This is a genomic window from Paraburkholderia sp. IW21 (genome assembly GCF_041321145.1).
Classification (GTDB): domain Bacteria; phylum Pseudomonadota; class Gammaproteobacteria; order Burkholderiales; family Burkholderiaceae; genus Paraburkholderia.
The window spans coordinates 285,168-746,540 of sequence record NZ_JBGGWA010000001.1; the positions used below are offsets into that span (position 1 = coordinate 285,168).

The following is a 461,373-nucleotide window of genomic DNA, read 5'->3' on the forward strand; positions in this document are numbered from 1 at the left end:
GATTGTTCTCGCGATTTTGCGGCACGACGTTGGCAAGCGAAAACGATTGCGCCATCGCTTCCTGATTCCAGCGATTGCCCGCCGGACTCATATGACCGCGATCGAAACCGCTGCGCTTATAGTCAGCCAATGTTGCGCCTTCGCCGTCGGGCAAACGCGCGTCTTCGAAGAATTTGTTGGTGCGCACCATGTCTTTGGCGGCTTCGATATGGTCGCGCGTCAGGTGCTCGGCGGACCACAGCGGACCATGTGTAATACCCGAATGCAGAACCGCGAAATCGCTGTAGCAAAGCATGCGCGTTTTCGGCGCCATCTTCTGATTGCTCAGAACCGGCCATTGCGCATTTGGGGTGAACTGGGTGCAGGAAGGCGCTGCGCTCGCGTGAGCGGCAACGGCGAACAACAGACAGGCAAACCACTTCTTCATGTGTCAGTCAGTCGAGAGATGGGCGCGCAAGTATAGCGTCGCGAGCCCGTTTCGAGCGACGTGAAATGAATGTGCGCAGGGCACGGGGTGATGAAAATGAAGCGAGCGCATGAAGCGCCCATACCGCGGCGCCCAAAAAAAAAGGGGCCGCCTTGCGGCGACCCTAATGCGTGGACTTCCGACTCTACGCACGCAAACTTAAGATGGGCTTAAGCGCGCGGAAAGCGGAGGATGATGTGTGTGCTGGCGTACGAACTCCCGCACGCCTTCGCCCGCGCACTGGCGGCGCGATTTGCGTGATTGGGCGTTCCGGCCGACAAGAAAGCGCTGAAACCTAATTGTCGAATACGCTGTTTTCGGCGCGCACGTTTTGGCGGTCGACGGCTTGCAAACGCCAGAAGCCGCTCGTCGGCGCACGCGTGGGCAACGCTGTCCATGCTGCCGCACCTTGCGCCGCGCTAACGCGTTGCTTGCGATCGACATGCAATCCACGCAGCGTGCACAGCGGTGCGTCCGCACTCGGCGCACACAGGGTGGTCACGCCGTTCTCGTCGTGTAACTCGCCCCAAGGGGGCAGATCGATCCCTTGATGCGCTTCCCTCGACCACCGGTGTTCTTCGGTGTCGAGCCATAGCACAGCGTAATCGTGGTTGACGGTGGGATCGGAACCGTTAATAAGGATGGTGAGTCGCATGGCAGTTCCGTACAAATTGCGAAGTATTGCTTTATCAGTCTATGCCGCAACGCGCGTTATGCAAGGCAAAAGGTACGACGAGTTCCGCAGCGCCGCCGCGGGCATACGGACGACGTCGCCGCGGGCGGCGACGATACCCGCGCTTACGCGAGATCCACCGAGCCCGTCAAATCGCCAAGCGGCGCGAGTCGGCCAGGGTACGTGCGCGATGTGAACCGTGCAGCCCGGATCAAGATGCGAATCTCGGCAACCCGGATCTGGATGGCATCGGACATAAGCAGGGCGTCCGGATGCCTCGCGATGGCTCTTGATAGATGACCGCTCCTTGCTTCGCGCTATCATGCTGATCTGTATCCGATGAACAGCAGAAACGGCAGCCAAGATGGCAAAAGAAGAGCAGACAGGAGCGGGACGCAAGCATGCGAGGGCACGCGGTGCGACGGCGTCGACTTCGCAAGACGATGCGGTGGTGTCCCACGTGGACGGCACCCACTCCTCCGATCCCGCCGATGAAGAGAGCACCGGCGGATCGACCTATCTCGTGCCCGGGCTTGAGCGCGGTCTGCGCATCCTCGCCGAGTTCAGCGCGCGTGAGCCAATCCTGGGCGCACCCGAATTGTCGAAGCGCATCGGCATTCCACGCACCACCACCTTCCGTCTATTGCAAACGCTCGAAGCGCTCGGCTTTCTGGAACGCGTGAACGGCGACCGCTATTTCCGTTTAAGCGTCGCGGTGCTGCGGCTCGGCTTCGAGTATCTGAGTTCGCTCGAACTGACCGACGTCGGCACACCGATTCTCGAACGCTTGCGCGACGCGACCGGCCTCAGCACGCATCTGCTGATCCGCGATCAGCGCGACGTGGTGTTCGTCGCCAAAGCGCAGACGCATGAGCCGATGTTCAGTTCGGTGAAGGTGCATGTCGGCACACGCTTGCCCGCGCATGCGACCGTGCATGGCCAGGTGTTGATGGGCGATTTGAGCTTCGAGGAATTGCGTCAGCTCTATCCTGAAGCACAACTCGAACGCTTTACCGAACGCACGCCGGCAACGGTCGAAGAACTGTATGGACGAGTGCGCGAAAGCGCCGCGCTCGGCTATGCGTTGAGCGAAGCGTCGTTCGAGCGGGGGATTTCGGTGGTGAGCGCGCCGGTGCGGGATCAGAGCGGCAAGATCGCCGCAGCGCTGACTGTCACGATTCCGCGTTCGGATATCGGTGAAGCCGAAGAACGCGAACCGCTCATCATCGCGGTGTGCGCGGCGGCGCTCGAACTGTCCGAACGTCTCAGCTATCGTCCGCGGCCCGACGATCCGACTGCGGCTCAGGCACGCCGCAAGCCGGTCGCGGCCCACTAATTCCGCTTATGTGCAACGGCCCGGCTGTTTTCACAGCCGGGCCGTTTGCTTGACTGCTTTCGTTCCCATCAGAACGAGTGGTGAATGCCAGTCAGGAGAATAGTCTGGTTCCGGTTGCTCGACACACCTGCCGTAAAGAACGCGGCATCCGTATTCGAGCCCGCGCGCTCATACAGCGCATTCACATACAGCTGCGTCGACTTCGACAGTGCGTAGATATCGCCGATCTCGAACTGGGTCCAGCGATGGCCTGCCAGGGTGGTCGTCGCGGCGCCGCCCGCGACGGTGTTGAACGGCGTGAACTGGTAATTCGCGCCGACGTCGTAGCTCTGATACGTGTCCGAGTGCCCGGTCGATTCCAGCTTCACGCGCGTGTACAGACCATGCACCAGCAGCTTGCCGAACTGGTACGACGCGCCCGCGCCCATGTTCTCGACCTTGCCTGCGGCGTAGTTCGCCGACGCCACACCCTGGAAGTTGGTGATGCCGGTCGTCACGATCGACGGCGTACGGTCATGCTCGTTCGCATAGGTCGCACCGGCCTTGAAAGGACCGTTCGCATAGCTAAGTGCAAAGCTTAGCGTCTTGCCGGTCGAGAAGTTGGTCGTGTTGCCGAGACCCATCATCGCGCCGACCGAGAAACCGTTGAAACTCGCCGAACGGAATTTCACTGAGTTGTCGAACGGCACCACCCCGGTGTCGGCGAGTTCGTCGATGTTGCCCGGGTGGAACGCGTACCAGCTCGCAGCCTGATAAGCCGTGCTCAACGGCCCCAGCACGTCGAAGCTGAACGGCGTCTGATGACCCAGTGTCAGCGTGCCGATCTTGTCCGAACTTAAGCCCACGAACGCCTGGCGATTGAACAGCGTGCCGGCCTTGGCGAAGTTACCCGTGTTCGTGTAGAAGCCGCTTTCCAATTGGAAAACCGTCTTCAGACCGCCGCCCAGATCCTCGACGCCCTTCAGGCCCCAGCGGTCAGGCTGCATGTTGCCCTGTTCCTCGATCCATTTCGAATGGCCACCCGCATTGCTGATATACGCGACGCCGGCATCCAGGCTGCCGTATAGCGTCACACTGCTCTGTGCCCATGCGCCAGTCGTTGCGCAGATTGCCGTCAAGCCGGCCGCGATGATGTGCTTCACCGTTGGTTCTCCTGATCACACGACGGATAGCTCGCGCCGATTCGTCGTCCCTGATCCTTGCTTTGGGTTGAATGCAGCTTTGGGTTTATGCGCCAAAACTGCTACGTTTTATGTTCCACCTATGGGCGTTTGTATCGCCTATGGAAAAGTATAGTGATTCTCGGCGTGGTCAAAATAAATTTTCGGACCCCGTACAAACCCGTATGAAGGGCTCGGCATTTGTCTGAAAATTATGGGCAAACCCAAGCCCGTAAAGGGTTGCACGCACGCGAGCCCATTCACGCCAAAACCCGCAAAGCTGTGTTCTGAACGCCACAGTCGGTGTTTTCCCCTACCAGCCCAGATTTTTATTTTCTCTGGGCAAAGCCAATCCTATAATTATCCATACACGAACTGATGTTCCTTATATGGAACATAAGGCTTCAGGAGAAGGCGAGAAATGACTGATCAATGGCGCTGCGCCGGCCATGCCGGCGACCTGTCCGAAGACGCGCCGCTCGAGTTCAAACTCGACGGCACCGAAATCGGCATCTACAAGGTGGGCGATGCGCTGTACGCGCTGGAAAACGTCTGCCCCCATGCGTACGCGTTGCTGACGCAGGGCTTTGTCGACGGCGACACCGTCGAATGCCCGCTGCACGAAGCCGTGTTCCATATCCCGACCGGCAAATGCCTGAAAGAGCCCGGTGGCCGCGACCTGAAGATGTACTCGGTACGTCTCGCCGGCGAAGAAATCCAGATCAAGGTGGAATGACATGCGAGAGCAAACCGTGAACTTCAATCCCTTCCTGAAGCCGTGGCTCGCGCCGCAGCCGAACAACGTCGCCGGCAAGGGCGTGATCGAAAAGCCGGGCGAGACCGAAAACTTCATCTGGCAAACGCGTAAGGCTGAGCCGACCCAATACGAAAACGACTTCGGCGACGCGCTCGAAAAAGTTTTCGAAGCCGGCGCTGTGGAGTTGCAGGAAGTCGTCGACGGTTTGAATGACGTTGGGTTCCGCACGCCGGAAGGCAATGCATGGGACGCCGACCGCCTCGCCGCCGAATTCCGTCTGCTCGCCGAATAAGCGCGCTTTCCCGAACACGTTTTATCGCTTTCGTATCCGGAGTCTCTTCATGACGTCCCCCACTACAACGACACAAGCCGCTGACCCGATCCAGTCCTACCTGGATAAAGGCTTGCGCAATTACTGGTATCCCGTTGCACCGAGCTGGCAAGTCGGCGACGCGCCGATCGGCATCACGCGCCTCGGCGACCAGATCGTGCTGTGGCGCGACAAGGAAGGTAAGGTCCGCGCGCTCGAAGACCGCTGCCCGCATCGTGGTGCGCGTCTCTCGCTCGGCTGGAATCTCGGCGGCAGTGTTGCGTGCTGGTATCACGGCATCGAAATCGACGGCGCCGGCACGGTGACCAAAGTGCCGGCTGTGTCGAACTGCCCGCTGGAAGGCCAGAAATGCGTGAAGTCGTATCCGGTTGAAGAACACGCCGGCGCGATCTTTCTGTGGTTCGGCGACGACGCTCATAAGGAACCGGCGCCGCTCGTGCTGCCGGAAGAACTGGTCGGCGAGGAATACGCGAATTTCCTGTGCATGTCGAACTGGAAGTGCAATTACCAGTACGCGATCGACAACGTAATGGACCCCATGCACGGTGCGTATCTGCACGCGACGTCGCACTCGATGGCCGAAGGCGACAAGCAGGCCGACATGCGTGTGCGTAAAACCGAAACCGGTCTGATGTTCGAAAAGGTCGGCCAGCGTGATGTGAACTTCGACTGGGTCGAGCTCGGCGAAACCGGCACGCTGTGGATGCGCCTCGCGATTCCGTACAAGAAGAAGTTCGGCCCGGGCGGCAACTTCGGGATCATCGGCTTCGCCACACCGGTCGACGAAGACAACTGCCAGGTTTACTTCTGGCGCACGCGCAAGGTGTCGGGCTGGCAGCGCGACGCATGGCGCTTCATGTATCGCAACCGTCTGGAAGCGCTGCACTGGGCCGTGCTGGAACAAGACCGCTATGTTCTCGAAAGCATGGCGCCGAATGCGCGCGAACACGAATTCCTCTATCAGCACGACGTCGGCATGACGCGTGTGCGCCGCATGTTCCGTCAGCGCGCGCAGCAGCATTTCGCTGAACTGGATGCGCATCGTGCTCAAGCCGCACAGGCCGGCACCGCGCAAAACGAAGCAGCGGGCCACAGCCATGCATAACGAAGCGTCACCGGCATTGTCAGCACTCAAAGGCCGGCGCGTCCTCGTGACGGGCGGCGCGCGCGGTCTCGGCGCGGCGTTCGTTCGCTCGCTGGTGCAAGCCGGTGCGCAAGTGGTGTTCGGCGACGTGCTGCATGACGAAGGCCGGGCTCTCGCTACTGCGCTGGTTGCGCAAGGCCACGCGGTGACGTACCTGCCGCTCGATCTCGCCAACCCCGCCAGCATCAAGCAGTGCGCGGATCAGGCTGCGGCGCAACTCGGCGGCCTCGACGCACTGATCAACAACGCGGCGATCACCAACTCCGGCGGCAAGTTCGCTGACGAGTTGTCGGTCGATACGTGGGACGCCGTGATGAACGTCAACGTCCGTGGCACCTGGCTGATGAGTACGGCCGCGCTGCCGTATCTGCGCGACTCGGGCCGCGGCAGCATCGTCAACATCGCTTCCGATACAGCGATGTGGGGGGCGCCTAAGCTGCTGGCGTATGTCGCGAGCAAGGGCGCGGTGATTTCGATGACCCGTTCACTGGCGCGCGAATTCGGCGCGCACAACGTGACGGTCAACGCGATCGCACCGGGTCTCACCGAAGTCGAAGCGACCGCCTACGTGCCTGCCGAGCGTCACCAGTATTACCTGCAAGGCCGCGCGCTGACGCGCGCACAAGTGCCCGACGACGTCACCGGGCCGGTGCTGTTCCTGTTGTCCGATGCCGCGCGCTTCGTGACTGGCCAGTTGCTGCCGGTCAACGGCGGCTTCGTGATGAATTGATCTTGTCGAATCGTAAGGAGAAAGAGATGGCGGACGCCGATATCGAACGCAAATCGTGGGACCAACCTGCGGACGCGAGCTTTGCACAGTGGCTCGACAGCCGCGTCGCGCGCCTGGAAACGCGTCGCTATGACTGGGACGCGCTGAAGTTTCAGGCCGACTACGACCCGAAATATCGCCGCGCGCAAATGCGCTATGTCGGCACGGGCGGCACGGGCGTCGCGAAAGACATGAATACGGTGCCCGCAGGCGGCTTCACGTTCTCGACCATGGTGATCCCGGCCGGGAACATCGGCCCGAGCCATATTCATATGGATGTCGAAGAAATTTTCTTCGTGCTGCGCGGCAAGATGAAAGTGATCTGCGAGAAAGACGGCGAAACATGGGAAGCCGTGCTTGGCGAACGCGATCTGATTTCGGTGCCTCCGGGCGTGTATCGCACGGAAGTGAACATCGGTGAAGAAGACGCGCTGATGTGCGTGATGCTCGGTGCAGCCAAGCCGATTACGCCGACGTATCCGCCGGATTCGCCTTTGGCCAAGCTCAAGCGCTAAGCCATTGGTTACGAGTTACCAGCGCCGTTTTGAAAACACCCGCGAAGGAAATCATGTCCGCAGTCCCATCCGCTACCGCCGATCAGAACGCCACGCTCGAAGCGCGTCTCGCGCGCTTTCCGGCGCAGCAGATCGGGCTGGCCTCGCAACGCGCGGTGAGCTATCGCGAAGTGGATAGCGCAGAAAGCGAAGCGCTGCCGCTCGTGTTGCTGCACGGTATCGGGTCGGGCGCGGCGTCGTGGGTGCAGCAATTCGAAGTGCTGGGTGAGAGGCGCCGTGTACTGGCGTGGGATGCGCCGGGGTATGGCGCGTCCACGCCGGTAGAGGCCGATTCGCCGGCAGCCAGCGATTACGCAGCTGTATTGAAGGCGTGGCTTGACGCACTCGGCATCGAACGTTGCGTGCTGCTCGGCCATTCGCTCGGCGCGATTATCGCCGGCGCGTTTGCTGCGGCCCATCCGCAGCGTGTGGCCGGTTTGTTGTTGTTGTCGCCGGCTGGCGGCTATGGTGCCGCATCCCCCGAGGTGCGCAATACGAAACGCAATCAACGTCTTGCGATGATCGAAGCGCTCGGTCCGCAAGGCCTTGCCGAAAAGCGCAGCACCAATATGGTGTCGGCTCACGCCAGCGACGAAGCGAGCGCATGGGTGCGCTGGAACATGTCGCGCGTGATCCCGCATGGCTACGTACAAGCCACCCATTTGCTCGCCAACGCCGATCTTGCAAGCGACCTCGCGCGCTTCAAAGGCCGCATCAGCGTTGCAGTCGGCGCTGAAGACACCATTACGACACCCGAAGCCTGCGAGCGACTCGCCCTGGCCGCGGGCACCCAATTGCAGGTCGTGCCACGCGCGGGGCACGCCGGCTATATCGAAGCATCCGCCGCGTACACCGCGATCATCGACGCGTTCTGTCGCGCGAGCGACGGACAACGGAGCCAATGAATGACGCCCGACACGATTAGCACCGAGCGCGACGCGGACGACGACCACAACGACACCGGCAGCGATGTCAGCTACCGGGTGCCGGGTCTCGAACGCGGTCTGAAGATTCTCACGGCGTTCTCGCCACGCGAGCCGGTTCTCGGCGCGCCGGAATTATCGAAGCGCCTGAAGATTCCCCGCACGACGGTGTTCCGTCTGCTGCAAACGCTCGAATCGCTCGGCTTTCTCGAGCGTGCCGACAAGGACCGCAACTATCGCCTCGGCGTGGCGGTGCTGCGGCTCGGTTTCGAATACCTCAGCTCGCTCGAATTGACCGACCTCGGCTTGCCGATCATCGAAGCACTGCGTGACGACACCGGCCTCACGAGCCACATCGTGATTCGCGATGGTCGCGATGTCGTGTTCGTCGCCAAGGCGCAAAGCCATGCGCCGATTTTCAGCTCGGTGAAGGTGAATGTCGGCACGCGTCTGCCGGCTTATGCGACGACGCACGGCCAGGTGCTGATGGGCGACATGACGCTCGACGAGTTGAAGAAGCTCTATCCCGAGCCGGAACTCGAACGCTTCACGAAGCAAACGCCCGCCACGATCGACGACCTGTATGAACGGATTCGCGACGACGCCAAGCGCGGTTTCGCGATCAGCGAGTCGTCGTTCGAACGCGGCATTTCGGTGGTCAGCGCGCCGGTGCGCAACGACACGGGCCGCATCGTCGCCGTCATCACGACGACGATTCCGCGTCACGAGATCGATGCATCGCTGCTCGACAGCGGCCTGATCGACAAGGTCCGCCGCTCGGCTGACGAACTGTCGCAACGGCTTAACTATCGGCCGGCGAGTGGTCCGAACGCGGGCTCGAAATACATGAAGGCATTGGGGCTCAAATGATTCAAATCGACTTGACCGGGCAGGTGGCGGTGGTGACGGGCGGCTCGTCCGGCATCGGCCTCGCGACTGCCGAACTGTTTCTGCGGGCCGGCGCATCCGTTGCGATCTGCGGTCGTGACAGCGAACGTCTCGCGCAAGCGGAAGCCGTGTTGAAGGCGCAGTTTCCTGACGCACAACTGCTCGCGCAAACCTGCGACGTGCTCGACGCCGACGAAGTGAACGCCTTCGCCCACGTGGTGCAAACGCGTTTCGGCCGCACCGACATGCTGGTGAACAACGCCGGCCAGGGCCGCGTATCGACCTTCGCCGACACCACCGACGACGCCTGGCGCGAAGAGCTCGACCTCAAGTACTTCAGCGTGATCCGCCCCACCCGCGCGTTCCTGCCGATGCTGCGCGACGCCGCTAACCCAGCAGTGGTCTGCGTGAATTCGCTGCTTGCGCTGCAACCGGAGCCGCACATGGTCGCGACCTCGTCGGCGCGTGCCGGCGTGCTGAGCCTGATCAAATCGCTCGCGGTAGAACTCGCGCCACAACGCATTCGCGTGAATTCGATTCTGATCGGCATCGTCGAATCGGGTCAATGGCGCCGCCGTTACGCCACGCAAGCGCAGCCGGGCCAGAGCTGGGAAGACTGGACCGCCGAACTCGCGCGCAAGAAAAACATTCCGCTAGGCCGCTTCGGTCGCCCCGAAGAAGCCGCTCAAGCGCTCTTTTACCTGGCTACGACGCTGTCGTCCTATACGACGGGCAGTCACATCGATGTTTCTGGAGGCGTTGCACGACATGTCTAACAAAACCACCGTTGGCGAGCTGATCGCCGCTTTTCTCGAGCAATGCGGCGTTCAAACCGCATTCGGCGTGATCTCGATCCACAACATGCCGATCCTCGACGCGATCCACAACCGCGGCAAGATCCGCTACGTCGGCGCACGTGGCGAAGCTGGCGCGGTGAATATGGCCGATGGCCTGGCGCGTGTGTCGGGCGGCCTTGGCGTTGCGTTCACCAGCACGGGCACCGCAGCGGGTAACGCAGCGGGCGCGATGGTCGAAGCACTGACGGCAGGCACCGCGTTGCTGCACGTCACCGGCCAGATCGAAACCGAATACCTGGATCAGGACCTCGCGTATATCCACGAAGCGCCGGACCAACTGTCGATGCTGTCGTCGATCTCGAAGGCCGCGTTCCGCGTGCGCTCGGTCGAAACCGCGCTGCCGACGATCCGCGAAGCCGTGCGTGTCGCGCAAACCGCACCGAGCGGTCCGGTCAGCGTCGAAATTCCGATCGACATTCAAGCGGCCGAAATCGAATGGCCCGTCGATCTCGCCGCGCCGCACGTCACCCCACTCACGCATTGCCGCAAGCGTGTCGCGCAATTGGCTGAACAACTGGTGACGGCAAAGCGTCCGTTGCTGTGGCTCGGCGGCGGTACGCGTCACGCGCGTGCCGCGGTCGAGCGTCTGGTGGCGTTGGGCTTCGGCGTGGTGACTAGCGTGCAAGGTCGCGGCGTGTTGCCGGAAGATCATCCGGCGACGCTTGGTGCGTTCAACGTGCATGCTGCTGTCGAAAGCTTCTACAAGACATGTGATGCGCTGGTGGTGGTGGGCTCGCGTCTGCGTGGCAATGAAACGCTGAAGTACAAGCTGGCGTTGCCCCGACCGCTGTATCGCATCGATGCTGACGCGCTCGCCGACAACCGCGGCTATCGCAACGACATGTTCGTACATGGCGACGCATCGGCCGTGCTGGAAGAACTCGCGACGCTGCTCGAAGGGCGCCTGAAGGTCGATCCGACGTTCGCACAAGACCTGGCCGCCGCGCGTGAAAGCGCTGTCGCCGATGTGGGCAAGGGCCTCGGCCCGTACAAGCGCCTCGTCGACGCGCTGCAACAGGCAGTGGGCCGCGACTACAACTGGGTGCGCGACGTCACGATCTCGAACAGCACGTGGGGCAATCGCATGCTGAAGATCTTCTCGCCGCGCGCAGGCGTGCATGCTCTTGGCGGCGGCATCGGCCAGGGCATGCAGATGGGTATCGGCGCAGCGCTCGCTGGGAACGCCGCCAAGACCGTGTGCCTGGTGGGTGACGGCGGCCTGATGGTCAACGTCGGCGAACTCGCGACGGCTGTGCAGGAAAACGCCAACGTGATGATCGTGCTGATGAACGACCAGTGCTACGGCGTGATCCGCAACATTCAGGACGCGCAATACGGCGGCCGCCGCTGCTACGTCGATCTGCATCAGCCGGATTTCGCGCAGTTCTGCGAGAGCCTGAAGCTCACGCACTACCGCATCAAATCGCTCGACCAGGCTGAAGACATGATCCGCGAAGGCATGGCGAAGACCGGCCCGGTGCTGGTCGAAGTGGACATGCTGTCCGTTGGCTCGTTCGCCACCGCGTTCGCCGGGCCACCGGTCAAGGAACAGGAGCCGGAACATGCATGAGGCCGGCTACGCAGGGCATCACGCGCCCGTCGACGTCGTCATGATCGGCTTCGGCGCGATCGGCCAGGCGGTGTACCGCTCGGTCGTCGCCGATCCGACTGTGCGCGTCTCGCACGTGATCGTGCCGGAACGCCATATGGCGTCGGTGCGTGAAGTGGTGGGGTCGTCGGTCGACGTGGTGGCGTCGGTGTCCGCGTTGAACAGCCAGCCGCACTTCGCGCTGGAATGCGCGGGGCACAGCGCATTGGTCGATCACGTGGTGCCATTGCTGAAAGCCGGCACCGATTGCGCGGTCGCGTCGATCGGTGCGCTCTCCGACATGCTGCTGCTGGACGCGCTGTCCGCTGCGGCCGATGAGGGTGACGCGACGTTGACACTATTGTCCGGTGCGATCGGCGGCGTGGATGCATTGGCTGCAGCCAAGCTCGGCGGTCTCGACGAAGTGCTGTACACGGGCCGCAAGCCACCTACGGGGTGGCTCGGCACGCCCGCGGAACAGGTTTGCAATCTGCACACGCTGACCCAAGAGCGCGTGATTTTCGAAGGCAGCGCGCGCGAAGCGGCGCGGCGCTATCCGAAGAACGCCAACGTCGCCGCGACGATTGCATTGGCCGGTCTTGGTCTGGACCAGACCACCGTGCGCCTGATCGCCGATCCGAACGTAACGCGCAACGTGCATCGCATCGTGGCGCGCGGCGCATTCGGCGAGATGTCGCTGGAAATGTGCGGCAAGCCGCTGCCGGACAATCCCAAGACCTCCGCACTGACCGCGTATAGCGCGATCCGTGCGCTGCGCAATCGCGCGGCTCGCTGCGTGATTTAAGACATTCGCTGAATAGTTGAAGCAAACCGGAACGACCGACATGACTCACTTCGATACCAGCCTCGTGCCAACCGGCGATATTTTCATCGGCGGCGAATGGCGGCAAGGGCGTGGCAACCCGTACAAAAGCCTGTATCCGGCGGATCAGTCGGTCAACATGGAAATCTCTACGGCCAATGCCGACGACGCACGCGAAGCTGTGGAAGCCGCAGATATCGCATGGCGCAAGGCGGATTGGTCGGGACTGAAGCCGCATCAACGCGCGCTGATTCTGTATCGCATCGCCGATCTGATCATGACGCGTCACGAAGCGCTCGCGCAATTGCAACGCCGCGACAACGGCAAGCCGATCGGCGAAACGCGTGTGCTGGTGGCAAGCGCCGCCAACACGTTCCGCTATTTCGCGGCCTGCCTTGAAACGCTCGACGAAGAAGTCACGCCTTCGCGTGGCGACTATCTGACGATGAGCATTCACGAACCGATCGGAGTGATCGCGGCGATTACGCCGTGGAATTCGCCGATTGCTTCCGATGCACAAAAGCTCGCTCCGGCATTGGCAGGCGGCAATGCAGTGGTGTTGAAGCCGGCTGAGGTCACGCCGCTGGCCTCTTTGGCGTTGGCTCGCATCTGCGAAGAAGCGGGTGTGCCGAAGGGCGTCGTCAGCGTGTTGCCGGGTAAAGGCTCGGTGATCGGCGATGTGCTGGTGCGCCATCCGCTGGTCAAGAAAGTGTCGTTCACGGGCGGCACCGAAGTGGGTCGCGGCATCGCGCGCATTGCAGCGGACAAGCTGATGCCCGTCTCGCTGGAACTCGGCGGCAAATCGCCGACCATCGTGTTCGACGACGCTGATCTCGATCATGCAGTCAACGGCGTGCTGTACGGCATTTTCAGTTCGTCGGGCGAAGCGTGCATTGCAGGTTCGCGCCTGTTCGTGCAGCGCTCGATTTACGACGCCTTCATGAAACGTCTCGCTGAAGGCGCACGCAAGTTGCGCGTCGGCGATCCGTCGCGTGCGGAAACGCAGATGGGTCCGCTGATTACCGCCGCGCATCGCGAAACGGTCGAACGTTATGTCGCGCTGGGCCTAGAAGAAGGCGGCCGCCTGTTGTGCGGCGGCGAACGTCCGGTTGGCGATGGCCGCGAAGAAGGCACCTATTTCCAGCCTACGATTCTGGAAGGCCTGACGAATGACGCCCGCATCTGCCAGGAAGAAATTTTCGGCCCGGTACTCGTCGCCATGCCGTTCGACGACGAAGCATCGCTGCTCAAAGAAGCCAACAACAGTGTGTTCGGCCTCGCGGCCGGCATCTGGACACGCGACTACAAACGCGCCTACCGGATCGCCCGCGCGCTCGAAACCGGCACCGTATGGATCAACACCTACAAGCTGTTCTCGATCTCGACGCCGTTCAGCGGCTGGAAAGAGAGCGGCCTGGGACGCGAGAAGGGCCGACTCGGCATCCGCGAATACATGCAGCAGAAGAGCCTCTACTGGGGCTTGAACGACGCGCCGCTGGCGTGGGCGAACTAATACGCAAGAGGCACGTGATGACGATTCTCGGCATTGAACAGATTATTTACGGCGTGACGGATCTCGCTACCTGTCGTCGGTTTTTCTCGGACTGGGGTTTGAAGGAAGTCGCGCACGATGAAACGCACGCACGCTTCGAAACGCTGAACGGCTGCACGGTTCTCGTCGTCGATGCGAACGACCCGTCGCTGCCGCCCGCTTTCGAAGAAGGTCCGACGCTGCGCGAAGTGACGTGGGGCGTGGCGACGAAAGCGGAGCTCGACGAACTGCGCGGCCGCTTTGCCGGTCAGCCGGGTCACTTCGAAACTGAGGATGCGGTTGGTTGCATCGACCCGAACGGCATGGCGATTCGTGTCGAAGTGACCCGCAAGCTTGCGCTCGATATTCACGGTTCACCGTCGAACGTGTGGGGCCAAACGCTGCGCGTCGATCAGCCGTCGCCGATTTACGAACGCGCTGAACCGGTCGAAGTGGGGCACGTCGTGTTCTTCACGAACCAACTCGCGGAACAGGAAAAGTTCTACCACGAACTGCTCGGCTTCGAAATGTCAGACCGTTATCCGGGTCGTGGCGCGTTCATGCGTTGCGCTCCGCACGGCGGCCACCACGACATTTTCCTGTTGGCGCTGCCCGGTGGTAAGCGCGGCCTGAATCACGTTGCTTTCACCGTGCGCGATATCCACGAAGTGTTCGGCGGTGGCATGCATATCAGCCGTTGCGGCTGGGATACGCAACTCGGCCCGGGACGTCATCCGGTGTCGTCGGCGTACTTCTGGTATTTCCAGAATCCGGCCGGCGGTCTGATCGAGTACTACGCCGACGAAGACCAGCTCACGCCCGAATGGCAGCCGCGCGATTTCGAACCGGGTCCGACCGTGTTCGCCGAATGGGCGATCGACGGTGGCATCGACGGCAATACGCGTCGCCAGAAAAACGCGAAGGCGCCGGAAGGCAAGTTCATGACGGAGCGCAAAAATGACTGACGCTGCTGCTGCAAAGGCTGAAGCCGCACACGCCGGACTCGAAGCGCCGCGCACGATCGTCGTGATCGGCGGCGGCCAGGCAGCGGGCTGGGTCGTGAAGACGCTGCGCAAGGAAGGCTTCGACGGTCGCCTTGTGATGATCGCCGACGAAATCCATTTGCCGTACGAGCGCCCGCCGCTCTCGAAGGCCGTGCTGGCCGGCGAAGCGGACATCGAAACGGTGCGCCTCGTGAAACCCGACGATTTCGACGCGCTGAATGTCGAAGCATGGCAGCCGGATTACGCGACGTCGATCGATCGTGAACAACGCATCGTGCGCACGCAGTCGGGCCGTGACGTGCAGTACGACCGCCTCGTGATCGCCACCGGCGGCGCGGCGCGGCGGCTGCCGGAATCCCTGGTGAAGACCTCGCACATCGCCTATCTGCGTACGCTCGACGAAGCTGTCGCGTTGGGCGAACGCCTGCGTGCAAGCAAGCGCGTGCTGGTGGTGGGCGGTGGTTGGATCGGTCTCGAAGTCGCAGCGACCGCACGCAAGCTCGGCGTCGAAGCAACGGTAGTGGAAGGCGCAGCACGTCTGTGTGCGCGCACGTTGCCGTCGATGGTGTCGGACTTCCTGCTCGACTTGCATCGCGCGAACGGCGTGGACGTGCGTCTGCATGCATCGCTTGCCACACTCGAAGATCATCCGAACGACGCCAACCGTATCCGTGCAACCTTCGCGGACGGCTCGACGCTGGACGCCGATTTCGCAGTCGCCGGCATCGGGCTCACGCCGCACACGGCCCTGGCCGAAGCAGCAGGAATCAAAGTGGAAGACGGCATCGTCGTCGATCACTTCGGCGCGACCGGCGACCCGCGAATCTTTGCCTGTGGCGACGTGGCGAACCATCCGAGCGCGTGGCTCAAGCGCCGCGTGCGGCTCGAATCGTGGGCCAACGCGCAGAACCAGGCGATCTCGACAGCAAAAGCCTTGCTCGGCACATTCGAACCGTACGCGGACATTCCGTGGTTCTGGTCCGATCAATACGACGTGAACCTGCAAATTCTCGGCGACATTCCGGGCGATGCACAACTTGCTGTACGCGGCGATTTGCCGGGCAAACGCGCCACGCTTTTCCATCTGGAAGACGGCGCGATTCGCGGCGTGATCGCCATCAACACTCCACGCGAACTGAAACTGTCGCGCAAGTGGATGAATCAAGGCCGGACCATCGACCTTGCCACCCTGACCGACGCCTCAACGGCGCTTGCCTAACCACACCTACGGACGGCACAACGGCATGAGAACCATCGACAACACCATGGGGGACCGCAGCAGCGCCGGTGTCTCAGGCCCAGTGACCCGGGGCTCGATCATCGCGCGACTCGAGCGCTTGCCAAAGAATGCGATGCAGGTGCGCGCGCGCATACTGATCGGTCTCGCGACATTCTTCGACGGCTTCGACGTGATCGCGATCGCGGCGACGCTGCCGATCCTGATTGCGAAGTGGCATCTGACGCCGTGGGAAATCGGCTTCCTGATCGGCTCCGGTTCGGTCGGGCAGTTGATCGGCGCGTTTGCGTTCCCGTGGTACGCGGAGCGCAAGGGGCGAGTGAAAGCGATTGCGCTGAGTTCGGGAATCATCGGCATCACCAGCATTGCGTGCGGTTTTGCACCGACCTTTGCGGCGTTCGTCGTATTGCGTGTGATTCAGGGGCTGGGGCTTGGCGGCGAATTGCCCGTGGCCGCGACGTACATCAACGAAATCAGCCGTGCGCATGGCCGTGGCCGTTTCGTGCTGTTGTATGAAATCGTTTTCCCGGTCGGCCTGCTCGCGTCGAATGCGTTGGGCGCCTGGATCGTGCCGCGCTTCGGCTGGCAAGCGATGTACTTTATCGGCGGTATGCCGTTGATCCTGTTCTTCGTGTTGCGCAAGCTGGTTCCGGAATCCCCGCGCTGGCTGGCTGAACGCGAACGGATGGCCGATGCCGATACAGCGGTGCATGCGTTTGAGCGCGCGGTGAAGGGTCCGCTGCCGCAGGCCGCCAATTCGGCTGAGTTCGAAGCAATGGCCAATCGTCATCCGAAGCGCCGCATGGCCGATCTGTTCGGGCCGGCGTATCTGAAGCGCACGATGGCCGTGGCGATGTTGTGGATTACGTGCGGCTTCATTCAGTACGGTCTGTCCACCTGGCTGCCGACGATCTATCGCACGGTTTATCACGCGCCCTTGCAACTGGCGTTGAATCTGGCGGTGGCGGCTTCGGTGCTGGGCGTGGTGGGTTCGCTGACCTGTGCGCTGCTGGTCGATAAGGTGGGACGCAAGCCGATTATCAATTTGTCGTTCGTGGCCTGCGCGTTGTCGTTGTTGCTGGCTGGTGTTTTCCACGCTTCGTCGGTGTATGTGGTGGCGACGTGCTGCGCGTTCTCGCTCGGCTTCCTCGCGTGCGGTTTTATCACGGCTTATGTGTACACGCCGGAGCTGTATCCGACCAGCATCCGTGCGATGGGTTGCGGTGTGGGCGGCGCATGGCTGAAGGTGGCGGCGATTTTCGCGCCGGCGATCGTTTCGAAGACGATGATCGGCGGCAATCTGCAGGTGGCGTTTTATATTCTCGCGGCTGTGCCGTTCATTGCGGCGATTGCGGTGCATTTTCTCGGCATTGAGACCAAGGGGAAGGTGCTGGAGCAGCTGGAGGCTTGAGGGTGTGATGAGTTTGGTTGGCGGTTGATGTAGAAGGAGCGCAGTGGCAGGACGGCAAAGGGCACACCGGGTGGTGTGCCCTTTGCTTTTTGAGCGACCAGCATGCCTTTTCCCGATCGTTGTAGACCGTCGCTCTCAGGGTTTGCACCGTCAGAAATATTCGTGTCGCGGGTGTTATTTGTATTGGCACGCGGATTTGCGCCGGTCCTGCCGTGCTGTTTCTGATTTCAGCCGGTTTGTGAATATGTATTGCGAGACTGGGATTATCGGAATGTTCCTATTTCGGATTCCCAACTCCCTCATGCAGTGTTCGAAATATTACGCATTTCTAACGGTGCATTAAAAAAGGGAGATTCATGAAAATAAACAATCCTTCTCACCGGCCAATGGGTAGTTTGCTCCGCCTGCTGGCCGCGTTCTTGTTATTGATGGTCGCGTTCGGCGCGAACGCGGACGACTTCTGTTATTCGCTCTACGCAAAATCAGGTGCGACGCCCGGTACAAAATCCTGTAGGAACGATGTCACCGGCAACACGCCTGGGGGCATGGGCAACTATGCGTGCATTAACAACATCGCCCTCATAGATCAGTGGTGCTCAATCCCGGCGACGGACGAACCGGAAGAGAGTTGCCCGGTTGCTGATCCCGTATATCCGGGCAGCGGTGCCGTTACGTTGACTAAGGTGGACTTCGTTAGCGGTGACGACATACCGATTCGGTTCACACGAACTTACCGCTCAAAACCGCTCGCAAATAATGTCACGGCAATGGGACCGGTCTGGTTCCATAGCTGGCAGCGCAGCCTCGGATTGGCCAATGCGAACAACGGCAGTTCGTCAAAGGTTCTTGCCTATCGCGAGAACGGTGAACCGGTCACGTTCAACTGGTCGGCCGGCAGCTGGCGCACAGCAGGATTTACAGGTCTTGCTCTGGCTCAGTCTGGTTCGGGATGGACTCTTACCGATCTCAAGACGGATACCGTCGAATCGTATTCCGCCCAGGGTGTCCTGCTTTCGGAGCGTACCAGGACCGGTTTCGTCAGGACCCTGACCTATGACGGCTCCGGTCGGCTTACGGCAATCAGCCAGCACGGCGACGATGCAATCGCCAAATTCGACCTGACGCTTCGCTTCGACTACGACGACAAAGGTCGGATTGTCCGCTTGACTGACCCAGCGAATGGTTTGACGCAGTACGGTTACGACGCGAACAGCAATCTCGTCTCAGTCACGTGGCCGGATGGCAATGTACGGCGGTATGTCTACGAAGATGCGCGCTTCAAGAATGCGATAACCGGTGAGATTGATGAAACCGGTACTCGTATTGCGACGTGGACATACGATTCGCAGGGACGCGCGAACGCGGTTAGCCACCCCGATTCATCGCGCAATATCCAATTCGCCTACGCCAACGGTGCAACTACCCTTAGCTACGGGCAAAGCAACCTTACGATGAACTTCTCGTCCATTGGAGGCATGCTAAGGCCAACCACGACCGGATCGGCCAAAGGCGCAGCCAGCACGACGTGGGACGCAGCGGGCAATCTGTCGTCCCAGACCGGGGTCAGCGGTAGTCGCACTCAGTACACCTACGACGACACCGGTCGCCCGGTTCGCGCGGTAGTCCATAGCGTGCTGTCAGGTACGTCCGTTACCTCGGTACGCTACGCCGACGCGACATCCCTTCGTCCTTCGACGATTGCTTCGCCGGGCAGAATGCGAGCGTTCGTCTATGACGCGAAAGGCAACGTGACGGGGCTCAGCGAGTTCGGCACGAGCGATGCAACCGGCGAAAGCGGATTCGACGCAACAGCGTCCGGTCAGCAACAGACCATCGGCGTACGGTATGACGCGCTTAACCGGGTGGCCGAAGCGAAGGCCTACGTCAACGGCGTCATGACGGAGGACTGGGTTTATTTTTACGACAGCACGGGGAATCGGGAAACAGCACAGAACCTCGTAACGGGGTGGCTCTTCGGCGACACAGCCCGGGACGCGGCACACCGCGTGACGCGACAGAATGGCAATTATCGCGAGGCTCGTATTGCGTATGACGCACGGGGACGAATTACCCGGTTCACCTATAACGAAAACGCTACAAACGCAACGGGCGGTCTAGCCCGCCTGCTAACCGTGAATTACGGCTATTCGGCTGACGGCCGGGTGATGTCCCGTAGTGGCACGGTGTCGAAAAACGGCGGGGCCGCGACGTTAATCAGCAGTGACGAGATTAATCAGTGGCTGGACAACTACGAAGCGGGCAGCGATCCCGTGGGGCCACCCGCCAATCTGCTCGGATGGGTCAAGGCGCTTCAGTTCGTTCAGGAGCCGGAGTTAGAGCCAGTCTGCGTGGAGTGCGTTTTCTATGCCGGCCCCCGGCTTGCGTGGACAGCGTTTCAATTGGCCCGCGATCCAATTTGGTCGATGCTCAGGAATACAGGCAAACCAGAGGCGGACGCGCAACAGTGTGCGGCGATTCCCCAGCAACTGACGTTTGAGGAGATGAGCGTTATTCTTAGGGAAGCACAGCGCGGAGAAGATAACTTTACGCTAGGCGCGGCGACGGCCGAGGATGCACAGTTGCTCGGTGAAGCATGGGTCGGTCCCGGCGCTCGCCAAACACGAGATGGCTCCGGGATGGTCAGTGCAGACGGCTTGCGCGTCTATCGCTACCCGGCGCACAAGCCGAATAATCCCCGAGCAACCTACGGCGTTCAGGCTAATTTTGAATTAAAAGCAAGGCCGAACATCAAACCTTACGCCAACGGACACTTGAACATATTGCCATGAAAGTAGAAATCAAGAAGCTTTACTCGCTTGAGATTGAAGACGAAATAAGCAGCTACTGGCCAGCTGAGACGTACAACTTTGGCACATGGATTCGACTCTCAGTCGGCCCGACTGACGAACTTGGGGCGGACTATTTCGATCTTTTTGTTTGTACGCCGCAGTGGCTTTCCGAAGAGCTTGAAAAAGATCCGGTCGCCCAGTGGGGACGCCACTCCTTGATCGTGAAAGGATACAACCTTGCCGCAATTGCCGATCAACTTGATCGAATGGTCCAGCGGTGCTCCGGTGACGATTGGCAAGAAATTGCCGTAAAGATCGCCCGCTTCGCCGCGTGGGAATTTGAAGACTACAAAATGTAGACCTGCAGAGGAATGTACCTAATGTGGTTGTAACAAAGGCGCGAGCACGAAACGCTCGCGCCTTTCCTATCGCGGCTGGGTGACCACTGGTTAGTTCTTGAAGTCATCGCCAACCAGCAGATCTATGAGCAACATACACTTGAACATCGCACCATGAACGTAAAAATTAAGGGTTTTTATTCCATCGAACTTGAAGACTATTTGGACCGCTACCGGCCCATTGAGCGGGACAATTTCGGCACAACGATTCGTCTTTCAATCGGCCCCAGGGATGAGGAGGGGGCGGACGATTTTCTCCTTTTTGTTTGCACGCCGCAGTGGCTCGCCGAGGAACTTGAAAAAGATTCACCGGCGCGATGGGCCCGTCACTTCCTGATTGTGAAGGAATATAACCTCGACTTAATCACCGATCAATGTGAACGCCTGGTGCGCCGATGCTGCGGTAACGACTGGCTAACCATCGCGCGGAAGATCGCGCGCTATGCGCATTGGGAGTTTGAAGACATGCAACCGTGAGCGGCGGGAATCCAAGTCCGATTCGTGCAAAAAGGCGCAAGCCTTCGCGCTCCTAGCATGGGCGCACTCCTGCGGGTGTAAATCCAGCCTTAAACTGGTCACGGCGAACGAAGCGATGCGCAACTGCATGAGGGCCATCAAAATTTGGGAGGAAGCGTGGAGCATAAATCGCAAACTGCCATCGCAAGATGGGGATTTGAGAGTTATCGGGAGCAAGTTTTTCATGGATCCCGTGGGATTAGAAATGCGAGCAGAGCTGAAATTCATTGATTCGCCAGACATCGATTCCGATAGCTACAGTCCGGAGGACGAAGATTGCTTCTCCTTCCGATCGGAATGACAATAGGGTACGAAGGTGGTAAGGGAGGAAATATTTTCCAAATGATTGTCTGTACGCCCACCTGGATTGCCAGAGAGAATCAAGGGAAAGCGGCGGGTCGTAGAGACGTCATTGCTGATCGTCTTCAGATATGACTGGCCGGCAATTTTATCGGTGATCCGGGAGATCGTAAGTGCACATACTGCCGATGATTGGGAGGCACTCGCGCAGTAACTGAGCCGAATCGCCGACTGGGAATTCGAGGACTACCGCCCGTATCAAGGCTAAGCGAGAAATCGCGCCTTTTCCCCTGCAGCGGCGAGGTGCGACTAGCGCAAAATGATGTTTACCTGAACATCCTCGTATAGGACGGAAAGTGTGTGCGGAACTGAAGTCGGTCGACTCTCCTGACGTCGACTTTGAAACATACTGTCCGGAAGACGAAACCTGTTTTTCTTTCCCGATAGCGCTCCATCAGGCCGGAAGGCGATCACACATCTGATATTTTTCAGATGACGGTGTGTACGCCAGGCTGGCTGAGCAGGCAGAACGCCGGAAAGACTGCGGTGTTGGGCGAGAACCTGTTAATAGTCTTCGGCTACAACTGGGAGATGATTTACTCCTATCTTGAGAATCGTATCAATCGTCTTATGGCAGAGGATTGGTCCGCTCTTGCTATAAAACTGAGTCGCTTCGCCAGATGGGAGTTTGAGAATTATCGGGAATAAGCTTTTTTTGCATGATAAGGAGGCACTATTTTCTGAACTACCCCCAAAAGCGTGGACGAAAGTCCACTTTTTGAGGGGCCTCGTTCACAACGCCTTGCGGTACACCACGAAGCCGGAGCGCTCCGCGACCTTGTCGTACAGCTTCATCGCCGTGTGATTCGTTTCATGCGTCTGCCAGTAGACACGCTGCAAACCGTCCGCTTTCGCCCGTGCGTAAACCGCTTCGATCAGCGCGCGGCCCACCCCTTTGCCACGCTCCGCGTCCAGCGTGTAGAGATCCTGCAGATAACAGATTGGCGCCGCCATGGTGGTGTGGCGGTGATACAGGAAATGCACGATGCCGAGCAACTGGCCGTTGCGCTCCGCGACCATCGCATGCATCGGCTCGTAGGCGTCGAAGAAACGTTTCCACGTGATCTGCGTGATCTCGCGCGGCAATGCGGTTTGGCCCGAGCGGCCGTAGAACGCGTTGTAAGCGTCCCATAGCGGCAGCCACGCCTCGAAGTCGTCGGGCGTGACGGGGCGGATCTGGATCGGGTCGGACATGGGTGTGACTCCTTGTTTAGTTATGGTTGGGACGAGTGGCGACGCCTGAACCATCAGCATAAGAAATTTGCGGCTTCATTGTTAGCTCCACAATGCGACCGGAATTTGGAGCCACGAATTTCGGCTACCGCCTGTTGGCATATCGTCGAAGAAACTCAAAGGCAGGCGGCCCGGCTGCTCCCAGATCACCGGGTGTTCGCCCGACAGGATCACGTGCGGGAAATGCAGATGCGCGTCCATGCCGTCCTGCTGCGGGATGAACAAAGCGTTGGCATCGACCATTGTTGAGTTTGAATGGAGGTGTTTTTGTATGAAAAAATGAACTAGACCGCTTCCGCTCTGAGCCAACGCGTGAGCATGGCGTCGTCATCCGTCTCCAGCGCTTGCGCGACCCGGCGCCCGAGCGCCGCGCCGAATTTGTAGCCGTGGCCCGAACATGCCGACACCACCAGCGTGTTGCCGATGCGCTTCGAAAAAAAACGCTTGTCCGCCGTGAACGTGTAGGCGCAGGTTTTTACTTCGGTGACCGTATAGTCGTCAATGCGGCTGAACGGCGGTGAGAACAGCCGGCGCAGACTGTCGCCTTCTCCGGGCGCCGCGATGCGATCGGCGTCTGGATCAGGAGCGCGCGATTTATGCACGCCGGCGCCGAACTTCAAGCCGACGCCGTCGACCGGCGGCAGCACATAACCGTCGCTATTGCCGCCGATATCGACGATCGCGGGCGCATTCGACCATGCGTCCGCCAGATCCGCGGGCGGTTCCATGTAGGCGACCGCGTTGCGATACGTCGTCAGACTTTCGGCGAGCGCGGGGAATAGCTGCAGCGTCCACGCGCCGGCGGTGACCACGAGTCTGTCGGCGCGAATGATAGTGTTGCCCTCGATGCGCACGGAAGCCGCGTGCGCGTCGACTGCAAGTACCTTGGCATGCGTGCGAATCTCGGCGCCGCGCATCTTGAGCCACGCTTTCATGTCGCATGCTATGCGTTCGCTAAATAATGCGCCGCCGTCATGATCGAGATAGGCGTAGCGAAACGTGGCAGGGTCGAGAAAGGGATAACGCTCGGCCGCTTCGCGTGGGTCGAGCCGTTCATAGTCGAATTTCATCCGGTCGAGGCCGGCGCGGAACAGTTCGGCGCCGTCGCCCGCATGTTGCGAGATGCCGAGCACGCCACAGTTCGCATAGTGGGAGACGCCCAGATCATTCCACAGCAGGTCCCAACTATCGAACGCTTCAGCGATGCTGCGCGCATAGCCGTCTGCATCGCCATAGGCGCGGCGGATCATTCGATGCCGGTCGCCCGAGGCGGCGAGGGGATTCGGAATCGAGCCCTGCTCGATCAGCGTGACGTCGTGTCCCAGTTTCGCGAGCGACCACGCCGTGCTCAAGCCGGCAATCCCCGCGCCTACGATCGTTACCCGCATGCCATCTTCCCCCGAATCGATATATCCGGGTCAGAGTCTAGCAGCGGGAAAAATAAATCGGTGCCCGTTCGCGCGAACCGGCCTACGACCCGGCCGGGTTGATCCAGAGCGCTATGAGGCAGGGGGCGGTCTCCGCGCGCCGCGGTATCAGTGTTTGTGCTTTGACGTATGGCGCAGCGTGTCGCGTACCTTCTTCGCCGCGAACAACGGCACGTAATCGAAGACGCGCGCGTCGTGCCGATAGTCGGCCAGTGTGTCCGCATACATCTTCGAGACCGTTTCCGTGGGCGTATCGGTTTCCTCTGCGATGCTTTTCACGACTTCTTCGACGTTAGGCTCGGGTTGGGACATGGATCTCTCCAGGGTAGAGGGGACACGATTGAGCACGGACGGTAGCTGTTTATTAGAGGATGCGTTCCGCAGCGATGCCAATTGAATCGACCTATCGCATGACCCGTTCCACAGAGATTTTTGTCTTGCGCTGCCACGAGCGCCCGCGCCGCGTGGTGAGGCGGGAAATCAATGCGTATGCCGGTGATGAATATCCGGGAAATGTGCGTGCGCGTGGATGACCGGCGCATGGGAATGCGGGTGGGTGTGCGGCTCGTCGCCGTCCCATGCGAAATCGAGCTCGTGCTGATGATGCGCATCGTGCCGATGACGATGCCTATGCCGATGCTTATGGTTCGCCGAGAACACGTCCACCCCGATTCCTGACGGCCCTCGCGCATCCATCCTGCCCCGCCGAACGTAATACGTTTATTACCGCTACGTCCGAGGCCCTCGCCATGCGCCGTTTTGTCTGTGCCGCCGCTGCTGTGGCGACTGTTTTGCTGCTGTCCCTCACGGGCTGTTCCAACGATCCGCCCAATCCCAATCCGCACGCCAGCGAGCCGCTTGCCACGGTGCCGGTCGATTTGCCGCGCTACATGGGCCGCTGGTACATCATCGCGAACATCCCGTACTTCGCCGAGCGCGACATGGTGGGGAGCCGCGCGGAATGGAAATTGCGACCGGATGGCAAGATCGACGATTCGTATTACGGTCGCAAGCAGAGTTTCGACGCACCGGAAAAGCACTATCAGTTCCTCGACACGCCCGTGCCTGGCAAGGAAGGCGGCGAGTGGAGCGTGCAATTGTTCTGGCCGATCCATGTCACCCAGCTGACACTTTATGTCGATCCCGATTACCACTACACGATTCTCGGTTATCCCGGCAAAAACCTCGGCTGGATCTTTTCGCGTGAGCCCGACATGAGCGACGCCGTCTATCGGTCGCTGCTCGCGCGGCTCGATGCGATGGGCTACGACACGTCGCGTTTCAGGCGCGTGCCGCAGCGGCCCGACCAGTTGGGCAAACAGGGCTTTGCCTCGCCGGGTGACAAGGACTAGCGAGAGGCATGCGAGGCGCTGCGTTCGTCGCATCTGATCGCGCCCTTACAACGTATAAGCCGCATTGCCACTGAACGAGGACCCCATGCCGCCACTTGCCGCCGCCGTGATCGCCCTGATTGGGCTCGTCGGGATCTTCAGCGCTGTCTGGGCGTGGCAATTGAAGACCGAGAACGCCGGCATGGTCGACCCGGTCTGGGCGTATTCGCTCGGCCTGGTAGCGGTGCTCTACGCCGTGCTCGGTACCGGCGACCCGGTGGCGCGCGTACTCACTGCGCTGGGTGGCCTGGTGTGGGGCGTGCGGCTCGGCACACATCTGTGGAAACGCAACGCCGGAAAGCCGGAAGACGCGCGGTATCGCCGCTTCCGGGAAGAATGGGGCGACAAGGCGGCCCGCAAGATGTTCTGGTTTTTCCAGATGCAAGTCGTGGTCTCGATGCTGCTTTCGATCGCATTCCTGGTGCCGTCGTACCGTACCAGCACACCGGCTACCGGTTGGATCGTGCTGGCTGTCGCGCTGTGGATTGTCTCGGTCGTCGGCGAAGGCATGGCGGACCGGCAGTTAAAACACTTCAGCCAGGATCCGGCCAATCACGACGCCGTATGCCGTGCCGGCTTGTGGCGTTATTCGCGGCATCCGAATTACTTCTTCGAGTGCGTCCATTGGCTTGCTTACATCGCGCTGTCGATCGGTACGCCGTGGGGATGGTTCACGTTATTGCCGCCGGTGCTGATGGCGTTTCTGCTGCTGAAGCTGTCCGGCATCCCACTGCTCGAAGAAAGCATGGCGAAACGGCGCACCGGCTACGCCGATTACATGCGCACCACCAGCGCGTTGATTCCGTGGCCGCCGCGGCATTGAGATGAGCAAGCCACGGCCCGAGTGAAACTTCAGAAGAATCCAGAAAAAACGATAGGGAGTCAGCCTCATGAGCCTTTCCACCACCGACCATACGATGCCGCCGTCGTCGCCCGCCGAGCCGAACGATGGCTGGCTTATCCAGAGCTGCGAGCGCGGCTGGCTGCCCGACAGCCTGATCCGTTTCGGCATGCGCCAACTGATGCGCCAGCGCTTGCGCGACGAAGCGGTCGACAACGGCGAGTTGCGGGCGCAACGGCTTAACCGTCTGCTGGACGACCTGCGCGCGAGTCCGATTGCGGTCGAAACGCAGGCCGCCAACACGCAGCATTACGAGGTGCCGGCATCGTTTTTCCACGCACATCTCGGACCGCACCTGAAGTACTCGTGCTGCCTCTACCCGACCGGCAACGAGACGCTTGCGCAAGCCGAAGCGGCGATGCTCGAACGCTATGCCGAACGAGCAGAACTGGCCAACGGTCAGCGGATTCTCGATCTCGGCTGTGGCTGGGGCTCATTGTCGTTGTGGCTGGCGGCGCGTTATCCGCGCGCGCAGATCGTTGCGCTATCGAATTCGCATGGTCAGCGCGCGTTCATCGAAGCGCGCGCGGCTGAGTTGGGTTTGCTCAACCTCTCGGTGGTTACCGGCAATGTCGTCGATTTCGAATTCGACGACGCGCAGCTTGGCGGCGGTTTCGATCGGGTGGTGTCGATCGAGATGTTCGAGCATATGAAGAACTACGGGCTGCTGCTCGCGAAGATTTCACGCTGGATGCGCGAGGAGGCGAAACTGTTCGTGCATATCTTCGTGCATCGCACGCTCGCGTATCACTTCGAGGTGCAGGACGGCAGCGACTGGATGTCGAAGTATTTTTTCACAGGCGGCACGATGCCGTCCGAGGCGCTCTTGCTGAACTTCCAGGACGATCTGCGGATGGAGCGTCAGTGGTGGGTAAGCGGCACGCATTACGAACGCACGGCGAATCATTGGCTCGCTGCGCTCGATGCGGCGCGTGACCGTGTGATGCCGATGCTCGTCGATACGTATGGCGTGCGTGATGCTGCTGTGTGGCTCCAGCGGTGGCGCATGTTTTATATGGCCGTGGCCGAGTTGTTCGGCTATGCGAACGGGAACGAGTGGGGCGTGGGGCATTATCGGTTTGTAAAGCGCTAAAGGCGTCGCTTTGCGTGCAGGCAGCGTTGGGCGCGGCGGTTGACCCGGTGTCGCGCGCGGGGTAAACGTAGAGCTTCTCCGCCAATGCCTGGGTGAGCTTGCCATGACGATTCCGTTTTTCACGATCGGTCATTCCACGCATCCGCTGCGCGAGTTCATCGAGTTACTCGAAGCATCCAGGATAGAGACGGTGGTGGACGTGCGCAGCATTCCACGTTCGCGCACCAATCCACAATTCAATCTCGATACGCTGCCGGGCTCGCTCGCGCCTGCGCGCATCGACTACCTTCACCTGAGCGAACTGGGTGGCCGCCGCAGTCGTCACAAAGGCGATGCGCCGTCGCCGAATGGTTACTGGACGCATCCCGCCTTTCGCAACTACGCCGACTATGCAATGACGGCGACGTTTCAGGAAGGTCTCGCGCGCCTCCTCGAACTCGGCCACCGCCAGCGTTGCGCGGTGATGTGCTCGGAAGCGGTGTGGTGGCGGTGCCACCGGCGTATCATCGCCGACTATTTGCTGCTGCGCGGCGAAACCGTATTGCACATCATGGATGCGCACCACACCCCTGCCGCGACAATGACACCGGGCGCGCAGGCGCAGCCGGGCGGCATGCTCCTTTATCCACCGGAACCTGAATCGTGATCCGCGCCATGGTATGAACGTAAGGAAACCCATTCTGCTGAATCGGCTATTACACGACATTCGCGCCTGTACGGTGTGCGCGCCGGTGCTGCCCCATGCGCCGCGGCCGGTCGTCGTGGCGTCCGCCGACTCGCGCGTTCTGATCATCGGCCAGGCGCCCGGTGCGCGCGTGCATGCGTCGGGCATTCCCTGGAGCGATGCGAGTGGTGCACGCTTACGCAATTGGCTCCAGATTTCCGATGAGACCTTCTACGACGCCTCGAAAGTGGCGATCGTGCCAATGGGTTTCTGCTTTCCGGGCAAAGGGGTGAGTGGTGATTTGCCGCCGCGGCCCGAATGCGCCGCGCATTGGCATCAGGCCTTGCTCGCGCAGTTGCGCGAGGTGAGGCTCACGTTGCTGATTGGCCAGTACGCACAGCGTTTTGGCCTCGGAGACGCGTTTGGGCCGACGCTAACCGATACGCTGCTGCGCTGGCGAGACTATGGCCCCAACGTGATGCCGCTTCCGCATCCATCGCCGCGCAATATCGCGTGGTTCAAGCGCAATCCGTGGTTCGACGCGGAAGTGTTGCCGACTTTACAGGCGCGGGTAGCTGAGGCGCTTCAGGAGTGACGGCGCCGCGCGCTCGACGAGCGGATCGAATTGACCGCATTGATCGCGCGGCGTAGGGCGGCATGCACGTTCAAGGCGTATCAGCTCCGCACCTCACGCACCGTCGAAATAATCTGAAACATATCGCCAAGCGCGTGGCGGAATAAAACGTCACACTAATGCGTTTGCCTCACACCGGCGGCGCAAGCAGACATTGCCGCGGCATGGCTGCATTTTCAACCAGCTTTCGCTAGAAAATCATTTGCAGACGGAACGACTCATGAACACCCACGCCGACTCACTGACCGATTCGCCCGGCACGCTGCTGCCGTCGCGTTATACCCGCACGGCTATGGCGCTGCACTGGCTGATCGCGCTGCTGATAATCGGCAATGTCGTGCTCGGCCTGAGTGCCGATTCACTGCCGGACGACTGGGTGCGTCCGGTGGTCGATACCCATAAGTCGATCGGCATCACGGTGCTCGGTCTCGCGCTGATGCGTATCCTGTGGCGCGTGACGCACAAGCCGCCGCCGCTGCCGCACGAGTTTCCGTCGTGGGAGAAGATCGCCGCGCACCTCGCTCATTTCCTGCTGTATCTGCTGATGATCGCGCTGCCGTTGTCCGGCTGGCTGCACGATTCCGCGTGGAAAGACGCGGCCACGCATCCCATGCGCCTGTTCAACCTGTTCCCCTGGCCGCGTATCGGCTATGTGACGCACCTTGACCCGGCGCTCAAGGAGACCTTGCACGACCGCTTCGGCGCCTTGCATACGTGGCTCGGCTACGCACTGTATGCGCTGCTGGCCATGCATATCGGCGGCGCGTTGAAGCACCAATGGATCGATCGCAAGTCAGTTCTGAAACGCATGGTGCCGTGAGTACCGTCACGCTACTTTTAATTTGCCAACCGTACTATCGACGGACTCAGCAGTCATTTTGAAGAACACTCTGGAACAGGCACTCGCCCTCACATCGCCGCGCATTCTGCCGCGTCCCACTACGCCGCTGAGCACGCTGATCCATCTCAGCGTTGTCGTACTGTGGTTGCTGCTGTTCGCACGCGCATTTTTTTTGCAAGGCGTGGTGGCATGGTCGACGGGTATCGCATACGTCGTGTACGACACGTTGCTGCTCGCGTTCGTCACGTGGAAAACGCTGCCGCTGATGCGGCCCACGCCGCCGCTCGAGCCTGACTTCGACTCGCGCAGCCTGCCGAGCATGGGAGTGATCGTCGCGTCGCATAACGAGGCGTCGGTGTTGCCGGTGACGCTTGCCGCGCTGCTGCGTCAGACGCATGGGCCGGCGCAGATCGTGATCGCCGACGACGGTTCCACCGACTCCACCCGCCAGCTGCTCACCGAACGCTTTGGCCTGGTCGCCGCAGCCGATGGCGTACTGAGCGCGCCAAGTTCGCTTTACCCGAATCTGTTCTGGTTGCGCGTGCCGCACGGTGGCAAGGCGCGCGCGCTGAACGCCGCGATCACGGTCATGACCACCGACACGGTGATGACCGTCGACGCCGACACGCTGCTCGACGACGACGCCACCTACGCCATGCGCGCTGCCTTCGCCAGCGAGCCGAAACTGGTCGCGGCGGCCGGCATTCTGGTGCCGGTCTGCGGCAAATCGGTTTCGGGCCGGGTGTTCCAGTGGTTCCAGACTTACGAGTACATGCGTAACTTCATCGCCCGCTTTGCGTGGATGCGCGCCGACAGTCTGCTGCTGATTTCAGGCGCCTTCGCGTCGTTCAAGCGCGACGCGCTGGTCGACGTGGGCGGTTTCGATCCGCAGTGTCTGGTCGAAGACTACGAACTGATTCATCGGCTGCGCCGCTATTCGGTCGATCATGGTCTCGGTTGGGACGTGCGCGTGGTCGGCGACGCGCATGCGCATACCGACGCGCCGGGCACCCTCGGCAGTTTCCTTCGCCAGCGCCGCCGCTGGTTCGCCGGCTTCCTGCAAACGCAGTATTGGAACCGCGACATGACCGGCAACCCGCGCTACGGCTCGCTCGGCATGCTGATGCTCCCGGTCAAGGCGATCGATACGATGCAGCCGATCTACGGGCTGACCGCCTTCGCCTTGCTGCTCGGCTTTCTGTTTGGCGGGCATGGCGCGATCGTCGTGTCGATTTTCAGCGTGATCGGCCTGAAAACGGCAATCGATCTCGCGTTCTATCTATGGTGTATCCATCTGTACCGCCGCTGGACCGGGGAGCGCACCCGCGCCAGTTTGTGGATGGCGGTACTCGCGGCGATTGCCGAGCCGTTCACGTTCCAGTTGGTGCGGCATGTCGGCGCACTGCTCGGCTGGCTGCATTTCTTGCGTGGCGGGCGGTCGTGGGGCGCGCAGCGCCGCGCCGGGCTCGTGGCGCACGACGAAAGTTAGCCGCCACCTGCTTTAGTCGCCCCTCGCTTTAGTTGACGCACACAAGGCGGCGGGCAGGCGCGCTTGCGCGAGTGGGCTGCGCAGCGGGGGCATGGAGGGGGCGGTTGGCAGAACCAGGCCACTGCGGGTTCGAGTAGACTGTGCGACGATGCCGGTCGCAAATAACGGGCCGTCAACCCTCTATCCGCTCGTGCACGGAGGCTCCACTTATGCATGCTGTTCCCCCGCTCGAACAAGACACCGTCGATGCGCCGGCCGATGCGTCGCTGGCTCATGCAGCCGCGCAAACCAACGCCCCTGCGGCAGGGAATGCCCACACGCCAGATCAAGCCGCCAACGGCGCCCCGGTCCGTGACCTGCGCCGCGTCGGCATTCACCCGGATTACTGGTATCCGCTCGCGTGGTCGCATGAAGTGAAGCGGGGCAAGACGCAGGGTGTGACGTTCGCGGGTGAGCCGATCGTGCTGGCGCGCACGGAGTCCGGCAAGGTGTTCGCGCTCGAAGATCGTTGCGCGCATCGTCAGGTGCCGCTACATCAGGGCGTAGTGGACGGCGAGTCGATCCGCTGCGGCTATCACGGCTGGACTTACGACTGCTCGGGCACGTGCATCGATGTGCCGTATCTGGGCCGTGAACGTCTGCCGAACGGCGTGCGGTCTTATCCGTGCCGCGAAGTCGAAGGCCTGATTTTCGTGTTTCCCGGCGATACCGCCTTGGCCGAAAAGCAGCCGCTGCCCGCATTCGGCTCCGTATCCGACAAGAAGTACAAAACGCGCCGTTTCGGGCGCCCGGTGAATTGCCACTATTCGTTCATGCACGAGAACCTGATGGACATGAACCATCAGTTCCTGCATCGCCGGCAAATGGGGCAGATGCGTGCGCGTTCGTTGGGCCGGCGGCGCGGCGAGGGCTGGGTCGAAGTCGATTACACGTTTGCGCGCATGGCCGGCCAGCAGCCGATCGGCGAAGCGATTGTGTTCGGTCAGAGCCGCAAGACGGGCGGCGATAACGACAAGGACGTGATGACGATCCGCACCGAGTATCCGTATCAGACGCTGCAGATCCGCACGTCCGATCAGACGCTGGTGATGGATTTGTGGATCGTCTACGTGCCGCTCGATCGCGAGCAGCGCACTAACCGAACGTTCGGCCTGCTGTCGATTCGCAAACCCGGTATTCCCGGCGTGCTGAATCTCGCGTGGCCGCTACTCGTGTGGTTCACTGAACGCATCTTCAAGGAAGACCGCGAGATCGTTGAAGCCGAACAACGCGCTCACGATTCGCAGGGCGCGGACTGGAATCACGAAGTGTTCCCGGTCATCAACGACTTACGCGCCTTGCTGCGCGAGAGCGGTGCGCCGGATCAGGTGGTGGGCGCCGGCACCGGCGGCGCTGCGGTGATCCGCTTCTGGGATTCGCGTCACGGCAACCCGTTGTCGAATACCTGATCCAATGAGCCTTTCAAATCGCTTGTGCCGGTTACGATCGTGCCCGGTGTGGGGCATTGATTCATCTCCAGCCGGCATGAGAATCCATGCCGATCGAGCGGCGATAATGGCATCTGATACACCTAGGTTTGCGCTAATCGAGATGCACCAGCCTCCGACCCGTGTACCATTTCGCTTTTTCCGATCTTTAAGAATACCCCGTGACCACGCAACAAATCCCCACCGCATCGCGTAAATCCCTCACTCTGCTGCAATTGCTGGGTCTCATCGGCGCCGCTGGCTTGATCGCCGCGATCGTGCTGAACCAGTTCGTTTAACCCTCCACAGCCCGCGCTTCAAGCATCCGACCTTACGCCGGCGCTCGCCGCCGGCTTCATCGATAGTCCTGTGCGATGTGAGCAAGGAAGATTGCGCTGGTCGAGTTTTAAGCCCGGCTGAGCGCCGGGCCATTCAGCGGTCTTAACCCGTCCCTTCCGGAAAATCCGCGCCGACCGTCGTGGCTTCCCACGCATCGAAGTCGCCGCGCATGAAGTCCAGCTTCTTGCGCGCCAGTTCGAGCGCCATCTTGCCGAGCAGCAAACGCAGGGGCGGCTTGTCCGACAGCGCGGCGTCGATGATCGCCTGGGCGGCGCGCACCGGATCGCCTGCCTGCTTGCCGCTACGCGCTTCGGTCTGCTTGCGGCGCTCGCCGGCCGTGGCCGCGTAGTCGTCGATCACCGTCGCCGATTGTTTGATCGACGGGCCCGCCCAGTTGGTGCGGAACGGGCCGGGCTCGACGACCAGTACGTCGATGCCGAGCGGCTTCACTTCCATCGCGAGCGATTCGGACAAGCCTTCCACCGCGTATTTGGTCGCATGGTAATAACCGGTCGCCGCGAAACTCGCGATGCCGCCAATCGACGACACATTCACAATCAGCCCGCTATGCTGTTCACGCATGATCGGCAGCACCGCCTTCGTCATGTCGACCAGACCGAACAGGTTGGTCTCGAACATCGCGCGGACTTCGTCGTCCTCACCTTCTTCGATCGCGGCCAGATAGCCGTAGCCCGCGTTATTGACGAGTGCGTCGATGCGGCCGAAACGCTGCCTGGCTTGTGTGACGACGTCCTCGATGTGCTTGCGGTTCGTTACGTCGAGCGGCAGAACCAGCGCGCGATCGCCGTGTCCTGCGGCGATATCTTGCACTTTCGACGGGTCGCGTGCGGTAACTACCGCGCGCCAGCCGCGCTCCAGCACCAGCTTCGCCAGTTCGCGGCCAAAGCCGGTGGAACAGCCAGTAATCAGCCAGACGGGGTTGTCTCGATTCATCATTTGGGAAACTCCTGTTGATGGGCCAGCAGCATGTGAAAACTCCATGCAGCGCGAAGGCGCGGTACGTCATGCGCTATTCGCGTCCGCAATCGGTTTGCTACGTGTACTTAGCTTGAAGCGTGCCCGGTGTTTCCCGGGCAATGTCGGTAATGGCGCGGGCGATGGGAAAGGCCGTGCTTTCAGATGCGATTCAGCGTTTGAGGGCCATCAATGAAATGGTCAAAGCACTTCGCCTCGCCCGGATTGATCGCCGATCCGCAGGGCTGCTACTGCTTGCGTCTGGTGTGGATTTTCAATTGTAGCCGTAGTGCGGCGGCTTCGCTTTGCAGCGCTTCGACGAACGCGCCGGCCAGCGGATGGCTCGGACGATGCTCCGGATGAACCACGCTCACGCGAAACGGCAACGACACGCCGAGCGGCCGGATATGCAGATTGCGGCCCGCGAAATCCAGCGCAGTAAGCGGATTGACGATAGCCGTCGAACTCGCGCAAGAGCACGGCACGCCCCTTTGGGTCTATGACACTGACGTGATCCGCCAACGTATCGCCGAATTGCGCCGCTTCGACGTGATCCGCTATGCGCAGAAAGCGTGTTCGAATGTGCATATCCTGAAGCTGATGCGAGACGAAGGAGCGATGGTCGACGCAGTGTCTTTGGGCGAAATCGCGCGCAGTCTCGCTGCGGGTTTCACGCCGGACGGCGATCCTGAGGGCGTGGTTTTTACGGCGGATATCATCGATCACGCGACGCTGGCTGGCGTGATCGAGCATCGCATCACGGTCAACGCCGGGTCGCTCGATATGCTCGAACGCGTGGGGCAGCATGCGCCCGAAGGGCACCGTGTGTGGCTGCGGATCAATCCCGGTTTCGGCCACGGACACAGCAACAAGACCAACACGGGCGGCGAGCATAGCAAGCACGGCATCTGGCTCGACGACGTGCCGCTGGCGATAGCCATCGTGCGGCGTTATGGCCTGAAGCTGGTCGGGCTGCACATGCATATCGGCTCCGGCGTCGATTACGCGCATCTGTCGCGCGTTTGCGATGCGATGATCGAAGCGGTGCAAGGCTTGGGACACGATATCGAAGCGATTTCCGCGGGCGGCGGTTTGTCGGTGCCGTATAGCGAAGGCGAGCCCAGGATCGACGTCGAGATGTGTTCACGCAGGAGGCAGGTGGCGTCGTCACGAGCCGCTCCATGCAGACGCCGGAAGTGGGGGACATCATCGTGGTTCATGACGCTGGTGCGTACGGTGCGTCGATGTCATCGAACTACAACAGCCGACCGCTGGCGCCTGAGGTGCTGCTGGAGACCGGCAAGGCGCGGTTGATTCGGCGTCGTCAAACTATCGAGGAGTTGATTGCGCTCGAAACGCCAGGTTGATTCTGCCGAGCGACGTCGCGGCGAACCCTCGGCGATACGCCAAGCCGTCAGTGCCGACCACGCAACCCGCCGCAAGCGCTGTGCATTGCGAATGAACGTTCGACGCTACAGCGGCCTCGTCGGGCTCCTTGTGGCCCAGTGCTCATCGCGCCCGCACCGTGCGCGTGTACGACGCAATCATCGTCGCGAGTTCCTGCGCGGCGGGCGTGACGGGAATGGCTGCGCGCTGCAACAGGCACACGTTCTGTTCGATCGCGCGCTCGCGCACATTGATCGACGCAAGCGTGCTGGCAAACGGGCCGCGCTTCGCGACGATCGATGACTCCAGCGACAGGCAGTCCGTCGCGCCAACCAGATGTAGCGTCTCGTACAGACCCTCCACCGTCGCGATGATTTTCGGCGGCGGCAAGCCGTGGCTCTCGAACAGATGGTTCAGGCGATTGACTTGCGGATCGTCGGTGAGATTCGGCGAGCGCGTGGCCACCCATGTGCAATCGACGAGCTCGGCGAGCGACGTCGCGCCCGCTTTCGGATGACCGCGACGGCAGACGATCACGGGATCGGATGGATAGAGTGGCGTTACGGACAGATCGGCCGTGTCGGTATGCTTCGACACTAGCGCGACAGCGAAATCGAGCGTGCCTTCGCGAATCCACGAAATCATCATCCGCGACGTGCCGGTGCGCAAATGCACCGCAACGCGCTCGAAGCGCGCGCGGAATTCCGTCAGCACCGGCGCGAGAGCGTCGACGAGCGGCTCGGTGGTCATGCCGAACGTGACCTCACCCGCGTAGTCGCCGCGCAATTGCTGCACGTCCTGTTCGGCCCGCTCGCATTCGCCGAGAATCGCGCCGGCGCGTTGCAGCAGGCGCTGGCCGAGCGCCGTCAGCGCGATGCCGCGGTTCGTGCGGGTGAATAAGGTCGCGCCGAGCATCGATTCGAGGTTCTGCAATTGCTGCGTGATACCGCTCTGGGCGATGCCGAGCGCCCGCGACGCCGCGCGGATGCTGCCGTGCTCGGCAACGGCGGTGAACGCGCGTAGCTGGGAGATCGTCAATGCCATGAAGAATCTCTGTGATCGGTAAAAGTGATCATGATATTACTTTCGGGACTTCTTTGAGGCGCGGCGACGGCATAGGATGGCCCCGTAGTAATCCGCCCAACTCACACCCGTCTCCCATGAAAATTCCGCTGATGATCTTGAGCGCCGCGCTGGTTTTCAGCAGTGGTGCGTTTGCCGCCGACCCCGCCACGCTGCGTCTCGGTATCGATCCGACCTATCCGCCGATGGACTCCAAGGCGCCCGATGGCAGCTTCAAAGGTTTCGACGTCGATCTCGGCAACGAAATCTGCCGGCGCATTCATGCCCATTGCCAGTGGGTCGAACTCGAGTTCTCGGGGATGATTCCCGCGCTGCAGGCGCGCAAGATCGACGCGATCCTTTCGTCGATGGCGATCACTGAAAAGCGCGAGCAACAGATTCTGTTTTCGTCGAAGCTGTTCCAGTTCAAATCGCGGTTGATCGCCAAGCAAGGTTCCCCGCTCGCGGGCGGCATGAGTGCGTTGGCCGGCAAGCAGATCGGCGTGCAGTCGGGGACGCAGTTCGAGGGATACGCGCTGAAGAACTGGGCGCCGCTTGGCGTGCATGTGGTCGCGTACAAGAGTCAGGATGAGGTGTTCGCCGACTTGCAGAACGGCCGCCTCGATGGCGCGTTGCTTGGTTCCGTCGAAGCTGACTACGGTTTTTTGCGGACGCCGGCGGGGAAGGGGTTTGCGTTTGTCGGCGAACCGCTTTCGATGGGTGATCGTGGCGTGGGCATCGGCTTACGCAAGGATGAGACTGCGGTGCAGGCCTCCATGAACGAGGCGATTGCTTCGATGCGCAAGGACGGTACGTACGCGCAGATCGCGAGGAAATACTTCGACTTTGATCCGTACGGCAATTGATTCAATTTTCCCTACTCTTCTCCCAACCTTCCGCTCATGAACAAGCAATCGATTCCGCTTCTATCGCCGGCGATCGGCACGCACCGCGAACTGGTGTCGTTTCATTTTGGCCCCGCGGATAGCGGACAAAAGATCTATATCCAGTCGTCATTGCATGCTGATGAAACGCCGGCGATGTTGACGACGGTTTTGCTTAAGCGTCGATTGCTCGAACTGGAGAAGCAAGGTGCGTTGAACGCGGAAATCGTGCTGGTGCCGGTGGCGAATCCTGTTGGACTTGGGCAGTATGTGCTCGGGCAGTTTCTCGGGCGCTTCGATCTTGGCAGCGGCAAGAACTTCAATCGACATTTCATGCAGTTCGCCAGGCTCGTGGCGCGGGCCAAGGAGGCTTTGGGTTCGGATGCTTCGGAGAATCGGCGGATTGTTCGGGAGTTGATTGCTGCTGAACTGGCTGAACAGAAGCCGTTGACTGAATTCGAGTCGCTGCAATTGGCTTTACTGCAGCTTTCTTTCGATGCGGACGTCGTGATCGATCTGCATTGCTCTTTGGAAGCGGCGATGCATCTCTATACCAGCGAGGCTGCGTGGCCTGAGTTTGAGCCTTTGTCACGGTATTTGGGCGCGCAGGCTTCGTTGCTTGCGACTAACTCGGGCGGCGAATCGTTTGATGAGACTCATAGCTTGTTGTGGTGGACGTTGCAGCAGGAAATGCCAGGTGATAAGCCCGTGCCTAATGGGTCGATTGCTGTGACCGTGGAATGCCGTGGGCAGCGGGATGTGTCTTATGAAGCCGCGCAGGAGGATGCTGACGCATTGATTGATTATCTTGGTTGGCGGAAGGCGATTCGGGTTGATGTGGTCAAGCCATTGCCGGAGTTATTGTCGCCTGCGACGCCGCTCGCCGGGAGCGAGCAGTTCTATGCACCCGTTAGTGGGATTCTGATTCATCGCGCGAAGATCGGCGACACGATTCGCGTCGGGCAGGCGTTGTTCGATATCGTCGATCCGTTGACTGATGAGACGACTACTTTGTCTAGTAACACTGAAGGTGTGTTTTATATGCGGCGGGCGATTCGGTTTGTGACGGCTGGTGCGCCGTTGGGACGGGTGACGGGGAAGAAGGCTTTTAGGACCGGGGTTTTGTTGGGGGCGTGAAGGTCGCCGTTGCTCTTTGCTTTGCGGCGGCGTTTTTTTCTTGCCGTGCGGCTGACGTCCGCCGCGTAGCGTTAACGTGCACCGATGGTCACCGCGCCCCGGAAAGGAGAAAGACGCGATTGCTCGTGTCTTTTTTACGCGCCGACTAGACGGAATAGTGGCGACTAGCGACGTTGACTCAGCGACTTTTCATATTCATTAGCTGTACGTGGGACTATGCGGCACATGTGTACCGACGGAACTGACTAATGCACGGAAGGCGCGAACTGAATCTCCGGATTCACCGGTGCCGTGGTTAGAGACGTCTGCGCGGATGATTCTGGCGCATAAGCAGCCATCGCCTGGATCAGTTGCGCTGCGCGCCGGTCCACTTCGCCTGAAGCGGATGCATTCGAATCGGGTATCCCAATCTCTGCTGGGAAATCAGTGATGACTGCGGCGCCCTGATTGATTTCAGTTTCGACTCCAGCCCTATCACTCGCATTCATCCGGACTGAAGCGAGGATACGGTAGACGTTGTCCACCGAACCGTCGGCGTGGATGTCGTTTATCGCTATAACGCCACGTGACACCGGATCCACGATGAACTGGCGGCCCGACCCGTCCGACGCGTAGTTGGTCTGCTCGACCACCTGACCAGCTGAATTCGATTTGAGAACATAGCGTGAGCCGTCGGCGAAGTTCATATCCACCTCCGCCAGGATTCCGTGCTCATCGTAGAATTCATGCACCGATGTGCCGCCGCCCTGGACCAGCAATCTGTCTGTTTTGACGCCTGCCGCGTTGTATGCATACACGTCCTGCGAGCCATCGTCAAAACTCGTCACGCTGCCCGTCACGCCCCCGGAAACTACGCCATGCTCACCCGATGCGGTAACGGCGCCGTTCGCGATGCGAATTTCGTTTCCGGTTGCACCGTCCAGAATGAGATTGTCATCCGCAAAGTTGAATGTGACCGTGGCGCCTGTTCCAAGGTTAATGGTATTTCCCTTTCCGTTAATCGCCGCACTTGCGCCGTCTTCGAGGTCAATCTGGAAATTGTCGACGTTCGAGACTATGTCCGAGCCAGTGATCTTTACATTAATCTTTGAACCGCTCATATCGAGGACGACACGGCCAGTTTCGGTGCCGCTTTCTGTGACCTCGAATAGGCTTCCTCCCGCGAGGCTTCCGGTAAAACTGTCGTTACCGTTTCCGGGGACAAAAATCTCTGCATTGCCATGCATGTCGTTCAGCATGATTTGCAACTCTGCACTTTCTTTAAACGCCGCATCTATTATCGCTTGGTTCAGAGCGTTGAGATAATCCTGCAGCCAGTTCACGCCGCCGATAGCCTTCTGCACCGTAGCAGCAACCAGTGAGACAGTGCCTGAAGCCGTTGCAATCAGACCCATTGCAGGGGCTGTTTTGGGGGAGAGTACCGCGACTGTAGTCGCCACTCCTCCAGCTATTGCCGCGCCATCGGCTATCAAGCCGGCAACGGCTGCCGCCTGAGCCATGCTGTTATGGTTGTCTACGGCGTCCGCCAAGGCTCGTTGATCGGCCTCTAGCCCCATCTTTCCTGATATAAAGCCGGCCACACCGGAAATTGTGGAAAAGCCTGGCGCCTTGGAAAGTGCTGTCGCGGCGGATGCTAAAGCGGCGGTGGCAGTTTCGACATTCTCCGGCGTCGCTTCTCCATGGGCATACCCCTGAACCGCAGTGGCAAAGTCAACCCACGCGTTGCTAAATGACGCCACATTCACGCCAGTTTCAATGACGGTTATTCCACTCATGATTCTTCCTTTCGTAAATTATTTTTATAAATCAACTGCAATTCGAAATCCGACAGTGCTGTCGCGCGCTTCCGTTTTATAAACATGTCTAACCGACGAGCGAACTCCGGTCGGAATCGTCGCCCAACTTGCCCCTCGCGCTGTCTTCTTCGAACAATCGGGAAAATGAAGATCTTCTGGATCAGTTGAATAGGTAAATTTGAAACAATCGGAAACCCACTGATACGCGTTGCCGAGCATGTCATACAAACCCCACGAGTTCGGTCTGAACGATCCGACCGGCGATGTTTCGACGTAACCGTCTTCGCAGTTTACGTAGGGGGCCTCGGGATCCAGATCTCGCGCGGAGATATCCCGTGTATTTGCATATTTGCATTGTTCCGAGCGTGCACCGCCCCAATAGGTGCGGGCAACCGTACCGGCACGCGCCGCATATTCCCACTCGGCCTCGGTCGGCAGCCGATATTTTCCGATCTTGCCAGCCGGCGCCTTGGAATTCAGCCATGCAATGAACTTCTGGGCGTCTGCCCAGGAAACACAGACAACCGGATCATCGTCGCTCTGGGTAAATCCCGGATTCTTCCAATCCGCACGCGAGCTAGGCCACCACCACTTTCCGTTATAAACGGAGCACCCCCTGCCATCAAACGCGGTCTCTTTCGCAAAAACAGAAAACTGTTTCCTCGTCACGTCGAATTTCGCGATACCAAATGACTTGATGGACACCGGATGCAGTGGAGTTTCATCCGCATACCTGAACGTATAATTCCTTTCCCCCTCGAAGTCCTCCTTCCTAGCGCCCATCATGTATTCACCGGCCGGAATAACAACCATCTCGGAGCAGACGTCACAGTCCTTGAAATGCTTCAATGCATCAAGGGTTTCTTTTCCCTCAGATGCCACGGAAGCCAAACAGAATGCCGCGGGCAGAATAATTCTCCCCAAGCGCGGCATTGGCACCATCAAGCTGTAGAGCGCAAGAAATGCCAGCTTCTCTTTCACGATGTTTTTTATAACCAAAACATGTGCGCGCGTCGCTTGCATATGCAGGCCTTCTATTCATGGAAGATGTGTTCGATTCCGACCAGAGTTACGGTTGGTTTTATCTTTGTGCATTCTGAAACGCAAACTGGGCTTTCAAGCGGGCAATCAACGGACTAGCCACGCTTAATAAGATCTGCGGCCAATGATATCTGCTGAAATCAACATAATCTCCTTTTACATAGAACGGCTGGGTTGTGGCCCCTTTTATTGATTTGTTGATTTTATGTACGAACAGCAGCGTATCTATCGGACAAATCCGAAAAAGGATTAAGCGCGAGGCCATCTTGGGGCAATTGCATGAAGCTCACAGGCCGAGCAGGCTGGCGCGATATTGATCGTTAGCGTAGGTCTTGCGGCGGCGTACCGTCAGTCCCGTTTATGAGTTTGTATCGCGCTTAAACCGACTCATGGTGAAACGGCGTCCTGATCGCGAATTCCTGCTCGGCATTCTCGACCCTCACGCCGCACTGGTCCTCGCCAAACGCCATGTCGAACGGGAAGACGCGCCTCGTGCCGCCCGGAAAGGTCGAAGCGGTCGCTCCGCGCTCCCTACTTCCTTCCCACCAGATACGTCACACCATTCGGACCATAGCGCTCCGCGTGCGGTTTGTTTGCCGGCAAATGGAAGACGTCGCCCACTTTATACGTCTGCTCGGTGTTATCCGCGCGGATGTGCATCTCCCCTTCCAGAATCAACGCTTTCGCTTCGAATGAATGTTCATGCACATCCATTTCGATGTTCGCCTCCCGCGCTACAACGACAGCTTCAGGGAAACCGTCTTTCGTCAGGCTTTCAGTGAATGCTTCGCGGTCCATGGCGTCCCCATCGGCAAGCAGTGGTGGAGAATCACTATAACGCTCTCCGCCAATTCGTGCGGAGCGCAGCCGTGTGTTATGCCGACGCTGTTGCGCCGGAGTCGACCTTCTTGCGCGTTCGCGCGCGCGGCGATGATTCGCCCACCCCTTTCCTTCGCCGCAACGGCGTCACGCAACTGAGCATCGATCGAGCGCCCCGATAACGCAGCCACCCCACCGAAGCCCAGCCCCCTCACGCGCCCTTAATTCACCACCAAAACCGGCGCCACAGCCGCCGGATCACTAATACTCGGCCGCCCATTCTCAACGTGCCCGGCCAGACGACGCGAGAAGCTGGCGTCATCATTACTCGTCACCGTCAAGTCATACCAGTGATGGCTCGACGCCAGCACCCAGGCTTCCTCGATATGCGCCTCCGCCGGCACAAGCACCGGACGTGTCCGCGCCCCATACGCGTTGTCAGTCACCGTCAATCGCGCAACACCACCGCCCTTGTTGCTGAACTTCAAAAACACATTGCCGTTCGCAACATCGTATTGCACTTTGATCTCCGGCAGCGCGGGCTTGTCGTGATCATGCCCGCCCGCAGCTTGTGCTGTCTGTGCCATGGCGTTCTGCGTATTACCCGCAAACTTACGCACGAAGCCATTCGGCCCAAACACCTCGAACACATACACACCGTTCGTCGCCGTCAGATCGAACGTCTCACGAAGTGACTTACCGGCCTCAACGGTATAACGCCACGGACCATCCGTGCGATTCGTCGAGTACACGTAGAAATGCGCGCCTTGATCACCGGTATTGGCAAGCACGATCTCGAACGTGTTCTTCTTCACATCAGCATGCCCGTTCACGTGCAACTCATACGGCAACGCGCGCGCAAAACGAATACCACTTTCCTGCGGATCGATCGCGCCAGGCGTCGCGGGCACAGTCGGCTTCGGTTGCGTCGCGCATTGGTTGTCGGCGATGCTTTTGTAGTTGCTCGTGTCCGGTAGTTGCGGCACCTTCGAGTCCGGCGTGCGGAAATCGAACGCCGTCGTCAAGTCACCACACACCGCGCGGCGCCATTGCGTAATGTTCGGCTCATGCACGCCAAAGCGCGTTTCGATGAAGCGAATCACCGACGTATGATCGAACACCTGCGAGCACACAAAGCCACCCTTGCTCCACGGCGACACGATCGTCATCGGCACACGCGGACCAAGGCCGTATGGCAAGCCGTCAGCGGTATAGCTGCCGCCGCGCGCCGGATTCACCACGTTGTGAATTTCGCCATCGGTGCTGACCGTCGATTGGCCTTGGGCCGGCGTCGTCGCCGGTTGCGGCGGGACGAGGTGATCGAAGAAGCCGTCGTTCTCGTCGTACATGATGAACAGCACGGTTTTACTCCACACCTCGGGATTCGACGTCAACGCATCGAGAATCTGCGACGTGTATTCCGCGCCGTATGCCGGCGTATAGCTCGGGTGCTCGGAGTACGCAGCCGGTGGACACAACCACGACACTTGCGGCAACTTGTTGGCCAGCACGTCGGCTTTCAGGTCGTCGATGGTGCGCACGGTTTGCGCGCGCTCATATAACGGCGAGCCGGGCTGCGCGTTGATGAAGTTCTTGAAATTCTGCAGGACGTTGGTGCCGTAGTTGCCGTTCAGCGGATCGGCGCCGGTCAAACCCTGCTGATACACCTGCCACGAAATCCCCGCGGCTTGCAGACGTTCCGGGTAAGTGGTCCACGAGAGCAACTGATAATTCGGCGGACGGTCGCCGTCGACGAAATCGTTGTTGTCGAGTAGCGGACCACCCAGCGTGCCGGTCGGGTCGACCATGCCGGTCATCAGATACGAGCGGTTCGGGTGGGTCGGTCCCGGCAGCGAGCAGAAGTAGGCGTCGCAGATGGTGAATGCATCGGCCAGCGCGTAGTGGAACGGAATGTCGCTGCGCAGGTGATAGCCCATCGTCATGTCGGTCTTGTTCGCGGGCCACTGGTCGTAGCGGCCGCCGTCGATTGCGGCATGGGTTTTGTACCAGGTGTGATCGAGATCGCCGACGCATTGCGCGCTGGTCGTCGCCGTGTTCAGATGGAACGGCAGCACCGGCTGCGTCGGGTCTTCCTTCGACGGTTGATACCACACCGGTTTGCCGCTCGGCAGCGGAATCGGAAAGCGGTCGTTGTAGCCACGCACGCCGCGCAGATGGCCGAAGTAGTGGTCGAACGAACGATTCTCCTGCATGAACACGACGATGTGCTCGACATCGCGGATCGTGCCGGTGCGCGAAAACGCGGGCACGGCAAGCGCATTGCGAATCGACTCGGGCAGCGCGGTCAGCGCGGCGGCAGCGCCGGCGGATGAAGCCACGGTCTGCAGGAAACGGCGACGGCTAGTTGATGTCATCGAATATCACCTTCTGCGAGGGGAAGAATAGCGCGCCTTGCGCGCCGGTGGAATCGGGTCAGTTGCTGTTGGCGCTGTCGCCCGGTGCGTAATGCATCACGGGCGCGACTTGCCGGCTGTCGGCGGCGAGACTGGCTTGCATGGTTTGTGTGATCGTGTCGGACGCAGCGGCAGGGTCGGCTGCAAGTGGCGCGGATAGGTTGAGCACGCCGGTCGCGGGTTTGATCGCTGCGTTTTGCGCGACGTCGCTGTTGGCAACGGGCGGCGATGAAGAAGCCGACGCGGAGTCGTCCGCACCACAACCGCTCAACGCGAAAGTTGCGAGCGCAACAAAAGCGGCGGCGGCCACGCGTTTGTCTCTTCTCATGTCTGCATCCAGTTTCGTGAGGGCGGATGCAGTCTCCAATTCTTTCAAGAAATAATTGTGAAACGTTTGCGAGTGAATAAAACTCTCGTCTCAACGTCGGCTATTCGAAAGGAGATGGAAAGCAGTAAGCAGGAGAATGTTCACGTTAGCGCCACACGGCTGAAATCAGGCACATCGAAAGATTTGCGGTTTTGCACACTCTGGTAAGTCCATGACACGCATCGAAAGACCTTTCGACATCACGCGTCTTGAAGACGAATGGCTCGAAGCAGACGGCTTCGGCGGTTTCGCATCGGGCACCGTCGGCACGTTGCGCACGCGCCGCTATCACGCGTTGCTGCTCACGGCTACACGTTCACCCGGCGGGCGCGTGGTGCTGGTCAACGGCGTTGAAGCCTGGCTCGAAGCGGACGGCAAACGTTATCCATTGAGCATGCAGCGGTACGGGCCGGACGTGATCTATCCGGACCTGACAGCGAGTCTCCTCGAGTTCGACACGGGGCCGTGGCCGACGTGGCGCTTCCAACTCGATAGGCAGATCGCGCTGACGGCCGAGGTGTTCGTGAGCAAGGCGACGCGTGAAACGGTTTTACGTTGGCAACTGGAAGGGATTCAGGCAGTCCCCAAGACGGTGGCATTCACGTTAAAGGTCAGGCCCTTGCTCTCAGGTCGCGACTACCACGCGTTGCACCACGAGAATCCCGCGTTCAACTTCAACGCGCAGACAAGCGGCGACGAGGCATGCGTGCGTTGGCAGCCCTACGGCGACCTGCCGGTCATCAATGCGGCGACCAATGGCCTCTATACGCATGCGCCTGATTGGTACCGAAACTTCTGCTACGTTCGCGAGCGCGAGCGAGGCCTTGATTTCAGCGAAGACCTCGCCACGCCCGGCATATTCAGCTTCAATCTCGCCGATGGCGAAGCGGTGATGATCCTCAGCGCGTGGATCGCATCTTCGGCGTCGGTAAAAGCGCCGGCAGCGGAGGCGGCGGGCACGACGGCGGTCGCCGCCTATGCAGCCGAGTCGGCCGGCACCGCCGCCCTCGCAACGGAGTCGACAGGCACGGAGCGAGCGGCCGCCCACGCTAATAAATCGACAAGCCTAAGAAGCCAAGCTGCCGCCCACGCTGCAGAACTCGCCCACATCGAACAAGCACGCCGTAGCGCACTCGGCTCACGCCTGCAACGCTCCGCCGATGCCTACCTGGTCGCACGTAACGAAGGCCGCACGATCCTCGCGGGCTTTCCGTGGTTCACCGATTGGGGCCGCGACACCTTCATCGCGATGCGCGGCTTGCTGATTGCAACGGGCCGCCTCGCCGAAGCCGAGGCGATCCTGCTCGAATGGTCGGGCACATTGTCCGAAGGCATGCTGCCGAATCGTTTCCCCGACTATGGCGATACGCCGGAATACAACTCGGTCGATGCATCGTTATGGTTCGTCGTCGCCGTCCACGACTATCTGGCGACGAACTACGCGAACGCCGATACCCGAGCGCGCCTGCAACAGGCAGTCGAAGCCATTCTCACGGGCTACACGAACGGCACGCGTTTCAACATCAAAGCATCCACCGACGACGGCCTGCTGAGCGCCGGCGTCCCCGGCGTGCAACTCACATGGATGGATGCAAAGGTCGGCGACTGGGTGGTCACGCCACGCATCGGCAAACCCGTGGAAGTGCAGGCGCTCTGGATCAACGCATTGCGCATTGCAGCAACGTGGAATCCGCAGTGGCAGCAACCTGCGGAGCGAGCGTTGGAAGCGTTTCATGAACGCTTTACCGATCCGTCCACGCAAGCGCTCTTCGATAATGTCGACGTAGATTTTGTGAAAGGCAAAGTCGACCGCTCGATCCGCCCGAACCAGATCTTCGCCGTAGGCGGCCTGCCGTTTCCGTTACTCGAAGGCGCGGCGGCGCGCGCGGTGGTCGATCAGGTCGAAGCGCACTTGCTCACGCCATTCGGTCTCAGAACGCTCGCCCCGTCTGATCCGGCCTACCGCGGGCACTATGGCGGCACACCGCTGCAGCGCGATGGCGCCTATCACCAAGGGACGGTCTGGCCATGGCTGCTAGGTCCGTTCGTCGAAGCATGGCTGCGAGTTCACGGCGCCGAAGCGGATGCTCAGGCACAAGCCAAAGCGCGCTTTCTCGACCCGCTGTACGCGCATCTCGATCACGCCGGCCTCGATCATCTCTCCGAAATCGCCGACGGCGACGCGCCGCACACACCCGCGGGCACGCCGTTTCAGGCGTGGTCGCTGGGAGAGTTGCTGCGCATCGAAAGCCTGCTTGCCCGGTTGAATCCCATCGCCGCTTAAACCGCGCTACGATGTGAGTCCCACCGCCAGGCCCGAAGCAAGGACGTAGTCATGCCACCGCTGCGCGCTGCCAATCTGCTCGCCACCACCGAAGGTTCACGCCTGCATTCGGCCGACTGCGCCCATTGGCAGCGCTGGGGACCCTACCTGAGCGAGCGTCAATGGGGCACGGTGCGCGAGGACTACAGCCCGGACGGCACCGCCTGGGACTACTTTCCGCACGACCATGCACGCAGCCGCGCTTACCGTTGGGGCGAAGACGGCATCGCCGGTTTCGGCGACGACAAACTCAGCTGGTGCCTGTCGCTCGCGCTGTGGAACCGTAAAGACCCGATCCTGAAGGAGCGTCTGTTCGGTCTCACCAACGCGCAGGGGAATCACGGCGAGGACGTGAAGGAGCTGTACTTCTACGTAGACGGTACGCCCACGCATTCGTACATGCGGATGCTCTACAAGTACCCGCATGCCGCTTTTCCGTACGAAGACCTGATTCAGGAAAACGCGCGGCGAGGCGGCGATATGCCGGAGTACGAGATTCTCGACACCGGCGTGTTCGACGATTTGCGTTACTTCGACGTGCAGGTCGAATACGCAAAACATGCGCCCGATGACATCCTGATGCGCGTGACGATCGAGAATCGCGCCGACCAGCCGGCCTCGCTCGATGTGCTGCCGCAGATCTGGGCACGCAATTCATGGTCGTGGAAAGAAAACACGGACAAGCCGTCGCTCGTGGCCGGCGCGGACCACAACGGCGAAGCCCATGTGGTTGGGCGTCAGCAGGGGCATGAGCCAATCGTGGTGACAGCGTGGTCGAAGGACGCGCCGCAGATGGCGTGGCTGTTCTGCGAGAACGAGACCAACGTCAAGCGCCTGTTCAATATGGAGGCCGCGGGTCCGTTCAAGGACGGCTTCAACGACTACCTCGTGCACGGCGACGAACAGGCGGTAAGCCGCGACGCCGGCACCAAGGCGGGTGCTCACGCGTCGATCGAACTGGGTCCGCATGGCAGCGCCGTGCTGTACATGCGATGGCGTCCGCAGTCGAGTCCCGATGACGTGCCGCTCGATGCCGAGGCGGTGTTCGCTCAACGCATTGCCGAGGCCGATGAATTCTATGGCGCGCTGCAACACGAGATCGACGATCCCGATGCGCGGCTCGTGCAGCGTCAGGCGCTCGCCGGCATGCTGTGGTCCAAGCAGTACTACCAGTACGACGTACACCGCTGGCTTGAGGGTGATCCGCTGCAACCCAAACCGCCAGCCGCCCGCAAGCACGGCCGCAATTCGGAGTGGCAGCATCTATGCAACGCGGACATCGTGTCGATGCCGGACAAATGGGAATATCCGTGGTACGCGTCGTGGGACCTTGCGTTTCATGCGGCCGCGTTCGCGCTAATCGATCCGGCGTTCGCCAAGCGTCAATTGCTGATGCTGGTGAAGGACCGCTATCAGCATCCAAACGGGCAACTGCCTGCCTACGAATGGGCACTCGGCGACGCCAATCCGCCGGTGCATGCGTGGGCCGCATGGCGCGTTTATGAAATCGACCGCGCGCTCACCGGCCACGCGGACCGCGATTTTCTCGAACTCGTCTTCCACAAGCTGCTGCTGAATTTCTCGTGGTGGGTGAACCGCAAGGACGCTGACGGCCGGAATATTTTTCAGGGCGGTTTTCTCGGGCTAGATAATATCGGCATCTTCGACCGCTCCTCGCCGCTGCCCACGGGCGGCCATATCGATCAGGCCGACGGCACCGCGTGGATGGCCGCGTACGCGCTCGACCTGATGCGTATCGCGCTCGAACTGGCGTATGCGAACAATGTGTTCGTCGATATCGGCGTGAAGTTTTTCGAGCACTTCCTGTATATCGCCGAGGCCGTGAGTTGTGACGACGGCTGCGACACCGGCCTGTGGGACAGCGAAGACGAGTTCTTCTACGACAAGCTGCGCCTGCCCGACGGCAGCAGCATTCCGATGCGGGTGCGCTCCATCGTCGGCCTGATTCCGCTGTTCGCCGTGCACGTTCTCGAAGAGCGTCTGCACGGCGGTTTGCCAGGTCTGCGCGAGCGTCTCGTCTGGTTTCTCGGACATCGCCCCGATCTGGCGAAGCTGGTCTCGCGCTGGAATGAGCCGGGCAAGGGCAACGCGCTGCTGCTCTCGCTGTTGCGCGGGCATCGGATGAAAGCGTTGCTGCGCCGCGCGCTCGACGAAAGCGAATTTCTCTCCGATCACGGCGTGCGGGCGCTGTCGCGATTCCATCGCGACAATCCGTTCGTGTTCAACCACAATGGCAACAGCTTTACCGTCAAGTATCTGCCGGCCGAATCCGACACACGGGTGTTCGGCGGCAATTCGAACTGGCGCGGTCCGGTGTGGATGCCGGTGAACTATCTGCTGATTGAATCGCTGTACGAATTTCATCGCTATTACGGCGACGATTTCCGCGTCGAATATCCGACCGGGTCTGGGCAGAAGTTCTCGCTCAGCGAAATCGGCGACGAACTGGCGCGCCGGGCGACCACCCTGTTCCTCAAGGACAGAAACGGCGAACGTCCGGTGATGGGCGCATATCCGCTATTGCAAGCCGACCCGCGTTCGCGCGATCTCGTGCTGTTCCATGAGTATTTCCATGGCGACAACGGGCGTGGCGTGGGCGCTTCGCATCAAACCGGCTGGACTGGACTGGTTGCGTTGCTTCTGCAACCGAGGGTGATGGCGGCATCAGGTAATGTGCCCCTGGCTGGCGAGCCGGACGCGGCGCCGATTCCCACGTCGACTTCGGCGCCGGCGCCGGCAGGGCCGCCCGAATCCGCGCCCGAACCTGCGCCCGCGCTGGCAAGCGCGGTGACCAAGTAGCGAGCGCCGCCCAAAACGTGCGCGAGGTTACATAAGGCATACAACCGCGCATGGTGGACAGGTTAAGTGGTTGTTTTTGAACTGTGCGGGTTCAAGCGTGGTCTTTCATGTACCGCCACGTTCGTTCCATTGGCTCCTTCAAGCGAATCCCATGTCGACTACTCCGAACACCCCAACCTCCCCCCGCGCCGGCGCCGGTCAGGAACCGAGTTGCAAGGTCAGCGCGAGCCCGCAAGAGGCGCCGCCGTCGCCGGCCGGCAAGCGGCCTGCGCCGCCTTGCACGCTGGTGATCTTCGGTGCGGGTGGCGATCTGACCAAACGGCTGCTGATGCCGGCGCTGTACAACCTCTCGGTGGACGGCCTGCTCGACGGCGGCATGAAGATCATCGGCGTGAATCACGGCGAGCGCGAGACGAGCGAATGGAGCGAAGACCTGCACAAATCGCTGCAACAGTTCGCCGCCGACAAAGCCAGCACCTTCCACGCCGGCAAGCTCGACGACAAAGCGTGGGATTGGGTCGCGCAGCGGCTTGAATATATGGCCGGCGAATTCGAAACCGACGACACGTTCACGAAGCTCAAGCAAAAGCTCGATCAATCGCCGGGCGGCAACGTGATTTTTTACCTGGCGGTCGGCTCGCGCTTTTTCAAGCCGATCGTCGAGCATCTCGGCAAAACGGGTTTGCTGAAAGAAGGCGAAGGGGACAGCGCGGGCTTTCGCCGCATCGTGGTCGAGAAGCCGTTCGGCACCGATCTCGCCTCGGCGCGCGATCTGAACGCGGATATTCTGTCGTACGCGAAAGAGTCGCAGGTGTATCGCATCGATCACTTCCTCGGTAAGGACACGGTGCAGAGCATTCTTGCAGTGCGCTTTGCGAACGCGTTGTTCGAACCGATCTGGCGCCGTGAGTACATCGACAGTGTGCAGATCACCGCAGCCGAAACGATCGGCGTGGAGGGGCGCGGCAGGTTCTATGAGCAGACCGGCGCGTTCCGCGACATGGTGCCGAACCACCTGTTCCAGTTGCTCGGCATGGTCGCGATGGAGCCGCCTAATTCGTTCGATGCCGAAGCCGTGCGCGACAAGAAGGCTGAAATCTTCGACGCGATCCAGCCGCTGACCGCCGACGACGTCGTCTTCGGTCAATACGAAAAGGGTCCTGCGGGCGTCGGCTATCGCGAGGAACCGGACGTCGCGCCGGACAGCACGACGGAAACCTATGCCGCCGCACGCGTGTACGTTGAGAATTGGCGTTGGGCCGGCGTGCCGTTCTATCTGCGCACCGGTAAGCGACTGGCTGCGCGCCGCACGGAGATCTCGGTGCAACTGAAGCCGGTGCCGTTCCGCCTGTTCCGCGACACGCCCGTCGACGCGCTGACGCCGAACGTGCTGACCTTGCGCATCGATCCCACGCACGGCACGAGTTTCGACTTCAACGTGAAAACGCCGGGGCCGGTGATGCAGATCGGCGCGGTGCAATCGTCGTTCGACTATGCGGATTTTTTCGCGGAACAGGCCAACGTCGGCTACGAGACTTTGCTGTACGACTGCATGCTCGGCGACGAGACGCTGTTCCAGCGTGCCGACAGCATTGAAACGAGCTGGGCCGTGGTGGACGACGTGCTGCATCCGAAGACCGGCGGCGCGATGCCGGTGCACGGCTACGCCGCGGGCAGCGAAGGCCCTGCGGAAGCGGATGCGCTGCTTGCACGCAACGGCCACGCATGGCGCCCTTTGCAAAAGAACGCAGTCGAAAAGAAGTAACTCCATGAGACGCACCAACACAATCGGGGGACACCGTGGCCACACGTAAGACGAAACAGAAAAGCAGTACCGAGCGGATTCTGGCGATCGACGTCGGCGGCAGCGGCTTGAAAGCCGCGATCATCGATGCAGACGGACAGATGAAAAGCGAGCGTTTGCGCGTGCCGACGCCGCATCCCTGCACACCGGATCAACTGGTGGATGCGCTGGTGAAGCTGGTCGAGCCGCTAGTCGAAAAGGAGCCACCCACGCTGATGTCGATCGGCTTCCCGGGCGTGGTGCGCAACAACCGCATTCTGACGGCGCCGCACTTTGGCGTTGAGGGCTGGCACGACATTGCGCTAGCCGATTCGCTGGCGCAGCGTCTGGGCGGCTTGCCCGTACGGATGATCAACGATGCGGAGATGCAGGGTTTTGCCGCGATCGAAGGCCACGGGCTCGAGTTCGTGCTGACGCTCGGCACGGGCGCGGGCACGGCGCTGTTCCGCGACGGCGAGTTGATGCCTCACCTTGAGCTAGCGCACCATCCAGTCAGTAAGAAGGGCGCGGCGTACGACGAGTACATCGGCGACGCGGCACGCGAGAAGGCAGGGAATAAGCGCTGGAACCGCCGCGTCGAGAAGGTGATCGGGATTCTTGATTCGCTGGTGAACTACGACAAGCTGTGGATCGGCGGAGGCAACGCGGCACGGCTGACGATTAATTTGCCGGCGAACGTAGCGACCGTTTCGAACGATGCGGGTATTGAAGGCGGCGCGCGGCTGTGGCATCCGAAGTCATTGCGCGAGACGCGGCAGTTGCCGGAAGCCAATGAGCGGTCCGGCCGCTTCAAGTGATGTCAGGTTAGCTAACTTTTACCCGGGCAATCAACCATGATTCGAATCAATAACTCCGTCGTTAAACGACGCCTGGTAGGCGTCGGCTTGTGTGCCGCGCTGGCTTTTTCCGTGGCGGCTGCCCGCGCGGCGGATGCCTTCGCGCTGTCGTCGCCGGGTTTGGCCGACGGCGGGATGCTGGATTCAAGCCATGCAGCGAGCGCGAATAATTGCGGTGGCGGGAATGTGTCGCCTGCGCTGCAATGGCGGAATGCGCCGGTCGGCACGAAGAGCTACGCGATCACGATGTTTGACCCGGACGGTGCGAAGGGGTTGGGAATTGTGCACTGGGTACTCTATGGCATCGCGCCCTCCGCGGCCGGCCTTGGCGCCGGTGCTACACCGCCCGGTAGCGTTGCCGGAACGAATCGGACTGGCGGCCCTGGGTATTACGGGCCGTGCCCGCCGGTTGGGGAGGTTCCGCATCACTATCTCGCGCAGGTCTACGCGCTTGATTTGCCGCCCGACGCATTGCCGGCGGGCTTGACGCGGGACGCGTTGCAGGCCGCTATCAGGGATCACGTGCTTGCTACCACCAGTACCGTGCTGCGATACGGACGGTGATTTTTTGCCTTTGCGGCGGCCGGGCAACCGGCGCCGCCGTCAAAGACAACGCACTACCTGGCCGCGTCACCCCATCGATATTCCACACTAACCTCATCGAGCTGCGCCTTAACCTGAGCATCGAGCACGAGCTCCGAAGCAGCCAGCGTATCGCTCAACTGATCAGCGCGACTTGCGCCAATAATTGCCGAGGTAATCAGGGGATTGGCCAAAACCCAGGCGAGAGACACCCGAGTCAAAGACTCGCCTGTCGGCGCAACGATCGCTTTCAACTTATCGATCGTCTCGAACTCGCGCTTATGCCAGTACCGCGCGTGGTACATCGCCCCCGCCTTCCCGACGGTTTCGGTGAATCGCCCGGTCGCAGGCGCGGCATCGACCTGATGCTTACCCGTCAGCAACCCACCCGCCAGCGGGTTATAGGGCATCACGGCCAGCTGCTCTTCGGCCGCCAACGGCAACAACTCTCTCTCGATCTGCCGGAACAACAAGTTATACCGAGGCTGCACCGATACGAACCGTGCCACGCGCAATACATCGGCGCGACCCAGAGCCCGTGCCAGCCGATACGCCAGGAAATTCGACACGCCGACATATCGCGCCTTCCCCGACCGTACGATGACGTCCAGCGCTTCAAGCGTTTCATCGAGCGGCGTATTCGCGTCGTCGGAATGGAGCTGGTAAAGGTCCACGTAGTCCGTGCCGAGCCGCCGCAGCGACGCATCGACCGCATCCAGCAAATGCTTGCGCGACGCGCCTTGATCCCATGCCGAAGGCCCCATTTTGCCCACCGCTTTCGTCGCCAGAATGAAGCGGTCGCGTTTGCCCTTCAGCCACTTTCCGACGATCTCCTCAGTGCGCCCGGCAATGCTCTCGCCGCTTCCGAGCGGATAAACATTGGCGGTATCGATGAAATTGACGCCGGCGTCCGCCGCCGTGTCGAGAATGCGATGCGAATCCTCTTCTTCAGTCTGCAGGCCAAAGGTCATGGTCCCCAGACACAGGCGCGAGACGGTCAGGCCAGTGCGGCCGAATTTGCGGTATTCCATGGTCAACTCCGAAGTGGGACGGTTACGGTGCGATACGGCGGAAAGGATAAACGGTGTCGCGATTTCTTGTTGGCAATGCAGGCAGCGCGCGAAATCGGGAAGATCGCCTCGCCCGCTCGCATCGTCGAGGTACGTTTTACCGGAGTTCCCCTGCTATTTCACCGCATTGCGTGCAAGCGTACGACGTGTCTGCCGAATGCTCAGCCCGACAATGCTAAAACCCCCTACATTTAAGGGCTTTCGTGCGTCGCCTTACCTTCCTCCATCGTGCCGCTCCGTGCGAGAATCGCGCTACGTCAAATTGGCCGCCATCGAGCGGCCGTCCATTGTGCCAGGGCATCGTTTTTGCAGCGCCGGTCCGCACAGATTTGACACAGCAGCGTCGAGGAGACCGCGTTGAAAAAGCCGGACAGCTTCATGTCGGAGGGTTCGCCCGCCAGCTTCACCATGCCGTCGTTTCTGGCCGGCGGAGGCGAGCTCGGTGCGCTGATCCGCGCCTATGACTGGACGCAAACGGCGCTCGGGGCGCCCGACACCTGGCCGCAAGGACTCAAGATCGCGATTCGCATCATGCTGACTTCGCGTCAGCCAATCTGGATCGGCTGGGGCGACGAGCTTCTCTATTTTTACAACGACCCGTACAAATCGATCATCGGCGGCAAGCACCCGGTCGCGCTGGGTCAGCCTACCCATGTGGTTTGGCGCGAACTCTGGACCGATATCGAGCCGCTCCTGAATACTGCCCGCAAGGGTGCGGAGGGCACCTTCGTCGAACAGCAGTTGCTCATCATGGAGCGCAACGGCTTCCCCGAGGAGACGTATTACACCTTCTCGTACAGCCCGATTCCCGGCGACGACGGCGAGCCTGGCGGCATCATCTGCGCCAATAGCGACGACACCGTAAGAGTGGTCGGCGAACGGCAACTGGCGCTGTTGAAGGAACTGGCGGCAGCCAGTCCGGACGGCCGCGACTGGCGTGAGGCGTGCGAACTGAGCGCGCGCGCGTTGCAGTCGAATCCGCGCGATCTTCCATTCGCGCTGCTGTATGCGGGCGAACCCGGCAGCGGTAAGGTCACGCTCGTCGGCGCGTGCGGCATCGAGCCGGGTCATCCAGCCGCGCCCGAATCCATGAGTCTGGACAGCGAGCCGGCATGGCCGTTCGCGGACGTGCTGGAGGCCCAGCTTCCGCACATGGTGGGCGGCTTGACGCAGCGTTTCAGCACAGCTTTGCCGAGCGGCCCCTGGCATCTCACGCCCGAGCAGGCGGTTATTCTGCCGGTGTCGCCCGGCAGTGATTCGGCGCCTGCGGTGCTGCTGATCGTCGGCCTGAATCCTTGCCGTCTGTTCGACGACGCTTATCGCGGTTTCCTGAATCTGACCGCCGGCCAGATCGGCGCGGCGATCGGCTACGCGCAGGCTTACGAGGAAGAGCGGCGGCGCGCGGAGGCGCTCGCTGAAATCGATCGCGCGAAAACCACGTTTTTCTCGAACATCAGTCACGAATTCCGCACGCCGCTGACGCTGATGCTCGGCCCGCTCGAAGAACTGCTCGCCAGGCCGCGACTTGACGCCAGCGCTGAAATCGCCGGTCCGGGCAGAGAAACCGACGACCGTTCGCTGATCGAGATCACGCATCGCAACGGCTTGCGTCTCCTGAAACTCGTCAACGCATTGCTCGATTTTTCGCGAATCGAGGCGGGACGTCTTCAGATTCACTCCCAGCCTACCGACATCGCCGCGTTCACTGCCGAACTCGCGTCGCTATTCGAGTCCGCTATCGAGGCGGCCGGCTTACAGCTCACGGTGGAGATTCCGTCCGCGCCGGTCGTCGTGCAGGTCGACCGCGATCTGTGGGAAAAGGTCGTGATGAATTTGCTGTCGAACGCCTACAAGTTCACGTTCTTCGGCAGGATCCGGGTCGCGGTCCGCGCGATCGACGGCGGTGGCGCCGAGGTCAGCGTGACCGACTCCGGTATCGGCATCGCGGAAGATGAAGTACCGCTCCTCTTCGAGCGATTTCATCGTGTGGTGGGCGCGCCGGGTCGTTCGGTCGAAGGCAGCGGCATCGGCCTCGCGATGGTGCAGGAGCTCGTGAAGTTGCACGGCGGCACAGTGCAGGTCGACAGTACCTTGGGCGAGGGCGCGTGCTTTACCGTCACGTTGCCGAGCGGCGACGCGCTGCCTCAGGCCGTGGATGGCGCCGTGCACGCCGCGATGAGCAAGCACGCGCGAAGCTATGTCGATGCCGCGTTGCGCTGGAGTCCGGAGAACGAAATCGTGGCCGATGCGCCGGCCGGCGAGACGGCGTCCGACGTTGCGCCGGCGGGTGTCGCGCGGCTGCTGGTGGTCGACGACAACGCAGACCTGCGCGAGTACATGGGCCGTATCCTGCGTGCGGCGGGCCATACGGTACAGCTGGCCGCCGACGGCCAGGCGGCGCTCGAAGCGGCACGCGCCGCGCCGCCCGACATGGTGCTGTCCGATGTGATGATGCCGCGCCTCGACGGTTTCGGCCTGCTGCGCGAACTGCGCGCCGATCCGGACTTGCGCGACACTCCGGTGCTAATGCTGTCCGCCCGCGCGGGCGAGGAAGCTCGCGTCGACGGCATCGAACACGGCGCCGACGATTATCTGACCAAGCCGTTCTCCGCCCGGGAACTGCTCGCGCGGGTGGCGGGCAATTTGCAACTCGCCCGTCTGCGTCGCGAGACCGAGATGAAGCTGCGCGAGGACTCGCGCACGCTCGAAATTCTCAATCGCGTCGGTTCGACGGTGGCGGCCGAACTCGATCTGAAGCGCGCGGTGCAGATCGTGACCGACGCCGCAACCGAACTGACCGGCGCCGCGTTCGGCTCGTTCTTCTACAACGTGCTGGACGACAAGGGCGGCAGCTACAAGCTGTACACGCTTTCCGGCGTGCCGAAAGAGGCGTTCGAGAAGTTTCCGATGCCGCGCAACACAGCGGTATTCGGGCCGACGTTCAATGGCGAGGGCATCGTCCGCGTCGACGACATTACTCAAGATTCGCGCTACGGCCATAACGCGCCGCATCGCGGCATGCCGGCCGGCCATATGAAGGTGCGCAGCTATCTGGCCGCGCCGGTCCAGTCGCGCAATGGCGAAGTGGTCGGCGGCCTGTTTTTCGGCCATCCGGAAGCGGGCGTGTTTACCGAGCGTGCCGAACGGATCCTGGCCGGCATCGCGGCGCAGGCGGCGATTGCGATCGACAATGCACGGCTCTATCAGGCGGCGCAAAGCGAAATTGCCGAGCGCGCCAAAGCGCAAAACGCGTTGCGCGATCTGAACGAGACGCTGGAGCGCCGCGTGGTCGAGACGGTGGCGGATCGCGATCGTCTCTGGGAGCTGAGCGAGGACCTCCTGATCGTGGCTGACGTGGAAGGCCGCCTGCAGCGCGTGAGCCCGTCGTGGAGCAGCGCCCTCGGCCATAACGCGCCATGGCTGATGTCGCATACGTACTTCGACCTGGTCCACCCGGACGACATCGAAACCGTGCGCGCTCGTCTGGCCGAACTGCGCCGCACGGGTGTGCCGGTGCGTTACGAAAACCGCTTCAAGCGGATCGACGGCAGCTGGCGCTGGGTCGCGTGGACGCTCGCGCTCGATCCTGACACCGCGCGGATTCATGGCGTGGGCCGTGACGTCACCGCCGACAAGGAAACCACCGAGGCGCTGCGGCATGCCGAAGAAGCACTGCGCATGTCGCAGAAGATGGAGGCGATCGGCAAGCTGACGGGCGGCGTCGCGCACGATTTTAACAACCTGCTGCAAGTGATCGGCGGCAATCTGCAATTGCTCGCGAAAGACGTTGCCGGTTCCGAGAAGCCCGAGCAACGCGTGCGCAATGCGCTGGCGGGCGTGGCGCGCGGCGCCAATCTCGCGTCGCAATTGCTGGCTTTCGGCCGGCGGCAGCCGCTCGCGCCGAAGGTCGTCAACCTTGGCCGCTTCGTGCGCGGACTCGACGACATGCTGCGGCGCGCGCTCGGCGACGGCGTCGAAATCGAAACCATCGTGTCGGGCGGCTTGTGGAATACGCTGGTCGATCCTTTCCAGGTCGAGAACGCGCTGCTCAATCTGGCGATCAACGCGCGCGACGCCATGAGCGGCCACGGCAGGCTCACCATCGAAGCCGGCAACGCCGCGCTCGACGACGCTTACGCCAAGCGCAATGCAGAGGTCACGCCGGGCCAATATGTGATGCTCGCGGTCACGGATACCGGTGCGGGGATGTCGCCGGAAGTGCGCGAGCGCGTGTTCGAACCGTTCTTCACGACCAAACCCGAAGGTCAGGGCACGGGTCTTGGATTAAGCATGGTGTATGGCTTCGTCAAGCAGTCCGGCGGCCACGTGAAGATCTACAGCGAGGAAGGCCACGGCACGACGATTCGCATCTATCTGCCGCGCGTGCGCCAGGAAGAAGATCTCGAAACCAATGTCGACGCCGGCCCCGCGAAGGGCGGCACGGAAACGATTCTGATCGTCGAGGATGATGAGGACGTGCGCGCCACGGTGGTCGAAATGCTGTCTGATCTCGGTTACCGCGTGCTGAAAGCGAAAGACGCGCAAAGCGCGCTGGCGATCGTCGAAAGTGGCGTGCCGATCGATATGTTGTTTACCGACGTGGTGATGCCCGGTCCGCTGCGCAGCACCGAACTCGCCCGCAAGGCGCGCGAGCGGTTGCCGGCGATCGCGGTGCTGTTTACGTCGGGTTATACGGATAACGCGATCGTGCACTCCGGGCGGCTCGACGCGGGTATCGAGTTGCTCAGCAAGCCGTACACGCACGAAGCGTTGGCGCGCAAAGTCCGCTATGTGCTGCAAACCCAGAATCCGCATGCGGCGGAACTCGGCATGCTCGATCCGCAAGATCTGCAGATCGACGCGCCAGTCGCGCTGGAGCGCGGCGACAGCGTCGCCGGGGATGCTCGGCTGCGGATTCTGCTGGTGGAGGACGACGAGCTGATTCGCGTGGGAACGGCGGAGCTGCTGCGTACTTTCGACTTCGACGTTCTGGAAGCCGAAGGTGAGCCTGACGCCAGGCAGATTCTCAGCGAACATGCGATCAATGTAATGTTGACCGACGTGGGGCTTGCGGGGATGTCAGGTGTCGATCTGGCGCTGGACGTGTGCCGCGACCGGCCCGATCTGCGCGTGATTTTTCTGACCGGCTATGATCTCGTGCTGACGCCGGAACAGCGCACGGTATTGCCGCACGCGATCTCGTTACGCAAGCCTTACGATCTGGTCGATTTGATCGATGCCCTGCAAACGCCGCCGCGATAATGACTTGCACGCCCGGAGCCCGGCAAGCCTGCAAACGGAAAACCGGGCGCTCGCGCTAGAATCTTCGCAGACCGCCAAAACCGTTGGCGCTGCCCGAATTCTGCCGATGAACACACCTGTCAACCCCAGTCGACGCCGCGCTGATGTCGCGGCGGTCGCGTCACGGCTCACTCTGAGCTAGTTCAACGCGCTCAGCACCAGCTCGTGCGAGTGGCCGATCCACACTGCCGCGTCGCGGTGGTCGCGCAAGGCGTCGCCGGTATTCGGGTGCAGAAAAATATCGAGTGCGCCGTGATTCAGCGTGAGCCAGCCGACGAGTTCGGCGAACCGCTCTTGTGCGAATGCGAGCTGATACGACCACATCGGATGCGGCCCCACCGGACGTTCGTGAAAGCGGCCCAGCTGCAGCTTGCCGTTCCAGTGCGCTTCGATCTGCTCGCGAAAGGCCCACGCGGCGTCGCGGCTGCTCGAATCGAAATAAACGTGAGCGTGCCAGTTGCCGATGGCTGAGGTGTCGCGAAAGGTCATAACAGGGTCCATTGCGTGTCGGTTCGCATCAGTCTTTACCAGACATTCATTCTGCTTGAGTTTCCGCCGACGCGCGCGGCGCGCCTCTCATGTGAAACTGTCTTTCATCTTCGCCGACGGTTTCGAAGCCGAGTCGTTCGCATAGGCGCTTCGCGGGCGTGCCCTTGAGCACCTTGAGCGTGACCGGCAACGCGTCGGCCTGGTAAGAATTGTCGCGCCGGCAGCGCTTTTTACTACGCGCGTATGTTTCGAACCTCTCGACTTCATTGTTCGACGAACGCGGGGTGCCGTTTGCCGACGTTTAGTGCCTATGTGGATAAGCGCACTGTCACGCTGGCCATCTCAAGCGCACGCTACGTTTGCAGCTCGCCAGCCGCGGCGCGCATCTCGTTTGCGCCGCTGTCATGACGACCGGCGGTGCACGTTATATGTTCATTGGCATGCGGTTTGCTTTTGCCTCATTCGCTGATCGAGCGGCGCAACGAACTTTGCGAGGTGGGCCATGGAGATTATTGAGCTTGAACAACCTAGCGTCTCGGCAGACGGACGCGCGGTGATTTTCCAGCTTTCCGCGCGAGGACGGGACCTTGAGTGCGCCGTCACGCGTGAGGCGTTGGAACAGCACTTCTGGTTGCAGCGCGGCGCCGGCGAGGCGCGCGTATTGAAGACGTTCGCGGATGGGCGCAAGCGCATCACCGCGGTGGCCGAAAGAAAAATGCTGGCGCGGCCGGGCGAAAAGGTGCTGCTGACGATCACCGATTTTGTCGCGCGGGGCTGAGGACTGACGCGATTCAGCAGACTGGGCGCACGATTGAAGCCGCCCGCGACAAGTTGGCTGGCGGGGAATAGCCGCGACCGCCCTCGTGCGGCCGCGCGGCGGCGCGCGCCGCTTATTTCCGCCCCAAATCTGAACAAATCGCCCCGCTACGTCGATTCGCCAAACTGACCTGCCAATTCCCCTCGCTTCGCGCAATTGCCTGCGGCCGCGCTCACATAAACTGTTTTCCATGGAGCGACAAGTCACCGAGCCCATCGACGCGGACTTCCCCCGCGTTGTTTTGAACCGTACCGTTGATGGCAGTTGCCGCGGTTGTAGTACGCGGCAGGGCAGTAAAGCAGTAGGAAGTCGAAGCAATGCAAACAGCGCGCAATCTAAGCACCCAGCGCGCGAATCAGCAGGGGGTTGCAGCCAGGTGTTGTCGAAGGCGAAGGACCCGGCTGTGATGCAGCGGCAGTTCAAGTAGCAACAGCTTTGTTTTGTTTGCGGTGGTTATAGGTCGGCAAGCATCCACGCGCCTGTACGACTCTTCCATCCTGTCCGGCCCTGTTCCCCCACGGGAACAGGGCTTTTTTTCGTCAGTGCGGCAATGCGACTTGTATTCGGCCGTTTCGAACCGATAGGGCAGCGTTGCATTTTCGCGGGCGGCTTCGGCGGGAAATCCGCTTGCGCGCGGCGAGATGTCACCCCTAAACGAGACTTTTAGTCGTTTAAGTCTGTCTTAATAGTTGCTTGCCATGATGGCTTCACAGACTCACATTAAGGGCCTGTCAAGCCGCCGGGGTATCGGCGGCGTTTGCCACCGTAGAGCACAGAATTCGATGGCGAAGCCGAGCGTTAGCGAAGGAGATTAATCGATATGTCCAGTAAATCGCGAGTCCGCAAGTCCACCCAGCCGGCCATGTCTCCACTGTTGCGCGCGCTGACCTATAGCCGCACCGCTCACAAACCAGTCACCGCGGCCATGCTTCTGCAGTGCTACACCGCCCTCGATGCATTTCGGCGCGGGCATGGCACGCGGGAAATGTACGTGACTTTGAGCCGGCATTTGCTGGTGGCGCAAGAGTTGGCGCGTCTTGGTCTTGGAGAGGATCTGCTTGCCGATATCGAAGGCGCGCATGCGGCGATGGTTCAGCTCGACGTGCGTGAGCGTCGCAACGGCGCATGGATTCTCGAGGACCACGAATACCCCCGTCTTTGCACGGCGCTGACGATTCTGGACGGGCAACTGTCCGTCGCATCGTTGAGCGAGATCGCGAACGCGGAAGCCAAGATGATCGAGGGGTTGATGAGATCGGCCCGCGCGCAGGCCGTTGTCGAAGCGACGGTCTAGGCGAGGTCGCGTTCTGCGGCGACTAACGCACGACCAACGCACGACCAACGCAAAAGCGAGAAACGCCCCACATGGGGCGTTTTTTACATCTGCGCAAATCCTGCGGTTAGCAAATCAGACGCACCCGGTCAAAACACCGCGGCTATAATCTCCCTCATGAAATTTCTGCGGACTGTGATCCTCCTGTTGCTGTGCGCTGCGCTGCCCATTAGTGGGCTGGCGGCCAGCGGCTTGACGGGAGAATGTCCCATGCAGATGAGCATGAGCGCCGACGAAGGCGATTCGGTGTCGGCCGAAATGCCCGGCTGCGAGTCGATGCATTCATCGCAGACCGAAAAGGCCAAGCGCTTTTTCTGCAAGGTAGCAGCTCAATGCCAGCTCGGCAGTCTGTATCACCCGGTCTCTCCGACCGGCATAACCCGGCCTGCCGGGTTATCGAGCACCGTTGTCTTCCACTATGCCCAGTCGCTGCCGGTCCGTGAGCCGACCGGGCCGTGGCGACCTCCTCGCGCCATCTAATCCCTTGCTGACAGGGTCACCGCATTTGCGGTGAGGTCGTCCTGCGTCCAGGACGTGGACTCCCTTTGGGAGTTCGCCGTTGGGGTTAGAACATGCCATTCATTCTTCGCACGCCGTCAACCCGGCGTGCACCACTGCGCGCGCGTTCGCTGTTCGCCGCGCTGATTATTGCGAGCGGCGCGGCACACGCTCAGGAAGCAAGCTATACGCTCGATGCAGCGCTGCAGGCCGCGACCGACCGCTCTTCCGCCATGGGTGCGGCACAGGCATCCGTGCGCGCCAGTTCCGATGCCGCGGCCCGTGCCGGGCAGTTGCCTGACCCGATGCTCAAAGCAGGTATCGACAACCTGCCGGTAAACGGGGCGCAACGGTTCACCATCGGTCAGGACTTCATGACCATGCGCCGTATTGGCGTCGAGCAGGAATGGGTATCGGGTGACAAGCGACGCCTGCGCTCCGCGCGGGCTGACGACGTGGTGGACCGCGAGCGAGCCGGATATCTGCTGCAGCTCGTGAATACACGGCAGCAAACGGCTGCTGCGTGGCTGAACGCCGTCTATGCAAAGCAGGCGCTCGCCTTGCAGCAGGAACTGGTGCGTCATATGGACCACGAACTGGACGCAACGAAAGCGTCTTACCGTGGAGCGAAGGCGACGGCAGCCGACGTCGTACAAGCCCAGGCGATGCTCGCGCAAACGCAGGATCAGTTGCTCAAAGCACAACAGACATTTCAAACCGCACTGATCAGTCTGGCCCGCTGGACGGCTACGCCTGTTCTCGATGTAAGCGGCGATCCGCCCGCGCCGCAATCGTATGTGGCGTCCCTGCCGCCCGATGAGCTTCGTGACGTTCAGCCATTGCTCATTGCAGCTTCGCGGGACATCGCAGTCGCCGACGCCGATACGGCCGTCGCCAACAGCGACCGCAGTCCCAACTGGACGTGGGAAGTCTCTTATCAGCAGCGTGGCGGGCAGTACTCGAACATGGTTTCGGTCGGCGTCAGCATCCCGCTGCCGATCAATCGCAAGAATCGCCAGGACCGCGACGCCGCCGAAAAGGCGGAGCTGGGCACCAAGGCACGGCTGATGTACGAAGACGCACAGCGGCAAGTCGAAGCGGATATCCGTACGCAGTCGGCAACGCTCGCCAGCGGCCGCGAGCGCATTACCCATCTCACCGACTTTCTGCTGCCTGCTGCGGACCGGCGCGTCCAGCTTGCTGCCGCAGCCTATAAGACGGGTAGCGGGTCGCTCGCGGACGCGTTTGCTGCGAGGCGTGCGTTGCTCGACGCCCAGTTACAGGTGCTCGACCTTCGGCGCGAGGTGTCCCAGACCTGGGCCCAGCTCGAATATCAGGTGGTGCCCGCGTCGATGTCCATCAGCCAGTGAAGGAGAACACCATGCAAAAGAAACAACTGGCGCGTGCGGCCCTCGTTGCATTCGCCGCCGCCGCTTTGTCAGGCGCAGGCTACCTGGCGGGCGCGCGTCATGCCGTGCAGGCCGGTTCGGCTTCAGCCGCGACGACGTCCGCTGCGGGCGACAAGACCGATCCGAAGACGGGGCGCAAGGTGCTGTACTGGCACGACCCGATGGTTCCGAAGCAGCATTTCGACAAACCCGGCAAGTCGCCTTTCATGGACATGCAACTCGAACCGGTTTTCGCCGATGACGCAGGCACGAGCGGCATTAGAATCGACCCGGGCTTGCAGCAGAACCTCGGCATTCGCTACGCAACGGCACGGCGGCAGAGCATCGCCGAAGGATTCGATGCCGTTGGAACCACGCAATTCGACGAATCGCGTTCAGACGTCGTGCAGTCACGCGTCACGGGTTACATAGACCACCTGTACGCGGGCGCCCCAATGCAGCGGATAGCGAAAGGCGCGCCGATTGCGTCGCTCTTCGTGCCGGACTGGCTGGCGCCGCAGGAAGAGTACCTCGCTCTCAAACGCAGCGGTATGGACAGCAGCATGCTCGAAGCCGCTCGCGCGCGCATGCGGGCGATGTCGATACCTGACGGTGTCGTCGCGAACCTCGACCGGACTGGAAAGGCGCAGACGCATATCGTGTTGACGTCCCCGGAAACGGGCGTTGTTAGCGAGCTGAACGTCCGCGACGGCGCCATGGTGACGCCCGGCCAGACGCTCGCCAAGGTCGCCGGCCTCTCGAAGCTGTGGCTCATCGTCGAAATACCGGAATCCCTGGCACTGACGGTGCAGCCCGGCATGACGGTGGACGCGGCATTCGCGGGCGATCCCACCCAGCGTTTCAAAGGGCAGATTCGCGAAATTCTGCCGGGCATCAGTACCGGCAGCCGCACGCTGCAGGCTCGTCTCGAGATCGACAACGCCGCGTTCAAGCTGACGCCCGGCATGCTGATGCGCGTGCGGGTCGGCGGGCAGAAACCGGCCTCGCGTCTGCTCGTTCCGTCCGAGGCGGTCATCACGACCGGCAAACGCACCATGGTTATCGTCAGGAACGGAGACGGCCGTTTGCAGCCGGTGAATGTCACCATCGGCAAAGATGCAGGCGACGAAACCGAAGTGTTGAGCGGCTTGGCCGATGGCGATCAGGTCGTGGCGTCAGGCCAGTTTCTGATCGACTCGGAAGCCAGCTTGAAGTCGGTTCTTCCTCGCCTGGAGAGCAGCGCAAACGCAGGCCCGAACGCGCCCGCGTCCGCGCCCGCCGCAGCCGGCGCGTCGCCCACGTACGAGACCACCGGCAGGGTCGAAAAGGTGACCGCCGAAGACATCACGTTCTCCCACCAGCCGGTCCCTGCCCTGGGCTGGGGCAAGATGACGATGGCATTCGGCAAACCATCGCCGACGGCCTTTCCGGACGCAAAGCCCGGTGACGTGGTGCACTTCGGATTCCGGCAGACGGACAGCGGCTACCAGTTGACGACAGTCGAACCGGCAGGAGGCGTCAAATGATCGCGCGTCTTATCAGGTGGTCTATCCACAACCGTTTTCTGGTGCTGCTTGCCACCGTGCTCGTTACCGCGTGGGGCGTCTACTCGGTGACTCAAACGCCGCTCGATGCGCTGCCTGACCTATCCGACACGCAGGTCATCATCAAGGCTTCGTACCCGGGCAAAGCGCCGCAGGTCGTCGAGGACCAGGTGACGTATCCCCTCACCACGACGCTGCTGGGTGTACCGGGGGCGAAAACCATTCGCGCCTATTCGTCGTTCGGCGATGCGTTCGTCTATGTCCTCTTCGACGACAAAACCGACCAGTATTGGGCGCGTTCCCGCGTGCTCGAGTATCTGAATCAGGTGCAGGGCAGGCTGCCGCAGGGCGCGACGGTATCGCTCGGGCCCGATGCAACCGGGGTCGGCTGGGTCTACGAATATGCACTCGTCGACAGGAGCGGACAGCACGACCTGGGACAGCTTCGCGCCCTGAACGACTGGTTCCTGAAGTTCGAGCTGAAGTCAGTACCGGATGTGTCCGAGGTGGCGAGCATCGGCGGCATGGTGCGTCAGTACCAGGTTGTTCTCGACCCGGACAAGCTGCGCGCGTACGGCATCACGCAGGCGATGGTCGCCGACGCATTAGGCAAGGCGAATCAGGAGTCGGGCGGGTCCGTCGTCGAGATGGCGGAGTCCGAATACATGGTGCGCTCGTCCGGCTATCTGCGCACCCTCGATGACTTCCGCCATGTCGTACTGCGTACGAACGAAGCAGGGACGCCCGTGCTCCTTGGCGACGTCGCGCGCATTCAGATCGGACCCGAGATGCGGCGTGGCATCGCAGAGCTGAACGGTCAGGGCGAAGTGGCGGGCGGTGTCATCGTGATGCGCTCCGGCAAGAACGCGCTCACGACCATCGACGCGGTGAAGGCCAGGCTCGTCGACCTGAAACGTTCGCTGCCCGCGGGCGTCGAAGTCGTGACGACGTACGACCGCTCACAGCTGATCGAACGCGCGGTGGACAACCTGAAGGATAAGCTCGTCGAGGAATTCATCATTGTCGGGCTCGTCTGCGCGGTCTTTCTATTCCATCTGCGCAGTGCGTTCGTCGCCATCCTGTCGCTGCCATTGGGCGTGCTGGCCGCCTTCATCGTGATGCGGTATCAAGGCGTGAACGCGAATCTGATGTCGCTGGGCGGCATTGCGATTGCCATCGGCGCGATGATCGACGCGGCCATCGTGATGATCGAGAACGCGCACAAGCATCTCGAAACGTTCGAGCACGAGCATCCCGGCAGGGCGATCACGTCGGTTGAACGCTGGGAACTCATCGCCACGTCGGCGGCCGAGGTCGGACCGGCGCTGTTCTTCTCGTTGCTCGTCATCACGCTGTCGTTTATCCCGGTCTTCTCGCTCGAAGGCCAGGAAGGCAAGCTGTTTTCCCCGCTGGCGTTCACGAAGACCTACACGATCGCGGCGGCGGCGGGGCTCTCGGTGACGTTGGTGCCGGTGTTGATGGGTTTGCTGATCCGCGGGCGCATTCCGCACGAGAACGCAAACCCCATCAATCGCGTGCTGATCCGGCTATACCGGCCGTTGCTGGAGGCGACGTTGCGCCGTCCATGGTTCGCGATCGGGCTGGCGGTGGTTGCGCTCGCCGCTTCGGTGATTCCGCTTTCGCAGCTCGGCGGCGAATTCATGCCGCCGCTCGACGAAGGCGATCTGCTGTACATGCCGACGGCGCTGCCAGGCATCTCGGCTGCGAAAGCGAGTGAACTGCTGCAGCAGACTGACCGGCTCATCAAGACCGTCCCCGAGGTGCAGACCGTGTTCGGCAAGTCCGGCCGCGCCGACACGGCGACCGACCCCGCGCCGCTCGAGATGTTCGAGACCACGATTCAGTTCAAGCCGCGCAGCGAGTGGCGGCCCGGCATGACGCCGGAGAAGCTGGTCGACGAACTGGACCGCACCGTCAAAGTGCCGGGGCTCTCGAACGTGTGGGTTCCGCCTATCCGCAATCGGTTGGACATGCTGTCGACGGGTATCAAGACGCCGGTCGGCGTCAAGATTTCGGGCCCCGATCTTGGGCAAATCGACAAGGTCGCAACGCAGGTCGAAGCGGCGGTCAAGACCGTGCCCGGTGTGACGTCGGCGTTGGCCGAGCGGTTGAACGGCGGCAGATACGTCGACGTCGATATCGACCGGCTGGCAGCGGCACGTTACGGCCTCGCGGTTGCGGACATCCAGTCGATCGTGTCCACGGCGGTGGGTGGCGAAAACGTCGGCGAAGTGATTGCAGGCCGGGAGCGCTTTCCGATCAACATCCGCTATCCGCGCGAGATTCGCGATTCGCTCGAGAAGCTGCGCGATCTGCCGGTCGTGACAGACCGTGGCGCGCAAATCCGACTAGCTGACGTGGCGCACATCACGATTGCCGACGGCCCGCCGATGATTCGCAGTGAGAACGCACGGCTCGCCGGTTACGTCTACGTCGATATCCGCGACACGGACCTGCATTCGGCCGTGCAGGCCATGCAGCGCGCGGTCGCCGAGAAGGTGACGCTTCCCGCGGGGTATTCGATAGCGTGGTCCGGTCAGTTCGAATATCTGGAGCGAGCGGCGGCGAAGTTGCGCACTGTGATTCCCGTGACGCTGGTTGTCATTTTCGTGCTGCTGTTCCTGACGTTCAACTCCGTTGCTGACGCGCTGCTGCTGATGTCGACGGTGCCGTTCGCACTGGTCGGCGGCTTCTGGTTCATCTGGATGCTGGGGCATGCGGTGTCGGTCGCGACGGCCGTGGGATTCATTGCGCTCGCGGGCGTGGCCGCGGAGTTCGGTGTCGTCATGCTGCTTTATCTGAAGGGCGCATTGAATCGCAGGCTCGATGCAGGCGAGCCGCTGACCGAGGCGGTGCTTCTCGATGCGATTCGCGAGGGGGCCGTGCAGCGTGTGCGTCCCAAGGCGATGACGGTCGCCGTCGTGCTTGCCGGTCTCATCCCCATCATGGTCGGACACGGCGCCGGCTCGGAAGTCATGCAGCGCATCGCTGCACCGATGGTCGGCGGGATGATCACGGCCCCCATCCTTTCGATGCTGGTGATTCCCGCAGCGTGGTTCCTGCTGCAACGCCGCCGCGCGAAGCGTCTGTCCGACGCGCGGCCTTCTCATGCAGTACCTTCCGGCACAACCGTGCCAACAACTCAAACTGGAGAGATTTGATGAAGACATTGATTGTTGCGTTGGCTGCTCTCGGCGCCATTGCCGCGGCACCTGCGTTTGCGGGCGACGATATGGCGGGGATGAACATGTCCGCGAAACCGGCGGCTTCAATGGAGTCGTCGAATGCGGCGCTCACTGATGCGGAGGTGAGAAAGGTCGACCCGGCCTCTGGCATGATCACGCTGAAACACGGCGCGCTGCGGAACGTTGGGATGCCGGCAATGACCATGGCCTTCAAGGCGAAGGATGCTTCGATGGTCAAGCGGATTCACGAAGGCGACAAGGTCAAGGTCCGTATTGAAGACGTCGACGGCACGATGACGATCGTGAAACTGGAAAAAGCGTCTTGATGCGTCGTTGATGCAAACTCGCGGGTTTGATACTTTGGCCTGCGAGTTTGCGGGGCGACGGTTGAGTCAATCACAAGTCAAGACGCAACCGTGGTCCACCCTCGTCAAACCTCGCGGATGGGTAGAACGCAAGCGCTCGAGCCCAACGGGTTGGTCAGGAGCCCAACGTCGCGTCGTTTCCATCCTTGGTCCTTACCGAACTTCGCGGCTTCGCGGACCAGCGCTGCGGCCACCCCATCACGCGCTGGAGGACGCCCGCCATGTTCTGCGAACGAATCGGTTCAGCCTTTCAATTATTTGCCCAACTCGTATCCAATCACCCCGCCCACCACTGCGCCGCCGACCGTGCCGACTGTGCTGTGATGGGTCGCCTCGTTGCCGATAACGCCGCCCGCCGCCGCGCCGCCAAGCGTGCAGCCTGTCGTGAATGCCAGCAGCGCCAATGCGATCGCACTGACGCCCAGACCAGATCGATTCCGCATGGTGTCACCTCGGATGTTTGTCGATACCACCGTTTCAGCAAACCCCATGCCGCGTCCGTATTACGAGTGTCCGTAGGGCGTGCGATCCGCCGCCGCGCGGGCGCTGAAACGGGTTTGCTCGAGTTATCCGTGCTTGTTAGACTGGCTCTCGCAAACTAAACGCAAGCGCGCTTTTGCCGTCGTATGCCTGCCTGCCGGGCGCCGACGTCCGCGGCGCGATCAATCGGAGACGCTATGTCCTACATGCTGCTTATCGTCGAACCCCCGCATCAACGCATCGAACGCGGCGAGCACGCGGGGCGCGAGGTCTACGATCAGATGGTACGTTTTGCCGCCGACCTCAAGGAGCGCGGCAAACTGCTCGCCGCCGAATCGCTGACCTCGTCCAGTGACGCTGTGCGCGTGCAGGTGCGCGACGGTCAGCCGAAGCTGCTCGACGGCCCCTTCGCCGAAGCCAAGGAAATGATCGGTGGCTTTTTCCTGCTCAATTGTGAAACCCGTGAAGAAGCGGTGGCGATTGCGCAAGCCTGCCCGGCGGCGTCGTGGTGCACCGTTGAAGTCCGCAAACTCGGGCCGTGTTTCGAGTAAGCGGGTTCGTACATTTTCTGCTGTTCATATGGGGTTTTCCCTGGCATAGCGACAGATGTGTCGATCCGGCCGCGCATCGCTCGTCGTGTGAGTAAGGGGCCAGCAAACAGGCGACGGCTTTCGAACTCACAACCCAAGGAGCAATTGCGATGCGGTTCATGATCATAGTGAAGGCGACAGCCGTCAGCGAAGCCGGCGGGATGCCGGACGAATCCCTGATGGCCGCCATGGGCACGTATCACGAGGAACTGGCCAAGGCCGGCGTGCTGCTCGACGCAACGGGCTTGCAACCGAGCTCGAAAGGCTGGCGCGTCCGCTACAGCGGCGGCAAGCGCACGGTAATCGACGGTCCGTTCGCGGAAACCAAGGAACTGATTGCCGGTTACACGCTGATCCAGGTCCGCTCTCGCGAAGAAGCGATGGAGTGGGCGCGGCGCTTTCCCGCACCGTTCGGCGAACAGGCCGACGGCGAAATCGAAGTGCGGCAGTTGTTCGAACTCGAAGACTTCGAACCGGGCCCCGAAGTGGATCGCTTCCGTGAACTGAACGCGACCAAGCGTTGATCCTGACGCCGATCAGAGGGCGCCGCCGAGCGTGACGCCGCCGCCATCCGGCACACAACCCGATCAATGGATTCCATCATGCATAAGCAAATCTACGTCAATCTCGCCGTCGACAATCTCGAACGGTCGAAAGCCTTTTTCAGCGCGATCGGTTTCAGTTTCGAGCCGCAATTCACCAACGAGCAGGCCGCGTGTCTGATCCTCGGCGAGAACCTCTACGCGATGCTGCTGGTCAAGGACTTGTTCCAGTCCTTCACGCGCAAGTCGCTTTGCAATCCAAAGGAAAGCACCGAGGCGCTGTTGGGCCTGTCCTGCGAGAGCCGTGGCGAGGTGGATGCGCTGGTCGCGAAGGCGCTCGCCGCAGGCGGCGCGGCTCCGCGTGCGCCACAAGACTACGGTTTCATGTACGGGCACGGCTTCGAAGATATCGACGGGCACATCTGGGAACTGATCTACATGGACCCGAACGCCAAGGCAGCAGGCTGAGGCCGTGACGACACCGGCCACCCACCGTGCCATCGAGGCAGTCTGGCGGATCGAATCCGCCAAGGTCATCGCTCACGTCGCGCGGATCGTGCGTGACGTGGGACTCGCCGAAGAGTTGGCGCAGGACGCGCTGGTGGCGGCCCTTGAACATTGGCCCGGCGCGGGTGTGCCCGATAACCCAGGAGCATGGCTGATGGCGACCGCGAAGAACCGCGCGCTCGACCGCTTGCGCCAGGAAGCGTTGCATGCCCGCAAGCGTGAAGAGCTGGGTCATGATCTCGACGCATTGGAGGCCCACCTCGTGCCGGATTTCGTCGATGCCCTCGACGCCGCACGCGCCGACGATATCGGCGACGATCTGCTGCGGCTGGTGTTCACTGCGTGTCACCCGGTGTTGTCCACCGACGCACGCGTCGCGCTGACCCTGCGCCTGCTCGGCGGCCTCACCGCGGACGAAATCGCGCGCGCGTTTCTTGTGCCGGAACCGACCATCGCACAGCGCATCGTGCGGGCCAAGCGCACGCTGTCGGCGGCCAAGGTGCCGTTCGAGGTGCCGCAGGCGGACGCGCGTGCGCCGCGGCTCGCGTCGGTCTTGCAGGTGATCTATCTGATTTTCAACGAAGGTTATTCGGCCACGGCCGGCGACGACTGGATGCGTCCGGCGCTTTGCGAGGAGGCGCTGCGGCTTGGGCGTGTATTGAGCGGGCTCGTGCCTGGCGAGAGCGAAGTGCACGGCCTCGTCGCGTTGATGGAAATTCAGGCGTCGCGCACGCACGCGCGCACCGACGCCGATGGCAGGCCGGTGCTGCTGCTCGACCAGGACCGCAGCCGCTGGGACCCGCTCCTGATCCGCCGCGGGCTGGCCGCGCTCGGCACTTCGCACGCATTGGGTGGTGCGAGCGGCCCGTATGCGTTGCAGGCGGCGCTGGCCGCGTGCCATGCGCGCGCTCGCCGTGCCGGGGATACCGACTGGGCGCGGATTGTCGCGTTGTATGACGCGTTGGCGCAGGTAGCGCCTTCACCGGTGGTCGAGCTGAATCGAGCCGTGGCGGTCGGTATGGCGTTCGGGCCGGCCGCCGCTCTGGAAATCGTCGATGCGCTCGCGGCCGATGCAGCGCTCGCGAACTATCACTGGCTGCCGAGCGTGCGCGGCGATCTGCTGGCGAAGCTAGGGCGCATGGACGCGGCTCGCGCGGAATTCGAACGCGCCGCGGCCATGACGCGCAACGCGCGCGAGCGCGAGTTGTTGCTCGCGCGCGCGCGTGGCCTCGCGCATTGATGAATGCAGTGACCGGCGCCGCGCCGGGTGTAATCGTTAGCGTTGCGCGTCGCCTCAGGCGGCGCAGGCCAGCAGAAGATAGAACTCGCGCGGGCCGAATTCTTGTGGCGGATCGAGCAGTGGTTCGACGTAGCGCGTGATGCCGATCCGCTCGAAACCGGCCGCAATGCATGCGGCTTCCAGCGCGGCTGCATCGTCGATGGTGAAGCCGTATTTGGCGAATGCCATCTCCTTGGCTGCCTCAGGCGTGATGGCCGCGATCACCAACATGCCGCCCGCGCGCAACACGCGATGGATTTCCTTCAGACCGCCGACCAGGTCGGGCCAGAAATACGTGGTGTTGATCGCAATGGCTTTGTCGAACGAGCCTGGCGCGAACGGCAAGGACATGACGTCGGCGATTTCGAGCCATACGTGGCCATCGCGGACGAAGGACGCATTGTGGCGGCGCGCCTCGGCGATCATGGTCGGCGATATATCGATGCCGGTGAAGCGGAGTCCTGCCGCCTGATCCAGCACCGACGCGATATGGCCGCCGTTGCCCAGACCGATCTCAAGAATCCGCTCATTCGCGCGCAGGTCGAGCAGATCGAAGGATGCGTCGATAACGGCCAGATTCGAGCGTTCCAGCATGTTGCCGACTGCCACGCCGATTTCGCCAGACGGGCAGCCGAGTTGCGGAAGCATCACGCTTTCGTCGAGGTTGGCGATCAGGTCGCTTTCAGCGTTGGGGGATGCATTCACGGTGAGTCCTCCATGACAGGTTGCGCCCTATACAGCGGCGCGGATGCGCGATGCGAGATCGCGGCGTCCTGAATTTATGTCATGAAAGTTGGACTGCCGAGCATCCAATCCACATGTCTTTGACCTACGACAAAGTGGAGTGCGGCGAGCTTTAGGCCGACAAGAACGCCACGGCACCCGTCACCACACCCGCTGCCGCGATGAGGAACGACAGGTTGCGCAGCCATTTCTTGCGAGTCAGCAACGTGATCGCACACAGGGCGATGGCAACCTGAATCAACGTGGTGGCCTGCGCCCAGCGATGATGACCGTGCAGGAGCGCTTCACTTTTGGCGTCGGCGTCCACGACTTCCTTCTCGATCGCTTCAGCCTTCGCGCGGATCGGCTCCTTCTGCTGCTTGTACTTGGCGACGTCGGCGAGGAACTTTGCGTGTGCATCGGCATTGCCGAGCGACAACGTTGCGCCAAGGTCCGCGAGATTCTCTTTCTCGCCCTTGGCCTGGTAGTAGTTCCATTGATTCGATGCTTCGGTCTTTTTAATGGCGGCTTCGTTCTTGTAGTACAGCGCCAGGTTTTCGCTATTGCCGCTTTGGTATGCGCACAGTGCGCCGATCGTCGCGAGAATCGCCGTCATCACGGCCATGCGGCTCCCAAAGGGATCGGCGTCGTGGTGGCCGGCGTGTTCAACTGCATGGTCGTGCGGACCATGTACTTCATATTCTTCAGACATCCGATTCTCCGAGCGAAGCTTTTTTTGTGGGTTCCGGGCGGTGCGCATGACGACGACCCATGCGCGTGCCCCAACTCTAGCATCGCGAGAGGGTACGCAGCTTCAAGATAGGTTTTGTCGCGGATGCCGGTGCGCTCGTGGTTCGCTTACGAGCGATGTCCCATCACCAGCAGTAGCAGCGACAAGGTCACCACCGAGCCCACCGTCGACAGCAAAATCGTGCGCGACGTGATGTGCGCCTCGCGCTGGTAGAACTCGGCCAGCATGAACGGGCCGGTGCCGGTGGGCAGCGCGGCCAGCACGACAGCCATCTCGACCAGGGTGGGCGAGAGCCCGAACACGCGCGCCGCCAGCCACCAGGTCAGCGCGGGTTGCGCCAGCAGCTTCACTCCGGTCAGCAGCAGCGAGATGCCTCGCGCGCCGGTCTCGGACGGGCGCTTTTCCGCGAGGAACAAGCCGAGACTCACCAGCGCGCAAGGACTGGCCGCGCCGCTCAACAGCTTCAGAAAGGTCTCCGCGCTCTGCGGCAACGCGACGTGGGTGCTCGCGAACAGCACGCCCGCAATCGGCGACACGATCAGCGGATTGCGCGCTAGTGAGCGCAGCACTTTCAAACCCAGCTTGTGCGGCGTGCGCTCGGTCTGCAAGCCGACTTCGATCAACACGATCGCGAGCGCGAACAGCACGCACGCGACAAGAATCGTGGCGATCGTGGTCGGCGTCAGGCTGGCTGGCCCGAACGCGATCATGCCCAGCGGAAAGCCGATGTAACCGGTGTTTGGATACGACGCCGCAATCGCGTCGACGCTCGCGTCGGCCAGGTGCCGGCCACGCATCAAACGCATGACGAGAATCAGCAGAAACACGCTGACGCACCCCATCGAAAACGACGCGACGAAGGCCGGCTGATAGAGCTGTTGCCAGGTGGCGCGCGCCATTGTGTCGAACAGCAGAGCCGGCAACGCCAGCCAGACCACAAAGCGATTCAACTCCGACGCGCCGTTCGGTCCGAGCACGCCGCGCCGACGGCATGCAAAGCCCGCCAAAATCAGGCCGAACACGGGAAGCAGAATCTCAAGGGTGGCTAACATCGGGGCAAACGGCGCGGGGCGTGGGGGTGGGCGGAACGAGCGATCCGCCAGCGTAGCGGCTTGCGTGGATACAATCCAGTACTGTTTTGTGCGTCCGACAATACCTTTTTTGCATCGTCATTCCGCGTGAGTGCGTCGTGATCGATACCAAGCCTAAAAAATCTGCGATCATCCCAGGCACCCCGTCAACGCTGCTTAACCCCAAAGCGTCCACGCCAACCATCAGCTCGCCCATGTCCACCCGCCCCACGCTTCTCACCACCGACCGCCTGATCATGCGTCCGCACACGCGCGATGATTTCCTCGATAGCTACGCGATGTGGTCCGATTCCGAGGTGATCCGCTACATTGGCGGCAAGCCGTTCACGCGCGAGGAAGTCTGGGCGCGCCTGCTGCGTTACGCCGGGCATTGGGCGATGCTGGGATACGGTTATTGGGTCGTGCGGGAAAAAGATAGCGGCCGGTTCATCGGCGAAGTCGGCTTTGCCGACTACCACCGCGAGATCGAGCCTTCGTTGATGAATACACCTGAAATCGGCTGGGCATTGGACCCCGCCGTGCACCACCGAGGCTACGCAACCGAAGCCGTGCGCGCCGCTCTCGGTTGGGCCGACGCGCACTGGCCGGACGGCGACACCGCCTGCATCATCTCGCCGGAAAACCAGCCGTCGCTGCGGGTCGCGCAGAAGTGCGGATACCGCGAGCAGCTTCGCACGACATACAAAGGCAAGCCGACCATCGTGCTGCGGCGAACGGCAGGCGGGACCTGAGTCTATTGACCGCCTTCGCTCGCCGCCGCCCGCTGTCGCGCGACCAGATCCACCAGCCGTTCAACCTGCTTGCCCTGCGCATCGAAGTTGCCGGCATCGAGCCAGCGCGCATAGCTCGGACGCAGTGCGGGCCATTCGCTGTCGATGATCGAAAACCACGCGGTGTCGCGATTGCGTTCGCGATACACGATCGCCTGCCGGAAGATCCCTTCGAACGTAAAGCCATACCGCGACGCGGCTGTGCGCGACGGTCCGTTCAGCGAATCGCACTTCCATTCGAAGCGGCGATAGCCGAGGTCGTCGAACACATGGTTCATCAGCAGGAACATCGCTTCGGTGGCGATGCGGGTGCGCTTCAGGCGCGGCGAATAGGTGACGTGCCCAACTTCGATCACACCGTTCGCGCGGTCGATACGCATCAGCGCGAGCGTGCCGACCGCCTTGCCGGTCGCCAGATCGATCACCGCATAGTGCAGCGGATCGGCCGACGCGGCTGCGCGCGTCAGATGTTCGCGATACGCGGCCAGGCTGTCGAACGGCCCGACATTCAGATAGGTCCAGTCGCGGCCATCGGGCGCCGAGCTGTAGGCCTCGAACAGGTCTGCCGCATGGCGCTCCACGTCCACCGGTTCGATCCGGCAATAACGGCCCACCAGCGGCTCCCGGCCGGGCGCCTGGGCGCCGTTCCAGCCCGTCACGGGGACGCCGATCGGCTGCTCGAACGCGTTACGTCTGGGTTCCATGTCTGCTCTCCTGTCAGGGGTTGATGATCGTTTGGCTATGGTGAACGATACGGCAAACGTGGTATGTTAAAAAGATCCAGTCCAATCGAATTTGATAGGTCCAGCCGCGATGATCGAGATCATTGGCCCGCTCGCCAACCCGGTTGCGGCGACCACCGCCGGTAACGGCGAAAAGTCCGTGCCGCTGCAAAAACAACTGATCGAGCGCCTACAGCAGGCGATTCTCGCCGGGCGTTTGCCGGCGGGGTCGCTGCTGCCGTCGTCGCGGTTGCTGGCGGCGGAGATGGGCGTGTCGCGCAACACGGTGGTGATCGCTTACGAGCATCTGGCCGCGGTCGGCTACGTGGTGGCCGACAAAAAGGGCACGCGCGTAAGTCCGCTCTCCAGCCCGGCCGCCTGCGGTGAACCGCGGACACTGCCGGCCGCGCCGGAGGTGGCCTACGCGGCGCGCGTCGAGCAATTCGCGGCGACGCGCACCCATGCCGACAACACCTTGCCGCTGACACCAGGCACGCCCGCGCTGGACCGCTTTCCACTGGCCGCCTGGCGGCGTGCGCTCGAACGGTCGATGGAGCGCGCGTTGCCGCTCGCGCTCGGCTATGGCATACCGACGGGCGAACCGGCGCTGCGCGACGCGATTGCCGCGCATCTGCGGATGGCGCGCGGCGTACGCTGCGAGGGCTCGCAGGTGGTGATCACCGAAGGCGCCCAGGAGGCGCTAAATCTTTGTGTGCGGCTGTTCACCAATCCGGGCGACATCGCGTGGGTCGAAGACCCTGGCTATCGCGGCGCCAAGGCCGCCTTCAATCTCGGCGACCTGACCATGGTGCCTATGCCGGTCGATCCCGAAGGCATCGCGGTGCCGCCCGAGGCGTGGCGCACGCATACGCCGAAGCTGATCTACACGTCGCCGGCGCATCAATATCCGACTGGTTCAGTGTTGTCGGTGACGCGCCGTCTGGAGCTGATCGCGCAGGCGCGCCGCCATGGCGCCTGGCTAATCGAAGACGATTACGACGGCGAATTTCGCCACACCGGCGAGCCGATCGCCAGCATGCAAGGACTGGTCGAGGACGCGCCGGTGTTGTATGTCGGCTCATTCAGCAAAACGATGTTTCCGGCACTGCGTATCGGCTTCGTGGTGTTGCCACGCGCCATCGCCGCGCACACCGCTGTTGCGTTGCAGGAAATGCTGCGCGGCGGGCATCGGCTGGAGCAACTGGCGCTGGCGCATTTCATCGGCAGCGGCGAATTCGGGCGCCATCTGGGCCGCATGCGGCGCTTATATCGTGAGCGCCAGCAGGCGTTACGCGATGCACTCAACGCGCATTTCGCGCCGTCGCAGATTCTGGGCGGCAATTGCGGCATGCATCTGACGCTTCGCCTGCCGTCGCACATTTCCGATCGGACCCTCGCGGAACGCGCGCTCGCCGAGCGGCTCAATCCGCGCGCGCTATCCGGTTTTGCGTTGCAGCAGCGCGAGAACACGAACGGGCTGGTGATTGGGTACGGCAGCACGCCAGCGGAGCAACTGGTGCCGGCTGTCCGCGTATTGGCCGGGCTGGCGCGGGAGATGGCGCGCGAGCCGGGCAGCGGGTTGGCAAGTTCGATCTCCACCCGGCGCGGCGTGTAAGTTTTTACGTTTGTCCGCGTGCCCTATGTCGCGCTATCGTGTCGCTTATGCGCGGCGATTTTGAAGTGCGCGACATCGACGAATCGCCCGCAGAGCATGCCCAGCGCACTGCCTTGCAACATCGCGTGGCGTGCGGCGTGAGCCTGCCGGGCCTTTGCCCGGCTCGGGCATGAAGAATGCCTTGGTTGTGGTTATCTATGACGATCTATCTGCGGAGACGACATGAAGGAAATCGAACCGACCACGTGGTTTGAGCTTGCCGCCCATACGCCTGTCCGGGAAGGCTGGTATGAGGTGCAGTTGACCAGCGGGGATACAGCGTTTGCGAAATTTGGCGACGGGATATGGACTGAGAAACCGTTGCTGGTCTTTACGCACTGGCGTGGCCTTTCGGCGGACCCGTCGAAAGCTGCGGAAGGCGAGGCTGAATCGATCGGCGCGGAAGCCACCGCGGCTCAGGGCGTACGCGCCGCATGGAATGCGTTTTTCCCAGGACTCGGCGAAGAACAGCACAAACCGCTGGATGCTGTGCCGAACGGTAAGGCCCCGCATTGACCCACACCGGGGCGGCGGCTTATCGGCTGCCGCTCCGCGATATCTGGTAGCTGATCAGGCATTGCGCGCGCGAGCCGCGATGCAGATGCAGCGCGAATAGCGGTTGCACCCAGCTACGGTTGCTCTTCAGATTGCCATTACTTCCGCTTAGCGTGTCACGAATTGCCATCGGCAAACGCCGTGAGGGCGTCGCCCGCCAGCCGGTAGCGAACCCATTCGCTTTGCGCGCTCGCGCCGATCGATTCATAGAAGCCGATTGCCGGCTCGTTCCAGTCGAGCACGCTCCATTCGAAGCGCCCACAGCCTGTTTCGCATGCAATTTGTGCGAGGTGGCGAAGCATCTGTTTGCCCGCGCCACTGCCACGCGATTTCGGCGATATGTACAGGTCTTCCAGATAAAGCCCCTGTTTGCCGAGCCACGTCGAATAAGAAAAGAAGTAGACACAAAAGCCGATCGGCTCGCCGTTCATTTCGCAAATCAACGCCTTGGCTGTGGACGTGGCGGCGAACAGGCTTGCTTCGATATCGCTAACGGTAGCGACAACTTCATGCTCTGCTTTCTCATACACCGCGAGTTCGGTGATAAAGCGGAGAATCAAGTCGGTGTCGGATGCGTGGGCAGGGCGGATGTGGATGGTCAAGGTGCGGTGCTCGGTGGGTTGGATGGCGGATCGAAGTTTAGCGAAGATGCAGCGGCTTCGGATCAAACATCTATCGTATCGTTTATCCCACTGATCAGCATTCGCACGCATGACGGAAGCTAATCGACGCTTGCGATTGAAGAGGGCATTGCGCGGTTGAGGCAGGCCGCGCTGCTACCGGCCATCCGATCAAGCGACGTCGGTGAACAACCGCCCCCAACTCGCCAGTGGCTCCGTATTCACCCCCAACATCCTTAAAGACTTCCACACCACGGTCGCCACCGTGTCATAAGCCGGAATATCGGTAGCCATCTCGAACGCCCGCACCAAATGCGCCGCGTGCAGATTCGTGCAAAAGGTCGTCACCGCATCCGGCCTCGCAAACGCGGCCTCACGCATCATGATCGCCAACTGCGTGTCCGGCACCTCGGCAAAGCTGAAATTGTTCTGCAAGCCGAGGTGTCGTTCCGCGACGCATTCGATGCCGAGCTTCTCGTAGTTGCGGACGATCCGCTGCTGAACATCGTCGATATACGGTGACACCAAGCCGAACCGCCGCACGCCGGATTTAGCGAAGATTTCGTTGAGCGCCAGCACCGAGGTCGTTGCGGGGATACCCGTTGCCTCGGTGATCTGGCGGCACAACGCCTGGTCGCGCTCGAATCCGAGCCAACCTGCGGACGTGCCGCTCCAGCCGATTACATCCACGCGCGCATCGGCCAGTTGACGCGCCGCCGCCAGAATCCGGCTCGCGTCGAACTGCCCGAGCGCCTGCTCCGATAGCGCGATCTCCGTCACCGTGAAGCGGGCAAAGTGCGCGCTGACGTGCGGCAATTCGCTGAGCATCGCCGCGGTGATCGGCTCAAGCGCCGTGTTCGACGACGGCGTCAACACGCCGAGCCGGATTCGCCGGGATTGCATCGAGGCACGTCCCTTAGTCGGCGAGCAACAGCTTTACGCCCTCGGCTGCTTCATAGCGAAGCTGGTCGAGATCGAGGCCGGGTATTACGCCGTTATCGACCACCACGCGGCCATTCACCACGTTGTAGCGGACGCGAGCCGGTTCACCTGCTGTCACTGGCGCCACAGCCGGATCGTGGAAGCCGTTGAAGCGCAGATCGCTGACGTCGTACAGCACGAAATCCGCTGCCTTGCCGACTTCGAGCGTGCCGACCGCATCGAGACCGAGCACGCCTGCACCGCCCGCGCTGCCCCAATGAATCGTCTCTTCAACGGTGGTCGCCGACGCACCCTGCGCCGCGCGATGCACGAGCCACGCGAAGTGCGCTTCATTGGTCATGCTGCCGGATTCGTTCGAAGCCACGCCGTCTACTGCGAGCGACATCGGTACGCCCGCCGCTGCCATCTGCGGTGCGGGCGCAATGCCGCTACCCAGACGCGCATTGCTCACCGGGCAGTGCGAGCAGCCGCTGCCGGTTTCCGCGAGCATCGCGATTTCGCTTGCCTGTAGATGCACGAGGTGAGCGAACCACACGTCGGGTCCGAGCCATTCGTGATCGGCGACGAACTCCACCGGCAGTTTGTTAAAGCGCTCCTTGCAGAAGTCGACGTAGCGCGTCGTTTCGGAAAGATGCGTGTGCAACCTTAGACCCATGCGACGGGCCGCACGCGCGACTTCGGGCAGCAGTTCGGGCGGCAGCGAGAACGTCGGCGTAGTCGGTGCAACGACGACGCGGCGCATCGAAGCGTCGCCCGAATCGTGATAGCGCGACTTCAGTCGTTCGATGTCGGCGAGCATCTGATCGAGCGTTTCGGGTTTGAGCGCCACCTTCGAGAACCCCGGATGATCGCCGGCAGCCTGCAATGCGCCGCCACGGCACAGCACGAAACGCATGCCGAACGAAGCGGCTTCGTCGAACAGCAGATCGCCGGTTTCGGTGGTGCCGTCCGCGTGATAGAGGTAGTGGTGATCGGCGCAGGTTGTCACGCCGGACAGCAGCAGCTCCGCAAGACCCAATCGCGCAGCAACACGCGCCAGGTCCGGCGTAAAGCGAGCGAGTCGCGGATACGGCACCGCGGCCAGCCATTCCTGCAAATCGGCATTGATGCCGGACGGCACCGCCTTCAGCAGGTTCTGGAACAGATGGTGATGAGTGTTCACCCAGCCCGGATAGACGACGCATGAACGCGCGTCGATCACGCGTTCATCGGCGCGCGGTTCGAGGTTAGGGGCGATGGCCGCGATACGGCCGTTGCGAATCCGCAGATCGACCTGACCCAGGCGCGCGCTATCACCACTTCGGCCGCTCATTACCGCGACAGGGTTCTTGATCAGCAACGCTTCAGTTTGCATGCTCACGATTCAATGTCCTTTCAGTTACTGCGAAGCGGCCGTCGGTCCAGGGAGGCGCGACGGCCGCGCTCGTCTTACTGCCTGCGCCGCTTATTCGCGCACCAGGTTGTGCGTCTCGACGATCTTTTCTTCTTCGTGCGCGCCGTTCAGTACCGCGTTCAGTACGACCGATACCAGACACGCCAGCACCACGCCGCTATGCACGAAAGGCTGCGTCCAGTCGGGCATGTGCTTGAAGACTTGCGGCGCCATCACCGGAATCAGCGCGGTGGCGATCGTGAAGCCGACGATCAGCACGTTGTAGCGATTGCGCTCGAAGTCCACCTTCGCCAAGGTTTGCACGCCGGCTGCCACCACCACCCCGAACATCGCGATACCGGCGCCGCCGAGGGCCGCTGAGGGTGTCGATGCGACTATCGCGCCGATCTTCGGCACCAGCGCCACCACGCACATCAGCACGCCGCTGATCGCCACCACCCAGCGGCTACGCACGCCGGTCAGGATCACGAGGCCGACGTTTTCCATGAAGGCGATGAACGGGAACGCCGCGAACATGCCGGCAATCGCGCTGGCAAGACCGTTCGCGCGCATGCCGCGTACCACATCTTCCTCGCTGACGTCCTTGTCGACAATGTCACCGATTGCGACGAATAGTCCCATCGATTCGACCATCTGCACCACCATCACGACGATCATCGTCAGCACGGGCACCAGCGAAAACACGGGCGCGCCGAAGTGGAACGGCATCGGCATCGTGAACCACGGCGCGGCGCTCACGCTGGTGAAGTTGCCCATGCCGAGCGAGCAGGCCAGAATGCCGCCCGCAACCAAACCGATCAGCACGGAGAGATTGCGCAGAAACGGGCCGGCAAAGCGGTTGATCGCAAGAATCACCAGCGCGACGAACAGCGTGACGCTCAGGAAGGGCAACGCACCGAACTGCTGCTGCGCGGCCTCGCCACCACCGGCCCATTGATACGCAACGGGGAACAGTTGCAAACCAATCACGGTCACGATGCAGCCGGTCACCACAGGTGGGAAGAACCTTCGTAAGCGTCCGATCAAGGGTGCGGCGAACAGGGTGAAGAGCCCCGCGCCAATTACCGCGCCACACACGCCGGCGAAGCCGACACCCGGACTCGTGCCGATAGCGATCACCGGCCCGACGCTGCTGAATGCGACGCCTTGCAGAATCGGCAGACGCACGCCGAACTTCCAGAAACCGACGGTCTGCAAGATCGTCGAAATGCCCGAGCAAAACAGCGCGGTGCTGATTAACACGGTGGTGTCGGCCGACGACATCTTCAATGCCGACGCAACGATCAGCGGAACGGCAATTGCGCCGATATAAGCGACCAGCATGTGCTGCAAACCGAGCGTGATCATCTGGCGCTTCGGCAAAATCCGATCGACGGGGTGTATGGCGGTGTTCATGACGTGTCTCCTATTATCGTTTTCGATCGGTGCGCGCCGCACGGCTCGGCCGTGCAGCATCACTTCGCGCGCCGACCGGATATCCCGTCAGGCCGCAACCGGCACGGCAAGACAGGCATGGAAGCGGTCGGTCAGCGCGGCGCGATCGAGATCGCGTCCGATGAATACGATGCGGCATGAGCGTGGTTCACTGCCCCACGCTTGCGCCGCGCGCAGCTCAATAACGTTGTGCACGCCTTGCAGCACATAGCGGTGCGACTGGCCTTGCAAAGCGAGAATGCCCTTCATGCGGAACAGGTTGGTTGCATCGGCTTCGCGCAACTCGGTGAGCCACCTTTGCAGCGCGTCGAGATCGATATCCGCGTCGACTTCGATACCGACTGAGGACACGCTTTCGTCGTGCTGGTGGTCGGCGTGATCGTCATCGTGCTCGTCGTGAGCGTGATGCGCTTCATGTTCTTCGTGGTGATGCTCGTGAGCGTGTTCTTCCTCATGCAAGCCATCGGTCTCGACCAGAATCTGCGAGAACTCGTTTGCACCCACGCCAAGGATCTTGTCGAGATCGATTCGCGCATAACTCGACTCGACGATCTCCGCCGTGGCGTTCAGGCTGCGAATGCGTTGCGTCAGCGAGGCGATATCCGCGGGGCCAACCAGATCGACCTTGTTGATCACAATACGATCTGCGCAGACGATCTGATCGACTGCCTGGTTATCGCTGCCATCGAGCACCACGTCGTCCAGATGCGCGGCGATATGCTTTGCATCCACCATCGTGACGACGGCATCCAGCGTCACCTGCTTCGCGATCGGATCATCGAGGAAGAAAGTCTGGGCGACCGGATACGGATCGGCGAGCCCGCTCGTTTCGACAATGATGTGATCGAGCCGGTCCGGTCTTTCAACCAGCATTCGCACGATCCGCACCAGGTCTTCACGCACCGCGCCGACGCAGCACACGCAACCATTGGTCATCTCGTAGATCTCTTCGGTCGATTCGAGCACGAGGCCACCGTCGATGCCGATTTCGCCGAACTCGTTTTCGATCACCGCGATCTTGCGGCCGTGCTTCTCGCGCAGGATGTAGTTGAGCAGCGTCGTCTTGCCGGCGCCGAGAAAGCCGGTCAGCACCGTGACAGGGATTTTCTCGATTTCGTTGTGGGTGGTGTGAATGTGATTCATGGCTCGTCTCCGTTTCTTCGTTCGTACTGCGGTTCGTGCGGTTCGGCTATCAGGCGATATGCGGTGCGTGTGCTTTCGCTTCGGTTTCCACTTCTACTTCTGCTTCTCGCCAGCGTTTGACGGTGCCCGCTTCGAGACCGAACAGATCGAGCGCGCGGCCTAGCGTGTGGTCGATCATCTGGTCGAGTGAAACAGGGCGCGCGTAAAACGCCGGAACAGGTGGGGCAACGATCGCGCCCATTTCAGTGACGGCGATCATGTTGCGCAGATGCGCCAGCGTGTATGGGGTTTCACGCGCCAGCAGCACCAGAGGGCGACGCTCTTTCAACGTGACGTCGGCGGCGCGCGAGATCAAGCTCGACGACATGCCGCTGGCAATTTCGGCAAGCGTCTTCATCGAACAGGGGGCGACGATCATGCCCAGCGAGCGGAACGAGCCGCTGGAAATGGCCGCCGCCATGTCGTCGCACCGGTAGGTGAAGCTGGCGAGGGCGCTGACTTCGGCGAACTTGTAGTCGGTTTCGTGCGTCATCGTCAGCAGGGCGCTGCGCGAGACAGTCAGATGCGTCTCGATGTCGAGGTCACGCAGCAGTTGCAGCAGGCGCACGCCGTACGTGAAACCGGACGCGCCGCTGATGCCGACTACGAGCCGCCGCGGGGTCATCGCTGTGCTCCGGCGGCCGCGTGGGCCAAAATCTCAACGGCGTGTTGCGATGCCCGCTCGCTGATCTGTGCGCGGATACCGTCGAAATGCGAGCCGCGTGTCGCGTCGATACCCATGCGTGACGTTGTGCCCGCAGCGGATGACGAAGGATCGAGCGGGCTGCCCGGCAAGCCGTCGACGATAAACACGTCCTGATGCGGCTGGAAATGCGTGGCGATGGCCCACAGCACTTGCGAATCGTTGGTGATGTCGATATCGCTATCCACGGCCACCACGTTCTTGAGATACGGGTCCCATCCCAGCAATGCGAGCATGATCTGGCGCGCTTCGCCGTCGCGTGTCTGATTCAATGCGACGTAGCAGTGGAAGTGCGTGCCCGAGTTCGGATAGTGCAGCGCGGTAACGGAAGGAAAGCGCGCCTTCAGCTTCTCGCTCATCTCCGCTTCGCGTGGCAAGCGGGCCAGCGTTAGATGTTCCGCATACGGACCGCCGACCACATCGACGAGCCATGCATCGTTACGCCGCATCATCGTGTCGATGCGCAGCACGTTGTTGGTCGAACGGTCCGACGAATAGCCGGTGAATTCGCCGAACGGGCCTTCCTCGGCGTGGGCATCCGGGTCGATCGTCCCTTCAAGGACGAATTCCGCAGAGGCCGGCACACCAATACCGTAACGCGGCGTCCGGACCAATTCCAACGGCGCACCGAACAATCCGCCTGCAATAGCGCGTTCATCTGTACCAAAGGGCACGCGTGCCGCAGCGGCCAGCATGAACAACGGATGCGCGCCGATCACCATCGCGACCTTCAATGTGTCGCCGCGTGCTTTGGCGGTTTGCAGCATGCGCCACAGATGGCCACGCGAATGCAAGCTGGTTGCCAACGCATTGCGGGCATGCCGCATCGAGCGGTGATAGCTGAGATTGGCGACGCCCGTCACCGGATCTTCGGCGACGATCACCGCGTTGGTAATGTATGGACCACGGTCGGTATCGAAGTGGCGGATCATCGGCAGTTGCGCGAGATCGACTGCGTCGCCTTCGATAACCTGGTCGAGAACCGGACCTGTGGGAACGAAAACCGGTGCGATAGGGGCGTTCGCACGTTGCTGGTAAGCGTCGAATAAGCCCGACGCGTCGACGTCGAACAAACGCCCAATGCGTGTACGTGAAGCAAAGAAATTGGTGACCAGCGGTGTTGCAATGCCGTCGACCTGTTCGCAGATCAACATCTGATGCTGACCCCGTGCTGCCAATTCGGCGACCACAGCGGTGACATCCTGATCGGCAGACAAAGGTCGCTTAAGCGTCAATACATCATCGGGAAACTGCTCGCGATACGCCTGCGCGAAGCGGTGAAAATCCTGCGTGGCGCGGAAGAGGTTATCCGCCATAGTGAACTCCGTCGAATGCGATAACGAAAGCGGACTGTTGGGAGAGGCAGGTGCGATCAGACTCGCACCTGCCCCACAGCAAGCGCTGAACGCGTTAAGCCGGTTGCGTTACGTCATTGACGTAGGTGGCCTTCAAACGCTTTTCCGCTTCGGCCAGATCCTTCGGCGGCTTGGTCGGCTCGATGCCGACCAGACGGGCGATGTTGTTGCCCATATAGTCTTCGAGACCGTCTTCATCCAGATCCATGCCTTGCGGTGCGGGTCCGCACAGCATTTCCAGTTCGCGCAGCCACATGCCCGGCTCATTCGGCGGCGAGTCCGTGCCGAACACGATCTTGTTGCGCGGCAATTCGCGAGCGAATTCGACGATGCGCGACTGATAGCACCAGCCCGATTCGCAATACACGTTCGGCGTATCCATCGCCATCCAGAACGATTCGAACGAGTAGTTGCCGCCCGTTTGAATGCCGAAGTGACCGATGATGAAATTCACCATCGGGAATTCGCGGATGATCGGATAGAACTGCGTCGGAATCGTGTACGGTCCGTCGCCGGTGTGGATCAGCACGACGACGCCGAGTTCAGCACATTTCTTCATTGCCGGACGCAGCCAGTCGAGCGCGCGATCCGGACGATAGCCGTGCATGTTCGCGTGCAGCTTCAGCATCTTGAAGCCGTACTCCTTCACGTGGAATTCGAGTTCGGCCGCGCCGTTCTCCGGGCCCCAACGCGGGTTGTACGTGAAGTTGCCGATGAAGCGATCCGGGTACTTCTGCGTGAGCTCGGCGATATACGACATGTAATCGCGAATGCCTTCACGGCCGCGGCGATTGCCGTCGCGATAGCCGGTGTTGCCCGGCGGCGGTTGAATGAAGCCCATGTCGATGCGGCGCGGCTTGCCGTTGATGATGTACGGACCGTCCATCATCTTCAGCAGACGTTCGCCGGTGAACGGCTCGCCGGTGTGGCGCCAGGCTTCGTCGACGAGATTGGTCGGGTGCAGATGGGTATCGATGATCATCAGCGGGCTCCTGCGTAGGCTGCTTGAGTTGCATTCGCGGCATGTTGCTTCGACGCGCCGGCATGGTGTTTCAGATAGGCTTGCGCTTCTTCGACGCTTCTCGGCGGCGCGCTCGGCTCAATGCCGATCATGCGGGCGAGGTTGTTGCCGAGGTAATCCTCGAGCGTGTCTTCGTCGAGATTCAGGCCTTGCGGCGGTTCGTGGCACAACACTTCGAGCAGACGCAGCCACATGCCGGGTTCATTCGGCGGCGTGTCCGAGCCGTACAGAATCTTGTGCGTCGGCAGGACCTTCGCGAATTCGACGATCCGCGATTGCAGGCACCAGCTCGATTCGCAATACACGTTCGGCGTATCGAGCGCCATCTGATACGGCTCGAAGCAATACACGCCACCCGTTTGCACGCCGAAGTGCGCCATGATGAAATTCACCGACGGGAATTCGCGGATCAGCGGATACCATTCGCTCGGGATGCTGTACGGGCCGTCGCCGGTGTGCAGCTTCACGAGCAGGCCGAGGTCCGCGCATTTACGCAAGGCAGGACGCAGCCAGTCGAGCGCGCGGTCGGGACGATACGCATGCATGTTGGCCTGCAATTGCACCATCTTGAAGCCGTGTTCCTTCGCGTAGAACTCGATGGCTTCGGCACCGTTCTCCGGGCCGCAACGCGGGTTGTAGACGAAGCAGCCGATCAGACGGTCGGGATACCTCTGCGTCATTTCGACGGTGTACGCCATGTAGTCGTCGATCGACTCGCGGCCCGAACGGTTGCCGTCGGTCCACGTATAGATGGTGTTGCCTTGCGGCGGTTGAATGAATGCCTTGTCGATGCGGCGCGGCTTGCCGTTGATGATGTAGGGGCCGTCCATCGTCTTGATCAGACGCTCGCCGGTAAATGGCTCGCCATCATGGCGCCACGCGAGGTCGACCAGGTTGGTCGGGTAACAGCTTGTGTCGATGATCATGTACTCGATCTCCTTGAGAGGAACTGGTGTATCCAGTTGCCGGATCGCGGGCAGGCGCATCGATGGAACTCAGCCCAGTTGGGCTTGCCCATGCGGCCCTTTGCAAGACGCAGTGTTTGTGCGCCTTCCCCTCGCCGGCATCGAGTGTCACACTGATGTGCACTGCTGCTTGCGATGCAGTCTCACAAGTTAAAAACGCTCTGTACAATATTTTTTAACCACGATCTTGATACGTTTGCGATATGGACATCAGGCTGTTGCGTTACTTCGCGGTACTTGCCGACGAACTGCATTTCGGCCGGGCAGCCGCACGGCTGCACATTTCGCAGCCACCTCTCAGTCAGCAAATCCGCATCCTCGAAGAGGAGATGGGAACTGCGTTATTCATGCGCTCGCAACACCGTGTCGAGCTCACTGAGGCAGGGAAAACACTTAAGGAGCAAGTGCCGTTGATCTTCGCGCAGTTCGAACGCGCGATCGATCTGACACGTTGCGCGGGGCGCGGCGAAGTGGGGAGTCTGGAGATCGGCATCATTAGCTCGGCGATGGTCGAACCGATTCCGCGCGCACTCAGGGTATTTGCGGAGAAGCATCCGCAGGTGCAGTGGACGCTGCACGAGATGACGCCGGCCGCGCAGATCCTCGCGCTCAAGGAGCGGCGGCTCGACGTGTGTTTCTTTCGCGTGTCGCACGAGGACCCGGAGATTCGCAGCGAAGTCGTGATGCGCGAATCGGCGGTGGTGGTGTTGCCGTTGGGGCATCGGCTTGCGGCGCGTGAGGAGATCGCGCTGCGGGAGTTGGAAACGGAGCGCTTCGTGTCGTTCGGTTTGCAGCATTCGCAGCTCGCGCGCTTCCTGCAGGACTGCTGCGTCGAAGCAGGGTTTACACCGCAGATCGATCAGGAGGTGGTCGAGGTGCATACGCTGCTGTGTCTGGTGCGCGAAGGGCTGGGCGTCGCGTTGCTGCCTTCGTCGGCGCGGCAATTGACGACCGGTGGGGTCGCGTTCGTGCCGGTGGCTGCGCCGCGTCCCGAGGTGTCGCTGCATGCGCGCTATCGTGCTGAGGACCCGTCGCCGGTGCTTTCGCTGTTTCTCGATACCGTGCGGGAAGTTGCCGCGAGCGTGGGTGTTAGCGCCAGCACTAGCAGCGGTGAGGACTAACGCACGCTGACCGTTTGTGCGACCAGTTCGCGAATGACTTCGATCAGCGGCGCCACGCGCGCCGCTTTCTCGCGTGGCCACACCGCATACAGGTTGTAGTGCGTGGGGATTTCGATTTGCGTGAGTTCAATTAGGCGCCCCTCGCGCCGGGCGTCCGCAGCGAGCAGGCCGCGCGCCAAACCGGCGCCCACGCCTGCGCTTGCCGCTGCGATCAATCCCGCTGCATTGTCGAACACCGCCACTGCATCGGGTTCGATGGCGGGCATGCCGGCCGCGGTGAGCCACAGAATCCATGAGCGCTTCGTATAGCCGAGCAGCGGTAGATCAAGCACCTGTTCCGGCGTGAGCGGCAGGCTTAGCCCGCGTGCCGCCAGAAGCGCAGGCGAGCCCACGGCAGTCAATCGATCACCGCAAATCAGCGCGTTCTCAAAGCCGTCCCATTCTCCATACCCATACCGCAACGCGATATCCACGCGCTCGAACGCGCTGCGATCATGGCGCGGCGTGGACAGCACGGTCAACGACGTGCCGGTCAACGCGCCGAGCAGAGCAGGCAAGCGCGCCACCAGCCAGCTCTGCGCAAGCTCAGGGTCGACGTCGAGCGTGATCGACTGCTTGACCGTGCGCTCTTTCACCGACGACAGCGCGCGATCGATCTGCTCGAAGCCGTCGGCCAACTGATTCGCGAACAGCACGCCGGCATCCGTCAGCACCACGCGGCCGCCTTCGCGCACGAACAGCGGCTGGCCGACGAACTCTTCGAGCGTGCGGATCTGCTGGCTGATCGCGCTGTGCGTAAGCGACAACTGGCGCGCCGCGCTGGAGAAGCTGCCGACGCGTGCCGCTTGCAGGAACGCCTGCATCGACTGGATTGAAGGGTAGCGCTTCAACATGGGTGTTAGCCGGACTTACGGAGGGTGGAAGAAATCGTCGCTGGCGTTGCGCTTAACGGCTTTCAATAATGGCCGCAAGCAGGCGGCGATGGACACGAATGACGCGCCGCAATGCACAACAACATTCAGGAGACAGCGCATGATCGAGATCGTGGTCAACGACACGCGGCACTCGCTCGACAATGTACCGGAAGACATGCCCCTGTTGTGGGTGTTGCGCGACCGGCTCAAATTGACCGGCACGAAATTCGGCTGCGGCGGCGGCTTTTGCGGTGCGTGTACGGTGCATCTGGAAGGCGAGGCGGTGCGCTCCTGTTTGCTGCCTGTTGCTGCGGTGGCTGGAAAACACATCACGACGATCGAGGGTTTGTCGAAAGACGGCAGGCATCCGTTGCAACTTGCGTGGGTCGCGGAAGACGTGCCGCAGTGCGGCTACTGTCAATCCGGACAGTTGATGCAGGCGGCAGCGTTTCTGAAGGATAAGCCGACCGTCAACGATGAAACGATTAGCGCCGCCATGTCGGGCAATATCTGCCGCTGCGGGACTTACGCGCGGATTCGGAAGGCGATCAAGCGCGCGGCGTCGGGCGATACTTCTTTAGCCGCGGTGACGCCAGCGTGCGCTTCGGTCTGCACCTCCACGAATGAGGAGGCTTGAATGCGCAACGATAAGCAAACGCTGAACAGCGCACACGGTTCCGCGCGTCGGCGGTTCATCAAGCAGAGCTCGGCATTGTTGGTATCGGGTCTCGCGATCGGGTTTCAATTGCCTGAAGCATTAGCCGCTGGTGCGAACGCAAGCGGCGATCCGAAACCGCAACCTGGCGAGTTCGAGCCGAACGCCTGGGTGCGCGTACTCCCCGACGATACGATCAAGCTGGTCGTCCATAAACACGACTCGGGCACTGGCACGCGCACGGCGCTGGCCGCTGTCGTCGCGGAAGAACTCGATGTCGATCCGTTTCGCGTCGATGTGATCACGCCGGAGAATCCGTTCTTCGCGGACTATATTCATCCGCTGTGGAAGGTGTTTTCGACAGGCGGCAGCACGAGCGTCTCGCTCGAATATGAGCGCTTGCGGCGTGCAGGCGCGACCGCGCGTGCGATGTTGATCGCCGCTGCCGCGAAACAATGGAACGTGCCGCCGTCCGCGCTTACGACAGAAAACGGTTTCGTTATCGACAAGGCCAGCGGCAAACGTGCGAACTACGGATCGCTGGCGAGCGTGGCGGCGCAATTGCCGGCGCCGAAAGATGTCGTGTTGAAAGACCCGTCGCAGTTCAAATACATCGGCAAGCTGCAGAAGAAGCGTGGTGCCGATCTAAAAGCGAGAGGCGCGTTTCCGTACAGTATCGACGTGTCGTTGCCGGGCATGCTGGTGGCGGTCGTCACGCGCGCGCCGGTGATCGATGCGCGCGTGCGTAGCGTCGATGCCAAAGCCGCGTTGGCGGTGCCGGGTGTGCGGCAGGTGTTGCAGATTCCTGGCCGGCCCGACATTCTCGGCGGCAATCAGGCGGGTGTCGCCGTACTGGCTGACGATTATTGGTCGGCGCATCAAGGCCAGGCGGTGTTGAAGGTCGAGTGGGACGACAGTCCGCTGGAAACCTTCGACAGCAGTACGCTCGCTGCTCGCCAGGCTGCATGGCTCGACGATCCCACCGCGCGTGTCGTGCCGACGATTCAAACCGGCGATGCCACAACCGCGTGGCCGCATGGTGCGCGCGTGATCGAGGCGTCGTATTCGATGCCCTACAAGGCGCAGAATCCCTTGGAGCCGATCAACGTCACTGCCTGGGCGAAGGACGGCGGCATCGAGTACTGGGGCGGTTTGCAAGTGCCTTCCTCGGTGAAGGAAGCGGCCCAGGTGATCGGCGGCATTCCTGCTGAGCGGGTTGTGCTGCATGAGCTTGTTTCGGGCGGCAGCTTCGGCTCGCGCGAATCGAAGTACTGGCTATTTGAGGTGACGTGGCTCGCGTTGAAAGCCGGCAAGCCGGTCAAGCTGATGAACAGTCGTGAAGACGAAATGCGCGCGCTGTTCTACCACTCGGCGAGTTATCACCGTGCCAAAGCCGCATTCGACGCACGCGGTAATCTCACTACGTTGCAGTTGCGCGCGGTGATGCCTGCTTCGCCGGAACAATGGGAGCCGGGGTATTTCGATCGTCCGGATCGGATGGACTACAGCACTACTGAAGCGATCAGCAAATATGAGTTTGCTTACGATGCGCCGCATGTCGATATTGGCTGGGTGCGTCACGAGACCGGTGTGCCGACTGGGTGGTATCGCGCAGTGAGTTATATCCCGAACGTGTTCGCGGTGGAGTCTTTCATGGATGAGGCGGCGCATGCCGCACAACGCGATCCGGTTGATTTTCGGCTTGCGCATATGAAGGACCCACGGCATAAGGCGGTGTTGCGCGAGGCGGCGGCGCGGGCTGGGTGGGGGCAGGCGTTGCCTGCCGGTACGGCGTTGGGTGTCGCGACGAATCAGGCGTATAGCAGCTATATCGCAGTGGTTGCGCGGGTGGTTCGGAAGGGCGATGCGGTAGTGGTCGAGAAGCTGACGTGTGTGACGGATTGCGGGTTGGCTGTGTCGCCGGGTGGGGTTGAAGAACAACTGTACGGCGGCCTGATGTGGGGGTTGGGGCATGCGACGGCGGATCGCATCGATATTCGGCATGGTCAGGTCGAGCAGAAGAACTTCGATACCTATCGGGTGATGCGGATGAGTGATATGCCGGAGATTGAGATTCAGATCGTGCAGGGCGATCCGGCTAAACCGGGTGGGGTTGGGGAGTTGTCGAGTCCTTCGGTGGCGCCGGCGGTGGCTAATGCGGTGTTTAAGCTGACGGGGAGGAGGTTGAGGGATACGCCGTTTGATCTTGGGAAGGTGGCGGCGCAAGCGGGCGCACATTCGAAGGTCAACGGGAAAGCGTAGATGTCCGAGGAGCCGGATATAGGCGATGCCATCAACGCGGGGACCGCGTGACTTTTTTGCATACGAACTGACGTCGGCAGTTCCTGCGGTCCCTCTCTTGTTGGATTTTTTTGCGCCCGTTCGGGCTACTTGATATCCCGTCAATGTTCTATAGGCAAAGTCTGATTTGACGTGAGCTTCATCGACGACACGGACATACCGCAACAGAGGCGCAACAACACGTTCATCGAAGCGGGTCTGACAGACCGGCATTATTTCGGCGCATCGCAGTTTGACGGCACACTTGCGTATCGCCAGGGCATCGGCGGCCTAGGCGCGACGCCCGACCCGTATCCGGTCGGCCCCACGTACCGTTTTCACATGACCGTGCTTGACGCGAACCTGTCGGTGCCGTTCGCCGTTGCTACGCAGACCTTCCGGTACGTGACGACGGTTCACGGGCAGTTCACCAACGACACGCTGTTTTATCTGGACGACCTGACCATCGGCAGTCGCTATACCGTGCGCGGCTTTGACGGCGAAACCATGCTGGCCGCGGAGAAAGGGTTTTACTGGCGCAATGAGCTGCAATGGCCTGTCTTCCAGACGGGACAGACGCTATACGCGGGGATCGACTACGGGCGTGTGTTCGGACCGAACACGGCATTTCTGGCGGGGACACAACTGGCGGGCGCGGTGATCGGTATCCGCGGCGGCTTGCCGTCGCGCTTTGTTGGACTCTCGTATGACCTGTTCGCGGGGACGCCGATTTACAAACCTTCCGGCTTTCCAGCCTCACGTGTGACTGTCGGGTTTCAGGTGACGATGCAGTTCTAAACGTGATGACTGATATCAGCGTAAGAATCGGCTTCAGTGGAGTGACGTCTGCAAGCCGGAGGCCGCGAACTGACTCAAATTGGCCGCGTGCCGCTCGACGCGGCCGCGCGCGGCGACCTGCCCGACCTTCAACTGCTGACATGATGCGGGGCTTGACTTAGAGTGCACTCTAAGTCCTAACCTGAGGTCCGTCATGTCGAAGTTGCTAACTATCGGTCAAGTGGCAGCAGCCACCGGCGTATCTACCCACACGCTGCGTTACTACGAAAAAACCGGACTTCTCAAGGCCGTGAGCCGGACTGATGCGGGGCATCGGTTGTATTCGACGTCGGACCTGGACTGGTTGCAGTTTGTGCTTCGTCTCAAGGCAACCGGAATGCCGATTGCCGCAATACAGACGTTTTCTCAGCTTCGTGCTCAAGGTGCTTCGACCTATGACGCACGGCGCGAGATGCTGGCGTCGCATCGGGAAGCCGTGTTGGCTGATATTCTCGAATTGCAGGCCAATCTGGCTGTCCTCACGGACAAGATTGCCTTTTACGAGACGGCGGCAAGACATGACGAAGATTCTTAACAAACCGACAGAAAGAGGATTCGCCATGGACGCTGGAATCGACACCGCTCATCTCAACCACGACCGCTACGCGCAGGGCTGGCAAAAATTGAAGCAGATTGACGGGGACGTGGGTGAGAGAGTCATTGCTGCGCTCGCGCCCATTGCGCCTGATTTTGGTCGCATGTTGATTGAGTTTGGCTTCGGCGACATCTACAGCAGACCGCAACTCGATTTGCGAGCGAGAGAGATCGCGACGATTGCAGCGCTGGCTGCGCTTGGTAACGCGCAACCGCAGCTAAAGATTCATGTCGAGGCGGCGCTTAACGTCGGTTGTACACGTGATGAAATTGTCGAGGTGTTTATGCAGATGGCACTTTACGCGGGCTTTCCTGCGGCGCTGAACGCATTATTTGTCGCGCACGAGGTGTTCACAGCGCAAGACATCCGCTAGCGCGCCTCCGGATTGTTGCCAATGTGCGCGCCGACAGCGACCGGCGCTGTCCACACCACCGTCAGGCAACCTCGGGGCGCGAGGCAGGCTGCGCCAATACGAGCCGATTGCCGCCGAGCGACTTCGCGTTGTATAACGCCGCATCGGCGGCTGCCAGCAGGTCGGCAAGCGTGGACGCATCGGTTCCGAACTGTGCGAGCCCAATGCTGACCGTTGCTTGTATCGCGGCGCCGTCAATCCGGTGAGGGATCGTCTCAGCGAAACGTTTAGCGACGATCTCGCCCACTTCTTTGGCGCGGAGGCTGTTATGGTCGGGAAGCAGGGCAGCGAACTCTTCTCCGCCGATGCGCGCGAGAATCGCATCGGGACCCACCACGCTCCGGGCTATGTCGCCAAATGCTTTCAGTACCTCGTCGCCCGTCTTATGACCGTATCGATCATTGATTGCTTTGAAACGATCGAGATCGAATGCAAGGAGGGAAATCGGGCGGCGTGGTTCTGCCTCGCGGATCACGCGTGCGCCCTCTTCAAAAAACCATCTGCGATTGCTAAGACGGGTCAGGTAATCCGTTTGGGACTCTCGTAGAAGCTCGCCATGGGTCTCCTCGCGGATCAGCTTCAGCAGAGTCATCGGTAGAACAACCGAATACAGGACTCCCTCGTACATCGTAATGTTGCTGGCGACCGACACGACGTCCCGCCCGTACCGGGCCGCCAGGAAAGGCAGGATGCACGCCCTGGCAGCATATAGGAGCGCATGGATGCCCGTCACCAACACCGCGATACGCCGCGATTGCATCGATTTCATGCCGTCGCATCGCACCAGCTCGAAAGACGTCACGCCGCAAGCCAACGCGATCGGAATCGCGCTCGCGTAGTACCACACCGAATCCTCCCACCGCGCGCCGGCCACGGCCCATGTGAGCGCAAGCAGGACGAGCATCGCGGCAGAGCTGTTCCGGTATTGCCGGCCGCTCAAGGATGCGACGCCTTGCAGGACCAGTAAATAGCCGGTGACGATAACGAGGTTGCTCAAGGCGGAGCCAGTCGCACCGGGCAGCTCGTGATGAACTGTTACCGCCGCACAGCCGATGGCAAGCGTTGCGTACCCAGCTGCCAGTATTTTCAATTCCTTGCTACGCCTGGGATGTGTTCGATGTTCCCAAAGCGTCATCCCGGAACTGGCGAAAAGCGTCCCGACCACGAGGAAATAAAGGGTGAGAAGATCCACGTGCATCGCTGAGGAGAGAATCCTACGCCGGTGTATCGCGGCGCCAATTCAAGGCAAAAAAGTCGATAGCGGGATGATAGTCGAGGTATGGTCCTGGCTGCACTTGGAGGACGCTCACTTTTAAGCGAAGGAGAGAAACGGCAATACGGCGACCCAGCCCCGTGTAACGGCAAATATGGACAGAACTTTATAGCCGCCAAATAAAAGCATCAAATGACCGGGGTCGGCGGGCGTCTCCCAGCCTTGGGTTAGTCCGCCGATTGTCAACGATCTGCATGCCTCTGTCGAGTGACCGAAAAAATTCGGCCGAGTCCGGAAATCCACCAAGGTTGCGATCGCAAGCGTTGCAGGAACTATTTTTGCTGTAAGCAGCGTATCGCACGCCGCAATCATCTGTTCTCGCCTTGTTATGACGTGCGTTAGCGAGTCTTAGGCGGAATCTGAGGCGGCCACAGTTCGACGGGCGTTCTGACGAGGAGACGACAATGATGACGATGAGGTTAGGCCTACGGTTAACGTCGGCAGCTGTGTTGGCGATCAGCCTCGCCGGGTGCGGGGGTGAGGGCGATCCGGCCAGTGCGGATGCCGGTGCAGCATCTGCGCAGGCGAAGGCGTTAGCCGCAACCGGGAGCCCCGCCGCGGACGGTGGATCGGTCGCGTCCAGGATCACTAAACTTCAGCGCTATCAGATCGACCCGGCGAAGGTCTTCGTCGCCGGTATTTCGTCTGGCGGTTTCGCGGCAGTGCAGATGCACGTTGCCCACTCTTCCACCTTCAAAGGGGCCGCTGTCTACGCGGGCGGAGTGTACTGGTGTGCTGGCGCCGGCGGAGCCGCGACAGCTTTGGCAAACTGTGGCGGCTTGACGCTTCCGTCGAATCAGGCGTCGTACAACAGCACGCTTATTGCATCCGAGGCGTATCTTGACGCGCAATCGTCCCTCGGCACCATCGACCCGGCGACGAACCTGCGTGGACAGCCCGTCTACCTCTGGTCCGGCACGCAAGACGAGGTCGTCAATCCGCTTGAGATGGCCGACCTCAACTCGGAATATAAGCGCTATGGGGCCAACGTTCACTTCGACAATGCGTATCCCGCCGAGCACGGCTGGGAATCGCCTGATGGCGAACTTGCATGCGGCACGCTCGGCAGTCCCTACATGGTGCGCTGCTCGGCGAATGGCGCAGTCTACGATTCAGTAAAAACGTGGCTGACGATGTTCCTCGGCCCATTGAAAGCGCGCAACAACGGAAAGCTGTCGGGTACGCTTTCTTCATTCGATCAAACGGAGTTCGGGGCGTCCCCAAACCTTTCGATGAGCTCGACGGGGAGCGTTTTTGTTCCCAAAGCCTGCGCGCAAGGGAAAAAATGCGGATTCGTGCTCGCCCTTCACGGCTGTCTGCAGGAGGCGTCGCTTATCGGAAACCGCTGGGTCAAGGAGGCCGGCATCAATGAATGGGCCGATACGAACGAACTGGTGGTGGTGTATCCCGACACGATTGCGTCGTCTGCGCCAGGGCCGACGAACCCGAACGCATGCTTCGACTGGTGGGGTTACTCCAATCAATACGACTCGAACTACGCACTCAAGCGCGGCTTGCAGATGTCGGTGCTCTACGCGATGGTGCAGCGCGTGACTGGGCGACCGTAGGGCCGTCGTGGCATGGATCGAATCGGACGCAACGAGATTTGTCCGGCTGGACCGAACAGCCAAAACGGTCATTTCGCTCTGGCCGCTGTGTCGTTCCGCCTACGCGCCAGTTGGAATTTGCCGAGGCGCCCTTTGCGATCGGCGCCAGCGTAGGCCCCTGCATCGGCGCTCAAAAATTCGAGCTCGGGCAGGGCCACCAAGGCGGCGGGGTCTTCGACTTGGACGCTCCCGGCAATCGAATGACTAATCGAATGACTGGTTGCTGAGTGGAACTGCTCCCGGAGTGTGCGGCCGGTTGCTCCTGCCTCCGTCGCTTCTTGGCCGCACGCGGGAGAATCGGCGATGCGGCTTGCCGGTCATCGCTCCGCGACCGGCGCTGGTCGCCCCGATCTGGTCATTCAGCTTTCTCCAAAGCGGCCCTTGGTCTGGAGGCGACGAGTCCGCACGCTCGGTCACGCACGTTTGGACTGCCCTTCAATATGTCGCTCTCATCGTACGGTAGTGGCGTTGTGCTTTTGCGCGATTTCCACAAGTGGCCATTGAGCACCATCGTCGGGACCTGCTCCGCGAGAGATCGAGGAACAACCACGAGCATGCGCCGCACTCTCGGACATTCGAAAGGATCGGTTGCGAAAGCAGTTCGCTCGCAGCGATAGCAAGCCGGTCCTTTATGAGCGCGCTGCAGGCCTTCTCTGGGCATACCGTCCAGCGCACCGGTGCTCGTCCTTCAATGCACAGCGTCGAATGACTCATTGCCTCGACGATATAACCTTCCAGCCGCAGCCGAGCTGTCTCCGAAGGCAGAACGCCGTCGGCGATCGCAGAGAATACTACGTGCATGGCTTCTCGCAGTTCCGTCAACTCCTTCAGCATATCGGATCGGCGGTGCCTCGCGTGCGACCGCGCCTTCTCGATCAGACGACTATCAGTCGGATTAAGGACACCGTTCGCCGTAGCCCAGTCGATAGCGTCGCACCAGTCGACCAACCGCTCGACGTCACGGTCCTTACCAGCGCCGCCGCATGTGTTCACGAAGTTAAGGACGAGGTGACCGCCTACGCCTGCGTCTCCGCTCCCACGTGATTCTTTTACACCGACCAATATAACCTCCTTGAAGGATTATGACGGTTAGTCTATGCTTGTTCCTCGCTATAGTCCAATGCAAAAGGCGATTCATGACGGATACTTCGCGGCAATTTCAGCAGCTGTTTCCTGGAGCGTTGCCTTTGGCACATTCTTTTGGCTTCGATGGTCAGTCAGTACGCTATGGCGTAATCGGCGCGGGCGAGCCGATGGTGCTGATACATGGAACGCCGTTTTCTTCGCAGGTCTGGCGCCGCATTGCGCCGATCGCGGCTCGCTTTCGACAAGTCTTCTACTTCGATCTCCTTGGTTACGGAATGTCTGAGCAGCGCGCGGACCAGGATGTCTCACTGGGCGTTCAGAATCGCCTGCTTGCAGCCTTACTCAAGCATTGGCGGCTCGAGAAGCCTGACGTGGTTGCCCATGATTTCGGCGGCGCCACAGCGCTCAGGGCAGCCTTGCTGGACCGATGCGAGTATCGATCTCTGCTGCTGATCGATCCGGTGGCAGTCGCCCCATGGGGCTCACCGTTTGTTCGTCATGTGCGCGCGCATGAGGCTGCGTTCGCAAGCGTGCCCGCGTACATTCATGAGGCGATGGTCAACGCATATCTGCAGGGTGCCGCGAACCGAACGCTCGCGGCAGACACATTGCGCATTTACTCGTCCCCATGGATGGGCGAACTGGGTCAAGCGGCGTTCTATCGGCAAATCGCCCAGATGGACCAGCGCTATACCGATGAGGTCCAACCGCGTTACGGAGAAGTTCGCTGCCCGGTTTCCATCTTGTGGGGCGAGGAGGATCAGTGGATTCCGGTCGATCGAGGCTTGGAATTATCGGCGATGATCCCCGGGGCACGCTTCACGCGGGTTGCTGGCTCGGGGCATTTGATGCAGGAAGACGCTCCCGAAGCGATCGTCGGCGAGGTGATGGATTTTCTGCAGTTGGGAGAACGACACCAAATTGCCGGCTATCTTGGGTCCAAAGTCGAACGTCTCTAGTTGGCCGACAGCCGCCCCCCCACCCCAAACGCGCACATCCCAACCAAAGCCGACAGTCGCAGGCCATGCACAGTACGGCGGCCCCGTGTCGCACCGTCATTCGAAGACGGATGCCGGGGAACGTCAGACACCGATTCAGACTTCGCGAATGTTTGCCCAAGCACGCGGACTTCGTTAAACGAACACCTAAGAGCCGCCCCTCTGCATCTATCGTAACAACGCGTCAACTCGAACATGTCTTGATCGACGCCCCGGATTTTGCAAGACCGAGCCATATTGTCATGAGGCTCAAAAGTGTCATGACGAACGCGAGCATCACGGCGACATGCAGCCCTGCGGCGAGATCGCCGGACTCAGGGCGCACGAGCGAACCGAACACGCCCACGCCTACGACGCCGCCAATCTGCCGCGCGGTATTCAGCACACCCGAAGCAATGCCGATGGACGCCGATTCGACATGGGTGAGCACCGCTGTATTGATCGACGGCACCGCGAGCGCGACGCCGGTGCCGACGGCCAGCAAGGGCCACGCGATGGCGAGCATGCTGCTGGCCGCGTGGATGAACGCCAGCGAGACATAGCCGAGCGCTGCCAGCAACTGGCCGACGACCATCGGCAAGCGATGACCGAAGCGTGCGGTGAGGCGGCCCGATACGACGTTCGCGACGGTCACGACAGCGGTCATCGGCAGGAACGCGATGCCGGTTTCGAGTGGTGTGTCGTGACGCGCATTCTGGAAAAACAGGCTCATCGCAAACATCAACCCGTAATAGCCAAAGTTCAGCGTGAAGCCCGTGATCGAACTGACGTTCAGCACGGCGTTGCGGAACAGCGCGAGCGGTAGCAGCGGCTGCACGTGACGCGCCTCGACGGCGATGAACAACGAGCCGGCCACCAGCGTCGCCGCGAGGCACGTCATGACCGTCGCGCTAGTCCAGCCGAGCCGGCCGCTTTCGATGACGGCATACGTCAACGAAGCCAGCGTGACGATTGCAAGAAGTTGCCCGGCCAGATCGATGCGGCGCGCCGCGCGACGCACGGTGTCGGGCGCATGCCTGAGCGTGAGCCAGATGCCCGCGATGCCGATCGGCACGTTGATCAGGAAGATCGACGGCCAGCCGAAACGATCGACCAGCACGCCGCCGACCAGTGGGCCGGCGCCGAGCGCGAGCGCCGCGGTGCCGGCCCAGATGCTGACGGCCCTCGCGCGCGCATGCGGGTCCGGAAATGCCGCGCCGAGCAGCGCCAGCGACGAGGGCACGCACAGCGCCGCACCCACGCCTTGCAGCACGCGCGAGGCAACGAGCATCGTCGCGTCGCCCGAGAAACCGCAGCCGATCGACGCGCAGGTGAACACCACGAAGCCGCTGACGAACACGCGACGCGCGCCGAAGCGGTCGGCGAGCGCGCCCGCTGTGAGCAGCAGGCAGGCGAACGCCAGCGTGTATGCGTTGACGACCCATTCGAGTACCGTCGCGTCCAGCGCGAGGCTCGCGCGCATGCGATCGAGTGCGACATTCACGACCGTCACGTCGAGGCAGATGAGGACGAAACCGATGCTCGTCGCCAGCAGGGCGAGCCGCGACGACTGTCGCGGCGTGGTGTGTTGTGTACGCATGAGGTCCTTGCGGGAAATGGCGCGAGCGAGCCGGACCGAACCGTGCAGGCCGTCGCGAAGACCGAACTGTATTCCATAAGCCGAACTTGATAAATGCAGGCAGATTTGACACAGAACCCGGTATTATTGAGTAATGGATCTTCTCAAGACGATGACAGTGTTCGTGCGCGTGGTCGAAACCGGCAGCCTGACGGCAGCGGCGGTAGCGTGCGACCTGTCGCCGACGATGGTCGGCACGCACCTTCAGGCGCTGGAAGCGCGGCTCGGTACGCGGCTCATCCATCGCACCACGCGCAAGCAGCAGGTGAGCGCGTTCGGTCAGACGTACTACGAACGCTGCGTCGAGATACTCGGCTTGATCGACGATTCGGAGCGGCTCGCGCACGATCATCTCGCGACGCCGCGCGGCCGCTTACGCGTGACGGCACCCGTCATGTTCAACAACGAGTGCCTGATTCCCGCTATCGCCGAATACTGCGAACGCTATCCCGAGGTGAAGCTCGATATCGTCGCGACCGACACGGTCTCTGATCTCGTCGACGACGGCTTCGAGGCAGCGATCCGCATCGGCACGCTGGGCAATCCGGCTCTGGTCGCGCGGCCGCTCAAGCCGTATCGGCTCGTGCTATGCGCGTCGCGCGCCTACCTGAAAGCGCACGGCAAGCCCGCGATACCCGACGCGTTGCGCACGCATCAGTGCCTGACGTACGCGTTTCCGCCGCGTTCCGAGTGGTACGCGGCGCAGTCCGAGTGGGTGCTGCATGGCGCGGAAGGGCGCGTGGTCGTGCGTGTGGATGGGCGCCTGAAAATCGACAACTCCGAAGCGTTGCGGCGCGCCGTGTTGCGCGACCTCGGCATCGCGATGCTGCCGGCCATTCTGGTGGACGACGATCTGCGCGCGAAGCGGCTGGTGGAAGTGCTGCCTGACTATGCCGCGCCCGAGCGACAAGTGAATCTGCTTTATTTGAGCGAGCGGCACATGTCGCCAAAACTGCGCAGCTTCATCGATTTCGTGGTCGAACGCTTCGGCGCGGAAACGACGACGGGTCATGGTGATTGAACGGAAAGCGGCACGAAGCGGTTATTCGTTACGAGGCGATTGAATGGCGGTTCTCGACCCGTTTCGGCCCTTCGACTTCGCCCGAAGCGGTCGCTCAAACGTTCGGCGAAGTTGCTCCGAAGATCAGTCACCCGCGAGCCATTCCATTTTCTGGACTTTGAGGCCAGGCTGACTAGCCAGCGGTTCCCATTCCGGCAAAAACACGAAGCCATGCCGACGATAAAGATTCGCGGCCCGAGCATTGTCCGGCGAGACCCTCAGGACGACCCTTCGGTATCCTCTCTCAATTGCGCGCGTCTTTATCGCATCGACCAAACGTCCCGCTACCCCTCTGCCCCGGCACTTGGGATCAACCCACATCGCAATCAGGTTGCATTCCTGCATTGGCCTAACAGTGTCGCCTATGAGACCGACCGCGCGCCCTTGGTCGATGGCCAGCAGGAATTCAGGCTGGGTCCCGTGTGATGCACGTTCGCGCCATTGCTGCTCGCTATACGCAGCTGCGGTCGCGTAGCTCAGGCCGAACGCGCCTGGACTGTCCTGCAGCGCGGCGAGACGAATAGTCTTCAGAATTTCCCAGTCTTCTTCCGTGGTTGCACGGACCGCCACACCGCTCAAATCCATCGTCATATCGGGTTCCTTGGTAGTAAGAAAAAGGCGCCAAATTGGCGCCTTGTCACATCAGCATCAGTCAGCACTGGAGGGTCCCGAGTCAACACTGCAAACGAAACGAACCACGGCGCATGGGGCTGCGACCGCGACGCTAGTGAAAGTGGACGAGGAAGTTAGTCAATTCCACGTTTTCTATATTCGCAGATGGCTCAGAATTTGTCAGCAATTTACCGACGCGTGCCGGCAGTCCGAAACTGGCCGATCGGCGACGCCTGTAATCGACGTGCTTCGGTCATTCAGACAACGGAATGCGATCTCGCTGGAGTCAGCATGCTGCGGGCCGATTACCTGAAATTTCGCGCTGGCGCAGATATGCATCAAGCAGGCCCTCGATGTTGCGCTTGCCGACTGGATTCGCGCTATGAACTGAGTAGACGAAACCGGCAGGGATGAATCCGCCGCCAGCATCCAGGTCCATTGCCACCAGCTTTCTGACCACGACCATTGCAGTGTCCTCACCGCCCAAGTCGTGATCGAAGGAAATTTCGAAGGGACAGCCGCGAGCTTCGAGAATCGTAGTGGCCTCGAGGGACGTACGTGCGATTACCCAATCGGATGCGACGGGGTCACGGATGTCATCGATAAACAAGCGGTATCGGGTTTCCATTTTTATCGATCCTCGGAGCCCGGTCGCGGCGACATCTGCGGTCTAATTGCGCCAGATACGACGCGAGCTGTTGGTGCTGAGGATCTCCCAGGATGCCGCCAACAACGTAAGACAGTTCCTCATTCGACGTAAGCGCAGCCTTCGTGATGTTAGCGGACCCCACAATTGCAGAATACCGGTCGCCCGCCTCGAAGTAGTACAGCTTCGTGTGGAGATATGAGCGACTGTGGTCTACGACGATGTGCTCGACGCCGAGCGTGGCCAACCCATCGGCGGCGTCCTGTTCTGTGTGCTTGTCGTTGGAGTAGAAGATGACACGAGCCCCGCGATCGACGGCCTTCTTCAGTTCATCCGCAATCGCTTTGATCCCGCCGAATTTCAGATGGCCAGAGCACATCGAGATGACCTGAGCGTCGACCAACCCCTTCTTGATAGCTGCAATATGACCGTGCTCGCCCGTTTTCGATTGATTCCAGATGAAAGTCGACATGGGTTGATTATTGTTTGTTAGCAGGGGCCTTTCCTGGAGCGATGCCTCGGACAGAAACCGGCCTATCACTGGCGATCTGTGCTGCGCGCTGGCGCCACCTACGGAAATCGAACGAGTGTAGACCTTCCTTAACGTCTGGTGGACCTTTCGTGCCTACACTCCGAATTCATCTTTCCGGGTGTTGGAACCTTTTACCATAACCGGCGGGACCTAAACATCGAGATTGTCGACAATCTAGCCGGCGACAGCGACAGTCGCTTCCTGGCCGACTGCTGTCTAACGCGGAACCACCTGAAAACGGACGTTCATTCATCACCGTGCGACAAAGGCCGACTACCCGCCCCTCGTCTTACCACCCCTTATCCATTCGGCCAAAACAAACATTTAGCCTACAAGGTTGCGCGCAACCCAAGTGGCCTGCCTTATAATTACCAAGTCGCCGGAAAGCACCCGGCGGCCAGGTTTGACAGCCTGCGCTTGAAACCGCACACCCGCCCAAGCGGGTCGTGCGTCTACCTCTGCACGTCTATATTTCAATGGGCGGGCCGTGGTGGGGGAGCCGCAAGGCTCGCCGGTTTGTTTCAAGCCCGGTCTGTCAACCCTACTTCGTGCCCGCTCACCCCCTTTGCAAGCGAGTGTCGGGCGATCCGAGAAGTAACAGGGAGATCGCACCATGAGCAAGTCCATCAAAAACCAACCCGACTCACGTCCGCCTGTCGACGCACTCCAGTACGAAAAGCTTGCCCTGTCGGCATTCCATTTATCCGACCGGCACTTGGATCAACTGGATACCTTGATCACACTTGCGTCCTCAATATGTAGGAATCCTGCCATCACGAGCGACGAAAGACGGCGTCGTCAGACACTCCTTGAATTGTTGTTGGAGAAGATGGAGCAGTATCAGCAGGAACTCGAATGCGACCGCGAGCTGTACCAGGTGATCGCACTGGATGCGAAGGGCGTTGCGCAAACCCGCATCACGGCACGTCAGGCGGCAAACCTGCTTGCAGAGGCATCGCAGAGAGCGAAAGGATCCGTAGCCACTGCAAACGCTCCGGAGCGCAAAAATCCGTCATCGGAAAGCGCCGCAGCATTAGGAGCCGACGCTGTGCCGCAACCCGTTATCGCGCCATACTAAGCAATCAAGAAGGGCCGGCGGGTCGTAGTGCGGTGCGTCCGAATCATTGGAACGCCAACTACGACTCGCCTCTCAGGCATGTTGTCACCGACAGTAGATTGATTATCGCGCTCAGTCACCATCGCGATTGCGCGGCCCACGCTCAATCGCAATCAACATCATCCCATCCGCACCGCCTCTCCTCCCACCACGTCCTCCACCCCCGCCTCGCGCAGAAAATGCGCGATCGTCTCCTCAATCACCGACCTCTCAAGCCCCTGCACAATAAACACAAGCCGCGTCGAATGATCCTCATCAGGCCACGCTTCAAGCCGCAACGGTTCATGCAGCAACTGCTGCACGCCATGGAACACAACAGGCCTTGACTCACCAACAAAATTACCGATCCCCTTAACCCGCAAGATACGTTCGCCGTGATACCCGAGCAGCACCGTCAGCGCAGTTTCGAAAGCCTGCATCGGCAATGCCTGCGAGTAAGTCAGGCAGAAGCTGTCGATATCCGGATGGGCCACGCGTGACGCCGTCGCGCCACGCATCAGCAACTTGCGCGGCGCAGGCTCTGCGCGCAACCACGGCCGCAAGGCACGCGGCGTCAGGATATCGAGCAGCTGTTGTGCATCAATCTCGCCGTTGCGCACCAGAATACGCGTCGCACCCGGATTCAGCGCCTCAAGCGCCGCCTCCAGGTCGGCAAGCGCGAGCGCATCGACCAGTTCAGCCTTCGTCAACAACAGCCGGTCCGCGACGGCCACCTGCTGACGCGATTCCTCATGTCGGGCAAGTTGCGCGGCGCCGTGTTTCGCATCCACGGTCGTCACGATGCCATCGAGTTGCAAACGACCTTCAAGCGCCGGGTCACCCAGCAGCAACGAGATCACCGGGCCCGGCCGCGCAAGCCCCGTGGTCTCGATCAAAATCCGCTCGAAGGGGGGAATCTCGCCGCGCGTGCGGCGCGCTAGCAGATCGGCCACGGTCGCTGCCAGTTCGTCGCGCACGCCGCAACACAGACAGCCGTTTTCCAGCAGCGCGACGGTCTCGTCGCGCGAGGTGCCGACGAACAGATGATCGAGACCGATCGCGCCCAGTTCGTTGATCACCACCGCACAACGGCCCAGCGCCGGTTGCGGCAGCAGGCGATTGAGCAACGTGGTCTTACCCGAACCAAGAAAGCCAGTCAGCAACGTGAGGGGAATCGCAGCGGATTGCATGGTGGCTTTTCCCGACACTCAGATAACCTGCAGGTCTTTGCCGACGATGATCTGTCCGTTGAAATGCTTGCGCGCATCGGCGGCCCACATCTCGTCGGTAATCGCGGGATCGCCGCCCGGCACGAAATGACTCAGCACCAGCGTCTTGACGCCAGCCGCCGCGGCGATCTTGCCGACCTGCTCAGTGGTGGTGTGGCTCTTCATGAGGTGATCGAGCAGGGTCGGCGCGTTGTCGACGGTCTTCATCATCTTTTCGAGCGCGGGCAGGTACATCACTTCGTGCACCAGCACGTCGGCGCCTTTCGAGAACTCGGCAAGCGCCGGGAAGTAGGTCGTGTCGCCGGAGAAGACGACGGTGCGGTCCCGAGTCTCGAAGCGGTAAGCGAAGGCCGGCTTGATCGTGTAGTGGTCGACTAGCAGCGACGTTACGCGCACGCGGTCGTCTTCCATCACGAGGCGCGGGCCGTCGAATTCATGGATGTCGATCAGTGGCCGGAACGGCGGGCGGCCTTCTTCGCGCGTTCGCACGTCGAGGTCGATCGCGTTCATGTCGACAAAGTCGTCGATCATCTTGGTCATGCGCGGCGGTCCGTACAGGTTGACGGGCGTGCGCAGGCCGGTGGCCCAGGCGAGGAACACGAGGTTGCCCAGGTCGGCGTTGTGGTCCGAATGATGGTGGGTCAGGAAGATGTCACGGATGCCCGGCAGCTTGATGCCCGCTTTGGTCAACTGCAGCGCGACGCCGTTGCCGCAATCGACCACGTAGGGCTGACCGTCGACCACCAGCACGTTCGCCGGTGCCGCGCGCAGGTCAGACGGCGTCGGGCCACCCTTGGTGCCGAGCAGGATCAGCTGTGTACCTTTTGCCGGGTGTCCAGCGGCGGTTGCGGCGCTGGCCGGTGACTGCGCGTGGGCGTCCTGCATCCACGGCAGCGCCGCAGTGGTGCCTGCGGTAACGGCAATACGCATGAAATCGCGACGGGAGCGTCCAAACGGTTGATCACTCATGAATCCGTGTCTCCTGATATTTTTGATTGGGATGTGCTCGATATTCCTGCGTAACCGGGCTCAAATGCGCTTGAATTCTAGCGACTTCAAAAATATGCAGGTGCAACGGATTGACGAATTTCAGCTCGCGAGTTCAGCTTGCACTAGCGGGTTCGTCACGCCCGCGAGGTTTCGAAGGGAGCGTCTGCCGATCAGGCCCGGCATTGAGCACCGCAAGGCTCCGCAACCGGCGCATCGACTTTTCAGGATTTATCAGGCAGAACCCGGCGACGCCCGCAACAAGAAGAATAGACGCGAGAAACAGGAAGCCATGTTCGAAGCCGATTGCGCGGCTATGCGCGGCACCCACGAAGCGCCCCATGAGCGCCGGCGCGATCAGCCCGGCGAGGGTCGCTGCTGAATTGTTGATCGCAAGCCACGCGCCCCTTTGCCGGGGCGGTGTGACTTCACCGATCATCAGTGGGCCGAACAGAAAAATCATTTGGCCCAGACCTGCCCCGACGGTGAGACATACGATCTTCATCGGCGCGCTAAAGTCCATTGTCGTGCAAAAAAACGCAAGCCCGGTTAGCGTAATCGCGCCACTTGTCATGAAACCGCGCGAGACGCGCGACGACACACCCTTGCTGAAAAGGTACTGGGAAAACCACGACATCGCGAGCGACGCGGGAATCGAAGCGCCGACGATGACGGAGAACAGCCAGCCTGCTTCGGTTGCGGAATAACCAAGGCCGAGCCGGAGGTAAGCCGGAAACCAGGTAAAACACAACGACAGAACGAGATAACCGACGAACGAAAGGACGAAGGTTCCGAACAGTGTCCGATCCGCGATGAGCGCCCGATAGGGCACGCGCGCGTTGTCCGTGAGCGGCGCGGTGGCGGCGAGTTCCGGCGGATGCTCGTCGACCGTGCCTTCGGCGCCGAACAGAAGCCAGAGGACCGTCCAGATCACGCCAACGATACCGAGCGCGAGGAATGCGCTATGCCAGTCATAGTGAATCATCAGCCAGGTCAGGCACGGCCCCGCCACAAGCATGCCGACGTTAGCGCCTTGCTGAACGATGGCGGTCGGGATATTGCGCTTGCTGTTGCCAAACCACTTATAGGTAGCGTGGATAGCCAATGCGAAGGCCGGCCCTTCGCCCGCCCCCAGCACGATGCGGCACGCAATTAGCAGCGGAAACGACACTGCGCCGACCAGCGGAAATTGCACCGCGGCCCAAACCAGCGATAGCAGCAACAGCAGCCATTTCGTTTTTATCCGGTTGGCGGCGAAGCCGAACAGAATGCCGGAAATCGAAAACAGAACAAAAAAGCTGCTGCCGACAAGGCCCAACTGCTGGGGCGACAATCCGAGGTCGTGCATCATCGGCACGGCTGCAAGACCAATCACCGCCTTGTCGGCGAAATTAATCATCATGAACAGGAACATCATGGCGACTACGACCCATGCGCGCCGTGATTTGATTGACTGAAACATGTCTCCTCCTTTCTAATAATTTCTGACGGCCGGTCTGGTCTCAACTCGCCAGTGCGTTCCGGGCAGTGTGTACGCTCTCGTCCTGGCATTCCACGCGGCGTACCGGCGGATAACGAAAACGTTGCTCGAGATGGGCCGCGCCCGGTATATAGATGCGCAGCATGATGTAAAAGAGTCCATTCGGCGCGGGTAGCCAGTTGGATCGCGTCGAGGCGTCAACCGGTGGCACGGCCGATAAATGCAATGACAAGCCCTGCTCGTCGTAGCGAAGGTGTGGCGAGCGATCGCCGATCGAATACCGGTCGATCGCGTTATCCACCAGCATGCACGTCGTTTTGTCGTACATCGTGATCGACCAGAATGCCTGCGCCTGCGGCAGACCGTCGGACGGAAACGACAGCTCGTACGTATAACGTCCGTCGAGCGGACGTCCTTCGCTGTCGCAGTCGGCGCTGACGTACATGGCTTCCTCCATGCCGAGCGCGCCGATGTAGTTCCGGCTAACGTGCGCGCGCGTCAAGTAATCGTCGCCGAACGAGGCGCGGACTTCCACCGGCAGGAACCATCCGCCGCCGAGCGCCGACGGTTGGGGCACCCCGAGTTCGTCGATCACCTGATCGAGCGCGGTGGCGAGCGCGGCGAGTGTCGATGCCGCAAGCGCGGACGCGTCGATGTCTGCGCCAATGCCGACGGCGCCGTATTGCGCGACGAGCGCCGATTCCGAGGCAGGCGGCGGGTTGCGCGCGAGCGCCGTGTTGACCACGGCGGCATAACGGCGCGGATCGCCGATCGCTGCACGCCGTGCCATGCCGACGTCGAATCGACGCTGCGCGGGTTGACCGCCGAGCGTCTTCAAAACGAAGCGATCCTGCAAGTCATGGACGGCAGGGAGATCGTCCGGTCCGTCGACCAGCACGCGACCGATCAGCCAGATGTCGCGCGTGGGGCAGGCGATAGGCGTGAGATCGCCACTGGCAGGCGGCGCCACATCGCCGTGATGCAGAAGAAAGCGCCGCGCGCCGCTGCCCTTTGTGCGCGTGCCGATGGACTCGAATGGGTTGGTGTAGAAGTCCAGCAGGCCGAGTACGTAGTAGCGGCCCGCTGTCTCGGGGACCTCCAGCACGAGCGGCTCGTCTCCCACATCCAGCCATGTGCTGATGTATAGCGTGTCGTTGTTCGGCGTCACGACTTCACGATTCCGCGGGCCGAGCAACTGGCGTCCGCGCACCAGCTGATTGACCCAGCCATGCGTCGAATACGGACTGTCGCCGGCAAACTGGCCGGCATCGTCGCGGCGCGGGCACATCGCAGCACGCATCCGCGCCATTTCGAATAGCGGCAGGGTGTAGAGCACCGCATCGCGGGCGAGCGCGGTGAGGTTTTTACCTGAGGAAGAAGAGGACATGCATGCCGCTCCGGAGATGTCGGGAGGAAGTGTGATCAAGCCTACCGGGACAGCCAAATAACGGAATTAGGGTTTCGCTATGTTAAACACTCCGGATGAACTCGCCGGTGATTGCGCGTATTGCTTGAGCACGCGTTGCGCAATCGCGGAACGATGAACTTCGGATGCGCCGTCAAAGATGCGGAACGGGCGCACCTCGCGATACAGCACGGAGAGCATGCTGTCGCCGGAAATGCCGAATGCGCCGGTCATCTGCACCGCGCGGTCGACCACCCGGCCAACGGCTTCGGACACGAAGACCTTCGCCATCGACGACTCGTGTTTGACGGAGACGCCGGCATCCATGCGGGTCGCCACGTCGAAGGTCATCGTACGGGAGGCGTACAGATCGATGTGCGAGTCGGCGATTAGCGTCTGCACATTCTGATGCTGGCCAAGCGGCTTGCCGAACGATTCGCGCCCGCTCACGTAGCGCTCGGCGATTTCGAGCGCCCGTCGAGCCGCGCCGATAAACCGCATGCAATGCGTCAGGCGCGCGGGTTCGAGCCGTAATTGAGCGTGCGCGAAGCCGTCGCCGACTTGGCCAAGCACGGCGTCGTCACCCACCGTGCAGGATTCGAAACTCAATTCGCAATGCGAGCTGATGAAGCCGTCGAGCGCATCGATGACGCGGACCGTCCGGTACCCAGGCGTGTCGGTATCGACGATAAACATCGTGGGACCCGACTCGGTCTGCGCCATCACAATGGCGAAGTCTGCGCCGAGCGCCCCGCTGATGAACCATTTGCGGCCGTCGATGACCCATTTGCCATTGCGCCGGACTGCCCGGGTTTGCAGCATCGCAGGGTCTGATCCCGCGCCCGGCGGTGGCTCGGTCATCGCGAAACATGACGTCGCCGACCCTGCTGCCAACGGCTCCAGATAACGCGTCCGTTGAGTGCCGGTGCAAAGGCGGTCGAGCATGAGGATATTGGTTTCATCCGGTGGGCCGGCCTGCAAGGCATGCGGACCGAGCACGCTGCGTCCTGATTCCTCAAGGATGACTGCGCGATCGCGGAATGACAGTCCGAGTCCACCGAGCTCGCGTGGGATCCCCGGTCCGATTACCCCCGCCTCGCGGGCCTGCTGACGTAACGCGTGGATGACCCGGTTTTGCGCTACGAAGTCGTGCGCGAGCGATGCGTCTTCGCGCGGAATCACCTCGTCGTTGATGAACGCGCGAGTGCGCTGACGGAGGGTTTCGAGAGTGACAGAAGTCGGGTTCATGCGTGCGCCTCCAGATCGAGTGCGGTAGACACCTGACTGACCACGAGTGCATCGACGGCGCACGAAAACTGGCCTTTGGGCCGCGCGATGAACGGATTGATATCGATCGACTCGATGCTGCCGGCATTGGCGGCGGCAAAGCGGGACAGCGTGGCGAGCGTTTCGGCGAGTGCGTCGACATCGACTGCGGGTTGGCCTCGTACGCCGCCCAGCACCGGCCACGCGCGAATCTCGCGAATCATTCGATGTGCTTCCGCGACATCGAAGGGGGCCTGTCTGAACGTCACGTCCTTGAGTACTTCGACGAGAATGCCACCCAGTCCGAACATGACGACCGGGCCGAACACGGGATCGCGGGTGACGCCGAGAATGCATTCGACGCCGTCCTGGATCATCGGCGCGACGAGCACGCCTTCGATATGCGCGTGCGGCACGGCGCGCGAGGCGCTCTCCGTGATGCGTGCGAAGGCGACCCGGACCGCCTGAGAATCGGCAAGCCGCAGCGCGACCCCGCCCACATCCGATTTGTGCGCGATGTCGGCGGACAGCACCTTCAGCACCACCGGAAATCCGAGCGCTGCGGCCTCGCTTGCCGCTTCGTCAGCGGTTCTCGCTACCCGGCTCGATACGACCGGGATGCCGGCGTCGGCCAGCAGGCGGAGGGCGTCGGCTTCGTCGAAACGCCGGCGGTCGATGGCGACAGGGTCAGGTAGCGCGATCGGCGCCGCCTGCCGCTCGAAGTGCCGGCGAAACGCGTGCAGCGCGGCGATCGCCCGCACGGCGGCAGCGGGTTCCTCGAACGTCAGACAGCGGTGCGACTCGAGAAAATCGCGATTCTGCTCGTCGAAGAGGGAGACGACCGCCACGGTCAGTGCCGGATGAGCGGCGCGCACGCGGGCCCACAACTCGGTGACGAGCGGTCTGTGTTGCGGTGAAATGCCGGTGACGGCCTGGAACGACACCATCGCGCCGTAATGGCCGTGCTCCAGCATCGTGTCGACGGCGTCGCCTAGCAGCGCCGGCTCGTTGAGCACCTGGCCGGTGATATCGACCGGATTGACGGCGGACGCGAACGGCACGCGCTTGAGAATAGCCTGGCGTCCTGCTTCCGCCAGAGGGGGAACGGAGAGTCCAAGCCGATCGGCTTCATCGACCATCAATACCCCGGCGCCTCCGGAAATCGACACGATGCCGAGCGCGTCGGACTCGGGTAACGGCGCGACCGAACACGCATAGCCGATGTCGAATAACTCGTGAACGTCTTGCGCGCGATAGACGCCGTATTGACGCAGCACGGCGTCGTAGATTTCGTCGCGGCCGGCCAGCGACGCGGTGTGCGATGCCGCGGCGGCGGCGCCCTGCGTGGTGCGGCCGACCTTGCACATCACGACGGGTTTGCGCTGGGCGCGCGCCAGTTCGAGTGCGGCGCACAGTTTCTGGCCGTCGCGCGCGCCTTCGAGGTAGCACAGGATCACGGACGTCGCGGGGTCGAGCGCCTGCCACGCGAGCGCGTCGGCGAGTTCGATGTCCGCTTCATTGCCGGTCGATACGAAATGGCTGATGCCGAGGCCGCGACGCTGCGCAAGCATCAAAGCGAAGATCCCGAACGCGCCGCTCTGACTGATCAGCCCGATGTTGCCGCGCAGCGGCGCGGCGATTTTCAGAGCAGGGCTGAACGTCGCGTATACGTTTTGATGATTGTTGACGAAGCCGAGGCAGTTCGGTCCGAGTAGCCGAATCGCGCTGTCCTTGACGAGCGCGCGCAGATTGTTCTGCGCACGCACACCGTCTGCGCCGGTCTCCGCGAAGCCGGAGGAAAACATCACAATCGAACCGACACCGGCCGCCGCCGCATCCTCTACAGTGGACATGACGCCCGAGGCAGGCACCGCGCAGATGGCCATGTCGATCGGCGCACCGATGTCGCGCAGGGTCGGATAAGCCTGCAGGCCCTGGATGCGTTCCTGGTTCGGGTTGACCGGATAAATCGCGCCGGGGTACTGCCGGTTCAGCAGGTATTCGACCGGCAGGCCGCCTATCTTGGCCGGATTCGACGAGGCGCCGACAACGGCGATCGATTTGGGATTGAAGAGCGAGCCAAGCGCTGCGTGCTCGCAAGATGACAAAGACATTAATACCACTCCGGGTTGAACAGTACGGGTGGCGCAAGCCTAACAATCTGCCAGGAGGCCGATACCAGGGTTTCGCTATGTTAAACACGCATGGAAGCGGGAGAGCGTTTGTGCTCCAATTGCCATCAGCGTGCTTCGTGCACTTTTTCCTGTACGAAACGATGGTTCCGAATCCAGCCCGTAATCCCCAATTCGCCACGACCCTGGCTCATGGCCTTGAGTTGTTGAACTGCTTCAACGTCGGCGAGGCGATTCTCAGCAACAAAGACTTCGCCGATCGCACGGGTCTGTCGAAAGCGACCGTGTCGCGGCTGACGTATACGCTCGCCATGCTCGGCTTTCTGCGCTACGACAACACCGTGCGTCAATATCGCCTGGGCTCGGCGGTCATATCGGTCGGTTATCCGTTTCTGCAGGGTTTGCAGATCCGGGAACTGGCGTGGCCGCTCATGAAGAAGCTTGCCGACGTGGCTCGCGGCGCGGTGTCGCTGGGCATTCGTGACCGTTCGCACATGGTGTACGTCGCGACTTCGGGAGGGTATGAATCGTTGGCGTTTCGTCCGGATACGGGTGCTTCGCTGCCCATCCTCGCTTCCGCGATGGGCCGGGCCTGGTTAGGCCGTGCTGAGCCTGCGCAACGCAATGCGGTGCTCGAACAGGTTCGCGTCCGCGATCCCGCCCAATGGGACGCGTATCACGCGGGTGTGGAGGCGGCCCTGCGCACGTTCGCTGAGCGGGGCTTTGCGCTGAGCGAGGGCGATATGGAGCGCGACATCCATGCGGTCGCCGTACCGATCCGTGAGCCGATCAATTCTGAAATTTTCGTTTTCAATTGCGGCGTGCCGCGGTTGCAACTGAACGACAGGACACTCGTCGACGACATTGCTCCGCGTCTTGTGGCCATGGTGGATACGCTCGCGCGACAGTTGTCGGCGCAGCGCGAGAAAGCGGCCGCCAGCAAAGCATGAGCGCCACGCATCCCGCTCCAGAACAGATATCCATGTACGCATTTCCCGACGACGATGATCGCCAATTCGCCTTCACGCTGGCGCGCGGGCTGGAAATCCTGCGCTGTTTTCTTCCTGGCGAAGTTGCGCTCGGCAACAAGGATTTCGTGGAGCGTACCGGTTTGTCCAAGGCTACCGTGTCCCGGCTTGCCTACACGCTGAGCGAACTCGGCTATCTGCGCCATGACGAAGCGGCACGCAACTATCGGCTCGGCGGAGGCGTGCTGTCGATGGGCTATCCGCTGCTCGCCAGCATGCGCATTCGCCAGATCGCGCGACCGTTCATGCGCGAGCTCGCGCGCCAGGTGCGCGGGTCGGTATCGCTTGGCATGCGGGATCAGTCGAATATGGTTTACATCGAAAGCTGTCCGCGAGATCAGCGCATTCATGCGCTGCCCGATGTCGGTGCGGTGCGTCCGATTCTGCGCACGGCGATGGGGCGCGCGTGGCTCGCGGCTGTGACACCGCAGGAACGTGAGGTGGCGTTGAACCGGATACGAATCGCCGTGCCGGACCAGTGGCAACGTTATGAGGCGCAGGTGGGGCAGGCGCTTCACGACTACCATCAAGGGGGCGTGTGCTTCTCATATGGCGATCTGCATAAAAACGGTTATGCGGTCGCCACGCCGTTGTGTACGCAGGTCGACGCCGAGATGCTGGTTTTCAATTGCGCGGTGGCGGCACAGTCGGCGCAGGGCCGCCGGTTGATCGACGATATCGCGCCTCGACTCGTGGCGATGGTCTCGAACGTCGAGATTGCGGCGGGCTTGAAGTAAGGCATGTCACGCCTTGGCCGTACAACGTCCCGCTGCGATTCACGTTAGTTCGCGCAGGTATGGCATCGCCGCCATCGCGCCGTGCCGGGTCACGCTGAGCGAGGCCGCGCGTTGTGCAAATTCGATTGCCGCCACCAGGGGCATGCCTGCGACCAACGCTGCGGAAAGCGCGCCGATGAACGCATCGCCGGCACCAGAGGTGTCGACGGCATGCGCGATCTGAGCAGGGTGGTGGGTCTGGGCCCGGCTATCGCTGTGCAGCACGCCCTGTGCACCCAATGTCACCAGCACCGACCGCGCGCCCATTCCGTGCAACGCGTCGAGCACTCGCGCCGCATCGAACGGACCGTGCGTCGGCAGGCCTGCGAGCACCATGGCCTCGCTCTCGTTCGGCACCAGTAAATCGACGAGCCCAAGCAGCGCCGCATCAAGCGGCGCAGCCGGCGCGGGATTCAGCAAGACCGGCACCCCCGCGCCATGAGCCAGTTGCGCAGCGTAGAGCGTGGCGGCAGTCGGTGTCTCTAGCTGGCAGACAAGCAACGCAGCTGAGCAGATATCGGCCGCGGCTGCGTCGACAAGGTCAGCATCGACAAGCGCGTTTGCACCTTCGGACAAAGCGATGCAGTTTTGCCCGCTCGATGCGTCGACGAGGATCATGGCGGTACCCGTCGCCACGTCCCGAGCCTCGCGCAGATGACGCGTGTCGATGCCTTCCGCGTCCAGATTGTCCCGCGCCGCGCGGCCGAATTCGTCGGCTCCGATGCTGCCGATGAAGCGCACCGATGCACCAAGGCGCGCAGCCGCCACGGCCTGATTGGCGCCCTTGCCGCCCGGCATGCAGCGGAAGTCGCTGCCGTGCACGGTCTGCCCCGCGGCCGGCAGCGCGGCACAGCGCAACACCAGATCCGTGTTGACGCTACCGAGCACCACAATATGCTTCCTTTCCAACTTCGCTCTCCCGATAGACGTCGTCAATTATAAGCGCCGCAGGTCACACGATTGCCGGCAGCGATGTCAGGCATTCGCGCTGTCTTCGAGCGCATGAAGTTTGGCCACGCGACGCCGGAAGTCCTCGTCCGTTGCGAATTGCGCGCCGAGGAACGCATCGATCAGGTCTTTCGCCAGCCACGCGCCGACGATCTGCGCGCCGAGACACATGACATTCACGTCATCGTGTTCGACCGACTGATGGGCCGAGTGCACGTCGTGACAAACGGCGGCGCGAATGCCCTTGATCTTGTTGGACGCGATGGATGCGCCCACGCCCGTGCCGCAAACGAGAATGCCGCGTTCAACTCGGCCCGCCACGATCTCGCTGGCCACGAGCTGCGCGATATCGGGAAAATCGACTGGCGTGTGGTCGAAGCATCCGACGTCGCTCACGTCGTGCCCAAGCGCCGTGAGGTGCTCGACCACGGTGGCTTTCAGTGACCAGCCCGCGTGGTCCGATCCGATGACAAGACGCATGTAAAGCTCCTTTCTGATGAAAATGATTGAGCCGGCGCGGCTACCCGCCCGCCGGCAGCCGCGCGTTACTGAAGCATGTGTGCCGGCAGATCGACGCCGTGATACTTCTTGTATATGGCGTTGAGCTTGCCGTTCTTGAGATTGACGCTGATCCAGTCATTGAGCTTGGCAAGCAGGCGCGGCTCGCCCTTTTTTACGCCGACCGCAAGATCGAACACATGCAATACGATCTTCGACTCAAACGGGCGTGCCGGGTTTTGCTTGGTGATCTGCTTGACGATCGTGAGCGATGTGGCAACGATATCGGACTGGCCGCTCACCGCTGCGGTCACGTCGGTGGCATCGTCGTCGTAGCGCGCCAACTGAAATCCTTTGTCTTTCGCGATGGCCGTCAGCTCGACGTCCTGCGTGGTGCCACGCGTAACGCTCACGGTTTTGCCTTTCAGATCGTCGAGGTTACGAATCGGCATGTCCTTGCGTGCCGCGATGACCGACTGCAGCACGGCATAGGGCTTCGAAAAGTCCACCACTTTGGCGCGCTCAGGCGTCACCGAGAGCGTGGAGATGGCGATATCGGCCTTACCGGTCTGCAGATTGGGGATACGGGTTGCTCCCGTGGTCTGCACGAATTCGAGTTTCAAGCCCCAGTCTTTGGCGAGCAACTGCGCGGTTTCGACGTCGGAGCCAATGGGCTTGAGATTCGCGTCCATCATGCCCGAGGGCGGAATGGCGAGGTCGGTGGCGATCCGGATCGTCTTTGCTTTCATCATGTCATCGAGCACATCGGCGCGTGCCGCGCCCGTGCTCAATCCCGCTACGCAAATCGCTGCAGCGGCAATACCTAGTAGTTTTATTTTTTTCATTGCGAGGTTGTCTCCTATTGGATGTTTAAAGCGCGTTGCATCAGGCTGGGTGGCCTTGCAGGCCGCACCTAATGTGTGGGAATACAGGCATGCTTTAAAGGCTATAAATCGGATTTCAGGAATTGCTGAAGCTCGACTGTCGCGGGCGCGCGCAGCATCGCCGGCGCGCCGCGTTCCCAGACCCGGCCCTGGTGCATGAACAGCACGTCGTCGGCAACATTTCGCGCGAACCCCATTTCGTGCGTGACCATGATCATCGTCATTCCGCCGGCCGCGAGGTCTTCGATTACGCGCAGTACCTCACCGGTTAATTCAGGGTCCAGCGCCGAGGTGACTTCGTCGAACAACATGACCTTCGGTTCCATGGCAAGTGAGCGGGCGATCGCCGCACGCTGCTGCTGGCCGCCCGATAGTTGCTCGGGATAGTGGCTGGCTTTGTCGGTGAGTCCAACGCGCGCCAGCGCCTGCTGGGCGAGCGCGCGAGCACGTTCCTTGGCGACCGATTTCACCGAGCGTGGCGCAAGCATGATGTTTTCCTCGATCGTCAGATGCGGAAAGAGGTTGTAGTGCTGGAACACAATGCCGACGTCGAGTCGCAGCGCCTTCAGCCGTATGGATGGATCGTCCACACGATGACCGCACACCGTGATCGTGCCGCGATCGATGCGTTCCAACCGGTTGATGCATCGCAGGGCGGTACTCTTGCCTGATCCGCTGCGTCCGATGATGACTGTCACCGTGCCGCGCATGACGTTGAAGCTCACACCGTTGAGGACTTTCACCGCGGCGAAACTCTTATGCACGTCTTCCAGGGTGACGATCGGGCTTGCGGAATCAGCGAGGGATGCGGAACTGCCGGTATCTGCGAGTTCCAGGCGAACGGTCGGGCCGGACAGATCGGTCATGCTAGTTTGCCTCCAGCTTGATGGTTCGCGCGAACCCGGTACGCCGCTCAAGCAACCGGCTCAGCCGCGAGATGGGATAACACAGCGCGAAATAAATGACTGCGATGATCAGATAGACGAGGAATGGCTGGAATATCGAGTTATTGATGATTTGCCCGGACCGCGCGAGTTCGACGAAACCGACCACCGAGGCGAGCGAAGTATTCTTGATGATCTGAACCGTGAAACCGACGGTCGGCGGGGTGGCGATGCGAAGCGCTTGCGGCAGGATCACCTTGAACATGCGCTGCGTGCGGGTCAAGGCGAGACACTCGGCGGCTTCCCATTGCGGCTTCGGCACCGACTCGATTGCGCCGCACCAGATTTCTCCCAGATAGGCGCTGACGTTGAGCGTCAACGAGGCGGCAGCGGCGGTCAGTGGCGAGATGGTGATGCCGATCGTCGGCAAACCGAAATAAGTGACGAACATGATCACCAGCAGTGGCGTGCCCTGAATCAGCTGCACATAGGCTTTCGTCGCAAGCCGCACAGTGCGGCTAGGCGACACCCGGCACAGTGCAACAAGAAACCCGAGCAGGCCGCCGCCGAACAACGCCAACAGCGACAAGGCAATTGTCCAAAGCGCGCCGTGCAACAGAAATTCCAGGTGGTTACCGTTCAGATGGCCGAGCATGGTGTGGTCCAGTGGTGGCGTCGGTTAAAGCGGCGTGCCAAGCTTGCGGCGACGCGGAAACAACCAGGCGCCGAGTCCCCAGAAGGCGATTCGCATGAGCAGGGACAGGAGCACATAACCCACCGCGATGACGAGGTACGTTTCGAGCGGACGATAGGTGTCCGACTGGACATAGTTCGCCACCGCAGTCAGCTCCTCCGTCGATATCTGGGAGCACACTGAGGAGGCCAGCATCAGCAGCACGAACTGGCTCGTCAGTGCCGGATAAACGCGCTCCATTCCCGGCAGCAAAATGACATGCCAGTAGACTTGCAGCCGCGAGAGTCCGAGACATTCGGCTGCCTCGATCTGCCCGCGCTGAATCGAATCGAAACCTGCGCGCATGATCTCAGTGGCGTAGGCGCCCACATTGATGACGAGGGCGAGGATGGCCACGTTGACCGCGGAAAGCCGCAGACCGATGCTCGACAACCCGAAATAAACCAGGAATATCTGCACCAGCAAAGGGGTGTTGCGGATCAGTTCGACGTAGGCACCGCACGCTCGCGAGAGCCACTCGTATTCGCTGCGACGCCCGATCGCGCATAGTGTGCCAATGACAAAGCCCGAGAGGGTCGCCGCGACTGCGAGGCGCAGTGTTAGCAGCGCTCCGCTCAGGAAGTCGGGCCAGTGCGTGAGTACGGTGGAAAAATCCAGAGTCGTCATCGTGGGGTGTCGGCGAAGCGTTGCAAGGGGCAGCCGTTCAGCCGTGCAGCTGGCTGGTCATGCGGTCGTAGACGCGAAACAGCGCATGATTGCCGTTGCCGCCTTCGCCATGGGCGCGCGCGTCCACATACTGGCTCGTCACCAGCGCGGAGGCGGGCAACGGCACGTCGAGCACATGCGCCTGGTCCTGAACCAGCCGCAGATCCTTGAGCATCAGATCAATGCGAAACCCGGCTCGCACGTCGCCGTCGATCATCGACGTCCCCAGTTTGTCCAGCATCCATGACGCGGCGGAGCCACCCATCAGGACCTCACGCAACTGGTGAAGATCGACCCCGGAGGCGCGGCCGAGCGCGAGGGCTTCGCAGATCGCCTGAATGTTGATTCCGCAAATCAGTTGATTGCACAGCTTGACGGTTTGTCCGGCACCGCTTGTACCCACGTGCGTAATCGTGGTGCCCATCGCGTTGAAGAACGGCAATGCCGCTTCGAAGGCATGCGCGTCGCCGCCGACCATGATCGACAGCGCGGCATTTTTCGCGCCGATCGGGCCACCCGATACCGGCGCATCGAGAAACGCGATCCCGGCTGCTTCGCCCTGCGCATGCATACGGCGCACGGCGGCCGGGGCGATCGTGCTCATGTCGATCAGCAGACGGCCGGCCGGCGGATTCGCCAGCAGGCCTTGCTCGCCAAGCATCACTGCCTCGACGTCCGGCGTGTTGGGTAGCATGGTAATGACGACATCGGCACCGAGCGCCGCATCGGCGACACTGCCGGCGCCATAGGCGCCCGAGCCTGCCAACTCATCGACCGCGGCGCGGCGCACGTCGTATGCGCGTACGGTGATGCCCGCTTTAATCAGATTGAGGGCCATTTCACGGCCCATGGTTCCCAGACCGATGAAACCTGCTGTACGTACCGCGCCATTCTGTGTCATGTGATCTCTCTCGCAGTTTGGGGATGCATTCAGTTCATGCACTCGTGCCTGAAGCCGGCCATTCCGTGGCAGCCTTGTGCCGATACTCGTCACCAATCCGGAAATGTTCTCGCAACAGGCGATCGGCTTCCTGTTCGTCGCGGCTCACCAGAGCCTCGAAAATATGACGATGGTCGGCGACGAGGTGTGACTTGATCTTTGGATGACGGCGGACGATCTCCCGTCGATCACGGTGTGAGCGCATCAGCAGGGTGGAGATGGTTGCGTGCAGGTTGATCAGCGTCTTGGAGCCGCCCGCATTGACCAGTGCAGCGTGAAACTCGAAGTCCGCACGACTGCCGCCCTCGAGCTGGTCGACCGTTGCCTCGATTTGATCGAGCGCCGCGCGCAGTCTCTCGAAATCGGCGAGCGTGGCGCGTCGGCACGCGAGACGAATGGACTGGCACTCGATAGCAATGCGCGCCTCCATCACATCGTCCACCACGCCTTTTTCCTGAGCGAGCGCGAAGGCGAGGAAATCGCCGAGCACCGACACATCGGGACGACGCACGATGGTGCCCACACGTTCGCGGATCTCGACGACGCCCATCATGGAGAGCGCCCTGAGTGCTTCGCGCACGACCGGCCGGCTGACACCGAGCTGCAACGCCAGATCGCGCTCAGGAATCAGCTTGTCGCCGGGCTGGATCGCGCCTTCAAGGAGATGCTCACGAAGAAACGAAAAGACTTTCGAAAAGCCTTTGCTGTTGTCTTCATCTGGACGCGTTATCTGCATGGTTTCGAATATAGGTTATACCGTGGTCAGACCAGAGATTAGGCCAAAGCTCGACGACGCCATATGAGGAGTTACCCGGGGCATTGCGAGGGAGGGCGTCGAGGGAATCAGATCAGCGTGCAGTGTCCGCACTTTTCATCGGGATACCGCCGGCTGCGGATCGGCGTCGCTCGCGGCCTTGGGCTAGCGGGTCGCGTTAGCGATGATGAGAACGGCAACGACGGCGCCGCCAGTCGAAGAACCGCCCGAACTCGCTGCTGACTTTACGCGCGACGAAAGCGTCATCGAGAGCGCAAGTGCGTGTAAATTCGGATTGAGTGGCTTACGACCCGCCACCGCGTCTTCGAATCGGTCGTCATCGGAGTCAGTCGTACAGGAGCCGGTATGAACACGAAGCACAGCAAAAAAGAACATCTTGAAGCGGCGGCGTCACATCACGAGCAGGCCGCGCGATATCACCACGGGGCATCGCGGCATTTCGAGGCGGGTAAAGACTATGCCCACGCCGCACACCAGGCGATGATGGCCCACGGCCACACGTTGCACGCGATCGATCAGGCACACGACGCTGGCGCACACAGCGCCAGTACGCCGCCGATTACGCCTGCATCGACCGGCTCGGGTGCAAACAGCGCAAACGCGGCAAAACAGCACGCAACAGCAGCGGAGCTTCACGAACAGGCGGCGGTGCATATGCGCCACGCCGTCAAGCTGTTCGATCAGGACCGAAGCGCTGCCGCCCACGACGCGCAGCTAGCGCTCGCCCTTGCACAGCGCGCTTTGTCTCATGGCAACGAAGCAGCCAGAATATTTGCCAAGCTCGCTCCCGTCGAAGCTTCGTAATCTTTACCTTCACGGCACCGGCACTGTGCAGCACGAGATTGTGCTGCGGATCCACGGCCGCGGGCTGGCCGTAAAGATCCGCGCACGGTGCGCACGGCTGAATCCAGCGTTTCGCCCGGGACTATGCCTTCCGCTCCAGCCAGTCTGCCGCGATGGACTTCGCATGCGCAACGGCCTCGTGCGCATCAAGGAATACACCGAGCTGTTCCCAATTTTCTTCGACCGCGTAAGTACCCTTCATACCGAGTGCTCTTTGTACGCGCAATTGCGCCGCGTACCTGCCGTCCTCCAATGGCCGAGCAGTGGCAATCACTTTGTGCGGGAGATCAGATCGTTCCGGCTGGATCAACTCAACAGGACCGCCCGGCACGCCGATATCGTTCAACGCGTTCCTCGCGTTGCAGTCCGGGCAGTAGAAGCACCACCCCTCGTTCTCGCGAATGGATCTGACCTGCCCACGGGCCAGCACGGCACGACATTCAACGTTTTCGCAGATGAACGGCATAGCAGTCTCCGGAGTTGTTTGCGAGAAATCCTAGCATGACCACCGACGGCCATCCATCGGCATTGTTGCCGTGCCTGTTCGGCGCGTCTTTGGCATGTCTATCCACTCCCCAGGAAATTCTCAGGCGCGGGTCGGCGCGATTGCGGTACGCGGCCGCAGCGTCGCCATGATCAGGTACATGCCGCCGCTGATCACCACGCCGAAGAACCACCCATAGGTATTCCACCAGACCGGCAGCAGGTTGGTGAAGTTAGGCAGGAAGGTCGAAAACACGCTGCCCACCGCCGCGGAGACCAGCGCGTTGACGTTCCAGCCGCCTTCGTAGCGGTACTCACCGTGCTCCTGGTAGAGCGCCGCGACGTTGATGTTGCCCTTGGCCACCAGGTAGTAGTCCACCAGAATGATCCCCAGCAGCGGGCCCATCGTGGCGCCGATGGCGTTGACGAAGTGCGCGGCGTTGCCTTCCCACGGCGCGAACGGGTAAAGCACCAGCGCGATGGCCGCGGCGATGTAGCCGCCCTTCTTGAAACTGATCCGCTTGGGGAACGTGTTGGAGATGTCGAACGCCGCCGAGACGAAATTGGCCACCACGTTAATGCCCAGCGTGGCGACTGCGAAGGTCAGCGCCGCGATGAGTGCGAGTACCCAGCTGTCGAACTTGGCCGAGATCTGTTCGGGGTGGAGCAGCACTTCGCCGTACACCTTGAAGGCGGCGATGGTGGTGACGCCGGCGACCAGCGAGAAGGCGATCAGGTTGACCGGCAGGCCCCACAGATTTCCTTTCTTCACTGCGTCGCGGTTTTTCGCGTAGCGCGAGAAGTCGCAAAAGTTGAGGTAGAGCGCCGCGAAGTAGGTGATCCAGGTCGCGCCCACCGCCATCAGCGCCCAGAACGAGCCTGGCTCGCCGCTGACGCCGGCGTCCTTGGTCTTCTCGAGCAGCACGGTCATCGGAATGCCATGGGTGAACGAGAAGCCGCCGGCCTTGACGCACAGGCCGATCGCCAGGATCAGCATGGCGACCCATACCGCCGGACCGGCCCAGTCCTGGAATTTGCGCACCGTCTCCATACCCTTCTGGATGATGAGCAACTGCAGCGCCCAGATGATCACGTAGCAGATCACCTCCAGCCCTGAGTGGCCGAGCCACTGCGTGCTCTTGTGGAAAGCCATCAGGCTGTCGCTGCGGATCAGCAGCGCGACCATCGCGCCCGAAGCGGCTGCCGTCTGCGCGCCATACCAGAAGCAGGCCACCACCGCGCGCACCAGGGCTGCCAGGTTGGCGCCCCACACGCCAAAAGAGGCGCGCGCCAACACCGGGTAAGGCACCCCGGTCTTCTCGCCCGCGAAGCCGATCAGGTTCATGAGCGCGAAGATCACCAGCGAGCCGAGCCCGATCGCCAGCACGAAGTTGATAAAGCTACCGCACAGCAGGAACAGGCTGGCGGCGAGATAGTAGCCCCAGAGACTGTGCACGTCCGAGGTCCAGACGTTGAAGATGCTGAAGGTACCCCAATTGCGCTGCCTGGCGGGCGCGAGATCTTCGTTGTAGAGGCCGGGGGAAGGATTGTGGATTTCCATCTGTCATCTCCTTTGAGCTCATGGAACTAAGGAAACACCGCCGGACACTCCTGAGTGGAGATGCCCCCGCGTTTAAGCCAGCTGGCATCTAAGAACTGTATGTGCTTTGTCGCATCGTTTCGAATGGGTTAACCCTGATCGAGAAGCGTGCTAGCGTGAGTCAACCGCCATTCCCGCGCGCGATGGGCGCCATCGCAAGTCGCGACCTCAACGAATTGCGCTGGTTAGATGGTGGGATTGCGGCGGTGTGACTGTGGCGTCAGCCTCGTTAGCCGGGAGCGGCCGCGCGCCGGCTGGGGGATGAATGCTTTTAGCGTCGCCAGACCGGACCCTCAGGAAAGCGATACTGCTCGAGCGATGCCGCATGCATTTCGATGCTGTAGCCCGGACGTTGCGGCGGCATGTAACGGCCGTTGCGGATCAGAACAGGATCGACGAAATGCTCATGCAGATGATCCACATATTCGAGCACCCGGTTTTCTAGCGAAGCCGACACGCAGATATAGTCGAAAAGCGAAATGTGCTGGACATACTCGCACAAGCCGACGCCGCCCGCGTGCGGACACACGGGCACACCGCATTTCGCTGCCATCAGCAGGACGATGATCACTTCGTTCAGACCGCCCAGGCGGCAGCTGTCGACCTGACAGAAGTCGATTGCGTGCGCCTGCAGCAATTGCTTGAACATCACGCGGTTATGACAATGCTCGCCCGTCGCGACGCCGATTGGATGAAGCCGCTGCCGGATTGCCGCGTGGCCGAGAATGTCGTCGGGACTCGTGGGTTCCTCGATCCACCATGGATCGAATTCCGCCAGGCGCCGCATGTTCGCGATCGCTTCGTCGACATCCCACACCTGGTTCGCATCCATCATCAGCTTCAGATTTTCGCCGATTTCCTCACGCAGGATGCGGGCGCGGCGCACATCTTCTTCGAGATTGCCCCCCACCTTCTGCTTGAAGTGCGTCCAGCCCTGCGCGACGCCTTCACGCGCGAGGCGGCGGATTTTGTCCTCATCGTAGCCGAGCCAGCCGGCCGAAGTCGTATAAGCCGGATAACCGTGCGCGAGCATTTCCTTTTCGCGCTCGCTTCTCGTCTTCGCGTGGCGGTGCAGCATCGCGATTGCTTCATGCGGCGTGATCGCATCCGTCACATAGCGGAAGTCGAGACAACGCACGAGTTCTTCCGGACTCATGTCGACGAGCAGCTTCCACACCGGTTTGCCTTCCGCTTTTGCCCACAGGTCCCAGGTCGCATTCACGACTGCCGCCGTCGCGAGATGAATGGCGCCCTTGTCCGGGCCGATCCAGCGCAGCTGGCTGTCCGACGTCAACGCGCGCCAGAACGCGCCCATATTCGCTGCGATATCCTCGAGCGTTCTGCCTACGACCAATGGAGCGAGCGCCTGTACCGCGCTCACGCAGATCTCGTTGCCACGCCCGATCGTAAAGGTGAGGCCGTGGCCTGTGAGCGTCGGTGAATCGGTTTCGAGCGTGACGTAGGTGGCGGAGTAATCCGGCGCGGCGTTCATGGCATCGGAGCCGTCGAGTGAACGCGAGGTGGGAAACCGAATGTCCCGCACGGACAGCCTTGTGATCGTGGTCATCTGAGCACCCTCCGGGGGCGATGGCTATCGACTTCCGCCTGCGAACGAAGACGGACCGGCTTACTGCATGCAATCGCAACGTGCGCTCAGATAATGGGCGGTTCGTTAAGCTTCGCTAAGCATTTGCACGCGTTGACAGCGCTGAATCCACCTCCTAGCATGCTAGCATGTCTATTGGAAATCAAGCGCGCCGCGCCATGAGCTCTTCATCCGATGTAGCGAGTGTCGCCGGCAACCCGTATGACGCATTGCAAAAGATCAAGAGCGGCGAACGAGGCACCTTGACCGACGCGATTGAACAGGCGCTGAGAGAAGCAATCGTGACGTTGGCGTTGGAACCCGGAATGATGATCGACAAGCTGGCGGTCTGCGAACGGATGGGCGTATCCCGCTTTCCGGTTTCCGCCGCGCTGGCGAGGCTTGCGCACGCGGGCCTCGTTGAAGTGTTGCCGCAGCGCGGCACGCGCGTCAAACCGATCGCCCTTGAAGACATCCGTCAGCATCTGTTCATACGCAGCGCACTCGACGTCGAAACGGTGCGCAGTGTCGCGCTTTTGGGCGATCGGGCGACGCTCGATGCATTGGCGCGCAATCTCGACCGGCAGCGCGAAGCGGTCACGAGTGGCGAACGCCATGCATTTCATGTACTCGATCTGGCTTTTCACGAAATCCTACTCGACGCGGTCAACCTGCCGCGAGTGAAGGAAATCGTTGCGGTATCGCGCAATGCGCTGGATCGCGCGAGGCAGTTGCTGGCGAGTCCTGAGCGGCTTGCGCGCACGCTCGAGGAGCACGAATGCATTTTCGAAGCCATTCGCAGCGGCAACGCCGACGCAGCTGCAAAAGCGATGCATGACCATCTCGATCAGGTTGTCACCGAGTTGCACCGGTCTGCGAAAGAAAGGCCGGATCTTTTCGAGCCATAGCGAACCCCGCCTGCCGCGATCGGTGGCGGATACGTGAGCGGTGGGTGGCGTTGACGCGTGACAGGCGCCGCACACCATGAGGAATGCCTGACTTGAACCATTTTGTGAAGCGCCGTAGCGTCGCTGCACAGGATTAAAGGGGCTCTGGCAATGTGTCCGGCTTCTCATTGCGTTTGCAGTCCTGAAAGGCGGCGACGCTCATCAGCGCTTTTTCGACCCGTTTCTCGCGATGAGCCCGGCGGCCATCGCGCAACTGTTGGCAAATCCGCGCCATGACGCCGCTCATTTCCGTCAATAAGCTCAGCAAGAGTTTCCCCGGCGTGAGGGCGCTTCACGAAGTCCGGTTCGAACTCATGGCGGGTGAAGTCCACGCGCTGATGGGCGAGAACGGAGCCGGCAAGTCGACGCTGATGAAAATCCTCGCAGGCGTATATACCCGGGATTCGGGCGAAATTCTCTATGACGGCCGGCCAGTTGAGTTCCTGAGCCCGCGTGAGGCGCAGGCCATGGGTGTCGGCATCATTCATCAGGAACTGCAGCTGATGAATCATTTGACCGTTGCGCAGAATTGTTTCATTGGCCGCGAGCCGCGCGGACGCCTCGGCCTGTTTCTCGACGAAGACAAGCTCAACGCGCAAGCGCACGACATTCTTGCCCGCATGCATGTGATTCTCGACCCGCGCGCCGTCGTCGGCACCCTCACTGTCGCGATGCAGCAGATGGTTGAGATCGCCAAGGCTTTGTCCTTCGATTCGCGTGTCCTGATCATGGACGAACCCACCTCGGCGCTCAACGACGCCGAGATCGCCGAGCTTTTCCGCATCATCCGCGAGTTGAAGAGGCGGGGCGTGGGAATCATTTACATCTCACACAAGATGGACGAGCTGAAGCAGATTGCCGACCGCGTCACTGTGCTGCGTGACGGGGAATATGTGGCCACCGTCGCCGCCAGGGACACCAGCGTCGAAGCGATCATCGGCATGATGGTCGGGCGAACTTTGACCGACATCGCGCCTTCTCACAGCGCCACCGACAAAGGGGAGGTCGCACTGGAGGTAAAAAATCTAAGCGCCGGCCCGCTGGTCAGAGACGTGAGCTTCGCGCTGCGCAAAGGCGAGATATTGGGCTTTGCCGGCTTGATGGGCGCCGGTCGCACCGAGGTCGCCCGAGCAGTGTTCGGCGCCGATCCGGTCGAATCCGGCGAGATTATCGTGAAAGGCGTGAAGGCGACGATCAGGAATCCGAGCGACGCGGTGGCGCGCGGTATCGGCTATCTCTCGGAAGATCGCAAGCGCTTCGGCCTCGCGACCGGAATGGACGTCGAATCGAACATCGTGATGTCCAACTTACGCAAATTCCTGTCGCTCAACTTTTTCCTGCGCCGCGTCCAGATACGCCGGACAGCCTCCCATTTCATCAATCTGCTCGCCATTCGTACGCCCTCCGCGGCGCAGGAGGTGCGGCTTCTTTCGGGCGGCAATCAGCAGAAAATTGTCATCGCGAAATGGCTCGAACGCGACTGCGACGTGCTCTTCTTCGACGAGCCCACGCGCGGCATCGACGTCGGCGCCAAGAGCGAAATCTACAAACTCCTGCGCTCGCTTGCCGGGCAAGGCAAGGCGATCGTGATGATCTCGTCGGAACTGCCGGAAATCTTGCGCATGAGCGACCGCATCGTCGTGATGTGCGAGGGCCGCATTACCGGCGAACTGTCGGCCATGGAGGCGACGCAGGAGCGCATCATGCAACTGGCGACGCAGCGTGAAACTTTGAAAGCGGCGTGAGCCTCGAGAGGTCCATTTTATGACACTGCCATCGGATACTTCGGCGCTGGCCAAGCAGGGACGATCGTTCGGCCTGAGAGCCCGCGTCTTCTCGCCGACCGCGATGCAAAAGCTGCTCGCTTTCGGCAGCCTGATCCTGCTGCTGGTCTTTTTCAGCTTCGCCTCGTCCGCGTTCATGCAGATGGACAACATGCTCGGGATTCTGCAGGCGACGGCGGTCAACGGCGTTCTGGCGATCGCGTGCACGTTCGTCATCATCACCGGCGGCATCGATTTGTCCGTCGGCACGTTGATGACCTTCACGGCAGTCATATGCGGCGTGTTTCTGACTTTTTGGCATTTGCCGATGTGGACCGGCGTGGTTGCGGCGATTGGAACGGGCGCGATCTGTGGAACCATTTCGGGCACCCTCACGGCGAAAATGAAAATACCGCCGTTCATCGCCACCCTAGGCATGATGCTGCTGCTCAAAGGGCTCTCGCTAGTCGTCTCGGCCGACAAGCCGATCTATTTCAGCGACACCGAAAACTTCTACAGGATCTCTCAGGATTCGCTGATCGGCTACGTATTGCCGAGCCTGCCCGTTCCGAACGCGGTTCTGATTCTGTTTTTCCTTGCGGTCGTGAGTTCGATCACGCTTAATCGCACCGCGCTCGGCCGTTACACCTTTGCGCTCGGCAGCAACGAAGAAGCCGTCCGCCTTTCCGGCGTGAATGTCGATCGATGGAAGATCGCCATTTACGGCCTGGCCGGGGCAATTTGCGGCGTCGCCGGGCTGCTCATCGCCTCGCGCCTGAATTCGGCCCAGCCGGCGCTAGGCCAAGGCTATGAACTCGAAGCGATCGCCGCCGTGGTCATCGGCGGGACCTCGCTCAGCGGCGGGTCGGGCACGATCCTGGGCACGATCATCGGCGCTTTCATCATGAGCGTGCTGACCAACGGCCTGCGTATCATGTCCGTCGCTCAGGAATGGCAGATCGTGGTGACGGGCCTCATCATCATTCTCGCGGTCTATGCCGATATTTTGCGGCGCAAGAAACGCTGAGGCTACGCGGGACAAGATCAAGAAAGGGAGCGCCAAGGGCTCCCCCAACGGCTGAAGGTTAATGGCCCACCTTAGGAGGAGAAACACCATGTTGAAAAGAAGACTAATCGGCGTCGTGGTCGGTGTTGGCGCTCTCATTGGCGGCACGACTCTTGCGCGCGCGGACGAAGTCTACATCCCGCTTATTTCGAAGGGCTTCCAGCACCAGTTCTGGCAGGCCGTCAAATCTGGCGCGGAACAGTCGGCGAAGGAGCACAGCGTCCGGATCACGTTCGAGGGTCCGGAAACCGAGGCCATGGTCGATAAGCAGATCGACATGCTCTCGGCCGCGCTCGCCAAGAAACCCCAGGCGCTCGGCATTGCCGCGCTCGACAGCAAAGCAGCCATTCCGCTGCTGAAGAGGGCCCAGGCCGCCAAAATACCGGTCATCGCCTTCGACTCCGGCGTCGACAGCGACATTCCGCTGACGACCTGTGCAACGGACAACGTTGCCGCGGCCGCACTCGCCGCCGACAAGATGGCCGAGGCGATCGGCAATTCCGGCGAGGTCGGCGTGATCGTGCACGACCAGACCAGCCGCACGGGCATCGATCGTCGCGACGGCTTCCTGAATGAGATGAAGACGAAGCACCCGAACATCAAGATCGTCTCAGTCCAGTATGGCGGCGGCGACCATCTGAAGTCGGCGGAAATCGCCAAGACGATGATCCAGGCCAATCCCAATCTCAAGGGCATTTTCGGCGCTAATGAGGGCTCGGCGGAAGGCGCGGCGATCGGCGTCAAGGAATCGGGCAAAAAGCTCGTCCTGATTGGCTACGACTCCGGCAAGGAGCAAAAGGAGGACATCAATTCGGGCCTGATGTTGGGCGCCATCACGCAGAACCCGGTCGGCATCGGCAAATGCGTCGTCGACTCCGCGGTGAAGGCGCTAAAGGGCGAGAAGCTGCCCAAGAAAGTCGACACAGGCTTCTACTGGTACGACAAGGGCAATATGAGCGATCCCAAGATCGCTGCGGTTCTCTATGATTGATAGACGCCGCTTAAGACGTCATGAGAGAGGAAGCGCTGCGGCTCCTCCTCTTTCTTCTTCCGTCGCGGAGAACGACAAACGATGGGTGGACGCCCTTTAAGCGCATGACCTTTCGGTCACTTCAGCCAATCGCAGAACGTGCTGAACAGGGTGGGAATTTTTTTCCAGAACGGATCAGGAGGGGGCTCGTCCCACGCCGTCTCATCCGCGCGCTCGGCAAACTCGAATTGCGAGGCAAATTCTTGCCAGAGAGCCGCTTTCTTTTCAGACGTTTTAGGCAATGGATATCCCAATTGCGAAGCAAGCGCGGGAAGATAAAGATCGAATGAGCTTTTCACAACCTCGCCCCACGCGCGCGCTGACGGAATCGCAGCCAGGTAGAACACCCGCCCCAGGATCAGGAGTGCGGCTCCGCTACCGACGAAGAGGAAAACCGGATTGGACCACGCGCCCTTAGCGATCAGGTCATTCGCGCCGCGGGCGAGCGATGCCACGCCTAGTCCAACGGATACGAACGTAAGGCTCACAAAGAAATCCACCTGCGATTTCGTATCGCTCAAGGCGGCCTGGTATTCCTTTGGGACGACCCCCAACAATCGCGGCCAGGTCGAAATGCTTTCGACCTCGTAAATGACCGCGGGATAAAGCTCGAAGGAGCGAATCACATTTCCGAGCCTGGTGGGCAATATGAGCAAATCGTCATTGGGGAAATCGGCGACGAGTTCCCGCTTCAAACTCAAGTACGTGTAGAGCTTTTGCTTGCACGCTCGTTCGAGCGTCTCTATTTCGGTAGCGTGCCGGTGATTTCTTTGCGCGAGCGTCAACGTCCTGGATGCGAGATCATAGGCGTCGAAAGCGTCACTTTGACGCGTTACAAGATCATGACGCCGCAGCAACTCGCCGGACCTGAAGCGCGTGCCGTTCCAGGGCCACGCATATCCTTCGAGTACTCGGTACATCCAGTGATTGCCGACCATCAGCAGCACCGCCAGCGTCCAGACTCCCAACAGCAGGACCGTGAGGTTGCCGAAGGTTTTGTCGCTACTCGTCAGGCTGATCCTCATCCCGGATGGAATGATATCGGCATGTAGCCACAAGAATGTCAGCACACCGAGGAGCGCGGGCAGAAAAAAGCCCAAAATGAACGCCTTGTCGGCCAGTTTCGTCAGTCCGCTGAACATGAGCGCATCTACCTAAGGGCGTGTGGGCCGCGGGACCTTTCTTGGCCACAGTCCGGGCTCCCCCGGAAGTGCACCGATAGCCGAAAACACACTCTCGAGTGCATCGCCCCAATTTCCCTGTTGAACGAGCGACCGAGCTTTGACTGCGTGCTGGGCCGCCTCTACTGCCTTGGAATTCAGCGATTGCAGACGCGCGGGCGGAAGCACGTCCAACCCGTGCTGGTACTCGTCTATTGCCACGACATAGGTATGTGCGGCATTAATATCGATAGCCGCACCGGGCTTGCTAGCTAGCTCGTTCGCGACGCCGTGTAGTGCTGCTACGGTATCTTGCAACATGCTGGGAGCTCCCATGAAATTTCTCCTCGGAGTGCGTCGCGTATTCGTTTCCACGCTACCTGGAATGCAGGCAACCCTTCGATCGGAACGGTGTCGGCATTCTTAATTTCATGAGACATTGCGAATGGGCAGTAGAGGGTCTCAATCGAACGTTTTACTTCAAGACACAGCCTTATCTTTCGCATTTAACCGGCGACGCTTGCGTCGGGTGCTCTTCAATTAACGTACTAAAGTCAAAAGGCAGGGGGAAGTAAAGCTGCTTATTTGCCAAGGTTGGTGCGGTTGCGTACATACAAGATTGGGGATACACCCAGCGCTTGCCGGTATGCTCACGTACGCCACTCGCGCGCTGTAGCGGGGCGTGAGGTTGGTCGCGCTGCAAAACGTCGCACAGGCGAACCCGTCGCGCAAAGGCCAGTCCTAATCTCGCTGATGCTCAGGCCGCCGGTTCCGGCGGCGTTGCCGACGTCAGCGAGTGGGTCGCATCCGCGTGCGTGCAGAGCAATAAGACGCTTGCCATGTGCGCATCGCGGCGCGACACGAGGACGTTTGACGCATACGGGAAGGTACGCCATGAAGCTTCATCAGATAGCCAGTGCCGCGCTATTGGGACTCTATTTGCATGCGGGTCATGCGGAAACGAACACGCCTCAGTCGGTGGCGAGAGCGGTTGCGGATTGGTATATCAAGGACGGCTCGGTCGGATTGCCACACGCTGGCGACGAACCCTTCGAATCCTCATTCAGCAACAGTTTGCTGCGCTCGATGGCAGACGCCAGGGCGGAGAATGACCGGCAGGAAAAAGCCTATCCGGACAGTAAGCCGGCTTTTGCCGAGACTTCGGTGGTCGCGGGTATCCCCGATACAGTCTCGAGCTATCGGATCGTTCGGGTTCGGCAGACCGACAAGACCGCTCGGGTCACGTTGGATTGGCAACTGAAGGGCACCCCCGTCGTCGCCAGAACTCAGATGCTATTGGCGCCGCAGGGCGCGCGCTGGGTGATTACCGATATCCTCTACGGCACTGGTCATCCGCAGCAATCGCTGTCGCGAGTGCTGCAGCAGCGCGATTGATAGGCTGCTCGCGGACACCCGCTACGTGCATTGCCGTGAGAGACGACATATGCAGCCAGCACCCGTTTGTCGGCTGAAATATCAAGCGTTTAGTGTGAGTGTCTGAAACTCCCGCGCATAACTTCCATTCGCTCTTAGGCGACGCCTGGAAAAACCCCCCAACAAAATCGTGGTCTTCCCGAGCGGTTCCGAAGGACGTCCGGGTCGCTACCCCAGCGTTTTAAACGCACTCTTTGGTTCCATTAAAGAACAATCGCGAAAACGCCGTTATCGCCGTTACGGCTGCAACCTGTCACCAGTCGTTAGCCGGAAAGCGACGCGTTGCTCGCAGGAGATTGCGAGGAAATCCGCAAATGCACTGGCGCGACGGTTGATTTCGAAAGGACAATACCGGCGAGAAGCCGTCATACTCTGTCTCGTCTCGCGGCGGACGGTCCCGACAACCCAATCGGAAGACTTCTCCAGCCATCGGATCGATGCATGACCCGTCCGGTCTTTTCGGCGGCAATTTCCGCGTAGCGCCACGCGCGGTTCATGTGGAGCCTATTTTGTAATGAGTTACACCCCTGTCGCTCCGTTCGCCTACGACACGGCTGACTCCGGCGCCTTCGTGGGCGGCGCGCCGGCGTTTCGCCAACTGGTCCGCATGATCGACCGGGTCGCCCCCACCGATCATCCGTTGCTCATTTTTGGGCCGACCGGTTCAGGCAAGGAACTGGTCGCTCGCCGTGTGCACGCGCACAGCCTGCGCCAGGATCAACCCTTCGTCGACGTCAACTGCGGCGCGATTCCAGAGAACCTCGTCGAAGCCGAATTGTTCGGGCATGTCAAAGGCGCGTTCACCGGCGCGGCCGAAAACCGCCAGGGACTTTTCCAGCAGGTCGGCAAGGGCACGCTGCTGCTCGATGAAATCGGCGAACTGCCGCTCGCCCTGCAACCGAAGCTGCTGCGCGTACTTGAAACGCGGACATTCCGCCCGATTGGTTCTTCAACCAGCCTGCACTTTGCAGGACGCGTTGTTGCCGCGACTCACCGCGACCTGCGTGAACTCGCGCGCGAGGGGCTATTCCGCGAGGATCTCTTCTACCGGCTCGCGGTTTTCGTGCTCGCAGTCCCCGGACTTGAGCAGCGCGTGGAGGATATCCCCGCCCTTGTCGCCCACTTCGCGTCGCAGCACGTGCGCCGGCTTGAGTTTTCGCCGGCCGCGATCCGGCGGCTTGGCCAGCACGCGTGGCCGGGCCACATCCGGCAATTGCGCAACCTGATTAGCCAGTTGAGCGTGCTTGCCGAAAACACGCTCATCGATGTCGACTCGCTCGAGCCGTTTCTCGCCAACGAAACCGGCGGACCGGTGTCGCGCGCAAGCCTCGCCGACATGCTGTTGCAACTCGAAGGACGCGACAAACTCGCCGCCGCCGAGGACCTGCTGATCGACCGCGCGCTCGAGCGGACCGGGCGCAACAAGAGTGCGGCGGCCGCCCTGCTCGGCGTGGGCCGCAAGACAATCGAGCGGCGTCTGAAATCGCGCGAGGAACATCACCGGGAAGCGCGCAAGTGTCTCGAACTTGCGAGCGCGATGATCGAGGAATCGAAGTTCGCCGAGGCTATTCCGCTGCTGCGCCGTTGCCTTGACCTGCTGCAGATGCCCCATGAACCGGAGGCCGCGCGCCGTCTTCAGTTCGACGCCTACCGGTTGCTCGGCATGAGCTTGCGCAGCGTGCACGGCTGGCTGTACGCGGAGGCCACCGCTTGTTACGCCGCCGCGCTGGCCGTCGGTGAAGGCGTCTGTGCCCCCGCCGAAATCGCCGCGATTCGATTCGGCATCTGGACCACGCAGCTGACCACGCTTCAACTCAAGCAGGCGCGCGGGACCGCGCAGAACATGCTGGAGCGCGCGCAGAACGGCGGTGACCGGGTTTCACTCGACGAAGCGCACATCGCGATGACCAACACCCTCTTCTGGCTCGGCGACAGCGAGGAAGCCCTTGCCTGTCTCGCGCGCGGCAACCTGCTCGGCGTGGCGCGCGACGACACCCGTACCGGCTCGCAAGGGATCGATCTGGCCAGCCTCGCGTTGACTTTCGAAGGACTCGCCGCCTACCAGATCGGCGCATTCGAGCAGGCGCGGCGTGCAATGGAGATGTTGATCCTGCGCGCCTCGGAGCCCGGCGCGCACGCGTTCGCTCATGCCGTCAACCTCCAGGGTGCCGCCTGGCTCGCCTGTCTGTTCGAAGACGTGGATCGCCTGGGGCACCTCGCGAGCGAACTCGAATCGGTGTCGATCGCGAACGGCTTCGCGTTCTATCGGGGCGTCGGTCAGATACTCCGCGCGTGCCACCTCAGTTCGCTCGGTCATTCCGACGAAGCGGAAACCGTCATGCTCGACGGCTACGACAACCACGTCGTTTGCAATGGCGGTGCGCTGTTCTATTCCTTCAAGGCGTGGCAGCACGGCGAACTGCTGCTGCGCGCCGGCCGTGCGAAGACATGCGAGACGATTCTCGCCGCCGCGATCGACGAGACCCTCGCCCGTCAGGAACGTGTCTACCTTGGCGAACTACTGGTCACCCGGGCACGCGCGCAGTGGGCTCTCGGTGAGGTGAACGCTGCGGAACTGGGTCTGCGTACGGCGCTGTCCACTGCACTCGCGTTCGGTTCGGTGCCTGCGCGCGTGGACGCCGCGCGTTACCTCGCCGACCTGCTGCGCTCCACCGGCCGCATCGCCGAAGCAATCGACACGCTTGAGCGTGGGTTGCGCTCGCTGACGGTGGATCCGACCACTCGCTTCACCAGCGCCATGGGTTTGCTCGCCGAACTCCAATCGGGCGTTTCTTTCAACATCGACAGTAAAGGAATCGTAAATGGCCTATGAATTACGCCAGGAAGATCTGGAGCCGCTGCTATTGGGAGCGGCGTTTTTTGGCAGCGGCGGCGGTGGCACAATCGAATCCGCGCGGCATCTGGCCGCGCATTTTGTTGCCGGCGATTACTATCCGACCGACACGGTCAAGGTTGTGTCGGTCGAAGAGGCTACCGAAGGCGCGGCAGTCATGGTCGCCTATCTCGGCGCGCCCGAAGCGATCAACTCGGCCATCTATCCGATTGGACCCGTAACGGCCGTGCAGAACGTCCAGACCCGGCTCGCTTCGCAATCTGTGAAGCTCGCCTATGTGATGCCGCCGGAAAGCGGCGCGCTGGGCTTCACAGTGGCGGCGCTCGTGGCAGCGAAGCTCGGCCTTGCGGTTATCGACGCTGACGGTGCCGGCCGCGCCGTGCCCTCGCTGCCGATGCTCACCTTCGCGGCCGCCGAGATCGATCCACGCCCGGCGTTCCTCGTGAGCCAGGGCGGCCTGTGCGTCGAGCTCGACGTGACGCCGCGCGGCAGCAACCACGGCGGTCCGACTCATCAGCGCGACGTGTCGGCCATCGTCGAGCAGATGATGCGCCCGGTTGTCGCCGATCCCGAGTTCGGCCAGTTCGGCGGCCTCGCGATGTGGGTCATGAAGGCCGCCGACATCGGCCGCGCGACGCCGATTCGTGGCACGTTGAGGCGCGCGCTGGACCTCGGGCGCGCGGTGCAGGCCGGGCAGATCGGCAGCGCCCGGCAGATGATCGGCTATCTCGCCGAACGTTGCGGGCTCGCCGCGCGGGCCATCTCGGAGCCCGGCGAGCTGGTCTCGGCCGAAGTCGATACGAGCGGCGGCTTCGACGTCGGCAAGATTCGCATTCAGGCCGGGCAGCGCATCTACACGGTGATGTACCAGAACGAGTCGCTGCTCGCGTGGGACAGCGAGTGTCCGCAGCCGATCGTGCTGTCGCCGGACAGCGTTGCCTATTTCGTCGGTGGCGAAGGCCAGTCGATCTTCAGCAACGGCGACCTTGTGGAAGATGACGGTTCGTTGAACCCGATCATCGGCAAGCGTCCCGTGACACTGATCGCCTGGCGTGCCGAAGCCGAACTGCGCAAGCCCGGCCTGATTCTCGACAGCTTCATGCAGTTGCTGAACTCGCTCGGCTATCTCGGGCCTTATGTGCCGCTCGAATCGCTCCAGTCCATGCACAAGGGAGACGCATCTTGAACTCACCGCTTCGCATCTGTGTGCTCGTGCCCGTCGCCACGTCGCAATACAACGACCGCATCATGAAGGCGATCGCGCCGGTCGTACCGCCGGACGTGCAGGTCGAGATTCGCAATATCACGCAGGGGCATCCCGATATCGAGAACCGCACGAACTGGCTGCAGAACGGCATGCCGGTGGTCGAACTCGCACAGGCAATCGCAAACGACGGTTTCGACGGCATCTGGCTGACCGACTTCGATATGTGCGGCGTTGAAGCCGCCCGCGAGGTGATCGACATTCCGATCATCGGCGGTTTTCCGGCTTCGGCGTTCGCGGCCCTCATGCTCAGCCAGCGGTTCTCGATCATCACGATCCTGCAAAGCACGCTCGCGATGCAGCGCGGTCATCCACAGACCTATGGCATTCAGGACACGTTCGCGTCGATCCGCGCGATCGATTGCCCTGTCGCGCAGCTCGACAACATCGACGTGGTGGTCGTTCGCACCTTTGAAGCGGCGCTGACGGCGATCAAGGAAGACGGTGCGCAAGCGATTCTGCTCGGGTGCACAGGTTTCGTGGACGTCGCGAGCCGTGTCTCCACGCTGCTCGGCGAGGCACTGGGCGTCTATGTGCCGGTAATCGATCCGAATCAGGCCGGTTTCAGCTTCCTCGTGTCGCTGGTGCGTATGCAGGTGCGCCCGAGCCGGCTGACCTACAGCAAGGTCAGTCTGCAGCCGTAACCAGCGCGCCTCTCCCTCTCCGTCCGGTGCGGCGCGCGTTTGCCGCACCGGACGTTCTCGCCTTAACCGTCTCAGCCCCACACGCTTCCCTGCCTCCTTATCGATTTCGCCCCATGTGGACGAAACGGCACCTCGACGTGCTGGAAATAGTCAATTGGACGAAATCGTCCAATTTCGACGGAGCGCCTGGACGAAGCTGTCCAATATCGCGACTGAAATGTTCCGATGTTCCCGTTGTTATGCGATTTCGAGCTATGGCACGGGCATTGCTTATACAAAACCGATGCCAGTCACCGCCTGAAAAAAACAACTCGCACAGGCGGTAGCCCAGAGCATTCAAGGAACCTGTCCGACAAGCCGGGGAGCCTGAGAGACCAAAAAAAAGATCGCGCGCAGTAATGTGTCCGACGCACCGGCGTCCGGGTTGTTTCTGGATAGCCGACGCTGCTGATCGAGGGATCACCGCTAGTCATCACGGTCCTTCGTCCGAACCATAGCTGATGCGCCGATCGACGCCAACGATACTGGGTCGCTGGCAGCAGATTGAGAGAGGGGCTGTGCTGTTGTTGTAGTTGTGACTGTCGTATGTCGACACGTGGCGACGGAATGCTTCCGTAGAGAAGATCGTTGCAGTGCGTGACGCCGGCATGGCGGAATCCGTTTGGCTATGTACCAGGCGGGCCGCTGCGGGACTTGGCCGTCGTTGCTCTCCCTCCCAGGGACAGGCAGCGGCGGCTCGTTCTTTTCAATGCTTCGTGCCGTAACGGCAGCGCGCTTATTTCAATGCAGGTCAATAGTTTTCTGTCGCTGCCCCGTTGCCGGACCCACGCGATTGCGCCGCTGCCGGTACGTCGAAACTATGTGCATCGGCTGGCACGCCAGCGCTTCCTGGCTGCCCCGGCCGCAACAGCAAGCCGCCCAGAATGCCCGCCGCCGCCGCGAAGATCGCACCGAACAGAAACGCCACGTGATAGCCGCTATTGAGCGCCGCCGTGGCGCTTTCAGAAGCCTGCATCGCGTCGCTGCGCGCGGCAGCGAGACTCGCAAGTACCGCGAGACCCAGTGCGCCGCCCATCATGAACGACGTATTGACGATACCGGACGCAAGGCCCGAATCGCCTGGATCGACGTCACTCATGGCAGCCAGCAGCATGGGATTGAACGCGATGCCGGCACCGAAGCCGAGCAGGATCATGCCCGGCAGCACATCGAGCACGAAACTGCCGTTGACCGGCGCGCGGGCAAACAACGCGAGTCCCACCGCCGCGACCAGCAGGCCGACGGCGAGCGGCAGGCGCAGACCGAAGCGCATCACCACGCGCGCCGACAGGCCCAGCGAAAAGAACGCCATGATCAGGTTGGCAGGCAGGAACGCGAGCCCGACCTGCAATGGCCGGTAGCCGAGCACACGTTGCAGATACAGCGCGGAGATGAAGAACCACGCGAACATCGCCGCCGCCCACAGCACACCGACTACGTTGGCGGTCGCGACATTGCGCAAGCGGAACAGGCCGAGCGGCATCAACGGATGCTGCACACGCGCTTCGATAACGAGAAACACGGCCAGCAGCGCGAGCGCGGCGGACAGCATGCCCAGCGTCTGCGGCGAGGTCCAGCCTGCTTCATTACCGTTCACGACTGCGTACACGGCCAGCATCAACGAACCGGTGACCGTCACCGCGCCGGCGACGTCGAGCCGTTCGCCATGAGCATGGCCGCGCGCCGACGGCAATAGCGCGACGCACAGCGCGTAGACGGCGATGCCAATCGGCAGATTGACGAGAAAGATCCAGTGCCAGCTCAGCAGGTTGGTCAGCAGGCCGCCGAGCAATACGCCGATGCTGCCGCCCCCCGCGCAGACGAAGCCGTACACGCCCATTGCTTTGGCCCGTTCGCCGGACTCGGTGAAAAGATTCATGATGAGGGACAGCGAAACGGCGGAGACGACGGCACCGCCCAAACCCTGCACGGCGCGCGCACATACCAGCAGCACCTGCGAGTTCGCCATGCCGCATGCGAGCGACGCCAGCGTGAACAAAGTGATGCCGCCGAGGAAGAGCTTGCGATGACCGTAAAGATCGCCGAGCCGCCCACCAAGAAGCAGGCAGCCGCCGAAGGTCAGCATGTACGCGTTGACCACCCACACCAGCGAGGTCTCGGTAAAGCCGAGGTCCGCGGCGATCGACGGCAATGCAACGTTCACGATCGTCGTATCGAGCACGATCATGAGCACGCCGAGGCACAGAACGATGAGCGCCAGCCAGCGTTTGTTGCCGTGGATGGAATGGGTCATGCAGGGGCTCCTTTGCCGTGGTCAAGCGGATGCAAGCGGATGCCGGACGTGCCGCCGCTCGGCACGAAGTCGGAAACCCGGTCGGCAACCCGTTGATGGCAATGGGGAATTTTAGTCTAGCACCCGCGACTTTTGAGCCACAACTACGAATTCCTGGGCGACGTTGGCCGTCAATCGCCACCCAGGAGTTCGTACTTGCCGCCGCGCTCCAACGCCCGCTGATAAGCCGGCCGCGCGTGAATGCGCTTCAGGAAGTCGACCACCGCGGGAATTTGCCCTTCCATGCCGCCGCGTGCGGTGGCGGCTTCGAGCGGAAAGCTCATCTGAACATCGGCCGCCGTGAAATCGCTGCCGACGAACCAACCGGTCGTGCCCAATTCCTTATTGACGTAGCCGAGGTGCAGCTTCAACTGCGGATCGATGAAACTCGATTGCAGCGTCGATGCGATCTTGCGGGCAATCGGCTTGGCGAAGAACGGCATCGGGGCACTGGCGATGCGCAGCGCGACCAGCTTCAGCAGCAAAGGCGGCATCGCCGAGCCTTCCGCATAGTGCATCCAGTAGGTGTAGCGCAGCCGCTCGGGCGTGCCCGCTGCTGGCGCGAAGCGGCCTTGACCGTACTTGTCGACCAGATACTCGATGATCGCGCCCGATTCGGCGATTGTCTGACCGTCGTCGGTAATGACGGGCGACTTGCCGAGCGGATGCACCGCGCGCAACTCGGGCGGCGCCAGCATCGTTTTCGGGTCGCGTTCGTAGTGCTTGATCTCGTACGGAACGCCGAGTTCTTCGAGCAGCCACAACACGCGTTGCGAGCGGGAGTTATTCAGATGATGGACGGTCAGCATGGAGTCGAGGATCGTTGGCCTGTGGAGTGTCACATCATAGGGATGTTGTGCGCAGCCGGATACACGTATTGCTCGATCTGCGGACGCGCGCAATGCGGCGCTGATCCGCTTGCGCGTTTCGGGTGGGCATGAAAGGCTACATGAGCGTACGCAACGCAAAGCGTTTGAGCTTACCGGTTTCGGTGCGCGGCAGCGTGTCGATGAAACGGATGACGCGCGGGTATTTATACGGCGCCACGCTATTTTTCACGAAATCCTGCAGTTGCGCGACCAGTTTGTCATCCGGCGTGTAACCGGGGTTCAGCACCACGAACGCCTTGACGATCTGCCCGCGGGTTTCGTCCGGTACGCCGACCACGCCGCATTCGGCCACCGCGTCGTGTTGCAGCAGCACGCTTTCCACTTCCGGGCCGGAGATGTTGTAGCCGGCCGAGACGATCATGTCGTCGGCACGGGCCTGATAGAACACGTAGCCGTCTTCGTCGAGATAGACGGAGTCGCCCGGAAGATTCCAGCCGTCACGCACGAATCGGGTTTGCCGGTCGTCGGCCAGATAGCGGCAACCAGTCGGCCCGCGCACCGCGAGTTTGCCGATCGTGCCGGGTGGAACGGGGTGCATGGCGTCGTCCACCGCCTGGATGACGTAGCCCGGCACCGCGCGGCCAATGGCATGCGGGCGGATCGCGTCGCCTTGCGCCGAGACGAAAATATGGATCAGTTCAGTACCACCGATTCCGTCGATCATTTCGATGCCGCTTGCGTCGTGCCATTGGCGCCGCGTCGAATCCGGCAACGCTTCTCCCGCCGACACCGTTTTCTTCAAGCTTGAAACGTCGTGATGCGCGACCAGCGGCGCCATCTGCCGATAGAACGTTGGCGCGGTGAACATGATCGTCGCGTGAAAGCGTTCGACCGTTTGCAGCAAAGTCTCGGGCGTGAGCCGCTCGATCAGCACCGTCGACGCGCCGACGCGCAGCGGAAAGCACAGCAAGCCGCCGAGGCCGAATGTGAAAGCGAGCGGCGGCGTGCCGCAAAAAATATCGTTCGATGAAGGTTTTAAAACATGACGCGGAAACAGATCGCACATCGCCAGCATGTCGCGATGAAAGTGCATGCAACCTTTTGGGGCGCCTGTCGTGCCGCTGGTGAAGGCAATCAGGCAGACGTCGTCGGCGGCGGTGTCGCAGGCTGTGAAGTGGTCCGGCTTGTTGGCCGCGAGCGTGTCGAGCGAATCGGCCGCATCGTGATGAAACAGGCGCGTTTGTTTCAGCCCCGCGCAGTAGAACTCGTCTTGGGGATCGTTGCAGCGCGCGAGTTCATCGGTCAGGCGCGCATCGCATAACGCAGCGCTGACTTGCGCCTTCTCGATGATCTGCTTGAGTTCTTTTGCACGCAGCAGCGGCATGGTCGGCACTACCACCAGGCCTGCCTTTAACGCAGCGAGTGCCGTCACCGCCATGTGCAACGTATTCGGGCCGCGCAGCAGCACGCGGTTGCCCGGCTGCAAACCCATTTCGTCGACCAGCACATGCGCGCTGCGATTGACGAGCGCAAGCAGCTCGCCGTAGGCGGTCGCTTGCGGTTGTCCGTCCACATCGGACCAGATCGCCGGACGATCGCGATGGCCCGCTTCGATGGTCCTGTCGAGCAGTTCCGTCGCGCAATTGAAGCGCGCCGGGTAGGCAATGTCAGGGTTGTCGAGCAGAAAGACTGGCCATTGATCCTGCGGCGGAAGATTGTCGCGCGCGAAGGTATCGACGTGTGCTGACGGTTCCATCATGGTCTCCCGGGTGTTGAGCCGGCTGAATGCGCTTCGGTTGGCTTGGTGGGCTTCGTATTTCGTAGGCTTACTGAGGAATCACGGCGGTGGCTTCGATTTCGACCTTGGCCTCGTCCTCGATCAACGCGACAACCTGAACCGCGCTCATCGCGATGTCGTAGTCGCCGATCAGCTCGCGAAACGCGCGGCCGATATCTTTCAGCGAGGCGAGGTATTCGCGCTTGTCGGTGACGTACCACGTCATGCGGACCAGATGCTCGGGTGTGCCGCCTGCTTCATGCAGTATGGCAAGCACGTTCTTGAGCGCCTGAATCGCTTGCTGAGCGAAGTCGGTGGTCTGGAAGCGCGCCTGTTCGTCCCAGCCGATCTGGCCGGCAATGAACACTTGCGTGCCGGTTGCCGCGACTCCGTTCGCGTAGCCGCGCGGTTTGATCCAACCGGCGGGGAGGAGAGCTTTTTTCATGAGCGATGGGCCTCGATGGATTCAGGCTGTGGGGCGAACGTCGCGAGCGCGCTCGCGATGTGGGCAGGAATGTCGATGGATGTGCCGCTTTCGAGCGATGTCGTGACGAGTACCTGTTTCGCGCGAAAGCGGGTCTCGTCGCCGCAATAGCCGACGATGTCGATGCTGATCGAGCGGCGGCCAATGCTGGCGAGTGATAGTGCCAGCGTGATCGTTTCGCCCATCTGGCTCGGCCGTGAGAACTCGCAATCGAGTTTGACGATCGGCAAGCCGATGCGTCGTCGCGCGATCATCTGCGCATAGTCGACATGCAGGCCTTCATTGAACCAGTCTTCGACCAACGCGTTGGTCATCACCAGATATTGCGGAAAGAACACGATGCCGGCCGGATCGCAGTGCGAGAAGCGGATACGCACGGGCCTTTCGAAGGTCGTGTTCATTGCGCTGCGTCCTTGATGACCTCGGCAGCGTGGGCCTTCAAAAGATCGCGTCCGATAATCAATTGCTGCACTTCAGTCGCGCCTTCATAAATCCGCAGTGCACGAATCTCGCGATACAGCATCTCGACCGCCATGCCGCTTTGCACGCCCATGCCGCCATAAAGCTGCACGGCGGCGTCAATGACTTGTTGCGCGCCTTCGCTTGCGTGCCACTTGGCCATCGCGGCTTCGCGCGTGACGTTTTCGCCTTGATCGCGCAGCCAGGCCGCGCGATAGACCAGCAATGCGCTGCTGTCGATCGTCAACGCCATCTGTGCGAGTTTGGCTTGTGTCAGCTGAAAATCGCCGAGTGTCTGCCCGAACATCTTGCGCGACGCCGCTCGCGAGAGACCCTCGGCCATCGCATGACGCGCGAAGCCCAAAGACGCAGCGGCCACCGACGTGCGGAAGATATCCAACGTCCGCATCGCGAGTTTGAACCCTTCGCCGGGCGCGCCGAGCATCTGGCTGCGCGGCACGCGCGCGCCGGCAAAATGCAGGCGGGCGAGCGGATGCGGCGCGATGACGTCGATGCGTTCGGCGATTTCCAGCCCCGGCGTATCGGCGTCGACGATGAAGGCGGTGATGCCGCGTGCGCCCGGTGCTTCGCCGGTTCGTGCGAAAACCACGTAGAAGTCGGCGATGCCACCGTTGGAGATCCAGGTCTTGTCGCCGTCGAGTACGTAGGCGTCGCCGTCTTCACGCGCGCTTAAGGCCATCGCGGCGACATCCGATCCCGCTTCCGGTTCCGACAAAGCAAAGGCGGCAATAGCTGTGCCATTCGCCACGCGCGGCAAGTAACGCGTCTTTTGCTCATGCGTGCCGCCGAGCGAGATCGCGCCTGAACCGAGCCCTTGCATCGCTAACGCGAAATCCGCGAGACCGGAATGCCTGGCCAGGGTTTCGCGCAGCAGGCAAACGGCGCGCGTGTCGATGGTGTCGCCGTGGCCGCCGTAAGCGACGCCGCCAACACCGTATTTCAGCCAACCGGCCGCGCCGAGTTCACGGACCAGACGACGGCAGGTTGCATCGATGTCATCGTGTTCAACATGCGTGAGATTCGCGCGACACCATGCCTCGATACCCGCAGCCAATTCGCGATGGCGTGGCTCGAAGAACGGCCAGGCCAATGCGCTGTGCAGATCCGTATCGCTGTTAGCGCTCAATTCAATCTCCCTCGAACACCGGCCGCGACTTCGCAGCAAAAGCGGTATAGGCACGCTCGAAGTCGCGCGTGCTCATGCAGATCGCCTGCGCTTGCGCCTCGGATTCGATCGCTTCGTCGATGCTCATGCTCCATTCCTGGTGCAGCATCTTCTTTGTGATGCCATGCGCGAAAGTCGGACCGGCGACGAGATCGGCGGCGAGCTTTTGTGCGTCCGCGAGGAGCGCCGCCGGTTCGCACAGGCGGTTGTAGAAGCCCCATGCATGGCCTTCGTCACCGCTCGCGGAGCGGCCGGTGAAGAGCAACTCGGCGGCGCGCCCCTGACCGATGATGCGCGGCAGAATCGCGCACGCACCCATATCGCAACCCGCGAGGCCGACGCGCGAAAACAGAAACGCGAGCTTGCTGCGCGCAGTGCCGAGCCGCATATCGGAGGCCATCGCGAGAATTGCGCCCGCACCGGCGCAGATGCCGTCCACGGCAGCAATCACCGGTTGTGGGCAATGGCGCATTGCTTTGACGAGATCGCCGGTCATGCGGGTGAACAGCAGCAATTCCGGCATAGGCAGATCGATCAGCGGCGCGATGATGTCGTGCACGTCGCCGCCGGAACAGAAGTTCTCGCCCGCGCCGTGAATCACCACGGCCTTGACGTCGGTCGCATAGGCGAGTTGCCGGAACAGATCGCGCAACTCCGCATACGATTCGAACGTCAGCGGGTTCTTGCGTTCGGGGCGGTTCAGCGTGATCGTCGCGACCTTGTCGGCGACCGACCAGCCGAAGTGCCGCGCCTCGTAAGCGGCGAGCGTCAGGCGGTTGCCGGCCAGCAGTGCGTCGGCGTTGGATCGTGTCATGAGTGTCTCCTACGTTTCGGTGCGGATCAGTCTTTCAGACTGTCGAGCAGATGTTTCTTCAGTTTGCCGAGGCGCTGATGGGTGCGCGACTTTTCATCGAGGCTCAAGCCGCCGAACAATTCGACGACCCATTGTTCATGCGCCACCGCCATCTTGTCGAACGCCTTGCGTCCTGCGGGCGTGAGGCACACGCTGATCGAACGGCGATCGTTCGGATCGGTGTCCCGCGAAACGAGCCCTTCTTTTTCGAGCTGATCGGTAATGCCGGTGACGTTGCCACCGGTCACCATCAAACGACGCGAAAGCTCGGTCATCTTCAGGCCTTCCGGATAACGCTCGAGTTGCGCCATCAAATCGAAACGCGGCAACGTGGTGTCGAATTCGTTGCGCAGACGCTTGCGCAGTTCGGCTTGCACGAGATTGGTCGTGGTCAGCATACGCAGCCACAAACGCAAACCCATGTGGCTATCTGCGCCCGTGCTCATTTCCAGATCCACAACGTTCTCCGCTGGTTTGGGGACGCCTTTGCGCGGCGGCCTGGCTTCCGTCGCCGCGGGCTTTTTGATGTTCGATGACTTGGTCACATTACTTCTCCACCGGAGATGGAAATGGATTGGCCCGTGATCGCGTCCGAGCCGGGTTGGCAGAGCCACAGCACGGCGTTGGCGACCTGTTCAGGACTCACGAAGCGATGTTGCGGATTCGAGCGCAGCAAGGTTTCGCGCGCCTGCTGTTCGGTGCGCGAGGTCTTGCTGGTGATCTGTTCGAGCGATGCGTGCAGCAGTTCGGTCTCCGTGTAGCCGGGACACACGGCGTTCACGGTGACGCCTTTTGTCGCGACTTCCAGCGCGAGTGAGCGCGTCAGGCCGATCACGCCGTGTTTCGCGGCGCAGTAAGCGGCGACGTATGCGTAGCCGATCTGTCCCGCCGTGCTGGCGACATTGACGATGCGGCCGTGGCCGCGTTCGAGCATGCCGGGCAACACGGCGCGCGTGCCGAGGAATACGCCGGTGAGATTCACGTCGAGCATGCGCTGCCAGAGCGCCATGTCCGTGTGGGTGAACGGTGCGGCTTGCGCCTGGCCGGCGTTGTTGATGAGGATGTCAATGGCGCCGGCTTGGGCGAATGCATTTTCTACCGACGCTTCGCCGGTGACGTCGACACTGATGCACGCGACCTCGCCGAGGGCGTTGAGTCTTTGCCGCTGCGCATCGAGACGTTGCGGGTTGCGGCCCATCAAGGTGACGTACGCGCCGGCTCGCAGCAGCGCTTCGGCCACTGCCGCGCCGATGCCGCTGCCGCCGCCGGTGACGACAGCGCGCTGTCCTGCCAATGTCGAGCTATGCGTGTTCACGTGGTTCCTTCAGCGCGTTGCGCGCGTTCTTGTGGCGACAGTCCCGCATTCGCGGCGGCCTGGGCGCGCTCACGTTCGAGATTGCGTTCGAGTTGCGACTTCGCCGCCGTGTAGGGCTTCGGCCACATCACATCGAAATAGCCGATTTTTGCGGCTTCATTCAACGTCCATGAAGGATTCGCCAGATGCGGCCGCGCGATCGCGCAGAGATCGGCACGCCCCGCCGCGATAATGCTGTTCACATGATCCGCCTCCGAGATCGCACCGACTGCGATCGTCGCGATACCGGCTTCGTTGCGCACGCGGTCAGCGAAAGGCGTCTGGAACATGCGGCCAAATACGGGCTTTTCCTCCTTACTGACCTGACCCGACGACACGTCGATCATGTCGGCGCCGGCCGCCTTGAAGGCACGGGCGATCTGCACCGCATCGTCGGGCGTGGTACCCCCTTCGACCCAATCGTTAGCGGAAATACGCACGGAAATCGGCTTGTCTTGCGGCCACGCTGCGCGGATTGCCTTGAAGACCTGCAATGGGTAACGCAGACGATTTTCCAGCGAGCCGCCGTATTCGTCCTTGCGATGATTGGTCAGCGGCGAGAGGAAGCTCGAGAGAAAATAGCCGTGTGCGCAATGCAGTTCGAGCCAATCGAAGCCTGCCTCGGCGGACATTTGCGTGGCGCGTACGAATTGCGCTTCGATTTCGCGCAGTTCGTCCTGGGTGGCTTCGCGTGAGTGTTGACTGACGCCGCTCAAGTATTGTTGCTGCGAAGCCGAGATAAGCGGCCAGTTGCCTTCGGTAAGCGGTTGGTCGATGCCTTCCCACGAAACGCGTGTCGAACCCTTTGCGCCGGAATGGCCGAGCTGAATGCCGATCTTCGCGTCCGACTGACGATGCACGAGATCGACAATGCGCTTCCATGCCGTGAGATGCTCCGGCGCATACATGCCGGGACACGCGGGCGTGATGCGCGCTTCAGGCGACACGCAGGTCATTTCCGTCATCACCAGCGCGGCCCCGCCCATCGCGCGGGCGCCGAGATGCATCAGGTGATAGTCGCCGGCGATACCGTCGACGGCCGAGTATTGCGCCATTGGCGAGACGACTACGCGGTTTTTCAGTGTGACGCCGCGCAACGTGAAGGGCGTGAACATCGGCGGGACGGAGTGCTTTTCAGGCGCGCGCGCTATACCCGAACGTTGTGCGAGCCAGTCTTCGAAGCCGGATAGGTAGCGCGCGTCACGCTCACGCAGATTTTCGTGCGAAATGCGCTGCGAGCGCGTAAGCAGCGAATACGCGAACTGTTCCGGCTCGAACGACGTATAGCGGTCGACATGCTCGAACCACTCCGTCGAATTGCGCGCGGCGTTCTGAATGCGCAGGACGTCGATGCTGCGCACGTTTGTGTAGTGCTTCAACGCAGCCGGCAAATCGCCGGGGTGAGCGCCAATGCTGTTGGCAAGCTCGATCGAATCTTCGAGCGCCAGCTTGGTGCCTGAGCCGATCGAGAAATGCGCGGTGTGAGCGGCGTCGCCCATCAACACGATCGGCGTTTGCGTGCCATCGGCGTTGCTGCGCCAATGCACCCATTCCTCGTTGACGACGCGTGGAAAGCGAATCCACTGCGACGAGCCGCGCAAATGCGCGGCGTTCGACAGCAAGGCGTTGCCGTCCAGATACCTGGCGAACAGCTTCTCGCAGAACGCAATGCTGTCTTCCTTGCTCATCTCGTCGAGACCGGCGGCGCGCCACACATGCTCTGGCGTTTCGACAATGAAGGTCGAGGTTTGGTCGTCGAAACGGTAAGCGTGCGCCTGGAACCAGCCAAATTCAGTTTCTTCGAAGGCGAAGGTGAAAGCGTCGAAAAGCTTTCTGGTGCCGAGCCAGACGAAGCGGCAATCGCGCATGTCGATGGCGGGCCGGTAGGTGGCCGCGTGCTTCTGACGGATTGCGCTATTGGCGCCGTCACAGGCGACGATCAGGTCGGCCTCGTAGGTTGTGTCGTCCGTGACCTGGTTTTCGAAAACCAGCTTGACGCCCAGTTCTTCGCAGCGCGCCTGCAGGATATTCAACAGACGTTTGCGGCCAATCCCGCAAAAACCGTGGCCCGACGAACGGATCTGCCTGCCGCGGAAATTGATCTCGATATCGTCCCAGTGGTTGAAGGCGTCGAGGATCGCCTCGGCGCTCGATGCGTCGGCGGCGCGCAGGTTGCCGAGGGTCTGGTCGGAGAAGACGACGCCCCAGCCGAAGGTGTCGTACGGGCGATTGCGCTCGACCACCGTGACGTCATATGCCGGGTTCCGGCCCTTCATTAATAGGCCGAAGTACAACCCGGCCGGGCCGCCGCCGATACAGACGATGCGCATGGTGCTCCCCCAATGTGAACTCCGCTGTTGGAGGTAATTTAGGCCTTGATAGTTTAGGTGTCAAGTAAAAAAGGATTGCGTGGCGGTGCGGGCGCCAGTGGTGATCGGAAGAAATAAAGTCGTTCGGAGTGAGGTATAGACGATGGAGGCTGATGGCCTGCACGCCGCCGGTTATCTCGACCGAAGTCGATGGTTTCGCGAATTCAAGCCGGTTCAGGTTCTCTTAACATGACACATGGCACCCTGAAATCCTGGAAACCAACGTTGGAGTTCGACATGAAAAAGGGTTACTACTTTGGTCTGGCCGCGACAGGTCTGCTTGTCACGAGTATCGCGGCGCACGCTTTCACAGGTCAGGAGTACTCGAAAGACGCGAAGATCAGTCTGAAGCAGGCGCGCGTGGCGGCCCTCAAGGCCCATCCCGGAAAGATCACCGACCAAGAACTTGAAAAGGAGGCCGGAGGGAGTGGACTGCGCTACTCATTCGACATTGCGACGAACCGGGGCACGCAGGAGGTTGGGGTGGACGCGCAAACGGGGTCCATCCTCGAAAACAGCGCTGAAGGACCGCATCCGGACTGAATGTACGGGTCCGTGACTTCGTCGCGACAGGTGAGAGTGTGAGCGCCCGCAGGATAAAGTGCGGGCGCTGCTTTTGCTCCAGCGATACTAGTCAGGCGATGCATACGCGTCGCCTTCCCACCACGCCTTAGAACTTATGGCGAATTGCCGCGCGCACGACCAGTTGCTTCGAATTTGACGACAGGTCGGCGGCGCCCGGTACCTAACCCTGGTCGAGCGACGAACCCGTCTGGCTTCCTGCAACCTTCTGATACTTGCCGTTGACTTCAAAGTTCTGATGAAACCGGTAGCCTCCGCTGCTTTACAGCAATTCCGCCAAGGCCGGAACCAGATCGAAGAGATCACCCACCAGCCCGTAATCAGCGATTCCGAAGATCGGTGCATCCGCATCCTTGTTCACGGCGACGATGACCTTTGAGTCCTTCATCCCGGCCAGGTGCTGAATGGCGCCCGAGATGCCAACCGCAATGTAAAGCTCCGGTGCAACGATTTTCCCCGTTTGACCGACCTGCCAATCGTTGGGCGCGTAACCAGAGTCGACTGCTGCACGAGACGCGCCGACTGCCGCACCGAGTTTTTCCGCGAGCGGGTCGAGGATGGCGAAGTTATCCGCGCTGCCCAAGCCGCGGCCGCCCGATACGACGACGCGCGCGGCGGTTAATTCGGGCCGGTCGCTTGTGGCGACTTCACGGCGCACGAAGCGTGATAGGCCCGTATCAGCAGTCGCCGGCACGTTCTCGATTGATGCGCTACCGCCCTCGGTGCTGGCCGCCGCGAATGCGGTCGTTCGGATAGTGGCGACCTTGATCTGATCCAGGGACTGCACGGTTGCGATTGCGTTGCCTGCGTAGATGGGACGCTGAAACGAATCTGCCGAGTCGATCGCGATGACATCGGAAATCTGCGACGCATCGAGCTTTGCTGCAACACGCGGCGCGGTGTTCTTGCCCGCTGCCGTCGCTGGGAAGAAGAGGTGCGAGTAGCCGCCCGATAATGCTAGAACCTGTGCTGCCACATTCTCTGCCAGGCCATCGGCGAGATGCGGTGCGTCGACGAGGATGACCTTGTCCACGCCGCTTATCCTGCTTGCGGCGTCGGCCGCGGGCCGCGCGTTGCTACCCGCAACCAGAACGTGAACGCCATTTGACAAGCTTTGAGCAGCGGATACGGTGTGAAATGTGGCGCTTTTCAGTTGGGTGTTGTCGTGTTCGGCAATAACCAGCGTTGTCATTTAAATTACCTTCGCTTCGGTTTTCAGTTTCTCGACGAGTGTCGCGACATCCGGAACGATCACGCCGGCCTTGCGCGATGGCGGCTCGACAACCTTGAGCGTCTTAAGGCGAGGTGAGGGATCGACGCCAAGGTCCGACGACGTGATCGTCTCAAGCGGTTTTTTCTTTGCCTTCATAATGTTCGGCAGCGTGACGTAGCGCGGCTCGTTTAGACGCAAGTCCGTCGTTACGATGGCGGGCAACTGCATCGAAATGACTTCCAGGCCGCCGTCGACTTCGCGCGTCACCGTGGCGATGCTGCCGTCGATCTCGATGTTGCTTGCAAACGTCGCCTGGGGCCAGTCCAGAAGGGCTGCCAGTAGTTGACCGGTTTGGCCGGCGTCGTCATCGATTGCCTGCTTGCCGAGAATAACGAGCTGGGGTTGTTCCTTGTCGATTACCGCCTTGAGCAGCTTCGCGACGGCGAGCGGTTGAAGCTCCGCGTCTGTCTCGACGAGAATGCCGCGGTCGGCACCGATCGCAAGCGCTGTGCGAAGTGTTTCCTGGCTGGAGGACAGGCCGCAAGACACAGCTATCACTTCGGTTGCCGTGCCGGCTTCCTTGAGGCGGGTAGCTGCTTCTACCGCTATTTCGTCGAATGGATTCATCGACATCTTGACGTTTCCAATGTCCACGCCGCTCTGGTCCGATTTAACGCGAACCTTAACGTTGTAGTCCACTACGCGTTTGACGGCTGCAACAACTTTCATCTCATCTTCCTCAGAATCTGGCTATCGTGCGGCCGATGGTTCAGGACACTGCGCCCACGCCGTATTTGCCAGTCAGCAGCGCGCCGGTCGCGAAGCGCTCGATGGAATAGGGCTTGAGCGACACGTCGGTGGGTAGGCCCAGCGCCTCCTGCGCGAGCACGCGGCCGACTGTGGGGGACAGCTTGAAACCGTGGCCCGAGAATCCATAGCCCACGACAAGGCCTTCGATGCCCGGCAGCTTCCCGAGAACCGGGTTCCAATCGGGCGTGACGTCGTACACACCGGTCCACGATGATGCGATGCCTGCGGTTTCATACTCGGGAAAGCGCTCGGCAACCTGTTCCCCGACCTCGACGATATAGTCCATTGGTATGTCGCCTTGCTCGGTTTCGACCGCGTTAAGCTTTTCGCCCGCAATGCCTTCGCTGACCAGCATCTGGCTGCCGCCGTAGCTGCGGTAGTACAGCATGCCGCGCGAGGCGAGGTCTTTGAATACAGGCATGGAGAAGGTGTACTTCGCCGCGTCGCACTCGAGTGCGAGGACTGCGTGCCGCTCCGGCATGACAGGTAGCGACTGTCCTGTCCAGCCCGCGAGTTCCGGCGTCCAGATGTTTTGAGTGCTGATGACCGTCGAGGTCATGAAGTCACCCGCGCTCGTCGAGACGCCTACCACTTTGCCGTTCTCGATGAGCAGCTTGTTGACGGTCACGTTCTCGCGGATCGTCACACCGCCACGCCGCGCTGAACGTGCAAAGCTCGTCGCGACAAGATAGGCGTCGGCGAATCCAGCTTCGGGCTCATAGCCGATGAGCGCGGCATCGTCAAATCGGGCGATGGGTAAGAGTTCTTTCGCCTGGTTCGCGTCAAGCAGCTCAAGAGGGATGCCCTGGTCCTTCTGTTGATTCAGGGAAGCCCGCAGCGGTTCGAGCTTATCGCCCTCGGAGGCGACAATCATGTACCCGCATTTCACCAGACCGCAGGATGCGTCTTCGTCTTCGACGTAGGACGCGAAGTTGTTGAACACCTCCCACGACTTGCGTGCGAGTTCCACGTTCTCTTTAACCGAGTAGTGGGTGCGAAGAATGCCCGACGACTGCGAAGTCGTTCCCGCACCGATCGTTCCCCGGTCGAGGACGAGGACGTTCTTCGCGCCCAGCTTCGACAATTGGAAAGCTACCGAGCTGCCGATAACTCCCGCGCCAATCACAACCACGTCATACCTTTTCACGATTCCGCTTCCTCTTGTACACGTTGTGAGAGAAGTGTGAAGCGTCAAAAGCTAATGTGGCTCAATATAAGTGAAAGCGATTTTTAGCAGAAGCAGATGTCACCGGCCAAGGAGTTTCATGCAAGTTCAGAGGGGAAGCCGCGCTCTGGCGCACGGCAAAGTACCGCCTGCGCTATCAGCCGGGATAGGTAAGACCGGCCGCAGGTTGACGGCTCTCCGTCGCGCGTGGGACTCAGCGGCTTTCCAGTCCTTTCATCACTTCGACCTGAACCGTCTTCCAGATTGATTTCTTCAACTCCAGGTAGTTGGGCGAAAGTTGAACTTCTGCAGTGCGCGGCAGTGGCAGTTCGTTCTTGATGTCCTGAACGATTCGGCCGGGCTTCGCTCCCATGACAATCATTCGTGTCGACAGCATGAGTGCTTCATCAATCGAGTGTGTGATGAACACGATAGTCTTGCCGCTCTTTTCATAAATCGAAAAGAGCTGTTCCTGCAGAACTTGCCGGGTCATCGCGTCCAATGCGGCGAAGGGCTCGTCAAAGAGCATGACGTCAGGGTCATTTGCAAGCACGCGAGCGATTGAGACACGCTGCTTCATACCGCCGGACAGGGTGCTCGGATAGCTGTCTTCAAAGCCTTTTAGCCCAACGGCTTCGATGAATTGGCGAGCGGTATTGCGACGTTCCGTTTTGCCGACGCCTCGCATCTTCAAGCCGAACTCGACGTTTTCGCTGACGGTTTTCCACGGGAAGAGGGCGTACTGCTGGAACACCATTCCGCAAGCTGGCTCGACATCCTTGACAACACGACCGTTCACCAGGATGCGGCCTTCGGTAGGATGCTCGAAACCGGAAATCATGTTGAGCATCGTCGACTTACCGCAGCCCGATGCACCCAACAGGACGAGGAATTCGCCCCGAGCGACTTCGAGGTCCACTGCCTGTAGAACTTTCAACTGACCAAAGGATTTGCCGACGCCCTCCAGTTTGATCATCGGTTCGTTTACTTTTGCCACGAAAGTACCCCGCGCTCGATAAGTCGAAACAGCGCATCCGTCACGAGGACAGTGATGCTTATAAGGACCATCCCCAGCACGACAGTGTCCGTCTGGAAGAACTCCTTACCGTTCATGATCATGAACCCTAGACCATCTTGTGCGGCCACCAGCTCGGCAGATATGACACAGGTCCAGGAGAGACCCAGTATGACCTTCATGCCCGACAGGATCTGCGGCATGCAGCCCGGCAGGATTACTTCACGCATTACCTGCCACCGGTTCGCGCCAAGGTTGCGTGCGGCTCGCACGAAGATCGGATCGATGTTCCGCGTTGCGTCGATGACGTAGAGCAGGGCCGGTGCGAACGAGCCCATGAACACGATGCTGTACTTTTGGGTTTCGGTAATGCCGAACCACAAAAGCGACAGCGGTATCCAGCTCATCGAGGGCAGTGGACGAAGGAACGAAAGCAGCGGATCGAACGCGGCTCGTGCGTACCGCGAGGTCCCGAGCGCGATGCCAAGCGGTATCGATACAAACGCGGCCGCGAGAAAGCCGACCATGACACGCCGGGTAGACGCAATGACGTTCACGAGGAGGCTATGTTGATTCCACAATCGGATACCACGGCTCAGCACCTGCGAAGGGGCGGGCAAGAATATCGGGTCGACAAGTCCGACGCGGCAGACAACTTCCCAGAGAGCAATGAATCCGATAAGCGAACACGCGCTCACTACCAGCAGACTTCCGCTCGTTTTCCATTTTCCTTGATTTGCCATGCTCAACTCACAGGTAACTGGACTGGACCCAATCCTGAACCTTTGGCGCCTGATCGATTTCTTTCAATGAAACCAACATTTCGCTTAGCTTCTGCATGCCTTCCACGAAACTCCCCGGTTGTCCTCCCTTCTGCACAAAGAGCGCACGCTGTTGATCCAGTGTGTACCACTGCGTTTGTTTGACGATTGCGAGCTGCTCGGGAAGCGGGAGTCCTGTCAATTCCACGAGAATTTTGGCTGCGTCCTCGGGCGAATGGGTCATCAATTCGTTGGCTTGCGAGATGCCTCGCAGAAAGTTTTTCGGCACGTCGGAATGGGCGCTCGCAAAGGCTCTCCGGACGAGGAGTACATCCGGACCGGGGGTAATCTGGTATGTCTTGAACAGCGAGAATGACGAGTCGTCGAGGAGCAGCTTGGTATTCGGCAACGCTTTGATGCGGTCGAATGTCGGCGTCCATGCAACCGCGGCGTCAATCTGGTTGCCCCGGTATGCCGCTAACAGCTCGGTCGCTGGCAGATTGATAATGCTCACATCGCGGACCGGGTCCATTTGCGCCTGTTTCAGGACGTCGAGAAGCAGGACATGCGAGCTCGATGCATAGGTAACGCCGATTTTTTTGCCCTTCAGGTCTTTAATGCTTTTCACATCGTCGTGAACGAGCAGACCTTCCGCTTTGCCGAAATTGTTAGGCGTCGAAATGAGCTCGAACTGTTTCGCGCCATTTGCCATTAGAGCGAGGGCGGACACGACGCCTGTAACCGCGATGTCCACATTGCCGGCCATGACGGCACCCATGCGTGCGGACGAGGTGGAGAACGACTGCCACCGGCAGTCGATCCCGAGCTTCGAGAGCATGCCTGTTTTCATGGCGACGTAGGCTGAGTAGTGGCCGAGCCATGTCGAGCCGCCGTAGGTCACGACGGTTGCCGCCTTTACCAGCGAGGAAACGCTGGTGAGGGTGCCGGCCGCTGCCAGCAGTGAGGCTTGTTTGAGAAATTCGCGTCGCTTGTTCATAGTCAGTAGTCCGGTGTTAGGGCCAACGTGGAAGCTGCGAAATCCCCAACTTGGTATCGGGTAGCCGCAGACGGTCGAGCGTATGTTAGTGACAAAAAGGGGAAGGAAAAAAAGACACGACCCCGAATAAGGAAGTCTTATTCTTTAGGTCAGATTTCGTGATTTCTATCTGCTTCCCACGGCTTCGAAGCATGTGGTGTACGAGTCGAAGATTTTCGCCGGCAACGATGGAAGCGCTGCGTGGAGGAGCGGTGTGAGCGTATCGCGGACGATTTGTACCGACTCGTGAGCCACCGCTTCTGCTATGTCCGACCATTCCCCCTGGCGCGTCATGAGGAAGAAGTGTCGATGGCCGAGGCGGGTTGGGGCAATCGGCACGACTGAGATGTCGGCTAGATGACAGCGCGATTGCCACAGGCAGAGCGGAGACGTCACGGCACACCCGACGCCAGCCGCAACAAGGCTCAACAACGGGTCGGTGTCGTCGAACTCGTAACGTCTTGGCGCGTAGATATTCAGGTGGGTGATGAGTCTTTCGATCTGCTGCCCGATGACCGATCTCCCAGTGTAGCGAAGTAGCGGCAAGTCAGAGAGCGCATCCCGGATGTCGCGATACTTTTTTTGCCCAGTAGCGCGGTTGGGGACAGCCGCGACCAGGCACTCCGAAAACAGTGGCCGCAACGCGACGCGCTTTGGATCAAGCGCGGCTTCCGTACAGATGGCGAGATCCAGCTCGCGGTTTGCCAGTTGTTCGCTGAGAATCGGCGTGAGACCGGACCACAAAGATAAATCCTGCACACGGTCGGAAAGGCTTCGCACAAGGTGCGGCCCTACAGCCGCGGCGTATGAGTCTACGCATCCGATGCGAAGACCTGCCACGCCGGCCTTTGCCGCGGCGCGTACGTTCTGTGCGACCGCTTGCGCGTGCTCGAGCAGATCTCCTGCCTGTTCGAAGAGGACACGTCCTGCCGCATTCGGTCGTACCGGTCGGAAGTCGCGGTCAAACAAAGAGACGCCTTGGTCACGCTCGAGCGCGGCAATGAGTTGGCTGACAGCGCTTTGTGAAACGCCGAGGATACGTGCCGCCTCGGTCATCGACTTCGTCTCACATACCGCAACGAATGCGTGAAGCGCGCGCAGATCGACAGAACTATTTGACGTTCGCATGGCTAACCCCCTGTCACGATGCTGCCAAAGCGTCGGCGTTTAGTCCGCAATCCAACGTGTGGTTGTTTGGAGCATAAGAATCCCTTATGCCGAGCAGGTGGTCATTTCGGCGAGTTACGACTTGGCGCGACCCCGTGCAGACTGGGGCGATGGTCGGCCAGGAGGCGAAAGGGCGGCGTTGGCCATGTTATATTCGGCTGTCAAATCGCCTCCAAACATGAAAGAGAACGCACCCGAACAGTACCCTGACTGGGACCTCCTTGTGAGTTGGGTGGCAGTTGTGGAGGCAGGTTCCATATCGGACGCCGCCAGTCGTCTATCGATTTCGCAAGCTGGCGTGTCTCAGCGCATCAAGGCTCTGGAAACGACTCTCGGTACCGCGCTTCTCGATCGGACAACCCGTCCAGCACGGCCTACGGCTGCAGGGCAGCGCCTGTTCGAGCACGCGATAGTCCTGCTGCAGGGCGCCGACCAGATGGTTGAGAGCGTTCGCAACGTGACGAGGGCGAAGCGTGTCGTCGTACGGCTCGGGTGTGTCGATTCCTTCGCCGCCACCATTGGCCCCATCATCATCAAAGCGCTGGCCGGGACTTCGCACCAGATCAGATTGTGGTCCGGCATTACGCCCACACTGGATAGTCAGCTTGAGGCGCGCCAGTTGGATATGGCGGTGACAACCAATGGTTTTTCACAGTCCCCCGGTATTCGCCGCCAGAAGTTGTTTTCAGAGCCTTACTTCGTCGTTTTACCGCGGAATTGTGAAGTCGACCATTTTACGACCCTCGCCGATCTGAGCCGACATCTGCAATTTATCCGCTATAGCTCTCGTTCTGTCATCGGACAGCACATTGATGCCTACCTGGCGGCAAACTTCGAGAATATTGAGCGTACGTGCGAATTCGATGCGACCGACCCCATGCTGAGTCTCGTCGCAGCCGGTCTGGGCTTCGCTTTGACTACGCCGCTGTGCATCTGGCAATCCCGACATTACATCCCGGAAGTGCGAGTCGTCCCACTTTCGGCTTTTTCACGCCATGGTCGTCCTTACCCGCAATTGAGTCGTTCGTTTTTCCTTGCATTCCGGGAAAACGAACTTGGAAATTTGCCTGCCGGCTTATTCGATCTGGTCCGCCGTACATTTGAACGACAGGTCTCTTACGATATCGCGAAGGCCCTGTCGTTGAAATTGGAAGAGGTGTGTCTTCCGGTGGACGAGCCGATTAGCGATTCGGTGCCGCGCTAATACTTATGCAGGCGCGTGTGCGGTGTAGCCTGATCGTGTTAGGCCTGCAGCAGTGTCACATATTCGGATAGTTGGGACCGCCGCCACCCTCTGGCGTCACCCAAACGATGTTCTGGGTCGGGTCCTTGATATCGCACGTCTTGCAGTGGACGCAATTCTGCGCGTTGATCACCAGCCGCTCGCTGCCATCGTCGTTCTTCACGAACTCATACACCGCGGCCGGGCAATAACGCGCTTCCGGACCGGCATACGTCTGCCAGTTCACATTCACCGGCACCGAAGGATCTTTCAGCGTCAGGTGAGCCGGCTGGTTCTCTTCATGATTGGTGTTGGAAATGAACACCGACGACAGTCGATCAAATGTCAGCTTCCCATCCGGCTTCGGATACGTAATCGGCTGGCACTGCGAAGCAGGCTTGAGCATCTCGTGATCGGAGTGCTGATGATGCAGCGTCCAGGGCACGTTGCCGCCCAGCAGCTTCTGCTCGACGCCGACCATCAACGTCCCGAGGTACAGGCCCTTGCTCATCCACTGCTTGAAATTGCGCGCACGATGCAATTCCGTGTGCAGCCACGAAGTCTTGAACGACTCCGGATACGCCGTTAGCTCATCCGCCTGACGGCCCGCCTGCACGGCATCGAATGCCGCATCGGCAGCCAGCATGCCGGTCTTGATCGCCGCGTGCGAACCCTTGATCCGCGACGCGTTCAGGAAGCCCGCGTCGTCGCCCACCAGCGCGCCACCCGGGAACACGAGCTTCGGCAACGACATCAGGCCGCCCGCGGTAATCGCCCGCGCGCCATACGACACGCGCTTGCCGCCGTCCAGAAACGCGCGGATCGCCGGATGCGTCTTGTAGCGCTGGAACTCCTCGAACGGCGACAGGTACGGGTTGGTGTAGCCAAGGCCGACCACGAAGCCCACCACCACCTGGTTGTTATCCATGTGATAGAGGAACGAGCCGCCGTACGTGTCGCTCTGCAGAGGCCAGCCGGCCGTATGCATCACCAGACCCGGCTTGTGCTTGCCCGGATCGATTTCCCACAGTTCCTTGATGCCGATGCCGTAGACCTGCGGATCGACGCCTTCGCGCAGTTTGAACCTGTCGTTCAGTTGACGGCCCAGATGTCCACGCGCGCCTTCGCAGAACAACGTGTACTTCGCGTGCAGCTCCATGCCGAGCTGGAAGTTTTCGGTCGGCTCGCCGTCCTTGCCGATGCCCAGGTTGCCGGTGGCAACACCTTTGACCGAGCCGTCGTCGTTGTAGAGGATTTCAGCGGCCGGAAAGCCCGGGAAAATCTCGACACCCGCGGCTTCCGCCTGCTGACCGAGCCAGCGCGTCACGTTCGCGAGGCTGATCACGTAGTTGCCGTGGTTCTTGAAGTTGTCCGGCAGCGCCCAGGTCGGCACGCTCTTCGAACCGGTTCCGGTCAGGAACAGGAAGCGGTCTTCGGTCACGTCGACCGTCAGCGGCGCGCCTTTTTCCTTCCAGTCGGGGATCAGCTCGGTGATGGCGCGCGGATCCATCACCGCGCCCGACAGGATATGAGCCCCGATCTCCGAGCCTTTTTCCAGTACGCACACGCCGAGCTCGACGCCTTTTTCCGCCGCCAGCTGCTTCAGGCGGATCGCCGCGGACAGGCCGGCCGGGCCGCCGCCGACGATCACCACATCGTATTCCATCGACTCGCGTGGACCGTATTGTTCGATCAATATATTTTTCGCCATAGTTTTTTCTTAACGGTCCGCAAGCGGTGCGATTGCAATTGACCGCGGTTTCGTAGCTGGGCGATGAGACTCAGCGCCGGCCTCGCAAGCCAGTATTCCAGGTGGGCCATCATCGACTCTTGCTGCCAGCGCTGACATGCGCTGCCGGAGCACCGATGCCGACGAAATCGTCGTGGCTCATGTGCCCCTCTGGGTGGCAGCGAAACGAATTCTAAGAAACCATTGGGCGCCGCTAATTTGTATTACGCAAACTTATGTTTAACCAATGCATTCTCTCATCCTGATCGCCGGGTCGACGTACATGAACGAAGCTTCTCCGTTCAACTACGACGAAGCACGTGCGGCCAAAGTGCAGCCGCTCTTGCAAGACATGGTTGAAGCCTCGTTGCGCGCGGTTCAGTCGCTATAGCCTGTGTTTGCGTAAGCCATGGGATGTATATGCCCGTTAGACCGTGCTTCACCGGAGCCTCGCGTGATACGGCGGATCGTGAGATCACTTCAATCTCCATAGCCGCACAAGGTTCACGCCGCGTGGTCCACTCCGCCGGGTTCTTCCCTTGAGGCTTGTCCAACCAGTGCTGCCGTTAAGGACCGTTGCCGAGCATTTCCGAGTCACCAGAAGCCCGCCCAATTGTAGATACGCAATTGCACAATACCGGCGAATTCGTGAAGCGCGCGCCACGCAACACGGTAATTGATTCTTCGCGGCAGCAGCGAGAGTACCGCGGCGTCCGCGTAGGCCGCGTCCGGTCTTACCTCGATGCCTAGCCGATTGAAGGTGAGGTCCGCACGGCGCATGTGATAAGACGAAGTAATAAGCACGACGCAGTCATAGCGGCCCTTTTGCAGCAAAGGTTTGACATACTTGGCGTTTTCGTACGTAGTGCGACTTCGTTTTTCTAGAATGACGTCCGCCGCGCTGACCCCAAGTGCCGTGAGTGGCGACACATATACGTCCGCGTCGGCAATACCGTGGTCGTTGGGGTCGCCGCCACTGACAATAACCATGCAGACATGGTGAGCCTCTTTGCAGACAATGTAGTCCGCGGCGGCTTTTCGAATCCGAAATATGGCGTCGTACGTCGGAACGAGCGGGCTATGAGGCCCGTTGCGTTCCGCACCGGCGCTCAGTAGCACAATGGCGTTGCGCTGGCCGAACGAAGGTTCGTCGTATGTCGCGCGCGCGCCGGAGAGAATGCTCCAGACGCCAGAACCTATTACCCACGCGACGCCGAGCATGAGGCTGAAAGATGTCATCACCCGGCTGCGTGATGCTGGAGTACGGCGAGTCAAAGAAAGATGGGCCATATTTTTAGTTTGGGCTACTTATATACGCGCCGAGACTTACTCGATGCCGCCAATTTCGCGACTATTCTTCAGGTCCCCCGCGCGGAGTTAAAACAGTAACCAACAGATATCCGTCGAGGTGAAGCGCTATCTGCTCCAGATAGCCGTCGATCAAAGCGGGTGGAACATGCTCGAGTGTCTCCATTGAGACAGCGATGTCAAAGCGATCAGTAAGATGTAGATTCATCTGATCTGGGGTAGAAACCTCCTTGAAGGTCAAGTCCGGGTGTGTGCCCCATCTTTCGCGTGCTATGTAGAGACCAACTTCCCAGTTAGCGTCATATCCGACATAACGCGTCGGCTCGGCGGGGAGAAAGTCGATTGGCTTGCCGTCAAAACAGCCGAGTTTCAGCACGGTATCGGCGGAGATACTCTGCTTCTGTATCTGGCTCGACACCCACTTAAAGCGCGCGAAGTGGAGATAGCTGCGGATCCCGCCAGAAAACAGTCTTTCGTTATAACCGAACCCATCTTGTACGTCTTTCATGAAGTCCTCATTACATAGACATCGTTCACGCGACTAATCTAAAACAAACCATACAACCGCGAAACGATGAAGAAACGTGGGCCAGAATAATGAGTATCTTGTCGTGTCCGCTGAGCGTTCGCACATGCGATCACTTATGTTTGCGTCTCTGAAGTGTATGCGCGCTTGTACTGAAGCCAACTGGCCGTAATCGAAAAATGAGTCTCGATTCTTTCTCTAGCCAGCAGGCCTAGCCGTTGCCGACGTTCGGCAGGAAGGCCTAGCATCGAGAGTAGAGCAGTGGCCAACGCGTCGGGATCGGACTTCTCAACAAGACGCCCGGTTTCTCCCACCAGCAATCTGGTATCTCCAACATCTGTCGCCACGCACGGCACACCACACGCCATTGCTTCGCCGACTACGGTTGGCAATCCTTCACTGCGCGACGAGAGACAAAACAGATCGAATCCCGGAATAAGGTCATGTAGATCACTGCGCGGACCCACCAGATGACACACACGCGCCACGCCTGCTTGCTCGATTAGCGATCGCAATGCGGTGTTGTTCTCGTCCAGACCTTTTCCGATCATGACAAAGTGGCAACCCGGCCATTGCGGCGAAACCTTTGCGATTGCCGCCACGAAATTTCCATAGTCCTTGGCGGGGTCGTCCCGTCCGACGATCCCCACAATAGGTGTGTGCATATCGAGAGACAACAACTTACGAAGCGGGTCCTCGTCCCGTCTTCCCGGTTTGAAGAGATCGACATCGAAACCGTTGTAGATGACTTGCATGCGTCGCCTGCAATATCCTCCGCCGATGTGCGTACGCATAGCAGCTTCGGCGCAACATACGATCGTATCCGGCACACGAGAAGACAGCAGTGCGCAGCACTTGGCAACCGCCCCAAGCTTGCGGTTGTTCGAAATGGCTGGAAACTCGGTCTGATGGACACCCCAGACCAGGCGCAGCCGGTTCCCGGATGGGATGCGCCACTTCAGGATTGCACGGGTAAGACATGCCGCTACGCCGCCGAAAAGGTCCGCGTGGTACATCCATGTCTGCACAATATCCGGACGAAGGTCCACTAGCCATCGGATCAGTTTCAAGATCAGAAAAGGATTGGGGAGTCCCCGTTGCATTCCGAGTAGCCGTACGTCAACGCCAAGCGAACGAATCCTGTCGCCTATCATGTCCACGGATGAAAGTGATATGACGGTGTGCTCCGTTCCGTCTTTCTGTGCTGACTGGATCATACGGTAGAGCATCATCTCCGCGCCACCGACGCTGAGCCCTGAAATGATGTGGACAATTCTCATTGGCGGTCCCGATCGTGCATGGCCCGCGGCAGCAACGCTTTGGCCCGTGACTGAGCATTCTCGGCCAGCTTGCGATACGGCATCGCCCGCATGCACTGCAGAACTGATTCGTCTCTCATTCACAATTGCATCCTCATAATTGCGTCACCGCACGGTACGTCCTTCGTCTGGACGTTTGGCGTGTGCTTGATTTACCTTCCCGTGCTGGTGTAATGGGGACGTCCTGCGACCGTGGCCTCCAATCCGAGTTCGTCGTACACGGTCAATATCTTTTCGAGAACCACAGTTTCGTCGAATTCCCTGAGTGCTTTTTCTCTGGCGGCGAGGCCGAGCCGGCGGCACAACGCACGGTCGTCATCGAGCAGCCGGATTGCATTGGCCAGCGAGCGGCTATCTCGCACCGGCACTGTCAAGCCATCGGTCCCGTTGCAACTGACCACTTCGCGGCAACCGGGAGAATCGGTGGTGACGAGCGGTAACGCGCAGGCCGCGCCCTCGACCAACGTGGTAGGAAGTCCCTCGCGGTAGTAACTCGGCAGCACGACAACGTCTATTTCAGATAACAGCGCCGGCATGTCACTCACGTGCCCCAGCCATTCGACCAATCCATGCCGCACCCAGCTTTCGACCAGCACTTTGCTGACCGCTGCGGGATTCCCCTCGTCAGGCGAGCCGGCAAGAAAGAACTTGATCGATCTGTTCTCTTCTTTCAACAATTGGGCGGCCTCGACATATTCCGCTATGCCTTTTTCCCATATCAGGCGAGCGGCCAATAGAACCCGCAGCGGTGCAGTGGGCCGCGAATCTGATTCGCGCCGTGGAATAAAGCGTGCGCAATTTACACCGACACCCCGGATGAGTTTGAGCGTCCTGTCGCCACCAATCCTCGCTTCCTTGAAGAGTGCAATGTCATCGGCATTTTGCAGGATGACTGCACTTGATCGCCCGTTGAAGGCAGATCGCATGACCCGGCGCACTAAGGGGCGCAGTAGGCGTGCTCTGAATTGGTTGCTCGTGAATACGTAGCCTAGTCCGTCGATGGAATTGACTCTGACGGGAACGCCAGCGAGTTTCGCGGCCAATGACCCATATACCGCGCCTTTGATCGTGAATCCGTGCACGACGGCGGGGCGTTCCCTGCTGAAGAAGCGGGCAAGCCAGGCGACCAGCAGAAGCTCGCGGACAGGGTTGAGACTGCGACGACGCATGGGCACGCCATGCCACCGAAAGCCGAGATCTTGCAGTTTGCTGGCGTATTGGCCAGGTGGTGAAATAAACACCACTTCGTGTCCGTCTTCGCGAAGCCGCAGGGCCAACGGGAGGCGGAAGTTGTAGAGATACCAATCTGTGTTAGAGAACAGGATCACCTTTCCTGAAGACTTTTCCGGTCGATCTGCAAGTGTGTCCATAGTATTGCTAACCTTATGACGAAATGGTGTTCGAGCGCCGGATGCTGCTGCGATTAGGTAGTTCGGTGCCGTCAAGAACTATCCGGCAATCGTGTTGGTGTATGTGCGCAGACCCACGCACGCCGTCAGCGATAGAGCGATGCGGATTCTGAAGAAAGGTCGAACGTCGCTGGCTGGCGGAGACTATGACTCGCGTGACTATTCGCACAAAGTTACCTTGACGCATGATGCTAAGTACGCTTAATGTTTTAGCGGGAAGGTAAGTCCGTGTGCGGAACTGAGTGGCGGACTGTCGTCGGTCATCAAGCGCGATCTTTCTTTCGCCTGCGCGCCATGAATGAGGCGTTTCAGGAAACTCATATCTTGCTCCGTGATCGCGCGTCCTACGTCCACTCGATGGGTCAATTGAGTTTTTTCCGGAATAAACCATGCGCAAACTATTGACCATCATTACACCCACTTTCAACCGGGCCGAGTATTTGCCTCGACTTCATGAAAGCCTCAAGGCGCAGTCGCACGGCGACTTCGAGTGGCTGATTGTGGACGACGGCAGTACCGACGGAACCCCGGCGATCTGTGCGCGGTTCATCGCGGAATCGGCAATATCGATTCGATATATTCGCAAGGAGAACGGCGGCAAACACACGGCTGTCAACGTTGGCGTCGAGGCGGCGGATTCCACGTTGATCTTTATCGTCGATAGCGACGATTACGTGACGGACGTAGCGGTGTCCCGCATCGCGTCGGTCTGGCGGGAATTCGCAGCGCCCGATCGTTCGGGGATCAGCTTCCTGCGCGGAACGAGCGTGAACGTTCCGCTGGGCAAGACCTTTCCTAAGGATTTTGAAATATCGTCGTATCTGGAAATGCGATTCAACCGTGCCGTGTCTGGTGACAAAGCTGAGGTTTACAGAACGGACATCCTGAAGCAGTTCCGCTTTCCGGAATTTGAAGGTGAAAGGTTTCTCGCGGAGGATGCGGTGTGGGCACGCATCGGACTGCGGTACACAATGGTTCATGTCAATGAGATCATCTACGTTTCAAATTATCTGGAAGCCGGCCTGACGCGTTCGGGGAAATCGCTGATGGTGCGGTGCCCCAACGGCGCAATCGAAAGCGTTAAATGGTTCCTCTCGGATCAGGTTCGCCTAAAGGTCCGTTCGCCGATGGCTTGGCGTTACGTTGCCTATGGCTTTTTTGCCGGGAAATCGCTGCCTGATCTCATCGCCTCAAGCAAAGCGCCTTTCTTTGTCGCAATCCAGACACCGCTTGGGATCGCGCTGTACGCGTACTGGAAACACAAGTTCCGGAAGGAACTCGCAAGAACAAAGATATGACGCGATCGTCACGTCTTCTACCTGGGTTGATGGCGAAACCGAAGTGCCGTTCGTGACAATAAGGCCGCCAATCCATTTCTGGTCTATTTCAGCGTCGACCGTTGGCTTTCTGGGTGCGCAGTGGGGAGCGCCGGAGAATTACTGAGGATGAGCCAACGCGGCGTTTTGAATCTGACGATTGAAGCGTAGAGCCATACGTACACTACGACGAACGCGAGTGCTGTCGCGCCCAGCACGTAAGGCGAATGCCAGAAGAAAGTCGCTGGAGCGATGCTGAGGAGGCCAAGCAACCATAAATAAACAGACGCCAACGAATTTCGGCGAGTGTGGCGCAGTGCGTCGCTCGGCGTGCCTCCCCTGCGTGCGATACGCTTATAGATGAGCGTATGCAGATGGAGCCCGTCGGGCATGCCTGCCGATCTCCCGCGGACGAGCCTTCTTCGGTAAACGGAGAAGAGCGTCTCGAAGACCGGATAAATGGCGACAAGTGCATACCATGCGCTGATTTGCGGATGTCGAATGATAAGTAGTATGAGAAGTTCAGCGATAACAAAGCCGATAAAATAAGCGCCACCGTCACCGAGAAAAACCTGGGCGTTCGGAAAATTCCAGACAAGGAATCCGGCGATTGCGCCAATCATCGTAAGCGAGAAACTTGCAACCAGAAAGTCGCCTACGTCATATGCGACGTGGCCAATTGACGCAAAAATCAAAAGCGCTATAACCGATGCAAGTCCATTAAGGCCATCAATTATGTTGATTGCGTTTGTCAGCCCCGCAACAGCAATCACAGTGAAACCGATACCAATTGGCGCAAGACGCAACAGATTGTCGATGATAGGGGAATCCACGCGGGTGGCGACGGCGCCTAGTGCCCAGCAGCCAGCCAGCGCCGCGCCGAACGAACACAGAAGTCTTGCCCGTGGGCTAACACGCTTGGTGAGGTCCTCGACGAGGCCGCTGCCAAACGCGGGTATTGAACAGGTCAGCAGCAATAGAGCCTGCGCGGTTGGCGATGTGTCCAGGAATACCGATGACGCGACGGTGACTATCGACGCGACGAAGATTGCAGCGCCCCCGACGCGTGGGACCGCCACCGCATGGTTCTTCTGCACGCCCCCCAAGTCGAGATCCAGGAAGAAGCGGCAATGCTCGGCGCCATAATGTACGACAAGCCAAGTCGCCAGAAAAGAGGTGGTGAAGGCGATCGCGACATTGAACATACAGGGTCTCCAGCGCGTCATTTAAGCAGAACGGAATATCTCTCTTGCTACTACGGATGCGCCAAATGTCGTTGTTGTGAGCAATCGTGAGTGTCACCTTCCGCAAGAAAATAGCATAGTCACGAAGCATCAGTCGGCCAAAATTTTTTTAATCTTTGATGTGACAAATCGGATAACTAGAATCTTGAGAGGTAAAGCTTTTCATTCACGGAATCAGGCTAACCCTACCCGTACGATCGGACAGGTAATAGACGAATCTCGCCACATGTCAAAACTTTGCTATTCGCAGTGCTATGTTCACATCGCCAAAATAGAAAAATAGAAGCGAGTTTGTTCAGCCGATGTATCCCTCACAAAGGCCGTGCCTGTGTGGGAGCAAGATAGTGCATGTCTGTTTCGCCGCGTGCCGGAGGTCGTCCACGTGCACGGGAGCCATTTTCTAGAATGCGGTTTTTGCCGGCAGAGTGCTTGCCACATGGCCCCCATTGTTCAGGACGGTTTCGGCCACGATCGGTGTGGTGAGTTCGCAATATGTGGAACTGCAGTTTGTTTTAAATCACTTAACAGTTTTGTTGTGTCGGATTTTGACGGATCGTCGCCTTCCCAGAACAGGGCTCATCCCTCGAGCATTGAAGAGAGTTTGAGAGTCGTTCTCGGATGGACGAGCTATTCGGTAAACACGCAAGGCACACTGCCATGAAGAATCAGAGTAAGCGGGGCCAGCACGCGCCCAGTGAAAAGACTTCGGGATTTGATTTCGCGGCGCTTTTCGACATACTTTTCGTCAACCGCTGGTTGATACTCTGCACGATGGTGCTATTTGTCGTATGCGGCGCCCTCTACGCAGTCGTCGCAGTGCCGATCTATCAGTCGAGAATACTGGTGCAAGTCGAGGACACGGGAGACGCTCCGAACGCTCCCCCTCGCGAGTTCGTGGGCGACGTCACGTCGATCATTGGATCGAGGTCGACGGCCGACAGCGAAGTCCAGATACTAGGATCAAAGCTGATTGTCCAGGAGACCGTCGACGCGCTGCAGCTATATGTGTCGGCCCAGCCTCATTACTTTCCCCTGTTTGGGCGGTGGATAGCGCATCACCGTGAAAGTTTGCCGAATCTGGGAATTGGGCAGATGGGAGCATTTGCGTGGGGGGCGGAGTCCATAGGCATAGGTCGGTTTATCGTGCCGCGGCAGATGGAGGGCGCGCAATACAAACTCATTACTTTGGGCGAGGGGTCCTACCAGATTACCGGTAAGGGCTTGGTGGGGCCGCAACGAGGCCACATCGGTGTCGCCGAGGCGTTCGAGACACCGCAGGGGCCGATCTACCTTGAGGTGAACGCCATTGCGGCAGGTCCGGGAATCGCGTTCGATCTGGTTCGCAACTCGCGGCAACAAACGATCGATAACTTGCAAGGCCGCCTGCAGGTGGCCTTGCAAGGGCTCAAATCAGATGTCCTCTCAGCCACGCTCACCGGGGATGATCCAGTACTGTTGAGCAAGACGTTGAACGAAATCGGCACCCAATATCTCAAGCAGGATGCCGAACGCAGGGCTATCCGCGCTGAGAACTCGCTCGCGTTTCTCAATAGCCGAATTCCTGACATGAAGAAGGGGGTCGAGGAGGCGGAAAACAAGTACAACGCGTATCGCACCGAGACGACTTCGGTTGACCCTGAGGAACAGGCGAAATTGTTACTCAAGCAATTGTCCGATGCGGAAGCGTCACTGCAACAGCTTAATCAGCGAAAATTTGAAGTGTTGTCCCATAACGGACCCAACTCCGCGGACGGCGCCGCAGTGTACAAGCAGATCGATGCAGCCCAACAGAACATACATGCCCTCACCGACCGGATCAAAAAGCTGCCGGACCTGGAGCAACAGACTCATCGCCTGGAACGTGATGTTCGGGTTAATTCGGATCTTTACGTGTCGTTACGTGCCAACATGGAGCATCTGCAGCTGCTGCGCGCCGGGAAAATCGGTTCCGTACGCGTGGTTGATAGCGCTGAAGTGCCCGAGGTTCCTATCAAGCCGCGTAAGCAGATCGTATTGGCGCTCGCGGGGTTGCTTGGACTTATTGCCGGTGTTGGACTGGCTTTCGCCCGGGACATGATGGGCAAGGGTGTGGTCGATCCGGGCGAGCTGGCCGTTACTGGCTTGAACGTCTACGGGTCCATTCTGTATAGCGAACGACAGGGGAAGATGGAGCATAACGCCGCATCCAAAGGAACGTTGCCAAGTCTTCTTGCGGCCGTTTATCCCAAAGATCCTGCGGTGGAAAGCATGCGTGTCTTGCGCACGGCCCTGCAGGTCGCGCTATTGGGTGCGCGTAACAACGTGGTCATGCTGACCGGGCCCATGCCTCGTATTGGGAAGTCTTTTACTTCGGCGAACTTCGCCGCGGTGCTCGCGTCCGGCGGCAAGCGCGTGCTGCTGGTAGATGCGGACCTCCGGAAAGGGCACCTTCACACCTATCTCGGCTTGCCGAAGGGGAAAGGACTCGCCGAAGTGATGAACGGTACGCTGCCGTTGACGGATGCGATCCGGCGCAATGTAGTCCCCAATCTCGACTTCCTTGGAACCGGAGCCTACCCGGAAAATGCCGCCGAATTGCTCTTGAAAGGCAATATTCGCAAGTTGATCGAATCCGTCTCGTCGCAATACGACATCGTTCTGATCGACGCAGCCGCCGTGCTGGCGGTGTCCGATGTTGGAATCGTCGCGCCGGCGGCGGGTTCGATCTTCGTTGTGGCGCGCTACGGTGTGACGCGTATCAGCGAGTTGGTGGAAGCCGTCAATCGACTTAAGCAGGCGGGCTGCCGGGTTCACGGTGTATTGTTGAACGGCGTTCCTCAGGGCGGCGGCGGATACGCCTTTGCCAGGAGGTACGGATCCCAGGCCTATTCGCAATACTATGAATCCAAGGATGTTTGAGAGTGCTGAGTTTGGCTTGGACTAGCGCGGGAGTACTTCCTGCCCTTGGCGACGCCAGTAAAACGAACAGTTCGGCATCCTGTACAGTTATCAAACACGCGATGGTTCGGCGACATCGTGCTTACTTCACGCTTTGGCGCGCATGAAAAAAAATTCCGGGGGGATGCGATGAAGATTTTGCTTTTCATCCATTGCATGCATTGTGGCGGGGCCGAGCGCACCACCGCCAATCTTGCCAATGAGTGGGTCGCGCAGGGTGCGGAAGTTAGCGTTGTGACGATGGAGTCAATAGATCTCGACTTCTACCCCCTCGACAGCGCCGTGCGGCGCATCGCGTTGAACGTCGCGGGAACGGCAGTCGGAGCGCTTCCGGCGATTGCTGCGAATATCGCACGTGTGCGGGCCCTCCGCCGGGTACTGCGCGAATTGAAACCGGACGTCGTTCTGGGAATCATGACCACCGCGTCAATTCTGGCGATTCTCGCCGCGCGCGGGTTGCCTTGCAAAGTTGTCGCCACCGAACATACTCATCCGCCCTTGTTACCGTTGAATCGAGCTTGGGAACGAATGCGCCGCTGGTTGTTTCGATCGGCAGACCTCGTGGTCGCACTGACCTACGAAAGCAAACATTGGCTGGAGGAGCACTGCGATTGTACGGCCGTGATGGTCATCCCCCCTCCTTTTACGCTGCCTCTCCCGCGATTGGAGCCGCTCGTCATGCCGGACACGGTGATAAGACGTGATCGCCGCTTGTTGTTGGCAGTCGGCCGGCTGTCCTACGCGAAGGGTTTCGATTACCTGATCGACGCGTTTTCGCAGATAGTCAGTAGCGTGCCGGAATGGGACCTCGCGATCGTGGGCGAAGGCATTGAGCATGGAGCACTTGAAAAACAGGTTGCGGAAAATGGGCTCGAGGATCGTGTGTTTTTGCCTGGCCGCGCCGGAAATGTCTCGGATTGGTACGAACGCGCCGATCTGTATGTGTTGAGTTCGCGGTTTGAAGGATTTTCCATGACCTTGGTCGAGGCAATGGCGTGTGGCGTTGCTGCAGTCAGTTACGACTGTGACTGCGGTCCACGAGACATCATCCGGCATGGCGAGAACGGTCTGCTGGTAAAGAATGTCGGTGATACGCAGATGCTGGGCGCGGCGTTGAAATCGCTCATGCTGAGCGATGTTGAGCGTAAGCGTTTGGCGCTGGGTGCCATGGCGATCAAGGAGACCTTGGCATTGGGAAAGGCTGTCTCGCTTTGGCGAGATGCCTTCCTCGCGGTTGGAGTGGAAAGCGTCGAAAGTGTGCGTGCATGAATCGGGCCGTTACCCGAGTGGCGGGACGCTAGTGCGATGGCCGCTGTCCCGCCTGCTGAGCGGGCTATTGAGCCTTGAGACCATTGATGAAAATAATTTTGCTGGTCAGTTCGATGGGAAGCGGAGGCGCGGAGCGTGTAGCTGCCACGCTGGCTAATGCCTGGTCAGAACGCGGGGATGACGTCACGCTGGTCGCGACGTTTTCAAAACGTGGTCCTTGTTTTTATCCGCTATCCGACAAGGTATGTTTTATTCATCTCGCGGATTTAGTGCGTGGCCAAGGCCATGGGCCGCTTCAGTACATCGCCCGGATCAAGACATTGCGCTCGCTGATTCGGGACGCCGGCGCGGACGTGATCATCTCGTTCCTGACCAACGTGAACATCATGGCGATTGTCGCATCGCTTGGGTTGAAGCTCCCCGTCATCGCTTGTGAACACAATAATCCATCCGCCGACGGCCGATCCATGCTGTGGAGCCTGCTTTGCAGGTTTGTATATCCGAAGGCGAGTCTCCTTACCGTTCTGACGGATAATATAGCGGCGTCGTTCAAGGAGATGGTTCCGGCGGCAAAACATATTGCTGTCGTTCCCAATCCTTTGCCGAACGAGCTGCTCTCCCAGTCGTACTCACCTGCTGAGCCCGGAAGCCGAAAGCGCATCGTAGCCGTTGGTCGCCTGAATAGTCAGAAGCAATTCGATGTGCTGATCAATGCGTTTTCGACATTAGCCGATCGAATTGAAGATGTCGATCTCTGGATCTGGGGCGAGGGAGGCGAGCGCGCGGCTCTGGAGGCGCAAGTTGTTCGTCTGGGAATGACCCGTCGCATTTTCTTGCCGGGAAACACGCCGACACCGTGGAGCGAGATGGCGCGCGCTCGCGCATTTGCTGTGTCTTCTCGCTTTGAAGGCCTTCCCATGGCGCTGATGGAGAGTATGGCGCTGGGCGTGCCATGCGTTTCATTTGATTGTCCGAGTGGACCGAGAGAATTAACTCGCGACGGCCGCGACGGGTTGCTTGTTCCACCGGGCGACGCGGATGCGCTCATTGAAGCATTGAGCCGATTGTTGATGGACGATGCTCTATGTGAGGAACTCGGTCGCAGGGCCGCTATCTCGGTGCGCGAACGATACGGATTGCACGCAGTGCTGCCGAAATGGGACTTGATATTTGCTCAGGTTGGCACCGGCACACTTGTGTCGCGTTAGAAATACTCTGCCATTCAGGTAGACGATCGCTCTATCGCTCATCTTGGCGATGCTATGGATAAAATCCATTGACGCATCGAAATTTGCGAACGCTTCGCTCTCGGCAGATCATCGCGTCACGGTTGAGTCCATGTTGAGTCGCCCATGCCTATTAATATTATTATACGATAAATATATTCGTCATACTAAATAAGGCGCCGATGTTTCATGGATGTTACATTTTCTTACGTGGGGTCGGTACGAAATGCATGGGTCATACGATATGATCCTTCTCGACATACAAAGTTACTCGTTGTGTGAACAAATTTGTGAATTGGTTGGAATTTCCTCGCGGCTAAACGTGAATTCCTTCCGCCAATAGGGTCAGATTTCCAGATTCGATTGGATCAGGTTCTCCCGGATGCGTTTTGAACACATCAAGGAAAGACCTACCGCGTAGCGTCAGGTGGTGTTGATAAATTTCATCTAACTTTCATGTTAAAAGAAAGTTGGGATTCCTAACGTCTATTTATTTGTCACCACTTTATACGCGAAATTTACTTTCGCTCCGTAAATGGAAGCAAGCAGTTAGCGGTGATATTGCCGTTCGCGGAACGTGTTTCTGTTGCGGATATCGGTGCGATCTTTCGAGTCGCGTCTCGTCAATCTTTATTGAAATTCTAATGGCCTCGAAGAAAACGGATACTCAAGAGAAATCTATCGACGTTCACAGCGCAATGCGCCGGAAGGTCTTTTCTACGCTCCTGCTTGGCGCGGGTTCACTTGCGCTGACCGCCTGTGGTGGAGGAAGCGATGCGGGAACATCCAGCGCCGACGCGGTAGCCAACAGACAGAAAGGCGCTAGGAAGCCGGCTTCCGCCAGTGGCGCTAGCAGCGCCAGCGCACCGCAAGCGGCGAGCAGCACCAATACGAATGGCGTCCTTCTTGACACGTCGTTTGGTGTAAAGGGTGACGGAACGACCAACGATCGGGTTGCGTTGCAGGCAGCGATCGACGGATCGGTCGGCCAGATCCTCCTCATCACAGGCAAGAGCCGGATTGACGCCAAAGGTCTCGACCTTCGGCAAAGCAGTCACATTCGATTCGCTCAGGGCGCGTCGATCAAATTGCTGCCCCATAACCTGCAGGTGTATCAAATGGTGCGCGTATGGGACGTGGATGGCGTAATTATCGAGAACGCGTATCTCGACGGCAGTAAAGAGCTGAATTCGGCAAGAACAGGTGAATGGGGCATGGGTATTTCCATCAATGGAGCCACGAATCTGACCCTTTCGTCGCCGACAACCATCAACTGTTGGGGCGACGGAATCTATCTCGACAACAGTTGCAGTGGCAGCAACGCCTATAGCAAGAACATCACCATCGATAACCACCACGCAGACGGTTGCCGTCGGCAGGGTATGTCGATCGGCAGCGTCAGCGGCCTCGTCATGAATAACCCGCTGTGGGAAAATATCGGTGGCACGGCGCCCGGTTGCGGCTTGGACATCGAGCCGTCCGATAGCGCTACTGTGCTGGAAAATATCAAAATCATCAGTCCCACAACAAGGAATTGTGCAGGTCCGGGCATTCAGGTTGAGCTTGGGTCGTTCGCTGGAACTCAGGCGAAGAAGGTCAGTATCAGTATTGACGGACATACTGACGTCTCCAGCAAGGTATGTGCGTTCGACGTGACCGATCTTCACCTGAATGGTTATCCGGTCACCGGGACGATCACGAGCACCAACCCGGTATGGAACGTACCATTGAACCAGGCGTTTCTCTTTACTGACTGGGACGCGGCGGGTCCCAAGGTCTCCGTGATTAACCCGAGGATTGTGAGCTGATAGAAAAAGCAAGCCGTTCGTGACACGCTGCGCGTGCTTGCTGCCAAGCCGGCATGTCGGCTCTCTCAATCGACGTGAGATTGCCTCAGACCGCGTGTGTCGGCGGTCTGAGGATAAATGCCGTGAGTTATGAAGATTTTCGAATTGCGGCGCTATTGCAATAGGTAGACGTAGAGGCCTTTTGCCTCCTCTAACGCAACTTCGGCGGCGATCATCAGATAGAGCACCAGCAGCATCCACAAGGATACGGGATTGCGGACTTTTATTTCTTGAGCGAAGTAAGGAAGAAGCAAGGAGACATAGTAAAAAACGCGGTCTTTCCCGAACGGAAAAACCAGAAAGGCAGCAGCCAGGTAGACGATCAGCGCGATATGCATGATCGCGAGTTCACGCAGCGACGGTGGCTGGCTGGTCTTGTCTTCTGTCGGCATTTGGTAAAGCACCATTGCCGAAGCGATCCCGTACGTGATCATCAGTATCAGAAGTCGTATCGTGAAACCGGCTTCGTAGCCAGCGTATTCCGCGATCCGTCGGCCGCCATAATCCTGGAAGAGGACGCGTCCCGCCATCGCTACCAGGATCGCGCTTACGCTTGCCGCAGGTAGCGCGATTTTTAATTTCGGCCCGCTCATTCGCGTGACGATGAGCAAGATCGCCGGGACCGCAAATGTTGTGTGGATTGCACTCGCGAGCAGGGCTCCCAGAATAGGCCGCTTGAAGCTGATCGCCACGAGCATTGCAACTGCGAAGGCGAATCCCTGACGGATCTGGAACAAGCCAACGATAGCAAGCGCTGAGGGTATAACGAGCCAAAGCAACAGACCCAACAAGGGCCGGCTCAGGCGGCTCAATGTATAGAAGACCAGAGCGTTTAAGAAGACGACAGTAATCCGTACGCCGGTCTCCGGGCTGACTCCCAGCGAATTGACCAGAATAATCCATGTTCGCCAGCCTAGTTCGTCGGTCACCAAGCCGATCGCAAGATTCAGTGCAGAGGTGCTCTGACTAAAGTAGTCGACTACCCATTGCCAGTTCGTGATCTCGAAGTAGGTGACGTAATTCGCCTGATCGGGCAGCGTCGACGGGCGGTCCGCGGTGGCCAGGTAGTAGAGCACACAGGACGCGAGCAGTAGAAATAGCCAACCGGTGGGCGTCGTGAATAGTTTGCGGGTAGGGGATCGCGGGCCCGTCGCGTCCGAATTCTGGAGTGGTAGGGCTTTTGTCATGGGGCTTGCGGCAGCTCCGGCATGTCCGACGTTTAAATGTCCGGAAGAACGACGTCGTGTTCCGGCACTCATCGCGAGCCGCTTACGTTGCAATAGCAATACGTATTCGGGCGGCGTGCCGGGCTATTGGGCTGATAGAATCTGCGCTCTCTGGCGCATTCGATTTGTGCGTTGGCACACACTTCCCCTAAAGTTTTGCCGATTCACGCCGAAAGACAAGTGGTCATGTACAACGGTGACCAGCAGGTTGGCCGCGACCTATCGCGAGACGAAGGGACAGATTCGCGTAAAATGGTAGTTGCGGAGCGGAATTATGCGTGCCTGGCTTTTACGACGGGTATTCATGCCGCCGCATGGAGACCCATGTCGGATAAGATGCGTGTTGTAGTCAAAGTAAGTAAAAATTGAAAACAAACTCAATGACACGAACGGTTCCGCGCCTTCGGCGGGTTGTCTGGGCCTATCGCGCAAATTCGGGGATGTTGGACACGCCGCGTGGAGGCTCGCGCGGCGTTAGGCGAAAAATCGCGGAGAAGGTATGCATTGGATGACCCTGGTCGGGACGATAGCTATCGGCGCTGTCTTGATCATTGCGTTGATCGCAGTGTTCGACATTCTGTTTGTCAAGCCGTCTTCATCTCGCGCCAAAAAAGCACGATCGACAGATGAGGCGGTGGGCACGGATGCATCTGCGCTGAAGCAAGAGCTGTCTGCTAACGTACGACGCCGGCGACGGCTTGCTGAAAAAAAGAATTGATTAAGTAGAGCCGTGAAAGACATTCGGCGCGAGGTGGTGCCCCGTTAGTCAACGGATAGCGTTACACCCTTGCCTGGCAATTTTCATTCAGGATCTGCGGGGTCGCCTGGTTCGACGACGCTGCGTTGCGGCGCAAAGCGGGCACAGAGAAGGTAGCCGAGAAACACGCCGGCTGCCGCGAACCCAGTTGAGAAAAATACGCCCACAATGCCGAATAGGCGAATCAGCACGATATTCCCCGCTAGCTTGATGACAAAGCCGACAATGGCGATGACGGAGATCTCCTTGAATCGTGCCTCGCTTACAAACAACTGCACCAAGACCCATACCGCGAACGCAAACGGTATCTGCACAAGCCCCGCGCGAAACAGGCTGGCGACAGCAATCGTGTCCTGACCCGTGAACGCCCCCCTCTGAAACAGCAATGCGATCGCGTACGGCGCCATCAGATACGCAATGCACGCACCGATCGCCCCCACTACGAGCATAAGAAGCGACCACTTCAACGCGGTACTTCTTGCTCGTGCGTGATCTCCGCTAAAAAGTATCTCGGATAGAATCGGAAGCGTTGCCCGGCTGATCGCAAGTGCGCCCATACTCAGTAGTAGCGCCAGCAACCTGTTTGCATATCCCAGCGTTGCAATTGCTCCGTCACCCAGGTGGGCCAGAAAATACTGGTCCACGGGGCCGGCAAGATTGCCGATAACGGCGCCCATCATGAGTACTCCCATCGCTCTGAAGGTGCCGGGCCATTGGCTCGACCTCAGTGACAGGCGCGGAAGCGCACGAACCGAATCGGCCTTTCTTGCCAATATTCTAAGAAAGGCGGCTTGTATGATGAAACCGATGGTCGTTCCCAGTATGAGGGGGAGTACTGAAGTGTTGTTCCGCATACCGAGCACGAATACAAGCAACGCAATCGCAGGGACGCACTCCAGCAGCGTGTTGATATGTTTCTCGCAGGCTTGAAGTCGAGCCGCTGAAATGCAGATCGTAAACGTCAGGACGCCGACCGGCGTCATTCCGACGATCATCTGCCGACACATTTCCTGGGTCGATGCGGAGAGTTTTCCGGACACGAGTCCCGCCAGATGCGGCCAGAAAAGGCAAAGTAGGAGAGCCGACGCGATGCCGAAGACCAGGGTCAACCCTTCAAGCTCGCCGAGGAACTGGTTTTGCCTGAGCTTGTCCTTTCGAAGATTGATGAGTGCGGGCACAAGGAGGACGCCCAATTCCGACGTCAAAGTGGTGGGTATCCATGTGACCAGGGTGAGGGCTAACTGATAGGCGTCGACGGTGCCGCTGATCCCATAGCGATATGCGATCATCATTTCCTTGGATGCACTTACGATCTTTCCGGCGAGAACAAAACCCAGAAGAATCAGGGCGCTCCGGGCGATTCTTTTATGGTCCTGATGAACGCCTAGCAGACGCCTCCGTAGAGATTCGATCGTTGCCGTCAACATGTGACCTCTGACCTGTGTGCTCGCGTAATTTGACTGAACAACAGTATGTAGCGCTACGCGTTCGGAATGAGAAACATACCGTAGCTAACTGCACGCGGGCCTGGCTTCGAACTATGGACGGCGCGGTTTTGCATAGTGTGCCTGCCTTTATAAGCGTGTGCCGATCAGTCTGTCTCTCGCCCATCTGTTCAGATCCATCTTGATGTCGACGACCGAAAAGTCGCCCACTGAGTTCCAGGTATGCAAGCCGGAGCGGCGGGCGGGCGGGTGCTTTATGAACAGTGGACGCTCTGCATACGTCGTGGTGGTGAGTTCTGTGATTTCACAAAATAGTAACGCTGCGCCGTAGCTCTCCTCGCAATTCTGAGCAGGGCGAATCAGCCTGCTTTGCATGTCTCTGAAAACGTTGCCGCCCATCCGGGCGCGGCGACAATCCGATATGACCGGGTTCGCTGGATGCGCCGTCCAGGGGCCGAAGGGACTATCGGCGAAGAAGATGGACAGCTCATCCCAGTTCGGCCCGCTATCCTGTTTGACACTTGCAAAGAGCCACCACCTGGCGCCATCACAATACAAGGTTGCGTCGGCTGCCACGATGTCTTCCATCAGGGTCATGTGAAAGGCCCAGGTCGTGGGAAATGGGGCTGCCCGATAGACCTCTATTGTGCGGTTTCCGGAGGTTTCCGGAATCATGAAGATTTGCGCATTGTGTTCGAAGAGGAATGGATAGGAAAGGTGGTAGGGCCGTTCGAGTACGACTCGCGGCGGTCCGCACCAGGTTTTGGTGTCGGGATCAAGGGCAACGTAGCTGATGACGCCTCTTCCCGTGCGGTACGGAAGATCCTCGAAAAACAGATGACCGTGCCCATCCTCATCGCTCCATAAAAATGGGTCAGCATAAAAGCGATCCTTGGGACAAGGTATCTTGAGCCACCATTTGGCATCGTCGATGGCTGATGCGTCACTAAACAGCTCAGCGTTGCGGGACAGTCCTTCGTTGTTGAATGCGATCGCCCAATGTCCACGCCGAAGCAGCCATTTTTGAGGTTGACTGAGAATCTTCTGTAGCAGGTGCCGTAATGCGAAGCGAACAACGTCGATGAATGTTACGGCTTCCGCCCTTGTCGGGATCTGCACGATGGGAACGGCCGTGAGGCAAGCAGCTTCTGCGCGACGCCGGTTTGCTCTGTCATACAAAAGGCGCTGGCGCTGCAGGGCGATAGCGAGTGAATCGCAAAAGAACAATCTGTTCGGAATTGCAATGTGGGATTCGGCCAGTACGTGTCCCTCGGTTCCATCGGCCGAGAGCCAAACGATCTGCACATGAGGCGTTTGGCGGGCAAGGAGCGTTTTCCAGAGGGCGGGGACGCCTCTTGTGCCGTTATATACCGCGGCGAGGGCAGAATGCGAAGCGTGGTCGTCCAGATCGGGATCGCCAGGCGCGCCGTAAAGCCATTGTTCAAAGCGCACCCATAATTTGAGAGCAGGCGGGAACAGCGCAGCTTTCATCTCCATCGGTCCCCCCGAACTTGCGCGGCCTTGCGAATGTCGGTCACGACCAGTTCGCGTGTCCGTTGGCGGACCCACCCCAGTGTGCATAAGCCAACGCTCGGCGACTGTTCGCCAGCGCACTGTGATGACATGCGGTCTCGGGAAATTCAGAACAGGCGGCCGAGGAACTGTTCGTTAGGCGGTCCTGACGGAATGAAGCGACTATCTGCTCAAGTCCTTTCCTCTGATGTAAAGTATGATGGCGAGGAGCGATGCAGGGAAAAGCTTGGCAAGTTGGACGACCGTAAAAACTAGTAAAAATTGGCCCAGCGGAAGTAGTTCCGGGCTACGCTAGTCAGCCGGTCGACTACGCCAGTTTGAGTGGACTCAGGTTGCAGCAGATAGCACTTCCGGGTTCAAATTCCTGTCAAATGTCTTTTGACGGTGGTTTCCATTGCAAGGGCAGTGCCGAGGATACTTGGGCAAATCTACGTTAGACCAAAGGGAAACCGTAGCGATCATGGTCAACTTTGACACGGCAGTTCTAGCGTTCCTTAGCCGCAACGCCCCGCAGTCGATCCTCTTCCATCACGTGGCGGGCGCGATCGCCGGCTATAATATTTTTAACGGCTTGCTACCCATTACGCTGTTGTGGGGGGCTTGGTTCAAGCCCACTCGCCGCGTGGAATGGGCGCGCGAGATGGTCGTGGCGACGCTTGTGAGCGGGTTTCTCGCACTGGTTGTGGGAAGGTTGCTGGCTTATTTCATGCCGTTTCGCTTGCGCCCGATTTACGATCCCAGTGTGCAACATTTTTTCCCGTTTGCCGGCTCAACAGAAGGTTTCCTGAGGACATGGAGCGCATTCCCCAGCGATCATGCCGTGCTATGGGGATCGATTGCCATGGGCATTTTCCTGATCTGGCGATGGGCCGGCGTCCTTGCTTTTTTTCACTGTGCCGTCGCTATATGTCTGCCGCGCATATATCTCGGATTGCACTATCCAACCGACATCCTCGGCGGTGCAGCGATTGGCATTGTCATTACGTTTGTGATGACGCGGAACGCGGTAAGAGGCCGCTTCGCGCCGGGGATTGTGCGGCTGTTTAACGCGCACCCTACAACGTGCTACATGCTTGCATTCCTTTTTTGTTTCGAGCTCGCCACGATGTTTGATGAGCCCCGCCTGCTTGCGCAGTCGATAGCGAAAGTCCTATTAAACGGTTGACGCTATGATTGATGGTCACTTTCGGTCCTGCCAAGGGTTTCAGACGACCCGCCGATCGTGGTGGACAATCCGGGTGACCATGATCGTGACGGGATGGCTGCGCCTGTTGTGGTGCCTTATGTTGCTAACCCTGAGCATAGGCTCCTTCGCCTATGCCGAAGGCTCTCCAGTGCCTCGTACCGCCCGGTGCTCATTGACGTCTTTTGTTCCTCCCGCGCTGTTTCACGCCAAAGATCCGCGTAATTTTGGCGCTAAATGTGACGGTGTGACCGACGATAGTGCCGCGTTCCAGAAAGCGATGAATGCAGGGGACGTGAAAGTCGCCGCAGGGACGTGTGTCATTAACAAGACCGTCACCGTCTCCGTGAGCCAAAGGCACTTGGAGTGCGCTGCGGGCACAGTGCTTAAGCGTACCGTGTCGAATGCCAATAATATGTTTCGGTATCAGCTGAGCTACGGCTCTTTGACCGGCGATAGCATAGTCAACTGTCATTTCGAAGGCGCGAATTCCCCCGATCCGGTGGTGGATTGGAATGCACCTGGCCATTGGGATATTCCAGTGCAAACCGCGGGTGACGTCAGTCATTTTCTACTGGCGGGCAACACTTTTAGTCAATTCTTCGGGCAGTCGATGTTCCAGACTGTCGGGGAGAATGGGGGCACCGGCGACCGGATCATCTTTAATACATTCAGGAGTTGTCCTCTTTATGGCCCGGCCTTGGTGGGCCATAGAAATGGCTATGTCGGCTACAACAGGCTTATCGGTTGCACGGCAGGCGTCGAAAACGATCACGCGGCCGACAATACGGGCGGCAATATCTTTGAATGCAATCTGGTTACCTCGAATTCTGCGCCGGGGTACATCACCGGCGGCGTCCAGGGCGTCAACACCAATTACAGCGGCAACATCGTGCGCTACAACATCATCACGGGCGACAAAACCGGTATTCTGAAAAAGCACCAGGAGGGCGGCCGGGACGCGCAGTACTTTGACAATGCCTGTACCAACGGATGCACTGTCAACTAAGCCCCGTATGAACCACGCGTAACAGTGGCCGGAGCACCCGCCGGGATCGTGGAGGATGCGCCCGGCTATTGGACCGTCCCAATCTGAATTAACCTGACAGTTTGTGTTTACGTAATAATTGCGGCGTCCGCTCGTGTCGAGCCATTAACCGTAAAAAATGCGTGGGTCATGGCTTTCAGCGAACCAAGGTCTCCATTTTTCAAGTGGATCGTATCCTCCGCTCAGAACCTGAGCGCCGACAATCGGCAAATATTGCTTGCCAACCTGTTCACGCGAACCGCGTCGATTGTGTTTGCGTCGATTTGCGAAATCAGCGTTTGCGCGACCGCCTTCTATCTTTATCCGAAAGCTCTTTACGCATGGTGGGGCAGCGCTGTCGTCGCGCTGCTGATGGCACGCCTCACGTTAATCAGGCTGTGCTGCCGGCGCAGCGCCCATAACCAGCCGACGCCCACGTCGGCGTTCCTGTTCGCGAGCCTTCTCTGGAGCGCGCTATTCGGTTTTGGCAGTTTGCTGTGCAATATCAGCGGAGATCAGACGCTTTTCCTGCTCGGCAACGTTTGCGCGGTCGGTGTGATCGGCGGGTTGGCAGGACGAAACGCCGGAACGCCACGGCTCGTGCTGCTGCAGATTTCTTTCATTCTCACGCTTTTAGGCTTGGGGGCGGCGCTTTCTCCCGGCTCAGGCAAGCTCGTCCTGCTATTTCAGGCGCCGTTCTGCGCGGCTGGTTTCTTTACGGTTGCGTTGCGCAGCAATCGCGATACCGTTGCGTTGCTGTTGGCGCGCGAAAACAGCCATCGCCTCGCGCATCAGGACAGCCTCACTGGCCTGCCCAATCGCGCACGCCTCAGCGAACTCCTGCTGGAGCGCACTGAGGCAGGCTCGTTACGTCAGGATCAATTGTTCGCTGTTCTACTTATCGATCTAGACGGCTTCAAGGCGATCAATGACAGCCTCGGGCATGCCGCCGGCGACCAGATCCTTCAGGAAGCGGCGACGCGATTGCGTGAAGTATTGCCTGCCGGCGACCTCGTTGGACGCTTGGCCGGCGACGAGTTCGTCGCCATTTCCGACGGCACGGGGCAGAACCGTGACGTCCGCTTACTGGCGAACCAGATCGTCAAAACGCTGGCGCGGCCTTTCGCGCTGAGCGAAGCGCTCGTACATATCGGCGCGAGCGTAGGCGTCGCGCTCTATCCGGAACATGCCAGGACAGGACCGCAATTGCTGATCTGCGCGGATCGTGCCCTGTACGCCGTCAAACGCAGTGGCAAAAGCGCATTCGCCATCTTCGATGCCCGCAAGCACGCATCCGACGAAAGTCTGAGCCTTCTACGAAGCGACCTGGAAGGGGCGCTGCAGTCTTTTAGCGGATTGCGGATGGAGTATCAGCCAATCGTCGACCTCAGCAATGGCGCGATTTCCGGCCGCGAGGCGTTGATTCGCTGGACGCATCCGACCCGCGGCGAACTCTCTCCTTCCGCGTTTATCCCGACCGCCGAACGTACCGGTCTCATCCTTGCATTGGGCGAGTGGGCCTTGCTGCAGTCATGTACGGAAGCGGTCACCTGGCGTGACCGTGTGACCGTCGCGGTCAATGTTTCGCCGGTGCAGTTGCGGGAAGAAACGTTTGTGTCGACTGTGGCGGCGATCCTTCGTAAGACAAAACTGCCGCCGGCCCGCTTGAATATCGAGGTCACGGAAACGGTGCTGTTGAGTGACGATATCGTCACCCGGCGCAACGTCGGGAAGCTGCGCGCGCTGGGAATCGGGCTCGCACTCGATGATTTCGGCACGGGGTTTTCGACGATGTCGACACTCGTGCGCTTCTCGTTCGACAAGCTCAAGATCGATAGCTCGTTCGTCAAGGAGTCGGTGCATCGGCACGAATCCGCCGCTGTAGTTCGCGGGATTGTGGCTTTGGCGCGGGAAATCGGCATACCGACTACGGCTGAAGGTATCGAGACGCAGGAGCAACTGGATTTTGTGCGTGTCTGCGGATGCACGCATGCGCAAGGCTTTCTTCTTGGCAAGCCGGTGCAAGGGAATGAGATTGCGCGGGTTGAAGAGAGGCTCGCTGCGCATTCAGCGGATGAGGAGTGAGCAAGACGTAAGGGCTACGAGCGTGCCGCCGACTTCTCTCATGTCCACGAGCGTGCGCTCATGAAGTTGATACGAGGTAGACATGGAACCCACATGGCAATTCCAGCTAAGAATCGTCGTCGTCGCCGAACTTGCCAACGATCTGCGTACAGACCCGGCCAGCGCCTCGCACGCTGCGCTTCATGATGTTTTGAGCAGGCACAACGCGACCTTGAAGTGTCAGTTCGACGCTTTCGCCGACTACGTGAACGAGGCGGAAAGGCACGGTCCGGAAAACTATCCGCTTTATCAATGGACCCGGCAGACGATTGAGAACCCGGAAAAGAAGGCCAAATACTTGCAATCGTTTACGGTCTATGTAGACGGTGACGAGATATATGACAAAGAAATCGCCGACGTAATGGAAGCGGAACTATTGGCGCTGGTTGGCGGCGATGGAATCAAGAGCGTGATCAGGTTCGATACCAATCCGGCGAATAATCCGCAGCCGCCCCAACGCTAGCGATTAAAAACGTAGTCCACCTGCTCTTCGCCGACACTGTGCCTCCGGCGTCCGTGTTGGCGTCGTTCCGCCCCCAGTTCGGCGTCGCTGGGTGCGGATGCCGGCCCCAGTGACGGTGCCGGATAACAGCAGTGATAGACGTCCACTAAAGACGACTGACCAAGCTCACGGGCTGATGAATTTGAAGGCGACTACCGCTGAGGCGGCGTCCGGTTTGTCTCGACGTTGCAGGTCCTCTGCAAGCAGTTTCTGAAACAGCGTTTCTTCCCTTTCTCCATACTGCTCGCGAAACTCCCCGAGAACTTCGGCGATAGCGCGGCTTCGCGTCTCCGGACTCAAGGTGCTTCCAATGTAGGAACAACCTCGTGCCAGTTCCAGCACGTAGGCTGTGCGAGCATTCGCCATGGCGGCTCCCTCTGTTTTTCCCGGTGGCATCAAGACTCTCAATTTTTGGTGCGCGCACATCTGCCGCTGGGCGTCCAGCCTTGGCTGAGTCGCACCGGGCGGCGCATTACAGTTTGGAAGAAATTTACCGGATGGTGCTGAAGGAAACCTTAAGAAGCATAGTCGGCGCCGTCGCACGGTCGGACCCCGATTTGGGGGCGCCTTTGCCTTTTCGATGGCAGGGGATTAACTAAAGAATTGGCTTCTGTTCGACGAATTGGATGCCTCCTCGTCGGCGCACACTGACATCGTGCCAATCGCGCAGGGAGCTTGAGATGTCTTTCCGTTACCACAAAAGTCGTCAGTTTGAAGTTGACTTGCCTGACGCGTCCATGTCCGAATGGAACAGTCCGTCGCCGTACTCCGACGCGGGCATGATGCGCGGACTGCACCTAGCGTCGGAATGCGTGTTGCGCCTCGCGACGCAGACTCACAACGCGGTCGCACGCGGCGACACGGTGGGGGCGCAAGCAGCGCGCGTCTCGCTCGAAAAGCAGTTGGCACTGACCACGCGCCTGATCGATGAGTTATTGCTCAACGGTACCCAGCAACCTACGGCACATTGACTGGCCGACAGGCCAGACAGAACGAATTGCAGTGCCGAACTTCTGAAGACTGAAATGAATGCCTTGACCGTAATTCTCTGCATTTGGACGATGGTAGTGGTCTGCGCGATCCTCTTCATTCGCGGCGCCAGCCCGCGCGTCGAGCAGCCCATCAAATCACCGCAACGCCGTCCGGCGCGCTATTCCATCGCTGAGTAACGGCGATCGGTCCGGTTCAGACGATGTCGCCGATTGGCGGTTTGTCGGATGGCAGCATTGCCTCGCGAAGCCCGATGACCTGTCAGGTTGCCTTGAGGTCCGGCAATAGTCTCGCGCATTCCCTCCTGACCACTTCGTAACACTCGCACACGCGCTGTTCGAGTCCAGGTCGATTCAGCACCTCAATACGACCATAGCTGTAACGGATCAGCCCCGCCTCCTGCAATTTCATCGCGGCTTCCGTCACACCGGCTCGCCGGACACCCAGCATGTTTGCGATCAGTTCCTGCGTCATGGTCAATTCGTTCGATGGCAGCCGGTCGATACTAAGCAGGAGCCATCGGCACAACTGCTGATCAATTGAATGGTGCCGATTGCACACAGCGGTCTGCGCCATTTGTGTGATCAACGATTGGGTGTAGCGCAGCAACAGGCGCTGCACCGCGCCCGCGCGATGGAATTCTTCCTTCAGCAGATGAGCATCCAGTCGGTATGCGCGTCCCGCGCTTTGGACAACGGCCCGGTTCGGCGTGGTTTCACCGCCCATGAAGAGCGCGATGCCGATTATCCCTTCGTTACCCACGATCGCAATCTCGGCTGACGCACCATTCTCCATGACGTACAGCAAGGAAACGATGGATGTTGCCGGGAAATAGACGTGGTCGAGACGGGCACCGGGCTCGTAAATGACTTGCCCCAGCGACATGTCTACGGGCACCAGATGCAAAGCGATGCGTGCCCACTCTGCCTCAGGCAGAACCGCAAGCAGATGATTGCCGCTTCGATAGTCTTCCTTGAGCACTTGCGAAGTCTCCCGTAGTCTGGAAACAGCACGGCGCCGAGCGGCTCCGGTGCGCAATATGTCGACACACACCGCCAGTGCATCGCGCATGGTTGTGTCGAGTATATCGCTGTGAGTTCGCTTCCCATCAACCATGCGTTCGCCGCGCCTGTAGGCGGGCTGAAACGCCAGGCCCGAATGTCGTCCGATCCCAAGGTTCGAACAGTTGTGCCGTGTTAGGCGCTACACTGGCCCTCCAGCAGTCTTGCTCGATCCGCCATGAATAATGCCAACTACACTTCGGCGGCGCCCAGTCGGGGCACCGCTCCTCGCATAGTCGCAATCGGCGCGTCAGCCGGTGCGCTTCATGCGCTGAGCCTGTTTTTCAGAGCCGCCTCCGCGATCCCGAGCGACGTCGCCTTTGTGATCGTGGTCCACCTGGCTCCCGGCGCCGAGAGTCATCTACCGCAGCTGCTGGCCAAAGTCACGCCGTTACCTGTGTCCGTCATCGAGGATGGCGCAACGATCCGTGCGGGGCACGTCTACGTTATCCCGCCGAAAGTGTCTGTCGTTGTCACGCAAGACGCATTCAAATTGCATATCGCCGTCGAACGTCCATCGATTCCCATGCCGATCGATCAGTTTTTCACGTCGCTAGCCGCTGACCAGCGCGATCGTGCCATCGGAATTGTGCTCACTGGCGCGAACGCGGACGGTTCGGCGGGCCTGCGAGCAATCAAGGCCGGGGGCGGCATGGTGATGGCGCAGTCACCTGAAACGGCTGAACACAGTGCAATGCCCAGCCATGCAATCGCAACGGGGTTGGTGGACTACGTGCTGCCAGTCGAAAACCTGCCTGCCGCATTGTTCGATTACATCGCACGCTCCACGGCCGATACCTTGCCGACTTCCGCGGATTCCGCGCATGCGGTCGACCTTGAACCGGTGCTCAGGGCCCTTGCTGCTGCCGGATCGGATTTCAGGGGTTACAAGCGGGGCACGCTGGAGCGTCGAATCGCCCGCCGCATGACGGTCAATCGGATCGACAGTCTTGAGGCGTACTGCGACATCCTGAGAGCCAGGACCGAGGAGGCCCAGGCTTTGAGCCTCGACATGATGATCGGTGTCACGGAGTTCTTTCGCGATCCCGATGCATGGAACGCGCTGTCCGAACGGGTCTTGAGCAGCCTGCTCGACGAGCCGGAGGGCGAACAGCCTGTGCGTGTCTGGGTGCCGGGATGCGCGACGGGCGAAGAGGCCTATTCGATGGCCATGCTGTTGACGGAGGAGATCGAGAAGCGCCGCCTGACGCGACCGTTCATGATCCTCGCTTCTGACGTGAACCGCGTGGCGCTGGGACGCGCACGACAGGGCATCTATTCACCGAGCGTCGCATTGCCGGTCGGCGAAGCGCGGTTAGAACGATTTTTTCAGGCGCACGACGATGGATACCAGATCCGGCAAGAGCTTCGCGAAACGGTGCTGTTCACCCCGCAGAACCTGATTGCCGATCCGCCGTTTTCCCGCGTGGACCTGATCAGCTGCCGGAATCTGCTGATATACCTCGAGTCCGAAGCGCAGCAGCGGGTGTTTGAGTTATTCCATTTCGCGCTCAATCCGAAGCGTTATCTGTTTCTGGGACGCTCGGAAAGTACCGATCCCGATTCCACCCAGTTTCAGGAGGTGTCGAGAGCCTGGCGTATTTATCAGCGTAGTCCTGTCGTCGCGCCGGCGGTCTCTGGCTACCGGTTTTCCGCGAGAACGGCACGCCGCGAGGAATTCCCGCCCGCAAGCCGCGTTGGCGTTCGCAGCAAGGGTTACGCGGAGCTGGTCAACGCCACGCTGCTTGACGAGCACCATGCTGCATCGGTGCTAATCAATTCCGCCCATCAGGTGCTCTACGTGAGCGGCTCGACGGACGAATATCTGACCCAACCCGCTGGTGAGCCGACCGGCAACATTCTCGACATGGCGCGTGAAGGCCTGCGCCTTAAGCTGCGGATCGTATTGCGCCGGGCGACCCAGGATCAGGCAGCCTCGCCGGTTAGCGAAGTCGTATCGGACGGCGGCGCGCCGGCGGTAAAGATCACGGTGACGCGGCCGTTCGACACGGCCCATGCAGGCAAGGCATTGCTCGTCATATTCGCCCGATTGCCAACGGCCGACCGGCCCGCGTCGTCGCCGCCTTCCGGCGCGGATTCCGACCTCTGGCACCTGGAGAGCGAACTGCGGACGACGCAGGTGGAGCTCGGCAGCACGATCGAGGAGCTGGAAGAGAGTAATAGCGAATTACGGGTATCGAACGAAGAAATCCTTTCGATGAACGAGGAGCTGCGTTCGGCGAATGAAGAGCTCGAAACTTCGAAGGAAGAACTGCAGGCAGTCAATGAGCAACTGAACGTCGTCAATTCCCAACTTGAGCAGAAGATCCATCAGACGGAGGCTCTCAATGGGGACCTCACGAATCTGTTTGCCAGCATGGAAATCGCGACGTTGCTTCTCGACAGTCAGGGTCTGATTAAACGGTTTACCCCCAGCGCCGCGAGGATTTTAGGGCTGGCGCCGCCTGATATCGGCCGCCGGATCGTAGAGGTCCTGGCCAACCCGCTTGGCGGCACGTTGTCGGTCGAGGTCAACCGGGTACTTGAGGGCGTGGATCAACAGGTCGAGAAGGAGATCAAGACAGTGACCGCAGAATGGTATGTTCGCCGTGTGACGCCGTACCTCGCGATTCGCGAAGCTCCACCTGCTGGCGTCGTGGTGACCTGGACCGATATCACCCACGTCAAACTGTCCGACGAACGCGCCCGGCGGTTCGCCACGGTGGTTCAGGATTCGAACGACGCGGTGACGGTATTCGATCTCAAAGGCCGCTTTCTCGCCTGGAACAGGGCTGCGAGCGTGATGTATGGCTACAGCGAGGCCGAAGCGTTGCGGATGAGCGTCGCTGACCTACTGCCACGCGGGGCGAGTCAGGATCATCTCCGTTTTGTGGGCCAGACCGTCAGCAATGAGGCACTGCATTCCTACGAAACCCAGCGCGTTACGAAAGACGGGCGGCTGATCGATATATGGATAACTTTATCGGTCCTGGCGGATGATTCTGGGAATGCCACCGCTATCGCGACAACGGAGCGCGATCTCACCAATCGGAGTATCAGTAACACCCAGCTTCGCGATCGCGCCGAACGTCTTTTGCTAGCCGATCAGAGAAAGAACGAATTTCTGGCGATGCTCGGACATGAACTGCGCAATCCGCTCGCTGCCCTGTGTTCAGCGGCCGATGTACTCGCATCCGAAGCCGTCGCCGCGCCGAAGAAGGCCTGGGCGACCGGCGTCATACAGAGACAGGGCCGCGCGATGACGCAACTGGTCAACGACATGCTTGATCTGACGCGCATCTCCAATGGCAGTATTGAACTGCATCGCCGGGCAGTCGAGCTGAAAGCGGTCGTCCGCAGTGCGATCGAAGTGTGCCAGCCCATTATCGAAGAACGCCGTCACAATCTGTCGATCTCGCTACCCGACGAGCCTCTCGAGTTGTATGTCGACCCAGTGCGCCTGTCGCAAGTTCTCGAAAACATTATCATCAACGCGGCTCGATACACTGCTCCCGGCGGGGAAATCAGCCTGACAGCGCAGAGAATCGGGCACCGGCTGTCACTGCGTATCAAGGACAATGGAAGAGGGATACCCTCCTCGATGCTGGGTAGTCTGTTTGACATGTTCGTCAGGGGGCCGCTGTCCGAAGGGCAGAGCTACGGCGGCCTGGGCGTCGGCCTCTCTGTGGTTCGCCGGCTGGTCGAATTGCACGGCGGCTCGGTCAGCGCCACCAGTGATGGTAAAACCGGTAGCGTATTCGTGGTCGACCTGCCGCTGGAGGTGTCGCGTCCTGACCTGGACTCGGGCGGCGCCACGCGAGTACCAGGCGAGATGCCCACCAAACGAATCCTGATTATTGACGACAACACCGATGCGGGCGAAACGCTCGCCCTGCTTCTGACCAGCGAGGGGCATGTGGTGGAGACTCGCCTCGATGGCGTTCAGGGGCTTGGCGCGGCGGCGTTGTTCAGGCCGGACGCCGTGCTTCTGGACATCGGCTTACCTGGCATGAACGGGTATGAGGTAGCCGAAAAACTTCGGGCGTCCGAATCGACGCAAAATGCAATGCTGATCGCTATAACCGGCTACGGGCAGCCCGGCGACCAACGCCGCTCGGCCGAAGCGGGGTTTGACCATCATCTGACCAAGCCGGTCGATTTTGAGGCTTTGATGCACTTGCTTGCTGCTGGAGGGAAATCGGCGGGTGACCATTGAGGGCGTCAACCGCCCAGGGGGCAAACAGCCAGTGGCGTGCGATTCCATTGCCTAAAATCAGGATGCGCGCAGACACTTTTCGCAACACGATTGCAGTAGCGTTCGCGATCGAGCCTGCGCGTCTGAATCCCGACTCGTACTAATCGTAAGGGGAATCGTCATGGCGACTTATGTGGTTCTCGCACAATTTACTGATCAAGGTATACGCAACGTCAAAAACAGCCCGCAGCGGGCTGGTCAAGCGGCGGAGTTGGCCAGAACCTTTGGCTGTGAAATGAAAGAGATCTACTGGACGGTGGGCAAATATGACATTGTCACGCTCGTCGACGCACCGGATGAGCAAAGCTTCGCGGCATTCGGCTATGCGCTCGGATCCGCTGGCAATGTCCGCACGCAAACGCTCCGTGCGTTCACGAAGGACGAATGCAGCGCGATTCTCGGCAAACTCCCATAAAAACGGCCGCCATCGGGCTTGCTAACCGTTTCTTTTTTTCCACGACTCGTGGGTAAAACACCGCATTGGTGATCGCCGCGCGTTACCCTTCGGGTCCTCGATGCAGCTGATCCACTTGAGCGCCGCTTAAGGGTGCGGCGCATCTTTCGGGATCACCATCACGTCGAACGCCAGCAGGCCGCCGTCCTCTATTTGTGACGTCGGTTCGCGTCGCCTTAAGGAACGGCGTGAAGTTCGGATCGAAGGTGACGGTCCGTGCGCAGATGAAGCTGGAGCGTGAGAAGCTTCTGCTCGAAGATCTCCCGGTGATGATAGACGGTCCGCAAGGGATCTTCGGATGAACACGACAGGACTTGCAATAGCAGGGCTCGCGACACCCCCGCTTTTCGGGTTAGTCGCCGCGCGTATAACGATGTGGGCGCGGGCACGGAGTTTCGCCCGGCTCGGCGTTCGAGACACGCTGCCGGCTTACGCACGGTTTGTCCTGCCCGAAGTCGTTCGCACGCCACATGAATTGAAACTACTCGACGCATACAAGGCAATTGCGAACGACGAGTAGCGCTTACCTCGGCCACGCTACTCGTAGCGTGCTCCACCGTTACCGGGCACAGAACCGCTCGATCGAACGTGGTTCGAGAGGTATCAAGACGTGATCAAAATGGCGTGCAGCGACGGCGATCTGACGCCGGCCCAGGCGGCCAGGACTGCTGAAGCCGTGATGAGCTTCGAAAGCCCGATGATGACCGAATTGGTCGATTGGCTGGCCATCAGTACGGCTGACGGTATGGATCTCGGCTTAAGCTAAGCGTTAGTCACCCGTGTCCTCACAGCGAATTGGGAGGACGAGCGCCCGCGTCCAAACGATTACTCGCTCGTGGACTCGACGGGGATTTCGGTGCCTTGCCTGGGTCGGCGGACGGCTCTCACCTTCCCGCTGTCACCGCCTCCGCAGAAGAATTGATCGGCGCCGTCGGACTCGAGCCCCGACACGTATACGCCAGACGGCATCTCGAGGCTCTCCAGAACTTCTCCCGTTCGTGGATCGACTCGCCGCAACTCGCTCGCGTCATTTTCCCACGTGCCATGCCAGAGCTCTCCGTCGTTCCAGGTCACGCCGGTGACGAAGCGGTTGGACTCGATGGTGCGAAGAATCGCCCCTGTTTGAGGATCGACTTGATGAATTTTCCGATCCCGATACTGCCCCACCCAGAGCGTCCCCTCGGCCCATGCGAGCCCGGAGTTACCGCCGCCGGGCGCCGGGATCGTGGCGAGCACACGGCCGCTATCCGGATCGATCTTCTGGATGCGGTCCCCGTCGATCTGAAACAGGTGCTGGCCGTCGAAGGCCGTTCCCGCATGCGCGGCGACATCAATCGAGCGCAGCGTTTTCCCGCTCGCCGGATCGAAGGCGTTCAGCGTGTCTCCGGTCGCAATCCAGACGTGCTGACCGTCATACGTGACGCCATGCACGCTGTCCACCCCCGGAAAGGGGCCATATTCACGCGTGATTTTGGCAGTTGATCGATTCATGTTCCCATCCTAATCACTTGGTAGTGGAGCGGGGAGTAACAAAGTCGTCGTGAATCCCGGCACGGGCGGAGTCATCCAACGACGCGCCCGCCCGCGGCCAAACCACTGTACCTTGCCGGCTGCCGCAAGCGAGTCGAGCGCGCGCTGCATGGTGCGCTGGCTGGCGCCCAGCGCGATCGCCAGGGCCGAGCTCGACCACGATTCACCGTCGGCGAGAAAGGCGAGCACCGTCGCATGCGGCTCTTCGACCGGCCGCGCCAGCACGACGACCTCGCGTGCGCCGTGCGGCATCAGCGCGAAGCCTCGCTTTGTCGCGCTCACGCCGGCCAGTGTCCCAAGCACCGTGCGAAGCCGCCCGATTTCGACTCGCAAGCGCGCACGATGCGATTCATCGGCGTGCCTCGCCCGGAATGCACGCGCGACGAGCGTGTCCCTCGGCACGTCTTCCGGCCACGCTTCGCCCAGCGCGCGTGCGAGCGCGAACAACACAGGACGCCGCGCGAGCGAGACCACCGTGCATGCGTCACGCACGACATAACGGCAGGCGTCCACGACGAGCGCCTTCGACGCCAGTAACGCTTCGACCTCATCGAGCAGGAGCAGGCGCGCCTCGCCACGCGCAATCAGGCGCGCTGCGGGCGTGTTCAGGACAAGGGACGCGCTTTCGACCTCGGCCGTCAGCGAGGGGATGCCTGCGTGGCGCGCGGCGCGCTCCGCGCGGGCGAGCGCAGCGCGCGCCGTTTTAGTCTGCAGGCGTCGCATCGCGATCCCCGCGACGACCAGTTCGTGAGCAGCCATGGACGCGGACGGGAAGGGCGCGGGATCAAGCTCGGCGAGCGAACGCTCGGCCTCGTCGAGGTGCCCGATCAGAAGAAGACGCCGGATCTCGAGGTAACGCGCATGCGCGGCGTTCAGCCGGTCGCCGTGCGCTTCGAGCGTTGCCCGCGCTGCGTCGAGCGCCTTCACGGGCCAGCCCAGGTCGCGGGAAGCAAGCGCGATCTCGGCCTCGGCAACAACGCACCTGGCGCGCGCCACAGGTTCTTTCGGACCGAAGGCGCGCGCCGCACTTCGCACGAGTGCCTTTGCTCGAACGAGATCGCCAAGCTGCGCCATTGCGATGCCTCGCAGCGCGAGCGCTGGCGCATCGTCGCGTAAGGCGATCCGGTTCAGTGCGCCGAGGGGGTCCCCCGCGGCTAGCGCACGCGCCGCGGCCGTGACTAGCGAGTCCATGGTCGATTCGAATCCCGCCACACTTGTCACTCCCACCGTTCGGGTGCCCGTGACTAATCTAGCACGACCAGCAACCAGTACGTCGTATCGACAACTGAACGAACGGCGAAGCACTCCCAAGGAGGGAAGCATGATCACGACACACACAACCGGAACACGTGAAGAGTGGTTGGCAGCGCGGCTCGAGCTGCTTGCGGCGGAAAAGGCGCTGACGCGGCAGAGCGATGAGCTGGTCCGCCAGCGGCAGGCGCTGCCCTGGGTTCGAGTCGACAAGGCGTACCGGTTTGAGACCGACGCAGGAAGCGCCTCGCTGCCGGATCTTTTTAAAGGGCGCTCGCAACTCCTCGTCTACCACTTCATGTTCGGGCCCGACTACAAGGCGGGGTGCCCGTCGTGCTCGGCGATCGCGGACGGATTCGACGGCTTCGTCGTCCACCTGGCGAACCACGACGTCACGCTTTCGGCGATATCGCGGGCGCCGCTCGAGAAGTTGCGGACGTATCAGCGTCGGATGGGGTGGACGTTCCCTTGGGCCTCCTCGGCTGGCAGCGACTTCAACTTCGACTTCAACATCTCGTTTACCGAGGCGCAGCAGCGTGAAGGGAGCATCGAATACAACTACGAGCGCGGCGGCCACGCGATGGACGCGACACAGGTCCCGGAGCCCGTCGCCCAGTTCGCGGCCACCTGCGGAACCGACGCGGCGACCTACACGCGTGATAGACCGGGATTGAGCGCGTTCGTACTTGAGGATGGCGTCGTCTATCACACCTATTCCACCTATGCGCGTGGCGTGGACGGCATCTGGGGCATGTACCAGTGGCTGGACCGCGCGCCCAAGGGGCGTAACGAGACGGGCGTCTGGTGGAAGCGTCACGATGAGTACGACAAGCGCTGAGCCTCGTCATGGATCACGTTAGCGCAACCGGGGGACGCGACATGTCAGGAGGCCTGATTGACGAGCGCGCTTCGCAGCGCGTCTTCTTCGGCGTCTCGGCGCTACTCTTCGCCGCTAGTTCGGTGGTGACGATCGTCCGGTGCGCGTCCATGTCGACGATGGGCGAGATGCCGATGCCCGGCGGCTGGACGATGTCGATGGCGTGGATGCGGATGTGCGGACAGACCTGGCCTGGCGTCGCGGCGTCGTTCCTCGGCATGTGGATCGTGATGATGGCAGCGATGATGTTGCCATCCCTGGTGCCCATGCTGTGGCGCTACCGCCAGGCCGTCGGCAGGCCAGGCGAGACGCGCCTCGGCCGGTTGACGGCGCTGGTGGGCGCGAGCTACTTCTTCGTGTGGACGGCGTTCGGAATGGCTGCGTTTGTGCTGGGCGTCGCGCTGACGACGGTCGAGATGCAGTTGCCGGCACTGGCGGGCACCGTGCCGCTCGCCGTCGGTGTTGTCGTTCTGAGCGCCGGCATGCTTCAGTTCTCCGCGTGGAAGGCTCGTCACCTTGCCTGTTGCCGGGCGGCGCCGGGGCGAGGCGGTACGTTGCCGCCGGACGCCGGCACAGCATGGCGGTACGGCCTGCGCCTTGGCCTCCACTGCAGCTACTGCTGTGCCGGCCTGACGGCGATCCTCCTCGTTGCCGGGTTCATGGACTTGCGTGTGATGGGTGCCGTGACGGCGGCTATCACCGTCGAACGTCTTGCACCGTATGGCGAGCGAGTGGCGCGAGTCATTGGAGCGGGCATGGTTGGAGCGGGGGTATTGCTGATCGCCCGAGCAGTTGGGTTTGGGTAACGCATGCCGTATGCGCCGGCCTGCCGCCATCTCACCTTACGCATGGTGGCGAAGCGCATCGATGACGATGACCATCGCGCGTGAAGATTCGCGACGGCTCGCGTAGTAAGCGTGCAAGCCCGGAAAAGTGGGACACCACGCTTCAAGCACCCGGATGAGGCGACCCGCGTCGACGTGCGTCTGCACCAGCTCCGCGGGGACATACGCAAGACCGTACCCCGACAACGCCGCGTCCAGCATCTGATAGGTTCCGTTGAACGTGAGCTGACCTTTTACCCGCACCTGCACTTCACGATTGCCTTTTTTGAGCTCCCACGCGTAGAACCCGCCGAGCGTCGGCAAACGCAGATTAATGCAATTGTGCGTGGTCAGATCTTGTGGCATCTTCGGCAACGTCCGCTTCTCGAGATAGGCTGGCGAGCCAACGATTGCCATGCGCATATCCGGCCCAATGCGGACCGCGATCATGTCCTTTTCCACCTGATCGCCGCTGCGCACACCAATGTCGTAGCGATCCGCAACGATATCGGAGAGGCCGTAGTCCGTGATGATTTCAACCTTGATTTCCGGATACTTGCGAAGGACCTTGGACAATCTGGGCCACAGGATCGTCCTGGTCGCATAGTCGGTGGCGGTAATGCGAATGGTGCCCGCGGGTTTATCCCGAAGCTCTGTCACGGCTGCCAGTTCGGCTTCGATCTCCTCGAAGCGAGGCGCTACCGTCTGGAGAAGACGCTCGCCTGCTTCGGTTGGGGCGACGCTGCGCGTGGTGCGCGTCAGAAGCCGCGTGCCGAGCCGGGTTTCGAGCGCCCGAACCGTATGGCTCAACGCGGATTGCGACACGCCCAGCTGCGCGGCGGCGCGGGTGAAGCTGCGCTCGCGCGCAACGGCGATGAAGGCGAGCAGATCGTTAAAATTTTCGCGCGGCATTGATGAGCCCATCTCATAGGTGTTCGCCGATTTTAGCGTCTGGCCTTTCCCGAAGCACCCGTCGCGCCTTGTGTCCAGGTTAAGGAAGAACTGGGGGGTGATAGGCGAGCGTTGGCGCCAACAGCCAGAGGAGTGTCAGCACCAGCACAGTGCCGCTAATGAATTGCGCGAACGTGAATCCCACCAGGTCGCGCGCCTTGAGACCGAGAATGCCGAGCAAGGGCAGCATCCAGAAGGGGTTGATCAGATTCGGCAATGCCTCTGCTGCGTTGTAGATCTGCACCGCCCATCCGAGATGAACATGCAGCTTGTTCGCCGCCTGCATGACATAGGGTGCCTCGATAATCCACTTCCCTCCCCCTGACGGCACGAAAAAGCCCAGCACCGACGAATACACGCCCATCAGCAACGCATAGGTGTTGGTCGAGGCGAGGCTGACGAACAGCGTTGACAGATGATGGGTCAGCGACTCGCCCGCCGCCCCCTTGGCGGACGTCAGCATGCTGGCGATAGCACCGTAGAGCGGGAACTGGATCAGTACGCCCGACGTCACCGGCACCGCCTTCGACACCGCCAACAGAAAGCTCCTGGGGCGCCAGTGCAACAGCATGCCCAGCATCAGAAAGATCAGATTGTAGGTATTGAGCCCGGAGATTGCGATCAACCAGCTCTTGCTGGCGAACTCGTTCCAGACCCAGCCGGCGCCCAACGCGACCAGGACGAGCGTCAGGATCGGGCTGTACTCCAACCATTCACCGGGACGTTCGCGCGCGGGCAACGGATTCTCGACCACGCCCAGCTGCACGTCCAGTTCAGCGGCGGTCTTCGCCCGCGCGGGTGCCGGGGCGGTCCAGTAGGCGATTAGCGTCGAGCTCAGGACAAGCGCCCCGGCGATCACCAGGCTTTGCCACAGGAAAATGGTTTCGCTGAACGGGATCACGCCGGTGATCGGCAGCAGCGTCGCGGGAATGCTGGCCGGATTAGCCTGCAACTGCGCGGCCGACGAACTGAGGCCCATCGCCCACGTAGCGCCGATACCGAGATAGGCCGCCGCGCCTGCTGCCCGGTAGTCCATGCGCAGGTCCGCGCGGCGTGCCAGTTCCTTCGCGAGCAGGCCTGCGAAGACCAGGCTGATAGCCCAATGCAGCAGCGAGGTAAGCACACTGATAAACGCTACATACGCGACTGCGGAACGTCCGTCTCGCGGCACCTGCGCGGCCCGTTTTACCAGACGCGCAATCGGCGGCGAACTGGCGATCACGTGGCCTGTGATCGCCACCATCGCCATTTGCATCGTGAACGGAATCAGACTCCAGAAGCCGGCGCCGAACGACACCGAAATAGTGCGCGGCGACGCACCGATCGCCAGCGCGCCCAACGCAACGGCCAGAACCGTCAATGCCACGAATACGTAAGCATCCGGGTACCACTTTTCGCACCAGGCGGTGACGCGTAGCGCAAGGCGTTCCAGCGCCGGCGCGCTCTCAAGGACAGGGGTTTCGTGCAGATCTGCGTTCTGCGAGTTCATGGCCTCGCTCTCGACTGACATGGTTCTATCTCCGATCGATATCTGACTGCAATGCGTGCCGCCGATCATGCGGTGAGCACGCCTCCCAACACGGTGTTAACGGGCAATCGCCGGGAACGGATCGCGTGGCACCTGCGCGGCCATATCGAGCGCCTGTTCGAGCAGTTCGGCGGCGCCCAGCAATTCGAAGTCGCCGCGCGGCCGGCCCATCAGTTGCAGACCGACCGGTCGGCCATCGGACGTTAGTCCGATCGGCACCGAAATGGTCGGGCAGCCGGTGAGCGTCAGGACGAATGTCAGATACATCCAGTCGATATACGAGTCCAACGGTTCGCCGTCGATCTCCGTGGGAAATCGTTGCGCCACGGGATAGGGAGCCACGGCGACGGTCGGACAGGCGAGCACGTCGTATTCGCCGAAGAAAGCAATGACGCGCTTGAACAACTCACCGCGCAGGCGATCGGCGCGCGCAACCGTCGCGCCGTCCTGTTTCAGGCCCTTTTCGATGTTCCAGATGATTTCCGGGCAGATGCGTGCGCGCTCCGTCTCGAGCAGCGGACCGCGCACGGCGGCGACCAGGTTCGCTCGCAACGTCTGGAACGCCTCGAAGCCGCCTGCGAAATCCGGGTGGCCATTGTCGACCTGCGCGCCGACTGCGGCGAAGCGGCGCGTCGCATGTTCGCAGAGGCGGGCGACTTCGGCTTCGACCTTGCCGATGCCGAGATTGGAGGTATAGGCGACACGCTTCGGTGCGCGCGGGTGCCGTACGGCGTCGACGAACGGTACCGGAGGCTTTGGCAATGAAAGCGGGTCGCGCGGGTCGAAGTGCGCCTGCGCATCGAGCATCAAGGCGACGTCGGCGACGCAACGGCCCATCGGTCCCTCGACCCACAAAGGATCATAGGGAACCACCGATTCCGGGCGTGGCACGCGACCGACGCTCGGGCGCATACCCACCACGCCGCAGTAGCTGGCAGGAATCCGCAGGCTGCCGCCGAGGTCGTTTCCGGTGGCAAGCCAGACCATGCCTGCGGCCAATGCCGCAGCCGATCCGCCGGAGGAACCGCCCACCGTCAAATTGGTGTTCCAGGGGTTTCGCGTGGCACCGAACAAGGTATTGAAGGTATTCGCGCCGGCGAACTCGGGCACGTTGGATTTCGCGAGCGGGATCGCGCCGTGGCGCTCCAGATTGGCAACGGTGAGGTCGGAGCGCGCCGCCGTATTGTTGGCGAAGATGGGCGAACCGTAGGTGGTCGGCAAGCCGGCCATGTCGTTGTAGTCCTTCACCGCGATCGGCAACCCGCCCAGCCAGCCGGGAGTCGAAAGCGCTTCGTCGGTCGGCTGGGGAAAGTTCCGGGCAGCCGCACGCGCGGCCTCGAACCGGCGGATGGGCAGCGCGTTGACGATCGGGTCGGCCTGCTCGATGCGTGCGATGGCCGCATCCACCAATTCGAGCGGCGAGATTTCGCGCCGCTTCAGCAGGTCGACGGCGGCGGTCGCAGTCAGGTTGCACAAACCATGATTCGCGGCAGCAAGCGTGCCGTCGATGACAGTGTGGGTGGTCATACTTGTCTCCGTAATAGATTTCTTTGTCGTGGGGCGTCTCACTTGTTCGATTTGAACGCTTGCCCCAACCTGACCGATCAAGAATAATCGGCGCATCGGTGGACAGGAAATCACTTCTTCCGATGAAGCTTATAAGGCCGCCTTCTGAGGTGCATGACATGCGACCTCCCTCCCGAGACCTCGACCGGAAGCGGCAAGCGGGTTTCGCTTGTGAGACCTGAACGGCACTCCTTGATACGGTTCACACATGGATATCCGGCAACTGCGCACTTTCGTCACCGTCGCCCGCTTCGCGAGCATGACCAAGGCGGCGGAGGCACTGCACATTACCCAGCCCGCTGTCAGCGGCCAACTGAGGAGCCTTGAAGAAGAACTCGAGGTCCGTCTGCTGTCGCGTACGACGTCCTCAGTAACGCTCACGCAGAGCGGTCAGGAATTGTTGGGCAAGGCGGAAAAAGCGATCGAGGCATTCGGCGAGTTCGTCCACGCAGCGCGATCGTTTCGCGGCCAGATCGAAGGACGGCTGCGGATCGGCGTCGTCATGCTCGACCCTGGTGCGTTACGCATTGGGCCGTTGCTGCGTGAAATGGTGACGCAGCATCCCGGGCTGAAAATCGACCTGCAGGTCGGCCGCACCAGTTGGCTCCATGATGCACTACGGAGTGCGGAAATCGACGGTGCGATACTCGTTTGCAAATCCTGCCCGCCCGGTACCCAGATGATGGTGCTGGACGAGATGACATTCCGGCTTGTCGTCCCTGCCTCATGGGGAAACCGTTTTGACGGCACGTCGCTCAAGCAGCTCGAGACGTTGCCCTGGATTCGCATGGCGCAGCGCAGCGGCCATCAGGAGATGATGGACGAGATCCTGCAAGCGGCGGCAATCAAGCCAATCGAGACCGTCGAGGCCGACCATGAGTTGCTGATGCGCACGCTTGTTGCGGCCGGCGTTGGGGTGGGGCTGATTCGCGAGGAAATGGCGTTACAGGCACGGGCTGCGGGTGAGTTGGTTTTTTTTGGTGATCACAAGGCAACGACCCAGCTCGCTTTTGCTTATCCGGAGGGGAGAGGCGGTGATCCGGCGATCCGGGCAACGTTAAGTACACTTGAGAAAATCTGGCGGCTTGGTTCCAGGTAAGCTTGCCCTTCAACCCCGTTTGATCTGCTGCGCTGACCGCATGAAACCTGGGGAAGCTCGGCAACGCATCACGTGCCTCCGGTTCCGTGCAAACGGATTTCACCGCGCGGGCCAGCGCGAGACACTCGGCATCGCATCCGGTGGCGAATGGATGCGGGCGGTCCGGTCCTTCTTAGATCATCCGATCAACGCTGTGCGGTGGCCAGGGTGCAGTGACATTCATCTGGAAATGCTGCGTGGGGCTTCAGTAGTCGGCCACGTGTTTTTCCGCGTGATACGAGGAGCGCACCAGCGATCCTGACGCGACGTGCCGGAATCCAATGCGACAAGACTCACGAGTTTCGACCGCCGTGAGGGCGTTTGGTTATGTCAGTAGATTTAAAAATTGCGCCGGTATATTTGTATTAATAATATAAAATAAACAAGCCCTATTTTTAGCGTATTTATTTGATCATATAAATCAAAGACTTGTTTTTTGGGCGGGATTGGCGGGAGAGTTTCCCCGTTTTACCGACTCTGGCAAGTTTTCGAGTGCATCTTTCGGAAAAAATCTCCCGTTTACGACTTATTACCTCTAAGCTCGGCACGTTACGGGAGTGAAACGTTTTATAATTCTTCTGCCGAAAGAAGGTGTAAGTAATGCCGGTAACGCTTTGAAATGTCAATGGTCAAGTAAAAATTACATGTTCGGGGGGTGAGCGGCACTCCCAGTTCTTTTTGCGAAACGGGTTGGTACCGTCATCGGGCCCTAGCGAATGAAGAGGATCCGACTGAGTTGTCAGGTATCCTCAATTTTCGTCATTACACACAGAGCGGAAGTCTGTGTGTCACATATGCGGGTCGACTGACGCTAGATGGAAAGTCATCTGAACTTGCCACGCAATGAGTGCGTACCGTCGCGCTACATGCTGCGCTGGATGATTGGCATCGCAGATCCAAGAGTGTAGTCACTGATAGAACTTCGTCGAGTGACCGTTGCGCATTATGTAGTAAGGAATGCGTAATAATAGGTTGATCGTTACCAGATCGAAATGTTGATCGTGCTGTCGTCTGGCAGCGGTCAGCGCACGCTCGAATGCCTAACGGTATCTGCTTGCAGATAACGGTGCTCGACATCGCCAGCTTCATCAGCAATGAACGCAATCATCGCGTTCGCCGGTTTTCCTCTCTCTCTGTACTCAATAACGCCAAGGCTGGACGGCTTCGATCGATCTTGCTGAATCCTCGGGGATAACCTGTTTTTAGCGATACATACGAACAATGACGAGAAATTTGAAACTACTCGGGGTTGCGGCAGCAACAGTGTTGGCATCATTCGGTGCGGAAAACTCGCAGGCTCAGGCAAGCACCATCACCGTCGCAGGCCTGCAATACAAGTTGTGCGGACAAGAGGGTGGCAACTGCAATTTCCTCGGAACAGGGTCGGTGGTGTTCGGTGCGGTTCCCCCCAACGCGCCGTCGGCCATGTTGTCAACGCCGCGTACGTTTAGCAACGGTGTCGGTTGTTATGTCGGCGCGGTTTCGCAGACAGATCCCGCATACGGCTACGGCAAGTCATGCTGGGTGAGGGCGGTTGCCGCCAGCCCGACGCCGGCACCGACGCCAACACCAGCGCCAACGCCAACGCCAACGCCAACGCCAACGCCAACGCCAGCACCGGCACCGGCACCGGCACCAGCACCAGCACCAGCACCAGCACCAGCGCCAGCACCAGCACCAGCACCAACCCCAACTCCCGGCAGTTCGACCCTCTCGTGCGGCACACCGACGCACGCAGCTGGCGGAACGTCCAACGGATTAATCAGCGCCGACACCCCCACCACCGACGGCTTGCGCATTTTCCAGAACAAGGCGTCGTTCAAGCTCGCGATTACGACGAACGCACGGAGCGCGGATACGGTCATCTGGTCTGTAGCGGACTCGAATGGCGCGATCAAGACGCAGGGAAGTTTTGCGGTTAGCGCAGGTGTGCAAACCAACACGATTCCGTGCACTTCAACGTGGTCGGGCTATGGCGCGCTAACCGCGACGCTGCGCTCGGGCGGTGGCACCCTGCCGACGAGTGGTACGCGTCCGCAGGGCATCGCGACTTTTGGCGTGTTGCCGAACCTGACTTCGGTTCTGGGCACCGTAACGTATGCCCATCAGGATCAGCACCGCTTCGGCATGCAGGGCTTCAACGGCAACATCGCGGCGCTGCATGATCTGGGAATCTCGTGGACCATCGACGACCGTGAGGTATCGGCTATGGAACCCAACGGTCCGAACACGTACACGCCGAGCGTGAATGACCTCGATCCGTTCTATAAGGCGAATCCCGATCAGATGCGCATCGTGCGTCTCGATGGACTGCCTGCCTGGGATTCGAAGACGGGCCAGTTCAACGACAGCTACTATGCGCCGTCGAACATGCCGGAATTCCAGAGCTTCATGGCCAAGGTCGGTACCGATACAAGCCTGATCCGCGCTGCAAACTACCCGAAGCAGCAAAGCAACTACTATCAGGTGACATGGGAGCCGAGCCTCGGCTGGTCGGATAGCGACGCGAATTTCGTCGCCATGTACAAGGCCGCTTACCAGGGCATTCACTCGACCGATCCGAATGCAGTCGTGATGGGAACCGGCAACCCGTTCGCCGCGAATTGCGACACCTGCACAACCGGCTATCTGCAGAAGTTTGGTGCGCTGGGCCTGTGGAATTACATCGATGCTGTCTCGACGCATGGCTACTGGAATGCAGGCACCTATCCGTCCCATCCGCCGGAACTGCAGGACTCGGATCCGGATACGGCAAATCAGGCTAACGCGCTCGACAACCAGATGGCGCAGTTGCGTTCGATGATGCAGGCGGGCAAGCCGAACATGAAGCTCTTCTTCACCGAAGCAGGCGTGAGCTACGATCCGGGTATTAACTACGGCGCAACGGGGCCGTCGCAGAACCAGTTGTTCGCTCATGCGGCGGTCGGCGTACGGGCACACATCATTGTGCTCGGCGGCGGCGCGCAGATGACGACGCTTTTCTACGGTCCCGACTATCCGGGCGAAGTGGGATATGGCACGTTCTTCGATCTGAATGACGCACAAGGCGCGTACGGCGCAACGAACCTCTCGCCGAAACCCGAAGCAATGGTCTTCGCCACGATGACACGTGTTTTGGACGGAACCAATACATTGGGCCGGGTCAAGGGTGCGCCGTCCGGAACCTTTGCTTATGCGTTCCAGCAACTCGGCAACGGCAAGGTGGTGACCGCCGCGTGGGCGCACAGTAACGCACAGTGGCCTGCGAGCAATGGTCTTTATAGCCAGACATACTCGACTAGCTATTCGCTTCAGGTCGACGGCGCGGGTACGTCGGGCAATGTGACGAAGATCGATGGATACGGCAATACCAGCACGCTTGCCTATACCAACGGCAAAGTGACGCTGACCCTCACCGAGGTGCCGCAGTACATCGTGTCCAACAACGCGACGGTTGCCAAGTCCAATGCGACTGTTCCTGTCGGGTACACCGGCCAATAAGCGGTAAGGACTATCGACGCGTCGCCGGTGAGCGTGGCGGCGCGTCGATAACCCGGCAGTACGCGCGTTCCGTACACCTCCTGATTGTCTCAAGCGGGTTTTGACGACGCAGCCTACCGCACTGACGCGCTCAGTCGAAATCGAACACGTCGAAGATCGAGCGCTTCTTTTTGTGTCCCCGATATCCCGTTCGCTGATCGTCGTACGTGCGATTGCTTTCGTACGCGTGGTCTCGATCCCGGTGGCCATCCCGGCTCGTGCGTGTGTTAGTGAACGCGTCGAGGCTCCCGGCGTCCTGTGCAATCAGCTTGTCGAGTTCACCGCGGTCGAGCCATACGCCTCGGCAGTCCGGGCAGTAGTCGATTTCGATCGAGCGTCGCTCGGTCATCAGCAGATCAGTGGTCTTGCAAACGGGGCATTTCATTTCGTCGCTCCTCAGTGGTACAAAAACATCGAACGCTCAACCTCGTGAGCCGCCCGATCCGGGGAAAAGCTATCTGGCTTTATTTCGTTCAAGCTCTTCGAACTATTTTTTTAATGCCCGGCTGTAACGCCGGCGATCAGCCAACCGCGCGCTTCGATTTCGCCCGGCGCACGAGCATGTTCAGGGCCTCGACAAACGCGGAGAACGCCATGGCCGCGTAGATGTAAGCCTTCGGTACGTGCGAGCCGAAGCCTTCTGCGATCAGCGTCATGCCGATCACAAGCAGGAAGCTGAGTGCGAGCATGACGATGGTCGGATTACGATCAATGAAGCTCGAGAGCGGGCGAGCGGCGAACAGCATCACCAGGACCGCGGCGATCACGGCGACAAACATGATCGGCATGTGCTCGGTCATCCCGACCGCAGTGATAATGCTGTCGACTGAAAACACGATATCCAATACCAGAATCTGGCCAATCGCGGCCCATGCGGTCAACTGGACTGCCGTGCTCGCCTTGTTGCGTTCTTCTTCCGCGTGGACCACGTGGTGGTGAATCTCACTAGTCGCCTTCCAGACGAGGAAAAGGCCCCCGCCAAGCAGGATCAGGTCGCGCCATGAAAACCCGTGGCCAAAGAGCGTCATAGCGGGCGCGGTCAACTGCGCGATCCACGCGACCGTGCCGAGCAAGCCGAGCCGCAACACGAGCGCGAGCATGATGCCCATGCGCTGCGTGCGCGCGCGTTGTGCTTCCGGCAGCTTGTTGCTGAGGATCGAGATGAAGATCAGGTTATCGATGCCGAGCACGATCTCCATCACGACTAGCGTGAGGAGCGCAGCCCAGGCGGCGGGATCGGCAACGAGTACGAGTAGCGAGTCCATGGAGTCCATAAGCGAATGAAAGGCGGGTAACGTTGGCGTTCCGTCATCATCGCCGTCTCCATGGTTCGGATAAATCAGTGATAATCGGAACAACATATCGTTTATTTCGAAGTGTCGCCGCCATGCTCAATTACCGCCATCTCTACTATTTCTGGATCGTTGTGAAGGAGGGTGGCTTCGCGCGCGCCGCCGAGCGTCTCGACATGGCAGTCCAGACGATCAGCGCGCAGGTACGCGAGCTGGAAAAATCGATCGGGCGCCAGTTGCTGAAACCGGCAGGGCGCGGCGTCACCATGACCGAAGCCGGCGAGACGGCATTCAATCGCGCGGAGCAGATTTTTCAGATCGGTGAGGCGCTGCTGGACGAGATGCGCGAGGCGGGGGGCGAACGTGCTGCGCGGCTCGCCGTCGGGCTCTCCGACGGCATCTCAAAGCTCGCGGCGCACGCGCTGCTTGCGCCGGTGCTCGATACGCCCTCGCTCAGACTCCTGTGTCACGAGGGCGAACATGCGCAACTGTTGTCCGAGCTCGCGCTACACCGGCTCGATCTGGTATTGGCGTGCCAGCCCGCACCGCACAACGCGGATTTGCGTGTCGTGAGCCAGCGCCTCGTCGGCTCGCCGGTCGACTGGTATGGCCCCGCGGAGATCGTGCGCAAGGCCGCCCGTGCCGGCTTTCCGCAGTGCCTGGCCGAGCTGCCCGTTCTTCTGCCCACCGGGCACGGCGCGTTGCGCGCGCGGCTCGACCGGTGGTTCGAGGCCGAAGAGATCCGGCCGCGGATTGTCGGAGAATTTGAAGACAGCGCACTGATGGCGGTGTTCGCTGCGCGTGGTCTCGGCGTGTTTCCGCTCGCGGAGCTGGGCGCAGAGGATGTGTCGCTGCTGCGCGGACTGCGCTGGCTCGGTCGCGCGGAAGGCGTGGTCGAAGAAATCCACGCGATTCGCTCGCGGCGCGGGCAACATCATGCGCTGGCCTCCCAGGTGGTCGCCAGCGCACGTTCCTGACCGCGCTTCGACGTCGTCACGGTTGCCTGAGCGCGCTGCTGTTGTACGGCGCAGCGCCCGGTCGTACCATTTAGCGCCCTTTTTCGGTTGCTTTAACTGATCTGAACGTTACCGCACAGACTTGCGGATCAGCCGTGAGATTCTGGTACGTTAATTTGCGCCCACCAGCGCGCTCTGGACCCCTCTCCCGGCGCAGGTTTTTGCGCACCTGCGGATGAACGATTCGGCCCGGCGAGGCAGTTACGCATGAAGTCACGGGTATTGATTGCCACCGTACGGACATCCGAAGCCAGGCATGCGAAGGTAAAGTCTGACAGATCCATCTGCGGTACTACGATGAAACCGTCCGTTCTCAACACGCTGACCGCCCTTACGTCGCTGGGCGTGGGATTCTCGCCCGTCCTGTGCCAGGCCTATGCGCTTGATGCGCAACTGGACTGCCACTCGAGCCCGCACGAGTTCATTGCCCCGCTTCTGCGCGACCAGTCTATCGATCCCAAGCCGATGCGCATTGAAGCGAATTCAGTCAATGCATTTCGACCGGCGCACGGTAGCAGCCTGACGGCATTCGGCTTTCATGTGTATGCCGTCTTTGGGTATGAGCAGGACGATCCCATGTTCAAACGAGGAAGCGGCCAGCCGGTTAACGCCCCGACATACGGCGTGGTCGTTACCGGTTCTGCCGCGTCCGTTGAGGCTGGCGCACGCCGGGCGGGTAGCGGTGCTGTTGTTCGCGAAGTGATTCCCCTCCTTCTCACAGCCGTCTTCTGCAACGGGCATTAAGACCGATCCTGACTTCGCTTCGCGAAGCATTCGGCTGTAATCGTTTCATCTGCGGCTCAAACATTCTTCGTTATTATTTTTTCGACGAGCCCGACGTAAACGCGGCCACTGCGTCCTTGAAGTTGGGACTGCCGTACACCTCTTCGATCAGATCTTCGTCATCGAGTCGCTGTTCGACGACGATGCGGCGCAGGCTTTCCTTCACGGCCTTCTGCGTGACCGGCGAAAGCGCCATGAGCCGTTGCGCTAGCGTATGAGCGGCTTCGTCTAGTGTGCCCTGAGAGCACACTTCATGGACATACCCGCACGCCAGGGTCTCCTGCGCCGTGAGATAGTCGGCAAGCAGCAGCATTTTCTTGACCCGCGGCACGCCGAGCGCCGTCTGTAGCCGCGCGATGTTGCGCGACGACAAGGTGTTGGAGAGCGTCTTCGCGATCGGCGCGCCAAAGCGCGAGCCCTCGCTGCAGACCCGGAAATCGCAGGCCGTCGCCAGCGCGAGACCGCCGCCCACAGCCCAGCCGTCGATCACGGCGACTGTAGGGACCGCAATGCGTTCGACCGTGTCGATGACGCGCTCGACGAAGGCCTCGTAGGCCACGCCATCCCGGCCGTCGCGGAAGTCCTTGAAATACGCGATGTCGGTGCCGGAAATGAACGACTTGCCGCCCGCGCCGCGGAACAGGATGCAGCGTACCGTGCGGTCCTGTGCACACCGAGCGATCAGCGTCAGCAGCGACTCGTACATGTCGAGCGTCATTGCGTTGTGCCGCTCGGGGCGGTCGATCACGATCTCGGCTGCGCCCGACGGGTGGACTGTGAGTCTGATCGGCTCGCTCATAGCGCCGTCCCGTTGATCTCGGCAAAGATCTCTTCGTTATGCTCGCCGAGCAGCGGTGGATGCCGACGCACGGTCTGCGGCGTGCCCAGCATCTTGACGGGAAAACCGATGTTTTTAACCTTGCCTTCGTTCGGATGGTCGATCTCCATGCACATGCGGCGGTGCGTGGCGTGCTCGCTTTCGAACGCTTCGGGATAGGACAGGATCGGGCCGGCCGGAATGCCTGCGGCGAGCATTGCGTCGACCCAAGCCTCGCTGTCGCGCTTGGCGAACTCTTGTTCCAGGACTTCGATCATCGCCTCGCGATTCTTCAGGCGTAGCGACACGTTTGCGTAGTCAGCATGAGTGACGAGGTCCGGGCGCTCCAGCAGTTCGCACAGCTTCGTCCATAGCTTCTGGTTGGTCGCGCCCATCACGAAGTAGCCGTCTCGCGCCTTCACGGCCTGATAAGGAGCGCTCATCTTGTTGCTCGTACCGAGCGGTGTCGGCGGCACGCCCGTGCCCCAGTATTCCGACATGTCCCAGATCGAGAAGGCCATCACCGAATCGAACAACGAGGCGTCGATGTGCTGACCCACCCCCGTCTTCTGGGCGCCGATGTAGGCCGACAGCAAGCCATAGACGGCGAACAGCGCGCAGCCGATGTCCGCCACGGGCACCCCGGCCTTGACAGGTTTTCCGCCCTTGTAGCCGGTTACGCTCATCACGCCCGACATGGCCTGTGCCATGAGATCGAAGCCTGGCCGCGACGCCCACGGTCCGCTTTGCCCGAAGCCGGAGATACTGACGTAGACGATCTTCGGATTGATCTCCTTGATCGACTCGTAGTCGATGCGTAGCCGCTGCACCACGCCGGGCCGGTAGTTTTCGACGATCACGTCGGCGGTCTTGGCGAGTTCATAGAAGAACTCGCGCCCTTCGTCGCTCTTGAGGTCCAGCGTCAGCGAGCGCTTGTTGCGGTTCATGTTCAGGAAGCCCATGCTGTCAGGCCCCTTCATCTTGAAGCCCATCGCGCCGCGGGTCTGATCGCCTTCGGGCGGCTCGACCTTGATCACGTCCGCGCCCATGTCGGCCAGCAGCATGCAGGCGAACGGGCCCGCCATGACCTGGCTCACGTCCAGCACGCGGATGCCTTGCAGCGGCAGATGCTTCGATTCGGTCATCTCGAGTTTCCTCTGTAGAAGTAGTAGGGCGAAGCGCTTAACCACGTCAGGCGTGGTCAGCCGCTTTTCGCCCTCACTCTCCGCTACCGACCGGGGTGCCGCAAGAATGCCTGGAGCATGTCTGGTTTCGCATATCGCGAAACCGGGCGGCGCGTACCGACCGGGGATTAGCCCGGTTTGCCTAGAAGCTCGGTGACCACGTTGCGCAGGGTTTGCTCTTGAGCGTGCCCTTCAACGCAGGAGAGAACGTAGCTGCGCTGATGCCAGTCGCCGAGGAGCGCGGCTGACGCAAGTGATTCCTCGGGATGAAAACTGCGCAGGACGTCGGGCGGCATCAGACCCACGCCCAGGCCATGGCGCACCATCGCCAGCATGGTGTCGAAACCACTGACGGTGATATTGCAGGGGAACTGACGTCCGCGACTGCGGTACGCGCGTTGCACGGCGGACAAAACCGCCGAGCCCTTGCCGAGGCTCACGATGGGAAGATCGAGGATATCGTCGATGCCAACAGGATCGTCCGGAAACTGGAAATGCGGGCGGCTATACACCAGCACCAGTTCGTCCTCCTTGTACGGTGATTTCGCCAGGTCCAGGAAACCGCTCTTCTTCTCGTAGATCCCCACGTCGATCACTTTGTCGCGCAGCAGTTGCTGCACGATCTTGCTGTTCTCCTCCACGATTTTCAAGGTGATGCCGGGATATTTGCGCTGAATGGCGGAAATCTCGCGGGCGAGGAACTGGATGACGACGGCCTTGGGCGCGCCGATGATAATGCGACCGTCGAGGCCATGCTTGAGCGCCTTGGCGTCGCCTTCGAGACGGTCGATCAGGTTGTCGATCTGCCGGATGTATTGCAGCAGCTTGGCGCCCGATTCGGTGATCTCGACGCCATGCGGCACCCGCTTGAACAGTTTGGCGCCGAGTTGCGCTTCCAGATCCGACACGCGCCGTGACGCGGCCGCTACAGCCAGACTGAGTTTGTCGGCGGCACGGGAGATGCTGCCTTCCTCAGCGATGGCAAGGACCAGCCGGACAGTCGTCGTGTCGAATTTCACGGTGTCTCCAGTTTTTCTCGAGCGATTTGGCGGCGTGGGGAAGCGCGCTGGACGGTGGATGCTCGTCCGGTGCCTCCGCGATTCCGCTCATGATATCGGTCGCGTGCAAGCGCCCGCTGAATGACAGCAACGCGCTGTTCACACCGTTAATAAACAGGAAGACCGGATAGACCAGAAGCGCTGTGCATCCCGAGCTGAGAAGCGCCAGTGGCTTGCAGCGGGCGCAATTTATTTCCTGTTGCGGGCGTGGTCCTGGACGCTTGTCGGGATGCAAGGCATTGGCGAGCGTCACTCGCCATGATATCGATTGTCAAAAAAAGTGGCCGTCGTCGGCATTCCAATCGAGATTGCTGAGTAAATCTGCGATCCTTTCAACGGGGAGGCTGCTAGATGGAGTAACGTATTGGGCACTCTATATTTCGCTAGGTACATCGAGTTTTGAGGCGCTTATGTCGACGGACGCAGACACAATGACGGATGAACGGGTTGCTGGAATCGCAGATCGTATGGTCGAAGAAGGCCGAAAAGTATCTCCGGTGACAATTTGGCCAGAGATTCCCGGCGGTTCGATAGTTGCCGTTGCAGCGGCCTTGCAGCGCTGGCGCGACGCGCGACAGCCCGTCACGCCACCCGTGCAGGTCCAGGCCGGGTTGCCGGAGGACCTTGCCGAAACCATGATGAGCGCCGCAGATCGGCTCTGGATGGCCGCTCAAGGCGAAGCTAACAGGGCGGTCAGTCAGCGCCTGAGTGTCTTGAACCAGCACCTCGACACCGCTCGCGCGGAACGGAACGAGGTGCTTGCCGAGTATCAAAAGACGGCGGAGGAAGTCGAAACCGGGCGTGAGCGGCACACGGCTCTGGCGAATGCGCTGAGTGTCTCGCAGGAGGCGTCCACACGCCTCGCGGCGGAACTCGCGACAGCGACTGGGCGCGCCGAAGCGGCCGAGGCACGTGTGGAGGAACTCGTGCAGCGTGCTTCGGTGGAAGGGGCCGCGCTGGAGCACACCAAGGCCGAACTTGACGAGGAACGTAAGGCACGTGAAGGGTTGGTCGCCGTGGTGTCGAGCAAAAACGATGAGATCGCACGAATGACGGGGGAGCTCGACGAGGCGCGGCAGGAGATCGCCTCTTTGGCCTACGACTGTCAGGCGAAATCGGCCGAAGCGGATAGATCGTTGCAGGAGGCGAGTGCGGCTTCATCGCGCGCAGACGCCGCCACGGCGCAGGCGAACGAGAGCCTCGCGCGGGTCGCCGCGATTGGAACTGAGCTCGATGAGGCGCGCACCGCGCTCGAAGCGGAGCGTCAGACGAGCGCAGCGCGAGTCGGCGCGCTTGCGGCTGAACTGGATGAGGCACGCGCCGCCCTCGCAGAAGAGCAGCAGACGAGCGCAGCGCAGGTCGCCGGGCTTGCGGCTGAACTGGATGAGGCACGCGCCGCCCTCGCAGCAGAGCAGCAGACGAGCGCAGCGCAGGTCGCCGGGCTGGTGGTTGAACTGGATGAAGCGCACACCGCGCTCGCAGCAGAGCAGCAGACGAGTGCAGCGCAGGTCGCCGGGCTAGCGGCTGAACTGGATGAGACGCGCACTGCGCTCGCAGCAGAGCAGCAGACAAGCGCAGCGCAGGTCGCCGCGCTGGCGGCCGAAGTGGATGAGGCGCGCACTGCGCTCGCAGCAGAACAGCAGACGAGCGCAGCGCGGAGCGAGGAAGCGTCGGCTCGGCTCGACGAACTGCAGCGCGTGGGTCGGGACCTCCAGGAGGCGCGGGAACAGGTCAGTGTCGCGACTGAGGCGAAAGCGGCTGCGGCCGCTGAACTGGCCCAGGTTTCGCAGGACGCGTCTGCCGCGCAGGAGCGGGCAGATGCCGCCGAACAGCATGCGGTGACGTTGGCGCAGCGCCTCGGAGAGGTCGAACACGCAAAGTCGGCCGAAGCGGAACGATGGTCGCAGGAATGCAGCGCCGCTTCATCGCGCGCAGAAGCTGCCGCCGTGCAGGCGAACGAGAGCCTCGCGCGGTTCGCCGTGCTTGAGGCTGAACTGGAGGAGACGCGCACCGCGCTCGCAGCAGAGCACCAGACCAGCGCAGCGCGGGGCGAGGAAGTGGCGAGTCAGCGCAATGAATTGCAACGCGTTGCCAGGGAGCTTGAGGAGACGCGGGAGCATGTCAGCGCCATGACTGAGGCGAAAACGGCCGCGATCGCTGAACTGGCCCAGGTTTCACAGGACGCATCTGCCGCGAGGGAACGGGCAGATGCCGCCGAACAGCATGCGGCGACGTTGGAACTGCGCCTCGCAGAAGTCGAGAAGGCCCGCGTGGAAGCAGTGCAACGCAGCCATCAACTTGGCCTTCAGGCTGGCGAATCTGCGAAGGCGGAAGAAGTCGCCGAGTTACAACGTCAGATCTCGGCTCAGGCCAAAGTGCACGAGAAGGCCTTTAACGAGCTTCGCGCGATTGCTGAACAGTGGGTGGCGCATGCCAAGGACCTCAAGGAACGACTCGGTTTGGCAAACCAGAAGCTGCTGTTCGTCGACTCACGCAGCACAGGTGAAGTGGCGCTCATCCGGAAGCTCTCGTCCGAGCTTGAGCGGTTTAAGCCAGATAGTGAGTTGGTATCCCGGGACGCGCAGCAAAAACTTATCGGCGCGACGATGTCCGAGCGACTTGCGCAGAAGGGCTACCGGTATGATCCGGCTACGGCGGTGATGTCGAAAGTAGATCGCTGAGGTACGGCGGGTCGGGCGACGGCGTCTTCGCTGAGCGGAGGCGACGCGGTGGCCGCCCTCCGATAGTGCTTGTCCCGCGCTCTGCTGGATCGCTTGTTGATGCGGCACGTTAGCCGCGATCGATGGTTAGTGCTGCACGGGAACCGGCTGCTGCGCAGCGTCCGTGCCTACGCCCGTCTCGGCTTTGGCTGACGTTTGTTTACGCTGGATGGGCTTAGCGGTTGTCGGTGCTTCCGCTGCCGAAGTTGCGGCGAATTAACGCTTCCGAAATGCCTGAATGCCGGGAGTCGGCCCAGAACTGCCGTTGAATTCCTTACACCTTCGTGACCTCTTCCAAGTGCAACGGACGTTCGTCGCGCCAAGATCGGCGAGTTTTCGAGTACAGCGGTCCCCTCGTCTGTTCGCTGTAGCGTCAGATACTCGGTTGCGCAGTCGATCGTCGTCGGGCGGACGCAACACCGTACCGACGCCCCGTTTGCTCGCCCGGATATGCCAGAGTTGTGTATGCACGGCTCGCCGTCCGACCACCACCTTACCTTCCGACGGTCGTTGACCGCACCCGGTCTCGCGATCACGTTGGCTGTGACGAGCTTCAACTTCGTAGCGGACGAGCTGTGGGATGCGCTTAATCCTCGCGATGAGATGCAGCGCGTCGGCGGATTGTTGATCCGCCATCCGGGCGTAAGCCTCAGCTGGCACACATGCCGCGCACAAGGAAAGGGCAGGAGCCCGCAAGTCCACGAGGCCGCCAGGTCTCGGGGCCGGCAGTCACGCGATGCGCTAACGCGGATTAATCTGCTTCACGACATCAGCCACGATGGCACGGGTCTGCCTGTCGGTAGTCGGTGCGAAGATGCCCTGCCATGCCGAAGACTTGGTGTTGTAGGAGCGCTCCCCGAATACCTGGTCAGTCTGCAGATCGCGGAAAGTCACCTTGGCTCGCATGAAGGCATTGCCTGTCATGATTCCAAATGCGATCCGTGCACCTTGAGAGACGAAGTGGTAGTCGTCAACATAGACATCCACGACTGTGCCGGCGCCGCTCCGGGATGCTATTCCTGCGGTTTCATCGATGAAGTTAAGTCCTTCCGGGTTTGAGGCACCTTGCATCGCTTCCCGCCATTCTGTCTGCACCTGCGGCCAGTCGGACGAGGCCGTGGCTACCTTTGATCCGTTCATGCGCAGAACAACTGTATGAGTCGAAGCAGGTGGAACAACGATGCTGGCTACTGAAGTCCTTTCACCCGACGGCGCATTGTCTTGGGTCTGCAGCGTAGCGGCGCATCCGCCGAAGAAACCTGTGCTTGCGCTCACGATAAGTATCGACAGTAGTCGTCTCTGCATTTGAGTGGTCCAATTGATGAAATCGTTTTGCCGAATGGAAATACAGGCTCTTTATCGGCATGAGATCGGCAAACTTGAGCAGCATCCGCCGCGGTCATCGTTCGCTGGCTGCAGCGACGCAGCAACTCGAAATCGATCCTGGCAGCAGCGTGGTCGACAACCCGAAGATCAAGCGCGTATCGCTAATCGGCCATCCGTTGATGTGCGTGTTGCCGGGAGGTGTTCGGCTCGAAGGAAGACGACAATCGACGTGCGCGATTCAGACCGATGCGCGCGACGTCGTCGAGAGTCTGGATAGGTTCAACTAAACTTAGACTGCTCGCAATGCATGCTTTCGACCCACAGCGGACGGCGACCCAGCACCACATACTCGGCACCTTCCTGACTACAGCGGCCACTCGCTCCTGCCAGTCGCTCAGCAGGCCGGCCTTTGGGAACATTCACATTCTTTTGGGGCGGCCGCGCGACTGTAGGCCACTCCCAAGCGTCAAAACGCTGCAACAAATCAAATTAGACCTTGGCAGAGACTGTGCTCCCTGAGCATCTATTCGGCCCTGAGGCCATTCGTCGGAAAAATGCCAACGGCCACGAACCGCAATATATCTTACGCTGCGCCATTCGCCCGACGAGGTTGCTGCTTGGAACTTTGCCTTCTTGCACTTCTGAGCACGCGAGTCCTCTCAGCCGTGAAGTTAGTTTCGGCCTTCATTGAAAACATCTCCTCCTCCGGCATACCCAGTGAGTACATTTCCCGTTCGCGGAGTTCTTCTTGCTTCATATACTCTATGAATTTCTCCACGCGCTCTAGCCGTACCTTTACTCGCTCTACGCGTTCGCCTCGCGTGAAAAACTGATATTCCTTCCGCGCCGCTTCCGTGAGGTAGTTGCTGGTCTCTTCGCTAAAGATGCCGCAGTCGGTGCAAATCAAATCAAGATACGTGAAATAGTAGGCCAGATCACCAAACATATAAAATCCATAGTTGGTGATCTTGATTCGATCGACAGATTCTGAATACGCATCAAGTCGGTTGTCGGATTCCACGAAACCGTGACGTAGCAGGACGTCTAGGTTCTTTTCAAAATCTTCCTGCATGCTAAAAGTTTCTGCAAAATAGGCCCGCAGTTCCGCAGTTGCGAAATATGACGGCGCTGTTGGGTCAACGCCCTTTGCAAGTTTTCGCAAAATTCGCAACGCGGTGAAATGTGAACCATGGCGCGTCGATCTCAGCTGGTAAATATTGGGAATATCACTCAGCGATTCCTCGTAGAAATAACGGTTAGGGATCATCACTGGCTTTATGACCTGATGAACCTGAAAATTCCAAGCACGATTCGCAATCATCTCGTCCACGTTTGTGTAACCAGACAGCAGGAAACTCCGGAAAAGATCAAGGGAAAGACGTATATCGCCGTGCGCACAAGCAGTTAAAAAATTATTAAGGGGCGAGCTGTCGCTTGAAAATTCTCGGCTCAGAATCTTGAGGTAGGTTCCACTGTCCTTGATAAAGTCAAGCGCGACTTGACCGAGTTCATCCTCCTCACCCAGCTCGCTTTTTTCTAGGACGGCTACGGTATAGTCGAGGCGCTTCTTGAACACTTCTGCCGGCCGAGGCGAACTAATGTGAAAACCGGAATTCTGAAATGCATCTAAGACTCCATGAATTTTGGAGTCGAAAAAGCGTTCCTCACGCATCGATATCAATGTCACGCATTTCAGACGATCAGATATTTCTTGCGCAGATGAAAAGCAAAAATCTTGAATCTCTGATGAATACTGGTCCGTGTTATCGATGACAACGATAGCACCGCGCTCTTTTAAAGAGAGGTGAATGACCAACCGCTCCGCACAGTAGGCAGTGTCCTGCTTCCATGATGCGATTAGGGAATTCAGTTTCAAATTGTACGCCTCGGACGCCGACGGAAGTCCAGCGAGATCCTGCTTGCGTGCAGTTGCGAAACGGTCTGAGAACAGATCATTCGTCAGCGTATCTCGATCGGCATCGAGCAAGCCGTCCTTGTCAAGTTGCTTAACCAGCCCCTGCCAGATTGCGGATCGAATGACCGCAAGTTCTTCTGGGACCTTGAGCAAATCGACAATCGCAATAGCTGCGTGATCCCGCAGCCAGCGTGGGGCGTTATGATGTAGAAGTCGCTTTATAAACGTCGATTTACCAGCGCCTTTTCCGCCAAACAGAACGAGGACCTCACCCTTACGATTTTGCTTCAGATTTTTGGTTAATCGCCCGCCTAAGCGGCCACCTTTCCCCGTATCCTCGAGTTGTTGGACGCCAAACGACTCAAAAAACGGAGAGAGTGAATCGTGGATTAGTGACCGCATTCCGTCCGAAGTTCCTATGTATTCTCGCTGGGACACATAGCATCGCTCCATGAACTCAGTGTCGTCATCCTTAATTACGCCAAAATATCGATTTACAATTGGGCGAAGCTTGATCGCAAGACGGTTTGCTGTAATCGTGTGCGAATAAGACGAAATCTTCTCCTTTGGATAGTAGACATTCCGGTCCTTCGGCGGGGCGCTACTCAGCAGAGTCGGCAAAGAGGAGCGCTCGGTGATCGCAACGAACGACAAATTATTTATCGCCTTGGTGTACTCATTCGAGAAGAAACCGAGACTTCTTACCACGAACGCTTGCAACGACTCCCAACGCTTTCCCTTTTCGAACGTTTTGAAGAAAATCCATTCGAATCCATTGGAAATGCAGGCGTATTCACATCCGCTATCGAAGCAATATGTTCTAACCTGCTGCATGGCAGCCTTAATATTTGAGTTGCTTAGTAGTTTAGCAATTGAAATGTAGCACGAAGTCTCGTCAGTCGCGTGCGGAATCGGCAATTCGAAGAATACCCCTGCCCTTTTGGCTTCGATGAACAGTAAATCATCGCCGTTCGTCTTCTTAAGTACATAGTCAGCGAAACCCGGCGCGATAAATTCCTCGACGATAACTCGGTTTTTCGGCCATGAGAGGAAATCATGGATGATAAAGTCGATAACCTTGTGACGTGTTTCTGCCTCATTTATGTCCCGCTGCGAGGCGTACTGCTCCACGCTCTTCAGTTGTTCCAACTTATCGTCCGTTTTCGATGTCTTGTGGTCTTTCATGGCGCCCCGGGATGTTCACTTATTATTCAAATACGCACCCGTAATAATAGCTCACCATTCCGCTCGGGTGGATCTAGTGCTCGATGCCCGGCTCTGCGCTAGAAGCTCAGAGCCGACTTTTTGGCCGGTATAGTGTAGATCAACAGAGTGGTATGTGATCAGCTCAAGTTAGTTTAATGCGTGGATCCCCGCAAACTTCCGCACCGGCCGAGGAGCAACCATCAGCGTCGTGAATCGTCTGGCCGCTCCCAAGGTGTTACCGACGCCTGAATGTCTGCGCGACGGTGCAGGCGAATGACGCTTCATGGCCGGAAGCGGGCGAATACCAAACCGGCGGTGCGGCCTGCCGGTCATCGATCCACCACCGGCGCTGGTCGTTTAGGCTCGTTCGACGCCTGCCAGCAACGCGCGGTGGCACACTCACATTCCTGCGGGCAATGGCAGGCATCGAACAACCCTAAACGAATTGAGCCGCCTGACGTCCGGCCCAGTCCGGCCCACAAAGGACGGTCGATCCACATGAAAGCGGGCGCTCAACCAGCACTCAACCGGCGATATACGGTTGAAGCGTCAATCCGTAGCAACGACGTTGGGCTCCGCAATTTTTGCGGGCTGCATTGTCGACGATTCCACGGCGTTGTAGAGCGATCAATTCATAGCCAGCCCCGCCGCTGGTGCATATGGCGGCCCCGAGCTCCCGTTATCCACGCCCAGCCTCCCGTGCAATAGTGCGCAATTAAAGCGGGGAGCCTCGCCTCGTTCGGTTCGAACATAAGGGTTCAGAACGTCAACGAACAAGCTATCCGAAAACCCGAGCCCATGCCGCCCGAAGGCGACGCGCGCGGTTTTCGAAGAGATATGAGGCTGCCAGCGTCAAGAGACCTGAAATAGCACCTGTCACGATGTGCTCGACATAAGGGATGCGGTAGTGACTCGCGTGCGAGTAGGCGTCGCCTGCCGTCGTCAGGACGCCGACGACAAGCGCATTGCCGTATCGATGCGTGTAGAGTTTCGCCGCAGGCGTGAAGGTCAAAAATACGGCCAGGAGTCCGGTGAGCAGACCGGTATGGAATGCAATCGTCCAGTGGGCAAGGCTCGTGACATTGCTCCAGCTCCCCGGCATGCAGGTCATGCACGCGCTGGTCGGCTGCCAGAAACGGTGGATAAACAGCTTGGCGCGGCGCTTCCACTCGGTTGACATGATGTATTCCCATCAATCCGTTGTCACGGCCGATGCCACAATACGTTTTCTTAGGAGCGGTTTCCACGGCCTGTAACCAGCTTGCCGTCCTCATCATGGATGCGTTAAATCTGCACGCAGTTGATGCGGGAAAGCACGCGGACATGTTGGAATACTACACCGCGATTGGAAGGCCGCCGTTCCGACCGGAAGCGGAGTTCTGCTGTTGAGTTTATCGCGGCGGCGCCATCGATGACGGGTAACGAACGAGCGATTCTTCGCGAAGTCAGCGTCCGGACTCGGACCCAAAGCGACAGCAGGATGCCGATGTGCGAACGTCCGGAATACGGTGAGAGCCTCCGGTCGGGTTTTGCGGTCAATGTGCCGGCGCCGGCATCGAGCCGCTATCCAGAGTACACTCGGATGGTCGTTTCAAACGGGAGACGAACATGAGTGAACTTCGGTATCCAAACGAAAGCAGAGCGTATCGTGATGCGCGTGATGCATTGCTTAAAGACGAACAAGAGCTTGTCGACAAAGTAAAATCGGTGGCGGAAAAACGCCGTAATCTCCCTCCTGGCGGCCAGTTGAAAGAGGACTACATTTTCCAATGGGCCAACGATGGGAAAGTAGGAAGAAGTGTGAAATTCTCCGAGCTATTCGGGGACAAAAACACGTTGTTGCTTTACTCATTTATGTACGGTCCGAATTGGGACCATCCCTGCCCATCCTGTACGTCGCTGGTCGATGGTTTTGATCGCACCTGGTATCAGGTCACTCAAGACGCCGCGTTTGTCGCAATTGCCAAAGCCCCGGCCGATCGAATCAATGCGTGGGCCAAACAACGTGGATGGTCGCAGATAGCACTCGTTTCAGGATCGGCCTCTGCCTATCAAGCCGATTACAAGTGCCAGGGAGACTCTGACGATATGCAACGGCCAGTGATGCATGTATTCAAGAGGCGGGATGGACAGGTTTTTCATTTCTGGGGAACGGAGTTGTCGTCGAATCATGTCGACACGGTGTGGCCGTATTGGAACCTCATGGACTTTACGCCAGAAGGTCGGCCAGATATTCCCATGCCGCCACAAACTTTCAGGTCCGAATTCCTGGAAAAAAACTATCTGAATAAATAGTAGTTGGGCGCTATCCGTCCGTCGGCAACGCGCCCCGATAGGCGAACTTCGCCTTGTTCATGGGATTGACTTGAGTCGCGAGCCCGGCCCGGCAGCTACGCGATGAGCCTACTCTACGTAAAAGCCCGCACAAAAATGCCGGTCTGCGGGGCTTCCACACGCGAGGCCAAGGCTCGAGTTGTCTGGAAGTGGATAGGGAAGAATGGCCTCATCAACCTCAAATGACGCAACTGCCCCTAAAGAACTGCAGCGCGCCGCCGATAACACGTAAGGAGCTTTTCTAGATTGAATATCTCCAGCGATTCGCGCGCTCAGGTGTAAGCTAGGCAGCTTAAAAAAAATCCGCCCTGTCTCGGCCACCGTCAAGGCGACAGAACGGCTAAACTGGGCATCCGGATGGTTGTCGGTTTCATAGAAGGTTATATTTTGGCCACCTTCTCGCGACGGAGACATTGTGATTCGACATGGCCTTGGCGGTTTGCTGCTTGCGTTATGCTTTCTTGGCAATGCAATGGCGGCCGCACCCGATTGTTCGCGTTCATTTACGCTAGCGTTGCACGATCACGGTTTGCTCTATTCAGTCGACACCGACACTGGAATCGACAAGGATTTCGCCGACGAACTGATTCGCCGCAGCGGTTGCCAGATCAGGGTCAGCCTCATGTCGCGTGCCCGGATCTGGAAACTGATCGAGTCCGGCGCACTCGATTTCAGTCTGTCCGGCATTGCCAACGACGAGCGCAATCAATATGCGGATTTCGCCTGGTATTTCAGGAACAAATATTACTTGCTGGTGCGCAAGGATGCCGGCATCCATCAGCTGGCCGATTTCGAGCACAACGACCAATTTCAGCTCGGCGTTATTCGTAGCTTCCGTTATAGCGACTCGGCCAACCGGCTGGTCGACAAGCTCTCGGCTGAAAACCGCGTGAGCCAGGCTGGTGGTCTGGCCCCGCTGTATCAGGCACTGATCCTCCGGCGCATCCAGGGGATGATCATCGAACCCTTCGACTACCCTGCTATCGATGAAAAGAAAATCCGCGATGTGACAACCATCGTGGAGTTCAACGACCCCGCCATCCCCCACGGCCTCATCATGTCGAAGAGGGCGCTGTCGGAGGCAGAGCGGGAAAAGTGGCGCGCCCTGGTGAATGACATGCGCGCAGACGGCACCGTCCGGCGGATCTTCGAGAAGTACTTCAAACCCAACCTCGCTGATTCGATGGTCGACTTCCATACGCCGCCGTGAGCTGGGCGCGCCTTGTCCTGCTCCCGTTACTGGTCTTGTCCGCTGCGCTAAGTGTTACTTGGATACTTTGGGACCACGAACGGCAAGCCACCCGTCATGAATTGCTTACGCAGTTCGACTTCTCGCTGGGCGACGCTGTCAGCCGGGTCGAACAGCGTATGGGGACGTATGAGCTCTTGCTGCGCGGCGTGCAGAGCCTGTTCGCCGCCACCGGCGAGATAGACCGCGACAAATTCCGCAACTACGTCGGCGCGCTCAATCTCAACGCCAACTTCTCCGGCATCCAGGCCATCGGCATCGTCGAATGGGTGCCGGCGACGCAAAGGAACGCTCATGTGGCCGCCATGCGTCGGCAGGGGTTGGACGGCTACACCATTGAGCCCATGGGCCCGCGCGAAGACTATGCACCTATCATCCAGCGCGAGCCGTATGTTGGTCTCAATCGCACGTCGCCAGGCTTCGACGCGTGGACCAACCCTGTGCGGCGGCGCGCCATGGAACAGGCGCGCGATTCCGGAATGGCGAGCATCTCCGGGAAGGTCCGCCTTTCGGTGGATACCGAGGCCGATGCTCACCCCGGTTTCATCATGTACTTGCCAATCTACGCACAAGGGCAATCGCAGGATAGCGTTGCCCAGCGCCGGGCGCACCTGGTCGGGTGGGTCTATGCTTCGTTCCGCATGCACGACGTCATCGCGAGTCTGTACGGCGAGCAGCCACCCGGACTCACCATAGCCATCTATGACGGCGTTGAACCGTCTGCCGCAGCACTTTTGCACAGGACGCCTGCGGCCGGCGGGCAGCATCTGCCTGCCGTCATGTCGGCCAATGAATATCTGGTCGTCGGCGGACACGACTGGACACTGTCGATGAGTGCCCAGGACGACTTCAAATCCCGTTTCGGCCGTAATGCGGAACTGCTGATCGCCAGCGCCGGCGTGGGCCTTAGCGTGCTGCTGGCGCTGCTCACCTGGCTGATGATGACCGGTCGCGGCCGCGCGATGCGGCTCGCCTCCGCGATGACGCAGGAATTGCGCGAGAACGAGGAAAAATTCCGCGCGATTGCTGACTGCACCGTCAACTGGGAGGTCTGGTGGGGGTCAGACGGCAAGCCCCGCTGGATCAACCCATCCGTGCAGAAATACACGGGATATACAGTCGAAGAATGCATGGCCATGCCTGACTTTGCAGGCACACTCATCTATCCGGAAGATCGCCCCCGGGTTGCTCCCGAGTTTGTGAAGGGACTTCAGGGCTTTCGTGGCGACGACCTCGAATTTCGTTGCGTTCGCAAGGATGGCTCGCTCGTCTGGCTTTCCGTTTCGTGGGTTCCAATCAGCGACGCCAAAGGCGATTTCATTGGCTTTCGCACGAGCGGGCGCGACATTACCGAGCGCAAACAGGTCGAGACGGAACTTCGAATCGCCGCTGTCGCGTTCGACTCGCAGGAGCCGATGATGATCACCGACGCCAATGCCAAAATTCTGCGCGTGAACTCGGCTTTCACCCAATGCACCGGCTATACGGCCGGGGAAGTTGTGGGCCAAACCCCGCGAATGCTTCGCTCAGGGCGTCACGGTGCGGCTTTCTTCCGCGGGATGTGGGAAGCGATCCACCGTACTGGGGGATGGCAGGGGGAAATCTGGGATCGCCGCAAGAACGGCGAGGTGTATCCAAAGTGGCTCACGATCTCCGCCGTAATGAGAGACGATGGGGTCGTCAGTCATTATGTCGGCACGCATCACGACATTACCGAACGCAAGATCGCGGAAGAAAGGATCAAGGAGTTGGCCTTCTTCGATGCGCTGACCCGTTTGCCTAACCGCACTCTGCTGCTGGATCGCCTGAGGCAGGCGATCACGGCCAGCGCCCGGAGTGAAACGTGCGGCGCGTTGCTGTTCATCGACCTCGACCACTTCAAGACGTTGAACGACACCATGGGCCACGACAAGGGCGATTTGCTACTGCAGCAAGTGGCGCAACGTCTGGCGGCCAGCATACTCGAGAGCGACACCGTGGCGCGGGTGGGTGGAGACGAGTTCGTGGTGGTGTTGGGGAGCTTGCATGAAAACCGTCAGGAGGCGGCCAGCCAGACCGAAGCCCAAGGCGAAAAGATTCTCGCTGTCCTTGGCATGCCGTATCAGCTTGGCGACATTGAGTATCGGAGTACCGCGAGTATTGGTGCCACCGTATTCATGGGGCAGCAAGCGTCCATCGACGAACTCATGAAGCAGGCCGACCTCGCGATGTACAAGTCGAAAGAGAAGGGACGCAATGCTGTGTGCTTCTTCGATCCGGACATGCAGACTGTCGTGGTGGAGCGGGCTGCGCTTGAGGCGGATCTGCGCAACGCGATCGAGGAAAATCAGTTCTTGCTTCATTACCAGGCGCAGGTCGACGGCGCTCGCATCACGGGCGTCGAAGCGCTGGTGCGTTGGCAGCACCCCAGGCGCGGGATTGTGCCTCCTGCGGATTTCATTCCGCTGGCTGAAGAAACCGGGCTGATTCTTGCCCTTGGCGGCTGGGTCCTGGAAGCTGCCTGCACGCAACTGGGGCGATGGGCAACGCGGCCAGACACGGCTCATCTCACCATTGCGGTCAATGTCAGCGTCCAGCAGTTCCGCGAACCCGACTTCGTGGACAAGGTGTTGACCACCATTAATCAAACAGGCGCGAGAGCGGACAGGTTAAAGCTGGAACTGACGGAAAGCGTGCTGGTGGACAATGTGCAGGACATCATCCAGAAGATGGGCGAGCTCAAAGCCCGAGGCGTTGTCTTTTCACTGGACGATTTCGGTATCGGATATTCGTCGCTTTCCTATTTGAAGCGTCTGCCTTTGGACCAGTTGAAAATCGACCGGTCATTCGTGCGCGATGTCCTGATCGATCCCAACGACGCCGTGATTGCCAAGGCCATCGTGACGCTTGCGCAGAGCCTGGGCTTGGGCGTCATTGCCGAGGGTGTGGAGACAGCTGCTCAGCGGGACTTCCTCGCTGCTGCGGGATGTCATGCCTATCAGGGCTACTATTTCTGCCGCCCGCTTCCCATTGAGGGCTTTGAAGCGCTTTTGAGCAGGATCGAGTCGCGCCAATGCGTGACCGAGTGAACGCAAAAAGTATTACTTCACCGCGCCAAACCCAACTCATAGAAATACGTGACGAGAATGTGCGCCTCGTTGTTCGGGGCGCCGTGCCCCTCGTTGTTTTCCCGCATTTTCCAGGCATTTACCGCCAGCCGCGTTTTGCTACGCCGCATGTCCTCCGAGACCGTGCCTAAGTGATCTACACTTGCTACGAAAGCGGCTGGAATTAAAGGTGGATGCGCGCCCATAGGAACTAGCTTCAAAATTTTGCAAAGAACCCCATCCTTTAAATGAAGAGGATAAATCATGAAGGTTGACTTCAATAAATATGTGAAAATTATATCGCGTCAGCCAAAACCTTTTCGATTCATTGCTTCCAGAGTTTTTAAACACACGGGTCTCTGGCGTTTTTTTAAAGTTCAACGTCCAGGCTACAAACTGTATCTTCATCCCGCGGCGCTTTCAATGTCGTTATGGGTTAATGGGAATGACAGGGACGAAGACAGCGATGTCCTTCGGTCGATATTAAAACCCGGAGACTGCTTCGTCGACGTGGGTGCGAACATCGGGCATCTTTCGATTGAAGCCTCCAAACTTGTCGGTCCGACAGGACGGGTTACTGCGTTTGAGGCGCATCCAAGGACGGCCGGATTCCTCAGAGACAATATCAGATTAAATAAATCGGATAACATACAGGTCGCTCAAGCCGCAATTGGAAATTCCCTGGGTTGGTTGCATTTTTCAGATTCATCGGCAGATGATCAAAATAATGTGCAGAAATCGGGGCCTATCGTTGTCCCAGTTCTTACGCTGGATGTGCTTTGCGCGGATGAGAAAATCACGCTTTTGAAAATTGATGTGGAAGGCTACGAGAAATTCGTTTTTGAAGGCGCCGGAAAGACTCTCCAGAACACAAAATTTATATATTTTGAGGCCTGGGATGCTCACTTCAAAAAATATGGGTATTCATTCGCCGAGATATATAATCTGCTCGTTGGCTTGGGATTCTATATAGGCCATATTTCACATCATGAGCTGAAGGAGATTAAGGCTTCGGCGGTTCTTCCGGAGTGCATCAACCTGCTAGCGTATCGCAGCGCTGAAGAATTGAGGGCCCGCACTGAAACAGCGCACTAACGAATGACGGGGCAATGTGCGGATCGCGTACCTGCCAGAGTGATCGAGAACGAACTTTTATTATGATCACCTCAGGACAGTTCCGGCTGCCCGTCCCCCAAACCTACTTCACCGCCCCCAACGCCAACCCCTTCACGAGGAACCGCTGCAGCCAGGCAAACACGATCGAAACCGGCAACGTCGCGCAGAGGGTAGCGGCCATCACCAGATGCCATTCGACGACGTACTTCCCGGCGACCATATCCGTAACCTGCACGGTCAAAGTCTTATTCTCCGGCGACCGGATCAACGTATAGACCACAGCAAACTCATTCCAGGCATTGATGAACGTAAAGATCGCCGTCACAACAATCGCAGGCACCGCCAACGGCAAGAACACCTTAAAAACCGCTCTAGTCCTTCCACATCCCTCAAGCCAGGCCGACTCTTCCAGATCCCTTGGCACGGTCTGAAAGTAAGAAGACAACATCCAGACTGCAAACGCGATATTAAAAGCCGCATAAGAAACGATCACACCGATCTTCGAATCAACCAGATTCCCGTCCCCATAAGGAATCATCGCGGCGAGCCGGAACAACCCCACTACCAGCAAAATCGGCGACAACATCTGCGTCACCAAAAGAAACTGCCGATACAAGCCCTTCCCGCGAAACGGAAACCGTGCCAAGGCATAAGCCGCCGGCAAGCTCACGGCCAACGCCAACGCGGTGGAAAGGAAGCTAATCACACAGCTATTCCTCAGCGCCACGCCAAAATTAGCCGCGACCCACATGTCCGAAAAATTGCTCCACTGCCAATGCACCGGTAGCCACCGTGCCGGATAAACAAAAATCTCCGAAGCCGGCTTCAAAGCAGTAAACAGCATCACGGCAAACGGAAACAGCACCACCACCACCAGCGGCGACAACGCCAGCCAGCACCACAGCGAGCGCCTCATCTTGACGCTAAGACTCATGACGGATCTCCTTCTTTCGCGGGCTGCAGGCGCAGATAGGCGATCGAGAAAACGAACAGCATGACGAGCATGATCAGCGACACCGCCGCGGCTTCGCCGGGACGTCCCAGCCGGAAGCCTAACTCGTAGAGATACGTGACGAGAATGTGCGTTCCGTTGTCCGGGCCGCCTTGCGTCATCACCCAAATGATCGGGAAGGAATTGAACACGTAGATCACATTCAACAGAATCGTCATGTTGATGAACGGCCGCAAGAGCGGCATCGTCAGCTTGCGAAACTGCTGCCACGCGCTGGCGCCATCCATCCGCGCCGCTTCATAAATATCGCCCGGTACCGACGACAAGCCGCCCAGCAGAATCGTCACCGTAAATGGAATCGACACCAGAATGCCGACGGCAATCTCCACCGGAAACGCGAGTTCCGGCGTCGCGAGCCAATGAATTGGACCGCCGATCAATCCAAGCCGCTGCAACGTGACGTTGACCATGCCGTAGTCGTCGTTGAAGGCCCAGCGCCACACCACGGCAGTCATCGTCAGCGAGACGGACCACGGCAGCATCACAATCGTGCGCGCCACGCCCCGTCCATAGAAATCCTGATTCAGCACCAGCGCAACCGGCACCGAAATCAGCACCGTGCCGCCCACCACGCACACGGTCCAGACAATCGTCCGTTTGGCGGCGGCGAGAAATGCGGGGTCGGTAAAAATCGTGTAGAAGTTCTGCAGACCGGTGAAATCGCGAATCGCGCCGAAGCGCGAAACCTCGTGTAGCGATTGCCACACGATATTGAAAATCGGATAGCTGATGATGAAAAGCGCCAACACCAGACTCGGCGCAATCAGCAACCAGGGCGCTTGCAGGCGCGAAGAAGCGGAACGGCTCATGCGTGCTCGATCGTAAGACGCGTCCCCATTGAAAAGGCGGCGCGACGGGATGGGCCGGATAGTGCACTACGTGTATTACGACCGGAAACGCGCGCTGCCTTCGCAACGGCAGCGCGCGTTCCGTATTCAGCAAATCACTACGAGACTACGCGATCACTTACCGAGCGACTTGTTTGCTTGCGCTGCTGCGGCGTTCAACGCGTCAGCGGGCTTCGCCTTGCCCAGATAGATCGACTGCATCGCATCGGTCACGGCCTTAGCGGTGTCTTCCCAGCCGGTCACGGTCGGCGCGAAGTGGGCTGTCGGCAGCAGCGCGACGAAAGCCTTGGTATCCGGATCGTTGAACGCCGGATCGGTTGCCTCCGCCTTGGTGGTCGGGAGGAAGCCTTCGGTCGTCGTGAACTCGACGCGCGGCTCCTTCGTGAACAGATAGTCGAGGAACTTCCATGCCGACTTCTTCACCTTCGAGTTCTTGAACATCACGATCGAGTCGGTGACGGCATAAGTGGCGTGCGTCGTGCCCATCGGGATCGGATCGATGCCGTATTTCAGATTCGGCGCTTCCTTCTTGATCTGCTTCGCGAGGAACGGCGCGGAAATCATCATCGCGACGCGGCCCTGCTTGAACAGGTTCTGCACGTCTTCGCGGCTGTAGCCGGTCACGCCAGGTTGCGTCAGGCCCTGGTCGATCATCGTCTTGTACAGCGTGGCCGCCTTGATGCCGGCCGGCGAATTGAACGCCGCCTTGCCGTCTTTGCCGACTACGTCACCGCCATTGGTCCACAGGGCGTAGTAATAATAGACGTCGGTTTCGATTTCCTTGCCTTGCAGACCAAAGCCCGCAACGCCCTGCGCCTTCAACTTCTTCGACGCATCGATCACGTCATTCCACGTTTTCGGGCCGTCGGGATAACCGACCTTCGCGAGCAGATCCTTGTTGTAGTAGAGCGCGCGCGCGGAAGCGGCGATCGGCAGGCCGTAGACCTTGCCGTTGATTTCGCCAGGCGCGAGGAATGGGCCGATGAAGCGGCCCTTGAAGCTCGCGTCCATGTAGCCGTCGAGCGGCTCGGCAACGTCGTCCTTCACGAAGTCGAGCAGCCAGCGCGTACCGACGATCGCCAGGTCGGCGTTGGCGCCGCCGGAGATGTCCGTTTGCAGTTTCTGTTGCAGCGTGTCCCAGTTCACGTCTTCGATCTTGATGGTCGTGCCGGGATTGGCCTTCTCGAAGTTGCGAGCCATTTTTTCGAAGTACGGCGCGGTCGCATCGCTGTAATGCGCGACCGTCACGCGGACCGTGTCGGCGTGAGCCGCGACGGCGAGGCCTGCAAACGCGAGCGCCACGGCAACTTTGCCTAGCGCGAGGGAAGCACGGGCATGCAACGACATTTTTCTCTCTCCTGTGTCGATCGGAGTTAGCGCTTTAGTACTTACTCCGGTCCCATCCAACAATGGTGGGGGTGGTCTGCTGCCGTCGCCGGCCGCTCTGGTTAAATTGTTTGAAAAAATCCTACACGACGAAAAATAGCTTGTCACGTAGGGTCTGCCATATTTTTTCTCCATCCTGTTTGTGCATAAGATGCTGTAAAGCAGAGATATTCTGCAAGAAACGAAAGTGACCGGTACCCAATATTCGGGACGACTAGATAACCGATTAGTGTCGGTTTGTAGGAAATTTACACGCTAATCCAGTGCGGCAACAGGGCTGAGGAGCGAGGGCGGACATGAATCGTGTGGTGTTGGTGACGGGCGCTTGCGGGGGCATTGGCAGCGTGTTGTGCAAGCGCTTCGTGGAGCAGGGCGATACGGTGCTGGCGCTCGATATCGATGCGGTCGCGCTTAGGGGGCTGGCTGTGCAGCTAGGCGAGGCGCACGTCACGACGATCGCGGTCGATCTCGGCGACGCAACCGCAGTGCAGCAAGCGGTGGCCGAAGCGGTCGGGTTGCGCGGTCCAGTGGACGTGCTGGTCGCCAACGCGGGCGCAGCCAAAGGCCTGACGCTCGCCACGACCGACGCCGCCAGTTGGCAACGCGACATCCATCTGAATCTGAATGGCACGTATCACACGGTGGAAGCCGTGCGTGCGTCGATGATCGAACGGCAGAAGGGCGCGCTGGTGCTGATCGGCTCGGTGAACGGCATGGCGGCGCTCGGGCATCCGGCATATAGCGCGGCGAAGGCGGGTCTCATCAGCTACACGAAAGCGCTGGCGATCGAACTCGGCCGTTATGGCATTCGCGCGAACATCGTCTGTCCGGGGACTGTGAAGACGCAGGCGTGGCAGGCGCGGGTCGACAAGCATCCGCAGGTCTTCGAGGATCTGAAGAAGTGGTACCCGTTACGCGACTTCGCGACGCCCGACGACATCGCCGACGCGGTGCTGTTTCTCGCGTCGCCGATGGCACGCGTCATTACCGGCGTCGCGCTGCCGGTCGACGGCGGCTTGATGGCCGGCAATCGTTTGATGGCGGAAGAACTGACGCTCGAATCGTTTTGACTCGCTTTGAACCAGTTAGCGCGGTGCATTCTTTGCTCGATGAAGCAAGACGGCACGTCCGCATGACAGCACGACGGTGAGGACAGCATGGCAGCAGTGCAACTGAGCGGCATCTTCAAACGCTATGGCGACACGCAAGTGGTGCACGGCATCGATCTCGACATCGACGACGGCGAGTTCGTCGTGCTGGTCGGCCCGTCGGGTTGCGGCAAGAGCACGCTGATGCGTATGGTGGCGGGGCTCGAAGAGATCAGCGGCGGCGATCTGATGATCGGCGGCACGCGGGCTAATAGTCTCGCGCCGCAACAGCGTAATATCTCGATGGTGTTCCAGAGCTACGCGCTGTACCCGCATCTGTCGGTCTACGAGAACATCGCGTTCGGGCCGCGGATTCGTAAGGAATCCTCGGCGAGTTTCAAGCCGCGGATCGAAGCGGCTGCGAAGATGCTGAATCTCAGCAGTTATCTCGACCGCTTGCCGCGTGCGCTATCCGGCGGTCAACGTCAGCGTGTCGCCATGGGTCGCGCGGTGGTGCGCGAGCCGTCGCTGTTCCTGTTCGACGAACCGTTGTCCAATCTCGACGCCAAACTGCGCGTGCAGATGCGCACTGAAATCAAGGCGCTACATCAGCGCCTGAAGAATACCGTGATCTACGTCACCCACGATCAGATCGAAGCGATGACGATGGCCGACCGCATCGTCGTGATGAACGCGGGGCGCATCGAGCAGATTGGGCGACCGCTGGAACTGTACGACCATCCGGCGAATCTGTTTGTCGCGAGCTTCCTGGGCTCGCCGTCGATGAATTTTGCTGAAGGCGTGTTGACGAACAGTGGGCAGCGTCACGCTTTAAAGCTTACGGACGGCGGTGAGATCGCGTTGGAGAGCGTGCCGGCAACGGCCGCCGTGGGCGCGAAGGTCACGCTCGGCGTGCGTCCTGAACACATCGAGACCATGGCGCAAACGCCGGACGTCGCGATGGACGTCGAAGTGGTCGAGCCAACTGGCGCCGAAACCCATTTGTACGGGAAAATAGGTGGTAGCACATGGTGCGTGACGACTCGCCAGCGCTCGAAAATCGAGCCCGGTCAGCGCGTCACGCTGCGTCTGCCGGTCGAGCATATTCATCTGTTCGATACGGAGAGTGGACGCAGACTGGTCTGAACCGCGTGTTGCCGCTTGAGGCTGATTCAAGCTGATCGAAGCTGCGATGCCACGCGGATTCATTTAACCCTTAAGGAACACCGGGTGTCCGCACCGAACTTGATTCCCCACATCCGCAGCGCGCTGGCCAATTTGCGGCCCGCCGAGCGCAAGGTCGCTGAGATGGTGCTGAGCGACGTGGACTTTGCGATGCGTGCGAGCATCACCGAGCTCGCGCAGCGCGCGGAGGTGTCCGAGCCTTCCGTCACGCGGTTTTGCCGCGCGATCGGTGCGCATGGTCTGCGCGACTTCAAGATGCAATTGGCGCAGAGCGTGGCAGGCGGGGTGCCGTATGCGTCGACGGCGGTTGCGCGCGATGATGATGTGCAGACGTTGATGGAAAAGGTGGGTGAGGCGGCGGTCGAAGGTATTACGCACGCGTGTGGCGCGTTGGATCCGGCGGTGGTTGAGAGTGCGATTGCGGCTTTATCGAGTGCGGGGCGGGTTTTTTTCTTTGGCGTGGGGTCGGGCTCGGGGTTGGTCGCGCAAGATGCGGCGCTGCGGTTTTTACGGCTCGATATTGCGGCCACCGCGTTTACCGATGGGCATTTGCAGCGGCTTTATGCCGGGCTGATGGAGCCGGGCGATGTGGCCTTTGCCATTTCGCATTCGGGACGTAGCGTGGAAGTGAATGAGAGTATTCAGATCGCCAAGGAGCGGGGTGCGACGACGATTGCGTTAACCAATGTCGGCTCGCGGCTGGCTTGGCTTGTTGATATCCCACTGCTGCTGCGCGTGCCGAGTCCCATCGATCCCAATACGCCGGGCGTGTCGCGGCTCGTGCATCTTTGCATCATGGACGCGCTTGCGATCGGCGTTGCGCTGAAGGCGGGCCCGAAGACGCTTGAAAAGATGCGGCATGCGAAGGCCAGATTGTCGTCGCATGAGCGGGAAGCTGCGGGGAATTGACCTCTCCTCACGAGGCGTTCACGTCCAATCTCGGGATCCTGTCCTTTCGCCGCTTGTTCAAGCAGTGATCAAAGGCGTTAGTGCATCAAGCGCAAGACCGGTTATTCCGGTCACATCTCGCGAATGCCGTTCGCGCCCTGCGAAAACGCAGGTCCATGCCATCAGCCATTACAAAAGTTCTTCAATGGCTTTCACGACTTCAAGCATATGCACGACCGGATCTGGTATCTCCCGGCGCGGATGTCGTACTTCGCAGATGCGATGTTCTGTGCATGAACGGCAGATTCGTCAGCATCAACGATGATATGACGACGATGACTTCGGCTTTTTCGCGCAATTGGACGAATCGCGTCATTTCGTCTGATTGACATGGCGTCATGCGTACTTAAATATGTTTATAAACTGCATGCACGGTATGCGGAAGATAATAGATGTGCCGTGAAATAATAGTGTCTCTGTTTGCTTTGAGAAATTTATATTTATTTCAATGCTCAAAGCATTATAAATAAATCGCAGAGTTAAATTTTTCGAGGCGTAATGCATGCCATGTCAAGTGGTGCATTAAATAAAATTAATTACACTCATAAACAGGAATTGGCCGATCATGCCTGAGCGTTCATTTCTAAATAAGCCTGGAAAAAAATCAAATACGCATATCGAGAAAATTGTCGGTGAAGATGATTTTTCGCAGGGCGAAATTTTCGTGCCTGAGGACGAGGCGCTATCTCAACAATTCCAGGCTTATATCGAGAAAAGGGCGGCCATAAACGATGATCACGCAAACGAACTAATTTACCCACGCGCCTATGCTGTCGCACGTAAAATCAGCCAAAATGGCGAGTGGGCGAGCGAAGCCGGTGACATGGCGCCTTCGCTTATAGTGTGTATACCTGGCGCGAGCGCAGCCGGACTACGCATCACTATCCTGGATGAAGATGATCGCATAGTGCTGCACGATGAACGGGGCAGCACCCGTTTGACTGACATCACCCTGCGGCGGGTCAATCGCAACCATTATCAGGCGGTAGTGGAGGGCATCGATAAGGATATTCCCGCTGACGGTAACTGTTTCTTCGCCGCCGTATGGGAAGCTTTACAGGGCGATGAATTCAAGTCCGCCCGGAACTGCATTTTCCAGCGTAAAAATATTCAGACTTCGCAACAGGCCAGCAACTATTTTCGCTTCGAACTGGCGAATTATATCCGTCAGCGCGCCAGTGAATTGGAAGATGGTATCTCCTTTGATGTTATTCCATTTGGCAGGAATGCCGTTACTGATGCGCTGATGAATGGGGAGAGGGGGCCGCGGCAGGAGATATCCCCGGCTGCGATTTTTAAATCTTATGAAGCTGGCAGAATATTATCTCCTGTGATAGATGAGCAGGGAGAAAGTAATACGGACGACCTGTCACCTTCGTTACAAGCCACGGCCACCTGTCAATCAGAGGAAGATGCCAACCTGTTTCTGGTCGTGATTAAACGGCTGCTCCAGCAGGTGATGGAACGGTTAATTGATTCAGCATTAAAAAAAGGGAAAGCGGTGGTCGTGGAATACATGACATTGCCAAATCAAATCTCCCTGATCCTTGGTGACCCCTCGCAGCGCTTCCCAGAGAAACTCAAGGCGATCAACGCTCTGATTAAGAATCGTGAGGGAAATTTACCAGACTTCATCACAGTATTGCCGCCATGGCTCGATCTGGCTAACGAGGCCTGGTCATTGGAGGAAATTGATCGGGGGCGCAGCGTAGAGGAAAATATACGCACGATATCGTACACCGCCCAAACACTACTCACCGACCCGCTAGTCTCAGAATTATTGTCCTCCGAACAAGCGACACGCTTTCGCACCTTGTTACAGCAAGGATCGCAGGCCGCGACTCTGCTGACGAAACTCCGCAAACTGCCCTCTGAGGCGACGTTCGGCGACTATTTTGATCTGCTCAAAGATAACTCGTTGTTTCGCAGTATTGCACCTGCGAGCGTGCTGTCACTTGTTAAATTGGCTGACCAGTTGCACCAGCAACTGGATGCCGTCGCGTTCCCGCCCGAGAAGGACGAGCGTGATAGATTAGATTGGCTAACGAACCTGTTGATCTCAGATGCAGGTGTAGAACTGTTGGCTTCACAGGTTGATCTCACAGCGCTCACCGCAGTGAAAACTCCCATAGCTTTAGTAAAACTGTTCAAGCAGTACCCTGGTGAAGCGGACGGACTTGCACAACTGGACTGGCTGACTCATCAACTGTTGCCCTCGAATGGCACCTCACCGTTGTCAGGAACCTTGTTAGAACCAATGGTAGGACGGTTTCAAGATTCATTGGGTGACAGTAAAGAGATTATGCGGATCACCAGGCTGTTGCTAAAAATAGCCAGCCCGCAAACTGACCGCAAGAAAGAACTCCCCGAGTTGCTCCGGTTAATATTCACCCCCAGCCGAGGGGCGAAGTTAGCGTCATTTATCCTGCCTTATTTCCCAACCCTTTTGGTCACATTCAACGCTGGGAAGACTTTTTACGAGTCTGGGAAAGACGTCTACGAATTGAGAGAATGGTATAGCCAGGTTTCGCCTGGTCAAAGCTGGCAAGCAACCAGCAAACAATTTGCAGCAAAGATAAGCGATATTCTGGGAAAGGATGCAAAACTACTCGCATCCTTAAGCGGATTTAGCGTCGGGTCGATACAGGCAACAGGTAGCGCCGTTTACGCCCTTTTTGACTGGAGCTGGGAAAAGACAGTGGCGTGGCTGCTTGAACAGATGAAATTGAATTCCCAAGGGCGCTGGTATTACGATCGGATGCTAGAGGTGTGCCTGGTTTGGCAGCTCTATCAAGCATTCAAGCCGGGTACCGCCAGCGCACAGGCCCATACCGCCTTACGAAATGTAGCCGTATTGCTAAAAAGCTACCTGCCCGAGATCAATACTGCCACCTTCGACACTATTATCCAGGTATTACCCTTGCTGCCTGGGTTGGTCGCGCTGAAAAGTGAGGGACACAAATTACCCCCCAGTGACGATTGGATTGAGTGGCTGCATGAAGTGGTCGGGCTGACGGGCACCAGTACTAATCCAGCGGTAAAACGGTTTGCCGAGCAAGTGGAAAGCGTGGCGCGCAAGATCGGCGACGATATATTGCAGCGGCTGTTTGATAGCGTGACGGCCAATGCGGCCGCTTTGTTTGGGGAAACGCCACCCACTCACGAGATGCTCGATGCTACACCGCCCTCTTTTGCGCCCAATACCCGCACAGCGGAACAATTACTGATCACGACGCTGGCACAATGGGCCAGAATCGGCGTGCGAAAGTCCCGGCAGCAACTGGGCGCGATGCTGGCCTCCGCGGGTACCACACTGAACAGTATTCTGCTGCAGGGCGGGGAAATGGATTTGCTTACTTCCCCTTTTGGACCGATACGAATGAGTCCACTGTCAGATGTCCTAACGGTACTCCGGCTGGGAGTAATCGAAGGAGCGGATTTAGCCGGGGAGTCCACTGGCATAGCGCCTGAATTGAAAAACATCATCTGGGGAAATAACGAACTTGCCTCGCAAAAGAAAATTTTTTCCATTGCATTATCCGTCTATTTTATATCGATAATCGCGGCCTTTGTCATTTACAAGAAATACAAGGCAGGAAAAGACATCGCACAGGATGCGACCAGATACGATCCTGTCGCGTTGAATGAGAGTGTCTCCATTCCGATGGAGCCGGCTAACGGCGGGTCTGTAATGCCCACACCCACTGAACAAGGCAATTTACTGCCCCAGGACGAGGGCGCCGAGATTTCCCCCGCCCCCGCAGAGCGAGACCGTGCGCAACCTGAAGCCAACACGCTCTCAGGGCGAGCCAGGAAGGGGCTCACTGGAATATGGTGCCGGATGAAGGAAAATCCTGAGGAACCGGCACTTGGGGTGGCGTTGTTTGTCGGGCTGGGTGCTACAGCGCATTTTGTCGAAAAATATGTAATGAATAAGCAAAACGTTAATGTCGATGAAGTGGTGGATCAGGTGTCGTTTATTGATGTGGCTGCGGATGATGATTTTAGTAAAGCCTTTGTTGCGCCCTCGATATTCATACCCCGTCACCTATCGGCAGACTCGACTGCCATGCCGGGCGAAAAACAGCTGAATAATATACGGAAATACACGCTAGAGTTGGCAAGAGAACTCGGTGATTCATGGCTGAAACAGTTTTTTACTCACCTGATGGGCAAGCTGCAGCCTACCCTATTCGCTATGCCGGAACTGATGAAGAAAACGGAAAATAATTACGCGTTTCTGCTGCAATTGGATTTGATGCTTTTAACTATGCAGGCTTTCATCGTTGAAGAGCTCAAGAAGAATAACTACACCAATCTTGAGGGACTGCTGGCGCTTAATCGGGTGCGTAATCTGGTGATTAAAACCTTGTTCGGAGAGTATAAGTCTCAAGTCATTCCCTACTACAAAGCTCTCTCTGCGGGGAAGTTATTTAATACTGTCAAGGCATTCTGGCTGAGTAATATTCTGAAAACCTATTTGCGCTATGCATTGCATAGCGCCGGGCATGCGGACGATAAGATAGAAACCTATGTCACCACACTGAACACCATGCAGGCCGAACAGCTCCTGATATCAGACGAGTATCATCAAGGGATACCAATTGGTATCGCGGGAGAAAGGCATGTTATTAAGGTACTGATGGACGAGCTGAATTCTATTCTGGATGATAATAAATATGACCTTGCCAGGGCGCAAAGAAAACAATCTGAAAATAATAATTCAGAAAAAATAGACGGCTACAGGTTACTGATACGGACATTCGAAACTCTTATCGACGCTTTAAGTGTCGCAAACCAACAAATTAATGAAAATCCATTCCTGAATTTTACCTACCCTCAGACTGAGGAAGAGTACGTTAATATTAGCTACGTTAACAAGCGGCTTGCCGAGATTATCGGAAAATCATTATTTCATGATAGCCGGATAGCGATTGCTTACATCCCGGGTGAGAATGAAGATGAAAAAATATATTTTAGTCTGCAACAAATAGCTTTTGGGGACCATATTAAGTATCCTCAATATGAGATTGTTCCCGGCGACTCTTCCCGGCAGGCGAAGGATAATGTAGTTATTTTTTGGCCCGCGATCGTTGACAACGATGCCCGACGTGCGATTTTGGATATTTGTGGCGAACTTGAGGATGCGAAAAATGTAATAGAAAAAATGAAAAAAATTCGTGAAGCGAAGATAAATATCGACGAGGCGAAATTTGTAAATGTTACTGGCTACGCTCAGGAACTCATTGATGAAGAAGCAAAAAAATTAGGAATTACAGGAACGCTTACGCTGGGCGAGAAAATAGAGATAAAAATGAAGGGTAAGGGTGTAAGAGTAGCCGGACATCCATTTCCGGAGGATCAGGAATGGACCGAGTATTATATATTAGGCGAACTCATCTTTAATAAAAATAATGAACTAAGGCCTGCCCTTGCAAAAAACAAGGAAGATAAATTACTCAGGTTGGCCGTTTATTTGCAATGCCAGGATTTGCAGAGTCTGTACCTTGAAAAAATAAATAGATGGAAAGATAACGAGGCACTTAAAAAAGATTTTGATCTGTTGACGCAAGCTAATGTTAAACCAATATTGGTCGGCACGGCTGGCATTGATGAAGTGAGGTACATGAGAATAAAGCTGGTTGGGTTATTGCGTTATATTAATAAGACTGGAACGGTCAATATCATTTCTTTATTAGATCAGTCGAGCCGCACTTTTAGTTCTGATCGCATATTCAATGCCCAATTTAATGTTGATGAAGAGCTATGGAAATGGATGTTACAGCATTCGACCGATCCTTTGGCGCAAAGTAGCGAAGCTAAACGTCGGCGTAAGGCCGCTGCGTCCAGGCTTGATGACGCGCGCGTTTCTGTTCCACTGATTCGTCCTTCTGATTTTCTCGCGTATGAAAAAATCACGCCGGAGAGTTACTCCTATTACAGCGATTATCTCGACCGCCTTTCCAGAGAGGCCGACCTATTGGCAACCTCCGACTCGGAGCTGTTCTGGGACAATTTTCTGGAAGTTGTAAAGGTGGTGGCATGGTTTGTTTCCCTTGCCACCTTCCCCTTGGGGATGCTGGCCAGTTTCGCGATTGGCTTGGCATTAGGGATTACTCCGCCGCTGCTGCAAGTGGCTATTGCCGATGATCCAGATAAAAAACAGGCCCATTTATTTGAAGCAGCGTTGAGCTTGCTGTTCGAAACGGTAGGTGCCGGGATTGGCCAAGGTGGTAGTGTAATTATTAAGCGGTTAAAAAAGTCAATGGAATATCGTAGGTTGTTCTCCTACCGCTTACTTATCGACGCAGGCCGCTCAATCGATGATATCGATACTGGACCTTTACCGCTAGTAGTGGGTGATGGCTTTAGCATATTACCCGATGGTGAATCTAACATACTGAAGTCTGCCAGGAAATTAATTCACTCAACAAGCGAGGGAACGTGTCGCGGTGTTTGCTGGAATTTCGCCATGCAGGTGTTGAAGGATTCGAAAGCCGTTGATGCTCAGGTGGTATCTGATTTAGAAAGGATCGTAGGAAATCTCGCCCAAAATAAGCCCGGCGTTTCTATTAATGACCTCTTTAAAGGTAAAGAGAGCAGATTAATCAGTGAAAGCCAGGAGTTGACTGCTGTTCCGGAAGGTCAATTGATTATTTTTTCGGAGCCAGCTGGGGAAGCACCAGGCGTAAAGCATGTTGCTGTTAGCGTGGGAAATGGGCGCTTTGCCGGTATGAAAAATGACTATCTTGACCCTGCTTTGGGACCTGGCAAGAGCATTGTGACGGCTGAAGAATTTGGGCAATTTATTGATGGCAGGTTTCTTAAGCGAGGGGCTAAAGTGGGTACGATTGAGCCGGCTTTAGAGGTTCGAACCGGGTACCCCCAAGGCAGTGCACTTGCTGCGACAGCAGGAGAAGGCGGACAAAATCGAGTTATTGAACTATTAGGACAGGATGGGCTTTTTAGTTTAAACCCGCAATCCGGTGAATTATTCATTGACGCCCACGGTTATCCATTTACTATTAATCATCTGGATAGCGATGAGCTATATCATATTATACGTGGGCTGGCCTACCATAAGGGGTTTGTTCCAACAGACATCAAGAGTATTTTACTAAAGTCATGCTATGGCGCTGATGGCGGAAAATATTCTAGCGCTGCGATGCTAGCGAATCAGTTTGACGTTGGATTTAAAGTTAGAGCTTACAAAGGTACGGTCAGTAGAGATTATCAGAGAGTACATCCCAATGGTGATGTTGCGTTTGCATCCGAGGTTGCTGGCGCATTGAAGATTAAATTATATCGACAGCTTCATAAGTTTGCCGAGGAAATCATTGCGCTCAAACAGAGTGGTAAAAAAATATTGAGTGAGATTGATCCTGCCGCATCGTTTTTGCAAAATTTGATACGCCTAATAAAAGGCGGAATAATATTGTCCGCTTTTAAGAAGCACTACAAACAAATTTCGGCGTCCGATTATGAAAAATTATCTTCGATAGTATCTCCCCTTGCCAGGGATGTATCTGATGAGGATTTTATTGATGCTGTTCTTAAAATAATGTTTAACGTGGAGGGCGTGGGAAATGCGATATGGACCGAGGAGTTCAGTGCTACGGGTGGGAGGCTCGATGACTACCAGGATAAATTAGGATACGGTGCAACACCAACTGTTGTGCCCGAAGACGCGCCACCGGTCCTAATCGGCCCCTATGAAAGAAGTCGATGGAACCGCGAAGTGCTATGGCGAACTGGAGAAGTGTTAAAACTGTTTGCTAAAGCGGATAAGCTGTTGGCGAAAGCAGACAATATTGTGGAAATTCAATTAACTGGCAATATAAAAAAACAACATGTAACGTTTTCGGTTGAGAAAAATTTTGATTATGCAGGTAATTTAACGTATAGCTTATATACAGATGACGGCAAGAAGCTATCCAGACAGACAGGTCTTGACGATGTTTTTTCTGCCTATGCGGACCAGAATAATGATGAATACCGAAGTTTCGTCAAGGAAATTTTTTCGCAAGGGGAGGATGTTAAATTTCAAATTGTTTACAGTTATAAAGAAAGAAAAGAGGATGAAGGGAAAGTATTCGCTTCTGATATTTACGACAGGTTGCCGGCACCGAGTGGAGTAGGGACGTTAGATCCTGATAATATTGTAGGTGACAATGATGCACGACTGAATGAATTAGCTACATCGGAGCGGATTCAAGATAGAGCCAGGAAGGTTTTGTTGGCAGACGATAAGCAGGACAATCTGGCGCTGATAGATGTTTTTTTCTACCTGATCAGCCAGGCACCGTGCGCACCTGACGATATTTTGAATTTGCGCCGCCCGGATGAATTGCCCCAGTTTATGAAGCTCGTCGCAAGTAGTGTGCAAGTTGCCGTCATATTAAATGCGATGGTGCAAACCGATGAGCTTGATTACACTAAAGAGGACCTCTCAATCACGGCCATTGGGTGGTTTATGTGCCGTTTATCAAGAATAATATTTCGTGAATATTCGATTGATATCGATGCGATTTCCGAGTTAGATCCGCTACATAAAATAGATCATATTGCTTACCAAATGAGTCGGCTTCCGTTGTCTTTAAGTAATCCCCATCGGACAGTGAGTTATTGGCTGGCGTTGTTCAATCAATTTGACGACAGAATGATAGGGTCTTCAAATATAGATGCGTCTTCGAAAAGCGAAGTACTGATCGGCCCCTATAAGAGCAGTCGATGGAATCGCGCAATGTTGTGGCAGACGGGAACAGTATTAAGAATATTGCAGAGGGAAAATCATGTCTCAAGGATCCAATTATTTGCCAAAATAAAAAACCGGCTTGCGAAATTCACTGTCAGTAAAACATATAATAAAGTAGGTAATTTGGCATATAAATTTTCGACTCAAAATGACAATGATGTGTTTGAATCCGTTGCCGTCGATGATGTTTTCTCTGTCTATGCTGATAAAAAAGATGATAAGTATTATAGATTTGTCGCGAATATTTTTGAGAAAGGGAGTGGTGTTAAATATAAAATAACCTACATTTCCAATAAGAGAGGAGAGGATGAAGGGCCGGTGGTTGATAATGATATTTACGATAAACTTTTGCCGGTTGAGGAAAAAATATTGTCCCCTGATGGTGGGGCGGGTAGAAACGATGCGTTACTGGAGAGTCTGACAGATGAAGGGAATATTATAGAAAGAGCCCGGGTCGCTCTTTCTATAAAAGATAAAGAGAAGATTATCTATCTACTCGATGTTTTTTTCTACCTGATTGCCCAGCAAGTACCCATGGATTTACTTGACGACAATCTGAATTTGCAACGTGAGGATCAATTTTGTCTTTTTATGCGGCAAGTCGCATGTAGTGTAAAAATTGCGACGTTCTTAAACAGTATGGCGGTGACCGGTAAGGCTGATTACGCGGATGCGGACCTTTCAGCCGCGGCAATTGGACGATTTATGCGTCGATTATCGATATTAATTTTGCCGCAGTATGGGGTGGATATCGCCGGTATTGCTGAATGCGACCCCCTACGGCGGATTGAAAAGATTGCTGACCAGATAAGAGACACGGTATCCAATGAGGCGCCCCGCCGGACCCCCAGTTATTGGTTGGCATTGTTCAGTCAATACCGTGATGATTTAATCGGATCTGCTACAACAACGACTTCTACAACCACTAAAGAGAAGCAGGCCGTCACGCTAGGACCGGGCCCTATTGATTCGGTCAGACGAGTCGTAAGATTCACCAACGCATTTAATGAAACTATCATGCTGAATTATGATAAAGGTGAATTATCGTATAAAACACCATTCAGGATGAAAATAGCTGATATTTCAAAGAAAATATACCGTTCGACTGCCGAAATAAATGATTTGATGGGGGTGAATGCCGAGGTATTTCCCTTGAATCGACCTGTGGACGCAGATATTCCAGCGGGGACTGAAATAAAGCTTCCCGGTTTATATTTAACGCGACCAGGAGATACTTTAAGGTCGATAGCTAAAAATCAATTGTTTTATAGGGGGCACGCGAGACAATTGGCATATTTAAACAGGGATCTGCGCGTTCTGGAAGAATCTGGAGTGGTAAAGAATAAAGTTGAATTCACTAAAAATGCTGTCGTCGAGGATAATATCGACATAAATAAGCCGATTCCCGAAGATATTGTGATTAAATTACCGTTTGTTGTAAAAATGGATAGAAAAATGTCTTTTGATTTATTTGAACCTGACCTTTTTAAAATTTTTTATGGTCCCGAGTCTTATGACGATGAAATCGAAGCATGGAATAAGATTGGTCTTTATGAAGGAGGCGTGGGGATCTACGATCAAGGCGCGAAAAAGATGGTGTGGTATTATTTAGGGCCACGCTAATAGAGTTACTTTAAAATCATTGTGTAAATTCAATAGTGCCCTTCCGATATCGTCCGGCGTGTATGGACATCGCCGGCTGGTTCCATGAGCACGCTGCTACCGGGATCAGAGCCGATTGCCGCCAGACTCAGAATCGCTGAAGAGCGCCTCATCAGAAACAAGTGGCGCGCACCCTGTTTGGCGCGTTGGCGGAGCGTTTGACCGATTCGCGCTTTGAGCGCGTCATGGCTCCGAGACGCGCCGCGGCATCGCACCGACGCATCGGCGGGTGCGGGACTAGTTGCCTTGGTCGTCGGCAAACGCTTTGGTAATCGTCTCAACGATTTGTACACTCAACTCCGGCCGTTCGTCGAACAGCGGATAGCGCTTGCGCAAGTTGTTCGACACGCTGTTGCCGTTCTGCCGGACACTGCGAATGATGCTGTCCAGATCGTTGTCCGGCGCCTCGAGAAATTCCTTGATGGCGCGCCGTGCTGTGTCGTTGGCGTGCAGAAAGCGCGCCTCGGCGCGCATTTCGTGCGTGAGCGTCGCGTCGATCACGTCGGCAAGATAGATGACGTGTGCGGTCAGATCCGGGTAGCGCCAGGCGGGCAGCGCGTCGTCATAGGCCCGAAAATTCAGGTTGTATTCGACACCGTCTTCCGCGATCTCAGTCTTGCCGAACGTGTATTGGTCCGCATAGTGTTTCATCAGCGGGCGCGAAAAGCGTTCAAGTACCTTGTCGTAGGCGGCGCGATCGCGCGTGCTGTGGGTGATCGTTGCTGACACCGGCAAGATGATGGGCGCAGGCACCGCGCCGTCGCGTCGCAGAATGTCGTTGATCAGGAAGCGCGAAATCCGGCCGTTGCCATCGGCCATGGGGTGCACGTAGACAAAGCCGAACGATGCCGCTGCGGCGCGAACGATCGACGCACCCCCTCCGGTACGTTCCAAAAAGCGGGCCAGCCCCAACAGCATCGTTTCGATGTGTTCCCAATGCGGCGCGATGTAGTCGACCACCGGTTGATAGCGTGCGACATGTCCCACATACACCGGCGAGCGGCGGATGCCGTAACGCAGGGCCGATTGGCCGAGAATGCCGCGTTGCAAGACGTCGAGCGTTTCAGCGTCGAACGGATTGGCATGCCGTCCGCATTCGCTTTCCATGACCGCGGCAAAGCGGCGGATCCGATCCTCTTTGTCGTGCTCATGCTCGATCAGAAAACTCGCGCGGCTCTCCTTGACCGTGAGCCAGACGGCACTGCGCATGATCAGATCGATGCCGTAGTCCGCCTCCAGTTCGGCGAGCGGTGCGGCAAGGTCGTAAGCTTCGGCACGCCGAACCGCTTCGACGCGTCGGATCACCGGGCAGAAGTCGCGATTGCCTGGCAAGTTGTCGCGCACACGCCAACGCGAGTTGTTGACCGGGGTGCCTACGATAAAGTCCTCGGGATTCAACGCGTCGACATAGTTTCCTCGGGAGACGCCCGGCGCATCCAGCGGTTCCGGCATCAGCCATTCATAGAAGAAGCAGGCGCGGCGAGCATACGCACCCGTCGGCTCGCGGGCGATCCATGCCTCCAGCTCATGGCGCACCGGCTCCAACGCATAAAGCCGTGCGAGGAATTCCAGATGGATGCCCTCGTGCCTGAAGGCGAAAGTCAGGTTATCGGTCAGGCTGGCGGCCGGGCGATACGGTTCGGGGTAAATCTCCCGACGAATGTCACCGTCGGTGGACGTGGAGCGAACCCGTCCAATTTCGCTCTGAACGGCGAACGGATGGACCGGTACGACGCCACTCACGTTGGATAGCCATTGATAACCGATCTGCGGCATGATTTTCGATCCGGGGAGGCTGGGATGCGCGCGAGGACGCATTGTTTCGCACCGTTTCGATTATTCGACTCTCAAAACGATTACAAAACGCCTGTTTTCTAAAAAAACGATTATACGGCGTCTGCGCATCGTTTCGATTACTCGACTCTCAAAACGATTACAAAACGCCTGTTTTGAAAAAAAACGATTATTCGTTGCTTCCTCACGGGCTTGCCGACCCCACGTCTTCCTGTCCCATCCAGCCGAATCGCCGTGAAAGCCGCCGCGTCGCGGCTTCCAATGTGCGCGCAGGATTGCCCGTGGGTCCACTGTCGAAGCTGCCGCTCGGTCCCATCAGCGCGAGCACCAGACGGATGCTGCTGGTATGGTCCAGCACCGCCGCGGCCAAGGTGTCGATGCCCGGCACTGGCCGGCTCAATGCGGTATCGATGCCGTCCGCGCGGATTTGCGCCAGACGTAGCGCGTACGCTTTTGTCAGCTGCGGTAGCGATGGTGCGGTGCCTTTGCGACCGGCGGCGGTTGTTGGGTCTTCGGCCGCTGCCGAAGCCGTTGCCCTCGGCACTCTTGCCGCCGTAGCGGCCGCCTCCGCAAAAATCTCCCCCGCTTGGGCCCCTGCCAGCCGCAAATGATCTTGCGCCAGCAGACCATTGCGCACATCGTCCGCGACATAAGCCGCAAACACGCGCCCGATCGCCGTATTCACCAGCGACATCACCGTGCCGACCCGCAAGCTCACATGCAGCGGCCGCGCGGACTCTTCGAGTCGCACAACGGTGGGCCCAAGCGGTCCAAGGACCGCCATCGCGACACTCATCCCCGTCGACGCCGCCAGTTCGACGACTTCCGGCTCAGCCTCACGCGTGGGCGACAAACGCTGCAAGCCGATCAACCCAAGCTCCAGTGCGAGCGGCCCGGCTTCGAAACAACCGGCAGCGTCCCGATTGAGCAAACCAATTTTCAGCAAGCTCACCAGATGCGGAAACGCTTTGGCCGGCGGCATGCCAGCGGCGGCGGCAAGATCACGCAAGCTCAATGGCCGCGCCGCTGCGACCAGCGCCGCGAGTAACTCGCCGGTGCTGTCGAGCGACTGGATGCCGCGCTGCGGTTTGGCGTCGGCGGAAGCGGCGTGGGAGGTATCGAAGGAGTCGGTCACGATGCAGAGGAAGCTAACAAGGAAGGCGCCGCCGCGAGTTCGGCGCTGATGTCATGCGCCGTCGCAAGCAGTGCGCGAGCGGTGGGGCCGTCGGCGGCGACGTCGATGGCGCCCGTCGAACCGATCACCGTGAGCGCCAGGCACAAGCGGCCATCGGCATCGCGCACCGGGGCGCTCAAACTGCTGATGCCCGGACTCGGTGCGTCGACGCTGAATGCGAGCCCATGCGCGCGGATTTCGTCTAAAGCTGCTTCGAACGCGCCGCGTTCATCGGGTGGTGTCATCGCGCGATCCATCGAGCCCGACTGATTCGCCCACATCCCCGCCAACACCTCGCGCGGCAGATAAGCGCAAAACACCCGTCCCGTCGACGTGGCCGGCAGCGACATCACCGTGCCCACATGCAGATTCACATGCAACGGAAAACCCGCGTGCTCGTAGCGAACGATGGTCGGCCCCTGCGGCCCGGCGATACAGATCGCGACGCTGAAGCCAATCGCTTCGGCCAACTCCGCCACGCGCGGCACGGCGGCGCGAAACGCCGGCTGGTTCTCCAGATGCATCAATCCAAGCCGCAAAGACAGTGGACCGGGTTCATAGCGGCTCGACAGTTCGTCACGTTTGATCAAACCTAACCGGCTCAAGCTCACTAGATAAGCATGCGCCTGCCCCGGCGCGATCTGCGCGGCGGCGGCGAGATCGGACAAAGCCAGCGGACCGCGTGCCTGTGCGAGCGCCAGCAACACGCGACCGCCCACTTCGACGCTTTGAATCCCGCGCTGTGGCTTGCCGCCATCCGCCGTTTCGCTGTCGCCCGAACCTTTGCCCGTCGCCGATTTCGCTGCTTTGCTCACACCTGCGCTCGTCCGTAAAAAGGGTCCATGTTAACCGACGGCCTACGCGAAGGCCTACGCCGTCCTATCCTCATCTTATGCGCTCTGCAGTTTGCGTATAGCGATACATTTCGCTATTGACAAATAATCCGATGCGGCCATAAGATGCATTCACCCCGACACACCGGTGCAGTCACAGAGTCAAAAACGGGGCGAGACAATCCTCCAATACAGTTAGCCCGCGCATCTGAACGCGCAGCCGGCCGTCTCGCCTCACGTCCAACTTTTGAGGGAGACAAGCATGGCAAAAGCATTCGCATCCCAGGCCGATCTGGAAGTCAAGAAAGTCACGTGGACCAAGCTGTCCGAGAACGCCTACGCGTACACCGCAGAAGGCGATCCGAACTCGGGCGTGATCATCGGCGACGACGGCGTGCTGATCGTCGACACGACAGCCACGCCGGCCATGGCGCAAGACCTCATCGCCAGGATTCGCAGCGTCACCGACAAACCGATCAAGTACGTCGTGCTCTCGCACTACCACGCAGTGCGCGTGCTCGGTGCATCGGCATATTTCGAAGAAGGCGCGCAGCAGGTGATCGCGAGCCGCGGCACGTACGAGATGATCGTTGAGCGCGGCGAAGCGGACATGAAGTCGGAAATAGAACGCTTCCCGCGTCTCTTCGCCGGCGTCGAGACGGTGCCGGGCCTGACGTGGCCGACCCTCGTGTTCGAAAAAGAAATGACGCTGTTCCTCGGCAAGCTCGAAGTGCGCATCGCGCATCTTGGCGCGGGTCACACAAAGGGCGATACGGTGGTATGGCTGCCGTCGCAGAAGGTGCTGTTCTCCGGCGACCTGGTCGAGTACGACGCGGCTTGTTATTGCGGCGATGCGCAACTCGAACAATGGCCGGCCACGCTCGAAGCGCTGCGCGCGCTGCAGGCCGACAAGCTCGTGCCGGGCCGTGGTCCTGCATTGACCACGCCGGAAGACGTCAACAAGGGCCTCGATTACACGAAGGACTTCGTCACCACGCTGTTGCAGCAAGGTCGCGAAGCCGTCGAACAGAAGCTCGACTTGAAGGCTGCCATGGCGCACACGCGCAAGGCGATGGACCCGAAGTTCGGCCACGTGTTCATCTATGAGCACTGCCTGCCGTTCGACGTCTCGCGTGCCTTCGACGAAGCGAGCGGCATCACGCATCCGCGCATCTGGACCGCGCAGCGTGACAAGGAAATGTGGGACGCGCTGCAAGCCTGATAACCGCATGGAAACGCCGGAAAGCGTCAAGCAGAGCAGAGAAGGACGGAGACACAAGATGAGCATCAACTACCAGACGCTGTCGTTCGACTACCAGCCTTGCCGCGAACAAAGCGCGCAAGGCGGTGCGGAGCAGGCGGCCTATCCCGTGATCGTGGTCGGCGCGGGGCCGGTGGGCCTCGCTACCGCGATCGATATCGCGCAGCAGGGCGTGCCGGTCGTACTGGTCGACGACGATTGTTCGTTGTCCACCGGTTCGCGGGCGATCTGTTTTTCGAAGCGCTCGCTCGATATCTTCGACCGGCTCGGCTGCGGGCAGCGAATGGTGGACAAGGGCATCAGCTGGAATGTCGGCAAGGTGTTCCTGAAAGATGAACTGGTGTACACGTTCAATCTGCAGCCGGAAGCGGGCCATAACCGGCCCGCGTTTATCAACCTGCAGCAGTACTACGTCGAAGGCTTTCTGCTCGAGCGCGCGCAGGAGATGCCTAATCTCGAGATCCGCTGGAAGAGCAAAGTGGTCGGCGTGCAGCAGAACGGCACGCAGGGCGCTCAAGACGCCAGTGTGACGCTGACCATCGACACACCCAACGGTCAGTACCCGTTATGCGGCCGCTATGTGGTGGCCGCCGACGGTTCGCGCAGTCCGATCCGCAATCTGATGGGACTCGACAGCAAGGGGGTCACGTTCAAAGACCGCTTCCTGATCGCCGACGTCAAGATGGAAGCCGACTTCCCCACCGAACGCTGGTTCTGGTTCGATCCGCCGTTCCATCCGAATCAATCGGTGCTCCTGCATCGGCAGCCGGACAACGTATGGCGGATTGATTTCCAGTTGGGTTGGGATGCCGATCCCGTGTTGGAAAAGACGCCGGAGCGTGTGATCCCGCGCGTGCGTGCGTTGCTCGGAGCGGATGCGAAGTTTGAGCTGGAATGGGTCAGCGTCTATACGTTTTCGTGTCTGCGCATGGACCGGTTCCGGCACGGCAACGTGCTGTTCGCGGGCGATTCCGCGCATGGCGTGTCGCCGTTCGGCGCACGCGGCGCGAACAGCGGCGTGCAGGACGCGGAAAACCTCGCATGGAAACTGGCGATGGTGCTCGAAGGTAAAGCGTCCGATGCTTTGCTCGACACGTATGCCAGCGAGCGCGAATTCGCCGCCGACGAAAACATCCGCAACTCCACGCGCTCGACCGATTTCATTACGCCGAAGAGTCCCGTCAGCCGCGTGTTCCGCGATGCTGTTCTCAAGCTCTCGCGCCGACATCCGTTTGCGCGGCAGTTGACGAACAGTGGCCGCTTGTCGGTACCGGCGGTGTTGCGTGACTCCCCATTGAACACAGCGGACAGCGAGCGTTTTGACGGTCTGATGGTGCCGGGTGCGTCGTGTGTCGATGCGCCGGTGCAGGCAGCTGGGCAACCGGCATGGCTGCTGCAACAACTCGGCCAGCAATTCACGGGCGTGTTGTTCTGCGGCGAGCAAGGGCTCGATCAGGCGGCTCACTCTGCGTTGGATGCGTTGCATCGCGGTCCGATCCCGCTGAAGCTCGTCGTGGTGACGAGTGGCAATGCGCAGGTCGCTGCGGTCTCTGACGCGATCGTCGTGCGCGATGTCGACGGTCTTGCAAGCGCACGCTACGACGCAAAACCCGGCACCTTCTATCTGATTCGACCGGACCAGCATGTCTGCGCGCGTTGGCGGCAACTCGACGCGACTGCGGTGATGAGAGCATTGAAGCGCGCGCTGTGCGTCGAAGGCACGGCCTGAAGGCAACGGCATGCACGGTTTTGGCGAAAGACGAAGCACATCGGCAAAAGAAAATAGCAGGAGACAGTTATGGCATTGAACACGCAACCCAATCTCGCCCGTCCCGACGATTTCTACGAGGCGCTGATCGACATGCACCGTGATCTGGACGACGCGCAGAGTCAGTCGGCCAATGCGCAGCTGATCCTGTTGCTCGCCAACCATATCGGTGATCACGCGATACTGCTTGAAGCGATGCAGCACGCGCGTGAAGGCGTGGGCGATGCTTCGGCTAAAAGCGCAGAGGCCCATCCGCTGGCCGCCTGAACACGCGGCACGACGAGCGGTAACGATTAAACGCTGCACGCGCGTGGCCATTCGAGCCACGCGCGATCCACCCCGGCGCGCGGCGCATCTACACCGCCGCATGCCGTTCCAGTAGCACACCAGAACGCGGCGCATCAAGACGCCGGACTCACGGGTCCGTTGGACCCTCACGTTTGGAGAAAACCGATGAGCCAATCCCTCGCCCCCGCGCTGGGCGCATCCGCTGCCGCGCACGACCACCTGCTGTATCGCAAGGTCTCGCTGCGAATCATTCCGTTTCTGTTCCTTTGCTATGTCGTGTCGTTTCTCGACCGCATCAATATCGGCTTTGCGCAGTTGCAGATGAAGCACGACCTCGGTTTCAGCGACGCGATGTACGGTCTCGGCGCGGCGGTCTTTTACATCGGCTACGTGCTGTGCGAAGTGCCGAGCAATATGCTGTTGGCGCGCTTCGGCGCGCGGCGGACCTTCACGCGGATCATGCTGCTGTGGGGCATTGCATCGGTTGGCATGATGCTGGTGTCGAAGCCCACGCACTTCTACGTGCTGCGTTTCATGCTCGGCGTGTTCGAAGCGGGATTCTTCCCGGGCATCGTGCTGTATTTGACCTACTGGTACCCGGCGCGGCGGCGCGCTGCCGTGCTGTCGATCTTCTTTGCCGGCGTCGCGGTGGCGGGCGTGCTCGGCGGCCTCGTGTCCGGCTGGATCATGCGCGACATGGGCGGCGTGATGGGGTTGTTCGGCTGGCAGTGGATGTTTGTGATTGAAGGCGCGCCGGCCATCGTACTTGGCCTGCTCGCCGCGTTTTATCTGGTCGACGGGCCGCAGCATGCGACGTGGCTCAACGCTGATGAGAAAGCGCAACTGATTGCGCAACGCGATGAAGACCGCCGTGCTTCGTCGGAGGCGCATTCGTCGCGCTCATTCATGAACGCGCTGCGTAATCCGCGGGTTTATCTATTCGCGTTCATCTATTTTTCACTGACCTGCGCGTCGCTGACACTGAACTTCTGGATGCCGCTGATGATTCGCGACTTCGGCATTCACGATGTGCTGGCGATCAGTCTGTACACCGTGATTCCGAATGCGGTCGGTGCGGTGGGCTTGATTCTGATTGCACGCAACTCGGACCGCTGTGGCGAACGGCGCCGGCACTTCGCGGTTTGCACGATCGGCGGTGGCATCGCGCTCTCGCTGCTGACCCTGCATCTGAGCAGCTTTCCCGCAATGCTCGCGATTCTCTCGGTGGCGGCCGTGCTGATTTTTGCCGCGTTGCCGATCTTCTGGACTGTGCCGTCGGGCTATCTATCTGGCGCCGCGGCTGCGGCCGGTATTGCGCTGATCAGCAGCATCGGCATTACAAGCGGGATTGTCAGCCCTTGGGTCATCGGTCTGATCAAGACACACACCGGCAGCATGGACAATGCGCTGTATCTCTTGACCGCGTTGCTGTTCGTCAGCGGTGTGGCGTTGCTGCTCGGCGTGCCGAAGGAAGTCAGGCGCAGCTAGGATCGAATGGGCTCGGACGTCATATCGGGTAGAGTCGCGAATATTCCTCTGTGACCGTACGCAAAACGTCCGAATCTTCGCGATGTATTCGATCGAACCTGTTCCCTTACCGCATGACGGCCCGGCCGACATTTCGTTGTGGCGAGTCGATTTCGCTTTTGACGCTTCGCTGGCCGATACGGCCTTCACGGCGCTCAGCGACGACGAACGCGTGAGAGCCAAAAGCTTTCGCCGCCAGGACGACGCGCTCCGATTCGCGTCCGTGCGCGCGGCGCTGCGCGAGCAACTCGCGCGGCGTCTCGGCATCGCGGCAGATGCCGTCCGGTTCACGAGCGATGCAAACCGTCGCCCGCATCTGGCTGATTTCAACGCGCTCGACTTCAACGTATCGCATGCAGGCGCCCACGGGCTCGTAGCAATGTCGCCTGAGCGGCGTGTCGGAGTCGATGTCGAGCATCACAGCGACAAATTCGATTGGCATTCGATCGCGTCGTTGACCCTCGATGCAAGCGAAGCGGCGTGGATCGAGCAGCTCGACGCAGCACGGCAGGTTGCGGCGTTCTACGACGCATGGGTCGCCAAAGAAGCGCTCGTCAAAGCAACGGGGGTGGGCATCACGCGCGGGTTACAGCATTTGACGGTGCTGCCGCGTGACAGTACTCAGGTGACACTCCGCAATCCGATTCCCGAAGACATGCGCGAAATGGCTGCGCGCTGGATTGCGGCGCCGGACGGCTATTCCGCATGCGTGGCGTGGTCGGCGACAACGTTCGCCTGATCGAAGTCGAGCGATCCGCCGCTCAGGTTCACGAAGCAACGCAAGGCGCCCCCGGATATGATGGCGAAATGCCGCACTAAGCCTGCAGCATCCTTGTCCACCCACGCTCGCCCATGCCGACAAAATCATTCGATGCTGCATCGACCGCCGCAGCCACCGAAGCGGTACGGCGTCTGCCCACCTTGATGCTGGCCGCCGGCCTGTCGTTAGGCAGCGCGATCGCGCTGGGCCTTGCCCGTTTCGCCTATGCGTTGCTGTTGCCGTCGATGAAACTCGATCTCGGCTGGAGCTTCGCTCAAGCCGGCGCAATGAATACCGCCAATGCACTGGGCTATCTGCTGGGTGCGCTGGCTTTTCCGCGGCTCGCGCGCCGCTGGTCGGCCGGTGTGTTGTTCGGCGCCGGTTGCGCGGCCACCGCGCTCCTGATGGCCGTCAGCGGTCTGCTGGCCGATACGCATTCACTACTCGCGTTGCGCGTGATTACCGGCGCGAGCAGCGCGGCGATTTTCATCAGTGGCGGGGTGCTGGCAGCGCGGCTTGCGTCGGCGAGGCCGCATGATGCGGGGCTTGTGCTGGGTTTGTATTACGGGGGCACCGGCTGGGGTATCGTCGCTTCGTCGGTGCTGGTGCCGCTGACCATTCTCAACGTCGCGCACGGCTGGCAGTTTGCGTGGTTTGCGCTGGCGGCCGCGTGCGCCGTATTCGCCACGATCGCCATCGGCGCCGCGAGGAAAATCGACAGCGTTCACGCGACGGGGTCGTCGGCCGCGCATGCTTCCGATGCCGCCGACGCGCCACGTTGGCCGCGTTTCAGTCCGGCGCTGGCTGGCTATGGCTTGTTCGGCGTCGGTTATATCGGCTACATGACCTTCATCGTCGCGCTGCTGCGCAACGCGGGCATGAGCGCGGCTGTGGTGACGGGTTTCTACCTGTTGCTCGGCGTGGCGACGGTGGTCTCGGCGCGCTTGTGGTCCGGTCTGCTCGACCGCATGCGCGGCGGCCATGCGCTCGCCATACTCAACGCGTTGCTCGCGGTGGCGACGCTATTGCCCGCGCTGTTCACGCAACCGTGGGTAGCGTTTATTTCCGGCGTGCTGTTCGGCGCGACGTTTCTCTCTGCTGTCGCTTCGACCACGGCTTTCGTGCGCCACAATCTGCCCGCGAGCCACTGGGCCAAGGGCATCAGCGCATTCACGATCGTGTTCGCGTTCGGACAGATCGTTGGGCCGATGGTGATCGGGTGGGTTTCGGATGGCGCGGGGCTCGCACGCGGACTGGTTTATTCCGCGCTGCTGCTCGCGGCCGGCGCGGTGCTGGCCGCTTGCCAGAAACCGTTGCGCGGAGTCTGAGCCGGCGAGTCCGCGCGGCCACGGATTAGCGCCTCAGCGCATTAGACCTGCACCGACGGAATGCTCTTCATACACCGCAACGCAAACATCGAACGGCTGTGACGGATGCCGGCGATCTTATAGAGCTTCTCGCGCAGAAACCGCTCGTAACCGGCCGTACCGTCGACCGCCACTTTGACCAGATAGTCGTAATCGCCCGACACCAGATACGCTTCCAGCACTTCGGTCAGCGTGGCCAGTTCGGCGCCGAAGCGAGCGAGGGCATCGTCGTCGTGACGGTCGAGTGTGACTTCGAGCAGCACCACGTCGGCGAAGCCAAGCTTCTGCTGATCGAGTAACGCGACGTAGCCGCGAATATATCCCTCGGTTTCCAATTGACGCGTGCGATTCCAGCACGCAGTGGTCGACATGCCGACCAGCTCCGCGAGCTCGGCGTTGCTCAGGCGCGCGTTCTTCTGCAACTCGCGCATGATCTTCCGATCCTGGTTGTCTAGTGGGCGACTTCGGGTGGTCATGGCATTCTCGGAAGGTTATTCGGATGAATGTCATTCTAAAGGAAGATTGTCCTGCACTCGATTCATGGGTGCATTGCTTTAGGAAGCATATCCAGCATGCGCCCGGGTATATTTTCAGGGTGCATTCATGCCCGGGACAACCGTCCGGGCCGCCGGCCTCAGGCCTGCGGTCTCGCGCGGCCACAAGCTGCCATCTGGTGCGTCGCTGCCTTTACAAGAAGGCGGCACGCGGGCGGATTCCGGCGTCACCCGCGCCGGAAGATGCGCTCGTCGGGCATGGACGCATTTTCCTGATCGAGTGATCGCTCAACTCGGTTTGTTGGGCGCTCTAACCGCGCTTTGCACGGCGACATTGCGATACACGTCGCGGCAGAATTGCGTACCGCTCTCAAGTGTGCCGTAGACGGCAGAGGTGACCTGCACTGTTCCTTCGACACGTTGAGACGTCGACGGATTGACGACGGCGGCGTCGATAGCGAATGGATCAGTGGGCGAGGCGCGCATGATGCCGACGCCTTTGATCGTGACTGCGAGACAGGGATCAGGCACTTGTGGACCATGAGTGGCGGCAACGTTGAAATTGATGTTCAGGGTCCAGAAGCCCTCATGAATACCCTGATGAATAATGACCGCCTTCACCACGTCCTGATGTGACAGGGTGTATTCGTTGCTTGCCATGGTCCCTCCTTGCTCGTACGCAGCATGTGCGTGCGTGTGCAGATATGGCATTTTGCGCGAGCTAGCGAGGCTAGTTTACGCGCCGTCTTTTGAAGCGCAAGTTAACGGGGGGCACCGCCACGCGGTTCCGCGCGATTTTTCGTCAACGCGCGCATGAATGAAGTGCAAAAAGAAGACGCCCGGTTGAGGACGTCTCGAGACGTGACCCCGCCCATACAGGCGGCGTCGCGCGAAATGACCTTCAGGTGAACTGTTTATCTTGCTGAGTGTGTTGCAAAGGATTAATGGAAAATGAGGTACAGGATGACCAATACAATCAGCGGAACGCCAAGAAGCCAGCCGAGAAGGTAAGGCATGATGTGATCTCCTTTCGTGTGGAAGTTTGGAATACGATGGTTATTCAGCATTCGGCGTGCCTGACGGTTTTTTTGCCTGCCGCAAAGTAGACGAAAGAGGCAGCAGGCCCGCCATTCAGGGCAAATCCCCCTTCGGCACATTGTTGAACCGCACTGGATCTAGCCGTTGCCGGTAAAGCCCGGATACAGCGTCATGCCGCCATCGACAAACAGCGTCGTGCCCACCACGTAATCGCTTTCATCCGATGCGAGCCAGACAGCGGCTTTGCCGATATCCTCCACTTCACCCACCCGCCCATAGGGAATCAAACGCAGTAATTTCTCGAGCGCGGCGTCCGTATCCCACGCATCCTTGTTGATCGGCGTACGGATCGCGCCTGGTGCAATGGAGTTAACGCGAATGCGCTCCGGCGCCACCTCCTGCGCGAGGGATTTCATGAACATCTGAATCCCGCCTTTGGACGCCGCGTAGTTGACATGCCCGGCCCAAGGGATCACTTGGTGCACCGAGCTCATGCAGATGAGCTTGCCGAGCGCTTTCGAAACAGCTCGCGGGCCGCGTCGCCGAAACTCTTTCACCGCCGCCTGCGCCGTCAAAAACTGCCCGGTCAGATTGGTTGCCAGCACCGTTTGCCACTCCTCCAGTGTCATATCGGCGAATGCACTATCCTTCTGCAATCCGGAATTCGCGACCACGATGTCGACGCTGTCAAACCGCGCTCGGCATGCATCGAACATTCTCTCGACCTGGGCGGGATCGGCCACATCGGCTTGCACGGCGATTGCCGCGCCGCCTGCTTTGCCGATCGTGTCGGCGAGCTGCTCAGCCGCTTCGGGATGCGAATGATAATTCAGCACCACGGCAGCGCCCGCATTCGCCAGTGCCTGCGCAACGCCATACCCGATGCCGGAACTGGCGCCTGTGATCAAGGCGACCTGATTTTCAAGTAACTTTTTTTCCACCGCGTTCTCCGGCGTGACAACGTGAATGTATATCGACAGTCGGCAAAGCGAGGCCGCCGGATGTCCGTGCAGCGAACTGCACCGATATCCGGCGGCCGGCTCGATTTGAACTACTTAAGCGAGTAGCGCACAGGCTATATCACCCCGGCTATGAGCAAGACGATCACCACGATCACCACGATGCCGAGACCGCCCGTAGGCGCATAGCCCCATGAACGGCTATGCGGCCAGGTCGGAAAAGCACCGATGAGGAGAAGGATCAGCACAATCAGAAGAATAGTTCCCAACATATATGAGCTCCGCTTGGTTGATAGGACCTGCCCTGTGACCACCGCCACGCAACGCGCGCCGGAGCGCGCTTGCAAAAGGCAGTATCGGTGACCTTGTTGAGCAATCCGCATGCCCAGAGCGATTCGAGCGCGACCCGCAGCGCGGCCACGACGATCGCGCGCATCGCCGGCAGCGATGCAGCGAAACTGCAGCAGTTGTCCGTGCGGCAGAGGAGCGATCGGCCCGGGCTTCAAGAGGGGCTTATTTGCGCACTTACCTGCGTGCGGCCTGATACGCGCCCAATGCCGCGCCGAGGTCTTCGTCGGTCATCGCCGGGAAGATGTTCATCGTCAACAAGTCACCCCATTCGAGCGCCAGCGCCGAGAGACCACGGGTATCGCCGGCTTCGACCACCGCAAAGCCATGCAATCCGCCGATCGCATGCCAGCGCCCCAGCAATGTGACACCCTCCGGCGCCTGGCCGCCGGTTTTCATGAAGCGCTCGATCACAGAACTTTCCGCGGTCGGCAGACCATCCCACTGCACGATGAATTTCATTGCGGGTCTCCAATTTGAATTGGCGATGCCGGCTCGTGGCGCGCTGTCATCGTCGCTGGTGCCGAGTGCCTTTGCGTGCCTCGCGCCGCAAATACGCCGCGCCTGGATGCGGTCCGCAACGCGCGCGCTATCGGCAACCGGCATGAAACCACGTGGCATCCTAAACATCATAGGCGGGTGCACGGTGACCAGCGTCGCCGCGTGCGGACATTCGCCAGGTCAATTAAACAACGCCCGTCTCCCGGAGCGTGGCGCGGTTGTTTTTTCCAATTGCAGGCGTCTCGCGCGTCCTACAAGAAGAACGCCTTAAGTCGGTTACCGAAGATGGTGTCTCGAACGGAATAGCGGTGCGCCATGCGGCGTGGCGGGACAACCGGTGCGGGCCGCTGGGGCCAGGCGGCAGCAGCGCCCAGGCATCAAATACAAACGGCACGCGCATTGCGCGCGTGCCGTTGCTGTGAGCGTCTGAATCGGAGTCTAACCGCGCGACGGATCGCGCAGCACGGCGGGCAGGGGCGCTTTGGCGATCGTCTGATGCGCCGTGGGAAAACCCGGCGGATAGTCGACGACACGTGCCGCACCCGGCACGGTTTGCATGGCGGCGCTCGAGCGCGCCCCGATCCGTGCGCCGCCAACGATTGCGGCCATCGCCTGGCGGTCGAGTTCGACGCTGTCGGCGAGGTCCTTGATGACGAGCTTTGCCATGGCGGCTCCAGGGAAGAGGGCGAGCGGGCGGCAGGCGTGAATCTCCGGCCGCCGCCCGGGTGTGTCTTTAAGTGTGCAGAGGTCTCGTCGCACTGTCAGTATAGGAAATCTGCTTGCAGCTCGCCTGTCGGATGTGAACCGGCAACAGGCAACAGTAGGAAAGCCCCGGGCCCTTCGCTACTGCACACCGTTAAACGTTGGCGTAATTGGCAGCCCACAGCGACGGGCTGACATTCAGATGCAACGGCACGAAACCGGCGCCGATCACACCGATGTTATTGAGCGCGGCGACGTTGACGTTTTGAATCTGGCTGAGGTTCTGGCTCACCGAGACGTTGACATTGGCAATGCCGCTGAGACCGGCTACCGACGGCAGGCCAGGCACGCTGCTGCCGGTGCCGCCGGCCACCGCCGACATTGCGCGGCGGTCGAGCTCGCGGGTGCGGGACAGATCGCGAATCATGAGGGATGACATGGTGATTCTCCAAAGGTGCGCGGAAGACGGGCGTGATCGGGGCGAAGCGGAGATTGCCGAGGGCCTCTGCGCTTCGCCGAACCAGGCTTTACACGCGGATGTTGTTGCTCGACGTGACGCAAGGATTGATCGTCGAATCGATGCCGGTCGCGAACGCAACGTTGTTGCCGTTGGCGTTCTGGATATTCAGTTCGTTGCTGATCAACTGCGTGGCGGTGACCTGCTTGCTGTTGTTCGGCGCGTACACCGGGCTGAAGTTGAAGTACGACGTGCTGGGATAGCCGAAGCCGCCACGCACGGCGCTCATGGCCTTGCTGTCGAGTTGCGCGGTGATGGACAGGTCTTTGATCATCAGCGTGTTCATGGTAAATCTCCTGAGAGTAGGCATCGCAGTCTTGCGGTTGGGTTCGAGCATCTTGTCTGCTCGAGTGTCACTAATGCATGGGCTGTGCCAGTTTTGTTCGTGCCTCCTAAGAAAGTGGGTCGAGGCTTGGTGCACAAGGCTTTCGCGTTACATCGCCGGGTTAGAACCGGCGTGCGGCGACACGCAGACGATTTGCGACCGGTGGCGTGCAACCGACACATCGCCGCATGCTGTTGGATGTCGCGCGACACCGTTGTGCCACACGCGCAGCGGGGCAATCCTGGTTTGCGAAAGCGCGGGGCGGGAGCTAGTATCGAAGCGGCGCATGTAACTGGTTACGACAGGTTTTCTATCAGCCCGAGGGGCGCCGATCGCATACGATTCGGTTCAACGGTAGCGGCGGCGCTTCGCACAAATGGCTAGCCTTGCGCATGTGATTCGCGACTATCAGAGCGGCGAGCTCTCACGTGACGAGTTCGTCGCTCAACTCGACAGCACGTTGACGACCGAGGGACTCGGTCCCACGCAGCTGCTGGAGATGCTCGGCACAGCGCAACGCAAAGCCCCTCTGCCCGACGACCTCTATGCCGAAGTACGGCGGCGTATCGAGCAGTTGCGCGTTTCGAACGTGGCGGCCGGCGGCGAGGAAACCGGCATGCAGACCACCGTCGAAATACCGTCGGTGCGCGTTGCGAGTGCGGCAAGCCCGGCCGGCGCGGCGAGCGCCGCCGGCGTGCCCGGACACGATCAGATCAAAGGCACCGGCGATACGCTGAACAACCGCTTCGTGCTCGAGGAGTGTCTGGGCGTCGGCGGGATGGGCACGGTGTACAAGGCGCTAGATTTACGCAAGCTCGAAGCGTCGGATCGCAAACCGTATCTTGCGATCAAGGTGCTCAACGTCCAGTTCCGCGGCAACCCGAATTCACTCGTCGCGCTGCAACGCGAGGCGCGCAAGGCGCAGGTGCTTGCGCATCGCAACATCATCACGGTGTACGACTTCGACCGCGACGGGCCGATCGTCTATCTGACGATGGAATACCTGACCGGCAAGCCGCTGAGCCAGCTATTGCGCACGCCGGGATACAAGGGGATGCCGGTTCGCGCCGCGTTGCCGATCGTACGCGGCATGTGCAATGCGCTCGCCTACGCGCACGAACGCGGCTTTGTGCATTGCGATTTCAAGCCCGCCAATGTTTTCCTGACGACCAATGCCGAAGTGAAGGTGATCGACTTCGGCATCGCGCGTGTGTTCCAGCGGCCGGAAGAGGAGAGCGACGCAACCGTCTTCGATCCAGGCAGCCTTGGTGCGTTGACGCCCGCCTATGCGAGTCCGGAGATGATCGAGCACCGCGAGCCGGACCCGCGCGACGATATCTACGCGCTCGGCTGCATTACCTACGAACTGTTGACGGGGCATCATCCTTTCGATCGATTGTCGGCGACGCAGGCTCGCAATGCGGCGTTCAAGCCGCAGCGGCCGCCCAACCTCGATGCGAAGCAGTGGCGTGCGTTGCGAGCCGCGCTTTCGTTCGATCGCAACACGCGCATGCCGAGTGTCGTGCGCTTTATCGCTGAGTTCGACAACGAAGCACGCGCCGAAAAGTCGGGCACGTTGGCCAAGGCGGGGCTCGCGGGTTTGGCTGTGGTGTGTGCTGCGGCGGTTGGCGTGTTTGCTTTGCGGTCGGCGCCGAATCGTCAAAGCGGGGCGCAGCCGGTTGCTGCGGTTTCCGAGGCTGCGGCGGATCAAGCGGCTTCAGCGTCGCCACCGGCCGCGCCTGCGGCGGTGGCGAGCACGTCCGAGCAACCCTCAACTGGCGGGCGAATTGCAGGGCCAACCGCCGCGCCGCCCGCAGCACCGCCCGCAGCACCGCCGGTGGCGCAAACCCCGCCGTCGCCCGCGCCCAAGCCCGCACTGACCTTAGCCGCCGTCGCGCCTGTGCTGGCGCAAGTACCATGCTCGGCGCTGTCCGCTTCGGCACAAGACCACTCGCTGACAGTGCGCGGCTACGTCTCGCAACGCTATGGTGCTGCGCGTCTGAAGGACACGCTGGCTGCATTGCCGGGCGTCGACGCGCTCACGCTGGAAGTCGAGCCGCTCGCCGACGACAAATGCGACACGATCAAGGCGCTCGCCTCCTATTGGACCCGCAACTGGCAAGCAGGCCACATTGCGGCGCTGCATGTGCGGCCGCCCGGCGGACAGTTGAGCGAAGGCGACTCACTGGTCGTCGACGTGACCACGCCCGCTTACGACTCGTACGTGAACCTCGACTACTACCAGCTCGACGGCAGTGTCGTGCATATGGTGCCGAGCCCGCGCGCAAAGGACAATCAGGCGCCCCCGCACTATGCGGCCACCATCGGCAGCGCGGGTGACTGGATCATTTCGAAGCCGTTCGGAGCGGAGATGGTGGTGTTGCTGATTACGCCCGCGCCGCTATTCGACAAGCCGCGGCCCGAAAGCGAATCGCTCGCCGATTATCTGCACGCACTGGATACGCGGCTGGCGCAAATTTCGGGCAAATATGGGGCGGATCACATCGTTGCCGATTTCGCGCCGATCACGACGAAGCCGCACACACCCTGATCGACGCCTGCGGCTTCATCCGCAGCGCGCGAGAATCAGCCGGCTCACTTGAGGTCCTTGACGACCCTGAAGCCATCCTGCGATTGGCGCACCCCGGCGCTGTATTTGAAGCGTGTTGCGCTCAGCATGTAGTTCCCGCCTTCACGCCACGAACCGCCGCGAATCACGCGCATCTCGCAGCCGGGGCTGTCCCACGCGTGGCCGTCGGCGGGCGCACCCTGGTAGGAGTTATGCCAGCAATCGGCAACCCATTCCCAGACGCTGCCGTTCATGTCGTACAGACCGAGCGGATTCGGCGCGAACGAGCCGGCCGCCTCCGGGCCTTCCTTGTGCCACGGATCGCCGCAGTCCTTGCAATTGGCGTTGCCCTTGCGCATCTGATCGCCCCACCAGTAAGCCGTGGTGGTGCCGCCACGGTCCGCGTATTCCCATTCGGCCTCGGTGGGCAAGCGGTATGGCTTGCCGGTCATTTTGCTCAACCACTTCACGTACTGTTGGGCGTCGTCCCAACTGAGGTCGCGTGCGGGGGCTGCTTTGTTGGCATTGCTTTCGGGCGTCAGCTTTTGACAGGCGTTCGCTGCGGCGCACGCGTTCCATTGTTCGACGGTCACCGCGTATTTGCCGATCGCGAACGGCGCGCCGATTGTCACGTGATGGACGGGTTTTTCAGACGGATCGTCCGTGCTGCTGCCCATCGAGAACGCGCCCGCAGGCAGCGCGATCATGATCGGACACGCGGCGCAGTCGCGGCTTTCGCCGGCGCCCGGTGGATGCGCTGCGGGCTTCTGCGCGACTGTCGGCGCGCCAGATGCCGGGGGTAGGGCGGTCGTTGCAGTGGGCGCAGCGGCGGCGCGCGGGTGTTCTTGCGGAGCTGCGCTGGCCGGTGCGGTCGGCCGCGCCGCTGGCGGTGACGGCGCAACGGGTGGCGCAGCAGATGGCGCACTCGCCGATGCCGCGGCGTGCAGCCGGTCGATGCGCGCGTGGGCGAGCGTGGCGAAGCGGCCATTCGGATAGGCCTTCAAATAGGCCTCGTAATCGCTCGGGTAGTTGCTGTCCTTGATGGAATTCCAGAAGGTAATTTCGTATTGCTCGCTGCTGTCCTTCGGCAGGATGCCCCTGCTGTGCAGCGCGACAACCGGGTCGTCGTTGCTGGCGGATATGAGCGGCGCAGGGGCGGCGCCGGATGCAGGCTCCGTCAAGCGCACAGTTTCGTCAAGCGATGAGACGATCCACGGCGTTTGCTCGCCGCTAGTGGCTTCGCTAACCCGCGTGGCGACGCGTTGAAACAAGTCAGCAAGACCCTGCGACGGAGCGTCCTTAAGCGCGCGGAGCAACGCATTCGTGTAAACACCGTGACGCACGCCGTCTGCCGCAAAGCCGCCCGGTGCTGTTGCGTAAGCGATCAGGGTATTGGCGGGAAGCATGGACTTATCGAGCACTACGTCAGTGGAGAACGGGTTGTTCAGGCACGTATCGAGAATCACGAGGTTGAGTTGGCCGGCACGCGGCGCACGCATCGCCCGCAATACGGTATTCAGGTCGATGCCCTCGCTGATCAGCCGTGCCGGCGCGCGTGCATTCAGGCCGGCAGGTACGAGCAGCGTCTGCCGGCCGATTTGCATGCCGTGACCCGCGAAATAGAAGAGTCCGATACCGCCTGCGTTGAGACGCTGCCGGAATTCGCGGATGGCTTGCTGCATTTGCTGCGGCGTCGCATTGGTGCGCATGATGACGTCGAAGCCGTGCGCACGCAGTGTGTTACGCATGGCCCAGGCGTCGCGCGGCGCATTGTCGAGAACGACGGGGTCTGTGGCATTGCCATAGGCGCCGTTGCCGATCACGAGTGCAATACGCCTACGGGGCGCGTTTTCCTTCTGCGGTGTGACCGGCGCAAGCGTAGTCGATGTCGAAGTAGCCGCGCCGTGCTCAGTGCCGTCACGCTGCGCCGCGGCATGAGCATGGCCCCCATACGCCTGAATTGCCCCGGCCATGCACACCAGCAGGAATATTCGCCACATATTCAAATCCTGTTTGTTCCGGACAGAACATACGTGTTCGACGACAACTGTGCCGGTAGCACCCGTTGGCGTGCACCGGCCGCGGCATCGATATCGCTATCGACTCTCCATCGACGACCTGTAAACAACGATAGCACGCGGTTTGCGCGTCACAACTGTCCGCGTGCCGGCGATGCGTTATACGGTTAACGAGTGTGGCGTATCTTTTTGGCAAGTTACGTCCTAAGCTAATTCACAAAGTAATGCAGCGTTGCCGTCTTGATACTGCGGCTGTCCAATCACGCGTGCGCCCGCGACATCCAGCCGGAGCGTCCGGCCTGTGCCTCGCGCGGCCGAGGCGGGCATGACCTTTCTTCGGGAGAGTGCGCAATGCGAAGAACCCTCACACTCCGCGTTCTCGACATACGTCACGGAACGAAGACGAGTCTTGCAACGCGCCGCACGGCTTTGTGCGCCATCCTCTCCATCTTGCTCGATATCGCGTTGCCGTCTCCATCCGCGTTTGCCGAGCCGACGCCCTCGCCACCAGGCGCCGAGGAATACATCATCTGGCCGTCGGATGGCACGGTGATCCACGGCGGAAAGCTGTGGGTGCGCATGGGACTGCGCAACATGGGCGTGTGCCCGAAGGGCGTCGCGTTTCCGAACACCGGCCATCACCATCTGCTGATCGACACCGACCTGCCGCCGCTCGACCAGGAAATTCCCTCGGACCGCAATCACCTGCATTTCGGCGCGGGTGAGACGGACGCGCGCATCGAGTTGCCGCCGGGCAAACACACGTTGCAACTCATTCTCGGCGACCACAACCATGTGCCGCACGTGCCGCCCGTGTATTCGAAGAAGATCACCATCATCGTGCAAAAAGACTAGCGCGACCCGCTTTTTCAACGCGGATCCGTCAGGACGGAGAGACCAACATGTACAAGATCATCGCGGTCGCGGCCCTCGTGACATCGGCGGCACTCGCCTCGCCGGACGTCGCCATGGCCGGCACGACGCCGGCGCCCCCCGGCGCGCATGAATATATCGGCTATCCGAACGACGGCCAGGTGATACCCGCCAACAAGCCGTTTCGGGTGTGGTTCGGCTTGCGCTTCATGGGCGTGGCGCCCAAAGGCGTCAAGTATCCGAACACCGGGCACCACCATCTGCTGATCGACACCGACCTGCCGCCAATGGACCAGGAAATTCCATCGGACCGCAACCATCTGCATTTCGGCGCCGGTGAAACGGAAACCATGATTCAACTGCCGCCGGGCAAACACACGTTGCAGCTGCTGATGGGGGACGACATGCATATTCCGCACAATCCCCCGGTGCACTCGAAGAAGATCACGGTCATTGCGCGGTGATATTGCCTGGGCGTGGCGCCGCTTTCGAGCGTCAGTGTTGCGTTGCCGCCGACACAGTCATTCGCGTTGTTGGGTGTGATCCATCATCTCCCACCCGCCGCTTCGTGGCTGCGCTCTGAATCTGTTGCACTCAATCCCCGAACTCCTTTATCTACAGCCATTCGGAAGATTTATTAGGATCGGAAAGCAAAACTGGCACGGCCCATGCATTAGTGACACTCGAGCAGACAAGATGCTCGAACCCCACCGCAAGACTGTGCTGTTTCCCTTCCAGGAGATTTACCATGAACACGCTGATGATCAAAGACCTGTCCATCACCGCGCAACTCGACAGCAAGGCCATGAGCGCCGTGCGCGGCGGCTTCGGCTACCCGTCGTCGTACTTCAACTTCAACCCGGTGTACGCACCGAACAACAGCAAGCAGGTCACGGCCACGCAGTTGATCAGCAACGAAATGAATATCCAGAACGCCAACGGCAACAACGCAGCGTTTGTCGCCGGTGTCACCACCACGATCGACCCGCATGTGAGCTCGAGCAACAACATCACCGTGTACTGAACGGCGCACGCCGCCGCGGAGGCTCCCGGGCCTCCGCGGGACGCGCCGCGTCGGCGCATCAAAATGATTTCGCATTCGATCGTTCTTTCCACACGACCCCAGCGTCACCGCCCGATCCCCGCGCCAAACTTCTTGCACTGCTTCGATGGTGAAGCCGGGCAGGACATGCTTTACTTAAATGGCGCGTTCTCCTCGTGCAGCGTAGCCGGCGTCATCGGAGAAAATCGTGTCAGCGTTGCTTGATTCATCGGTCCGTCAGCGCTTCCTCAACCCATCGGCGCGGCGCTGTGCGGTAGACCCGGCGCGTGCAAGCCGCACGGCCGCGGCGTTGCGCGGACTCTGCGCCGCAACAGCCTGTGCGCTCTCGCTGGGCGCGTGCGTCGATGTCAGCATGCCCGACTACAAGCGGCCCGATACGCCCGCCAAGGCGTCGTGGTCAGATCAGAAGGGCTCGCCGGCGTTGGCGGCTGCGACCATCGAGCCGGATTGGTGGAAAGGCTTCCACGATCCGTATCTGGATACGCTTGTCGCGAGAGCGATCGCCGGCAACTTCGATATCAAGGTGCTGGCCGCGCGTATCGACGTGGCCGGCACGCAGATCGGCGAGGCCAAGGCGGGCGCGTTGCCGACCATGGATCTCGGGGCCGGCGCCGATTTCGAAAAGAGCACGCGTCAGACGTTTTCCAAACAGTACAACGTCGCGACCCAGGTGAATTGGGACATCGATATCTGGGGCAAGGTAGAGAAGGGCGTGCAGGCGCAAAAGGCCGAATTCCATGCAAGCGAAGCGGATTGGCGCGCCGGCTATCTGGAACTGGTGTCGAATGTTTCGAGTACCTACTTCCAGATCCTGCAATTCGACGACCAGATCGAGCAGCAGCAAAAAACGCTTGTTACGAACAAGCAGATTCTCACGATTTACGACGGCCAGCGCCGCAACGGTCTCGTACCGCAAACCCAGGTACTACGCCAGCAGGCGGAGATCAACCGCCTGACGAATCAGTTGCTCGAACTGCGCCGCTCGCGCGATCTCGCGAACAACGCGCTATGCACGCTGCTTGGCGTGCCGGCGGGCGAGTTTCAGCTGCCGAAAGGACACCTGCAGCAGCGCGTGCAATTGCCCGCCGTGCCCGACGGCTTGCCCGCACAACTGCTCGCGCGGCGCCCCGACGTGGTGGCCGCCGAGTTCAGGGTGCTGGAAGCCTACAACCTGGTCGGCCAGGCCAAGCTCGCCCAACTGCCCACCATCAGCCTCACCGGTCACGGTGGCACCGCGAGTTTCGCACTGACCGATTTACTGAAGTCTTTCACGTTCGGCTTCCTGCCCAGCATCAACATTCCGCTGCTCGATCCTGGCGTGCGGGCTCACGTAAAAGTCACCCAAGCGCAATCGACGGTCGCCGAACAGCAATACCGCGTGGCCGTGATGGGCGCGTTCGAGGAAGTGGAAAACGCGCTGGTCAATCTGAATTCGCACAAGGCGCAGCGTGTGGAATTGCAGCAGGAGGTGTCGCATCTGCAAATCGTCGCCGATCAGATCCAGTCGCAATTGCGCCTCGGGGTGGTATCGCAGCTGGAAGTTTTCGAAACCGAACGGACCTTGCTGGAGGCGCAGCAGACGCTGCTTGCCAACCATCAACTGATTCTGTCCGACACGGTGTTGCTCTATAAGACGTTGGGCGGCGGATGGCCGAGCGTCGACGTGCAAACGGAAGTAAAGGAACACTGAGCTAATCCGAGACGCGGCGTGCAGCGCGGCGTATTTCGGCGGCGCAGCACATTCATTACCGATATAACCACCGACGATCTGGAAATTGACACTCGCCATGCGTGACTTAAAATCTGTAAGGAGCCGCTGTTCGCGGCGCCCGGTCGAACAACAGCGATCCGCCGTAGTCCCTCTCCCCGTTTCCGTCGCACTTCTCATCGCAACGGGTAAACGATTAGTGATCCAGATAAAATGACTGCAGGCGTTGCTCCGATTGCTGAGATGCACGCAACACTGGACGCTGCGTTCGACGTGGTGCTGTCGCCGGTTGCGTCCGCACAGCGTCCCGCACTCGACGGGATAAGGATCGTCGACAACCTCTTTGCAATCGGGCGCAGCGATGTACCGTTTATCGATTATCCGGCCGAGCGGATAACGCGCCTGTCGCGCCGTCATGCGCGGATTTTCACTGAACGCGGCGCCGTCTACGTGGCGGACCTCGGCAGCAAGAACGGCACGACGCTCAACGGCATTGCGGTACGGCAAACCCCTGCTCGGGTGCGTGCCGGAGACGAGTTGTGCTTTGGCGGCGAACTCTGCTATCGCGTGAGTATCGAACCGCGTGCGCGGATCGTCGTCGGCGCGAGCGCGCCGATTGCACCCGGCTTGCTGCTGGTGCCGCAGCGCGACGACCTTGGGCTTCAGCCGATCGACGTGCAGGCGTTTCCGTTTCTCGTCAGCAAGTCGGACGACGTCTTCGCGCGCTACAAGGAGCGCTATCCGCATCAGGTCAACTACATCTCGCGGCGCCACGCGCACATTTTTCTGAAGGCGGGCGAGCTCTACCTCGAAGACCTCGGCAGTACCAACGGCACATTCGTCGGTGGAAAGCGGCTCGATGAATCGGCACTGCCGCTGGTAGACGGCGATCTCATTGCATTTGGCGGCGACCACTTCGTCTACAGGGTGACGCTGAAAAAAGCCCCTGAAGTCGAGCCGACCGTGACCCAGCTATTTCTCAATCCCGCCGTCGACGATGCTGCCGATACCGACAAGACCACGTTCGTTGCCGCCGCGCATTCGTTCCTCGATATCTTTTGCGTCGACCCGGGGCTACAACGCGAAGACGAAGTCAACGTGGCGGCGCAGGCCGCGTCTGCGCACGTGAAGCGTGACACGCTGACACGCGGTGCCAGCGGGACGAACGGCACCCAAGGCACCCACGAAACGAACGCTGCAAACGGCACGCGCGCGGCGAAGGGCCGGCCGCAGCGTTGGCGCCTGCTCGCGGGCGAGCTCGGCAAAGCCTTTGCCGGCACCGATCGTACGATGGTGCGCCGCGCGGCGTGGTGGGGCGGCGCGGCCCTTGCCGTCATAGTGGCGATCGCGCTGACCCTCTACATGCGTGGCTCATCGGAGCGCGAGTTGAGAAACCTGCTGGCGAGCGGCGATTACACCAGCGCGGTCGCGTCGGCAAACGGCTACCTCGCGCGCCATCCCGCCGACACGAAAGTCAGCGCCCTGGCAAGCGAGGCGCTGCTGAAGGCGAAACTCCCCGGCTGGCTGAACACGCTGCAAAAGGCGCAGTTCGATCAGGCCGACGCGCTGCTCAAGGAGATGCGAGCGTTGAGTGCGAATAATGCGGACGCCGCATCGCTCATCGGTGAATTGCAATGGGTGGGGGACCTGGAGCGCTTCGTGGCGGGGCGCGGTGGGGTGGACGCGCCGATTCGCATGTACGCGGACGAAGCCACCATCAGCGACTTGCTGCAACGCTGGGACGACGACGCCAGGAGCCATCAACGCGCGCTCGACCGTATCGCCTCGTATGTGCCTGTTTTTGCGGAGCCGTATGCGCAGGCGCTTAGCCATCTGCGCAAACTGGAAAGCGACGACTCGGTGTACCTCGCCGCCATCGACCGCCTGAACGGGACGATCCGTACCGAGCTGGCGCGCGACAAACCCGACGCGCTGCCGGCCGTGCTCGACGATTATGCGCAGCGCTATCCGCGTCTCGCCGGGCTCGATCGCGTACGGGAAGATTTACGCCAGTACGCCGCTGTGCTGAATGCCGCGCTGAGTCGTCAATTGACACCGTTGCTCGCATTACTGAAAACGGTGCGCTTCAGCACGCCGCCGTTTCAGGCGCAGTTTCAGCAACTGGCCGAGAGCCGTCTGCCGTCGGCGGACGTCATTCAGCGTCATGACGCGGCGACCACAGCGTGGCAGCGCGGCGACACACAGCAGGCGCTGGCCGGTTTGCAGGCAATGCCTGCCGGCCCGTGGTCGGACGTGATCGCGGCGGAACTGGCGCACAAGAAAGCGCTGCTCGACCAGTTCGCCGACTTACAGAAGACGCGTGGCGGCAAGGATTACGACCAACGCTTGCTGTCGTTCTACGCCAGTCTCGATCCGACGGCGGACGCGTGGTTCGTGCAATCGATCCAGAAAGACGTAGCCGCCTTGCACGACAAAGCGCTGGCTCGCGCGCAAGACCTGCTGCTGCGCGCTCAAAGCCTGTGGAAACAATACCGGGCGAGTGGTTCGATCGGCGGCACGCAACGGCTCGAAGCGGGGATTTCGCCCGGCTTTCGCAGCGAGGCGCGTCTGCTTTCCGATGCGCAGACTGCCGCGCAACAAGGCATGCGCATCTATACACAACTGAAGGCGGATCATTCCGCCGACTTCGACCGTCTGCTGGCGGATGTCCAGGCCGAAGTGGATTTGCAGCGCCGCTCGTTGACCGAGCTGCGCATGGTGCTGGACCCCGGGCTGTTGAAGGCGAAGCTGGCGTTGATCGGAGGCGGGCAGAGTGAAGCGCGACAGTCACCCTAGACCGTTGTCGGAGGCGCTGGAGGACCACAGCGTCGAAGGCATTGCGATCCTGACCGCGGAACCGGTGCGGATTGCTCGCGCGCTGATCTGGGCGATGGTCGCGCTGGTGGTGGCCGGCTTGCTGTGGTCGTTCGTGGGCCGCGCGGATGTGATCGTCAGCGCGCAAGGCACGCTCTCGCCGGAATCGGAAGTGCGCCGCATCTATGCGCCGATCGACGGCGAGCTCGCGGATCTGTACATCGCCGAGGGGCAGCCCGTATCGAAGGGCGACGTGCTCGCGCGGCTGAATGCGCGCGGCGCGATCGAGGCGGCGAGCAACGCGCTGCAGGCGCAGCTCAAACTCGAAGACGCCGAGCGTGACTGGAAGCAGTTTCCCGAGAAGAAGGCGCTGATGGAGCGCAAGGCCGCTGCGCTGAAGGCCCAGATGGAGGTGCAAGCCCGTCTGCACGAAAACCGGGTATCCGAGGGCACGACCAAGCTCGCCGAAGGACAAAAGGCCGAACTCGACGAAGCGCGCAGCGTACTCGACAACGCTCGCCGCACGCGCGAGGCAGCGCGCCAGGAGTTGGACCGGTATTCGCGCCTGTTCGCGCAGCCGGGCGGCGGCGGGATCGCGGAGCTCCAGGTCGAGCAGAAACGAACCGCCGCGATGGAAGCGGACAACGCCTACCGCGTCGCGCAATCGAAACTCGCGGAACTGGATTTCCGCCTCAGCCACGAATACGCGCAAGCCAATGCGCAACTCGAGACCAGCGGGCAACAAACCACCGACCTGCAACTCCAGTACGACTCGGCAGTCCGCGACATCACGGACGCGGAAGACAAGTTGCGCCTGCAACTGCAAACTGCGCGCCTTGTATCGGAAGCCGCCGCGCGGATCCGCTTCGAGAACATCGACAAAGACAATTTCCTGCTGATCCTGGCGCCAGTGTCCGGCGTCATCACCGACGTGACGTCGACACAGCGCGGCGACAAGATCCAGGCGAACGCGCCACTCGGCGGCATTGCGCCAAAAGACGCGAAGCCCGTGCTGAAGATCGAAATCGCCGAACACGACCGTGCTTTTCTGCACGAAGGCCAGCCGGTGAAGCTGAAATTCAATGCGTTCCCGTATCAACGTTATGGCTTGATCAGCGGCACGCTCGCCTATATTTCGCCGGCCACCAAGCCGTCCTTGCAGGACAAGCAGCCGGTATACGAAGGCCGCGTCACGCTCGACAAGAACTATTACCAGATTGCCGGCACCCGCTATCCGCTGCGCTACGGCATGACGGCGAGCGCGGAAATCGTGGTGCGCGAGCGGCGCCTGATCGATCTGGGCCTCGATCCGTTCAGGCAGGTGGCGGGTTGACCATGCAGATCACACGTCAAATAAAGGAGCGGATGACATGACCGCGATAGTGCGAATCGATGACGAAGTGGTGGACGTTTCGGAGTTCATTCGTCTTCTGAAATTGACCGGCCAGTTCGATAGCCTGATCGAGCAGATCGTGCGCGACAAGCTTACGGTGCATGCGGCCAAAAAGCAGGGCGTTACCGTCACCGCGGACGAAATCCAGCAGCGCGCCGATCAGTTCCGCCGCGTGCGCGGTTTGCATCGCGCAACCGATATGAATCAATACCTCGACGCGCTCAGTGTGAGTCTCGACGAGTTCGAGGCGTTCATCACGGATGGACTGTATCAGGAAAAGATGCTCGACGAGGTCGGCAACGAGGCCGCGATAAAGGACTACTTCGCGCTGAATTCGCCGAAGTTCGACGCGATCGAGGTGAGCCATATCGTGCTCGACAGCGAGGGCAAGGCGAAGGAAATGATGTCGTACCTGCACGACGATCCCGACAGCTTTGCGGACATGGCGCGCGAGCATTCGATTGCGGATACGCGAGAAGCCGGCGGCGTGATCGGCAAAGTGTTGCGTGGATCGTTGAAGCCGGACATCGAGGCGAAGATTTTCAACGCGGCGGTGGGCGATCTGCTTGGGCCGTTTCCCTCTGCGGATCGCTCGTGCTTCGAGATTTTCGCCGTGACGGCGAAATATCCGGCGACGCTCGACGCGGATGTGGCCGCCGAAATCAGGCGTCTGCTGCGTGAGAGCTGGTTGATCGCACGCGCTCAGGAACATGTGATCGAAGCGCGCTAGCCGGTACACCGCATCGCGCCACGACGAAACGAAGCGAAGAAGCGTAAAGCAAAGCCGAACCGAGGTCCGCAAGCTCATGGATGCACCCCAGACCGCACCCTCCGCTGCCGAGTTTCTCACCTCGGTGGAAATCCTCTCGCCGTTTTCTCGCGACGAGATCGAGCGTCTTGCCGAATATGCGCAAGCGCGCTTCTATTCGTTCGGCGAGACGGTGTGCTCGGCGGGCGAGACGGCTGACGGGTTGTACGTGGTTCGCTCGGGCTCGGTACGCATCTTCACCGAGGAACACGGCAAGGAAACCAGCGTGGGCGTGCGCAAGACCGGCGAGATCTTTGCCGACATTGCGATGTTGCGCTCGTATGTGCATGAGGCGTCAGTGCGGGCGTCCGCGAAAACCGAGTTGCTGTTCATCCCGCGCGCCGCGATCGAACCGGTGATCGGCGGCAATCAGGCAGCGTTGGCGTTTATCGCGAGCTATGTGGCGATCAGTTCGGCCGGCGGCTTCGTCGCGCAGTTGTTCGATCTGCGCGGCAAGCTCAACAAGGCGGAACTCGAAGAATATGTGCGCAGCGTCGGCGTGAAACGCGTGGCTGCCGGCAAGGAAATCCTCAAGCAGGACGGACGCGACGACCGGCGGCTCTACGTGGTGCGGCAGGGCGGCGTGCGCATCGTCCGTCAGGAGGAGGGCCACGATTACACGCTCGCGACGCTCGGCGAAGGGGAGATTTTCGGCGAGAAAGCGTGTTTGATGCGCCAGGAGCAGATGGCGTCGGTGGTGGCGACAACCGATACGCGGCTGCTGGTGATTCCCGAGCGCACTGTCCATTTCATCCTCGAACGCAATCCGAAACTGCGTGAAGTACTGGATGAGCGGATTCGCTACGGCGACCGCGAGTTGCAACGGCAAAAGCGTCTCGAACAGCGGCGCAAGCTGCCGCTGATGCTCGATCTCCAGACCAAACCCGAATTCGGCGAGAAAGTCATCAAGCGCTTTGCGCTGGTCGAACAGGCTGAAGAAATGGATTGCGGCGCGGCGTGTCTTGCGATGGTGTGCCGTCACTACAGCATTCCGATGACGCTCGGCAAGCTGCGCGAACTCGCCAACGTCACGACCCAGGGCGCCACGCTCGACAGTCTCGCTCGCGCCGGTGAATCGCTCGGTTTTACCGCACGCGGCGTGCAATGCACATTTGATTCGTTGCGCGGCTTCGATCTGCCTTTCATCGTGCATTGGGAGGGATACCACTACGTGGTGGTGTACGGGCTTTCGAAGGAATACGTGTGGGTCGCCGACCCGGCACTCGGTTTCAGAAAATTGACGGTTGAGGATTTCGAACGCGGTTGGAGCGGCACCTGTCTGCTATTTACCGGCGGCCCGAATCTGTTGCAGATGTCGGCTGCGCGTTCGCCCTGGATACGCTTTGTCGGCTATCTCCGGCCGTACAAAAAGATTCTCGGCCACCTTTTCCTTGCCACCTTCGTGATTCAGGTGCTCGGTGTGATTCCGCCGCTGATTATCCAGAACATTCTCGACGGCGTGATCGTGCATCAGAACGTCAGCCTGCTGCATCTGCTGATCGGCGGGTTGATCATCGCCAACGTATTTTCGCAATTGATGTCGTCGATTCGCGCGTATCTGGCGAATTTCATGGTGCGCAACATGGACTTCGCGATGATGTCGCAGTTCTTCAAGCACACCATGTCGCTGCCGTTCTCGTTCTTCGCCAAGCGCAAGACCGGCGACATTTTCGCGCGTTTCCAGGAAAACCAGACGATCCGCGCCTTCCTCACGGAATCCACCGTCACCACGGCGCTCAATCTGCTGATGGTGTTCATCTACTTCACGATCATGTTCGTCTACAACGTGAAGATGACGCTGGTGCTGATCGCCTTCGTGATCCCGATCATGGCGCTCACCGCGCTGGCCACGCCGAAGATCAAGAACTATGCGCGTGAGGTATTCACTGCTTCGACGGAATCGAAATCATTTCTGATGGAAGCGCTCGCCGGTGTCGAGACCATCAAAGGCATGGGCATCGAGCGGCCGGTGCGGTTGCGCTGGGAGAAGAAGTACGCGAAGGCGCTCGAAGTGCAATATCGCGCGCATGCCTTCAGCATTCTCGTTGGGCTCGGCAGCCAGTTGCTGAACGCGGCGACGACGATCGCGATTCTCTGGGTCGGCGCGAATCTGGTGCTGGCGCGCGAAATGACCATTGGTCAGCTGATCGCATTCAACGCGTTCATGGGCAGCGTATTGGGCCCGCTGATGGGACTGGTGGGCTTGTGGAGCATGTTGAACGACGCGGGCGTGGCAATGGAACGTCTCGGCGATGTACTCGATATCGAGCCGGAACAGAAGCCGCAGGATTTGCCCTCACGTGTGATGCTGCCTGAACTGCAAGGCGAAATCAGCCTCAACGGCGTCTATTTTCGCTACGGGGACAATGATTCGGCGTATGTGCTGGAAAATATCAGCTTCGATATCAAGCCCGGCGAACTGGTGGCGATCGTGGGCCGCAGCGGTTCCGGCAAGACGACGCTCGCCAAGCTGCTGGTCGGCTTCTACGCGCCGACCGAGGGCAAGATGACCATCGACGGCTACGACCTTGGCGTGGTCGATAAAGCCTATTACCGCGCGCAGATTGGCTATGTGATGCAGAGCAATCTGCTGTTCTCCGGCACGATTGCGGAGAACATTGCAAGCGGCGACGACGCGCCCGAACGGCGCCGCATCGAGGAAGTCGCGAAGATGGCCGACGCGCACGCGTTCATCAGCAAGATGCCGCTCGGCTACGAGCAGATTGTCGGCGAACGCGGCATTGGTCTATCCGGCGGACAGATCCAGCGACTGTGCATCGCGCGGGCGTTGTATCACGACCCGCGTCTGCTGGTATTCGACGAAGCGACCTCGGCGCTGGACTCGCAATCCGAAAGCAATATTCTCGGCAACATGCACGACATCCTGAAGGGCCGAACGGCGGTGATCATTGCGCATCGGCTCAGCACCATCATGCGTGCGGACAAGATTCTAGTGCTGTACGAGGGTGCGATTGTCGAGCAGGGCCGGCACGAAGAACTGGTTCAGCGCGGCGGTATGTACTACCAGCTCGTCCAGAAACAGTTGAGCGCCTGATGATGAAGATACTCGACCAGATTGAAGAGGCCAGCCCGGCGATTTCGTACGCGGGCCTGATCGAGCGGATCGAGATTTTGCGCTCGACGCTGCGCTGGTCATCGCGGCTCGAGCGCGCCGACATCGACAAGCTGCTGAGGCAAGCCACCTCGTTACGTGATGAGGTCATGCAGCTCTCGCACAAGGAGCGCTTCGTGCAGGCCGCAACGGCCGCGGAACCTGCGACTGCGGATCAATCGCGTGGCGCGCGCAGAAAGGCATTACTCGAGCGCAGTTTCATTTTCGAGGGGACATTCGGCGACAATCCGCGTTTGCTCGAATCGCTCGAAATCGCCGAGAAAGCGGCGCCGACCGATTTGCCGGTGTTGATCGACGGTGAAAGCGGCACCGGCAAGGAGCTGATGGCGAAGGTCATTCACGCGAATGGCGGGCGGTCGGACAAGCCGTTTATCTCGGTCAACTGCGGCGCGATTCCGGACAATCTGTTGGAGTCGGAACTGTTCGGTCATCGCAAGGGCGCGTTCACGGGCGCCTCGAATGACCGCAAGGGAAAATTCGAAAGCGCGCATACCGGCACGATCTTTCTGGACGAAATCGGCGAGTTGCCGCTGGCGGGGCAGGTGAAACTACTGCGCGTACTGGAAGCACACGAGATTCAGCGCGTGGGTTCCGACGAAACGATTGCCGTCGACACGCGCATTGTCGCGGCGACCAATCGCAATCTGCGGCAACTCAGCGAAGAGGGAAAATTTCGCGAGGATCTGTTCTATCGGCTCAGCGTGATTCACGTCACGCTGCCGCCATTGCGCGAGAGACGCGATGAGATACCGCTGCTGATTGCATGGTTCGGCGACGAGGCCGCCGGTACCTTGAAACGCAGACCTGTCAGATTGACGCCGCGTCTGCGGGATTTTCTGCTGAACTATGCCTTTCCAGGCAATATCCGCGAATTGCGCAACGTGATGTATCGCGTGTCGTGTCTGGCCGGTGAGATGGCGGATATCGATCATCTGCCGGTGGACATGCGGCCGGCCGCCCCCGGTTCGGCCGCGGCTTTTTCCAACGCACCCGCTGCGACGGGGCAGGAGCAAATCAGCGTGGCGAACCTGATGTCGCTGAGCGACGCCAAGCGCGCCGCGAGCGACGACGCCGAAAAAGCCTTCCTGGAACGAGGACTTCGCGAAGTGAGCGGCACGGTTGCCGAACTGGCCCGTCGCATCGACATGAACCGCTCGCATCTGCAAATGCTCTTGAAGAAGCACGGCCTGCATTCAAAGGATTTCCGCAATCGGAACGCGCCACCCACCGGGAGAAACGGCGCTGAGGAAAGCGACGAAGCAGACGGCGATAGCTGATGTCGCGTGCCTATAGCACGTTCAAGGCGCCGGGTTCAGCAAGGTTTTGTCGGACGCGTAAGCGTCTTGCGCCTGCACTACCACGGCGGTGATGTTGTCCCGCCCGCCGTGCGCAATGGCCCGTTCAATCAACTCTGCGGACGCATGCTCGCACGCCACGGTGCTCAGCACCTCAAGTATTTCCGCATCGCTGACTTCGTTGCTCAGGCCGTCGCTGCATAGCAGGAAAACATCGCCGTCCACGACTTCGATCACATCCTCTTCAAGGTCGAGCACATCCGTTGCACCGACCGCGCGCGTGATCATATGCTGCGCCGGATGATGCCGCGCCTCTTCTTCGGTAATGACGCCAAGCGACTTCAGTTCTTCCACCTGACTGTGATCGCGCGTCAGTTGCCGCAATTGCCCTTGACGGTGCAGATAGAGCCGGCTGTCGCCGGCCCAGAGATAGCCGCAGAAGCGGTCGCACGCAAGCAGCACGATTATCGTGCTGCCGATCCGTTGCACCTGGCGGCGCGCGGCTTCTTCCCTGAGTTGGCGGTTAGCCTGTTGCAGCCTCGCCCGCGCGTCGGCGAGCGTGGTTTTCATGCTGAGCGGAGGCGCGAGCCGGCTCAATGCGTCGACTACCAGCCGGCTCGCCAGATCGCCGACCGCATGCCCGCCCATGCCATCGGCGACGGCCCAGCGTCCGGGTTCGGGCTGGTCGAGGCAGGCATCTTCGTTGATTTCACGGACGCGTCCGGCGTCTGAACGCGCGGACGACGTCCATCGAAATGGGCTCGTACAGGTCACAAGGGCTGCACCGTATCGTTTCTGCTGCGTGCGTCAGGGGAGACATTGATGTTCGAGTTCGCGCCGGTATTGCGGACATCGACTGACTGGAACGTGTTGATCATCTGGTTAGCATAGAAGTTGTTCGAGATATCGTACAGGTTGACAACCGGTCCGATGCTCGGCGTATCCCGCACATAGGGCTGAATCCAGCCGTACACCCATGGCGCACCGCCGCCGCCGCGGATCGCCGCCATCGCTTTACGGTCGAGCGCGAGGTTCAGCGTGAGGTCGTTCACTGTGATGGAAGCCATGTCGATCTCCGGTTGGCCGCGCACTCCGGGCGCGCGGTTTAAAAGGAATTGGACGTGATAGTGCAAATGCCATGCCAATCTGCGGCTCGCGCGCGCGCTTTTTCGTAACGCGTTGATTGCGCGGCGATTCCGTGCTTTGGCGCTCGCAGCATGTAAGCATGCGGACGGATAGAGGTCGGCGTGCAGCCAACAATCGCGGGTTTGGAGCGTTGTGGCACCCAACACATTGGATCGGGTCGCTGACTCTGCTGAATAGCGTCGCGGGCGCTCACCCCATGCTCGAAAATGATCGCCATGTGCCAACACATCGGCGCAAATTCTGTCGGCTCCCAACGGACACCTGCCTCGTTCCAAACGCCTCGCCATTCCTGCCAGCCCTTTAAATAAAGGCTTTTCCGCACATGGCCCGGATGATGCAAAAGATCTCGCAACGGTGTTGGATATTGAAGCGAGGCCAGCCATGAACACGAACCTTCTCGAGACGAGCAGCGAAGCTTGCAACGACGCCTCGACCATCGACCTGCCGATCGGCGCGCATCTCGTCACGCAACGGCGCGGTTATGAACACCATGGCATTTACGTGGGCAATGGCCGTGTGGTTCATTACGCGGGCTTTGCGGGTTCTGCTCATCGCGGTCCGGTGGAGGAAGTGGAATTAAACCGCTTCGCCGCCGGTCATCCTTTGACGATCCGCACGACACCGTGCGCTCGCTACGTCGGCGACGAAGCCGTGCGCCGCGCGCGCTCCCGTCTCGGCGAAAACCGCTACCGCCTGCTGACGAACAACTGCGAGCACTTCTGCGCATGGTGCCTGCTCGGCGAAAGCCGCAGCGAACAGGTGCATTGCTGCTTGCGGCATCCGCGCGCCGGCGTGCACGCGCTGGTGTGTCTCGTGAAGGCTTTTGTCGAAAGCGGTGCGAGGGATCGTCAGGTTGGCGCGCAACTTGCCTGAGCGAGTGGAAACGGAATCAAGGATTCAAAGCGTTAAGGATTCGAGGAGAACATCATGGTTGCCGCAGAAAAGACCTTGCACTGGGCCGTCGATAAATGGCTCGCGCCGACACCGTCGATGCCCGCGCGTGTCGTACGGTTTTGCCACCGCGCGTCGCAACATCAGCGCTATGTCTGCGTGGAAGCATTGCGGCCGGGCGGCTTGCTGTCGATCTTCTTCTTCCGTCACGACGACGGCTCATGGAACGTGTTCCCGCCACAAGCCGAGCGGCCCGCGATGAATGGCCATCGGCGCGCGGCGGTTTGCTAGCTTTACGCGTGCGAGGCCGCTTCCTTGACGATCCACTGACTGAACAGCAGCATCGCCGATGTCATCGGCTTGCCCTTCAACGCCGTCAGCCAGTAGCTGCCGGCATGAACTTTCACCTCGAACGGGCGCACCAGTCGGCCAGTGTTGATCTCGTGATCGAACATCAGCGCCGGCGCCAGCGCAATGCCCGCACCCTGCATGGCCGCTTCCACCATCAGCCGGGACGAATCGAACACCGGCCCGCGAATCGGCCGTGGCGGAATGCCGGCGGCCGCGAACCAGCTCATCCAGTCGTCGACGCGATATGAACGCAGCAAGGTTTCGTTGGCGAGATCGGTGGGCTCGGACAGACGCTCGGCGATTTCAGGCGCACATAGAATCGCGAGCGGCGCGTCGAGCAACCGGGTGGCGAGCGAGCCGGGCCAGGTGCCGTCGCCGAATCGAATCGCGAAGTCGAGGCCTTCGGTGGCGAGATCGACGAGATTGTTGTTCGTCAGCAGCCGTAGTTCGACAAACGGATGCGCGTCGCGAAACGACTTGAGGCGCGGCATCAGCCATCCCACCGCAAAGGTCCCCACCACGCCGACCGTCAGGACCTCGTGAAAGTGGCCGCCGTCGAACTGCTTGAGCACGGCCTCGATACGATCGAACGCATCGGTCAGGACGGGGCGTAGCGCGAGGCCTTCGTCGGTCATGACGAGTCCGCGCGGCAGACGTTTGAAAAGGGCGGTCCCCAGGCGCTCCTCCAGCGTTCTGACCTGCTGGCTGACGGCCGCCTGGGTGACGTTCAATTCAAGCGCGGCGCGCGTGAAGCTCAAATGCCGCGCGGACGATTCGAAGGCGCGCAGCGCGTTTAGCGGGAGGTACGGTCTCATGGGGAAGAAATAAGATTTTCTCGTGAGTCGACTAACTTATCATCGTTTGTCAGCCGCGGACGAAAAACCGATCGTTGCGGCTTCACATGTGGGCCGGCGCTCGTGGTGGTCTACTTCACCGGGACGAGCGGCCGCGCGGCGCGCCGCAATGCGGCAATCGCACACGTCGGGGCGCTGGTGGCGGCGTCGGTCTGAAGGTTGAAGTGATGAGAAAAAATAAAATTGCTACGTCAGTGCAAGGCAGGCTGCTGACTGCTTCGTCCGTCGAAACCTCACCTGTTTCATTTCCATCACATGACTGATCCTGTGAATTCGGTAGAGGGATAAACGGTTTCATTGCCGTTCGAGCGCAGAACGAGCCGCACCGAATACTGATAGCAGGCGTAGCGCCCGATAAAGTGGCTCAACACATCGCCAAATAGCACCACGTCGCCCGGGCCGGCGAAACCTGCGGGATCGATTTCCACGTGAATGCCGAACTCCCGCAACACGTAACCTTTCCTGATGACCCGCCCCGGTTCAATCCACACCTCGCGAATCGCCTCGATGCGACTGGCGTTGTCGTCCTGCCCGGTCCAGTCGTACAGCGCAAGCACGCCACGCAGCACGTCCGTGTTCAGCACGTCGAACTCCCGGCCGGAGAAGTGCGAGATGACCTGCCACTGGTACTGTCTGTCTCGCGGCGGGTAGAACGGTGTCGTCGGCTGCGTCAGGTTGCGCACGCTGCCGATACCACCTGCGCTTAAGACGGGCGTCGTGATCGCCGACTCGCGAAGCGCCATGCGCGGCAACATGCCATTGTTCGCCAGCACGCGCACCGCTACATGCTTGTCGGGCACCGTGCCGAATTCCTCCCCGGCTGCTCTCCCGACTGTTTCCCTGCCTCTGTCCCACACGTGGCCACCCAGCGTGATCCACATCTGGCGTCCGCCCGCCACGCCATAGTCCATTGACGTATGGAAATACCGCTCGGCCGCTTCGTGGCGCAGCATCCCGCCATGGTGCCGGAACGTCCTGAAGGGCTCGTAGGCGTGCTGCTCCGCGCTTTCCAGGTCGGCGGCGACAACCGATAGCACCTGGTATGGCTCGATATGCTTGCCATCGGCGGCCGGAGGGAGCACCGGGTAGTCGCGATCATGCGCGTTCGGTTGCAGCGGCTGCGCGTCGATCTCGAACAGGTTGATCACCGGTGTGCAGAAGAGCCGGATGTGGTCCGCGTCGAACGTGACGTCGCTGGCGAGTCGCCCATTCAGCGTGATCTCGAATTCGAGACGCGTCTCACCGTCAGGCACGCTCTTCGCATCGAAGCCGCACAGGTCTACGAAATGGTATTTCTCGGGGAACGTGAAGTATTCGAGCATCGTCTGCTCGCGATCCAGTTCCCGGTTGGGCCGCCCGTTTTCGGCTGGCCACAGCCTGGATCCGGGCCCAAAGCCGACCGCCTCGATCGTCATGCGCGGCTGCGGCTGCACGCGGCCCTCGTGAGTCTGCGGCATGCGTACCCCGATCGCGTCCACCTGGCGCGTGAACGCCGCATAGAGCGCCGAAGCGGTGGGCCGGTCGCCGTGCAGATACAGGCGGATACGCGACAGGTCATCGAGTGAGCGCCGGTCGACGTGCTGCAATTCGAACGCGATACGAATTACCGTGCGGCCGTCCGCGCGCACCGCCGGGCCAGCCTCATGCACGCGCAGCGGCAGCAGGCGCACTGACTGTGTGGTGCGGTAGATACAGACGGTACCCTCCGGCCCGACCGGACTGGAGCGTACCTGCAGGCCCGCAATCAGCGTATCGGGTGCGCGTGCGGCATCCAGGCGCGGCACGCATTCAAGGATCGCCAGCGAAGGGATCGTGCGCCCGGCGTGTGGCCACACGTTGTCGATCAGTGGGTTGGTGATCTCCGGCAGTGCGTCATCGAGCTTCATGCGCAGCCGTCCCATCAGGAATGCGAAGCCCTGGTAAAGCCGTTCTACGCTATCCTCGCGCGCACCTAGACCGGTCAGGCCCAATCTGCGCGCCGTATCAGGATGTTCTGCCGAGAACGCCTTGCTCGCTTCGTGAAGATAGCGCATCTCAGCTTCGTAATATTTCAGATGCGGTTTGTCCTGGTCACTCATTGCATCATCTCTGGCGGCAAGGGTGGAAGCGCCGGCACCGATCCTGCCTTGCCAACAATAAAAATTCGCTCAGGCATCCTGACGCCGCGCAGCTTCAGCAGATCGAGTGGCCCGGCGCCAACCTGCGTGCGCAGCACGTAGCGCAGCGGCGCGGCATCCGGCTGGTTCCACGTCAGTTCGTATCGTGTGCTGTCGAGCGGCTTGATATCGGCTCTCGACAGCAGTCGCAGGAAGGCCCAGTCGCCCGTTGCGTCGAACGCCTGGCGCAAGCCGGCGTTGACCATCTGCCACATCAGGGCCGCCCGCCCGTTCAGGCCGTTGCCGGGCCATGTGAGCGTCGTCCACGATTCCTGCTGGTTGAAGTAGACAAGCGGCGTGCCGTCGACGGTGAGTTCCGTGCGGGTCACGCTAACCGACGGCAGCGCCATGATTTCGAAGCGATAACCGGCGTCGCCCTGCGCATACAACTGTGCGCCGAGCATCGAGAGTTGCCGGATCGACGCGAGGAATTTCGGATCGAATTGCAGCGCCTGCGGAGCCAGCTCGTTGGGCACCCACTGGTCGCCCTGCTGCTTGAGCACGCCCGCCAGTTGCGTGGTGATGAATCGGTCGATCAGTCCGGTGTCCGGGCGCACGTACCGTCCAAGCTCGGCGAAGGATGCGTCGGCATTGGTGTCGAAGAACGGATAGCGGCCATTCATGGCCGCGGTGAACGGCGTGGCAACGCTTGCACGCCACGCTTCGTTCAGGCTGGCCGCGGCTGGTTGCAGGATGGTTTCCCACGAGGTGTCCAGCGGCCGGGCAAACAGCGCATCGCCGAAGCCGGCCCACGCGGTGCCGAGGCTCGCTGCGGTGAGCGCGGCGTCGTCGCGTGCCTGCGCGAGTTCCGACAGCTTGCCCTGGAACACGGCCTGTGCGAGCGAGCGGGCCATTGCCTGCGCGTCAGGACTCGCGGCGATCTGCTGCAGCTTCAGCCGCATCGCGGTCGCCACTGTCAGGTAGTGCCCGAGGCTCATGCCGCCAAGCGCCGTAGGGGCAGCAGCACGCGTGCCGCCCGTTCCGGTTGCATCAATGTCGCCCATCAGCGCGAGCAGCGGCCCGAACGGCTTGTCGAGCGGATTGAGGACTGGTGCCTGGGCTTTGTCATCGCTGCCGACGCCACGCAGGACGTCCCTTTGGGGGATCAGGCTTTGGGCCTTGCGCACCAGCGTATCAGCTAGCGCCTGGGATGGGCGGCCAGCCTGCGCCTGGTATTGGATGGATTTCATCAGCGCAATGAGCGGCGAGGTCTGTGCGTCCGCGAGACGGGTAAGCTGGTCGATCGCACCGTTCAGGTTCGCCGCACGCTGCCACTGGATGCTGTTGAGCATGCCCTGCCATGCGGCGGTGTATTCTGCGAAATACCGCGCCGTGAGCCGCTGTTTCAGATCTTCGCTGGCGCGTTTCTCGTCAAGGGCCTCTACGGTCGTGACCGCTCCCTGCACGACAGCGGCGTTCACGGATTGCGCCGGCCCATCATTTGACAGTACCCAGTCACCGCCCCCATGTCGCTCGCCCGCGGCCTTGTTGATCGTTTCGGCGATCATGCCGTCCCACGCCGCGCGGGTGTAGATGCCTGGCACGCTCTGCGTAGTCGCGAAGAGCCCGCGTGCGTCCGCGCCGCTCAGCAGCGTGCCGAGCGATGCGTCCGCGTACTTGCCCTTCGCATCGTCGAGGATGTTCTGATAAACCGTGTCGTCAGCGTTCTCGAGACCGATCTGGTTCGCGAGCGAATTGCGCGCGGTGGTCACGATCGGGGACGATGCCTCGATGCGCCATTCCGGGTGCGCCTCCAGGTGCTCTGAGTAAAAGCTGGCGAGACGCTGGGAGGTATCGAGCCACGCTCCGGCCGACATGGCGGCGGGTGCAGGCCATGCGCTCACGATCTGGTTTTTCAGGAACGCAGGGTCGGTGCGGCGTGGGTCGGCCAGCATCAGGTACGCCTTCAGCGTGTTATAGCCATGCCGCTGCGTATCGTGGCTCTGCAGCGTGTCGGCGCGCACCTCAGCGACATTTGTTAGGAATGCTTCGAGCGCTTGTACGACCGGGCGTTGCAGGTTACGGGTGGCAACTGTGCGGTATGGCTGCCAGAGCGCACCGAGGATGTCGTTGTTGCGGTTCAGGCCCGCGTGCAGGTACCACGGTGCGCCGTGCTGCTGGCGATACTCGAGCATTTCGATCTGTTGTTGCAGCGCGAGCTGGGCCCGCAGTGCTGCCGGTGTGCCGGGTGCGGCTGCAAGCGCCGCGTCGGACGCCGCCTGTGCGTCGTGGATCAGATGCCGGTTGCCGATAGCCGAGATCGTCATTGCCACGCACCAGCCGATCGCCAGTGCCATGACAAGTGCGGCCAGCGCATTGGGCCAGTAAAAGCCGACGCGTTTGCCGTTCAGGCGACGCACGTCGCGCACGATTTCTTGCCAGGTGGGCAGCAGCGAGGCCGGTTGTACTCGCAGCGTCATGCTGGTGACGCCGGTCATGCCGGTCGAAGCGACCTGGATCGAGGCAGCCACGGCGGGCGTGACGACCGGTGTTGCACCCGGGCGGCTCGCCTCGAACACCGGCGCGAACATCACGCCCGCGAACGGGGCGCGGAGCCATTTCGAGGCGATCAGATTCTCCAGTCCCGTGACAATGCGCTCCTGCTGGTCACCGATGTACTTCGATACCTGCGCAAGGTAACGAATGCGCGTTGACTCCCCGCACAGCTGCACGCCCATCGTTCCCGTCTGCTGTTCGAGCATGGTGAGTTGATCTTTCAGTTCGTGGGCCGAACTCTTATCTGCGCGGTTGGGCGAGCCCGAGATCAGCGTGCCAATGGCCTGGAATTTCTCGGGCTGGTTACCGTTCGCCGGCACAGCATGCAGGAACGTGATGGGCGCGGCCCACCCAAGATCCGTCGCGATTCCGGCGAGCGAGCGTGGCAGTTCGGCGTCGGGCCGGATGTCCCCACCTGTTTGCGTGATCTGAACCACGCCGTCGACCGGACGCCTGTGCCGTAGCTGCCGGACCTGTCTGCGCCACAGTGCGGCATCGATACCGTCGGGTGCCGCATGCACGAGGATGGCATCGGCGATATGCATTACGCCGGCCTGTTTGAGGCCGGGCGCGGTCGTTTCGATCAATGTGTCGGCGCCGCTCACCAGAAGCCAGGGCATCCGGTAGCGCCAGAACCAGCCGTGAACGGTGCGCAGTTCCTCAGACAGGTATTGCAGGCGCACGTCGCGTTTCAGCGCCGCAATCGCCTCGTCGGCTTTCGGCTGATCGCCGGTCTCCTGGCGAAACAACCGGGCCGCCATGCTGTACGCGCCGAATCCCAGCGCGGCCAGATGCAGGATCACGACCGCAAGGAGTGCTGCAAGAATCCCTAGCGATGCGGTCTTCCTGGCATCGAGCGTCGTGAAATTGAGCAGCTCGCCCTTGAACCAGACCAGCCCAAGCGCGAGCCCGGCCAGCACGACGGCGGCCACGATTAGCCCCCATATGGCGAGGTTCCCCGATGCGTCGGTGGGCTCGTCGCGCAATGCGAGTGTCTTGAGGTTATTCGTCGGATTCGTCATGCGGCGAAGTGGACCGTTGCGGGGCTGACGTAAAGGATCGCGGCCTGCGCGGTTTGCGTGTGCTGAGGGGTGTGAAGGATCAGGTGCGGGCCACTCGCCGCCGATTCGACTGCCGCGGCGATTGATAGCCAGCCGCCTGCTGCGCCCGAGCGACCGATCAGACTGTCAGGGCGTCGCTGCGTTTCCAGCTTTGTGACGCCAGCGAGCGAAGCTTTGCCGAGTGCGGCTAGTAGGTCTGTTTCGTGCGAGGCGTCCAGGCCGCTGATCCAGGCGGGATTGACGGTTGGAGCATCGGCGTTGCCCCATAACACGGCGTTCGCGAGTACATCGGTGAGCGTATCCAGTTCGCCTGCGACGGGGCGGTGCAGGGTCGCGATGACCTTGACCGGCTCGGGTAAGACGAACACACCGGGGGCGAGCAGGACGGCGATGCCGCCTTCGGTGCTGCCGGCAATCGGCGCATCATGCCACTCCGCGGCGACGACAAGCAGCGGGTGTTTCTCACTCGCATCGAGCCATGCGTCGGCCACCAGCAGGCTGTCTGTAGCCGGTACCGCCTGACATTGAAGAGCAGGCAAGCCCACCATGCGCAGCGCATCGCGGACCTGCTGTTCACATTTCTCCGCTTCGGCGGGCGAGGCCAGCACATGGACCTTCGGCCAGTAAATCGGCTCGTACTGCGATAGCGCGTTCAGACTGACGGTCAGCGGCTCAAGTGCCCGACGGATCAGATGGACCGTCGAGGAAACCAGGGTCTGCGTTGATACATGGGTTCCGCTCTCATCGTGTACGGCTTCGTGTTGTAGCGTTTCTGCTTCTATTGCCGGGCTATCGAGTTGCGGATCGTTATCGGCAAAACGGTTGTGCAGGATCGTCCCTGGACCGTTGCGCGGCGCCTGCATTTTCGGCAGGGGCTTCGCTGCCGCGATTGCGCCGGTGAGACTCGTGCCGTCAAGCGGCAGGCAATAGCCCACGCCCAGCACCTGCAGCGGTTGCTGCGCATAGCGCACGCGGCTGTTGAGCCATTTGCTCCGGTGCATGTTCCAGTAATGCGCCCGGAACCACAATGCTTCGTATCCTGCGCGCGCAATGCCCAGCGTGATAAAAAACAGGCCATTGGGGATACCCAGCACGCAAAACCAGAACCATGGCCCGCTCGCGGATGTGCGTGCCGGCCACAGCAGCAACGCCACCGCTGAGCCAATTCCGTTGCACAGGATCCACCCGATAAGCCATGGGACAAGACGCGGCCTGTTCGTCGGGTAGGCACGCGGCGGTCCCGCGGGCGACAGATCGACCGGCATCGTCAGGCGATGTTAACGTTCTGCAGTGACGACAGCAATCGGCAGCCGCACGCGCAACGGTGGTAGTGCATCGCGATCGGCTTACCGCCCTTGCCGGGAAACGACGCGTTGCCTTCGGCAATAGTCGTCTTTCCATGCAGTGCACAGAGCGCTTCGTCACCCAGGCACGCGAGGAGCTTATCCATGAACATCATTTCTGATGAGGCGGTCGTCACCTCACCGCCGTTTTCCAGTTTGTCACCTTGACGAATCGGGGATGGCATCAATTCTCTTCTTCTACAGATCGTTGAGTAGTATCGCGTCACTGATTGACAGGGGCACCTGGCGGCACGGGTTTGGATCCCGAGGTTCCAACAAATTCGACGCTGCGAAGGATGTCAAGAACGTACGGGAGCATATTTCCGTTAGGATCGCTGAGGTACATAACGGGTTCTTCGCCACACACCGCCGTGGTTTCGTGAAAAATGCAGAATGACAGGTAGCGTTGGCGCCGCGCGGGATCGCCATCCCGATCGTCCTGGATCAAATAGAATCCGTCCCCGTTGACCGCTTTCAGGTTATGCACCTTGGTGAATGTGTCCAGAAGCCTTGCATCGCTATCACTCTCAAAATAAGGAACCCACTCTTTTTTATCTTCGTCGTAGACAGCACCATGCTGGCGTGCGATCACCTCTTTGGAATTGTCGATCAAACTGGCACAAACGAAACTAACACCAAACTTCGACATCAGCGTTCGAACCGGCGGTTTGTCCGTCCAGTAAGATGCATTCAATGGCATTCCACTAGCCAGATGACCTTTTAAATAGTCCTTGACGCTGATAACACATTGTTCTCCCATGTCGACTACGAGTCTCGACGGCTCAATAGCTGAAAAAGTACTGTCTGTCGCGTACGAGTTGAGTGGGACGATTGCGAAAATTATCCCAATCAAAATTGCACGCAATCTGTCACGCATGCTCAATCCCTCCGTGGACTGCGTCCTTCAGGAAACCCCAATGAGAGAGCCCCTGACGCATCTGGAAATTTGACTTCTGCCAGCACCGCTAGTGCCTGTGCATATGCCACGCCGTCGGCGATCGCCCGTACGGGCTCCGTCTGTTCAGACGGGGCCAGGTGAATGCCGCAATGCGAACGGCGGTCAAACGCAATCGGGTAGGTGCCGTGATGGAGCAGTTCAAACTGCTCAACGGCCGCCATCATCGGATCGGGTTCCGTGGGGTCGGTGGACGTGATGCCGGCGGCAGGCAGGAATGGAGGGCTGATCACCATAACTTAGCGCGAGGACGGGTACAGGTCCGTTATTTTCCGAGCGCTTTCAGGCAGCGCCAGCAGGGGTGGATTCAGACCGTCAGGGCCTTCGAACGTGATCGACGCAGCCTTGATCCGGAATTCGCTCGGACAATGGACCACTATGCTGCCGTTCACTTTCGACGTAACGGTGACCTCGGCCACGCGGGTATCGTCGAGCGCATCCTGAAGATGGAATTCAAGCGCATCCGGTGGCGAGGCGAGCGTAGCGATCGAGAGATCAGGGTGTTGGGGGAGCCTGGCCTCCGGATGCTGCGGAACATTGTCCATGGTTGGCATGGCGGCAGTGAGGTCTCCGGTTTTTTAGGTGGCACGGTGCGCACGCACGTGGAAATGTGCAGGCCCTTGCGATTCGACCTGGTAAGGTTACCCGCCGCGACTAGCGAACGTCTATGAGACAAGCATGAGACAATTCCTAAATTGATAAATATTCGCACTTCTGATGGTTTTCCATTCTATTGCGGTATCAACGTGAGCCCCTCTTCCAGCAGAGCACCACAACGCCCTTCACTTGACGCGTGTCGATGGCGTAGGACGATCGCCGATAGAATTCCAGCGTTCCAGCGTTCCAGCGATGGTATGGGATGCTGCGCATCGCTCACGCGGTCATTGAGCCAGTTACGCCAGTGCATGTTTTAGAAATGCGTCCAGAACCACAATGCTTTGCATTCGGCGCGCGCAATGCCGAGCGTGAGAAGGAGCAGGGCGTTGGGCAGGCCCGCCACGCAGAACAAGAACCATGCACCGCTCGCGGGCGTACTCCACCGGCCCCATGATCAGCGCCACTGCGACACCAATCCCGCAGCACAGCACAGCACTTAGCCGATTAGCCACGGCACGAGCCGCGGCCTGTTCGTCGAGTAAGCACGAGGCGACGCACCCTCGCGACAGATCGACCGGCATCGTCAGGCGATACTCACGTTCTCCAGCGACGACAGTATTCGGCAGCCACACGCGCAACGGTGGTGGTGCATTGCGACTGGCTTGCCGTTCCGAACTGGAAACGACGCGTTGCCCTCGGCAATCGTCGCTTTTTTCCGTGCAGCGCGCAGAGCGCTTCGTCGCCTGGGCACGCCTGGACCTTATCCTTCATTAAAGCGAAGTGTCCAGAGCATGTCCATAAAGAGGTCATAGCTGAAGCCATTTTCCAGGCTAAGTTCACGCTTTCGTAGGAGACACACACCGTCTAACTGGGCCGTCATTCTGTCGTTGCCGACCATGACATGAACGCAGCGGTAGCGTGACGTGTATTCCTTCGTCGGTTTGCAGCGGCCGCGCGCTTTCGCGAACGTCTCCTCAGCGATCCAGCCATGCCAGTTGCTGCCTTGAATGGGTGATACGTCAGTTTTGGTTACCGGTACGCCACAATTCGACTCTTTGTATGCTGAGTATGGCGTCAGAGTCGGCACGGCCTCGCCGGATTTCACGCGGAACACGGCGTCACCCCCAGAAGCCATTTTTCTGTCGATACCGATGTCTTCGACCACGAAAGTAATGTTATCGCCACCACGGGAATTGAAATTCGGATCGTATTGAAAATCCATCTCCATGACGGCCTGGCTACCGTTTTTATATGAATTGGTGCAGCCAAACCCAATCGTTTGATCAGAGACACTTTTCAACGCTGGAGTATTCAACGACATGCCACATTGTTCCTCCACTTTTAGGTCGGTACGATTGGTTCCGATGCTATGGAGGGGGGCAGCATCAGTTGCCGATTGCGCGTAGGCTATCGAGTATAAGAGTAGTCCAGTTGCCACGATAATACGGTGAATCATTGGGTATTCTCCGTTTGGCGCACCAGTCCCGCTTCTGTTGGCATGCTCGGACTATCGCCGAGAATAAAATAGGCATAACGGAAAAAATGCTGACGGGCGGGCAAACCGCCTGCACTGCCAACTAAGCTGAAACAGGCCTGAACGTGCAGGTTGCTTGAGGTTCGGATTGGGATCGGTCGTAAAGTCCTTGGCATAAAATGAATAGGCGTGTTAGCCGTTACGCTAAGTCAGATGGATCAAGCCGCGCACGCAGAAGCGTGGACTATCCGCAGGCTGTACGTTTCCATTTAGTTTCGTTCAAAATATGTCGTATACGTGTGCGGTGCAGTTGTTATGCGAGATGCAGCATTGGCATCAGCCGGTGTCGGGGCGTCGACAAACTCGACAGACTCTGTCCACGGCGACGGCGTCGTTTTTTACGGCCGTTTTCCATAAAATCATCGATACAGATAGTGAAATTCGTAAACATCACTGAAAATTAAATAATCTTTCGCACGATGCATGATCAATTCGAGTTTTCTTTTTTAATAAAATTTCAAAAACGTCTACGTATCCATTAGACCCGCAACTATACAAGTACAGTGAAACATAGCGACCATCGAGCGAAATCACTGGATGCATGTTCGAAGAGGCTTCGTGTAACATCCTTGATGTGGGTATCCCTGCTCGATAAAATCCTGGCAAATCGACAATATTTTTTCCACTGCCGATTTTTGCAACAACAGCCAAGAAACTCATCGGATTTACCGCAATGGGGACGAGAGATACATACAGGCCCGCTCGCAGATTTACGTCCGACAGAAATCCGATATGAGAAGCCGCAAGTTTTGTGTGAACAACTTTTTCCGGATCGCACTGCATCAAATCTTCAACTTGAACAAACGAGGTTCCCGACAAAATTACTGATTGCCCGTCAGAGCTCAGCTTGATATCAACGGAATTTGTGTCTACTACGCAACGGCGCTCAGATCCCGATTTTCTTATGAGAATTTCTGAGTCGGGCACTCCTTTATAAAAAATTTCGTCATTAAAGATGGGTTCTGAAAATGCGATTCCACACGAAAGCAGCAGAGGAAAAATGGCAAAAAGGCGGAGGCATTTCGCAAAAATACCCGCGGTGCGGCGGCGCCAGGCGGCATTATTTTCTGACGAAAGCAAGTCATTATTTTCGTTGTCGAATTTGAATAACTCGCAGTTTGTATATGCTGCATCGAAATTCATGTCAGCCAGCGTGCGGGCGTGATCAGATCGCTTGCGAAAATATTGGTGCAGGTTGCAAAAATGGCATGCGATGACAGTCGATGAATAAATTATGAGGGCAACGCCCTTGCCGAGGAAGAGTCGATTCATGAAGCACCTGAGGTTGCTTCGGCATTCCCTGTTTTCTATGTTCATCATCCTTCACCTCGATGGCACCGTATCCATGCGGCATTTGAATGCTTCAGACTGACTCGTCGGCTCGCAGAAAATATTTCGGGTTGTATCAAAGATGAGTTCGAACGTAATCGGAGTTGGCGGGCCGTCGTACCATTGCCGGATCGAAGCGTCAAACTTCACACGTCCGGAGTCTTTCGTCATGTGGCCTACCGGATTTTTAATAAAATGGCAGAACGGTCCTCCGGTTATAAATTCAAACTTCCCAGCCCCAACCTTTTCATAAATTGAGCAACCTGATGATTTTCCTACGCCTTCGCTAGCGACAATTACAGTGCCTCTCATTGATCCAACTCCCCACTCAACAATACTTAATATTCGATGGTGATCAACATCGAAGTTTGGAAATTCTCTTAACTCGCCTTCAACCTCCTCAAGACGACGGGCACCTATTTCGTTGCGCTGAAGCAGACGAGGGTTACTTGGGTTGTAAAATTCAGAGTGAAATTTGTTCAGTTCTGCGGGACATTTAAAAATTTCTGACTCGCTATCCGAATGGCAGAAAGTATTTTTTTCTGAATTGAAGACAAAACTATAACTGCTGTTAAATAACGGACCTCCAAAATACTGTCTGTCCGAAATGTCAAATCGAACTATTCTGATCTCTTCTTTGACGTAACTCTCCGGTTCATTCGTAAATTTGCAATATGGTTGACCAATCAGAAAAACGAAATTTCCATCAGTGTCTTGTTCATAAAAACTGCAACCCACGGTTCTTCCTCCCGGGCCGGATCGAGCAGCAATCAAGATTTTCTGATTTGTCCCTGATCCCCGCTCGACAATCCGATATATTCGTTGCATGTAATTTTTGAAGCCAGGAACTTTCTTCAAGCGATTTTCAATTTCATCAAATTTTTCCGCATCTAATTTTTTGGAATCAAATATGCGAACATCGGCGGCTTTGGACTCGGTTGGGAAGCTTTTCGATGTAAATCCAAGGCCTAGAATGGTCATGGTGAGACAGGCTATGGTGCGCAAGCGAGCGGTCATTTTCTAATTAATCCGAGTTGATAGATATTGAAGCCTGGTCGCCTATTCCGTTTCACTGAAGTCAACGCGGACAAATCCGCTCGGCGTCCTGACAACTTGGGGCGCCCGCACGCGCACCGGTGGTAGTGCATCGCTGCGAAACTGAACGCCATAAGCGAAGACGCCAAAAAAATAAGTGACTTAATCTGCATATTTAGATTCGATCCAGCGGGAATGCGCAACCTGCCACTCGGATTTTCTGCCTAGACCCGATCCTTGTGTCCACGGCGACGGCATCACTTTTTACGGCCGTTTTCCATAAAATCATCGATACAGATAGTGAAATTCGTAAACATCACTGAAAATTAAATAATTTTTCGCGCGATGCATGATTAATTAAAGTTTTCTTTTTTAATAAAATTTCAAAAACGTCTACGTATCCATTAGACCCGCAACTATACAAGTACGGTGAAACATAGCGACCATCGAGCGAAATCACTGGATGCATGTTCGAAGAGGCTTCGTGTAGCATCTTTGATGTGGGTATCCCTGCTCGATAAAATCATGGCAAATCGACAATATTTTTTCACTGCCGATTTTTGCAACAACAGCCAATAAACTCATCGGATTTGCCGCAATGGGGACGAGAGATACATACAGGCGCGCTCGCAGATTTACGTCCGACAGGTGTTGGCAACGACAGACTTGCAGGTTGTGCAATATAGTTGACCAATCAATAATTGGGAATGGCCGCATTTTATTCGGAATATGCATTTTCGCAGTCGATTTTTTTGACTGATTTTTTGTTAATGTGAAAGCAATTAATTGGAAAATAAATTGATTTATGCTCATCCCATAGGTAAACGACCTTCGTCTCCGAATACCCCGCAGCAGCTTGTGTAAGCGATGTCCACTGCAGCGGCCGTGATGATGCCGTTTTTTGCGTCGACGGAACCAGACTGGCGGTCGGCGGTGATGCAAGGATCACACACCAATTACCATTTCTGCGTTTTTCAAAAATAAGTCGAGATGCGTTCGTTCCAGATGTACGATCGACGGAAACGATCATCTCGTTGGCACCAAATCTCACATAACTGTGTCCGATATTGTCATCGAGGTCGTAGTTTGGTCCGTAAGCTTCCGACATAGCGTTCGCGATCGAGCGGTAACACACTCCATAATGTGTTCCCAACCAAGCTTGAGGCAGCTTGGGGACGTCGCTTGCGAATGCCGGAATCACGTTAAGTATGAACAGAAGGTTAGGGAATTTGAGGTACATAGTTGATCACGACACTTAGAGAGAACGGAACAATCGTCGGTGGGAAGGTTCGACACAGCACGGGATTAGAAGCAGGTGCTAGCGGCGGGTATCGCAATACTTCCTGAGGCAAATGTCCAACCGTATCCAATAGCATGCGACCAAGTAGCGTCGAAAATTGTTGTCGATCCCTATAGCCATTGCCTCCGCCATTGATAAGCCAACTGATAAACCCGACTATGGTGGGTGAAGCGCCGAGATCGGCAGCGCGATTTATGTTCGTGGTCCGCCTGAAGTGTTTGGATAACCAATACATCCCGGATGATTCCGCCGAATGAGCGAGATCCGTAGCAATTATTTCCGGGTCGTACTGCGGCGCCCACCGCTTTGCAATACCTCCATCGGCCCAAATGTGCATTGAGGAGGATGTTATTCTGGTGTCCGCAAATGACGAGGCGCTATTGTTTGGAATAAGTCTGTATTTATTATATGCCTCATAGTTCACGGGCCACGTCAACTGAAGATATCCCCGTCCGTAGAATGGACCATAAGAATGACCATCCCCGAGCGAATCTTCCCTCATCGTTCTGAGTCCGCCGGTCTCGATATATGTCTGCGCGAGAAAATGCAGTAGGCGAATGGGATTGCTACCCAGATATTTTAGGTTAACTCGACTAACGAATTGATGATGTATTCGTGATCTCTGGTATGCATCGCTCCACGGAAGGCTTACAGACTCCGATGACCGTGGCAAACATTGAGCCAATTCCTTGGCGCTCAACCACCCATTTTTTCTAAAACACCGAATGAACTGAAGCGGGTGAAAGAACCAGAACTTCGTACCTGCCGGCAGGTGCGCTACATCCCAGAACTGAAACTGCTTCAACAGCGCAATAAACTTCCCATACCCAGCACTATCACCGTAATAGAACTCGCCCTCTTGACTAAGCAGCTTTCCGTATCGCGCATCGTTATTCGTACCGTCCCACTCGCTCGGCGCCCGACAGACAAACCCTTTGAGCAGGTCACGCACACCGGCCGTACTCCTGACGTACCGAACAAGCGTTTCTTCCTTTTTGTACTCTTCAAGCTCGCCTTGCTCCTGCTGCGTCTGATGTTCTTTCGCAGTTCCTAGCATTGCCTTCAATCGATCGATGTCACACAGCCCGTCATCTGCAAACGGACCATTACCTTCATCCACCTTTTGCCAGTTCGCAAGGAACGGAAAATCCGCGTCCGACAGCTTCACAATCGCGTCGTTGTTGAGATCGATATAGCCCTCCTGACCCGTTGCGAACGCTGCCCGCACCCACGTCGTTCTTGCCGCCCCAGCCGGAAGTGTGGGCGAACCTGACAGGATCCGGCCGAAACGCAGCAGTTCATATCCATCGCTCGGACACCCCGGATAAAGCTTCATTGCCCGCTCGTACAGCTTGTATTCGTACTCAGGCTCCGCCTTGTCCTTGACGAGCGGGGTTCGCGAACCGTCTGCCGCGACACTCCACACGCTCGTGTACTTATTGCCCTTGTGAAAATGCGATTCGATATGCAACGGTTGGGCGTTCTGGCCACCTGGCAGCGGGTCGAACGCGATTCCGTGCAATTTGCCATCGACCGTTCCCGGCGGCTGCGGCACGAACGTTTGACCAGCCGGAATAATGTAGTAGCTATGCCCCCAGTAGTCCGCCCCCCTGGGCGTATGGAGTTGCGTGTTCCCGAGTTGCGTCGCGGCGAAGTAATGATCGAAATCATTGGGCAGCATAAAGATTTCGAAATGGATATGCCGCTGCCCATGGCAACGCCCCGGGAGTCCGAGTACGTCTTTCCGGTATACTTTTTTTCCACCGCCCGTTTGCGCCGGCGGCGCCAGAGGCGGATTCAGGCTTTCACCAGGCGAAGGCATGCGCAGAAACTCTGGCAGCTCGTTCCCGCTCACGCCAAGACTGTTATATGCGCTCAACTCCAGCAGATGCATGTACAGCGAATAGAACGTGAGCGTTCGGCCTTCTCCCGTCTCAGTGGTATGTTTGAGCAGGACGAAGCCTGGGTTGCTATCCATCGGTGTTCCGCCATTAATGGCGTGCTGGCACACGCGATATGCCACTACTTCGCCATCCGCAATCGCTCGAACTTTCTCGTTTCGCATAGCGGGGTAAAGATGTACGCCAGTGTGCCAACGCCGGTCGAGCGCGATCGGATAGACACCATGAGCCAGTTCGAAATTGTCCACCGCGCTCATCATCGGGTCGGTTAGCGCGGGGTCGGTCGACGTCATGCCGGCAACGGGCAGAAAAGGAGGGCTGATGATCATCGTGCTAGCGCGACAGGTTGTAGAGGTTCGTCATCGTCAATTCGCTTTGCGGCAACCCGGGCAGCGGGTTTTCAAAACTTTCCTGTCCCTCGAACGTGAACGCCGCAGCCTTGATCCGAAACTCACCCGGACAATGGAACACAACACTCCCGTCCTCGATCGTGAGCGCGGCGCCGCCGCAGGCCATGACCGCCTTCGTTTTCGCGCTTACCAGCACGTCCTGGCTGGCGCTTGCCACGCGTAGCTGCTGGTCCGCGAACAGGTCCAGTGCATCGCTCTGCGCCTGAATCTCGACCTTGCCCCTGGCCGCAAAAATCTTCAGCCCGAGCTTGTGAGCGCAAAGGGAGATCAGCTCGCCCGCGGCCAGCGTGAAGCGCTTCACGGCGCTTACGTCCACGTGCCTGCCGGCCGTGAGCATCACGTTTTCGCCCGCGGCCTGTTGCACGGAGCGCGGCGTCACCAGTGCGATCCCACCCGGTGCGCTGGCGATCAGCCCTGCGCTCCTGAGCTGGTCCAACGCATCCATCAGACTCGACTGCGTGGCCTTGTCGGCCGGCGTTGCCTTCGCCTGTGTAGTCGCGTCAACCAGCGCGGTAACACGGCTCAAAGCCGACTGCAGTTCCCTGAGCGCAGCCTGCATTTCCAGGTGTGGCGCGTTGGGACTGGAAAGCGCATCGGCTGAAAGGAACAGTCCCTTGGGCGCATGCATCGTGCCCCAGCCCTGCGTGTTGATCTCGAAGCCGTCACCGCGATACTGCTTCTGGCTGTCCACCAGATAGCCGAGGCTGACGGACGTCTCCATGTAGACGGTCGCGAACTTGGCCCCTTCGCGGCCCTTCAGGTCCTCGAAGCGGATCTTCGCGCCGTTGAGTGGCGAGCGCCATACCGCCCGGCTGTTCCAACCCTTCAGCCCATGCACAACGTCTGGGTTTGCATAGTCATGCAGCGCACCGCTAATGAAAAACCGGTCGACGTCCCCGTACGTTCCATCAATTCGAACCTCCGTTTCCTTCAGCAACGGCGAATGGAAACCACCCAGATACGACGCGCTGGGACGCAGGAGGCGCAGCGGCATCGTGTTCGTGCCGCGCTTGCCGGTGCGATTCTGGAAATGCGGCAGCACCTCGTAGCGGCCGTGCTCGTCCAGCGCCGCGTAGGGCTGGTCGTCGCCGACGACGGTTGCGATCAGCGGTCCGGTGAGCCAGCGCCAGTGCTTCTCGGGAATGTACTCGGGGCGATACGTCAGGTGCGACGGCATCGCCTCGAACTCGTTGATGACAGGCTGGGTGCGGCTGCCGGTCGTGATGAGCTTCGTGACTACGACGCCGTATCTGGCCTCGGGCATTGTGTGGTTCGTCAGGCGCACCACCATGCCGGGCATCATGCCGATTACATTGCTTGTGCCCTTGAACGTGGTCTGCCGCGCGATCAGTTCGTCACGGCGCGCGTCGGCGAGCATCTGTCCGATCTCCGGCGTGTGATAGTGCTCGATGCTGCGGTTGACGCTCCCGTACACGGAGCGGTCTTCACGCGCGACGTACGATTCCGCCTTCAGTTCATTCGCGGGTGTCCGGTAGTTGTGCTCCCATAACTCAACCACGGCCGGCACCAGCTTGCGGATCGGGCTGATCGACAGCACTGCCTCATGCCAGTTGCCCGAGAGGCCAGACACCGGCATCAGGGGCACCTCCAGCGCGCGCACATAAGCGCGCGGATTGTTGCCGAACACAATCGTGTCGCGTTGCGGTCCGTCGCCCTTGCGGCCCTGCTTGAAGTACCAGAAGATGCCGGCGCGACGGCAGTGACGTTCCATGAAATTCCAGACAGTCTCCTCGTACATGACTGCCTGCTCGAAACGTTCCTCGGCGCCTTCCAGTTGGAACTCGACGTCGAACGAATCGATCAGCTTACGGTCGATGATCGACTCGGAGATCATCTCCTTGAGCGTTTTGTCCTTGAATATGCCGGAGTCGTAGACCTCCCTGTACAGCGCGACGCGCGGTTCAAGGCGCAGCCTGTAGGTGGCCTCGTCGCGGCTAGTCTTGATTCGCTCCCATTGCGTCACGATGCCGTTGACGGTACGCGCTGGTTCGACCACGGGATCGACCAGAGCCGGCAACGACGGAATCGCGGCGCGTTCATCGATCGTGAAGGTTGCCCGACGGCCTACGCACGCGGCGCCGTCAATCGCCAGGTCCGCTGACGTGACCGTGACGTCCACCACGTAGGCTTCGTTGAGTTCCTCTTCTATTCTGAAGTCAAGAACATCGAGAACCCGGTCTAGCGTAGCGACAGAGAGCCCAAGGTGTTGGGTGAGCCTGGCACCCGGATGCTGCAGAACATCGTGGATGGTTCGCATGGTGGCAGTGAAGTCCCCGTCTTTTTTTAGGTGGCACGGTGCGCGCACACATGGAAATGTGCAGGCCCATGCGATTCGACCTGGCGAGGTTACCTGCCGCGACGAGAGAACGTCTATGAGACAAACATGAGACAAAGCCTAATTTGACAAATCTTCGCACTTCTGATGTTTTTTTATTCTGTTTTGAAAAAAGGTCGCAATTTTCCGCTTTGACGAAATGGTTGCATTGAGGTGTGCTTTTCGATGGCGGTTGAAGTCCCATTTCAACAGACGCATGAGTGCGCCACGACACTGGCTCAACAGGTCTTCGAGGGTATAGCGTGGAATTTCCTCCAGCGCCCTGCGTTTTCGCACGGCTGAGACTGAAGAGTTCGTCGATTTTCAGCAAGCGTGACGAGCCCCTCGACTCGCGTATCGATCAGGCGTTCCTTGAACGCAATCTCGGCGCGCTATTCGATTGCACCGCGCGCGCAGCAGGCAGGCGGTCGCGTTTCGTCAAACCGCTATCCGCTGCAACATCGCCAGAAGGGTGTCGAACGACAGCGGCTTGCGCGCGTATTCGATGGTGGGATTCGGCTGCACGGGGATGTCCGCGGCCGCACTGCACAGAATGATCGGAATGGCGCGCAGATCGGGGTCGGCGAACAATGCCGCGCACAGTTGCAGCCCCGACATGACCGGCATCATGCAGTCCGACACGATGATGTCGGGCCGGGTCTTGCGTATCTGTTCAAGCGCGGCGGCCCCGTTGGACGCCGTCAGCACGGTATAGCCGTGCCGCTCCAGCAACAGTCGCCAGACCGTGAGGATGTCGAACTCGTCGTCCACGACCAGGATGGTTTTCATGGGCGGCTACGTATCTCGTCGCGGCGTCAGCGTGGCCGACAGGCCTTGCGTTGAATGCGCGCCGGCAGAGCTCACCGGGCTCTCGATCACATCGAGGCCCTGCGAGGAAATCACAAGTTCGCGCAGCGACGTGTCGTGCGCGCTTTCGCGCTGCTTGACCACGGAAATCATGCGCCGCAGACCCGACTCGGTTTCGGCGTAACGCAGCAGCACGAGGTTTTCTGTTAATGCGGAGACCCGCACGCTCTTTGCGTGGCCGGGGTCGGCGTAAAGCGGCAGTTCTTCCGTCAGCATCGTGGTGACGCAGGCTTCCCGGAGCTGATGAAGCAGGGCATTCAGGAATAGGCCGAAGCGTTCGGTCCGCAAGGCCGAGTCGCGAAAACCCTCCACGCCGTCGATGACGATGCGCGTCGCCCCGATCTTCCTGACCGTGGCCAGCGCGACAGCCGCGAGTTCGTCGACAGCAAGTTCGATGGCGGGCTGCCATTGAATGACGAGGCGGCCGTCGTTGTACGCGTCGGTCAGCGCGATCGAGACGGCCTCGGCTTTGCCGATCAGCCGCTGTGGCCCTTCGTAAAAGCCCAGATACATGCAGCGTTCGCCGCGTGCCACGCCGGCTGCGAGAAACTGCAGACAGAGCAAGGTTTTGCCGACACCCGACGGCCCGGTCAGCGTGGTCGTGGAGCCCTGAGCGAAACCGTCGCCGAGCAGACTGTCGAGATGCGGGAGGCCGAAGCCGAGCCGCGCTTTCAGATCGACCGGGCCGGCTTGCCCGGCGCACTGCGCTTCCAGACGCGGGAACATCAACAGCCCGCTTTCGGCGATCCGGAAGAAATGCTTGCCCATTAGGTGATTGCGCGCCCGCATCTTGTGCACTTCGATTTCGCGCGCGCGGCGCATGCCGTCGTTATAGCGGTTCAACTCGATCAGACCGTCGACCAGCGTGTGCTCGGGGTGCGGTTCGTTGCCGGAAAGCGGTGCGAGCAACAAGGTGGTGCAATTCATTGCCGCGACCAGCGCGTTCAACTCGTGGATGAACTTCGACAACGACAGTTCGGTTTCGCTGAATTCGCGTGCGCTGCGAAAGCCGTCGACGATCATCAGGCTTGGCCGATAGTCGTAAATGCTCGACGCGATCAGTTTGAGGAAGCCGTCGAGACCGTCCTGCATCAACTCGTGATAGCCGGACACGAACAGCATCTGCTGCGCGACGGCGGTTTCGTCGAAGAAACTCAGGCCTTTGAGATGAGCCAGCAGCTTGTCGTGCGACTCGGCGATCAGGGTCATGTACAGCACCTTTTCGCCCTGACTCACGCGATGAAAACCGATCTGGCTCGACAGAATCGTTTTACCCGCCCCCGCCATGCCTTCCAGCAGATATACGCCGCCGCTGACCAGACCTCCGCCCAGGATCTCGTCGAGACCGGGAACACCTGTTTCCACGTTGGACCGGAAAGACGTCTGAGATTCGTGGATAGTCATTGTCGATATGTCATTCAAAGTGCGGAGGAGCGACGGCTCGCAAGGGGACCCAAGCGGATCGTCTATCGCTCAAACTAACCATGCTAGCAATTCGTGTTCCTGCTCGCGGGCGGTGACGACGTGCGTCGGCATTGGATGCAGGGGATTCTACCTGGCTCTCTCCCGCTTGGCGAACAGCATATGGGCGGCAGCGCAAGGTGGGCGTGCGGCGGGCGAGGGAGCGGCTTACAGGATGGGCACGCCCTCGCCGTACGGCAAAGGCGTCTCGCCGTATACAATTCGGCAGCGCCTGATTCTTGCCCAATACTGACCTGATCCCATCCATGCCGAATCCGACCCGGGCCTTTCTTCTTGGCCCGCTCCTGAAAGGCGTTTCACGCTCCTTCTATCTCACGCTGCGCGTGCTGCCCGTCGGCATGCGCGACCCGATCGGCCTCGCGTATCTGCTGGCGCGTGCGGCCGATACGATTGCGGACACTTCGCTGATTTCGCCCGGGCAACGCCTCGCGTTGCTGCTCTCGCTGCGCGACCAGGTCAACGGCGCCCCGGACGATGGCGCGCTGTTCCAGCGCATGGCCGCCGAGGTGGCGGGTCAGCAGGTCCAGTCGGACGAAAAAGTCTTGCTCGAATCGCTTGGCCCCGCGCTCGAGGTGCTGTCGCAACTCGGCGAGTCGGACCGCAAAGCGGTACGCGAGATCGTCTCGACGCTGACCGAGGGGATGGAATTCGACCTTCGCACGTTCCCCGACGAACGTTCCGGCCAGATCGCCGCGCTGCGCGAATACCACGAACTCGACCGTTATACCTACCTGGTGGCCGGCTGCGTCGGCGAATTCTGGACCACGATGACCTACGCGCATATGCCCGGCACGCTGAAGGAGCGGCCCGGGACGATGGCGCGCCGGGGTGTGCGTTTCGGCAAAGCGCTCCAGATGACCAACGTGCTGCGCGATTGCGGCAAGGATTTGCGGATCGGCCGCTGTTACCTGCCGCAAACGATGTTGGATCAATACGGCCTGAGCGCGCACGACCTCCTGCTGCCGGCCAACGCCGTTCGCGCTCGGCCGCTGATGGTCGAACTCGTGCGCAAGACGCTGGATCATTTCCGCGAGGCTCTGGAATACACGCTGGCGATTCCGGCGTTTTCCGTACGCTTGCGCCTCGCGTGTTTGTGGCCGATCCTCATCGGCCTGGAGACGCTGCTGTTGCTGGTGGATAACAAAGCCTGGCTCGACCCGGCGAAGGTCTCCAAAGTCCGGCGCAATAAGGTGTATCAGATCATCGCGTCGTCGCTGCTGCTGGTGCCGTCGAATGGGCTGGTACGGACATCGGTCGAACAGCGGATCAAGCAGATTGAAGCTCGGCTCTGAGCGTGCGTTCCCCTGTATAAATAGTTAGTTATCCGCGCCAATAGAGAGGAATGGAAGAAGGCGCGCAACACGCGCCACGCCGATAGTGCATTCGGACCTTCCTTGCCTCCGCCTCCAAAGCGGTGCGCGTGCAGTGTGGGCAACCGTACTGAATAAATACGCAGTGGGCCGTAGTTTGGCGGACAACCTCCTTGTCCGATTCCAGACTTCCATGGCACCCACCGGCAAACAACATTGCGACACGCTGGATCTGATCCGCGCACTGGCGGCAGGCGCCGTGTGCATCAGTCATCTGCGTAACCTTATGTTCGTCGACTACCGTTCGAGTGCCGGTATCGGCCTGGCAGGCAAGGCGTTCTATTTCATCAGCAACTACGGCCACACCGCGGTGATCGTATTCTTCCTGCTGAGCGGCTATTTCGTCGGCGGCTCTGTGCTGCGGCAGGTCGAGGCGGGAACATGGAACTGGCAGCGCTATCTGAGCGAGCGCATGTCGCGGCTTTGGATCGTGCTGGTGCCGGCCTTGCTATTGACGCTGTTCTGGGATCGTATGGGCATTGCGCTGGTGGGCGGCCCTTTTTATCTTGGGACCGAGGGCACCTTCGATCAGCAAATCAATGTCGCCTCGCATCTCGGTCAGGCGACGTTGCTGTGCAATCTCGCGTTCCTGCAGACGCTCACGTGCGGCACATATGGGTCCAACGGGCCGCTCTGGAGTCTCGCCAACGAGTTCTGGTACTACATGTGGTTTCCCGCGTGTTATGTACTGATGCGTCAGCGTCGCGGATTGAGCGCTATCGCTGCGGGAGTGCTCGCGCTAGGCACGATGGTCGCGTTCCCTTCGCTCCTGAGCGGATTCGGATTATGGTTGCTCGGCGTCGTACTTGTCGTGCTTGAAAAACGCTTCCCGGCGCGCAGCACTCGAACCGGCTTGCCGTGGTTTACGCTCGCAAGCGGAGCGGTTTTTCTTGCCGCGCTGGTGTTGTCGCGCATGTTCCTATGGAACAGTGACTGGATCGTCGGCGTGCCGTGCTTTGTGTTCCTGCGCTGCATACTCTGGGAAAACGTTCGCCTGCGTCCGGCGCCTATTTCGCGTCTCGCGGTTCTCTTTTCCGGATTCTCCTATTCGCTGTATCTGACGCACTTCTCGTTCATTCTGTTCGTGGCAGCGGTCATGTTCGGGCAGCGCATCCAGTTCGACGGCCGGGGTGCGCTGGTGTTCGTGACCATGCTCGTCGTCTGTTATGTGTACGCGTTCGCGGTTTACCTGCTGTTCGAGCAGAACACGAAGCGTGTGCAACGTGGCATCCGGCAGTTCCGCTTGCTACGTGCGAAACCCGATCCAGCCACACCGCATAGCTGATTAAGGTGGCAATGCCACTTGATTTAATCTGCGTCATTGAATAGCGACCAATCGGGAAACCCCTAGCATCCATGCATCGACCGTTCGCGTTAGTCTCTTCAAAAGAGGAGGCGAACTGTGAGACGAGCGTTCAATATTGCCGTGGCGCTGTTGCTTGGCTATCTGATGGCGGATAGGGCGCTAATGCGCGCGCAAGCAGGAGAAGAGGGCACCATAACGTGCCACCAGGGCGCGGAGCTGGTCAAGTCGGGCGCATTGCAAAAAGGCTTCGGTGATGCCGGCGCCAGCAGCCAGGGCGAAAATTTCCTGTCGAGCTGTCTCGTCACTGGCCGTGGTCAAGTGGGCAACCTGGTCGCGCGCGAATGACGCGCTCAGCCCGGTAGCGCCAAGGTTCCAGTCAGATACGCTAATACACAACAGAAAAAGCGCCCAGACCGTGAAGGTCCAGGCCAAGTCATCGGGAGCCGATGACGGAGGTACCGAATACAGAACTGGCCCGCGATCGGGGATACCCGGTCGCGGGCCAGTTCGTTTGAGTCAGGGCGCGCGCTTGTGCGGCGCGCTCAGCGGCCGATCAGCGCACATGGCGTAACGCCTGCGGTTCGCTCCGCTGAACAGCTTAGTGGCCGAAGTAAATCGACTTCGGACCGTTCGCCTGAAGCGGATGGCCTGTCTGCGACGAGCCGCTTACCACACCGCCGTAACCGTTTTCCGCGGGCTGTGCGGTGCCGTTTTGTGCGTCGACGCGAGCTTGTGCAGCTTGAATGTCAGCGGGATAGTGCGGGTCGGCATGGCCCGGCTGGTAGCCGGCGTTTTCGAGTTGAATCAACTCTGCACGCACTTGTGCGCGAGTCACGGGCTGGTTGGACTGCGCAAACGAGGCGACGGGAGCGGCCAGGACAGCGGCGATAACAACAGCTTGAATGAGCGATTTCATGATGAACTACCTCCAGTTCGGTCTTTATCGTGCTACGAGCGTTGTTGTTCGTAGTCAGTGATTACATTGTAGTTTTGCGACCTGGCGGAAGTAATCGTCACTTCAGGTAAGGTTTGTTGCGAGATTTGATAAAAAGCAAAGGAACTTCGTGGTGCGCTTGGGTGCTCGGTTGGCTTGCTACGGCCTGGATGGCGGCGTCGCGCTGCTGTCTTGCGGCGTACTCGCCGGGGCTTTCGCGGACTGCGACAGCCGCGTGAACGCCTGGCCGGTGCGCGCTTCACGATCATCTCGGGCTTGATAGAAGTCTTTGCTGAGCCATTGCCCGAGTCGCATCATTGCCGAGCCGACTGCACTTTTTAACCGGACCCACGCGGTCTCGGTCCGGGCGAGTTGCGAAGCCGATTCAACCAGGTCCCCGGCCAATCGATCCAGCTCTGCGTGCAAGTAGTCCGCGAAATGATGGAGTCCGTGCTGATTGCTATTCGACGACTTCTTCTCGAGTTCAACGTGTTCCGCAATCAACGACTGATTTGTCACGCGGATAAAAGGCGGTGTATCGGTCCGGGCCATTCCCGTGGTGCGGATCGCCGGTCCGACGCTTGCCGCCGCCTGGGTGCGATGTCCAAGCGGTGCAAGTTTCCACTTGTCGCAGAGGTATTTCAGTAGACTGCAATGATCGAATTGCGTATGGCAGACGCCGGCATCGCACCAGGGGGACACAAGAATGGCGGGAACGCGCACGCCAAGTTGGGTGAAACCGAACGTGTCCGTGTGTTCGTCGGGCGCCACTGCATTCGACGGCGGCGGGACATGGTCGAAGAAACCACCATGTTCGTCGTACAGGATGACTAACAGCGTGTGCTCCCACAACGCCTGATTGGAGCGCAGCGCATTGTAGGTGTCGGCAATCAGTTTCTCCGCCTTCATGATGTTGTGCGGCGGATGATCGTCGTTCTGTGCTTCGCCGAAGTATTTCGGCTCGATGAGCACGAACTGCGGAAACGCGTGGGCGGGACCGGCTGCATCGGTGAAGAACGTGTCGAACCGATGGTAATTGGCGAGATTCTCGGCGCGACGCTGGTTTTTCAACAGCAGTGACGCGGGAAAATCATAGAAATAGATCTTCCACGTTTTCTTTGCAGCATTCAGACGGTCGAAAATCGTGTCCTGGCTTTGCTCGGTGTACCACTTTGGATTCAGGGCATCGAGTCCCCCAGGCATCTCGACCTGACCCATCGAGGTACCCGTCAACGCGAAATACCGGTTCGGCCAGGTCGGGCCTGGCAATGACGAAAACCACGCGTCGCACACGGTGAATTGCGCGCCCAGTGTGTGCAAGGCCGGAAGAAAGCCGCGCGGGTAATAGCCCATGATGTCCCGCCGCGCGGCGATGCTGCTTTTCGGGTAGTCGTTCGCGAAAGATCGAACGAAGCCGCTATTGTCTCCCGCGATCTGGGTCAGCACGGCCTGGTGCCCGTGATTCGGGTCGAGCTGCATTTGCCGCTCGCGCGTGGCCTGGGGCACAAACGTATGGCCTTTGCCGTCGTCGTTCGATTTTGACGCTGCGTTGCGTGCACCGTTCAGTCCGGCATGCACTTCGTCCAGACACCCCAGCATCTGATCGAAGGAATGGTTTTCCATCAGCAGCAGAACCACATGTTCGATCGGGTCTTTCGGCTCGTTCGCCGCATTCGCTGTGTTTGCCGCGCTTGCTGCCGCTTCGCCGTCGTGGACGTCACTCATGGTCATCGCTCCAGCAGGGGATGGGATGGATTCTGTGTGCGCACTACCGTTTCAGTTCGAACGTATGATTGGCTGCGTTGCAAACGTAGCGCAAAACGCGCCGCGGCGAAAGCGCGTTGTGCTTCGACCAACGAAATGTATCGTCCACGAGACGAAAACCGAGACGCAAAAAAAGGCGCCACTGGCGCCTTTCCTCTCCATACAACCTGACAGTCAACTCAAACCGCCGCCGGCCGCCACTTCAACAATCGCTGTTCCACCGCGGTCAACAGATAGTCCGCAGCCAGTGCGACCACAGCCAACACAATCATTGCCGCGAACACCCCGCTTGCATTGAACGCGCCTTGTGCAGTCGAGATCAGCAAGCCGATACCCTGCTTCGAACCGAGAAACTCGCCGACCACCGCGCCGACCAACGCAAAGCCGAAGCTCACGTGCAAGCTGGCAAGAATCCAGCTCAGCGCCGACGGAATCACCACCGAGGTCGTCACCTGACGGCGCGACGCACCCAGAATCTGCGCATTCGCGATCATGTAGCGGTCAGCTTCACGCACGCCCTGGAAAGCATTGGCGAACACGACGAAGAACACCATCACGACTGCCAGCGCCACCTTCGAAGCCATCCCCAGACCCAGCGCGATCACGAATACCGAGCCGAGCACGACGCGCGGAATCGAGTTGGCGATCTTGATGTAGAGACTGAACACATCGGAAAGCAGCTTGTTGCGGCCGAGCAGGATGCCGCAAAATATGCCCCCGACCGAACCGATAAGGAAGCCGAGCGTGGTTTCTTCCAGCGTGACCCACACCTGCGTCAGCAGCGGGCCTTGCGACGTACCGTTCACGAACCAGTCGATGATCTGATCGAAGATCGCGCTCGGCATCGAGAAGAAGAACGGGTCGATCCACTTCAGGCGCGCGGACAATTCCCACCCGCCGAGTACAACCACCAGCACGACGATCCGCAGCGTGATCACCAGCGCATGACGTTGCCGGATGCGTTTCTGCGCGACGCGTTCGACCTGTGCGAGCGACGCGGGATCGATGCCCGCAGGCATCGTCTGTTCAGGGGTAGTAGACATATTTGCCGTTCCTTGATTAACCAATCTGCACTTCTTCGCGCAGGTCGTGCCAGATGTCGCGCGAGATTTCGATAAAACGCGGGTCGTAGCGAACCTCCGACGTGACGCGCGGACGCGGCAGATCGATTTCGTACACTTTCTTTAGCGTTGCCGGGCGCGCGGTCAGCACGAACACGCGATCCGCGAGCGCAATCGCTTCTTCCAGATCGTGCGTGACGAACACCACCGAGCCCGCGCCTCCCCACAGTTGCAGCAATTCGTCCTGCATCAGCGTGCGGGTTTGCATGTCGAGCGCCGAGAAGGGCTCGTCCATCAGCAGGATTTCCGGCTTATTGATGAAGGTCTGCGCCAGCGCCACGCGCTTCCTCATACCGCCCGACAGTTGATGCGGATAGTGCTTGCAGAACTTGTCGAGGCCGACGCGGCGCAGCCATTCGTTGGCCTCGTCATACGCGGCGGATTTCGAGCGGCCGCGATACAGCGGGCCGGCCGCGACGTTGTCGATCACCGAGCGCCACGGAAACACGGCGTCCGCCTGAAATACGAAGCCGATACGCGGATCGATGCCGTCCACCGGTGCGCCCATCACACGTACTTCGCCGGTGGTGGGCTTCAGCAAACCGGTAATCATGCTGAGCGTGGTCGACTTGCCGCAGCCCGTCGGGCCGACCACGGCGACGAATTCGCCGCGCGCCACCGACATGCTGAAGTCGCGCAATGCGATCGTCGCCTTGCCGTCCGGAGAGATGAAACGGCACGATACGTTGCGCATCTCGATGGCTGGCGTATCGCGTGACATAGGTTGATTCATCGGCTGGTGCCTCGAAGTTCTCGTGATATTGAAAAGTGCGTTACTTCGCCGCCGTCTTGACGGCAGCCGACGACAGGTAGTCGTTGGTGTAGGTCTTGGCGAGATCGATATGCTTACCCTTCACCGAAGGATTGAACGCCGACAGCACCTTCAGGACCGTGTCCGGGCCGTCGGCGGGCATCTTGCCGTCCTTCGTGAACATCGGCAGCGACGCTTTCAGCGCGCCGACGTACAGATCCTTGTTATTGCCGTAGTAGTCCTTCGGCATTTTTGCCGCGATCTCTTCCGCGTTATGCGTCGCGATGAAGTTCAGCGTCTTCGCGAACGCGTGCGAGAGTTTTGCGGCTTCGTCCTTGTGCGATTCGACCCACGCACGCTGCACGTAGAAGCTCGAAGCCGGATAGGTGCCTCCGAGCGCGGCGCGTGTGCCTTCCAGCGTGCGCATGTCGACCAGCACCTTGGCGTCGCCGGTCTTCAGCAACTGCGAGACGGTCGGCTCGGTTGTCATGCCCGCGTCGATGCGGTTCTGCTTGACGGCCGCGATAAAGCTGTTGTCCGCGCCGACCGGCAGCAGCGTGTATTGCGTCGACGGCACACCGGCGCGTTGCGCAAGGTATTGCGTGAGGAAGCTGGTCGAGGAACCGAGGCCGGTTACGCCGAGCGTCTTGCCCTTCACGTCCGCCATGCTCTTGAGCGTTTCGGATGCCTTGGTGGAGACCATTTCGACTTCACCCGGCACCTGGCCGAAAATCACCAGCGCCTGGACTTCCTTGCCCTTGCTCTGCAGATCGATGGTGTGGTCGTAGAAGCCCACCACGCCTTGCACCGCGCCCGCGAGCAGTTCGTTTTCAGCATCCACACCGGCCGGTTGCGAGAGGATTTCGACGTCGAGGCCTTCGTCCTTGAAGTAACCGAGCTGTTCGGTCAGCTTGGCCGGCAGATAGATGATCTTGGTGGCGCCGCCGACCATGATCGTGAGCTTCTCGGCGTGAGCGGCGGCCGAAGCGGCGGCAAGGGTGAACGCAACACCTGAAACGGCGGCAATCTGGCGCAAGGTACGCATGAAGCAGTCTCCTTAGGTTTGGTCGCCGCTTTATGCGGATGCGGCGCTTTCTGGATGAATGGGGTGGATTATAGAAATCGGAAACCTTCTGCCAGCTTTCGGGGCTATCGGTAAATCATGGGTGTTAACCCGCAACCTCGCCGCAACCTCGCCGCAACTTCCCCGCAAACGCGAGAACGTGCGGCGCAAGCCGCTCATGACTCGCGCAAAGCCCTTGTTTTACGGCACAATCGACGGCCTGACGTTTGCCGTTCCCGCCATGAAGCTGCTGCTCATCGAAGACAACCCCACGCTGGCGCACTGGCTCGCGAAGATGCTGGAGCAGGAGGCGTTCGCGCTCGACACCGTGCAGGACGGCGACGCCGCCGACCGTCTGCTGCGCACCAGTCACTACGACGTGATCCTGCTCGACCTGAACCTGCCGAAGCTCTCGGGCAAGAACGTGCTGCGCCGGCTGCGCCAGCGCGGCGACGCCACGCCGGTGCTGATCCTGACCGCGAGCGGCTCGATCGACGAAAAGGTCGAACTGCTAGGCGCCGGCGCCGACGACTATCTGGTCAAGCCGTTCGAAGTGCGCGAGCTGATTGCGCGGATCAAGGTGGCGATCCGCCGGCAGTCCCCCTCGAAAGCCAGCGAGGTGGTGTGCGGCGATCTCGCGTTCGACATCGACACGCGCCAGTTCACGCTGAAGGGCGCGCCGCTGAACGTCACGCCGCGCGAGCGCTCGGTACTCGAAACGCTGATTCTGCGGTTGGGAAAGACGGTGACGAAGCCGGCACTCGTCGACGCGATCTTTACGCTCGCGGATGAGCCGAGCGAGGACGCGGTCGAAATCTACATCTCGCGGCTGCGCAAGAAGCTCGACGGCAGTTCGGCGGCGATCGTCACGCTGCGTGGTCTCGGCTATCTGCTGCGCAAGAAAGAAGATGACCAATAGCCTGCGCATGCGCCTGCTGTGGTGGCTGCTGGTGCCGCTCGCGTTATACGTGTTCGTGACCGGCAAAGCCGAGTACGACAACGCGCGCCGCACCGCCGATCTCGTGCAGGACAACGAGCTCGTCTCGTCGGCGCGCATGATCGCGGGCGAGGTGGAATGGGTGGACGGCTTTCTGCGCGTGGACGTCCCGCCTGCCGCGCTTGAGGTGTTCGTGTCGCCGTATCGCGATCAGGTGTTCTACAGCGTGAGCGTCGACGGCGGCCCCCTGCTGGCGGGCTCGCCGGATTTCCCGCAGCGCGCGGCGCAGGCGCCCGACACGCCGGACCACTACGACGCCGATCTGCACGGCCAGCGAGTGCGCGCGGTCGGCCTCGTGCGTCTGATGTACGACAATGGCGCGACGCGCCGCGTACGCGTGACGGTCGGCAAGACGGTGCGCTCGCGCGACGCGATGGCGGAGCAATTGTGGCAACCGCAACTCGTGCGGCAGATCGAAATGATCGTGCTGGCGGTGGCGCTGGTGTGCATCGGTCTGACCTTCGAGTTGCGGCCGCTGATGAAAGTGAAGGAAGACGTCGCCGACCGCGACCCGATGCAACTCGAACCGATCCGTGTCGAGCGCCTGCATACTGAGTTGCGGCCCATTGTCGAGGCGATCAATCAATGTATCGCGCGGCTCGGCGTGCAGGTGGCCGCGCAACGGCGGTTTATCGCCGACGCCGCCCACCAGTTGCGCACGCCGCTCACGCTGCTCGGCACGCAGTTGCAGTTCGCGCGCCAGCAGGACGGCCTGAATCCCGCGCTCGACGAAGCGCTTGCCGCGATGCACCGCAGCAATCGTTCGATGGTGGGTTTGACCAACAAGCTGCTGTTGCTCGCGCAAGCCGAAGCCGCCGACAACACGCAACTGGCCAATGAGACGGTTGATCTGGTGCCGGTGGCCATGGAGGTCGTGGAGGATCTGGCGCTGCTCGCGCAGGCGAGGGACATCGATCTGGGTGCGGAACTGAACGGTCCCGCGCCGGTGGCGGGACATCGTGGCCTGCTTCAGGCGCTGATCGCCAACCTCGCGGAGAACGCGATCCGCTATACCGGCAGTGGCGGCCACGCCACGGTCGCCGTCAGCGCGGACGCCGATACGGTCACCGTGTCGGTGCGGGACGACGGCCCCGGCATTCCGGCCGAGTCGCGGGGCCGCGTGTTCGAACCGTTCTTCAGGGCGTCGACGGATACGGAAGGAACCGGACTCGGCCTCGCCATCGTGCGTGAAATTGCGGACGCGCACCACGGAGAGATCGCGCTCAAGCCAGGCGAGGGTGGCAAAGGTGTGCACGTGACGGTGTCGTTTCCACGCGCAGCGCCAGACAAGGTTGGCTTTTAATGTGAAGCCTGAAATGGAGGCGGCCCGCACCTGAGACGAGGTGGGCCGGCTCCCCAGCAGAGGATCGACGCATCGTGTTTTCAGGCAGCTTGCGCGGACGCTTGCTGTGGTGGCTGTTGCTGCCACTGGCGGTGTTCGTCTCCATTTCCGGCATGATTTCGTACCGCAACGCGCAGACCACGGCCGACCTGGTTCAGGACAACGCGCTGTTATCGTCGATACGCATCATCGGCGAGGACATCGACTGGGATAACGGCAACGTCTCCATCCAGATTCCGCCGGCCGCGCTGGAACTGTTCGAGTCGCCGGAACAGGACAGCGTGTTCTATCGGGTCGAGGCGAGCGGCCACCGTCTGCTGGCGGGCAGTCCCGAGTTGCCGCTGCCGCCTCGCGCGGGCGACGACCCCACGGTCTACTCCACCCATCTCGACGACGGCCGCGCCGTGCGTGCGGCCACTTACGTGCGGCAACTCTACGACTCGGGCCGCACCGAGGAAGTCATCGTAGCGGTCGCGAAGACGGAGGGTTCGCGCGACGCCATGGTGTGGCGCCTGTTGCGGCCGCAACTATTCGGCGAGGTGCTCACGCTGGTGCTCGCGATGGTTTTCGTCTACCTCGGGCTGACCTTCGAGCTGCGGCCGTTGATGAAGGTGAAAGACGACGTTGCCGATCGCAACCCATCGCAGCTGGAACCGATACGCGTGGCGCGACTGCATGTCGAACTGAGGCCGATCGTTGAAGCGATCAACCAGTGCATCGCGCGTATGGGCCAGCAGGCTGCGACCCAACGGCAATTCATTTCCGACGCCGCGCATCAGTTGCGCACGCCGCTCGCGCTGCTGGTCGCACAGATCCAGTTCGCGCGGCAGCGCGAGAATCGTGACGTGCCGCTCACCGAAGCACTGGCCGGCATGCATAAAAGCAGCCGCAAGCTGACCACCTTGACCAACAAGCTGTTGCTGCTCGCGCAGGCCGAGTCGGCCGCGCCGTTCAATGCACGCGAACGGGTCGATCTGAGCGCGTTGATCGCGGGCGTGCTGGAGGAACTGATTGCGTTTGCGCAGTCCCGTGAAATCGATCTCGGCGCGGAACTGGAAGACGGTCTTTACGTAGCCGGCGACGAGGCGTTGACCGCGGCGCTCGTGACCAATCTGGTCGACAACGCCCTGCGGTATACGCAAGCCGGCGGCCGCGTGACGGTGGAGACGCAGCACGACAAAGGCATGGCGATCGTGCGTGTGATCGACAATGGCCCAGGTATCGAAGCCGATGCGAGGGCGCGCGTATTCGAGCGCTTCTATCGTGCGTCGAACCACGCCGACGGAACCGGCCTCGGCCTGCCGATCGTGCGGGAAATCGCTCACCGGCAGGGCGGCACGGTCACGCTGGAATCGGGAGAGGGCGGTGTCGGCCTGGTCGCCACCGTCGAAATGCGGCTATGGTCGGCAGCGGTTTGACGCGCTGCCGCGTAAGGGGAGACATATGAAACTGCTGCTCGTTGAAGACGACGCCGATCTGGCGCGCTGGGTGATGAACTTGATGCAGGTCGAAAACTTCGCGATCGACTGGGCCCAGGACGGCGAGCGGGCGGAGACGCTGCTCGACTTGCAGTGCTACGACGCAGTGCTGCTCGATCTGCGGCTGCCCGGCATCGGCGGCAAGGATGTGCTGGCGCGTCTGCGCCGCAAACGCGACAACGTGCCGGTGCTGATGCTCACCGCCAACGGCTCGACCGACGACAAAGTGGCCTGCTTCTCGGCCGGCGCCGACGACTACGTCGTCAAACCCTTCGAAGCACGCGAGCTGGTGGCGCGCATCAAGGCGCTGATCCGCCGCCAGGCGGCGGGCGACAAGGGCCAGTCGATCGACTGCGGCAATCTGCGCTATCTGTTCGACTCGCGCGAATTCGTGCTGCAAAACGAGCCCTTGCCGTTGCGCCGGCGCGAACACGCTATTCTCGAAACCCTGATGCTGAAGCAGGGCAAGACGGTCTCGAAGTCGACGCTGATGGACAAAGTTTTCACGCTTGACGACGAACCCAGCGCCGATGCGATCGACATCTACATTCACCGCTTACGCAAGCATCTCGCCAGCTCCAGCGCGAAGATCATGACCTTGCGCGGGCTCGGCTATATCCTGCGCGAAGAAGAGCCGCGCGAGGCCTTTGCCGAAGGGCGATAACCCTGTCGTCGCCATAGTCGGCATTGTCCGTAAGGTTTTCATAAGGTTCCCCGTTGCATATTCGGCGCACTGAGTGAGCGCGAGCGCGCCCGCTCGCCTCGCCGAATTAAATGCTTATTAACCGGAGAACCCGCTTGCTAGAACCCTCGAATTTTCGCGTTGCCGACATGCGCAACAAAGTGCCCGAGGCAACCCTTGTCTTCTGGGCGATCAAGATTCTGGCGACCACTGTGGGCGAGACCGGTGCGGACTATCTGGCTGTGCACGTCGGACTCGGCACCGCGCTCACCGGCGGGATGATGCTGGTGCTGCTCCTCGCCGCATTGGCCGTGCAGCTTCGCATGCGCAAATACGTGCCGTGGATTTACTGGCTGACCGTGGTTCTGGTCAGTGTGGTCGGCACGCAGATCACCGATGCGCTGACGGACCAGCTCGGCATCAGTCTTTATGCCAGCACGATCGCGTTTGCCATCTCGCTGGCGGTGGTGTTCGCGCTCTGGTATCGCAGTGAGCGGACGCTGTCGATTCACACCATCCATACCACGCGCCGGGAGCTTTTCTACTGGGCTGCCGTGTTGTTCACGTTCGCGTTGGGCACGGCAGCCGGCGATCTCGCGACGGAAGCGTTGGGACTCGGCTTCATGGTCGGCGTCGTGGCCTTCGGCGGACTGATCGCATCGGTGAGCGCCATTTACTACGCCGGCGGGAATCCGGTGCTGACTTTCTGGCTTGCCTACATTCTGACGCGGCCGCTGGGTGCTTCGTTCGGCGATCTGCTTTCGCAGTCGCGTGCATACGGTGGCGTCGGCCTCGGGACGATCAACACGAGCGTGCTGTTCCTGAGTGCGATCGTCGTGCTGGTCATCTTTGCGAGCGCGATCGAGCACCGGTCCGTGCGGGCCACCGCAGTACGTGAACCTTGAGCGCGCATCGCTCGAAAAAGCCTATACGTAGTCCCCTTTTCAATCGAATATCGGATCAAACGGAACGAGCATAATCATGAATCAACGTACTCTCAGCAAAGCGGTCATCGCTTCCTTCATCGCCATCTCCGCAATCAGCTTCGGGCATGTCGAAGCAGGCAGGATCGGTATTTCGTCGGCCGAGGCGGCAGAACCCGCCAAGGCGTCGAAGCTCGGCGATCTCTCGCCGTTCCGCAAGATTGCCGCCGACACCGCGGCACTCGTCGACAAAGGCAACCTCGCCGGCGGCAAGGCACGGATCAAAGATCTGGAACTCGCATGGGACGACGCCGAGCCTTCGCTGAAGCCACGCGCCGCAGCGGACTGGCACACCGTCGACAAGGCGATCGACCGCGCGCTGAGCGCGTTGCGCGCCGACACGCCGAACGCAGCGGAATGTAAGCAGTCGCTTGCCGATCTCCTGACGGTGATGGATCGGATGAGCGGCAAGGCCTGACTGAGACCGCTACATCACGCCGAGCTGTCGGCCAGCGACGCCCCGTCACGCACGCAGAACGCTGATTAAAACGCGGCGGTATAAATCGCCAACGCATCGGCTTCGGTAACGGGCCGGGGGTTATTCACCAGAAGCCGCGTTTGCAACATCGCGTCGCTCGCCATCCGCTCGAGCCCGCCACGTTCGATGCCGACATCACGCAGCCGCGCCGGAATCCTGGTTGCGGCAATCATCTGTTCGAGCCGTTCGATCAGCGCCAGCGTCTTGCTTTCGGCGCTGCCCGTTGCACCCGGCACGATCACGTCCGCGAGTTCCGCGTATAGATGAGCCGCTGCCTCAGCGTTGAATCGCAACACGTGCGGCAGCACGAGCGCGTTCGAAAGGCCGTGCGGCACGTGATAAATGCCACCGATCGGATACGCGAGCGCATGCACGGCGGCCACCGGCGAATTGGCAAACGCCTGGCCGGCGAACGTCGCGCCGAGCAACATCGCTTCACGCGCCTCGCGGTTCTGGCCGTTCTCGCAGGCGGGCAACAGATTGCGCGACAGCAGTTCCAGCGCCTTCACCGCGAGCATGTCGGAGACAGGGTTCTTCAAATGCGCGGACGTGTACGCCTCGATCGCATGGACCATGGCGTCGACGCCGGTCGCCGCGGTGGCGGCAGTGGGCAGGCCGAGCGTGAGTTCCGCGTCGAGAATCGCCAGATCGGCGATCAGCTGCGGCGCGACCACGCCCATTTTCTTCGCTTCACCCACCGTCACGATCGACACGGCCGTGACCTCGGAGCCGGTGCCAGCAGTGGTCGGCATTTGCACGAGCGGCAAGCGCGAGACGGTGACTTTGTTCACGCCGTACATGTCGCCGAGCGCTTGCTGCTCTTGCGGCGCCAGCACGGCGATCAGCTTCGCTACATCCATCGACGATCCGCCGCCGAGCCCCAGCACGATCTCCGCGCCGGCTTCGCGCGCCCGCGACGTCGCCTCGAGCACGATGTGCTCGGGCGGATCGGCGATCACGTCGTCGATCACGGTGGCATTCCAGCCGTGCGCCGCGAGATCGGCGAGCGCCGGATTCAGCAGCCCGCTCTGGTGAAGAAAGCCGTCCGTGACGACGCATAGACGCGTAAGCGTCGGAAACTGCGCGCGCAGCAGAGCGCCGAGGCGGCGGGCCGCGCCGAACTCGACCACCATCGTCGGCACGGTTTGAAACCGGAATGCGTTCATCATGCTGCGTCTCCTGGCACCATATGGCTTGTGACTTCGCGCCGGTCGAGCAGCGGAATGATCGTCCCGAAGCCAAGGCGTTGAAAATGCTCGGTATCGCGATGCTCGGCGAGGCCCTCGGCGTCGCTGTATTGTTCCAGAATCACGAAGTGGTCTGCATCGAGCGGCGAGCGGAAGAACTCGTAGTACCTATTCTTGGGCTCCGCGCGGCTCGCCGCGGCGAGTTCCGTGAGGGGTTTCACAATCGCGTCGCCGTTGCCGGGTTTGGCGAAATAATGCGCGATCACCTGCAGGTAAGCATTAGCCATCGATTACTCCAACAAGATGGGGACTTCAACGTTCAGAATTCAGATTCCACCTTCGCTGTCGCGGGTGGAGACCGCGACAGCACCGTTCTTCAATGCATCGAACACGTCGCCCGTATTGCAGACGAAGCCCGATGGAGGATGGGCGGCAACGCCTTGCGGTCTTGCCTATACGGCGCGCGCAGCAGTTCGACTGCCGCGATGTTCGCTTAACGCTGCATTGTATTTGATGAGCACGGCGTTGGCGGCGTCGCAGGCGGGGCGATACCACTTCGCGAGATTCTGACCTCGACTTCGCCGCGAGAGCGCTGGAGCGACGTAGGGATTTCCACTATAACGCCGCTGCGTGCTGCGATCGCCAGCTTTGAGGAAGATACGGATAACTAACCTGGTTTCACGTCCACACGAAGTGGATGGCGGCCACTGACCAGCGCGTACCGAGGTGTTTGTCGTACCGCATGAGCCCTTGATTCATCACGCAAATCTATTGGGTTAATAAGATTATTTCGATTCTTTATTGAGAATGATTCGCGTTTACGTTAAATTGGCGCTCTTCCCTTGAGAATACGGAGCGAATCCATGGCTGAGGTGCTCATCCGGCGGGGCCGTTCAACAGCGATACCGATGTCTGTTCTCAGCGCTCCAGATCCGCAGCTGACGCGCCGCCACGCCCGCTCCGTCGATTGGGAGAAGGGGGCGCTGCTCGACGTGCTGATCGCCAACCGGCCCATGCTCGTCAATCTGGCGCGCGGCTTCGTGGGTTGCGCGGGTCTCGCGGAAGACGTGGTGCACGACGTGTTCATCAAGCTGATCGACTTCCCGGATCAGGATGCCGTGCGGCAACCTGTCGCCTATGTGACCCGCATGGTGCGCAACGCGTCGATCGACGCCTTCCGCCGCCAGAGCCTCGAAAACACCTATCACGCCGACGAAGACGACGGTTTGCACGTGCCTTCGCCGGAACCGTCGCCCGAAGCGGCGCTGCTTGTGCGCGACACGCTGCGGCAGGTCTGCAACGCGCTCGAACAGTTGCCGCCGCGCAGCCGCGCGGCGTTCGAGATGGTGCGCTTGCGTGAGGAAACGCTGCAAAGTGCCGCACGCGCGCTCGACGTCTCGCAAACGCTGGTGCATTTCATGGTGCGCGACGCCGAGAAACATTGCGCCGATTGTCTCGATGCCTGCAATCGCGGCGTGGCCGGTCCCGCGTTCTGCAACGGACGCGCACGCCGGCGGTAAAAAAGCGCGCGCATCAAACGTCAATTGAGTAGAAGCGCTGTGGGTACGACATACCGCAGCCGCTGATGCGGGATAAACGAAAGGAAAATTCCTGCGGCATCCTGACCATTCATCGACCGGGCTATTCATCATGACGCAAGCGCAGCAAACCTCCAACGCCGTAGCAGGCGAAGCGGACGACCTCGTCTATACGGTCGTCGTCAACGACGAAGCGCAGTACTCGATCTGGCCGACATTCCGCGCCGTGCCCGCCGGCTGGCGCGAAGTGGGGGTGAGCGGTCCGAAGGCCGCATGCCTCGCTCATATCGAGAGCGTGTGGACCGATATGCGTCCGGCCAGCTTGCGCCGTCACATGGACGAGGCCGCCTCGAAGGCGAGCGCATCGTAATCGGACAGGCCCCGACAAGTCCACGCCATGTCGCTTCTGCAAGAGGAATTCGCATGACCATGCTTTCGATGCCGCTGCCCACGCTCGCCGATGTATCGATCGAGCCGGGGCTGCCAACTGTCGTCTCGCCGCGAGCGGGCGCGGAGATTTCACTGGAAGAAGCGGTGACGTTGCTGCATGCGATCGCTGACGACACGCTCGAACGGGCCGGCGCCGTGCTATTCACCGGCTTTCGCGTCGCCTCGATCGATGCGTTTCAACGTTTCGCCGGTTCATTCGGGCATCCGCTGATCGGCTATGAATTCGCGTCGACGCCGCGAAGCCAGGTGGAAGGCGCCGTCTACACGTCGACGGAATATCCGCCGCATCGTTCGATTCCGCTGCATAACGAGCAGTCGTACACGCGCGAGTGGCCGTTGCGCATCTGGTTCCACTGCGCGCTCGCCGCGCGCTCGGGCGGCGCGACGCCGATCGCCGACAGCCGTGCGATCTATCGTGCGCTCGACCCGGCGCTCGTCGCGCGCTTTGCGAAGCGCGAACTGCTGTACGTGCGCAACTTTGGGCAAGGGCTCGATCTGCCGTGGGAGCAAGCCTTCGGTTCGAACGACCCACGTATGGTCGAGCGGATTTGCCGCGCTCGCGGCATCGACTGCGAATGGCGGGATAGCGAGGACGGCGAACTGCTGTTGCGTACACGCGAGCGCTGCCAGGCCGTGGCGCGCCATCCACGCACCGGCGAGCAGGTCTGGTTCAATCAGGCGAATCTGTTCCACCTCTCGTCGCTCGACGAAGACATGCAGGAAGCGTTGCTCGATTCGGTCGGGCTTGAAAACGTGCCGCGCAATGTCTATTACGGCGACGGCGAGCCGCTTGAGGCAGATGCGTTGGCGGAAATCCGCGGCGTGCTCGACCAGCAGCGCATCGTGTTTCCGTGGCTGACGGGTGACGTGCTGATGCTCGACAACATGCTGACCGCCCGCGCGCGCGATCCATTCGAAGGACCGCGCAAGGTTGTCGTGGCGATGGCGCAGAGCTACCGCGCAGGCGCTGGCCACGGCCAAAACCAAAACAATGGCGACGAACGGACGGCCGTGCCATGACGAAAACGCAGGGCGCGGCACTCGCGGCGCATTCGCTGACGGTCGGCTACCGCGATCATGTCGTGCTCCACGGCCTGAACCTGACGATCGCGGCCGGTCGCGTCACTGCATTGTGCGGGCCGAACGGTTGCGGAAAGAGCACCCTGCTGCGCACGCTCGCCGGTTTGCAAGCGGCGCTCTCCGGCAGCGTTGAAGTCGACGGCAAGCCACTCGCTTCATTCCGGCGCCGAGCACTCGCACGCACGCTGACCATGCTCGCGCAATTCAACCAGATTCCATCCGGCCTCACCGTGCGCGAGTTGGTCGCGTATGGCCGCTACGCGCATGGCGGCTGGCTGCGCGGACTTTCGCGCGCCGATCACGCGGCGATCGATGAAGCGCTCGTCACCAGCGGTCTCGCCGACGATGCCGCGCGCGACGTCGCCGCGCTCTCAGGCGGCGAGCGCCAGCGCGCGTGGATCGCGATGGCGCTCGCGCAGCAGGCGCCGATCGTATTGCTCGACGAACCGACCACCTATCTCGACATCCACCATCAGCTGGACATTCTGCGTGAGCTGCGTCGGTTGAATCGCGAGCGCGGTCTGACGATTGTCTGGGTGCTGCACGACCTGAATCAGGCCGCCGCGTACAGCGACGAAATCGTGCTGATGCGCGCCGGCCGCATTGTCGCGCAGGGTTCGCCCGAGGCAATGCTCGATCCGCGTCATCTGAACGACACCTTCAGCGTGCCGATGCTCAAGCTCGCGCATCCGCGGACAGGTGCGCCGATGTGCGTGCCGGCCTACGAGGGCGATGTTGCGGAAATAGCGGGCGTCGAACTCGACGACGCGACATTGAGCAACGCCGCATCGACAAGCAAGGACCTCGTTGCATGACGACGCTCGCCGCGCGCAAACGCCTGCGCCGTCACGAACCCGCAATCGATAGCGGGTGCGCGCCCGTAAAAAGTCGCGCACGGACGATCGGCGCCGCGCTCGTCGCGTTGATCGTCTTGGTATCCGCGATGCGCCTCGCGCCCGGCTTTCGCACATGGCTTGCCGCGCCCGCGGGCAGCGATGCCGCGCAACTCGCCGGCATTCTGCTGTTCGACCTGAGCGTGCCGCGCGTCCTGGCGGCGTTGATCGCTGGCGGCTGCCTCGCGGTGGCTGGGACGTTGTTCCAGTCATTGACGCGCAATCCCCTGGCTTCGCCCGATCTGCTCGGCATCACCGGCGGGGCGCAACTCGGCCTGCTCGCCGCGATGCTGGTGCCCTCGCTGGCGGGCGTGGCGTCGGTGCCACTGCTGTTCGTCTGCGGTCTCGCGGCCGCCGCGTGCGTGGCCGCGGCAGCAGGCGGCTGGCGCGCGACGCCGTTGCGGCTGGTGCTCGCCGGCAGCGTCTGCATGCTGCTGTTTTCCGCGCTCACCACACTGATTCTCGCGTTCTTCGAGCAAAGCATCGTCGGCGTGTCGCTGTGGGCGAGCGGCAGTCTTTATCAACCGGGCGCGACGGGTTTGAAAATCGCTGCCAGTTGGCTCGTGTTGCCGCTCATCGCGTTGCCGTTCGTGATCCGCCCGCTCGACCCGCTCGCACTCGGCGACGATGCTGCCGCGGCGGCCGGCGTGCGCGTGGACGCGACGCGGCTTGCGGCGATGATGGTGGCGGTCGGTTTCGCGAGCATCGCTGTCAGCATAGCGGGACCGCTGTCGTACGTCGGTTTGATCGCGCCGAATCTGTTGCGCGAGGCACGCGGCGCGAAGGCCTCGCGGCTGGCCGCGCTCGTGCCGCTTTCCGCGTTGGTGGGCGGCGCGTTGGTGCTCGTCACCGATAGCGCGGTGCAGGCGCTCGATCTCGACGCGACGCTTTCGACCGGTGTGGCGATCGCTTTTGTCGGGACGCCGCTGATGCTGGCGATGATCCGCAGCGGCGCGGCGTGGTCGGGCGCGTTGCACATCGGCCAGGATCGTCCCACCGCGCGCGCCGGGACGCGCTTCGTGCGAATGCTCGATGCGTGGCCGTGGCCGCTGACGGCGACACTCCTGCTGATGTTCGGCATCCTGATCGTGTGTGCGGGCGCTTCGTTCGGCCCGGCCACGATCGGTGTGCATCGCTGGCTGGCAGCGTTCGATCAGCGCGACGAACTCGCGCGCATGCTGCTCGACCTGCGCCTGCCGCGCCTCATCTGTGCGTTGCTGGCGGGCGCGTTGCTCGCCGCGAGCGGGGTACTGATGCAGAGCATCGTGCGCAATCCGCTAGCCGGGCCGGAAGTGCTCGGTGTCACGCAAGGCGCGGGCCTCGCTACCCTGGCGGCGCTCGTCGCGTGGCCGCTCGCCGGGCATTCGATGCTGGCTATTGCCTCGCTCGCGGGCGGTGGTGTGACGCTCGCGCTCACGCTATGGCTCAATCGACGGCATCGCTATGCGCCACTCGCGGTGGCGCTGACGGGCATCGTGATCGGTACGCTGTGGACGACACTGTCCCAATGGCTCATCACGCAGCAAAGCGTGCAGCCCGCGCGTTTCGTGGTGTGGCTGGCCGGCGGCACGTACGGGCGCAGTTGGGGCGAAGTGAAGACGCTGCTGCCGTGGTGCGTGCTGGCCGTGCCTGTGTTTGTGCTGCTGGCGCGGCCGCTCGACCTGCTCGCATTGGGCGACGATCAGGCCGCCGCGCTCGGCTTGCCGATCGGTGTGTTGCGTCCGCTGGTGCTGACCGTGGCGATGCTGGCCGCGTGTGCCGCGGTGGCCGCCGTCGGGCCAGTGGGCTTTATCGGTTTGATGGCGCCGCATCTCGCATCGATGCTGGGGGCGCGTGCCCATCGAACACGCTTATGGCTCGCCGCCGCGTGCGGTGCGCTGGTGTTGGTGGCCGCCGATATCGCGGCGCGCACACTGCTTGCGCCGCGCGAAATCCCTGCGGGCGTGCTGACTGCGCTGATCGGTGCGCCTTATCTGCTTGCGCTGCTGATCGTGGAGGCTCGGCGCGAGAAGCGAGGCAAACGGTGAGGGGGCAGCGGGGTCATGCGTTGGCCGCTGCAACGGGTCACGACGCGCACGCGCAATGCTTCGCTGGGTACGCGCCGGAATCGATCGCGCATTATCTGGAGCATGTGTGGCTCGGCAAGCCTGACGCGAGCGGCGAACCCGCGCTGGCGGAGGACGATGCAAATAAGCCGACCATCATACCCGTAGCGGAATTAGCCAACCATCGCACCGGCTTGCTCGATGCAATGGTCACGCTATACGGCGGCGAGCGTGAAACGCATGCGCGGGCGCTGCTGTCGCAATGGAGCAAGTACTACTTCGGCTTCGCGGCCACTGCTGGTTTTGTGGCAGCGGCGTTGATGCGCCGTGCGCTCGACATGTCACCGCAAAGGACCCATATCGTGCTGCGAGGCGGGCTGCCTGTCGCGCTCTATTTCGCTCACGACGCGTTGCAGCCGGTCGCAACCGGTTCCGCGAGTCGCTATGCGCCGCTCGTCGACCATCTGAACTCGGTGATCGAAACGCTCTGTGCGATGACGCAAATCGCTCCGCGCGTGTTGTGGAGTAATGCGGGCAATCTGCTCGATTACCTCTTCGAACAATGCGCGCCGCAATTCAACTTGACCGAAGACGCCGCCTGGCTCTTCGGCCCGCTCGCCGCCGATGGCGAGGCCAACCCTCTGCGCATGCCGGTGCGTCAAGCCACGCCGCTCGCCACGAGCTTGCCGAATCCGTTTAGCGCACGGCGGGTGTGCTGCGTACGTTATGAAATTCCTGGAGAGACGCAACTGTGTGGACGCTGCCCCCTGTTATTGACGATGAGCGACGCGGAAATCGCATTGCAGGACGCTTCGCATTGACGCGCCGCGCCAGGAAAGCGCAACGGTTGAAGCGGCGTTGCGCGGCCACTGTGGTCGCGATTGCGGTGGCGCTCCTTGCCAACACCAATGCGTTCGCGCAAGGTAGCGCAGCCAAGGCGCGCCGCGTCACGACACAGGTGGCCGGAACCTGCACGTCACGCGCCGGCAACCCAAGCGTCTCGCAAGCGAGCCCCTCGCTGCCCGTGCGACCGAAGCGCATCGTCGTGCTCGAATTCATGTTTGCCGAAGATTTGGCCGCGCTTGGCATCACCCCGGTCGGCATGGCCGATCCCGAGTACTACCCGGGGTGGATTGGTTACGACAACGCGCGCCTTGTCTCGGTGCCGGACGTCGGCATGCGCCAGGAACCGAGTCTCGAAGCGATCGCGGCGGCCAGGCCGGACCTGATCCTTGGTGTCGGCCTTCGTCACGCGCCGATTTTTGCGGCGCTCGAACGGATCGCACCCACCGTCCTGTTCAAATACGGCCCCAACTTCACCGAGGACGGCGCGCGCGTGACGCAACTCGATTGGAGCCGCAAGATTCTGCGCACCATCGGCTGCCTGACGGGGCGAGAGGACGCGGCGCGCGCGATCGAGGCCACGGTCGATGCAGGTCTTGCACGCAATGCGCGACGCCTCGCACAAGCGGGCCGGCAAGGCGAGCAGGTCGCGTGGTTGCAGGAGTTGGGGTTGCCCGACCGTTACTGGGCGTTTACCGGCAACAGTACGGCAGCGGGCGTGGCACGCGCGCTTGGCCTCACATTGTGGCCGGCGGAACCGACGCGTGAAGGCACGGCCTATGTGACGTCGGAGGACTTGTTGAAAAAGCCGAATCTGACGGTGCTGTTCGTCAGCGCGACCGAGCGCGATGTGCCGCTCGCCACCCAACTCGATTCGCCGATCTGGCGCTTCGTCCCGGCGCGCCGCGCGGGGCGCGTCGGTCTCGTCGAACGGAATATCTGGGGTTTCGGCGGGCCGATGTCCGCGCTGCGGCTGGCCGACACGATGACGGACACATTGCTCTCTCTGCCGGCGCCGGCCCACTCATCTCATCCCACTGTGCCGTCAGCAACCTCGGCGTCCTGCACGGCCTGCGCCGCGCCATAAGTCTCGCTGACGATACTGCCGTTATCCAGCTTCAACACGCGATCCGCGAGAGGGAAGTAACGATCGTCGTGACTGATCACCAGCACCGTCTTGCCGCGCGAGCGCAATTCCGGCAGCAGTTGCTCATAGAACACCGCCTTGAACTGCGGGTCCTGATCCGCGGCCCATTCGTCGAACAGGTAGAACGGCCGGTCTTCCAGATACGCGACGACCAGCGCCAGCCGCTTGCGCTGGCCTGTGGAAAGCGCGCGCGTCGAGAACGCGCCGTTCACCACCTGCACCTTGTGGTCGAGCGCCAGCTTTGCAACCAGCGCATTGGCACGGGCATCGGCCTGCGCACGCGACGCGTCGTTCGGATCGACGATGCCGAGCAGCGCGTCGAACAGATGGAAGTCGTTGAACACCGCCGTGAAGCACTGGCGGTACGCGGCGCGTTCGGCGAAGCCGACCGGTTTGCCGTCCAGTTCGATCGTGCCGTCTTCCGGCTCATACAGGCCGGTGAGCACTTTCGCGAGCGTCGTCTTGCCGCTGCCGTTGCCACCCACGATGAACACCAGTTCCCCTGGTCTGAAAGTCAGATTGACCGGGCCCACCCGGAACATCCGCTCGTCGCGTTCATGGAAGTACGAGTGCGTGACATTGCGCAGCGTAAGCGTCCGGTACGGCGCGTGCGATACGTTTTCATCCAGCGGCGGCGCGGTGCGCAGTGCGCCGAATTCGCCCATGACCTTTTCGATGCGGTCGAGCGAGACGCGCGCCGCGTTCAGCGTCGGCACGTTGTTGAGCAGGCCGTCCAACGGCAGCAGCATGAACAGGAACACCACCACGTAGCCCGATGCCGACGGCGCATCGGCGTGCACGCCAAGCGCCGGCCAGAACGCTGCGACGCCCAGAAACACGTAGAACAGGAACACGATCCAGCCGACCCCGACCGCATAGGCGCTGAACGCCTGGCGCCGATGATCGCGCACCTCGTCGATCGCGGAGCCGAGTTGGCCGTCCACGAATTGACGCGAGCGTGCCTGATGCAGCTTCAGTTCCTTTGCGCCCGTAAACAGCGCGCCGAGATACCCGAACAGTTTGTCCTGCGAGCGGCCGGCGGCTTCGAGCGAGGCGATCGCCCGCTTGTCGCCCGCGTGATAGCCGAGTGAGCCGACCAGAATCGCCGCAACCGCAAACAGGCAGACCGGCCAGGACAGCCACGCCAGGTAGCCGAGGCAGCCGAACACGATCGAGCCGTGCATCACGAGATTGGGCAACGCGAAAAACAGCATCGACACATTGGTTGCATCGTCGGTCAGCACCGACTGCACGGGCGCCGCGCCGATCCGTTCGACGTCGCGCAGCTCGGCCTCGGCGACGCGGCGCGCGACGTGCTCGCGCAACTGCGCCATCGTGTCCTGCGACAGCCGCGCGAACAGTACGCCGGTGATGACGCGCGTGACGAGCGCGATCACCGCGCATAGCGCAAAACGCAACGCGAGCGACATGTCGGCGGCGCCCGGTTGCGACAGCGCGCGGCTTAAGGTCGCGACAAGCAGCACGCTCGCGATGCCGTTCAGCACGCAGGCGGCGAGCGCGATCGCGAAGGCGCCGCGTGAACGCTTGAGCAGCGCGACGATCAGGCGCATGGCCGGTTTGCCGGGCGCTTTGGCGGCGGTGGAAGGAGAAGGCGAGGGTGGCGCATCGTAGCGCTCGTCGGCAGCGGTCATCGGCAATGGGTCGCAGTGGGTCGCAATGGATCGGTGAACTGCCGCGGGAGTGCGGCAAATCGGCGGGGCGCAAAGACGTGCCCCTCGCCTGATAGACGAATGGCCGCTGCAAACCTTTACCCTCTATCGCCGTTTGTCTCCGCTTGCCAGCGTCATTGAATAAAAAAGATGCAGTCCGAATAAATTGACGCAGGCGGTAAAGAATTGCGCTTGCGGATCGTCACACCAATGAAGCGGCCCATCGCGGCTCGCGACTTGGCCGACACGGCCAGTTCTAACGGATTTCACGCCCATGACGAGCTTCCCGATTGCGTTGCACCACCGAATCCGCGCTTTGGCGCGTATCGAACCCGATGCGCCCGCGCTTGCGTCGTTCACGCCGCATACCGTGCGGCTGACGCGCGGTGAACTGGATAGCCGCGCAGCGCGGCTTGCGGTGCAACTGAGGGCGGCGGGCGTCACGACGGAAGTGCGCGTCGGCGTGTGTGTCGCGCGTTCGTGTGACCTGTTTGTCGCATTGCTCGCCGTACTGAAGGCGGGCGGCGTGTTCGTCGCGCTCGATCCGCGCCATCCCTCGGCACGCCTCGACTGGGTCGCGAAGGATGCGGGACTCGCGCACGGCATTGTCGACGGTTCCGCCGATGCGGCGATGCGCGCGCGTTTCGCGCAATGCTTCTACGTCGCGAATGCGGCTTTGGCAGACGCTGCAGCGCCGCGCTTCGATGGCGATGACGAGCCGGTGCACCCGCGCGCGGCGGCTTACCTGATCTATACATCGGGTTCGACCGGCACGCCGAAGGCGGTGGCGGTCGAACACGGCCCGCTCGCCGCGCACGGCGATGCGCTCGCCGAATCCTTGCCGATCGACGGCACCGATCGCGTGCTGCATTTCGCTTCCGTGAATTTCGATGTCTCGATTGAAGCCTGGCTCGTGCCGCTCGCGGTGGGGGGCAGCGTGGTGATCAGCGATCCGCCGCCGTTTCCGCCGGAAGCGACCCATGCATTCATGCTGCGCGAAGGCGTGACCAACACCACGCTGCCGCCCGCTTATCTGCGCGAATTCGCGAACGTTTGCGAACGCCTGGGCGTGCCGCCTTCGCTGCGCGTGCTGCTGTTCGGGGGAGAGGCGATGTCGCAAGACAGCTTCGACGAGATTCGCCGTGTGTTCCCATCGATCCGGCTCGTCAACGGCTATGGCCCGACCGAGGCAGTGATTTCGCCGATGCTTTGGCCCGTCGATCCGGACACGACGCCCGCGCTGGGGGATGGCAACGGCTACGCATCGCTGCCGATCGGCTGGCCGATCGGGCGCCGCGTGGCGCGTATCGAAGGCGCGGCGCACTGCGGCGAGGCCGGGGAATTGCTGCTCGGCGGCGTGTGTCTCGCGCGTGGCTATCATGGCCGCGCGGCACTCACGGCCGAACGTTTTTTGCCCGACGCAAGCGGCGAACCGGGCGAGCGGATTTACCGCACGGGCGATCTCGCACGCGAACGCGCGGACGGCTCGTTCGATTATCTCGGCCGCATCGACGATCAGGTGCAAGTGCGCGGCGTTCGCGTGGAGCCGGCGGAGATCGCGGCGTGCCTGCTGACACATCCGGCGATCGCCGATGCGGGCGTGCTGGCCGAGGCGACAGGCGGAAGGACGCAATTGATCGCCTGTGTCGTGCTGAAGGAAGCAGTGGGCAAAACGACACGCTGCGAAGAAGCGCACGGCGACGAAGTCCGAGGCGAAGGCGCCCAAGGCAAAGGAGTCCGCAGCGAAGACGTCCGCGACGAAAAAGCACTCAGCGACGCGGCATTGCAGGCGCATCTCGCCGCGCATTTGCCGCAAGCGTGGTTGCCGCATCGCTTCGCGCGCTTTGCACGTCTGCCTTATACGCTGAACGGCAAGCTCGATCGCACGGCATTGCGCGACGCGGTGGCGGCGCTGCCCGTTGAGCGCGGTGCGAGCTATGTCGCGCCTCAAACGTCAACCGAGGCGCGCCTTGCCGGTATCTGGCAAACGCTTCTGAACGATCCGGCGCCGATCGGTCGCACCGACCGGTTCTTGGCGCGCGGTGGCGACTCGCTCGCGGCGATGCAATTGCAGGCGGCGATTCGCCTCGATTGGCGCGTGAATCTGCGGCTCGATACGTTGTTCGACGATCCACCGCTTGAGACGCTCGCGGCGTTGATCGATAGCAGCGAGCCTGAAACGGCGTTGAACGAACATCGGCAGATCACCGTACTGCGGCCATCGAAAGCGGCGTTTGTCGATCGTGCCGCTTCTTTTGCCCAGCAGCGTTTCTGGGTGATGGCGCAAACGCAGGATGCCGGCTCGGCCTATCACGTCGCCGTGCAGTGGGACGTGCAGGGCGCGCTCGACCTCGGCACGCTGCAACGCGCGCTCGATTCTTTGATCGAGCGTCAACAGGCCTGGCGCACCACGCTCGTCGAAACCGACGATGGCATCGTGATGCAACGCATCCATACTGCATTGCCTATGCGGATCGCCGAAATCGATCTGCGCACTAGCAGGGAGGCCGAGCGCGCGCCGCGGTTGGCAGCATTGGCCACGGACCACGTCGGTGCGGCATTCGATCTGTCGAATGGCCCGTTAGTGCGCGCTACCCTCGTCACACTGACCGACCACACGCAGCGCTTCCTGTTGACCACGCATCACGCGATCAGTGACGGTTGGAGCTCGCGCTGTGCTTTCGACGAATTGCAAGCGGCCTATACGTCGTTCGCTACGGGGCGCGCGCCGCAATTGCCCGCGCTCGCGGTCCAATACGCCGACTATGCGCAATGGCAGCGCGACTGGCTCGCCGCAGGCGAAGGCGAGCGGCAGCTTAAGTATTGGCGCGACGCGTTGCGCGCTGCGCCCACGCCGCTTGCATTACCGCTCGACCGGCCACGCTCGCCGCAACGCGACTATCGCGGCGGCCGCCTGGCATTGCGGCTGCCGGAAGCACTCTCCGCAGCGGTGCGCGAAGCCGCGCGACGCGCGCAGGCGTCTCCCTTCACGGTGTTGCTGGCTGCCTTCGACGCGTGGCTCTATCGGCTGACCGGCGCCACCGACATCGTGGTGGCCGCGCCGATCGCGCATCGGCAACGGGCGCAAACCGCGCCGCTGGTCGGTCTGTTCCTCAACACACTTGCGTTGCGCGCGCGCGTCGCGCCGGGCCTATCGTTCGCGGCGTTGCTCGACAGCGTGCGCCGCGCGGCGTTCGATGCTTTCGCGCATCAGGACGTGCCGTTCGATCAGGTGCTCGACGCCGTCAAGCCGCCGGTGCGGCGCGGCGAAGAATGGCTCAAGGTCAAGTTCGCCCAGCAGTTCGATCTGGAACTGACGGCTGAATTGCCGGGTGCTTCAGTGCGGATGTCGCCGGGACTCGATCTCGCCGCGCGCTTCGATCTCGCGCTCGATTTCACCGACGACCCGCGCGGCATCGAACTGGTCGTCGCCTATGCGCTCGACGGCATCGATGAGGCGACTGCGCAGGGCTGGCTCAATAGTTACGCTACGCTGGTAGCCGACGCGGTGCGTGATCCGCAAAGCGCGATTGCCGAACTCGATTGCGCGGATGGGGCGGAATATCGCACGGCGCGACAGGGGCGAACGCTTCAGCTTAAAGCCGATAACGTACTTGCGCTGTTCGCGCGTCACGCTAGCGAAACACCTCATCGCGTCGCGCTCGTGGACGCTGATACGCAGATCACCTTCGCCGAACTCGACGACGCATCGGATCGCATTGCGCTTGCTTTGCAGAAAAGGGGCGTGAGAGGGGAGCAACCGGTTGCTGTATGCATCGAGCGTTCGGTGCGCTTCGCGGTTGCGCTGATCGGCGTGATGAAATCGGGTGCCTACGTGGTGCCGCTCGATCCTGCGGCGCCTCATGAACGGCTGGCTGCTGCTGTCGAAGCCTGCGGCGCGCAATGGATGCTGACCGCAGGGCAGCCGCAGACCGCGCAGGCGGGAGGCGCTGCAAAGACGCTCGATTTCGACTCGCTCACGCAAGGTTCATCGCCTGGCGGGATGAATGATGCCGCTAGCGCGAACTTGAACACCGGCGCGGAGGCGATCGCCAACGCCAACGCGTCGCGTCCCACACCGCTACCCGGCCAGGCCGCTTATCTGATCTTCACGTCCGGATCGACCGGCACACCCAAGGGCGTCGTGATTTCACATCGCGCGCTGGCAGATTACGTCGAAGGGATGTTGGACGAACTCGCCTTCGCCGCTGGCGCTTCCATGGCGATGGTTTCGACCGTCGCCGCCGACCTGGGTCATACGACACTATTCGGCGCACTCTGCTCGGGCCGCACGCTGCATCTGCTGCCGGCGCAATGCGCGTTCGATCCCGATCGTTTCGCTCGCGAGATGCGCACGCGGGATGTCGGCATCTTGAAGATCGTGCCGAGCCATCTGCATGCGCTGCTCGACGCGCAGCAACCAGCGGACGTGCTGCCCGCGCATGCATTGGTAACGGGTGGCGAAACGCTGCCGTGGTCGCTGGTCGAGCGGATCGCGGCGCTTAAACCGGCGTGCCGCGTCATCAACCACTATGGCCCAACCGAAGCGACGGTCGGCGCATTGACTTGCGACACGTGCGCGCCGGGAAAAGCTGCATTGCGCTTATCAAACGGGCATGCCGAGCAAGCGGGCCGCGCCGTGCAATCCACGCAACTCACGCAATCCACGCAATCCTCGCAATCCGTGCCGCTTGGCCTGCCGTTGCCGAACGCCTACGCTTGCGTGCTCGACAGCCACGGCGCGAGCGTGCCGCCCGGTGGAATTGGCGAACTGTATCTCGGTGGTCCGGGCCTTGCGCGTGGTTACCTGAACCGTGCCGCGGCGACCGCCGAGCGCTTCGTGCCGCATCCGTTTGCGCCAGGCGAGCGTCTCTACCGGACGGGCGACCGTGTGCGGCTGCGCGCCGATCGCCGGCTGGATTTTCTTGGACGGCTCGACGATCAGGTGAAGATTCGCGGCTATCGCGTCGAACCCGGCGAGGTGAGTGCCGCACTGCGCGCGCTCGAAGGCGTCGCGCAGGCGGAAACGCTTGCCGTGGAGCATGAGGGGCGTTTGCGGTTGGCGTCGTTCGTGGCCTCGTCTAACGGTGCACATCTCGACGAGCTGGCGTTGCGCGCTGCATTGGCCGCGAGTCTGCCGGACTACATGGTGCCGGCGGTGTTGCGGGTCGTGGCTGCCTTGCCTGTGACCGCGAACGGCAAAGTCGATCGCGCCGCCTTGCGTGCGCTTGCCGTCGCGCCGGCGCTATCCGAGGCCGAAGGCGACGCGCCGCAAGGGGCGATCGAGGAAGCGCTCGCCGCCGTCTGGAAGGACGTGCTCAAAGCCGGGCGCGTAGGCCGCGGCGACAACTTCTTCGAACTGGGTGGCGATTCGATTCTGGTGTTGCAGGTGATCGCACGCTCACGCAAGCGCGGTGTGCGCTTCACGCCAAAGCAACTGTTCGACGCGCCAACGTTGGCCCAACTCGCGTGCGTTGCGACAACGGTGGATACCGGCGCGCCGGCTGCATCGGCGGTCACGAAATCGCAAGCCTCGCTGTCGAAGGCCGAACCCGCCACGACCCTCACGCCCGCACAACTGCGATTCTTCGCGCTGGATATCCCGCAGCGCGGTCACTGGAATCAATCGATCGAACTCGATGCTCAGGCACCGTTCGACTACGATGCATTCGTCCACGCATTCGAAAAACTGCTGACGCATCACGAGATTTTCCGCCACCGTTTCGCGCCGAGCGGTCCCCGCGGAGAATGGCGGCTCACGGTCGCCGCGCGCGCGTTCGAGGCACTCCCGCTCGCGGTCGCGTCCGTATGCGACGAACGCGACGCACTTGCGCAGTTCGACGCGCTGCAAAGTACATTCGATCTGACGCACGGCCCGCTCGTCTGCGCGCTCGCCGCGATGTTGCCCGACGGGACGACGAAGCTTTATCTCGCGATTCATCATCTCATCGTCGATGGTGTGTCGTGGCGCGTGCTGCTGGACGATCTCGACGCCGGCTATCGCGCGGCGCGCGAGCGCCGCACTGTACGGTTTGCGTCGACGGGCACGAGCGCGCAGGCGTGGGCGGCGCGGCTCGCTCGCGCGGCGCTCGATGCGACCCACTCGCCATTTGCCGCCGAAGTGCCGTATTGGGCCGCGCTCGCCGCACCGTGCGATGATTTTCCGCTTGACTATCCCCACGCCAAGGCGACTAACGCCGACGCGCAAACTGTCATTCAGACAATCGGCTCCGATCTGACGCGCGCCGCATTGACGGAGGCGAACGCAGCCTACCGCACGCAGATGATCGAACTGTTGATCGCCGCGTTGGCGCAGTCGCTCGACATGCCGGTTTGCCGGATCGAGCTTGAGGGCCACGGCCGCGAGGCGTTGTTCGACGACGCCGACGCGAACCGTACGCCGGGCTGGCTGACGAGTCACTATCCGGTGGCGTTCGCTGTCGAAAGCACGCCCGTGGCAACGCTCGGCGCCGTCAAGGACACCTCGCGCGCGGTGCCGAACAAAGGGCTCGGCTTCGGCGTGTTGCGCCACTATGGCGATGCGGCGACACGCGCGGCACTCGCCGCCGTGCCGCGGCCGCATGTCACCTTCAACTACCTCGGCCAGTTCGATGCGCCGCGCGAGGCTGCGCTGGTGCCGCATTTCGGCGGCGCGGGCTGCGAGCGCGATCTCGCGGGCCCGCTCGGCAACGCGTTGGCGATTCACGCCTATATCGATGGCGACGCGGCACGCACGCTTAAAGTCCATTGGGTGTACGGCGCGACGCAGTTCGAGCGCGCGAGCATTGAAGCGCTCGCGCAGCGTTTCGAGACCGCGCTCACCGCGTTGATCGCCGCATGCGCGGCGCGTCTCGCACAACGCGGTGGCGGAGCGACGCCGGGCGACTATCCGCTCGCGCGTGCGGGCGGTCTGACGCAAGCCGCATTGGAGCGCTTGCCGTTCGATCTTCGTACCGTCGACGATATCTATCCGCTTTCGCCGATGCAGCACGGCATTCTGTTCCACTCGCTGTTCGCGCCGGAGCAATCGACTTATGTGAATCAACTGGTCGCCACGCTGATCGAGCCGGACGTCGAGCGTCTGCGTGCGGCGTTCGAGGCCGCCGTGCCGCGCCACGACATTCTGCGCACCGGCTTCACCCCGAATGAAGCCACGCCGATGCAGATCGTGCATCGCCAGGCGCGCATGCCGGTCGAAATATTCGATTGGCGCGAGCAAGGCGAGGACGCGCCCGGCGCATTTGTAACGTGGCTCAGCGCCGACCGGGCGCGCGGGTTCGATCTGACGTCGCCGCCGTTGATGCGCGTCGCGCTGATCCGCATCGCGGATGAAGCGTGGCGTCTCGTCTGGACCCGTCATCATCTGCTGCTCGACGGCTGGAGTACGGCACGTTTCTTCGCCGACGTGCTGCGCGACTACATCGAGCCGCCGCGTCCGCAACCGTTCGCCTCAGCCGCTAAAACGCGCTACTGCGATTTCATCGCGTGGCTCGCGGCACGCGACGTGGAATCGGAGCGAGGCTTCTGGCTTAAACGTCTTGCGCTGATCGACGAGCCCACGCTGGTTGCCAGCCGCGAACGCGATCGTGAGGCGGCTAGTTCACGCGTCGCGCAACATCTCACGCGTCGCGAAGCGCTCGACGCCGCCACAACGGCACGTCTCACGGAAGCGGCGCGCCGTCTGAAAGTCACGGTCAACACGATGGTGCAGGGCGCCTGGGCGCTTGCACTGCAACGGATGACACACCAAACAGCCGTCGCCTTCGGCGCGACCGTGGCAGGCCGTCCCGACGCGTTACCCGATGCCGATACCGTGCTCGGTCTCTTCATCAACACGCTGCCGGTCATCACCGCGCCGTTGCCGCAACGCCTGGCATCGGCATGGCTCCACGAATTGCAGCGCGACAACGCCGCCGCGGCGGAACACGCGCATACGCCCCTCTACGAAATCCAGCAATGGGCGGGGCAAGGCGGCGGCGCGCTGTTCGACACGCTCGTCGTGTTCGAAAACTATCCGGTCGATGAAGCATGGCAAGGGCGCGACGAACGCGCTCTCAAGCTGCGGGAATTGCGCAATATCGAAGCGACGGACTTCGCACTCACCCTGGTGATCGAAGCCGGCGCGACGCTCACGATCGACTACGGCTACGACACCGCACAACTCGACGAAGCGCGCGTGGCCGCATTGCATCGCGCGTTTGCCGCGTGCCTAGCGGGCTTGATCGCCGATCCGCACGCACCGCTCGGCACGATCTCGATTGCGACCGCCGACGATCTCGCCATGCTGACGCAGGCCAATGCGACCGCGCAATCCTGGTCGCAAGCCCGGCAGCAGCCGCTGCACCACCAGTTCGAACAAGCCGCGTTGGCATCACCCGACGCAATCGCGCTCGAATTCACCGACCCGCAAGGACACACGCAACAGATGACCTACGGTGTGCTCGATGCGGACGCCAATCGGGTCGCTGCCGCGCTCGTGGACGCGGGCGTTCAGGCGGACACGGCGGTTGCATTGTGCGTCGAGCGTTCGTTCGACATGGTGGTAGCGCTGATCGGCGTGCTGAAAGCGGGCGCGGCCTATCTGCCCATCGATCCCGACTATCCGGCCGAGCGCATCGCCTATCTGCTCAACGACGCGAAGCCCGCTGTCGTGCTGACGCAGCCGCATCTGCGCGAACGTGTTGTCGTGGCCGTGGCAAGCATCGACGTGGAAATCCTGACCGTCGACGAACTTCTCGATACCAATGCCACGCTCGTTACGCCAGTGGAAGTCGCGCCCGAACAACTCGCCTATCTGATCTACACATCCGGATCGACCGGCAAACCGAAGGGCGCGGGCAATACGCATCGCGCGCTCGCGAATCGGATCGCGTGGATGCAGGACGCCTATCGGCTGAGTGCTGAAGACGTCGTGTTGCACAAGACGCCATTCGGCTTCGACGTATCGGTATGGGAATTCCTTTGGCCGCTTTCTGTCGGCGCGAAACTCGCGATCGCGGCACCGGGCGATCATCGCGATCCGGTACGTCTGGTCGCGGCCGTCGAAACGCATCGCGTCACAACGCTGCATTTCGTACCGTCGATGCTCGCCGCCTTCGTGGCTCACCTGGAGGATTTCAAAGCCGCGGCTCGCTGCACGAGCATCCGGCGGATCGTGGCAAGCGGCGAAGCGCTCGCACCGGAACGGGTGGCACGCGTCGCGCAGCATTTGCCCAACGCGCAGCTCTATAACCTGTACGGCCCGACCGAAGCGGCGATCGACGTCTCGCACTGGACCTGCGATGCGCGCGATGCGAACGCGGTATCCGTGCCGATCGGTCATCCGATTGCGAATCTGCAACTGCATGTACTCGATGCTGCGATGCAGCCGCTGCCGCAAGGGGCGATCGGTGAACTGTATCTGGGCGGCGTGGGACTCGCGCGCGGCTATCTCGGCCGTGCGGCGCTGACCGCGGAGCGCTTCCTCCCCGATCCCTTCGTTGAAGGCGCACGTCTTTATCGAACCGGCGACCTCGCCCGTCGTCGCGTGGACGGTGCGCTCGATTACCTCGGCCGTGTCGATACGCAAGTGAAGCTGCGCGGCCAGCGCATCGAGCCCGGCGAGATCGAAGCGCTGCTGCGCGCGACGCAAGGTGTGCACGACGCCGTGGTGATCGTGCGTGACGAGCAACTGATCGGCTATGTCGCACGAGGCGCCGACGGCGCAATCGACACGATCGCGCTGCTCGACGGTCTGCGTGCGCAGTTGCCGTCGTACATGGTGCCGGCGCAACTGATCGAGATGGAGGCGTTGCCGGTGACGCCGAACGGCAAGTGTGATCGCCATGCGCTACCGGCGCCCTCTCGCGGCCCTGCCGATGAGAACGCCGCCGCCTCCTTGCAAACCGATACCGAACGCGAACTCGCCGCGATCTGGCAACGCGTTCTGCATCTGGAAACAGTGGGCCGCGACGATGACTTCTTCGCCCTTGGCGGTCACTCGCTGCTCGCAACGCAGGCCAACGCTCAGGCGAATCTGCATTGGACGCTGATCCTGCCACTGCGCACGCTGTTCGACGAACGCACGCTGCAACGCTGTGCCGCCGCGATCGATCGGGCGCTGGCCGAGCGCGACGCCCATGCCGGACAGGACACCGCGAGCGCGATCGACGCGCTCCTCGACGAACTGGAACTGCAGTAAGCCCCGCCGCCGACAAGCCGACAAGCATTGAGACTACCCAGCATGACGATAGCCAAACCGGATCTGCTTTCCCTCGCGGCACGCTTCGCGCTTTTGCCGGCCGCGCAGCGCAAGGCCTTCATCACGAAGCTCGACGCAGCCGGCATCGATTTTCGCGTGCTGCCGATTCCACCGCGCGCCGAGCGCACCGCGAGCGTGCCGGCTTCGTTTGCGCAAACACGTCTGTGGTTGCATGCACGCATGATCGACGAACCGGCGGCGTATCACATCACCGAACGTTTGCGGCTCGACGGTGCGCTCGATGCGAATGCGCTGCGTCTTTCCTGCGACGCATTGATCGCGCGTCACGAAGCGTTGCGTACGACCTTCGCGGAGAGCGCGGACGGCGTGTTGCAGACCGTGCATGCGCCGTCACGCTGCCCGTGGCATGCAAGCGACCTGAGCACGGTGCCCGCGCACGAGCGTGAGGCTCGCGCGGCCGCCATTGCGCAAAGCGACGAAGCGCAGGCCTTCGATCTGTCGCTCGGCCCGCTGATCCGCGCGCATCTCATACGTCTCGATGCGACGACTCACTGGCTCGCGCTGACGACACATCACATCGTGTCGGACGGCTGGTCCGCGGACGTGATGCTGGCGGAACTGGCGTCGTTCTATCGCGCCTATGCGAAGCGCGAGACGGTGTCGCTTGCGCCACTGCCGATCCAGTACGCGGATTACGCACTGTGGCAACGCCGCTGGCTCGATGCGGGTGAGCGCGAGCGGCAGTTGGAATTCTGGCGTACCCGGCTGGATGCGAGCCGCGACGTGCTGATGCTGCCGGGGGCCGCGCCGCGTCCGGCCCAGCGAAGCGCGCGTGGTGCGCGGCACCGGTTCGTGTTGGATGCATCGCTCGCCCGGCAGGTCAAGGCGCTCGCCAATGCCCAGCGTGCAACGCCCTTCGCCGTGCTGCTTGCGGCACTCAACGCCTTGCTCGCGCGCTGCTCGGGCGAGACGCAGATTCAGATCGGCGTGCCCGCTGCGAATCGCGAGCGCGGTGAAGTGGCCGGCCTGGTGGGCTTCTTCGTGAACACACTCACGCTCGCCACGCCCGTTCCCGCAACGCAGTCGTTCGCCGTGCTGGTCGGCGCGACACAGCAAACGCTCATCGACGCCCAATCGCATCAGGACGTGCCGTTCGACCAGGTGGTCGAAGCGCTCGGCGTGGTGCGCAGCGCGAGCCACCATCCGCTGTTTCAGGTGATGGCGGCATATGGTGCGCGTCGTCGCTTGCCTTTGCTTGCCGAGGTTCGTGTCACCGAGTTGCCGTCGGGGGCGCCGTTCGCCAAATTCGATCTGACGCTGAGCTTCGAGGAGCGCGACGACGGTTCGATCGACGCCTGCTTCATCTACGCGCTCGATCTCTTCGAGGCCGAAGCGGTCGAGCGGCTGGCCGGGCGCTTCATTGAACTGCTGTCGAATGCGATCGTGGCGCCTGAAATCGCGGTCGGCGATCTGCAATGGCTGCCCGCGTTCGAGCGTGCCCAACTGGATGCGTGGAACAGCACGGCGGCCAATCACGATGAAGCTTTCAAGCCGGTTCATCAACGCGTGGCCGACCACGCCCAGGCGCGGCCCGATGCGCGCGGCGTCGCGGACCTCGAACGCTCGCTGACTTGCGGCGAAGTCGACGCGCGCGCGACTCGGCTCGCGCAGCGGCTCGTCGCAGCGGGCGTGAGCGCGGAGATGCGCGTCGGCGTGGCGCTGAGCCGCTCGGTCGATTTGCTGGTGGGCCTGATTGCCGCGCTGAAATCAGGTGGCGCATTCGTGCCGCTCGACCCGAGTCATCCGCGCGAGCGCCTCGCACAGATTCTCGACGACGCGCGGATCACCCATGTCATCACAGAACGCGCCAGCCTGGCCGCGCTGCCGGTGTCGGATCGCTTGCACCTGTGGCTGATCGACGAGGAGTCCCGGCACGATGCGCTATCGACAGCGCCGGTCGCGCTTCCCGCGGTTTCGCCTCATCAGGCGGCCTATGTCATCTACACCTCGGGTTCGACCGGAAAACCGAAGGGCGTCGTGGTCGATCACGGCTCGTTCGCGCTGCACTGCGCGGCGATTGCCGAGCGCTACGGCGCAGGCGAAAACGATGTCTTTCTTCTGTTCCAGTCGGTCAATTTCGACGGCGCGCACGAGGGCTGGTTCTCGCAGTACATGTCCGGCGCCGCGGTGGCCATTACCGCCGACACGCTATGGCCGCCCGCGCAAACCTGCCGGATGATGGTCCGCGAAGGCGTGACGATGACCTACGTGCCGCCCGGCTGTGCGACCCAGCTTGCCGAGTGGGCGTTGGCGCACGGCGCGCCGCCTGGCTTGCGATCGCTGACGGTGGGCGGTGAAGCCACCTCGCGCGAAGCCTTTGCGTTGATGCGCCGGGCGTTCCCGAACGCGCGCATCGTCAACGGCTATGGACCGACCGAGACCGTCATCACGCCGATGCTGTGGATGTTCCATCCCGCCGACGATGCCGCCACGCTCGCTGACAGCGCGTATCTGCCGATCGGCACGCTGGTCGGCGCGCGCTCCGCGCATGTGCTCGATGCGCGACTGAATCCGCTGCCAGTCGGCGTGATCGGCGAGTTGTATCTGGGCGGCGAGGGCGTGGGCGTCGCGCGCGGCTATCTCGACCGCCCCGCGCTTACCGCCGAACGCTTCGTGCCCGATCCGTTCGGTGTGCCGGGGGCGCGGCTCTATCGCACGGGTGACCTCGTCAAGCGACGCGCGGACGGCGTGTTCGACTTTATCGGCCGTGTCGATCATCAGGTGAAGCTGCGCGGCTTGCGTATCGAGTTGGGCGAGATCGAGGCGCAACTCGCCGCGCATGATGATGTGCGCGAAGCCGTGGCGGTCGTGCATGGCAACGGGGCGCACGCGGCGCTGGTTGCATACGTTGAGTTGAGCGCCGAAGCGCGTGAACGCAATACGCGTGCGGACGCCGCCGAACTCGACGCGCATCTACGCCACACGCTGCCCGATTACATGGTGCCCGCTCACATCGTCGTGCTCGATGCGTTGCCGCGCAATGCCAACAGCAAGGTGGACCGCGCGGCCTTGCCGCAGCCGCAGCGTGTCGCGCGTGCGTATCAGGCGCCCGCCGCGGGCCTTGAAACGGCGCTTGCCACGATCTTCCGCGAAGTGTTGGGGGTGGAGCGCGTCGGGCGCGGCGATCATTTCTTCGAACTCGGCGGACATTCGCTCGCAGCGGTTCGCGTGGCGACCCGCGTGGCCGAGCGCCTCGCGCGCGATGTGCCGGTACGCACGCTCTTTGAAGCACCGACGCTCGCTCAATACGCGCGGCGGGTCATGGCGGCGGCGCGAAGCGAGGCGGTTGCCGATGGGCGTCTTGAGTCCGGGTCCGCGAGCGGTGCCGTGAGTCCGCGCGTGCTTGCCGATGCGCAGGGCGTGATGCCGCTGTCCGCAGCGCAATTGAGCCTGTGGTTCTTGTGGCGCGCGCAACCGGACAGCGCGGCCTACAACATTCCTGTCGCACTGCGTCTGCGCGGGCCGCTCGATGTCGATGTATTGCGCGAAGCGTTCGGCGAGGCCGCCGCGCGGCATCCTGCGTTGCGCACGCGCCTCGTCGAACGCAAAGGGCAATGGCCGGGCCAACGGATTGCGGCGCCGGCGTCTTTCGATCTGCCGGTGATCGACCTGTCGTCGCTTGAGAATGGGGAAATCGCAAGCGAGGCTGCCGCCGTCGCACTCACGGACGAAGACGCGCTCACGCCATTCGGCCTGCTCGACGACGTGCCGCTTTGGCGCGTGCGGCTGCTGCGGCTTGGCGAGCACGATCATGTGTTGTCGCTGGTCGTGCATCACATCGTGTCGGATGGACAGTCGATCGATCTGTGGCTTGAAGAAGTCCGCACGATCTATGTGGCGATCGTGCGCGGTGCAGCGCCCGCGCCAGGTGCCTCGTCGTCGCCTTTGCATCACGCGCTGGTGCTGCCGGTCGTCGCATCGCGCGCACGCCTGTCCTTCTGGCGTGACGTGCTCGCTGACGCGCCCGCGCACGTATTGCCTTCGCCGCCGTCGGGCCGATCCGTAGCGCCGTGCTGGAGCGCGGGCCGCCTCGCATTCGAACTCGACCCGGCCCTGGTGCGGCGCGCCCGCTTGATGGCGCTCGAAGTCCACGCAACCCTGCCGATGCTGCTGCACGCCGCGCTGAACGTCGCGTTTTACCGTGCAACGGGCGTGACCGATCAACCGGTCGGCGTCCTCGCATCGACCCGCGAATTGACGGGCGAGGTTGCGCAACGCGCGCTCGGTCTCTTCATCAACGCCGTGGTCGTACGCACGCGCCTGGCGAAAACCGCCACGCCCGCCACGCTGCTTGCCGAAGTTCGCGACGCGGCGCTCGCCGCCTACTCGCACGCGGATACGCCATTCGCCGACGTGGTCGCGGCATTGCGCGCGCCGCGCACGGACCCCGGCAATCCGCTGTTCTCGGTGATGTTCAACTACCTGCGCCCGGCCGGTGCCGCGGAGCGCGACTGGGCCGGTCTCACGCTAGACGATTTCAACGACGTGCGGCATCGCGTCGTGTTCGAGCTGGAACTCGACGTGGTCGAGCATCCCGATGGACGCGTGACGGGCGCGTTCTCGTATGCGGACGAACTGGTGGACGGCCGGTTTGTTGAAGCGTTGGCTACTGACTATCTGCTCGTAGTACAGCAGTTTGTCGATGCGCCGCAAGAGCAGTTCGGCGAATCGTCAGCGCGCTTTGCACTTGCAACGCCGAGTGTTGCTGCCGATATGAACACCCGCGCCGAGCTTCACGATGAAGCAACGCATCACGCCCACGCGCTCGAACGCGTCTGGAGCGATCTCTTCGAAGGCAACACGCCGGCCCATCACGACGATCTGTTCGAAGCCGGCGCGAGCTCGTTCGACATTGTGCGCTTTGTCGACGCGGTGCAAGCAGCCGGCCAGGTGTTGTCGATTGCCGATGTATTCGCCGCGCCGACTTTCGCCGGGCTGGGCGCGCGGATCGTTGCGCGTGCATCGACCGTTGCCGAAGTGCGGGATGCGGGTTAAAGCGCCTGCCTCTCAACTCACAGTTTTCTCCGGTCAGCGCATCCGGCGGGCCGGCTCACACCGATAAGGATCTGCGACATGCACAGAGACACCGTATTTGATTTGATCGGCGTCGGCTTCGGGCCGTCGAATCTGGCGCTTGCCGTGCGCCTTGCCGAAGAGGCCGGCGTGTCGGACCTCGCGCATTGCTTTATCGAGCGTCAGCCGGCGTTCGGCTGGCATCGCGGCATGCTGCTCGACGATTGCCGGATGCAGATCTCTTTCCTCAAGGATCTCGTTACGCTGCGCGATCCGACAAGCCGCTTCACGTTTATCAACTATCTGTTCGAGCAGGGACGTCTGGCGGATTTCGTGAACCTGAAGAGTTTCTATCCGACGCGCCTTGAGTTTCACGATTACCTCAACTGGGTGGCTGCGTCGTTCGATGAACGCGTGCATTACGGCCAGACGGTGATCGGTATCGAAGCGGTCAAGGCCGCCGGTAACGCGAACGAAATCGAAGCGCTGCGCGTGTTTTCACGCGACGGCGAAGGCCGCGAATGGCAGCGTGTGACGCGCGCGCTGTCGGTCGGCATCGGCGGCGGCCCTCAGGTGCCGGCGGCTTTTGCCGCGCTGGGTTCGCACAACATCGTGCATTCGTCGACGTATCTGACTTCGATCGAGCGCGTGGTCGGTGACGCCGCCCATGCGCGCAAACGCGTGGCGGTGATCGGCGCGGGGCAGAGTGCCGCCGAAGTGTTCATCGATCTGACGCGCCGCTATCCGCACGTCGACGCGAGTCTCTTGATCCGTTCGAGTGCGCTCAAGCCCGCCGACGACAGCCCGTTCGTCAACGAGATCTTCAGCCCGGCCTTCACCGATATTGTCTACGCGCAACCCAGAGACGGTCGCCGCTCGCTGATCGAGCGCTTTCGCGACACAAACTACGCGGTGGTCGACCGGCCGTTGATCGAGCAGATCTACGAAATGCTCTATCTGCAGAAGGTCTCGGCGGAACCGCGCCATCGTCTGCTGGCGAACACGGACATCGAGACGGCGGCGCGCACGGCGAACGGTCAGATCGAACTCACGCTGCGTGACCGCCTGAGCGGCCACGCTCGTGCCGAACAATTCGATGCGCTCGTGCTGGCCACGGGGTATCGCCGCGACACGCATTTCGAATTGCTGGAAGGTCTCGCGCCGCATCTGGGGGATGCGCTCGTGCAGGGCAACGTCGAACGCGATTACCGGCTCGCCGCGTCGGCGAGCTTTAAACCGCGCATTTATCTGCAAGGCTGCTGCGAAGACAGTCATGGGCTTTCCGACACGCTGTTGTCGGTTCTCGCGCTGCGCTCCGACGAAATCGCCGCTTCGCTCGGGCGCCACACATCGGAAGACCGGGCGGCCAGCCGGACAAAGCAAACAGAACAAATCGGGATGAGCAAGGGCCGCATGGCCTTCGCGCTTTGATGAAACGCGGCCGCGTGGCCGCATAACAACCTGGAGCATCGAGAGATGGAGTGGGCAATAGACACGCGTCGGCGTGCGATCGCGGCCGCGGCAAGCGTGGCGTTTTGCGCAGCGGCAGCCAGTCACGCACAGGCGCAGCAGGCGACACAACCGGCTGTGCAGTCGGCCGGCGACGCACAGCAGCAGACCAGCACACCCCTACAGGACGCAACGCCAGCCAATACGCTGCCTTCGATCAGCGTCAAGGGATCGGCTGAAAGCGAGGCAACGGTCGGCCTCGTGGCTCGTCGCAGCAGCACCGGCACCAAGACCGACACTGCGCTGAAGGAAATTCCGCAGACGATCAACGTCGTCACGGCGCAGCAGATCGAGCAAACCGGCGCGACCACCCTCAACGAGGCCTTGCGCTACATTCCGGGCTTTTCGACGTATGGCTCGGATGTCCGCTCCGACTGGTATTCGGTGCTGCGCGGCTTCACGCCGACCGTATTCGTCGACGGTTTGCAGGTGCCCAATACGCTCAATCTTTCGAGCTGGCGTGTCGATCCCTACATGGTCGACAGCATCACCGTGCTGCGCGGTCCGACGTCCGTGCTGTACGGGCAGGGCGATCCTGGTGCGATCATCGACGTGCAGAGCAAACTCGCGAACGGCGAGCGCACGCGCGAAGTCGACATGCAATTGGGCGACTATGCGCGCAAACAACTCGCTTTCGACATGGGTGACAAGATCGATAAGGACGGCACGCTGTCTTATCGTTTCGTCGGCGTGGGGCGTGACGGCAATTCGCAGACCGGGCCGAATCCCGAGCAGCGCGTGGCGATCGCGCCTTCGGTGAAGTGGCAGCCGAATGCGAAGACTTCGCTGACTGTGGAAGCGAGCTATCTGCAGGATTGGGGCGACGCATCCAATAACTTTCTACCGGCGCAGGGCACGATTCTGCCGAATCCGAACGGCAAGATTTCGCCGGACCTTTATACGGGCGATCCGGCGTTTTCGCACTATCGCAAGAAGCAATGGTCGGTGGGCTATCAGTTCGAATACAAGTTCGATCCCGTCTGGACTTTCCGGCAGAACACACGCTTGATGCACTTGTCGCTCGATCAGGGGCAGGTATTCGGCGGCGGCCTCGATCCTGCCGACCCGACTCAGGCGTCGTTGCTGCGCTACGTGGGGCTGTATCAGCTGAATTACAGCCGCTTCGACGTCGACAACCAGGCGCTGGCCAGATTCCGCACCGGTCCGCTCGACCATACGGTGCTGCTCGGCTTCGAATACAACCGGCAGTCGACGACCGATAGCGAATCGATGGCGACCGGGCCCAGTCTGAACATGTACAACCCGGTGTATACGCCGATCACCAACGCCATTTTCGGCGGCCCGAATGCGTTCCCTCGCACCGATACGAAGTCGACGCTCAATGCGTTCGGCGTGTATGCGCAGGACCAGATCAAGTGGCAGCGCTGGGTGCTGACGCTCGGCGGCCGCGAGGACTGGAGCGACACCACGCAGGACGATCTCGCCGGCGGCACGCGGCTCACGCAGAACGATCAGGCGTTCTCGGGGCGCGTCGGGCTCGTCTATCTCGGCGATTATGGGCTTTCGCCGTATATCAGTTATTCGACCTCGTTCAATCCGCTGGTCGGCGTGAAGATCGCGGGCGGCGGCATTGCCGAGCCGACCAAGGGCAAGCAGATCGAAGCGGGGTTGCGCTGGCAACCGGCCGGCAAGAATCTAATGCTGAACGCGGCGGTTTATCAGATCAACCAGACCAATGTCGTCACGCCGGATCTCGCGCTCGACCCGACCGGTGGCACGTCGGTGCAGACCGGCGAGGTGCGCTCGCGCGGCATCGAGTTGAGCGCGGTGGGCAACGTCACGCGCAATTTCTCGGTGATCGCCGCGTACGTGTACCAGGACGTGAAAAACGTCAAGGCGGCCGATATCAGCCTGGGCAAATGGCCCGTGGATATTCCACGGCCACGCCAGATGGCTTCGCTGTGGGGCGACTGGACGTGGCACGTCGGGCCGCTGGCCGGCCTGGGGGTCGGTGCGGGTATCCGCTATCAAAGCGGTACGGCCGGCGCCCCCGACAACTCGCTGTATGTGCCGAGCTATACCGTGTACGACGCGGCGATTCACTACGAGATGCGTAATTGGCGCTTCGCAATTAATGGCCAGAACATTTTTAACCGCCGTTTCGTGAGCGGTTGCCAGTCGCAGAACACCTGCTTCTATGGGAATCCGCGCACGGTGATCGCTACGGCGAAGTACGACTGGTAAGGAAGAGGGCGTTCGCGGCGGACCGAGGGGCTTCGCGTTTGCCGTCCGAGCGCCCGTTGCTTTGATTTTGGTCGCAACTATCGATACGCATTCGAGCCGACTATGCCGAAGAAAAAACTCATTTATATCTGGTCTTTGAGAAACGCAGCCGCCGACAAGGCCGGGCAGGATATCGCGTACAAGCGCGGCACGCGTTACATGAAGTCGGTGCTGGAATCGCTCGTGGAAGCGCTCAACGACACTGAGCTGGGCGAGCAGTACTCGTTGGAGAAAGTGATCTACGACGACGATGCGGGCTCCGCTTTAGATCGCGAGAAGCTGAAGGAGTATGGGTTCTCATACGAGCCGGGAAAGCGCTGGTTCTATCCGCCGAAATTGCGCGTACAAGGCAAGCCTGTCAATGATCTGTTGCTTGCAATTCCGTCGACGTATCGCCGCGAGCCGCTCGGCGCGGCAGGGCGCGTAGCTGGCAAGCGCCGCTTCGAAAAGCATTTGCTCGATACGCTTGTCGAGCTTGAGGCGGATATCGTCGTGCTGGATGGGCTGTTGATCATCCTCGATGAATTGGTGCGGCCGGCGGCGCCGTTCTATCGCAAGATCGTGAATATCCATCCGGGCGTGACGCGTGCGGGATCGCCTTATGAGCGTCGCGGTGCGTATGCGACGCTCGATGCGCTCTACGGCGCGCGTGGCAAGAAGGTCGTGGACTGGAAAACGATGGAGACCGTCGCAGTAGAGCCGCTTTATCTGACCGGCGCTTCGTTTCACTACGTCGACAACGGGATCGATTCGGGTGAAGTGATCCACGATGTGATGAACACCGAGATCGATAAGGACGACACCATTCTGGAATTGCGCTGGAACAACTTCAACCGCAGCCTGTTCCCGGCGTTGCATGAAGGGCTTGCGATGATGGCTGGGCGTGTTGTGCGGTTTGAGGTGTAAGTAGCGCGAGTGGTTGTCGACGGGAGGGGCAAAACAGGAAAATCGTACGCATGTTAATGCGTATAATTCTCATTAACAATCTATTTAGTATCTTAAGTCATCTATAAGACATCTGTCTCAAGGCATTGGATAATCGGCTGAAAGCCTTATCTGGCGTGGCTTGGCCCTGTTCATGGCAGGCCGCGGATATGTTTGTTTCGCAGCGAGTACTGGAAATCGCGCATATACTCACGGTCGGGCCGTAAAAAGTAGTGCCGTGGGTCGCGCTGCATTTTTGCCGCTTCGTCGCAACTCGCGGGCTCAGCGCCACGAACGCTCTGTCTAACACTTCATCTAGCAAAGCATCAAACATGTCCACACCGCCGAAGATCATCTACACCCTGACTGACGAAGCGCCGGCTTTGGCGACTTACTCGCTGCTGCCAATCGTCAAGGCGTTCACGCGCTCGTCCGACGTGATCGTTGAAACGCGCGATATCTCGCTTGCTGGCCGGATCATTGCTGCATTTCCGGACTACCTGACCGCGGAACAGAAGGGTTCCGACGATCTGGCGGAACTGGGTGGACTCACCACGCGTCCGGAAGCGAACATCATCAAGCTGCCGAACATCAGCGCTTCGGTGCCGCAACTGAAGGCTGCGATCACTGAACTGCGCGATCTGGGCTACAAGCTGCCGCCCTATCCGGACGAAGCAAAGACCGACGCTGAAAAAGACGTCAAGGCGCGCTACGACAAGATCAAGGGCAGCGCGGTGAACCCGGTGCTGCGCGAAGGCAATTCGGATCGCCGCGCGCCGTTGTCGGTCAAGAACTACGCTCGCAAGCACCCGCACAAGATGGGCGCGTGGAGCGCGGACTCGAAGTCGCACGTGGCGCATATGAGCGGCGGCGATTTCTACGGCAGCGAAAAATCGGCGCTGATCGCAGCAGCCGGCACTGTGAAGATCGAACTGACGGCAGCGGACGGTTCGAAGAAGGTCCTGAAAGAAAAGACGGCAGTGCAGGCGGGCGAGATCATCGACGCTTCGGTGCTGAGCAAGAACGCACTGCGCAGCTTCATCGAAGCGGAAATCGCCGACGCGAAGAGCAAGGGCGTGCTGTTCTCGGTGCACCTGAAAGCCACCATGATGAAGGTGTCGGATCCGATCATCTTCGGTCATGTGGTGTCGGTGTTCTACAAAGACGTGCTGACCAAGCACGCTGACGCCCTGGCGCAAGCCGGCTTCAACCCGAACAACGGTATTGGCGATCTGTACGCGCGCCTGAAAGATCTGCCGGCCGACACGCGCGAAGCGATCGAAGCCGACATGAAGGCCCAGTACGAACAGCGCCCGCAACTGGCCATGGTCAATTCGGACAAGGGCATCACCAGCCTGCACGTGCCGAGCGACGTGATCGTCGACGCCTCCATGCCGGCCATGATTCGCGAGTCGGGCAAGATGTGGGGCGCGGACGGCGCACTGCACGACGCCAAGGCCGTGATTCCGGACCGTTGCTACGCCGACGTCTACCAGGCCGTGATCGAAGACTGCAAGAAGAACGGCGCATTCGACCCGGTCACAATGGGCACGGTGCCGAACGTCGGCCTGATGGCGCAAGCCGCTGAAGAATACGGTTCACACGACAAGACGTTCCAGATCCCGGCGAACGGCGTGATTCGCGTGACCGACGCAGCCGGCACGGTGCTGATCGAGCAAGCGGTTGAAGCCGGCGACATCTGGCGCATGTGCCAGACCAAGGACGCGCCGGTCCAGGATTGGGTCAAGCTCGCGGTGAATCGCGCACGCGCCACCGGCACGCCGGCCATTTTCTGGCTGGACGCGGCTCGCGCGCATGACGCCCAGATCATCAAGAAGGTCGAGCACTACCTGAAGGACCACGACACCAGCGGTCTGGATATCCGCGTCATGACGCCGGTTGAAGCGACGAAGTTCTCGATCGAGCGCATTCGCGCCGGCAAGGACACGATCTCGGTCACCGGCAACGTGCTGCGCGACTACCTGACCGACCTGTTCCCGATCATGGAACTGGGCACCAGCGCGAAGATGTTGTCGATCGTCCCGCTGATGGCAGGTGGCGGCATGTTCGAAACCGGCGCCGGCGGGTCGGCGCCGAAGCACGTTCAGCAACTGGTCGAAGAAGGCTTCCTGCGTTGGGATTCGCTCGGCGAATTCCTGGCGTTGGCGGCATCGCTCGAACACCTGAGCACTGAGTATCACAATCCGAAGGCGCAGGTTCTGGCCAGGACGCTGGATCAGGCAACCGGCAAGTTCCTCGACAACGACAAATCGCCGGCGCGCAAGATTGGCGGTATCGACAATCGCGGCAGCCACTTCTATCTGGCCATGTATTGGGCTGAGGCACTGGCTGCTCAGACCGAAGACGCGGCGCTGCAGGCGCAGTTCGCCGGCGTGGCGAAGGCGATGGCCGACAACGAAGCGAAGATCATCGAAGAGTTGGCGGCTGCGCAAGGCAAGCCGGTGGACATCGGCGGTTACTATCGCCCGAATGTCGACCTGACGAGCAAGGCCATGCGCCCGAGCGCCACGCTGAACAAGATCGTGGACGCGGTTGCGTAAGGCACTCATGCGGCACTCATGCAGGTACTGAAGTCCGCACGGAAGTACGTGCCGAAGTAAGCAGCAAGTATGACGATGGCGCTCCAGAGGAGCGCCATCGTCGTTTCTACTCGCACGTGGATAGCAGTCATGCCGCTCCTCACACGTGAACGATTTCCCAATCGCTGAGTTTTTCTGGAATTTCGAGCGTCGATGTGTCGACTTCGGACAGATGCGGGCAGGTCAAGCCGCGCGCGAGGTCGTCAGCCGCTTGTTGTGGGCTGGCAAACTCACCGAGCGTTTCGTTGCCGTAGGTTGCTTCCCAGCCATCCTGTCCCGGCATGATGTAAAACGCTCCCTGGGTCGAGCCAAAGCGAAAGCCTTTCATTTTTAGTCTCCCAATTGCCATTTAAAAACCGCTGTGCCGTGGCGGCTTCATGCATGGAGCGGGGACACACTGCAACTGCGCTTTCGTCCCGTGTATTTCGCTGCACCGCCTGAAGCGCCGACTCATGTAAAAGAGTCTACGTCAGCACGTAGTGGCGCAAGGCGGTGTTAGATGGTTCGTTCGACCAAAAAATATCGTTTAAAAATAAATACTTATGATGTTAATTTTACGATGTGCAACGCGGGGCGACATTGCGAAATGGCGAATTTGTGCCACGCACCACGATTTTTTACGAGACAGTGGAGCATATCACATTGTGAAATTTCGGGGGATTGACCAGATAGTGGGCAGCACGGCTTTGAGGTAACGTAAAGCGCCGCGCTGTGCCGCTCCGGTCAGGCAGGAATCCGACGCAGATCTGCCGACCCCGCCGCACGCGTCTCAATGAGGCGTCTGCCCCAGTCCGCGTTGCGCCGGCGCATTCGCATTGCCATCCGCCGCGGCATTCGAAACGCTTCTCCTCTGCGCCGGAAACACCACCAGCATCAACACGACCCCCGCCAGCAACACCACCGCCAACCCGATCAGCCCGTATTGCACGCTGCCGGTCTGGGTCTTGATCCAGCCGACGAACGCCGGACTCACGAAGCCGCCGGTCCCGCCGAGACTCGTGATCATCGCGATGCCGCCTGCCGCCGACGAGCGCGGCAGAAAAGTTTGCGGGATCGTCCAGAACACGACGAACGAGCCATACGACGCGGCCGCCGCCAGCGCCAGCAAGCCGACGCCGAGCGCGACGTTATGACCGGCCGCCGGCAGCAGCGCGAACGCCAGCGCGGTCACGCAGGCGCTTGCCGCGACGTGCCAGCGCCGCTCCATGGTCCGGTCGGAACTGGCGCCGACCACATAGGTGCCGAGCGCAGCCGCAATGAAGACGAGCGCGGACAACAGCCCCACATCCAGCACGTTGGCGACGCCCATGTCGCGGATGATGGTCGGCGCCCAGAAGCCGATCGCGTTGAACGGCATCATCACCGCGAAATAGACGAGGGCCGCCAGGTACACACGCGGGTTGGCCAGCGCGCCGCGCAAGCCGTCGAGATGACCGGTTTGTTTCGTCTTTTCGTCGGCAGCGAGTTCGCGTGACACCAGTGCCTTTTCGCGGTCGTCGAGCCAGATCACCTCTTCCGGTGTGTCGCCGAGCGTGAGGAACGCGACGACGCCGAGCGTCACGGCCGGCACGCCTTCGAGAAGAAACAGCCACTGCCACCCGGGCAAGCCGCCCACGCCCGCGAGCCGCGTCATGATGAACCCGGACATTGGGCCGCCCACGATCCCCGCCACCGCGGTCGCCATCATCAGGAACGCGGTCACGCGTGCGCGCCGCGCGCCCGGAAACCAGCAGCTCAGATAGAAGATGATGCCGGGAAAGAAGCCCGCCTCGGTCACGCCGAGCAGGAATCGCATTGCGTAGAACTGCGTCGGCGTGCGCACGAACATCATCAAGCTCGACACCAGCCCCCACGCGAACATGATGCGCAACAAGGTGCGGCGAGCGCCAATACGCTGCATCCACAGATTGCTCGGGACTTCGAAGAGTACGTAGCCGATAAAGAAAAGACCCGCGCCCAAGCCATAAGTCGACTCCGAGAAGCCGAGATCGTGCATGAACTGCAGCTTGGCGAAGCTGATGTTGACGCGGTCGACATAGCTGATCACGTAGCAGAGGAACAGCAACGGAATCAGCCGGAAAAAGATCTTGCGGTAAGTGCGTTCGATTTCGACGGGCGTGAAGTCGCCCGTGGTGGTCGTGCCTGAATGCGAATAGACGTGCATGGTGGTCTCGCGAAGAATGCCAACTGCGGTGAGCGTCGCCGTGCGTGTTGCCACGCGGGGTGTTGTGCGTATCACTGCGCGTATTGCGCGGTGTTTCCGAACCCGTCAGCGACGCCCGATCTCAAAGCGGCCTGGCACCGCTTCACTATCCGTCCACGACAGCCGGTGCGCAATGCCCGCTTTCGTGCATGTCGTCGGCCACGGCGGCGCGCGGGATGCAGCGCGCCAAGGCGTCGCCGGCCCGCACACCCTTGCCGGCGGGCAGCACGAAAAGCGGATTGATATCCAGTTCTTTCAGGCTCGATTGCTGGTCGAGCGCCATGGCGGACAGCGCGACGATCGTCTCGACGAGCGCCTCGATATCGGCGGCCGGTTTGCCGCGCGCACCGTCGAGCATCGCGAAGGCGCGCAGTTCGCGGATCATCGCGTGGGCGTCGGCGTGCGTGACCGGCGCGAGCCGGAACGCCACGTCCTTCAGCACTTCCGCATAGATCCCGCCGAGACCGCACATCACCGCCGGTCCGAACGAGGCGTCGTTCTCTATGCCGACGATCATCTCGATCGCATCGCGGATCTCTTCCTGCACCAGCACGCCTTCGATTTGCGCGTGAGGCACATGGCGGCGCGCGTTCGCGACAATTTCCTCGAAGGCATCGGCGAGCATTGCCTCATCGCGGATACCGACCCGCACGGCACCGGCTTCCGTCTTGTGCGGTATGTCGGGCGACTGCACCTTGATGACGAGCGGAAAGCCGATCGAGCGTGCGATGGCGCATGCTTCATCGCGGTTATGCGCGAGTCTGCTCTTCGGCGTGTCGATACCGTAGTCGCGCAACAGGGACTGCGAGGCATGTTCGGTCAGCTCGCCGTTACTTGTGGCCAGCAGCGCGCGAGCTGGTTCAACGTCGTATTGAGCACGTGCCTCCGGTTTGGCACCCAGCGCCGCCGCACGCACCCGCCGCGCCTGTGCATAGTCCGACAACACCGCGAACGCGCGTCCGCAACGCACTGGTGTCGCATACAGCGGCACGCCGTGCGTTTCGATCATCTCGTAGGCGTCGTGGGCCATGTCGCGGCGCGCATTCCAGGCGAGCATCATCGGTTTATCGATCATGTCGTAGACGCGCACGATCGCCTCGGCCATCGCGCGTGCGACTTCTCCGCTCGCGGCGGCCGCCATGATCGCGATGGCGTCGATGTTCGGATCGTCGGCGATGATCTGCAATGCGTCGGCAAAAATCTTCGGCTCGGCGAGGATGCCCGCGGTCAGATCGATCGGATTGTTCAGCGAGGCGAACGCGGGCACGATCGGCTTGAGTCGCTCGAGCGTGGCTGCCGACAACGCAGGCACGGACATGCCTCGTTCAGCGCAGGCGTCGGTGATCAGGATGCCGGCGCCCCCCGAGAGCGTGACAACCGCAATTCGATTGCCGCGCGGCAAGCGTTTGGCTTCGAATGCTTTAGCGTAGTCGCCGAGGTCCGCGACATCGGTGACTTCGACTACGCCGGTCTGACGGAAGGCTGTGCGATATAGCGCGGATGCACCGCCCAGGTTCGCCGTGTGCGACGCGGCCGCCTTGGCGCCGTCGGCGGTGTTGCCGACCTTCCATGCGAGCAGCGGTTTGCCTGCATCGAGTGCGCGGTTAGCGACATCGACGAGCCGCCGTGCATCCTTCAAGCCTTCGATATACGCGGCGATCAGCGATGTTTGCGGATCCGCGATACAGGCATCGACGAGATCGAGCAAGCTGACGTCGGCCTCATTGCCGGTGGTGATGAAATGCCGCAAACCGATGCCGAGTTCGTCGGCCATCAGCAGCAGCGCGCAGCCGAAGCCGCCGCTCTGTGAAATCAGCGAGAGTCCGCCGCGCCGGTAATCGACGCCGAACGGTGCGCCGAATCCGGCGTAGATGCCCGCACCCGTGCTGACGAAACCCTGGCAGTTCGGGCCGATCACGCGGATGCCGAAAGCCTGGGCGACCTCCGCGCATTCGCGCTGCAACGCGGCGCCGGCTTCGCCTGCTTCAGCAAATCCGGAGCTGTAGACAATGGCGAAGCCGATGCCTTTTTCGCCGCATTGACGCAGCATGTCGGGCACGCGCCGCGCCGCGACGAGAATCAACGCGAGATCGGGCGTGGCCGGCAGGGCGGCGATGCCGGCGTGGCATGAAACGCCGGCAATCTCCGCATATTTCGGATTCACCGGATACAGCGCACCCTGATAGCCGTGCTGCATGAGAAAGCGCATCGGCTGGCCGCTGATCGACTTCGGATCGTTCGAGGCGCCGATGATCGCAATCGAGCGCGGATTGACGAGCCGTTCGATGTCGAGCGTGTTTGCAGACTGCATGGCTGCGTTCGTGGTGGTGTTCATGGCGGCGCTCATGCTGTACGCGCAGCGTTGGCTTGAACGCTGTCCTTCCGGTTCGCCTGATCCCGTTCAGCGGCGCGCCGCAGCGTGATCTTCGCGATGTTCAACTGATGAATCTGCGTGGTGCCTTCGTAGATGCGAAACGCGCGCACATCGCGGTAGAAACGTTCGACCGCATTGCCCGCGAGATAGCCGCGTCCGCCCAGCATCTGGACCGCGCGGTCCGCGACGCGTCCGCACATTTCCGAGGCGAACATTTTGCACATCGACGCTTCCAGCGCGACGTCCTCGCCCGCGTCGCGTTTGCGTGCGGTTTCGAGAATCATCGAGCGCGCGGCGAAGATTTCGGTTTGGCATTCGGCGATCAGCGCTTGCACAAGCTGAAACTCCGCCACGGGCTTGCCGAACTGCTCGCGTTTCGATGTGTACGCAACGGCTTCCTCAAGCATCCGCATCGCCGGGCCCGTGCACAGCGCGGCAAGATGAATGCGCTGCTTGTTCAGCACCTTCATCGCGGTACGGAAGCCTTGACCTTCGACGCCGCCGATCAGATTGGCCGCGGGCACGCGACACGCTTTGAAGACCACGTCGCCGACCGGTGAACCCGCCTGGCCCATCTTGTCGTAAGGCGTGCTGGTGGAGAGACCTGGCATGCCGCGCTCGACCAGAAAAGCAGAGATGCCACCGGCGCCGGGTGTAGCAGGATCGGTGCGGGCCATCACCGTGAACAGGTCCGCGATCGGCGCGTTGGTGATGAAGCACTTGCTGCCGTCGAGGATGTAGTGATCGCCGTCGCGCCGCGCGGTGGTGCGCAACGCGGTGGCGTCCGAGCCGGCCTCGGCTTCGGTCAGCGCGAAAGCGCCGGTCAGTTCGCCCGAGGCAAGTCGTGGCAGATAGCGCTGTTTTTGCTCGTCGGTGCCGTCGGCGACGAGCGCCTCCGAACCGATGCCGGTGTTGGTGCCGACTCGCGCGCGGAACGCCACCGACGCTTGCGAAAGCTCGAACGCGCCGCGCACGAGTTCCTCCGTCGACAACCCGGCGCCCCCAAAGTCGCGCGGAATGCTCCAGCCGAAATAGCCGAGTCCGCGCATGCGTTCAACGAGGTCGGCCGGCACGGTATCCGCCGTCTCGATCTCGTTTTCGCGCGGCATGGCTTCTTCTCGAACGAAGCGCGCGACGTCCGCGAGCATCGCGTCGAAATGCGAGGGGTTCCTGATCATGCTTGTCTCCGTCATGTAAGTCGATTTGTGACTTCACTATCGAAGATTTGCAGGCGAGCGGCGTGGTTTGTTCGACTCTGCTGAACAGAGTTTGGATATGCTGAACAGCGGGCGCAGAATGAGACTTCCGGAAAGGAGACGATCATGGCAGCCAACAACACGCTTTCCGAGCCGGCGGCGCTGGCAAGCGACTATCTGGATTCGAAGGCGCGCTACGTGCCGGACGAATTCGACGGCGACCGGCAGTTCGCCACGACTTTGGCGCGCGGGCTCGACATCCTGCATTGCTTCACGCCGCGCGAGTCGCAACTCGGCAACGCCGAACTTGCCGCGCGCACCGGCATGACCAAGGCCACCATCTCGCGTTTCACTTACACGCTCACGCGACTCGGCTATCTGCGCGTCAATCGTATGAATAACAAATTTCAGCTCGGTTCGGCCGTGCTGTCGCTGAGCTATCCGTTGCTCGCGAGCTTGAGCGTGCGGCAGATTGCGCGGCCTTCGATGAAGGAACTGGCGGATCAGATTCGCGGTTCGGTCTCGCTCGGCATGCGCGACCGGCTCAATGTCGTGTATCTGGAAAGCAGTCGCAGCAGTACGCCTTTGGGGTTGCCCGCGGATATCGGCCTGAGTTACCCGATCGTGCGAACCGCGATGGGCCGCGCGCTGCTTGCCGCGCTGCCGGCCGAACGGCGCGAGGCGCTTTGCAATGAGATTGCAGTGAAGGCGCCGAACGAATGGAATACGTTTCGCGAGCGCGTGATGAGCGGCATCGATTACTACTACGAGCGCGGATTTTGCGTCTCGTACGGCGACTTGCGACGCGAAGTGCATGCCGTTGCCGTGCCGATGAAACCTTCGGCCGATGGCGAAATTCTGGTGTTCAACTGCGGCGTGCCTTCTTATCTGCTGAAGGAGAATCAGCTGGAAGGCGACATCGGGCCGCGGCTGGTTTCAATGGTGCGCAGTATTGAAGGGGCGATGGGAATTTATTAGGCGCAAATGAAAATCGCCGTTGCACGGTGCGAGGCGAGCGCTTCGCACCGTGCGTTCAGCCCGACCGGCTAGCTGCTTGTTCTGCTCAACTCGTGCGCGCGCCGAAGTCTCTCGCGACTATTACTCAGATGCATGCGCATCGCGGCGCGTGCATCGTCCGCATCCTGGCGTTCGATTGCCCGATAAATCAACTGATGCTCGCTGAGCACGTTGCGCAGGTGCTCGATATGGTCGAGCTCCGCTATCTCGGCGGAGCCGAGCCGCGTGCGCGGGCTCACCGCGCGACCCAGTTGACTCAGCACGTCGAAGAAGTAGCGATTGCCGCTTGCTCGCGCGATCTGCAGATGAAACTCGATGTCGTGCGCCAGCGTGTCCGTACTACCCCGCTCGAGTTCGGATTCGAAACGCTCCAGCGCCGCACGAATCTGTTTAAGATTCTGCTCGGTCCGTCGCGCCGCGGCGAGAGCCGCCGACGCTGCCTCGACGTCGATACGGAACTCGATAATGGCCATCACGTCCAGCATGCTGGACAGGTCGGCGGCGGGCAGTTGCATGGACTTTTCCGGGGCCGGCGCCAATACGAAGGTGCCGATGCCGTGGCGCGTCTCGACCACCTTCGCCGCCTGCAGGCGCGAAATCGCCTCGCGAACCACGGAGCGGCTCACCGAGAGCTGCTTCATCATTGCGACCTCGGTGGGGATCCGGTCTCCTGGCCTCAGCGCCCCCCGGCGGATTTCATCGGAAAGGGTGGCCACCACCTTCTCAGTTAGGCTGCTCATTTCTGTGGCTTATTGACTAATCAGCGGGAAAAATACACACGTTGCGTGTGCGAGTGACGTCATCTGACGCCTCGACATAGCCATCATAGCGTCAGTGCGACAAAGAACGACTTGAATCGCCCACGCTCGACGCCTGCCGCGATGACGTGTCGATCGGCCAACGCTGACGCAATCCGTGTACGGGTTTTTATGTTGTCGGACGTCTTAGTGCGATTTTCTGATTTAGGCGCGAGGATAGCGCGCCGGCTATTTAATCCCTATAAACAACGGCTTTGAGGCAGGGTAAACACTGCGTTGGAATTTGCCATTTGATCGCGGTAGACTGTCATCAGACAACGTATCACGCGTTTTCGGACTGAGATCCCCGCCTGCGCGAATGCCCCGCGTTGCGTTCGATCAGGCTACCCAAGGCCGACACTGGAGACAACCTTGACATCTGCTCTCACCATGGCGATCGACCCGCTCGAATCCGCCATCTCGAAGGTCAAGCGGCACGTGCTGCCGCTATTCCTGATCATGTTCGTGGCGAACTACATCGACCGTGTGAACATCGGTTTCGCCAATGCCCACATGCAGACGGACCTCGGCATCGGCGCGGCCGCTTACGGTTTGGGGAGCGGTTTGTTCTTCATCGGCTACGCGCTGTTCGAAGTGCCGTCGAATGTGTTGATGCAGAAGTACGGCGCGCGCGCATGGCTGACCCGCATCATGGGCACGTGGGGGCTGGTCGCGGCCGCCATGGCGTTCGTCTGGAACGACACCTCGTTTTACGTGCTGCGATTCCTGCTCGGTGTCGCGGAGGCCGGTTTCTTTCCGGGCGTGGTGTTTTACTTCACCCAATGGCTGCCGCAAAAAGAGCGCGGCAAGGCCGTGGCAATCTTTCTCTCCGGCTCCGCGCTCGCCTCGGTTCTGTCGGGGCCGATCACCGGCAGCCTGCTGTCCATTCGCGGATTCGGCCTGCACGGCTGGCAATGGATGTTTCTGATCGAAGGCGGCTTTTCGATCGTGCTGTGCGGCCTCAGCTGGATGCTGCTGAAGTCGCGTATTCGCGATGCGTCGTGGCTGACCGCCGAGGAGCAGACTGTCCTCGAAACGTCGATTGCGGCTGAGCAGACCGAGCGCGAAGCGCGCGGCGGCGCGCATCTGCCGGCGATCAAGCTGCTCAAGGACCCGCAGATTCTGCTGTTCTGCTTCCTCTATTTCGCGATCCAACTGACCATTTACGCGGCCACGTTCTGGCTGCCGACGATCATCCGCAAGATGGGCGGCCTCTCGGACTTCGAAGTCGGCATGCTCAACACGATTCCCTGGCTCATCGCCATGGTTGCGATGTACTGCTTTGCGGTGTTGTCGGCGAAATGGCGTTTCCAGCAAGCGTGGCTGGCCGTGGCGCTCGTCATCGCGGCGTGTGGGCTGTTCGCTTCGACTTCGGGAAATCCGGTGCTGTCGTTCGTCGCTATCTGCTTCTCGGCGATCGGCTTCAAGGCAGCATCGTCGCTGTTCTGGCCCATCCCACAGGGCTATCTCGATGCACGCGTGGCTGCCGCCGTGATTGCGTTGATCAATTCGGTGGGCAACCTCGGCGGCTTCTTCGCGCCGGCCGCGTTCGGCTATCTGCAGCAACACACCGGTTCGATTACCGGTGGACTGTACGCCCTGGGCGTGGCTTCGTTGATCGCGGCAGCGGCCGGCTTTCTGTCCCGCCATCGTCGCGTGGACCGCGACGCGTTGCCGGCGTCGCTTCATAGCAAAGCGCACTGACTGCGGAAACCCTTCACCATGACTCACCCACTTGCCAATTTATGTCTGGTGCCGGTGTCGAACGAGATCACCCAACGCGATGATCTCCGGCAGTCGGCTCACTGATTCACCGGGTCCCAATCTCATGTCCACGAATACACCTCAACCGAACGCTACTCCGATCGTCACCGAATTGCGCGTCGTGCCCGTCGCCGGTCGTGACAGCATGTTGATGAACCTGAGCGGCGCGCACGGCCCGTTCTTCACGCGCAACATCGTCATCCTGCGCGACAGCGCGGGTCATACCGGCGTCGGCGAAGTGCCCGGCGGCGAGAGCATCCGCAAGACCATCGACGATGCGCGTCCGCTGGTCGTCGGCCAGTCGATCGGTAATTTGCAAGCTATCCTGAACAAAGCGCGCACGCTGTTCGCCGACCGCGACGCCGGTGGCCGTGGCCTGCAGACTTTCGACCTGCGCACCACCATTCACGCGGTGACTGCACTCGAAGCCGCGTTGCTCGACCTGCTCGGTCAGCATCTGGGCGTGCCGGTTGCGGCACTGCTTGGCGAAGGCCAGCAACGCGACGAAGTGGAAATGCTCGGTTACCTGTTCTATATCGGCGACCGCAAGAAGACCGACCTGCCGTACGCCGGCGGCGCGGAAGGGCGCGACGACTGGGAACGCGTTCGCACGGAAGAAGCGATGACGCCCGAGGCGGTGGTGCGGCTCGCCGAGGCCGCGCAGGCGCGCTACGGATTCAACGATTTCAAGCTCAAGGGCGGCGTGCTGCCCGGCGACGCGGAAATCGAAGCGGTTACGGCACTCGCCGAACGCTTCCCCAACGCCCGCGTCACGCTAGACCCGAACGGCGCATGGTCGCTTGCCGAAGCGGTTCGCCTGTGCCGCGACAAGCATGACGTGCTGGCCTACGCAGAGGACCCGTGCGGCGCGGAAAACGGCTACTCGGGCCGTGAGGTGATGGCCGAATTCCGCCGCGCGACCGGCTTGCCGACGGCGACCAACATGATCGCCACCGACTGGCGCCAGATGGGTCACGCGATTCAATTGCAATCCGTGGATATTCCGTTGGCCGATCCGCACTTCTGGACCATGCAGGGTTCGGTGCGCGTGGCGCAGATGTGCAACGACTGGGGCCTCACTTGGGGTTCGCACTCGAACAATCACTTCGATATTTCGCTCGCGATGTTCACGCATGTCGCGGCTGCGGCGCCCGGCAAGATCACGGCGATCGATACGCACTGGATCTGGCAGGACGGTCAGCGTCTGACGCGTGAACCGCTCCAGATTGTCGGCGGCAAGGTCAAGGTGCCCCAGGCGGCGGGCCTCGGTGTCGAGTTGGATATGGATGAGATCGAGAAGGCGCACGCGCTTTATCAGCAGCACGGCCTCGGTGCGCGCGACGACGGCGTGGCCATGCAGTACCTGATTCCGAACTGGACGTTCGACAACAAGCGTCCTTGTCTGGTGCGCTGATTCTCCTACGCGTTCAACCGCGGCGAAACACGACGTGCGAGATGCGCTGCACGAGCAACGCCGCGGCAAGCGCCGCCACCGCCGTCAGCCACACGCCGATATGAATCGACTGCACCAGCGCATCGCGCGCTGTGTCGATCAGCGCGAGCGTATCGAGCCCTGACGGCTTCATATCCGCAATCAGCTTCAGGCGCGCCGCTTCGTCGATCAGGATGCGCAGATCGACGAAGCGCGGCCGCCATTGCGACGCAGCCGGCTCGCCGAGCACGCTCATCGTGCGCGTAACCACGTCGCGATAGTGGTGCGATACCACAGTCCCGACAATGCTGGTGCCCAACATCCCGCCTACCATCCGCGTGGACTGCAGCAGCGCCGTCGTGATGCCAAACCGTTCGCGCCCGGCAATCTCCTGGCCGAACACATTCAGATTGTTCAGGATGAACCCCAAACCGATACCGACGGCTGCCATCGGCAATTCGATCCACACGTGCGGCGTCTGCGGATTGGCGAACGCCAACGCGATCGACGCGAACAGCAGCAGCGCGAAACCGATCGACAGGATCCGCGTCGGCTTCTTCATGTGAATGACGATGCGCGTATTCAGCAGGCTGCCGAGCGCGATGCAGGCGGCAATCGGCGTAGCGAGCAGACCGGCTTGTTGCGGCGACAGCCCGAAGCCGCCTTGCAACAGAAGCGGCGCAAAGAAGATCAACGAGAACATCACGAAGCCCGACAGCAGGCCTAGCGTGAACAGCGTGACGAGTTGCGCATCCTTGAACAGGTCGAGCGGAATGATCGGATGCGTGGCGCGTTTCTCGCACACCAGCAACGCGCCGGCGCCCACGATCACGAACGCCGCCAGCGCCAGGTTGCCGGCTGTCAGACCCTCTTTCGGCACCGCTTCGATGAAGGCTTGCAGGCCGCCCAATACGGCGGCGACCAGCGCCGCGCCGAGCCAGTCGATCTTGACCTCGCCCTCGTGCGGGCGCCGGAAGTTGGGCAGATGCGCCCAGATGAAATAGAGTGCCGCGGCGCCGACCGGCAGGTTGATCAGAAAGGTGGAGCGCCAGCCCCAATGCTCGCTCATCCAGCCGCCCAGCGACGGCCCCGCCGCGGTGCCGATGCCGTACGCGGCCGCCATCACCACCTGCCAGCGAACCCGTGCCCGCGGATCGGGAAAGAGGTCCGGTATCGAGGCGAACGCCGTGCCGACCATCATCCCGCCGCCGACCCCTTGCAAGCCGCGCGCGATCACGAGAAACAGCATGTCGTTCGCGACGCCGCAGAGCACCGACGCCACCGTGAACGTGATGACTGCGGCGATCACGAAACGCTTGCGGCCGAAATAGTCGCCGAGACGGCCGAACACGGGGACAGTCACCACCGACGCCAGCAGGTAAGCGCTGGCGATCCACGCGTAGTACTCGAAGCCTTGCAGCTCGGCGACGATCGAAGGCAGCGCGGTGCTGACGACGGTCTGGTCGAGTGCGACCAGCATGTTGACGAGGCCGATGCCGAGCATCGCCAGGAGGGCATTTCGGAAAGGCAGGGCAGTCGCAGTCGGATTCACGGATCTGAAGGAAAGAGCGTTTCAAGGTAGGCGCCGCATGGCAGGGTGCGGGCCTTCGGGTCCTGACGACTATTGTGTCTTATGGTTGTCTGACCTCTTGTTATCGATTATACGGGTTTCCCCTTGGGTGAAACTTACGCCCCTCCGATTCCACGCCAAGCCGTCCCGCATCGGACGGTGCGTCAACGCCGCGCGCCGGAATCGGGGCGTGGTGCGCTATTGGTCGTCGTTTCCCCCTAGTCGAGACGGACTACGTGAGGTTGAACCTGCCGTGATAGCCTCGCCTTGCACTAAAAACAGCGGTCCCCGGCTGCGGAATACGCTGGCTTAATGCAAACCGTTCGCACGGCAATTACATGTCCATCGATTCAATATGATTTGATTCGGTATCCAAAATAAGGAATGGATATTTCGATCCGATCAGATCAGGAAAACACAATTAAAAGGGAAAAGAATGTCAAAACGCACCTGGATGCGCGCACTTTTCGCTGCCATTTCTGCTGTCGTCGCTGGAATCATTGTCGCGGCTTGCGGGGCGACGACGCATACGGCCGGCCAGCAACAGATCAGGCATGTTTTCGTTATCACGCTCGAAAATGAAAACTACGCGACCACCTTCGGCGCGAACAGCAAGGCGCCTTACCTGTCGCAGACGCTGGTTTCGCAGGGCGCGATGGTGCAGCAGTACTACGGCACGGGGCATGTGAGTCTCGATAACTACATCTCGATGATCAGCGGTCAGGCGCCGACGCCGGAAACGGATAACGATTGCCCGATCTACCAGGACGTCAAGCTAACAGGCGTGACGGCGGACGGCCAGGCGATTGGTTCGGGCTGTGTGTATCCGGCCAGCATCAAGACGCTGCCGGACCAGCTGAAGGCCGCTGGTTTGACGTGGAAGGGCTATGAAGGCGACATGGGCAACGACCCGACGCGCGAATCTGCCACGTGCGGCCACCCGACGCTCAACACGACCGACCTGACCCAGGCGGCCGAAGCGCCGAGCGCAGCGGTGCCGCTTGGCGATCAATACGCGACGCGTCACAACCCGTTCATGTACTTCCACTCGATCATCGATTCGTCGGACTGCGGCCAGAACGTCGTGAACCTGAACAAGCTCACGACCGATCTGCAATCGATCTCGACTACCGCGAACTTCAACCTGATCACGCCGAACCTGTGCGACGACGGTCACGACGCACCGTGCGTGAACGGCCAGCCGGGCGGCCTGACGAGCGCGAACACGTTTCTGCAGAAGTGGGTGCCGATCATCACGGGTTCACCGGCATTTCAGCAGGACGGTCTGCTGATCATCAACTTCGACGAAAGCAGTTACGCGACGGTGACTCAGCCTTCGGCAGGGAAAACGGAGCTGACCTTCGCTGGCGCAACCTGCTGCAGCCAGCAACCGGGCCCGAATCTGCCGGCGTTCCCGCAGACCTCGTCGCTGTCGTACAAGGGTATGACGATCAATCTGACCAAGCAAAGTTTCGGCGGCGACCAGACCGGTGCGGTGATGATCTCGAAGTTCATCAAGCCGGGCACGGTGTCGACGGTGCCGTACAACCACTACTCGATGCTCAAGAGCATCGAGGACATCTTCCAGCTGGACCATTTGGGTTATGCGGGGCAGGCCGGTCTGGTCGGATTCGGCAACGACATCTTCACTAACCTGTAAAGCGACGCGATGCCGTTTTTCGCAAAGCAATTTGCCGCGCGCTCCGTCACGCGATGGGCGGCGCTCGCCGCGCTGCTCAGTACCGCACTGCTGCCGTTCGAGAAAGCGGCAGCGGCGGCGCCGGCCGACGCCAAGCCCGTCTACAGCGATGCCGCGGCGCTCGGCAAGCTGATGTTCTTCGATGCGTCGTTGTCGGCCTCGGGCAAGATGTCGTGCGCGAGCTGTCATAGCCCGTCGCACGCGTATGGGCCGCCCAATGGGCTGGCCGCGCAACTGGGCGGCCGGGACATGCGTTCGCAAGGCACGCGCGCCGTACCGAGCCTGCGCTACGTGCTGAACCGCACGCCGATGTGGAGCCACGCGCAAGCGGCCAGCATGTCTGAGCGCTTGAGTGAAACGGACGACGCGCCGGTTGGCGGTTTCGGTTGGGATGGGCGCTTTGACCATCTGCACGATCAGGCGAGTTTCCCGTTGTTCAATCCGAACGAGATGGCTAACCAGGACCCGGCGGCGGTGCTTGCGAAACTGGAGCACGCGCCTTACGCGGCGCGCTTTAAGGAAGTGTTCGGCCAGAACATTTTCACCGATCGCACCAAGGCCTTCACGCAGGCGATGTACGCGATCGAGCGCTTCGAACTTGAAGATCCGAGCTTTCACCCGTACACGAGCAAGTTCGATGACTACCTCGACGGGAAGGTCCAACTGACGGCACGCGAACTGCGCGGCAAGAAGCTATTCGACGATCCGGCTGCGGGCAACTGCGCGTCCTGCCACATCGACCAGCTGGGCGCCGACGGCTCGCATCCGCTTTTCACCGACTTCAACTTCCAGGCGCTCGGTGTACCGCGCAATCCGGCGTTGCATGTGAACGCGGATCCCAAGTACTTCGATATGGGCCTATGCGGGCCCGTGCGTACCGATCAGTCAGCCGACAAACGCAATTGCGGGCTGTTCAAGACGCCCTCGTTGCGCAATACGGCGACGCGCCAGGTGTTCTTCCACAATGGCCGCTTCCACACACTGAAGGAAGCGCTGCGCTTCTACGTGCAGCGCGACACCAGCCCCGCGAAGTGGTATCCGACCGATCGCCACGGCAAGGTCGATAAATTCGACGACTTGCCGGTCGCCATGCGTGTCAACGTGGATACACTCGACGAACCGCTCACGCGCAAACAAGGTGAGCGTCCGGTCTGGACGGAGCAGGACATCGCCGACGTCGCCGCATTTCTCGTGACGCTGAACGACGGGTACAAAAGATAGCGGCCGGAGACGGATCACACCGCGTAGTCGAAAATATCGGAAGCGCCACGCCTTCGCTCACGCTGCTTTGATGAGTCCGAGGCGCTCGGCGCACAAGTGATTCTGTGCGGCGATGACGCTGGGTAACGGCGCGATGTTCCACGGCATTGCCCGTGATGAAGACGTATTCACCATCATGGCGTGCGCGTAGGAAAGCCAATCAAAAGTTGCTTGCCCTCAGGCAAGGTTCCGGATTGAGTTGCTGATCCCGCGTGCGCAATCGATCACTGCAGGTGCCAACCGTGTCTCCGCTTCCGCCGGCGTCCACCGGCTCGTCGGCGCGACGACGTGCACCGCGCCGACCGGTCGGCGCTCTCCGTCGAGCACGGGCGCCGCGATCGTCATATCGCCGATAAACAGTTCCTCGCGGTTCGACGTGTAGCCATTGCGCCGCCCAAGCGCGAGACAGGTCTCGATCTCGTCGAGATCCGTGACGGTGTACTGCGTATGCGCGACGCGATCGCTCGCCAGCAGCAGCGCGCGTGACTCGTTTTCCGGAAGCGCTGCCAGATACGCCCGTCCGGAAGCCGTGCAATACATCGGAATGCGGCTGCCGATCGGCATGTGAATCGGCACGAACTTCGTGCAGACGAACCGTGCCACATAGACCATGTCGACGCCATCGGGCTCGGTCAGATTGGTCGACTCGCCGGTGACATTGGTGAGTTCGGACAGAAACGGGTTGGCGACGTCGATCAGCGTGTCGGCGGCGAGGTAGTTGAAACCGATCTGCATGACACGCGGTGCCAGTTGATAGCGCCTCGTACGCGGATGCTTTCTCACATAGCCGAGCTTCTCCAGCGTGTAGATCATGCGCTGCGCGGAGCTTTTGGTGATGGATGTGGCTTCCGCGACTTCCGGCAGCGTCATCGACCTGCGCTGTGCGCTGAACGCACGCAGCACCGCGATCCCTTTCTCCAACGACTGGTTAAACAACGCGTCCGGCGTTTCCTCCAGCTCCGGCGGCCCTTCCGGCTGTGCGCTGAGCGTCTTGCGTGTCATGGAATCACCTAATTGCTTTAGCTTGTCAGCAACTCTAACATATCGAATATCGATACACAAATTTCGTTGTTCGATATTTTTGACTCGAATATCATGGCAAAACTGACGGTTACCGATATTCCGATCGGCCGTCGCCAACTCGTGGAGAGACTCATGTTCCAGTTCGCCAAACGCTTCGCCGGTGTCGTTGCAACAGGATTGCTGCTTGCCGGTGCGCCGGCCTTATCGGTGGCCGCCACCACGTACCAGGTCGGCGCGACGGCCACCGGTGTGCCGTTTACCTTTCTCGATGTGAAAAGCAATTCAATCCAGGGTCTTCTGGTCGATGCGATTACCGCGACGGGCAAGGCTGCGGGTTTCGACGTGAACATTGAGCAGACCACGTTTTCCTCACTGATTCCGTCGCTGACCACGAAGAAGATCGACATCATCTCGGCGGCCATGCTGAAGACGGCGGCGCGCGAGAAGATCGTCGATTTCTCCGACACCGTGTACTCCTATGGCGAAGGCCTGATCGTGCGCGCCGACGATAAAGGCCATTACACGTCGATGGACGACCTCAAGGGCGAGGTGGTCGGCGCGCAGGTCGGCACCGCGTTTGTCGACGCGTTGAACAAGAAAGGCATCTTCAAGGAAGTGCGTACCTACGATTCAGTCGCCGACATCATGCGCGACGTCGCGCTCGGCCGCATCAAGGCGGGCTTCGGCGACCATCCGATTCTGGCGTATCAGCTTCAGCACAACCCGAATCCGCAATTGCGCCTTGTCAGCGGATATCAACCGTCGGTGAAAGGCCAGGTGTGTTTCGTCGTGCGTAAAGGCGACACGGCCACGCTCGAGCAGTTGAATGCCGGCATTAAAAAGATCAAGACCGACGGGACGTTGGCTGAGATCGTCAAGAAGTGGCAGGTGGAATGACGTCGGTTTCGGAATAAGGACTGCCCGCCATGTTCTTCCAGAGCGCCATCGAGTTTCTGCCCATCCTGCTGAAAGGCGCGGTTGTCACGATCGAGATCACCTTCTGCTCGTTCATTCTGAGCACGGTGCTCGGTCTCGTGCTCGCGCTGATGCGCGTGTCCGACAACCGCGTCGTCTCGCACGCCGCCGCGACTTTTATCAATGTGATCCGCGGGCTGCCCATCATCGTTCAGCTGTTCTACATCTATTTTGTGCTGCCCGATCTCGGTGTGCAGTTGTCGGCGTTTCAGGCGGGTTTTATCGGTCTGGGCGTCGCGTACTCGGTGTATCAGGCAGAGAACTTTCGCGCGGGCATTCAGGCGGTCGATCACGGGCAGATCGAAGCGGCGCAGTCCATTGGCATGCGCGGCGTGATGATCATGCGGCGTGTGGTCTTGCCGCAGGCATTCCGGATCGCGCTGCCGCCGTACGGCAATACGCTTGTGATGATGCTCAAGGACTCTTCGCTTGCCTCGACGATCACGGTTGCCGAAATGACGCGCGCGGGACAACTCATTGCGTCGTCGACGTTTCAGAACATGACGGTATTCACGCTGGTCGCGCTGCTTTACCTCGGACTCAGCCTGCCGCTCGTCTATGGCTTGCGGCGGCTCGAACGCCGCCTCGGCTTGAAGGGAAAACGATGATCAAGGTCGACTCGATTCACAAGCGCTTTCACGATCAGCACGTGCTGAAGGGCGTCAGTCTGAACGTCGAACGCGGCCAGGTCGTGTGTCTGATCGGTCCGTCGGGATCGGGCAAATCGACGCTGCTTCGATGCATCAACGGACTGGAACGGCATGACGCCGGCACGATCACCGTCGAAGGCAGCCCCGTCGACGCGAAGTCGAAGCATATCCACGAATTGCGCGCGCAGGTCGGCATGGTGTTCCAGCGTTTCAATCTGTTTCCGCATCGAACCGCGCTGGAAAACGTGTTCGAGGGGCCTCTGTTCGTCAAGAAGGAAGTGCGTGCGCAGGCACGTGAGCGGGCGCGGCGTCTGCTCGACAAAGTCGGCCTCGCGCATCGAATGGACGCGTACCCGGCCGAGCTGTCGGGCGGACAGCAGCAGCGGGTGGCGATTGCACGCGCACTGGCGATGGAACCGAAAGCGATCCTCTTCGACGAGCCCACCTCGGCACTCGACCCGGAACTGGTCGGCGAAGTGCTCGGCGTCATGCGCCAGCTTGCCGACGACGGCATGACAATGATCGTCGTGACACATGAAATGAGTTTTGCGCGCGAAGTGGCCGACCGGGTGTGCTTTCTTCATGACGGCGCGATCCACGAGGAAGGGACCGCGGCCGATCTGTTCGAACGTCCGCGCAATCCTCGCACACGCGAGTTTCTCGGCAAGATGCCGACGCTTACCGAAGCCCCCCGGATTTCAATACCATCATGAGCCTGGTTGAAGTTGCAAAACCATTGCCTCCGTCACTCTGGGCGGCCACGGCGGAACCCGCCATGGATACGCCGCCGCTCGACGGCTCGGTGACGGTGGACGTCGCGATCGTCGGCGCAGGTTACACAGGTTTGTCGACGGCTTTGCATTTGGCGGAACAGGGCCTAAGGGTTTGCGTGATCGACGCCAATGAGCCCGGTTGGGGAGCATCCGGGCGCAATGGCGGTCAGGTGATTCCCGGTCTGAAATATGATCCCGACGAACTCATCCGGCGCTATGGTCCATGCGATGGCGAGGCAATCGTACGAATGGCGGGCGGTGCGGCGGATGCCGTTTTCGATCTGATCGAGCGCCACGGCATTCAGTGCCATGCGACGCGCGCCGGCTGGATTCAGCCGACCCATTCGAGTAAATTGCTCGACACGCTTCACGCCCGGGCGCGGCAGTGGGATTTGCGCGGTGCGCCGGTCGAACTGCTCGATCGTGCACAGATATCGAAGCGGCTCGGCACGGACGCATTCGTTGGGGGCTGGGTCGACCGGCGCGCGGGCAGCGTGCATCCGTTGAGTTACGCACGCGGCCTCGCGCGCGCGGCGCGAACCGCGGGCGTGGCGATTCACAGCGGAACTCGTGCCGCCAGCGTCGAGCGCGGCCCGCAAGGGTGGCGGATTCGCACGGCGCACGGTTCGCTCATCGACTCGAAACAGGTTCTGCTGGCAACCAACGGCTATACCGATGGCTTATGGCCGCGCCTCGCCCAATCGGTGATCGCGGCGAACAGCTTCATCGTCGCGACCAAGCCGCTGCCCGGCGACGTCGGCGCAACGATTCTGCCCGGCGGCGAAGTGGCTTCCGATTCGCGGCGCCTGCTGCTGTATTTCCGCAAGGATGCGCGTGGGCGTCTGCTGATGGGCGGCCGCGGACCCTTTCGCGAGCCGCGCAGCGCCGCGGATTGGGCGCACCTCGAGCGGGCCGCCCAGTTGATGTTTCCACAATTGAAGGACGTCGAGTACGAATACCGTTGGGCGGGCCGCATCGCCATTACGCGAAATTTTTTGCCGCACGTGCATTTGCCGGCAGAAGGCATGACGATCGCGCTCGGCTACAACGGACGCGGCATTGCCATGGCGACGACTTTAGGAAAGCATCTGGCTGCTTTGATCGGCGGCACGACACGCGGCTTACCGCTTCCGCCGACCTCGATCGAGCCGGTGCCGTTCCACGCCTTGCAGCGGTTCTATATCAGTGCAGGCGTGGCGTGGTATGGACTGCTCGATGCGTTGTCCTGAACACACGTTGAAGACGTAGGAACCGGACAAGGAACCTGTCGTAAACATCACACGCTACGATCAACGGCATCGTCTCGCCCTGCAGACGTGCGCCATTGAACGCTCAGCAGATGCTCGCGCATGGACCGGGCCGCTGATTCGCCATCGCGGGCTTTCATTGCGCTGACGATAGCCTGATGCTGCTGGGCGAAGTATTGCCGCGTCTCCTGGGCAGAGGTCTTCTCACGCACGTCCGGTTTGACCCGCATGCCATTGATCACTTCCATCAGCGCGATGAGCGCCGGATTACGCGTGGCTTGTCCGATCAGCAAATGAAATCGATGATCCCATTGCTGCCACTCTTCATCATTTTTGGCCGCAGCGTTCTTCCGAGCGCATTTTTCGAGTTCGAGCAAGTCGTCCCGGCTTGCTTTGGTTGCAGCAAGCTCTGCGAGTGCCGGTTCGAATAGCAGGCGCATTTCTGCAATGTCGGCCGGACTGGCGCCAGCACGAAGTCCACGCAGGGTCGGGGCAAACTTCAGCGGTCGCGCACCCAGATACGTGCCGCGGCCGACCCCCCGCCATACCTGGCCGGACGCCTCCAGTGAGGCGAGCGCCGAGCGCAGTTCCCTTCGACTGACGCCCAGGTCGTCGGCGAGCTTTCTTTCGGGCGGTAGCGCGTCGCCGTCCCTCAGTTGATGGTCGGCAATATATTCCCGCAGTCTGTCTAGCGTTCTTTTTTCCATTTTCCTTTCGAACCAATGAACATTGGTATCAAACATACCAGAATCATTCGAGCTGTCACATCATCGTCGATGGATTTTTGATCCAGTATCATTCGGAAAATGTCGGGTTAACACCGGGTGAAGCCTGTCGCCGTTATCCGTACCCTGTTACGTTGCGTTGTTTGTACCTTTGTCCGTTGGTTCAGTTGCTGGTTGCCAGCCGTTACAGCCGTTACTCAAGGAGTCGTGCATGTCGTTTACAACCCGCCCGGAACTGATCGGCACATTCGGCATGGTGGCGTCGACGCACTGGCTGGCCAGCGCGTCAGCGATGGCCGTTCTGGAGAAAGGCGGGAATGCATTCGATGCGGCAGCTGCAGCCGGTTTTGTTCTGCAGATCGTTGAACCGCATCTGAATGGTCCGGGCGGCGAACTGCCGGTCGTGTTCTACAGCGCGCGTGAAGACCGTGTGCGCGTGCTGTGCGGTCAGGGCGTAACGCCGGCGGCCATGACGATCGCGCGCATGCGCGAGCTAGGGCTGGAAGTCGTTCCGGGTACAGGCTTGTTGCCCGCCGTGGTGCCTGGCGCGTTCGGCGCCTGGATGGTCATGCTGCGCGACTATGGCCAACTGCCGCTCGAGGACGTGTTGAGCTACGCGATCGGCTATGCGGAAAACGGCTATCCGGTACTCCCGCGAATGACGTCGTCAATCCTGGCAATCAAGGATTTCTTCCAGACTGAATGGCCCACTTCGGCTGAGCAATGGCTGCGCAATGGCGACGCGCCGATGCCGAACCAGCTGTTTGCGAATCCGGCGATTGCGCACTCGTACAAACGCATCCTGCAAGAAGCGAATACACGCAGTGACCGTGCCGAGCAGTGCGAACGCGCCCGCGAAGCCTTTTATCGAGGATTCGTGGCCGACGCCATCGACCAGTATTTTCGCTCGACGCCGGTTCTCGACACCTCCGGTCAGCGTAACCGTGGCCTGCTCAATGCGGACGATCTTGCGCGCTGGGAGCCGTCCTACGAAGACCCTGTCTCTTACGACTATGAAGGCTTCCGCGTTCACAAGACGGGTCCATGGGGGCAGGGGCCGATGTTCCTGCAGCAGCTCGCGCTGCTCAAAGGCTTCGATCTTGCGGCCATGGACCCGATGGGGCCGGATTTCGTCCACACGATAATCGAATGCTCGAAGCTCGCATTCGCCGATCGCGAGGTGTTTTACGGCGACCCCACGTTCGCGCAGGTGCCCATGGATGTCCTGCTGAGCGACGCCTATAACAACGAACGCCGTCGACTGATCGATCCCGGCCGCGCGTCGTTCGAATTCCGGCCCGGCATGCTGGACGACAGCGAGCGGCGCGCCGAACTAATCATGGCCAATGCGGGAAAGCAACAGTCCGGCGGCTTCGGCCAGGGCGAGCCGACATTTGCCCCTCTGCCTGAGCTGCGCGGCGATACGGTTCATCTCGACGTCGTGGATCGCTGGGGCAATATGGTGTCGGCGACGCCATCGGGCGGCTGGCTGCAGGCGTCGCCCGTCGTACCCGGTCTCGGGTTCAACGTGACCACGCGCGCGCAGATGTTCTGGATGGAGGAGGGCCTGCCGTCGTCGCTCGGCCCGGGACGCCGCCCCCGCACGACGCTGTCGCCAACGCTCGTCACCCGCGAAGGCAAACCCTACGCGGCCTTCGGCACGCCAGGCGGCGACCAGCAGGATCAGTGGTCGATGCAGCTGTTTCTCAGACACGTGCACGCCGGCATGAACTTCCAGGCTGCCGCGGAAGCACCGTCGTTCCAGACGGCTCACTTTCCCGGCTCGTTTTACCCACGCGCGATGCAGCTCGGCAAGATGTCCGCCGAGTCCCGCTTTCCGGAACAGACGCTTGCCGAATTACGTGCGCGTGGCCACGACCTGACCGTGGCTGAACCCTGGTCGTTGGGCCGCGTCTGCGCAGTGGGGATCAGAAATGGACTGATGCGTGGCGCGGCAACACCGCGCCAGATGCAGGCCTACGCTGTCGGGCGATAAGTTTCGCGTCCTAAAGATCGCATCCGTTTCCTTCGGGGAGAAAACGCCGTGTCCGCTGTCGCTGCCCGTCTTGAGAGATTGCCCCTGTCGGGCTTTCATCGCAAACTTCTGCTCATCGGTGGGCTGGGGTATCTGTTCGATGGACTCGATTCATCGTCACTTGCGTTCCTGCTGCCGGTTGTGAGCAAGCTTTGGCATCTGACGAGTGCCGAGAGTGGCCTCGTCGCGAGCAGTACCTATATCGGATACTTCTTCGGGGCCTTCCTCTCGGGTGTGCTTGCCGATGTCATCGGCCGCCGTCGCATCATGATGACGGCGCTTGCAATCTACTGCGCCGCGTCGCTCGCAAGCGCCACCGCCACTGACTGGCACACGTTTTTCGCGTTGCGCATTGTCGCGGGCTTTGGCTCAGGCGCGGAGACTGTGGTGATCGCCCCCTTTCTGGCCGAGTTCGTGCCCCGGCGTTACCGGGGCATCTTCTGCGGCGCGCTGGTCGGCTTCATGTCGTTCGGCTATCTGGGTTCGTCGATTCTCGGCTTCACCGTGGTGCGCAACTTTGCCGATGGCTGGCGATATCTGGCCGTGGTGACTTCGTTGCCGGTCGTCATGCTGCTCTGGTGGCGCAGGACGCTCCCCGAGTCGCCGCGCTGGCTGGAAAGCCGGGGTCGAACTGCCGAAGCGAACCGTATCGTGAGTGAAATCGAGTCATGGTTTTCCGCGCGGGGAATCCATCTGGCGCCGACTACCTCCGTCGGCGAGATTCCACTATCGGCGCCCGCAGGCGCAAAAAACGCAAGCGCATTGCAAAACGTGCTGACGCTGTGGTCGCCGCGACTCGCGCGCACGACCGCGGTGAGCTGGCTGATGTGGTTTTCGGTCGCGTTTGCGTATTACTCGTTCTTCTCATGGATTCCGAGTCTGCTCCTCAAGGAGGGACTCACCATGACGAAAAGCTTCGGCTATTCCATCGCGATCTATGGGGCGCAGATTCCGGGCTATTTCTCGGCGGCATGGCTCAATGAACGGATCGGTCGAAAGGGCGTGGTGGCGTCCTACATGCTGCTGGGCGGGATTGCGGCGATCACGCTCGCGTTTTCTCACACCGGCATCCAGATCATGGTCGCCGGCATGGCCTTGTCGTTTTTCATGAATGGCGCGTTCGCGGGAGTCTATGCGTACACCCCCGAGGTCTTTCCCACCGCGGTGCGTGCAACCGGTACCGGATCGTCTTCGTCGTTTGGCCGAATTGGCTCGGTGAGCGCCCCCATCCTGGTCGGCCTCGTCTATCCCACGCTCGGTTTCCTGGGCGTGTTCGCAATGACCACGACTGTCCTGCTGATCGGGGCGTGCATGGTCTTCTTCCTGGGAATCGAAACCCGCAACCGCTCGCTCGAAGACATCGAGGTGGACGGCGCCCGCCAGGCGCTGGACGTTCGTGGCCCACTCAATTCCACCGAAATGCACGGCTGATCCGTCGTTTCTCAACTTTTTCACATAGACCATGCAAGGCAACCGGATCGAGCCTACGCCGCCAGATCAGCAAACGCTGGAATTGTCAGACCTTGAACGTCTCGCCATGGCCATGCGGGTGAAGGATCAGCCTGCGGAGATTTTCCGGGAAGTGCATGCGGTAGCGGCAAGCACGATAGGGCTCACGTTGTTCACGATCATGTCCTACGACGCACAACGTCACGAGGTTGAACGCGTTTATACCAACATGCCCGACGTCTATCCGCTTGGTGGACGTAAGCAGAAGCGTGGCACAGCATGGGCCGAACAGATATTGCAGGACTTCAAGCCGTTCCGGGCAGAAACGCCACAAGGCATCCGTGAGGCGTTTGCCGATCACGCAGTGATGACCGGCATGGGCCTGGGATCGATCCTGAACATCCCGATCGTGTATGACGGCGTATGCGTTGGCACGATGAACCTGACTCATATAGAAGGTTGGTACACGCGCAGACATGAGGAAATGGGCCTGTTGATCGGCTGTTTTCTTGCGCCCGCTCTGCTCAAGCGGTATCCGACATCCTCCGACGGCTTTACGCATCTCTGACATCACTACGACTATGGCTTCCACAAGAACGTCAACTTTGACCACGACCTCCGAAGTCCAGAGCCGCTGGGTGCTGGTCTTTATTCTCGGCTACCTTGCGCTGGTGGCGGATGGCGCAGATGTGATGATGTACGGCTTGACGCTCACACGAATCAAGAACGAGTTTGGACTGACCAATGTCCAATCGGGCGCGTTGGGCGGTTTGACGCTGGTTGGCATGGCCATGGGCGGGATTCTGGGCGGCTGGGCGAGCGATCGCGTGGGCCGCGTGCGGGTCGTGGCCTGGGCGCTGGCGCTTTTTTCGATCGGTGCGGGGCTGCTCGGGTTCACTCACAACTTTCTGGAATTCGCGGTCGTGCGGTTTATCAGTTCGTTGGGCATCGGCTGTATGGTACTCGTCACCACACTCGTTGCCGAATACGTGCCGACGGAACGACGGTCGTTGATTCTTGGAACCTTGCAAACCGGCATTTCGGCGGGCTACATCGTCGTCATCGCACTGAGCAACTGGATTTTGCCGCACTACGGCTGGCGCACGCTCTACTACGTGTCGGCGCTGCCTGTGCTGCTGGCGCTGGCGATAAAATTTGCCGTGTCCGAACCGGCAAGCTGGCAAGCAAGCCGCGCCGCCGCCGCCCGCACGAGCGAACGTGGGCGTCCAGACAATCGTTACTACGTGATCTTCAGTAATCGGCAATCACGAACGATGTTCATTCTGTGGACCCTGGCTTCCGTTTTCGCGCTTTCCGGGTTTTACGGCCTGAACAACTGGATGCCGACTTACCTGGAAAAGGAACTGCATATCAAATTCAGCGCGATGGCGGGGTACATGATCGGCACGTTCGTTGTCGCCTTCATCGGAAAGATCATTGCCGGGTGGGTGGGCGATCGCTGGAGCCGGCGGGGTGTGTATGTCTTCGGCTGCGTGGGCGCGGCACTCTTTCTGCCCGTGATCATCTTCTTGCATACGCGCGAGAACATTGTCTATCTCATGCTCGTCTTCGGCTTCCTGTACGGCGTGCCGCTGGGTGTGATCGGCACCTTTATGTCCGAGAGCTTTACGACCGCCATCCGCGGCACAGCCGTGGGCGGCTCCTACAACTTCGGCCGTTTCTTCTCGGGCGCGGCACCTATCATCATCGGGTACCTCGCCACCCAGTTCTCAATCGGCATCGGCTTTCTTGTGGTCGGTGGCGTTTTCTTTTTAAGCGGCGTAACCGCGCTGTTCGTTCCTGATCGGCTGTATGACACGCAGCGGTAAGCACCGCGCCACGTCAGTCGAAGATACCGTTACATGCTGCCGTTTTCGACGACGCGGCCTTCTGCGCGCCAGCGAAGCATACCGCCGGCAAGGTTGGCAACCCGTTCGAATCCGGCCTGCCGCAGCACGATCGTGGCTTGTGCCGACCGTCCGCCAGCCCGGCAGACAGTCACGATCGGGCGTTCCTTCGGGAGTTCAGCGGCGCGCCCGGCCAGGTCGCCCAATGAAATGAGCGTGGCCGAGGGGATGCGCCCCAGCGGTCCGTCGAACTCGCCGGGCTCGCGCACGTCGACGATCTCGACCGCACGCAGGTTTTCCTCGAGCCACTGGGCATTGATTTCCCAGATACCCGCAAAGCTGCATGTCAGGGGCGCCCAATCGGGCTCCGTCATTTGCGCGGGGTAGCTCGCCGCCAGGCCGCATTTCAGGTTCGCAGGCACCGCGACGTCGATCTGCTTGGGATGCGGCAGGTGCAGGTTCGTCATGTATCCGGCGAAATCGTCTTCACACAGTTCACCGCCAAGGCGGGGATTGAAGCGCCGCTCCTCGCCCACACTGGTGACCGTCAAACCGCGATAGTCGTGGGCCGGGTAAAGCAGGCACGCGGCGGGCAGCGTAAAAATGTGGTTATGGACCGCGCGAAACATTGCGTGCGCGTCACCGCCCTGGAAATCCGTGCGGCCAGTACCCCTGATCAACAGACAATCGCCGGTAAACGCCATGGTCTCGTTGTCGAGTACGAGTGTGATGCATCCATCGGTATGACCCGGTGTCGCGCGTATCACCAGGTACCTCGCGCCGAACTCGACCCTGTCGCCATGGCTCAGATAGCGGTCCGCGCCTTCGGCGCCGCTCGCAGCCGATATCGCAATCCGGCTGCCTGTGCGGCGATTCAGCATCCATGCGCCGGTCACGTGATCGGCGTGGACGTGGGTGTCGATGGTGTAAAGCAAGTGCAGTTCAAGCTCTTCGATCAGGGCAGCATCCCGGCGCACCTGTTCGAAAACCGGATCGACCAGCACAGCCTCTCGTGTTGTGCTATCGGCGAGAAGATACGTGTAGGTTGACGATTGCTGATCGAATAGCTGCCGGAAGATCAACACGATTCGCTCCGCGGCCCGCTTTTGCGAGCACTTAGGGATGGCGGCCCATGGGGCGTCGCCGAACTGTCCTGCAGTCAGGCGAATTGGGCGCAGCCTGTTCAGAGGGCCGGGCGCATGAATGCACCCGGACTCGCACCGGCGCCGGACTTCCACTGTCCGGCGCTCGCAGCTCCTATCAATGAGCGCTTTACTTCGGTTGCGCAACGTACCGCAGGTAAGGCTTCACGGTTTTGAAACCCTGCGGATATTTTTGCATCGCGGCATCGTTGGAAACGGATGTTGGAATGATCACGTCTTCACCCGGCTTCCAGTTCACCGGGGTCGCCACCGAGTGCTTCGCGTTGAGTTGCAGCGCATCGAGCAGCCGCATTACTTCGTCGAAATTGCGGCCTGCACTCATCGGATAGACGAGCATGGCTTTGACCTTCTTGTCCGGCCCGATGAGAAACACCGAGCGTACGGTCGCGTTGTCCACCGCGGTGCGCGGGCCGCCGCCGCTCGCCTCGGGATGAATCATGTCGTAGAGCTTCGCGACCGTCAGGTCCGGGTCGCCGATCAACGGATAGTCGACCTCGTGGCCCTGCGTCTGGGCGATATCCTTGACCCATTCCTTGTGGTCACTGACGGGATCGATACTGAGTCCGATAATTTTCGTGTTGCGCTTATCGAATTCGGGCTTGAGGCCCGCCATGTATCCGAGTTCCGTGGTGCAAACGGGCGTGAAATCCTTTGGGTGCGAAAACAGGATCGCCCAATGGTCGCCGATCCATTCGTGAAAACGGATCGTTCCTTCGGTGGTTTCGGCAGTGAAATCGGGAGCGTCTTCTCCTAGTCGAATTGACATCATCAGTCTCCATGGGGTGGGTGCACCAGGGTACCAGTGCCGCGGCCGGAGCGACATCTCCCGGGGCCGGCTGGGTATTCAGTGTCGAGCGGTCTGACTCGAGATCACCCTCCAGCCGGTTGCACCGTATCGCGCTGGAGGACGCATCTGCGTGCGCAGCAGATTCAGAGGCTCGCCCAAATAGCCGTGATGCGGGACAGACATCGGGACGCGCTGCGGGTCGCACATATAGCGTAGAACAAAAACGACTTTCGCCATAGGCAGACTGTAGGGTGAATCCGCCGTTGCGGCGACACGTTCGCCCGGACGCCCAAGCAACAGGACGTGGACTTTGGATTCGGCCTGGACCTGGATTGCCACCTTGATGCTGGCCGTTCGCTGCGCTGCAACATCAGAAAGCAGGCATGGGGGAGTGCGCACCCCCCTGCTCGCATGCTTGCGTCTGATGTTATCTGCCGGTGCGCGCAGGACCGATGACGGATCAGGCACTTCGCCAGTCGTTCATATCTGTTCCAACGCAGGGTACAGTTCGGCATTTTCTTTCTGGATGCGCTCATGGAGCGCCTTGAACACGACGTTCGCATCGTATTTGAAACCGTCGGCGTCATCCGCGATTTGCCTGGCTGACAACCATTTCCCGGCGAACTTCATATAAGCGGCGGCCAGACCGTCCATTTCGGACTGGTACCTGTTTCCCAATGCCAGATGCAGAGGGTCTCTGGATTTTCGAAGCGCCGGATACAGCACTGTATCTTCGACCGATAAATGAAGCTTGATGATGCCGCTCATCGAGATGATTTTCCTCGCGATCTGCTCGGCGTGTTCTGCGACACCGGACTTGACCAGGTTGCGCAACTCGGCCACGGCTTCCATGATCTCAATGTGCTGATGCTTAAACTTGTCGATGTTCATGCCTTTCTCCTCGAACAACGCAATAGGGGGAATACGCGTTTTGGTACCGTGCTTACCATGTTCGATCTGGAGTCGAAGATGGCACAACGACATCGTGTTTAGGGACCACTCGTTTCAGACGCAGTAAGAAGCAGCGTGTTTGATATTGGATGCCGCGAACGTCGCAGCGCGCGTCGGTTGATCGATGTGCTCATCTCCCACGATTTGATGTGGCAATCGTATTACGGCAGCTTTGCCGGAAAACTTTAGATGGGGTGCGCGTCGGTTGCATCCCGAGTGGGCGCGCAATGGCTCGTAACGCCGGGTCAGATCGACGCGCGCATCGCAACGCGGCTCGATCGTCGATCGCGCAGCGGCGTCGAAAATCAGCTGGCAGATGGAGTCGCTCGTGGGTCCAGAATATTGACACTGAAGTCGCAGTGTTCCTCAGCCAGTTGCGCGACCTGATTGCACAGTGAATAGATGTGTTCCCCTCGATGAAGCGCAACGTACTGGATCGGGGGAAGAGCGGGCCGGGTTCTGATAATTTTCAGCGCGCCCGCCGAAATCATGTAGTTCAGGCAGGATTTCGGCAAGTGACTTACTCCCATTCCCGCGACCGTTAAGCCGACCTGAGCGACAAGATTATTGACAGTCAGTACTTTGGTGAGGCTCACATGATTCTCGGAGAGAAACCGCGCATAGGTAAGTCCCGCTCCCGACAGATTGCCTTGTAGAAGCAGCGGAAATTGAGCAATCTCTGCAAGCGGAATAGTGTTCTTTCCCGCATACCGCGACGGCGAGTACATCCATGCGTGCTCGGCCTTTCCGACCGGTACGCTGACAAACCGCTCGTTGGAAAACGCCTCGGGCACGATGATCAGATCAACGGTATCGGCCGCGAGGCGTTCCCTTAGCGTGACGCTCAGATCCACTTCCGCCTCGACGATCACCTTAGGATACGCGTCGCGGATAGCCGATATCAGGCGTGGCAACCAGGTTAGCGCGGTCAGTTCGGTGACACCGATACGGATGCGCCGCACGAGGACCTCGTTCGCACTCACGCGCTCGACGATCTCGTCGCGTCTCCCCAGCAACTCCTTCGCATACTCGAACAGCTCGTTTCCCTTTTCGGTAATCCGCGCGGTACGCGACGTTCTGTCGAACACCGCGAAATCAAACGTCGACTCGAGTTCGTGGATGCGCTTCGAAATCGCCGACTGGCTCGAATTCAGTTTGCCGGCAGCGGCCTCGAACGAGCCTAGCTGAACGATCCAGTACAGCGCTTCCATTTGCTTGAAAGTGAACATACCGGTCCAATGTATGCGTTCAGAAGATGCTATCGCTCACGGTAACATAACTTTCCGCTTGGTTCGCGCTGTCAAACTTGCGTCGCACCGGTCCTTAAAGCGGCGCTTTCTGCGATATCCGCCGTGACGCGAAGGAAAGTGTCGATATCGTCCGGCGAGTTGCAGTGCAACGGCGAGATACGGATGGCACCCTTCAGCCCGAATGATTCGAGCATCCGTCTGGAATACAGGCTGGTCGAAACGCGTTCGTAGACGATGACGCCGCGCCGTTCATATTCTCTTACCGCGTCTACTTCGGCAATGTCGTCGAATGCCACTGCGAGAATCAGATCGCGTCGGGTAAGGTCCTCATGATCGACCAGTACACTCACGCGCGCAAGCCTGCGAAGTCCACGCAGCGTTCCGGTTCCATTGAGTAGTCTCGACAGCAGCGCGCGCTCATGAAGTCCGATCGCCCGCATGCCTGCGACATATCGCGTTCGGCGATCGGACGACGATTCGAACTGGTCGCCGATCCAGCATACGTAATCGACAATCTCACTGACGACCGCGAATTGCGCGGGGGCCGCGCTACCCAGGTCCCAGAAGTCCGCGGGTTTTGCCGCGAGCTTGTGATGGGGAAGCGTGGCCGCGCGAGGCGAAAGCCACGAAATCCCCGAACCCCTGCATCCAAAGAATTTATACGGTGCGAAGCTGATGCCGTCGACGGGTGTCTTCTGCAAGTCGATCACGCCATGCGGAGCGTGCTGTACCGCATCGACGACGATGTACAGATCCGGCTTGATGGCGCGTGCTTCCCGCACGATCCGTTCGAGATCAAGCTTGGCGCCAGTGATATTGGAAGCGTAGATGACGCTTAGCAGACAAGTGTCTGCATCGATCAGGCGGATGATGTCTGCGACGTCGACTCCGCCTGTCACCGGGTTGCTCTTCGCCACACGTAGTTCCTTGCCCAGTTTTCCGGCATAGAGACTCATCGCATCGAATGAACACGGATGTTCCAGCACAGTCGTGACGAGGTTGTTCCCGGGGACGGCGCCCGCTATTGTCCCGACCATCTGAAAGATGGCACCCGAAGCGGTCAGCGACGCGTAAACCGTTCCTTCCGACGCATTGAAAATCAGCCGGGCGTCTTCGACTCCACGCTGTTCGATCTCCTGCAATTCGCACGCAATTTCATGCACTCGCTCGGGGTTATCTGGCGTCGAGTCGACCTCCGCGAATCGCTCGATCGCTTTCTTCAAACGGAACGAACCGCCGGCATTGTCGAAGTAGAGCCGTTTGCGGCCGGTGAAGTCTGAATCAACATGGTGAAACTTCTCCTTGACGACGCGCAGCAGTGCATCGTCGAAGAGTTGGCCGTCGGCGTTCTCCATTGCTTATCCCTTGAGGTCGGTTATTCGTAAGCCACTCTCACGAATATGCAGCGGACGATAAGCGCTCGACAGTCTGACGAAAAGCGATTTTTTTGAATGAATTTCCATCGCTTTTATTCGAGTGTGCAGCGCGTGCTCAAGACGCGGCACGCAGATGAACGGTCGGTTCGTGCAGTCCGCACGCGCATGCTTGCGACCGCCAACATACATGCAAAAAAGCGATCTCGACACATATAAAAATATCGGTTTCTGACATTTTTTTTGCATGGAACAATGCGTTTCCGGTAGCCAGCCTTCCCCGAAAACCGCTTGAAGCGCTGCGCCGACCGTATTTATAAAACCTTGGAGATAGTCAGATGAATCGTCTCATTGCTTGCATAGGCGCGGCTGTATTCGTTGTGTCGCTGATCGGGCCGGGCGTCGCGCAGGCCGACCAGCTCGCCGACATCAAGACGCGCGGCACGCTGATGTGCGGCATCGTCAGCAACAACCCCCCGTTTGGTTTTCAGAACCCCGACACGCGCGAAATCGTCGGATATGACGTCGATTTCTGCAAAGGCGTGGCGAAACAGCTAGGCGTCAAACCGGAGCTGAAAGCGCTGTCTCTCGAAGCGCGCATTCCGGAGTTGACGCAAGGGCGAGTGGACATTCTCACTGCCACGCTTACGTTCAACCCTCAGCGTGCGCAGCAAATCGCTTTCTCAAACATTTACTTCGTCAGCAACGAAGTGATAGCGACGTCGGCCGGAAGCGCAAACCACACGGTCAATGATCTGGCTGGAAAACGGATCAGCACCGTCAAGGGATCGAGTGATATTCCCACGGTGCAGCATGTGCTTCCGACGGCGCAGCTCGTGAGTTACGACGATGCGCCTTCTGCCTTCATGGCGCTGGCCCAGAAGAAGGTCGACGGCTATGTGATGTCGGAAAGCATCATGCATCGCTTCATCGAACGGCTTGGCCCCAACGCGAACAAGATTGCCATCCTGTCACCACCGGTTGCGCGCGAGTACTGGGGGCTGGGAATGAAAAAGGACGAGCCAAAACTGGTGGAAGCCGTCAACCATGCGCTCGAAAAAATGGAGTCGTCGGGACAGTCGCAACAAATCTTCGACAAGTGGCTCGGTGCCGCGTCGTCCTACAAGATGAAACGGGACTTCGTTGACGCACCTATTCCGGGCTGATCCATCAAGCGGCGACTGCCGACGGAAGGAGTAAAGCGTGTTCGATCACCTCGATTTCGGCGCAGTGTTCGCTGGGCCTTTCGCACATCTGCTGCTGTGCGCAGCGATCAAAACCTTGAAGCTGACAGCCGCGAGCTGGCTGCTTGCCATCGGACTGGGAACGGTCCTGGCCGTCTTGCGCGCTGCGGGAATTTCCGTGGTGACCAAGGGCGTTGCCGCCTTTGTTTCTTACCACCAGAACGTTCCCTTGCTTGCGCAGATTCTTCTTTGGTATTTCGGGGTGCCGACGCTTCTGCCCGATGCCGCCCAATCCTGGGTTAACGCGCACGATGGCGAGTTGATCTATGCATCGATTGCCATCGGCCTGTGTATGTCGGCGTTCTTTTCGGAAGACATTCGCAGCGGCCTGCGTTCGGTTCATCACGGTCAGTACGAGGCATCAAGATCGCTGGGTCTGGGCTTCTTCGCGACGCTGCGTTTTGTGACATTTCCGCAGGCCGTCAGAAGCGCGCTTCCTGCCTTTATCAATCACACGGTGATGATGTTCAAGGACACGAGTCTTGCGATGGCGATTGGCGCGGCGGAGATGACTTATGTGGTTCGTCAGATCGAGAACGAGACGTTCAGGACCTTTGAGGCCTACGCGGTCGCAACGGCGTTCTATCTTGCTGCGTCGCTCGGCTTGATGGGATTGGGCGCCCTGATCGGCAAACGCATCCAGATGAAGGCGAGATAAAACATGTCCGGAATCGTTCACGAATATGGCTTGCTTCTTCTCGTCGGGCAATTTCCCAATGGACCGCTTGGAGGACTGGCGCTCACGCTCATTCTCTCCGTCATGGGGCTCGGGTTTTCTTTCCCGCTGAGCGTTGCGATCGCGCTGTGCAGAATGTCGCCGATCAGGCTCTTCTACGTGGCTTCGACCGTGCTGGTGTATGTCGTGCGCGGCATTCCGCTGGTGATGTTCGTCTTCTGGGGATACTTCCTTGTTCCCATTCTGGTGGGGCACAGCGTCACGGCCTTTACGGCGTTGATCTGTACGCTGGTTGTTTATGAGTCGGCCTATCTGTCGGAAGTGATTCGTGCGGGAGTCGAAGCGCTTCCGAAAGGGCAAGTCGAAGCTTCGCGTGCGCTAGGGCTGGGGTACTGGAAAACGCACTTCTGGGTCGTCCTGCCGCAGGCTCTGTACAACATGGTTCCCAGCATCATCAGCCAGTTCGTGTCGCTCATCAAGGAAACATCGATTGGCTACGTGATCAGCGTACAGGAACTGACATTCGAAGCGAACCAGGTCAACAACAGCCTGCTGACAAGCCCGTTCCCGGTGTTTCTGATTCTGGTCGTCGTCTATTTCGTGGTCTGCTTCGTGCTCACGAAGTCCGCAAATTATCTGGAGCGCAATGTCACGCGCAAGCGTTCGCCGAAGGCGGTGCCGCAAAGGAGCATTGAAAGTGATTCGATTCTCGAAGGTTAACAAGTGGTATGGGGAGTACCAGGCACTCGCTGACGTGACCGCGGAAGTCAGCAATGGGGAGGTGGTGGTCGTTTGCGGTCCTTCTGGCTCGGGAAAATCCACGTTGATTCGGACGATTAACCGGCTGGAGGAAATCCAGTCAGGCACCATCCACGTAAACGATCAGGACATTCATGCGCCCGGACTGCGTATCAACGATTTCCGCAGCGGCATCGGCTTTGTGTTTCAGTCGTTCAATCTGTTTCCGCATCTGTCCGCGCTTGAAAACGTGTGCCTCGCGCCAGTCAGGGTCTCGAAGAAGCGAACCGCCGACGTGAAAGAGCAGGCGATGGCGCTGCTCGCTCGCGTGGGCCTTACAAATAAGGCCTCCGCCTATCCGCATCAATTGTCCGGCGGTCAGCAGCAACGCGTTGCGATTGCCCGGGCGCTCGCGATGAACCCGCCCGTCATGCTCTTTGACGAGCCGACGAGCGCGCTCGATCCTGAAATGGTGGGCGAAGTTTTGAACGTCATGCGGTCACTGGCCCGTGACGGGATGACCATGGTCTGCGTGACGCACGAAATGGGTTTCGCACGTGAGGTGAGCGACCGTGTGTGGTTCATGGATAAGGGCGTCATCCTCGAAGAAAACTCTCCCGCTGAGTTTTTCAGCGCCCCTCAGCACGCCAGGGCGAAAGCTTTCCTGTCGGATCTAAGGTCACACTAGCCATGATTAATCGATTCCAGATACACGTAGACGACGCGGAACTGGCCTCCTTGATGACGAAACTCGATCAGGTTCGCTGGCCCGATGAGTTGGACGACGCGGGCTGGAGCTTCGGTACCGATCTTCAGTTCATGCAGGAACTGCATCGTTACTGGCGTGAGACATACGACTGGCGAGCGCAGGAAAAACGGCTGAACGCACTGCCTCACTACCAGTACCGCGGTGATGGGCCAGCCATTCATTTCATCCATCAGCCGGGGCAGGGGCCGGCGCCGCTGCCGTTGATCATGACGCACGGATGGCCTGGCAGCTTCGTGGAGATGCTGAAGATACTTCCGCTGCTGACCGATCCCGGAGCGCATGGCGGTGACCCGGCAGATGCGTTTTCGGTTGTCGTTCCGTCCATTCCCGGCTATGGTTTTTCTGAACGGCCGCTGCGGCGCGGAACCAACGTGTTCGCGGTCGCCGACCTCTGGGCAGAGCTGATGGCAGCGCTCGGTTACGAACGTTTCTGCGCTCAGGGCGGTGACTGGGGCTCGTGGATCAGTTCCGCGCTGGGTTTGCGCCATCCGGAGCGCCTGATCGGCATTCACCTGAACTACGTTTCCACCGGCTTTCGTCCCGACCTCAGTTCCGGCACGCCGCCGTTGACCGAAGAAGAGACTGCGTATCTGGATCGTGTTGCGAAGTGGCGCGATGCCGAAGGCGCCTATATCGCGATCCAGAGCACAAAACCGCAAACGCTCGCGTATGGGCTGACCGATTCGCCCACGGGTCTTGCCGCGTGGCTGCTCGAAAAATTCCAGAGCTGGAGTGATTGTGACGCGAGGCCCGATGAGGTGCTGAGCAAAGACGAGTTGCTGACCAATGTCATGGTTTACTGGCTCACCAATACGGTTCACTCGTCGCTTCGCTTCTACAACGAATCACGCGCCGCGCCGTTTCATCTGCAGCCTGGCCAGCGCATACTGCCTCCGTGCGGCATCGTGCGTCTGCCACGCGAATTGCCATTGCCGCCGCGCAGTTGGGTAGAACGCGCGTTCAATCTGACGCACTGGACGACCCTGCCGCGCGGTGGGCATTTCGCCGCGATGGAGGCGCCTGAGCAACTCGCAGAGGACATCCGTACTTTCTTTAGACCGTTGCGAAAGTGAAAATGACCCGCGAGGGGGCATCTGAACAGGTTTCGCAATCATTCCGCTCAATCGTGTAACTCACATCCCATGACCGATAACACGCTTCGCTTCCTGAGTGCCACGGAAGCGCAACAACTGATCGCCAGAAAGGAATTGTCCGCGCTCGAGTACGTGTCGGCTTCACTGGATGCGATCGACGCGGAAAACAACACGCTGCACGCCTTTCTCGAGGTCTACCGTGACGACGTGCTCGCCGCCGCTCGTGAAGCGGACAAGCGCATGGCGCGCGGCGAAGTTGCCGGGCCGCTTCACGGGTTGCCGTTTGCGGTCAAGGATCTGATCGACGTCGAGGGCAAGACGACCTCTGCGCAGTCCGCCGTCTTGCGCCATCACGTTGCGAAGCGGGACGCTGACGTGACGCGTCGACTGCGCGCCGCGGGTGCCATCCTGATCGGGAAATTGACCTTGGAGGAGTTCGGCATTGGTTCGCCGTCGGACAGGTTGCCGTGGCCACCTGCGCGCAACCCGTGGGACATCGAACGCACGCCCGGCGGCTCGTCGAGCGGCTGCGGCGTCGCACTGGCCGCATGTCAGGTGCCGCTGACGATCGGCACCGACACAGCGGGCTCCATCCGGAATCCCGCCGCGATGTGCGGCGTGGTTGGTCTTAAACCGACTTACGATCTGCTCAGTCGGGAAGGCGTATTTCCGCTGGCGCCATCGCTGGACCATGTCGGCTTGATGACGCGCAGCGCTGAAGACTGTGCACTTGTCCTCAGCGCTCTAAAGCATGGCGCAAAGCGGTCAGTGCTCGCGCGCGCGGGGGAAAGCGTGCCGTTACGCGGTCTACGGGTCGGCCTGCTCGCACATTTCCATAGCCGCGATATCGTCGCGAGCGAAGAGACACGTTCCGCGATCGCTTCAGCCGCGAACGAGATCGCTCGACTCGGCGCCGTGCTGGAGGAAGTCGAGGCTGGCGATCTCGAGTCGTTTCGACAGTGTGGCTCGACGCTTCTGCGCGTCGAGGCGTACACGGTCCATCGCGACTTTCTTGCGCAGGCACCTGAGCGCTACGGCGCTCGCTGCCGCGACGCGCTTCTAAAAGGGGCTTCGGTGCCGGCGCAGGAATACGCGGAAGCGAAAAGGCAGCAACATGTTCTCACGGAGCAGATCGATCGAATGCTGGAAACGTCGGATGTATTGGTTGCGGGAGTCTCCGCGCATACGGCCGCTTTGCTTGCAGACGAAGAGGCCGTCAACCGGTCGGCCAACCAGATGCGTGTGCCTTTCAATGTCACCGGTCACCCGGCGCTGTCGTTCTGTATCGGCTTTTCGTCAAGCGGCCTGCCAATCGGTGCGCAATTGATCGGGCGGCGCTTTGATGAAGAAAGACTGCTGACCATCGCCGCAGCATATCAACGCGTGACCGCATGGCATTTGCAGCATCCGTCCATGCCTTTTATCCACCGTCACGGAACTGTTCACCGCGACACCTGGCCCGCGTATGGACAGTCTTGACGTGATGTTTCGCTACAGGAGCAGTCAATGAGACGCGTGCCCTCAACTCCGTCGTTGCGTAATCAGAGCGTGGCATGACACGAACCGCTCGTTCGCCGATCGAGGATGATGCAATGTGCCCCGCACAAGACAGGAACGGTTGCAGTGCGCGCATCGAAGCGGCGCTGAATGCCGCCAGCATGCACGACGCAGCGTTCACCCGCATCTATGCGGAAGCGGCAATTGCGCACGCGGCTACCGCCGACACACGCCGCGCGCGTGGCGTCGAAAGGCCGACGGCGCTCGCCGGAATACCCATCACGATCAAGGACAACATGGATGTGGCGGGCGAGCCCACTGCGGCGGGCTCGCCCGCCCTCGCAGAGACGGCGTCTCCTGCAGCGACCGATGCCGATGTGGTGAAGCGCTTGCGCGCGGCAGGCGCTATCATCCTGGGCAAAACGGCGATGTCGGAACTCGCGATGTCGTCCGTCGGCCTCATCGAGGCAACGAGTCATCTTCCTAACCCGCTCGATCCTGAGCGCGTGCCCGGCGGTTCCTCATGTGGTGCGGCGGTGTCAGTCGCTGTCGGTGCAGCCTTCGCTGCACTGGGCACCGATACTGGCGGATCGGTGCAAATTCCTGCCGCGCTATGCGGGCTTGCCGGCTTCAAGCCAACGGCGTCGCAGATTTCGCGTGAGGGCGTCGTTCCGCTCTCGCGGCATCTCGACTCGGTAGGCGTGATCGCACATTCCGTTCGATGTTGCCGCATGGTCTACGAAGTGCTTGCACATAATCCCGCAACGGGGGTTCTAAACCCGGTGCCGCGCTCGATCAAAGGTCTTCGGTTCGCGGTGCCCCAAAACTATGTGCTGAATGACCTCGAACCCACCGTGGCGGCCGCCTTTGAACGGACACTTAGTGTTTTGTCGGAACACGGTGCCGTGCTGCAGGACATCGACTTGCCTGCGCTCGACCGCATTCCCGATGTCTATCAAGGCGGTGGCTTCTCGATGGCCGAGATATATGCATGGCTACGGTCTCGCGGGTTGCTTGCGCGGTCGCTGATTTCATCCCGCGCGTTCTCGCGAATCGAGCAAGGCGGTGTGCTTTTAGCAGCCGATATGCTCGACAGGCTCTCGCTGCGCGCTTCCCTTGTCGAAAGCACTGTTCAGGAGACAAGCCGCTGGGACGCCCTGCTGATGCCGACGTGCCCAATACTGCCACCGTTCATTCGAAATGTTGCCGATGACGACGGCTACAACCGCTACAACATGCTTCTAATGCGAAATACACGCGTCGCAAACGTACTCGATCGTTGTGCCGTGACGCTTCCTGTCGACGGTCGTGATGCGCTACCCGTTGGAATCACGCTGATGGGACTTCGCGGACAGGATGATGCGCTGCTCGGAATCGCAGAAGCCGTCGAATGCCTGCTTCCCGGACGAATCGCCTCAGAAGGACTGCCATGGAACGACCGGATAGAAGTTCGCTGGAAGTGAATGCGCCAGCATCGCCATCGCAAACGACGCGGCTGCGAAGAGGAAAAGCATAGGGACTGATATCAGGGCCGATCGTGGATCGGCGCTCGGCTCTTCCGCCTGAGCAGGCTGGATAGAGGGCGATTAACTATGATAGGCCGATAGCCACCCATCGCTTCAAGGTTGGGCCTCGGGTCGCGTCAATAGTCCAACCCATTACGTTTTGTCATGCGATTCATGATGACAAGTCGATTGCTGTGACTGGGTTGCCACCTTATATTTGCCCACGCCCGCTAGACGGGCTGCCAGTACAAACTCGTTCGAACCAGGATCAGTCCCAGGACGGAATGAAACGCAAACTCTACAATGGCCGCGATCCCGCCCGTGCTGTCGCTATCGCTGATCTCCGGGCAATGGCGCACCGGCGCCTTCCGCACTTCGCGTTGGAATACCTCGAGAGCGGCGCCGAAGACGAGCTTACCTCACGCCGCAATCGTGATGCTTTCGACGCGATTGAGTGGATACCCCGTACCTTGCGCGACGTATCGAAACGCGCCATGACGACTGTGCTTGGGGGCAGTCATTCGTCGGTTCCGATGGCTATCGGGCCGACCGGCTTCAATGGCATGCTGTGGCACGATGCCGACCTGGCCTTGGCAAGGGCGGCCGCTCGCCTGGGCGTGCCGTTCTGTCTCGCCACGCTGGCCAATGCGAGCATCGAGCGGATTGCTACGGCCACGCGTGAATGGCCGGACTCCAGCCGTTGGCTGCAACTTTATCTATTTCGCGACCGCCACTGCACGCTCGAATTACTACAGCGGGCACGTAGTGCAGGATTCTCCACGGTCGTGCTGACTACGGACGCGGTGGTCTATGGAAATAGAAATTGGGAAGCGCGCAACTACCGTGGGTTCAAACGGCCCGACTGGCGCAATGTGCTCAATACGGCCAGCCATTGGCACTGGCTTAAAAACGTTTATCTACCAGGTTTGCCGCGATTCGAAAATCTGGACAGCTTTATCGGAAAAAGGGCGAATGCACTGAAGGCGGCTGAATGGATTGAACAGCAGATGGACACGGCGTTGAACTGGAAGGATCTGGAGTGGTTGCGCGAGCGATGGGATGGCACGCTGATCGTAAAGGGCATCATGGCAGGGGATGACGCTCGCCAGGCCGTGCGATGCGGCGCGGATTCCATCGTGGTTAGCAACCACGGCGGTCGCCAACTGGACGGTGCTGCATCCAGCCTGTCAGCATTGGCCACGGTCAGCGAGGCTGTAGCGGGCAAAGCTGAAATCCTGCTCGATTCCGGCATCAGGCGCGGTATGGACGTACTCAAGGCTCGCCGTCTGGGGGCTCAAGGTGGACTGCTCGCGCGAGCGACCCTGTATGGCGTGGCGGCTGCCGGCGAAACGGGGGCGTTGCGTGCCTTGGAGATTCTGCGCGGCGAGGTTGACAACGGGCTAGCGCAACTGGGTTGTGCCAGTCTGGATGATGTCGCGCACGTCTCGCTGGCTTGATTGCGTCAGTATTCGCGCGTGATGGGCCCCCTTCTGGCTGGGTGGATAGCGCCCGCCTCGGCCGCCGTCAGAACACCCCGACGACCAACCGATACCGCACGCGGCTCATGTATTCGCGGTAGCGGCTGTCCTTCGAAAGCACGCGCTCCTCACGAACGATTCTACAAATCTGCACGCTGAAATGCATGGCGAGCACGATGACATTCTGAATTCCGAAGTTCGGCAGCAGGAAGCCGACATCCCTGATGAAATAACTCAGGTAGATCGGATGGCGCAGGATGCGGTAAGGCCCGCTCACAACAACGCCTCGATTCGCGGGCAGAAGCCCGAATGAGCGCCGCAGCGTGAGCTTTGCCCAGATTTGGATAACGATGCCGGTGATTTGCAATCCGGCGGCGACTGCTTCGGGAATGAGATGGGTGCCCGGCTCCATGCGAAAGGCGAGGTAGTAGAAAGTCCCGACAATAGCGAACGCCATGCTGAGGGGAGTCCAGTCCCGCTCGCGGGCAACGCGGGTGAACACAACCAACCCCATGTCCAGGACGGAGGTAAATGCGAAAAGTAACAACGTAATTCGCGAAGGGTTCTTTGCAAGCTGGACGATCGCGGCAGCGAGAAACGCGGAAAGCGCCGCTGCGGCACCGACACGCAGCGCAACTTCGATCGCCAGTTGTTTGGGCATCAGCCGTACGACGGGTGATGGAGCCGATAGGAGCGCCGGGTCATCGAAGCTGATCTCGACGTTGGACGAGCTTGCCGGCCCAATGGTTTCTGGTCTCATGCTTTACTCTGCCGTGACGTTGCGTGTCGGTGTCAGGGACGCTCTCGCGCACCCGTTCAACGAGTGCTTAAGGGTCCGGAAGTCCTACCGGAAGGTTGCTTCATCACCCGTTTGCCGCCTTCAGCGGTTCGGGTTTGTATCAGAACGTCTTAACGGCCACCCGCGTGTTTTCTTTAGGATCGTCCGCGCGACCGAACTGCTCGGCGTGCCGCGCCAGACGCTGTACGACAAGATTGTTCGCCACGGTATCGAGACGCGGGCGTTTCGCTGAACACGTGGCCCTCGGACCGCGAAATGGAAATTTTCCCGATTTCACGTGGCGCTCCGGACATGTGCGCGGAAGGCGAGAGCCGCTGGACATGCGCCCGGTTACGTTGGCCTACGGGCGCGCCACAGATGCCCGGTGTGTGTTCGCAACAAGGACGACGCAGACCGGAAGACCACGCGGCTGTCAGCAGAAAACGAACAAGAGGCTTTTTCATGTCTGGTGCAAAATTCAAACTTCTGCCGAGTCTTTGTCTTCTCGGCACTGCCGTGCTAAGCGCGCCGGCGTTCGCGCAATCCTCGGTGCAGCTGTACGGCCTGGTCGACGCGTTTGTCGGCTCCGTAAAAACCCTGGCGCTCATGCGGCCGTGGTGACTTAAGGCGGCGCACTGTCCACGTCTTATTGGGGACTTCGCGGTAAAGAGGATCTGGGCGGCGGCTATTCCACATTCTTCGTGATCGAGAGCTATTTCCAGCCTCAGAACGGCACGTCCGGCCGCTTCGCAACCGATAGTTTCTTTTCCCGCAACGCGTACCTCGGCGTGGCCACGCCGTATGGTTCCATTCGTGCGGGGCGGCTGACAACGCCTCTGTACATTTCCACGATCAACCTCAATCCGTTTGTTTCGATGGACAAGAAGATTTGCGCCGAGCTCGCGCAGTCCTGCAAGCGCATGGCGGCGCCCTATGAAAGCGTACCCAGCGGCGCGGGCCACGATGCGTCGCTGTGTGCAAATGCCGGCATTCCCAGCGGCATGTTGTTCATTCGTAACGAGAACGGCTCCCACAATCCGCACGAAGCGATGGACATCGACGATTTCATGCTTGGCGTGCGTGTACTTGCCGACACCATCGAGCATCTCTAACGAGTCCGCATCGGCCAAGGAACAGTCATGGTCCAGTCAATTACCGTTCGCCGCCCGGACGGCATGCATCTGCATCTGCGCGACGATGCAATGCTTCGTACGGTGCTGCCGTATTCGGTGCGCCAGTTCGGCCGGGCGATGGTGATGCCGAATCTCAAGCCCCCTGTCACGACCGTGGCAGCGGGGCGAGCCTATCGCCAACGTATTCTCGACGCATTGCCGGCGCCTGATCTCCTTTCCCAAGCTTCGGCACGACCTGGTGAGCGAAAGCCTGCGGCTTCTGCGTGAGCGCAATTGTCTGGAAGGCATCGACGCGATTGTCGGCGCGGAGTCCAGTGGCATAGCATTGGCCGCCTGGATCGCGGATACCTTGCAGTTGCCGCTGCAGTACGTGCGAAAGAAAGCCAAAGGGCTCGGCCCGTCGACGCAAATCGAAGGGGTGGTCGAAGCCGGCGATCGTGTGTTGCTGGTCGACGACCTGATGGCCGCGGGAGAATCGAAGCGTGAGTTCTGCCGCGCACTCAACGAAGTCGGCGCAACGATGAAACACATCTTCGTTATTTTCGACTACGGCGTGTTCCCGACTGCGGAAGTACTCGAACGATGGGGCGTGGCCATCCATTCGTTGGCTACCTGGCAAGACGTTCTGGTCGCTGCAAGAAGGGATGGGCTCGTCGGCGAACGCTCACTGAACGAACTTGAAACGTATCTCGAAGACCCTGTCGCCTGGTCTCACGCGCATGGCGGAATCGTCTGGACCCGACGTTGAGCCGCACGGGTAAAGCACGCCCGCAAGAAAGTTTTAGCCTGCATAGGAGCGTGCTTTAAAAAGGTCCACCGGGTCGTTCCCGTGAACGGCCGCGATCGGCTCGATGCCGGAGCGGGTGGGCACACTGACGTCGAACCGACGAGTCTCGACGGCTTGCGAAAGGCGCCGCAACGGGGTGTTCAGGGTCGCGCGCGAGAGTCCGCAAAGCTTGGATTCGGCTCAAGGCCTACAAGTGCTAAGCTTGTCCGGCACGCTATTCCTCGCACCTGAACCCGATCGGCGCAATTGCGCTCTTGCTCCGGAAATCGCAGTCGATGATCTATAGCGTTTCGTCACGCCACCGCAAAGTCGCGCATCTATGCCTGATCAGCACCGGGCTATTCTTGCTGCTTCCACAGTCTGCCGTGGCGCAGGGCTCGGTTACGCTTTACGGCTTACTCGATACAAGTCTCGAAGTTACGAACCCCGGTTCGGGATGGGCGGCACGCCTGGATTCCGGTGCGTACCGCGGTTCGCGTATCGGGCTGCGTGGCAGCGAGTCGCTCGGTGGCGACGTCCGGCTGGTCTTTGCGCTCGAAAGCGGTTTCAATAGTGCAAATGGCGCGCTGGAAACGCCCGGTACGCTTTTCAACCGACAGGCGTGGGTCGGCGTGCAGAACGGGTGGGGCGAAGTGCGGGTCGGCCGCCAATACTCGCCGCTGTATATTCCATTCAAAGGCGGCCTTGACGCCTTCGGCGCGGGCACCATCGGGTCCGGACTGAATAATCTGTCGAAGATCACGCCCTACGCCAACAACGCGTTCACCTACCTGTCGCCTGTGATAGCGGGATTCAGCGCCACAGCCATGGTCGCGATGCGCGATCCGTCGTTGAATGACGGCAACGGTATCGACGGTTATTACGCCACCTTCGAATATCAACTCGACGCCCTGAATGTGCGGTATGCGCGGCAGCAAACCCACGGTGCCGGCGCGCTGCGCGCCAATCTGGGCGGCGTCTCGTACGACTTCGGAAAACTACGCGGATGGCTTGCTTTTTTCAACGGCGATGGCGGCTCGCCGGCGTATCACGGTGCCGGCGGCTCGGCGTCGGCACAATACAGCTTGTCGACGCGGGCTCGGGCGTCCATCGGCTATGCGCGCGTTTTACGGCGTTCCTCCCCGGGAGGGAGTGCGAATCAGTTTAGCGCCGCGTTCGAATACGATGTGTCGCCCAAGGTGCTGCTTTACTTCGATACCGCTTATCTTTCCAATCGCGGCAACGCCGCTTTTACGTTACGCGGCGTCAACGTGACCGGTCTGCCCGCAGCCTATCCGGGAGCACCGGTGCGCGGCGCGCAGCTCGGCTTGATCGAGCGCTTCTAGCGCTCCATACCGGCTTGCCTGTAGCGAGTCGCGACCGGCGGAGAGCGGCCATGCGAGCAACCCGCGCCGGCGTTCGTTACTGGCCGGCCGTGTCGGCAGGCGCCACACGCCAAACGGCATTGCCAACGTCGTCGGCCACCAGCAATGCGCCCTTCCGGTCGATCGCGACGCCAACCGGTCTACCTTGCGCATGTCCATCGGCTGTGAGAAAGCCGGTCAGGAAATCTTCCGGCGCAGCGACGGGTTGCCCGTTCGCAAATGGCACGAACACGACCTTGTAGCCGCTATACGGCTTGCGATTCCACGAGCCATGCTGACCGACGAATGCGCCGCCCCAATAGTGTTTGGGAAATAGGCGCGCCGTGTAAAAGACCAGTCCGAGCGACGCCGTGTGATTACCCAGTGCGTAATCGGGGGCGATTGCTTGCGCAACCAGGTCCGGCCGCTGCGGCTTGACGCGAGTGTCGATGTGCTGGCCATAGTAGCTATAGGGAAAGCCGTAAAACGCTCCGTCACGTACGGCTGTCATGTAATCCGGCACAAGGTTGTTGCCCAGGTCGTCACGCTCGTTGACGGTCGTCCACAACGCTCCGCTCTCCGGTTGCCATGAGAGACCGTTTGCATTGCGCAAGCCGGTGGCGAAGGGGCGCAGATTTCCCGTCGCGACGTCGAACTCGAGAATCCGGGCACGGCCGTCTTCCGCGGCTATCCCGTTCTCGCCGGCGTTGCTGTTCGATCCCACCGTCACGTAGAGATGTTTGCCCTCGCGATCGGCGAGAATGTTTTTGGTCCAGTGATGATTGATCGGTCCGGCCGGCAGGTCCGCGACCTTCACGCCCGGGGAACTGAGCGTGGTTTCGCCTGTTCGATAAGGGAAGCGGAGCAGCGCGTCCGTGTCGGCAACATAAAGTTGGTCCCCGATTAGCGCCATGCCGAATGGGGAGTGAAGGTCTTTCAGAAACACCGTTTGTGTCGCTGCAACGCCACTGCCGTTCGTGTCGCGTAACAATACGATTCGATCCGGACTGGGCACGCCGGCCCCGGCAAGCTTCATCACCTGGCGCCTGACCCACCCGAACACGCCGCTTCCTTTGTCATGCTCCTTGGGCGCGTCGCTTTCCGCGACCAGCACGTCGCCATTCGGCAGCGTGTACAGCCAGCGCGGATGCGCCAGTCCTCGCGCGAATGCGGTGACAGTGAATCCTGTTGGTGCAGTGGGCATCGTGTCGGCCGCACGTTGTTTAACGGGCGCGATATTGACGGTTGGCACCAGAGACGACTGTGGAACCGGTAATGCCGGACTCGGGCCGAAGCCCGTATCGGTCGATGCTTGTGGGCCGAGCGCGCACGCAGCAAGCGGGAGTACCAGTAAGCCGATGATAAAAGCATGCACGCGCATGGGGTTTCCCAGTTTGAAGGTCGGTTGAATTCAACTCGTTGCAGCAATTTTCCTGCCTGCCTTCTTACAGTTTGAATCGCGGTGCTACTCGCGAACCCGTCGCCGAATGGCGTCGCGGCCACGGCATATCCCTTGCTGCTGCCAGAGAACGCCTCACCCACTTGACGTCAAGGAGACGCATATCATGAAGCTTTATTATTCGCCCGGCGCCTGCAGCCTCGCCGACCATATCGCCATGCACGAAGCCGGTATGTCCTTCGACCGGGTTCGTGTCGACCTGAAGACCAAGCTTACCGAGGCCGGACAGAAGTTTGAGGAAATCAATCCGAAGGGTTATGTTCCGACGCTCGAGATGGACGACGGTCAGATACTCACGGAAAACATCGCGATCCTTTCATGGATCGCGCAACGCAAGCCATCGCTCGCGCCGAAGGGGGAGTCGGGTGAGGTGCGGCTGCTCGAAATGCTTGCATTCATCTCGACTGAAATCCACAAGCAATTCGGCCGGGTCTTTAAACCGACGTCTGATGCAGAAGCCGCTGCAGCGCGTGAGAAGATCGGTCAGCGTTTTCAACTGATCGGCAGCATGATGAAGGGCGACTACCTGTTCGGCGACGAGGCGAGCGTGGCCGATGCCTATCTGTTCACCATGCTGCTCTGGGCGAACAAGGTCGGGCTCGAAGTGCCTAATCCGCTGGCGGATTTCGCCCAGCGCATGCGCACGCGGCCAGCCGTGCAGCTTGCCCTGAAACATGAAGGGCTGGAATGATCGAACAAGGCCCGGAAGGGCCTTTTGTTTGGTCGGCGCGGATTGAGTGGGGTTCGGTCCGCAATCTAACTTTTAGCCTGAACGGTTGACCGAAAACGGCTAGCGCTGATTTATAATCATCGAGCCGTTGGGAAACATCCAGCGGTCAGGTTTAGCAGCCTGTCGTTTTGGCCGCACACCCGCCTCGGCGGGTGGTGCGTTTGTTACTGCACGTCTATTTCAATGGGCGGGCCGTAGTGGGGGAGCCGCAAGGCTCGCCGGAATGCCAAAACGCCGGTCTGCTAACCCCGTTACGTGCCCGCTCACCCACCTTGCAAGCGAGTGTCGGGCGATCAAAGGACGTCTTTGGGAAATCGCACCATGAGTAAAACCGCTAAAAAATCTCAACCTGATTCACGCCCACCTGTCGATGCGCTCCAGTACGAAAAGCTCGCACTGTCTGCCTTTGATCTCTGCAACCGGCAGTTGAGCAACCTGGATACGCTAGTCAAACTTGCGGCATCGATATGTAGGAATCCTGCCGTCACGATCGATGAAAGGCGGAATCAACAAACCTTGCTGGAATTGCTGGTCACCACGGGCGAGGGGTATCAACAGGAACTTGCATGCGACCGCGAGCTGTACCAGGTGATCGCGCTCGACGCTAAAGGAATCGCTCAGGGCCGCATCACCGCGAGCCGGGCGGTGCGCCTTCTTGAAGAAGCAGCACAAGCAGCACAGGCAGCGCAAGAAACCCCGGACACCGAGCAGACTGCTCCGTGCAAACGGGTGGCCGCCGCAGACGAGCCGGGTGTGGAAGCGGACACTCAGCAGCCGGTTATCGTGCGGCACTAGTCCATCAAGCGCGGGCAACGGATCGCATCAACAATGGGCGCGATTTTTTGCGCCTTCTCATGCGACCTATGCCCGCGGTCACCGGGCGAGCATTCCCCGCCGCAACGGCTTCGTCAATCGCTCGCTATTGCCGCCGCCAGTTTGTACGCTGACGTACCGCTTGATTGTGATTGGACTGCTGGGGCTTTCCGGCAGCCACATTGCGACTCCGGTTGATCGGGATGACGAAACAGCCCCGCACGTGTTTTACGGCAGAGAGGGCTATTGGCCCAGGAGTAGGCCGACGCAGTAAAAAACGTATTTCCAGCGCACCGGAACCCGCCCGCGGGGGTCCGCGTACTACGCCAGCGGCGTCAGCGTGTAAACTGCTGACTTTTTGGCTCTGGTGGTATGGTGCAAGCCCCCCAGCGCACGGCCGTCAGCGGCCCGGCGCTCATTCGCTTACTGGCTCGCCTGACGGACGTCGACGTTGCCGAATCCAGCCAATCGCTCTCGGACCGGCTGAGCCAATGGCTCGGCTGGACCGACGCGATCGCGCTGTCCACGGCGCTGAACGGGAATCCGCCTGCGGTAGCCGCCGCCCCGCGTGCCAACGGCCACGCTGAAGAGAGCGAATGCGCCCGCGTCCGCACCGCGTTGGCGAATGCCATCGCCGGCGATAGCGTGTTCGCCGCCGCGAGGCGGCGCGGGCCTGCGCAAGCGCCTCCGCAGAGAGCCCCCGCAGAGGCGGCAATCGATTACGCGGTTTTTCGTCAGCGCTATCTCTCGCAGCAGCAGGCGATGGAGACGGCCATCGGCAACCTGCGCGGCCGCCTGCGGGGCATGCTGGCCGCCATGACGCCCGCCATGACCCGGCTCGCGGTGGTGGATGCCGTGATGGAGCGCGCGCTCAGCGAGCGCGAGCGAAGTCTGCTGGCCGCCGTGCCCGGCTTGCTCGCAGGGCACTTCGCGCGTTTGCGCCAGACCGAGCAGGACACGCTGGCCGACGCCCAAGCCTCCGGTGACGCCGCGCCGGTCACGCCCGGCGCCTGGCTGGACGTGTTCCGCAGGGATATGCAGAGCGTGTTGCTCGCCGAACTGGATGTTCGTTTACAACCGGTCGAAGGGTTGCTCGCCGCCCTTCGCACCCGCTAACTGGGACGCTATGTCCAGATATCTGAATCTTGTTGTGTTTTTGGCCGGTCTGGCCGCGGTGTGCTGGATCGGCGCCGGCTACGTCACCTCGAACCCGCTGGCGCTGGCGGTCACGATGTTGATTGGCGCCTGCTACCTGGCGGGCGCACTGGAGTTGCAACGCTACAACGAAGCCACTTCCACCATGACGCGCGCCGTCGCGGGCCTGTCCGGCACACCGCCCAGCCTGGGTGCCTGGCTGGGTCAATTGCATCCCAGCCTGCGCAATCCGGTGCGACTGCGCGTCGAAGGGCAGCGCGTGGCCCTCGCCGGCCCGGCGCTGACGCCGTATCTCGTCGGCTTGCTCGTGTTGCTGGGCATGCTGGGCACGCTCCTCGGCATGGTGGCGACCCTGAGGGGCACCGGAATGGCGCTGGAAAGCGCGACGGACTTGCAGGCGATCCGCGCGTCGTTGGCGGCCCCGGTCAAAGGGCTGGGATTTGCGTTCGGCACGTCGATCGCGGGCGTGGCCACATCCGCCATGCTGGGGCTGCTTTCCGCGTTGTGCCGGCGCGAGCGCATTCAGGCGGCGCAGATGCTCGACGTGAAGATCGCGACGACCTTGCGCATCTACTCGCAGACCCATCGGCGCGAGGAAACCTTCAAGCTGCTGCAGCGGCAGGCCGAGGTGATGCCCACGCTGGTCGATCGGCTGCAGACGATGATGGCGGCCATCGAGCAGCAGAGCCTGGCCTCGAACGAGCGGCAGATCGCCAGCCAGAAAGCTTTCCACGACAAGGCCGAGGCTGCCTTCAGCCGCCTCGCTTCCTCGGTGGAACAGTCGTTGAAGGCGAGCATCGCCGAGAGCACCCGCGCCGCCAGCGCGGCGCTGCAACCGGTCATGGCGGCCACCATGGCGGGTCTCGCGCGTGAGACGGCCTCGTTGCACGACACGGTCACGCACGCCGTGCAGCGGCAGTTGGATGGGCTGTCGAGCGGATTCGAGGCGACGACTACGACCGTCGCGGAAATCTGGAATAAAGCACTGGCGGGGCACCAGCGATCGAGCGAGGCGCTGACCCAGGACTTGCGCACCTCGTTGGATCGATTCAGCGAGGCCTTCGAACAACGCTCGGCCGGCCTGCTGGAAGGCGTCGCGACGCGCCTGGACGCCACGGCGGGCAGCGTGTCGGAAGCCTGGAAACAGGCGTTGTCGCGGCAAGAAAGTGTCAGCGAGAAACTGGCGGACCACAACCAGCAAGCTCTGGCCGCGGCCGCGGCGACCTTCGAGCAGCACTCGGCGTCGCTGCTACGCACCGTTGGTCAGTCGCATGCGGACTTGCAGGCGGAATTGGCCGCGCGGGATCAGCAACGGCTGGCGGCCTGGACCGAGACGCTCGGTTCAATGGCCGCTACGTTGAGCAAGGAGTGGGAGCAGACGGGTGCGCGCACCGCGAGCTGGCAGCAGGAGATTTGCGACACGCTGGCGCAGACCGCGCGCGATGTCTCGGCCCAGACACAGGCGCACGCCAGCGACACGATCACCGAGATCGCCCGGCTCGTGCAGGCCGCCTCGGAAGCCCCTAAGGCCGCAGCCGAAGTCGTCGCCGAATTGCGTCAGAAGCTTTCCGACAGCATGGTCCGCGACACCGCCATGCTGGAGGAGCGCAGCCGCCTGCTGGAAACGTTGGAAACCCTGCTCGATGCCGTGAACCATGCCTCCACCGAGCAGCGGTCAGCCGTCGACGCGCTGGTCGCCACCTCGGCGGACTTGCTGGATCGTGTCGGCACCCAGTTCACCGATAAGGTCGCGGCCGAAACCGGCAAGCTAGGCGCCGTTGCCGCGCAGGTCACGGGCAGCGCTGTCGAGGTGGCGAGCCTGGGTGAGGCATTCGGTGTCTCCGTCCAATTGTTCGGCGAGTCGAACGACAAGCTGGTAACCCATCTGCAACGCATCGAAGCCGCGCTCGACAAATCCCTCGCGCGCAGCGACGAACAGCTTGCCTATTACGTGGCGCAGGCGAGGGAAGTCATCGACCTGAGCATGAGGTCGCAGAAGCAGATCGTCGAAGACCTGCAACGGGTCGCCGGGCAGCGGGCGTCCGCTGGAGTTGAAGCGGCATGAGCGAGGAAATCGACGGCGGCGTGGAGACGACCGCGCCGATATGGCCGGTCTTCGGCGACCTGATGTCGGTGCTGCTGGGTGCGTTCGTGCTGATCCTGGTGGGCGTCATCGGCGTGCAGCTGGAGCTCTCGAGCAAACTGGACGAGGAGGTCAAGCAGCGTCAGATGGAAACGCAGCGTCGCAAGACGCTGGAGCAGGCGCTGGCCGGGCCGCTGGCGGCGGGCCGGGTGACGCTGGTCAACGGCCGCATCGGCATCAACGGCAGCGTGTTGTTCGCGCTGAACTCCGATCAATTGCAGCCCGAAGGCCGGGCCGTATTGAAGAGCCTGGCCGGGCCGCTGACCGCTTACCTCAAGGCCAATGACGAGATCCTGATGGTGAGCGGCTTTACCGATGACCGGCAAGTGCAAGGCGGCAACCGTCGCTTTGCCGACAACTGGGAGCTGTCGGCCCAGCGCGCGTTGACGGTGACCCGCACGTTGATTGCTGAAGGCGTTTCCTCCTCCTCGGTATTCGCCGCCGCGTTCGGCTCCCAGCAGCCCGTGAGCTCGAATGCCGACGACGGGGGACGAGCCAAAAACCGGCGCGTGGAAATAGCGCCAGTCCCGAGGCCCTCGACCGCAACGGCGAAGCCCCGTGATTAGCGGCGGCGGTGGTGTGACAGGTGATGGGGCAAGCGGAGCCCGGGCGACGCTCGACGCCTGGCGCGAGCGCGGCGCCGATCGTCTCGATCCCGTCCGCTTTCGTTTTATCGAGGCATTGGATCGACGGGCCGCCGGCCACAGCGGCGAGGCGCGACGTATCCTGGACGACCGGTTGTCCAAACTGCTTGAGGTCTATGCCGACGACCTCGATCGTGCTGCCTGCAAGGTTGCCGGTGCTGGTGTCGGTGCCGGCAGCGGGGCATCGCAAGGCGAGCCCGCTCGCGGAGCGCTTGCCGGACTGATCGATGACATCGCGCGCCGTGCGCCGGTGGAGGCAGAGGTGCCCGCAACGGGTCACACCATGCCCCCGGCTGTGGCGCGGCCGTCCTCCTATCCAGAGCTGGAGGTGCTCGATTACTTCAGGGAAATCTGGTCCAGGCTCAGTACCGAGCGACAGTTGCGGCAGTCGCTGAAGCAAGTGCCTGGGAATGCCGGTCCGCTCAACTCAAGTAGCCTCGTGCATCGGTCGCTCTCGCTGATGCGCGAGCTTTCGCCCGGATATCTCCAGCAGTTTCTGTCTTACGTCGACGCCTTGTCGTGGATGGAGCAGATGAACGGCGGCGCGCCGGAAGGTAAAGATGCGCCGCGCGCCGCGAGCGCCAGGAAGAGTGCGCGGAGCAAACCACGCTAGCGACGTAAGTGCGGATCTGTATTGCGTGGGCCACGTATGGCGAGCGGTTGCGAAGCGGGTGGCGTTTATTCGCCGTCCCAATAGCCCGCGCTTTTGCCGCTAAGGCCGATAGCTCTGAAGCCATCCGGGCCATCGATCATCGTCGAATATTTGCTGGAGTCCGGGTACTCGCAAATCTCCGGTGATTGCTGGGTGCTGATTGCCAGGTAGCGCAGTTCCTGATCGCCTGAATTCACGATCTGGTGTGCTGTCCTTGTGTCGCCGGCCGGGCAGGCGATCACATCGCCCGCGCGTATCGGATGACGCGTGTCACCGATCCGCACTTCGCCTTGTCCGCTCAACACGAAAAACATTTCTTCATTCACACGGTGATTGTGGAATGGGAACGCACGCTTTCCGGGTGCCAACGCGATGACGTTATAGCCCAGTTTAAGCGCACCCAGGCGACGCCCCAGCATGCCGATGCGTGGCTCGAAACGCGTCGCGGCATCGCCAGCCGGTGCGTATTCGGGCGGTAGCGGATGCAATTCGACGGAATCAATATTGATGATGCGAGTGCTCATGTGGACCTCGGTCTCAAGCGTTGGTTGACGGCAAAGCCGTAATGGCCGAGCCATTATAGGGCGCTCTCATGAATCGAAAATCGCTCCTTGCGCAGATATACTGTCAACAAAAATTTGACAATACACAGCGCGCTCCATGGTCAATTTCAATCGTCTCGTCAGCTTTGTTGCGATCATCAATGCCGGATCTTTCACCCGTGCGGCGCAGACGCTCGGTATCACGAAAGCGATGGTGAGCGCGGACCTGAAGCGGCTCGAAGCCGAACTGGGCGTGTCGCTCGTGGTCAGGACGACACGTCGTCTCGCCATGACCGAGGTGGGGGAGCGCTTTTATAGCGATTGTGTTCGTTTGATCGGCGAGGCCGACGTGGCGGTTCAGCAAGCTCGAGCCGGACAGGACGCGCTGACCGGAACGTTGCGCGTGACGTCGACGGCGGAGTACGGCTTGCGCTACGTCGTAGCCGCCATTGCCGAATTCAGCAGGATTCACCCGAAGTTGAAGGTCGAGTATTCGACATCGCAGCATCACGCCGACCTCATTGCCGAGCGGTTCGATCTTGCCGTTCGTCTCGGTGTCCTGCGCGATTCGACGCTACGCGCGGTGCCGATCCAGCAGTTCTGTGCAGTGCCGGTGGCGGCCCGCGCGTACATGGCGACAAGAGAGGAAGTCGTCACGCCGCGTGAGCTCGCGGTACTCGACTGGGTCGGACATGCCGGGTTCACTGCTCCCCTGACATGGACCGAGTCGCGAACCGGCAAGACAACGCAAACACCGAATTTTAAAGGCGTGCTCGAGGCGGATACCGCCGCTGCCGTGCTGGCCCTGGTCCTCGCGGGATGCGGCGCCGCGATCCTCCCCGACTGGCTTGTCGCGAACGATCTGCGTGAGCAGCGCTTGACCCGGCTCGTGCCGGACTATTCGCTGCCGCGACAGGGGGTCTACGTCGTGTTTCCGGATACGGCACACGTTCCCGCAAAAGTTCGGCGCTTTGTCGATTTCATGCGCGAGTTCCAGGCTCGAATCGAGTAAGCGCTTGATGAAGCTTGGACTCGGGTCGCGGCAGATGGAAGTCATGGAAAAAGTCGTGAAAGATGGGGCTGGCGGCGCGCCAATCTGTTTACCTATACTCCTCTCACTCTGAAGGCAGCCTGATCGCCGTAACCAAGACCAACAAAGACGGAGCTTCACATGCCTGTAGCCATGCGAAACGCGGCCTTCGTGCTGCTGACATGTTTCACGTTGGGCGCCAGTGCTTATGTGCAAGCCGGCTCCGGTTGCGATGAGGGATGCCACGCCCGCGGCCAGCTCCTCGATCATCGCGTCACGTTGCGGCTCAGCGCCGCGGCGTTTTCAAAATTGCTTGCGTCGAACGCGTCCGGCCAGCAACTCGAACAGATTGCCGGCGCACCGGCTTGTAGCGTGGAGATCGTCTACTTCCGCTACCGGACTGTCGGCGGTGCGGGCGAGCCCACCAACGCGAGCGGCGCATTGATGATTCCGGGCGGCCGTTCGGCAGCGTGTAGCGGCCCGCGTCCGCTGATGCTCTACGCGCACGGCACGACCGCGTACCGTAACTACAACATCGCCGATATCACGCAAACGGACCCGGGCAACGGCGACGGCGCAGGGGAAGGCATGAGCGTTGCCGCCATGTACGCGGCCCAGGGCTATATCGTGGTGGCGACAAACTACGCGGGCTATGCCGGCTCCGATCTCACGTATCACCCCTACCTGAACGCCGACCAGCAATCCGCCGATGTGATCGACTCGCTCCGGGCAGCGCGCATTGCACTGAGCGATGCGAAACCGGAAAGGAGAACGCGCGAAAACGGCAAGCTCTTCGTCACCGGCTATTCGCAAGGCGGCTTCGTGGCACTGGCGACGCATCGCGCGTTCCAGGCGGCGGGTGTCAAGGTAACGGCGTCCGCGCCGGGATCGGGTCCGTATGCGCTCGCCGCCACCGCCGACGCGCTCATCGAAGGTGAGGTGAATTTGGGCTCGACCCTGTTCACGACCTTGATCGTGACAGGCTATCAGCGCGCTTACGAGAACATCTACCGCAAGCCCGGTGATTTCTATGAAGCGGCCTACGCGCCGGGGATCGAGAAACTTCTGCCAAGCTTGCAGCCTCTCGATACGCTATTCGCGAAGGGGAAATTGCCCTCGACGCAACTCTTCAACAGCGTTCCTCCCGCGCCGCAATTCGCCTCGATGACGCCGCCGACTTCGCCGCCGCTCGCCCCGCCCACGCTGATACCATTGTTTGCCGCCGGGTTCGGCAATGCCAATCTCGTGCGCAACGCCTATCGGCTGAGCCTTCTGGAAGACGCTGCCGCCAATCCCGATGGGGCCTTCCCCAACACGACGGTTGCCATGACGCCCGCGGCGAATCCGACTCATCCGCTGCGCCAGGCATTCAAGCGCAATGACTTGCGCAACTGGCTTCCGCGTGCGCCGGTTCTGCTGTGCGGCGGCGGGTCCGATCCCACGGTGTTTTTCTTCAATGCACGCATCGAGCAGGCCTACTGGCTGAACGCGAAAGTACCGGCCGGGCTCACGTCCGTGCTGGATGTGGACTCGCCGATCTCCGGGCCCAATGATCCGTACGCGCCTATCAAGCAGGGTTTCGCGAGCGCGAAGTCGACGCTCGCCAGTCAGGCCGTGGCCGGCGGCGCGACCGACGGGGGCGCCTCCGCCGTGCTTCAGGCTTATCACGGCGAACTTGTCGCGTCGTTCTGCATGGTCGCCGCTCGGGCCTTCTTCGCCAACTTCTGAGCAGGCGCGGCAAGATTCGAAGCACCGCCGCGCGCGCTAGCCTTTACGGCGTAGGGCTATGATTCCGCTCGAGATGATCGACTAGCATGCGCGCGGGCATCGGCAACGTGTCGAAATTGCGCGCGACGATCACCAGCGGCCTGAGCGACCACGGTTCGTCCAGTTCGACCACGCAAAACCGCGCCGAATTGACATACGGCCGCACGCTGTCTTCGGGCAACACGCCGATGCCCAGACCCGCGCTGACCATGTTGCGCACGCCCTCGAAGCTTGTCACCTCGATTCGCACGCGCAGACGTCTGCCGTGGCGCTCGGCCGACGCCCGGCACAGCTTCGAAATCGACGTGCCGTGCTGCATGCTGACGATGTCTTCGTCGAGCGCTTCTGAGAAGTTCACGCTCTTACGCTCGGCCAGCCGATGATCCGATGGCACGAGCAGCACGAGTTTGTCGGTGCTGTACAGATGCCATTGCAGATCGCCGAGCGAGTCCTCGGTGGCCGAGCAAATGCCGAGATCGGCCACGCCGCTCGCGATCGCCTGCACCACTTCGTCGCTCGACTTCTCGACCATGTCGATCCGCACTTCCGGATTCGCCCGCAAAAACGAATGCAACGCGCCGGGCAGATACTGAACCATCGCGGTGAAGTTGACGTAGATCCGCGTATGGCCGCGCAGGCCTTCCGAGTATTCGGACAGTTCGTCGGAAATCTGCTGCAGATGTTCGATCAGGCGCTTGGCATGGTGGTAAAGCGCGTCTCCCGCAGGCGTGGCCTGCACGCCGCGGCTATGGCGATAGAGGAGCGGCGTGCCGGCGTCGCTTTCGAGATCCGACACCCGCTTGCTCACCGCCGACGCCACGAGGTGCGTGCGCGCCGACGCTGCCGCAAGGCTGCCTTCCTCGATCACGGCCACAAAAATGCGCAGCGATTCCATGTCGAAGCGCAACGGCCGGTCTGCTGAAACACGCATTTTTGCGCTCACCATGGGGTTTTCCCCTATCTATCGGGTTGCAACCATCGCGATCGACGATGCCTGCAGTGAACATTGAGAAGTTTTCAAAACGCCCGGCTATCCGCATGCTAGAGGCGTTACAGCACCCAAAGGTGCAGCGGGATCAAGCGGTACACGGTGCACGAAGCATCGTGATTCACGATTTTAGTCGAGGCGGCGAATTTTGCTTCGATGTGTATTTCCGCAAGACACGTCATTCCTCTTCACAGGGACCAGGAACCGCATTAATGAGCGCAACACTTTTCTCTCCGTTCGAACTCGGCTCGCTCAAGCTGGAGAACCGCATCGTCATTAGTCCGATGTGCCAGTACAGCGCGGTGAACGGCTCGGCCAGCGCGTGGCATCGCACCCATATCGGCAATCTGTCGCTGAGCGGCGCGAGCCTGATGCTGCTCGAAGCAACCGCGGTGGAAGCGGCCGGCCGCATCACGCCGTATTGCCTCGGCCTCTATTCCGATGCTAACGAACAGGCCCTCGCGAGCGTTCTTGAAGAAGTTCGGCAGTTCAGCGATATGCCGATCGGCATCCAGTTGTGTCACGCGGGACGCAAGTCGTCGAGCGAACCGCCGTGGCGCGGCGGCTCGCAGATCGCGCTGGAGGACGGTGGCTGGCGTGCTTGCGGCCCGTCCGCGCGGTCCCAGTCCGACGGCGAAGTGCCGCCGATCGAACTCGATCGCGACGGCATGACGCGCATCCGCGATGCGTTTGTCGACAGCGCGCGGCGTGCCGAGCGGCTCGGCCTCGCGGCGATTGAATTGCACTTCGCACACGGTTATCTGCTGCATCAGTTCCTGTCGCCGGTCGCCAATCAGCGTACCGACGAATATGGCGGCACGCTCGACAACCGCATGCGTTTTCCGCTCGACATCTACGACGCCGTGCGCGCCGTCTGGCCCGCCGGCAAGCCGCTCGGCGTGCGCGTCTCGGCGACCGACTGGGTAGAGGACGGCTGGGACATCGAGCAGACCATCGAACTGGCGCGTCGTCTGAAAGCGCGTGGCTGCGACTGGATCGACGTGTCGACGGGGGGCGTTTCTCCGCTGCAGAAAATCCCGGTCGGGCCGCACTATCAGATTCCATTTGCCCGCGCGGTGCGCGAAGCGACCGGGATGAAGACGATCGGCGTCGGCCTCATTACGGATGCCGTCGAAGCCGACAAGGTGATCCGCGACGGCGACGCCGATCTGATCGCGTTGGCGCGTGCCGTGTTGTGGGATCCCCGCTGGCCTTGGCACGCCGCTGCCGCATTAGGCGCGACCGTCAAGGCGCCGCCGCAATACTGGCGCTGCGAACCGCGCGGGGCGGGACGCGTGTTCGACGGTGCGGCGTTCGGGCAACGCTAGCCTTTTTCTCAAGTGCAAGCCGGCGCGCGACCGGCACACGGAATCACTCTGATAAAAGCATCAAGGAGACGAAACATGGAACACGGACACCTCGCCGTTAGCACCCGCACCCGCTGGTACGACGGCCTGACGCCGATGCACTGGCGCGTGCTCAGGGCCAGCTTTCTGGGCTGGATTTTCGACGGTTACGAGGCGTTGGCCCTCGTGGTCGTACTCAGGCCGATGCTGCATTCGGTGCTGTCGCCGGAACAGGCCGCGTCGCCCACCATCTACGCCGGTCTCGTGATCGGCATCACGTTGCTCGGTTGGGGCGTGGGCGGTCTGGTCGGCGGCATTCTCGCGGACTACGTCGGGCGCAAGCGCATGATGCTGTGGTCCGTATTCCTGTACGCGGTGTTTTCCGGTTTGACGGCGTTCTCGTCGACCTTCTGGACGTTGTGCGCGCTGCGCTTTCTGACCGGTCTCGCAATGGGCAGCGAATGGAGCACAGGCATCGCGTTGTTGTCGGAGACCTGGCCGGAACAGGCTCGCGCGAAAGGCGCCGGTTTCCTGCAATCGGGCTTCGGCTGGGGCACGCTGACGGCGGTGTTGGTGTGGTACGCGCTTTCGTCGACGCAGCCGCTCGGCGCCGAAACCTGGCGGCTCATGTTCGTGCTCGGCGCGATTCCCGCGTTGTTCGTGCTGTATATCCGGCGCGGTGTCAACGAGTCGGAGAAATGGCAGCGCGCGGTGCGCGAAAAACGCTGGAGTGCGACGAATGCCGAGCCCGCAGCGGGCGCGACGGCCGATTCCGGCAAGCGCCCCTTCACGCTCGCGCAATTGTTCACCGAACGCGAAGCGCTGCGCCGCACGCTGATTCTGCTGGCGCTGTCGGTCGTCACGACGGTCGGCTGGTGGGCGATCTCCAGCTGGTTGCCCAGCTATACCGTGGCGATCGCCAAGGCCCAAGGTTTGCCCGACGCGTTGTCGTGGGGCTCGAAGGTCTCGATCACCTATACCGTCGGCGCGATCGTGGCCTACATGTTGGCGGGTTTCATCATCGATGCGATTGGCCGGCGTGCGTTCCTGTCGCTGAGCTTTGTCGGCTCGCTGGTGACCACGGTCATCACCTACAAGCTGGTGAACAACGTCGAAGCGATGATGCTGGTCGCGCCGATCAACGGCTTCTTTACGCTCGGCTGCGCCTATGTGTGGATGGCGATCTACCCGTGCGAGCTCTTTAACAGCTCGGTGCGTTCGACCGCGATCAGCGTCGTGTTCAACGCCGCGCGTCTGATCGCATGGGTTTTCCCGATCATTGCGGGCAGCATGATCAAATCGTTCGGCGGTGTGTCGCAGGCGGCATTGGCGCTCGGCTCGGTGTATCTGCTCGGCATCGTGTTGCCGTGGTTCCTGCCCGAGACGCGTGGCGAAGGCATGCCGGACTAGACAAGTGTGCTCGCCGGGACCTACGAGGACAACCAGCCACGTTTGATCGGCCACGCCAGCAGCTTGCGGTACGCGGTGACGAGACTGCGCGTCACCGGCGTGCCCGCCGCCCGCCACAGCGGCGCGATCAGCAGGAATGCGATGCATGCCACTGCAACGGCGCCCACCATGTCGAGCGGAAAGTGGACGCCGACAAACACGCGCGCCCACGCCACCGCGAGACCGGACAGCAGGATCGCCACGCCGTACCGTCTCGCACCATTCAGCAACAAGGTCAACGCGATACCGGCGAAGACGGTCCCATGATCGCTGGGGAACGACGAGTCGGGCGCGTGCTGCAGAAACGTATGGCCGATCCCGATCACGAACGGCCGGGGATGTTGCCAAACCAGACCGATCATCTGATTGAGCGCGAGGGCCAGCACGGTCACGCAACACGCGTGCACCGCGACCTCACGCTGACGCGCGTCGCCGAAGAGCCACATCGCGACAAGCGACAGCGGCACGAGATAGATGAGGTAATCGGCGATCAGGCGCGCCACGTCGATTTGCCACGCCGGTGTGGACGGCGTGGCGTTGATCATCAGAAAGAGCGCCTGATTGAACGTTTCAAGTGTATTCATGCCGTGAGTTTATAGACAATCGCGCACCGATCTTAGCGGGAGAACCTTAGGGAGCGCTTAGGCCGCTACGATGGCGAAATCGTCCGCCGTGAGACCGTGTAATCTGTCGATACGAAAAGCCGCATGTACGTTTAATGCGCGCCCGCAAGGGGTCGGGCAGCGTGTGTGAAATGTGAACACTCCAAGGAGATGAAACCGTGGTGAAGATCGATACGGACCGGTTGCTGACCGATCTCAAGCGACTGCGCAGCTTCGGGGCCACAGGTCCGGGCGTCGTGCGCCTCGCGCTCTCGCCGGTGGACCTTGAGTCGCGCCGCTGGCTGGTTGGGCGCATGGCGGAGGCGGGGCTCGATGCCGCAATCGACGGTGTGGGGACCGTATTCGGCCGCTCGCGCAACAGCGGGCCCGCGCTCGTCATCGGCTCTCATACGGATACCCAGCCCACCGGCGGCTGGCTCGACGGCGCGATGGGCGTCATCTATGGACTGGAGATCGCTCGCGCGCTGGCGGAAAACGACGCGACGCGTCACCTCGCGGTGGACGTGGCGTCATGGATCGACGAAGAGGGGACCTTTTCCGGCTTGCTCGGCAGCCGCAGCTTCGTCGGCGATCCGGTCGGCGCGTCGATCCGAAGCGCCACGAACCGGGAAGGGCAGCGCCTTCAGGACGTGCTGGAAGCCGCGGGTCTTGCCGGGCTGCCGCGCGCCTGCTTCGAGCCAGGCCGGCATGTCGCTTATCTGGAGCCGCATATCGAGCAAGGCGGCCGGCTGGAAGCCGCCGGGAAATCCATCGGCGTGGTCACCACGATCGTCGGGCTCCGCGAGTTGCGGGTGCGCTTCACAGGGCAGCGCAACCATGCCGGCACGACGCCGATGTCGATCCGGCGCGACGCCGGCGCGGCCCTGGTCGCTTTTATCGCCCGGATGAACGACGCGTTCGCGCCACTCGCGGATGCCGATACCGTCTGGACAGTGGGGCGCATCGATCTCGACCCGGGCTCGCTTAGCGTGGTGCCGGGCCAGGCCGACATGTATCTGCAATTCCGCGACGCGAACGCCGCGCGCCTGCGGGCGATGGAAGAGAGGCTCGCCGAACTCGTGCGGGACTTCGATGCGCAAGGCCCGGTCGGCGTGGCGCTAACAACCTTCGACGAACCCATGGAGCCGGTGACGATGGACGCGGCGCTCGCAGCGCATCTCGCGAGCGCCGCCGATACCCTCGCGCCGGGGCAATGGCTGCGCATGCCGAGCGGGGCCGCGCACGACGCTCAGGTCATCGCCCGTTGCATGCCGGCCTGCATGATGTTCGTGCCGAGCATTGGCGGCGTGAGTCACGATTTCATCGAAGATACGGCTGAGGCGCATCTCGTCCTCGGCTGCCAGGTCGCGGCCACCGCGGCGGCCGCTATGCTTCTGGAGCAGTCGGCGAGGCGATCGTGACGAACCTGGACCCAGGCATGGCGATTTCATCCTGCGCAACCTGACGGCCGACGACGTTGCCTGTCGGTCGAATGTTGGGTCGAATGTTGCCGTCCGCGGCGTATTTCATGAGTCGCAGGCGGCAAACATCTGGCTCAGCACACGGGTGCGCGTTATTTCCATTTCGAGCCGAGATTCTCCAGCCCGGCTTTCATGAGGTCTTCCGGCACCATTGCGACGCGCAGTTCGCAGTCCGCGTTGAATTTCAAAAACCACGGTTCCGCGAGTGCGGGAATTCCCGAGGGGTCATTCAGATTGACCACCAGCACCGCGCCGCGTGTTCCATTCTGCTCGGTGAAGTAGGCGGCCTCCGGTTTCACATCTTCAAGTATTTTCGCCATCACTTCGCCGATCGTGCCATCGCGTACCAGCGTGTTGAACGGTTCGTGCGGTATTCGTATGTTGAGAAGCATGCGCATGTCATCCTCCTGGTTGATGCCCAAAGGGCATCTAAAGGATAGGTGCTTTATGCGCGGCGGGCAGGATATCGAGAACGACTTCGGAAGGCCGGCATAGACGCACGCCGAGCGGCGTGACGACGATGGGTCGATTGATGAGAATCGGATGCGCCAGCATCGCGTCGAGCAATTGGTCATCGCTCAAGGACGCGTCCGCGAGGCCGAGTTCGGCGTAGGGCGTGCCTTTTTCGCGCAGCGCGGCGCGCACGGTGAGGCCGGCGCGCTCGATCAGGTCCTTCAGCGTGGCGCGATCAGGCGGGCTCTTCAGATACTCGATGATGTCGGGCTCGATGCCGGCATTGCGGATCATGGCCAGCGCATTGCGCGACGTGCCGCAATCGGGGTTGTGATAGATCGTGACGTTCATACACGTTGTCCTTTAACGCCGGGTTTTGCTTCATACCAGTGCTGCGAACGATTGACGACGCCGACCACCAGCAGCATGACCGGCACTTCGATCAGCACGCCGACCACCGTGGCAAGCGCGGCGCCCGAGTGAAATCCGAACAGACTTATCGCCGTGGCGACCGCAAGCTCGAAGAAATTGCTTGCGCCGATCAGACTCGACGGACCTGCGACGCAATGCGCGACGCCCAGCCGCCGATTGAGCAGATACGCGAGGCCGGAATTGAAGAACACCTGAATCAGAATCGGCACCGCGAGCATCGCGATAACGAGCGGCTCCCTGACGATCGCCTGCCCCTGAAAGGCGAACAGCAGCACGAGGGTCGCGAGTAACGCGCTGATCGAATAGGGTCCGAGGTGGGCGACCGCCTGCCGGAAATGCGCGTCGCCTTTGGTCATCAGACACCGGCGCAGCAGTTGGGCGAGGACGACCGGGATGACGATGTACAGGCCAACCGAAATGATCAGCGTGTTCCATGGCACCGTAATCGCCGACAAACCCAGCAGGAGGGCGACGAGCGGCGCGAACGCGACGATCATGATGGCGTCGTTGAGCGCCACTTGCGAGAGCGTGAAATACGGGTCGCCCTTGCAGAGTTGCGACCAGACGAACACCATCGCCGTGCACGGCGCGGCCGCCAGCAGAATGAGACCGGCGATATAGCTGTCGAGCTGATTCGCGGGAAGCCATGGCGCGAACACGTGCCGAATGAAAATCCAGCCGAGCAACGCCATCGAAAACGGTTTGACGAACCAGTTCACGAACACGGTCACGCCGATGCCGCGCCACTGGCTTTTCACCTGCGTCATCGCGGCAAAATCGATCTTGACCAGCATGGGAATGATCATCACCCAGATCAGCACGCCAACCGGGAGATTGACCTGCGCCACCTCCATGCGACCGATCGCCTGAAAGAGCTGGGGCAGTACCTGCCCGAGCAGGGTGCCGCCTACGATGCACAGCGCGACCCAGACGGTCAGGTAACGCTCGAAGAATCCGATTGCGGGCCGTGCGCCGCGAGTCCTGATGGTGGTCGTGCTCATTGTTCGCAGCAGCCGGGAAGGTCGCTCGCAGCGCAGGTCGTGCCGGCGCAGCAGTTTTCGGTCAGAAAGACGAGCAGGCCTGTCATCGCGTCGAAATTCGCGGTGTAGATGATGAAGCGGCCGTCCTGCCGCGGCTTCACCAACTCCGCATGGGTCAGGTCCTTCAGGTGGAAGGAAAGGCTTGAAGGGGAAAGCCCCAGCTGTTGCGCGATTTCACCGGCGGCCATGCCGTCCGGCCCGGCCACGACCAGCAAACGGAAGATCGCCAGCCGCGATTCGTGGGCGAGCGCGCCAAGGGCGCGTACAACGAGGTTTGAGTCCATGGCGAAACGATACCCTTATCGTTTCTATATTTCAAGTATTGTTGAAATAATATGATCTGCGGGCGATGTGACCGGTCACGAGGTCTTGAACGCCACCGGCTGCGGTCATCGCGCCGACTTCATCCGGCTCAGTTTCCGAACAAGGAGGTCTGCGTGCCGCGACTGGGTGCCGGGCGTGCCGGTTTCACCCGCGTTTCCAGATCGACCGCTCCCGGCGCGGCGGCCGAAGCCGAAGCCGAAGCCGAAGCCGAAGCCGATTCCAGCAAAGTCTGTCCGGCCTCGAGCGACAGGAGAAACATCTTGTTGGTCAATCCTCCGGCAAAACCGGTCAGCTCGCCTGAAGCGCCGATCACGCGATGACACGGCGCCACGATGGAGATCGGATTTCTGCCGTTCGCCGCGCCCACGGCGCGCACCGCATTGACGTTGCCGATTTGCGTGGCAATGTCCGAGTAGCTGCGCGTTTCGCCGAACGGGATCGTCAATAGCGCCGCCCAAACTTTCTTCTGGAAGTCCGTTCCCTGGAAATCGAGTGCAAGGTCGAACCGATCTCTCGTGCCGGCAAAATATTCATTGAGCTGCCGCTCGGTTTCGATCAGGATCGGACGATCATCGGCTTCCACCCGCTCCGGCAGACGCACCCGGTTCGGTTTGTCGTTCTCCCACAGAATGGCGGCCAGCCGGTCGCCGTTTGCAACGAGCTTGAGTTCGCCGACGGGAGAATCCATCAACTTGTATGCGTATGTCACCTGGTTGCTCCTGGCTGGTTGGGGCTGAGACGGCGTCCCGACGGGCGATGCATGCACCCGTAATGGAATGGAATAGCGCCCATATCTGACAAGTTAAACCTCATCTTATCCGAGGGCCCTCGGGATCTTGCGGTTCAATTCATCGCGAATCACGACCGCGCGACCGCGCCCGACCCGCGAGTCAGTAGAATCGATACCTTCTGCACAACGCTCACCGGCAACCGGGTAGCTTCTCCACCACTGTGACAACCACTCTTGAACAACTGCGGGCCGGACAACTGGCGGGTACTCGCCGGCTCAAACTGACGTGCGGGTTGAGCGAATTTCCCCGCGAGATTTTCGATCTGGCCGACACCCTGGAAATTCTCGACCTGTCGGGCAATGCACTCACGTCGCTGCCTGACGATTTGCCGCGGCTGAGCAAGCTGCGTGTCATCTTTGCTTCCGACAACCCGTTCACTGAATTGCCGGAAGTCCTGGGGCAGTGTTCGCAACTGAGCATGGTCGGCTTCAAGGCAAACCGCATCCGCACAGTGTCGGGCACATCGCTGCCCCCTCAACTGCGTTGGCTGATCCTCACCGACAACGAGCTCGAAGCACTCCCTCCGGAAGTCGGCGCCTGTACGCAACTGCAGAAGCTGATGCTTGCCGGTAACCGGTTGCGAACACTGCCCGAGCAACTGGCCGCCTGCTCGCGGCTCGAACTGCTGCGTCTCGCGGCGAATCAACTTGATGGACTGCCTGCGTGGTTGTTGCGTCTGCCCCGGCTTGCGTGGCTGGCTTACGCCGGCAATCCATTCAGCGAAGCGCTGGAGACGATGGCATTGATCGATACGCCGATCGTCGACACTCGATGGGATGAGTTGAAACTCGAACAGCAGTTAGGCGAGGGTGCTTCCGGTGTGATTTATCGTGCGGAGCTTCTTGCACGTCATGGCGACACGTCCCGGCCTGTCGCCGTCAAGTTGTTCAAGGGCACGGTGACCAGCGATGGATTGCCTGACTGCGAGATGGCGGCTTGCATTCGTGCCGGCGATCATCCGAACCTGATTCCGGTGGTGGGCAAAGTGAAGGACCATCCAGCGGGCACCCACGGTCTGGTCATGGAACTGATCGATCCGCAATTCACCAACCTCGCCGGGCCACCGAGCCTCGAATCGTGTACGCGCGATATCTATGCCGCCGCCACGCGCTTCGAGTGGGCTTCGGCGGTACGCATTGCATACGGCATCGCTTCCGCAGCGTGTCATTTGCATCGGCAAGGCGTGATGCATGGCGATCTGTACGCACACAATATTCTGCGCGGCGGCCAAGGTCGCGCGTTGCTGGGTGATTTTGGCGCGGCGTCTTTCTATGCGACTGATGATCGGCAACTCGGCCGTTCGCTTCAACGCCTGGAAGTCAGGGCGTATGGTTGTCTGCTCGAGGAGTTGCTCGACCGATGCGACGGACTGGATACCGAGGCGCACATCGCGGCGAAGCTGGTGAAGTTGAAAGAGAATTGCTTGAGTGAGGAGGTCGACAGCCGGCCGCTGTTCGATGAAATTGCTGCCGATTTGTCGGCGCTGATGGATTCCGATCATGGCGACGGGGCAGCGTTGCCCGCGATTTGATCGGCTTTGGTGTGAACGCAACGTGCCCATTTCGTCAGCCCGAGCTAATAGGAGAAAATTCATGACGCAGAGGATGCGCCGCCGTGTGCTGATGGCCGGCACGCTTGCTGCGGCCGGCCTGACAGGGGCGGCACGTGCCGATGTGATGCAGGCCGGCATGCTGAAGATCGCCCTCGTGTTGAAGTCGCTCACCGATCCGTTCACGGTAGCGCTGGCGGGCGCGGCGCAGAACTATCAGAAGCACTACGCGTCGCAGTTCGGTTTGACGGTTCGTGGAACAACCACGGAGACCGACACTTCCGGGCAAATCCGGATGGTGGACGAGTTGATCAAGGCCCGGATGAACGCGATCGTTGTCGCGCCGATTGACTCGAAGGCGCTGACAGCGATCGTCGCGCGGGGAATCAAGGCGGGAATCATCATGGTCACCATCGACAACCCGCTCGACGATGCCGCGCAGGATGCCGCCGGTATTTCCGTGCCGTTCGTCGGCCCGGACAACCGCAAGGGTGCGATGCAGGTGGGGAATTATCTTGCTGGACGGCTCAAGGCCGGGGAGCAGGTCGGGATCATCGAAGGCGTTTCCGCGGAACGCAACGCGCTGCAACGCACGGCGGGTTGCAAGGATGCGATGAACGCGGCCGGCATGAAGATCGTCGCGATACGAAGCGCCGACTGGGAGTATGGGAAAGGAAGAGACGTGGCGTCGAGAATGTTGGCGGACTACCCGCGGATCCGTGCGTTGATGTGCGGCAACGACACCATGGCGATGGGGGCGGTGGATGCGGTGCGCGATGCGGGCAGAACCGGCGGCGTTTATATCACCGGCTACAACGATAACGATGCGATCAAGCCGCTGATCGCCGACGGCCGCGTGCTCGCCACGATGAATCAGTTTGCCGAGCGGCAAGCCGTGTTTGGGATCGATGTGGCATTGAAGGCGGTCACCGAACAGAGAAAGCAGAGCGAGTTGTCGCGGGTGATAGAGACACCGCTGCAGTTGGTGACGAGCGAGAATCATTGACGGACGAGAAGTACGAAAGTCGCCGCGCTCTGCTTACAAAAGACGTTCTAAAAGAATAAAACTTAATGTAAGTGAATGTAATCGAAATCCTTCGGTAACATTCGTGACTCGTTGAGTCTCCAGAATGGTCCGCTGCTCATGCCGCCTATACGGCGGCGAGCAGGCCGCCAGTTCACCCCCATACCTGTCTGGAGACAAACCGATGAGTAGTCCCTTCCGCTACGCGTTGCCCTCAGGATTGATCCTCGCCGCATTGCTTAGCGCATGCGGCGGCCATGATGACAATCCCAGCACGTCAACGCCCGCGTCGAACGGAATCGCCAGCGCGCAGCATGTGCTGCTTGTGAGCGTCGACGGCATGCATCAGCAGGATCTCGCCAACTGTATCGCCAATAAAACCTGTCCGAACATCGCGGCACTTGCGCAGACAGGCGTGACCTATTCGAACGCCTTCACGCCGGGTCTCTCGGATTCGTTCCCGGGTCTGGCCGCGCTGCTCACGGGCGGGTCGCCGAAAACCGCCGGCCTCTTCTATGACGTCTCCTATGACCGCACGCTCTACGCTCCGAGCGATACGCAGTGCAAAGGCGCGCAAGGCTGGAACGTGGTGTTCGACGAAACGACCGGTATCGATGCAATGAACGGCGGCGCGCTCGTCCACATGAACGGCGGCGGCGCATTCAATCCGCAAGCCATTCCGAACGCGAAGGTGAACGGGGTCTGTACGCCGGTCTATCCGCACAACTACATCAAGACCAACACGGTCTTCGAAGTCGTCAAGTCGCAAATGGCCAACGCCCGCACCGCCTGGGCGGACAAGCATGCGTGGGGCTATGACTGGGTGAATGGACCGTCGGGCAAGGGCGTCGACGATCTGGCGCGCACCGAAATCAATTCGATCGACCCGGCGACGAAGACCAACTACACCGACGTTTATACGCATACCGAAACGTTCGACAATCTGCACGTGCAGGCGATCATTAACCAGATCGACGGCAAAGACTCCACCGGCACGACCACGCCGGGTGTGCCGACCGTCTTCGGCACCAACTTCCAGACGCTGAGCGTCGCGCAGAAAGCAACCAATGCATCGGGTGGCGGCTATACGGACGCCAACTTCACGCCCGGTCCGCAGGTTGCCGCCGCGATCACCTATGTCGACACGGCAATCGGCAAAATGGCAGCCGAACTGAAAGCGCGGAACCTGGCCGCGTCGACCGTGTTCATCGTCACGGCCAAGCACGGTCAATCGCCCTCCGACCATACGAAGCTGGTCAAGAATGGCGACTCGTTGACGGCTCTGCTCGAAGCCAACAACTATCTCGACTCGAAAGGCAACTTCGGCCAGTTCGCGACGACGAGCGGCAACCTGAACGACGGCACCGGCCTCGTGGGTACGGGCATGGCCCAGACCGACGATGTCGGGTTGATCTGGCTGCGCGACCAGACGCAAGCCGCGCAGGTCGTGGCGACACTGCAGGCTAATCTGTCGTGCACCTCGACGGGCATCTGCGCAGACGGTCCGCAGGCCTACATCCTGACCGGCGCCGCGCTGGCGGCGAAGTTCGGCGATCCAGCGCAAGGCCGCACGCCGGACATCGTCGTGCAGCCGAATCCGGGCGTGATCTATACCGGCAGCAAGGTGAAAGACGCTGAACACGGCGGCAATGCGCCGGACGATAGCCACCTCGGCCTGCTGGTTTCGTATCCGACGCTGCAGGCGGCAACGAACGCCACGACGGTCAGCACGACCCAGGTGGCGCCGACCATTTTGAAGTCGCTGAATCTGAACCCGTCGCTGCTGCAATCGGTGGCGGTGGAAGGCACGCAAGTGCTGCCGGGCCTGGGCTTCTAACGGTCTTTGCTGTCCGTGCCGTTCTGATCGTCACGGGTTGGAGAGCAGGCGAGTGAGCGGCTTCACTCGCCTGCCGTCAATTGTCAACACCATCCGGGTCCCGAACGTGCGCTCGCGCACGAAGATCGCGCCCGGACTCGTCATCTATCCCATTTCCCTTCTTGCCCTTGCGGCGCGTGGCGGCTGGACAAGCCCCTCGTAGCAAACCCTCCCACCCCCTCCCGCTGGGTTCGCCCCTACCGCAAGTGTAGGGAGTTGACCCATCCCAGGCGCCCGCGCGCATCTGCAGAATCCATCTACGGGTCCGTGTCGCACGAACCCGTCGTGTGCCCACGGTAGAGCATGGCCTCCAGCGCGGTTCGCGCTGGCTGACCCCTGGACGGAGGTCATATGTTCAGCATTCCCATGTGTCGGAACGGCTTTGCAGCGCTGCTGTTGCTGCTATTCGCGTTGCCGTCGTTCGCCCAGTCGTTCCGCGTGCAATGTCCGCCGACGACGACGTTGCATCCGAACGCGCTGCCGTCCGGCGCGGGCGAGCCGGCTTATATCGGCCCGTCGGCGACCGCCCCCGGCTCGACGGCAAAGACCTATGTCAATGGCGCGATCAAATGCCAGCAGATTTCGGGCGGCGACGGTTACGCGACGATGGGCGACGGCACGCAGACCTACATGTTCTCCTTCGGTCCGTTATCCGGCCTCGCCGACATTCGGAACGGCCTGCCCGGCACCCAGTTCGCCTCGGTGTTCAACACCGTCGGCGACGCCACGGTCGATCTGAACTACAACGGCGCAGTCGGCCTTGCGCCGGACCCGGAATCGGTGCCGGCCGGCCAGCTGACCGGTCACGTCGACCCGCGGCCGATCATGGACATCGGCGTGATGAACGGCAACATTCCCGCGCCGACCATGGCCATCGACGAGGACGACGAGTTCTTCCTGACGCTCACCAACGTCGGGATGATCATGCGCCCCGACCTGTTCGAACAGCACACGGTGCACTTCCACGGCTACCCGAACGCTTCGGCTTTCTTCGACGGCGTGCCGGATGCCTCGGTAGCGATCAACATCGGCGCGAGCTTTACCTACTACTACCTCTCGCCCGACGCCGGCACCTACTTCTGGCACTGCCACATCACGCCGCCTGAGCATCTGCAAATGGGGATGGTCGGACAGATCTACGTGCGACCCCGGCAGAACCGGGTCACCACGGCCACGCTCTACGACTCGCTGGTAGCGCAGCAGCTCGACCCGCGCACGCGGTGCGGCACCGACATTCTCTGCTCGGCGCCGCTGCCGCCGCAGAACAGCGTGAGGCACATGAAGAACAAGAGCGGCACGCCGACGCTCTACGCCTACAACGACGGCGACGGTTCGACCGCCTACGACGTGGAGTATCCGATCCAGATTCATGGCTTCGATCCGAACTTCCACTTCATCGGCATGACCTTCAATCCCGAGCCGTTCGTCGATATGAAGGACAAACACTTCATGTTGAACGGCCGCAGCTATCCGGACACGGTCACGCCGGGTCCGATGCAAACGCCGGTGGCGGACGGCTCAAAGCACTATTCGCAACCCTTGCCGGCGTTGATCAACATTCCGGCCGGCGGCAAGGCGCTGCTCAGAATCTCGGACCTCGACGTCACCGAGTTTCAGACGCTCGCCTCGCTCGGCATTCCGATGCACGTGATCGGCATGAACGCCCGGCTATTGCGCGATCTGGCCGGCAACGACATGACCTACACCACGAACTCGATCACGCTGGGCGGCGGTGAGTCGATCGACGTGATTCTCGACGCGAGCGATACGACGAAGTACTCGCCAGGCGCGATCTATTACCTGTACACGCCGAACCTCGATCACCTGTCGAACGACGCCGAGAATTTCGGCGGGTTGATGACCGAGGTCCACATCTGCCATTCGGTGGACCCGACCACGAAGTCCTGCTCCTAGGAGAACAACCGTGGGTAACTTCATCAACACAAGGTGGATCGCGATGCGTGCGGAGCTGGCATGCGTGGCGCGTATCGGGCGCAGTACACGATTGGCACGCATCGCACGCATCGCACGCATCGCGCGCTTCGGCGTCACGCTGCTGGCTGCGCTGTTTTGCCTGCAGGCGCAGGCCGCCGCGCCCGGGATCACCGGCACGACGTTCGACTTCAGTGCCGAGGCGAACCGTATCAGTCAGCCGGATGGCACGAGCATTTATTCCTGGGGGTATGGCTGCCGCACGGCGCCGGCGGGATTTTCGCCGGCGGGCATCCCGGGCGCGAACTGTCCGAGCATGCAGATTCCGGGGCCGACGCTGATCGTCAAACAGGGCGACGTCGTCACCATCACGCTCACCAACAACCTGCCGGCTGCCGCGGGCAACACCTCGATCCTGTTTCCCGGCTTCCAGGTGTGCGCGGCGGTGCTGAACCCGGACGGCACCTGTCCGGCGACGCAAACCGGCGTGCCGGGTGTGCTGACGCGCGAGGCGACGCACGGCAACACGGTGACCTACAGCTTCGTCGCGGCGACGCCGGGCACGCATAGTTACTACAGCGGCACGCAGGGCGATCTGCAGATCGAAATGGGTCTGTTCGGCGCGCTGATCGTGTTGCCGACTACCTCGACCGGTTCGCTCGCCGTGCCGACGGGTTGCCGCGCGGTATCCGCGAGTCTTCCCGACGGGCAACCCGATTACCGCAATGCCGCGGCAGCCTACAACCATAGCGCGACCTGCTACGACCGCGAGTATCTGTTCCAGTTTTCCGAAATGGATCCGCGCATCCATCTGCAGGCCGAGCAGGAGGCCGCCAAATCCTGCACCCAACCCACCGGCTGCATGAGCGTCGAAACGGAGCCCTATCACCCGGCCTATTACATGATCAATGGACGTTCGATGCCGGACGACATGGATCCGAACTACGCGCAGCAATATCCGAATCAGCCGTACAACGGCAATCCGCACATGCATCCGGGCGAGCTGGTGCTGTTGCGGGTGATCGGCACGGGGCGCTGGCAGCACCCTTTCCACGAACACGGTAATCACGTGCGAGTGCTGGCGCGCGACGGCAACCTGCTGCTCAGCAAGACGGATCCGACCAAACTCGCGGGCCCCTTGCTCTTCACGACCACGACGACGCCCGGCCTCGCCCTGGACGGCATCTTCTACTGGACCGGCCGCGGCCTGAATTGGGACGTCTACGGACACAAGCCGGGCGACGGCAGCGTCTGCATTCCGGACGCCAACGGCTACTACACGGCCGATCCGAAAGCGCCGAACTACTACGAGTGGTGCGCCGATCACAACAAGGCGCTGGAAGCCCATCCATTCGGCAACGTGGGGAGCGGCGGCCCGGTGACCTTGCCGGATGCACGTGTGCTCACCAACGGCACATGGTACGGCGGCAGTCCCTATCTCGGCCCGGACGCCACCGTTCGCGCCACGGCTTTCACCGGGACGACGCCGCCGAGCGGCACGGTCGTGAATCCACCGTCCAGCGAAGCGGGCTTTGCCTACATGTGGCACTCACACAATGAACGCGAGATCACCACGAACAACATCTTCCCTGGCGGAATGATGATGATGATGCTCGTGGATCCACAAGCTTTCACGATCAACGAAGGCAATTAGAGGCGGGGAGAAACGCGATGAGATCCACCCAGTTCAAAGGGACGCTCCTCGGTCTGATCAAGGCGGGCGTAGCGGCCACGATCCTGCTCACGGCGAGCGGCATGAGCTTCGCCCAAAGCGTCAGCCTGACGGCGAAAGCCGCAACGATCGCACTTCCCGATGGCCAGGTCGTGCCGATGTGGGGCTATACCTGTTCCGCCCCGGCAGTGGGGAACGCCGCGTGCGCGGCGTCGAATCCCGGCGCGGGCGCGAACTGGTCGCCCGTCGTGATTACGGTGCCGCCGGGATCGCTGACGATCAATCTCAAGAACAGTCTGCCGGGTTCCGTGCCGACCTCGCTCGTCGTGGTCGGGCAGCTCGGCGGTGGCCTCGGCACGACGGCGACGAGTACGCCGAGCCCCGTGCACGCGACGCAAACGGCGACCACCTGGCCGATCGCCAGCAGCGCGAGCGGCGCGACCTTTACCCCTCCCGCCCAGCCGCCGCGTGTGCAGTCGTTCGCCAGCGAAGTGACGAATGGTCAAACGACCTCGCTCACCTGGAACAATCTGAAGCCCGGCACCTACCTGATCGAATCGGGCACCCATCCCTCCATTCAGGGGCCGATGGGTTTGTACGGGGTGCTCGTGGTCCGAACGCCGGCCAACGGCAGCACGCGCGCGCTCGCCTATCCCGGCATCCGTTATGACGCGGACGTGCCGCTGGTGCTGAGTGAAATCGATCCGGTGCAGAACGCCGCGGTGGCCTCCGCGGTCACGACGTCCGGTTTCAGCGAAACCAAAGTATGGTCGGGCCAGCCCGGTGGCTGCGGTAATCCGTCTTCGTCGACCTTCGGCAGCTGCTATCCGCCGGCGGTGAACTACGATCCGCGCTACTACCTGATCAACGGTGTCGCGTTCGACCGCTCGAACGCCGCCGGCTCGACCTTTCCAGTCGCCGCGCCGGCCTCCACCGGGCTCGTGCTGCTGCGTTTCGTCAATGCCGGGCTGAAGATGCACATTCCGTCCGTGGTGGGTGCGCAAACCGGCAATCCGCCTATGTCCGGCTTCTCGCTGGTCGCGGAAGACGGCAACGTTTTGCCCGGCAATCTGCGGGTTCAGACATCGGCGTTTCTTGCTGCCGGAAAAACCTATGACGTGCTGATCAATGCACCGGCTGCCGGCTCGCTCGCCTTGCCCGTGTTCGACCGCGAGCTCAGCCTGTCCACCAACAATCAGCGCGATGGCGGGATGCAGGGCTACATCAGTGTCAACGGCGGCGCCGTGGGGATGTCGGCGGCCGGCAATTCCGGCGCGAAGGCTAACGCCGACAAGTACTTCCTCGTGGCGGGCAATACCTTGAGCGTGGCCGATCCCGGCCGTGGCGTGATCGCCAACGACGTGGGCGTGTACGGCGTGCAGGTCAAGACCCCGCCAACGGGCGGCGTACTCACCCTCAATCCGAACGGTACCTTCACGTATGTGCCGAACAGCGGCACGACTTCGGACAGCTTTGTCTATCAGGCGAACGGCAACCCCGCGCTGACGGCCAAGGTGACGCTGGCGGCTTGCACCGCGGGTGACCACTGCCTGTCCGGCAAACCGGTCGCCAACGACGACCTGTACAGCAGCAATGTCGCCTCGTTCATGCATGTCGGCGCGCCAGGCGTGCTTGGCAACGACACGGATGCTTCCGGCCTGCCACTCACCGCGACGCTGTCGGGCACGGCAACGGGCGGCACGGTCACGCTGAATGCCGACGGGTCGTTCAACGTCGTACCATCCGCGCCGCCGAAGGGTAACTCGACCGCTACCGTGACCTTCCAATACAAGGCGGTCAATTCGCAGAATACGGCGAGCGCGCTCGCGACCGTGACCGTGTCGTTCAAGGGCGGCAGCGGACTCGCCGTGGCGGTGAAGGACGCGCCGACCGGCACGCTGATCAACGACTATCGCTGGATCATCGAAGAGGACCGTACCTTCCAGATCGACCCCGCCTGCCAGGTGAACGGCGCGGGGCGTCCGGCTTCCTGCCCGCCGTTGCCGGTGCCGAGCCTTGGCACCAGTTTCCATACCAGCTACATGCCGGTTATCGCGTCGGGCTGCATGGGAACCGTCTCATGCGAGTCGGGACAGACGGTGTTCGACCCGTCTACCAGCACGCATGTGCCTGCGGTGTGCGATGTCGGCAACGGAGCGTGCCGCACCGACGCTTCGCAACAGACCCCGGTCGATCCCGCGCAGGTCGCGCTCGATCCGACGAAGCACTATTACATCTCGATCTTGCCGGGCGACGCAGGCAACACCTTCTCGCAAGGCTCCGGCACACCGAAGCCCGTCAAAAAGAGCGATCCCACCGGCCCGCAACGGCAATTCGACATTGCGAAAGATTGCCCGTCGGGCCCCGGCGGCGCGGATTTCGCGCCCGGCAGCGGCGCCTGCGGCCACGCCATGGGCGGTGCCCCGATCGCGCCCGCGCAGACGGCAGTCAACGTGGCGCTGCAACAAACGCCGCTGCAGACCGCGAAGATTTCCGTGTTCGTGTTTGAAGACGACGCCCCGGTCAATGGCGAAGTGGACGTCAGCGGCGGCACCGATGCCTTCGGCACCGCGCGCGAACCGGGGCTGGGCGGCTTCGAAATCAAACTCTTCGACGACGCCGGCGGCACGGGCGACCCGACCGGGCAGATGACGTATGACATGTTCAACATGCCGCTGTCCAACTCGCTGGCGGGATTGAAGGACCCGGCCACCGGTCTCGACGCCTGCCCGATTTCAAAGACGACACATGACGGCCTCGTCGGCATGATTCCGACGTGTCCCAAGTTCGAGTCCGACGGCAAGACGCTGTCGCCGCTCGTGGGGCAGGCCATCATCGCCAATCTGATGCCCGGCCGTTATGGTGTGTCCGCGTATCCGGCGGCCGACCGGATCGGACGCGGTGAAGAGTGGCTCCAGACCAATACGCTCGACGGCCAGAAAGCGCACGACGCGTTCATCAAGGTCGGCGGCCCGGCGTACTTCCAGGAGTTCGGGCCGGCCGGTTTCCACGTGACGATCGGCTTTGCGAATCCGAAGATCATCAATGCGCGCCTGCCGGGTGTTTGCAAAGGGGTGACCTGCAACAACGGGATCAAGGGCAGGATTACCAATCTGCACTACAGCCGGCCGCCTAACGAAAATCTGTACGGCGCGGGCTCGCGCGATTCGCTGAGCTTCACACAGTGCTACGTGAGCGTGGGCGATCCGGACGGTGAGGATATCGCCTTCACCAAATGCGCTGCCGACGGCTCGTTCAGCGTGAGCGGCCTGCCCGACGGCACCTTCAGAATCACGGTGTTCGACCAGTGGAACGACCAGATCGTGGACGGACTGGCGACGGCCGTCGCGTTGAAGGGAGGACAGACGCAGAACGTCGGCGATCTCTCGGTGCTTCAATGGCATACGAATCTGTACACGCGGACTTTCCTCGATACCAACGGCGACGGGGTATCGCAGGGCAGTGAACCCGGGCTCGCGCTCGTGCCGACCAACATCCGTTTCCGCGACGGCAGCTATTCGAACTTCAATAACACCGACCTGAACGGCTACGCGTCGTTCAACGAAGTGTTCCCGCTGTTCAACTGGTACGTCGCCGAAGCCGATACGACGCGCTTCAAGCAGACCGGCGTCCATGCGGTCTACGACGCGGGCGGCGCGCCGGACGGCACGCCTGGCGGCGGCACCTCGACCATCGCGGCCCACTTCGCCAATACCAAGGAATCGGCCACGGCGCACCTGCCGACCAACCTTCGCTTTCCCGGCTCGGTGTACTGCAACGACGCGGATTGCAATGACCGCTCCGGCACGAATCCATCGACAGGCCGGATCGATCCGCCGTGGGTGACCACGATGGGCTGGCAAGGATTCTCGGGTCAGAGTTCCTTCCTCGAATTCGGCAAGACGCCGTTCGGCCCAACGGAAAACGGCGGCATCTATGGCGAAGTGATCTATGCGTCCACCCGTCCGTTCGACGACCCGACCTTCCTCGTTCATACGAGCTGGACGCCGAACGTGCCGAACGTCACGGTGAACCTCTATCAGGAGAAGATCGCCGCTGACGGCACACAGAGCCTTGCCCTCGTCGATACGACAAAGACGAGCAGCTGGGACGACTGGGCGCAGGGCTTCCGTTCGGATGGCGTGCCGAACATGAATTGCCCGGGCCAGGAAACCACCGACCCGTTCTTCTTCACGCTGAAGAACAGCAAGCAATGGCTTGATTCCCAGCAGCGCGCGTTGCCTGCGCACTCGCAATTCAAGTGCTATGACGGCATGCACGCATTCAACCAGTTGCAGCCTGCGCCTTACGATGGGAAGTATCAGTTCCCGAGCGTGACGGGCCGCAACCCGGACAGCGGCAAGCCGACCGGCACGAACTGCGCGATTTGCGTGGCGAATCCGTCCGGCGACGGGACCAAGATGCTGCCCGCGGGCAAGTACGTGGTGGAAGTCATCGTGCCGCCGGGATATGAACTCGTGAAGGAGGAAGACAAGAACATCCTGATCGGCGACAACTTCATCGCGCCGGTGACGCAGCAGTTCGGCGGCCTCGGGAACATCTTCATCCTGCCCGACCAGGCGGCGGTGAATTCGACCTACAACGCGAACAATGCGCAGAATCCGACGACCGATCTCGGCTCGCAGCCGCGCAATGAAAAGGGCACAGGCAGTATCGAAACTTTCTGGCCATGCGTCGGCGCACTGCGTATCGTGCCCGACTACATCAGCCTGTTCCCCGGCTCTCAGGAAGTCGCACCGTTCGCGGGCGCGTCGCGGCATCTGTGCGATCGCAAGGAAGTCACGCTGACCAACCAGACGGCGGCGCTCGCGAAGTTCTGGGTGTTCAGTTCCACCCACGTCGCCGCTCACTTCACGGGCTTCATGCTGGACGACTTCTCGTCGGAGTTCGACCCGTACTCGCCGCAATTCGGCGAAAAGTTCGCGGTGCCGAACGTGCCGGTTTCGCTGAAGGATTTCGCCGGCAACGAAGTGTCGCGCGTCTATTCGGATCAATGGGGCATCTTCAACGGCCTGAACTATTCGACGTGGGAAGTGAATCCGCCGAACCCGACGGGTTACGCGCCGACCATGATGGTGGCCTGCATGAACGATCCCGATATGCCCGATCCGGCGCACCCCGGGAAGACGAAACGTGATCCGCTCTACAACCCTGCGTACAGCCAGTTCTGTTACGAGATTCCGTTCATGCCGGGGCAGACGCAATACATGGATACGCCGGTCGTGCCGGTCCAGGCCTTCGCGGATGGCTACAACCAGCCCGATTGCGCCTATCCCGACGCCACCCCGGCCATCTCGGCGGTCACAGGCGATTCGAGCGGCGGCGGTGCCGGCCCGTGGGTGAGTCAGGCCGGCCATACGCTGACGATCAAGTCGCTCGGCGACCAGACCGTGATCAACCATGCCTACACCGGGCCGGGTGCGACCAAGGCGCCGTACAACCAGAAGTTCATCACACGGCACTATGGTTTCGGCCCCGCGAAGGGCACTGGAAAAGTGACGATCGGCGGTGTCAATGCGCTGGTGACGTCATGGAGCGACAACCAGATCACGGTGACGGTGCCGATCCTGAGCGCGGCGCAATCGAGCTGCACGATCCAGCAACGTGGCGTGACCACGCCGACGCGCTGCGGCGAACTGGCCATCACGGCTGACAACGGCAAAAAGTCGATCGATACCGTCACGGTCACGATCGGCGGGAAGGCGCCTGCGTATGTGGCCGGCGAGAACGGCGCGAGCAACGCCATCCAGACCGCCATCGACAAGGCGGCCCCCGGCGACATGATCGTCGTCGGACCCGGTACCTACAACGAGATGCTGCTGATGTGGAAGCCGGTTCGTCTGCAAGGCGTGGGGGCGACCTCTGTCACCGTCAACGCGAATACCCATCCGTCCGGCAAGATGGACCCGTGGCGCAGACAGGTCGACTGCCTGTTCGGCGTCTCGCTGAACGGTGGGCTCATCAAGTCGGGCAATCCGTACGATCCGACCGGCACGTATTCGTGCACGGCCGCGATGCAGCGGCAGGTGGACGCGATTCCGCTCGAACCGACGGTGGGTTGGGATAACACGCTGAACGGCAATCTCGGCGAGCTGCTGATCGAACCGACGCTGATGGGCGCCTACGAAGGCGCCGGCATCACGGTGCTCGGCAAGGGCGTGCGCGACGTGCGGATCGGCGGCGTGCTGCAGCAGGACCCGAACTGCACGGCGAACGGCATCTGCACGCCGCTTACCGGCAGCAATGCGGATTGCAATCAGTACTCGAGCAACTTCCTGTGCAATCCGTCGCGGGTGGACGGGCTGACCTTCACCAACAGTTCGCAAGGCGGTGGCGGGATCTTCCTGCACGGCTGGAACCACTATACGGAGGTGTCGAACAACCGCGTGACGAGCAATGCCGGAACGCTCACGGGCGGCATCACGATCGGCCAGGTCGAAGTGCCCGACGGCACCATCGCCGCGGACGGCGTCACGCAGTTGCCGTTCGAATACAACACGCACGTCAATGTGCATCACAACGCGGTGACCTCGAATGCGTCGTACGGCGATGAAATCAACTCGACGACGCCTTCGTCCGCGGCCGGTGTGACATTCTGCTCGGGCGCCGACAACTATCACTTCAACTACAACTGGGTGTGCGGCAACATGAGCAGCGGCGACGGCGGCGGCATGGCTCACTTCGGGTTCAGCTACAACGGAGACATCTCGCACAACTGGGTGATCTTCAACCAGAGCAACAACCCGACGTTGCCGACCTACGGCGGCGGCATCATCGCCCAGGGCGTGCCGCCGGACGGCACCTTCTGCGAAAACTCGACGGTGGATATCGACTGTGCGCCGCAGTTGTCCGACGGCGTCGGCCCGGGCCTCGTGATCGACGGCAACCTGATTGTCGGCAACACCGCTGAAAGCGGTAAGGGCGGCGGTCTGCGCTTGCAGAACATCAACGGCACGGATGTGCAGCGCAGCCCGAACAACAGCAACGCGTGGTACGCGGTGAGCGTGATCAACAACATCGTGGCGAACAACGTGGCGGGCTGGGCGGGCGGCGGCGTGTCGATGCAGGATGCGGTGCGGGTGAGCTTCATCAATAACACCGTGATGTCGAACGATTCGACTTCGTCGGCCGGCGTGCTGTTCAACACGGCGCTGGCGGCGCAGGCGAACGTCGGGCCGCCGAATTGCACGACCGTGGGTTCGGAAACCACGTGCAGCCCGATCACGACGTCCACGTTCCAGCCGTCGGGCCTCGAGGTCGCCCGGCATACGTCGAACTTCATCAGTGCGTTCACGAAGCCGAACGTGAAGTGTCCGGCGAATCTGCCGAACTGCACGACGATCTCGAACCCGGTGCTGAAGAACGACGTGTTCTGGCAAAACCGCTCGTTCTACATCACCGTGTCCGGGCTCAACCCGAATATCCCGGGCTTGCAGAACGCGGTCGCGTTGAACCCGACGTTGAACCAGACGGGCCAGAAGACCGGGTACTGCGATCCGCACGCGATGTACTGGGATATCGGCGCCTACGGCGATACGAAGCCCTCGACGCATGAGTCGGGCGTGACGCTGGCTCCGCAATACTCGATCCTGACCAATGCCGGCGACTATCCGAACGCGCATAACAGCGCCTCGAATCCGGACGTGGTGAGTCAGTACTGCAACGGCTCGCGGGTGCCTCCGGAAGGCGGCGGAAACGGCTTTGCGGTGCCCCCGGGCATTGCCGACACCGTGCTGCCGAATCCGCTCTTCAGCCTGCTGCCCTCGGCGACGCCGGACGAAGGCAACAACTGGATCAATATGTCGTACGGGCCGCTGTCGCTATTCAACGCCACGATTCCGACGGGCACCGCGGGCTACGGCGTGCCGCTCGGCAACTACGCGATCGAGTCGGATTCGCCGGCGGTCAATGCGGCCACGCCGGTCGGCGCGCCGAACCATGACTTCTTCGGCACGCGGCGGCCGCAGCTCGGCGCGGTCGATATCGGTGCGGTCGAGTTGCCGCGCACGGGCGGGCTTGCCGGCCTCCTCGGCTTGTTGACCGGAAGCAAGTTGCCGTTCGGTCCTGCCGGGCTCGACCAGTTGCTGAACGACTTCGGCAATGCGACTCAGGGCGGGGTATTACCGCCGCAGTTGCAAGGCGCGTTGGGGGGACTCTTTCAATGAAACTCCCATCGTCGCCGGGGCGGCGTGCAGGGTTGCTTGCAGCGGGCGTTTGCCTCGCCGCCGCCATGCTGAAGCCGGCTGCGGCGCAGCAAGACCCGGCGACGGCGGCAGCACAGAGGCCGGCCGCGTCGGCGTCGGCGTCGGCTTCGCTCAGGAGGTCGCCGTATATGCCGGTGAAGGTGCCGCAGCACGCGAAGAATCTGTATCAGATGATGCGCGGCGTCGACAACCTGAGCGTGCGGCGCACCGCATCGGGCAATCTGCTGCGCTTCAGCTATCGCGTCACCGATCCGGCGGTCGCGCAACTGCTCGGCGACAAGAACACCGTGCCCTATCTGTACGGCGAGGCGAGCCATGCGCTTCTGGAAGTGCCGGTGATGGATACGATCGGCCAGCTCCGGCAGACCGGTCCGCTGGAGGTCGGCCAGGAATACTGGATGGTGTTTTCCAATAAAGGCAATCTGATCAAGGCCGGGGATCGCGTCAACGTCCTGATCGGTGCGTTTCATATCGATGGGCTGGTCGTCGAATGATCGCATCGCGGCGATCCGCGACATAAGAACGGAGGGGTGAATCATGAAGCGGTTTCTCTCGATGGCGGTCCCGATGGCGGCCGTGCTGTCAGCAGCCCTGATACCGGTCGCGGCGACAGCCGCCAACCTGAGCGCGGCGCAGATCGTCGAGCGCAACGTCGCGGCGCGCGGCGGTTTGCAGGCGTGGCACGCGGTCAATACGATGACGATGACCGGACAGATCGACGTCGGCGGCACCAAGCCGGTCAAGCTGCCGTTCACCATGACCATGAAGCGCCCGCACAAGAACCGCTTCGAACTGCGCTTCGACAATCAGACGGCCTATCAGGTCTACGACGGCGCGCAAGGCTGGAAAGTGCGGCCGTTCCTCGGCCGCGACGGTGCCGAGCCTTATACGCCCGCGGAAGCAAAATCGGCCGCTGAAACCGCCGATCTCGACGGGCCGCTGATCGACTACGCCGGCAAGGGCAACCAGGTCGAAGTGCAGGGCATGGACACGGTGGAGGGACACCACGCCTACAAACTCAAGCTGACGATGAAAGATCGTACCCAGCGGCACGTATGGGTCGACGCCACGACGTTTCTCGAACTGAAAATGGAGGGCGATCCGCGCAAGCTCGACGGGCGCATGCATAACGTTGCCGTGTACTACCGCGATTACCACGCGGAGAACGGACTGGTGGTGCCGCATACGCTGGAGACGGTGGTCGCCGGCGTGAAGCAGACCCATCAGATGACAATTCAGCACGTGACGGTGAATCAGGCCGTCGACGATTCGCTGTTCGCCAAGCCGCAACTGGCGATGGCCAAGGTGCCGGCTCAATAGCCATTGGCGGTTGCGGCACAAGGGGGAGAAGGTCATGAAACGGATCGCACAGTGGGCGCTCGCGGCCAGCGTCGCGGCACTCGCGTTGGCGCAGGCGCCGGTGGCGACGGCGGACGCCCGCTTGGGCGCGGACGAGATCGTCGCTAAAAATGCCGAGGCGCGCGGCGGCGCGGATGCCTGGCGCAAGGTCATGTCGATGCTGTGGGTGGGGCATGTGGACAGCCCGAATGCGCCCGCGCCGAATCTGCCGTTCGTGCTCGCGCTGAAGCGGCCGGACCGGACCCGCTTCGAGATCACGGCGCTCAACCAGATGATCGTGCATGTGTTCGACGGCAGGGAAGGCTGGAAGGTCCGGCCGTCGGGAAGCGGCGGTCCGGACGTGCGGCCTTATACGAGCGACGAAGTGAAGTTCGCGCGCGACGAGCAGGTCATCGACGGTCCGTTGCTGGATCACGCCGCGAAGGGCATCAGCGTCGCGCTCGAAGGCACCGACAAGGTGGAAGGACGCGATGCGTATCGTCTGTCTCTGCGCTTGCCCTCGGGGGCGACACGGCACGTATGGGTCGATGCGCAAAACTTTCTGGACGTGAAGTACGACCGCGAAGCGCGAGGCCCATCGGGCCGGCCCGCGACGATCGAGGTGATGTATCGCGACTTCAAGGACGTGGACGGCGTGCGCATACCGTTCGTGATCGAAAGCGGCGCGGTGGGCATGGATAAGAAGGACCGGCTGGTGATCGACAAGGTGTCGCTCAATCCGCCGCTCGACAATTCCACCTTTGCCAAACCGATGTTGCAGGGGCGGCACGCTTCGGTCACGATCGGCGCCGACGCGCCGCCGCCGACCGGTGCGCCGGTCCGGCCGACGCCTTAGCCATGGCCGGCGTCCGGCATATCGCTCTCGCGCGCACGCTGGCGGCGCGCGCGTGGCTAGCGTGCCTGCTGGCTGCGGCGCTGCTCGCCGGTGCGCAGAAAGCGTTCAGCGCGCCCCCTCTCGACGCCGGTGAATCGATCTACCAGCACGGCATCGCGGGCTCGGGCGAGGCCGTCGAAGCGAGCCACGACGGCGGCGTGCACATGAGCGGCGCCGCCGCCGCATGTATGAATTGCCACCGGCGCAGCGGCCTCGGCACGCGCGAAGGCAACAGCACGATTCCGCCCATCAGCGGCCAGTATCTGTTTCACGCGCGCATCCAGAATCCGGAGGAGCTGGATATCCCGTATGTCGACGGCATGCGCGCCAATCGCGAGCCGTACACCGATGCGACAGTGGCGCGCGCGATTCGCGAAGGCCTCGACTCCGAGGGCAAGCCGCTCAGCTACCTGATGCCGCAGTTCGCACTGAACGACGCGGACATGGCGGCGCTGATCGGCTATCTGAAGCGCCTCGACCAGCGCCGTGCGCCGGGCGTGACGGATACGGTGCTGCACTTCGCGACCATCATCACGCCGGATGCCGACCCGGTGAAGCGGCGCGGCATGCTCGACGTTCTGGAGCACTACTTCACCGACAAGAACGCTTCGCCGCTCGGCGCAACGCCGCCGCTGCGCACCTCGCGCAAGATGATGTTCATGGTGAACCGCCGCTGGGAACTGCACGTGTGGGAACTGCACGGCGCACCGGAGACCTGGCACGAGCAGTTGAAACAGTATCTGGCGCAGCAGCCGGTATTCGCGGTGTTGTCGGGGCTCGGCGGCAAGAACTGGGCGCCGGTTCATGATTTCTGCGAGCAGCAGGCGGTGCCGTGCCTTTTCCCCAACGTCGACGTGCCGGTCGAAACGGACCACGATTTTTACTCGATGTATTTCTCGAAGGGCGTGTTGCTCGAGGCGGAGCTGATCGCGAAACGAATCCTCGCTGCGGATAACGGCGAGCGCAAGGGCACCGTGAAAACGGTGCGCCAGATCTATCGCGCGGGCGATAGCGGCGAGGCGGCGGCGCAAGCGCTGGCGAACGCGCTGAAGGGGCATGGCGTCAACGTGTCGAGCCGGGCGCTCGCACCGGGAGATCGCGTCGCCGAAGCGCTGCACAGTGCCCGCGGAACCGACGCGCTGGTGCTCTGGCTGCGTCCGCCGGACATCGCAGCCGTCGCCGGCAAGCCGCCGGCGTCGACGCAGGTTTTCGTGTCGGGACTGATGGGCGGTCTGGACCGTACGCCGCTGCCCGCGAACTGGCGCGGCGCCACGCGCATTGCTTATCCGGTCGATCTGCCGGAAGGGCGGCGTGTGCGGGTCGACTATGCGTTCGGCTGGTTCGCGATTCGCCGTATCCCGATCGTCGACGAGCGCGTGCAGGCGGACACCTATCTCGCGTGTGGCCTGCTAGCCGAGACGCTGAGTCATATGGTCGATGCATTCGTCAGAGACTACCTGGTAGAGCGAATCGACGACATGCTCGAACACCGGATACTGACCGGCTACTATCCGCGCCTGACGCTCGCGCCGGGTCAGCGCTATGCGTCGAAGGGCGGTTATATCGTCCGCTTTGCGGAGCCCGAGGGCATGCGGCTGGTGGCCGACAGCGCGTGGATCGTACCGTAACGGCCTCGCGATCGAGCGACTTGTGGCGGCTTTCCTGCGTGCTCGCGCCGTTGCGCTGTCAGCCGCTGGCGGTCAGGAGCCGCCGATAGCGCGCCAGCACGCGCGGCACGTATTGGCGCGTTTCGGGCATCGACGGAATGCGATAGCCGGCTCGGATCACTGCATTCTCTCCGGCGTTGTAAGCGGCCAGCGCGAGTTCCATGTCGTCTTTGAAGAGATCGAGCAGGAAGCGCAGATAGCGCGCGCCCGCCAGCACGTTGTCGCGCGGATTGAACATGTTGCCGTCGGAAAAGCGCCGCGCCGTGTCGGGCATCAATTGCATGAGGCCCTGTGCACCTTTGTCGGATACGGCGTTCGGGTTATAGCGCGACTCGACGTCGATCACCGCGCGCAGCAGTTCGGGCGACACGCGAAACGTGCGGCTCGCTTCTTCGATCACGTCCGCAAAACGCGCGATGTTTATCGTGGCGCTGAACGGCGCATGGGTGCGTTTCGCACCTCGCTCAGCCGGCGGATCGCCGGCCACGATCACCGTCAATCCCGTCTTGCCCGGCGCATTGGTCAGGACGATCGCGCCGTTGCTGTCTACCGCGCCGAAGATGTCCGCATGCGCGAGCCCAGCCGATGTCATGCCGAGCGCAAGCGCGGCCGCGCGCAGCCTATTCGTCGACAGGAAAGAAGGGGGCCAGCGCATGTTCGATATCCCTCCGCGCTGTCATTGTGAGTCGCGCAAAAGGACCGGAGCAATGGGGCACCCTCCTACTTTTCAAACCGTTTTATGGAGGGCTTTCACTCTGTGTGCATAAACGTTACGTCTGTAATACGTTGTTCTGGCCGCCGGGCTGGTCTGCTATTCGGTAGCCGCTTCAAAAGAGGAAAATAATTCCGACCTGATGCGTACCGGTAGTAAGTACTGTCTAGAAATCCCGATGCACGCGGGAAGCGTACCTGCTGCGTATTATTACCAATGCCGGATTCGCGGCGGAAATTATCATTTTTGAAACGTTTTTCGCTGGATTCGTAAATTCGAATTACCGTTTTGCCGCGCACGATGAATCTGGAGGCGGGCCTTGGCCTCATGGCGCGAACCTTGCACAGCAAGGCTGCGCGGGCGATCTGGCGGAATGGTCGCAGAATGATGTTAGGTTAAAGAAAGAAATATATAAAGCATTAGAAAGAAATATTTGAAAGAAAAAATCGGCCAGCCAATCGGCACCGATCGGTTGATTATTCAACCGGCCATGCCCGAACGAGGAGTGGGGATCGTGAATATCAAATATCGCGTGCTGGTTGTCGACGACCATGATCTGCTGCGCGCCGGATTGTGTTCGATGATCTCGGCACAAGGCGAATACGACGTAGTCGGGGAGGCGAGGGACGGCAAGGAAGCCTGTCAACTCGCCATGACGCTCAACCCTGATCTCATCCTGATGGATCTTTCGATGCGCGGCATGAACGGCATCGACGCGAGCGCCGCCATCAAGCGCCGCTCGCCGCTCGTGCGCATCGTGGCGCTGACTGTCCACCAGAACGAAGAGTACGTACGCGAAGCGCTTCGAGCAGGCGTCGACGGCTATGTGCTGAAAGACGTTTCGTTCGACGAATTGATCGTGGCGATGCGTGCGGTGATGCAGGGGAAGAAGCACTTGAGCGCCGACGTGTACGGCTACATGGTCGACTCGTTCATTACCGGCCGTGAGGCGGTGGCGCCGAAAAAGGCGTGGGACATTCTTACGGCGCGCGAGCGCAGCGTGCTGAAGCTGATTGCGGAAGGACGCACCAACCGGCAGGTCGGCACGTATCTGAACCTCAGCCCGAAGACGATCGAGAAATATCGCGCCAGCGTGATGCACAAGCTGGCTATCGAGAATTTGACGGAGCTCGTGCTGGTCGCGATCAGCATGGGTCTGTTGACGTCGCTCGCCACCAAATGCGCGGAGCGCAGTTCGGACGATACGCTGGTCCGCTTGCCGTCGGCGCGTCCCGACCCGCCGGCGGAAAGCGGCGATATCGTCGAGCTGCCGGTGTCTCGCGTGAGCGGATCGGCTACCGGATGAAGACGGGCGCAACGCGCAGGTGCAGCGCTCAGGTGTAACTCGCCGCGTCCGTCAAAGCGTCCAGCTCGCCGAGACGAGTGTCCCGCTGGTGCCGGAAGATTGAACCGAGAGCGCGCCGCCTTGCGACTCGACACGATGTTGCATGCCGGTCAGGCCGAGACCCGTCGAACCGATGTCTTCTGACGAGAGCGGACGCGTGTCGTAGCCGGTGCCGTTATCCTGAACCGTGAGCAGCAAACCCGTCTCGATCCTTCGCAGGGCGAGCCGGATCTCCGTGGCCGCCGCGTGCTTGACGATGTTGTTTAGCGCTTCCTGCGCGACCCGGAAGATGTCGGCTTTCAGATGCTCGGGCACATCGCGGTCGTCGACCTCGCAGTGGAAGCTCACCGCAAGGCCTTCCGCGCTGCGCTCGAAGCGCCGGCACAGTGTGCTCAAGGCGGCCGGCAAGCCCAGCCGCTCGAGTGCAAGCGGCCGCAGCTCGCCGCATATCTGCCGCATCTCGCCGATGGTTTCGCGGATCTGCAGCACGGTGGCGTCCAGCTTCTGCGCCGCGTCCTCGGCTTGCCCGCGGCGTAGACGCATACGGGCATCCTCAACCATCAGCTTGACCAGCGTGAGCGCCTGGCCCAGACCGTCATGCAGATCGGCGGCGAGGCGTTGGCGCTCGCGTTGCTGTCCGATCATCAGATACTTCAGCCGATTGCGGGCCGCCGCCTCGGATGGATGGGCGCCGTCTGCGAGCCGCGGTTCGGGCGAAAGGGGTTCTTCGAAGAGCGTCAATTGCGCGCCCTGATCCGCGCGTTGATCCTGGTCCGGAGTCCGATTCGCCGCGATCAGTTGCCGGTGCAGTACGAGCAAGGTTGGGCGGCCGTTGCGCGCGGCCAGCCTGGTGGTGAACGAATGAAACTCGCGAGCAGGATCTGCGGACAGGTGAGCGGCGAGCGACGCGCGATCGTGCTCGGGCGCCATGTCCAGCAGCCGGCGGCCGACCAGTTCGTTGCTCGCGTAGCCGAACAACGCCGCGGCACTGCGGTTCGCCGACAGGAAGATTCCATCGGAAGACAGGATGGCGAGCGCGGCGCCGCGCGCGTCGGTGACGCTGCCGCCTTGCGAGGGGTCGAGCCGGGCCGCGGTCCCCAGCTTGCGCATCGCCTCGACAAGGTCGCGCAACTTCAGCAGTCGTCCTTCGGGCTGACTTGCAGGCATGGGATCTCCCAGCGGACTGGCTTAAGGAAACCTTAAGTCTCGATTGGATTGTAGGCGGCCCCGGTGTATCTGCCAACGGGGCAACTACGGACGTCAAGCGGGGCACACCCCGCGCCGCGGGTGGCGGGTGTTTACTCTGGTAGGCATACCCTACCGCGCTTTGGGGGGCTTCATCCAATGACGTGCGAGGGCGCACTCATGAGACTGAAGAGACACGGCTGAGCGCGCCCACGCGCAGTGCGGCGCGCATCGTCCGTTCTTCTTTTCTGGAGACCGCGATGAAGATGAACTGCAGATGGATGATCGGCGCCCTCGTGCTGACCGGTGCGGGGTTGACCGGCCTCGGCACAGCGGCCGCAACTGCCGAAGACGTGGCCGATGGTGCCGCGACAGAGGCGCAACATCACGAGATGATGGCGGATATGCAAGCGCCGGCCACCGAAGGTGCAAACGTTGGCGCCGCGATGCACATGCATCACCACGACCTGACGCCGGGGACGAGACGAACGACCGCGGAGTACACGCTGCCCGAGGTAGCCTTGGTCCGCGACGACGGCAAGACCGTTTCTCTCACCGACGAATTGAACGACGGCCGCCCGGTGATCTTGACGTTCATCTACACGACCTGCACGACGATTTGCCCGATGGTCAGCCAGACCTTCGAAGAGCTGCAGGGCAAGCTCGGTGCCGACCGCGACAAGGTCCATCTGGTATCGATCTCGATCGACCCCGAAGAGGACACGCCGGCGCGCCTGAAAGCCTACGCGGCCCGTTTCGATGCCGGCCCCGAGTGGCAGCACTACACCGGCACGGTCGAGGCCAGCATCGCCGCGCAACGCGCCTTCAACGTCTATCGCGGCGACAAGATGAATCACACCGCGGTGGCGTTTTTCCGCGCCGCGCCCGGCAAGCCGTGGTTGCGTCTCGACGGTCTCGCGACGCCGGCTGAACTATTGAATGCCTACCACGAAGTCGTTGCCTCGAACTAGTCGCGCGGGTTCCGGCCGGGAGCGAACAAAGTGGAGAAAAAGTATCGCGTTCTGATTGCGGAAGACCAGCATCTTCTGCGCGGCGGCCTCTGCACGATGGTGTCCTCTCTGCCCGATTACATGATCGCCGGGGAGGCGACCGACGGCCTCGAGGCGTGCAGTCTCGCGGATACGCTAAGGCCCGATCTGATCTTGATGGATCTTTCGATGCCGTGCATGAGCGGCATCGAAGCCATCGCCGTGATCAAGCATCAGGCGCCGCCGATTCGCATCATCGCGCTGACGATTCACTGCAGCGACGAGCACGTGCGCGAAGCGCTCGCGGCGGGCGCCGACGGCTACGTGATCAAGGACGCGTCGTTCGAAGAACTCGTGGGCGAAATGCGCCTTGTGATGCAGGGCAAACGTAATCCCGCGTTCGACGGCCACCGCCACCGCCACCGCCCTGGATGGCCCGATCTGCTGCCGGGCGTTTCGCACCAGACGCAGATATGGAACACCCTGACCTTTCGCGAACGCACCGTGCTGCGGCTGGTCGCCCAGGGGCGCACCAACCGCCAGGTCGGCGAGTATCTGCAGCTCAGTCCGAAAACCATCGAAAAACATCGAGCCAGTCTGATGCGCAAGCTCGGTGTGACGAACGTCACGGGGCTCGTGCGGGTCGCGCTCGACATGGGCGTGCTCACGTTGCCGAACCAGACGGGCGAGCTCGCCCGCTTCCTGTGAACGACGCAGGAACTGGAGGGTCTTTACCCATCCCTTTGGACGGGTCTCCCTACTTCTTGCCGGTATCGACCTGAACAAGAATGCATAAAACGGCCTCGGTGATATCGGGGCGGTGAGTCGATAGAAGGGGAGCGACGTGAGCGATGATGGGTTCCCGATCAGGCCCGCTGTGCGCGCAAGCGCGAGATGCCGTGCGCGTGTTCGACACGCACTTCGACGCAACGGCGGTTTCACGCTGCTCGAACTGCTCGTGGTCATGGTGATCATCGGCCTGCTCGCGGGACTCGTCGCGCCGCGCTATTTCGAACAGATCGGCAAGTCGAACACCAAGATCGCACGCGCGCAGGTCGACTCGCTGAGCAAGGCCCTCGATCAATACCGGCTCGATATGGGCGCCTATCCGACGACCGAAGAAGGTCTGCAGGCACTCATGACCAAACCCCAGGACGCATCGCACTGGAGCGGCCCGTATCTGCAGAAAGCAGTGCCGCCGGATCCGTGGGATCGCCCGTACCAGTATCGCTCGCCCGGCGAGCATGGCGACTACGACCTGTTCTCGCTCGGCAAGGACAACCAGGTCGGCGGCACCGGTGAGAACACGGACGTCACGTCCTGGTAGTACGGCTGTCAGCAAGGAGAATCGACGTGAAGTACCTGCTGCGCGTCTTCGATACCAGCGGCTCAGTGCAGACGCTTCGCCTCGACTGCGATTCTTCTGCGACTGCAACGGCGCTCGCGCGTGCAAGAGGCTTGCGCGTGGTGTCGGTACGCGCGGATGCGCGAGGTCGGCGCCGGGCTGGCTGGTCGGCGATGCCTGGCGCCAGGTTCAACGTCGAGCTCTTTGCGCGCGAACTCGCCGCACTGCTCGATGCCGGCGTCGGGGTGGTCGACGCGTTGCGGACGCTCGGCGGCAACGAACGCCGTGAAGCGTCGGCGGTGGTGTATCGCGATCTGCTGCGGCAGCTCGAAGAAGGGCAGTCGCTGTCCGCGGCGCTCGAACACGCAAGCCACGTGTTTCCGCCGGTGCTCGTGGCGTGCGTGAAAGCCAGCGAGCAGACAGGCGGTCTCGCGAACAGCCTGACGCGCTACTCGCGCAACAGCGCCTTGCTTCACGAGTTGCGCGGCCGGGTGGTCTCGGCGGCGATCTACCCATCCGTACTGCTGCTCGTGGGTGCGGCCGTCGTGCTGTTCCTGCTGGGTTTCGTCGTGCCGCGCTTTGCCACGCTGCTTGAGCATAGCGGCCGCGAATTGCCGTTGCTCTCGCAACTGTTGATGGCGTGGGGCGGCATGGTGCATGCACACGGGACGGAACTCACCGCCGGCCTCGCCGTACTCGCGGTCACGATGATGATCGTGCTGCGCCGCCCTGCGGTGCGCAACTGGATCGCCGACCGCCTGCTCGCGCTGCCCGGCATCGGCCTGCACTTCCGCGTGTTTCGCCAGTCGCAGTTCTTTCGCACGACCGCCATGCTGGTCGACGGCGGCATTCCGGCCGTGCGGGCCTTCGATCTCGCCAGCGGGCTGGTCGGCCGGGCAGATCAAACGGCCGTCGCCGCCGCCCTGCTTCAGGTGCGCAACGGCGCCCGGATGTCCGATGCGTTCCAGCAAGCCGGCCTCGCCAGCGCCATTACCTACCGCCTGCTGACCGTCGCCGAGAAAACCGGCGGCCTCGGTCCCGTTCTCGACAGAATCGCTGCTTTCCAGGAGGCGCAGGTGTCGCGCACGATCGATCTGATTTCGCGGCTGATCGAGCCCGCGATGATGATTTTCATCGGCGTGGTGATTGGCGGGATCGTCGTGCTGATGTACATGCCGATCTTCGAAATCGCATCGAGCATTCAGTAGACCGGCCTTGGAGACAACGCATGGACACGATCAGCGCGGCACCGGAGACCCCCAGCGTCGCGTTGCGTGACGCGCTGCGCGCGCTTGGCGAGCGGCACGGCTCGGGCATTCGCGCGCTGGAAGAGTTGATGGCCGAGGCGTCGTTGGGCGCCGACGAGATGGTCGTGCAGCTCGCCGCGCAGTTCCGTATGAAATCGATCGGCATGCAGGAGCTCAACCAGCTCGAAGCGGATTTCGATGTGCTGCCGTTCGTCGAGGCCACCACCCGCTTGTGCGTGTGCTTTCGTCAGCCGGATCAAAACGGCGCGCTGCTGTTCGCGATCGCGGATCCACTCGACGCCCGCACGCGGGGTGTGGTGGAGCACAGGATGCGCTCGCGGCCCACCGTGCCGTACAGCTGGGCGCTGGCGAGCGTCGGCGATCTCACCGCGTGGCTCGCGGTGCGCGAGAAAGACGTGCGCGCGATGGATTCGCTCGCCTTCGACGATCAGGTGCAGCACACAGCCGACCCGTCCTCGCTCGCCCTGACCTTGCAAGGCATCAGCAGCGACGACAGCGCCGTGGTGCGGCTGCTCAACTCCACGATCTACGACGCGTTGAAGATGATGGCGAGCGACATTCACCTCGAATGCCGCGCCAATGGACTGATGATCAAGTGCCGGGTGGATGGCGTGCTGACCGTGGTCGGCAGGGCCGAAGGCCGCGATGTCGCGGACCAGGTGCTGTCGCGCGTGAAGGTCATTTCCGAACTCGACATCGCGGAGCGGCGCGTGCCGCAGGATGGCCGCTTCAAGGCGGTATATGCGGGCCGCGAGATCGACTTTCGCGTGTCGATCATGCCGAACCAGTTCGGCGAAGACGCGGTGCTGCGGATTCTCGACCGCTATCAACTCTCGCAAGCCTCGGGCGGCCTGACGCTGGAGGCGCTAGGGTTTCAGCACGACGATACGCGTTTCATGCGCTCGGTGGCCTCCATGCCCTATGGGATGCTGCTGGTGACGGGGCCGACGGGCAGCGGTAAAACAACGACGTTGTACGCCATTCTCACCGAGATCAACGACGGCCTCGAAAAGATCGTCACGATCGAGGACCCGGTTGAATATCAACTGGGCGACATCCTGCAGATTCCTGTCAACGAAGCGAAGGGACTCACGTTCGCACGCGGGCTGCGCTCGATTCTGCGGCACGACCCCGACAAGATCATGGTGGGTGAAATCCGCGATCCGGAAACCGCGCAGATCGCCGTGCAGGCCGCGTTGACAGGCCACCAGGTGTTCACGACGGTGCACGCGAACAACGTGTTCGACGTGATCGGCCGCTTCACGAATATGGACGTCGATCCGTATAGCTTCGTGTCCGCGTTGAACGGGGTGATCGCACAGCGTCTCTTGCGTCAGTGCTGCACAGACTGCGTGATGGACGACACGGTCGATGCGGACGCACTGGTCCGTTCGGGCATCGACCCCGACACGGCGGGCAGCTACCGTTTTCGTCGCGGTGCGGGCTGCGCGGCATGCCGCGGCAGCGGCTATCGCGGGCGGCGTGCGATCGCCGAAGCGCTGCGCATGAACGACGAGTTGCGGCAGCTTTTATCGGAACGCGCACCGCTCGGGCACATCAAGGCGGCCGCGCTGCGGTACGGCATGCAAACGCTGCGCACGGCCGCGGTCTCGCTCGTGATGCGGGGCGAAACAACTCTCGAGGAGATCAACCGTGTCACCATGGTTGAATAGTCCGCTCGCCATCGGCGCCGGTACACGCGAACTGGTTGTGGGCGCAACGACGCCGCGCTGGATGCGTCTGCGCGGCAAACCTCCGGCGCCTGTCGAACCCGCGAGCATTGCCATTCCCGACGAACAATGCTTCACCGAAAGAGGCGTACTCGACGCGTTGAACATCGCGTTAGCCGTGGATCCTGAGCGGATCGGGCAGAAGCTTGGGGTCAAGCGCAGCGCTCGCATCGTGCTGGACGATTTCTGGGCGAGCCACGCGGTGTTGCGCGGCGACTTTCGTACGCTGCGCGCGCGGGAAATCGACGACGTCGTGCTCGCTCATTTCGCCGATCTTCATGGGATCGAGGCCGCATCGGTGCTGGTGCGTTTCTCGGTGCAGTGTCACGGCCGTGCCGTTTTTGCCAGCGCGATGTCGCGCACGCTGCATGATGGCATCCACGATGCGGGCACGGCCGCGGGCGTCGACATTCGCAGTCTCAAGTTGTGCCTTCCGGAAATGCTGAACCGTGTCCAGGACACGGTCGCCGGTCCGGGTGCGGTGATGCTGTTATTCGTTGTGGACACGTTGATGCAGGCGGTACTGCTGGAAGAGAACCGCTGGGTCGCGTATGACTCGCAGCGCCTCTTTCCTGGCGACGCAAACGACGCCGAACGAATCGCTGCAAGGGCCGAGCAGGCGTTCGAACGCCTCGCCGGCCGGACGACCGGTACGCGCGAAGACTGCCGGATCTACCTGTACGGTGTGGACTTCGACCTCGCGCCGTTCGAAGGGCGCTTCTCTTCGACGCAGCTCGCACAGCCGGCAATGGATATGCCGGTCGCGCATCGTTTGATGGAGGCCGCGCGATGATGCCCCGCCTTCAGATCGATTTCGGCCGTCGCCGCCGATACGGCGCGCCCGCGGGCATGGCGCTGCTGTGTGTCGCGAGCCTGTTGCTGTTGGTGAGCGCCGAGCGGCTCTGGCATGCCTACGATGAAAACGACCGCGTGCAATCCGAACAGGAAATGCAACGGCACCGGTTGTTTGCAAAATCACATCCGGCCACGGTGCAGCAGACACCGGCAGCGAGGATAGCGGAGAGCCAGAGTCTCGCGGTGTTGCGCGAGCTGACCGTGCCGTGGCAAGACCTGCTGTCGATTGTCGAGGACTACCCGGATCACGACGTCGCGCTTATCGGCATCGATCAGAGTCCCGCGCAAAGCCAGATCCGCATCACCGCGGAAGCGAAAAACTTCGACGCGATGATCGCGTACCTGCGCTATCTGCAGGCGAGCGTGCTGCTGCGCGAAGCCGTGCTCAACGATCACATCATCGAAACCAACGTCCCCGGCACGCCCGTGCGCTTCCAGATCACCGCTGTCTGGAGAAAGTCATGAACCGCGATCAGTTGCAGGACAGGTTGCTCACCTGGCGTTTCGAACTGCAGCGCAACCTGGGGCTGCCTGGACTTCTCGGCGCATTGCTATTGGGCGCGGCGGTGGTAATCGGTGCGGCGATTCCGCGCATGGAGGCGCCTGCGGACTCGCGCGAACTGCGTGATGCAGCCCCGCTGTCAAGGAGCGCCAAGGGGCATCGTGCGACCATCGAACGGTCGGTTGCCGTCGAGACGGTCTCGCTCAAGACGTTGCCCGAGCTGTTTCCTGGCTTCGCGCAGAGTGCCGACGACATCGCGACGATCCTCGCCCAGGCCCGCGACAGCAATCTGACGCTCGGCTCGGCCGAGTATCTCGTGACGAACGATTCCAGCGCGCATTTCGTGCGCTATCAGATGCTGCTGCCCGTCAAGGATCAATACGGCGCAATCCGGCGTTTTCTGGCGTCGGTGCTCAATAGCGTACCGAATGCGGCGTTGCGCGAGATCCATGTCGAGCGTCCCGCCGTGGATGGCAACGTGCTCGAAGCGCGCGTACGTTTCGAACTCATCTACCGGGCAGCGCGGCCATGAAGATCGATCTCGTTCGCCGCGCTTTGCTTGGGGTCTGCGCGATCGCGGCTGTGGGGCTGGGTGTGCGTGAATTGAAACCCGTGTTGCGGACGCCGGCGGTTGTGGCTGCGATTCACGGAGCGCATCGCGGCGGCGCCTGGCTGCGGACGGTCGCTTTGCATCGCGAGGGCGTGTTGCCTGCAGTTGGCTCTGTGCCGGCTTCCGCGCCGCATGTTGCGGGTGCGGTGAACGTAGCGAGTCAGGTGAGCGGAGCCGGTGCGGCGAACGCGGCGAGTGCGGTAAATGCGGCGAGTGCGGTAAATGCGGCGAGTGCGGCGAACGCGGTGAATGCGGCGAGCGCGGTGAACGCGGTGAACGCGGTGAACGCGGTGAATGCGGCGAGCGCGGTGAACGCGGTGAACGCGGTGAACGCGGTGAACGCGGTGAATGCGGTGAACGCGGCGAGCGCGGTGAACGCAGCGAGTGTGGTGAACGCGGCCAGCGCAGTGAGCGTAGCGACCGCTGCAAACTCACTGCTTCCAGGTAAATCAGCGAAACCGGCCAAGCCGGCACCGACACCGCGCGACAAGCTAATAGCGCTGCGGGCACCCCTATCGCTGGAATCCACGAACAACCCGTTCGTCGCATCGTCATGGCTGCCGCCGCCACCGCCGCCCGTGGAAGCGCCGCCCGCAGCGCCGGCGCCCGTGGCGCCGCCCACCGCGCCGCCGCTTCCCTTTGTCTATCTCGGCCAACTCGATGCAAAAGCGGCGAAACCGCAGGTGTTCCTCAGCAGCGGCGACCGCTTGTTGATCGTGGCGCCAGGTGAGGTTGTCGATGGACAGTATCGCATCGAGTCGATTTCGGACAGCGACGTCGTGCTGACCTATCTGCCTCTGAACGAGAAGCAGGTGCTATCCACGCAAGCGAAGGAAAATAAATGAAAGCCGCATGCAACCGGGGTGGCAGCCGCAACGGAGACGGCGGCTCGTCGACACACCTGTCGTCAGGGAGAATCTCTGGCGGCCATCGTCCCCCTCTCAATTGGACTGCGGGCAGGCTCTCGCTGCTGGGCATCGCGAGCGTGCTCGCATTCAGCGGATGCATGCTTAATCCGCCGACCCGCCAGGACGACCCGACCAACGCCGAATTGCAAATCAACTATCTGCGCGATCGCAATCAACGCGTCGACGCCCTGCTCGATGAAGCGGACCAGTTGCGCCAGAGTTATCAATTCGACGCCGCAGTCCAGAAACTCTACGCCGTGAGCCAGATCGATCCGACCAGTGAACGCGGACGCAAGGTCGGCGCCGCGATCGATCGGGACCGCCGCGATCTGACCACGCTGCAGGAGGCCGACCGGATGATGCAGCGCGGTTCATACGCACTGGCGTCGGAACGCATTCACCGTGTGCTGACGCAGAATCCGACCAATGCGATGGCGCGGGAAATGGCGAAGGAAATCGACGAGAAACGCCAGCAGCAACGCGCGGCGAAAGAAGAGAACATCGCCACTTCGTCGATCATGCGCAGGCCGGTGACGCTGCAGTTCCGCGATGCGAACGTGCGGATGGTATTTGAAGCCTTGTCGCGCACGTCAGGCCTGAACGTGATCTTCGACAAAGATGTGCGCGCCGATCTGAAGACGACGATCTTCGTGACCAATGCGTCGTTGCAGGACACGGTGGACATGATCCTGATGCAGAACCAGCTCGACAAGAAGCAGCTCAACGCGAATACCCTTTTCATCTACCCGGCAACCGCCGCGAAACAGCTCGAATATCAGGAGCTGAAAGTGCGCACGTTCCAGCTGTCGAACCTTGAGGCCAAACAGGTCCAGGCGCTGTTGAAGAGCCTGCTGAAAATCAAGGAAGTGGTCGTCGACGAGCGCATGAATACCGTGACGATCCGCGGCACGCCGGATACCATCCGCGTTGCCGAGGAGATGATCGCGGCGCAGGATCTGCCGGAGCCGGAGGTGATGCTGGAAGTGCAGGTTCTGGAAGTGTCGCACGACCGGATGACCGATCTCGGTATCCAATGGCCGAATTCATTCACGGTGGCGACGCCGTCTACGGCGGACACGTGGGGCGCGTTGCATCACCTGCCGCTCAACGCATTGAACGTGAGCGGCCTGTCGGCCACGGCGAACTTCAAACTGAGCGATGTCGATGCCAACCTGCTGGCGAGCCCGCGCATTCGCACGCGCAACAAGGAAAAGGCGCGGATACTCATCGGCGACAAGGTGCCGGTGATTTCGAGTTCGAGCACACCGAGCACGAGCGGGCCGTCATACGCCCAGATGATTCAGTACCTCGATGTCGGCATCAAGCTCGAAGTGGAACCGCAGGTCTATCGTGACGGCGACGTGGGCATCAAGCTCAACCTCGAAGTCAGCAACATCACCAAGACGATTTCCAGCAGCAACTCGCAAACCGGTCTCACGTCGCTCGCCTATCAGATCGGCACGCGCAGCGCGTCGACGAGTCTGCGGTTGCGCGATGGCGAGAGCCAGATTCTCGGCGGCCTGATATCGGATGAGGACCGCACAACGGCCGACAAGGTGCCGGGCCTCGGCCAGTTGCCCGTGCTCGGGCGCCTGTTCTCGGATCACAACGGGGATCACGTGAAGACGGAGATCGTGCTGCAGATCACGCCGCACATCGTACGTCCGCAACTTGCTGCCGATGCCGATACGCAGGAGTTGTGGTCGGGCACGGACGTCAACGTGCACGCCGATCAGTTGCGGCTCGATCCGGTGGGCGCCGAGGTGGCTCAGATGCCGCTTCCGGCGGTGCAGGCGCCGGGCAATGTCGGCGGCGGCATGGTTGCAGGCGCCCGCGATTCCCGCGCCGCTGCGGCAACGTCCGGCACAGTGCCGTCCACCAGTTCCTTCGGGCAACTGCCGCCGCCGCCGCGCACGACGCCGCCGCCCGCGCCATACGGCGGCCGGTTCTCCACGCTGCCGAGCGTGCCCGCGGCGCCGCCGGGACCCGTGCCGGTGCCCGGAGCGGATCAGAGCGGGACCGAGGCCGCACCGGCGGCTGAAGCGAACGCGGCGCCGTCGGGGGCTCAGGCTCAAACGGCGGCTCCCACGCAGGCACCTGCTCAGGCACCCGCTCAGGCACCGGCGCCGCCGCCCGCGTTTCCACCGTCGAACGTCGTGATGCCGCCTGGCGATATGCCGAGCGACAACCCGCTTCGTCCGATTCAGAACGGGTACTGAGCCATGGATGGCCGGCTCGGCGCAAGGTGTTCGCGTGGTCAGCCTCGCGCCGGCCAGCGCGGTTTCACGTTGATCGAACTGGTCATCACGCTGGCGCTGGTGGGCATTCTGGCGCTCGCGATCATGCCCTTCTCGGAACTGATGGTGCAGCGTCAGAAGGAACAGCAATTGAGCGCGGCACTGCGTGAGATTCGCACCGCGCTGGACGCCTACAAGGAAGCGAGCGATACCGGTCTGATCGAGCGGGAGGCGGATGCATCGGGCTATCCGCCCTCGTTGAACGTGATGGTGACCGGCGTGAAGAACGCGAAAGATCCGAAAGGCAGTCTGCTGATGTTTCTTCGCCGCGTGCCCCGCGATCCATTTTTTACGGGCGATCCGGATATCGCGCCTGAGGATACATGGAGCGTGCGCGCGTTCGGCGAGCCGCCGAATCCGGGCGAGGGTGGCGGCGCGGACGCCGCGCCGGCCGACAACGCCCGGGCCGGCAAAGACGTCTTCGATGTGTCGTCGAAAACGGATCGCGTCGGCATCAACGGCATTCCGTACAAACAGTGGTGAGCCGCATCATGACATCCGTTCCCGCACGCAAAGCTAACGGCTTCACATTGATCGAACTGGTGGTCGTGATGGCGATCATCGGATTGCTGCTGACGGTCGCCTTGCCGCGCTACATGCACAGCATAGAACGCGGCAAGGAGCAGGTGCGTCAGCAGAACGTCGCGGTGATGCGCGACGCAATCGACAAGTACTACGGCGACAACGGTCAGTACCCCGATACGCTCGACGAACTGGTGACGAAGCACTATCTGCGCGCGATTCCGGTCGATCCCGTCAACGGTGACGATAAATGGGCCGTGGTGGCGTCACCGGACGAAAGCAGGACGGGTGTGTACGACATCACGCCGGCGAGCAGCCCACAGGGGATGCCGAAAGATCAGGCGGGAGCGGGGCAATGAGCGACGTGCGTCGGCCAGTGCATTGGCCAGTGCGTTCGCCGCTGCGTTCGTCTTCAAGCACAATGCGGCTTGCCACACACCGGCTGCGCTCGCGCTCGCGTCGGGCAACGGCGCGCGAAAGCGGCCTGGTTCTGCTGGCGCTTCTGATTGCCTTGATGCTGATGTCGATCGCCTTGGCCGGTGCCCTCGATGTCTGGTCGCTGGAGCGCCAGCGCGAACAGGAGAGGCAACTGCTGTTTGTGGGCGACCAGTACCGGCTCGCGGTTCTGCGCTATTACCGTGCCGGCCGGGCGCTTCCCGCGTCGATCGATGAACTGCTCGACGACTCGCGTTTTCCGACCCCAATGCATCACTTGCGCCGTGCCTATCCGGATCCGGTTACCGGCAAGAACGATTGGGTCTTCATGCGACAGGGCGATCGCGTATACGGCGTGTATAGCAGTTCAACCGCTCTGCCGATCAAACGCGCGGGGTTCCCAAGGCGTTACGAGGACTTCGAAAACCAGAAGACCTATGGCGGCTGGCAGTTCTTCTATTTGCCGCCTGTCGTGCGCAACTATACGAACACCGACGCGCTCTCGGCACCGCCGAAACCGGCAACGACCTTCAATCCGATGAACAGCGCATTGCCCAGTTTCAATGGGCGCAGTGTGGGCGGCTTGCGCTGACCTGAGCGCTATCCGCCGCCGATTCCGCTTAGTCCGCCTCTTTCATTCTTTGGCTCCGGGACATCTGTCGAACAATTGGCTTCGTACCAGAAGCAGGGGCAAGCATGTGGCATGCCTGCACAGCCCGATCGAGTCGCCGCCGGTGACGTCGAACTTACATGTTTTCGACAGTTTTACACTGCACTTGCAAGTTCGCCCGCGGGTCGTTCTCCTTGCAATTCGCCTGCGCGGTCCGCTGCTATTGGGGGCGACGTCGCGCGCACAGAAAGGTGGCCCGCTGGCAAGGTTTTTGCGATACATCACGTTGTGACATTATTTCGATGCCGAGCGCTCAGATCGGAACAGGCGACGCTGATATGAGTAGACAACCACTTGCGAGTTGGCCCACGGGCCGAGCAGGAGAAGAGAGATGAGCCAGACGGTCAGCGATTTTCTTGTCGAACGACTGCACCAATGGGGCGTCCGCCGTATCTACGGCTACCCCGGCGACGGAATCAACGGCATCCTGGGCGCGTTGAACCGCGCCGAGGGAAAGATTGAGTTCATTCAGGTCCGGCACGAAGAAATGGCTGCCTTCATGGCCTCGGCGCACGCCAAGTTCACGGGAGAACTTGGCGTATGTCTTGCGACCTCGGGGCCAGGCGCGTCCCACCTCGTCACCGGTCTGTACGACGCGCGCATGGATCACATGCCCGTGCTTGCCATCGCCGGCCAGCAGGCGCGGGCATCGCTCGGCGGCCATTATCAGCAGGAGCTCGATCTGCCGTCGCTGTTCAAGGACGTGGCCGGTGCGTTCGTCCAGCAGGCGAGCGTGCCGCCTCAGGTGCGGCATCTGGTCGACCGCGCGATTCGCGTCGCGTTGTCCGAACGACGCGTGACGGCGATCGTGCTCCCTAACGACCTCCAGGACGAGGCTTATCAGGACCCGCCGCGCCAGCACGGCACGATTCATTCGGGTATTGGCTACTCGGCACCCAAGGTCGTGCCGAAGGATGACGATCTGCGTCGCGCGGCCGACCTATTGAACGCGGGCGAAAAGATTGCGATTCTGGTCGGCGCGGGCGCCTTGCACGCCACCGACGAAGTCATCGCGATCGCGGACAAGCTCGGCGCCGGCGTCGCGAAGGCACTTCTCGGCAAGGCGGCGTTGCCTGACGAACTCCCGTGGGTCACGGGCTCCATCGGCATGCTCGGCACCAAGCCGAGCTGGGACATGATGACGGAGTGCGACACGTTGCTGATGATCGGTTCCGGTTTTCCCTATTCGGAATTCCTGCCGAAAGAAGGACAGGCGCGCGGCGTGCAGATCGACCTGAAAGCGGACATGCTGAGCCTGCGCTATCCGATGGAGGTCAATCTGGTCGGCGACAGCGTCGATACGTTGAAAGCGCTCCTGCCGCTGCTGCAGGAAAAAACCGACCGCGCCTGGCGCAAGAAGATCGAAGGCGGGGTCAGCGAGTGGTGGAAGACGCTCGAAGCGCGCGCGATGGAAAAAGCCGAAACCAACGTGAATCCGCAGCGCGTGATGTGGGAGCTCTCACCGCGTCTGCCCGAACGCGCCATCATTACGAGCGATTCGGGTTCGTGCGCGAACTGGTACGCGCGTGATCTCAAGATTCGCCGCGGCATGATGTGTTCGCTATCCGGCGGCCTCGCGTCGATGGGCGCGGCGGTGCCGTATGCAATCGCTGCGAAGTTCGCCTATCCGGACCGGCCGGTGATCGCGCTCGTCGGCGACGGTGCAATGCAGATGAACAACATGGCCGAACTGATCACGGTTTCGAAGTACTGGAAGCAATGGTCGAGTCCGCACTGGATCTGCATGGTGCTGAACAATGAGGATCTGAATCAGGTGACGTGGGAACAGCGCGTGATGGAAGGCGACCCCAAGTTCAATGCATCGCAGCAAATTCCCAATGTGCCGTATCACAAGTTCGCGGAACTGATCGGACTGAAAGGCATTTACGTCGACGATCCCGAGCGCCTCGGCGCGGCGTGGGAAGAAGCGCTCGCAGCGGACCGCCCTGTGGTGCTGGAAGTGAAGTCGGACCCCAACGTGCCGCCGTTGCCGCCGCACATCTCACTGAAGGAAGCGAAGGCCTTCGCGGAAACGCTGATCAAGGGCGACCCTCAGGAAGGCAGCATGCTGATGGGGGCGATGAAGCAGGTGTTCAGCGCCGTGCTTCCGCACGGCCACAAGACTCACGACGAGTCCGACGAGAAGTCCGACAAAAAGTCCGACGAGAAGAAGGGCTGAGGCGATGCCCGCTCACTCAACCGGCGCGCCGCTCGGACGGATGCGGGCGCTGGCGTACACCATTCCGACCGACAAGCCCGAGGCGGACGGCACCATCGCGTGGAACGCGACGACCCTGGTGGTCGTCGAGGTCGACGCGGGCGGCAAGACCGGCCTCGGCTACACCTATGCGAGTGCGTCCGTGGTGCCGCTCATCGAGCATATGCTGGCGAAAGCCGTCGAACACCGCGACGCGTTCGACATACCCGGCGCATGGCTTGCGATGCAGCGCAGCGTGCGTAATCTCGGACGGGAAGCGCTTGCCGCGATGGCAATCTCCGCGGCCGACTGCGCGCTGTGGGACTTGAAGGCGAAGCTGCTCGACTTGCCGCTGGCACGACTGCTCGGCCGGTTGCGCGACGCTGTGCCGATCTACGGCAGCGGCGGCTTTACGACCTATACGGACGACGACCTGCGCGAGCAGTTCTCGCGCTGGGTGGCCGACGACGGATGTCGCTGGGTGAAAATGAAAATCGGCTCGGATCCCGCGCGTGATCCGCATCGGGTCGAAGTGGCGCGTGCCGCGATTGGCGAGCGCGGCCTTTTCGTCGACGCGAACGGCGCCCTTGACGTCAAGCAGGCCGCCGGCCTTGCCACGGTGTTGGGTGAACAACAGGTCAGCTGGTTCGAGGAGCCGGTGTCGTCCGACGATCTCGAAGGGCTGCGCCGATTGCGTGCTCTGGTACCGCACGACATGGAGGTTGCAGCGGGCGAATACGGATACACCGCCGACTATTTCCGCCGCATGCTCGAAGCCGGTGCGGTGGACGTGTTGCAGGCCGACGCAAGCCGGTGCGGCGGCATCACGGGCTTCATGCAGGCAGCGAATCTGGCGGACGTCCATCACATCGCGCTGTCCGCGCACTGCGCGCCGGCGTTGCACTTGCACGTTGCGTGCGCGGTACCGCGCTTGCGGCATCAGGAATGGTTTCATGACCACGTCCGTATCGAGCGCATGTTGTTCGACGGCGCACCGATACCGCACGACGGCGTGATCACCCCCGACCTGTCGCGTCCGGGTTGTGGACTCGAATTCAAACATGCGGATGCGCAGCGCTATCGCGCCCATTGAAAGGAGTGGCGATGCAAAAGGCGGAAATGATCGGCTTCGGAATCGTGGGCGCGGCCGCTGCGCTGGCGGCAACCGCTGCAGTGACTCGCACAGGCGGCGCGCGGCGGCAGGCGCGGCGCCCGCGCGTGACCCATGCCGGGTTCCCGGCGCATCTGGACGCAGCCAGGAAGCTCAACCGCAGTTCTGCGCTGCTGGCGCTATCGGTGCTGGCCGACAGTGGGATGGAACACTATCGCGGCTCGTTCGAGAACCGTGCCATGTATACGCCGATTGTCGTGTCGCTTCTGTCGCTCGGCGCCGGCGTGCATGGTGGCATGGACGGCACCCCGGCTGCCCACCGTGTACGTGACGCAATCTATCTGACGGCTGCGGCGACCGGTGTTATCGGCAACGGTTTTCATCTGTACAACATATTGAAACGACCCGGCGGACTTGGCTGGGGCAACCTCTTTTACGCCGCGCCGATTGGCGCCCCGATCGCGATGCTGCTTTCTGGCGCACTCGGCGCGGCTGCCGAGCGGCTGCGCGACGAGCCTGCGCGCGATCCGCGCCTGGGCGGCATGCCTGCCGGCCGCGCGCTGGCGCTGCTCGCAAGTATCGGATTGATCGGCACGGTCGGCGAAGCTGCGCTGCTGCATTTCAGGGGCGCGTTTCACAACCCCGCCATGTACGCGCCGGTTGCGATCCCGCCACTGGCCGCCGCGCTGCTCGCCCACGCCGCGCTCGCCCCGCCGCAGCCGGAGCGCTGGTTCACGCGGATGTGGCTTCGGTGTACCGCGCTGCTCGGCTTTGCGGGCGTCGGGTTTCATACGTTCGGCGTCGCGCGCAATATGGGCGGCTGGCGCAACTGGTCACAAAACATCTTTAGCGGGCCACCGCTTCCGGCGCCGCCAAGCTTCACGGCGCTCGCGCTGGCGGGTCTCGCGGCGCTTGGTTTGAGGGAAGGGGAAGCTGATGACTGATCAAAAGAATATCCCACGCACTGCGCGTTATCCTGGCTACGACGTACTGCGCAAACGACATACGCCCTCGTGGGACGAAACGACCCGTCGTGTCGTCGACGCGCGGCTGGCGACCCGGCGCGAGCCGACGTTTCTCGATGAGGCTGCGTGGCGCACACTGGACGCGCTGTGCGGACGCGTCGTGCCCCAGCCGGCCGACCGGCCGCCCGTGCCGGTCGCGGCGCTCGTCGATGCACGCCTCGAGCGCGATCAGGGCGACGGCTATCGCGATGCGCGGATGCCGTCAACTCGCGCCGCATGGCAGTTGGGCCTCGCGGCACTCGATGTCGAATCGCAGGCCCGTTACAACGTCGTGTTTCATCAGCTCGACTGCGGCGAGCAGGACGCACTGATTACGAAAATGCAGAAGGGCGAGCTGACCGATGCTGCCTGGCACGATATGCCGCCGCAACTGTTCTTCGCGGATCGGGTGCTGCACGACATTTGCGGCGCGTACTACTCGCATCCTGCCTCGTGGAGCGAGATCGGTTTCGGCGGTCCCGCGAGTCCGCGCGGCTATGTGCGGCTGGTCGCGGGCAGACGCGACCCCTGGGAGGCGGTCGAAGCCACGCCTGGCCATGAAGACCAGGCCCGCAAGGAGAACGAACGTGTTCGATGACGCGCTGCATACGCCTCGCGGCAAGGATGGCCGGGCGCCCGATGTGCACCGTGTCGGCGGGTGGCTGCCGATGCGCGAGTATCCGCAGAACGAGGCCGTCGATTTCGTCATTGTCGGCACGGGGGCGGGCGGCGGCACGCTGGCGTGCCGGCTCGCGCAAAAGGGCTTCTCGGTCGTCGCCTTCGACGCCGGCGCCTGGTGGAGGCCGCTCGAAGAATTTGCCTCGGACGAAACGCATCAGGAGAAAGTCTATTGGACCGACGAGCGCATCGTCGATGGTGAAACGCCGCTGCGCCTTGGCAGCAATAACAGCGGCAAGGCGGTCGGCGGCAGCACCGTGCACTTTGCGATGGTGTCGCTGCGCTTTCGCCCCGAATGGTTCAAGGCGCGAACGACGCTCGGCTACGGCGCGGATTGGCCGCTGGATTGGCGTGAGATGTGGCACTACTACGCGCAGGTCGAAGACGCGTTGAAAATCTCGGGTCCCGTGACTTACCCATGGGGACCCAAGCGTCCACGTTACCCCTATCGTGCTCACGAGCTGAACGCCGCAGCGCTGGTGCTGGCGCGCGGCGCCGAGGCGATGGGCATCGACTGGACACCGACGCCGCTCGCCACGGTGTCGGCGCCGCGAGGCGAATCCCATCAGTGCGTCTATCGCGGGTTTTGCGTGACGGGCTGTTCAACGAATGCGAAGCAGAGCGCGCTGGTGACCTGGGTTCCGTGGGCCGTGCAGGCGGGTGCCGAGATCCGCGATCTGGCCATGGTCGGCCGCATCGAGACGGACGACGCCGGGCACGCGACCGGCGTGCACTACCTGCGCGAAGGCGTGTGGCAGTTTCAGCGGGCGCGCAATGTGGTGGTCGCGGGCTATGCGATCGAGACGCCGCGCCTGCTCCTGATGTCCGCCAACGCCGCGTTCCCCGACGGGCTCGCGAACAGTTCGGGACTGGTCGGCAAGAACCTGATGGTGCAAACCAACCAGGCGGCCTGGGGCGTGATGGACGAAGAAATCCGCTGGTACAAAGGGCCGCCCTCGCTCGCCATGACCGAGCACTGGAACTACACCGACACGGGCAAGGATTTCTTCGGCGGCTACTGCTACATGAGCCAGGGGGCGCTTCCGAACGCCTGGGCGTCGACGCAGAACGGTCGCGGCCTATGGGGCGACGCGCTGCTTCATGAAATGGAGAAATACAACCATCAGGTGGGGCTCAAGATTGTCGGCGAGACCCTGCCGCAGGAGCGAAACCGCGTCACGCTCGCTGACGAAAAAGACCAGTACGGCTTGCCCGTCGCCCGCGTCACGTATTCGCTGTGCGACAACGACACGCGCCTCGTGAGACACGCGCTCGACTTCATGGGCCAGCACCTGCAAGCTGCGGGCGCACGCGAAATCTGGAATCAGGACAACGATACCTGCCATCTGAACGGTACCGCGCGTATGGGCGATGATCCGCGCACGAGTGTGGTCAATAGCGATTGCCGCAGTTGGGACATCCCCAATCTGTGGATCTGCGATGGCTCCGTGTTTCCGACCGTCGGTGGGGTCAATCCGTCGCTGACGATTCAGGCGATCGCCTACCGCACCGCAGATCGTATCGAAGCGCTCGCCGCGCGGGGGGAACTGTCGTGCGCTTCGCGCTAATCTCGGGCAGGTGCAAGCTTGCACTTCTGACGGCGCTTCTCGCGCCGCCGCTGGCGCACGCCGACGCGCCGCTCGAATATTTCCTGCATTCCGCCGGACCCGCGGCGACCCCCACGATGCATCTTGGCTGGGGGCTCACTGCAATGTGCGTCGCGGTTGTCGCCATCATTGCTGTCCTGCTGGCAGGCGCGCTCGTGCGGCGTCGTCCGGCGGCCGCGCCGCGTGCGTTGGGCAAGGAGGGAGGTGGAATGGGCTGGCTCTACATCGGCGTCGGCGTGTCGACGCTGGCATTGCTGGTGTCGCTCTTCTACACGCTCGTCACCTTGCAGGCGGTCGCGCAACCTTCGGCCGCACCGGGCCTGAGTATCACCGTCACCGCGTACGACTGGTGGTGGAAGATCGATTACGGCGACGACTCCGATCCGGCCCATCATTTCGTGACGGCCAACGAGATTCACATCCCGGTGGGTGTGCCGGTCAAGATCGGACTCAAAAGTGCGGACGTGATTCACGCGTTCTGGGTACCGCGCCTTGCCGGCAAGACCCAGGCGATTCCGGGGCAGGTCAACACGCAATGGATCCAGGCGGATGCGCCAGGTGTCTATCGTGGTCAATGCACACAGTTTTGCGGCGCCCAGCATGCACACATGGCGTTCGACGTCGTCGCGCAGCCGCAGGCGGATTTCGATGCCTGGCGCGACGCGCAGATTCGTCAGGCGGCGCCCCCGGCTGACGGCCAGGTGCGAACCGGACAGAAGATTTTCATGGATCGCTGCGCCGGCTGCCATACGGTACGGGGCAGCGAGGCTGCGGGTGTGCAAGCGCCGGACCTCACGCATGTGGACTCGCGCCGGGAGCTTGCAGCGGGCACGTTGACGAATACCCCGGAGCACCTGCTCGACTGGGTCCAGCACGCACAACAGATCAAACCGGATTCGCTGATGCCTGGCTTTACGCTGAACGCGCAGGATGCCGCTGCGCTCTCCGCCTATCTCGCTACGCTCCACTAGTGCATCGCCACCAGACAAGGAAGAACATGGCCGACCTCGCACCCAATCCACCCGATCTACGGCTCGCACGCCGGCCGGAAGTCGGCCGCATGCCGCAAGGTTCGGAGCGCGAGCAGCGTCTGCGCGACCTATGGGAAAGCGAACCTGGCTGGCGCGGCTGGCTGTCGACGGTGGACCATAAGCGGATCGGCATGCGCTACATCGTGACCGCGTTCATCTTTCTGATCGCGGGCGGCATCGAGGCGCTCGTCATGCGCGTACAGCTTGCGCGGCCGAACTCACATCTGATGTCGCCGGAGCAGTACAACCAGCTCTTCACGATGCACGGCATCACGATGATTTTCCTGTATGCGCTGCCGGTCCTGTCGGGATTTTCGAACTATCTGTGGCCACTCGTGCTCGGCGCGCGCGACATGGCATTTCCACGTCTTAACGCGCTTTCATTCTGGGTCTTCCTTTTCGCGGGCATCTTTCTCTATGCGAGCTTTCCGCTCGGTCAGGCACCCGACGCCGGCTGGTTCAATTACGTGCCGCTCTCGAGTCTCGAATACAGCACCGGGCCGAACGTCGACGTCTACGCGCTCGGCATGGTGCTGCTCGGTGTCTCGACAACGGTTGGCTCCGTCAACTTCGTCGTCACGCTGCTGCGCATGCGCGCACCAGGCATGTCGATCGACCGGCTGCCAATCCTGGTGTGGGGCACGCTGACTGCGTCGGCGGCCAACCTGGTGGCGGTGCCCTCGGTCAGTCTTGCGTTTCTCATGTTGTGGCTCGACCGCCAGGTCGGCACGCACTTCTTCGATGTCGCCAACGGCGGCCGGCCGATGTTATGGCAGCACATGTTCTGGATCTTCGCCCATCCGTGGGTGTACGTCGTCGTGTTGCCGGCGATGGGCATCGTGTCCGATGCGCTGCCGACTTTTTGCCGCCGGCCGCTCGTGGGCTATACACCCGTGGCGATCTCCACCGTCGCCACGATGATGATCGGTTTCGTGGTCTGGATTCATCACATGTTCGCGACAGGGATTGCGCCGCTCGCACTGGCGTTCTTTGGGGCCGCAAGCACGCTCATCTCGATCCCGAGCGCGGTTGCCACCTTCGCGTGGATTGCAACGATCTGGCTGGGTCGCCCGGTATATCGCGTACCGTTCCTGTTTTTCGCGGGCTTCGTGCTGATGTTCGTGATTGGCGGCGTGTCCGGTGTCATGACAGCCGCGGTGCCGTTCGACTGGCAACTCACCGACACCTATTTTGTCGTGGCGCACCTGCACTACGTGCTGCTCGGCATCAACGTATTTCCCGTGCTCGGCGGCATCTATTACTGGTTTCCCAAGTTCACCGGCCGGATGACCAGTGAGCGGCTGGGCAAGCTCTCGTTCTGGGTCACCTTTATCGGCTTTAACGTCGGCTTTTTCCCGATGCATATTTCAGGTCTGCTGGGCATGCCGCGCCGAATCTATACCTACCCGGCGAACATGGGATGGGATACGACCAACATGATCACGACGATCGGCTCGTTCGTGTTCGCCCTTGGCATTCTCATCTTTCTGATCGACGTGGCAGTGAGCCTGCGGCGCGGTAAGCCGGCCGGCGACAATCCCTGGGACGGCGCGTCGCTCGAATGGTCGGTGCCGTCGCCGCCCCCGCCCTACAATTTCGCGGTCGTGCCCGTCGTGGCGAGCCGCAATCCGCTGTGGGAAGACCGGATCGGGGAGGGCGCTCGCTCAAAGCTCGATGAAGGGTTCCTGCTTGACCATGGCCGCGAGGCGCTTGGCACGACATCGCTCGATGCGAAACCCGACATCATCCTCAAGATGCCGACAGACTCTTATGCCCCGTTCCTGCTCGGTTTATTCAGTGCATTGCTGTTTGTCGCCATGCTGTTGCACGCCTGGATCTTCGCGGGCTTCATGGTGGCGGCATGCGGCGCGGCGATCCTGCTCTGGCTTTGGCCCGAGCGGTTGCTGATACAGCGGGAGCCGGAGACCGTGCAGGATGTGGGAGCCGGTCATGAGTGAGCTGACGGATAGCGTGCCGGTTCTTCCGGTCGGCAGCGCGGGCAAGTTATCGAGCGGCTGGTGGGGCATGATGGCGACGGTCGCCACCGAAGCGTCGCTTTTCGGCTATCTGATTTTTTCGTATCTGTATCTCGGCTCGCAGACCGAGCTGCATTGGCCACCCGAAGGACTGCCGAAGATCGGCATCGGCGCGCTCAATACCTGCGTGCTGCTCTCGAGTAGCGTGTTCGTGTGGCTGTGCGAGCGCATGGTGCGCCGCCGCAGGATCCGCTGGGCGGTTGCGTCGATGGCGTTTGCGATTGTGCTGGGGATCGTTTTCGTCGGCATTCAGATGAAAGAGTGGCATGACCATCCGTACGGTATCGCGACGCATCTGTACGGGTCGCTGTACTTCACGATCACCGGCTTTCACGTGATTCACGTGCTCGTCGGACTCATCGTGCTGTCGTGCCTGTTGATCTGGACGGCGTTGGGTTACTTCGATGAAAAGCGTTGTGCCGCGCTGAGAATCGGCGGCCTGTACTGGCATTTCGTCGATGTCGTGTGGCTCTTTATTTTCACGACGCTGTATATCACGCCATTTCTCTTCTAGGAGCGCGACGATGTTAGCCGCAGTGATTTATCAGAAAGCGCCCGAGGAGCCGACCCCGGCGGCAGCGCGGCCGGCCTCCGGCGACAAGTCCGGACGCAGGGGGCCGTATCGACGGCGCGGCGGGTCGCTGATGATGCTGTTCGGCCTGTTGGGCGCGGCCGCAGCGTGGGTCTTGCAGACGGAAATCGGCGAGACGCTCGCGGCGCAAGCGTGTTTCCCGCATCGGACCGCGCTGGCGGCGCCTCAATGGTCGTGGCTGATGTCGGCGCTGAACGTGATGAGTATCGTCGCGCTGCTGGTCGGCATCGCAGGTGTCTGGGTGGCGTGGCGAGGCTGGCGCATGACGCGCGACGCGCGCCCGGATACGGCGTCGGCCGTGTCCGACACAAGCGCGGGACGAACCCGTTTTCTGGCAACGTCAGGGCTCATACTCAGCCTGTTCTTTCTCGTCGGGCTGGTGGCGACCGGGTTGGCCGTCCTGCTCGTCTCACCGTGCAGCACGTGGCGATGACCAACATGAACCGGATTTCGCGGCGCGCTGTTTTCGCCATGTTCGCCGTAACGATCACGGTGATCGTACTTGGCATGTCTGTACACACCTTCGCGCAGGCAGGGTCCCCTGATGCCAGTACCGCCGCTGCGCCGACGGACCCGGCGCTGATTTCGCGCGGCGAATATCTCGCGAAGCTCGGCGACTGCGCCGGCTGCCATACCGTGCCGAAGCAGGGCGCGCCATTTGCAGGCGGCCTCGCGATGGGCTCGCCCTTCGGCACGATCTATTCGACCAACATCACACCGGACCCGCAAACCGGCATAGGCCACTACAGCTATGCGGACTTTGAGCACGCGCTGCGCGACGGCGTGGCGCCCGGCGGCAAGCGGCTCTACCCGGCCATGCCCTATGCGTCGTTTACGAAGATCAGCGACGCGGACATGCGGGCGCTGTACGCGTACTTCATGCATGGCGTGCAGCCGGTCAGCCACCGGCCGCCTGAAACGAAACTGCCGTTCCCTTTCAGCCAGCGCTGGGGCCTGGCCTTCTGGGATTTCGCATTCGTCCGGCACGGGCGCTTCACCCCGGACGACAAGCGTGACGTGCAATGGAATCGGGGCGCCTATATCGTGCAGTCGCTCGGCCACTGCGGAGCGTGTCACACGCCGCGTGGCCCCGGTTTTGAGGAGCGCGGCTATGACGAGTCGTCGAGGCTGTACCTGACAGGCGGCACTAATGATCACTGGTTCGCGCCGAACCTGACCGGCGATCCGGGTTCGGGACTTGGGCGCCTGTCGCCACGCGACATCGCTTCGTTCCTCAAGTCCGGCCACGGCGCCGATGTGCATGTGGTGACGTTCGGCAGCATGGTGCAAGTGGTCGAGGACAGCACGCAATATTTCGACGACGATGACCTGAACGCGGTCGCGCACTATCTGAAGAGCCTCCCTGCGCGCCAAAAGTCGGGTGCTTATACCCCGAACTCGCAGAAGGCGCAGGAAACGGCGGTGTCGCTGAAGACGGGCGATGTCGAACGTCCTGGCGCCGGGCTCTATATGTCGTTCTGCGCGAAGTGTCATCAGGCCGACGGCCATGGCGTAGCGGAAAAATTTCCGGCGCTGGCAGGCAATCCCGCCGTGCTGGCGTCCGACACCTCGTCGCTGATCCGGCTCGTCCTCCAGGGCGGCAGTAGTCCGCAGACGCTGAACGGGCCGACCCATCGCAAGATGCCAGCGTTCGCGAACCAGTTCACCGACACCGAGATCGCCAGTGTGCTGAGCTTCGTGCGGACTACCTGGGGTAACGGGGCAGCGCCGGTTACGACCCGCGACGTCTCGGTGTTGCGCGGCAAGCTCAAGAAGTGAATTCAGGGCGATATTCGTCACAGTCGAAAAAGCTATCCGCACAGATGAGGCAGAAATGAAAGCGAACAGAAATGGCATGACCGTCGTCATAACTGGGGCGAGCGCCGGCGTGGGCCGCGCGAGCGCCCACGAATTCGCGCGGCATGGAGCAAAAATCGCCCTTATTGCCCGCGATGAAACGGCGCTTGACGACGTGCGCCGCGAGGTGGAGGAACTCGGCGGCCAAGCGATAGTGATCGCGCTGGACGTCGCGGACCCGGCCGCGGTCGAGGCGGCCGCGACGCGCGCGGAGGCGGAGTTGGGTGCGATAGACGTCTGGGTGAACAACGCGATGACGACGGTGTTCGCGCCGCTGCATGACATTTCGCCGGACGATTATCGGCGCGCGACAGAGGTCACCTATCTGGGTTACGTCTGGGGCACGATGTCCGCGTTACGCCGGATGCGGCCGCGAAACCGAGGCACGATCGTGCAGGTCGGCTCGGCGCTTGCCTACCGGTCGATTCCGTTGCAATCGCCCTATTGCGGCGCGAAGCACGCGATCCGCGGCTTCACGGACTCCGTGCGTAGTGAACTGATGCATGACCATAGCCGCGTCCATCTGACGATGGTCCAGATGCCCGCGCTGAACACGCCGCAATTCGAGTGGGC

Annotated in this window: 380 protein-coding genes and 10 pseudogenes (2 of these 390 running past the window's edge); 218 read left to right on the forward strand and 172 right to left on the reverse strand. The window is 60.8% G+C overall.

Annotation, left to right across the window (positions count from 1 at the left end; translation table 11 throughout):
* Together ACAX43_RS01280 and ACAX43_RS01285 are read right to left on the reverse strand one after the other, a co-directional pair.
* Nucleotides 1–427, reverse strand: the 5' portion of a protein-coding gene (locus ACAX43_RS01280) for a DNA/RNA non-specific endonuclease (protein ID WP_370706610.1). It extends 323 nt beyond the left edge of the window; only the first 427 of its 750 coding nucleotides appear in the window; its start codon is at nucleotides 425–427; its stop codon lies off the left edge, out of view.
* Nucleotides 428–761: 334 nt separating this feature from the next.
* Entirely contained in the window at nucleotides 762–1,121 is a 360-nt protein-coding gene (locus ACAX43_RS01285; protein WP_370706611.1) for a DUF3564 domain-containing protein, read from the reverse strand.
* Nucleotides 1,122–1,503: 382 nt separating this feature from the next.
* Between ACAX43_RS01285 and ACAX43_RS01290 the strand changes: the two genes are divergently transcribed.
* On the forward strand, nucleotides 1,504–2,475 hold the full coding sequence (locus ACAX43_RS01290; RefSeq protein ID WP_370706612.1) for an IclR family transcriptional regulator: 972 nt from the start codon (nucleotides 1,504–1,506) through the stop codon (nucleotides 2,473–2,475).
* Between the two features lie 68 nt (nucleotides 2,476–2,543).
* Here ACAX43_RS01290 and ACAX43_RS01295 read toward each other — a convergent pair whose 3' ends face one another.
* Entirely contained in the window at nucleotides 2,544–3,617 is a 1,074-nt protein-coding gene (locus tag ACAX43_RS01295) for a porin (RefSeq protein ID WP_370706613.1), read from the reverse strand.
* Between the two features lie 439 nt (nucleotides 3,618–4,056).
* On the opposite strand from ACAX43_RS01295, the gene ACAX43_RS01300 reads away from it, so the two are divergent.
* The 19 genes from ACAX43_RS01300 (at nucleotide 4,057) to ACAX43_RS01390 (ending at nucleotide 22,163) form a co-directional block, all read left to right on the forward strand.
* Nucleotides 4,057–4,371, forward strand: a complete 315-nt coding sequence (locus tag ACAX43_RS01300) for a non-heme iron oxygenase ferredoxin subunit (protein ID WP_370706614.1) — start codon at nucleotides 4,057–4,059, stop codon at nucleotides 4,369–4,371.
* Between the two features lies 1 nt (nucleotide 4,372).
* Entirely contained in the window at nucleotides 4,373–4,684 is a 312-nt protein-coding gene (locus tag ACAX43_RS01305) for a recombinase-like helix-turn-helix domain-containing protein (protein WP_370706615.1), read from the forward strand.
* Nucleotides 4,685–4,733: 49 nt separating this feature from the next.
* Nucleotides 4,734–5,828: a Rieske 2Fe-2S domain-containing protein gene (locus ACAX43_RS01310; RefSeq protein ID WP_370706616.1), complete on the forward strand. Its 1,095-nt coding sequence runs from the start codon at nucleotides 4,734–4,736 to the stop codon at nucleotides 5,826–5,828.
* Nucleotides 5,821–6,597 carry an SDR family oxidoreductase gene (locus ACAX43_RS01315; RefSeq protein ID WP_370706617.1) on the forward strand — a complete coding sequence of 259 codons (777 nt, stop codon included), beginning with the start codon at nucleotides 5,821–5,823 and terminating at the stop codon, nucleotides 6,595–6,597. Before ACAX43_RS01310 ends, ACAX43_RS01315 begins: the two co-directional genes overlap by 8 nt.
* Before the next feature lie 26 nt (nucleotides 6,598–6,623).
* On the forward strand, nucleotides 6,624–7,151 hold the full coding sequence (locus tag ACAX43_RS01320; protein ID WP_370706618.1) for a cupin domain-containing protein: 528 nt from the start codon (nucleotides 6,624–6,626) through the stop codon (nucleotides 7,149–7,151).
* A 53-nt stretch (nucleotides 7,152–7,204) separates the two neighbouring features.
* On the forward strand, nucleotides 7,205–8,095 hold the full coding sequence (locus tag ACAX43_RS01325) for an alpha/beta fold hydrolase (protein ID WP_370706619.1): 891 nt from the start codon (nucleotides 7,205–7,207) through the stop codon (nucleotides 8,093–8,095).
* Nucleotides 8,096–8,983, forward strand: a complete 888-nt coding sequence (locus tag ACAX43_RS01330) for an IclR family transcriptional regulator (RefSeq protein ID WP_370706620.1) — start codon at nucleotides 8,096–8,098, stop codon at nucleotides 8,981–8,983.
* Nucleotides 8,980–9,777: an SDR family oxidoreductase gene (locus ACAX43_RS01335; protein WP_370706621.1), complete on the forward strand. Its 798-nt coding sequence runs from the start codon at nucleotides 8,980–8,982 to the stop codon at nucleotides 9,775–9,777. The genes ACAX43_RS01330 and ACAX43_RS01335 overlap by 4 nt, the downstream gene beginning before the upstream one ends.
* Nucleotides 9,770–11,428: a thiamine pyrophosphate-binding protein gene (locus ACAX43_RS01340; protein ID WP_370706622.1), complete on the forward strand. Its 1,659-nt coding sequence runs from the start codon at nucleotides 9,770–9,772 to the stop codon at nucleotides 11,426–11,428. Before ACAX43_RS01335 ends, ACAX43_RS01340 begins: the two co-directional genes overlap by 8 nt.
* Nucleotides 11,421–12,251 (forward strand): aspartate dehydrogenase, encoded by an 831-nt coding sequence (locus ACAX43_RS01345; protein WP_370706623.1) that lies wholly within the window; start codon nucleotides 11,421–11,423, stop codon nucleotides 12,249–12,251. Before ACAX43_RS01340 ends, ACAX43_RS01345 begins: the two co-directional genes overlap by 8 nt.
* Before the next feature lie 40 nt (nucleotides 12,252–12,291).
* Nucleotides 12,292–13,782 carry an aldehyde dehydrogenase gene (locus ACAX43_RS01350; protein WP_370706624.1) on the forward strand — a complete coding sequence of 497 codons (1,491 nt, stop codon included), beginning with the start codon at nucleotides 12,292–12,294 and terminating at the stop codon, nucleotides 13,780–13,782.
* A 17-nt stretch (nucleotides 13,783–13,799) separates the two neighbouring features.
* Entirely contained in the window at nucleotides 13,800–14,765 is a 966-nt protein-coding gene (locus tag ACAX43_RS01355) for a VOC family protein (RefSeq protein ID WP_370706625.1), read from the forward strand.
* Nucleotides 14,758–16,023 (forward strand): NAD(P)/FAD-dependent oxidoreductase, encoded by a 1,266-nt coding sequence (locus ACAX43_RS01360; protein WP_370706626.1) that lies wholly within the window; start codon nucleotides 14,758–14,760, stop codon nucleotides 16,021–16,023. Before ACAX43_RS01355 ends, ACAX43_RS01360 begins: the two co-directional genes overlap by 8 nt.
* A gap of 25 nt (nucleotides 16,024–16,048) precedes the next feature.
* A complete protein-coding gene (locus tag ACAX43_RS01365) occupies nucleotides 16,049–17,452 on the forward strand; it encodes an MFS transporter (protein ID WP_370706627.1) in 1,404 nt (467 codons plus the stop codon).
* Between the two features lie 356 nt (nucleotides 17,453–17,808).
* Nucleotides 17,809–20,241 carry a DUF6531 domain-containing protein gene (locus ACAX43_RS01370; RefSeq protein ID WP_370706628.1) on the forward strand — a complete coding sequence of 811 codons (2,433 nt, stop codon included), beginning with the start codon at nucleotides 17,809–17,811 and terminating at the stop codon, nucleotides 20,239–20,241.
* On the forward strand, nucleotides 20,238–20,600 hold the full coding sequence (locus tag ACAX43_RS01375) for an immunity 8 family protein (protein WP_370706629.1): 363 nt from the start codon (nucleotides 20,238–20,240) through the stop codon (nucleotides 20,598–20,600). Before ACAX43_RS01370 ends, ACAX43_RS01375 begins: the two co-directional genes overlap by 4 nt.
* 153 nt (nucleotides 20,601–20,753) lie before the next feature.
* Nucleotides 20,754–21,116, forward strand: coding sequence for an Imm8 family immunity protein (locus tag ACAX43_RS01380; protein ID WP_370706630.1), 363 nt, complete (start codon nucleotides 20,754–20,756; stop codon nucleotides 21,114–21,116).
* 336 nt (nucleotides 21,117–21,452) lie between these two features.
* Complete coding sequence (locus ACAX43_RS01385) at nucleotides 21,453–21,590, forward strand: Imm8 family immunity protein (protein WP_370707070.1); 138 nt, start codon at nucleotides 21,453–21,455, stop codon at nucleotides 21,588–21,590.
* Between the two features lie 318 nt (nucleotides 21,591–21,908).
* A complete protein-coding gene (locus tag ACAX43_RS01390) occupies nucleotides 21,909–22,163 on the forward strand; it encodes an Imm8 family immunity protein (protein ID WP_370707071.1) in 255 nt (84 codons plus the stop codon).
* A gap of 84 nt (nucleotides 22,164–22,247) precedes the next feature.
* Here the strand turns inward: ACAX43_RS01390 and ACAX43_RS01395 are convergent, their stop codons facing one another.
* The 5 genes and pseudogenes from ACAX43_RS01395 to ACAX43_RS01415 all read right to left on the reverse strand — a co-directional run.
* On the reverse strand, nucleotides 22,248–22,709 hold the full coding sequence (locus tag ACAX43_RS01395) for an N-acetyltransferase family protein (RefSeq protein WP_370706631.1): 462 nt from the start codon (nucleotides 22,707–22,709) through the stop codon (nucleotides 22,248–22,250).
* A gap of 81 nt (nucleotides 22,710–22,790) precedes the next feature.
* Nucleotides 22,791–22,991, reverse strand: a complete 201-nt coding sequence (locus ACAX43_RS01400) for a hypothetical protein (protein ID WP_370706632.1) — start codon at nucleotides 22,989–22,991, stop codon at nucleotides 22,791–22,793.
* 41 nt (nucleotides 22,992–23,032) lie between these two features.
* Nucleotides 23,033–24,136 (reverse strand): NAD(P)/FAD-dependent oxidoreductase, encoded by a 1,104-nt coding sequence (locus ACAX43_RS01405; protein ID WP_370706633.1) that lies wholly within the window; start codon nucleotides 24,134–24,136, stop codon nucleotides 23,033–23,035.
* Nucleotides 24,137–24,283: 147 nt separating this feature from the next.
* On the reverse strand, nucleotides 24,284–24,487 hold the full coding sequence (locus ACAX43_RS01410; protein ID WP_370706634.1) for a DUF3562 domain-containing protein: 204 nt from the start codon (nucleotides 24,485–24,487) through the stop codon (nucleotides 24,284–24,286).
* A gap of 168 nt (nucleotides 24,488–24,655) precedes the next feature.
* A pseudogene (locus ACAX43_RS01415) lies at nucleotides 24,656–24,808 on the reverse strand (EamA family transporter); the annotation flags it as partial.
* Nucleotides 24,809–24,924: 116 nt separating this feature from the next.
* Between ACAX43_RS01415 and ACAX43_RS01420 the strand changes: the two are divergent.
* The 8 genes from ACAX43_RS01420 (at nucleotide 24,925) to ACAX43_RS01455 (ending at nucleotide 32,636) form a co-directional block, all read left to right on the forward strand.
* Nucleotides 24,925–25,527, forward strand: a complete 603-nt coding sequence (locus ACAX43_RS01420) for a lipocalin family protein (RefSeq protein ID WP_370706635.1) — start codon at nucleotides 24,925–24,927, stop codon at nucleotides 25,525–25,527.
* Nucleotides 25,528–25,612: 85 nt separating this feature from the next.
* On the forward strand, nucleotides 25,613–26,389 hold the full coding sequence (locus tag ACAX43_RS01425) for a DUF1295 domain-containing protein (RefSeq protein ID WP_370706636.1): 777 nt from the start codon (nucleotides 25,613–25,615) through the stop codon (nucleotides 26,387–26,389).
* 67 nt (nucleotides 26,390–26,456) lie between these two features.
* Nucleotides 26,457–27,560, forward strand: a complete 1,104-nt coding sequence (locus tag ACAX43_RS01430) for a cyclopropane-fatty-acyl-phospholipid synthase family protein (protein WP_370706637.1) — start codon at nucleotides 26,457–26,459, stop codon at nucleotides 27,558–27,560.
* A gap of 103 nt (nucleotides 27,561–27,663) precedes the next feature.
* Nucleotides 27,664–28,206: a DUF488 family protein gene (locus tag ACAX43_RS01435; protein WP_370706638.1), complete on the forward strand. Its 543-nt coding sequence runs from the start codon at nucleotides 27,664–27,666 to the stop codon at nucleotides 28,204–28,206.
* Nucleotides 28,207–28,219: 13 nt separating this feature from the next.
* Nucleotides 28,220–28,819: a uracil-DNA glycosylase family protein gene (locus ACAX43_RS01440; protein WP_370706639.1), complete on the forward strand. Its 600-nt coding sequence runs from the start codon at nucleotides 28,220–28,222 to the stop codon at nucleotides 28,817–28,819.
* A gap of 259 nt (nucleotides 28,820–29,078) precedes the next feature.
* Nucleotides 29,079–29,678: a cytochrome b gene (locus ACAX43_RS01445; protein ID WP_370706640.1), complete on the forward strand. Its 600-nt coding sequence runs from the start codon at nucleotides 29,079–29,081 to the stop codon at nucleotides 29,676–29,678.
* Between the two features lie 58 nt (nucleotides 29,679–29,736).
* Entirely contained in the window at nucleotides 29,737–31,188 is a 1,452-nt protein-coding gene (locus ACAX43_RS01450) for a glycosyltransferase (RefSeq protein ID WP_370706641.1), read from the forward strand.
* 209 nt (nucleotides 31,189–31,397) lie between these two features.
* Complete coding sequence (locus ACAX43_RS01455; protein WP_370706642.1) at nucleotides 31,398–32,636, forward strand: Rieske 2Fe-2S domain-containing protein; 1,239 nt, start codon at nucleotides 31,398–31,400, stop codon at nucleotides 32,634–32,636.
* 459 nt (nucleotides 32,637–33,095) lie between these two features.
* Here the strand turns inward: ACAX43_RS01455 and ACAX43_RS01460 are convergent, their stop codons facing one another.
* Nucleotides 33,096–33,950 (reverse strand): oxidoreductase, encoded by an 855-nt coding sequence (locus ACAX43_RS01460; RefSeq protein WP_370706643.1) that lies wholly within the window; start codon nucleotides 33,948–33,950, stop codon nucleotides 33,096–33,098.
* A gap of 266 nt (nucleotides 33,951–34,216) precedes the next feature.
* Nucleotides 34,217–34,426: pseudogene (locus ACAX43_RS01465) on the reverse strand (LysR family transcriptional regulator); the annotation flags it as partial.
* On the opposite strand from ACAX43_RS01465, the pseudogene ACAX43_RS01470 reads away from it, so the two are divergent.
* Nucleotides 34,416–35,335 (forward strand): annotated as a pseudogene (locus ACAX43_RS01470) (hypothetical protein). The pseudogenes ACAX43_RS01465 and ACAX43_RS01470 sit on opposite strands and share 11 nt — an antisense overlap.
* A gap of 142 nt (nucleotides 35,336–35,477) precedes the next feature.
* On the opposite strand, the gene ACAX43_RS01475 reads toward ACAX43_RS01470, so the two are convergent.
* A complete protein-coding gene (locus ACAX43_RS01475) occupies nucleotides 35,478–36,398 on the reverse strand; it encodes a LysR substrate-binding domain-containing protein (RefSeq protein ID WP_370706644.1) in 921 nt (306 codons plus the stop codon).
* Between the two features lie 116 nt (nucleotides 36,399–36,514).
* Here ACAX43_RS01475 and ACAX43_RS01480 point away from each other — a divergent pair, with 116 nt between their 5' ends.
* Together ACAX43_RS01480 and ACAX43_RS01485 are read left to right on the forward strand one after the other, a co-directional pair.
* The gene (locus ACAX43_RS01480) at nucleotides 36,515–37,282 is read left to right on the forward strand and encodes a transporter substrate-binding domain-containing protein (RefSeq protein ID WP_370706645.1); all 768 of its coding nucleotides are present in this window, start codon (nucleotides 36,515–36,517) and stop codon (nucleotides 37,280–37,282) included.
* A gap of 36 nt (nucleotides 37,283–37,318) precedes the next feature.
* Entirely contained in the window at nucleotides 37,319–38,437 is a 1,119-nt protein-coding gene (locus ACAX43_RS01485) for a succinylglutamate desuccinylase/aspartoacylase family protein (protein WP_370706646.1), read from the forward strand.
* Nucleotides 38,438–38,682: 245 nt separating this feature from the next.
* Here the strand turns inward: ACAX43_RS01485 and ACAX43_RS01490 are convergent, their stop codons facing one another.
* The 5 genes from ACAX43_RS01490 to ACAX43_RS01510 form a co-directional block, all read right to left on the reverse strand.
* Nucleotides 38,683–40,212 carry a hypothetical protein gene (locus tag ACAX43_RS01490; protein ID WP_370706647.1) on the reverse strand — a complete coding sequence of 510 codons (1,530 nt, stop codon included), beginning with the start codon at nucleotides 40,210–40,212 and terminating at the stop codon, nucleotides 38,683–38,685.
* 24 nt (nucleotides 40,213–40,236) lie between these two features.
* Nucleotides 40,237–41,256: a formylglycine-generating enzyme family protein gene (locus tag ACAX43_RS01495; protein WP_370706648.1), complete on the reverse strand. Its 1,020-nt coding sequence runs from the start codon at nucleotides 41,254–41,256 to the stop codon at nucleotides 40,237–40,239.
* Nucleotides 41,257–41,805: 549 nt separating this feature from the next.
* Nucleotides 41,806–42,072, reverse strand: coding sequence for a cupin domain-containing protein (locus ACAX43_RS01500; RefSeq protein ID WP_370706649.1), 267 nt, complete (start codon nucleotides 42,070–42,072; stop codon nucleotides 41,806–41,808).
* A gap of 242 nt (nucleotides 42,073–42,314) precedes the next feature.
* Nucleotides 42,315–44,468, reverse strand: a complete 2,154-nt coding sequence (locus ACAX43_RS01505) for a phosphocholine-specific phospholipase C (RefSeq protein WP_370706650.1) — start codon at nucleotides 44,466–44,468, stop codon at nucleotides 42,315–42,317.
* A gap of 58 nt (nucleotides 44,469–44,526) precedes the next feature.
* Nucleotides 44,527–44,835: a hypothetical protein gene (locus tag ACAX43_RS01510; RefSeq protein WP_370706651.1), complete on the reverse strand. Its 309-nt coding sequence runs from the start codon at nucleotides 44,833–44,835 to the stop codon at nucleotides 44,527–44,529.
* 211 nt (nucleotides 44,836–45,046) lie between these two features.
* Between ACAX43_RS01510 and ACAX43_RS01515 the strand changes: the two genes are divergently transcribed.
* The 5 genes from ACAX43_RS01515 (at nucleotide 45,047) to ACAX43_RS01535 (ending at nucleotide 53,221) form a co-directional block, all read left to right on the forward strand.
* The gene (locus tag ACAX43_RS01515; RefSeq protein WP_370706652.1) at nucleotides 45,047–47,158 is read left to right on the forward strand and encodes an amylo-alpha-1,6-glucosidase; all 2,112 of its coding nucleotides are present in this window, start codon (nucleotides 45,047–45,049) and stop codon (nucleotides 47,156–47,158) included.
* 51 nt (nucleotides 47,159–47,209) lie between these two features.
* Nucleotides 47,210–50,017 (forward strand): glucosidase, encoded by a 2,808-nt coding sequence (locus tag ACAX43_RS01520; protein WP_370706653.1) that lies wholly within the window; start codon nucleotides 47,210–47,212, stop codon nucleotides 50,015–50,017.
* A 151-nt stretch (nucleotides 50,018–50,168) separates the two neighbouring features.
* Nucleotides 50,169–51,782 (forward strand): glucose-6-phosphate dehydrogenase, encoded by a 1,614-nt coding sequence (zwf, locus tag ACAX43_RS01525; protein WP_370706654.1) that lies wholly within the window; start codon nucleotides 50,169–50,171, stop codon nucleotides 51,780–51,782.
* A 35-nt stretch (nucleotides 51,783–51,817) separates the two neighbouring features.
* The gene (locus ACAX43_RS01530; RefSeq protein WP_370706655.1) at nucleotides 51,818–52,618 is read left to right on the forward strand and encodes an ROK family protein; all 801 of its coding nucleotides are present in this window, start codon (nucleotides 51,818–51,820) and stop codon (nucleotides 52,616–52,618) included.
* A 36-nt stretch (nucleotides 52,619–52,654) separates the two neighbouring features.
* Nucleotides 52,655–53,221, forward strand: a complete 567-nt coding sequence (locus tag ACAX43_RS01535) for a YbhB/YbcL family Raf kinase inhibitor-like protein (protein WP_370706656.1) — start codon at nucleotides 52,655–52,657, stop codon at nucleotides 53,219–53,221.
* 53 nt (nucleotides 53,222–53,274) lie between these two features.
* Here ACAX43_RS01535 and ACAX43_RS01540 read toward each other — a convergent pair whose 3' ends face one another.
* Nucleotides 53,275–54,270 carry an aldo/keto reductase gene (locus ACAX43_RS01540; RefSeq protein ID WP_370706657.1) on the reverse strand — a complete coding sequence of 332 codons (996 nt, stop codon included), beginning with the start codon at nucleotides 54,268–54,270 and terminating at the stop codon, nucleotides 53,275–53,277.
* A 417-nt stretch (nucleotides 54,271–54,687) separates the two neighbouring features.
* Here ACAX43_RS01540 and ACAX43_RS01545 point away from each other — a divergent pair, with 417 nt between their 5' ends.
* Nucleotides 54,688–59,571, forward strand: coding sequence for a response regulator (locus ACAX43_RS01545; protein ID WP_370707072.1), 4,884 nt, complete (start codon nucleotides 54,688–54,690; stop codon nucleotides 59,569–59,571).
* 177 nt (nucleotides 59,572–59,748) lie between these two features.
* Here ACAX43_RS01545 and ACAX43_RS01550 read toward each other — a convergent pair whose 3' ends face one another.
* Both ACAX43_RS01550 and ACAX43_RS01555 read right to left on the reverse strand, forming a co-directional pair.
* The gene (locus tag ACAX43_RS01550; protein WP_370706658.1) at nucleotides 59,749–60,099 is read right to left on the reverse strand and encodes a DOPA 4,5-dioxygenase family protein; all 351 of its coding nucleotides are present in this window, start codon (nucleotides 60,097–60,099) and stop codon (nucleotides 59,749–59,751) included.
* A 46-nt stretch (nucleotides 60,100–60,145) separates the two neighbouring features.
* Nucleotides 60,146–60,301 (reverse strand): annotated as a pseudogene (locus ACAX43_RS01555) (GNAT family N-acetyltransferase); the annotation flags it as partial.
* A gap of 300 nt (nucleotides 60,302–60,601) precedes the next feature.
* Between ACAX43_RS01555 and ACAX43_RS01560 the strand changes: the two are divergent.
* The 7 genes from ACAX43_RS01560 to ACAX43_RS01590 all read left to right on the forward strand — a co-directional run bounded on the left by ACAX43_RS01560 (nucleotide 60,602) and on the right by ACAX43_RS01590 (nucleotide 69,211).
* A complete protein-coding gene (locus ACAX43_RS01560) occupies nucleotides 60,602–60,877 on the forward strand; it encodes a DUF1488 domain-containing protein (protein ID WP_370706659.1) in 276 nt (91 codons plus the stop codon).
* A gap of 859 nt (nucleotides 60,878–61,736) precedes the next feature.
* Nucleotides 61,737–62,210, forward strand: a complete 474-nt coding sequence (locus ACAX43_RS01565; RefSeq protein WP_370706660.1) for a hypothetical protein — start codon at nucleotides 61,737–61,739, stop codon at nucleotides 62,208–62,210.
* A 156-nt stretch (nucleotides 62,211–62,366) separates the two neighbouring features.
* Nucleotides 62,367–62,729 carry a hypothetical protein gene (locus ACAX43_RS01570; protein ID WP_370706661.1) on the forward strand — a complete coding sequence of 121 codons (363 nt, stop codon included), beginning with the start codon at nucleotides 62,367–62,369 and terminating at the stop codon, nucleotides 62,727–62,729.
* 92 nt (nucleotides 62,730–62,821) lie between these two features.
* Nucleotides 62,822–64,117, forward strand: coding sequence for a TolC family protein (locus ACAX43_RS01575; protein ID WP_370706662.1), 1,296 nt, complete (start codon nucleotides 62,822–62,824; stop codon nucleotides 64,115–64,117).
* Between the two features lie 11 nt (nucleotides 64,118–64,128).
* Nucleotides 64,129–65,661 carry an efflux RND transporter periplasmic adaptor subunit gene (locus tag ACAX43_RS01580; protein ID WP_370706663.1) on the forward strand — a complete coding sequence of 511 codons (1,533 nt, stop codon included), beginning with the start codon at nucleotides 64,129–64,131 and terminating at the stop codon, nucleotides 65,659–65,661.
* The gene (locus ACAX43_RS01585; protein WP_370706664.1) at nucleotides 65,658–68,861 is read left to right on the forward strand and encodes an efflux RND transporter permease subunit; all 3,204 of its coding nucleotides are present in this window, start codon (nucleotides 65,658–65,660) and stop codon (nucleotides 68,859–68,861) included. Before ACAX43_RS01580 ends, ACAX43_RS01585 begins: the two co-directional genes overlap by 4 nt.
* Nucleotides 68,861–69,211 (forward strand): copper-binding protein, encoded by a 351-nt coding sequence (locus ACAX43_RS01590; RefSeq protein WP_370706665.1) that lies wholly within the window; start codon nucleotides 68,861–68,863, stop codon nucleotides 69,209–69,211. The genes ACAX43_RS01585 and ACAX43_RS01590 overlap by 1 nt, the downstream gene beginning before the upstream one ends.
* Before the next feature lie 293 nt (nucleotides 69,212–69,504).
* Here the strand turns inward: ACAX43_RS01590 and ACAX43_RS01595 are convergent, their stop codons facing one another.
* Complete coding sequence (locus ACAX43_RS01595; RefSeq protein WP_370706666.1) at nucleotides 69,505–69,693, reverse strand: glycine zipper 2TM domain-containing protein; 189 nt, start codon at nucleotides 69,691–69,693, stop codon at nucleotides 69,505–69,507.
* A 234-nt stretch (nucleotides 69,694–69,927) separates the two neighbouring features.
* Between ACAX43_RS01595 and ACAX43_RS01600 the strand changes: the two genes are divergently transcribed.
* The 4 genes from ACAX43_RS01600 (at nucleotide 69,928) to ACAX43_RS01615 (ending at nucleotide 72,609) form a co-directional block, all read left to right on the forward strand.
* A complete protein-coding gene (locus ACAX43_RS01600) occupies nucleotides 69,928–70,281 on the forward strand; it encodes a YciI family protein (RefSeq protein ID WP_370706667.1) in 354 nt (117 codons plus the stop codon).
* A gap of 149 nt (nucleotides 70,282–70,430) precedes the next feature.
* The gene (locus ACAX43_RS01605) at nucleotides 70,431–70,844 is read left to right on the forward strand and encodes a YciI family protein (RefSeq protein ID WP_370706668.1); all 414 of its coding nucleotides are present in this window, start codon (nucleotides 70,431–70,433) and stop codon (nucleotides 70,842–70,844) included.
* Between the two features lie 78 nt (nucleotides 70,845–70,922).
* On the forward strand, nucleotides 70,923–71,330 hold the full coding sequence (locus ACAX43_RS01610) for a VOC family protein (RefSeq protein WP_370706669.1): 408 nt from the start codon (nucleotides 70,923–70,925) through the stop codon (nucleotides 71,328–71,330).
* 4 nt (nucleotides 71,331–71,334) lie between these two features.
* The gene (locus ACAX43_RS01615) at nucleotides 71,335–72,609 is read left to right on the forward strand and encodes an RNA polymerase sigma factor (RefSeq protein WP_370706670.1); all 1,275 of its coding nucleotides are present in this window, start codon (nucleotides 71,335–71,337) and stop codon (nucleotides 72,607–72,609) included.
* 54 nt (nucleotides 72,610–72,663) lie between these two features.
* Here the strand turns inward: ACAX43_RS01615 and ACAX43_RS01620 are convergent, their stop codons facing one another.
* From ACAX43_RS01620 to ACAX43_RS01630, 3 genes are all read right to left on the reverse strand, one after another.
* The gene (locus tag ACAX43_RS01620) at nucleotides 72,664–73,353 is read right to left on the reverse strand and encodes a class I SAM-dependent methyltransferase (protein ID WP_370706671.1); all 690 of its coding nucleotides are present in this window, start codon (nucleotides 73,351–73,353) and stop codon (nucleotides 72,664–72,666) included.
* Between the two features lie 151 nt (nucleotides 73,354–73,504).
* Entirely contained in the window at nucleotides 73,505–74,083 is a 579-nt protein-coding gene (locus ACAX43_RS01625) for a DUF4337 domain-containing protein (RefSeq protein WP_370706672.1), read from the reverse strand.
* A 146-nt stretch (nucleotides 74,084–74,229) separates the two neighbouring features.
* Nucleotides 74,230–75,174, reverse strand: a complete 945-nt coding sequence (locus ACAX43_RS01630) for an AEC family transporter (protein ID WP_370706673.1) — start codon at nucleotides 75,172–75,174, stop codon at nucleotides 74,230–74,232.
* 233 nt (nucleotides 75,175–75,407) lie between these two features.
* Between ACAX43_RS01630 and ACAX43_RS01635 the strand changes: the two genes are divergently transcribed.
* Nucleotides 75,408–75,944, forward strand: coding sequence for a GNAT family N-acetyltransferase (locus ACAX43_RS01635; RefSeq protein WP_370707073.1), 537 nt, complete (start codon nucleotides 75,408–75,410; stop codon nucleotides 75,942–75,944).
* 2 nt (nucleotides 75,945–75,946) lie between these two features.
* Here the strand turns inward: ACAX43_RS01635 and ACAX43_RS01640 are convergent, their stop codons facing one another.
* Nucleotides 75,947–76,687: a GNAT family N-acetyltransferase gene (locus ACAX43_RS01640; protein ID WP_370706674.1), complete on the reverse strand. Its 741-nt coding sequence runs from the start codon at nucleotides 76,685–76,687 to the stop codon at nucleotides 75,947–75,949.
* Between the two features lie 109 nt (nucleotides 76,688–76,796).
* Here ACAX43_RS01640 and ACAX43_RS01645 point away from each other — a divergent pair, with 109 nt between their 5' ends.
* Both ACAX43_RS01645 and ACAX43_RS01650 read left to right on the forward strand, forming a co-directional pair.
* Nucleotides 76,797–78,320, forward strand: a complete 1,524-nt coding sequence (locus tag ACAX43_RS01645; protein ID WP_370706675.1) for a PLP-dependent aminotransferase family protein — start codon at nucleotides 76,797–76,799, stop codon at nucleotides 78,318–78,320.
* 222 nt (nucleotides 78,321–78,542) lie between these two features.
* Nucleotides 78,543–78,875 (forward strand): hypothetical protein, encoded by a 333-nt coding sequence (locus ACAX43_RS01650; protein WP_370706676.1) that lies wholly within the window; start codon nucleotides 78,543–78,545, stop codon nucleotides 78,873–78,875.
* A 19-nt stretch (nucleotides 78,876–78,894) separates the two neighbouring features.
* Here ACAX43_RS01650 and ACAX43_RS01655 read toward each other — a convergent pair whose 3' ends face one another.
* The 10 genes from ACAX43_RS01655 to ACAX43_RS01700 form a co-directional block, all read right to left on the reverse strand.
* Entirely contained in the window at nucleotides 78,895–79,044 is a 150-nt protein-coding gene (locus tag ACAX43_RS01655) for a hypothetical protein (protein ID WP_370706677.1), read from the reverse strand.
* Entirely contained in the window at nucleotides 79,031–79,516 is a 486-nt protein-coding gene (locus ACAX43_RS01660) for an N-acetyltransferase family protein (RefSeq protein WP_370706678.1), read from the reverse strand. The genes ACAX43_RS01655 and ACAX43_RS01660 overlap by 14 nt, the downstream gene beginning before the upstream one ends.
* A 189-nt stretch (nucleotides 79,517–79,705) precedes the next feature.
* Nucleotides 79,706–80,437: an Asp/Glu/hydantoin racemase gene (locus ACAX43_RS01665; RefSeq protein WP_370706679.1), complete on the reverse strand. Its 732-nt coding sequence runs from the start codon at nucleotides 80,435–80,437 to the stop codon at nucleotides 79,706–79,708.
* Nucleotides 80,438–80,450: 13 nt separating this feature from the next.
* Entirely contained in the window at nucleotides 80,451–81,830 is a 1,380-nt protein-coding gene (locus ACAX43_RS01670; protein ID WP_370707074.1) for an amidohydrolase family protein, read from the reverse strand.
* Nucleotides 81,831–81,920: 90 nt separating this feature from the next.
* On the reverse strand, nucleotides 81,921–83,264 hold the full coding sequence (locus ACAX43_RS01675; RefSeq protein ID WP_370706680.1) for a nucleobase:cation symporter-2 family protein: 1,344 nt from the start codon (nucleotides 83,262–83,264) through the stop codon (nucleotides 81,921–81,923).
* 87 nt (nucleotides 83,265–83,351) lie between these two features.
* Entirely contained in the window at nucleotides 83,352–84,446 is a 1,095-nt protein-coding gene (locus ACAX43_RS01680; RefSeq protein ID WP_370706681.1) for a GTP-binding protein, read from the reverse strand.
* A 49-nt stretch (nucleotides 84,447–84,495) separates the two neighbouring features.
* Nucleotides 84,496–85,110 (reverse strand): UbiX family flavin prenyltransferase, encoded by a 615-nt coding sequence (locus tag ACAX43_RS01685; RefSeq protein ID WP_370706682.1) that lies wholly within the window; start codon nucleotides 85,108–85,110, stop codon nucleotides 84,496–84,498.
* Nucleotides 85,107–86,504, reverse strand: a complete 1,398-nt coding sequence (locus ACAX43_RS01690; protein ID WP_370706683.1) for a UbiD family decarboxylase — start codon at nucleotides 86,502–86,504, stop codon at nucleotides 85,107–85,109. Before ACAX43_RS01690 ends, ACAX43_RS01685 begins: the two co-directional genes overlap by 4 nt.
* 94 nt (nucleotides 86,505–86,598) lie before the next feature.
* Nucleotides 86,599–87,525, reverse strand: coding sequence for an amidohydrolase family protein (locus tag ACAX43_RS01695; RefSeq protein ID WP_054033985.1), 927 nt, complete (start codon nucleotides 87,523–87,525; stop codon nucleotides 86,599–86,601).
* Entirely contained in the window at nucleotides 87,525–88,490 is a 966-nt protein-coding gene (locus ACAX43_RS01700) for an amidohydrolase family protein (protein ID WP_370706684.1), read from the reverse strand. Before ACAX43_RS01700 ends, ACAX43_RS01695 begins: the two co-directional genes overlap by 1 nt.
* A 242-nt stretch (nucleotides 88,491–88,732) precedes the next feature.
* On the opposite strand from ACAX43_RS01700, the gene ACAX43_RS01705 reads away from it, so the two are divergent.
* The gene (locus tag ACAX43_RS01705) at nucleotides 88,733–89,650 is read left to right on the forward strand and encodes a LysR substrate-binding domain-containing protein (protein WP_370706685.1); all 918 of its coding nucleotides are present in this window, start codon (nucleotides 88,733–88,735) and stop codon (nucleotides 89,648–89,650) included.
* Here the strand turns inward: ACAX43_RS01705 and ACAX43_RS01710 are convergent.
* Nucleotides 89,647–90,543, reverse strand: coding sequence for a LysR family transcriptional regulator (locus tag ACAX43_RS01710; RefSeq protein ID WP_370706686.1), 897 nt, complete (start codon nucleotides 90,541–90,543; stop codon nucleotides 89,647–89,649). The genes ACAX43_RS01705 and ACAX43_RS01710 overlap by 4 nt on opposite strands.
* A 139-nt stretch (nucleotides 90,544–90,682) precedes the next feature.
* On the opposite strand from ACAX43_RS01710, the gene ACAX43_RS01715 reads away from it, so the two are divergent.
* The 5 genes and pseudogenes from ACAX43_RS01715 (at nucleotide 90,683) to ACAX43_RS01735 (ending at nucleotide 95,304) form a co-directional block, all read left to right on the forward strand.
* Nucleotides 90,683–91,201, forward strand: a complete 519-nt coding sequence (locus tag ACAX43_RS01715; RefSeq protein ID WP_370706687.1) for a (2Fe-2S)-binding protein — start codon at nucleotides 90,683–90,685, stop codon at nucleotides 91,199–91,201.
* Nucleotides 91,202–93,481, forward strand: a complete 2,280-nt coding sequence (locus ACAX43_RS01720; RefSeq protein ID WP_370706688.1) for a molybdopterin cofactor-binding domain-containing protein — start codon at nucleotides 91,202–91,204, stop codon at nucleotides 93,479–93,481.
* A 165-nt stretch (nucleotides 93,482–93,646) separates the two neighbouring features.
* Nucleotides 93,647–94,297: pseudogene (locus ACAX43_RS01725) on the forward strand (ShlB/FhaC/HecB family hemolysin secretion/activation protein); the annotation flags it as partial.
* 193 nt (nucleotides 94,298–94,490) lie between these two features.
* On the forward strand, nucleotides 94,491–94,871 hold the full coding sequence (locus ACAX43_RS01730) for a MerR family transcriptional regulator (RefSeq protein WP_370706689.1): 381 nt from the start codon (nucleotides 94,491–94,493) through the stop codon (nucleotides 94,869–94,871).
* Between the two features lie 25 nt (nucleotides 94,872–94,896).
* Nucleotides 94,897–95,304 (forward strand): carboxymuconolactone decarboxylase family protein, encoded by a 408-nt coding sequence (locus ACAX43_RS01735; protein ID WP_370707075.1) that lies wholly within the window; start codon nucleotides 94,897–94,899, stop codon nucleotides 95,302–95,304.
* 61 nt (nucleotides 95,305–95,365) lie between these two features.
* Here ACAX43_RS01735 and ACAX43_RS01740 read toward each other — a convergent pair whose 3' ends face one another.
* On the reverse strand, nucleotides 95,366–96,541 hold the full coding sequence (locus ACAX43_RS01740) for a diguanylate cyclase domain-containing protein (protein ID WP_370706690.1): 1,176 nt from the start codon (nucleotides 96,539–96,541) through the stop codon (nucleotides 95,366–95,368).
* Nucleotides 96,542–97,029: 488 nt separating this feature from the next.
* Here ACAX43_RS01740 and ACAX43_RS01745 point away from each other — a divergent pair, with 488 nt between their 5' ends.
* Nucleotides 97,030–98,184 carry a prolyl oligopeptidase family serine peptidase gene (locus tag ACAX43_RS01745; protein WP_370707076.1) on the forward strand — a complete coding sequence of 385 codons (1,155 nt, stop codon included), beginning with the start codon at nucleotides 97,030–97,032 and terminating at the stop codon, nucleotides 98,182–98,184.
* Between the two features lie 474 nt (nucleotides 98,185–98,658).
* On the opposite strand, the gene ACAX43_RS01750 is transcribed toward ACAX43_RS01745, so the two are convergent.
* Nucleotides 98,659–99,285 (reverse strand): CGNR zinc finger domain-containing protein, encoded by a 627-nt coding sequence (locus ACAX43_RS01750; RefSeq protein ID WP_370706691.1) that lies wholly within the window; start codon nucleotides 99,283–99,285, stop codon nucleotides 98,659–98,661.
* A gap of 74 nt (nucleotides 99,286–99,359) precedes the next feature.
* Between ACAX43_RS01750 and ACAX43_RS01755 the strand changes: the two genes are divergently transcribed.
* On the forward strand, nucleotides 99,360–100,268 hold the full coding sequence (locus ACAX43_RS01755; RefSeq protein WP_370706692.1) for an alpha/beta fold hydrolase: 909 nt from the start codon (nucleotides 99,360–99,362) through the stop codon (nucleotides 100,266–100,268).
* 223 nt (nucleotides 100,269–100,491) lie between these two features.
* Here ACAX43_RS01755 and ACAX43_RS01760 read toward each other — a convergent pair whose 3' ends face one another.
* A complete protein-coding gene (locus tag ACAX43_RS01760; RefSeq protein WP_370706693.1) occupies nucleotides 100,492–101,886 on the reverse strand; it encodes an MFS transporter in 1,395 nt (464 codons plus the stop codon).
* A 133-nt stretch (nucleotides 101,887–102,019) separates the two neighbouring features.
* Here ACAX43_RS01760 and ACAX43_RS01765 point away from each other — a divergent pair, with 133 nt between their 5' ends.
* Nucleotides 102,020–102,946, forward strand: a complete 927-nt coding sequence (locus ACAX43_RS01765) for a LysR family transcriptional regulator (protein WP_370706694.1) — start codon at nucleotides 102,020–102,022, stop codon at nucleotides 102,944–102,946.
* A 123-nt stretch (nucleotides 102,947–103,069) separates the two neighbouring features.
* Here ACAX43_RS01765 and ACAX43_RS01770 read toward each other — a convergent pair whose 3' ends face one another.
* The 3 genes from ACAX43_RS01770 to ACAX43_RS01780 form a co-directional block, all read right to left on the reverse strand.
* Nucleotides 103,070–103,576: an N-acetyltransferase family protein gene (locus ACAX43_RS01770; protein WP_370706695.1), complete on the reverse strand. Its 507-nt coding sequence runs from the start codon at nucleotides 103,574–103,576 to the stop codon at nucleotides 103,070–103,072.
* Nucleotides 103,577–103,883: 307 nt separating this feature from the next.
* On the reverse strand, nucleotides 103,884–104,225 hold the full coding sequence (locus tag ACAX43_RS01775; protein WP_370706696.1) for a cyclic-phosphate processing receiver domain-containing protein: 342 nt from the start codon (nucleotides 104,223–104,225) through the stop codon (nucleotides 103,884–103,886).
* Entirely contained in the window at nucleotides 104,194–104,715 is a 522-nt protein-coding gene (locus ACAX43_RS01780) for a phospholipase D-like domain-containing protein (RefSeq protein ID WP_370706697.1), read from the reverse strand. Before ACAX43_RS01780 ends, ACAX43_RS01775 begins: the two co-directional genes overlap by 32 nt.
* Before the next feature lie 673 nt (nucleotides 104,716–105,388).
* On the opposite strand from ACAX43_RS01780, the gene ACAX43_RS01785 reads away from it, so the two are divergent.
* Complete coding sequence (locus tag ACAX43_RS01785; protein WP_370706698.1) at nucleotides 105,389–105,853, forward strand: hypothetical protein; 465 nt, start codon at nucleotides 105,389–105,391, stop codon at nucleotides 105,851–105,853.
* A 158-nt stretch (nucleotides 105,854–106,011) separates the two neighbouring features.
* Here ACAX43_RS01785 and ACAX43_RS01790 read toward each other — a convergent pair whose 3' ends face one another.
* The 6 genes from ACAX43_RS01790 to ACAX43_RS01815 form a co-directional block, all read right to left on the reverse strand.
* Nucleotides 106,012–107,061, reverse strand: a complete 1,050-nt coding sequence (locus ACAX43_RS01790; RefSeq protein WP_370706699.1) for a GTP-binding protein — start codon at nucleotides 107,059–107,061, stop codon at nucleotides 106,012–106,014.
* 18 nt (nucleotides 107,062–107,079) lie between these two features.
* Entirely contained in the window at nucleotides 107,080–108,030 is a 951-nt protein-coding gene (locus ACAX43_RS01795; RefSeq protein WP_370707077.1) for an MBL fold metallo-hydrolase, read from the reverse strand.
* A 172-nt stretch (nucleotides 108,031–108,202) separates the two neighbouring features.
* On the reverse strand, nucleotides 108,203–109,549 hold the full coding sequence (locus ACAX43_RS01800) for an MFS transporter (RefSeq protein WP_370706700.1): 1,347 nt from the start codon (nucleotides 109,547–109,549) through the stop codon (nucleotides 108,203–108,205).
* 40 nt (nucleotides 109,550–109,589) lie between these two features.
* Entirely contained in the window at nucleotides 109,590–110,954 is a 1,365-nt protein-coding gene (locus ACAX43_RS01805; RefSeq protein WP_370706701.1) for a DUF1254 domain-containing protein, read from the reverse strand.
* A 66-nt stretch (nucleotides 110,955–111,020) separates the two neighbouring features.
* Nucleotides 111,021–112,220 (reverse strand): acyl-CoA dehydrogenase family protein, encoded by a 1,200-nt coding sequence (locus tag ACAX43_RS01810; RefSeq protein ID WP_370706702.1) that lies wholly within the window; start codon nucleotides 112,218–112,220, stop codon nucleotides 111,021–111,023.
* Nucleotides 112,217–114,352, reverse strand: coding sequence for an acetate--CoA ligase family protein (locus tag ACAX43_RS01815; protein ID WP_370706703.1), 2,136 nt, complete (start codon nucleotides 114,350–114,352; stop codon nucleotides 112,217–112,219). The genes ACAX43_RS01810 and ACAX43_RS01815 overlap by 4 nt, the downstream gene beginning before the upstream one ends.
* A gap of 110 nt (nucleotides 114,353–114,462) precedes the next feature.
* Between ACAX43_RS01815 and ACAX43_RS01820 the strand changes: the two genes are divergently transcribed.
* Nucleotides 114,463–115,320: an IclR family transcriptional regulator gene (locus tag ACAX43_RS01820; RefSeq protein ID WP_370706704.1), complete on the forward strand. Its 858-nt coding sequence runs from the start codon at nucleotides 114,463–114,465 to the stop codon at nucleotides 115,318–115,320.
* A complete protein-coding gene (locus tag ACAX43_RS01825) occupies nucleotides 115,317–116,135 on the forward strand; it encodes an IclR family transcriptional regulator (protein ID WP_370706705.1) in 819 nt (272 codons plus the stop codon). The genes ACAX43_RS01820 and ACAX43_RS01825 overlap by 4 nt, the downstream gene beginning before the upstream one ends.
* 39 nt (nucleotides 116,136–116,174) lie before the next feature.
* On the opposite strand, the gene rbsK is transcribed toward ACAX43_RS01825, so the two are convergent.
* From rbsK to ACAX43_RS01865, 8 genes are all read right to left on the reverse strand, one after another.
* Nucleotides 116,175–117,083: a ribokinase gene (gene rbsK, locus ACAX43_RS01830; RefSeq protein WP_370706706.1), complete on the reverse strand. Its 909-nt coding sequence runs from the start codon at nucleotides 117,081–117,083 to the stop codon at nucleotides 116,175–116,177.
* Nucleotides 117,084–117,149: 66 nt separating this feature from the next.
* Nucleotides 117,150–117,602, reverse strand: a complete 453-nt coding sequence (gene rpiB / locus ACAX43_RS01835; RefSeq protein ID WP_370706707.1) for a ribose 5-phosphate isomerase B — start codon at nucleotides 117,600–117,602, stop codon at nucleotides 117,150–117,152.
* Between the two features lie 65 nt (nucleotides 117,603–117,667).
* Nucleotides 117,668–118,465: a transporter substrate-binding domain-containing protein gene (locus tag ACAX43_RS01840; RefSeq protein WP_370706708.1), complete on the reverse strand. Its 798-nt coding sequence runs from the start codon at nucleotides 118,463–118,465 to the stop codon at nucleotides 117,668–117,670.
* A gap of 101 nt (nucleotides 118,466–118,566) precedes the next feature.
* A complete protein-coding gene (locus ACAX43_RS01845; RefSeq protein WP_370706709.1) occupies nucleotides 118,567–119,370 on the reverse strand; it encodes an amino acid ABC transporter ATP-binding protein in 804 nt (267 codons plus the stop codon).
* A gap of 1 nt (nucleotide 119,371) precedes the next feature.
* Entirely contained in the window at nucleotides 119,372–120,043 is a 672-nt protein-coding gene (locus ACAX43_RS01850; protein WP_370706710.1) for an amino acid ABC transporter permease, read from the reverse strand.
* A 24-nt stretch (nucleotides 120,044–120,067) separates the two neighbouring features.
* Nucleotides 120,068–120,748 carry an amino acid ABC transporter permease gene (locus ACAX43_RS01855; RefSeq protein WP_370706711.1) on the reverse strand — a complete coding sequence of 227 codons (681 nt, stop codon included), beginning with the start codon at nucleotides 120,746–120,748 and terminating at the stop codon, nucleotides 120,068–120,070.
* A 37-nt stretch (nucleotides 120,749–120,785) separates the two neighbouring features.
* Nucleotides 120,786–121,688: an NAD(P)-dependent oxidoreductase gene (locus tag ACAX43_RS01860; protein WP_370706712.1), complete on the reverse strand. Its 903-nt coding sequence runs from the start codon at nucleotides 121,686–121,688 to the stop codon at nucleotides 120,786–120,788.
* 34 nt (nucleotides 121,689–121,722) lie between these two features.
* On the reverse strand, nucleotides 121,723–122,463 hold the full coding sequence (locus ACAX43_RS01865) for a FadR/GntR family transcriptional regulator (RefSeq protein WP_370706713.1): 741 nt from the start codon (nucleotides 122,461–122,463) through the stop codon (nucleotides 121,723–121,725).
* Between the two features lie 384 nt (nucleotides 122,464–122,847).
* On the opposite strand from ACAX43_RS01865, the gene ACAX43_RS01870 reads away from it, so the two are divergent.
* Nucleotides 122,848–123,306 carry a hypothetical protein gene (locus ACAX43_RS01870; RefSeq protein ID WP_370706714.1) on the forward strand — a complete coding sequence of 153 codons (459 nt, stop codon included), beginning with the start codon at nucleotides 122,848–122,850 and terminating at the stop codon, nucleotides 123,304–123,306.
* A gap of 121 nt (nucleotides 123,307–123,427) precedes the next feature.
* Here ACAX43_RS01870 and ACAX43_RS01875 read toward each other — a convergent pair whose 3' ends face one another.
* The 3 genes from ACAX43_RS01875 to ACAX43_RS01885 form a co-directional block, all read right to left on the reverse strand.
* Nucleotides 123,428–123,811, reverse strand: a complete 384-nt coding sequence (locus tag ACAX43_RS01875; protein WP_370706715.1) for a hypothetical protein — start codon at nucleotides 123,809–123,811, stop codon at nucleotides 123,428–123,430.
* Between the two features lie 120 nt (nucleotides 123,812–123,931).
* Nucleotides 123,932–125,389: an NCS1 family nucleobase:cation symporter-1 gene (locus tag ACAX43_RS01880; protein WP_370706716.1), complete on the reverse strand. Its 1,458-nt coding sequence runs from the start codon at nucleotides 125,387–125,389 to the stop codon at nucleotides 123,932–123,934.
* Nucleotides 125,390–125,699: 310 nt separating this feature from the next.
* Nucleotides 125,700–126,995, reverse strand: coding sequence for an L-fuconate dehydratase (locus ACAX43_RS01885; RefSeq protein WP_370706717.1), 1,296 nt, complete (start codon nucleotides 126,993–126,995; stop codon nucleotides 125,700–125,702).
* A gap of 197 nt (nucleotides 126,996–127,192) precedes the next feature.
* On the opposite strand from ACAX43_RS01885, the gene ACAX43_RS01890 reads away from it, so the two are divergent.
* From ACAX43_RS01890 to ACAX43_RS01905, 4 genes are all read left to right on the forward strand, one after another.
* Nucleotides 127,193–127,921: a GntR family transcriptional regulator gene (locus ACAX43_RS01890; RefSeq protein ID WP_370706718.1), complete on the forward strand. Its 729-nt coding sequence runs from the start codon at nucleotides 127,193–127,195 to the stop codon at nucleotides 127,919–127,921.
* 272 nt (nucleotides 127,922–128,193) lie between these two features.
* A complete protein-coding gene (locus tag ACAX43_RS01895; RefSeq protein WP_370706719.1) occupies nucleotides 128,194–129,705 on the forward strand; it encodes a sugar ABC transporter ATP-binding protein in 1,512 nt (503 codons plus the stop codon).
* Between the two features lie 19 nt (nucleotides 129,706–129,724).
* Nucleotides 129,725–130,750, forward strand: a complete 1,026-nt coding sequence (locus tag ACAX43_RS01900) for an ABC transporter permease (protein WP_370706720.1) — start codon at nucleotides 129,725–129,727, stop codon at nucleotides 130,748–130,750.
* Nucleotides 130,751–130,838: 88 nt separating this feature from the next.
* The gene (locus ACAX43_RS01905) at nucleotides 130,839–131,780 is read left to right on the forward strand and encodes an ABC transporter substrate-binding protein (protein ID WP_370707078.1); all 942 of its coding nucleotides are present in this window, start codon (nucleotides 130,839–130,841) and stop codon (nucleotides 131,778–131,780) included.
* A 116-nt stretch (nucleotides 131,781–131,896) separates the two neighbouring features.
* Here the strand turns inward: ACAX43_RS01905 and ACAX43_RS01910 are convergent, their stop codons facing one another.
* The gene (locus ACAX43_RS01910; protein ID WP_370706721.1) at nucleotides 131,897–132,961 is read right to left on the reverse strand and encodes a hypothetical protein; all 1,065 of its coding nucleotides are present in this window, start codon (nucleotides 132,959–132,961) and stop codon (nucleotides 131,897–131,899) included.
* A 912-nt stretch (nucleotides 132,962–133,873) separates the two neighbouring features.
* Between ACAX43_RS01910 and ACAX43_RS01915 the strand changes: the two genes are divergently transcribed.
* The 4 genes from ACAX43_RS01915 (at nucleotide 133,874) to ACAX43_RS01930 (ending at nucleotide 139,175) form a co-directional block, all read left to right on the forward strand.
* Nucleotides 133,874–134,374 carry a hypothetical protein gene (locus tag ACAX43_RS01915; RefSeq protein WP_370706722.1) on the forward strand — a complete coding sequence of 167 codons (501 nt, stop codon included), beginning with the start codon at nucleotides 133,874–133,876 and terminating at the stop codon, nucleotides 134,372–134,374.
* Between the two features lie 553 nt (nucleotides 134,375–134,927).
* The gene (locus ACAX43_RS01920; RefSeq protein WP_370706723.1) at nucleotides 134,928–137,246 is read left to right on the forward strand and encodes a sigma 54-interacting transcriptional regulator; all 2,319 of its coding nucleotides are present in this window, start codon (nucleotides 134,928–134,930) and stop codon (nucleotides 137,244–137,246) included.
* Nucleotides 137,236–138,453 (forward strand): DUF917 family protein, encoded by a 1,218-nt coding sequence (locus ACAX43_RS01925; protein ID WP_370706724.1) that lies wholly within the window; start codon nucleotides 137,236–137,238, stop codon nucleotides 138,451–138,453. The genes ACAX43_RS01920 and ACAX43_RS01925 overlap by 11 nt, the downstream gene beginning before the upstream one ends.
* On the forward strand, nucleotides 138,450–139,175 hold the full coding sequence (locus ACAX43_RS01930) for an aspartate/glutamate racemase family protein (protein WP_370706725.1): 726 nt from the start codon (nucleotides 138,450–138,452) through the stop codon (nucleotides 139,173–139,175). Before ACAX43_RS01925 ends, ACAX43_RS01930 begins: the two co-directional genes overlap by 4 nt.
* 790 nt (nucleotides 139,176–139,965) lie before the next feature.
* Here ACAX43_RS01930 and ACAX43_RS01935 read toward each other — a convergent pair.
* The 10 genes from ACAX43_RS01935 to ACAX43_RS01980 all read right to left on the reverse strand — a co-directional run bounded on the left by ACAX43_RS01935 (nucleotide 139,966) and on the right by ACAX43_RS01980 (nucleotide 150,780).
* Entirely contained in the window at nucleotides 139,966–141,468 is a 1,503-nt protein-coding gene (locus tag ACAX43_RS01935) for a DHA2 family efflux MFS transporter permease subunit (protein WP_370706726.1), read from the reverse strand.
* Nucleotides 141,469–141,638: 170 nt separating this feature from the next.
* Nucleotides 141,639–142,316, reverse strand: a complete 678-nt coding sequence (locus tag ACAX43_RS01940) for a glutathione S-transferase (protein WP_370706727.1) — start codon at nucleotides 142,314–142,316, stop codon at nucleotides 141,639–141,641.
* A 136-nt stretch (nucleotides 142,317–142,452) separates the two neighbouring features.
* Nucleotides 142,453–144,093 (reverse strand): AMP-binding protein, encoded by a 1,641-nt coding sequence (locus ACAX43_RS01945; protein ID WP_370707079.1) that lies wholly within the window; start codon nucleotides 144,091–144,093, stop codon nucleotides 142,453–142,455.
* A gap of 70 nt (nucleotides 144,094–144,163) precedes the next feature.
* Nucleotides 144,164–144,559: a RidA family protein gene (locus tag ACAX43_RS01950; RefSeq protein ID WP_370706728.1), complete on the reverse strand. Its 396-nt coding sequence runs from the start codon at nucleotides 144,557–144,559 to the stop codon at nucleotides 144,164–144,166.
* The gene (locus ACAX43_RS01955; protein WP_370706729.1) at nucleotides 144,556–144,999 is read right to left on the reverse strand and encodes an acyl-CoA thioesterase; all 444 of its coding nucleotides are present in this window, start codon (nucleotides 144,997–144,999) and stop codon (nucleotides 144,556–144,558) included. The genes ACAX43_RS01950 and ACAX43_RS01955 overlap by 4 nt, the downstream gene beginning before the upstream one ends.
* Entirely contained in the window at nucleotides 144,996–146,204 is a 1,209-nt protein-coding gene (locus ACAX43_RS01960) for an acyl-CoA dehydrogenase family protein (protein ID WP_370706730.1), read from the reverse strand. The genes ACAX43_RS01955 and ACAX43_RS01960 overlap by 4 nt, the downstream gene beginning before the upstream one ends.
* Nucleotide 146,205: 1 nt before the next feature.
* Nucleotides 146,206–147,057, reverse strand: coding sequence for an enoyl-CoA hydratase family protein (locus tag ACAX43_RS01965; RefSeq protein ID WP_370706731.1), 852 nt, complete (start codon nucleotides 147,055–147,057; stop codon nucleotides 146,206–146,208).
* 26 nt (nucleotides 147,058–147,083) lie between these two features.
* Nucleotides 147,084–147,641 (reverse strand): MarR family winged helix-turn-helix transcriptional regulator, encoded by a 558-nt coding sequence (locus tag ACAX43_RS01970; protein ID WP_370706732.1) that lies wholly within the window; start codon nucleotides 147,639–147,641, stop codon nucleotides 147,084–147,086.
* Nucleotides 147,638–148,411, reverse strand: coding sequence for an SDR family NAD(P)-dependent oxidoreductase (locus ACAX43_RS01975; RefSeq protein ID WP_370706733.1), 774 nt, complete (start codon nucleotides 148,409–148,411; stop codon nucleotides 147,638–147,640). Before ACAX43_RS01975 ends, ACAX43_RS01970 begins: the two co-directional genes overlap by 4 nt.
* Nucleotides 148,408–150,780 (reverse strand): bifunctional salicylyl-CoA 5-hydroxylase/oxidoreductase, encoded by a 2,373-nt coding sequence (locus ACAX43_RS01980; protein WP_370706734.1) that lies wholly within the window; start codon nucleotides 150,778–150,780, stop codon nucleotides 148,408–148,410. The genes ACAX43_RS01975 and ACAX43_RS01980 overlap by 4 nt, the downstream gene beginning before the upstream one ends.
* A 276-nt stretch (nucleotides 150,781–151,056) precedes the next feature.
* On the opposite strand from ACAX43_RS01980, the gene ACAX43_RS01985 reads away from it, so the two are divergent.
* On the forward strand, nucleotides 151,057–151,362 hold the full coding sequence (locus ACAX43_RS01985) for a PepSY domain-containing protein (protein WP_370706735.1): 306 nt from the start codon (nucleotides 151,057–151,059) through the stop codon (nucleotides 151,360–151,362).
* A gap of 127 nt (nucleotides 151,363–151,489) precedes the next feature.
* On the opposite strand, the pseudogene ACAX43_RS01990 reads toward ACAX43_RS01985, so the two are convergent.
* From ACAX43_RS01990 to ACAX43_RS02025, 8 genes and pseudogenes are all read right to left on the reverse strand, one after another.
* Nucleotides 151,490–151,627 (reverse strand): annotated as a pseudogene (locus ACAX43_RS01990) (porin); the annotation flags it as partial.
* Nucleotides 151,628–151,663: 36 nt separating this feature from the next.
* Nucleotides 151,664–152,593, reverse strand: coding sequence for an electron transfer flavoprotein subunit alpha/FixB family protein (locus tag ACAX43_RS01995; RefSeq protein WP_370706736.1), 930 nt, complete (start codon nucleotides 152,591–152,593; stop codon nucleotides 151,664–151,666).
* The gene (locus tag ACAX43_RS02000; protein WP_370706737.1) at nucleotides 152,594–153,343 is read right to left on the reverse strand and encodes an electron transfer flavoprotein subunit beta/FixA family protein; all 750 of its coding nucleotides are present in this window, start codon (nucleotides 153,341–153,343) and stop codon (nucleotides 152,594–152,596) included.
* A 40-nt stretch (nucleotides 153,344–153,383) separates the two neighbouring features.
* Complete coding sequence (locus tag ACAX43_RS02005) at nucleotides 153,384–154,571, reverse strand: NAD(P)/FAD-dependent oxidoreductase (RefSeq protein ID WP_370706738.1); 1,188 nt, start codon at nucleotides 154,569–154,571, stop codon at nucleotides 153,384–153,386.
* Between the two features lie 232 nt (nucleotides 154,572–154,803).
* Nucleotides 154,804–155,565: an ABC transporter ATP-binding protein gene (locus ACAX43_RS02010; protein WP_370706739.1), complete on the reverse strand. Its 762-nt coding sequence runs from the start codon at nucleotides 155,563–155,565 to the stop codon at nucleotides 154,804–154,806.
* 8 nt (nucleotides 155,566–155,573) lie between these two features.
* Nucleotides 155,574–156,347, reverse strand: coding sequence for an ABC transporter permease (locus tag ACAX43_RS02015; RefSeq protein ID WP_370706740.1), 774 nt, complete (start codon nucleotides 156,345–156,347; stop codon nucleotides 155,574–155,576).
* 7 nt (nucleotides 156,348–156,354) lie between these two features.
* A complete protein-coding gene (locus ACAX43_RS02020) occupies nucleotides 156,355–157,362 on the reverse strand; it encodes an ABC transporter substrate-binding protein (protein WP_370706741.1) in 1,008 nt (335 codons plus the stop codon).
* A 165-nt stretch (nucleotides 157,363–157,527) separates the two neighbouring features.
* A complete protein-coding gene (locus ACAX43_RS02025) occupies nucleotides 157,528–158,529 on the reverse strand; it encodes a LysR family transcriptional regulator (protein WP_370706742.1) in 1,002 nt (333 codons plus the stop codon).
* Nucleotides 158,530–158,746: 217 nt separating this feature from the next.
* Between ACAX43_RS02025 and ACAX43_RS02030 the strand changes: the two genes are divergently transcribed.
* Nucleotides 158,747–159,772 (forward strand): LysR family transcriptional regulator, encoded by a 1,026-nt coding sequence (locus tag ACAX43_RS02030; protein ID WP_370706743.1) that lies wholly within the window; start codon nucleotides 158,747–158,749, stop codon nucleotides 159,770–159,772.
* Nucleotides 159,773–159,827: 55 nt separating this feature from the next.
* Here the strand turns inward: ACAX43_RS02030 and ACAX43_RS02035 are convergent, their stop codons facing one another.
* Nucleotides 159,828–161,501, reverse strand: coding sequence for an electron transfer flavoprotein-ubiquinone oxidoreductase (locus ACAX43_RS02035; RefSeq protein ID WP_370706744.1), 1,674 nt, complete (start codon nucleotides 161,499–161,501; stop codon nucleotides 159,828–159,830).
* A gap of 265 nt (nucleotides 161,502–161,766) precedes the next feature.
* On the opposite strand from ACAX43_RS02035, the gene ACAX43_RS02040 reads away from it, so the two are divergent.
* Nucleotides 161,767–161,910, forward strand: coding sequence for a hypothetical protein (locus ACAX43_RS02040; protein WP_370706745.1), 144 nt, complete (start codon nucleotides 161,767–161,769; stop codon nucleotides 161,908–161,910).
* A 203-nt stretch (nucleotides 161,911–162,113) separates the two neighbouring features.
* On the opposite strand, the gene ACAX43_RS02045 is transcribed toward ACAX43_RS02040, so the two are convergent.
* From ACAX43_RS02045 to ACAX43_RS02060, 4 genes are all read right to left on the reverse strand, one after another.
* The gene (locus tag ACAX43_RS02045; RefSeq protein ID WP_370706746.1) at nucleotides 162,114–162,758 is read right to left on the reverse strand and encodes a YdcF family protein; all 645 of its coding nucleotides are present in this window, start codon (nucleotides 162,756–162,758) and stop codon (nucleotides 162,114–162,116) included.
* A gap of 112 nt (nucleotides 162,759–162,870) precedes the next feature.
* Nucleotides 162,871–163,335, reverse strand: coding sequence for a methyltransferase domain-containing protein (locus ACAX43_RS02050; protein WP_370706747.1), 465 nt, complete (start codon nucleotides 163,333–163,335; stop codon nucleotides 162,871–162,873).
* A 134-nt stretch (nucleotides 163,336–163,469) separates the two neighbouring features.
* A complete protein-coding gene (locus ACAX43_RS02055) occupies nucleotides 163,470–164,633 on the reverse strand; it encodes a glycosyltransferase (protein WP_370706748.1) in 1,164 nt (387 codons plus the stop codon).
* Between the two features lie 191 nt (nucleotides 164,634–164,824).
* Nucleotides 164,825–166,042, reverse strand: a complete 1,218-nt coding sequence (locus ACAX43_RS02060) for a glycosyltransferase family 4 protein (RefSeq protein WP_370706749.1) — start codon at nucleotides 166,040–166,042, stop codon at nucleotides 164,825–164,827.
* A 428-nt stretch (nucleotides 166,043–166,470) separates the two neighbouring features.
* On the opposite strand from ACAX43_RS02060, the gene ACAX43_RS02065 reads away from it, so the two are divergent.
* Nucleotides 166,471–167,379 (forward strand): glycosyltransferase family 2 protein, encoded by a 909-nt coding sequence (locus tag ACAX43_RS02065; RefSeq protein WP_370706750.1) that lies wholly within the window; start codon nucleotides 166,471–166,473, stop codon nucleotides 167,377–167,379.
* 83 nt (nucleotides 167,380–167,462) lie between these two features.
* Here the strand turns inward: ACAX43_RS02065 and ACAX43_RS02070 are convergent, their stop codons facing one another.
* Nucleotides 167,463–168,602 carry a glycosyltransferase gene (locus tag ACAX43_RS02070; RefSeq protein ID WP_370706751.1) on the reverse strand — a complete coding sequence of 380 codons (1,140 nt, stop codon included), beginning with the start codon at nucleotides 168,600–168,602 and terminating at the stop codon, nucleotides 167,463–167,465.
* Between the two features lie 696 nt (nucleotides 168,603–169,298).
* Here ACAX43_RS02070 and ACAX43_RS02075 point away from each other — a divergent pair.
* The 4 genes from ACAX43_RS02075 (at nucleotide 169,299) to ACAX43_RS02090 (ending at nucleotide 175,881) form a co-directional block, all read left to right on the forward strand.
* Nucleotides 169,299–171,539, forward strand: coding sequence for a polysaccharide biosynthesis tyrosine autokinase (locus ACAX43_RS02075; RefSeq protein WP_370706752.1), 2,241 nt, complete (start codon nucleotides 169,299–169,301; stop codon nucleotides 171,537–171,539).
* Between the two features lie 45 nt (nucleotides 171,540–171,584).
* A complete protein-coding gene (locus tag ACAX43_RS02080) occupies nucleotides 171,585–172,847 on the forward strand; it encodes a glycosyltransferase family 4 protein (protein WP_370706753.1) in 1,263 nt (420 codons plus the stop codon).
* Between the two features lie 86 nt (nucleotides 172,848–172,933).
* Nucleotides 172,934–174,055: a glycosyltransferase family 4 protein gene (locus tag ACAX43_RS02085; RefSeq protein ID WP_370706754.1), complete on the forward strand. Its 1,122-nt coding sequence runs from the start codon at nucleotides 172,934–172,936 to the stop codon at nucleotides 174,053–174,055.
* Nucleotides 174,056–174,717: 662 nt separating this feature from the next.
* Nucleotides 174,718–175,881, forward strand: coding sequence for a right-handed parallel beta-helix repeat-containing protein (locus tag ACAX43_RS02090; RefSeq protein WP_370706755.1), 1,164 nt, complete (start codon nucleotides 174,718–174,720; stop codon nucleotides 175,879–175,881).
* A 152-nt stretch (nucleotides 175,882–176,033) separates the two neighbouring features.
* Here the strand turns inward: ACAX43_RS02090 and ACAX43_RS02095 are convergent, their stop codons facing one another.
* Nucleotides 176,034–177,179 carry an EpsG family protein gene (locus ACAX43_RS02095; RefSeq protein WP_370706756.1) on the reverse strand — a complete coding sequence of 382 codons (1,146 nt, stop codon included), beginning with the start codon at nucleotides 177,177–177,179 and terminating at the stop codon, nucleotides 176,034–176,036.
* A 466-nt stretch (nucleotides 177,180–177,645) separates the two neighbouring features.
* On the opposite strand from ACAX43_RS02095, the gene ACAX43_RS02100 reads away from it, so the two are divergent.
* On the forward strand, nucleotides 177,646–177,864 hold the full coding sequence (locus tag ACAX43_RS02100; RefSeq protein WP_370706757.1) for a hypothetical protein: 219 nt from the start codon (nucleotides 177,646–177,648) through the stop codon (nucleotides 177,862–177,864).
* Between the two features lie 83 nt (nucleotides 177,865–177,947).
* Here the strand turns inward: ACAX43_RS02100 and murJ are convergent, their stop codons facing one another.
* Both murJ and ACAX43_RS02110 read right to left on the reverse strand, forming a co-directional pair.
* Complete coding sequence (murJ, locus tag ACAX43_RS02105; RefSeq protein ID WP_370706758.1) at nucleotides 177,948–179,330, reverse strand: murein biosynthesis integral membrane protein MurJ; 1,383 nt, start codon at nucleotides 179,328–179,330, stop codon at nucleotides 177,948–177,950.
* Nucleotides 179,331–179,477: 147 nt separating this feature from the next.
* The gene (locus ACAX43_RS02110) at nucleotides 179,478–180,839 is read right to left on the reverse strand and encodes a hypothetical protein (protein ID WP_370706759.1); all 1,362 of its coding nucleotides are present in this window, start codon (nucleotides 180,837–180,839) and stop codon (nucleotides 179,478–179,480) included.
* 502 nt (nucleotides 180,840–181,341) lie between these two features.
* Between ACAX43_RS02110 and ACAX43_RS02115 the strand changes: the two genes are divergently transcribed.
* The 4 genes from ACAX43_RS02115 to ACAX43_RS02130 all read left to right on the forward strand — a co-directional run bounded on the left by ACAX43_RS02115 (nucleotide 181,342) and on the right by ACAX43_RS02130 (nucleotide 185,678).
* Nucleotides 181,342–182,046: a phosphatase PAP2 family protein gene (locus ACAX43_RS02115; RefSeq protein WP_370706760.1), complete on the forward strand. Its 705-nt coding sequence runs from the start codon at nucleotides 181,342–181,344 to the stop codon at nucleotides 182,044–182,046.
* Nucleotides 182,047–182,119: 73 nt separating this feature from the next.
* Nucleotides 182,120–183,073: a hypothetical protein gene (locus ACAX43_RS02120; protein ID WP_370706761.1), complete on the forward strand. Its 954-nt coding sequence runs from the start codon at nucleotides 182,120–182,122 to the stop codon at nucleotides 183,071–183,073.
* 168 nt (nucleotides 183,074–183,241) lie between these two features.
* Entirely contained in the window at nucleotides 183,242–185,176 is a 1,935-nt protein-coding gene (locus ACAX43_RS02125) for a putative bifunctional diguanylate cyclase/phosphodiesterase (RefSeq protein ID WP_370706762.1), read from the forward strand.
* An 82-nt stretch (nucleotides 185,177–185,258) separates the two neighbouring features.
* Nucleotides 185,259–185,678 (forward strand): hypothetical protein, encoded by a 420-nt coding sequence (locus ACAX43_RS02130; RefSeq protein WP_370706763.1) that lies wholly within the window; start codon nucleotides 185,259–185,261, stop codon nucleotides 185,676–185,678.
* 165 nt (nucleotides 185,679–185,843) lie between these two features.
* On the opposite strand, the gene ACAX43_RS02135 is transcribed toward ACAX43_RS02130, so the two are convergent.
* Nucleotides 185,844–186,083: a hypothetical protein gene (locus tag ACAX43_RS02135; protein WP_370706764.1), complete on the reverse strand. Its 240-nt coding sequence runs from the start codon at nucleotides 186,081–186,083 to the stop codon at nucleotides 185,844–185,846.
* Nucleotides 186,084–186,454: 371 nt separating this feature from the next.
* Here ACAX43_RS02135 and ACAX43_RS02140 point away from each other — a divergent pair, with 371 nt between their 5' ends.
* Together ACAX43_RS02140 and ACAX43_RS02145 are read left to right on the forward strand one after the other, a co-directional pair.
* The gene (locus ACAX43_RS02140; RefSeq protein ID WP_370706765.1) at nucleotides 186,455–186,688 is read left to right on the forward strand and encodes a hypothetical protein; all 234 of its coding nucleotides are present in this window, start codon (nucleotides 186,455–186,457) and stop codon (nucleotides 186,686–186,688) included.
* A gap of 54 nt (nucleotides 186,689–186,742) precedes the next feature.
* Nucleotides 186,743–186,886, forward strand: coding sequence for a hypothetical protein (locus ACAX43_RS02145; RefSeq protein ID WP_370706766.1), 144 nt, complete (start codon nucleotides 186,743–186,745; stop codon nucleotides 186,884–186,886).
* A gap of 82 nt (nucleotides 186,887–186,968) precedes the next feature.
* Here the strand turns inward: ACAX43_RS02145 and ACAX43_RS02150 are convergent, their stop codons facing one another.
* Nucleotides 186,969–187,688: a Crp/Fnr family transcriptional regulator gene (locus ACAX43_RS02150; RefSeq protein WP_370707080.1), complete on the reverse strand. Its 720-nt coding sequence runs from the start codon at nucleotides 187,686–187,688 to the stop codon at nucleotides 186,969–186,971.
* A 258-nt stretch (nucleotides 187,689–187,946) separates the two neighbouring features.
* On the opposite strand from ACAX43_RS02150, the gene ACAX43_RS02155 reads away from it, so the two are divergent.
* The 3 genes from ACAX43_RS02155 to ACAX43_RS02165 all read left to right on the forward strand — a co-directional run bounded on the left by ACAX43_RS02155 (nucleotide 187,947) and on the right by ACAX43_RS02165 (nucleotide 193,243).
* Complete coding sequence (locus ACAX43_RS02155; RefSeq protein WP_370706767.1) at nucleotides 187,947–191,984, forward strand: CheR family methyltransferase; 4,038 nt, start codon at nucleotides 187,947–187,949, stop codon at nucleotides 191,982–191,984.
* A 160-nt stretch (nucleotides 191,985–192,144) separates the two neighbouring features.
* Nucleotides 192,145–192,438, forward strand: coding sequence for a GYD domain-containing protein (locus ACAX43_RS02160; RefSeq protein ID WP_370706768.1), 294 nt, complete (start codon nucleotides 192,145–192,147; stop codon nucleotides 192,436–192,438).
* A 649-nt stretch (nucleotides 192,439–193,087) separates the two neighbouring features.
* The gene (locus tag ACAX43_RS02165) at nucleotides 193,088–193,243 is read left to right on the forward strand and encodes a hypothetical protein (protein WP_370706769.1); all 156 of its coding nucleotides are present in this window, start codon (nucleotides 193,088–193,090) and stop codon (nucleotides 193,241–193,243) included.
* Nucleotides 193,244–193,302: 59 nt separating this feature from the next.
* Here the strand turns inward: ACAX43_RS02165 and ACAX43_RS02170 are convergent, their stop codons facing one another.
* A complete protein-coding gene (locus tag ACAX43_RS02170) occupies nucleotides 193,303–193,968 on the reverse strand; it encodes a glutaminyl-peptide cyclotransferase (protein WP_370706770.1) in 666 nt (221 codons plus the stop codon).
* A 9-nt stretch (nucleotides 193,969–193,977) separates the two neighbouring features.
* The gene (locus ACAX43_RS02175; RefSeq protein ID WP_370706771.1) at nucleotides 193,978–195,198 is read right to left on the reverse strand and encodes a helix-turn-helix domain-containing protein; all 1,221 of its coding nucleotides are present in this window, start codon (nucleotides 195,196–195,198) and stop codon (nucleotides 193,978–193,980) included.
* Nucleotides 195,199–195,328: 130 nt separating this feature from the next.
* On the opposite strand from ACAX43_RS02175, the gene ACAX43_RS02180 reads away from it, so the two are divergent.
* Both ACAX43_RS02180 and ACAX43_RS02185 read left to right on the forward strand, forming a co-directional pair.
* Nucleotides 195,329–196,096 carry a DUF899 domain-containing protein gene (locus ACAX43_RS02180; RefSeq protein ID WP_370706772.1) on the forward strand — a complete coding sequence of 256 codons (768 nt, stop codon included), beginning with the start codon at nucleotides 195,329–195,331 and terminating at the stop codon, nucleotides 196,094–196,096.
* An 8-nt stretch (nucleotides 196,097–196,104) separates the two neighbouring features.
* Nucleotides 196,105–196,941, forward strand: a complete 837-nt coding sequence (locus ACAX43_RS02185; protein WP_370706773.1) for a DUF2182 domain-containing protein — start codon at nucleotides 196,105–196,107, stop codon at nucleotides 196,939–196,941.
* 36 nt (nucleotides 196,942–196,977) lie between these two features.
* Here the strand turns inward: ACAX43_RS02185 and ACAX43_RS02190 are convergent, their stop codons facing one another.
* The 3 genes from ACAX43_RS02190 to ACAX43_RS02200 all read right to left on the reverse strand — a co-directional run bounded on the left by ACAX43_RS02190 (nucleotide 196,978) and on the right by ACAX43_RS02200 (nucleotide 200,965).
* Complete coding sequence (locus tag ACAX43_RS02190; RefSeq protein WP_370706774.1) at nucleotides 196,978–197,871, reverse strand: LysR family transcriptional regulator; 894 nt, start codon at nucleotides 197,869–197,871, stop codon at nucleotides 196,978–196,980.
* A 79-nt stretch (nucleotides 197,872–197,950) separates the two neighbouring features.
* A complete protein-coding gene (locus ACAX43_RS02195) occupies nucleotides 197,951–199,399 on the reverse strand; it encodes a short-chain fatty acid transporter (protein ID WP_370707081.1) in 1,449 nt (482 codons plus the stop codon).
* A 96-nt stretch (nucleotides 199,400–199,495) separates the two neighbouring features.
* Nucleotides 199,496–200,965, reverse strand: coding sequence for an amidase (locus ACAX43_RS02200; protein ID WP_370706775.1), 1,470 nt, complete (start codon nucleotides 200,963–200,965; stop codon nucleotides 199,496–199,498).
* A gap of 247 nt (nucleotides 200,966–201,212) precedes the next feature.
* Here ACAX43_RS02200 and ACAX43_RS02205 point away from each other — a divergent pair, with 247 nt between their 5' ends.
* Nucleotides 201,213–202,103, forward strand: coding sequence for a LysR family transcriptional regulator (locus tag ACAX43_RS02205; RefSeq protein WP_370706776.1), 891 nt, complete (start codon nucleotides 201,213–201,215; stop codon nucleotides 202,101–202,103).
* Between the two features lie 1,486 nt (nucleotides 202,104–203,589).
* On the opposite strand, the gene ACAX43_RS02210 is transcribed toward ACAX43_RS02205, so the two are convergent.
* Nucleotides 203,590–203,829 carry a hypothetical protein gene (locus ACAX43_RS02210; protein ID WP_370706777.1) on the reverse strand — a complete coding sequence of 80 codons (240 nt, stop codon included), beginning with the start codon at nucleotides 203,827–203,829 and terminating at the stop codon, nucleotides 203,590–203,592.
* 104 nt (nucleotides 203,830–203,933) lie between these two features.
* On the opposite strand from ACAX43_RS02210, the gene ACAX43_RS02215 reads away from it, so the two are divergent.
* The gene (locus tag ACAX43_RS02215; protein WP_370706778.1) at nucleotides 203,934–205,622 is read left to right on the forward strand and encodes a hypothetical protein; all 1,689 of its coding nucleotides are present in this window, start codon (nucleotides 203,934–203,936) and stop codon (nucleotides 205,620–205,622) included.
* A 130-nt stretch (nucleotides 205,623–205,752) separates the two neighbouring features.
* Here ACAX43_RS02215 and ACAX43_RS02220 read toward each other — a convergent pair whose 3' ends face one another.
* Both ACAX43_RS02220 and ACAX43_RS02225 read right to left on the reverse strand, forming a co-directional pair.
* Nucleotides 205,753–206,046, reverse strand: coding sequence for a zf-TFIIB domain-containing protein (locus tag ACAX43_RS02220; protein WP_370706779.1), 294 nt, complete (start codon nucleotides 206,044–206,046; stop codon nucleotides 205,753–205,755).
* Nucleotides 206,047–206,182: 136 nt separating this feature from the next.
* The gene (locus tag ACAX43_RS02225; protein ID WP_370706780.1) at nucleotides 206,183–206,926 is read right to left on the reverse strand and encodes a TerC family protein; all 744 of its coding nucleotides are present in this window, start codon (nucleotides 206,924–206,926) and stop codon (nucleotides 206,183–206,185) included.
* Nucleotides 206,927–207,048: 122 nt separating this feature from the next.
* Here ACAX43_RS02225 and ACAX43_RS02230 point away from each other — a divergent pair, with 122 nt between their 5' ends.
* Both ACAX43_RS02230 and ACAX43_RS02235 read left to right on the forward strand, forming a co-directional pair.
* The gene (locus tag ACAX43_RS02230; RefSeq protein WP_370706781.1) at nucleotides 207,049–207,930 is read left to right on the forward strand and encodes a LysR family transcriptional regulator; all 882 of its coding nucleotides are present in this window, start codon (nucleotides 207,049–207,051) and stop codon (nucleotides 207,928–207,930) included.
* Nucleotides 207,931–208,266: 336 nt separating this feature from the next.
* On the forward strand, nucleotides 208,267–208,713 hold the full coding sequence (locus tag ACAX43_RS02235) for a hypothetical protein (protein WP_370706782.1): 447 nt from the start codon (nucleotides 208,267–208,269) through the stop codon (nucleotides 208,711–208,713).
* Nucleotides 208,714–208,786: 73 nt separating this feature from the next.
* Here the strand turns inward: ACAX43_RS02235 and ACAX43_RS02240 are convergent, their stop codons facing one another.
* The 3 genes from ACAX43_RS02240 to ACAX43_RS02250 all read right to left on the reverse strand — a co-directional run bounded on the left by ACAX43_RS02240 (nucleotide 208,787) and on the right by ACAX43_RS02250 (nucleotide 211,772).
* Nucleotides 208,787–209,551: an enoyl-CoA hydratase gene (locus ACAX43_RS02240; protein WP_370706783.1), complete on the reverse strand. Its 765-nt coding sequence runs from the start codon at nucleotides 209,549–209,551 to the stop codon at nucleotides 208,787–208,789.
* Nucleotides 209,548–210,714: a CaiB/BaiF CoA transferase family protein gene (locus ACAX43_RS02245; protein ID WP_370706784.1), complete on the reverse strand. Its 1,167-nt coding sequence runs from the start codon at nucleotides 210,712–210,714 to the stop codon at nucleotides 209,548–209,550. The genes ACAX43_RS02240 and ACAX43_RS02245 overlap by 4 nt, the downstream gene beginning before the upstream one ends.
* 167 nt (nucleotides 210,715–210,881) lie before the next feature.
* Complete coding sequence (locus ACAX43_RS02250; protein ID WP_370706785.1) at nucleotides 210,882–211,772, reverse strand: LysR family transcriptional regulator; 891 nt, start codon at nucleotides 211,770–211,772, stop codon at nucleotides 210,882–210,884.
* A gap of 470 nt (nucleotides 211,773–212,242) precedes the next feature.
* Here ACAX43_RS02250 and ACAX43_RS02255 point away from each other — a divergent pair, with 470 nt between their 5' ends.
* Nucleotides 212,243–214,492: a DNA-binding protein gene (locus ACAX43_RS02255; RefSeq protein ID WP_370706786.1), complete on the forward strand. Its 2,250-nt coding sequence runs from the start codon at nucleotides 212,243–212,245 to the stop codon at nucleotides 214,490–214,492.
* A 780-nt stretch (nucleotides 214,493–215,272) separates the two neighbouring features.
* Here ACAX43_RS02255 and ACAX43_RS02260 read toward each other — a convergent pair.
* Nucleotides 215,273–215,806 (reverse strand): hypothetical protein, encoded by a 534-nt coding sequence (locus tag ACAX43_RS02260; RefSeq protein WP_370706787.1) that lies wholly within the window; start codon nucleotides 215,804–215,806, stop codon nucleotides 215,273–215,275.
* 104 nt (nucleotides 215,807–215,910) lie between these two features.
* Between ACAX43_RS02260 and ACAX43_RS02265 the strand changes: the two genes are divergently transcribed.
* On the forward strand, nucleotides 215,911–216,144 hold the full coding sequence (locus ACAX43_RS02265) for a hypothetical protein (RefSeq protein WP_370706788.1): 234 nt from the start codon (nucleotides 215,911–215,913) through the stop codon (nucleotides 216,142–216,144).
* 296 nt (nucleotides 216,145–216,440) lie between these two features.
* Here the strand turns inward: ACAX43_RS02265 and ACAX43_RS02270 are convergent, their stop codons facing one another.
* Together ACAX43_RS02270 and ACAX43_RS02275 are read right to left on the reverse strand one after the other, a co-directional pair.
* Nucleotides 216,441–218,957: a hypothetical protein gene (locus ACAX43_RS02270; protein WP_370706789.1), complete on the reverse strand. Its 2,517-nt coding sequence runs from the start codon at nucleotides 218,955–218,957 to the stop codon at nucleotides 216,441–216,443.
* 799 nt (nucleotides 218,958–219,756) lie between these two features.
* Nucleotides 219,757–220,158, reverse strand: coding sequence for a hypothetical protein (locus tag ACAX43_RS02275; protein ID WP_370706790.1), 402 nt, complete (start codon nucleotides 220,156–220,158; stop codon nucleotides 219,757–219,759).
* A 428-nt stretch (nucleotides 220,159–220,586) separates the two neighbouring features.
* Between ACAX43_RS02275 and ACAX43_RS02280 the strand changes: the two genes are divergently transcribed.
* The 3 genes from ACAX43_RS02280 (at nucleotide 220,587) to ACAX43_RS02290 (ending at nucleotide 225,629) form a co-directional block, all read left to right on the forward strand.
* Entirely contained in the window at nucleotides 220,587–221,273 is a 687-nt protein-coding gene (locus ACAX43_RS02280; RefSeq protein ID WP_370706791.1) for a DUF899 family protein, read from the forward strand.
* Between the two features lie 454 nt (nucleotides 221,274–221,727).
* Nucleotides 221,728–222,522, forward strand: a complete 795-nt coding sequence (locus ACAX43_RS02285; protein WP_370706792.1) for a substrate-binding periplasmic protein — start codon at nucleotides 221,728–221,730, stop codon at nucleotides 222,520–222,522.
* Nucleotides 222,519–225,629: an EAL domain-containing protein gene (locus ACAX43_RS02290; protein ID WP_370706793.1), complete on the forward strand. Its 3,111-nt coding sequence runs from the start codon at nucleotides 222,519–222,521 to the stop codon at nucleotides 225,627–225,629. The genes ACAX43_RS02285 and ACAX43_RS02290 overlap by 4 nt, the downstream gene beginning before the upstream one ends.
* Nucleotides 225,630–225,646: 17 nt before the next feature.
* Here the strand turns inward: ACAX43_RS02290 and ACAX43_RS02295 are convergent, their stop codons facing one another.
* Entirely contained in the window at nucleotides 225,647–225,913 is a 267-nt protein-coding gene (locus tag ACAX43_RS02295; protein ID WP_370706794.1) for a hypothetical protein, read from the reverse strand.
* On the opposite strand from ACAX43_RS02295, the gene ACAX43_RS02300 reads away from it, so the two are divergent.
* On the forward strand, nucleotides 225,912–226,742 hold the full coding sequence (locus ACAX43_RS02300) for an FkbM family methyltransferase (RefSeq protein WP_370706795.1): 831 nt from the start codon (nucleotides 225,912–225,914) through the stop codon (nucleotides 226,740–226,742). The two genes, ACAX43_RS02295 and ACAX43_RS02300, sit on opposite strands and share 2 nt — an antisense overlap.
* 103 nt (nucleotides 226,743–226,845) lie before the next feature.
* Here the strand turns inward: ACAX43_RS02300 and ACAX43_RS02305 are convergent, their stop codons facing one another.
* From ACAX43_RS02305 to ACAX43_RS02315, 3 genes are all read right to left on the reverse strand, one after another.
* Nucleotides 226,846–227,697: a carbohydrate ABC transporter permease gene (locus ACAX43_RS02305; protein WP_370706796.1), complete on the reverse strand. Its 852-nt coding sequence runs from the start codon at nucleotides 227,695–227,697 to the stop codon at nucleotides 226,846–226,848.
* The gene (locus ACAX43_RS02310) at nucleotides 227,694–228,584 is read right to left on the reverse strand and encodes a carbohydrate ABC transporter permease (RefSeq protein ID WP_370706797.1); all 891 of its coding nucleotides are present in this window, start codon (nucleotides 228,582–228,584) and stop codon (nucleotides 227,694–227,696) included. The genes ACAX43_RS02305 and ACAX43_RS02310 overlap by 4 nt, the downstream gene beginning before the upstream one ends.
* 153 nt (nucleotides 228,585–228,737) lie before the next feature.
* Nucleotides 228,738–229,970: an ABC transporter substrate-binding protein gene (locus ACAX43_RS02315; protein ID WP_370706798.1), complete on the reverse strand. Its 1,233-nt coding sequence runs from the start codon at nucleotides 229,968–229,970 to the stop codon at nucleotides 228,738–228,740.
* A 335-nt stretch (nucleotides 229,971–230,305) separates the two neighbouring features.
* Here ACAX43_RS02315 and ACAX43_RS02320 point away from each other — a divergent pair, with 335 nt between their 5' ends.
* The 4 genes from ACAX43_RS02320 to ACAX43_RS02335 all read left to right on the forward strand — a co-directional run bounded on the left by ACAX43_RS02320 (nucleotide 230,306) and on the right by ACAX43_RS02335 (nucleotide 243,608).
* Nucleotides 230,306–231,079, forward strand: coding sequence for an SDR family oxidoreductase (locus ACAX43_RS02320; protein ID WP_370706799.1), 774 nt, complete (start codon nucleotides 230,306–230,308; stop codon nucleotides 231,077–231,079).
* Nucleotides 231,080–231,166: 87 nt separating this feature from the next.
* Nucleotides 231,167–232,243, forward strand: a complete 1,077-nt coding sequence (locus ACAX43_RS02325; protein ID WP_370706800.1) for an ABC transporter ATP-binding protein — start codon at nucleotides 231,167–231,169, stop codon at nucleotides 232,241–232,243.
* 84 nt (nucleotides 232,244–232,327) lie between these two features.
* On the forward strand, nucleotides 232,328–233,191 hold the full coding sequence (locus tag ACAX43_RS02330) for a MurR/RpiR family transcriptional regulator (RefSeq protein ID WP_370706801.1): 864 nt from the start codon (nucleotides 232,328–232,330) through the stop codon (nucleotides 233,189–233,191).
* Nucleotides 233,192–233,795: 604 nt separating this feature from the next.
* Entirely contained in the window at nucleotides 233,796–243,608 is a 9,813-nt protein-coding gene (locus tag ACAX43_RS02335; protein WP_370706802.1) for a hypothetical protein, read from the forward strand.
* A 276-nt stretch (nucleotides 243,609–243,884) separates the two neighbouring features.
* Here ACAX43_RS02335 and ACAX43_RS02340 read toward each other — a convergent pair whose 3' ends face one another.
* From ACAX43_RS02340 to ACAX43_RS02350, 3 genes are all read right to left on the reverse strand, one after another.
* Complete coding sequence (locus ACAX43_RS02340; RefSeq protein ID WP_370706803.1) at nucleotides 243,885–245,423, reverse strand: Fic family protein; 1,539 nt, start codon at nucleotides 245,421–245,423, stop codon at nucleotides 243,885–243,887.
* Between the two features lie 202 nt (nucleotides 245,424–245,625).
* Entirely contained in the window at nucleotides 245,626–246,576 is a 951-nt protein-coding gene (locus ACAX43_RS02345) for an IclR family transcriptional regulator (protein ID WP_370706804.1), read from the reverse strand.
* Nucleotides 246,573–247,430: an IclR family transcriptional regulator gene (locus ACAX43_RS02350; RefSeq protein WP_370706805.1), complete on the reverse strand. Its 858-nt coding sequence runs from the start codon at nucleotides 247,428–247,430 to the stop codon at nucleotides 246,573–246,575. The genes ACAX43_RS02345 and ACAX43_RS02350 overlap by 4 nt, the downstream gene beginning before the upstream one ends.
* A 280-nt stretch (nucleotides 247,431–247,710) precedes the next feature.
* Here ACAX43_RS02350 and ACAX43_RS02355 point away from each other — a divergent pair, with 280 nt between their 5' ends.
* The 6 genes from ACAX43_RS02355 to ACAX43_RS02380 all read left to right on the forward strand — a co-directional run bounded on the left by ACAX43_RS02355 (nucleotide 247,711) and on the right by ACAX43_RS02380 (nucleotide 254,380).
* Nucleotides 247,711–248,670, forward strand: coding sequence for an MBL fold metallo-hydrolase (locus ACAX43_RS02355; RefSeq protein ID WP_370706806.1), 960 nt, complete (start codon nucleotides 247,711–247,713; stop codon nucleotides 248,668–248,670).
* Nucleotides 248,671–248,728: 58 nt separating this feature from the next.
* Nucleotides 248,729–250,438, forward strand: a complete 1,710-nt coding sequence (locus ACAX43_RS02360; protein WP_370706807.1) for an FAD-dependent oxidoreductase — start codon at nucleotides 248,729–248,731, stop codon at nucleotides 250,436–250,438.
* 69 nt (nucleotides 250,439–250,507) lie between these two features.
* A complete protein-coding gene (locus ACAX43_RS02365) occupies nucleotides 250,508–250,744 on the forward strand; it encodes a DUF2783 domain-containing protein (protein WP_370706808.1) in 237 nt (78 codons plus the stop codon).
* A 186-nt stretch (nucleotides 250,745–250,930) separates the two neighbouring features.
* Nucleotides 250,931–252,253, forward strand: a complete 1,323-nt coding sequence (locus tag ACAX43_RS02370; protein WP_370706809.1) for an MFS transporter — start codon at nucleotides 250,931–250,933, stop codon at nucleotides 252,251–252,253.
* 82 nt (nucleotides 252,254–252,335) lie between these two features.
* Nucleotides 252,336–253,031, forward strand: a complete 696-nt coding sequence (locus ACAX43_RS02375) for a 4'-phosphopantetheinyl transferase superfamily protein (RefSeq protein WP_370706810.1) — start codon at nucleotides 252,336–252,338, stop codon at nucleotides 253,029–253,031.
* Between the two features lie 113 nt (nucleotides 253,032–253,144).
* Nucleotides 253,145–254,380 carry a YbfB/YjiJ family MFS transporter gene (locus tag ACAX43_RS02380; RefSeq protein WP_370706811.1) on the forward strand — a complete coding sequence of 412 codons (1,236 nt, stop codon included), beginning with the start codon at nucleotides 253,145–253,147 and terminating at the stop codon, nucleotides 254,378–254,380.
* Between the two features lie 41 nt (nucleotides 254,381–254,421).
* Here ACAX43_RS02380 and ACAX43_RS02385 read toward each other — a convergent pair whose 3' ends face one another.
* The 8 genes from ACAX43_RS02385 to ACAX43_RS02420 form a co-directional block, all read right to left on the reverse strand.
* Complete coding sequence (locus ACAX43_RS02385; RefSeq protein WP_370706812.1) at nucleotides 254,422–254,895, reverse strand: Lrp/AsnC family transcriptional regulator; 474 nt, start codon at nucleotides 254,893–254,895, stop codon at nucleotides 254,422–254,424.
* Between the two features lie 306 nt (nucleotides 254,896–255,201).
* Nucleotides 255,202–255,573 (reverse strand): hypothetical protein, encoded by a 372-nt coding sequence (locus tag ACAX43_RS02390; protein WP_370706813.1) that lies wholly within the window; start codon nucleotides 255,571–255,573, stop codon nucleotides 255,202–255,204.
* Nucleotides 255,574–256,088: 515 nt separating this feature from the next.
* Complete coding sequence (locus tag ACAX43_RS02395) at nucleotides 256,089–256,892, reverse strand: SDR family oxidoreductase (RefSeq protein WP_370706814.1); 804 nt, start codon at nucleotides 256,890–256,892, stop codon at nucleotides 256,089–256,091.
* Between the two features lie 134 nt (nucleotides 256,893–257,026).
* Nucleotides 257,027–257,182 carry a DUF3309 family protein gene (locus ACAX43_RS02400; RefSeq protein WP_115776526.1) on the reverse strand — a complete coding sequence of 52 codons (156 nt, stop codon included), beginning with the start codon at nucleotides 257,180–257,182 and terminating at the stop codon, nucleotides 257,027–257,029.
* A gap of 253 nt (nucleotides 257,183–257,435) precedes the next feature.
* Nucleotides 257,436–257,720 (reverse strand): DUF3303 domain-containing protein, encoded by a 285-nt coding sequence (locus tag ACAX43_RS02405; protein WP_370706815.1) that lies wholly within the window; start codon nucleotides 257,718–257,720, stop codon nucleotides 257,436–257,438.
* 477 nt (nucleotides 257,721–258,197) lie between these two features.
* Nucleotides 258,198–258,425, reverse strand: coding sequence for a hypothetical protein (locus ACAX43_RS02410; RefSeq protein WP_370706816.1), 228 nt, complete (start codon nucleotides 258,423–258,425; stop codon nucleotides 258,198–258,200).
* A gap of 190 nt (nucleotides 258,426–258,615) precedes the next feature.
* Nucleotides 258,616–258,900 (reverse strand): hypothetical protein, encoded by a 285-nt coding sequence (locus ACAX43_RS02415; protein WP_370706817.1) that lies wholly within the window; start codon nucleotides 258,898–258,900, stop codon nucleotides 258,616–258,618.
* 88 nt (nucleotides 258,901–258,988) lie between these two features.
* Nucleotides 258,989–259,264 (reverse strand): hypothetical protein, encoded by a 276-nt coding sequence (locus tag ACAX43_RS02420; protein ID WP_370706818.1) that lies wholly within the window; start codon nucleotides 259,262–259,264, stop codon nucleotides 258,989–258,991.
* Nucleotides 259,265–259,679: 415 nt separating this feature from the next.
* Between ACAX43_RS02420 and ACAX43_RS02425 the strand changes: the two genes are divergently transcribed.
* The gene (locus tag ACAX43_RS02425; protein ID WP_370706819.1) at nucleotides 259,680–261,854 is read left to right on the forward strand and encodes a protein kinase; all 2,175 of its coding nucleotides are present in this window, start codon (nucleotides 259,680–259,682) and stop codon (nucleotides 261,852–261,854) included.
* Between the two features lie 44 nt (nucleotides 261,855–261,898).
* Here ACAX43_RS02425 and ACAX43_RS02430 read toward each other — a convergent pair whose 3' ends face one another.
* Nucleotides 261,899–262,579, reverse strand: coding sequence for a formylglycine-generating enzyme family protein (locus ACAX43_RS02430; RefSeq protein ID WP_370707082.1), 681 nt, complete (start codon nucleotides 262,577–262,579; stop codon nucleotides 261,899–261,901).
* A 543-nt stretch (nucleotides 262,580–263,122) separates the two neighbouring features.
* A pseudogene (locus tag ACAX43_RS02435) lies at nucleotides 263,123–263,872 on the reverse strand (caspase domain-containing protein); the annotation flags it as partial.
* A 369-nt stretch (nucleotides 263,873–264,241) separates the two neighbouring features.
* On the opposite strand from ACAX43_RS02435, the gene ACAX43_RS02440 reads away from it, so the two are divergent.
* From ACAX43_RS02440 to ACAX43_RS02480, 9 genes are all read left to right on the forward strand, one after another.
* Nucleotides 264,242–264,745 (forward strand): DUF4399 domain-containing protein, encoded by a 504-nt coding sequence (locus ACAX43_RS02440; protein WP_370706820.1) that lies wholly within the window; start codon nucleotides 264,242–264,244, stop codon nucleotides 264,743–264,745.
* 47 nt (nucleotides 264,746–264,792) lie between these two features.
* Nucleotides 264,793–265,227 carry a DUF4399 domain-containing protein gene (locus ACAX43_RS02445; RefSeq protein WP_370706821.1) on the forward strand — a complete coding sequence of 145 codons (435 nt, stop codon included), beginning with the start codon at nucleotides 264,793–264,795 and terminating at the stop codon, nucleotides 265,225–265,227.
* Between the two features lie 284 nt (nucleotides 265,228–265,511).
* Nucleotides 265,512–265,787 carry a hypothetical protein gene (locus tag ACAX43_RS02450; RefSeq protein ID WP_370706822.1) on the forward strand — a complete coding sequence of 92 codons (276 nt, stop codon included), beginning with the start codon at nucleotides 265,512–265,514 and terminating at the stop codon, nucleotides 265,785–265,787.
* Nucleotides 265,788–266,013: 226 nt separating this feature from the next.
* On the forward strand, nucleotides 266,014–267,516 hold the full coding sequence (locus tag ACAX43_RS02455; RefSeq protein ID WP_370706823.1) for an efflux transporter outer membrane subunit: 1,503 nt from the start codon (nucleotides 266,014–266,016) through the stop codon (nucleotides 267,514–267,516).
* A 231-nt stretch (nucleotides 267,517–267,747) separates the two neighbouring features.
* Nucleotides 267,748–270,330, forward strand: a complete 2,583-nt coding sequence (locus tag ACAX43_RS02460; protein WP_370706824.1) for an FHA domain-containing protein — start codon at nucleotides 267,748–267,750, stop codon at nucleotides 270,328–270,330.
* The gene (locus ACAX43_RS02465; protein WP_370706825.1) at nucleotides 270,308–271,681 is read left to right on the forward strand and encodes an HlyD family efflux transporter periplasmic adaptor subunit; all 1,374 of its coding nucleotides are present in this window, start codon (nucleotides 270,308–270,310) and stop codon (nucleotides 271,679–271,681) included. Before ACAX43_RS02460 ends, ACAX43_RS02465 begins: the two co-directional genes overlap by 23 nt.
* Nucleotides 271,682–271,718: 37 nt before the next feature.
* Nucleotides 271,719–272,471, forward strand: a complete 753-nt coding sequence (locus ACAX43_RS02470; RefSeq protein ID WP_370706826.1) for a peptidylprolyl isomerase — start codon at nucleotides 271,719–271,721, stop codon at nucleotides 272,469–272,471.
* A gap of 76 nt (nucleotides 272,472–272,547) precedes the next feature.
* Nucleotides 272,548–275,604 (forward strand): peptidase domain-containing ABC transporter, encoded by a 3,057-nt coding sequence (locus tag ACAX43_RS02475; protein WP_370706827.1) that lies wholly within the window; start codon nucleotides 272,548–272,550, stop codon nucleotides 275,602–275,604.
* Nucleotides 275,604–276,959, forward strand: a complete 1,356-nt coding sequence (locus ACAX43_RS02480; RefSeq protein ID WP_370706828.1) for a sigma-54 interaction domain-containing protein — start codon at nucleotides 275,604–275,606, stop codon at nucleotides 276,957–276,959. Before ACAX43_RS02475 ends, ACAX43_RS02480 begins: the two co-directional genes overlap by 1 nt.
* 21 nt (nucleotides 276,960–276,980) lie before the next feature.
* On the opposite strand, the gene ACAX43_RS02485 is transcribed toward ACAX43_RS02480, so the two are convergent.
* Nucleotides 276,981–277,751, reverse strand: a complete 771-nt coding sequence (locus ACAX43_RS02485) for a PP2C family serine/threonine-protein phosphatase (RefSeq protein ID WP_370706829.1) — start codon at nucleotides 277,749–277,751, stop codon at nucleotides 276,981–276,983.
* Entirely contained in the window at nucleotides 277,748–278,044 is a 297-nt protein-coding gene (locus ACAX43_RS02490) for a hypothetical protein (protein ID WP_370706830.1), read from the reverse strand. The genes ACAX43_RS02485 and ACAX43_RS02490 overlap by 4 nt, the downstream gene beginning before the upstream one ends.
* Before the next feature lie 460 nt (nucleotides 278,045–278,504).
* On the opposite strand from ACAX43_RS02490, the gene ACAX43_RS02495 reads away from it, so the two are divergent.
* Together ACAX43_RS02495 and ACAX43_RS02500 are read left to right on the forward strand one after the other, a co-directional pair.
* Nucleotides 278,505–278,996 carry a lecithin retinol acyltransferase family protein gene (locus ACAX43_RS02495; RefSeq protein WP_370706831.1) on the forward strand — a complete coding sequence of 164 codons (492 nt, stop codon included), beginning with the start codon at nucleotides 278,505–278,507 and terminating at the stop codon, nucleotides 278,994–278,996.
* Between the two features lie 54 nt (nucleotides 278,997–279,050).
* On the forward strand, nucleotides 279,051–279,305 hold the full coding sequence (locus tag ACAX43_RS02500) for a hypothetical protein (protein ID WP_370706832.1): 255 nt from the start codon (nucleotides 279,051–279,053) through the stop codon (nucleotides 279,303–279,305).
* A 2-nt stretch (nucleotides 279,306–279,307) separates the two neighbouring features.
* Here the strand turns inward: ACAX43_RS02500 and ACAX43_RS02505 are convergent, their stop codons facing one another.
* The 17 genes from ACAX43_RS02505 to ACAX43_RS02585 all read right to left on the reverse strand — a co-directional run bounded on the left by ACAX43_RS02505 (nucleotide 279,308) and on the right by ACAX43_RS02585 (nucleotide 300,942).
* Nucleotides 279,308–280,180 (reverse strand): LysR family transcriptional regulator, encoded by an 873-nt coding sequence (locus tag ACAX43_RS02505; protein WP_370706833.1) that lies wholly within the window; start codon nucleotides 280,178–280,180, stop codon nucleotides 279,308–279,310.
* A 290-nt stretch (nucleotides 280,181–280,470) separates the two neighbouring features.
* Nucleotides 280,471–282,297 (reverse strand): type VI secretion system baseplate subunit TssF, encoded by a 1,827-nt coding sequence (gene tssF, locus ACAX43_RS02510; RefSeq protein ID WP_370706834.1) that lies wholly within the window; start codon nucleotides 282,295–282,297, stop codon nucleotides 280,471–280,473.
* Complete coding sequence (locus ACAX43_RS02515; protein WP_370706835.1) at nucleotides 282,294–285,893, reverse strand: ImcF-related family protein; 3,600 nt, start codon at nucleotides 285,891–285,893, stop codon at nucleotides 282,294–282,296. The genes tssF and ACAX43_RS02515 overlap by 4 nt, the downstream gene beginning before the upstream one ends.
* Nucleotides 285,890–287,086 (reverse strand): hypothetical protein, encoded by a 1,197-nt coding sequence (locus tag ACAX43_RS02520; RefSeq protein ID WP_370706836.1) that lies wholly within the window; start codon nucleotides 287,084–287,086, stop codon nucleotides 285,890–285,892. Before ACAX43_RS02520 ends, ACAX43_RS02515 begins: the two co-directional genes overlap by 4 nt.
* Before the next feature lie 113 nt (nucleotides 287,087–287,199).
* Nucleotides 287,200–287,460: a PAAR domain-containing protein gene (locus ACAX43_RS02525; protein ID WP_370706837.1), complete on the reverse strand. Its 261-nt coding sequence runs from the start codon at nucleotides 287,458–287,460 to the stop codon at nucleotides 287,200–287,202.
* 38 nt (nucleotides 287,461–287,498) lie between these two features.
* Complete coding sequence (locus ACAX43_RS02530; RefSeq protein WP_370706838.1) at nucleotides 287,499–288,152, reverse strand: hypothetical protein; 654 nt, start codon at nucleotides 288,150–288,152, stop codon at nucleotides 287,499–287,501.
* A 2-nt stretch (nucleotides 288,153–288,154) separates the two neighbouring features.
* On the reverse strand, nucleotides 288,155–288,466 hold the full coding sequence (locus tag ACAX43_RS02535) for a hypothetical protein (protein WP_370706839.1): 312 nt from the start codon (nucleotides 288,464–288,466) through the stop codon (nucleotides 288,155–288,157).
* Between the two features lie 3 nt (nucleotides 288,467–288,469).
* Nucleotides 288,470–288,784, reverse strand: coding sequence for a hypothetical protein (locus ACAX43_RS02540; RefSeq protein ID WP_370706840.1), 315 nt, complete (start codon nucleotides 288,782–288,784; stop codon nucleotides 288,470–288,472).
* A 626-nt stretch (nucleotides 288,785–289,410) separates the two neighbouring features.
* A complete protein-coding gene (locus tag ACAX43_RS02545; RefSeq protein ID WP_370706841.1) occupies nucleotides 289,411–289,578 on the reverse strand; it encodes a PAAR domain-containing protein in 168 nt (55 codons plus the stop codon).
* Between the two features lie 9 nt (nucleotides 289,579–289,587).
* Nucleotides 289,588–290,283 (reverse strand): hypothetical protein, encoded by a 696-nt coding sequence (locus ACAX43_RS02550; protein WP_370706842.1) that lies wholly within the window; start codon nucleotides 290,281–290,283, stop codon nucleotides 289,588–289,590.
* A gap of 468 nt (nucleotides 290,284–290,751) precedes the next feature.
* Nucleotides 290,752–291,633 carry a hypothetical protein gene (locus ACAX43_RS02555; protein WP_370706843.1) on the reverse strand — a complete coding sequence of 294 codons (882 nt, stop codon included), beginning with the start codon at nucleotides 291,631–291,633 and terminating at the stop codon, nucleotides 290,752–290,754.
* 51 nt (nucleotides 291,634–291,684) lie between these two features.
* Nucleotides 291,685–292,707 (reverse strand): hypothetical protein, encoded by a 1,023-nt coding sequence (locus ACAX43_RS02560; protein ID WP_370706844.1) that lies wholly within the window; start codon nucleotides 292,705–292,707, stop codon nucleotides 291,685–291,687.
* A 736-nt stretch (nucleotides 292,708–293,443) separates the two neighbouring features.
* Nucleotides 293,444–293,833, reverse strand: coding sequence for a hypothetical protein (locus tag ACAX43_RS02565; protein ID WP_370706845.1), 390 nt, complete (start codon nucleotides 293,831–293,833; stop codon nucleotides 293,444–293,446).
* A gap of 112 nt (nucleotides 293,834–293,945) precedes the next feature.
* Entirely contained in the window at nucleotides 293,946–296,255 is a 2,310-nt protein-coding gene (locus ACAX43_RS02570; protein ID WP_370706846.1) for a peptidase M23, read from the reverse strand.
* Between the two features lie 4 nt (nucleotides 296,256–296,259).
* Entirely contained in the window at nucleotides 296,260–298,614 is a 2,355-nt protein-coding gene (locus ACAX43_RS02575) for a type VI secretion system Vgr family protein (RefSeq protein ID WP_370706847.1), read from the reverse strand.
* 495 nt (nucleotides 298,615–299,109) lie between these two features.
* Nucleotides 299,110–299,460 carry a response regulator gene (locus tag ACAX43_RS02580; protein ID WP_370706848.1) on the reverse strand — a complete coding sequence of 117 codons (351 nt, stop codon included), beginning with the start codon at nucleotides 299,458–299,460 and terminating at the stop codon, nucleotides 299,110–299,112.
* 6 nt (nucleotides 299,461–299,466) lie between these two features.
* Nucleotides 299,467–300,942, reverse strand: a complete 1,476-nt coding sequence (locus ACAX43_RS02585; protein WP_370706849.1) for an RAD55 family ATPase — start codon at nucleotides 300,940–300,942, stop codon at nucleotides 299,467–299,469.
* Nucleotides 300,943–301,265: 323 nt separating this feature from the next.
* Here ACAX43_RS02585 and ACAX43_RS02590 point away from each other — a divergent pair, with 323 nt between their 5' ends.
* The 3 genes from ACAX43_RS02590 (at nucleotide 301,266) to ACAX43_RS02600 (ending at nucleotide 304,041) form a co-directional block, all read left to right on the forward strand.
* Nucleotides 301,266–302,312, forward strand: a complete 1,047-nt coding sequence (locus ACAX43_RS02590; RefSeq protein ID WP_370706850.1) for a phytoene/squalene synthase family protein — start codon at nucleotides 301,266–301,268, stop codon at nucleotides 302,310–302,312.
* Nucleotides 302,313–302,523: 211 nt separating this feature from the next.
* Entirely contained in the window at nucleotides 302,524–303,675 is a 1,152-nt protein-coding gene (locus ACAX43_RS02595) for an acyltransferase family protein (RefSeq protein WP_370706851.1), read from the forward strand.
* 117 nt (nucleotides 303,676–303,792) lie between these two features.
* Nucleotides 303,793–304,041, forward strand: a complete 249-nt coding sequence (locus tag ACAX43_RS02600; protein ID WP_370706852.1) for a hypothetical protein — start codon at nucleotides 303,793–303,795, stop codon at nucleotides 304,039–304,041.
* Between the two features lie 253 nt (nucleotides 304,042–304,294).
* On the opposite strand, the gene ACAX43_RS02605 is transcribed toward ACAX43_RS02600, so the two are convergent.
* The 5 genes from ACAX43_RS02605 to ACAX43_RS02625 form a co-directional block, all read right to left on the reverse strand.
* Nucleotides 304,295–304,612 (reverse strand): DUF4148 domain-containing protein, encoded by a 318-nt coding sequence (locus tag ACAX43_RS02605; protein ID WP_370706853.1) that lies wholly within the window; start codon nucleotides 304,610–304,612, stop codon nucleotides 304,295–304,297.
* A 177-nt stretch (nucleotides 304,613–304,789) separates the two neighbouring features.
* Complete coding sequence (locus tag ACAX43_RS02610) at nucleotides 304,790–306,355, reverse strand: alkaline phosphatase family protein (RefSeq protein ID WP_370706854.1); 1,566 nt, start codon at nucleotides 306,353–306,355, stop codon at nucleotides 304,790–304,792.
* Between the two features lie 218 nt (nucleotides 306,356–306,573).
* A complete protein-coding gene (locus tag ACAX43_RS02615; RefSeq protein WP_370706855.1) occupies nucleotides 306,574–307,437 on the reverse strand; it encodes an ABC transporter permease in 864 nt (287 codons plus the stop codon).
* 16 nt (nucleotides 307,438–307,453) lie between these two features.
* Entirely contained in the window at nucleotides 307,454–308,248 is a 795-nt protein-coding gene (locus ACAX43_RS02620) for an ABC transporter ATP-binding protein (protein WP_370706856.1), read from the reverse strand.
* A gap of 40 nt (nucleotides 308,249–308,288) precedes the next feature.
* On the reverse strand, nucleotides 308,289–309,311 hold the full coding sequence (locus ACAX43_RS02625) for an ABC transporter substrate-binding protein (protein ID WP_370706857.1): 1,023 nt from the start codon (nucleotides 309,309–309,311) through the stop codon (nucleotides 308,289–308,291).
* Between the two features lie 259 nt (nucleotides 309,312–309,570).
* Between ACAX43_RS02625 and ACAX43_RS02630 the strand changes: the two genes are divergently transcribed.
* The 6 genes from ACAX43_RS02630 to ACAX43_RS02655 all read left to right on the forward strand — a co-directional run bounded on the left by ACAX43_RS02630 (nucleotide 309,571) and on the right by ACAX43_RS02655 (nucleotide 315,229).
* The gene (locus ACAX43_RS02630; RefSeq protein ID WP_370707083.1) at nucleotides 309,571–310,248 is read left to right on the forward strand and encodes a response regulator; all 678 of its coding nucleotides are present in this window, start codon (nucleotides 309,571–309,573) and stop codon (nucleotides 310,246–310,248) included.
* A complete protein-coding gene (locus tag ACAX43_RS02635) occupies nucleotides 310,238–311,629 on the forward strand; it encodes a sensor histidine kinase (protein ID WP_370706858.1) in 1,392 nt (463 codons plus the stop codon). Before ACAX43_RS02630 ends, ACAX43_RS02635 begins: the two co-directional genes overlap by 11 nt.
* 74 nt (nucleotides 311,630–311,703) lie before the next feature.
* Nucleotides 311,704–313,086 carry a sensor histidine kinase gene (locus ACAX43_RS02640; RefSeq protein ID WP_370706859.1) on the forward strand — a complete coding sequence of 461 codons (1,383 nt, stop codon included), beginning with the start codon at nucleotides 311,704–311,706 and terminating at the stop codon, nucleotides 313,084–313,086.
* Between the two features lie 25 nt (nucleotides 313,087–313,111).
* On the forward strand, nucleotides 313,112–313,810 hold the full coding sequence (locus ACAX43_RS02645; protein WP_370706860.1) for a response regulator: 699 nt from the start codon (nucleotides 313,112–313,114) through the stop codon (nucleotides 313,808–313,810).
* 167 nt (nucleotides 313,811–313,977) lie between these two features.
* Nucleotides 313,978–314,733, forward strand: a complete 756-nt coding sequence (locus ACAX43_RS02650) for a hypothetical protein (RefSeq protein WP_370707084.1) — start codon at nucleotides 313,978–313,980, stop codon at nucleotides 314,731–314,733.
* Nucleotides 314,734–314,809: 76 nt separating this feature from the next.
* Nucleotides 314,810–315,229 carry a histidine kinase gene (locus ACAX43_RS02655; RefSeq protein WP_370706861.1) on the forward strand — a complete coding sequence of 140 codons (420 nt, stop codon included), beginning with the start codon at nucleotides 314,810–314,812 and terminating at the stop codon, nucleotides 315,227–315,229.
* A 65-nt stretch (nucleotides 315,230–315,294) separates the two neighbouring features.
* Here ACAX43_RS02655 and ACAX43_RS02660 read toward each other — a convergent pair whose 3' ends face one another.
* Nucleotides 315,295–316,455 carry an iron-containing alcohol dehydrogenase gene (locus tag ACAX43_RS02660; RefSeq protein ID WP_370707085.1) on the reverse strand — a complete coding sequence of 387 codons (1,161 nt, stop codon included), beginning with the start codon at nucleotides 316,453–316,455 and terminating at the stop codon, nucleotides 315,295–315,297.
* Complete coding sequence (locus ACAX43_RS02665) at nucleotides 316,455–316,763, reverse strand: putative quinol monooxygenase (RefSeq protein WP_370706862.1); 309 nt, start codon at nucleotides 316,761–316,763, stop codon at nucleotides 316,455–316,457. The genes ACAX43_RS02660 and ACAX43_RS02665 overlap by 1 nt, the downstream gene beginning before the upstream one ends.
* 576 nt (nucleotides 316,764–317,339) lie before the next feature.
* Between ACAX43_RS02665 and ACAX43_RS02670 the strand changes: the two genes are divergently transcribed.
* The 7 genes from ACAX43_RS02670 (at nucleotide 317,340) to ACAX43_RS02700 (ending at nucleotide 324,412) form a co-directional block, all read left to right on the forward strand.
* Entirely contained in the window at nucleotides 317,340–317,996 is a 657-nt protein-coding gene (locus ACAX43_RS02670) for an RNA polymerase factor sigma-70 (RefSeq protein WP_370706863.1), read from the forward strand.
* A gap of 130 nt (nucleotides 317,997–318,126) precedes the next feature.
* On the forward strand, nucleotides 318,127–318,384 hold the full coding sequence (locus ACAX43_RS02675) for an MbtH family protein (RefSeq protein ID WP_370706864.1): 258 nt from the start codon (nucleotides 318,127–318,129) through the stop codon (nucleotides 318,382–318,384).
* Nucleotides 318,385–318,437: 53 nt separating this feature from the next.
* Nucleotides 318,438–319,484 carry a TauD/TfdA family dioxygenase gene (locus ACAX43_RS02680; protein ID WP_370706865.1) on the forward strand — a complete coding sequence of 349 codons (1,047 nt, stop codon included), beginning with the start codon at nucleotides 318,438–318,440 and terminating at the stop codon, nucleotides 319,482–319,484.
* Nucleotides 319,481–320,359 (forward strand): ABC transporter ATP-binding protein, encoded by an 879-nt coding sequence (locus tag ACAX43_RS02685; protein WP_370706866.1) that lies wholly within the window; start codon nucleotides 319,481–319,483, stop codon nucleotides 320,357–320,359. The genes ACAX43_RS02680 and ACAX43_RS02685 overlap by 4 nt, the downstream gene beginning before the upstream one ends.
* Nucleotides 320,356–322,464, forward strand: coding sequence for a Fe(3+)-hydroxamate ABC transporter permease FhuB (gene fhuB, locus ACAX43_RS02690; RefSeq protein WP_370706867.1), 2,109 nt, complete (start codon nucleotides 320,356–320,358; stop codon nucleotides 322,462–322,464). The genes ACAX43_RS02685 and fhuB overlap by 4 nt, the downstream gene beginning before the upstream one ends.
* A 20-nt stretch (nucleotides 322,465–322,484) precedes the next feature.
* Nucleotides 322,485–323,303: a siderophore-iron reductase FhuF gene (gene fhuF, locus ACAX43_RS02695; protein ID WP_370706868.1), complete on the forward strand. Its 819-nt coding sequence runs from the start codon at nucleotides 322,485–322,487 to the stop codon at nucleotides 323,301–323,303.
* Nucleotides 323,282–324,412, forward strand: a complete 1,131-nt coding sequence (locus ACAX43_RS02700) for an ABC transporter substrate-binding protein (RefSeq protein WP_370707086.1) — start codon at nucleotides 323,282–323,284, stop codon at nucleotides 324,410–324,412. The genes fhuF and ACAX43_RS02700 overlap by 22 nt, the downstream gene beginning before the upstream one ends.
* Here the strand turns inward: ACAX43_RS02700 and ACAX43_RS02705 are convergent.
* Nucleotides 324,355–326,124, reverse strand: a complete 1,770-nt coding sequence (locus ACAX43_RS02705; protein ID WP_370706869.1) for a cyclic peptide export ABC transporter — start codon at nucleotides 326,122–326,124, stop codon at nucleotides 324,355–324,357. The two genes, ACAX43_RS02700 and ACAX43_RS02705, sit on opposite strands and share 58 nt — an antisense overlap.
* A gap of 292 nt (nucleotides 326,125–326,416) precedes the next feature.
* Between ACAX43_RS02705 and ACAX43_RS02710 the strand changes: the two genes are divergently transcribed.
* The 6 genes from ACAX43_RS02710 to ACAX43_RS02735 all read left to right on the forward strand — a co-directional run bounded on the left by ACAX43_RS02710 (nucleotide 326,417) and on the right by ACAX43_RS02735 (nucleotide 348,654).
* Complete coding sequence (locus ACAX43_RS02710; RefSeq protein WP_370706870.1) at nucleotides 326,417–336,322, forward strand: amino acid adenylation domain-containing protein; 9,906 nt, start codon at nucleotides 326,417–326,419, stop codon at nucleotides 336,320–336,322.
* 42 nt (nucleotides 336,323–336,364) lie between these two features.
* Nucleotides 336,365–341,398 (forward strand): amino acid adenylation domain-containing protein, encoded by a 5,034-nt coding sequence (locus ACAX43_RS02715; protein WP_370706871.1) that lies wholly within the window; start codon nucleotides 336,365–336,367, stop codon nucleotides 341,396–341,398.
* Nucleotides 341,399–341,476: 78 nt separating this feature from the next.
* A complete protein-coding gene (locus ACAX43_RS02720) occupies nucleotides 341,477–342,847 on the forward strand; it encodes a lysine N(6)-hydroxylase/L-ornithine N(5)-oxygenase family protein (RefSeq protein ID WP_370706872.1) in 1,371 nt (456 codons plus the stop codon).
* 45 nt (nucleotides 342,848–342,892) lie between these two features.
* Entirely contained in the window at nucleotides 342,893–345,130 is a 2,238-nt protein-coding gene (locus ACAX43_RS02725) for a TonB-dependent siderophore receptor (protein ID WP_370706873.1), read from the forward strand.
* A 102-nt stretch (nucleotides 345,131–345,232) separates the two neighbouring features.
* On the forward strand, nucleotides 345,233–346,075 hold the full coding sequence (locus tag ACAX43_RS02730) for a N(5)-hydroxyornithine transformylase PvdF (RefSeq protein ID WP_370706874.1): 843 nt from the start codon (nucleotides 345,233–345,235) through the stop codon (nucleotides 346,073–346,075).
* A gap of 350 nt (nucleotides 346,076–346,425) precedes the next feature.
* Entirely contained in the window at nucleotides 346,426–348,654 is a 2,229-nt protein-coding gene (locus ACAX43_RS02735; RefSeq protein WP_370706875.1) for an NADP-dependent isocitrate dehydrogenase, read from the forward strand.
* A 5-nt stretch (nucleotides 348,655–348,659) separates the two neighbouring features.
* On the opposite strand, the gene ACAX43_RS02740 is transcribed toward ACAX43_RS02735, so the two are convergent.
* The 5 genes from ACAX43_RS02740 to ACAX43_RS02760 all read right to left on the reverse strand — a co-directional run bounded on the left by ACAX43_RS02740 (nucleotide 348,660) and on the right by ACAX43_RS02760 (nucleotide 354,448).
* Nucleotides 348,660–348,785 (reverse strand): hypothetical protein, encoded by a 126-nt coding sequence (locus tag ACAX43_RS02740; RefSeq protein WP_370706876.1) that lies wholly within the window; start codon nucleotides 348,783–348,785, stop codon nucleotides 348,660–348,662.
* An 8-nt stretch (nucleotides 348,786–348,793) separates the two neighbouring features.
* The gene (locus ACAX43_RS02745) at nucleotides 348,794–349,021 is read right to left on the reverse strand and encodes a hypothetical protein (protein ID WP_370706877.1); all 228 of its coding nucleotides are present in this window, start codon (nucleotides 349,019–349,021) and stop codon (nucleotides 348,794–348,796) included.
* 441 nt (nucleotides 349,022–349,462) lie between these two features.
* On the reverse strand, nucleotides 349,463–350,911 hold the full coding sequence (locus tag ACAX43_RS02750; RefSeq protein ID WP_370706878.1) for an MFS transporter: 1,449 nt from the start codon (nucleotides 350,909–350,911) through the stop codon (nucleotides 349,463–349,465).
* 91 nt (nucleotides 350,912–351,002) lie between these two features.
* Nucleotides 351,003–353,231: an acetate--CoA ligase family protein gene (locus tag ACAX43_RS02755; RefSeq protein ID WP_370706879.1), complete on the reverse strand. Its 2,229-nt coding sequence runs from the start codon at nucleotides 353,229–353,231 to the stop codon at nucleotides 351,003–351,005.
* 8 nt (nucleotides 353,232–353,239) lie between these two features.
* The gene (locus ACAX43_RS02760) at nucleotides 353,240–354,448 is read right to left on the reverse strand and encodes an acyl-CoA dehydrogenase family protein (protein ID WP_370706880.1); all 1,209 of its coding nucleotides are present in this window, start codon (nucleotides 354,446–354,448) and stop codon (nucleotides 353,240–353,242) included.
* 144 nt (nucleotides 354,449–354,592) lie between these two features.
* On the opposite strand from ACAX43_RS02760, the gene ACAX43_RS02765 reads away from it, so the two are divergent.
* Nucleotides 354,593–355,444 carry an IclR family transcriptional regulator gene (locus ACAX43_RS02765; protein WP_370706881.1) on the forward strand — a complete coding sequence of 284 codons (852 nt, stop codon included), beginning with the start codon at nucleotides 354,593–354,595 and terminating at the stop codon, nucleotides 355,442–355,444.
* Nucleotides 355,445–355,512: 68 nt separating this feature from the next.
* Here ACAX43_RS02765 and ACAX43_RS02770 read toward each other — a convergent pair whose 3' ends face one another.
* Complete coding sequence (locus tag ACAX43_RS02770) at nucleotides 355,513–356,223, reverse strand: FadR/GntR family transcriptional regulator (RefSeq protein WP_370706882.1); 711 nt, start codon at nucleotides 356,221–356,223, stop codon at nucleotides 355,513–355,515.
* Between the two features lie 429 nt (nucleotides 356,224–356,652).
* On the opposite strand from ACAX43_RS02770, the gene ACAX43_RS02775 reads away from it, so the two are divergent.
* Both ACAX43_RS02775 and gudD read left to right on the forward strand, forming a co-directional pair.
* A complete protein-coding gene (locus ACAX43_RS02775) occupies nucleotides 356,653–357,984 on the forward strand; it encodes an MFS transporter (RefSeq protein ID WP_370706883.1) in 1,332 nt (443 codons plus the stop codon).
* Nucleotides 357,985–358,108: 124 nt separating this feature from the next.
* The gene (gene gudD / locus ACAX43_RS02780) at nucleotides 358,109–359,458 is read left to right on the forward strand and encodes a glucarate dehydratase (RefSeq protein ID WP_370706884.1); all 1,350 of its coding nucleotides are present in this window, start codon (nucleotides 358,109–358,111) and stop codon (nucleotides 359,456–359,458) included.
* Between the two features lie 13 nt (nucleotides 359,459–359,471).
* On the opposite strand, the gene ACAX43_RS02785 is transcribed toward gudD, so the two are convergent.
* A complete protein-coding gene (locus ACAX43_RS02785; RefSeq protein WP_370706885.1) occupies nucleotides 359,472–360,980 on the reverse strand; it encodes an MFS transporter in 1,509 nt (502 codons plus the stop codon).
* A 502-nt stretch (nucleotides 360,981–361,482) separates the two neighbouring features.
* On the opposite strand from ACAX43_RS02785, the gene ACAX43_RS02790 reads away from it, so the two are divergent.
* Nucleotides 361,483–362,706, forward strand: a complete 1,224-nt coding sequence (locus ACAX43_RS02790) for an alkaline phosphatase family protein (RefSeq protein WP_370706886.1) — start codon at nucleotides 361,483–361,485, stop codon at nucleotides 362,704–362,706.
* A 9-nt stretch (nucleotides 362,707–362,715) separates the two neighbouring features.
* Nucleotides 362,716–363,966 (forward strand): cytochrome-c peroxidase, encoded by a 1,251-nt coding sequence (locus ACAX43_RS02795; protein ID WP_370706887.1) that lies wholly within the window; start codon nucleotides 362,716–362,718, stop codon nucleotides 363,964–363,966.
* A 216-nt stretch (nucleotides 363,967–364,182) separates the two neighbouring features.
* Here the strand turns inward: ACAX43_RS02795 and ACAX43_RS02800 are convergent, their stop codons facing one another.
* Nucleotides 364,183–365,007 carry an IclR family transcriptional regulator gene (locus tag ACAX43_RS02800; RefSeq protein ID WP_370706888.1) on the reverse strand — a complete coding sequence of 275 codons (825 nt, stop codon included), beginning with the start codon at nucleotides 365,005–365,007 and terminating at the stop codon, nucleotides 364,183–364,185.
* A 153-nt stretch (nucleotides 365,008–365,160) separates the two neighbouring features.
* On the opposite strand from ACAX43_RS02800, the gene ACAX43_RS02805 reads away from it, so the two are divergent.
* The 4 genes from ACAX43_RS02805 to ACAX43_RS02820 are packed head-to-tail and all read left to right on the forward strand — an operon-like array spanning nucleotide 365,161 to nucleotide 368,655.
* Nucleotides 365,161–365,925, forward strand: a complete 765-nt coding sequence (locus ACAX43_RS02805; RefSeq protein ID WP_370707087.1) for a substrate-binding periplasmic protein — start codon at nucleotides 365,161–365,163, stop codon at nucleotides 365,923–365,925.
* 29 nt (nucleotides 365,926–365,954) lie between these two features.
* On the forward strand, nucleotides 365,955–366,611 hold the full coding sequence (locus ACAX43_RS02810; RefSeq protein ID WP_370706889.1) for an amino acid ABC transporter permease: 657 nt from the start codon (nucleotides 365,955–365,957) through the stop codon (nucleotides 366,609–366,611).
* Nucleotides 366,608–367,366, forward strand: a complete 759-nt coding sequence (locus ACAX43_RS02815; RefSeq protein ID WP_370706890.1) for an amino acid ABC transporter ATP-binding protein — start codon at nucleotides 366,608–366,610, stop codon at nucleotides 367,364–367,366. Before ACAX43_RS02810 ends, ACAX43_RS02815 begins: the two co-directional genes overlap by 4 nt.
* Nucleotides 367,363–368,655 carry an NAD(P)/FAD-dependent oxidoreductase gene (locus tag ACAX43_RS02820; RefSeq protein ID WP_370706891.1) on the forward strand — a complete coding sequence of 431 codons (1,293 nt, stop codon included), beginning with the start codon at nucleotides 367,363–367,365 and terminating at the stop codon, nucleotides 368,653–368,655. Before ACAX43_RS02815 ends, ACAX43_RS02820 begins: the two co-directional genes overlap by 4 nt.
* Before the next feature lie 47 nt (nucleotides 368,656–368,702).
* On the opposite strand, the gene ACAX43_RS02825 is transcribed toward ACAX43_RS02820, so the two are convergent.
* Nucleotides 368,703–369,380, reverse strand: coding sequence for a FadR/GntR family transcriptional regulator (locus ACAX43_RS02825; protein WP_370707088.1), 678 nt, complete (start codon nucleotides 369,378–369,380; stop codon nucleotides 368,703–368,705).
* Between the two features lie 229 nt (nucleotides 369,381–369,609).
* Between ACAX43_RS02825 and ACAX43_RS02830 the strand changes: the two genes are divergently transcribed.
* The 4 genes from ACAX43_RS02830 to ACAX43_RS02845 are packed head-to-tail and all read left to right on the forward strand — an operon-like array spanning nucleotide 369,610 to nucleotide 374,711.
* Entirely contained in the window at nucleotides 369,610–371,394 is a 1,785-nt protein-coding gene (locus ACAX43_RS02830) for a gamma-glutamyltransferase family protein (protein ID WP_370706892.1), read from the forward strand.
* Between the two features lie 48 nt (nucleotides 371,395–371,442).
* Nucleotides 371,443–372,864, forward strand: coding sequence for an MFS transporter (locus ACAX43_RS02835; RefSeq protein WP_370706893.1), 1,422 nt, complete (start codon nucleotides 371,443–371,445; stop codon nucleotides 372,862–372,864).
* Nucleotides 372,865–372,895: 31 nt separating this feature from the next.
* The gene (locus ACAX43_RS02840) at nucleotides 372,896–373,450 is read left to right on the forward strand and encodes a GAF domain-containing protein (protein WP_370706894.1); all 555 of its coding nucleotides are present in this window, start codon (nucleotides 372,896–372,898) and stop codon (nucleotides 373,448–373,450) included.
* A 13-nt stretch (nucleotides 373,451–373,463) separates the two neighbouring features.
* Entirely contained in the window at nucleotides 373,464–374,711 is a 1,248-nt protein-coding gene (locus ACAX43_RS02845) for an MFS transporter (RefSeq protein WP_370707089.1), read from the forward strand.
* 29 nt (nucleotides 374,712–374,740) lie between these two features.
* On the opposite strand, the gene ACAX43_RS02850 is transcribed toward ACAX43_RS02845, so the two are convergent.
* From ACAX43_RS02850 to ACAX43_RS02870, 5 genes are all read right to left on the reverse strand, one after another.
* Nucleotides 374,741–375,811 (reverse strand): rhodanese-like domain-containing protein, encoded by a 1,071-nt coding sequence (locus ACAX43_RS02850; RefSeq protein WP_370707090.1) that lies wholly within the window; start codon nucleotides 375,809–375,811, stop codon nucleotides 374,741–374,743.
* A gap of 190 nt (nucleotides 375,812–376,001) precedes the next feature.
* Nucleotides 376,002–376,658, reverse strand: a complete 657-nt coding sequence (locus tag ACAX43_RS02855; RefSeq protein WP_370707091.1) for a peroxiredoxin — start codon at nucleotides 376,656–376,658, stop codon at nucleotides 376,002–376,004.
* A 501-nt stretch (nucleotides 376,659–377,159) separates the two neighbouring features.
* Nucleotides 377,160–377,570, reverse strand: coding sequence for a hemerythrin domain-containing protein (locus ACAX43_RS02860; protein ID WP_370706895.1), 411 nt, complete (start codon nucleotides 377,568–377,570; stop codon nucleotides 377,160–377,162).
* Nucleotides 377,571–377,935: 365 nt separating this feature from the next.
* Nucleotides 377,936–378,859 (reverse strand): LysR family transcriptional regulator, encoded by a 924-nt coding sequence (locus ACAX43_RS02865; RefSeq protein WP_370706896.1) that lies wholly within the window; start codon nucleotides 378,857–378,859, stop codon nucleotides 377,936–377,938.
* Nucleotides 378,860–378,930: 71 nt separating this feature from the next.
* Nucleotides 378,931–380,235, reverse strand: a complete 1,305-nt coding sequence (locus ACAX43_RS02870) for an aminotransferase class V-fold PLP-dependent enzyme (protein ID WP_370706897.1) — start codon at nucleotides 380,233–380,235, stop codon at nucleotides 378,931–378,933.
* 356 nt (nucleotides 380,236–380,591) lie between these two features.
* On the opposite strand from ACAX43_RS02870, the gene ACAX43_RS02875 reads away from it, so the two are divergent.
* The 8 genes from ACAX43_RS02875 to ACAX43_RS02910 all read left to right on the forward strand — a co-directional run bounded on the left by ACAX43_RS02875 (nucleotide 380,592) and on the right by ACAX43_RS02910 (nucleotide 389,233).
* Nucleotides 380,592–381,419: an ABC transporter substrate-binding protein gene (locus ACAX43_RS02875; protein ID WP_370706898.1), complete on the forward strand. Its 828-nt coding sequence runs from the start codon at nucleotides 380,592–380,594 to the stop codon at nucleotides 381,417–381,419.
* 64 nt (nucleotides 381,420–381,483) lie between these two features.
* The gene (locus ACAX43_RS02880; RefSeq protein WP_370707092.1) at nucleotides 381,484–382,155 is read left to right on the forward strand and encodes an amino acid ABC transporter permease; all 672 of its coding nucleotides are present in this window, start codon (nucleotides 381,484–381,486) and stop codon (nucleotides 382,153–382,155) included.
* 3 nt (nucleotides 382,156–382,158) lie between these two features.
* Nucleotides 382,159–382,893, forward strand: coding sequence for an amino acid ABC transporter permease (locus ACAX43_RS02885; RefSeq protein ID WP_370706899.1), 735 nt, complete (start codon nucleotides 382,159–382,161; stop codon nucleotides 382,891–382,893).
* On the forward strand, nucleotides 382,871–383,599 hold the full coding sequence (locus ACAX43_RS02890) for an amino acid ABC transporter ATP-binding protein (protein WP_370706900.1): 729 nt from the start codon (nucleotides 382,871–382,873) through the stop codon (nucleotides 383,597–383,599). The genes ACAX43_RS02885 and ACAX43_RS02890 overlap by 23 nt, the downstream gene beginning before the upstream one ends.
* Nucleotides 383,600–383,601: 2 nt before the next feature.
* Entirely contained in the window at nucleotides 383,602–384,753 is a 1,152-nt protein-coding gene (locus ACAX43_RS02895; protein WP_370706901.1) for an epoxide hydrolase family protein, read from the forward strand.
* Nucleotides 384,754–384,822: 69 nt separating this feature from the next.
* Nucleotides 384,823–386,253, forward strand: coding sequence for an amidase (locus ACAX43_RS02900; protein WP_370706902.1), 1,431 nt, complete (start codon nucleotides 384,823–384,825; stop codon nucleotides 386,251–386,253).
* Nucleotides 386,254–386,432: 179 nt separating this feature from the next.
* Nucleotides 386,433–387,734: an amidase family protein gene (locus tag ACAX43_RS02905; protein WP_370706903.1), complete on the forward strand. Its 1,302-nt coding sequence runs from the start codon at nucleotides 386,433–386,435 to the stop codon at nucleotides 387,732–387,734.
* A 326-nt stretch (nucleotides 387,735–388,060) separates the two neighbouring features.
* A complete protein-coding gene (locus ACAX43_RS02910) occupies nucleotides 388,061–389,233 on the forward strand; it encodes an alpha-hydroxy acid oxidase (RefSeq protein ID WP_370706904.1) in 1,173 nt (390 codons plus the stop codon).
* Between the two features lie 67 nt (nucleotides 389,234–389,300).
* On the opposite strand, the gene ACAX43_RS02915 is transcribed toward ACAX43_RS02910, so the two are convergent.
* Nucleotides 389,301–390,014 carry an isoprenylcysteine carboxylmethyltransferase family protein gene (locus tag ACAX43_RS02915; protein ID WP_370706905.1) on the reverse strand — a complete coding sequence of 238 codons (714 nt, stop codon included), beginning with the start codon at nucleotides 390,012–390,014 and terminating at the stop codon, nucleotides 389,301–389,303.
* A 480-nt stretch (nucleotides 390,015–390,494) separates the two neighbouring features.
* Here ACAX43_RS02915 and ACAX43_RS02920 point away from each other — a divergent pair.
* The 5 genes and pseudogenes from ACAX43_RS02920 to ACAX43_RS02940 form a co-directional block, all read left to right on the forward strand.
* Nucleotides 390,495–390,904 (forward strand): annotated as a pseudogene (locus tag ACAX43_RS02920) (porin); the annotation flags it as partial.
* A 3-nt stretch (nucleotides 390,905–390,907) separates the two neighbouring features.
* A pseudogene (locus tag ACAX43_RS02925) lies at nucleotides 390,908–391,144 on the forward strand (M20/M25/M40 family metallo-hydrolase); the annotation flags it as partial.
* Nucleotides 391,145–391,171: 27 nt separating this feature from the next.
* Nucleotides 391,172–391,369 (forward strand): annotated as a pseudogene (locus ACAX43_RS02930) (dihydroorotase); the annotation flags it as partial.
* Between the two features lie 34 nt (nucleotides 391,370–391,403).
* Entirely contained in the window at nucleotides 391,404–391,913 is a 510-nt protein-coding gene (locus tag ACAX43_RS02935; protein WP_370706906.1) for an orotate phosphoribosyltransferase, read from the forward strand.
* A 314-nt stretch (nucleotides 391,914–392,227) separates the two neighbouring features.
* On the forward strand, nucleotides 392,228–393,277 hold the full coding sequence (locus ACAX43_RS02940) for a porin (protein WP_370706907.1): 1,050 nt from the start codon (nucleotides 392,228–392,230) through the stop codon (nucleotides 393,275–393,277).
* Between the two features lie 76 nt (nucleotides 393,278–393,353).
* Here ACAX43_RS02940 and ACAX43_RS02945 read toward each other — a convergent pair whose 3' ends face one another.
* Nucleotides 393,354–394,676, reverse strand: a complete 1,323-nt coding sequence (locus ACAX43_RS02945) for a sorbosone dehydrogenase family protein (protein ID WP_370706908.1) — start codon at nucleotides 394,674–394,676, stop codon at nucleotides 393,354–393,356.
* Between the two features lie 184 nt (nucleotides 394,677–394,860).
* Between ACAX43_RS02945 and ACAX43_RS02950 the strand changes: the two genes are divergently transcribed.
* The 6 genes from ACAX43_RS02950 to ACAX43_RS02975 all read left to right on the forward strand — a co-directional run bounded on the left by ACAX43_RS02950 (nucleotide 394,861) and on the right by ACAX43_RS02975 (nucleotide 400,852).
* Nucleotides 394,861–395,445: a glutathione binding-like protein gene (locus tag ACAX43_RS02950; protein ID WP_370706909.1), complete on the forward strand. Its 585-nt coding sequence runs from the start codon at nucleotides 394,861–394,863 to the stop codon at nucleotides 395,443–395,445.
* A gap of 360 nt (nucleotides 395,446–395,805) precedes the next feature.
* Nucleotides 395,806–396,279 (forward strand): hypothetical protein, encoded by a 474-nt coding sequence (locus ACAX43_RS02955; RefSeq protein WP_370706910.1) that lies wholly within the window; start codon nucleotides 395,806–395,808, stop codon nucleotides 396,277–396,279.
* Between the two features lie 390 nt (nucleotides 396,280–396,669).
* A complete protein-coding gene (locus tag ACAX43_RS02960; RefSeq protein ID WP_370706911.1) occupies nucleotides 396,670–397,413 on the forward strand; it encodes a DUF3348 domain-containing protein in 744 nt (247 codons plus the stop codon).
* A gap of 10 nt (nucleotides 397,414–397,423) precedes the next feature.
* A complete protein-coding gene (locus ACAX43_RS02965; protein ID WP_370706912.1) occupies nucleotides 397,424–399,517 on the forward strand; it encodes a DUF802 domain-containing protein in 2,094 nt (697 codons plus the stop codon).
* The gene (locus ACAX43_RS02970; RefSeq protein ID WP_370706913.1) at nucleotides 399,514–400,161 is read left to right on the forward strand and encodes an OmpA family protein; all 648 of its coding nucleotides are present in this window, start codon (nucleotides 399,514–399,516) and stop codon (nucleotides 400,159–400,161) included. The genes ACAX43_RS02965 and ACAX43_RS02970 overlap by 4 nt, the downstream gene beginning before the upstream one ends.
* The gene (locus ACAX43_RS02975) at nucleotides 400,154–400,852 is read left to right on the forward strand and encodes a DUF2894 domain-containing protein (protein WP_370706914.1); all 699 of its coding nucleotides are present in this window, start codon (nucleotides 400,154–400,156) and stop codon (nucleotides 400,850–400,852) included. The genes ACAX43_RS02970 and ACAX43_RS02975 overlap by 8 nt, the downstream gene beginning before the upstream one ends.
* Nucleotides 400,853–400,917: 65 nt before the next feature.
* On the opposite strand, the gene ACAX43_RS02980 is transcribed toward ACAX43_RS02975, so the two are convergent.
* Nucleotides 400,918–401,415: a cupin domain-containing protein gene (locus ACAX43_RS02980; RefSeq protein ID WP_370706915.1), complete on the reverse strand. Its 498-nt coding sequence runs from the start codon at nucleotides 401,413–401,415 to the stop codon at nucleotides 400,918–400,920.
* A gap of 136 nt (nucleotides 401,416–401,551) precedes the next feature.
* Between ACAX43_RS02980 and ACAX43_RS02985 the strand changes: the two genes are divergently transcribed.
* The gene (locus ACAX43_RS02985) at nucleotides 401,552–402,445 is read left to right on the forward strand and encodes a LysR family transcriptional regulator (protein ID WP_370706916.1); all 894 of its coding nucleotides are present in this window, start codon (nucleotides 401,552–401,554) and stop codon (nucleotides 402,443–402,445) included.
* A 159-nt stretch (nucleotides 402,446–402,604) separates the two neighbouring features.
* Nucleotides 402,605–404,191: an alpha/beta hydrolase family protein gene (locus ACAX43_RS02990; protein ID WP_370706917.1), complete on the forward strand. Its 1,587-nt coding sequence runs from the start codon at nucleotides 402,605–402,607 to the stop codon at nucleotides 404,189–404,191.
* 43 nt (nucleotides 404,192–404,234) lie between these two features.
* On the opposite strand, the gene ACAX43_RS02995 is transcribed toward ACAX43_RS02990, so the two are convergent.
* Nucleotides 404,235–405,161: a LysR family transcriptional regulator gene (locus ACAX43_RS02995; RefSeq protein WP_370706918.1), complete on the reverse strand. Its 927-nt coding sequence runs from the start codon at nucleotides 405,159–405,161 to the stop codon at nucleotides 404,235–404,237.
* A gap of 269 nt (nucleotides 405,162–405,430) precedes the next feature.
* Here ACAX43_RS02995 and ACAX43_RS03000 point away from each other — a divergent pair, with 269 nt between their 5' ends.
* Nucleotides 405,431–406,546 carry an NADH:flavin oxidoreductase/NADH oxidase gene (locus ACAX43_RS03000; RefSeq protein WP_370706919.1) on the forward strand — a complete coding sequence of 372 codons (1,116 nt, stop codon included), beginning with the start codon at nucleotides 405,431–405,433 and terminating at the stop codon, nucleotides 406,544–406,546.
* 75 nt (nucleotides 406,547–406,621) lie between these two features.
* The gene (locus ACAX43_RS03005) at nucleotides 406,622–407,974 is read left to right on the forward strand and encodes an MFS transporter (RefSeq protein WP_370706920.1); all 1,353 of its coding nucleotides are present in this window, start codon (nucleotides 406,622–406,624) and stop codon (nucleotides 407,972–407,974) included.
* A 20-nt stretch (nucleotides 407,975–407,994) separates the two neighbouring features.
* Here the strand turns inward: ACAX43_RS03005 and ACAX43_RS03010 are convergent, their stop codons facing one another.
* Nucleotides 407,995–408,597 (reverse strand): phosphatase PAP2 family protein, encoded by a 603-nt coding sequence (locus ACAX43_RS03010; protein WP_370706921.1) that lies wholly within the window; start codon nucleotides 408,595–408,597, stop codon nucleotides 407,995–407,997.
* Between the two features lie 197 nt (nucleotides 408,598–408,794).
* On the opposite strand from ACAX43_RS03010, the gene ACAX43_RS03015 reads away from it, so the two are divergent.
* The gene (locus ACAX43_RS03015; protein ID WP_370706922.1) at nucleotides 408,795–410,036 is read left to right on the forward strand and encodes a Zn-dependent hydrolase; all 1,242 of its coding nucleotides are present in this window, start codon (nucleotides 408,795–408,797) and stop codon (nucleotides 410,034–410,036) included.
* A gap of 152 nt (nucleotides 410,037–410,188) precedes the next feature.
* On the opposite strand, the gene ACAX43_RS03020 is transcribed toward ACAX43_RS03015, so the two are convergent.
* From ACAX43_RS03020 to ACAX43_RS03040, 5 genes are all read right to left on the reverse strand, one after another.
* Entirely contained in the window at nucleotides 410,189–410,494 is a 306-nt protein-coding gene (locus ACAX43_RS03020) for a panthothenate synthetase (protein ID WP_370707093.1), read from the reverse strand.
* A 31-nt stretch (nucleotides 410,495–410,525) separates the two neighbouring features.
* Nucleotides 410,526–410,900, reverse strand: coding sequence for an arsenate reductase (glutaredoxin) (arsC, locus tag ACAX43_RS03025; RefSeq protein ID WP_370706923.1), 375 nt, complete (start codon nucleotides 410,898–410,900; stop codon nucleotides 410,526–410,528).
* Entirely contained in the window at nucleotides 410,897–411,982 is a 1,086-nt protein-coding gene (arsB, locus tag ACAX43_RS03030; protein WP_370706924.1) for an ACR3 family arsenite efflux transporter, read from the reverse strand. Before arsB ends, arsC begins: the two co-directional genes overlap by 4 nt.
* Entirely contained in the window at nucleotides 411,979–412,305 is a 327-nt protein-coding gene (locus ACAX43_RS03035; protein ID WP_370706925.1) for an ArsR/SmtB family transcription factor, read from the reverse strand. The genes arsB and ACAX43_RS03035 overlap by 4 nt, the downstream gene beginning before the upstream one ends.
* Nucleotides 412,306–412,433: 128 nt before the next feature.
* On the reverse strand, nucleotides 412,434–413,054 hold the full coding sequence (locus tag ACAX43_RS03040) for a methylated-DNA--[protein]-cysteine S-methyltransferase (RefSeq protein ID WP_370706926.1): 621 nt from the start codon (nucleotides 413,052–413,054) through the stop codon (nucleotides 412,434–412,436).
* 242 nt (nucleotides 413,055–413,296) lie between these two features.
* Between ACAX43_RS03040 and ACAX43_RS03045 the strand changes: the two genes are divergently transcribed.
* From ACAX43_RS03045 to ACAX43_RS03090, 10 genes are all read left to right on the forward strand, one after another.
* Nucleotides 413,297–414,667, forward strand: coding sequence for a protein kinase (locus ACAX43_RS03045; RefSeq protein WP_370706927.1), 1,371 nt, complete (start codon nucleotides 413,297–413,299; stop codon nucleotides 414,665–414,667).
* Between the two features lie 61 nt (nucleotides 414,668–414,728).
* Complete coding sequence (locus tag ACAX43_RS03050) at nucleotides 414,729–415,691, forward strand: substrate-binding domain-containing protein (protein WP_370706928.1); 963 nt, start codon at nucleotides 414,729–414,731, stop codon at nucleotides 415,689–415,691.
* A 202-nt stretch (nucleotides 415,692–415,893) separates the two neighbouring features.
* Nucleotides 415,894–417,546, forward strand: coding sequence for an alkaline phosphatase family protein (locus ACAX43_RS03055; protein ID WP_370706929.1), 1,653 nt, complete (start codon nucleotides 415,894–415,896; stop codon nucleotides 417,544–417,546).
* 390 nt (nucleotides 417,547–417,936) lie between these two features.
* Nucleotides 417,937–419,499, forward strand: coding sequence for a multicopper oxidase domain-containing protein (locus tag ACAX43_RS03060; RefSeq protein ID WP_370706930.1), 1,563 nt, complete (start codon nucleotides 417,937–417,939; stop codon nucleotides 419,497–419,499).
* A gap of 43 nt (nucleotides 419,500–419,542) precedes the next feature.
* The gene (locus ACAX43_RS03065) at nucleotides 419,543–421,171 is read left to right on the forward strand and encodes a multicopper oxidase domain-containing protein (RefSeq protein WP_370707094.1); all 1,629 of its coding nucleotides are present in this window, start codon (nucleotides 419,543–419,545) and stop codon (nucleotides 421,169–421,171) included.
* Nucleotides 421,172–421,188: 17 nt separating this feature from the next.
* Entirely contained in the window at nucleotides 421,189–429,375 is an 8,187-nt protein-coding gene (locus tag ACAX43_RS03070; protein ID WP_370706931.1) for an Ig-like domain-containing protein, read from the forward strand.
* Nucleotides 429,372–429,908 (forward strand): hypothetical protein, encoded by a 537-nt coding sequence (locus tag ACAX43_RS03075; RefSeq protein ID WP_370706932.1) that lies wholly within the window; start codon nucleotides 429,372–429,374, stop codon nucleotides 429,906–429,908. The genes ACAX43_RS03070 and ACAX43_RS03075 overlap by 4 nt, the downstream gene beginning before the upstream one ends.
* Before the next feature lie 43 nt (nucleotides 429,909–429,951).
* The gene (locus ACAX43_RS03080; RefSeq protein ID WP_370706933.1) at nucleotides 429,952–430,734 is read left to right on the forward strand and encodes an outer membrane lipoprotein-sorting protein; all 783 of its coding nucleotides are present in this window, start codon (nucleotides 429,952–429,954) and stop codon (nucleotides 430,732–430,734) included.
* A gap of 34 nt (nucleotides 430,735–430,768) precedes the next feature.
* On the forward strand, nucleotides 430,769–431,608 hold the full coding sequence (locus ACAX43_RS03085; RefSeq protein WP_370706934.1) for a hypothetical protein: 840 nt from the start codon (nucleotides 430,769–430,771) through the stop codon (nucleotides 431,606–431,608).
* 2 nt (nucleotides 431,609–431,610) lie between these two features.
* Nucleotides 431,611–433,275 (forward strand): cytochrome c, encoded by a 1,665-nt coding sequence (locus tag ACAX43_RS03090; RefSeq protein WP_370706935.1) that lies wholly within the window; start codon nucleotides 431,611–431,613, stop codon nucleotides 433,273–433,275.
* Between the two features lie 58 nt (nucleotides 433,276–433,333).
* Here ACAX43_RS03090 and ACAX43_RS03095 read toward each other — a convergent pair whose 3' ends face one another.
* Complete coding sequence (locus tag ACAX43_RS03095; protein ID WP_370706936.1) at nucleotides 433,334–433,969, reverse strand: lytic transglycosylase domain-containing protein; 636 nt, start codon at nucleotides 433,967–433,969, stop codon at nucleotides 433,334–433,336.
* A gap of 571 nt (nucleotides 433,970–434,540) precedes the next feature.
* Here ACAX43_RS03095 and ACAX43_RS03100 point away from each other — a divergent pair.
* On the forward strand, nucleotides 434,541–435,332 hold the full coding sequence (locus ACAX43_RS03100) for a response regulator (protein WP_370706937.1): 792 nt from the start codon (nucleotides 434,541–434,543) through the stop codon (nucleotides 435,330–435,332).
* A 51-nt stretch (nucleotides 435,333–435,383) separates the two neighbouring features.
* Here the strand turns inward: ACAX43_RS03100 and ACAX43_RS03105 are convergent, their stop codons facing one another.
* Entirely contained in the window at nucleotides 435,384–436,538 is a 1,155-nt protein-coding gene (locus ACAX43_RS03105) for a PAS domain-containing sensor histidine kinase (protein ID WP_370706938.1), read from the reverse strand.
* A gap of 413 nt (nucleotides 436,539–436,951) precedes the next feature.
* On the opposite strand from ACAX43_RS03105, the gene ACAX43_RS03110 reads away from it, so the two are divergent.
* From ACAX43_RS03110 to ACAX43_RS03225, 24 genes are all read left to right on the forward strand, one after another.
* On the forward strand, nucleotides 436,952–437,527 hold the full coding sequence (locus tag ACAX43_RS03110) for an SCO family protein (RefSeq protein ID WP_370707095.1): 576 nt from the start codon (nucleotides 436,952–436,954) through the stop codon (nucleotides 437,525–437,527).
* Between the two features lie 30 nt (nucleotides 437,528–437,557).
* The gene (locus tag ACAX43_RS03115) at nucleotides 437,558–438,253 is read left to right on the forward strand and encodes a response regulator (RefSeq protein ID WP_370706939.1); all 696 of its coding nucleotides are present in this window, start codon (nucleotides 437,558–437,560) and stop codon (nucleotides 438,251–438,253) included.
* Between the two features lie 169 nt (nucleotides 438,254–438,422).
* Nucleotides 438,423–438,872: a type II secretion system major pseudopilin GspG gene (gene gspG / locus ACAX43_RS03120; RefSeq protein ID WP_370707096.1), complete on the forward strand. Its 450-nt coding sequence runs from the start codon at nucleotides 438,423–438,425 to the stop codon at nucleotides 438,870–438,872.
* A gap of 26 nt (nucleotides 438,873–438,898) precedes the next feature.
* The gene (locus ACAX43_RS03125) at nucleotides 438,899–440,098 is read left to right on the forward strand and encodes a type II secretion system F family protein (protein WP_370706940.1); all 1,200 of its coding nucleotides are present in this window, start codon (nucleotides 438,899–438,901) and stop codon (nucleotides 440,096–440,098) included.
* Between the two features lie 20 nt (nucleotides 440,099–440,118).
* Nucleotides 440,119–441,831, forward strand: a complete 1,713-nt coding sequence (locus ACAX43_RS03130) for a GspE/PulE family protein (RefSeq protein ID WP_370706941.1) — start codon at nucleotides 440,119–440,121, stop codon at nucleotides 441,829–441,831.
* Nucleotides 441,812–442,681 carry a hypothetical protein gene (locus ACAX43_RS03135; RefSeq protein WP_370706942.1) on the forward strand — a complete coding sequence of 290 codons (870 nt, stop codon included), beginning with the start codon at nucleotides 441,812–441,814 and terminating at the stop codon, nucleotides 442,679–442,681. Before ACAX43_RS03130 ends, ACAX43_RS03135 begins: the two co-directional genes overlap by 20 nt.
* The gene (locus ACAX43_RS03140) at nucleotides 442,678–443,208 is read left to right on the forward strand and encodes a PilN domain-containing protein (protein ID WP_370706943.1); all 531 of its coding nucleotides are present in this window, start codon (nucleotides 442,678–442,680) and stop codon (nucleotides 443,206–443,208) included. Before ACAX43_RS03135 ends, ACAX43_RS03140 begins: the two co-directional genes overlap by 4 nt.
* Nucleotides 443,205–443,777 carry a hypothetical protein gene (locus ACAX43_RS03145; RefSeq protein ID WP_370706944.1) on the forward strand — a complete coding sequence of 191 codons (573 nt, stop codon included), beginning with the start codon at nucleotides 443,205–443,207 and terminating at the stop codon, nucleotides 443,775–443,777. The genes ACAX43_RS03140 and ACAX43_RS03145 overlap by 4 nt, the downstream gene beginning before the upstream one ends.
* Nucleotides 443,774–444,700, forward strand: coding sequence for a hypothetical protein (locus tag ACAX43_RS03150; RefSeq protein ID WP_370706945.1), 927 nt, complete (start codon nucleotides 443,774–443,776; stop codon nucleotides 444,698–444,700). The genes ACAX43_RS03145 and ACAX43_RS03150 overlap by 4 nt, the downstream gene beginning before the upstream one ends.
* Nucleotides 444,697–446,982, forward strand: coding sequence for a secretin N-terminal domain-containing protein (locus ACAX43_RS03155; protein WP_370706946.1), 2,286 nt, complete (start codon nucleotides 444,697–444,699; stop codon nucleotides 446,980–446,982). Before ACAX43_RS03150 ends, ACAX43_RS03155 begins: the two co-directional genes overlap by 4 nt.
* Before the next feature lie 3 nt (nucleotides 446,983–446,985).
* Complete coding sequence (locus ACAX43_RS03160; protein ID WP_370706947.1) at nucleotides 446,986–447,543, forward strand: type II secretion system protein; 558 nt, start codon at nucleotides 446,986–446,988, stop codon at nucleotides 447,541–447,543.
* Between the two features lie 8 nt (nucleotides 447,544–447,551).
* The gene (locus tag ACAX43_RS03165; protein WP_370706948.1) at nucleotides 447,552–447,941 is read left to right on the forward strand and encodes a type IV pilin protein; all 390 of its coding nucleotides are present in this window, start codon (nucleotides 447,552–447,554) and stop codon (nucleotides 447,939–447,941) included.
* 62 nt (nucleotides 447,942–448,003) lie between these two features.
* Nucleotides 448,004–448,609, forward strand: coding sequence for a type II secretion system protein (locus tag ACAX43_RS03170; protein ID WP_370707097.1), 606 nt, complete (start codon nucleotides 448,004–448,006; stop codon nucleotides 448,607–448,609).
* A gap of 409 nt (nucleotides 448,610–449,018) precedes the next feature.
* Entirely contained in the window at nucleotides 449,019–450,866 is a 1,848-nt protein-coding gene (locus tag ACAX43_RS03175; RefSeq protein WP_370706949.1) for a thiamine pyrophosphate-requiring protein, read from the forward strand.
* Nucleotides 450,867–450,870: 4 nt separating this feature from the next.
* A complete protein-coding gene (locus tag ACAX43_RS03180) occupies nucleotides 450,871–451,977 on the forward strand; it encodes an enolase C-terminal domain-like protein (protein ID WP_370706950.1) in 1,107 nt (368 codons plus the stop codon).
* Between the two features lie 11 nt (nucleotides 451,978–451,988).
* Nucleotides 451,989–452,939: a hypothetical protein gene (locus tag ACAX43_RS03185; RefSeq protein ID WP_370706951.1), complete on the forward strand. Its 951-nt coding sequence runs from the start codon at nucleotides 451,989–451,991 to the stop codon at nucleotides 452,937–452,939.
* On the forward strand, nucleotides 452,932–453,597 hold the full coding sequence (locus ACAX43_RS03190; RefSeq protein ID WP_370706952.1) for a gluconate 2-dehydrogenase subunit 3 family protein: 666 nt from the start codon (nucleotides 452,932–452,934) through the stop codon (nucleotides 453,595–453,597). Before ACAX43_RS03185 ends, ACAX43_RS03190 begins: the two co-directional genes overlap by 8 nt.
* Nucleotides 453,587–455,245, forward strand: coding sequence for a GMC family oxidoreductase (locus ACAX43_RS03195; protein ID WP_370706953.1), 1,659 nt, complete (start codon nucleotides 453,587–453,589; stop codon nucleotides 455,243–455,245). The genes ACAX43_RS03190 and ACAX43_RS03195 overlap by 11 nt, the downstream gene beginning before the upstream one ends.
* Nucleotides 455,230–456,255 (forward strand): cytochrome c oxidase subunit II, encoded by a 1,026-nt coding sequence (gene coxB / locus ACAX43_RS03200; protein ID WP_370706954.1) that lies wholly within the window; start codon nucleotides 455,230–455,232, stop codon nucleotides 456,253–456,255. Before ACAX43_RS03195 ends, coxB begins: the two co-directional genes overlap by 16 nt.
* A gap of 26 nt (nucleotides 456,256–456,281) precedes the next feature.
* Nucleotides 456,282–458,273: a cytochrome c oxidase subunit I gene (ctaD, locus tag ACAX43_RS03205; RefSeq protein WP_370706955.1), complete on the forward strand. Its 1,992-nt coding sequence runs from the start codon at nucleotides 456,282–456,284 to the stop codon at nucleotides 458,271–458,273.
* Nucleotides 458,266–458,865, forward strand: coding sequence for a heme-copper oxidase subunit III (locus ACAX43_RS03210; protein ID WP_370706956.1), 600 nt, complete (start codon nucleotides 458,266–458,268; stop codon nucleotides 458,863–458,865). Before ctaD ends, ACAX43_RS03210 begins: the two co-directional genes overlap by 8 nt.
* 10 nt (nucleotides 458,866–458,875) lie before the next feature.
* Nucleotides 458,876–459,376, forward strand: coding sequence for a hypothetical protein (locus ACAX43_RS03215; protein WP_370706957.1), 501 nt, complete (start codon nucleotides 458,876–458,878; stop codon nucleotides 459,374–459,376).
* A 5-nt stretch (nucleotides 459,377–459,381) separates the two neighbouring features.
* On the forward strand, nucleotides 459,382–460,722 hold the full coding sequence (locus ACAX43_RS03220; RefSeq protein WP_370707098.1) for a cytochrome c: 1,341 nt from the start codon (nucleotides 459,382–459,384) through the stop codon (nucleotides 460,720–460,722).
* A gap of 55 nt (nucleotides 460,723–460,777) precedes the next feature.
* Nucleotides 460,778–461,373, forward strand: partial view of an SDR family oxidoreductase gene (locus tag ACAX43_RS03225; RefSeq protein ID WP_370706958.1) — the 5' portion only. The gene runs 403 nt beyond the window's last position; the window shows 596 of its 999 coding nt (coding positions 1–596); its start codon is at nucleotides 460,778–460,780; its stop codon lies off the right edge, out of view.

What these genes read in the sequence shown, in the direction of transcription:
- ACAX43_RS01305 (WP_370706615.1), top strand. Translation starts at nt 4,373, where the DNA reads ATGCGAGAGCAAACCGTGAACTTCAATCCCTTCCTGAAGCCGTGGCTC.
- ACAX43_RS02755 (WP_370706879.1), bottom strand. Translation starts at nt 353,231, where the DNA reads ATGAACACCACCACGAACGCAGCCATGCAGTCTGCAAACACGCTCGAC.
- ACAX43_RS02070 (WP_370706751.1), bottom strand. Translation starts at nt 168,602, where the DNA reads ATGTTCAATGTCGCGATCGCCTTCACCACCTCTTTTCTGGCGACTTGG.
- ACAX43_RS01565 (WP_370706660.1), top strand. Translation starts at nt 61,737, where the DNA reads ATGTCCAGTAAATCGCGAGTCCGCAAGTCCACCCAGCCGGCCATGTCT.
- ACAX43_RS02425 (WP_370706819.1), top strand. Translation starts at nt 259,680, where the DNA reads ATGGCTAGCCTTGCGCATGTGATTCGCGACTATCAGAGCGGCGAGCTC.
- ACAX43_RS01880 (WP_370706716.1), bottom strand. Translation starts at nt 125,389, where the DNA reads ATGGAAATCCACAATCCTTCCCCCGGCCTCTACAACGAAGATCTCGCG.
- ACAX43_RS02900 (WP_370706902.1), top strand. Translation starts at nt 384,823, where the DNA reads ATGACCGATAACACGCTTCGCTTCCTGAGTGCCACGGAAGCGCAACAA.
- ACAX43_RS01915 (WP_370706722.1), top strand. Translation starts at nt 133,874, where the DNA reads ATGAAGCTTCATCAGATAGCCAGTGCCGCGCTATTGGGACTCTATTTG.
- ACAX43_RS02745 (WP_370706877.1), bottom strand. Translation starts at nt 349,021, where the DNA reads ATGAAAGGCTTTCGCTTTGGCTCGACCCAGGGAGCGTTTTACATCATG.
- ACAX43_RS01735 (WP_370707075.1), top strand. Translation starts at nt 94,897, where the DNA reads ATGGACGCTGGAATCGACACCGCTCATCTCAACCACGACCGCTACGCG.
- ACAX43_RS02560 (WP_370706844.1), bottom strand. Translation starts at nt 292,707, where the DNA reads ATGACCGCTCGCTTGCGCACCATAGCCTGTCTCACCATGACCATTCTA.
- ACAX43_RS03220 (WP_370707098.1), top strand. Translation starts at nt 459,382, where the DNA reads ATGAACCGGATTTCGCGGCGCGCTGTTTTCGCCATGTTCGCCGTAACG.
- ACAX43_RS02275 (WP_370706790.1), bottom strand. Translation starts at nt 220,158, where the DNA reads ATGTCAACCGAGTGGAAGCGCCGCGCCAAGCTGTTTATCCACCGTTTC.
- ACAX43_RS03160 (WP_370706947.1), top strand. Translation starts at nt 446,986, where the DNA reads ATGGATGGCCGGCTCGGCGCAAGGTGTTCGCGTGGTCAGCCTCGCGCC.
- ACAX43_RS02910 (WP_370706904.1), top strand. Translation starts at nt 388,061, where the DNA reads ATGAAACGCAAACTCTACAATGGCCGCGATCCCGCCCGTGCTGTCGCT.
- ACAX43_RS01585 (WP_370706664.1), top strand. Translation starts at nt 65,658, where the DNA reads ATGATCGCGCGTCTTATCAGGTGGTCTATCCACAACCGTTTTCTGGTG.
- ACAX43_RS03175 (WP_370706949.1), top strand. Translation starts at nt 449,019, where the DNA reads ATGAGCCAGACGGTCAGCGATTTTCTTGTCGAACGACTGCACCAATGG.
- ACAX43_RS03095 (WP_370706936.1), bottom strand. Translation starts at nt 433,969, where the DNA reads ATGCGCTGGCCCCCTTCTTTCCTGTCGACGAATAGGCTGCGCGCGGCC.
- ACAX43_RS01455 (WP_370706642.1), top strand. Translation starts at nt 31,398, where the DNA reads ATGCATGCTGTTCCCCCGCTCGAACAAGACACCGTCGATGCGCCGGCC.
- ACAX43_RS01860 (WP_370706712.1), bottom strand. Translation starts at nt 121,688, where the DNA reads ATGACACAGAATGGCGCGGTACGTACAGCAGGTTTCATCGGTCTGGGA.
- ACAX43_RS02830 (WP_370706892.1), top strand. Translation starts at nt 369,610, where the DNA reads ATGTCGTTTACAACCCGCCCGGAACTGATCGGCACATTCGGCATGGTG.
- ACAX43_RS01760 (WP_370706693.1), bottom strand. Translation starts at nt 101,886, where the DNA reads ATGCGTACACAACACACCACGCCGCGACAGTCGTCGCGGCTCGCCCTG.
- ACAX43_RS01665 (WP_370706679.1), bottom strand. Translation starts at nt 80,437, where the DNA reads ATGCAATCCCGGCGAATCCGGCTCGGCGTGTTGACGCCGTCGTCGAAC.
- ACAX43_RS01550 (WP_370706658.1), bottom strand. Translation starts at nt 60,099, where the DNA reads ATGACCTTTCGCGACACCTCAGCCATCGGCAACTGGCACGCTCACGTT.
- ACAX43_RS02420 (WP_370706818.1), bottom strand. Translation starts at nt 259,264, where the DNA reads ATGAACACGCTGATGATCAAAGACCTGTCCATCACCGCGCAACTCGAC.
- ACAX43_RS02155 (WP_370706767.1), top strand. Translation starts at nt 187,947, where the DNA reads ATGAATAATGCCAACTACACTTCGGCGGCGCCCAGTCGGGGCACCGCT.
- ACAX43_RS02445 (WP_370706821.1), top strand. Translation starts at nt 264,793, where the DNA reads ATGTACAAGATCATCGCGGTCGCGGCCCTCGTGACATCGGCGGCACTC.
- ACAX43_RS01675 (WP_370706680.1), bottom strand. Translation starts at nt 83,264, where the DNA reads ATGAACACCGCCATACACCCCGTCGATCGGATTTTGCCGAAGCGCCAG.
- ACAX43_RS02785 (WP_370706885.1), bottom strand. Translation starts at nt 360,980, where the DNA reads ATGCTCGGCATCGGCCTCGTCAACATGCTGGTCGCACTCGACCAGACC.
- ACAX43_RS01795 (WP_370707077.1), bottom strand. Translation starts at nt 108,030, where the DNA reads ATGCGTATTGCCGTTACCGCAGGCACCACTGCGGCGCTGCCGTGGATG.
- ACAX43_RS02410 (WP_370706816.1), bottom strand. Translation starts at nt 258,425, where the DNA reads ATGGCAAAGCTCGTCATCAAGGACCTCGCCGACAGCGTCGAACTCGAC.
- ACAX43_RS02045 (WP_370706746.1), bottom strand. Translation starts at nt 162,758, where the DNA reads ATGACATCTTTCAGCCTCATGCTCGGCGTCGCGTGGGTAATAGGTTCT.
- ACAX43_RS02020 (WP_370706741.1), bottom strand. Translation starts at nt 157,362, where the DNA reads ATGAACAAGCGACGCGAATTTCTCAAACAAGCCTCACTGCTGGCAGCG.
- tssF (WP_370706834.1), bottom strand. Translation starts at nt 282,297, where the DNA reads ATGAGTGACCAGGACAAACCGCATCTGAAATATTACGAAGCTGAGATG.
- ACAX43_RS02140 (WP_370706765.1), top strand. Translation starts at nt 186,455, where the DNA reads ATGTCCGAATGGAACAGTCCGTCGCCGTACTCCGACGCGGGCATGATG.
- ACAX43_RS03180 (WP_370706950.1), top strand. Translation starts at nt 450,871, where the DNA reads ATGCCCGCTCACTCAACCGGCGCGCCGCTCGGACGGATGCGGGCGCTG.
- ACAX43_RS01610 (WP_370706669.1), top strand. Translation starts at nt 70,923, where the DNA reads ATGCATAAGCAAATCTACGTCAATCTCGCCGTCGACAATCTCGAACGG.
- ACAX43_RS01335 (WP_370706621.1), top strand. Translation starts at nt 8,980, where the DNA reads ATGATTCAAATCGACTTGACCGGGCAGGTGGCGGTGGTGACGGGCGGC.
- ACAX43_RS02810 (WP_370706889.1), top strand. Translation starts at nt 365,955, where the DNA reads ATGTTCTTCCAGAGCGCCATCGAGTTTCTGCCCATCCTGCTGAAAGGC.
- ACAX43_RS03170 (WP_370707097.1), top strand. Translation starts at nt 448,004, where the DNA reads ATGCGGCTTGCCACACACCGGCTGCGCTCGCGCTCGCGTCGGGCAACG.
- ACAX43_RS02480 (WP_370706828.1), top strand. Translation starts at nt 275,604, where the DNA reads ATGATGAAGATACTCGACCAGATTGAAGAGGCCAGCCCGGCGATTTCG.
- ACAX43_RS03080 (WP_370706933.1), top strand. Translation starts at nt 429,952, where the DNA reads ATGAAGCGGTTTCTCTCGATGGCGGTCCCGATGGCGGCCGTGCTGTCA.
- ACAX43_RS01480 (WP_370706645.1), top strand. Translation starts at nt 36,515, where the DNA reads ATGAAAATTCCGCTGATGATCTTGAGCGCCGCGCTGGTTTTCAGCAGT.
- ACAX43_RS01440 (WP_370706639.1), top strand. Translation starts at nt 28,220, where the DNA reads ATGAACGTAAGGAAACCCATTCTGCTGAATCGGCTATTACACGACATT.
- ACAX43_RS01935 (WP_370706726.1), bottom strand. Translation starts at nt 141,468, where the DNA reads ATGACCCATTCCATCCACGGCAACAAACGCTGGCTGGCGCTCATCGTT.
- ACAX43_RS01890 (WP_370706718.1), top strand. Translation starts at nt 127,193, where the DNA reads ATGAGCTCTTCATCCGATGTAGCGAGTGTCGCCGGCAACCCGTATGAC.
- ACAX43_RS02675 (WP_370706864.1), top strand. Translation starts at nt 318,127, where the DNA reads ATGACGCAAGCGCAGCAAACCTCCAACGCCGTAGCAGGCGAAGCGGAC.
- ACAX43_RS02300 (WP_370706795.1), top strand. Translation starts at nt 225,912, where the DNA reads ATGAAGGTTGACTTCAATAAATATGTGAAAATTATATCGCGTCAGCCA.
- ACAX43_RS01515 (WP_370706652.1), top strand. Translation starts at nt 45,047, where the DNA reads ATGACACGCATCGAAAGACCTTTCGACATCACGCGTCTTGAAGACGAA.
- ACAX43_RS02125 (WP_370706762.1), top strand. Translation starts at nt 183,242, where the DNA reads ATGGCTTTCAGCGAACCAAGGTCTCCATTTTTCAAGTGGATCGTATCC.
- ACAX43_RS02720 (WP_370706872.1), top strand. Translation starts at nt 341,477, where the DNA reads ATGCACAGAGACACCGTATTTGATTTGATCGGCGTCGGCTTCGGGCCG.
- ACAX43_RS03065 (WP_370707094.1), top strand. Translation starts at nt 419,543, where the DNA reads ATGCGTGCGGAGCTGGCATGCGTGGCGCGTATCGGGCGCAGTACACGA.
- ACAX43_RS01540 (WP_370706657.1), bottom strand. Translation starts at nt 54,270, where the DNA reads ATGGAATACCGCAAATTCGGCCGCACTGGCCTGACCGTCTCGCGCCTG.
- ACAX43_RS03055 (WP_370706929.1), top strand. Translation starts at nt 415,894, where the DNA reads ATGAGTAGTCCCTTCCGCTACGCGTTGCCCTCAGGATTGATCCTCGCC.
- ACAX43_RS02865 (WP_370706896.1), bottom strand. Translation starts at nt 378,859, where the DNA reads ATGTTCACTTTCAAGCAAATGGAAGCGCTGTACTGGATCGTTCAGCTA.
- ACAX43_RS01905 (WP_370707078.1), top strand. Translation starts at nt 130,839, where the DNA reads ATGTTGAAAAGAAGACTAATCGGCGTCGTGGTCGGTGTTGGCGCTCTC.
- ACAX43_RS02895 (WP_370706901.1), top strand. Translation starts at nt 383,602, where the DNA reads ATGATTAATCGATTCCAGATACACGTAGACGACGCGGAACTGGCCTCC.
- ACAX43_RS01400 (WP_370706632.1), bottom strand. Translation starts at nt 22,991, where the DNA reads ATGGTCGATGCCAACGCTTTGTTCATCCCGCAGCAGGACGGCATGGAC.
- ACAX43_RS01965 (WP_370706731.1), bottom strand. Translation starts at nt 147,057, where the DNA reads ATGACACGATCCAACGCCGACGCACTGCTGGCCGGCAACCGCCTGACG.
- ACAX43_RS02770 (WP_370706882.1), bottom strand. Translation starts at nt 356,223, where the DNA reads ATGAGCAGCCTAACTGAGAAGGTGGTGGCCACCCTTTCCGATGAAATC.
- ACAX43_RS02765 (WP_370706881.1), top strand. Translation starts at nt 354,593, where the DNA reads ATGGCAGCCAACAACACGCTTTCCGAGCCGGCGGCGCTGGCAAGCGAC.
- ACAX43_RS03105 (WP_370706938.1), bottom strand. Translation starts at nt 436,538, where the DNA reads ATGCCTGCAAGTCAGCCCGAAGGACGACTGCTGAAGTTGCGCGACCTT.
- ACAX43_RS02405 (WP_370706815.1), bottom strand. Translation starts at nt 257,720, where the DNA reads ATGAAATTCATCGTGCAGTGGGATGGTCTGCCGACCGCGGAAAGTTCT.
- ACAX43_RS01435 (WP_370706638.1), top strand. Translation starts at nt 27,664, where the DNA reads ATGACGATTCCGTTTTTCACGATCGGTCATTCCACGCATCCGCTGCGC.
- ACAX43_RS01595 (WP_370706666.1), bottom strand. Translation starts at nt 69,693, where the DNA reads ATGCGGAATCGATCTGGTCTGGGCGTCAGTGCGATCGCATTGGCGCTG.
- ACAX43_RS02355 (WP_370706806.1), top strand. Translation starts at nt 247,711, where the DNA reads ATGGCAAAAGCATTCGCATCCCAGGCCGATCTGGAAGTCAAGAAAGTC.
- ACAX43_RS02370 (WP_370706809.1), top strand. Translation starts at nt 250,931, where the DNA reads ATGAGCCAATCCCTCGCCCCCGCGCTGGGCGCATCCGCTGCCGCGCAC.
- ACAX43_RS02375 (WP_370706810.1), top strand. Translation starts at nt 252,336, where the DNA reads ATGTATTCGATCGAACCTGTTCCCTTACCGCATGACGGCCCGGCCGAC.
- ACAX43_RS02160 (WP_370706768.1), top strand. Translation starts at nt 192,145, where the DNA reads ATGGCGACTTATGTGGTTCTCGCACAATTTACTGATCAAGGTATACGC.
- ACAX43_RS02795 (WP_370706887.1), top strand. Translation starts at nt 362,716, where the DNA reads ATGCCGTTTTTCGCAAAGCAATTTGCCGCGCGCTCCGTCACGCGATGG.
- ACAX43_RS02490 (WP_370706830.1), bottom strand. Translation starts at nt 278,044, where the DNA reads ATGGCTTCCATCACAGTGAACGACCTCACGCTGAACCTCGCGCTCGAC.
- ACAX43_RS02185 (WP_370706773.1), top strand. Translation starts at nt 196,105, where the DNA reads ATGGATCACGTTAGCGCAACCGGGGGACGCGACATGTCAGGAGGCCTG.
- ACAX43_RS02605 (WP_370706853.1), bottom strand. Translation starts at nt 304,612, where the DNA reads ATGAAATCGCTCATTCAAGCTGTTGTTATCGCCGCTGTCCTGGCCGCT.
- ACAX43_RS03085 (WP_370706934.1), top strand. Translation starts at nt 430,769, where the DNA reads ATGAAACGGATCGCACAGTGGGCGCTCGCGGCCAGCGTCGCGGCACTC.
- ACAX43_RS01310 (WP_370706616.1), top strand. Translation starts at nt 4,734, where the DNA reads ATGACGTCCCCCACTACAACGACACAAGCCGCTGACCCGATCCAGTCC.
- ACAX43_RS01570 (WP_370706661.1), top strand. Translation starts at nt 62,367, where the DNA reads ATGAAATTTCTGCGGACTGTGATCCTCCTGTTGCTGTGCGCTGCGCTG.
- ACAX43_RS02200 (WP_370706775.1), bottom strand. Translation starts at nt 200,965, where the DNA reads ATGACCACCCACACTGTCATCGACGGCACGCTTGCTGCCGCGAATCAT.
- ACAX43_RS02570 (WP_370706846.1), bottom strand. Translation starts at nt 296,255, where the DNA reads ATGATCATCAGCCCTCCTTTTCTGCCCGTTGCCGGCATGACGTCGACC.
- ACAX43_RS02060 (WP_370706749.1), bottom strand. Translation starts at nt 166,042, where the DNA reads ATGGACACACTTGCAGATCGACCGGAAAAGTCTTCAGGAAAGGTGATC.
- ACAX43_RS01325 (WP_370706619.1), top strand. Translation starts at nt 7,205, where the DNA reads ATGTCCGCAGTCCCATCCGCTACCGCCGATCAGAACGCCACGCTCGAA.
- ACAX43_RS03165 (WP_370706948.1), top strand. Translation starts at nt 447,552, where the DNA reads ATGACATCCGTTCCCGCACGCAAAGCTAACGGCTTCACATTGATCGAA.
- ACAX43_RS03035 (WP_370706925.1), bottom strand. Translation starts at nt 412,305, where the DNA reads ATGGACTCAAACCTCGTTGTACGCGCCCTTGGCGCGCTCGCCCACGAA.
- ACAX43_RS02040 (WP_370706745.1), top strand. Translation starts at nt 161,767, where the DNA reads ATGCATTCTCTCATCCTGATCGCCGGGTCGACGTACATGAACGAAGCT.
- ACAX43_RS02270 (WP_370706789.1), bottom strand. Translation starts at nt 218,957, where the DNA reads ATGAAAGACCACAAGACATCGAAAACGGACGATAAGTTGGAACAACTG.
- ACAX43_RS01705 (WP_370706685.1), top strand. Translation starts at nt 88,733, where the DNA reads ATGGACATCAGGCTGTTGCGTTACTTCGCGGTACTTGCCGACGAACTG.
- ACAX43_RS02470 (WP_370706826.1), top strand. Translation starts at nt 271,719, where the DNA reads ATGACCGCGATAGTGCGAATCGATGACGAAGTGGTGGACGTTTCGGAG.
- ACAX43_RS02245 (WP_370706784.1), bottom strand. Translation starts at nt 210,714, where the DNA reads ATGACCGAATCGAAGCATCTGCCGCTGCAAGGCATCCGCGTGCTGGAC.
- ACAX43_RS02525 (WP_370706837.1), bottom strand. Translation starts at nt 287,460, where the DNA reads ATGCCATCCCCGATTCGTCAAGGTGACAAACTGGAAAACGGCGGTGAG.
- ACAX43_RS01790 (WP_370706699.1), bottom strand. Translation starts at nt 107,061, where the DNA reads ATGCAATCCGCTGCGATTCCCCTCACGTTGCTGACTGGCTTTCTTGGT.
- ACAX43_RS03020 (WP_370707093.1), bottom strand. Translation starts at nt 410,494, where the DNA reads ATGCGCATGCTTCTCAACATACGAATACCGCACGAACCGTTCAACACG.
- ACAX43_RS01765 (WP_370706694.1), top strand. Translation starts at nt 102,020, where the DNA reads ATGGATCTTCTCAAGACGATGACAGTGTTCGTGCGCGTGGTCGAAACC.
- ACAX43_RS01740 (WP_370706690.1), bottom strand. Translation starts at nt 96,541, where the DNA reads ATGCACGTGGATCTTCTCACCCTTTATTTCCTCGTGGTCGGGACGCTT.
- ACAX43_RS02115 (WP_370706760.1), top strand. Translation starts at nt 181,342, where the DNA reads ATGGTCAACTTTGACACGGCAGTTCTAGCGTTCCTTAGCCGCAACGCC.
- arsB (WP_370706924.1), bottom strand. Translation starts at nt 411,982, where the DNA reads ATGAGCACGACCACCATCAGGACTCGCGGCGCACGGCCCGCAATCGGA.
- ACAX43_RS02730 (WP_370706874.1), top strand. Translation starts at nt 345,233, where the DNA reads ATGCCGAAGAAAAAACTCATTTATATCTGGTCTTTGAGAAACGCAGCC.
- ACAX43_RS01910 (WP_370706721.1), bottom strand. Translation starts at nt 132,961, where the DNA reads ATGTTCAGCGGACTGACGAAACTGGCCGACAAGGCGTTCATTTTGGGC.
- ACAX43_RS02190 (WP_370706774.1), bottom strand. Translation starts at nt 197,871, where the DNA reads ATGCCGCGCGAAAATTTTAACGATCTGCTCGCCTTCATCGCCGTTGCG.
- ACAX43_RS01845 (WP_370706709.1), bottom strand. Translation starts at nt 119,370, where the DNA reads ATGACCGATCTGTCCGGCCCGACCGTTCGCCTGGAACTCGCAGATACC.
- ACAX43_RS01815 (WP_370706703.1), bottom strand. Translation starts at nt 114,352, where the DNA reads ATGTCTTTGTCATCTTGCGAGCACGCAGCGCTTGGCTCGCTCTTCAAT.
- ACAX43_RS02450 (WP_370706822.1), top strand. Translation starts at nt 265,512, where the DNA reads ATGAACACGCTGATGATCAAAGACCTGTCCATCACCGCGCAACTCGAC.
- ACAX43_RS01545 (WP_370707072.1), top strand. Translation starts at nt 54,688, where the DNA reads ATGTCGGAGGGTTCGCCCGCCAGCTTCACCATGCCGTCGTTTCTGGCC.
- ACAX43_RS03075 (WP_370706932.1), top strand. Translation starts at nt 429,372, where the DNA reads ATGAAACTCCCATCGTCGCCGGGGCGGCGTGCAGGGTTGCTTGCAGCG.
- ACAX43_RS01445 (WP_370706640.1), top strand. Translation starts at nt 29,079, where the DNA reads ATGAACACCCACGCCGACTCACTGACCGATTCGCCCGGCACGCTGCTG.
- ACAX43_RS02870 (WP_370706897.1), bottom strand. Translation starts at nt 380,235, where the DNA reads ATGGAGAACGCCGACGGCCAACTCTTCGACGATGCACTGCTGCGCGTC.
- ACAX43_RS02135 (WP_370706764.1), bottom strand. Translation starts at nt 186,083, where the DNA reads ATGGCGAATGCTCGCACAGCCTACGTGCTGGAACTGGCACGAGGTTGT.
- ACAX43_RS02905 (WP_370706903.1), top strand. Translation starts at nt 386,433, where the DNA reads ATGCACGACGCAGCGTTCACCCGCATCTATGCGGAAGCGGCAATTGCG.
- ACAX43_RS01850 (WP_370706710.1), bottom strand. Translation starts at nt 120,043, where the DNA reads ATGCTCGGCCATCTGAACGGTAACCACCTGGAATTTCTGTTGCACGGC.
- ACAX43_RS02535 (WP_370706839.1), bottom strand. Translation starts at nt 288,466, where the DNA reads ATGGTGATCAGCCCTCCATTCCTGCCTGCCGCCGGCATCACGTCCACC.
- ACAX43_RS02515 (WP_370706835.1), bottom strand. Translation starts at nt 285,893, where the DNA reads ATGACGAATCCGACGAATAACCTCAAGACACTCGCATTGCGCGACGAG.
- ACAX43_RS02055 (WP_370706748.1), bottom strand. Translation starts at nt 164,633, where the DNA reads ATGAGAATTGTCCACATCATTTCAGGGCTCAGCGTCGGTGGCGCGGAG.
- ACAX43_RS01995 (WP_370706736.1), bottom strand. Translation starts at nt 152,593, where the DNA reads ATGACAACGCTGGTTATTGCCGAACACGACAACACCCAACTGAAAAGC.
- ACAX43_RS02130 (WP_370706763.1), top strand. Translation starts at nt 185,259, where the DNA reads ATGGAACCCACATGGCAATTCCAGCTAAGAATCGTCGTCGTCGCCGAA.
- ACAX43_RS02760 (WP_370706880.1), bottom strand. Translation starts at nt 354,448, where the DNA reads ATGATCAGGAACCCCTCGCATTTCGACGCGATGCTCGCGGACGTCGCG.
- ACAX43_RS02960 (WP_370706911.1), top strand. Translation starts at nt 396,670, where the DNA reads ATGGTGCAAGCCCCCCAGCGCACGGCCGTCAGCGGCCCGGCGCTCATT.
- ACAX43_RS02990 (WP_370706917.1), top strand. Translation starts at nt 402,605, where the DNA reads ATGCCTGTAGCCATGCGAAACGCGGCCTTCGTGCTGCTGACATGTTTC.
- ACAX43_RS02840 (WP_370706894.1), top strand. Translation starts at nt 372,896, where the DNA reads ATGCAAGGCAACCGGATCGAGCCTACGCCGCCAGATCAGCAAACGCTG.
- ACAX43_RS01505 (WP_370706650.1), bottom strand. Translation starts at nt 44,468, where the DNA reads ATGACATCAACTAGCCGTCGCCGTTTCCTGCAGACCGTGGCTTCATCC.
- ACAX43_RS01785 (WP_370706698.1), top strand. Translation starts at nt 105,389, where the DNA reads ATGAGCAAGTCCATCAAAAACCAACCCGACTCACGTCCGCCTGTCGAC.
- ACAX43_RS02685 (WP_370706866.1), top strand. Translation starts at nt 319,481, where the DNA reads ATGACGAAAACGCAGGGCGCGGCACTCGCGGCGCATTCGCTGACGGTC.
- ACAX43_RS01745 (WP_370707076.1), top strand. Translation starts at nt 97,030, where the DNA reads ATGAGGTTAGGCCTACGGTTAACGTCGGCAGCTGTGTTGGCGATCAGC.
- ACAX43_RS01920 (WP_370706723.1), top strand. Translation starts at nt 134,928, where the DNA reads ATGAGTTACACCCCTGTCGCTCCGTTCGCCTACGACACGGCTGACTCC.
- ACAX43_RS02460 (WP_370706824.1), top strand. Translation starts at nt 267,748, where the DNA reads ATGACTGCAGGCGTTGCTCCGATTGCTGAGATGCACGCAACACTGGAC.
- ACAX43_RS02225 (WP_370706780.1), bottom strand. Translation starts at nt 206,926, where the DNA reads ATGGACTCGCTACTCGTACTCGTTGCCGATCCCGCCGCCTGGGCTGCG.
- ACAX43_RS03090 (WP_370706935.1), top strand. Translation starts at nt 431,611, where the DNA reads ATGGCCGGCGTCCGGCATATCGCTCTCGCGCGCACGCTGGCGGCGCGC.
- ACAX43_RS02875 (WP_370706898.1), top strand. Translation starts at nt 380,592, where the DNA reads ATGAATCGTCTCATTGCTTGCATAGGCGCGGCTGTATTCGTTGTGTCG.
- ACAX43_RS02615 (WP_370706855.1), bottom strand. Translation starts at nt 307,437, where the DNA reads ATGTCTACTACCCCTGAACAGACGATGCCTGCGGGCATCGATCCCGCG.
- ACAX43_RS01355 (WP_370706625.1), top strand. Translation starts at nt 13,800, where the DNA reads ATGACGATTCTCGGCATTGAACAGATTATTTACGGCGTGACGGATCTC.
- ACAX43_RS01810 (WP_370706702.1), bottom strand. Translation starts at nt 112,220, where the DNA reads ATGAACCCGACTTCTGTCACTCTCGAAACCCTCCGTCAGCGCACTCGC.
- ACAX43_RS01780 (WP_370706697.1), bottom strand. Translation starts at nt 104,715, where the DNA reads ATGTCGACTTTCATCTGGAATCAATCGAAAACGGGCGAGCACGGTCAT.
- ACAX43_RS02635 (WP_370706858.1), top strand. Translation starts at nt 310,238, where the DNA reads ATGACCAATAGCCTGCGCATGCGCCTGCTGTGGTGGCTGCTGGTGCCG.
- ACAX43_RS02065 (WP_370706750.1), top strand. Translation starts at nt 166,471, where the DNA reads ATGCGCAAACTATTGACCATCATTACACCCACTTTCAACCGGGCCGAG.
- ACAX43_RS02665 (WP_370706862.1), bottom strand. Translation starts at nt 316,763, where the DNA reads ATGGCTAATGCTTACCTGCAGGTGATCGCGCATTATTTCGCCAAACCC.
- ACAX43_RS03215 (WP_370706957.1), top strand. Translation starts at nt 458,876, where the DNA reads ATGTTAGCCGCAGTGATTTATCAGAAAGCGCCCGAGGAGCCGACCCCG.
- ACAX43_RS02950 (WP_370706909.1), top strand. Translation starts at nt 394,861, where the DNA reads ATGAAGCTTTATTATTCGCCCGGCGCCTGCAGCCTCGCCGACCATATC.
- ACAX43_RS02530 (WP_370706838.1), bottom strand. Translation starts at nt 288,152, where the DNA reads ATGCGTGACAGATTGCGTGCAATTTTGATTGGGATAATTTTCGCAATC.
- ACAX43_RS02855 (WP_370707091.1), bottom strand. Translation starts at nt 376,658, where the DNA reads ATGTCAATTCGACTAGGAGAAGACGCTCCCGATTTCACTGCCGAAACC.
- ACAX43_RS02400 (WP_115776526.1), bottom strand. Translation starts at nt 257,182, where the DNA reads ATGTTGGGAACTATTCTTCTGATTGTGCTGATCCTTCTCCTCATCGGT.
- ACAX43_RS02205 (WP_370706776.1), top strand. Translation starts at nt 201,213, where the DNA reads ATGGATATCCGGCAACTGCGCACTTTCGTCACCGTCGCCCGCTTCGCG.
- ACAX43_RS02610 (WP_370706854.1), bottom strand. Translation starts at nt 306,355, where the DNA reads ATGAGTGACGTCCACGACGGCGAAGCGGCAGCAAGCGCGGCAAACACA.
- ACAX43_RS02095 (WP_370706756.1), bottom strand. Translation starts at nt 177,179, where the DNA reads ATGAGTGCCGGAACACGACGTCGTTCTTCCGGACATTTAAACGTCGGA.
- ACAX43_RS01895 (WP_370706719.1), top strand. Translation starts at nt 128,194, where the DNA reads ATGACGCCGCTCATTTCCGTCAATAAGCTCAGCAAGAGTTTCCCCGGC.
- ACAX43_RS02860 (WP_370706895.1), bottom strand. Translation starts at nt 377,570, where the DNA reads ATGAACATCGACAAGTTTAAGCATCAGCACATTGAGATCATGGAAGCC.
- ACAX43_RS02660 (WP_370707085.1), bottom strand. Translation starts at nt 316,455, where the DNA reads ATGAACGCATTCCGGTTTCAAACCGTGCCGACGATGGTGGTCGAGTTC.
- ACAX43_RS02000 (WP_370706737.1), bottom strand. Translation starts at nt 153,343, where the DNA reads ATGAAAGTTGTTGCAGCCGTCAAACGCGTAGTGGACTACAACGTTAAG.
- ACAX43_RS01955 (WP_370706729.1), bottom strand. Translation starts at nt 144,999, where the DNA reads ATGAACACGACCTTCGAAAGGCCCGTGCGTATCCGCTTCTCGCACTGC.
- ACAX43_RS02815 (WP_370706890.1), top strand. Translation starts at nt 366,608, where the DNA reads ATGATCAAGGTCGACTCGATTCACAAGCGCTTTCACGATCAGCACGTG.
- ACAX43_RS02725 (WP_370706873.1), top strand. Translation starts at nt 342,893, where the DNA reads ATGGAGTGGGCAATAGACACGCGTCGGCGTGCGATCGCGGCCGCGGCA.
- arsC (WP_370706923.1), bottom strand. Translation starts at nt 410,900, where the DNA reads ATGAACGTCACGATCTATCACAACCCCGATTGCGGCACGTCGCGCAAT.
- ACAX43_RS02475 (WP_370706827.1), top strand. Translation starts at nt 272,548, where the DNA reads ATGGATGCACCCCAGACCGCACCCTCCGCTGCCGAGTTTCTCACCTCG.
- ACAX43_RS02360 (WP_370706807.1), top strand. Translation starts at nt 248,729, where the DNA reads ATGAGCATCAACTACCAGACGCTGTCGTTCGACTACCAGCCTTGCCGC.
- ACAX43_RS01885 (WP_370706717.1), bottom strand. Translation starts at nt 126,995, where the DNA reads ATGACCACGATCACAAGGCTGTCCGTGCGGGACATTCGGTTTCCCACC.
- ACAX43_RS02180 (WP_370706772.1), top strand. Translation starts at nt 195,329, where the DNA reads ATGATCACGACACACACAACCGGAACACGTGAAGAGTGGTTGGCAGCG.
- ACAX43_RS02305 (WP_370706796.1), bottom strand. Translation starts at nt 227,697, where the DNA reads ATGAGTCTTAGCGTCAAGATGAGGCGCTCGCTGTGGTGCTGGCTGGCG.
- ACAX43_RS02145 (WP_370706766.1), top strand. Translation starts at nt 186,743, where the DNA reads ATGAATGCCTTGACCGTAATTCTCTGCATTTGGACGATGGTAGTGGTC.
- ACAX43_RS02580 (WP_370706848.1), bottom strand. Translation starts at nt 299,460, where the DNA reads ATGAAAACCATCCTGGTCGTGGACGACGAGTTCGACATCCTCACGGTC.
- zwf (WP_370706654.1), top strand. Translation starts at nt 50,169, where the DNA reads ATGTCGACTACTCCGAACACCCCAACCTCCCCCCGCGCCGGCGCCGGT.
- ACAX43_RS01315 (WP_370706617.1), top strand. Translation starts at nt 5,821, where the DNA reads ATGCATAACGAAGCGTCACCGGCATTGTCAGCACTCAAAGGCCGGCGC.
- ACAX43_RS01805 (WP_370706701.1), bottom strand. Translation starts at nt 110,954, where the DNA reads ATGTCCTCTTCTTCCTCAGGTAAAAACCTCACCGCGCTCGCCCGCGAT.
- ACAX43_RS02540 (WP_370706840.1), bottom strand. Translation starts at nt 288,784, where the DNA reads ATGCCAACCATGGACAATGTTCCGCAGCATCCGGAGGCCAGGCTCCCC.
- ACAX43_RS02340 (WP_370706803.1), bottom strand. Translation starts at nt 245,423, where the DNA reads ATGCCGCAGATCGGTTATCAATGGCTATCCAACGTGAGTGGCGTCGTA.
- ACAX43_RS02575 (WP_370706847.1), bottom strand. Translation starts at nt 298,614, where the DNA reads ATGCGAACCATCCACGATGTTCTGCAGCATCCGGGTGCCAGGCTCACC.
- ACAX43_RS01695 (WP_054033985.1), bottom strand. Translation starts at nt 87,525, where the DNA reads ATGATCATCGATACCCATCTGCACCCGACCAATCTCGTCGACGAAGCC.
- ACAX43_RS01410 (WP_370706634.1), bottom strand. Translation starts at nt 24,487, where the DNA reads ATGTCCCAACCCGAGCCTAACGTCGAAGAAGTCGTGAAAAGCATCGCA.
- ACAX43_RS02555 (WP_370706843.1), bottom strand. Translation starts at nt 291,633, where the DNA reads ATGAATCGACTCTTCCTCGGCAAGGGCGTTGCCCTCATAATTTATTCA.
- ACAX43_RS02390 (WP_370706813.1), bottom strand. Translation starts at nt 255,573, where the DNA reads ATGGCAAGCAACGAATACACCCTGTCACATCAGGACGTGGTGAAGGCG.
- ACAX43_RS03185 (WP_370706951.1), top strand. Translation starts at nt 451,989, where the DNA reads ATGCAAAAGGCGGAAATGATCGGCTTCGGAATCGTGGGCGCGGCCGCT.
- ctaD (WP_370706955.1), top strand. Translation starts at nt 456,282, where the DNA reads ATGGCCGACCTCGCACCCAATCCACCCGATCTACGGCTCGCACGCCGG.
- ACAX43_RS02430 (WP_370707082.1), bottom strand. Translation starts at nt 262,579, where the DNA reads ATGATCGCGCTGCCTGCGGGCGCGTTCTCGATGGGCAGCAGCACGGAC.
- ACAX43_RS02015 (WP_370706740.1), bottom strand. Translation starts at nt 156,347, where the DNA reads ATGGCAAATCAAGGAAAATGGAAAACGAGCGGAAGTCTGCTGGTAGTG.
- ACAX43_RS01680 (WP_370706681.1), bottom strand. Translation starts at nt 84,446, where the DNA reads ATGAATCACATTCACACCACCCACAACGAAATCGAGAAAATCCCTGTC.
- ACAX43_RS01700 (WP_370706684.1), bottom strand. Translation starts at nt 88,490, where the DNA reads ATGATCATCGACACAAGCTGTTACCCGACCAACCTGGTCGACCTCGCG.
- ACAX43_RS02590 (WP_370706850.1), top strand. Translation starts at nt 301,266, where the DNA reads ATGCCGAATCCGACCCGGGCCTTTCTTCTTGGCCCGCTCCTGAAAGGC.
- ACAX43_RS01865 (WP_370706713.1), bottom strand. Translation starts at nt 122,463, where the DNA reads ATGCAGATAACGCGTCCAGATGAAGACAACAGCAAAGGCTTTTCGAAA.
- ACAX43_RS01730 (WP_370706689.1), top strand. Translation starts at nt 94,491, where the DNA reads ATGTCGAAGTTGCTAACTATCGGTCAAGTGGCAGCAGCCACCGGCGTA.
- ACAX43_RS01630 (WP_370706673.1), bottom strand. Translation starts at nt 75,174, where the DNA reads ATGTTAGCCACCCTTGAGATTCTGCTTCCCGTGTTCGGCCTGATTTTG.
- ACAX43_RS01715 (WP_370706687.1), top strand. Translation starts at nt 90,683, where the DNA reads ATGATCGAGATCGTGGTCAACGACACGCGGCACTCGCTCGACAATGTA.
- ACAX43_RS02970 (WP_370706913.1), top strand. Translation starts at nt 399,514, where the DNA reads ATGAGCGAGGAAATCGACGGCGGCGTGGAGACGACCGCGCCGATATGG.
- ACAX43_RS01500 (WP_370706649.1), bottom strand. Translation starts at nt 42,072, where the DNA reads ATGGACCGCGAAGCATTCACTGAAAGCCTGACGAAAGACGGTTTCCCT.
- ACAX43_RS01770 (WP_370706695.1), bottom strand. Translation starts at nt 103,576, where the DNA reads ATGACGATGGATTTGAGCGGTGTGGCGGTCCGTGCAACCACGGAAGAA.
- ACAX43_RS01580 (WP_370706663.1), top strand. Translation starts at nt 64,129, where the DNA reads ATGCAAAAGAAACAACTGGCGCGTGCGGCCCTCGTTGCATTCGCCGCC.
- ACAX43_RS02315 (WP_370706798.1), bottom strand. Translation starts at nt 229,970, where the DNA reads ATGTCGTTGCATGCCCGTGCTTCCCTCGCGCTAGGCAAAGTTGCCGTG.
- ACAX43_RS02955 (WP_370706910.1), top strand. Translation starts at nt 395,806, where the DNA reads ATGAGTAAAACCGCTAAAAAATCTCAACCTGATTCACGCCCACCTGTC.
- ACAX43_RS02380 (WP_370706811.1), top strand. Translation starts at nt 253,145, where the DNA reads ATGCCGACAAAATCATTCGATGCTGCATCGACCGCCGCAGCCACCGAA.
- ACAX43_RS01560 (WP_370706659.1), top strand. Translation starts at nt 60,602, where the DNA reads ATGGAGATTATTGAGCTTGAACAACCTAGCGTCTCGGCAGACGGACGC.
- ACAX43_RS01370 (WP_370706628.1), top strand. Translation starts at nt 17,809, where the DNA reads ATGAAAATAAACAATCCTTCTCACCGGCCAATGGGTAGTTTGCTCCGC.
- ACAX43_RS02735 (WP_370706875.1), top strand. Translation starts at nt 346,426, where the DNA reads ATGTCCACACCGCCGAAGATCATCTACACCCTGACTGACGAAGCGCCG.
- gudD (WP_370706884.1), top strand. Translation starts at nt 358,109, where the DNA reads ATGTCCACGAATACACCTCAACCGAACGCTACTCCGATCGTCACCGAA.
- ACAX43_RS03140 (WP_370706943.1), top strand. Translation starts at nt 442,678, where the DNA reads ATGATGCCCCGCCTTCAGATCGATTTCGGCCGTCGCCGCCGATACGGC.
- ACAX43_RS01640 (WP_370706674.1), bottom strand. Translation starts at nt 76,687, where the DNA reads ATGGAACCCAGACGTAACGCGTTCGAGCAGCCGATCGGCGTCCCCGTG.
- ACAX43_RS02255 (WP_370706786.1), top strand. Translation starts at nt 212,243, where the DNA reads ATGACGGATGAACGGGTTGCTGGAATCGCAGATCGTATGGTCGAAGAA.
- ACAX43_RS02940 (WP_370706907.1), top strand. Translation starts at nt 392,228, where the DNA reads ATGATCTATAGCGTTTCGTCACGCCACCGCAAAGTCGCGCATCTATGC.
- ACAX43_RS02645 (WP_370706860.1), top strand. Translation starts at nt 313,112, where the DNA reads ATGAAACTGCTGCTCGTTGAAGACGACGCCGATCTGGCGCGCTGGGTG.
- ACAX43_RS02385 (WP_370706812.1), bottom strand. Translation starts at nt 254,895, where the DNA reads ATGACCACCCGAAGTCGCCCACTAGACAACCAGGATCGGAAGATCATG.
- ACAX43_RS01670 (WP_370707074.1), bottom strand. Translation starts at nt 81,830, where the DNA reads ATGCAAACTGAAGCGTTGCTGATCAAGAACCCTGTCGCGGTAATGAGC.
- ACAX43_RS01625 (WP_370706672.1), bottom strand. Translation starts at nt 74,083, where the DNA reads ATGTCTGAAGAATATGAAGTACATGGTCCGCACGACCATGCAGTTGAA.
- ACAX43_RS02100 (WP_370706757.1), top strand. Translation starts at nt 177,646, where the DNA reads ATGCATTGGATGACCCTGGTCGGGACGATAGCTATCGGCGCTGTCTTG.
- ACAX43_RS01425 (WP_370706636.1), top strand. Translation starts at nt 25,613, where the DNA reads ATGCCGCCACTTGCCGCCGCCGTGATCGCCCTGATTGGGCTCGTCGGG.
- ACAX43_RS03130 (WP_370706941.1), top strand. Translation starts at nt 440,119, where the DNA reads ATGGACACGATCAGCGCGGCACCGGAGACCCCCAGCGTCGCGTTGCGT.
- ACAX43_RS03010 (WP_370706921.1), bottom strand. Translation starts at nt 408,597, where the DNA reads ATGAATACACTTGAAACGTTCAATCAGGCGCTCTTTCTGATGATCAAC.
- ACAX43_RS01925 (WP_370706724.1), top strand. Translation starts at nt 137,236, where the DNA reads ATGGCCTATGAATTACGCCAGGAAGATCTGGAGCCGCTGCTATTGGGA.
- ACAX43_RS01775 (WP_370706696.1), bottom strand. Translation starts at nt 104,225, where the DNA reads ATGGAAACCCGATACCGCTTGTTTATCGATGACATCCGTGACCCCGTC.
- ACAX43_RS02650 (WP_370707084.1), top strand. Translation starts at nt 313,978, where the DNA reads ATGCGCAACAAAGTGCCCGAGGCAACCCTTGTCTTCTGGGCGATCAAG.
- ACAX43_RS01330 (WP_370706620.1), top strand. Translation starts at nt 8,096, where the DNA reads ATGACGCCCGACACGATTAGCACCGAGCGCGACGCGGACGACGACCAC.
- ACAX43_RS02825 (WP_370707088.1), bottom strand. Translation starts at nt 369,380, where the DNA reads ATGGAAAAAAGAACGCTAGACAGACTGCGGGAATATATTGCCGACCAT.
- murJ (WP_370706758.1), bottom strand. Translation starts at nt 179,330, where the DNA reads ATGTTGACGGCAACGATCGAATCTCTACGGAGGCGTCTGCTAGGCGTT.
- ACAX43_RS01475 (WP_370706644.1), bottom strand. Translation starts at nt 36,398, where the DNA reads ATGGCATTGACGATCTCCCAGCTACGCGCGTTCACCGCCGTTGCCGAG.
- ACAX43_RS01385 (WP_370707070.1), top strand. Translation starts at nt 21,453, where the DNA reads ATGACAATAGGGTACGAAGGTGGTAAGGGAGGAAATATTTTCCAAATG.
- ACAX43_RS02820 (WP_370706891.1), top strand. Translation starts at nt 367,363, where the DNA reads ATGAGCCTGGTTGAAGTTGCAAAACCATTGCCTCCGTCACTCTGGGCG.
- ACAX43_RS01950 (WP_370706728.1), bottom strand. Translation starts at nt 144,559, where the DNA reads ATGAAAAAAGCTCTCCTCCCCGCCGGTTGGATCAAACCGCGCGGCTAC.
- ACAX43_RS02505 (WP_370706833.1), bottom strand. Translation starts at nt 280,180, where the DNA reads ATGAGACCGTACCTCCCGCTAAACGCGCTGCGCGCCTTCGAATCGTCC.
- ACAX43_RS01300 (WP_370706614.1), top strand. Translation starts at nt 4,057, where the DNA reads ATGACTGATCAATGGCGCTGCGCCGGCCATGCCGGCGACCTGTCCGAA.
- ACAX43_RS01900 (WP_370706720.1), top strand. Translation starts at nt 129,725, where the DNA reads ATGACACTGCCATCGGATACTTCGGCGCTGGCCAAGCAGGGACGATCG.
- ACAX43_RS02550 (WP_370706842.1), bottom strand. Translation starts at nt 290,283, where the DNA reads ATGATTCACCGTATTATCGTGGCAACTGGACTACTCTTATACTCGATA.
- ACAX43_RS01605 (WP_370706668.1), top strand. Translation starts at nt 70,431, where the DNA reads ATGCGGTTCATGATCATAGTGAAGGCGACAGCCGTCAGCGAAGCCGGC.
- ACAX43_RS02085 (WP_370706754.1), top strand. Translation starts at nt 172,934, where the DNA reads ATGAAAATAATTTTGCTGGTCAGTTCGATGGGAAGCGGAGGCGCGGAG.
- ACAX43_RS02715 (WP_370706871.1), top strand. Translation starts at nt 336,365, where the DNA reads ATGACGATAGCCAAACCGGATCTGCTTTCCCTCGCGGCACGCTTCGCG.
- ACAX43_RS01375 (WP_370706629.1), top strand. Translation starts at nt 20,238, where the DNA reads ATGAAAGTAGAAATCAAGAAGCTTTACTCGCTTGAGATTGAAGACGAA.
- ACAX43_RS01645 (WP_370706675.1), top strand. Translation starts at nt 76,797, where the DNA reads ATGATCGAGATCATTGGCCCGCTCGCCAACCCGGTTGCGGCGACCACC.
- ACAX43_RS02885 (WP_370706899.1), top strand. Translation starts at nt 382,159, where the DNA reads ATGTCCGGAATCGTTCACGAATATGGCTTGCTTCTTCTCGTCGGGCAA.
- ACAX43_RS02945 (WP_370706908.1), bottom strand. Translation starts at nt 394,676, where the DNA reads ATGCGCGTGCATGCTTTTATCATCGGCTTACTGGTACTCCCGCTTGCT.
- ACAX43_RS01290 (WP_370706612.1), top strand. Translation starts at nt 1,504, where the DNA reads ATGGCAAAAGAAGAGCAGACAGGAGCGGGACGCAAGCATGCGAGGGCA.
- ACAX43_RS02230 (WP_370706781.1), top strand. Translation starts at nt 207,049, where the DNA reads ATGCTCAATTACCGCCATCTCTACTATTTCTGGATCGTTGTGAAGGAG.
- ACAX43_RS02495 (WP_370706831.1), top strand. Translation starts at nt 278,505, where the DNA reads ATGAACACGAACCTTCTCGAGACGAGCAGCGAAGCTTGCAACGACGCC.
- ACAX43_RS02620 (WP_370706856.1), bottom strand. Translation starts at nt 308,248, where the DNA reads ATGAATCAACCTATGTCACGCGATACGCCAGCCATCGAGATGCGCAAC.
- ACAX43_RS02175 (WP_370706771.1), bottom strand. Translation starts at nt 195,198, where the DNA reads ATGGACTCGCTAGTCACGGCCGCGGCGCGTGCGCTAGCCGCGGGGGAC.
- ACAX43_RS02320 (WP_370706799.1), top strand. Translation starts at nt 230,306, where the DNA reads ATGAATCGTGTGGTGTTGGTGACGGGCGCTTGCGGGGGCATTGGCAGC.
- ACAX43_RS01800 (WP_370706700.1), bottom strand. Translation starts at nt 109,549, where the DNA reads ATGTTTCAGTCAATCAAATCACGGCGCGCATGGGTCGTAGTCGCCATG.
- ACAX43_RS02415 (WP_370706817.1), bottom strand. Translation starts at nt 258,900, where the DNA reads ATGTCATCCCTCATGATTCGCGATCTGTCCCGCACCCGCGAGCTCGAC.
- ACAX43_RS01980 (WP_370706734.1), bottom strand. Translation starts at nt 150,780, where the DNA reads ATGCGCATCGTCTGTATCGGCGGCGGCCCGGCCGGGTTGTACTTCGGC.
- ACAX43_RS03190 (WP_370706952.1), top strand. Translation starts at nt 452,932, where the DNA reads ATGACTGATCAAAAGAATATCCCACGCACTGCGCGTTATCCTGGCTAC.
- ACAX43_RS01690 (WP_370706683.1), bottom strand. Translation starts at nt 86,504, where the DNA reads ATGGCGGATAACCTCTTCCGCGCCACGCAGGATTTTCACCGCTTCGCG.
- ACAX43_RS02110 (WP_370706759.1), bottom strand. Translation starts at nt 180,839, where the DNA reads ATGAAAGCTGCGCTGTTCCCGCCTGCTCTCAAATTATGGGTGCGCTTT.
- ACAX43_RS01600 (WP_370706667.1), top strand. Translation starts at nt 69,928, where the DNA reads ATGTCCTACATGCTGCTTATCGTCGAACCCCCGCATCAACGCATCGAA.
- ACAX43_RS01430 (WP_370706637.1), top strand. Translation starts at nt 26,457, where the DNA reads ATGAGCCTTTCCACCACCGACCATACGATGCCGCCGTCGTCGCCCGCC.
- ACAX43_RS01345 (WP_370706623.1), top strand. Translation starts at nt 11,421, where the DNA reads ATGCATGAGGCCGGCTACGCAGGGCATCACGCGCCCGTCGACGTCGTC.
- ACAX43_RS02625 (WP_370706857.1), bottom strand. Translation starts at nt 309,311, where the DNA reads ATGCGTACCTTGCGCCAGATTGCCGCCGTTTCAGGTGTTGCGTTCACC.
- ACAX43_RS02335 (WP_370706802.1), top strand. Translation starts at nt 233,796, where the DNA reads ATGCCTGAGCGTTCATTTCTAAATAAGCCTGGAAAAAAATCAAATACG.
- ACAX43_RS02630 (WP_370707083.1), top strand. Translation starts at nt 309,571, where the DNA reads ATGAAGCTGCTGCTCATCGAAGACAACCCCACGCTGGCGCACTGGCTC.
- ACAX43_RS02985 (WP_370706916.1), top strand. Translation starts at nt 401,552, where the DNA reads ATGGTCAATTTCAATCGTCTCGTCAGCTTTGTTGCGATCATCAATGCC.
- ACAX43_RS01420 (WP_370706635.1), top strand. Translation starts at nt 24,925, where the DNA reads ATGCGCCGTTTTGTCTGTGCCGCCGCTGCTGTGGCGACTGTTTTGCTG.
- ACAX43_RS02010 (WP_370706739.1), bottom strand. Translation starts at nt 155,565, where the DNA reads ATGATCAAACTGGAGGGCGTCGGCAAATCCTTTGGTCAGTTGAAAGTT.
- ACAX43_RS03150 (WP_370706945.1), top strand. Translation starts at nt 443,774, where the DNA reads ATGAAGATCGATCTCGTTCGCCGCGCTTTGCTTGGGGTCTGCGCGATC.
- ACAX43_RS02710 (WP_370706870.1), top strand. Translation starts at nt 326,417, where the DNA reads ATGACGAGCTTCCCGATTGCGTTGCACCACCGAATCCGCGCTTTGGCG.
- ACAX43_RS01720 (WP_370706688.1), top strand. Translation starts at nt 91,202, where the DNA reads ATGCGCAACGATAAGCAAACGCTGAACAGCGCACACGGTTCCGCGCGT.
- ACAX43_RS01520 (WP_370706653.1), top strand. Translation starts at nt 47,210, where the DNA reads ATGCCACCGCTGCGCGCTGCCAATCTGCTCGCCACCACCGAAGGTTCA.
- ACAX43_RS01945 (WP_370707079.1), bottom strand. Translation starts at nt 144,093, where the DNA reads ATGGAACCGTCAGCACACGTCGATACCTTCGCGCGCGACAATCTTCCG.
- ACAX43_RS01395 (WP_370706631.1), bottom strand. Translation starts at nt 22,709, where the DNA reads ATGTCCGACCCGATCCAGATCCGCCCCGTCACGCCCGACGACTTCGAG.
- ACAX43_RS01875 (WP_370706715.1), bottom strand. Translation starts at nt 123,811, where the DNA reads ATGCCGTTCATCTGCGAAAACGTTGAATGTCGTGCCGTGCTGGCCCGT.
- ACAX43_RS02090 (WP_370706755.1), top strand. Translation starts at nt 174,718, where the DNA reads ATGGCCTCGAAGAAAACGGATACTCAAGAGAAATCTATCGACGTTCAC.
- ACAX43_RS02170 (WP_370706770.1), bottom strand. Translation starts at nt 193,968, where the DNA reads ATGAATCGATCAACTGCCAAAATCACGCGTGAATATGGCCCCTTTCCG.
- ACAX43_RS02075 (WP_370706752.1), top strand. Translation starts at nt 169,299, where the DNA reads ATGAAGAATCAGAGTAAGCGGGGCCAGCACGCGCCCAGTGAAAAGACT.
- ACAX43_RS02025 (WP_370706742.1), bottom strand. Translation starts at nt 158,529, where the DNA reads ATGCGAACGTCAAATAGTTCTGTCGATCTGCGCGCGCTTCACGCATTC.
- ACAX43_RS01365 (WP_370706627.1), top strand. Translation starts at nt 16,049, where the DNA reads ATGAGAACCATCGACAACACCATGGGGGACCGCAGCAGCGCCGGTGTC.
- ACAX43_RS01655 (WP_370706677.1), bottom strand. Translation starts at nt 79,044, where the DNA reads ATGGCAATTCGTGACACGCTAAGCGGAAGTAATGGCAATCTGAAGAGC.
- ACAX43_RS02035 (WP_370706744.1), bottom strand. Translation starts at nt 161,501, where the DNA reads ATGGCGAAAAATATATTGATCGAACAATACGGTCCACGCGAGTCGATG.
- ACAX43_RS01405 (WP_370706633.1), bottom strand. Translation starts at nt 24,136, where the DNA reads ATGCGGGTAACGATCGTAGGCGCGGGGATTGCCGGCTTGAGCACGGCG.
- ACAX43_RS03060 (WP_370706930.1), top strand. Translation starts at nt 417,937, where the DNA reads ATGTTCAGCATTCCCATGTGTCGGAACGGCTTTGCAGCGCTGCTGTTG.
- ACAX43_RS02915 (WP_370706905.1), bottom strand. Translation starts at nt 390,014, where the DNA reads ATGAGACCAGAAACCATTGGGCCGGCAAGCTCGTCCAACGTCGAGATC.
- ACAX43_RS02195 (WP_370707081.1), bottom strand. Translation starts at nt 199,399, where the DNA reads ATGAACTCGCAGAACGCAGATCTGCACGAAACCCCTGTCCTTGAGAGC.
- ACAX43_RS01460 (WP_370706643.1), bottom strand. Translation starts at nt 33,950, where the DNA reads ATGATGAATCGAGACAACCCCGTCTGGCTGATTACTGGCTGTTCCACC.
- ACAX43_RS01320 (WP_370706618.1), top strand. Translation starts at nt 6,624, where the DNA reads ATGGCGGACGCCGATATCGAACGCAAATCGTGGGACCAACCTGCGGAC.
- ACAX43_RS01840 (WP_370706708.1), bottom strand. Translation starts at nt 118,465, where the DNA reads ATGAAAAAAATAAAACTACTAGGTATTGCCGCTGCAGCGATTTGCGTA.
- ACAX43_RS01490 (WP_370706647.1), bottom strand. Translation starts at nt 40,212, where the DNA reads ATGAGTGGAATAACCGTCATTGAAACTGGCGTGAATGTGGCGTCATTT.
- ACAX43_RS02705 (WP_370706869.1), bottom strand. Translation starts at nt 326,124, where the DNA reads ATGACCGCTGCCGACGAGCGCTACGATGCGCCACCCTCGCCTTCTCCT.
- ACAX43_RS02500 (WP_370706832.1), top strand. Translation starts at nt 279,051, where the DNA reads ATGGTTGCCGCAGAAAAGACCTTGCACTGGGCCGTCGATAAATGGCTC.
- ACAX43_RS01635 (WP_370707073.1), top strand. Translation starts at nt 75,408, where the DNA reads ATGTCCACCCGCCCCACGCTTCTCACCACCGACCGCCTGATCATGCGT.
- ACAX43_RS02740 (WP_370706876.1), bottom strand. Translation starts at nt 348,785, where the DNA reads ATGACTGCTATCCACGTGCGAGTAGAAACGACGATGGCGCTCCTCTGG.
- ACAX43_RS01685 (WP_370706682.1), bottom strand. Translation starts at nt 85,110, where the DNA reads ATGACCCCGCGGCGGCTCGTAGTCGGCATCAGCGGCGCGTCCGGTTTC.
- ACAX43_RS03210 (WP_370706956.1), top strand. Translation starts at nt 458,266, where the DNA reads ATGAGTGAGCTGACGGATAGCGTGCCGGTTCTTCCGGTCGGCAGCGCG.
- ACAX43_RS01870 (WP_370706714.1), top strand. Translation starts at nt 122,848, where the DNA reads ATGAACACGAAGCACAGCAAAAAAGAACATCTTGAAGCGGCGGCGTCA.
- ACAX43_RS03005 (WP_370706920.1), top strand. Translation starts at nt 406,622, where the DNA reads ATGGAACACGGACACCTCGCCGTTAGCACCCGCACCCGCTGGTACGAC.
- ACAX43_RS03155 (WP_370706946.1), top strand. Translation starts at nt 444,697, where the DNA reads ATGAAAGCCGCATGCAACCGGGGTGGCAGCCGCAACGGAGACGGCGGC.
- ACAX43_RS03110 (WP_370707095.1), top strand. Translation starts at nt 436,952, where the DNA reads ATGGCGGATATGCAAGCGCCGGCCACCGAAGGTGCAAACGTTGGCGCC.
- ACAX43_RS02310 (WP_370706797.1), bottom strand. Translation starts at nt 228,584, where the DNA reads ATGAGCCGTTCCGCTTCTTCGCGCCTGCAAGCGCCCTGGTTGCTGATT.
- ACAX43_RS01755 (WP_370706692.1), top strand. Translation starts at nt 99,360, where the DNA reads ATGACGGATACTTCGCGGCAATTTCAGCAGCTGTTTCCTGGAGCGTTG.
- ACAX43_RS02995 (WP_370706918.1), bottom strand. Translation starts at nt 405,161, where the DNA reads ATGCGTGTTTCAGCAGACCGGCCGTTGCGCTTCGACATGGAATCGCTG.
- ACAX43_RS01350 (WP_370706624.1), top strand. Translation starts at nt 12,292, where the DNA reads ATGACTCACTTCGATACCAGCCTCGTGCCAACCGGCGATATTTTCATC.
- ACAX43_RS01360 (WP_370706626.1), top strand. Translation starts at nt 14,758, where the DNA reads ATGACTGACGCTGCTGCTGCAAAGGCTGAAGCCGCACACGCCGGACTC.
- ACAX43_RS02845 (WP_370707089.1), top strand. Translation starts at nt 373,464, where the DNA reads ATGGCTTCCACAAGAACGTCAACTTTGACCACGACCTCCGAAGTCCAG.
- ACAX43_RS02800 (WP_370706888.1), bottom strand. Translation starts at nt 365,007, where the DNA reads ATGACACGCAAGACGCTCAGCGCACAGCCGGAAGGGCCGCCGGAGCTG.
- ACAX43_RS02595 (WP_370706851.1), top strand. Translation starts at nt 302,524, where the DNA reads ATGGCACCCACCGGCAAACAACATTGCGACACGCTGGATCTGATCCGC.
- ACAX43_RS01285 (WP_370706611.1), bottom strand. Translation starts at nt 1,121, where the DNA reads ATGCGACTCACCATCCTTATTAACGGTTCCGATCCCACCGTCAACCAC.
- ACAX43_RS01485 (WP_370706646.1), top strand. Translation starts at nt 37,319, where the DNA reads ATGAACAAGCAATCGATTCCGCTTCTATCGCCGGCGATCGGCACGCAC.
- ACAX43_RS03070 (WP_370706931.1), top strand. Translation starts at nt 421,189, where the DNA reads ATGAGATCCACCCAGTTCAAAGGGACGCTCCTCGGTCTGATCAAGGCG.
- ACAX43_RS02440 (WP_370706820.1), top strand. Translation starts at nt 264,242, where the DNA reads ATGCGAAGAACCCTCACACTCCGCGTTCTCGACATACGTCACGGAACG.
- ACAX43_RS01380 (WP_370706630.1), top strand. Translation starts at nt 20,754, where the DNA reads ATGAACGTAAAAATTAAGGGTTTTTATTCCATCGAACTTGAAGACTAT.
- ACAX43_RS02585 (WP_370706849.1), bottom strand. Translation starts at nt 300,942, where the DNA reads ATGACTATCCACGAATCTCAGACGTCTTTCCGGTCCAACGTGGAAACA.
- ACAX43_RS02790 (WP_370706886.1), top strand. Translation starts at nt 361,483, where the DNA reads ATGTCAAAACGCACCTGGATGCGCGCACTTTTCGCTGCCATTTCTGCT.
- ACAX43_RS02680 (WP_370706865.1), top strand. Translation starts at nt 318,438, where the DNA reads ATGACCATGCTTTCGATGCCGCTGCCCACGCTCGCCGATGTATCGATC.
- fhuB (WP_370706867.1), top strand. Translation starts at nt 320,356, where the DNA reads ATGACGACGCTCGCCGCGCGCAAACGCCTGCGCCGTCACGAACCCGCA.
- ACAX43_RS02655 (WP_370706861.1), top strand. Translation starts at nt 314,810, where the DNA reads ATGAATCAACGTACTCTCAGCAAAGCGGTCATCGCTTCCTTCATCGCC.
- ACAX43_RS03145 (WP_370706944.1), top strand. Translation starts at nt 443,205, where the DNA reads ATGAACCGCGATCAGTTGCAGGACAGGTTGCTCACCTGGCGTTTCGAA.
- ACAX43_RS01495 (WP_370706648.1), bottom strand. Translation starts at nt 41,256, where the DNA reads ATGCAAGCGACGCGCGCACATGTTTTGGTTATAAAAAACATCGTGAAA.
- ACAX43_RS01855 (WP_370706711.1), bottom strand. Translation starts at nt 120,748, where the DNA reads ATGACGACTCTGGATTTTTCCACCGTACTCACGCACTGGCCCGACTTC.
- ACAX43_RS02980 (WP_370706915.1), bottom strand. Translation starts at nt 401,415, where the DNA reads ATGAGCACTCGCATCATCAATATTGATTCCGTCGAATTGCATCCGCTA.
- ACAX43_RS01825 (WP_370706705.1), top strand. Translation starts at nt 115,317, where the DNA reads ATGAGCGCCACGCATCCCGCTCCAGAACAGATATCCATGTACGCATTT.
- ACAX43_RS02325 (WP_370706800.1), top strand. Translation starts at nt 231,167, where the DNA reads ATGGCAGCAGTGCAACTGAGCGGCATCTTCAAACGCTATGGCGACACG.
- rpiB (WP_370706707.1), bottom strand. Translation starts at nt 117,602, where the DNA reads ATGCGTCTTGTCATCGGATCGGACCACGCGGGCTGGTCACTGAAAGCC.
- ACAX43_RS02240 (WP_370706783.1), bottom strand. Translation starts at nt 209,551, where the DNA reads ATGAGCGAGCCGATCAGACTCACAGTCCACCCGTCGGGCGCAGCCGAG.
- ACAX43_RS01940 (WP_370706727.1), bottom strand. Translation starts at nt 142,316, where the DNA reads ATGCTGACCGTCCATCATCTGAATAACTCCCGCTCGCAACGCGTGTTG.
- ACAX43_RS02670 (WP_370706863.1), top strand. Translation starts at nt 317,340, where the DNA reads ATGGCTGAGGTGCTCATCCGGCGGGGCCGTTCAACAGCGATACCGATG.
- ACAX43_RS03000 (WP_370706919.1), top strand. Translation starts at nt 405,431, where the DNA reads ATGAGCGCAACACTTTTCTCTCCGTTCGAACTCGGCTCGCTCAAGCTG.
- ACAX43_RS02220 (WP_370706779.1), bottom strand. Translation starts at nt 206,046, where the DNA reads ATGAAATGCCCCGTTTGCAAGACCACTGATCTGCTGATGACCGAGCGA.
- ACAX43_RS01710 (WP_370706686.1), bottom strand. Translation starts at nt 90,543, where the DNA reads ATGTTGAAGCGCTACCCTTCAATCCAGTCGATGCAGGCGTTCCTGCAA.
- ACAX43_RS03050 (WP_370706928.1), top strand. Translation starts at nt 414,729, where the DNA reads ATGACGCAGAGGATGCGCCGCCGTGTGCTGATGGCCGGCACGCTTGCT.
- ACAX43_RS02365 (WP_370706808.1), top strand. Translation starts at nt 250,508, where the DNA reads ATGGCATTGAACACGCAACCCAATCTCGCCCGTCCCGACGATTTCTAC.
- ACAX43_RS02805 (WP_370707087.1), top strand. Translation starts at nt 365,161, where the DNA reads ATGTTCCAGTTCGCCAAACGCTTCGCCGGTGTCGTTGCAACAGGATTG.
- ACAX43_RS01510 (WP_370706651.1), bottom strand. Translation starts at nt 44,835, where the DNA reads ATGAGAAGAGACAAACGCGTGGCCGCCGCCGCTTTTGTTGCGCTCGCA.
- ACAX43_RS01650 (WP_370706676.1), top strand. Translation starts at nt 78,543, where the DNA reads ATGAAGGAAATCGAACCGACCACGTGGTTTGAGCTTGCCGCCCATACG.
- ACAX43_RS02965 (WP_370706912.1), top strand. Translation starts at nt 397,424, where the DNA reads ATGTCCAGATATCTGAATCTTGTTGTGTTTTTGGCCGGTCTGGCCGCG.
- ACAX43_RS01575 (WP_370706662.1), top strand. Translation starts at nt 62,822, where the DNA reads ATGCCATTCATTCTTCGCACGCCGTCAACCCGGCGTGCACCACTGCGC.
- ACAX43_RS01340 (WP_370706622.1), top strand. Translation starts at nt 9,770, where the DNA reads ATGTCTAACAAAACCACCGTTGGCGAGCTGATCGCCGCTTTTCTCGAG.
- ACAX43_RS02280 (WP_370706791.1), top strand. Translation starts at nt 220,587, where the DNA reads ATGAGTGAACTTCGGTATCCAAACGAAAGCAGAGCGTATCGTGATGCG.
- ACAX43_RS02050 (WP_370706747.1), bottom strand. Translation starts at nt 163,335, where the DNA reads ATGAAAGACGTACAAGATGGGTTCGGTTATAACGAAAGACTGTTTTCT.
- ACAX43_RS02565 (WP_370706845.1), bottom strand. Translation starts at nt 293,833, where the DNA reads ATGTCGGAAGCTTACGGACCAAACTACGACCTCGATGACAATATCGGA.
- ACAX43_RS02030 (WP_370706743.1), top strand. Translation starts at nt 158,747, where the DNA reads ATGAAAGAGAACGCACCCGAACAGTACCCTGACTGGGACCTCCTTGTG.
- ACAX43_RS02295 (WP_370706794.1), bottom strand. Translation starts at nt 225,913, where the DNA reads ATGATTTATCCTCTTCATTTAAAGGATGGGGTTCTTTGCAAAATTTTG.
- ACAX43_RS01590 (WP_370706665.1), top strand. Translation starts at nt 68,861, where the DNA reads ATGAAGACATTGATTGTTGCGTTGGCTGCTCTCGGCGCCATTGCCGCG.
- ACAX43_RS02235 (WP_370706782.1), top strand. Translation starts at nt 208,267, where the DNA reads ATGAAACCGTCCGTTCTCAACACGCTGACCGCCCTTACGTCGCTGGGC.
- ACAX43_RS01985 (WP_370706735.1), top strand. Translation starts at nt 151,057, where the DNA reads ATGAAAAAGGGTTACTACTTTGGTCTGGCCGCGACAGGTCTGCTTGTC.
- ACAX43_RS01535 (WP_370706656.1), top strand. Translation starts at nt 52,655, where the DNA reads ATGATTCGAATCAATAACTCCGTCGTTAAACGACGCCTGGTAGGCGTC.